The organism is Borrelia recurrentis A1 (genome assembly GCF_000019705.1).
GTDB classification, from domain to species: Bacteria; Spirochaetota; Spirochaetia; order Borreliales; family Borreliaceae; genus Borrelia; species Borrelia duttonii.
The window spans coordinates 1-461,373 of record NC_011244.1 but is presented as its reverse complement, the minus strand read 5'-3'; the positions used below and the strand labels follow the sequence as shown (position 1 = coordinate 461,373).

At 27.6% G+C, this 461,373-nt stretch carries 399 protein-coding genes, 7 tRNA genes, 2 rRNA genes, 1 other RNA gene and 27 pseudogenes (1 of these 436 only partly in view); 289 read left to right on the top strand and 147 right to left on the bottom strand.

Going from position 1 to position 461,373, the window contains the following annotated elements; all coding sequences use genetic code 11:
• Together BRE_RS02135 and hpt are read right to left on the bottom strand one after the other, a co-directional pair.
• Positions 1-826, bottom strand: the 5' portion of a protein-coding gene (locus BRE_RS02135) for an adenylosuccinate synthase (protein WP_012538894.1). 458 nt of this gene lie to the left of the window's left edge; the window shows 826 of its 1,284 coding nt (coding positions 1-826); it begins with the start codon at positions 824-826; its stop codon lies beyond the left edge, outside the window.
• Positions 827-835: 9 nt separating this feature from the next.
• The gene (gene hpt / locus BRE_RS02130; RefSeq protein ID WP_012538893.1) at positions 836-1,360 is read right to left on the bottom strand and encodes a hypoxanthine phosphoribosyltransferase; all 525 of its coding nucleotides are present in this window, start codon (positions 1,358-1,360) and stop codon (positions 836-838) included.
• Positions 1,361-1,496: 136 nt separating this feature from the next.
• Here hpt and BRE_RS02125 point away from each other — a divergent pair, with 136 nt between their 5' ends.
• The 5 genes from BRE_RS02125 to BRE_RS02105 all read left to right on the top strand — a co-directional run bounded on the left by BRE_RS02125 (position 1,497) and on the right by BRE_RS02105 (position 10,979).
• Positions 1,497-2,333 carry a Cof-type HAD-IIB family hydrolase gene (locus BRE_RS02125; protein WP_041178191.1) on the top strand — a complete coding sequence of 279 codons (837 nt, stop codon included), beginning with the start codon at positions 1,497-1,499 and terminating at the stop codon, positions 2,331-2,333.
• Between the two features lie 142 nt (positions 2,334-2,475).
• A 23S ribosomal RNA gene (locus BRE_RS02120) occupies positions 2,476-5,413 on the top strand.
• Positions 5,414-5,435: 22 nt separating this feature from the next.
• Positions 5,436-5,546 (top strand): 5S ribosomal RNA (gene rrf / locus BRE_RS02115).
• A gap of 58 nt (positions 5,547-5,604) precedes the next feature.
• Complete coding sequence (locus BRE_RS02110; RefSeq protein ID WP_012538891.1) at positions 5,605-10,050, top strand: response regulator; 4,446 nt, start codon at positions 5,605-5,607, stop codon at positions 10,048-10,050.
• Positions 10,050-10,979: a diguanylate cyclase gene (locus BRE_RS02105; RefSeq protein WP_041178117.1), complete on the top strand. Its 930-nt coding sequence runs from the start codon at positions 10,050-10,052 to the stop codon at positions 10,977-10,979. The genes BRE_RS02110 and BRE_RS02105 overlap by 1 nt, the downstream gene beginning before the upstream one ends.
• Before the next feature lie 15 nt (positions 10,980-10,994).
• Here the strand turns inward: BRE_RS02105 and BRE_RS02100 are convergent, their stop codons facing one another.
• The 5 genes from BRE_RS02100 to BRE_RS02080 form a co-directional block, all read right to left on the bottom strand.
• A complete protein-coding gene (locus BRE_RS02100) occupies positions 10,995-12,071 on the bottom strand; it encodes a hypothetical protein (RefSeq protein WP_012538889.1) in 1,077 nt (358 codons plus the stop codon).
• Positions 12,072-12,165: 94 nt separating this feature from the next.
• Positions 12,166-12,813: an adenylate kinase gene (locus BRE_RS02095; RefSeq protein WP_012538888.1), complete on the bottom strand. Its 648-nt coding sequence runs from the start codon at positions 12,811-12,813 to the stop codon at positions 12,166-12,168.
• A 39-nt stretch (positions 12,814-12,852) separates the two neighbouring features.
• Positions 12,853-14,061: a TraB/GumN family protein gene (locus BRE_RS02090; protein WP_012538887.1), complete on the bottom strand. Its 1,209-nt coding sequence runs from the start codon at positions 14,059-14,061 to the stop codon at positions 12,853-12,855.
• Positions 14,062-14,084: 23 nt separating this feature from the next.
• On the bottom strand, positions 14,085-15,245 hold the full coding sequence (cheB, locus tag BRE_RS02085) for a chemotaxis protein CheB (RefSeq protein ID WP_012538886.1): 1,161 nt from the start codon (positions 15,243-15,245) through the stop codon (positions 14,085-14,087).
• Between the two features lie 35 nt (positions 15,246-15,280).
• Positions 15,281-16,144 carry a CheR family methyltransferase gene (locus BRE_RS02080; protein ID WP_012538885.1) on the bottom strand — a complete coding sequence of 288 codons (864 nt, stop codon included), beginning with the start codon at positions 16,142-16,144 and terminating at the stop codon, positions 15,281-15,283.
• Between the two features lie 219 nt (positions 16,145-16,363).
• Between BRE_RS02080 and BRE_RS02075 the strand changes: the two genes are divergently transcribed.
• Positions 16,364-17,311: a peptidylprolyl isomerase gene (locus BRE_RS02075; RefSeq protein ID WP_232212694.1), complete on the top strand. Its 948-nt coding sequence runs from the start codon at positions 16,364-16,366 to the stop codon at positions 17,309-17,311.
• The gene (locus BRE_RS02070; RefSeq protein ID WP_012538883.1) at positions 17,311-17,907 is read left to right on the top strand and encodes a diacylglycerol/polyprenol kinase family protein; all 597 of its coding nucleotides are present in this window, start codon (positions 17,311-17,313) and stop codon (positions 17,905-17,907) included. The genes BRE_RS02075 and BRE_RS02070 overlap by 1 nt, the downstream gene beginning before the upstream one ends.
• 19 nt (positions 17,908-17,926) lie before the next feature.
• Here BRE_RS02070 and BRE_RS06835 read toward each other — a convergent pair whose 3' ends face one another.
• Genes BRE_RS06835 through BRE_RS02060 form a run of 3 tightly spaced genes read right to left on the bottom strand, consistent with a single transcriptional unit; the run spans position 17,927 to position 20,249 of the window.
• Positions 17,927-18,691, bottom strand: a complete 765-nt coding sequence (locus tag BRE_RS06835) for a hypothetical protein (RefSeq protein ID WP_012538882.1) — start codon at positions 18,689-18,691, stop codon at positions 17,927-17,929.
• On the bottom strand, positions 18,688-19,572 hold the full coding sequence (locus BRE_RS02065) for a DNA/RNA non-specific endonuclease (protein WP_012538881.1): 885 nt from the start codon (positions 19,570-19,572) through the stop codon (positions 18,688-18,690). Before BRE_RS02065 ends, BRE_RS06835 begins: the two co-directional genes overlap by 4 nt.
• Positions 19,569-20,249, bottom strand: coding sequence for a hypothetical protein (locus tag BRE_RS02060; RefSeq protein WP_012538880.1), 681 nt, complete (start codon positions 20,247-20,249; stop codon positions 19,569-19,571). The genes BRE_RS02065 and BRE_RS02060 overlap by 4 nt, the downstream gene beginning before the upstream one ends.
• A gap of 124 nt (positions 20,250-20,373) precedes the next feature.
• On the opposite strand from BRE_RS02060, the pseudogene BRE_RS02055 reads away from it, so the two are divergent.
• Together BRE_RS02055 and manA are read left to right on the top strand one after the other, a co-directional pair.
• A pseudogene (locus BRE_RS02055) lies at positions 20,374-22,241 on the top strand (fructose-specific PTS transporter subunit EIIC).
• Entirely contained in the window at positions 22,238-23,359 is a 1,122-nt protein-coding gene (manA, locus tag BRE_RS02050; RefSeq protein WP_012538878.1) for a mannose-6-phosphate isomerase, class I, read from the top strand. The pseudogene BRE_RS02055 and the gene manA overlap by 4 nt, the downstream one beginning before the upstream one ends.
• Before the next feature lie 50 nt (positions 23,360-23,409).
• Here the strand turns inward: manA and BRE_RS02045 are convergent, their stop codons facing one another.
• Together BRE_RS02045 and BRE_RS02040 are read right to left on the bottom strand one after the other, a co-directional pair.
• Positions 23,410-24,234, bottom strand: a complete 825-nt coding sequence (locus BRE_RS02045; RefSeq protein WP_012538877.1) for a DUF3996 domain-containing protein — start codon at positions 24,232-24,234, stop codon at positions 23,410-23,412.
• 23 nt (positions 24,235-24,257) lie between these two features.
• Positions 24,258-24,881 carry a BAPKO_0422 family outer member beta-barrel protein gene (locus BRE_RS02040; RefSeq protein ID WP_012538876.1) on the bottom strand — a complete coding sequence of 208 codons (624 nt, stop codon included), beginning with the start codon at positions 24,879-24,881 and terminating at the stop codon, positions 24,258-24,260.
• Between the two features lie 782 nt (positions 24,882-25,663).
• Between BRE_RS02040 and proS the strand changes: the two genes are divergently transcribed.
• Complete coding sequence (gene proS, locus BRE_RS02035; RefSeq protein WP_041178116.1) at positions 25,664-27,130, top strand: proline--tRNA ligase; 1,467 nt, start codon at positions 25,664-25,666, stop codon at positions 27,128-27,130.
• Positions 27,131-27,156: 26 nt separating this feature from the next.
• Here proS and BRE_RS02030 read toward each other — a convergent pair whose 3' ends face one another.
• The 3 genes from BRE_RS02030 to BRE_RS02020 form a co-directional block, all read right to left on the bottom strand.
• On the bottom strand, positions 27,157-28,347 hold the full coding sequence (locus tag BRE_RS02030; RefSeq protein WP_012538158.1) for a dicarboxylate/amino acid:cation symporter: 1,191 nt from the start codon (positions 28,345-28,347) through the stop codon (positions 27,157-27,159).
• Positions 28,348-28,496: 149 nt separating this feature from the next.
• On the bottom strand, positions 28,497-29,153 hold the full coding sequence (locus BRE_RS02025) for an ankyrin repeat domain-containing protein (RefSeq protein WP_012538874.1): 657 nt from the start codon (positions 29,151-29,153) through the stop codon (positions 28,497-28,499).
• A 12-nt stretch (positions 29,154-29,165) separates the two neighbouring features.
• A complete protein-coding gene (locus tag BRE_RS02020; RefSeq protein ID WP_232212692.1) occupies positions 29,166-30,470 on the bottom strand; it encodes a hypothetical protein in 1,305 nt (434 codons plus the stop codon).
• A gap of 75 nt (positions 30,471-30,545) precedes the next feature.
• On the opposite strand from BRE_RS02020, the gene BRE_RS02015 reads away from it, so the two are divergent.
• From BRE_RS02015 to BRE_RS01910, 22 genes are all read left to right on the top strand, one after another.
• On the top strand, positions 30,546-31,568 hold the full coding sequence (locus BRE_RS02015) for a tetratricopeptide repeat protein (protein WP_041178190.1): 1,023 nt from the start codon (positions 30,546-30,548) through the stop codon (positions 31,566-31,568).
• A gap of 10 nt (positions 31,569-31,578) precedes the next feature.
• On the top strand, positions 31,579-32,430 hold the full coding sequence (locus BRE_RS02010) for a hypothetical protein (RefSeq protein ID WP_012538154.1): 852 nt from the start codon (positions 31,579-31,581) through the stop codon (positions 32,428-32,430).
• 102 nt (positions 32,431-32,532) lie between these two features.
• Positions 32,533-32,604, top strand: a tRNA-Thr gene (locus BRE_RS02005).
• Between the two features lie 23 nt (positions 32,605-32,627).
• On the top strand, positions 32,628-32,807 hold the full coding sequence (gene rpmG / locus BRE_RS02000) for a 50S ribosomal protein L33 (RefSeq protein WP_012538153.1): 180 nt from the start codon (positions 32,628-32,630) through the stop codon (positions 32,805-32,807).
• A 10-nt stretch (positions 32,808-32,817) separates the two neighbouring features.
• A tRNA-Trp gene (locus BRE_RS01995) sits at positions 32,818-32,889 on the top strand.
• A gap of 30 nt (positions 32,890-32,919) precedes the next feature.
• Positions 32,920-33,090 (top strand): preprotein translocase subunit SecE, encoded by a 171-nt coding sequence (gene secE, locus BRE_RS01990; protein ID WP_012538871.1) that lies wholly within the window; start codon positions 32,920-32,922, stop codon positions 33,088-33,090.
• 10 nt (positions 33,091-33,100) lie between these two features.
• Complete coding sequence (gene nusG / locus BRE_RS01985; protein ID WP_012538151.1) at positions 33,101-33,655, top strand: transcription termination/antitermination protein NusG; 555 nt, start codon at positions 33,101-33,103, stop codon at positions 33,653-33,655.
• A 55-nt stretch (positions 33,656-33,710) separates the two neighbouring features.
• Positions 33,711-34,145 (top strand): 50S ribosomal protein L11, encoded by a 435-nt coding sequence (gene rplK, locus BRE_RS01980; RefSeq protein ID WP_012538870.1) that lies wholly within the window; start codon positions 33,711-33,713, stop codon positions 34,143-34,145.
• Positions 34,145-34,819, top strand: coding sequence for a 50S ribosomal protein L1 (gene rplA, locus BRE_RS01975; RefSeq protein WP_012538869.1), 675 nt, complete (start codon positions 34,145-34,147; stop codon positions 34,817-34,819). Before rplK ends, rplA begins: the two co-directional genes overlap by 1 nt.
• A 10-nt stretch (positions 34,820-34,829) precedes the next feature.
• Positions 34,830-35,318, top strand: coding sequence for a 50S ribosomal protein L10 (rplJ, locus tag BRE_RS01970; RefSeq protein WP_012538868.1), 489 nt, complete (start codon positions 34,830-34,832; stop codon positions 35,316-35,318).
• 73 nt (positions 35,319-35,391) lie between these two features.
• Positions 35,392-35,763: a 50S ribosomal protein L7/L12 gene (gene rplL / locus BRE_RS01965; protein ID WP_012538147.1), complete on the top strand. Its 372-nt coding sequence runs from the start codon at positions 35,392-35,394 to the stop codon at positions 35,761-35,763.
• 85 nt (positions 35,764-35,848) lie between these two features.
• Positions 35,849-39,316: a DNA-directed RNA polymerase subunit beta gene (gene rpoB, locus BRE_RS01960; RefSeq protein WP_012538867.1), complete on the top strand. Its 3,468-nt coding sequence runs from the start codon at positions 35,849-35,851 to the stop codon at positions 39,314-39,316.
• A 14-nt stretch (positions 39,317-39,330) separates the two neighbouring features.
• On the top strand, positions 39,331-43,464 hold the full coding sequence (gene rpoC, locus BRE_RS01955) for a DNA-directed RNA polymerase subunit beta' (protein ID WP_012538866.1): 4,134 nt from the start codon (positions 39,331-39,333) through the stop codon (positions 43,462-43,464).
• A 62-nt stretch (positions 43,465-43,526) separates the two neighbouring features.
• Positions 43,527-43,901: a 30S ribosomal protein S12 gene (gene rpsL, locus BRE_RS01950; RefSeq protein WP_012538144.1), complete on the top strand. Its 375-nt coding sequence runs from the start codon at positions 43,527-43,529 to the stop codon at positions 43,899-43,901.
• A 14-nt stretch (positions 43,902-43,915) separates the two neighbouring features.
• On the top strand, positions 43,916-44,389 hold the full coding sequence (rpsG, locus tag BRE_RS01945; RefSeq protein WP_012538143.1) for a 30S ribosomal protein S7: 474 nt from the start codon (positions 43,916-43,918) through the stop codon (positions 44,387-44,389).
• A gap of 81 nt (positions 44,390-44,470) precedes the next feature.
• Positions 44,471-45,499 carry a BMP family lipoprotein gene (locus tag BRE_RS01940; protein ID WP_041178115.1) on the top strand — a complete coding sequence of 343 codons (1,029 nt, stop codon included), beginning with the start codon at positions 44,471-44,473 and terminating at the stop codon, positions 45,497-45,499.
• Positions 45,500-45,522: 23 nt separating this feature from the next.
• The gene (locus tag BRE_RS01935; RefSeq protein ID WP_012538864.1) at positions 45,523-46,551 is read left to right on the top strand and encodes a BMP family ABC transporter substrate-binding protein; all 1,029 of its coding nucleotides are present in this window, start codon (positions 45,523-45,525) and stop codon (positions 46,549-46,551) included.
• Positions 46,552-46,709: 158 nt separating this feature from the next.
• On the top strand, positions 46,710-47,780 hold the full coding sequence (locus BRE_RS01930) for a BMP family ABC transporter substrate-binding protein (protein ID WP_012538863.1): 1,071 nt from the start codon (positions 46,710-46,712) through the stop codon (positions 47,778-47,780).
• 55 nt (positions 47,781-47,835) lie between these two features.
• Positions 47,836-48,855 carry a BMP family ABC transporter substrate-binding protein gene (locus BRE_RS01925; RefSeq protein ID WP_012538862.1) on the top strand — a complete coding sequence of 340 codons (1,020 nt, stop codon included), beginning with the start codon at positions 47,836-47,838 and terminating at the stop codon, positions 48,853-48,855.
• A gap of 273 nt (positions 48,856-49,128) precedes the next feature.
• Complete coding sequence (locus BRE_RS01920) at positions 49,129-50,553, top strand: MGH1-like glycoside hydrolase domain-containing protein (RefSeq protein WP_012538861.1); 1,425 nt, start codon at positions 49,129-49,131, stop codon at positions 50,551-50,553.
• A gap of 54 nt (positions 50,554-50,607) precedes the next feature.
• Positions 50,608-51,969, top strand: coding sequence for a magnesium transporter (mgtE, locus tag BRE_RS01915; RefSeq protein WP_012538137.1), 1,362 nt, complete (start codon positions 50,608-50,610; stop codon positions 51,967-51,969).
• 47 nt (positions 51,970-52,016) lie between these two features.
• Complete coding sequence (locus BRE_RS01910; RefSeq protein ID WP_041178114.1) at positions 52,017-52,436, top strand: HIT family protein; 420 nt, start codon at positions 52,017-52,019, stop codon at positions 52,434-52,436.
• A 128-nt stretch (positions 52,437-52,564) separates the two neighbouring features.
• Here BRE_RS01910 and BRE_RS01905 read toward each other — a convergent pair whose 3' ends face one another.
• The 4 genes from BRE_RS01905 to BRE_RS01890 are packed head-to-tail and all read right to left on the bottom strand — an operon-like array spanning position 52,565 to position 56,093.
• Complete coding sequence (locus tag BRE_RS01905; protein ID WP_014696245.1) at positions 52,565-53,038, bottom strand: S-ribosylhomocysteine lyase; 474 nt, start codon at positions 53,036-53,038, stop codon at positions 52,565-52,567.
• Positions 53,035-54,204, bottom strand: a complete 1,170-nt coding sequence (metK, locus tag BRE_RS01900; RefSeq protein WP_012538858.1) for a methionine adenosyltransferase — start codon at positions 54,202-54,204, stop codon at positions 53,035-53,037. Before metK ends, BRE_RS01905 begins: the two co-directional genes overlap by 4 nt.
• 16 nt (positions 54,205-54,220) lie before the next feature.
• Entirely contained in the window at positions 54,221-54,934 is a 714-nt protein-coding gene (locus tag BRE_RS01895; RefSeq protein ID WP_012538857.1) for a 5'-methylthioadenosine/adenosylhomocysteine nucleosidase, read from the bottom strand.
• Between the two features lie 13 nt (positions 54,935-54,947).
• Complete coding sequence (locus BRE_RS01890) at positions 54,948-56,093, bottom strand: HD-GYP domain-containing protein (RefSeq protein ID WP_012538856.1); 1,146 nt, start codon at positions 56,091-56,093, stop codon at positions 54,948-54,950.
• A 134-nt stretch (positions 56,094-56,227) separates the two neighbouring features.
• On the opposite strand from BRE_RS01890, the gene BRE_RS01885 reads away from it, so the two are divergent.
• From BRE_RS01885 to BRE_RS01860, 6 genes and pseudogenes are all read left to right on the top strand, one after another.
• Positions 56,228-57,007 carry a hypothetical protein gene (locus BRE_RS01885; RefSeq protein WP_041177706.1) on the top strand — a complete coding sequence of 260 codons (780 nt, stop codon included), beginning with the start codon at positions 56,228-56,230 and terminating at the stop codon, positions 57,005-57,007.
• Positions 56,976-58,496: a glutamate--tRNA ligase gene (gene gltX, locus BRE_RS01880; protein ID WP_012538855.1), complete on the top strand. Its 1,521-nt coding sequence runs from the start codon at positions 56,976-56,978 to the stop codon at positions 58,494-58,496. The genes BRE_RS01885 and gltX overlap by 32 nt, the downstream gene beginning before the upstream one ends.
• Positions 58,497-58,519: 23 nt before the next feature.
• Positions 58,520-59,848, top strand: a complete 1,329-nt coding sequence (locus tag BRE_RS01875) for a glycine--tRNA ligase (protein ID WP_038366224.1) — start codon at positions 58,520-58,522, stop codon at positions 59,846-59,848.
• Positions 59,849-59,852: 4 nt separating this feature from the next.
• Positions 59,853-61,073 carry a tyrosine--tRNA ligase gene (gene tyrS / locus BRE_RS01870; protein ID WP_012538853.1) on the top strand — a complete coding sequence of 407 codons (1,221 nt, stop codon included), beginning with the start codon at positions 59,853-59,855 and terminating at the stop codon, positions 61,071-61,073.
• A 10-nt stretch (positions 61,074-61,083) separates the two neighbouring features.
• Positions 61,084-63,374, top strand: a pseudogene (locus tag BRE_RS01865) (AAA family ATPase).
• Between the two features lie 24 nt (positions 63,375-63,398).
• A complete protein-coding gene (locus BRE_RS01860; protein ID WP_012538126.1) occupies positions 63,399-64,451 on the top strand; it encodes an NAD(P)H-dependent glycerol-3-phosphate dehydrogenase in 1,053 nt (350 codons plus the stop codon).
• 20 nt (positions 64,452-64,471) lie between these two features.
• On the opposite strand, the gene BRE_RS01855 is transcribed toward BRE_RS01860, so the two are convergent.
• The 5 genes from BRE_RS01855 to BRE_RS01835 form a co-directional block, all read right to left on the bottom strand.
• Positions 64,472-64,735 (bottom strand): PTS transporter subunit EIIB, encoded by a 264-nt coding sequence (locus tag BRE_RS01855; protein ID WP_038366215.1) that lies wholly within the window; start codon positions 64,733-64,735, stop codon positions 64,472-64,474.
• Positions 64,736-64,739: 4 nt separating this feature from the next.
• Positions 64,740-66,113 carry an aminopeptidase gene (locus tag BRE_RS01850; protein ID WP_012538852.1) on the bottom strand — a complete coding sequence of 458 codons (1,374 nt, stop codon included), beginning with the start codon at positions 66,111-66,113 and terminating at the stop codon, positions 64,740-64,742.
• Between the two features lie 132 nt (positions 66,114-66,245).
• Complete coding sequence (locus BRE_RS01845; protein WP_012538851.1) at positions 66,246-68,243, bottom strand: EAL domain-containing protein; 1,998 nt, start codon at positions 68,241-68,243, stop codon at positions 66,246-66,248.
• Between the two features lie 57 nt (positions 68,244-68,300).
• The gene (gene lgt / locus BRE_RS01840; RefSeq protein WP_012538850.1) at positions 68,301-69,254 is read right to left on the bottom strand and encodes a prolipoprotein diacylglyceryl transferase; all 954 of its coding nucleotides are present in this window, start codon (positions 69,252-69,254) and stop codon (positions 68,301-68,303) included.
• A 10-nt stretch (positions 69,255-69,264) separates the two neighbouring features.
• Positions 69,265-70,398 carry a P-loop NTPase gene (locus BRE_RS01835; RefSeq protein WP_012538849.1) on the bottom strand — a complete coding sequence of 378 codons (1,134 nt, stop codon included), beginning with the start codon at positions 70,396-70,398 and terminating at the stop codon, positions 69,265-69,267.
• 495 nt (positions 70,399-70,893) lie between these two features.
• Between BRE_RS01835 and BRE_RS01825 the strand changes: the two genes are divergently transcribed.
• The 6 genes from BRE_RS01825 to BRE_RS01800 are packed head-to-tail and all read left to right on the top strand — an operon-like array spanning position 70,894 to position 77,008.
• Entirely contained in the window at positions 70,894-72,360 is a 1,467-nt protein-coding gene (locus tag BRE_RS01825; RefSeq protein ID WP_041178112.1) for a S41 family peptidase, read from the top strand.
• A 3-nt stretch (positions 72,361-72,363) separates the two neighbouring features.
• Positions 72,364-73,092, top strand: coding sequence for a 16S rRNA (uracil(1498)-N(3))-methyltransferase (locus BRE_RS01820; protein WP_012538846.1), 729 nt, complete (start codon positions 72,364-72,366; stop codon positions 73,090-73,092).
• On the top strand, positions 73,085-73,678 hold the full coding sequence (locus tag BRE_RS01815) for a hypothetical protein (RefSeq protein ID WP_012538845.1): 594 nt from the start codon (positions 73,085-73,087) through the stop codon (positions 73,676-73,678). The genes BRE_RS01820 and BRE_RS01815 overlap by 8 nt, the downstream gene beginning before the upstream one ends.
• Before the next feature lie 44 nt (positions 73,679-73,722).
• Positions 73,723-74,217, top strand: coding sequence for a CarD family transcriptional regulator (locus BRE_RS01810; RefSeq protein WP_012538844.1), 495 nt, complete (start codon positions 73,723-73,725; stop codon positions 74,215-74,217).
• Positions 74,218-74,243: 26 nt separating this feature from the next.
• Positions 74,244-75,188 carry a hypothetical protein gene (locus tag BRE_RS01805; protein WP_012538843.1) on the top strand — a complete coding sequence of 315 codons (945 nt, stop codon included), beginning with the start codon at positions 74,244-74,246 and terminating at the stop codon, positions 75,186-75,188.
• A gap of 14 nt (positions 75,189-75,202) precedes the next feature.
• Positions 75,203-77,008 (top strand): hypothetical protein, encoded by a 1,806-nt coding sequence (locus tag BRE_RS01800; protein WP_041178187.1) that lies wholly within the window; start codon positions 75,203-75,205, stop codon positions 77,006-77,008.
• Here the strand turns inward: BRE_RS01800 and BRE_RS01795 are convergent.
• Positions 77,003-78,118: a hypothetical protein gene (locus BRE_RS01795; RefSeq protein WP_012538841.1), complete on the bottom strand. Its 1,116-nt coding sequence runs from the start codon at positions 78,116-78,118 to the stop codon at positions 77,003-77,005. The two genes, BRE_RS01800 and BRE_RS01795, sit on opposite strands and share 6 nt — an antisense overlap.
• A 119-nt stretch (positions 78,119-78,237) precedes the next feature.
• Between BRE_RS01795 and BRE_RS01790 the strand changes: the two genes are divergently transcribed.
• Both BRE_RS01790 and rpmB read left to right on the top strand, forming a co-directional pair.
• Positions 78,238-79,800 (top strand): hypothetical protein, encoded by a 1,563-nt coding sequence (locus BRE_RS01790; RefSeq protein ID WP_041178186.1) that lies wholly within the window; start codon positions 78,238-78,240, stop codon positions 79,798-79,800.
• Between the two features lie 9 nt (positions 79,801-79,809).
• Positions 79,810-80,088, top strand: coding sequence for a 50S ribosomal protein L28 (rpmB, locus tag BRE_RS01785; protein ID WP_012538111.1), 279 nt, complete (start codon positions 79,810-79,812; stop codon positions 80,086-80,088).
• Positions 80,089-80,106: 18 nt separating this feature from the next.
• Here the strand turns inward: rpmB and amrB are convergent, their stop codons facing one another.
• From amrB to BRE_RS01775, 3 genes are all read right to left on the bottom strand, one after another.
• Positions 80,107-80,814, bottom strand: a complete 708-nt coding sequence (gene amrB / locus BRE_RS05970) for an AmmeMemoRadiSam system protein B (RefSeq protein WP_232212711.1) — start codon at positions 80,812-80,814, stop codon at positions 80,107-80,109.
• 47 nt (positions 80,815-80,861) lie between these two features.
• The gene (gene pyk / locus BRE_RS01780; RefSeq protein WP_012538839.1) at positions 80,862-82,295 is read right to left on the bottom strand and encodes a pyruvate kinase; all 1,434 of its coding nucleotides are present in this window, start codon (positions 82,293-82,295) and stop codon (positions 80,862-80,864) included.
• Between the two features lie 113 nt (positions 82,296-82,408).
• Entirely contained in the window at positions 82,409-83,818 is a 1,410-nt protein-coding gene (locus BRE_RS01775; RefSeq protein WP_012538838.1) for an NFACT RNA binding domain-containing protein, read from the bottom strand.
• Between the two features lie 139 nt (positions 83,819-83,957).
• On the opposite strand from BRE_RS01775, the gene BRE_RS01770 reads away from it, so the two are divergent.
• The 9 genes from BRE_RS01770 (at position 83,958) to rpsI (ending at position 92,859) form a co-directional block, all read left to right on the top strand.
• A complete protein-coding gene (locus BRE_RS01770) occupies positions 83,958-84,635 on the top strand; it encodes a LolA family protein (RefSeq protein WP_012538837.1) in 678 nt (225 codons plus the stop codon).
• 11 nt (positions 84,636-84,646) lie between these two features.
• Positions 84,647-85,849 (top strand): helix-turn-helix domain-containing protein, encoded by a 1,203-nt coding sequence (locus tag BRE_RS01765; RefSeq protein ID WP_012538836.1) that lies wholly within the window; start codon positions 84,647-84,649, stop codon positions 85,847-85,849.
• Positions 85,849-87,942 (top strand): ATP-dependent helicase, encoded by a 2,094-nt coding sequence (locus BRE_RS01760; RefSeq protein WP_041178111.1) that lies wholly within the window; start codon positions 85,849-85,851, stop codon positions 87,940-87,942. The genes BRE_RS01765 and BRE_RS01760 overlap by 1 nt, the downstream gene beginning before the upstream one ends.
• 9 nt (positions 87,943-87,951) lie before the next feature.
• The gene (gene gatC / locus BRE_RS01755) at positions 87,952-88,227 is read left to right on the top strand and encodes an Asp-tRNA(Asn)/Glu-tRNA(Gln) amidotransferase subunit GatC (RefSeq protein WP_012538834.1); all 276 of its coding nucleotides are present in this window, start codon (positions 87,952-87,954) and stop codon (positions 88,225-88,227) included.
• An 11-nt stretch (positions 88,228-88,238) separates the two neighbouring features.
• Positions 88,239-89,684, top strand: a complete 1,446-nt coding sequence (gene gatA, locus BRE_RS01750) for an Asp-tRNA(Asn)/Glu-tRNA(Gln) amidotransferase subunit GatA (RefSeq protein ID WP_012538833.1) — start codon at positions 88,239-88,241, stop codon at positions 89,682-89,684.
• Complete coding sequence (gene gatB, locus BRE_RS01745; protein ID WP_012538832.1) at positions 89,674-91,131, top strand: Asp-tRNA(Asn)/Glu-tRNA(Gln) amidotransferase subunit GatB; 1,458 nt, start codon at positions 89,674-89,676, stop codon at positions 91,129-91,131. Before gatA ends, gatB begins: the two co-directional genes overlap by 11 nt.
• Positions 91,124-91,909 carry a hypothetical protein gene (locus tag BRE_RS01740; protein ID WP_012538831.1) on the top strand — a complete coding sequence of 262 codons (786 nt, stop codon included), beginning with the start codon at positions 91,124-91,126 and terminating at the stop codon, positions 91,907-91,909. Before gatB ends, BRE_RS01740 begins: the two co-directional genes overlap by 8 nt.
• Before the next feature lie 79 nt (positions 91,910-91,988).
• Positions 91,989-92,438 (top strand): 50S ribosomal protein L13, encoded by a 450-nt coding sequence (gene rplM / locus BRE_RS01735; RefSeq protein WP_012538830.1) that lies wholly within the window; start codon positions 91,989-91,991, stop codon positions 92,436-92,438.
• A 10-nt stretch (positions 92,439-92,448) separates the two neighbouring features.
• Positions 92,449-92,859, top strand: coding sequence for a 30S ribosomal protein S9 (gene rpsI, locus BRE_RS01730; RefSeq protein ID WP_012538829.1), 411 nt, complete (start codon positions 92,449-92,451; stop codon positions 92,857-92,859).
• A 70-nt stretch (positions 92,860-92,929) separates the two neighbouring features.
• On the opposite strand, the gene eno is transcribed toward rpsI, so the two are convergent.
• The gene (gene eno / locus BRE_RS01725; protein WP_012538828.1) at positions 92,930-94,228 is read right to left on the bottom strand and encodes a phosphopyruvate hydratase; all 1,299 of its coding nucleotides are present in this window, start codon (positions 94,226-94,228) and stop codon (positions 92,930-92,932) included.
• A gap of 128 nt (positions 94,229-94,356) precedes the next feature.
• Here eno and BRE_RS01720 point away from each other — a divergent pair, with 128 nt between their 5' ends.
• Positions 94,357-95,112 carry a hypothetical protein gene (locus BRE_RS01720; protein ID WP_041178185.1) on the top strand — a complete coding sequence of 252 codons (756 nt, stop codon included), beginning with the start codon at positions 94,357-94,359 and terminating at the stop codon, positions 95,110-95,112.
• Between the two features lie 125 nt (positions 95,113-95,237).
• Here BRE_RS01720 and BRE_RS01715 read toward each other — a convergent pair whose 3' ends face one another.
• From BRE_RS01715 to BRE_RS01690, 6 genes and pseudogenes are all read right to left on the bottom strand, one after another.
• The gene (locus BRE_RS01715; protein WP_012538826.1) at positions 95,238-96,221 is read right to left on the bottom strand and encodes an ABC transporter ATP-binding protein; all 984 of its coding nucleotides are present in this window, start codon (positions 96,219-96,221) and stop codon (positions 95,238-95,240) included.
• Positions 96,222-97,094: an ABC transporter ATP-binding protein gene (locus BRE_RS01710; protein WP_012538096.1), complete on the bottom strand. Its 873-nt coding sequence runs from the start codon at positions 97,092-97,094 to the stop codon at positions 96,222-96,224.
• A gap of 10 nt (positions 97,095-97,104) precedes the next feature.
• Positions 97,105-98,160 carry an ABC transporter permease gene (locus BRE_RS01705; RefSeq protein ID WP_025400666.1) on the bottom strand — a complete coding sequence of 352 codons (1,056 nt, stop codon included), beginning with the start codon at positions 98,158-98,160 and terminating at the stop codon, positions 97,105-97,107.
• A 13-nt stretch (positions 98,161-98,173) separates the two neighbouring features.
• Complete coding sequence (locus BRE_RS01700) at positions 98,174-99,094, bottom strand: ABC transporter permease (protein ID WP_012538825.1); 921 nt, start codon at positions 99,092-99,094, stop codon at positions 98,174-98,176.
• A 364-nt stretch (positions 99,095-99,458) separates the two neighbouring features.
• Positions 99,459-101,042, bottom strand: coding sequence for a peptide ABC transporter substrate-binding protein (locus BRE_RS01695; protein WP_041178110.1), 1,584 nt, complete (start codon positions 101,040-101,042; stop codon positions 99,459-99,461).
• A 432-nt stretch (positions 101,043-101,474) separates the two neighbouring features.
• A pseudogene (locus tag BRE_RS01690) lies at positions 101,475-103,061 on the bottom strand (peptide ABC transporter substrate-binding protein).
• 199 nt (positions 103,062-103,260) lie between these two features.
• On the opposite strand from BRE_RS01690, the gene BRE_RS01685 reads away from it, so the two are divergent.
• The 3 genes from BRE_RS01685 (at position 103,261) to BRE_RS01675 (ending at position 108,203) form a co-directional block, all read left to right on the top strand.
• Positions 103,261-104,154: a 1-acyl-sn-glycerol-3-phosphate acyltransferase gene (locus BRE_RS01685; RefSeq protein ID WP_012538823.1), complete on the top strand. Its 894-nt coding sequence runs from the start codon at positions 103,261-103,263 to the stop codon at positions 104,152-104,154.
• 14 nt (positions 104,155-104,168) lie between these two features.
• Positions 104,169-107,024 (top strand): periplasmic flagellar collar protein FlcA, encoded by a 2,856-nt coding sequence (flcA, locus tag BRE_RS01680; RefSeq protein WP_012538822.1) that lies wholly within the window; start codon positions 104,169-104,171, stop codon positions 107,022-107,024.
• A gap of 63 nt (positions 107,025-107,087) precedes the next feature.
• The gene (locus tag BRE_RS01675; RefSeq protein ID WP_012538821.1) at positions 107,088-108,203 is read left to right on the top strand and encodes a VWA domain-containing protein; all 1,116 of its coding nucleotides are present in this window, start codon (positions 107,088-107,090) and stop codon (positions 108,201-108,203) included.
• 33 nt (positions 108,204-108,236) lie between these two features.
• Here BRE_RS01675 and BRE_RS01670 read toward each other — a convergent pair whose 3' ends face one another.
• Together BRE_RS01670 and BRE_RS01665 are read right to left on the bottom strand one after the other, a co-directional pair.
• Positions 108,237-108,599, bottom strand: coding sequence for an outer membrane protein assembly factor BamD (locus tag BRE_RS01670; RefSeq protein ID WP_012538088.1), 363 nt, complete (start codon positions 108,597-108,599; stop codon positions 108,237-108,239).
• A gap of 93 nt (positions 108,600-108,692) precedes the next feature.
• The gene (locus tag BRE_RS01665; RefSeq protein WP_012538820.1) at positions 108,693-109,814 is read right to left on the bottom strand and encodes a LysM peptidoglycan-binding domain-containing protein; all 1,122 of its coding nucleotides are present in this window, start codon (positions 109,812-109,814) and stop codon (positions 108,693-108,695) included.
• A 536-nt stretch (positions 109,815-110,350) separates the two neighbouring features.
• Between BRE_RS01665 and BRE_RS01660 the strand changes: the two genes are divergently transcribed.
• The 5 genes from BRE_RS01660 to BRE_RS01640 all read left to right on the top strand — a co-directional run bounded on the left by BRE_RS01660 (position 110,351) and on the right by BRE_RS01640 (position 116,076).
• Positions 110,351-111,406: a hypothetical protein gene (locus BRE_RS01660; protein ID WP_376984134.1), complete on the top strand. Its 1,056-nt coding sequence runs from the start codon at positions 110,351-110,353 to the stop codon at positions 111,404-111,406.
• A 432-nt stretch (positions 111,407-111,838) separates the two neighbouring features.
• On the top strand, positions 111,839-112,879 hold the full coding sequence (locus BRE_RS01655) for a BMP family ABC transporter substrate-binding protein (RefSeq protein WP_041177700.1): 1,041 nt from the start codon (positions 111,839-111,841) through the stop codon (positions 112,877-112,879).
• A 3-nt stretch (positions 112,880-112,882) separates the two neighbouring features.
• Positions 112,883-114,340 (top strand): ATP-binding cassette domain-containing protein, encoded by a 1,458-nt coding sequence (locus tag BRE_RS01650; RefSeq protein WP_012538819.1) that lies wholly within the window; start codon positions 112,883-112,885, stop codon positions 114,338-114,340.
• On the top strand, positions 114,337-115,269 hold the full coding sequence (locus BRE_RS01645; RefSeq protein WP_012538818.1) for an ABC transporter permease: 933 nt from the start codon (positions 114,337-114,339) through the stop codon (positions 115,267-115,269). Before BRE_RS01650 ends, BRE_RS01645 begins: the two co-directional genes overlap by 4 nt.
• Positions 115,270-116,076: a membrane protein gene (locus tag BRE_RS01640; RefSeq protein ID WP_012538082.1), complete on the top strand. Its 807-nt coding sequence runs from the start codon at positions 115,270-115,272 to the stop codon at positions 116,074-116,076.
• Here BRE_RS01640 and BRE_RS01635 read toward each other — a convergent pair.
• Both BRE_RS01635 and BRE_RS01630 read right to left on the bottom strand, forming a co-directional pair.
• Positions 116,073-116,741 carry a hypothetical protein gene (locus tag BRE_RS01635; RefSeq protein WP_012538081.1) on the bottom strand — a complete coding sequence of 223 codons (669 nt, stop codon included), beginning with the start codon at positions 116,739-116,741 and terminating at the stop codon, positions 116,073-116,075. The two genes, BRE_RS01640 and BRE_RS01635, sit on opposite strands and share 4 nt — an antisense overlap.
• Positions 116,738-117,784 carry a polyprenyl synthetase family protein gene (locus tag BRE_RS01630; protein ID WP_012538817.1) on the bottom strand — a complete coding sequence of 349 codons (1,047 nt, stop codon included), beginning with the start codon at positions 117,782-117,784 and terminating at the stop codon, positions 116,738-116,740. Before BRE_RS01630 ends, BRE_RS01635 begins: the two co-directional genes overlap by 4 nt.
• A gap of 52 nt (positions 117,785-117,836) precedes the next feature.
• Here BRE_RS01630 and BRE_RS01625 point away from each other — a divergent pair, with 52 nt between their 5' ends.
• The 50 genes and pseudogenes from BRE_RS01625 (at position 117,837) to BRE_RS01380 (ending at position 162,368) form a co-directional block, all read left to right on the top strand.
• Positions 117,837-118,418: an SAM-dependent methyltransferase gene (locus BRE_RS01625; protein WP_012538079.1), complete on the top strand. Its 582-nt coding sequence runs from the start codon at positions 117,837-117,839 to the stop codon at positions 118,416-118,418.
• 40 nt (positions 118,419-118,458) lie between these two features.
• Complete coding sequence (locus BRE_RS01620) at positions 118,459-118,986, top strand: chemotaxis protein CheW (protein ID WP_012538816.1); 528 nt, start codon at positions 118,459-118,461, stop codon at positions 118,984-118,986.
• Entirely contained in the window at positions 118,979-119,818 is an 840-nt protein-coding gene (locus tag BRE_RS01615) for an NAD(+)/NADH kinase (protein ID WP_038366170.1), read from the top strand. The genes BRE_RS01620 and BRE_RS01615 overlap by 8 nt, the downstream gene beginning before the upstream one ends.
• Before the next feature lie 98 nt (positions 119,819-119,916).
• Complete coding sequence (locus BRE_RS01610; protein ID WP_232212691.1) at positions 119,917-121,431, top strand: DNA repair protein RecN; 1,515 nt, start codon at positions 119,917-119,919, stop codon at positions 121,429-121,431.
• 31 nt (positions 121,432-121,462) lie between these two features.
• Positions 121,463-122,221 (top strand): hypothetical protein, encoded by a 759-nt coding sequence (locus BRE_RS01605; RefSeq protein WP_012538075.1) that lies wholly within the window; start codon positions 121,463-121,465, stop codon positions 122,219-122,221.
• A 31-nt stretch (positions 122,222-122,252) separates the two neighbouring features.
• Entirely contained in the window at positions 122,253-123,320 is a 1,068-nt protein-coding gene (locus tag BRE_RS01600) for a hypothetical protein (protein ID WP_198004623.1), read from the top strand.
• A 3-nt stretch (positions 123,321-123,323) separates the two neighbouring features.
• Positions 123,324-124,154 carry a hypothetical protein gene (locus BRE_RS01595; protein WP_012538812.1) on the top strand — a complete coding sequence of 277 codons (831 nt, stop codon included), beginning with the start codon at positions 123,324-123,326 and terminating at the stop codon, positions 124,152-124,154.
• On the top strand, positions 124,147-125,040 hold the full coding sequence (gene rsmH / locus BRE_RS01590; RefSeq protein ID WP_012538811.1) for a 16S rRNA (cytosine(1402)-N(4))-methyltransferase RsmH: 894 nt from the start codon (positions 124,147-124,149) through the stop codon (positions 125,038-125,040). The genes BRE_RS01595 and rsmH overlap by 8 nt, the downstream gene beginning before the upstream one ends.
• Positions 125,033-125,314 (top strand): hypothetical protein, encoded by a 282-nt coding sequence (locus BRE_RS01585; protein ID WP_012538810.1) that lies wholly within the window; start codon positions 125,033-125,035, stop codon positions 125,312-125,314. Before rsmH ends, BRE_RS01585 begins: the two co-directional genes overlap by 8 nt.
• 18 nt (positions 125,315-125,332) lie before the next feature.
• Positions 125,333-126,727, top strand: coding sequence for a UDP-N-acetylmuramoyl-tripeptide--D-alanyl-D-alanine ligase (gene murF, locus BRE_RS01580; protein ID WP_041178108.1), 1,395 nt, complete (start codon positions 125,333-125,335; stop codon positions 126,725-126,727).
• A gap of 23 nt (positions 126,728-126,750) precedes the next feature.
• Complete coding sequence (gene mraY, locus BRE_RS01575) at positions 126,751-127,806, top strand: phospho-N-acetylmuramoyl-pentapeptide-transferase (RefSeq protein ID WP_012538808.1); 1,056 nt, start codon at positions 126,751-126,753, stop codon at positions 127,804-127,806.
• A 19-nt stretch (positions 127,807-127,825) separates the two neighbouring features.
• Positions 127,826-128,920 carry a putative lipid II flippase FtsW gene (ftsW, locus tag BRE_RS01570; protein WP_038366160.1) on the top strand — a complete coding sequence of 365 codons (1,095 nt, stop codon included), beginning with the start codon at positions 127,826-127,828 and terminating at the stop codon, positions 128,918-128,920.
• A 31-nt stretch (positions 128,921-128,951) separates the two neighbouring features.
• Positions 128,952-129,695, top strand: a complete 744-nt coding sequence (locus tag BRE_RS01565; protein WP_012538806.1) for a cell division protein FtsQ/DivIB — start codon at positions 128,952-128,954, stop codon at positions 129,693-129,695.
• A complete protein-coding gene (gene ftsA / locus BRE_RS01560) occupies positions 129,695-130,936 on the top strand; it encodes a cell division protein FtsA (protein ID WP_012538805.1) in 1,242 nt (413 codons plus the stop codon). Before BRE_RS01565 ends, ftsA begins: the two co-directional genes overlap by 1 nt.
• Before the next feature lie 20 nt (positions 130,937-130,956).
• Positions 130,957-132,153 carry a cell division protein FtsZ gene (gene ftsZ, locus BRE_RS01555; RefSeq protein WP_012538804.1) on the top strand — a complete coding sequence of 399 codons (1,197 nt, stop codon included), beginning with the start codon at positions 130,957-130,959 and terminating at the stop codon, positions 132,151-132,153.
• Positions 132,154-132,843, top strand: coding sequence for a tetratricopeptide repeat protein (locus tag BRE_RS01550; protein ID WP_012538803.1), 690 nt, complete (start codon positions 132,154-132,156; stop codon positions 132,841-132,843).
• Positions 132,844-132,848: 5 nt separating this feature from the next.
• Positions 132,849-133,793 (top strand): annotated as a pseudogene (gene dprA / locus BRE_RS01545) (DNA-processing protein DprA).
• A gap of 12 nt (positions 133,794-133,805) precedes the next feature.
• Complete coding sequence (gene hslV, locus BRE_RS01540) at positions 133,806-134,348, top strand: ATP-dependent protease subunit HslV (RefSeq protein ID WP_012538802.1); 543 nt, start codon at positions 133,806-133,808, stop codon at positions 134,346-134,348.
• Positions 134,348-135,700: an HslU--HslV peptidase ATPase subunit gene (hslU, locus tag BRE_RS01535; RefSeq protein ID WP_040236142.1), complete on the top strand. Its 1,353-nt coding sequence runs from the start codon at positions 134,348-134,350 to the stop codon at positions 135,698-135,700. Before hslV ends, hslU begins: the two co-directional genes overlap by 1 nt.
• Before the next feature lie 32 nt (positions 135,701-135,732).
• Positions 135,733-136,140, top strand: a complete 408-nt coding sequence (gene flgB, locus BRE_RS01530) for a flagellar basal body rod protein FlgB (RefSeq protein WP_012538801.1) — start codon at positions 135,733-135,735, stop codon at positions 136,138-136,140.
• A 28-nt stretch (positions 136,141-136,168) separates the two neighbouring features.
• The gene (gene flgC, locus BRE_RS01525; protein ID WP_014696170.1) at positions 136,169-136,627 is read left to right on the top strand and encodes a flagellar basal body rod protein FlgC; all 459 of its coding nucleotides are present in this window, start codon (positions 136,169-136,171) and stop codon (positions 136,625-136,627) included.
• A gap of 15 nt (positions 136,628-136,642) precedes the next feature.
• Complete coding sequence (gene fliE, locus BRE_RS01520) at positions 136,643-136,972, top strand: flagellar hook-basal body complex protein FliE (RefSeq protein ID WP_012538058.1); 330 nt, start codon at positions 136,643-136,645, stop codon at positions 136,970-136,972.
• Between the two features lie 13 nt (positions 136,973-136,985).
• On the top strand, positions 136,986-138,692 hold the full coding sequence (fliF, locus tag BRE_RS01515; protein ID WP_012538800.1) for a flagellar basal-body MS-ring/collar protein FliF: 1,707 nt from the start codon (positions 136,986-136,988) through the stop codon (positions 138,690-138,692).
• A gap of 15 nt (positions 138,693-138,707) precedes the next feature.
• Complete coding sequence (fliG, locus tag BRE_RS01510; protein WP_012538056.1) at positions 138,708-139,742, top strand: flagellar motor switch protein FliG; 1,035 nt, start codon at positions 138,708-138,710, stop codon at positions 139,740-139,742.
• A 14-nt stretch (positions 139,743-139,756) separates the two neighbouring features.
• Entirely contained in the window at positions 139,757-140,677 is a 921-nt protein-coding gene (fliH, locus tag BRE_RS01505; protein WP_041178107.1) for a flagellar assembly protein FliH, read from the top strand.
• A gap of 16 nt (positions 140,678-140,693) precedes the next feature.
• A complete protein-coding gene (locus tag BRE_RS01500; protein WP_041178106.1) occupies positions 140,694-142,001 on the top strand; it encodes a FliI/YscN family ATPase in 1,308 nt (435 codons plus the stop codon).
• Positions 141,998-142,429, top strand: a complete 432-nt coding sequence (locus tag BRE_RS01495) for a hypothetical protein (protein WP_012538797.1) — start codon at positions 141,998-142,000, stop codon at positions 142,427-142,429. Before BRE_RS01500 ends, BRE_RS01495 begins: the two co-directional genes overlap by 4 nt.
• On the top strand, positions 142,422-143,036 hold the full coding sequence (locus BRE_RS01490) for a periplasmic-type flagellar collar protein FlbB (RefSeq protein WP_012538052.1): 615 nt from the start codon (positions 142,422-142,424) through the stop codon (positions 143,034-143,036). The genes BRE_RS01495 and BRE_RS01490 overlap by 8 nt, the downstream gene beginning before the upstream one ends.
• Before the next feature lie 3 nt (positions 143,037-143,039).
• Positions 143,040-144,209: a flagellar hook-length control protein FliK gene (locus BRE_RS01485; RefSeq protein WP_012538796.1), complete on the top strand. Its 1,170-nt coding sequence runs from the start codon at positions 143,040-143,042 to the stop codon at positions 144,207-144,209.
• A gap of 12 nt (positions 144,210-144,221) precedes the next feature.
• The gene (flgD, locus tag BRE_RS01480) at positions 144,222-144,662 is read left to right on the top strand and encodes a flagellar hook assembly protein FlgD (RefSeq protein WP_012538795.1); all 441 of its coding nucleotides are present in this window, start codon (positions 144,222-144,224) and stop codon (positions 144,660-144,662) included.
• A gap of 4 nt (positions 144,663-144,666) precedes the next feature.
• A complete protein-coding gene (gene flgE / locus BRE_RS01475) occupies positions 144,667-145,992 on the top strand; it encodes a flagellar hook protein FlgE (RefSeq protein ID WP_012538794.1) in 1,326 nt (441 codons plus the stop codon).
• Positions 145,993-146,008: 16 nt separating this feature from the next.
• Positions 146,009-146,230: a flagellar FlbD family protein gene (locus BRE_RS01470; RefSeq protein WP_012538793.1), complete on the top strand. Its 222-nt coding sequence runs from the start codon at positions 146,009-146,011 to the stop codon at positions 146,228-146,230.
• Positions 146,227-147,012 (top strand): motility protein A, encoded by a 786-nt coding sequence (locus BRE_RS01465; RefSeq protein ID WP_012538047.1) that lies wholly within the window; start codon positions 146,227-146,229, stop codon positions 147,010-147,012. Before BRE_RS01470 ends, BRE_RS01465 begins: the two co-directional genes overlap by 4 nt.
• Positions 147,012-147,800, top strand: a complete 789-nt coding sequence (gene motB / locus BRE_RS01460) for a flagellar motor protein MotB (RefSeq protein WP_012538792.1) — start codon at positions 147,012-147,014, stop codon at positions 147,798-147,800. Before BRE_RS01465 ends, motB begins: the two co-directional genes overlap by 1 nt.
• A 43-nt stretch (positions 147,801-147,843) precedes the next feature.
• Positions 147,844-148,380, top strand: coding sequence for a flagellar basal body-associated protein FliL (gene fliL, locus BRE_RS01455; protein WP_012538791.1), 537 nt, complete (start codon positions 147,844-147,846; stop codon positions 148,378-148,380).
• A 19-nt stretch (positions 148,381-148,399) separates the two neighbouring features.
• Positions 148,400-149,458: a flagellar motor switch protein FliM gene (gene fliM / locus BRE_RS01450; protein WP_012538044.1), complete on the top strand. Its 1,059-nt coding sequence runs from the start codon at positions 148,400-148,402 to the stop codon at positions 149,456-149,458.
• A gap of 46 nt (positions 149,459-149,504) precedes the next feature.
• On the top strand, positions 149,505-149,849 hold the full coding sequence (gene fliN, locus BRE_RS01445; RefSeq protein WP_012538043.1) for a flagellar motor switch protein FliN: 345 nt from the start codon (positions 149,505-149,507) through the stop codon (positions 149,847-149,849).
• A complete protein-coding gene (locus BRE_RS01440; protein ID WP_012538042.1) occupies positions 149,842-150,474 on the top strand; it encodes a flagella biosynthesis regulatory protein FliZ in 633 nt (210 codons plus the stop codon). The genes fliN and BRE_RS01440 overlap by 8 nt, the downstream gene beginning before the upstream one ends.
• Positions 150,475-150,483: 9 nt before the next feature.
• Positions 150,484-151,248 (top strand): flagellar type III secretion system pore protein FliP, encoded by a 765-nt coding sequence (fliP, locus tag BRE_RS01435; RefSeq protein ID WP_012538041.1) that lies wholly within the window; start codon positions 150,484-150,486, stop codon positions 151,246-151,248.
• Between the two features lie 8 nt (positions 151,249-151,256).
• The gene (gene fliQ, locus BRE_RS01430) at positions 151,257-151,520 is read left to right on the top strand and encodes a flagellar biosynthesis protein FliQ (protein ID WP_012538790.1); all 264 of its coding nucleotides are present in this window, start codon (positions 151,257-151,259) and stop codon (positions 151,518-151,520) included.
• A gap of 16 nt (positions 151,521-151,536) precedes the next feature.
• Positions 151,537-152,325 carry a flagellar biosynthetic protein FliR gene (gene fliR, locus BRE_RS01425; protein ID WP_012538789.1) on the top strand — a complete coding sequence of 263 codons (789 nt, stop codon included), beginning with the start codon at positions 151,537-151,539 and terminating at the stop codon, positions 152,323-152,325.
• Positions 152,322-153,443 carry a flagellar biosynthesis protein FlhB gene (gene flhB / locus BRE_RS01420; RefSeq protein ID WP_012538788.1) on the top strand — a complete coding sequence of 374 codons (1,122 nt, stop codon included), beginning with the start codon at positions 152,322-152,324 and terminating at the stop codon, positions 153,441-153,443. The genes fliR and flhB overlap by 4 nt, the downstream gene beginning before the upstream one ends.
• 12 nt (positions 153,444-153,455) lie before the next feature.
• Positions 153,456-155,543 carry a flagellar biosynthesis protein FlhA gene (gene flhA / locus BRE_RS01415; protein ID WP_012538037.1) on the top strand — a complete coding sequence of 696 codons (2,088 nt, stop codon included), beginning with the start codon at positions 153,456-153,458 and terminating at the stop codon, positions 155,541-155,543.
• A gap of 4 nt (positions 155,544-155,547) precedes the next feature.
• A complete protein-coding gene (gene flhF / locus BRE_RS01410; RefSeq protein WP_014696151.1) occupies positions 155,548-156,714 on the top strand; it encodes a flagellar biosynthesis protein FlhF in 1,167 nt (388 codons plus the stop codon).
• A gap of 12 nt (positions 156,715-156,726) precedes the next feature.
• Entirely contained in the window at positions 156,727-157,614 is an 888-nt protein-coding gene (locus tag BRE_RS01405; RefSeq protein WP_014696150.1) for a MinD/ParA family protein, read from the top strand.
• Between the two features lie 6 nt (positions 157,615-157,620).
• Positions 157,621-158,109: a hypothetical protein gene (locus BRE_RS01400; protein ID WP_012538034.1), complete on the top strand. Its 489-nt coding sequence runs from the start codon at positions 157,621-157,623 to the stop codon at positions 158,107-158,109.
• Positions 158,110-158,111: 2 nt separating this feature from the next.
• Entirely contained in the window at positions 158,112-160,010 is a 1,899-nt protein-coding gene (locus BRE_RS01395; protein ID WP_012538787.1) for a FapA family protein, read from the top strand.
• A 23-nt stretch (positions 160,011-160,033) separates the two neighbouring features.
• Positions 160,034-160,345, top strand: coding sequence for a hypothetical protein (locus BRE_RS01390; protein WP_012538786.1), 312 nt, complete (start codon positions 160,034-160,036; stop codon positions 160,343-160,345).
• A 20-nt stretch (positions 160,346-160,365) separates the two neighbouring features.
• Positions 160,366-160,863 carry a hypothetical protein gene (locus BRE_RS01385; RefSeq protein WP_012538031.1) on the top strand — a complete coding sequence of 166 codons (498 nt, stop codon included), beginning with the start codon at positions 160,366-160,368 and terminating at the stop codon, positions 160,861-160,863.
• Entirely contained in the window at positions 160,863-162,368 is a 1,506-nt protein-coding gene (locus BRE_RS01380) for an Hsp70 family protein (RefSeq protein ID WP_041178105.1), read from the top strand. The genes BRE_RS01385 and BRE_RS01380 overlap by 1 nt, the downstream gene beginning before the upstream one ends.
• 32 nt (positions 162,369-162,400) lie before the next feature.
• On the opposite strand, the gene lepB (BRE_RS01375) is transcribed toward BRE_RS01380, so the two are convergent.
• Positions 162,401-162,904: a signal peptidase I gene (gene lepB, locus BRE_RS01375; RefSeq protein ID WP_012538784.1), complete on the bottom strand. Its 504-nt coding sequence runs from the start codon at positions 162,902-162,904 to the stop codon at positions 162,401-162,403.
• Between the two features lie 69 nt (positions 162,905-162,973).
• Between lepB (BRE_RS01375) and BRE_RS01370 the strand changes: the two genes are divergently transcribed.
• Complete coding sequence (locus BRE_RS01370; RefSeq protein WP_012538783.1) at positions 162,974-164,242, top strand: peptidoglycan DD-metalloendopeptidase family protein; 1,269 nt, start codon at positions 162,974-162,976, stop codon at positions 164,240-164,242.
• A 1-nt stretch (position 164,243) separates the two neighbouring features.
• Here BRE_RS01370 and BRE_RS01365 read toward each other — a convergent pair whose 3' ends face one another.
• The gene (locus BRE_RS01365; RefSeq protein WP_012538782.1) at positions 164,244-165,647 is read right to left on the bottom strand and encodes a tetratricopeptide repeat protein; all 1,404 of its coding nucleotides are present in this window, start codon (positions 165,645-165,647) and stop codon (positions 164,244-164,246) included.
• Positions 165,648-165,815: 168 nt separating this feature from the next.
• Between BRE_RS01365 and BRE_RS01360 the strand changes: the two genes are divergently transcribed.
• The 4 genes from BRE_RS01360 to BRE_RS01345 are packed head-to-tail and all read left to right on the top strand — an operon-like array spanning position 165,816 to position 172,321.
• Entirely contained in the window at positions 165,816-167,012 is a 1,197-nt protein-coding gene (locus tag BRE_RS01360; protein ID WP_232212689.1) for a hypothetical protein, read from the top strand.
• The gene (locus BRE_RS01355) at positions 167,005-169,143 is read left to right on the top strand and encodes a flagellar assembly lytic transglycosylase (protein ID WP_049752018.1); all 2,139 of its coding nucleotides are present in this window, start codon (positions 167,005-167,007) and stop codon (positions 169,141-169,143) included. The genes BRE_RS01360 and BRE_RS01355 overlap by 8 nt, the downstream gene beginning before the upstream one ends.
• Positions 169,144-169,156: 13 nt before the next feature.
• Positions 169,157-169,957: an undecaprenyl-diphosphate phosphatase gene (locus tag BRE_RS01350; RefSeq protein WP_012538779.1), complete on the top strand. Its 801-nt coding sequence runs from the start codon at positions 169,157-169,159 to the stop codon at positions 169,955-169,957.
• Between the two features lie 12 nt (positions 169,958-169,969).
• The gene (locus tag BRE_RS01345; protein WP_012538778.1) at positions 169,970-172,321 is read left to right on the top strand and encodes a DNA translocase FtsK; all 2,352 of its coding nucleotides are present in this window, start codon (positions 169,970-169,972) and stop codon (positions 172,319-172,321) included.
• A gap of 49 nt (positions 172,322-172,370) precedes the next feature.
• On the opposite strand, the gene rpsU (BRE_RS01340) is transcribed toward BRE_RS01345, so the two are convergent.
• The 4 genes and pseudogenes from rpsU (BRE_RS01340) to BRE_RS01325 form a co-directional block, all read right to left on the bottom strand.
• A complete protein-coding gene (gene rpsU, locus BRE_RS01340; RefSeq protein ID WP_012422030.1) occupies positions 172,371-172,580 on the bottom strand; it encodes a 30S ribosomal protein S21 in 210 nt (69 codons plus the stop codon).
• Positions 172,581-172,598: 18 nt separating this feature from the next.
• Positions 172,599-173,555, bottom strand: coding sequence for a M23 family metallopeptidase (locus BRE_RS01335; RefSeq protein WP_012538777.1), 957 nt, complete (start codon positions 173,553-173,555; stop codon positions 172,599-172,601).
• Positions 173,555-175,670 (bottom strand): annotated as a pseudogene (recJ, locus tag BRE_RS01330) (single-stranded-DNA-specific exonuclease RecJ). The gene BRE_RS01335 and the pseudogene recJ (BRE_RS01330) overlap by 1 nt, the downstream one beginning before the upstream one ends.
• 22 nt (positions 175,671-175,692) lie before the next feature.
• Entirely contained in the window at positions 175,693-176,043 is a 351-nt protein-coding gene (locus tag BRE_RS01325; RefSeq protein ID WP_041178101.1) for a hypothetical protein, read from the bottom strand.
• Positions 176,044-176,187: 144 nt separating this feature from the next.
• Here BRE_RS01325 and BRE_RS01320 point away from each other — a divergent pair.
• Both BRE_RS01320 and BRE_RS01315 read left to right on the top strand, forming a co-directional pair.
• Positions 176,188-176,731, top strand: a pseudogene (locus BRE_RS01320) (undecaprenyl-diphosphate phosphatase); the annotation flags it as partial.
• Positions 176,732-176,743: 12 nt separating this feature from the next.
• Entirely contained in the window at positions 176,744-179,095 is a 2,352-nt protein-coding gene (locus BRE_RS01315) for a DNA translocase FtsK (protein ID WP_012538776.1), read from the top strand.
• A gap of 49 nt (positions 179,096-179,144) precedes the next feature.
• On the opposite strand, the gene rpsU (BRE_RS01310) is transcribed toward BRE_RS01315, so the two are convergent.
• Genes rpsU (BRE_RS01310) through BRE_RS01295 form a run of 4 tightly spaced genes read right to left on the bottom strand, consistent with a single transcriptional unit; the run spans position 179,145 to position 183,155 of the window.
• Entirely contained in the window at positions 179,145-179,354 is a 210-nt protein-coding gene (gene rpsU, locus BRE_RS01310) for a 30S ribosomal protein S21 (RefSeq protein ID WP_012422030.1), read from the bottom strand.
• An 18-nt stretch (positions 179,355-179,372) separates the two neighbouring features.
• Complete coding sequence (locus tag BRE_RS01305) at positions 179,373-180,329, bottom strand: M23 family metallopeptidase (RefSeq protein ID WP_012538775.1); 957 nt, start codon at positions 180,327-180,329, stop codon at positions 179,373-179,375.
• Positions 180,329-182,446 (bottom strand): single-stranded-DNA-specific exonuclease RecJ, encoded by a 2,118-nt coding sequence (gene recJ, locus BRE_RS01300; RefSeq protein WP_041178183.1) that lies wholly within the window; start codon positions 182,444-182,446, stop codon positions 180,329-180,331. The genes BRE_RS01305 and recJ (BRE_RS01300) overlap by 1 nt, the downstream gene beginning before the upstream one ends.
• 22 nt (positions 182,447-182,468) lie before the next feature.
• Complete coding sequence (locus tag BRE_RS01295) at positions 182,469-183,155, bottom strand: hypothetical protein (RefSeq protein ID WP_012538773.1); 687 nt, start codon at positions 183,153-183,155, stop codon at positions 182,469-182,471.
• A 68-nt stretch (positions 183,156-183,223) separates the two neighbouring features.
• Here BRE_RS01295 and lon point away from each other — a divergent pair, with 68 nt between their 5' ends.
• Positions 183,224-185,674 (top strand): endopeptidase La, encoded by a 2,451-nt coding sequence (gene lon, locus BRE_RS01290; protein WP_012538772.1) that lies wholly within the window; start codon positions 183,224-183,226, stop codon positions 185,672-185,674.
• Positions 185,675-185,736: 62 nt separating this feature from the next.
• Here the strand turns inward: lon and BRE_RS01285 are convergent, their stop codons facing one another.
• From BRE_RS01285 to rdgB, 7 genes are all read right to left on the bottom strand, one after another.
• Complete coding sequence (locus tag BRE_RS01285; RefSeq protein WP_012538771.1) at positions 185,737-188,004, bottom strand: efflux RND transporter permease subunit; 2,268 nt, start codon at positions 188,002-188,004, stop codon at positions 185,737-185,739.
• A gap of 10 nt (positions 188,005-188,014) precedes the next feature.
• Complete coding sequence (leuS, locus tag BRE_RS01280; protein WP_012538770.1) at positions 188,015-190,543, bottom strand: leucine--tRNA ligase; 2,529 nt, start codon at positions 190,541-190,543, stop codon at positions 188,015-188,017.
• A gap of 97 nt (positions 190,544-190,640) precedes the next feature.
• Positions 190,641-190,724: transfer RNA gene (locus BRE_RS01275), tRNA-Leu, on the bottom strand.
• Positions 190,725-190,742: 18 nt separating this feature from the next.
• The gene (locus BRE_RS01270; RefSeq protein WP_012538769.1) at positions 190,743-191,357 is read right to left on the bottom strand and encodes a DedA family protein; all 615 of its coding nucleotides are present in this window, start codon (positions 191,355-191,357) and stop codon (positions 190,743-190,745) included.
• 10 nt (positions 191,358-191,367) lie between these two features.
• Entirely contained in the window at positions 191,368-192,072 is a 705-nt protein-coding gene (gene pcsA, locus BRE_RS01265) for a phosphatidylcholine synthase (protein ID WP_012538768.1), read from the bottom strand.
• Between the two features lie 14 nt (positions 192,073-192,086).
• Positions 192,087-193,856, bottom strand: coding sequence for an oligoendopeptidase F (gene pepF, locus BRE_RS01260; RefSeq protein ID WP_012538767.1), 1,770 nt, complete (start codon positions 193,854-193,856; stop codon positions 192,087-192,089).
• A 125-nt stretch (positions 193,857-193,981) separates the two neighbouring features.
• Entirely contained in the window at positions 193,982-194,581 is a 600-nt protein-coding gene (gene rdgB / locus BRE_RS01255) for an RdgB/HAM1 family non-canonical purine NTP pyrophosphatase (protein ID WP_012538766.1), read from the bottom strand.
• A 204-nt stretch (positions 194,582-194,785) separates the two neighbouring features.
• Between rdgB and BRE_RS01250 the strand changes: the two genes are divergently transcribed.
• From BRE_RS01250 to BRE_RS01240, 3 genes are read left to right on the top strand one after another with little or no spacing between them, the layout of a single operon-like run.
• Positions 194,786-195,811: a M23 family metallopeptidase gene (locus tag BRE_RS01250; protein ID WP_012538765.1), complete on the top strand. Its 1,026-nt coding sequence runs from the start codon at positions 194,786-194,788 to the stop codon at positions 195,809-195,811.
• The gene (locus tag BRE_RS01245; protein ID WP_012538764.1) at positions 195,812-196,363 is read left to right on the top strand and encodes a bactofilin family protein; all 552 of its coding nucleotides are present in this window, start codon (positions 195,812-195,814) and stop codon (positions 196,361-196,363) included.
• The gene (locus tag BRE_RS01240; protein ID WP_012538010.1) at positions 196,353-196,847 is read left to right on the top strand and encodes a YaaR family protein; all 495 of its coding nucleotides are present in this window, start codon (positions 196,353-196,355) and stop codon (positions 196,845-196,847) included. Before BRE_RS01245 ends, BRE_RS01240 begins: the two co-directional genes overlap by 11 nt.
• 96 nt (positions 196,848-196,943) lie before the next feature.
• On the opposite strand, the pseudogene BRE_RS01235 reads toward BRE_RS01240, so the two are convergent.
• From BRE_RS01235 to BRE_RS01215, 5 genes and pseudogenes are all read right to left on the bottom strand, one after another.
• A pseudogene (locus tag BRE_RS01235) lies at positions 196,944-198,508 on the bottom strand (FAD-dependent oxidoreductase).
• 33 nt (positions 198,509-198,541) lie between these two features.
• Entirely contained in the window at positions 198,542-199,543 is a 1,002-nt protein-coding gene (gene glpQ / locus BRE_RS01230; RefSeq protein ID WP_012538763.1) for a glycerophosphodiester phosphodiesterase, read from the bottom strand.
• Between the two features lie 85 nt (positions 199,544-199,628).
• Positions 199,629-200,984, bottom strand: a complete 1,356-nt coding sequence (gene glpT, locus BRE_RS01225; protein ID WP_012538762.1) for a glycerol-3-phosphate transporter — start codon at positions 200,982-200,984, stop codon at positions 199,629-199,631.
• Between the two features lie 124 nt (positions 200,985-201,108).
• A pseudogene (gene glpK, locus BRE_RS01220) lies at positions 201,109-202,598 on the bottom strand (glycerol kinase GlpK).
• Positions 202,599-202,662: 64 nt separating this feature from the next.
• On the bottom strand, positions 202,663-203,424 hold the full coding sequence (locus BRE_RS01215) for an MIP/aquaporin family protein (protein WP_012538761.1): 762 nt from the start codon (positions 203,422-203,424) through the stop codon (positions 202,663-202,665).
• Positions 203,425-204,141: 717 nt separating this feature from the next.
• Between BRE_RS01215 and BRE_RS01210 the strand changes: the two genes are divergently transcribed.
• Both BRE_RS01210 and BRE_RS01205 read left to right on the top strand, forming a co-directional pair.
• Positions 204,142-204,750: a deoxynucleoside kinase gene (locus BRE_RS01210; protein ID WP_198004622.1), complete on the top strand. Its 609-nt coding sequence runs from the start codon at positions 204,142-204,144 to the stop codon at positions 204,748-204,750.
• A gap of 71 nt (positions 204,751-204,821) precedes the next feature.
• Complete coding sequence (locus tag BRE_RS01205; protein ID WP_041178099.1) at positions 204,822-205,586, top strand: hypothetical protein; 765 nt, start codon at positions 204,822-204,824, stop codon at positions 205,584-205,586.
• Here the strand turns inward: BRE_RS01205 and lnt are convergent.
• Positions 205,550-207,103: an apolipoprotein N-acyltransferase gene (gene lnt, locus BRE_RS01200; protein ID WP_012538758.1), complete on the bottom strand. Its 1,554-nt coding sequence runs from the start codon at positions 207,101-207,103 to the stop codon at positions 205,550-205,552. The two genes, BRE_RS01205 and lnt, sit on opposite strands and share 37 nt — an antisense overlap.
• Positions 207,104-207,265: 162 nt before the next feature.
• Here lnt and BRE_RS01195 point away from each other — a divergent pair, with 162 nt between their 5' ends.
• The 8 genes from BRE_RS01195 to BRE_RS01160 all read left to right on the top strand — a co-directional run bounded on the left by BRE_RS01195 (position 207,266) and on the right by BRE_RS01160 (position 214,242).
• On the top strand, positions 207,266-209,266 hold the full coding sequence (locus BRE_RS01195; protein ID WP_198004633.1) for a tetratricopeptide repeat protein: 2,001 nt from the start codon (positions 207,266-207,268) through the stop codon (positions 209,264-209,266).
• A gap of 24 nt (positions 209,267-209,290) precedes the next feature.
• Positions 209,291-210,397 carry a redox-regulated ATPase YchF gene (gene ychF / locus BRE_RS01190; protein ID WP_012538756.1) on the top strand — a complete coding sequence of 369 codons (1,107 nt, stop codon included), beginning with the start codon at positions 209,291-209,293 and terminating at the stop codon, positions 210,395-210,397.
• Between the two features lie 10 nt (positions 210,398-210,407).
• Entirely contained in the window at positions 210,408-211,229 is an 822-nt protein-coding gene (locus BRE_RS01185; protein WP_012538755.1) for a hypothetical protein, read from the top strand.
• Positions 211,230-211,301: 72 nt separating this feature from the next.
• Positions 211,302-211,559 (top strand): 30S ribosomal protein S20, encoded by a 258-nt coding sequence (gene rpsT / locus BRE_RS01180; protein WP_041178098.1) that lies wholly within the window; start codon positions 211,302-211,304, stop codon positions 211,557-211,559.
• A gap of 11 nt (positions 211,560-211,570) precedes the next feature.
• Positions 211,571-211,897 carry an HU family DNA-binding protein gene (locus BRE_RS01175; protein ID WP_012537997.1) on the top strand — a complete coding sequence of 109 codons (327 nt, stop codon included), beginning with the start codon at positions 211,571-211,573 and terminating at the stop codon, positions 211,895-211,897.
• Between the two features lie 3 nt (positions 211,898-211,900).
• On the top strand, positions 211,901-212,308 hold the full coding sequence (locus BRE_RS01170) for a bactofilin family protein (RefSeq protein WP_012538753.1): 408 nt from the start codon (positions 211,901-211,903) through the stop codon (positions 212,306-212,308).
• Between the two features lie 86 nt (positions 212,309-212,394).
• Positions 212,395-213,939: a transcription termination factor Rho gene (gene rho, locus BRE_RS01165; RefSeq protein WP_012537995.1), complete on the top strand. Its 1,545-nt coding sequence runs from the start codon at positions 212,395-212,397 to the stop codon at positions 213,937-213,939.
• 57 nt (positions 213,940-213,996) lie between these two features.
• Positions 213,997-214,242, top strand: coding sequence for a type B 50S ribosomal protein L31 (locus tag BRE_RS01160; protein WP_012537994.1), 246 nt, complete (start codon positions 213,997-213,999; stop codon positions 214,240-214,242).
• A gap of 27 nt (positions 214,243-214,269) precedes the next feature.
• Here BRE_RS01160 and BRE_RS01155 read toward each other — a convergent pair whose 3' ends face one another.
• On the bottom strand, positions 214,270-217,188 hold the full coding sequence (locus BRE_RS01155) for an insulinase family protein (protein ID WP_012538752.1): 2,919 nt from the start codon (positions 217,186-217,188) through the stop codon (positions 214,270-214,272).
• Between the two features lie 12 nt (positions 217,189-217,200).
• Positions 217,201-217,917, bottom strand: coding sequence for a hypothetical protein (locus BRE_RS01150; protein ID WP_041178097.1), 717 nt, complete (start codon positions 217,915-217,917; stop codon positions 217,201-217,203).
• A gap of 145 nt (positions 217,918-218,062) precedes the next feature.
• Here BRE_RS01150 and serS point away from each other — a divergent pair, with 145 nt between their 5' ends.
• Positions 218,063-219,337 carry a serine--tRNA ligase gene (serS, locus tag BRE_RS01145; RefSeq protein WP_012538750.1) on the top strand — a complete coding sequence of 425 codons (1,275 nt, stop codon included), beginning with the start codon at positions 218,063-218,065 and terminating at the stop codon, positions 219,335-219,337.
• Here serS and dusA read toward each other — a convergent pair.
• Positions 219,327-220,334: a tRNA dihydrouridine(20/20a) synthase DusA gene (dusA, locus tag BRE_RS01140; protein ID WP_012538749.1), complete on the bottom strand. Its 1,008-nt coding sequence runs from the start codon at positions 220,332-220,334 to the stop codon at positions 219,327-219,329. The genes serS and dusA overlap by 11 nt on opposite strands.
• A 69-nt stretch (positions 220,335-220,403) precedes the next feature.
• Here dusA and BRE_RS01135 point away from each other — a divergent pair, with 69 nt between their 5' ends.
• The 5 genes from BRE_RS01135 to BRE_RS01115 are packed head-to-tail and all read left to right on the top strand — an operon-like array spanning position 220,404 to position 225,666.
• Positions 220,404-221,096: an SIMPL domain-containing protein gene (locus tag BRE_RS01135; RefSeq protein WP_012538748.1), complete on the top strand. Its 693-nt coding sequence runs from the start codon at positions 220,404-220,406 to the stop codon at positions 221,094-221,096.
• Positions 221,097-221,115: 19 nt separating this feature from the next.
• A complete protein-coding gene (locus tag BRE_RS01130; protein WP_041178096.1) occupies positions 221,116-221,817 on the top strand; it encodes a 6-phosphogluconolactonase in 702 nt (233 codons plus the stop codon).
• Positions 221,804-223,039 carry a flagellar motor switch protein FliG gene (locus BRE_RS01125; RefSeq protein ID WP_041178095.1) on the top strand — a complete coding sequence of 412 codons (1,236 nt, stop codon included), beginning with the start codon at positions 221,804-221,806 and terminating at the stop codon, positions 223,037-223,039. The genes BRE_RS01130 and BRE_RS01125 overlap by 14 nt, the downstream gene beginning before the upstream one ends.
• Entirely contained in the window at positions 223,039-224,817 is a 1,779-nt protein-coding gene (locus BRE_RS01120; protein WP_012538745.1) for an alanine--tRNA ligase, read from the top strand. The genes BRE_RS01125 and BRE_RS01120 overlap by 1 nt, the downstream gene beginning before the upstream one ends.
• Positions 224,818-224,844: 27 nt before the next feature.
• Positions 224,845-225,666 carry a ZIP family metal transporter gene (locus BRE_RS01115; RefSeq protein ID WP_012537985.1) on the top strand — a complete coding sequence of 274 codons (822 nt, stop codon included), beginning with the start codon at positions 224,845-224,847 and terminating at the stop codon, positions 225,664-225,666.
• Between the two features lies 1 nt (position 225,667).
• On the opposite strand, the gene pstB is transcribed toward BRE_RS01115, so the two are convergent.
• The 4 genes from pstB to BRE_RS01095 all read right to left on the bottom strand — a co-directional run bounded on the left by pstB (position 225,668) and on the right by BRE_RS01095 (position 229,815).
• Entirely contained in the window at positions 225,668-226,432 is a 765-nt protein-coding gene (pstB, locus tag BRE_RS01110) for a phosphate ABC transporter ATP-binding protein PstB (protein ID WP_012537984.1), read from the bottom strand.
• 3 nt (positions 226,433-226,435) lie between these two features.
• Positions 226,436-227,974 (bottom strand): phosphate ABC transporter permease PstA, encoded by a 1,539-nt coding sequence (pstA, locus tag BRE_RS01105; protein ID WP_012538744.1) that lies wholly within the window; start codon positions 227,972-227,974, stop codon positions 226,436-226,438.
• Complete coding sequence (gene pstC, locus BRE_RS01100; RefSeq protein ID WP_012538743.1) at positions 227,971-228,879, bottom strand: phosphate ABC transporter permease subunit PstC; 909 nt, start codon at positions 228,877-228,879, stop codon at positions 227,971-227,973. The genes pstA and pstC overlap by 4 nt, the downstream gene beginning before the upstream one ends.
• An 87-nt stretch (positions 228,880-228,966) precedes the next feature.
• Positions 228,967-229,815 (bottom strand): substrate-binding domain-containing protein, encoded by an 849-nt coding sequence (locus BRE_RS01095; RefSeq protein WP_041178094.1) that lies wholly within the window; start codon positions 229,813-229,815, stop codon positions 228,967-228,969.
• Positions 229,816-229,934: 119 nt separating this feature from the next.
• Here BRE_RS01095 and efp point away from each other — a divergent pair, with 119 nt between their 5' ends.
• On the top strand, positions 229,935-230,513 hold the full coding sequence (gene efp, locus BRE_RS01090) for an elongation factor P (protein ID WP_012538741.1): 579 nt from the start codon (positions 229,935-229,937) through the stop codon (positions 230,511-230,513).
• Positions 230,491-231,144 carry a hypothetical protein gene (locus tag BRE_RS01085; RefSeq protein WP_012538740.1) on the top strand — a complete coding sequence of 218 codons (654 nt, stop codon included), beginning with the start codon at positions 230,491-230,493 and terminating at the stop codon, positions 231,142-231,144. Before efp ends, BRE_RS01085 begins: the two co-directional genes overlap by 23 nt.
• A gap of 2 nt (positions 231,145-231,146) precedes the next feature.
• Here the strand turns inward: BRE_RS01085 and BRE_RS01080 are convergent.
• From BRE_RS01080 to BRE_RS01050, 7 genes are all read right to left on the bottom strand, one after another.
• Positions 231,147-231,220, bottom strand: a tRNA-Ile gene (locus BRE_RS01080).
• A gap of 55 nt (positions 231,221-231,275) precedes the next feature.
• Positions 231,276-232,316 carry a coiled-coil domain-containing protein gene (locus tag BRE_RS01075; RefSeq protein WP_012538739.1) on the bottom strand — a complete coding sequence of 347 codons (1,041 nt, stop codon included), beginning with the start codon at positions 232,314-232,316 and terminating at the stop codon, positions 231,276-231,278.
• 20 nt (positions 232,317-232,336) lie between these two features.
• Complete coding sequence (mutL, locus tag BRE_RS01070) at positions 232,337-234,172, bottom strand: DNA mismatch repair endonuclease MutL (RefSeq protein WP_012538738.1); 1,836 nt, start codon at positions 234,170-234,172, stop codon at positions 232,337-232,339.
• Positions 234,169-236,514: a tetratricopeptide repeat protein gene (locus tag BRE_RS01065; RefSeq protein WP_012538737.1), complete on the bottom strand. Its 2,346-nt coding sequence runs from the start codon at positions 236,512-236,514 to the stop codon at positions 234,169-234,171. The genes mutL and BRE_RS01065 overlap by 4 nt, the downstream gene beginning before the upstream one ends.
• Positions 236,507-238,783, bottom strand: coding sequence for a tetratricopeptide repeat protein (locus BRE_RS01060; RefSeq protein WP_012538736.1), 2,277 nt, complete (start codon positions 238,781-238,783; stop codon positions 236,507-236,509). Before BRE_RS01060 ends, BRE_RS01065 begins: the two co-directional genes overlap by 8 nt.
• A 49-nt stretch (positions 238,784-238,832) precedes the next feature.
• Positions 238,833-240,548, bottom strand: a complete 1,716-nt coding sequence (locus tag BRE_RS01055; protein WP_012538735.1) for a BB_0208 family protein — start codon at positions 240,546-240,548, stop codon at positions 238,833-238,835.
• Entirely contained in the window at positions 240,549-241,379 is an 831-nt protein-coding gene (locus tag BRE_RS01050) for a sugar phosphate nucleotidyltransferase (RefSeq protein WP_012538734.1), read from the bottom strand. It lies immediately after the preceding gene.
• An 85-nt stretch (positions 241,380-241,464) separates the two neighbouring features.
• Between BRE_RS01050 and rsmD the strand changes: the two genes are divergently transcribed.
• Complete coding sequence (gene rsmD, locus BRE_RS01045) at positions 241,465-242,010, top strand: 16S rRNA (guanine(966)-N(2))-methyltransferase RsmD (RefSeq protein WP_041178093.1); 546 nt, start codon at positions 241,465-241,467, stop codon at positions 242,008-242,010.
• Between the two features lie 4 nt (positions 242,011-242,014).
• Here the strand turns inward: rsmD and BRE_RS01040 are convergent, their stop codons facing one another.
• From BRE_RS01040 to BRE_RS01010, 6 genes are all read right to left on the bottom strand, one after another.
• Positions 242,015-243,553, bottom strand: coding sequence for an HD-GYP domain-containing protein (locus tag BRE_RS01040; protein WP_012538732.1), 1,539 nt, complete (start codon positions 243,551-243,553; stop codon positions 242,015-242,017).
• Positions 243,554-243,753: 200 nt separating this feature from the next.
• A tRNA-Phe gene (locus tag BRE_RS01035) sits at positions 243,754-243,826 on the bottom strand.
• Positions 243,827-244,250: 424 nt separating this feature from the next.
• Positions 244,251-245,222 (bottom strand): protease modulator HflC, encoded by a 972-nt coding sequence (hflC, locus tag BRE_RS01025; RefSeq protein ID WP_012538731.1) that lies wholly within the window; start codon positions 245,220-245,222, stop codon positions 244,251-244,253.
• Positions 245,223-246,155 (bottom strand): FtsH protease activity modulator HflK, encoded by a 933-nt coding sequence (gene hflK, locus BRE_RS01020; protein WP_012538730.1) that lies wholly within the window; start codon positions 246,153-246,155, stop codon positions 245,223-245,225.
• Between the two features lie 124 nt (positions 246,156-246,279).
• Positions 246,280-247,521, bottom strand: coding sequence for a hemolysin family protein (locus BRE_RS01015; protein WP_012537968.1), 1,242 nt, complete (start codon positions 247,519-247,521; stop codon positions 246,280-246,282).
• A gap of 88 nt (positions 247,522-247,609) precedes the next feature.
• A tRNA-Cys gene (locus BRE_RS01010) sits at positions 247,610-247,682 on the bottom strand.
• A 150-nt stretch (positions 247,683-247,832) separates the two neighbouring features.
• Here BRE_RS01010 and BRE_RS01005 point away from each other — a divergent pair.
• A complete protein-coding gene (locus tag BRE_RS01005; protein WP_041178091.1) occupies positions 247,833-249,353 on the top strand; it encodes a UDP-N-acetylmuramoyl-L-alanyl-D-glutamate--2,6-diaminopimelate ligase in 1,521 nt (506 codons plus the stop codon).
• A 4-nt stretch (positions 249,354-249,357) separates the two neighbouring features.
• Positions 249,358-250,452, top strand: a complete 1,095-nt coding sequence (locus tag BRE_RS01000) for a D-alanine--D-alanine ligase (RefSeq protein WP_012538728.1) — start codon at positions 249,358-249,360, stop codon at positions 250,450-250,452.
• Here BRE_RS01000 and BRE_RS00995 read toward each other — a convergent pair.
• The 4 genes from BRE_RS00995 to prfA are packed head-to-tail and all read right to left on the bottom strand — an operon-like array spanning position 250,449 to position 256,586.
• On the bottom strand, positions 250,449-252,692 hold the full coding sequence (locus tag BRE_RS00995) for a ligand-binding sensor domain-containing protein (protein WP_012538727.1): 2,244 nt from the start codon (positions 252,690-252,692) through the stop codon (positions 250,449-250,451). The genes BRE_RS01000 and BRE_RS00995 overlap by 4 nt on opposite strands.
• On the bottom strand, positions 252,682-254,685 hold the full coding sequence (locus BRE_RS00990) for a RelA/SpoT family protein (RefSeq protein WP_012538726.1): 2,004 nt from the start codon (positions 254,683-254,685) through the stop codon (positions 252,682-252,684). The genes BRE_RS00995 and BRE_RS00990 overlap by 11 nt, the downstream gene beginning before the upstream one ends.
• A complete protein-coding gene (prmC, locus tag BRE_RS00985; RefSeq protein ID WP_012538725.1) occupies positions 254,669-255,502 on the bottom strand; it encodes a peptide chain release factor N(5)-glutamine methyltransferase in 834 nt (277 codons plus the stop codon). The genes BRE_RS00990 and prmC overlap by 17 nt, the downstream gene beginning before the upstream one ends.
• A 10-nt stretch (positions 255,503-255,512) precedes the next feature.
• Positions 255,513-256,586, bottom strand: coding sequence for a peptide chain release factor 1 (prfA, locus tag BRE_RS00980; protein ID WP_041178090.1), 1,074 nt, complete (start codon positions 256,584-256,586; stop codon positions 255,513-255,515).
• A 304-nt stretch (positions 256,587-256,890) separates the two neighbouring features.
• On the opposite strand from prfA, the gene BRE_RS00975 reads away from it, so the two are divergent.
• Together BRE_RS00975 and BRE_RS00970 are read left to right on the top strand one after the other, a co-directional pair.
• Positions 256,891-258,033, top strand: a complete 1,143-nt coding sequence (locus tag BRE_RS00975) for a tetratricopeptide repeat protein (RefSeq protein WP_012538723.1) — start codon at positions 256,891-256,893, stop codon at positions 258,031-258,033.
• Positions 258,030-258,827 carry a TatD family hydrolase gene (locus tag BRE_RS00970; RefSeq protein WP_012538722.1) on the top strand — a complete coding sequence of 266 codons (798 nt, stop codon included), beginning with the start codon at positions 258,030-258,032 and terminating at the stop codon, positions 258,825-258,827. Before BRE_RS00975 ends, BRE_RS00970 begins: the two co-directional genes overlap by 4 nt.
• 92 nt (positions 258,828-258,919) lie before the next feature.
• Here the strand turns inward: BRE_RS00970 and BRE_RS00965 are convergent, their stop codons facing one another.
• Both BRE_RS00965 and BRE_RS05965 read right to left on the bottom strand, forming a co-directional pair.
• Positions 258,920-259,666 (bottom strand): hypothetical protein, encoded by a 747-nt coding sequence (locus tag BRE_RS00965; RefSeq protein ID WP_012538721.1) that lies wholly within the window; start codon positions 259,664-259,666, stop codon positions 258,920-258,922.
• Positions 259,666-260,328 (bottom strand): hypothetical protein, encoded by a 663-nt coding sequence (locus BRE_RS05965; RefSeq protein WP_012538720.1) that lies wholly within the window; start codon positions 260,326-260,328, stop codon positions 259,666-259,668. The genes BRE_RS00965 and BRE_RS05965 overlap by 1 nt, the downstream gene beginning before the upstream one ends.
• 177 nt (positions 260,329-260,505) lie before the next feature.
• On the opposite strand from BRE_RS05965, the gene infC reads away from it, so the two are divergent.
• From infC to BRE_RS00935, 6 genes are all read left to right on the top strand, one after another.
• On the top strand, positions 260,506-261,066 hold the full coding sequence (gene infC / locus BRE_RS00960) for a translation initiation factor IF-3 (protein WP_012537957.1): 561 nt from the start codon (positions 260,506-260,508) through the stop codon (positions 261,064-261,066).
• Between the two features lie 22 nt (positions 261,067-261,088).
• Entirely contained in the window at positions 261,089-261,286 is a 198-nt protein-coding gene (rpmI, locus tag BRE_RS00955) for a 50S ribosomal protein L35 (RefSeq protein WP_012537956.1), read from the top strand.
• A gap of 20 nt (positions 261,287-261,306) precedes the next feature.
• Entirely contained in the window at positions 261,307-261,654 is a 348-nt protein-coding gene (rplT, locus tag BRE_RS00950; RefSeq protein ID WP_012537955.1) for a 50S ribosomal protein L20, read from the top strand.
• 204 nt (positions 261,655-261,858) lie between these two features.
• Entirely contained in the window at positions 261,859-262,119 is a 261-nt protein-coding gene (locus tag BRE_RS00945; RefSeq protein WP_038366737.1) for a hypothetical protein, read from the top strand.
• Positions 262,116-262,544, top strand: coding sequence for a tRNA (adenosine(37)-N6)-threonylcarbamoyltransferase complex ATPase subunit type 1 TsaE (gene tsaE / locus BRE_RS00940; RefSeq protein WP_012538719.1), 429 nt, complete (start codon positions 262,116-262,118; stop codon positions 262,542-262,544). Before BRE_RS00945 ends, tsaE begins: the two co-directional genes overlap by 4 nt.
• Positions 262,498-263,187 carry a tRNA threonylcarbamoyladenosine biosynthesis protein TsaB gene (locus BRE_RS00935; protein ID WP_012538718.1) on the top strand — a complete coding sequence of 230 codons (690 nt, stop codon included), beginning with the start codon at positions 262,498-262,500 and terminating at the stop codon, positions 263,185-263,187. Before tsaE ends, BRE_RS00935 begins: the two co-directional genes overlap by 47 nt.
• Here BRE_RS00935 and csrA read toward each other — a convergent pair.
• Genes csrA through BRE_RS00910 form a run of 5 tightly spaced genes read right to left on the bottom strand, consistent with a single transcriptional unit; the run spans position 263,172 to position 267,479 of the window.
• A complete protein-coding gene (gene csrA / locus BRE_RS00930; protein ID WP_012537951.1) occupies positions 263,172-263,408 on the bottom strand; it encodes a carbon storage regulator CsrA in 237 nt (78 codons plus the stop codon). The genes BRE_RS00935 and csrA overlap by 16 nt on opposite strands.
• Positions 263,409-263,410: 2 nt before the next feature.
• Positions 263,411-263,803, bottom strand: coding sequence for a flagellar assembly protein FliW (gene fliW, locus BRE_RS00925; protein WP_012537950.1), 393 nt, complete (start codon positions 263,801-263,803; stop codon positions 263,411-263,413).
• A 1-nt stretch (position 263,804) separates the two neighbouring features.
• Complete coding sequence (locus BRE_RS00920; RefSeq protein WP_012538717.1) at positions 263,805-265,079, bottom strand: flagellar hook-associated protein 3; 1,275 nt, start codon at positions 265,077-265,079, stop codon at positions 263,805-263,807.
• 3 nt (positions 265,080-265,082) lie between these two features.
• Positions 265,083-266,966: a flagellar hook-associated protein FlgK gene (gene flgK, locus BRE_RS00915; protein WP_012538716.1), complete on the bottom strand. Its 1,884-nt coding sequence runs from the start codon at positions 266,964-266,966 to the stop codon at positions 265,083-265,085.
• 18 nt (positions 266,967-266,984) lie between these two features.
• The gene (locus BRE_RS00910; RefSeq protein WP_012538715.1) at positions 266,985-267,479 is read right to left on the bottom strand and encodes a flagellar export chaperone FlgN; all 495 of its coding nucleotides are present in this window, start codon (positions 267,477-267,479) and stop codon (positions 266,985-266,987) included.
• Positions 267,480-267,617: 138 nt separating this feature from the next.
• Between BRE_RS00910 and mnmE the strand changes: the two genes are divergently transcribed.
• The 10 genes from mnmE to BRE_RS00860 all read left to right on the top strand — a co-directional run bounded on the left by mnmE (position 267,618) and on the right by BRE_RS00860 (position 278,902).
• Positions 267,618-269,012, top strand: coding sequence for a tRNA uridine-5-carboxymethylaminomethyl(34) synthesis GTPase MnmE (gene mnmE, locus BRE_RS00905; RefSeq protein ID WP_012538714.1), 1,395 nt, complete (start codon positions 267,618-267,620; stop codon positions 269,010-269,012).
• Positions 269,013-269,014: 2 nt separating this feature from the next.
• Positions 269,015-270,877: a tRNA uridine-5-carboxymethylaminomethyl(34) synthesis enzyme MnmG gene (mnmG, locus tag BRE_RS00900; protein WP_041178089.1), complete on the top strand. Its 1,863-nt coding sequence runs from the start codon at positions 269,015-269,017 to the stop codon at positions 270,875-270,877.
• The gene (gene rsmG, locus BRE_RS00895) at positions 270,874-271,506 is read left to right on the top strand and encodes a 16S rRNA (guanine(527)-N(7))-methyltransferase RsmG (protein WP_012538712.1); all 633 of its coding nucleotides are present in this window, start codon (positions 270,874-270,876) and stop codon (positions 271,504-271,506) included. Before mnmG ends, rsmG begins: the two co-directional genes overlap by 4 nt.
• A gap of 69 nt (positions 271,507-271,575) precedes the next feature.
• Positions 271,576-272,568, top strand: coding sequence for an AAA family ATPase (locus BRE_RS00890; protein WP_012537943.1), 993 nt, complete (start codon positions 271,576-271,578; stop codon positions 272,566-272,568).
• A gap of 13 nt (positions 272,569-272,581) precedes the next feature.
• Positions 272,582-273,463, top strand: coding sequence for a DUF58 domain-containing protein (locus tag BRE_RS00885; RefSeq protein WP_014696066.1), 882 nt, complete (start codon positions 272,582-272,584; stop codon positions 273,461-273,463).
• Positions 273,464-273,468: 5 nt separating this feature from the next.
• A complete protein-coding gene (locus BRE_RS00880) occupies positions 273,469-274,368 on the top strand; it encodes a hypothetical protein (protein ID WP_041178181.1) in 900 nt (299 codons plus the stop codon).
• A complete protein-coding gene (locus tag BRE_RS00875; protein WP_041178088.1) occupies positions 274,355-275,356 on the top strand; it encodes a vWA domain-containing protein in 1,002 nt (333 codons plus the stop codon). The genes BRE_RS00880 and BRE_RS00875 overlap by 14 nt, the downstream gene beginning before the upstream one ends.
• Positions 275,353-276,342 carry a VWA domain-containing protein gene (locus BRE_RS00870; protein ID WP_012538709.1) on the top strand — a complete coding sequence of 330 codons (990 nt, stop codon included), beginning with the start codon at positions 275,353-275,355 and terminating at the stop codon, positions 276,340-276,342. Before BRE_RS00875 ends, BRE_RS00870 begins: the two co-directional genes overlap by 4 nt.
• Positions 276,324-276,911, top strand: a complete 588-nt coding sequence (locus BRE_RS00865) for a tetratricopeptide repeat protein (RefSeq protein WP_012538708.1) — start codon at positions 276,324-276,326, stop codon at positions 276,909-276,911. Before BRE_RS00870 ends, BRE_RS00865 begins: the two co-directional genes overlap by 19 nt.
• The gene (locus tag BRE_RS00860; RefSeq protein ID WP_012538707.1) at positions 276,860-278,902 is read left to right on the top strand and encodes an SH3 domain-containing protein; all 2,043 of its coding nucleotides are present in this window, start codon (positions 276,860-276,862) and stop codon (positions 278,900-278,902) included. The genes BRE_RS00865 and BRE_RS00860 overlap by 52 nt, the downstream gene beginning before the upstream one ends.
• A gap of 44 nt (positions 278,903-278,946) precedes the next feature.
• On the opposite strand, the gene infA is transcribed toward BRE_RS00860, so the two are convergent.
• Positions 278,947-279,168: a translation initiation factor IF-1 gene (gene infA / locus BRE_RS00855; RefSeq protein WP_012537936.1), complete on the bottom strand. Its 222-nt coding sequence runs from the start codon at positions 279,166-279,168 to the stop codon at positions 278,947-278,949.
• 168 nt (positions 279,169-279,336) lie between these two features.
• On the opposite strand from infA, the gene BRE_RS00850 reads away from it, so the two are divergent.
• Complete coding sequence (locus BRE_RS00850; RefSeq protein WP_012537935.1) at positions 279,337-279,720, top strand: TraR/DksA family transcriptional regulator; 384 nt, start codon at positions 279,337-279,339, stop codon at positions 279,718-279,720.
• 3 nt (positions 279,721-279,723) lie between these two features.
• Here BRE_RS00850 and BRE_RS00845 read toward each other — a convergent pair whose 3' ends face one another.
• Complete coding sequence (locus BRE_RS00845; RefSeq protein WP_012538706.1) at positions 279,724-280,881, bottom strand: OmpA family protein; 1,158 nt, start codon at positions 280,879-280,881, stop codon at positions 279,724-279,726.
• 157 nt (positions 280,882-281,038) lie between these two features.
• Between BRE_RS00845 and malQ the strand changes: the two are divergent.
• The 4 genes and pseudogenes from malQ to BRE_RS00825 all read left to right on the top strand — a co-directional run bounded on the left by malQ (position 281,039) and on the right by BRE_RS00825 (position 287,284).
• Positions 281,039-282,524: pseudogene (malQ, locus tag BRE_RS00840) on the top strand (4-alpha-glucanotransferase).
• A gap of 74 nt (positions 282,525-282,598) precedes the next feature.
• On the top strand, positions 282,599-284,449 hold the full coding sequence (locus BRE_RS00835) for a putative glycoside hydrolase (RefSeq protein WP_041178086.1): 1,851 nt from the start codon (positions 282,599-282,601) through the stop codon (positions 284,447-284,449).
• A 51-nt stretch (positions 284,450-284,500) separates the two neighbouring features.
• Positions 284,501-285,451 (top strand): calcium/sodium antiporter, encoded by a 951-nt coding sequence (locus tag BRE_RS00830; protein ID WP_041178180.1) that lies wholly within the window; start codon positions 284,501-284,503, stop codon positions 285,449-285,451.
• 75 nt (positions 285,452-285,526) lie between these two features.
• Positions 285,527-287,284: a hypothetical protein gene (locus BRE_RS00825; protein ID WP_012538703.1), complete on the top strand. Its 1,758-nt coding sequence runs from the start codon at positions 285,527-285,529 to the stop codon at positions 287,282-287,284.
• Positions 287,285-287,288: 4 nt separating this feature from the next.
• Here BRE_RS00825 and BRE_RS06210 read toward each other — a convergent pair whose 3' ends face one another.
• A complete protein-coding gene (locus BRE_RS06210) occupies positions 287,289-287,456 on the bottom strand; it encodes a hypothetical protein (RefSeq protein WP_012537929.1) in 168 nt (55 codons plus the stop codon).
• A 73-nt stretch (positions 287,457-287,529) separates the two neighbouring features.
• Here BRE_RS06210 and BRE_RS00820 point away from each other — a divergent pair, with 73 nt between their 5' ends.
• Positions 287,530-289,125, top strand: a complete 1,596-nt coding sequence (locus tag BRE_RS00820; RefSeq protein WP_041178085.1) for an RHS repeat domain-containing protein — start codon at positions 287,530-287,532, stop codon at positions 289,123-289,125.
• Here BRE_RS00820 and alr read toward each other — a convergent pair.
• The 4 genes from alr to BRE_RS00800 all read right to left on the bottom strand — a co-directional run bounded on the left by alr (position 289,117) and on the right by BRE_RS00800 (position 292,323).
• A complete protein-coding gene (alr, locus tag BRE_RS00815; protein ID WP_198004620.1) occupies positions 289,117-290,220 on the bottom strand; it encodes an alanine racemase in 1,104 nt (367 codons plus the stop codon). The two genes, BRE_RS00820 and alr, sit on opposite strands and share 9 nt — an antisense overlap.
• Before the next feature lie 102 nt (positions 290,221-290,322).
• Positions 290,323-290,739, bottom strand: a complete 417-nt coding sequence (locus tag BRE_RS00810; RefSeq protein WP_012537926.1) for a hypothetical protein — start codon at positions 290,737-290,739, stop codon at positions 290,323-290,325.
• Between the two features lie 3 nt (positions 290,740-290,742).
• Positions 290,743-291,168 (bottom strand): hypothetical protein, encoded by a 426-nt coding sequence (locus BRE_RS00805; protein ID WP_012538700.1) that lies wholly within the window; start codon positions 291,166-291,168, stop codon positions 290,743-290,745.
• 21 nt (positions 291,169-291,189) lie between these two features.
• On the bottom strand, positions 291,190-292,323 hold the full coding sequence (locus tag BRE_RS00800; RefSeq protein WP_012538699.1) for an LIC_12708 family protein: 1,134 nt from the start codon (positions 292,321-292,323) through the stop codon (positions 291,190-291,192).
• Between the two features lie 63 nt (positions 292,324-292,386).
• Between BRE_RS00800 and secA the strand changes: the two genes are divergently transcribed.
• Positions 292,387-295,083, top strand: a complete 2,697-nt coding sequence (gene secA / locus BRE_RS00795; protein WP_041178084.1) for a preprotein translocase subunit SecA — start codon at positions 292,387-292,389, stop codon at positions 295,081-295,083.
• A gap of 15 nt (positions 295,084-295,098) precedes the next feature.
• Positions 295,099-295,710 (top strand): superoxide dismutase, encoded by a 612-nt coding sequence (locus BRE_RS00790; RefSeq protein WP_012538697.1) that lies wholly within the window; start codon positions 295,099-295,101, stop codon positions 295,708-295,710.
• Positions 295,711-295,865: 155 nt separating this feature from the next.
• Here BRE_RS00790 and nagB read toward each other — a convergent pair whose 3' ends face one another.
• On the bottom strand, positions 295,866-296,669 hold the full coding sequence (nagB, locus tag BRE_RS00785; protein ID WP_041178083.1) for a glucosamine-6-phosphate deaminase: 804 nt from the start codon (positions 296,667-296,669) through the stop codon (positions 295,866-295,868).
• Positions 296,670-296,701: 32 nt separating this feature from the next.
• On the bottom strand, positions 296,702-297,907 hold the full coding sequence (gene nagA / locus BRE_RS00780; protein ID WP_012538695.1) for an N-acetylglucosamine-6-phosphate deacetylase: 1,206 nt from the start codon (positions 297,905-297,907) through the stop codon (positions 296,702-296,704).
• Between the two features lie 174 nt (positions 297,908-298,081).
• Here nagA and fliD point away from each other — a divergent pair, with 174 nt between their 5' ends.
• From fliD to BRE_RS00755, 5 genes are all read left to right on the top strand, one after another.
• Positions 298,082-300,082, top strand: a complete 2,001-nt coding sequence (fliD, locus tag BRE_RS00775; protein WP_012537919.1) for a flagellar filament capping protein FliD — start codon at positions 298,082-298,084, stop codon at positions 300,080-300,082.
• A gap of 127 nt (positions 300,083-300,209) precedes the next feature.
• Complete coding sequence (locus BRE_RS00770; protein ID WP_012538694.1) at positions 300,210-301,217, top strand: flagellin N-terminal helical domain-containing protein; 1,008 nt, start codon at positions 300,210-300,212, stop codon at positions 301,215-301,217.
• 124 nt (positions 301,218-301,341) lie between these two features.
• Positions 301,342-302,460 carry an ATP-binding cassette domain-containing protein gene (locus tag BRE_RS00765; RefSeq protein WP_012538693.1) on the top strand — a complete coding sequence of 373 codons (1,119 nt, stop codon included), beginning with the start codon at positions 301,342-301,344 and terminating at the stop codon, positions 302,458-302,460.
• Positions 302,461-302,466: 6 nt separating this feature from the next.
• Positions 302,467-303,366: an ABC transporter permease gene (locus tag BRE_RS00760; RefSeq protein ID WP_012538692.1), complete on the top strand. Its 900-nt coding sequence runs from the start codon at positions 302,467-302,469 to the stop codon at positions 303,364-303,366.
• 36 nt (positions 303,367-303,402) lie between these two features.
• Positions 303,403-304,299, top strand: coding sequence for a glycine betaine ABC transporter substrate-binding protein (locus tag BRE_RS00755; protein ID WP_012538691.1), 897 nt, complete (start codon positions 303,403-303,405; stop codon positions 304,297-304,299).
• On the opposite strand, the gene yidD is transcribed toward BRE_RS00755, so the two are convergent.
• Positions 304,288-304,554, bottom strand: coding sequence for a membrane protein insertion efficiency factor YidD (gene yidD / locus BRE_RS05960; protein WP_232212687.1), 267 nt, complete (start codon positions 304,552-304,554; stop codon positions 304,288-304,290). The two genes, BRE_RS00755 and yidD, sit on opposite strands and share 12 nt — an antisense overlap.
• Positions 304,555-304,618: 64 nt before the next feature.
• Here yidD and BRE_RS00745 point away from each other — a divergent pair, with 64 nt between their 5' ends.
• From BRE_RS00745 to BRE_RS00725, 5 genes are all read left to right on the top strand, one after another.
• Positions 304,619-305,947: a TolC family protein gene (locus tag BRE_RS00745; protein WP_156768690.1), complete on the top strand. Its 1,329-nt coding sequence runs from the start codon at positions 304,619-304,621 to the stop codon at positions 305,945-305,947.
• Between the two features lie 182 nt (positions 305,948-306,129).
• Positions 306,130-306,933: an efflux RND transporter periplasmic adaptor subunit gene (locus tag BRE_RS00740; RefSeq protein WP_041178082.1), complete on the top strand. Its 804-nt coding sequence runs from the start codon at positions 306,130-306,132 to the stop codon at positions 306,931-306,933.
• A 15-nt stretch (positions 306,934-306,948) separates the two neighbouring features.
• Positions 306,949-310,176 carry an efflux RND transporter permease subunit gene (locus BRE_RS00735; protein WP_041178081.1) on the top strand — a complete coding sequence of 1,076 codons (3,228 nt, stop codon included), beginning with the start codon at positions 306,949-306,951 and terminating at the stop codon, positions 310,174-310,176.
• A 12-nt stretch (positions 310,177-310,188) separates the two neighbouring features.
• Complete coding sequence (locus BRE_RS00730; protein ID WP_012537910.1) at positions 310,189-310,482, top strand: PG0541 family transporter-associated protein; 294 nt, start codon at positions 310,189-310,191, stop codon at positions 310,480-310,482.
• Positions 310,483-310,697: 215 nt separating this feature from the next.
• Positions 310,698-312,587 carry an AMP-binding protein gene (locus tag BRE_RS00725; protein ID WP_012538686.1) on the top strand — a complete coding sequence of 630 codons (1,890 nt, stop codon included), beginning with the start codon at positions 310,698-310,700 and terminating at the stop codon, positions 312,585-312,587.
• Position 312,588: 1 nt separating this feature from the next.
• On the opposite strand, the gene BRE_RS00720 is transcribed toward BRE_RS00725, so the two are convergent.
• On the bottom strand, positions 312,589-314,466 hold the full coding sequence (locus BRE_RS00720) for a penicillin-binding protein (RefSeq protein ID WP_041178080.1): 1,878 nt from the start codon (positions 314,464-314,466) through the stop codon (positions 312,589-312,591).
• Between the two features lie 142 nt (positions 314,467-314,608).
• Here BRE_RS00720 and hisS point away from each other — a divergent pair, with 142 nt between their 5' ends.
• Positions 314,609-315,979: a histidine--tRNA ligase gene (hisS, locus tag BRE_RS00715; protein WP_012538684.1), complete on the top strand. Its 1,371-nt coding sequence runs from the start codon at positions 314,609-314,611 to the stop codon at positions 315,977-315,979.
• A gap of 39 nt (positions 315,980-316,018) precedes the next feature.
• Here hisS and BRE_RS00710 read toward each other — a convergent pair whose 3' ends face one another.
• Positions 316,019-317,164, bottom strand: a complete 1,146-nt coding sequence (locus BRE_RS00710; RefSeq protein ID WP_012538683.1) for a tetratricopeptide repeat protein — start codon at positions 317,162-317,164, stop codon at positions 316,019-316,021.
• 186 nt (positions 317,165-317,350) lie between these two features.
• Between BRE_RS00710 and BRE_RS00705 the strand changes: the two genes are divergently transcribed.
• The 17 genes and pseudogenes from BRE_RS00705 to rseP all read left to right on the top strand — a co-directional run bounded on the left by BRE_RS00705 (position 317,351) and on the right by rseP (position 333,330).
• Entirely contained in the window at positions 317,351-318,295 is a 945-nt protein-coding gene (locus tag BRE_RS00705) for a tetratricopeptide repeat protein (protein WP_012537905.1), read from the top strand.
• 35 nt (positions 318,296-318,330) lie between these two features.
• Positions 318,331-321,033 (top strand): transcription elongation factor GreA, encoded by a 2,703-nt coding sequence (gene greA / locus BRE_RS00700; protein WP_012538682.1) that lies wholly within the window; start codon positions 318,331-318,333, stop codon positions 321,031-321,033.
• Positions 321,034-321,043: 10 nt separating this feature from the next.
• Positions 321,044-322,135: pseudogene (recA, locus tag BRE_RS00695) on the top strand (recombinase RecA).
• Between the two features lie 11 nt (positions 322,136-322,146).
• Positions 322,147-322,917 carry a hypothetical protein gene (locus tag BRE_RS00690; RefSeq protein WP_232212685.1) on the top strand — a complete coding sequence of 257 codons (771 nt, stop codon included), beginning with the start codon at positions 322,147-322,149 and terminating at the stop codon, positions 322,915-322,917.
• Positions 322,898-323,635: a pseudouridine synthase gene (locus BRE_RS00685; protein ID WP_376984135.1), complete on the top strand. Its 738-nt coding sequence runs from the start codon at positions 322,898-322,900 to the stop codon at positions 323,633-323,635. Before BRE_RS00690 ends, BRE_RS00685 begins: the two co-directional genes overlap by 20 nt.
• Positions 323,632-324,288 carry a (d)CMP kinase gene (cmk, locus tag BRE_RS00680; RefSeq protein WP_012537900.1) on the top strand — a complete coding sequence of 219 codons (657 nt, stop codon included), beginning with the start codon at positions 323,632-323,634 and terminating at the stop codon, positions 324,286-324,288. Before BRE_RS00685 ends, cmk begins: the two co-directional genes overlap by 4 nt.
• 13 nt (positions 324,289-324,301) lie before the next feature.
• Positions 324,302-325,963, top strand: a complete 1,662-nt coding sequence (locus BRE_RS00675) for a 30S ribosomal protein S1 (RefSeq protein ID WP_041178079.1) — start codon at positions 324,302-324,304, stop codon at positions 325,961-325,963.
• Positions 325,956-326,558, top strand: a complete 603-nt coding sequence (locus BRE_RS00670) for a tetratricopeptide repeat protein (RefSeq protein ID WP_012538679.1) — start codon at positions 325,956-325,958, stop codon at positions 326,556-326,558. Before BRE_RS00675 ends, BRE_RS00670 begins: the two co-directional genes overlap by 8 nt.
• Positions 326,559-326,677: 119 nt before the next feature.
• Positions 326,678-327,352: a hypothetical protein gene (locus tag BRE_RS00665; RefSeq protein ID WP_012538678.1), complete on the top strand. Its 675-nt coding sequence runs from the start codon at positions 326,678-326,680 to the stop codon at positions 327,350-327,352.
• A 13-nt stretch (positions 327,353-327,365) separates the two neighbouring features.
• The gene (locus BRE_RS00660; RefSeq protein ID WP_012537896.1) at positions 327,366-327,644 is read left to right on the top strand and encodes a hypothetical protein; all 279 of its coding nucleotides are present in this window, start codon (positions 327,366-327,368) and stop codon (positions 327,642-327,644) included.
• Positions 327,634-328,233 (top strand): Maf family protein, encoded by a 600-nt coding sequence (locus BRE_RS00655; protein WP_012538677.1) that lies wholly within the window; start codon positions 327,634-327,636, stop codon positions 328,231-328,233. The genes BRE_RS00660 and BRE_RS00655 overlap by 11 nt, the downstream gene beginning before the upstream one ends.
• Positions 328,234-328,268: 35 nt before the next feature.
• On the top strand, positions 328,269-329,033 hold the full coding sequence (gene rpsB / locus BRE_RS00650) for a 30S ribosomal protein S2 (protein ID WP_012538676.1): 765 nt from the start codon (positions 328,269-328,271) through the stop codon (positions 329,031-329,033).
• Between the two features lie 21 nt (positions 329,034-329,054).
• Positions 329,055-329,891 carry a translation elongation factor Ts gene (gene tsf, locus BRE_RS00645; RefSeq protein WP_012538675.1) on the top strand — a complete coding sequence of 279 codons (837 nt, stop codon included), beginning with the start codon at positions 329,055-329,057 and terminating at the stop codon, positions 329,889-329,891.
• Between the two features lie 37 nt (positions 329,892-329,928).
• Positions 329,929-330,483: a ribosome recycling factor gene (gene frr, locus BRE_RS00640; RefSeq protein WP_012537892.1), complete on the top strand. Its 555-nt coding sequence runs from the start codon at positions 329,929-329,931 to the stop codon at positions 330,481-330,483.
• Positions 330,484-330,487: 4 nt separating this feature from the next.
• Positions 330,488-331,180, top strand: a complete 693-nt coding sequence (gene uppS / locus BRE_RS00635; protein ID WP_012538674.1) for a polyprenyl diphosphate synthase — start codon at positions 330,488-330,490, stop codon at positions 331,178-331,180.
• Positions 331,128-332,033: a phosphatidate cytidylyltransferase gene (locus BRE_RS00630; protein WP_232212684.1), complete on the top strand. Its 906-nt coding sequence runs from the start codon at positions 331,128-331,130 to the stop codon at positions 332,031-332,033. Before uppS ends, BRE_RS00630 begins: the two co-directional genes overlap by 53 nt.
• A gap of 16 nt (positions 332,034-332,049) precedes the next feature.
• The gene (gene rseP, locus BRE_RS00625) at positions 332,050-333,330 is read left to right on the top strand and encodes an RIP metalloprotease RseP (RefSeq protein ID WP_012538672.1); all 1,281 of its coding nucleotides are present in this window, start codon (positions 332,050-332,052) and stop codon (positions 333,328-333,330) included.
• 42 nt (positions 333,331-333,372) lie between these two features.
• On the opposite strand, the pseudogene trhA reads toward rseP, so the two are convergent.
• Positions 333,373-334,021, bottom strand: a pseudogene (gene trhA / locus BRE_RS05955) (PAQR family membrane homeostasis protein TrhA).
• 254 nt (positions 334,022-334,275) lie between these two features.
• Here trhA and BRE_RS00620 point away from each other — a divergent pair.
• The 6 genes and pseudogenes from BRE_RS00620 (at position 334,276) to dnaB (ending at position 339,729) form a co-directional block, all read left to right on the top strand.
• A pseudogene (locus BRE_RS00620) lies at positions 334,276-335,968 on the top strand (PTS transporter subunit EIIC).
• A gap of 680 nt (positions 335,969-336,648) precedes the next feature.
• A complete protein-coding gene (gene rpsF, locus BRE_RS00615) occupies positions 336,649-337,053 on the top strand; it encodes a 30S ribosomal protein S6 (RefSeq protein ID WP_012538671.1) in 405 nt (134 codons plus the stop codon).
• 11 nt (positions 337,054-337,064) lie between these two features.
• Entirely contained in the window at positions 337,065-337,505 is a 441-nt protein-coding gene (gene ssb, locus BRE_RS00610; protein WP_012537885.1) for a single-stranded DNA-binding protein, read from the top strand.
• A 12-nt stretch (positions 337,506-337,517) separates the two neighbouring features.
• Entirely contained in the window at positions 337,518-337,808 is a 291-nt protein-coding gene (gene rpsR / locus BRE_RS00605) for a 30S ribosomal protein S18 (protein WP_012537884.1), read from the top strand.
• Between the two features lie 13 nt (positions 337,809-337,821).
• On the top strand, positions 337,822-338,316 hold the full coding sequence (gene rplI / locus BRE_RS00600) for a 50S ribosomal protein L9 (protein WP_012538670.1): 495 nt from the start codon (positions 337,822-337,824) through the stop codon (positions 338,314-338,316).
• Between the two features lie 18 nt (positions 338,317-338,334).
• A complete protein-coding gene (gene dnaB, locus BRE_RS00595) occupies positions 338,335-339,729 on the top strand; it encodes a replicative DNA helicase (RefSeq protein WP_012537882.1) in 1,395 nt (464 codons plus the stop codon).
• Between the two features lie 40 nt (positions 339,730-339,769).
• On the opposite strand, the gene BRE_RS00590 is transcribed toward dnaB, so the two are convergent.
• Positions 339,770-341,125: a hypothetical protein gene (locus BRE_RS00590; RefSeq protein ID WP_012538669.1), complete on the bottom strand. Its 1,356-nt coding sequence runs from the start codon at positions 341,123-341,125 to the stop codon at positions 339,770-339,772.
• Between the two features lie 190 nt (positions 341,126-341,315).
• On the opposite strand from BRE_RS00590, the gene BRE_RS00585 reads away from it, so the two are divergent.
• The 7 genes from BRE_RS00585 (at position 341,316) to BRE_RS00555 (ending at position 348,900) form a co-directional block, all read left to right on the top strand.
• Positions 341,316-342,509, top strand: coding sequence for a thiolase family protein (locus BRE_RS00585; RefSeq protein ID WP_012538668.1), 1,194 nt, complete (start codon positions 341,316-341,318; stop codon positions 342,507-342,509).
• 90 nt (positions 342,510-342,599) lie between these two features.
• Complete coding sequence (locus BRE_RS00580; protein ID WP_012538667.1) at positions 342,600-343,610, top strand: peptidylprolyl isomerase; 1,011 nt, start codon at positions 342,600-342,602, stop codon at positions 343,608-343,610.
• A 24-nt stretch (positions 343,611-343,634) separates the two neighbouring features.
• Entirely contained in the window at positions 343,635-344,069 is a 435-nt protein-coding gene (nusB, locus tag BRE_RS00575; RefSeq protein ID WP_041178077.1) for a transcription antitermination factor NusB, read from the top strand.
• Complete coding sequence (locus BRE_RS00570; RefSeq protein ID WP_012538665.1) at positions 344,056-345,705, top strand: tetratricopeptide repeat protein; 1,650 nt, start codon at positions 344,056-344,058, stop codon at positions 345,703-345,705. The genes nusB and BRE_RS00570 overlap by 14 nt, the downstream gene beginning before the upstream one ends.
• Before the next feature lie 4 nt (positions 345,706-345,709).
• Positions 345,710-346,462 carry a type I methionyl aminopeptidase gene (gene map, locus BRE_RS00565; RefSeq protein ID WP_012538664.1) on the top strand — a complete coding sequence of 251 codons (753 nt, stop codon included), beginning with the start codon at positions 345,710-345,712 and terminating at the stop codon, positions 346,460-346,462.
• 55 nt (positions 346,463-346,517) lie between these two features.
• Positions 346,518-347,960 carry a trypsin-like peptidase domain-containing protein gene (locus BRE_RS00560; RefSeq protein WP_041178076.1) on the top strand — a complete coding sequence of 481 codons (1,443 nt, stop codon included), beginning with the start codon at positions 346,518-346,520 and terminating at the stop codon, positions 347,958-347,960.
• A 349-nt stretch (positions 347,961-348,309) separates the two neighbouring features.
• Positions 348,310-348,900: a phosphoribosyltransferase gene (locus tag BRE_RS00555; RefSeq protein WP_012538662.1), complete on the top strand. Its 591-nt coding sequence runs from the start codon at positions 348,310-348,312 to the stop codon at positions 348,898-348,900.
• A 2-nt stretch (positions 348,901-348,902) separates the two neighbouring features.
• Here the strand turns inward: BRE_RS00555 and BRE_RS00550 are convergent, their stop codons facing one another.
• Both BRE_RS00550 and asnS read right to left on the bottom strand, forming a co-directional pair.
• On the bottom strand, positions 348,903-349,451 hold the full coding sequence (locus tag BRE_RS00550; protein ID WP_012538661.1) for a hypothetical protein: 549 nt from the start codon (positions 349,449-349,451) through the stop codon (positions 348,903-348,905).
• 27 nt (positions 349,452-349,478) lie between these two features.
• Positions 349,479-350,864, bottom strand: a complete 1,386-nt coding sequence (gene asnS, locus BRE_RS00545; protein WP_012538660.1) for an asparagine--tRNA ligase — start codon at positions 350,862-350,864, stop codon at positions 349,479-349,481.
• A gap of 118 nt (positions 350,865-350,982) precedes the next feature.
• Between asnS and murI the strand changes: the two genes are divergently transcribed.
• From murI to BRE_RS00475, 14 genes and pseudogenes are all read left to right on the top strand, one after another.
• Positions 350,983-351,747, top strand: coding sequence for a glutamate racemase (gene murI, locus BRE_RS00540; RefSeq protein WP_012538659.1), 765 nt, complete (start codon positions 350,983-350,985; stop codon positions 351,745-351,747).
• Positions 351,744-352,685: a ribosome small subunit-dependent GTPase A gene (gene rsgA, locus BRE_RS00535; RefSeq protein WP_012537870.1), complete on the top strand. Its 942-nt coding sequence runs from the start codon at positions 351,744-351,746 to the stop codon at positions 352,683-352,685. Before murI ends, rsgA begins: the two co-directional genes overlap by 4 nt.
• Positions 352,657-354,992, top strand: a pseudogene (locus BRE_RS00530) (endonuclease MutS2). Before rsgA ends, BRE_RS00530 begins: the two are co-directional and overlap by 29 nt.
• Complete coding sequence (locus BRE_RS00525; RefSeq protein WP_012538658.1) at positions 354,993-355,388, top strand: hypothetical protein; 396 nt, start codon at positions 354,993-354,995, stop codon at positions 355,386-355,388.
• A gap of 106 nt (positions 355,389-355,494) precedes the next feature.
• On the top strand, positions 355,495-356,091 hold the full coding sequence (locus tag BRE_RS00520) for a V-type ATP synthase subunit E (protein ID WP_012538657.1): 597 nt from the start codon (positions 355,495-355,497) through the stop codon (positions 356,089-356,091).
• 9 nt (positions 356,092-356,100) lie between these two features.
• The gene (locus tag BRE_RS00515; RefSeq protein WP_012538656.1) at positions 356,101-356,646 is read left to right on the top strand and encodes a DUF2764 family protein; all 546 of its coding nucleotides are present in this window, start codon (positions 356,101-356,103) and stop codon (positions 356,644-356,646) included.
• Positions 356,647-356,656: 10 nt separating this feature from the next.
• A complete protein-coding gene (locus BRE_RS00510; RefSeq protein WP_012538655.1) occupies positions 356,657-358,387 on the top strand; it encodes a V-type ATP synthase subunit A in 1,731 nt (576 codons plus the stop codon).
• 9 nt (positions 358,388-358,396) lie between these two features.
• Entirely contained in the window at positions 358,397-359,698 is a 1,302-nt protein-coding gene (locus BRE_RS00505; RefSeq protein WP_014695998.1) for a V-type ATP synthase subunit B, read from the top strand.
• A gap of 2 nt (positions 359,699-359,700) precedes the next feature.
• Positions 359,701-360,297, top strand: coding sequence for a V-type ATP synthase subunit D (locus BRE_RS00500; RefSeq protein WP_012538654.1), 597 nt, complete (start codon positions 359,701-359,703; stop codon positions 360,295-360,297).
• Positions 360,298-360,307: 10 nt separating this feature from the next.
• Positions 360,308-362,137 carry a V-type ATP synthase subunit I gene (locus BRE_RS00495; RefSeq protein WP_041178075.1) on the top strand — a complete coding sequence of 610 codons (1,830 nt, stop codon included), beginning with the start codon at positions 360,308-360,310 and terminating at the stop codon, positions 362,135-362,137.
• Between the two features lie 19 nt (positions 362,138-362,156).
• On the top strand, positions 362,157-362,591 hold the full coding sequence (locus tag BRE_RS00490) for an ATP synthase subunit K (protein WP_012537861.1): 435 nt from the start codon (positions 362,157-362,159) through the stop codon (positions 362,589-362,591).
• 63 nt (positions 362,592-362,654) lie between these two features.
• Positions 362,655-363,632, top strand: coding sequence for a hypothetical protein (locus tag BRE_RS00485; RefSeq protein WP_041178177.1), 978 nt, complete (start codon positions 362,655-362,657; stop codon positions 363,630-363,632).
• 46 nt (positions 363,633-363,678) lie between these two features.
• Positions 363,679-365,478: a translation elongation factor 4 gene (gene lepA, locus BRE_RS00480; RefSeq protein ID WP_083764306.1), complete on the top strand. Its 1,800-nt coding sequence runs from the start codon at positions 363,679-363,681 to the stop codon at positions 365,476-365,478.
• Positions 365,479-365,667: 189 nt separating this feature from the next.
• Positions 365,668-366,618 carry an L-lactate dehydrogenase gene (locus BRE_RS00475; RefSeq protein WP_041178074.1) on the top strand — a complete coding sequence of 317 codons (951 nt, stop codon included), beginning with the start codon at positions 365,668-365,670 and terminating at the stop codon, positions 366,616-366,618.
• A gap of 22 nt (positions 366,619-366,640) precedes the next feature.
• Here BRE_RS00475 and BRE_RS00470 read toward each other — a convergent pair whose 3' ends face one another.
• From BRE_RS00470 to BRE_RS00460, 3 genes are all read right to left on the bottom strand, one after another.
• A complete protein-coding gene (locus BRE_RS00470) occupies positions 366,641-368,170 on the bottom strand; it encodes a YifB family Mg chelatase-like AAA ATPase (RefSeq protein ID WP_041178073.1) in 1,530 nt (509 codons plus the stop codon).
• A gap of 32 nt (positions 368,171-368,202) precedes the next feature.
• On the bottom strand, positions 368,203-368,598 hold the full coding sequence (locus BRE_RS00465) for an iron-sulfur cluster assembly scaffold protein (RefSeq protein WP_012538648.1): 396 nt from the start codon (positions 368,596-368,598) through the stop codon (positions 368,203-368,205).
• A 145-nt stretch (positions 368,599-368,743) separates the two neighbouring features.
• On the bottom strand, positions 368,744-370,012 hold the full coding sequence (locus BRE_RS00460; protein ID WP_012538647.1) for a cysteine desulfurase: 1,269 nt from the start codon (positions 370,010-370,012) through the stop codon (positions 368,744-368,746).
• A 164-nt stretch (positions 370,013-370,176) separates the two neighbouring features.
• Here BRE_RS00460 and BRE_RS00450 point away from each other — a divergent pair, with 164 nt between their 5' ends.
• Together BRE_RS00450 and BRE_RS00445 are read left to right on the top strand one after the other, a co-directional pair.
• Positions 370,177-370,494, top strand: a complete 318-nt coding sequence (locus BRE_RS00450) for a hypothetical protein (RefSeq protein WP_012537854.1) — start codon at positions 370,177-370,179, stop codon at positions 370,492-370,494.
• Positions 370,487-371,773, top strand: a complete 1,287-nt coding sequence (locus BRE_RS00445; RefSeq protein ID WP_012538646.1) for a hypothetical protein — start codon at positions 370,487-370,489, stop codon at positions 371,771-371,773. Before BRE_RS00450 ends, BRE_RS00445 begins: the two co-directional genes overlap by 8 nt.
• A gap of 20 nt (positions 371,774-371,793) precedes the next feature.
• On the opposite strand, the gene BRE_RS00440 is transcribed toward BRE_RS00445, so the two are convergent.
• From BRE_RS00440 to BRE_RS00380, 13 genes are all read right to left on the bottom strand, one after another.
• On the bottom strand, positions 371,794-373,044 hold the full coding sequence (locus BRE_RS00440) for an ABC transporter permease (RefSeq protein ID WP_012538645.1): 1,251 nt from the start codon (positions 373,042-373,044) through the stop codon (positions 371,794-371,796).
• Positions 373,041-373,730 (bottom strand): ABC transporter ATP-binding protein, encoded by a 690-nt coding sequence (locus BRE_RS00435; RefSeq protein ID WP_012537851.1) that lies wholly within the window; start codon positions 373,728-373,730, stop codon positions 373,041-373,043. The genes BRE_RS00440 and BRE_RS00435 overlap by 4 nt, the downstream gene beginning before the upstream one ends.
• A complete protein-coding gene (locus BRE_RS00430; protein ID WP_012538644.1) occupies positions 373,731-374,981 on the bottom strand; it encodes an ABC transporter permease in 1,251 nt (416 codons plus the stop codon). It abuts the gene before it with no gap.
• Positions 374,968-376,023 (bottom strand): hypothetical protein, encoded by a 1,056-nt coding sequence (locus BRE_RS00425; RefSeq protein ID WP_012538643.1) that lies wholly within the window; start codon positions 376,021-376,023, stop codon positions 374,968-374,970. The genes BRE_RS00430 and BRE_RS00425 overlap by 14 nt, the downstream gene beginning before the upstream one ends.
• Positions 376,020-376,865, bottom strand: a complete 846-nt coding sequence (gene ftsY / locus BRE_RS00420) for a signal recognition particle-docking protein FtsY (protein ID WP_012538642.1) — start codon at positions 376,863-376,865, stop codon at positions 376,020-376,022. Before ftsY ends, BRE_RS00425 begins: the two co-directional genes overlap by 4 nt.
• 51 nt (positions 376,866-376,916) lie before the next feature.
• Positions 376,917-378,326, bottom strand: a complete 1,410-nt coding sequence (locus BRE_RS00415; RefSeq protein ID WP_012538641.1) for a hypothetical protein — start codon at positions 378,324-378,326, stop codon at positions 376,917-376,919.
• Positions 378,308-379,385, bottom strand: a protein-coding gene (gene prfB / locus BRE_RS00410; protein WP_198004619.1) for a peptide chain release factor 2 whose coding sequence is annotated in 2 segments (ribosomal slippage) — positions 378,308-379,331 and positions 379,330-379,385 — 1,080 coding nt in all. Because the reading frame shifts where the segments join, the coding sequence is not laid out codon by codon here. The genes BRE_RS00415 and prfB overlap by 19 nt, the downstream gene beginning before the upstream one ends.
• Entirely contained in the window at positions 379,385-379,957 is a 573-nt protein-coding gene (locus tag BRE_RS06435; RefSeq protein WP_012538639.1) for a hypothetical protein, read from the bottom strand. The genes prfB and BRE_RS06435 overlap by 1 nt, the downstream gene beginning before the upstream one ends.
• Complete coding sequence (locus BRE_RS00400) at positions 379,954-382,269, bottom strand: RnfABCDGE type electron transport complex subunit D (RefSeq protein WP_012538638.1); 2,316 nt, start codon at positions 382,267-382,269, stop codon at positions 379,954-379,956. The genes BRE_RS06435 and BRE_RS00400 overlap by 4 nt, the downstream gene beginning before the upstream one ends.
• Positions 382,269-383,735, bottom strand: coding sequence for a hypothetical protein (locus BRE_RS00395; protein WP_012538637.1), 1,467 nt, complete (start codon positions 383,733-383,735; stop codon positions 382,269-382,271). Before BRE_RS00395 ends, BRE_RS00400 begins: the two co-directional genes overlap by 1 nt.
• A gap of 27 nt (positions 383,736-383,762) precedes the next feature.
• Positions 383,763-384,236, bottom strand: a complete 474-nt coding sequence (locus BRE_RS00390) for a divergent PAP2 family protein (protein WP_012537842.1) — start codon at positions 384,234-384,236, stop codon at positions 383,763-383,765.
• 24 nt (positions 384,237-384,260) lie between these two features.
• Positions 384,261-385,499 carry an aminopeptidase gene (locus BRE_RS00385; RefSeq protein WP_012538636.1) on the bottom strand — a complete coding sequence of 413 codons (1,239 nt, stop codon included), beginning with the start codon at positions 385,497-385,499 and terminating at the stop codon, positions 384,261-384,263.
• 13 nt (positions 385,500-385,512) lie between these two features.
• Positions 385,513-386,406, bottom strand: a complete 894-nt coding sequence (locus tag BRE_RS00380; protein WP_012538635.1) for a Cof-type HAD-IIB family hydrolase — start codon at positions 386,404-386,406, stop codon at positions 385,513-385,515.
• A 123-nt stretch (positions 386,407-386,529) separates the two neighbouring features.
• Here BRE_RS00380 and BRE_RS00375 point away from each other — a divergent pair, with 123 nt between their 5' ends.
• Genes BRE_RS00375 through BRE_RS00355 form a run of 5 tightly spaced genes read left to right on the top strand, consistent with a single transcriptional unit; the run spans position 386,530 to position 391,534 of the window.
• Positions 386,530-388,308 (top strand): aminopeptidase P family protein, encoded by a 1,779-nt coding sequence (locus BRE_RS00375; protein WP_012538634.1) that lies wholly within the window; start codon positions 386,530-386,532, stop codon positions 388,306-388,308.
• Positions 388,305-389,000, top strand: a complete 696-nt coding sequence (locus BRE_RS00370; protein WP_012538633.1) for a thioredoxin domain-containing protein — start codon at positions 388,305-388,307, stop codon at positions 388,998-389,000. Before BRE_RS00375 ends, BRE_RS00370 begins: the two co-directional genes overlap by 4 nt.
• 27 nt (positions 389,001-389,027) lie before the next feature.
• The gene (def, locus tag BRE_RS00365; RefSeq protein ID WP_012537837.1) at positions 389,028-389,525 is read left to right on the top strand and encodes a peptide deformylase; all 498 of its coding nucleotides are present in this window, start codon (positions 389,028-389,030) and stop codon (positions 389,523-389,525) included.
• On the top strand, positions 389,522-390,451 hold the full coding sequence (gene fmt, locus BRE_RS00360; protein WP_012538632.1) for a methionyl-tRNA formyltransferase: 930 nt from the start codon (positions 389,522-389,524) through the stop codon (positions 390,449-390,451). The genes def and fmt overlap by 4 nt, the downstream gene beginning before the upstream one ends.
• Before the next feature lie 30 nt (positions 390,452-390,481).
• Entirely contained in the window at positions 390,482-391,534 is a 1,053-nt protein-coding gene (locus tag BRE_RS00355) for a PASTA domain-containing protein (protein WP_049752015.1), read from the top strand.
• 73 nt (positions 391,535-391,607) lie between these two features.
• Here BRE_RS00355 and BRE_RS00350 read toward each other — a convergent pair whose 3' ends face one another.
• Positions 391,608-392,327 carry a 16S rRNA (uracil(1498)-N(3))-methyltransferase gene (locus tag BRE_RS00350; RefSeq protein WP_012538630.1) on the bottom strand — a complete coding sequence of 240 codons (720 nt, stop codon included), beginning with the start codon at positions 392,325-392,327 and terminating at the stop codon, positions 391,608-391,610.
• A 77-nt stretch (positions 392,328-392,404) separates the two neighbouring features.
• On the opposite strand from BRE_RS00350, the gene trxA reads away from it, so the two are divergent.
• The 8 genes from trxA to secG all read left to right on the top strand — a co-directional run bounded on the left by trxA (position 392,405) and on the right by secG (position 399,471).
• Positions 392,405-392,758, top strand: coding sequence for a thioredoxin (trxA, locus tag BRE_RS00345; RefSeq protein WP_012538629.1), 354 nt, complete (start codon positions 392,405-392,407; stop codon positions 392,756-392,758).
• An 86-nt stretch (positions 392,759-392,844) separates the two neighbouring features.
• Complete coding sequence (ybeY, locus tag BRE_RS00340) at positions 392,845-393,291, top strand: rRNA maturation RNase YbeY (RefSeq protein WP_012538628.1); 447 nt, start codon at positions 392,845-392,847, stop codon at positions 393,289-393,291.
• The gene (locus BRE_RS00335; protein ID WP_014695966.1) at positions 393,291-394,067 is read left to right on the top strand and encodes a hemolysin family protein; all 777 of its coding nucleotides are present in this window, start codon (positions 393,291-393,293) and stop codon (positions 394,065-394,067) included. The genes ybeY and BRE_RS00335 overlap by 1 nt, the downstream gene beginning before the upstream one ends.
• The gene (locus BRE_RS00330) at positions 394,064-396,049 is read left to right on the top strand and encodes a tetratricopeptide repeat protein (RefSeq protein ID WP_012537830.1); all 1,986 of its coding nucleotides are present in this window, start codon (positions 394,064-394,066) and stop codon (positions 396,047-396,049) included. The genes BRE_RS00335 and BRE_RS00330 overlap by 4 nt, the downstream gene beginning before the upstream one ends.
• Positions 396,050-396,121: 72 nt before the next feature.
• Positions 396,122-397,129, top strand: coding sequence for a type I glyceraldehyde-3-phosphate dehydrogenase (gene gap / locus BRE_RS00325; protein ID WP_012538627.1), 1,008 nt, complete (start codon positions 396,122-396,124; stop codon positions 397,127-397,129).
• A 29-nt stretch (positions 397,130-397,158) separates the two neighbouring features.
• On the top strand, positions 397,159-398,337 hold the full coding sequence (locus BRE_RS00320; RefSeq protein ID WP_012538626.1) for a phosphoglycerate kinase: 1,179 nt from the start codon (positions 397,159-397,161) through the stop codon (positions 398,335-398,337).
• Position 398,338: 1 nt separating this feature from the next.
• Positions 398,339-399,103, top strand: a complete 765-nt coding sequence (tpiA, locus tag BRE_RS00315; protein ID WP_012538625.1) for a triose-phosphate isomerase — start codon at positions 398,339-398,341, stop codon at positions 399,101-399,103.
• Positions 399,104-399,114: 11 nt separating this feature from the next.
• Positions 399,115-399,471, top strand: a complete 357-nt coding sequence (gene secG, locus BRE_RS00310) for a preprotein translocase subunit SecG (RefSeq protein ID WP_041178070.1) — start codon at positions 399,115-399,117, stop codon at positions 399,469-399,471.
• 57 nt (positions 399,472-399,528) lie between these two features.
• Here the strand turns inward: secG and ung are convergent, their stop codons facing one another.
• Positions 399,529-400,200 carry a uracil-DNA glycosylase gene (ung, locus tag BRE_RS00305; protein WP_012538623.1) on the bottom strand — a complete coding sequence of 224 codons (672 nt, stop codon included), beginning with the start codon at positions 400,198-400,200 and terminating at the stop codon, positions 399,529-399,531.
• 93 nt (positions 400,201-400,293) lie between these two features.
• Here ung and BRE_RS00300 point away from each other — a divergent pair, with 93 nt between their 5' ends.
• Complete coding sequence (locus BRE_RS00300; protein ID WP_012537824.1) at positions 400,294-400,950, top strand: TrmH family RNA methyltransferase; 657 nt, start codon at positions 400,294-400,296, stop codon at positions 400,948-400,950.
• Here BRE_RS00300 and BRE_RS05950 read toward each other — a convergent pair.
• Positions 400,925-401,620: a queuosine precursor transporter gene (locus BRE_RS05950; RefSeq protein ID WP_012538622.1), complete on the bottom strand. Its 696-nt coding sequence runs from the start codon at positions 401,618-401,620 to the stop codon at positions 400,925-400,927. The two genes, BRE_RS00300 and BRE_RS05950, sit on opposite strands and share 26 nt — an antisense overlap.
• Before the next feature lie 44 nt (positions 401,621-401,664).
• Positions 401,665-402,357 carry a queuosine precursor transporter gene (locus BRE_RS00295; protein ID WP_014695958.1) on the bottom strand — a complete coding sequence of 231 codons (693 nt, stop codon included), beginning with the start codon at positions 402,355-402,357 and terminating at the stop codon, positions 401,665-401,667.
• Between the two features lie 143 nt (positions 402,358-402,500).
• Between BRE_RS00295 and ssrA the strand changes: the two genes are divergently transcribed.
• Positions 402,501-402,861, top strand: a transfer-messenger RNA (tmRNA) gene (gene ssrA / locus BRE_RS05945).
• Between the two features lie 34 nt (positions 402,862-402,895).
• On the opposite strand, the gene BRE_RS00290 is transcribed toward ssrA, so the two are convergent.
• Positions 402,896-402,967, bottom strand: a tRNA-Gly gene (locus BRE_RS00290).
• A 151-nt stretch (positions 402,968-403,118) separates the two neighbouring features.
• Here BRE_RS00290 and BRE_RS00285 point away from each other — a divergent pair.
• Positions 403,119-403,385, top strand: a pseudogene (locus tag BRE_RS00285) (DUF3276 family protein); the annotation flags it as partial.
• A 95-nt stretch (positions 403,386-403,480) separates the two neighbouring features.
• On the opposite strand, the gene BRE_RS00280 reads toward BRE_RS00285, so the two are convergent.
• Positions 403,481-404,026, bottom strand: a complete 546-nt coding sequence (locus tag BRE_RS00280) for a ribonuclease HII (protein ID WP_012538621.1) — start codon at positions 404,024-404,026, stop codon at positions 403,481-403,483.
• A 69-nt stretch (positions 404,027-404,095) separates the two neighbouring features.
• On the opposite strand from BRE_RS00280, the gene BRE_RS00275 reads away from it, so the two are divergent.
• From BRE_RS00275 to phoU, 4 genes are read left to right on the top strand one after another with little or no spacing between them, the layout of a single operon-like run.
• Positions 404,096-406,549 (top strand): AAA family ATPase, encoded by a 2,454-nt coding sequence (locus BRE_RS00275; protein WP_049752014.1) that lies wholly within the window; start codon positions 404,096-404,098, stop codon positions 406,547-406,549.
• Positions 406,550-406,576: 27 nt separating this feature from the next.
• Complete coding sequence (locus BRE_RS00270; protein ID WP_012538620.1) at positions 406,577-406,963, top strand: hypothetical protein; 387 nt, start codon at positions 406,577-406,579, stop codon at positions 406,961-406,963.
• Positions 406,960-408,009 carry a hypothetical protein gene (locus BRE_RS00265; protein ID WP_012538619.1) on the top strand — a complete coding sequence of 350 codons (1,050 nt, stop codon included), beginning with the start codon at positions 406,960-406,962 and terminating at the stop codon, positions 408,007-408,009. Before BRE_RS00270 ends, BRE_RS00265 begins: the two co-directional genes overlap by 4 nt.
• A 12-nt stretch (positions 408,010-408,021) precedes the next feature.
• Positions 408,022-408,693, top strand: a complete 672-nt coding sequence (gene phoU, locus BRE_RS00260) for a phosphate signaling complex protein PhoU (RefSeq protein WP_014695953.1) — start codon at positions 408,022-408,024, stop codon at positions 408,691-408,693.
• Positions 408,694-408,726: 33 nt separating this feature from the next.
• Here the strand turns inward: phoU and BRE_RS00255 are convergent, their stop codons facing one another.
• Positions 408,727-409,599, bottom strand: a complete 873-nt coding sequence (locus BRE_RS00255; RefSeq protein WP_012538618.1) for a CheR family methyltransferase — start codon at positions 409,597-409,599, stop codon at positions 408,727-408,729.
• A gap of 188 nt (positions 409,600-409,787) precedes the next feature.
• Between BRE_RS00255 and BRE_RS00250 the strand changes: the two genes are divergently transcribed.
• The 6 genes from BRE_RS00250 (at position 409,788) to BRE_RS00225 (ending at position 417,893) form a co-directional block, all read left to right on the top strand.
• Positions 409,788-411,296 carry a peptidylprolyl isomerase gene (locus BRE_RS00250; protein ID WP_012538617.1) on the top strand — a complete coding sequence of 503 codons (1,509 nt, stop codon included), beginning with the start codon at positions 409,788-409,790 and terminating at the stop codon, positions 411,294-411,296.
• A gap of 62 nt (positions 411,297-411,358) precedes the next feature.
• Entirely contained in the window at positions 411,359-412,819 is a 1,461-nt protein-coding gene (locus tag BRE_RS00245; RefSeq protein ID WP_012538616.1) for a pallilysin-related adhesin, read from the top strand.
• A 7-nt stretch (positions 412,820-412,826) separates the two neighbouring features.
• The gene (locus tag BRE_RS00240; RefSeq protein ID WP_012538615.1) at positions 412,827-413,579 is read left to right on the top strand and encodes a lysophospholipid acyltransferase family protein; all 753 of its coding nucleotides are present in this window, start codon (positions 412,827-412,829) and stop codon (positions 413,577-413,579) included.
• 11 nt (positions 413,580-413,590) lie between these two features.
• Entirely contained in the window at positions 413,591-415,387 is a 1,797-nt protein-coding gene (locus BRE_RS00235) for a DNA topoisomerase IV subunit B (RefSeq protein WP_012538614.1), read from the top strand.
• Complete coding sequence (locus BRE_RS00230; protein ID WP_012538613.1) at positions 415,387-417,270, top strand: DNA topoisomerase IV subunit A; 1,884 nt, start codon at positions 415,387-415,389, stop codon at positions 417,268-417,270. The genes BRE_RS00235 and BRE_RS00230 overlap by 1 nt, the downstream gene beginning before the upstream one ends.
• Positions 417,271-417,353: 83 nt before the next feature.
• The gene (locus BRE_RS00225) at positions 417,354-417,893 is read left to right on the top strand and encodes a P13 family porin (protein ID WP_041178069.1); all 540 of its coding nucleotides are present in this window, start codon (positions 417,354-417,356) and stop codon (positions 417,891-417,893) included.
• A gap of 156 nt (positions 417,894-418,049) precedes the next feature.
• On the opposite strand, the gene smpB is transcribed toward BRE_RS00225, so the two are convergent.
• Positions 418,050-418,499: an SsrA-binding protein SmpB gene (gene smpB / locus BRE_RS00220; RefSeq protein ID WP_012537808.1), complete on the bottom strand. Its 450-nt coding sequence runs from the start codon at positions 418,497-418,499 to the stop codon at positions 418,050-418,052.
• 2 nt (positions 418,500-418,501) lie between these two features.
• Entirely contained in the window at positions 418,502-419,974 is a 1,473-nt protein-coding gene (locus BRE_RS00215) for an SUMF1/EgtB/PvdO family nonheme iron enzyme (RefSeq protein WP_012538611.1), read from the bottom strand.
• Positions 419,975-420,175: 201 nt separating this feature from the next.
• On the opposite strand from BRE_RS00215, the gene lepB (BRE_RS00210) reads away from it, so the two are divergent.
• Genes lepB (BRE_RS00210) through BRE_RS00200 form a run of 3 tightly spaced genes read left to right on the top strand, consistent with a single transcriptional unit; the run spans position 420,176 to position 422,213 of the window.
• Complete coding sequence (gene lepB, locus BRE_RS00210) at positions 420,176-421,156, top strand: signal peptidase I (RefSeq protein WP_012537806.1); 981 nt, start codon at positions 420,176-420,178, stop codon at positions 421,154-421,156.
• Positions 421,157-421,792 (top strand): signal peptidase I, encoded by a 636-nt coding sequence (lepB, locus tag BRE_RS00205; RefSeq protein ID WP_012538610.1) that lies wholly within the window; start codon positions 421,157-421,159, stop codon positions 421,790-421,792.
• Positions 421,782-422,213: a DUF188 domain-containing protein gene (locus tag BRE_RS00200; protein WP_012538609.1), complete on the top strand. Its 432-nt coding sequence runs from the start codon at positions 421,782-421,784 to the stop codon at positions 422,211-422,213. The genes lepB (BRE_RS00205) and BRE_RS00200 overlap by 11 nt, the downstream gene beginning before the upstream one ends.
• Here BRE_RS00200 and bamB read toward each other — a convergent pair.
• Positions 422,199-423,230 (bottom strand): outer membrane protein assembly factor BamB, encoded by a 1,032-nt coding sequence (gene bamB / locus BRE_RS00195; RefSeq protein WP_012538608.1) that lies wholly within the window; start codon positions 423,228-423,230, stop codon positions 422,199-422,201. The two genes, BRE_RS00200 and bamB, sit on opposite strands and share 15 nt — an antisense overlap.
• Before the next feature lie 7 nt (positions 423,231-423,237).
• A complete protein-coding gene (locus BRE_RS00190) occupies positions 423,238-423,873 on the bottom strand; it encodes a BB0027 family outer member beta-barrel protein (RefSeq protein ID WP_012538607.1) in 636 nt (211 codons plus the stop codon).
• A gap of 164 nt (positions 423,874-424,037) precedes the next feature.
• Between BRE_RS00190 and BRE_RS00185 the strand changes: the two genes are divergently transcribed.
• From BRE_RS00185 to BRE_RS00150, 8 genes are all read left to right on the top strand, one after another.
• Complete coding sequence (locus tag BRE_RS00185; protein ID WP_041178068.1) at positions 424,038-424,943, top strand: bifunctional 5,10-methylenetetrahydrofolate dehydrogenase/5,10-methenyltetrahydrofolate cyclohydrolase; 906 nt, start codon at positions 424,038-424,040, stop codon at positions 424,941-424,943.
• On the top strand, positions 424,944-425,675 hold the full coding sequence (locus BRE_RS00180) for a YebC/PmpR family DNA-binding transcriptional regulator (RefSeq protein ID WP_012538605.1): 732 nt from the start codon (positions 424,944-424,946) through the stop codon (positions 425,673-425,675).
• Positions 425,676-425,757: 82 nt separating this feature from the next.
• Positions 425,758-426,348, top strand: coding sequence for a Holliday junction branch migration protein RuvA (gene ruvA, locus BRE_RS00175; RefSeq protein ID WP_012538604.1), 591 nt, complete (start codon positions 425,758-425,760; stop codon positions 426,346-426,348).
• 52 nt (positions 426,349-426,400) lie between these two features.
• Entirely contained in the window at positions 426,401-427,423 is a 1,023-nt protein-coding gene (gene ruvB / locus BRE_RS00170) for a Holliday junction branch migration DNA helicase RuvB (RefSeq protein ID WP_012538603.1), read from the top strand.
• Position 427,424: 1 nt separating this feature from the next.
• Positions 427,425-428,465, top strand: coding sequence for a tRNA preQ1(34) S-adenosylmethionine ribosyltransferase-isomerase QueA (gene queA / locus BRE_RS00165; RefSeq protein WP_041178067.1), 1,041 nt, complete (start codon positions 427,425-427,427; stop codon positions 428,463-428,465).
• 69 nt (positions 428,466-428,534) lie between these two features.
• On the top strand, positions 428,535-430,199 hold the full coding sequence (locus BRE_RS00160) for a diphosphate--fructose-6-phosphate 1-phosphotransferase (protein WP_012538601.1): 1,665 nt from the start codon (positions 428,535-428,537) through the stop codon (positions 430,197-430,199).
• A gap of 7 nt (positions 430,200-430,206) precedes the next feature.
• Complete coding sequence (locus BRE_RS00155; protein WP_012538600.1) at positions 430,207-430,713, top strand: hypothetical protein; 507 nt, start codon at positions 430,207-430,209, stop codon at positions 430,711-430,713.
• Positions 430,714-431,694, top strand: coding sequence for an RluA family pseudouridine synthase (locus BRE_RS00150; RefSeq protein WP_012538599.1), 981 nt, complete (start codon positions 430,714-430,716; stop codon positions 431,692-431,694).
• Here BRE_RS00150 and BRE_RS00145 read toward each other — a convergent pair.
• On the bottom strand, positions 431,691-432,656 hold the full coding sequence (locus tag BRE_RS00145) for a YitT family protein (protein ID WP_012538598.1): 966 nt from the start codon (positions 432,654-432,656) through the stop codon (positions 431,691-431,693). The two genes, BRE_RS00150 and BRE_RS00145, sit on opposite strands and share 4 nt — an antisense overlap.
• Before the next feature lie 128 nt (positions 432,657-432,784).
• Between BRE_RS00145 and BRE_RS00140 the strand changes: the two genes are divergently transcribed.
• Together BRE_RS00140 and udk are read left to right on the top strand one after the other, a co-directional pair.
• On the top strand, positions 432,785-433,174 hold the full coding sequence (locus BRE_RS00140; protein ID WP_012537792.1) for a rhodanese-like domain-containing protein: 390 nt from the start codon (positions 432,785-432,787) through the stop codon (positions 433,172-433,174).
• Positions 433,167-433,787, top strand: coding sequence for a uridine kinase (udk, locus tag BRE_RS00135; protein ID WP_012537791.1), 621 nt, complete (start codon positions 433,167-433,169; stop codon positions 433,785-433,787). Before BRE_RS00140 ends, udk begins: the two co-directional genes overlap by 8 nt.
• Here udk and priA read toward each other — a convergent pair.
• From priA to cdaA, 7 genes are read right to left on the bottom strand one after another with little or no spacing between them, the layout of a single operon-like run.
• Complete coding sequence (gene priA, locus BRE_RS00130) at positions 433,784-435,760, bottom strand: replication restart helicase PriA (RefSeq protein WP_012538597.1); 1,977 nt, start codon at positions 435,758-435,760, stop codon at positions 433,784-433,786. The genes udk and priA overlap by 4 nt on opposite strands.
• Positions 435,753-436,322: a uracil-DNA glycosylase family protein gene (locus BRE_RS00125; RefSeq protein WP_012537789.1), complete on the bottom strand. Its 570-nt coding sequence runs from the start codon at positions 436,320-436,322 to the stop codon at positions 435,753-435,755. Before BRE_RS00125 ends, priA begins: the two co-directional genes overlap by 8 nt.
• Positions 436,315-437,052: a tRNA pseudouridine(38-40) synthase TruA gene (truA, locus tag BRE_RS00120; RefSeq protein WP_012537788.1), complete on the bottom strand. Its 738-nt coding sequence runs from the start codon at positions 437,050-437,052 to the stop codon at positions 436,315-436,317. The genes BRE_RS00125 and truA overlap by 8 nt, the downstream gene beginning before the upstream one ends.
• Positions 437,053-437,901 (bottom strand): DUF2225 domain-containing protein, encoded by an 849-nt coding sequence (locus BRE_RS00115; protein ID WP_012538596.1) that lies wholly within the window; start codon positions 437,899-437,901, stop codon positions 437,053-437,055.
• Positions 437,902-437,904: 3 nt separating this feature from the next.
• Positions 437,905-438,294 (bottom strand): 4'-phosphopantetheinyl transferase superfamily protein, encoded by a 390-nt coding sequence (locus BRE_RS00110; RefSeq protein WP_012537786.1) that lies wholly within the window; start codon positions 438,292-438,294, stop codon positions 437,905-437,907.
• On the bottom strand, positions 438,287-439,279 hold the full coding sequence (locus tag BRE_RS00105; protein ID WP_012537785.1) for a YbbR-like domain-containing protein: 993 nt from the start codon (positions 439,277-439,279) through the stop codon (positions 438,287-438,289). The genes BRE_RS00110 and BRE_RS00105 overlap by 8 nt, the downstream gene beginning before the upstream one ends.
• Before the next feature lie 3 nt (positions 439,280-439,282).
• Positions 439,283-440,053: a diadenylate cyclase CdaA gene (gene cdaA, locus BRE_RS00100; protein ID WP_041178066.1), complete on the bottom strand. Its 771-nt coding sequence runs from the start codon at positions 440,051-440,053 to the stop codon at positions 439,283-439,285.
• Positions 440,054-440,178: 125 nt separating this feature from the next.
• On the opposite strand from cdaA, the gene BRE_RS00095 reads away from it, so the two are divergent.
• The 3 genes from BRE_RS00095 (at position 440,179) to trpS (ending at position 443,289) form a co-directional block, all read left to right on the top strand.
• Positions 440,179-441,036, top strand: coding sequence for an HAD family hydrolase (locus BRE_RS00095; RefSeq protein ID WP_012538594.1), 858 nt, complete (start codon positions 440,179-440,181; stop codon positions 441,034-441,036).
• Positions 441,037-441,148: 112 nt separating this feature from the next.
• Positions 441,149-442,240, top strand: a complete 1,092-nt coding sequence (locus BRE_RS00090; protein WP_012538593.1) for an AI-2E family transporter — start codon at positions 441,149-441,151, stop codon at positions 442,238-442,240.
• Positions 442,240-443,289 carry a tryptophan--tRNA ligase gene (trpS, locus tag BRE_RS00085; RefSeq protein ID WP_041178065.1) on the top strand — a complete coding sequence of 350 codons (1,050 nt, stop codon included), beginning with the start codon at positions 442,240-442,242 and terminating at the stop codon, positions 443,287-443,289. Before BRE_RS00090 ends, trpS begins: the two co-directional genes overlap by 1 nt.
• A gap of 76 nt (positions 443,290-443,365) precedes the next feature.
• Here the strand turns inward: trpS and BRE_RS00080 are convergent, their stop codons facing one another.
• The gene (locus BRE_RS00080; protein ID WP_012538591.1) at positions 443,366-445,156 is read right to left on the bottom strand and encodes a phosphoglucomutase; all 1,791 of its coding nucleotides are present in this window, start codon (positions 445,154-445,156) and stop codon (positions 443,366-443,368) included.
• A gap of 93 nt (positions 445,157-445,249) precedes the next feature.
• Between BRE_RS00080 and BRE_RS00075 the strand changes: the two genes are divergently transcribed.
• The 5 genes and pseudogenes from BRE_RS00075 (at position 445,250) to BRE_RS00055 (ending at position 450,104) form a co-directional block, all read left to right on the top strand.
• A complete protein-coding gene (locus BRE_RS00075; protein WP_041178064.1) occupies positions 445,250-446,704 on the top strand; it encodes a UTP--glucose-1-phosphate uridylyltransferase in 1,455 nt (484 codons plus the stop codon).
• Positions 446,697-447,734, top strand: coding sequence for a glycoside hydrolase family 3 N-terminal domain-containing protein (locus tag BRE_RS00070; RefSeq protein ID WP_041178176.1), 1,038 nt, complete (start codon positions 446,697-446,699; stop codon positions 447,732-447,734). Before BRE_RS00075 ends, BRE_RS00070 begins: the two co-directional genes overlap by 8 nt.
• Before the next feature lie 128 nt (positions 447,735-447,862).
• Entirely contained in the window at positions 447,863-448,042 is a 180-nt protein-coding gene (locus tag BRE_RS06205) for a hypothetical protein (protein WP_038365786.1), read from the top strand.
• A 1,240-nt stretch (positions 448,043-449,282) separates the two neighbouring features.
• Positions 449,283-449,468 (top strand): annotated as a pseudogene (locus BRE_RS06430) (variable large family protein); the annotation flags it as partial.
• Between the two features lie 444 nt (positions 449,469-449,912).
• Positions 449,913-450,104 carry a hypothetical protein gene (locus tag BRE_RS00055; RefSeq protein WP_041178062.1) on the top strand — a complete coding sequence of 64 codons (192 nt, stop codon included), beginning with the start codon at positions 449,913-449,915 and terminating at the stop codon, positions 450,102-450,104.
• Between the two features lie 79 nt (positions 450,105-450,183).
• Here BRE_RS00055 and BRE_RS06200 read toward each other — a convergent pair.
• Positions 450,184-450,552, bottom strand: a pseudogene (locus tag BRE_RS06200) (DUF1463 family protein); the annotation flags it as partial.
• 470 nt (positions 450,553-451,022) lie between these two features.
• Here BRE_RS06200 and BRE_RS00045 point away from each other — a divergent pair.
• The 4 pseudogenes from BRE_RS00045 to BRE_RS06350 form a co-directional block, all read left to right on the top strand.
• Positions 451,023-452,000, top strand: a pseudogene (locus BRE_RS00045) (variable large family protein); the annotation flags it as partial.
• 136 nt (positions 452,001-452,136) lie between these two features.
• A pseudogene (locus BRE_RS05935) lies at positions 452,137-452,361 on the top strand (variable large family protein); the annotation flags it as partial.
• 5 nt (positions 452,362-452,366) lie between these two features.
• Positions 452,367-452,582 (top strand): annotated as a pseudogene (locus tag BRE_RS00040) (variable large family protein); the annotation flags it as partial.
• Between the two features lie 84 nt (positions 452,583-452,666).
• Positions 452,667-452,902: pseudogene (locus BRE_RS06350) on the top strand (variable large family protein); the annotation flags it as partial.
• An 83-nt stretch (positions 452,903-452,985) separates the two neighbouring features.
• Here the strand turns inward: BRE_RS06350 and BRE_RS06345 are convergent.
• Positions 452,986-453,168, bottom strand: a pseudogene (locus BRE_RS06345) (variable large family protein); the annotation flags it as partial.
• Between the two features lie 216 nt (positions 453,169-453,384).
• On the opposite strand from BRE_RS06345, the pseudogene BRE_RS06190 reads away from it, so the two are divergent.
• The 9 genes and pseudogenes from BRE_RS06190 to BRE_RS05915 form a co-directional block, all read left to right on the top strand.
• Positions 453,385-454,281, top strand: a pseudogene (locus BRE_RS06190) (variable large family protein); the annotation flags it as partial.
• A pseudogene (locus BRE_RS06185) lies at positions 454,267-454,738 on the top strand (variable large family protein); the annotation flags it as partial. The pseudogenes BRE_RS06190 and BRE_RS06185, both read left to right, overlap by 15 nt.
• A 329-nt stretch (positions 454,739-455,067) precedes the next feature.
• Positions 455,068-455,280: a hypothetical protein gene (locus BRE_RS06180; protein WP_156768685.1), complete on the top strand. Its 213-nt coding sequence runs from the start codon at positions 455,068-455,070 to the stop codon at positions 455,278-455,280.
• Between the two features lie 556 nt (positions 455,281-455,836).
• Positions 455,837-456,010 (top strand): annotated as a pseudogene (locus tag BRE_RS05920) (variable large family protein); the annotation flags it as partial.
• Between the two features lie 644 nt (positions 456,011-456,654).
• Positions 456,655-457,294 (top strand): annotated as a pseudogene (locus BRE_RS06425) (variable large family protein); the annotation flags it as partial.
• Positions 457,295-458,138: 844 nt separating this feature from the next.
• Entirely contained in the window at positions 458,139-459,200 is a 1,062-nt protein-coding gene (locus tag BRE_RS00020; protein WP_041178173.1) for a variable large family protein, read from the top strand.
• Between the two features lie 135 nt (positions 459,201-459,335).
• Positions 459,336-460,124 (top strand): annotated as a pseudogene (locus BRE_RS06890) (variable large family protein); the annotation flags it as partial.
• Positions 460,104-460,628, top strand: a pseudogene (locus BRE_RS00010) (variable large family protein); the annotation flags it as partial. The pseudogenes BRE_RS06890 and BRE_RS00010, both read left to right, overlap by 21 nt.
• Positions 460,629-461,085: 457 nt before the next feature.
• A partial coding sequence (locus BRE_RS05915) for a variable large family protein (RefSeq protein WP_408605202.1) occupies positions 461,086-461,373 on the top strand: 288 nt, incomplete at its 3' end.

Below are 461,373 nucleotides of genomic sequence, written 5' to 3'. Positions count from 1 at the left end.
TTACAAAAGGTCCTGAGCCTACTCTTGATGAGAATGCTTTTATTATTCCAATTTTTTGTTTGATTTTTGATATGGGAATACCACATCCTGCTGCTGCTGTAATTAATGTGTTGCTTGAAGTTACAAATGGAAATGTTCCATGTTCAATATCAAGCATTGTGCCTTGTGCTCCTTCTATTAGGATATATTTTTCTGAATTTATGGCATGATGTAATATTTTTTCTGTATTAGTAATTAAAGATTTTAGTATTTCTATATATTTTTTATATGTATTTAAAATATCGTCATAGTCTAAGGGTTTATCGTTATATATTTTTTCTATAATTTGATTTTTTTCTTCTAAATTTGTCTTTAATTTATTTGCAAAAATCTCTGTGTTTAGTAAATCAATAGTTCTGATTCCTATTCTGTTTATTTTGTCAGCGTAGCATGGGCCAATGCCCTTTTTTGTAGTGCCAATTTTATGGATACCTTTTTTTTGTTCACTAAGTTCATCAAATTTAATGTGATAGGGCATTATTATATGTGCTTTATCACTTATGAATATTTCTGTTTTGATATTATTATTTTTGAGTACTTCAAGTTCTTGAATTAAAATGAGTGGATCAATTACTACACTAGGTCCTAGTATGCATTTTGCTCCTTGCAAAACACCTGATGGTAATAGATTGAAAATGAATTTTTTGTCGTTTACAACTATTGTGTGACCGGCATTATTTCCTCCGTTAAATCTTACAACATAATCTATTTTTGATGAGAGAAAATCTATAATTTTTCCCTTCCCCTCATCACCCCATTGAGTTCCAACAACTGCATAAATTGCCATTCCTATCTCCTATTGATTTATTTTTGCTACACTTCTAAGAGTTCTATGCTTTTCATTAAAATCAATACCATATCCTACGATGAAGTCATTTTGAATTTCAAAATCTGTATAATCTATTTTTATTTCTGTTAGTCTTCTAGATGGTTTGTTGAAAAGCGTAAAAATTTTGATTTCTTTGGGTTTTTTAGTTTGTAAGTGTGCAATTATTTTTTTATATGTAAGTCCAGTGTCTACGATATCATCAAATATTATTACATAACAGTTTTCTATGTTAATTTCAATGTCTTTTTTTATCAACACGTTTAATGAAGATAGAGTTTTGTTGCCATAACTTGATGCTTGCAAAAAATCTATTTTTACGTTAAGTCCAATTTCTCTTGTAATATCTGCAAAGAACATGAAAAAACCCTTGAGAAGCGATATAAAAACCACATTATTTTTGTCTTTATAATAACTTCTAATTTTTTGAGCTAGTTCTTTGATTTTACTTTTTATTTTTTTCTCTGTAAACAGAGTTGAAATCTTATCACTCATTAATCTTTACATTTAACTCTCTATTTTTAACCTTTGTAAACATAATAATTATATTTTTTTTATTGATTTAATTCAAGGCAAAACTATGCCTCGTAAATTTGATGTGATATCATTTATTTTAAAAGAGGATATTGCAATGAATGCCAATTATGAAAAGTATAAGATGTTGGTTTTTGATCTTGATGGGACTTTGCTTAATAGTAAGCATGAAATTACCCCATTAACCCTTAAGGTTTTATTAAGGTTGAGAGATGATTTTCATATAATTATTGCTACTGGTAGAAGATTATATGAAATTAGGGATATTTTGCTTCAGCTTCAAGACTTAAGAATTAATGAAGGTTATATTGTAACAGCCAATGGATCTGAGGTATTTTTAAATAATGATCTTTTATTAAGATGTAGTATTGATTATGGTATAGTAAGAGAAATTTTTAAGGTAGATAGAGAAGGTATTGATATTAATCTTTATGATCTTCATGATTGGTATTCTGATAGAGAGATTAGAAGTCCAATTATGAATCATTTTATTCAAAATTTGGGAATAAAACCAATTATTACTGATTTATCTGAGCTAAAAATAAATTCTTGTTCTAAGATAGTTTATTATTCTCATGATTTACTGAGGCTTGAAGAATTTGCAAATACTCTTAGAGAGAAAAATTTTAAAGGCATAAGTATGTTTTATTCTGCTAATGATCTTTTTGAAATTACAAATGTTGATGCTAGCAAATATAATGCTATTAAAAATATTTCTTTGTGTGAATGTATTGGCGTTGATTCTATTTTGGCATTTGGTGATAATGGCAATGATTATGAAATGTTAAAAAATGTTGGTAAGGGCATTTTAATGAAAAATGCACATGATCGTGTTAAGAATAGTTTGCCAAACAATGAGCTTACAAAATTTTGTAATGATGATGATGGGGTTGCAAAATTTTTAATAGAATTTTTTGATCTTGATATTAATTAATTTTTGTTTTTATTCTTTTTTTAATCTTAAAAAAATATTTGATAAAAAGTGTAATAATGGTATTGACATAGTAAAATTAAAAGTATATATTATTTTATGTTGTATAAACGATTGGCAAGTTAGAGATGGAAGATAAAAATATGGTCAAAGTAATAAAGAGTCTATGGTGGATGCCTAGGAGCTTTAAGGCGAAGAAGGTCGTGGTAAGCTGCGAAAAGCTTGGGGGAGAAGCAAACATTCTATGATCCCAAGATTACCGAATGGAGTAATCCAATTAGTTAGATGCTAATTATCTACTGCTTATGTGGTAGAGGCTATACCAGGGGAAGTGAACCATCTAAGTACCCTGAGGAAAAGAAATCAAAGAGATTCCCTAAGTAGTGGCGAGCGAAAGGGGAGTAGCCTAAACTTTAAATGTGTCAAGCTGCAGAGCGTTGCATTTAGAGGGTTGTAGGACGCTTGGAGCTTAGTCTGTAATAAGCTGAGAAGTTACAAAATATTTATATAGAAGAATAGCTTGGAAAAGTTAGCCAGAGAAGGTGACAGCCCTGTAATTTAAATATAAATATCTTCTTAAAGATGTTCCTAAGTAGGACGGGACACGAGAAACCTTGTCTGAAGCTGGGGAGACCACTCTCCAAGGCTAAATACTATAAAGCTACCGATAGTGAAGAGTACCGTGAGGGAAAGGTGAAAAGAACCCCGGGAGGGGAGTGAAATAGAACTGAAACCGTGGACTTACAAGCAGTCAAAGCCATGATATATTCATGGTGATGGCGTGCCTTTTGCATAATGAACCTGCGAGTTATCATGTCTAGCAAGGTTAAGGCATAGTAGTGCTGGAGCCTCAGCGAAAGCGAGTCTTAAACGGGCGATTTAGTTAGATGTGGTAGACCCGAAGCCGAGTGATCTATTTATGGCCAGGCTGAAGCTTGGGTGAAACCAAGTGGAGGGCCGAACCCTAGTCTGTTTAAAAAGGCAGGGATGAGCTGTGAATAGGAGTGAAAGGCTAAACAAACTCGGAGATAGCTGGTTCTCCTCGAAATGGATTTAAGTTCAGCCTTATTTTAGTGCAATAGAGGTAGAGCACTAATTGAGCTAGGGCCTGTCAAAGGGTACCAAACTCAGTTAAACTCCGAATGCTATTGTATGATGAATAGGAGTGAGACTATGGGCGATAAGGTCCATGGTCGAGAGGGAAACAACCCAGACCAACAGCTAAGGTCTCAAAAATGTATTAAGTGGAAAAGGATGTTTAGGTACGTAAACAGCCAGGAGGTTGGCTTAGAAGCAGCCATACCTTTAAAGAGTGCGTAATAGCTCACTGGTCGAGTACTTAAGCGCCGACAATGTAACGGGGCTTAAATACATTACCGAAGCTTTGGATTCTAATTTAATTAGAATGGTAGAGGAGCGTTCTGTAAGCTTGTGAAGTTAAACTGAGAAGTTTGATGGAGGTATCAGAAGTGAGAATGCAGGTATGAGTAACGAAAAAATGGGTGAGATCCCCATTCGCCGAAAACCTAAGGTTTCCTGGGTGAAGGTCGTCTTCCCAGGGTTAGTCGGCCCCTAAGGCAAAGCTGAAGAGTGAAGTCGATGGGAAACGGGTTAATATTCCCGTACCTCTTATAGTTTCGATTGGAGTGACGCATGAGGTTAACTACTGCTAGGCGATGGTAGTCCTAGTTTAAGCATTAAGGTGTTGATTTTAGTAGGCAAATCCGCTAAAAGAGCTGAGATGTGATGATGAGTGTTGTTTTGGCAACATGAAATGTAGGTAGTCAAGGTGCCAAGAAATAACTTCTAAGGTTAGGCTATAAGGGACCGTACCGCAAACCGACACAGGTAGGTGGGATGAAAATTCTAAGGCGCGCGAGAGAATCCACGTTAAGGAACTCTGCAAAATACATACGTAACTTCGGGATAAGTATGACCTAAGAGATTAGGTAGCATAAAAATGGTCCAAACGACTGTTTACCAAAAACACAGGTCTCTGCAAATCTGTAAAGAGAAGTATAGGGACTGACACCTGCCCGGTGCTGGAAGGTTAAGAGGAGATGTTAGTGTCAAAGCGAAGCATTAAATTTAAGCCCCAGTAAACGGCGGCCGTAACTATAACGGTCCTAAGGTAGCGAAATTCCTTGTCGGGTAAGTTCCGACCCGCACGAATGGTGTAACGATTTGGACGCTGTCTCAACGTGGAGCTCGGTGAAATTGAAGTATCGGTGAAGATGCCGATTACTTGTGGTTAGACGGAAAGACCCCGTGAACCTTTACTATAGCCTGGTATTGAGGTTTGGTTAAATATGTGTAGGATAGGTGGGAGACTTTGAAGCTATCTCGTTAGGGATAGTGGAGTCGCACTTGAAATACCACCCTTGTTTAATTAAGTTTCTAACTCATAGTGATATGAGGAGAGTGCCAGGTGGGTAGTTTGACTGGGGCGGTCGCCTCCCAAAGAGTAACGGAGGTGCGCAAAGGTTACCTTAGAGTGGTTGGAAATCACTCTGTAAGTGTAAAGGCATAAGGTAGCTTAACTGTGAGACTGACAAGTCGAGCAGATACGAAAGTAGGTCTTAGTGATCTGGCGGTGGCGAGTGGAAGCGCCGTCACTTAACGAATAAAAGGTACTCCGGGGATAACAGGCTTATCCTTCCCAAGAGTTCATATCGACGGAAGGGTTTGGCACCTCGATGTCGGCTCATCGCATCCTAGGGCTGGAGCAGGTCCTAAGGGTATGGCTGTTCGCCATTTAAAGCGGTACGCGAGCTGGGTTCAGAACGTCGTGAGACAGTTTGGTCCCTATCTGCCACAAGCGTTGGATATTTGAGAGGCTCTATCTCTAGTACGAGAGGACCGAGATGGACGAACCTCTGGTTTACCAGTTATTCTGCCAAGGGTAAGTGCTGGGTAGCTACGTTCGGAAGGGATAACCGCTGAAAGCATCTAAGTGGGAAGCCTTCCTCAAGATTAGATATCCTATTAGAGGGTCCTGGAAGAATACCAGGTTGATAGGTTAGAAGTGTAAGTATAGTAATATATTAAGCTGACTAATACTAATTACCCGAATCTTTGACCATATTTTTGTCTTCCTGTAAATACCCTGGTGATTAAAGAAAAGAGGAAACACCTGTTATCATTCCGAACACAGAAGTTAAGCTCTTATTCGCTGATGGTACTGCGAATTCGCGGGAGAGTAAGTTATTGCCAGGGTTTTTTTCGTTTTATTGTACTGTTAGTGTTTATTTTAAAACATGTAAGTAGTATAATTATGTGCAATTTGAAAATTTTTTTATTTGTACTTTTTTTTTCTTATATTAGTTTGCCAGCCAAACAAACTCTAAAATTTAAGCTTGTAGATCAATATTATCCTTTATATTACAAAAATAAAGAAGGTAAGATGACTGGTATGATTTTTTATCTTCTTAACAAATGGGCACAAGATCATCATTATGAAATTAGTGTAGAGGCCATTGATTATCTTGATCAAAACAAAATAGAAGATGATGTGGTTTATTTGGGATTAACATATAATTCCGATTTAAGTGAACATCTGTATTTTAAAAATGAAATTGGCAAATGTGTAACAGCATTGGTTTATAATTCAAAGGAAGAGCAAAAAATTACAAATCCATTTCTTTCAAAAGAATTTCGTGTAGGAGTTGTAAAAAATAGCATATATAAAGATATTTTGAAGTTGCATGGTCATATTGATAATGTTTTTTCATTTTCAGATACACAACAGTTATTTTCAGCATTAAGAGATAACAAAATTGATCTAATATATGGAAGTTACAAATCATTGTATTTTTTATGGCATATTTATTTTGATCCATCTTTTTTAAAGGTATTTAATTCTGACTATTTTTATAGTTTTGGCATACGGGTTGCTATTAGTAAAAAAGCTGTTAATGAACTGAAGAATCTAGATATTGATCTCTTGAGTTATATGAAAGCTCTCTCTAAAAGCGAATATGCTTCTTTTAAAGAGTTAGATTACTTATTTAATCTTGATGTTGGAATATATAATGATTATCCTCCTTTAAGTTTTATTAATTCTAAAGGTCAATTATCAGGAATTTTAGTTGATTTATGGAATGATCTCTCTAGAGAATATGCTTTTTCTTTAAAATTTGTAGGATTTCCAAAGGAAAGTATTAAACTGAGTCTGGATGATAAAGATATATCTGTTTGGGGTGGTATTATTGAAGATAATAATATTTTGACTTCAAAAATCTATAAAGTAACAGATCCAATATGTATGCTTGATTTTAATTTTTACTTAACGAATTCTAGAAATAGTGATAAAATCTTAAATTCACAAATTGTTGATTTTCACTTAAGTGGTATAAGGTTAGATAAAAATACAGATATAGTTAATAATTTTGCAGATATAATAAATAATTCATATGGTTTTATAGAAAATTTAATTACTACAAATTATCTATTGAGGTTGCATGGGTATAATAATATATTAAAATTTAAAGATTTAAGTTTTAACGTGCAAAAACCTTTAATATTAGCTAGTAATATTCGCAAATTGCAGTTGTTCTCGTATATGCTAGATGCATTAACATCAAATATCTTATTTGATACTTTATTAGAGATAGATAAAAATTGGTTTACTCAAAATGAGATTAAAGATTATCAAAGTAGTTGTTATAGCCATGTAAATAGCAGTAATTTTAATATTGAAGAAAAAATTTGGTTGGAGCACAATAAAAAATTAAATCTTGCTGTTAAGAATTGGTATCCTGTTGATTATGTAAATTCTGGTCGTTATAAGGGAATAAATGAATGGTTAATTAAAAAGATAAAAAGATTAACAAATGTGGATTTTAATATTATTAATGTACGTGAGCGGGAACTCAAAGATTTAATTAAGAATGGTCAAATAGATATTTTGTCTTCTAATTTGGATAGTGCAAATTTAGATTATTTTTTTAATATTAAATCAGTTTCAGGAATTCCTTTATATATTTTTTCACAAAAAACTAATTTATTTATTCCCAAATCATCTGATCGTATAGCAGTGCTTAACTTTTTATATTCTAATAAATTGGAAACTCAAATAGGAGCACAATTAGTACAAGTAGAGAGTTTTAAAGAGGCTTTGGATTTGATATATAAGAGAAAAGTTGATGGAATTCTTAGTGATGAGTATACTGCTACTGTTAATTTTGAAGATTTAAATGTTAGAGATCTTGAAAAAATTGTTAATGTGTCGGATTTATCATTTAATTTGAATATTGCTGTTTATAATCAAGATTATATTTTAAGAAGAATTATACAAAAAATTTTATTCCGAACAAATGTTAATAATAAATTATATTTTGATGATTGGGTATTTAATGTTCATGAAAGTTCTAAAGACATGAAATTAAAAAAATCTGGTATATTAGTCTTAACGATTGTTTTTTTTGTTTTAACTATTTTAATGTTTTTCTTATTCAGATTATTGAAAGAAATAGGATTTAGAAAAAAAATGTATTCTTCTGTAATTAGTGAAAAAAAAGTTATTGAAGATGCTATTGTTGCTAAGACTATTTTTTTAGCAAGTATGAGTCATGACATTCGTACTCCCATTAATGGCATAATAGCAGCTACCGAACTTCTAGATAATACAGATCTTTTAGGTGTTCAAAAAGAATATGTGCAAATGATCAATTATTCATCTACTTCATTACTTTCTTTGATTGATGAAATATTGTATATCTCTAAAATCGATATGAATGGTATATATATTGAAAATAATGAAATAAATCTAGAATATGAGATTGAAGAAGTTGTAAAAAGTTTTCAGTCTCAAAGCGCAAAACATAATCTTGATTTAATTTTTTATTCAGAATCAGATTTAAATAATTATTTGATAGGAGATAGGTCTAGACTTAAGAAAGTACTTATTAATTTGATAAGCAATGCTTTTAAGTTTACTAAGGAAGGAATCATAATTATAAACTATGAAATTATATGTACTAGAGAAGGTGATAATGGTGATAGAATTTTTACCATTGAATTTAAAGTAATTGATACTGGTAAAGGAATTAAAAAAGGAAATATACCCGTAATATTTGAATTATTTAAACAGGGAGATGACTTTGATGCAAAAGAATATGAAGGAACGGGACTTGGACTTGCAATATCTAGAAAGCTTGTCAGTTTAATGGGTGGTCCTGGTATTACTGTTGAGAGTGAGGTGGGCAAAGGGACAACTTTTTCATTTATGTTGCCTTTTGTTTTAGGTAATGAGATTAATGATAAAGAGAAAAGTAAATTTAAATTGATTAGGAATAAAAAGATTTTAACTTTATTTTCAAGTAATAAAGCTGTTGTCTTGTTAAATGAAATAAGTGAAATCCTTGATTATAAGGATAACGTACGTAATTTTTATTCTTATGAGGATGCTTATGAAGAATGTTCTAAATATCCTTATTATGATTTTATTTTTATAAATGTTGATAATGCGGATTTACAAAAGTGTTTAAAATTTGCTGAACGGCTTGAAAAATTAAATTTAGATGCAAAAATAGTATTTGTGTTCTATTACTTAAAGAATGAAGAGATCATTGATTTTAAATACGAATATATTCAAAAACCTTTTAAAAGGTGGGGTTTTTATTCTGATTGGATTATAAATGGTTCACTTGTAGATGCTCCATTAATTGATAATTCTGGAATTTTCAAGCTTAAGGATAATATTTGTATATTGATAGCCGAAGATAATGAGATTAATCAAAAAATTTTAAAAAATATTTTGATTGTTATAGGCGTTAGAGAAGATTCTATTGATATTGTGGATGATGGTTTTAAGGCCATTGATTATTTAAAAACCAATAGATATGATATTGCTTTTGTTGACATAAGAATGCCAAAATGTGATGGATTTACAGTATCTGAAGAAATACGAAGATATGAAAAACAAAATAATTTAAATTCATGTGTGTTAATAGCTGTTACTGCACATGCTTTAAGGGAATATAAAGATAGGTGTTTGGAGAGTGGAATGAATGATTATCTTGCAAAACCCATACATATTAAGTCGATTAAATATATATTAAAAAAATATTTATATATTGATGAGGTTAAGAATAATAATATTATAGAATATAAAAATTTAGATAAATTGGATGATTTGGATATTAATCGTGCTTTGCAAGATTTGGATATTTCGTATGACATGTACATTGATTTATGTAGAGGTTTTGTTGTCATGAGTGATAATATTATACGTGATTTGGATGAGGCATTTAATTTAAATAATGTGGTATTAATAAAAGAGTTGGCACATTCAATAGCAGGTGCTCTTGGTAATATGCGTAGTAATTTATTTGATAATTTTAAACAAATTGAAAATGGTACAGATTCAATAGAGGAATTAAGAGTACTATATTCTAAAGCACGTCAAAATTTGATTATGCTTGTTAAAAATATAAGAGATCGGATATTAAATGTTGTTGATATTGATGATTATGAAAAATTAGAATTTCAAAGTAATAATGACTTTTTAATTATTATGCAAAAACTTTTAAATGAGATAGAAAATAGAAATCCAAAAGAATATAAAAAAATTCTTGAAACCCTTAAAAAATATCATTGGGATGATGATAATATTGTGTTATTTGATTCTCTTGTTGAATGTTTAAGGGTATATAATTTTAAGGAAAGTGTTGATATTATCAAACGTATGATGAGCCATAATAGGATAGGGAAATCGTGATGAAAGGTATAATTTTAGATAACTTTGATGAAATTGCGATTGAACCTCAAAAGTTATTACTTGTAGATGATACGCCTACAAATTTAGATTTATTACTAGATATTTTGCAAAATGATTATGATATTAGAGTTGCGCTAAATGGATTTGATGCTTTAAAACAGGTGGAAATTGATAAACCAGATTTAATACTTCTTGATGTATTACTTCCAGATGTTAGTGGTTATGAAGTTTGTAGAAGACTTAAAAATGATCCTGAGACTAGAGATATTTCTGTGATATTTATAAGTTCAAGAAATTCTACTGATGCACAACTTGAAGGATTTAATGTTGGTGGTGTAGATTATATTTTAAAACCTTTTAATGGAAGGATTATTAATGCCAGAATTAAGACTCATCTTGAACTTAAAAGGCTGAGGGATTATTTTAAAAATCTTTCAAGAATTGATGGCTTAACTCAAATTCCTAATAGAAGGTTTTTTACAGATAAATTTGCTAAATCGTGGATGCAAGCATTAGAACATCAAGATAATGTTATTGTGGGAATGTTAGATATTGATTATTTTAAGAAATATAATGACAATTATGGACATACCAATGGTGATGAATGTCTTAAATTAATAGCCAAAAGTTTAAATAGGATTGCTATTAAATATAAGATAGATGTTGCACGTTATGGTGGTGAGGAGTTTATTTTATTTTCTGTCAATAAAAGTTTAGAAGAAATGATTAAGAGTGTTAGTTTTTTAATTGAGGATATTAGAAATTTAGGAATAGTTCATGAGTATAGTGATATTTCTCATTTTGTTACAGTTTCAATTGGACTTGCAGAACAAGTTCCGCAAGATTCCAATTTTACTAATATTATTAAACTTGCTGATGATAAGTTATATGAAGCTAAAATTTCGGGACGTAATCAATTTAAATATTAATCATTAAAACAGAAGTTAAATCTTATAAGTTAAAGACAATCCAATAGAGTCATAATAAACATACGAATTGTTTGTGCTTACCTTTTTTGTGATATCAGCTAATCCTACTGTATCTTCTGTATAGGAAGGTGCTGTTGAAAATTTAAATAGTACGTCTAATGTTAGATTTTCTATAACTTGAATTTTGGCAATTAAGGAAAAATTGTGATAAAAGAAGTCACTTCCCCATCCTTTATCTTGCATTGTGCTCACATGTCTTGCATTTCCAATATATGTTTGACCTTCATATAAGAATCCAACTAAATTAAGGGGCATTGGCATTTGATATGCTAAGAGTGCATAAGGATTTATTATGGTTCCATTTATATTTTTACCTTCGTCAGCTTTATATTTCCAAAGTTGATTATTCTTAGCGTGAGGGTTATATCTTAATTTCATATTATTCCCAACTACTGTTATAACATGTGTCCATTCTCCATCAAGGATTGAATTTAGATCAAATTGTAGTCTACCTCCTGTAGTGAATTCATAGTAAAATTCAGGTTTACTTGAATATTTTCCATTACCAAGATGTACTCCAATGCCTTTAAATCCAAATGCTTCCCAACCTATTCCAAATTCAGATTCTGTGTATATATTTAAAAATGCAATAGGAGTAATTCCTATTTTTGCATGGGATAGTGCTAGGATAGGTGATAGTCCAATATTGACATCAAGGTCTATTCCATTATTCTTGAAGAAAATTGAGTCGAAATTATTTTGTAATGGGATAAATTTATGACCTCCAAAATGTGATATTAATTTTGCGCTTTCCCACGAGCTAGGTTCAATCTGTTTGCTTGGGTCTGTCGATGTAAATTTTGGGGTTATAAAACTTGGAGAAAATTTACTATTTGAAATTCTAAGTGCATGTGGTGGATAATAAGCCGTTTGGAAATCAATATAAAAATATCGCGTTTGATTTTGTTTTGTTTCTGAATTTTCTTTTGTTGTTGAATTTTCTTTTGTTTCTAATTTTTGTTTTGTTTCTTCCTCTGAATAGGTAGAAACAGTTTGTAAAAATATTAATATTATTAACAATTTTTTTAACATATAATACCTTTGCTTATATAAGATTTTTTTTCTTTTTAATTTTTTTCATTATAGTTTATTTCTTTAAATAAAGTAAATTGTTTTGATTATAATTTTAGACTAATTTTTTTTCAATTTTTGATATTATCTCCATTAAGTTTTTTTGTACTTCATTAATATTTTTTGATGCGTCTATATTATTAAGTCTATTACTGTTTGAGTAAAAATTTATTAATGGTTTTGTTTGCAAATTATATTCCTGAAGTCTAATTTTTAAAGACTCTTTTGTATCATCTTTGCGTTGGTAGAGAATACCTTGGCAAAAATCACAAATTTCTTTTTCTTTTGTAGGAAGTGTATATATATTAAATATTTTGCAACAAGATTGGCATATTCTTCTTCCAGAAAGCCTTTTAACCAGAAGTTTTTCGTTAATTAAGAAATTTATTATTTTAATGTTTTCTAATAACCTATCTAATTCTATGGCTTGATTGATATTTCTGGGAAATCCATCGAGAATAAAATTATCCCTATTGTCAATAGTATTGATTTTGTCTTCAACGACTTTAATCGTAATTGAGTCGGGTACTAATTGTCCATTTTCAACTATTTGTTTGATTTCTTTTCCAAGGGGTGTATCATTTTCTATGTTTGTTCTAAACAAATCGCCTGTTGAAATGTGATAGTAATTTAGTTCATTTGATAGAATTTTTGCAATTGTACCTTTTCCAGAACCTGGAGGGCCTAAAAAGACAAGTTTCATAATGTAACTCCTGTATAGTTTTATTTTTATTTTTGATATTTAACCGAAGATATTTAACAAGAATTTAAATCCAACAATTGTTCCAATTGCAGATCCAATGTTAACAAAAAACACTATTAATAAGATTTTTGTAACTTTATTCTTAAAATATCCTTTTATGTTATGTAAATCTTCTTGTAGGCTTTCAAAATCTTTTATTTTTGGTTTATTTATATATGCTTCAACGAGTCCTGCTACCATACCTGTCCCAATAAATGGCATTAAAGAAAATATTGGAGCACCAATTGATGCTGTTAGTATAGTAATAATGTTGGCTCTTAATAAAATAGCTGCAATGCCTGCAAATACAGAATTACATATTATCCAGATTTCTAAATTTTTATAGGCAAATTCAAAGTCTTTAAAGTAGAATGAACTTGCTATTAGTATAATAATCGAGATAGCTATTAAGTAGGATATCAATTTGCTTATTGAGAAATTGTTTTTAGGTATGGTGTTTAGTTCTTCAATGTTAATAATTTTTTTAGTATCTTGAATTTCTTTTAAGTTTTCTATTATTCCCTTTACATGGCCAGCTCCCACAACAGCAAGAATTGTTCCAGATCCTTCAAGTATTTTACTTGCTATAAATTCATCTCGTTCATCAATTAAGACTTTTTTTACAGTGGGAATTTCTTTTGCAAGTTCTTCCATTATATTTGATAGAGCATCTTGTTCTTTAAGTTTTTCAATTTCATCTTCTGTGACTTTGATATCTGAGAATGAAAACAGGCTTGATATTATTTTTGTTTTTTCAAAAATTGGAACACAATTCCAAGCTCTCTTTAGAGTTGTCTCAACTTTTCTGTCTGCAAGTATTAAAGGTATGTTATGTTCCTTGGCTTTTAAAATGGCTGTTTTCATTTCTTCACCAGGACTAATTCCTTGTTCTTTTGCTAATTTTTTTTGAAAATTACTTAAAATAATTTGTACTATTAATAAAAAGGCTTTTCCTTGTTTTATTACTTTATATATGTCCAAGTTGCGCCATTTTTCATTTTCGTCTGTTTGTAGAATGGCATGGTAGCGTGCCTCATCAAGTTCAACCGCTATAAAATTTGGTTTTAATATATCAATCAAATTAGCAGTGTCTTGTGAGCTTTTTTTTGATACATGAGCTGTTCCTAATACATATATTTTATGATGATCTATGTCAAGAGTACTTACATGTAAAAAGTAGTCTTTTGTGTTTTCTTTTGCGGTTTCCAAAAGTTATCCTTGTCTTTAAAAATTTAACCATCAAGAAGGATGGTTTCTAATAATTTTACCACATGACCTATTGAAACTATATAGTCTATATTATTTTCTTCTATTGCAATTTTTGGCATTCCAAATACCACTGAGCTTTTTTCATCTTGTGCAATAGTTACGCCCCCAGCTTTTTTAATATCTCCAATTTCTCTGGAACCGTCATTTCCCATTCCAGTCATTATGAGAGCTATGACTTTTTCTTTTACGTTTTCTGATATTGATTTGAATAGTACTCCTATAGAAGGTTTGTGTCCGTTGACATTTTCCGCATCAAAAACCTCTATTTGATAATTATCGTTTATTTTGTTTATTTTTGTGTGATATCCTCCAGAACTTATATATATGCATCCTTTTTGAAGTATTTCATTGTTTTTTGTTTCTTTTACAGTTAAGTTACAAATTTTATTAAGATTGTTTGCAAATTCTGTAGTAAATCCTTTTGGCATATGTTGAACAATTACTATTGGAATAGGAAAGTTTTTTGAAATTTCTGATAAAATTATTTTTAATGCTTCAGGGCCTCCTGTGGATATTCCAATAACTACCATTTCAAATTTTCTATTTTTAAGTTTTTTTAAATCTTGGTCATTTATTATTTGTTTTTGATTAAGACTTGTTACTATGTATTTAGTGTTTGTTTTTTTTAAATTATGTTCTCTTATGTTTATTATATTTAGGTTATTTTTTTTATCTTTTTCATTTTGTGACGGTATGTATGTTTCTGGTTTACAATTAATATTGGTTATGATTTTGTTTTTTATACTCTTATTTCCATAAATTGTAAGTAAATCAATAATTTTATCTTTTATTTTATCTAATTTACTATCAATTTTTATTATGAAATCATCAGCACCTTGTAGTAGAGCATTTATTGCAAGGTCTTTATTAGATGATAGTATAATGACGGGAATTTTATTATTGATATTTTGCTTTTTTTGTATGAGGGAAATGTCTTTGATAGTTTCTTTTTCTAGGCCTAGTAATATTACATCTGGGTCTTGTTTTAATTTTTTTAATGCAAATTCTGCATTGGCTGCAGTTGCAATAACTTTAAGTTTTGATGAGGAATTTATTATATCCGATATAGCCTTTCTATTAACAGACGAAGAATCAATAATGAGCACGTAAATTGTTATTCTCATTTTTTATTTGCTCCTATAGGTCTGCTTGCATAAAATTATAGTTTGTATTTGTTTTGGAATGAAAGTTTTTTTTCATTAGGGACACTCTCGTCATCCTTTTCATATATTATAGCCCAAGGTGTCTTTAAAAACTTGAAAGGAAGATTTAGACCAAAGAGTGATTCTGAGTGTCCGATAAATAAGTAACTCTTCATAGCCATAGAAGAATAAAATTTTTTCAAGACTTTAATTTGTGATTTTTCGTCGAAATATATGAGTACATTTCTACAAAATATGACGTCTATATTGGAAAATCCACTTTCAAAATTTAAATTATGATAATCAAATCTTATGTGTTTTTTGATGTCATTTACTACCTTATAACCATCCATGTGAGGCTTAATGTATTTTTTATACTCTGCTGGAATATGTTCACATTGTTGGCTAGAGTAATGTCCGTCTTTTGCTATCATTAACGATTTTAAACTTAAATCAGAGGCTATAATAATAAATTCAAAATTTTCTGGAATGTGGTATTTAAGAACAAATGCTAATGAATATGGTTCTTCTCCCGTTGAACATCCTGCAGACCATATAACAATTCTATTTTTATTTTCTTTTGTTTTAATATTTATTAATTGTGGTATTATGAATTTTTCAAAAGTTTTAAAATGGGCTTCATTTCTGAAAAATCTTGTTAAATTTGTAGTAACTAGATCTAAAAAATACTCTTTTTTAAATTTGTCTGAAATTATTAATTCGTATAGTTGTTGTGGTGTATTGATATTTTTAAGTTCATGTATTGCATCATTAATTCTACTTTTTAATACAATTTTATTTTTTTCATCAAAACGTATACCACTATTATCATATATAAAATTACAAAATTTTATCAAAAGTTCATCATTAATGTTTAACATCTATAAAGTCCAATTTTATGAATTTTCTTAATATATAGTATTACTTAACCATTGTAAATTTCTAGTGGGTTTATATAATTTTTTCAAAATAATAGTACAATTAGTATTAGTAGAGTTACTTTAAATATTAGTTTAAGGGATAAATTTGTGAATAAGTATTTATTATTTTTTATCTTGATTTTAATGCTAGTTGCTTGTGCTAGCAAAAGGAAAAATTTAATGGAAGAACATGGAATATTTGCTTTAATTGATACAAATAAAGGTACTATAAAAATTAAACTTTATTATAAAATTGCTCCTTTGACCGTGATGAATTTTATTGGTCTTAGTGAAGGTCTTATTGAAAATTCTGTTACAAATCAACCTTATTTTGATAATCTTATTTTTCATAGGGTTGTTGATGGGTTTGTTATTCAAACAGGTGATCCTACTGGTACTGGTACTGGAGGTCCTGGTTATGTATTTCCTGATGAATTTACTAAAGGTGTGAGGCATGATGAGGCAGGCGTTGTTTCTATGGCTAATGCAGGTCCTGATACTAATGGAAGTCAGTTTTTTATTACTCTTGCAGATAATCTTACATATCTTGATTTTAAGCATTCAATTTTTGGTAAGGTGGTTGAGGGAATGGAAACAGTGAGGAGCATAAATCTTGGAGATAAAATAGAGAGAGTAAAGATAATTCGTGTTGGAGATCATGCAAATTCTTTTAAAGTTAATAATGAAGAATTTTTAAAATTAAAGAGTAGTTATGAAACAAAAAAATTAAAAGAGTATGAAAAACATATGGCTTGGCAATTTGAAATAATTGATCGAGATTGCAAAGATTTTGAAAAAGATGAAAGTGGTATTTTATATAAGGTAATAAAACAGGGAAATGGTAAATGTGCTAAGAATGGTGATATTGTAAGAGTAGATTATGAGGGTTTTTTGTTAAATGGATTTAAATTTGATAGTTCTCTTGAGAGGGGTAATATAATGGAGTTTGAACTTGGTCTTGGGAGAGTGATTAAAGGTTGGGAGATAATGTTGTCAAATATGTGTGAAGGGGAAGAGAGAGTTATAATAATTCCACCAAATCTTGCTTATGGAGATAGAGATTTTACCAGTATGATAAAAGCAAATTCTTTTTTAAAATTTAATATTATTTTAAGGAAAGTTAATTAATGTTCAATCTAATTTTTTTTGATGAAGATATTAAATATGAATTTTATAGAAAATTTTTTCATATCTCAAGTTTAGTGTTTTTATTATTATATAAAGTGAATTTGTGGATAGGTTTTGTTGTAAGCTTGTTTTTTATGGTTATTTACCTGATATTAGAATTGTTAAGAGTCATGCAAAAAAAATTATTTTTTTTAGGAAATATATCAGAAATACTAGTGAAAACTAGAGAAGTCCCTTTTTGTAAAATATATCTCTCTCCAATATTTTTGGTAGTCAGTATGTTTTGTACTTATTTTTTTATAGCTAAACCTTTTAGTTATATTGGAATATTTTCTGCATGTATTGGAGATGGGCTTGCAAGTCTTTTTGGTAAGCTTATTCCATCTTTTAAACTTGTAAATAATAAAACGTTTGCAGGAAGTATTTCTGTTTTTGTTGTTGCTTTTATAGTATTCTATTATTTTGTTCCCAATTTTGTTATGGCGTTAATTGTTGGTATGGGAGCTATGCTTGTTGAACTTTTTGATTTTGCAAAATACGATAATTTATTTTTGCCTGTAGGGGTTGCAACTTTATCTTTTTTATTGGTAACTTGAATTTATTGAGCTTGACTTTTTATAGCCAATAAAAAAAGAGTTTGCCTGATTCTTGTAAGTATATTGGTACTCCTATTGAAATTGGTATGAATGCATAGGGTATTTCTATCAAATTTAAGTAAGTTCCTAATACTATTAATGATGTTGATACAAAGAGTAGCAAATAACTTAAGTTTTTTTTCCTTAAACATGCTACCAGGAAGTTAATTAATATTAGTAGTAGGAATAAATAGATGTATAATTTATTATTTTTTATTGGAGAGAAAAAGTCGTTTGTGTGTTGATAAGCATTAATAGGTATTAAATAGCTATAAATCATTGAGAAAGTAAAAATTAAATAAATGGTATAAGTTATTGATTTTATTTGAAAATCACATATATATAGACTTAAAAAGAATAAATTTAGTAATGAAAATATGACTATTAAGTGATAAAATTTCATTAAAGAATACAATTCTAAACTCAATGTATTGCTTAAAAGGTAATATTTAAAAATTGCAATGGGTTCAATTATATAAAAGCAAATAAAACAATAAAAAAATACGAATTGTATATTGTTTGTTCTCTTGTAATTGATATATGTCCAAATGGATCCTATGATGCCAATGTTGAATATAAAAAATTTGTTGACCAAAGCTAATGTATTTGTATTGTATATTTTACTAAGATAATTATAAAAGTTTATGGTGGTATTTAAGTAGTAAATAAATATTGATATAACAATTATTCCTAGACTAATGGTCGTTAATAAAAAGAAATTTAATTTTGAAAATAATGTTTTCATTTAAGTTCCCAAGAAGATATATTTTTTTGCATTTTGATTATTTTTTTTATTTTAGCATCAAGTTTTGCAAAAAAATCTATTTTTGTTTTCTCTTCAATTGAATTTACGTTCACAACGTAATTTTTTAAATCTGTATCTTTAGCTTTTTTATTTGGAATAATAAAAGCTACAATTTCATAATTATTACTCTTGTTGTTTAAGGATAACACGATTTTATAAAAGTTTTTTGGAATTAAAATTTTGTTGTTTCCAATAAATCCTTGGTTTTCCGTCAAGATTCCTGCGCTAATAATATAAATCTTTTCTTTTGAAATAGCCCATTTCCTAACTTTTTGTTCAAGTTTAGACCAAATTCCTGAGTTGAATGAACTTTTTTGTGGAGAAATGTTTGATAAAAAATAAGTCTCTCTCATAGCCTCTTTAGAAAAAGACATATCAGCAGAACTAACAATATGTCCTCTATCATATCCGCTGTGTAGGTAGTCACTTAATTTTGGTGCAATTCCTTTGATATCTGGATCTTCAAAAAATTTTTTACTTCGCGTGATTTTTTTTTCTTTAACTAAGATTAAAGCTAATTCAACCATTTCTCTTTTTAATTGATAAGCTACCCATTCTGATTGTCTTGCATGTTCAGCATATCCTAAAGAATAATATTTTTTGTGTAATACTTGGGTAGTAAGATATCCCTGTGGTAAGAGATATTCTTCTTGTAGTTTTATTGGAATTTGAGGTCTATAAAATCTATTTTTAATTTCTTCTAAATAATTAGAAGTTATTTCTTTTATTTTATTGACGATTTTTGGGTTTTGATGTAGGAATAAAAATCCTATTAAAATTGATATGTAGAGAATAATTAAGATTTTTGATTTTTTTTTCATTGATTTTCCCCTTTTTTATTTTTTAGATTATATCTAATACCAAAGTTAAATGAAATATTAAAAGTGTCAAGGAATAAACATTCGACTTTTGAGTATATATTAAGGTAAGAAATAGATTCTTTTGTAGAAAATTCAAAAAATATATATGGTTCTACTACATAAGGTATTTTATTATAAAATCTAAAATTTCCTATTAAATTTGTTGATAGGTAAAATCGTCCTCCAATACCCATACTAGTAGATAAGTATTTTAGTTTTTGAAAGAAATTAATGATATTCCAATTTATTCCTATACCAATATAAGTACTTGAGAATTGGATTTTTTTAGATACATTGTAATCTTCAATCATTAAAATCATGCAAACAGCCATAAAATCAAGATTATTTGTGGCGAATGTATAATAGGGTCTAAATATTATGTGATTGTTGTTTGCATTGAGAAAGAATCCTGTTCCAAGTCCTATACCTGTTGAATAGATAAAACCTCTATTTATTGAGAATATACTATTTTTATTTTTTTCTGATTTTTCTTTTAAAGGTGAATTTTTTTTATTGATTTCATCTTTTTTTTGTGTTTTTTCATTTGAAATTTTATTTTCTTTATTTTTTATCTCATTATTTAATGAATATAAATTAATACATGATAATAATAAGCAACAGTAGATTATTTTTTTCATAATTAAATTAGTTTAAATAATATACAATTATTTGCAAATAAAGAAGTGTTAGTGAGATGGGGAATACAAATTTAATCTTTGTACTGTGATAAAATTAATTTAAGTACTTAGGAGGTTTAAGGTTATGTTTTTGGATTTTTTAAAAAAGGAGCTTATTTTTGTATCGTCCACAATATGTTCTAAAGATGAAGCACTTAATTTTTTAGTGGAAGAAGTAAGTAAGAAAGGTTATACAAATGATAAATCAGTATTTATGCAAGGATTGCTTGATAGGGAAAATATTGGTGATACATCTTGGGAAAATGGAGTTGCTATTCCTCATTTTGTAGGAGATGTTGTTAGTATCAGTTTTATTTCATTGCTTTACATAAAGGGTAATGGTATAAAATGGTCTGATGATAATCCTCCTGTTAATTTAATATTTTTAATTTGTATGTCAAAGAATCAACAAGGTACTGGGCATATTAAGTCAATAGCTTTTATAGCCAGATTATTTGAAAATGATGATTTTAAAAATTTTTTAAAAAATGGAAATAATTCTGATGAAATTTATTCTTATATAAAAAATGTTGAAAATAATTATTTAGAGAGTGATTTTAGTATTTCTAGGACAGAGAATATATTGGCTGTATGTGCTTGTCCTGTAGGAATTGCACATACATATATTGCTGCTAAGAAGCTTGAAGTTGAAGCTAAAAGACAGGGATATAGCATTAAAGTTGAAACTCAGGGTTCTATTGGTATTGATAATCCTTTAAAAAAAGAGGATATTGAAGCTGCTGATGTTATAATACTTGCAGTAGATAAAGATGTTGATGAGTTAAGATTTGATGGAAAGCGAGTTTATAAGATTTCGACCGCAAGGGCTATTAATGATGTAGAGAATGTTATTAAAGAAGCATTTAGTGCCCCAGTGTTAACATTTAAAGGTATTAATACTTTAAAGGATAATTCTAATAATAGTAAATCTGGCTTTTACAAATATTTAATGAGTGGCGTCTCTCCTATGGTTCCAATTGTGGCTAGTGGTGGTATTTTAATAGCCTTTGGTATATCTCTTGCAGGGGTTGGTTCTGGTGGTCCAAATTTTGAGCAATATCCTTTTTATAAGACAATTACAGATATTGGTGGTGTGGCTTTTAGTATGATGTTGCCAGTACTTTCGGGATTTATTGCAATGTCAATTGCTGATAAGCCAGGTCTTGCACCAGGTCTTGTGGGAGGAGTTCTTGCCAGGGACGTTAAAGCAGGATTTTTAGGAGCCATACTTGTAGGGTTTATGGCAGGTTTTATTGCAAGATGGTTAGCAAGAAGACAAATACCTGAATGGCTTAGGCCTATAATGCCTATATTTGTAATTCCTTTAATAAGTACTGTTATTATTGGATTTTTCATGATTTACGGAGGTGTTTATATTGCCCAATTTATGGGACTTCTTGAGAATGGTCTTAAGGAGCTTCAAAGTAATTCAGATGCTCATGGTATTATAGGAAAGTTGTTACTTGGGGCAGTACTTGGTGCTATGGTATCAATTGATATGGGAGGGCCTTTTAATAAAGTTGCATTTCTTTTTGGTGTTGGTATGATTCCTAGTGTGCCACAAATAATGGGTATGGTTGCATCAGCTATTCCTGTTGCTCCTATGGCTATGGGACTTGCTACTTTGATTATGCCACAATTATTTGAAGAGGAAGAGAGAGAATCGGGAAAAATATCATTTTTGATTTCTTTTATTGGCATTAGTGAGGGTGCTATTCCTTTTGCTGCCAGTGATCCTGCAAGAGTTTTGCCTTCGATAGTGCTTGGAGGTGCTGTTTCAAGCATTATTGCAGCATTTTGGGGCGTTGCAGATCATGCTCCGCATGGGGGCCAATAGTTTTACCTGTTGTTGATCATAAATTTGGATTTCTTGTTGCAATAGCTGTTGGTGTTGCGGTGGCAACAAGTGTAGTTATTTTTTTGAAATCTTTAAAGGTTAAGGTATCTAAATGAGTGTTGATAATATATTTTTGATGAAAAATGAGATTAAGGAGTATGATTGGGGTGGATATGGTTTCATCCCTTCCCTTTTGGGACAAAAAGAAAACGGTTTGCCAAAAGCTGAAATGTGGCTTGGTGCACATAAAACATTTTCTAGTAAAATATTAGTTGATGGTCAATATGTTTCTCTTTTTAATTTTTTAGAAATACATAAAGAGCTTTTAGGTTTTGGGAGTGAATTGTCGTTTTTATTTAAAATTCTTTCAGTTCATAAACCTTTGTCACTTCAGATACATCCTTCAAAAGATATTGCTTTAAAAGGCTTTGCGTTTGAAAATAATAAAAAAATAGTTATTGATGATTCTAAGAGAATTTATAAGGATGAAAATCCTAAAGTAGAGCTTGTTTATGCTTTGAGTGATTTTTATGCTCTTAAAGGTTTTTTGCCACTTGATGGCATTAACCATATTTATAGAAGTTTAGGATTGGATTTTAATTTTATGACACATGAATCGTTTGTAAAAACCTTATTTGATTTACACGAATTTGAAATTGAGAATATTATTTATAAAGTGTTAGGTAATTTAAATTTTATAGATGAATTTAGAGCTTTTTGGTTTAATGAAATTTATAAAATGTATGGTATTGATATTGGTCTTTTGGTATTTTTGGGAATGTATATTTTTAAATTAAAAACAGGTGAAGTTTTTTATACTGAAAGTCGAGAAGTTCATGCTTATCTTAAAGGTGAATGCATTGAACTTATGACTAATTCTGATAATGTCATTAGAGCAGGTTTTACAACTAAACATATTGATAAAGATGAAATGTTGAAGGTTGGGAAATTTGAGGAGGGAGTTTTTTCATTGTTAAAGAGTGAAAATATTGATGGTTGTGATGTATTTAAGTTGCCAGGTACTAATTTAAGTTTGTTTCACAAATGTATAGGTGGAGAGAGCTACTTTGAAAGAGTTGGTGTTATGATATTATTAGTTATAAAAGGAAAAGTTCAGCTTAATAATAGAATTTCTCTTAAGATGGGAGATAGTGTGTTTATAGGGAATTGTGATTGTAATAAGGAATTGTTAATTTGTGGTAATGGAGAAATTTTTATTGCGCTTTCTTTGTAGTTAAGATATTGATTTTTAATTTTTAATTTTAAGAAAAGATATTTAATAATTTATATAAACATTTTAATAAATCCAATTGCAAAAAATTTAAATCTCATGCCTTCAAATACTATTTTTGGTTCTGTTAAAAATATTGTTGGACCAAGTGTTGGGTAAATTTTAAATCCTAATGATAAATTTTTGATGATTTTATATTCTATTGATAAGGGTAGTCTAGTTACTATTGCTATTCTGTCATAAGGGGATGGTTTTTGAGAACTAGGAGAAGTTAAATTTGCTTGAGACCAATCTACTCCAATTCCAAATCCACCTCCTATTATTAGAGATTTTCCTATTAGTTGTCTGAAAATTAAATCAATGGCAATTAAATTATAAGGCTTAAAGTTTATTGTATTGAAATATAGAAAGCTACCATATCCAAAATCTATGTCTACGTATGGCACTGAGATTAATAGGTTTATAAGAGGACTTCCAGTGCCTGTTCCTGCTGCAAATGAGTAAGCGTTTTTATATTTTTTATTATTATTTGCAGTATTATTTGGTTTAGGTTGTTCAGGTTTTATTTCAGGTTGTTCAGGTTTTATTTCAGGTTGTTCAGGTTTTATTTCAGGTTGTTCAGGTTTTATTTCAGGTTGTTCAGGTTTTATTTCAGGTTGTTCAGGTTCTATTTCAGGTTGTTCAGGTTCTATTTCAGGTTGTTCAGGTTCTATTTTAGGTTGTTCAGGGACAATAGGTTTGTCATTTGTAGTGCATATAGTTCCATCCTTTTTTTGTTTACATTCGATAAAATACATACTATCATATTGCGAAAAGGCAAGATTGTATAAGTTGAATATTAACAATAATGTAAGTATTTTTTTGGTGTTTTTTCCCATTAATGTTCCTTTGTATAGTTGTTTTATATGTATATTTTTATGAATCCAAAACCAAAAAATCCAAATCTTATTCCTTCCATTAATGTGGGATTAAATATCATTGTGGCACCAATTGTTGTGATAGCTTTAAAACCTATGAAAACATTTTTTAAAAAACCATATTCCAATATAATGGGAAGTCTAATTGTAAAGCCCAATCTATTATTGGATGAAGTTAATGAAAACTCTTCTTGTTTATTTTGTCCATTATTATTTTGTTGTGTTACATTGGAGGCATCTTGTTCATTTGGTTTTACTTGAGATAGGTCAATGCCTATGCCAAGTCCTCCAGAGAGTGTTGTATTGTGATAGACTTCTTCTTTAAATACAATATCAGTCCCAAGGACAATATAAGGTATAAAATTGTTAGGATGCAGTCCATTAAAGCCCCCATATCCAAAATCTACATCTACATAAGGAAAATTGATTATGATATTGGTTATAGGATTTCCAATACCAAATCCTATGCCAAATATATTAGATGGATAGGAACTTTTTTGAGAATGCTGTTTGTTTAATACTCTATTTAGAGCTTCTGGATCAATGGTTGTTGCAATAGATGAACTTATGGTTAAAAAAATCATAAGTATTGTTAATTGTGTTTTCATGAATTTTCCTCCAACTTGTGTTTGATTAGATTTGTATGATTTTTAAAATTATATTTCATAAAATATAAGATGTTTATGTTTTCGTTTATAGTCGACATTATTATGATTTTATATATTGAGTACATTTTTAATATTAAAATTTTTTCCATATCAGCATTTTTTTGATGATTGTAAATTATGAAAATCAGAGTCATTTTTGTGTATATTGCTAAGTGATATCAGACTTTTATTAAGTTTTAAAATGTAATATCTGAATAAGTTGAGATTATAAATAACATTTGATTTGAATTTTTGAACATTATTAGATGTAACATTATTTATGTTATTGTTGTATTTATTTTTTATCGTAAATTTTTGGCATAATGTTATAGTTAAATTTATAAACATTTTACTACATATTTTTTTAGACATCTATTGTAATATACAAACATATTTTTATAGCTTATAAAAATAAATATTACAGCAAAGATTTATATTAAAAATATGTTTGACATATTTTTAATATAAATATAAATTTAAGTATAAATTTTACTTATGAGTTGATAAGATTGTTTTTAGTTATTTTCCATAATTGTAAGATAGGTTATTTTTATTAAATATCTTATATTGTATTATTAATTAAAAATTATGGTATGTATAAAAGTCAGAAAACTTAGAGAATATTGATCTTGGAATTAATATATATGATATCCTTTATTGTAAAAAGTAGATTTTTGCTTTTAAGGTCAAATTATATTGTGTCTTTATAGTTAAGTTTTAAGTTTTTAGGGAAGGTGTGGTTTATGAGTGATTTTATTGCTTCAAGAGAAGAGGAATTTTCTAAATGGTACTTGGATATAGTACAAAAGGCAAAACTTGTTGATTATAGTCCTGTTAAGGGTTGTATGGTTATTATGCCTTATGGATATGCTATTTGGGAGAGAATTCAGAGTGTAATTGATGATAAGTTTAAAGAGAGTGGGCATGAGAATGCATATTTTCCATTACTGATTCCTTATGAGTTTTTAGAGAGGGAAAAAGAGCATGTTAAGGGATTCTCTCCAGAACTTGCTGTTGTAACAACAGCTGGGGGTGAAGAATTGAGAGAACCTTTGGTTTTAAGACCTACTTCTGAGACAATTATTTGGAATATGTATAGTAAATGGATAAAATCTTATAGAGATTTACCTATTAAAATAAATCAATGGGCAAATATTATTCGTTGGGAAAAAAGGACAAAGCCATTTCTTCGTACTACTGAGTTTTTGTGGCAAGAGGGACATACTGCTCATGAGACTTCTAATGAAGCTCAAGAGGAAGCTTTGTTTATTTTAAATCTTTATAAAAAATTTGTTGAAGATTATTTGGCTATTCCTGTATTTTATGGTAAGAAGACAGAAAGAGAAAAATTTGCAGGTGCTGTGTCTACTTATACAATTGAAGCGTTGATGCAAGATAAAAAAGCTTTGCAAGCAGGAACATCACATTATTTGGGATTGAATTTTGCCAAGGCTTTTGATGTTAAATTTCAAAATAAAAACGGTGAGATGAGTTATGTTTTTGCCACTAGTTGGGGGGTTTCAACTAGGTTAATTGGGGCATTGATTATGGTTCATTCTGATTCTAAAGGTTTGATTTTACCTCCTAAGATAGCACCAATAGAAATTCTTATTGTTCCTATTTTAAAAAAAGATGATGATGTTAATAAAAAAATTCTTGAATATGCGACTACTATTTTTGATATTTTAGTAAAGGAAAAGTTTAGGGTTGAGATTGATAAAGATTTTAAGAATTCACCAGGATTTAGATTTGCTGCTTCAGAATTTAAGGGGATTCCAATACGAATTGAGATAGGTTCTAATGATATTTTAATGGATTGTGTCACTGTTGCAAGAAGAGATAGAGATAAAAATTCTAAGTATCAAGTATCATTTAAAGAGTTATTACCTAAAATAAAAGAGGAACTTGAGACTATGCAATGTGAATTATTTAATAAAGCGTTAGAATTTAGAAATTCAAATACCAAAGAAATTATTGGTTTTAAAGAGAATGATTATGATCTTTTTAAGACTTATATTAAGGATAATTTAGGATTTGTACTCTCTTCATGGTGTGGAAATGAAGTTTGTGAAGAAAATATTAAAAATGATACAAAGGCTACAATACGATGTATTCCAGAAGATTTTCAAGATAAATCTTTAGATAATGTAACTTGTATTTATTGCAATACATCAGCCAAGCATTTTGTTTTATTTGCAAGAGCTTATTAAATTTTTATTTTTTAGTTATTAAGATATTAAGTATATTGTGAGTCATTAAAGTCTATTATTTGCATTATTGCAATGCTTGAGGTAAAGTCAATCATTATAGCTAGCGATGTTAGGATTGGAAGGATTGGTATGATGTTTGAGTAACTAAGTTCAATTCCTTTTGTATAAGTTGAGCATAGCATTGTAATTATGTAAATTAAACTATTAGGAATATGTGGAAATGCAAAAATGGAAATGAATGCTAATATACTCATATAGCTTATTTCATAGATTGTTATAGGTAAACTAGAGTAGGATTTTAAAATAATAAAGAAAGAAATTGTTGAAATGAAAATTGTTCCAAATTTAGACATAAAGTTTATTATTGGTATGTTTATGATTATGGATTTTTTTATATTTATTTTTTCATTTTTAATGTTTTCTATTAAAAGAGAATAGGGAGCATAAGTATCCATTGTTAGGCCCGCAAATATTATATTATGTAGAGATGTTAATATATTTTTGTACGATAATTTAAAATTCTTAGTTAATCGGTAGCTAATCATTGGAATTATTATTAGAATGATAATTCCTGTCCATAATGATAAAAAAATTATGCTATTTATATAATATTGATAGTTCTTAAAATTTTTTAAGTTAACAGCATATGCTGCTGTTATAAAAATAATTCCAAATTGTGATATTTTAACAATAATATCATTTGTATTATAAAAAAGATTGGACATGCTTAAGAGAAGCTCTTTTGCGATTCTTCCTTTTTGTTTTGCGTAATAAAAACTGGCACCAATAATGATTGAAATTAAATAAATATTTAAAAGATTTGGATTACTATTTGTAAATATAGTAAAAATATTTTTTGGAAAGAATGTTTCAAGAAATATTTTTTTATCAAATAAATATTGATTTTGAATATTTTTATCTAATATTGGAATTCTTTGTGGTAGGTATATTGTTGAAACAGCTATGGCTATAATTACTCCTGAAATATTAATTAAAATTCCATAATAGATTATTTTGCCAAACAACCTTTTGAATTTTTTATTTTCTATAATGTTTTCTATTCCAAGTGGAATTGCAAATATTAAAAAAGGAATTAGAGAAAAATAAGTTAACCTTATGAAAATATGTGAGAGTGCATTATAAGTTTCAGATGGCAGGAATAATCCAAATAATATTCCAATGGGGATGGTGAGAAAAAATTTTATTTTTTCATTCATATATTGTTCCTTTTTGAATTTGCAAAATCACAATTAATAGTATAATAAATTTTACTAGATTTTTTGTAAATATAAATTTGATATTGCATTTTCTTATCATTAATCTATATCAATACTGTGTTATGTTAAAAAATTTATATGTCATATATTTATGTTGTTTTATATTTTTTAAAGATATTTATTATGTTTTGATTTTTTAGATTTTTAATTTCTTTTTTGTATTCATCGCTGATGTAGACATTTTTTTTAAGCAATAATTCAATCAAATTGATATTTTCAATTTCTATTGCAGCTTGTATAGGTGTTTTTCCATTCTTAAGAGTTAGGCTTAGATCAGCTCCTTGTTCTTTTAAAAGGTTGAATATTTTTTCATTGTTAAGATATATTGCCCAAAATATTGGTGAATGTTTTGTTTCATCTATGTTGTTGATTTTAATACCATAGTCTATTAGTATTTTGGTAGTTTTAAAATCATTGTTAATTATTGCAATTGATAAAGGAGATACTTTATATCTAAAGTTTATCTGTGCAGCAAGATTTATAGCTATTAGGGTACCTTTTATATTTTGGAAATATATAGATGTAATTAAAAATTCATTTTTTATTTTTTGTAATTCTTGTAAGATATTTTTATTATTTATATCTATTAATTCTATTAATTTGTCTAACTTTTCTTTATTTGTTGTGTATTCTTGGTTATTAAAATTATAAACTGTTTTTGATAGTTCCTTTATTGTTTTTATAGTTTCATTTGCATTTAGTGATGTAATAAATTGTGTTAAGAGTATTATAAATATTATTTTCATTAATTTTGACCTTTAAATAGTTTTTTGAAACTGTTTTGTAATAATATCTTGATTTGAGGAGTTATTATTAAATATAATAACTGCAATTTTGTCTTTATCGTTTGTTATTATCAATTTGTTTTCTACGTTTTTTGAAGATATAAATATAAGTTGTAAGGCATTATTTGTATAGTCTATTAAACAAAAATATTCTTTTCCTTCCTCATTTATAAGTTTTAGGGCGTTTTTATATGATATTTGTAAATTTGGACTAAATCCTATTATTTCAAATGTTCCTGAACTTGGTAAATTGTAAATTTTGTTATCTATTTCCCAAACAAAGGTTTTATCTTTATTAAATTTAATATTTCCATATTGTGTATTTGTTAAGTTTTCGTAAGAAGTTAATTTGTTTATAAGGTTTTGATTTTGTCTTTCAGATTCAAGTATGATTTTTTCGATGTTTTGTTCAATTATGACGAAATTTGATTCTAGTTGGTTTTCTTTAACTTGAATGATTGCTTTGTAGTAATTTTGGTTGCTTTTTACTATCAGGATAAAATCTTCCTTTGAGTTTTTTGATTTAAATAAAAAGCCGTTAGGTTTTACTTCCTCAATTATATCAAATTTAAAAATTAGGTTTAATTCGGGTATGTTGATTTTTATTTTGTTTTGTTGAGTAAAAAATAATCCATATTCATTTTTTAGTAGATTTTTATTATAAGTATTATTTGCAATCATTTTTTCATAATAAAGTGGTCTTAAATATTTTATGTTTTTAAATGTATGAATTACATTGTCTTGTGATGTTTGATCTAATGAATGTGTGAGTATTTTTCCAGGAATATTATCAAAAACTTCAAGTGCATAGTCAAAAACATAACCCTTATGACCATCTTTTGTTAATGCATATAGCCATTTTCCTTTAAGTGAACCTGCTTCTGTCGTTTCTCCAATATGTATTATTTTAAGTATGGTTTCTTTTGGTATCCTATGTATTATGTTTTCTCTGTAATTATCTGGGGATGTTCTTAGAGGTAAGAGATCTTTTTTACTTATAGCATATTTATTTATATATGGTTGGATACTGTTTTGAAATTCTTCTGCTTCCTTTTTTGTTTGAAATTTTTCTATTGTGAATTTATATACAATAAATTTTATTCCATTGTAATTTATTGTTGCTTTTTTGTCTTGATTAATATTCTCTATTGTTACAAGAGATCCGTTTGGTAATTTTTCTCTATTATTTGAATCTAGGATAATACCATATTTGTCATTTTTATTAGAACAAGATAAAAATAATAAATATAATAAAATATAGATTAATTTTTTATTCATGTTAAAATTCCAGTATTTTTTATTGAACTTAAGATGTATTTTGTTATGCATGACCTTTATTATATAATAAAAACAATGAAGTTATTAATTCAAGTGTTTGGACTAGTGCTGATTTTTAGTTGCTATAAGAGTAAACAAAGTGATATTAAGAGTCTAACAAGTCTTTTAGAAGCTTCAAATAAAAAAGGTCTAAATAGATTTCTTATCATTGATAGAATAGTTGATATTCATATGCACAATAAAGATTATGAGGATGCTTTGAGTTTTGTTAATAAGGGAATTGCTGATGATGAGGATAAGGAATATTATCCTTTATATTTTTATTTAATAGGTAATATATATTCTTATATTAAGGAAGATGAGATAGCTTTTACGTATTATAGATATATTGTTGATAATTTTGATGATTATATTTATGAGAATAGTTCTATAAAATTAGATATTGCAAAGAGAGTGATCAATTTAAATATTGATGCTATAGACAAAATAAATTATTATAAATTATTGCTGAATGATAATTTTGAAAGTATGACCAATGCAGATAGGGGTAATTATTATTACAATCTTGCTTTAAGTTTAGAAGATGTTCAAAGTTATGATGAGGCTTATCTTTATTATAAAAAACTACTCTCAATACCACGATCAGATTTAAAAATAGATTCAAGAGATTATTCTGCTGTTATGACTAAGATTAATTATTATGATAATCCGGATTTTGTAGTTTATAGAAATTTGAATGACTTAATTTCTGATGTTAAGAGATATATTTTTTCAGGAAATACTGCAAAATTATTAAGTATAAGAGATAAACATAATTTTTTTATTCAAAGTTGGGATCAGCGAAGTGGTAAAAGTAATTCGATTAATACGAACAGTTTTTTGACAACTATGATTAAGCTTAGTAGTAGACGAAAAAATGGTATACAGTTTGCAAAAACTTTTGAAGCAGATTCTAGTAATGATATATCTTATCTTGGATCTAGTGGTTGGGAACATATTTGGGAATGGTATTTTGTTTTTAAAAAAATTTCTTATCCAAAAGATCCAGAAATTAATGATGGTTGGGCTTGGATAGGTGTTTATTTAGGTAAAAAATAGGGAGATTTGTGTGAATTTGCTTAATGGTCTTTTGAATTTTTTATTTTTGTTTTATTCTAATGTGTCTATTATAAATGACGTTTCATCTAAATCTAGCATAAAGAGAACAATTGATTGGGATGCTAAAATAGTTTATTTTGATATTATTAAACCAGTAGATGAAGATAGATTTGGTAGAGTTGGTATTGATTCTACTTCTAGATTAGTGTTTAGTGTTAATGATTTTAAGGATACTTTGATAAGAGAATCGCTTTTTGAAATTATAATTGATTCTGATTCTACTTTTAAAGACTATTTTGATTCTGATCCTCATTTAATATTATATTTTTCAGGACTTGATAGTATTTTGAAAAGAGGATACATGAAATATTCAGAAGATTTGAAAAATATCACCGTTAGGTATGAGCTTTGTATTTTCCCTGATTTTATAAATTTATTTTTAGGTCATAGTAAGCCTTATAAAGCTTTTTTTCCATTAATGAATACAACTGTTGAACAGTTTGTTTATACCGGAATTATTATTTATGCGGGTGATGATTATAAATCTTCCTCTGGTTCTATTGTTAAATTAGCTGATGCTTTTTTTGTTAAAATTTATGATGAAAATATTAAGCTTTATTTTGACAAAAGGATGGTTGACCCGGATGCCCTTAAAAAATGGGGTATGTTTGAGTATACAAATGATATTTCTTATAAGAATAAAGACAGAATTGGAGATTATCCTTTAAGATTGATTGCTAAGGGGGTTTATGGCAAAAATCATTCAGATATTATACTTGATGATTATTCCATAAATAAGATCTTTTCAAATGAAAATAATATCAATCTTTTAAGAGAGGGTAAGTTCGTTATTATTAAATAATAGACTTTAAATTGAAATTTTAAGATATTATTTAATAAGGCTTGTCTTTTTTAAGATAATAAATTAACATGATATAAGGGTTTATTACCGAAGGGAAATAATGCCCTTATAGCTTAGGTGGTAGAGCACCACCATGGTAAGGTGGCGGCATCGGTTCAAATCCGATTGAGGGCTTTTGTATATTCAGGAGTGTTGTTATGGGAAAGAAGAAAGGTAAAGGAGCTGTTGGGCTTATAGCTTTAGTGTGTGAAGAGACAGGAATTAGAAATTATACTACTACTAAGAATAGACGTAATACTCAAGAAAAATTGGAATTGATGAAATATTGTCCAAGTTTAAGGAAACATACTCTTCATAAAGAAGGCAAAATAAAGTGATTTAAGTGATAGGTCAGTAGTTCAATGGTAGAACAGTGGTCTCCAAAACCACATGTTGGGGGTTCGATTCCCTTCTGACCTGTTGTTTGTGTTATCAAAGAGAGGCTTTTAAATGTTTAAATTTTTTAAAGAAAGTGTTTTAGAACTTAAAAAAATAACATGGCCTAGGTATAATGAAGTAATAGGCAGTGGAAAACAGGTTTTTTGGTTGGTTGTTTTTATTTCTGTTTTTTTAGGTGTGGTAGATTATATCATGTATCTTGTTATAACCTATATATTTTAAGGAAAAAATTATGTCTAGGGCCTGGTATGTGCTACAAACTTTTTCTCAGTATGAGAAAAAAATAGAACAGGAAATAAAGCTTTTAATTAGTGAAGGTGTTTTTGGTAATAATGTTTTGGATGTTAAAGCTCCTATTGAGAGAGTAGAAGAGATAAGAAATGGAAAGAAACGTATACGTGAGAGAAAGATTTGGCCAGGGTATATATTGATTGAATTAGATCTTTCCGATCAGGAGTGGAAAAGTACTGTAGCTAATATTATTAAAATATCAGGTGTTGTAAATTTTGTTGGTACTACTAAAGAACAAAAACCTCTTCCAATTAGTGATGAGGAAGTTAAGAGTGTCTTTATGCTTGCTGGAGAGATTAAAGCAGATAAATCTATTTTTATACTTTATGATTTTGAAGAAGGTGAGAGAGTAAGAATTAAGGGAGGCCCTTTTGATTCTTTTGAGGGTGTTATTGGATCCATTGATTATGAGAAGAAAAAATTGAAAGTTGCAGTTCAAATTTTTGGAAGGTCAACTCCTGTTGAAGTTGATTTTCAACATATAGAAAAAATTTAGCAATAAGTTTATAAATGGGAGCTTTAAGAGCGTTATTTACCATAAGGAGTTTTTTATGTCTAAGAAAAAAAAGGAAGTTGCTTGGGTTAAACTTCAAGTTCCAGCTGCTCAAGCTGCTCCAGGAGCCAAAATAGGACAGACTCTTGGACCTCATGGTGTTAGTGGTCCTCAGTTTGTTAAGGAATTTAATGAGAGAACTGCTAAAATGGAACCAGGAATTGTTGTTCCTGTTATTATTACTGTTTATAGTGATAAGAGTTTTTCATTTGTTGTTAAAACTCCACCAGCTTCAGTTTTAATTAAAAAAGCTGTTGGCATAGAGACAGGTTCTAAGAAATCAAATACAGATAAGGTTGGGGTTATATCAAAAGAAAAAATAATGGAAATTGCAAAAATTAAAATGCCCGATTTGAATGCAAAAACGGAGCAGGCTGCATTTAAAATTATTGCAGGAAGTGCTAGATCTATGGGTGTTGAGGTGGAAAAATAATGGCTAAGAGTGGAAAAAAATATATTCAAGCTCTCTCTAAGGTAAATAAGCTTAAATCTTATAATATTGATGATGCAATATCTTTATTAAAAGAAATTAAGTTTGTTAAATTTGATGAGACTATAGATGTATCTGTTAATCTTAATTTAAAGAAAAATCATACGGTTAGAGAGACGCTTGTGTTGCCACATCAATTTATGAAAGAAAAGAGAATACTTGTTTTTGCAAAAGGTGAGAAAGCAGAAGAGGCACGAGAATTTGGTGCTGCTTATGTTGGAGATGATGATCTTATTAATAAGATTAAGGATGGTTTTAGTGATTTTGATGTTGTTGTTGCAACGCCTGATATGATGAAAGATGTTGGAAAACTTGGTCCGATTTTAGGAAAAAGGGGATTGATGCCAAATCCAAAAACACAAACAATTACAAATGATTTGAAAGGTACAATAGCTAGTCTTAAGAAAGGACGTACAGAGTTTAGAGCAAATAAGAATGGTGTGATTAATTTTTCTGTTGGTAAATCTTCTATGGATAGTAAGAAAATAAGGGAAAATTATGATGAATTTATTAAAGAATTACTTAAAAGACGGCCAAGTGATTTGAAAGGTACTTTTGTTGATAGTGTTTATGTTTCATCTACGATGGGACCTTCTGTAAAGATTGATTTTGTTTAGGAGCTGAATTATGGATAAAAAGATAAATCCTAAAAAGGTTGAAATGTTTAATTCGTTAAAAGAGTTTTTAGATGGCAAGGATAATATTTTTTTCTTAGATTACAGAGGATTAACGGTAGCAGAACTTACTAAGTTAAGAAGTAGGGTTGAGGATGAAAAGGGTGCTTTAAAAGTTGTTAAAAACAATATAATGAAAAGAGTGTTAAAAGATAAAGATATTGAAGGTCTTGATTCTTATCTTTTAGGTCCAACAGCTGTTGTTACTGCTTTTGATGAAGCCAATGTTATTGCGAAAATTTTTTATGAGTTTGTTAAAACTACTACTTTAAAGGTTAAAGGAGGTTTTGTTTTAGGAGAAGTTTATGATGAGTCTAAACTTAGTGCCTATAGTAAACTTCCTACTAAGATTGAATCTATTTCTTTGTTTATGAGTGTGCTTAAAGCACCAATGTCAAAACTTGTAAGAACTTTAAAGGCTTTGTCTGATATTAAAGTTTAAAAAAAAGCAGTGTTAGTCTTAATAGGGTGCATGCTATCACTGTTTAAAATAATATGAAAGGAGTTAAGTTAATATGGCACTAAATAAAGAAGATATTTTAACATGGCTTGAAGAAGCTAAAACATCTGAAGTTGTTGAGCTTATAACAGCTATTGAAGAAAAGTTTGGGGTTACTGCTGCTGCAGTTGCAGTTGCTGCTGGCCCTGGTCCTGCTGCTGGTGGTGTTGAGGAACAGACAGAATTTGATGTGATGCTTGTATCTTTTGGAGATAGTAAGATAAACGTTATTAAAGAAGTAAGAGCTATTACTGGACTTGGACTTGGAGAGGCTAAAGCCTTAGTTGAATCTGCTCCTAAGGCAGTTAAGGAAGGTGTTTCAAAATCAGATGCTGAGGAAATAAAGAAGAAACTAGAAGCAGTTGGTGCAAAAGTTGAAATTAAGTAAAGCATTAAAAATATGCCAAATTTTTTATTCCACATGTCGTTTAAGTGGCATGTGGTTTATTGTGTCTTAAAAAAGGAGTCTTTTAATGATAAAAAGGGTTCATCTAGGACAAGGAAAAGCCGAAGAAATCTTAAACTTACCTAACCTAATAGAAATACAATTGAATTCTTATGAAAAATTTTTGCAACTTGAGAGATTAAAAAATAATAAACCTTTGCTCAATGAGGGCCTTGAATCTGTGTTTAGAGATGTTTTTCCTATGAAAAGTAGCAATGGTGAGGTTGCTCTTGAATATGAAAAATATTATATTGAATATGATTCTATTAGCTTTACTGAGAAAGAGTGTAAAAGAAAGGGGCAAAGTTATGAGGCTGTTTTAAAGATAAGATTAAACTTACAGTTTCTAACAACAGGAGAGATAAGACAAAAAGATGTTTATATGGGAACTATTCCTTTAATGACAGATAGAGGAACTTTTATCGTTAATGGTGCAGAAAGAGTCATTGTATCACAAATTCATAGATCTCCGGGGGTTGTTTTTTATAAGGAAAAAGATTTATATTATGCTCGTATTATTCCTTATCGTGGTTCTTGGCTTGAATTTGAGATTGACTCAAAAAAGGATTACCTTTATGTTAAGATAGACAGAAAAAAAAGAATATTAGTTACTCTTTTCTTAAGAGCTTTAGGTCTTGATACTAGAGAAAAAATAATAGAGACTTTTTATAAGATTAGAAAAATTGAAGTAAATGATGATACTAAAAGAGAGATTACAGGACAGTATTTAGCTACAAACATTACTATAAAAGAAAATATGACTTATCGGGCAGGTGATAAGATAACTTTGCAAGATATTGAAGATTTTTTGCAAAATGGAGTTAAAGAAATAAACTTGATTGATTTTGATGGGTATGATAGTGTTCCTGGAAAACATTTCATTAGTTCCGATGTTATTTTAAATTGTTTTGAAAAAGAAGATGCTTATTTTGCTTTAAAAGATGGATTTAAGGAGCTTTCACGAGAATCCGTGATGCTTGCAGTTTATAGTGTACTTTTGCCTGGTGAACCAATATCAATTGACAATGCTGAGAACGATTTAAGAACTATATTTTTTTCAGAAAAAAGATATGATTTAGGTCATGTAGGAAGATATAAACTTTCTAAGAAGTTTGGTCTTGATGATCTTACAACATCAGTTCTTACTATGACAGATATAGTAAATACTATATCTCATCTTTTAAGAATATATGATGGGCATGATGTTCTTGATGATATAGATCATCTTGGAAATAGAAGAGTGCGTTCTGTTGGTGAGTTACTTACAAACATATATAAAGGTGCAATGTCAAGAGTAGAAAAAATTGCAAAGGACAGAATGTCTAATAAAGAAGTATTCAATTTGAAACCTCAAGAATTAATTAGTGTTAAGCCCGTTGTTTCTGCTGTTAAAGAATTTTTTGCAACCAGTCAGCTTTCTCAGTTTATGGATCAGGTTAATCCTTTAGCCGAACTTACGCATAAGAGACGTCTTAATGCATTGGGTCCTGGTGGACTCTCAAGGGATCGAGCAGGTTTTGAAGTAAGAGATGTACATTATACTCATTATGGTAGGATGTGTCCTATTGAAACTCCTGAAGGCCCAAATATTGGACTTATTGTTTCTTTGGCTACTTATTCAAAAGTTAATGATTATGGTTTCTTAGAAACTCCTTATAGGAAGGTGATTGATGGTAAGGTGACCGATGATATTGAATATTTGTCTGCTATTGATGAGGAAAAAAAATGTATTGCGCAAGCAAATGCTTCTGTTAGTTCTGATGGTAATTATACTGATGATTTGGTGTCTGTTAGGATTTCTGGGGATTATACTACAATGATGCCTAAAAATATCGATTACATGGATGTTTCGCCTAGACAATTAATATCTGTCTCTTCGGCGTTAATACCTTTTCTTGAACATAATGATGCAAATCGTGCTCTTATGGGTTCGAATATGCAACGTCAGGCAGTTCCTTTATTATTTCCACAGCCACCTATTGTTGGTACAGGTATGGAGAGGATAGTTGCAAAAGACTCTGGTGTTGTTATTAAAGCAAAAAGACCTGGTAGAGTTGTCTTAGCCACAAACAAAAAGATAGTTATTAAACCTGATAATGCAACTTCTGAACGAGATTTAGATGAATATGAACTTTATAAATATGAGAGGACAAACCAGGATACTTCTTTCAATCATTCAGTTTTGGTGAAGAATGGCCAAATTGTTAATAAGGATGAGATAATAGCAGATGGTCCTGCTACTAGATATGGAGAATTGGCGCTTGGTAATAATTTATTAGTTGGTTTTATTCCGTGGAATGGATTTAATTATGAGGATGCTATTTTAATTTCTGAGAGAATTGTAAAGGAAGATCTTTATACTTCAATTCATATTAAAGAATTTAGCATTGAAGTAAGAGAGACTAAGCTTGGACCTGAAAAAGTTACGGCTGATATTCCTAATGTTAGTGGAAAGATATTGAGTAAACTTGACGAAAATGGAATTGTAAGAATAGGGACTTATGTAAAACCAGGTGATATTTTAATTGGTAAAGTTACTCCAAAATCAGAAGGAGATATTACCCCTGAATTTAAACTTTTAACTTCTATATTTGGTGAGAAAGCAAAGGATGTTAAGAATAATTCATTAAAAGTTCCTCATGGTACTGAAGGAACTGTAATTGATGTTCAAAGAATTACTAAAGATGATGTTGGAAATCTTCCACCTGGTGTGGATGAAATATTAAAGGTTTATATTGCCAAAAAAAGAAAACTTAAAGAAGGTGATAAAATGGCAGGAAGACATGGAAATAAGGGTGTAGTTGCAAAGATTCTTCCTGTTGAAGATATGCCATATCTTGCAGATGGGACCCCTCTTGATATATGCTTGAATCCTTTGGGAGTGCCATCTCGTATGAATATTGGACAATTGATGGAATCTCAGCTTGGTCTTGCTGGTAAGTATCTTGGCGAATATTATGATGTTCCTGTTTTTGAGTCTGCTACAAATGAATGTATTCAAGAAAAGTTAAAAAAAGCTGGATTTAATGAGACGTCAAAGGCAGTCTTGTATGATGGATATACAGGTGAACCATTTGAAAATGAAGTTATGGTTGGAGTTATATATATGTTGAAACTTCATCATCTTGTTGATGATAAGATGCATGCAAGGTCTACAGGTCCTTATTCACTTGTATCTCAACAACCTCTTGGAGGAAAAGCTCAATTTGGTGGACAAAGACTTGGAGAGATGGAAGTTTGGGCTCTTGAAGCTTATGGAGCTGCGCATACTTTGCAAGAATTATTAACAGTAAAGTCAGATGATATGTCAGGAAGAGTTAAGATATATGAAAATATTGTTAAGGGCATTCCTACTAACGTATCTGGAATTCCTGAATCTTTCAATGTTTTGATGCAGGAACTAAGAGGTCTTGGTTTTGATTTATCTATTTATGATGATAATGGAAATCAAATTCCTTTAACAGAAAAGGAAGAGGAATTAATTAATAAGACTTAGGTTTTGAGGATTTTATGAAAGAGATAAAAGATTTTGAAAAGATAAGAATAAAAATAGCATCTCCTGACCAAATTAGAAGTTGGTCTTATGGAGAAGTTAAGAAGTCTGAAACTATTAATTATAGAACTTTAAGACCTGAGAAAGATGGTCTTTTTTGTGAGAGAATTTTTGGTACAACTAAAGAATGGGAATGCTATTGTGGAAAATTTAAGTCAATAAGATATAAAGGTATTATTTGTGATCGTTGTAATGTTGAAGTGACTCATTTTAAAGTGAGACGTGAGAGAATGGGACATATTGAACTATCAGCTCCTGTTGCTCATATTTGGTATTATAAATATATTCCTTCTAGAATTGGTCTTTTGCTTGATATTACTGCTTCTAATTTAAATTCTATTCTTTATTATGAGAAATATATTGTAATTGAGCCAGGTGATACTGACCTTAAAAAAATGCAACTTTTAAATGAAGATGAGTATTCTGAAGCAAAAGAAAGATATGGGATGTCTTTTAGCGCTTCAATGGGTGCTGAGGCAATTAAAACTCTACTTGAAAATCTTGATCTTGATGAGCTTTCATCTAAGCTTAGGCTTCAAATGATTGATAAAGACGACAAAACAGATAAAAAACTTTTAAGACGTCTTGAAATTATTGAAAATTTTAAGATTTCTGGTAATAAACCAGAATGGATGATTATGGATGTTCTTCCTGTTATTCCGCCAGAAATTAGACCTATGGTGCAACTTGATGGTGGTAGATTTGCAACTTCTGATTTAAATGATCTCTACAGAAGGGTAATAAATAGAAATAATCGATTGAGAAAACTTTTACTTCTTAATGCTCCTGAGATTATTGTTAGAAATGAAAAAAGAATGCTTCAAGAATCAGTTGACTCTCTTTTTGATAATTCTCATAAGAGAAAAGTTGTTAAGGGCACATCTAATAGACCTCTTAAATCTTTATCTGATGCGTTAAAAGGTAAACAAGGTAGATTTAGACAAAACCTTCTTGGAAAGAGAGTTGATTATTCTGGTCGTTCTGTTATTGTTGTTGGGCCTGAACTTAAGCTTCATCAGTGTGGTATTCCTGCAAAGATGGCTCTTGAGCTTTTTAAACCATTTGTGATTAGAAAATTAATTGAGAGTGAAGCCGTATTTAATATAAAAAGGGCTAAAAGTTTAATTGAACAAGAAGTAGATGAAGTATGGCAAATTTTGGATAATGTTATTAAAGAGCATCCTGTGCTTTTAAATAGGGCTCCAACCCTTCACAGATTGGGAATACAAGCTTTCGAGCCAGTTTTGGTTGAAGGCAAGGCTATTAAATTGCATCCCCTTGTTTGTCATGCATATAATGCCGATTTTGATGGTGATCAAATGGCCGTTCATGTTCCTTTAACTCCTGCGGCACAGGCTGAGAGTTGGGCTTTGATGTTGTCAACTAATAATTTGTTAAATCCTGCAAATGGACATCCTATAGTATTTCCATCTCAAGATATTGTTTTAGGTCTTTATTACTTAACTATGGAGAGAAAAAATGTTATGGGAGAAGGACGTAAGTTTTCTAACTTTAATCATGTTCTTCTTGCAATTAATAATAAAAGCTTAGATTATAATGCACAAATTTATGTAAAAGTTGGTGAGGAATATATAAAGACTACGGCAGGACGTGTTGTATTTAGTGAAGCTTTGCCAGGAAAAATTTCATTTGTAAATAAAACTCTTAGTGATTATGAATTGCAAACTTTAATTTCTGAGGTTTATGTTATTTATGGGTCTTCTATTGTAATTGAAATGTTAGATATTATTAAAGAGCTTGGATTTAGATATGCTACTAAATTTGGATGTACAATAAGTATGAGTGATATTATTGTTCCTCAAGAGAAAAAAGTGTATGTAGAGAAGGCTAATAGGGAGATTGCGAAAATTCAGAATGATTATACCAAAGGTGTTATTACTGGAGAAGAGAGATATAATAACGTTGTTTCTGTTTGGTCAAAAACAAATGAAGAGCTTACTAATAAAATGATGGAGATCCTTAAAAAGGATAGAGATGGCTTTAATGTGATTTATATGATGGCTGATTCTGGTGCTCGTGGAAGTAGAAATCAGATACGGCAGCTTGCTGGAATGCGAGGATTAATGGCTAAAACATCGGGTGATATTATTGAACTTCCAATTATCTCTAACTTTAAAGAAGGACTGTCTGTTATTGAATTCTTTATATCTACAAATGGTGCAAGAAAGGGACTTGCAGATACTGCTCTTAAGACAGCAGATGCTGGGTATTTAACGCGAAGATTGGTAGATATTGCACAAGACGTTGTTGTTAGAATAGAAGATTGCGGTACTATTAATGGTATAAAAGTTGAAGCTTTAAAAAATGGTGAGGAAATAATTGAACCTTTACGAGAAAAAGCTGTTGGAAGTTATTCAATTGAACGGATAAAAAGTCCTATTACTGGAGAGATTATTTTAGATGTAAATGAAGAAATTACAGAAGACAAGATAAAATTGTTAGAAACAGTTGGTATTGATAAACTTGTTATTAGATCTGTTTTAACTTGTGAAGCTGAGCATGGAGTTTGCCAAAAGTGTTATGGGCGGGATTTCTCGAACAATAAACCCGTTAGCATTGGAGAAGCTGTTGGAATAATAGCAGCACAGTCAATAGGTCAGCCAGGAACACAGCTTACGATGAGAACTTTCCATATTGGAGGAGTGGCACAAGCTGGTAGTGAAGATGATAAGATTGCTCTTAAGAATGCTTTTATTCTAAATGGACTTGAAGGTTTTAATGTTCAAGTTGACGGAGGATTGCTTTTTACAAGGAAGGGAGTCTTAAGAATAATAAATGTGATTTATGAGGAGAGTATTAAAAAAATTAAGAAACTTAAGGTTTCAGATTCTCAAAAAGTAATTAAGGGAATGTCTTTATTTATTGATAAAAGTGGAGTTGAGGTATTATCATCTCATATTGGTTACATTAAGATTAAAGATAATAAGTTGATGATTGTTTCTGAAGAACAAGAGATTTCACTAAAGGTTGGTACAAGACTTGAAATAAATGTTGGAGATTATGTTGAGGCTGGACGTGTAATTGGAACATTTGATCCGTTTGCAGAACCAATTATTGCTGAGGTTAAAGGAAAAATTAAATTTAAAGATATTATTTTAGGAACAACTCTTAAAGAAGAGATTAATCTTGAAACAGGCAATATTGAAAAGAGAATTACAGATCAAGTTTTTGAATCTCTTGATCCTAGAATTTTGATTATTAATGATAGAGGTGTTGAAATTGCATCTTATGTATTGCCTGGAGATGCTTACCTTCAAGTTGAAGATGGGCAAGATATTGATATAGGAGATATCATTGCAAAGCTTTCTAAAGGATCTGAAAAAACACAAGATATTACAGGTGGTCTTCCTAGAGTTAATGATTTATTTGAAACAAGAATTCCTAAAAACTTAACTGAAATGGCTAAAGTAAGTGGAGTTGTTCAATTTAAGGCAATTCAAAAAGGTAAAAGACTTATTAATGTTATAGATGAATATGGAGTTGAACATAAGCATTATATTCCTGCTGGAAAACATCTCTTGGTGAGGGATGGGGATGTTGTTAGGGCTGGAGATATGCTTTGTGATGGAAGGATTAATCCTCATGATGTTCTTGAAATTCTTGGTGGAATTAGTTTGCAAGAATTTTTATTAGCAGAAATTCAAGATGTTTATCGAAAGCAAGGTGTAAGTATTAATGATAAACATATTGGTGTTATTATTAAGCAGATGATGAAAAAAGTTAAAATTGTTTCTGTGGGTGATACTAATTTTGTTTATAATCAAAAGGTCGATAAGCATGCTTTTTATGAACAAAATAAAAGGGTTATTGAGCAAGGTGGTGAACCTGCAGTAGCTAGTCCAATTCTTATTGGTATAACTAAAGCATCTCTTAATATTGATTCATTTATTTCAGCTGCTTCTTTCCAAGAAACAACTAAAGTCTTAACAGATGCGTCAATTGCTGGTAGTATTGATGATCTAAGAGGTCTTAAGGAAAATGTTGTTATTGGTCATTTAATTCCTACAGGAACGGGAATGAATTTATATAAAAGGGTCAAGGTGAGAGAAAATTCAAATTCAGAAGTCTAGCTTGAAAATAAATTTTATATTTGATACCATTTACTGGTAAAATCAGGAAAAAGGGAGCATAGATGCCTACAATTAATCAACTAATTAGGAAGCCAAGAAAAAGTCAAAAAGAAAAGACAGCATCTCCTGCGCTTCAAAATTGTCCTCAAAAGAGAGGAATTTGTACTCGTGTAATGACAGTTACGCCTAAGAAACCTAATTCAGCTTTAAGAAAAGTAGCTCGTGTTAGACTTTCAAATGGATTTGAGGTAACAGCTTATATTCCGGGAATTGGTCATAATTTGCAGGAGCATTCAGTTGTTCTAATTAGGGGTGGACGAGTTAAAGATTTGCCGGGTGTTAGATATCATATCATTAGAGGGGCTAAGGATACTCTTGGTGTTAATAATAGAAAGCAAGGTCGTTCTAAGTATGGAACTAAGAGACCAAAGGCTTAAGAGGTGTAAATTGTATGTCAAGAAAGAGTAAAAAAATTAAGAAAAAGGTCTTTAAAGATTCGAAGTATGATTCTCAGGTAATTGCTAAATTTGTAAATAGAATGATGTATGATGGAAAAAAATTTATTAGTGAATCTATAGTTTACAATTCAATTGATATGCTTGCAGAAAAACTTGAAGAAGTTGATAAGGTTGCTGCTTTCAATAAGGCTTTAGATAATGTTAAACCATTGGTAGAGGTTCGCAGTAGGAGAGTTGGTGGTGCTACTTATCAAGTTCCAGTTGAAGTTAGAGAGGAGAGACGTGAGGCTTTGGCAATGAAATGGATTATATCAGCTGCCAGAAAAGCTAGTGGAAAATCAATGCAAGAAAAATTAGCAAATGAGCTTGTTAATTCTTATAATTCAACAGGTGCGGCTTTCAAAAAGAGAGAAGATACTCATAGAATGGCAGAAGCAAACAGAGCTTTCACACATTATAGATGGTAATATAGTAATAGGTTTAATTTTTATATATTTTGATATTGTGGATTGATTTGAGCTTAAGTAGAGTTGGGTGGAGGTTTGTATATGAGATGGTTAACAAAGGTTGTTTTGCTTTTCTTGCTCTTAAGTTGTTCAGATTCACAAGATAAGGTTTCGTTTTCTAATACTGTTTCTGTCATTGTTGATGGTATTTTTGATGATAGAGGATTTAATGAAAATTCTTCCAAGGCAATGACTCAGATTAAAGAAGAATTTAAAGTGAATATAATTCAAAAAGAATCTAAAGCTTCTAGTTATTTGTCTGATATTGGAGGCTTAGAAGAGAGTGGTTCTGATTTGATCTGGGGAGTTGGTTTTAAATTTTCAGATGTATTTTTACGTAAAGCTCTTGAAAATGCTAATGTAAATTATGGCATTATTGAAGGTTCTTACTTGGAAGATGTTAAATTGCCACAAAATTTAGTAAATATAAATTTTAGATCGGAGGAAGGAGCATTTTTGGTTGGGTATCTTGCAGCAAAGATATCTAATACAGGTAAAATTGGATTTTTAGGTGGAATAGAGGGTGTTGTTCTTAATGCATTTAGGTATGGATATGAAGCTGGTGCTAAGTATGCAAATAAAGATATTGAAGTAAGTTTTCAATATGTAGGAACATTTTCTGATCTCTCTCTTGGACGTTCAATTGCAAGTAAAATGTATTCATCTGGAGTTGATATTATATTTGCAGCAGCAGGTCTTTCAGGACTTGGTGCTATTGAGGTTTCAAAGGAACTTGGAGATGGACATTATATTATTGGTGTTGACCAAAATCAGTCTTATCTTGCTCCTGGTAATGTGCTTGTGTCTTACGTTAAGTGCATTGATATAGTTATTTTCGATTTGATAAAATCTTATTTAAAGTTTGATAATTGGCGTGGAGGTAATTTGGAGTTTGGACTTAAAGATGGAGCACTTGATTTGATTTTTAATGAAACAATAAATTTAGATTTAATTAGGAATCCAGATTTTCTCTTAGAGATTAAAGAAAAAATAATTAATAATGAGATTACAGTTCCCAAAGATGAAAAATCTTATAATTATTTTATTAGTGATCATCTACATAAAAGATGATATAAAATTAGAGGTTTTACTTTATGAATAAATTTATGGTATTAATTTGTGTGATATTAATTTTCTTAGGATGCAGTAAAAAGACATCTATTTTGGGAACTTCAGGAAAGGCGTTAATTTCTTTGATAGTTGATGGTACTTTTGATGATAAATCATTTGGTGAGGATGCTTGGAGAGGTGCTAAGGTTTTAGAAGATGAATTTGAAGTTGAAATTGTTGGAAGAGCTTCAACAAGTAGTGCTTATGCTGGTGATTTAGAGAGCCTTAAAGATAGAGGTTCTGACATTATTTGGGGAGTTGGTTTTAGACTGCAAGAGTCTATTGAACATGCTGCTTTATTGAATAGAGATATTATTTATGGAGCTGTTGATGTTATTTATGAAGATAATACTAGTATTCCTGATAATTTGCTTGGTCTTTCCTTTAAAGTTGAAGAGGCTTCATTTTTAGCTGGGTATCTTGCGGCTAAAATATCTAAGACAGGTAAAATTGGATTTTTAGGTGGAATGGATGGTATGGTAATTAATGCATTTAGGTATGGATATCAAGCTGGTGCTAAATATGCAAATAAAGATGTTGGGTTAACTTCTCAATATTTGGGATCTTTTGTAGATTTGTCTTTAGCAAGGACTATTGCTTTAAAAATGTACAAAGATGATGTTGATATCATATTTGTGTCAGCAGGGCTTGCAGGACTTGGTGCTATTGAGGTTTCAAAAGAACTTGGAGATGGGCATTATATTATTGGCGTTGATCAAGATCAGTCTTATCTTGCTCCTGATAATGTATTGACATCAGTTATTAAGAATGTTGGAAATTCTATTTATGAAATAACAAAGGATTATTTAAATACTAAGAGTTTTAATGGTGGTAAGTTATTAAAATTGGGTCTTAAAGATAAAGCTGTTAGTATTGTTAAAAATGGTTTTAAAATTACAGATGAGCTTAGATCTGAAATTCAAATTATAGAAAATAAGATAGTTAATAGTGATATTATAGTTCCAAGTAATTTTGATAAATATAATAATTTTTTAAATATTCATATTTATTAAGTCAATTCTTTTTTTATAGACAAATATATTAACTTTATTAACATGTTAATATATAGACTATTTTTATCTTCTGAATAAATTTTGTATTTATAAATTTTTGTTTTAAAATTAAAAAATTGTTTACTTAAAAGTTATTTTGTATAAGGAGAGGATAAGTTATGTCTAAAAATTTATCTTTTATTTTACTTTTTGTTTTAATGTTCATATCTTGCTTTTTTTCAAAAAAGAAGTTTGCTAAAAGTGTTGATGATCAGATTGTTATTGGACTTGTGGCTTCGGGTAGTTTTGATGATGAGGGTTATTTTCAAAATTTTCTTGATGGTGTTATTGATATAAAAAATGAATTTGGAACTAAGGTTATTCCAAAAGTTATAACACCTTATCCTTCTGAAGAAAAAATGTTGATGACTGCTAGTGAATTGCTGTTGGAAGATGTTTGCGAATTACAAAACAAGGGGGCTAATTTGGTTTGGTTTATTGGTGCTTCTTTTTCAGATTCTGTGATAAGATTTGCTCATGAGAATTTCAATGTTTTGTATGGAATTATCGATCCTTTGCATTATGAAAATATTTTGATTCCCCAAAATTTTGTAGCTATTAATTTTAGATCAGAGGAGGGTTCATTTTTAGCTGGATATTTAGCTTCTAAGATGAGTAAAAGTAATAGAATTGGATTTGTAACAGGTGTTAATATGGATTATGTTGAGAGATTTGTTATTGGATTTAGAGCAGGAGCATTTTATGCAAATCCTACAACAAGAGTAATTGTAAAGAGAATGTTGGATGAAGTTGATAAAGTTGCTGGCAAATTGTTTGCTGAACATATGTATGTTGAGGATGGTGTTGACATTATTTTTCCTGTCATGGGGCCTGCTTCACTTGGTATGTTTAAAGCTGCCAAAGAACTTGGAGTTGGACATTATATTATTGGAGTTAATAAGGATCAATCATATCTTGCACCCGGTCATGTTATTACTTCTGTAATAAAGGATGTTGGGCAAGCAATACACGATTATTCAGCAAATTTGATAAAAAATCATAAATTTGCTGGTGGTAAAGTTTTTGATTTAGGACTTGAAGACAATGTTATAGATATTGTTAAAGATCCTGATATTATTGATAGTGGGCTTATTGATGTTCTTATAGAAATTCAAACTAAGATAATTAAAAAGGAATTAATTGTTCCTTCTACTGAACATGAATTTGATTTATTTAAGGCAAGGTTATAGACTTTATTATATTGGGGATTGTATTGGCTTAACTTAGCTTAAAGAGGAGATATATGTGATTAATTTATTGTTAGTGTTATGTTTGTTGTATTTTTCGTGTTTTACTTCTGAAGTTGATGGTGAGCCTGTTAAAGTTGGTGTTTTAGTAGATGGATTTTTTGATGATGAGTCTTTTAATAAAAGTGCTTTGAATGGTATTAAAAAGGTGGAGAAAGAATTTGGATTAGAAGTAGCTATAAAGGAATCTAGTCCAAATTCTTATTTGTCTGATTTAAATTCATTGAAAGCAGATGGTTCTAATTTTATATGGTTGATTGGGTATAGGTTTAGTGATGTGGCTCTTAAAATTGCTTTGAAAAATCCAGAAATTAAATATGTAGTTGTTGATTTTATATATGATTCTGATTTAAGCATTCCTAAAAATTTATCAGCCATAACTTTTAGAGTAGAGGAAGTAGCATTTTTAGTAGGTTATATTGCTGCTAGTATTTCTAAAACAGGTAAAATTGGGTTTTTAGGCGGGATGGATGATGACTTTATCAACATATTTAGGTATGGATATGAAGCTGGTGCTATTTATGCTAATCAAAATATTAATATTGATAATAAGTATGTTGGAAGTTTTGTTAATTCCGAGAGTGGAGAGATATTGGCAAACGAGATGTATGTGGATGGTATAGATATTATTTATTATGCTGCAGGTTTATCTGGGATTGGAGTTATTGAGGCTGCAAAAAAATTGGGGGCTGGACATTATGTTATTGGGGTTGACCAAGATCAATCTTATCTGTTACCCGAACATATTATTACATCTTCAGTTAAAGATATTGGAAGAATATTAAGTCTTGTTATTTCTAATTATTTGAAAACAAGAGCTTTTGAAGGAGGTCAATTATTAAATTATGGGTTAAAAGAGGGTTTGCTATATTTTGTTAAAAATCCTAAAAAAATTTCTTTTAACCTTGAAAAGGAATTAGATGATATTTATTCAAAGATAATTAATGGTAAAATTATTGTTCCAAATAATAAGGATGCTTATAATAGGTTTCTTAAAATATTTTTTAATCAGTATTAATTTTTATTAATGATTAAAGAATTTATTTACATATTTTTTGTATAATTCATTTAATTTTGATACGTATTTTAATGATTAATTTTTTTATCTTAGGTGTATCAATTTGTTTTTTTGCAATTATAATTTAACTTATAACTTGTTTTAATTAGATATTGCTTAACTTTTAATTTATGTTTAATATCCAAAATTTTTGGTTTTAAATCTCATTTTATTATTATTATAATGTATAATAAATAGGAGTCGATTGATGTATGTTTTTCAGAGGTTTGAGCATTGAATAAGAATGTGTTTCCCAAAATTTATTATTATGATCAAGATTTTATTGATATTTATAATAAGAGTCTCTCTTGGATCCGAGATAAGATTATTTTTTCCCAATCTTTAGAGAAAGGTAAAAAGGATAAGAATTATTATTCTGAAAATGTTGAATTTATAGATCAATTGCAAGCTTGTCTTTCAAGCTTTTTTCTTGTTTACAGTAATGGAGAGTATTCTCCTACATCTACTATTGATAAATTTTATGAACTTCAAGAATCATCTGGTGCAATTAGATCACGTTATGATCACAATAATAATATTATTCAATTAGAAGGAAATGATGATGGTATTGGATTACCAATTTTTGCTTGGGTTGAATATAATTTGTATCATAAAACAGGCAATAAAAAGCGTATTTGTGATGTTTTACCAGTTCTTGATAAGTATTATAAATGGATAGAAAAAAAGTTTTTAAAATCAAATGGTCTTTATTCTATTGATATGAATAAGATTTTTTATAAAAATTCTCCTAGAAAGAATGTCCATTATCCTATAGATTTTAATTCATTTCAGGTGCATAGTGCATATTGTATTGCCAAGTTAGCAGATATATTAAATGATAAAAATTTATCCTTAGAATATAAGAAAAGATTTTTTTCTCTTAAGGCTAAGATCAATTCGTTGATGTGGGATGAAGTAGATGGTTTTTATTATGATCTTGATGTTAATGAAAAAATTATTAAACTTAAGACTATAGTAGGGTTTTTACCTCTTTTATCTGAAATTCCAAGTGAAGATAGAATTGAGAGAATGGTTTTATATTTAAAGAGTCATGAACACTTTGGTACACCAAATCCTTTCCCTACTCTTTCAGCTAATGATCCTAATTTTAATTTGGATGGAAATGGATATTATGGTTCTGTTTATACCTATATGAATTTTTTTGTCATTAAAGGACTTGAATATTGTAGACGTGCAAATATAGCAAGAGAATTTACCATAAGACATCTGTATTATATTTTAGATACTTTGTTGCCAGATGGTAAAATTAAAGGACATATTTGGGAAGCTTATAAACCAATGAAAGAGGGTCCAGCATATTTGGATGTTACAAAGAAAACTCTTCCAGAAAAGGATGTTATTTGTTATCTTGCACTCTTTAGTATTAGTCTTATGATAGAGAATATTATTGGACTTACAATTAGTTTACCAGATAAGACAGTTTATTGGAATATTCCTGCTCTTGAGATTATGGGAATAGAGAGTTTGTCACTTAAAAAAAATCAAACCACAATTATATGTAATAAGGGAAAGAGAGGGTGGGAGATTAAGATGGAATCTGAAAAGCTTTACTACTTTACAATAAACATATTAAATAAAAAAGAAAAGACCTTGCCTATACCTTCAGGTAGATGTTCTATGCTTTTAGATAAGCTTTAATTAATAAGGGTTAGCTAAACATTTATTTTAAATTAAAATCTTGGAGATATTGATATGATAGATGTTGTATTTTTAAAAACCTTGCTTAAAGAAAAAAAATATTCTGATATAAAGGAAGAGCTTTTAAAATACGATGCTTTTGATATTAGTGAAGCTTTAAAGAAGCTTAATGGTTCTGATTTGATTTTGATTTATAGGTTTCTTCCCAAAAAGGTTGCTGTTGAAGCATTTTCTAACTTTGATCAAGTTACAAAAAATAAATTGGCCAATTCTTTTACAAATAAAGAAATAAGAGAGATGGTAGATGAGTTAAATCTTGATGATGTTATTGATCTCTTAGAAGAAGTTCCTGCAAATGTTGTGCAAAGATTTTTAGCAAGTTCTACTGAAGAGAATAGGGAGATAATTAATAAATTTTTGTCTTACAGTGATGATTCTGCTGGTTCAATTGTGACAATAGAATATATTGAGCTTAAAGAATATTTTCATGTCAGAGAAGCTCTTGATTATATTAGAAAGGTTGCAAAAACCAAAGAAGATATTTATACCTACTATATTACAGATGAAGAGAAACGATTAAAAGGTGTTGTTAAGATTGAAGATTTAATGTTGTCTAGTGATGATGTTGTCATTTCTACTATCATGAAAAATAGTGGATTTTATATTGTAAAAGTTGGTGATGGAAAAGAAGATGTTGCTTTGCTTTTCCAAAATCATGATATTTCAAGTGTTCCTGTTGTTGATAATGAGGGACGGATGATAGGAGTCATTATTATTGATGATATCCTTGAAGTAATTCAGAATTTAAATACCGAAGATTTTCAGATAATGGCCGCGGTTACGCCTTTGGGTAAATCTTATCTTGATACTTCTATTTTTGATATGACAAAAAATAGAATAATTTGGCTTTTGGTTCTTATGATATCTTCTACTCTAACTGCCACTATAATTACTAATTATCAAAATTTAGTTTTATCTTTAGTGATTCTAACCAGTTTTATTCCACTCTTAATGGATACTTCTGGTAATGCTGGCTCTCAGGCATCTGCATTAATTATTCGTGAACTTGCTCTTGGAACTCTTAAGGTAAAAGATTTTTTTAGAGTGTTATTTAAGGAAATATGTGTAAGTATTTTAGTTGGTTTAATTTTGGCTAGTGTTAATTTTTTACGAATTGTATTTTTTGTAATTCCTGCACATGATGAAAAATTTAAAATAGCTTTTGTTGTTTCTGCGTGTTTGATGATAGGGTTGATGGTAGCAAAAATATTGGGAGGTCTTTTGCCTATTATGGCTAAGCTTGTAAAGATAGATCCGGCTTTGATGGCTGGACCTTTAATTACTACTATTGCTGATGTTGTGACCTTAATCGCTTATTTTAATATAGCAAAATTAGTGTTGTCAAATTATTTTTAATAGGTATGCTTTATAAGCATTAAGATAGAGTTGATTTGGAGGAAATTTTGAGTGATTGTATTTTTTGTAAGATAGTTAAAAATGAAATTTCATGTTATAAGGTTTATGAGGATAATTTAATACTTGCTTTTCTTGATATTAATCCTTTAAATATTGGCCATACTCTTGTTATTCCCAAACAACATAGTAATGATATTTTAGATGTGAATAATGAACTTGATGGACAACTATTGGGAGTGTGTAAAAAAGTAGCTTTATCTTTAAAAAAATTGGACTTTAATATTTGTCAGGGAGTTAATATTTATAGTGCTATTGGTTCTGAGGCAGGACAAGTTATTTTTCACACTCATTTTCATGTTATTCCACGATTTCAAGGTGATAATTTAGGTTTTAAGAGAAATTGTAGTATTGAACTTTCAGGAGATGAATATTTAGACTTATCTAAAAAAATAAGTAAAAATATTTGAAATTTTTATCAAAATTGATGATTGAAGTAGCATTTTAACTAATAATTGGTGTTAAATTTTATTGTATATTGTGTTTATTTATATATGATATGGCGTTATTATTATCATATTTATATATTTAAGGTATGTTAAGGGTAAATTAAGTTTTCCTTTTTTATATTTTCTAATGTTTCTAGATACTTACTAGATTCATATTTTGCCATATTAAGATTATGATCTTGGTAATTACCACATTCTTTTTCAGTTGCACCTATAACATTTCCTTGAAAATTGGTAATTTCATTAAAAAGCCAAGATATTAAATCAATTAGATCCTTGCTTTCATAATTACCAAAAAGTATTAGGTAAAAGCCTGTTCTACAGCCCATTGGTCCAAAATATATTATCTTATCTCCCCAAACTTTATTGTTTCTAAGTAGTGTTGCTCCTATATGTTCAATTGTGTGAATTTCTGCATTGTTAATTACAGGTTCTTTGTTGGGGGTCTTCATTCTAATATCTACAGTAGTTAGTGTTAAATTGTCAAATGTATCTTTCCTTGAGATATATATGCCAGGTTGTAATTTTGTGTGGTCAATTGTAAAACTTGATATTTTATTCATATTTGAAACTCCTTTTTGATTGTGTCTACGAAATCTAATTTTTCCCATTCTAATTCGTTTTTCCCAAAATGTCCGTATGTACATGTTTGAGAATATATGGGCTCTCTTAATTTTAGTTTTTTAATTATTCCATTAGGAGTTAGATCAAAGTTATTTATTATAAAATTTAATATTTTTTTTTCATATTCATTATCATTAATTCCTGTAGTTATCTTAATAGATATTGGTTTGGGAATGCCAATAGCATAAGCAATTTGCATTTCAAATTCTCGAGAGATGCCCGCTGCTACCATATTTTTAGAAATGTATCGTGCCATATAAGCTGCTGATCTGTCAACTTTGGTAGCATCTTTGCCACTATAAGCTCCACCACCATGTCTTGCAAATCCTCCATAGCTGTCAGCAATAATTTTTCTTCCTGTAAGACCGGTATCACCAGTAGGTCCACCTATTACAAAATTTCCAGAAGGGTTAATGTAATATTCTATATTATTGTCGAACATTGATCTGCTATTTAAAACGGGTTTTATAATTTTTTCGATGATTGTTTGTTTTAAATAGGAATAAGGGATATCAGGATCATGTTGATGGGATAAGACAATATTGCTGACTTTAATTGGATTTTTGTAAGAATCATATTCAATGGTTACTTGGGATTTAGCATCGGGACGCAACCACTTAATTTCACCTGATTTTCTAAGTTTACTAGCTTCTTTTAAAATTAAATTAGATAATTCGTATGCTATGGGTAAGAAATTTTTAGTTTCATTACATGCATAACCAAAAATTATTCCTTGATCCCCTGCTCCTATATCTTTTGTATCTTTTTTTTCAACTGCATTTGTAATGTCTATTGATTGAGAACCAATAGCATCAATTATTGTTGCTGATTTATAATCAAGTCCATATTCTATATTTGTGTATCCAATATTTTTTATTGTTTGTTTTGCGGTTTCTTTGATATCTATATCTTTTTTTGCTTTACTGTTTATTTCTCCTGCTATTACTATTAAATTTTGTGAAACTAAAGTTTCACATGCTACTTTTGCCATTTTGTCTTTTTTAAGTATTTCATCAAGTATGGCATCAGAAATTTGATCCGCAATTTTATCAGGATGTCCTTCAGATACGGACTCAGATGTTGCTGTTAAATTATTGTTATTCATATTATCACCTTACGTATTATATAGACTTAATTAGTTCCCTTACCATTTTGGCTGAATTTTTTGATGCATCTTGTAAAAATTTATTAAAATCTATGTGATTATTTTTGTTGTTTGGAAAGTCAGATATTGAACGAGTGACTATAAACGGTATGTTGAATGTGTATGCTACTTGGGCAATTGCTGCACTTTCCATTTCTACAGCCAAAGCATCTTTAAAATCATTTTTGATTTTTTCTATCTGTTTTTCATCTTCAATAAATTGATCACCTGTAAGTATTAGACCAATATGAACATTAACATTTTGAAATTTGTCTTTGATAATACTAATGACTTTGTTTAGTAAAGTTTTATCTGATTCGAATTTTTGTGGAAATCCTGGCACTTGTCCTATTTGATAGTCAAATTGCGTTAAGTTGAAATCGTAAAATGCTGTTTGTGATGATATTATGATGTCTGATATTTTAATGTTTGAAGATTCTTGAAGTCCTCCAGCAGTTCCTGAGTTGATTATATGGGTAATTTGATATTTTGCTATAATATAACTATTCCACATGGCTGCATTTACTTTTCCAATGCCAGTGGTTAAAGATATTATTTTATGTCCCTCAATTTCTCCTTTATAAATTTTTTTTTCACCTAGGTAATTGTCTATTTTGATTTCTTCTTTGTTTTCAATAATTTGATGTATTTCTCTTGCTTCTTCATCCATTGCAGATGTTATTAAAATCATGTTTTGCTCCTTTTTATATTTCTTTTAAACTGTATTTTTTTAAAATAAGGTTTATCTCATCTTGTCTTAGTATTTTTTTGATACCTGTTTCTGTTTTGGGTATGGATTTAATGTAACCTTGATTGTCATTAGGATGTATAACTTTGCCATCTTTTATTATGTACTTTATATACGGAACATTAATATTTATTTCGTTGATTTTTATTATTTTAGCAATTGAATTGTCATTAAGTTCAACTATAAAGTCTAGGGGACATTGAGATAGAACTTTAATTATTAGTTTTAAAACTCTTTTGTCAAATTTTTTATCAGCATCTTGTATTAATTCGATAAGAGATGCTCCCGAGCTTGAGGCTCCTTTATATATCTTATCTAAAAGAATTGCACTATATGCACTAGCAGCACCTATTATATTAGCCTCAATGTTAATTTGTTCACTTTTAAGTTTGTTTGGGTATCCTGATCCATCTAAATTTTCTTTATGTGTAAGTATTGCTAGACAAATAGATCGTGAAAAATTAGTGGTTGATATTATTTTGTGTCCAAGTACAGGATATTTTTTGATTATTTCAAATTCTTTGTCAGTTAATTTTTCTTTTTTTTTACTTATGCTTAAAGGTATAAATAAAAAACCTATTTTATGAAGAAGAGCTGTTGTGCAAAGTTCAACAGTTTTATGATTATTTAAATTCATTTCATTGCCAAGAGCTACAGTTAATATTGAGGTATTTATTGAGTGAACAACATGATAATCAGATAAGAGTTTAGGTATTTTTATATATTTGATGAATGTTTGTTGATTTTTTTTATAAAATTCCATTACTTTTTTTACAATGGGAATGACATCTTGGTAATAAATTTTTTTGTTTTTTTTGCAGGTTTCGTATATTTCTTCTAAATTGCTTATTAGTATGTGATAATTTGCAATAGATTCTTCATCATACTCTTCATTAATGTTAATATATTTTTTTGTTTCTCGTATTAATGATTCATTAAAGAAATTTCTTTCTATTTGTATTGCGTTTTTAAGCCCCCATTTTTCAATGAGCTCGGTGTTGATAGGTTGTAATAGTGAATCTTTGGGCCATATTAAGAAATCTTTTTCTATTACATATGAGAAATTTTTTATTTCTTTTGCTAAATTATCAAAGCTTTGCATTTGTCTCCTTAAGCTTTAAGCTTAATAATAAACATGTAACAATGGATTGTTTATTAATTTTCTATCTATTTAGTATAATGATACTATATGTGCACTTAATTTTAAAATAGAACTTTATTATAAGAGATTTTTTGATGGTTGACAGAATACTTTTTATTTTTAATATTTTGTTTTTTTGTTTTTTTTTATATTTTATTTATTTTTTACAAATTTTCAACTTTTCAAGTTTTTTAAATTTTATTATTTTGCATCGATATTTCATTTTGTATTTTATTGTATTTGTCTTTGTTTTTAATATTGTATATTCTAAATTTTTATATTCAAGATTATATTTTATATTAAATGGTATAGAGAATACTTATACTTTTTTAAGACTTAAAATGATTCGCAAAACACTTAAGAGTGTATTTGATATTTCTACGCTTTTAAAAATAACTTTAATCAAACAAGATAAAAAAGCATTTGATGATATTTATCTTTATTTGAAAGATACTAAAATGAGTAATAAGACAATAATAGAGCTTTATGCTATATGTGTTAGTTTTAGAGAACAAGAAAAAGCTTGTAGTTTGATTATGAATCATGTAGAGAATCGTAATAAATGGGTAAGGTATTGTGTATCACTACATGCAATTTTTGATGAAGATTATGAAAAATTGAATAATGAGATAAATTTTTTAAAAAAATCCTTTTTAAAAGGAGATCTTATTTTTACAATTTATTTTTATTATCTTTTAAAAAAATCAAAACTAGAACGTCATTTGGTTGAAGAGAAACGACTTGAAATTAGGAATAAGTATTTAAAACGTAAAGATAGACTTAATATTAAACATACAAAATTACTTGGTTCAAATTTATTTTTTGTAGTGTTTTATTATATTTATGATATTTCAAAAAAGGACATTTTTTATTAAAAGAGGTTGTGTTTTGAATATAAGAGTTAGATATGCTCCTTCTCCAACTGGTTTGCAGCATATTGGAGGAATTAGGACAGCTTTATTTAATTATTTTTTTGCCAAATCCTTTAATGGAAAATTTTTACTTAGAATTGAAGATACAGATCAGACTAGATATTATAAGGAAGCAGAAGAAGATTTGTATCAAAGTTTAGCATGGCTTGGTATTGATTTTGATGAAGGGCCTACTTGTGGAGGTTCTTATTCTCCTTATATTCAATCACAAAGAACAGAGATATATCGAAAATATGCTAAAGAGTTGATTGAATCGGGAAATGCTTATTATTGTTATTGTTCACCTGATAGATTAGAGAGAATTAGAAAAATTCAAACTATTAACAAGATGGTACCAGGTTATGATAGACATTGCAGGCACTTGAACAAAGATGAAATTAAAGATGCTTTAAGTTTAGGCATTAGTCCTGTTATTAGATTTAAAATTCCTTTTGATGGTGAAACTTCTTTTAATGATATTTTGCTTGGCAAAATTACATGGGCCAATAAGGATATTAGTCCTGATCCTGTAATTTTGAAATCTGATGGATTCCCAACATATCATCTTGCAAATGTTGTTGATGATCATTTAATGGAAATTTCACATGTATTAAGAGCCCAGGAATGGATTTCGTCAGGATCTTTGCATGTGCTTCTTTATAATGCTTTTGGATGGAATCCTCCTATTTATTGTCATCTTCCAATGGTAATGGGAAGTGATGGACAAAAATTAAGTAAGAGACATGGTGCTACAGCTTTAAAGCAATTTATTGATGATGGATATCTTCCTGAGGCTATTATTAATTATGTTACTTTGCTTGGTTGGTCTTATGATGGCAAGAGTGAGTTTTTTACCAAAAATGAACTTCAAAAATTATTTTCTATTGATAAAATCAGTAAATCACCAGCTGTTTTTGATTATAACAAATTAGATTTTTTTAATAGTCATTACATTAGGACAAAAGAAGATCATGAATTAGCCGAACTCTTATTGCCTTTCTTGCAAAAGGCAGGTTATATTAAAAAGGATAGTAATTCTTGTGACAAAGAAAAATTATTGCTTTTGGTCCCGTTAATAAAGCCAAGGATTAGAAAACTTGGTGATGCTGTTGGCATGCTTAGGTTTTTTTATACAAATATTTCAACTTGGAATGTAAATGAATTTTTGGGGAAGAAAAAAACAGTAAGAGATATTTATTTATTGTTAGAAAAAATTAAACCAGTATTAGAAGGTTTTGAAACAAGGATATTGTCCGAGAATGAACAAATTTTTTATAATTTTGCTAAGGAAAATAATCTAAAAATAGGAGAGGTTTTGATTCCAATTAGGATTGCAGTTCTTGGAAGTAAGGTATCACCACCTCTTTTTGATTCTTTGCAATTACTTGGTAAAGTTAAGGTCTTTGATAGAATAAATAAAGCACAGGATTTTTTAAAAAAGTATGAATTATAGATTAAGTTTTTAGGATGTTTGATATGGCTAAAATAGAAGATATTATTTCACTTGCTAAGAGGCGAGGTTTTGTATTTCAATCCTCAGAAGTTTATGGGGGTTTGTCGGGTGTATGGGATTATGGGCCTTTAGGTGTTGAGATTAAAAAGAATATACAGGAAGAGTGGTGGAAAAGTATGGTTTACTTTCATGAAAATGTTGTGGGATTAGATAGTGCTATTTTGATGAGGCCTGAAGTTTGGAAAGCTTCTGGACATGTTGATAGTTTTTTGGAATTATTAGTTGATTGTAAAAATTGTAAGAATAGATTTAGGACAGATTTTATTGATTTATCTAAGGGGTGTCCTAATTGTGGTTCTATAGGAACTTTTACAACTCCTAGAAGTTTTAATTTGATGTTTAAAACTAATATTGGGGCTGTTGAGGATAGTTCTAGTGAGATTTATTTAAGACCAGAGACTGCGCAGGGTATTTTTGTTAATTTTCGTAATGTATTGGATACTACAAGACTTAAGGTTCCATTTGGAATAGCACAAGTTGGTAAGGCTTTTAGGAATGAGATAATAGCAAAGAATTTTATATTTAGAGTTTGTGAGTTTGAACAAATGGAAATGCAGTTTTTTGTACATCCGAGTCAGATGGATGATTGGTATTGTTATTGGAGAGAGAAAAGAATGAACTTTTTTATTGAAACTCTTGGAATCAAAGCTGATAATCTTAGATTTCAAAAACACAACGATGATGAGCTTGCTCATTATGCAAAAGCTGCAGTTGATATTGAATATAATTTTCCATTTGGTTTTCAAGAAATTGAGGGAATTCATAATAGAGGTAATTATGATTTAAATCAGCATGCTAAATTTTGTGGTAAATCTAAGTTGTTTGAATATCATGATTTGATAACAGGTGATAAGTATATTCCTTATGTAATTGAGACTTCTCTTGGACTTACAAGAAGTGTACTAATGACTCTTTGTGATGCTTATGCTTGTGAGGAACTTGAGGGAGGGGATAAGCGAATAGTTTTACATTTACATCCTAAGATTGCGCCTTATAAGGTTGCAATACTTCCTCTTGTAAAGAAAGATGGATTACCCGAACTTGCTAGAAAAGTGTTTATGCAATTTAGCGATGATTTTTATATGTTTTATGATGAGAATGGTACGATAGGTAAGCGTTATAGACGTCAAGATGAAATTGGTACACCTTATTGTGTAACAATAGATTATGATACGATTGAAAATAGGACAATAACTTTAAGAGATAGAGATACTATGACTCAAACAAGAATTTCTATTGATGATTTGTATTCATATGTTAAAACGGGAATTCTAAATTACAAGGGAGTTTAAATAAATGAATTTATCCCTAAAGGTTTTAGATAAGAGAGGATTTTTAAAGCAGTGTACTAATTTGGAAGAGTTAAGTACATTAATGGATAGAGAAAAAATAGTTTTTTATGTTGGAGTTGATGCTACTTCTGCTTCTTTGCATATTGGACATTTAATTCCTTTTATGGTAATGCTTCATCTTCAAAGACAGGGTCATATTCCAATTATTTTAATTGGTGGTGGAACTACAAAAATAGGAGATCCTTCTGGTAAGGATTCAATGCGCAAAATTTTATTAAAAGAAGATATAGATGAGAATGTTAAGACAATAAGTTCTCAATTGCTTAAAATAATAGATCTTAGTAATGGTGGGTATATTCTTAATAATGCCGAATGGCTTGATGGCATTAATTATATTGAATTTTTAAGGGAAGTTGGTATTTATTTTTCTGTTAATCGTATGTTAAGTTTTGAAACTTATAAGAGAAGATTAAAAGATGGTCTTTCATTTATTGAATTTAATTATCAACTTTTACAGTCATATGATTTTTATATGTTAAGTCGTATGAAAAATTGTAAACTTCAAATTGGTGGTGATGATCAGTGGGGAAATATTGTCTCAGGTGTTGATTTGGTTAATAGAAAATCGGGAAACAAAGTGTTTGGGCTTACATTGCCGCTTATTACAAGAAGTGATGGTAATAAAATGGGTAAATCAGAAAAAGGAGCTGTTTATCTTGATTCAGAGCTTTATAGTGTTTATGATTTTTATCAGTATTTTAGAAACATTCCAGATTTAGATGTTAAGAAATTTTTATATTTATTTACTTTTTTAGAAGAAGAAGAGATTGAACGTATTGCAAGTGTTAAGGGACAATTGTTAAATAATGCAAAAGAGATTTTGGCATTTGAGATAACAAAAATCGTTCATGGTAAAGATGAGGCTTTAAAAGCATCCTCAGCAGCTAAAGCAGCATTTAAAGGAGGTGACGGGAGAGCTGATATTCCTTTTTTTAAATTGGAATTGACTAATTTAGAGGAGAGTATTTTATTAGTTGACTTAATGGTTTTAGCAAAGGTTGTATCGAGTAAGTCAGAGGCTAGGCGACTTATTGATTCTGGTGGAGTTTATATAGATAAAGTAAGGGTAGGAGATCAAAATTATTGCCTTTGTAAGGACAATTTTATCAATGGTGAAATTGAACTTAAAATAGGCAAGAAAAAGATTTTGAGAATTGTTTTATAATTGGTGTTTCATGTATAACAGAAGAGCTTTAAATCATTTGTTTTTTAAATCGTTTCTGTTTTTTGTGGAACGTAAACATCTTTTTTTTACCGAAGAACATATCTTTTATAGTTTAATTAGTGATGATGAAATTAGAGAATTGCTTAGTTTATGTGCACTTGATTTTTATAGTTTTAATAAAATTTTAGAAGAATTTTTTACAAAACTTCCTATAAGAAATGCTGATTTTTATGATTATTTTTTTAAAATTAATGATTTATATCAAAAAATAATCGATACTATTTTTTATTATAAAAAACCTTATGTATTACAAGAGAAAGATTTGTTATGGGTATTAATTAGGAAAAGAAAAAATACAATTTTAGATGCTTTATTAAAATCGGGTTTTAGTTTAGATATATTTGACAAAATAATAGAGATTTATGACTATTTAGGTTCAAATTTAGATTTAGGTTTTCTTAAAAATGAAAAATTGCTTACAAATGATCTTTTTAATAAAGGGATAGATAAATATGGAGGTTTAAATATTTTTGAGGAAGATTATTTTAAATTAGAACAAGATGATGATTCATTGGATGAGAACAATTTGGTTGATGATTTCTTAGTTAATGTTATTGATAATTTGGATCCCAATTTAGCTACAAATCCTTTGATTGGTCGCAAAAAAGAATTATATACATTAATTCAAATAATGCTTCGTAAACATAAAAGTAATCCAATTGTATTTAGAGAGCCTGGGGTTGGAAAGACAATATTGCTTCAAGGACTTGCTTATATTATAAGAGAAGGTCAGGTGCCTCATGAATTGATTGATTGTGAAGTTTATTCTCTTGATATTGGAAGACTTATATCTGGGACTAGGTATAGGGGAGATCTTGAAAATAGGGTTAACAAACTCTTAGATTTTTTGCATTTTAAAAAAAAAGTAATTCTTTTTATAGATGAGATTCATATGATAGTTGGAGCTGGTGCTACATCTTTTAGTAACATAGATGTTTCAAATTTATTAAAACCTATATTAACATTGGGTAAAATAAAATTTATTGGGGCTACTACCAAAAATGAATATAAAAAATTTTTTTTGAAAGACAAAGCTTTACTAAGAAGATTTCATGTTGTTGAACTTAAAGAACCAAGTTTAGAGGATACTTATCATATTTTGAAAGGGGCTAAGGAACAATATGAAAAACATCATCATGTTGAGTATACAGATGAAGCTATATGGGTTGCAATTACTATGTCTAAATACATAAAAGATAGAGCTTTGCCCGATAAAGCTTTTTATCTATTAGATGGTCTTGGCTCTAAATTTAAACTTGAGGGTAATAAAAAAGTTATAACAGGTGATGATGTTAGAGATTTTGTTAAGTATATGGTTGGAACCAGTATTTTTAATTTTGATGATTATGATCAAGATTTACTAATGAATTTGGAACATAAGATAAGAACAAGTATGATAATTGATGAGAGTATTTTATCCGAATTACTTTTGCATATTAAGCTTTTAAGAATTAAATTTTTCTTTAAAAATAGTACTCTTGGTATTTTCATTTTAATTGGATCTTCTGATGTAGATAAGAATAAACTTGCGTGTGTTTTATCAGAAGAACTTAATATGCCTAAACTTACTTTGGGAATGAGTGAATATTGTGATTTTGATGGTATTAATCGATTGATAGGACCAGTATATGGTTCTGAAGCTTATGATGAACCTACTAAATTCTTTAAATTTTTAAATGAGTCTTTAAATTCAATTATTGTTTTGTCAGATTTTGATAAGTCTTCTAAGAGAGTTATAGATTTTTTTTTGAAGGATTTAATACAGGTAGACTTTTTGATAATTTTGGTAGAAGTGTCAGTTTGTCAGGTAGCATTATAATTATAGATATTAATATAGAATATAGAGAACTTGATGGTATTATTGGATTTAAAAATGAAACTGTTGATATCAGAAGTTTATTAGAAAAACGTTTTTCTAATAAACTTCTAGACTTAGTAGATCATGTTTTTTTCTTTAGACCTGTAAGTAAGAGTGATTTTACAAGGGTGATTATTGAAGAGGTGAATAATTTTGTTAAAATACTAAAAAATGAAAAAATCGATCTTTTTTTTGAAGAGGCTGTTATTGGTTATTTTCAAAAACATATTTATGAGAATGGGCTTGGAATTAGGGGTATTCGTAAAATTGTGATTAAAGAAATTGGAAGTTTGTTGATTGATGATTTGATTTTGAAAAAATTTAAAGAAAATGATAAGATTAGAATTTTTCTAGACGAGACGATTAAATATGAGTTATTATAATTTTATGGTTATAAGGAGGTATATATGAAAATATCTATTGTGGGAGCAGGGGCTTGGGGTACTGCTGTTGCTAAAGTTTTGGCAGATAAGTTTAAGGATCCTGTTTTAATATGGTCTTTTGAAGAAGATGTTAGAGAGAGTATTAATAATAGCCATGAGAATACTAAGTATTTAAAAGGTATTAAATTGCCAGATAATTTGATTGCAAGTTCTGATTTACTTGATATTGTAAATCAATCTGATTATATTTTTGTTGTAACCCCTTCTCTTTATACTTTGAATGTTTTAAATAAATTGAAAAGTGTGCTTACTACTAAAAAGTTTAAGCTGGCAATATTAACAAAAGGTTTTATAACAATTGATGATAAACCTTGTACTATTATAGAGGTTGCAGAAGGTGTTTTAAGAGAATATAAGGATGAAATTACTTATATTGCAGGACCAAGTCATGCTGAGGAAGTTGGACTTGGAATTATTACGGGACTTGTTGCTGCTAGTAGGAATAGAGCCAATGCTTTTGAATTTATTAATTTATTTAGTGGTACTTCTATTTCTATGTTTTATAGTTATGATATTCTTGGTGTTCAGGTGGCATCAGCTTTAAAAAATATATTTGCCATTGCATTTGGAATTTTGGATGAATGTAAAATTAAAGATCCAAATTTGATAGGCAATAATACAGAGTCTTTTTTATTTTCTGTTTCTTTAAATGACATGAAAAATATTGCATTTAAGCTTGGATCTTGTAATGAGGAAACATTTTTGTTTTTAGCTGGTTCTGGAGATTTAGATGTTACATGTAGAAGTATTTTTGGAAGAAATAGAAGATTTGGTCGTGAAATCGTTGGCAAAAATATTTTGGAGGATTTTAGAGATATAGATGATCTAATAAGTAACATTAATAAAATTGGTTATTTACCTGAAGGATTGGTTGCTGCTAGGGAAGTTGCTTTGCTTTTTAAATTTTTAGGTATTAGTTCAGATTTTCAAAACTTGGCAATGATAGTGTATAAGATTTTAAATAAAGAATTAAAACCAGAAGCAGTTATTGATTATATAAAAAATTTTAAATTTTAGGACCCAAATAGTTGGGTCTATTATTTTTTTTTATTTATCATATATATTATGTTGGTGTAAACATCGTCAATTATTGCAAAATTCATTACGATTTCTGTAACTTCGTTTGACTTAATTGCCCCTATGATATTTTTATTTTTTGTTAAGTTTTCTCTTTTAACTAAAGAATTACTGTCAACTAATATTTTTATTCTAGTTAAATCTTTAACTACTTGTTTTATGTTTGTAATTCCCCCAAAGCATTCTAAAATATGTTCTGATGTTTCTATTGTTTCTTTATGCATTTTGTCATCCTTTAAAGAATGCTTTATAAGCCATATAAGCAGTATATATGTCAAATTTAGAGGTTATTTCAAATGGTGAATGCATGCTAATAACTCCAGGTCCCATGTCTATTGTTCTAATTCCATAGTGTGCTAGGAATTTTGCTACAGTTCCTCCTCCTCCTTCTTCTACTTTTCCAAGTGTTGCTACTTGCCAAGCTATATTGTTTTTATCTAATAAATTTCTAATATAAAATACAAGTTCAGCATCAGCATCACTGGCCATAATTTTACCTCCATGACCTGTGTATTTCATTATAGGTATTCCATATCCTAGCTTTGGTGCGTTTTGTTCATCATGTACTTTAAATAGAGGATTTATTGCACCGCAAACATCTGCGGAGATGCTTTTTGAGTTCCATAATGCTTTGTGTACAATAAGGTTATTATATTCTTTTTGTTTTAGTTTAAATATTATATCTGATACAAAATATTCAAGATATCTTGATTGCAAACCAGTTGAGCCAGTTGAGCCAATCTCTTCTTTATCTACCAAGAAACATATAGCGGTTTTATTTGGTGTTTCTTCTAAATTTAGGATAGCTTCTAGTGATGTATAGGCACAAACTCTATCGTCTTGTCCATAAGCTCCAATGAGTGCTCTGTCAATTCCTACATCTTTTGCTTCTCCTGCTGGTACTATTTCTATTTCTGCTGAAACAAAGTCTTCTTCTGATATATTGTATTTTTCTTTTAATAATGTAAGAGTAGCAAATTTTACTTTTTCTTTCTCTCTAGACTCAATAGGTAGACTTCCAATTATGATTCTTAGATTTTCTCCTTCAATAATATCATCAGCTTTTTTGTCTCTTTGAACTTTTCTATCAAGGTGTGGTAATATGTCGGGAATTACAAATACAGGATCATCATTATTGTCACCAATGCTAATTTCTACTTGTTTTCCATTGTGTAAAAATATTATTCCTCTTATTGATAGGGGGGTAGATAGCCATTGATATTTTTTGATGCCACCATAATAATTTGTTTTCATCATTGTAAATTCATTTTCTTGACTAATTGGTGATGGTTTAGCATCAAGTCTTGGTGAATCTGTGTGTGAGACAATAAAATGCATTCCATTTTCAATAGGTTCTCTTCCTATAAATACAAGAGCTATGTTTTTGTTGCGAGATGTGTAGAAAATTTTGTCTCCAGCTTGAAGTTCTTTTTTTTGGCAGGCGCTGATGAAACCTTTTTCTTTTGCTTTTTGTATGGCATAGTTGGTAGCTTCTCGTTCTGTTTTTACTGTATTTAAGAATTTCTTGTATTTGTGAGCAAATTCTAATATATTGTTTTTCTTTTCTTCGTTTAATGACAGCCAAGGATTTTGTTTAGTCATAAAATTCCTCCTCTTAATTACTTATTATAACATTCTAGCACTTGTAATTTGTTATATATTAATTATTTTGTCAGCCTAATAATGTTTGTGATGTAACTTTAAATCTTTTGATGTATAAAAATTTATGTATTTTTATATTGGTTCTGGCTTATGCCATAAAAATCCTTGACCATAATCTATTCCTATTTCACTAATCTTTTTAAAAATTTCTTCATTAGACACGAATTCAGCGATAATTTTTATTTGTTTTGTATCAGCAATTTCTTTTATTGATTTTATTATTACAAGATCTATTTGACTAGAATTTATTACTTGAATAAAAGAACCATCTATTTTGATGATGTCTATTGGTAAAATTTTGATGTATGAAAGAGATGTATATCCACTTCCAAAATCATCAAGTGCAAGTTTAATTCCAAAAGTTTTAAGTTCATTGAAATATGTGTTGATTAATTCGAAATTTTCTACAATGCCAGTTTCTGTTATTTCTAGGCATATATTTTGAAGTGAGACATGACTTTGTAGAAGGGTTTCTTTTAAAAAGATTCTGAAGTTTTTGGATTTAAGTGAATATGGTGAAATATTGATTGAAAAGATATGAACACCATTTTTTGTTACAAAGTTTGTATATTCTCTTAATGCTTTAGTAACTACTAATTTATCTACTTCTACGGTTAAATTATATTTATCTATTAAACCAAAGACATGATTGTTTGGAATTGGTGTTCCTGTGTAATCAAAAAGTCTTGTTAATATTTCAATTTTAGGTGTTAAATCTTTTTTGAGAGGGGTAATTTTTTGGTAGTATAGACTAAAGAAATCATTTTTTATTGCTTTTATTATGTATTCAAATATTTTATTTTGATTTTTAATAATTATTGTTTCTGGTAATTCATCTTTATATAAAATAGGCATGGAATCTTTGTATTCATCAGATATTTTTGTTGCTATTTTTAATTTTGAAATTTTTGTTTCTATATCTTCTTTTAAGTTTACTTCTATTATGCCTATATTAAATTTAAGTATTATGAGACCTTCTTTTTTAAGTTCTCTAGAGATAGTTTTTTTTATTTCTTCTGCAATTGAAATTACTCTTTGTTCTCCTCCACTTGTGGATATAATAACTATTAAATTATTGTCTTTTAATTTAAATATATATTCTGAATAGAATGACATTATTCTAGAAGTAATTTTTTTAAGTATTTTTACGTCTATGTGATCCCTATTGCCTTTATATTCATATTCTGTATTTATGTGTAAATCCAAATCAAATAGATATGTTTTTTTAGAAGAATAATCAATTTGGTTGATCAATAACTTTTCAAGTTCTTTAATATTATATAAGTCAGTTTCTTGATCGATGACTTCGAAGTGCGGAATATTGTGTTTAGATTTTAAATCAGATACATCTTTTATTGTAATTAATTTATCAATGTTATTTTGAGCAATTGTACTTATAAATAGATCGACGGTTAATTTTTTGTTATTTTTTCCCTTTAAAAGACAATCAGTTATCAGTATATTTTTAAATTCAGGAATATCATCTATATTATAACTTAAATCTATTTTAGTTTCTTTTTCAAAATCTATTATATCGATATCACTTATTTTGTTTGTTTTACCTTTAATCTTTATTGGTAATTCAAGTTCTTTACTGCCTTTTTCATTGATATAAATGATGTCATTTTCAGTGTTTGTGATAATGACTATTTCTTGAATAAGTTCAGATAAGTTTAAGAAAAAATCAAGATTGGCATTTTTATTATCATAATAAAATTTTTTCTGTTGTATTAGTTTATTTTTTTCACTCAGTTCTTGTATGCTTTGTAATATTTCTATGTAATTTGGTCTATAAATCGATTCATCTATATATTCATTGTTTATGATAATTGAATGAACGTTATTAATACTTTTTAAGTCATTTGCTATATTTATTGAAAAATCTATTGGTCTTTTATGATTATAAATAACGGCAAATTTAATATTGCTTTGTTTGATATATGAACTTGAGACATTTTTTCTAGATTCTATTATTTGAGATATTGTAAAAATAGATTTTATTTTTATAACATCTTTATCACTAACAGCTTTTTCAGATATTACGATTGCATTTGGATTTTTATTCCTCATCTTACTTAAATAAATCTATCTTATTTTTTATATAAATCTATGTTTTTGTTGATTTATTTAGTTTTTTTGAGCTTGTTTTTTAGTCCATATAAGCCAGATTATTCCTGCTAATATTAAAATTGACGAAAATATTTGGCCCATTGATATATTTAAAAATGAAAAGTCCAACATGCTTTCAGGTTTTCTGTAAGTTATAATAAATCCTATTTCTTTATCAGGCTCTCTTAGGTATTCAATTAAAAATCTAAATGTTCCATAAAGTATTATGTATACACCAAAGATAAAGCCATCATATTTTTTTATTTTTCTAAATATGAACCATAATAATAAAAAGATTACAGGTCCTTCGAACAATCCTTCTATGAGTTGGGATGGGATTCTTGGTAAATTAATAAATAAATCATGAGGTAATATTTCAAGGCCAACCGATTCTGCGAATTCTTTGACTCCATTTTGGCTTATTTTAAAAGGTTCTGCATTTGGAAAGATTACACCACCTTTCATTGGTCTTCCATAAAGTTCTGCATTTGCAAAATTAGCAAGTCTTCCAAGTATATATCCTAAAGAGAAAGCTATTGCACCATAATCTGTTATTTTTTTAAAATATTTTTTTACATTCGTGTTTTTAAGTTTTGTGTTTATCATTATTAACGGTGCAATAATGACTCCAAAAAATCCTCCGTGTATTGCCATTCCTCTAAAGCCTGTAAAATTCCAGTTTTGGTCAAATGGTAAAAAAATCATCCATGGGTGTGTATAATAAATACCACTTTTATCATAAATTAAAGTAGATGCTAATCTTCCTCCAATGATTGCGCCCATGACGATGGAAAACATTAATTGCTCATAATCATTTTTGTCTATATCAAGTTTGTCAGTCCTGATTTGATACCAGATAAATTTATAAGAAATTATTATAATGATGATATAAGATAGGCTATACCATGTAATTGGAATTCCTTTAATTATTTCGGGATGCAACCAGCTAGGATAATTTATATAATTTGGCATTTCTGTCTCCTTAGTCTTTTTTTAATTTTGTAAATAATTTTTTTTTAAACATTATATTTTGTTTTCTAAGTGTTGCAATTTCTTTTTGTTGAGATTTGATTATATCAATTATTGCATTGTTGTCTATTGTTTTATTCATCAATAATGATTCAAGATATGCGTACTTTTCTAAATATTCGTCTTGTGCTTCTTTTATTACAAAATAGTAGCTTGCATTTAAGTCATCTTCATTTAAAAGCTCTACATCGTTTATTACATCTTCAAGTTCAATTAATCTTTTAGCTATTTTTTTTATGCTTTTTGAAATTAAACTTGTTGGTTTATAAATAGTTATTGGTATTTTGTGATTTAATGCTTGATCAACAAGTTCATCTTTATAAATTGAGCCTATACTTTGTAAATTTATATTTAAATAATTTTTAGCCGACTTTAGTATTTTTTCAGTTTTAATAATATCCTCAGGTTTGTTTAACATGTTAAATATAATGAAGGGACTAAATTGTGCGAATATTTGCATAAACTTTGCATAATTTTCAGGATCATGTTCCTCTATTTTAAGTAGAAGATTTGGTATGTATATTTTTTGTAAATCTGTAGAATCTTTTCTTATATTGGATACTATTTTGTATGCTTTTGTTTCTTTTGTAAATATTTTTGATATTAGTCTAAAGATTGCGTTTTTTAAGAATAAATAGGCATTCATTGTTGCTGTTACTGTTGGAATTGTTACTATTACTCCTCTGTTTGACATTAAAAAAAAATCTATTGTATTAAATGCTGTTCCAGCTCCAAGATCAATTATTAGATAGTCGTAATTTTGATTTTTTAAATTTTTTATTATTTTTTTCTTTTGAAAGATAGCTATATTTGCAAGTTCTGGTATATCTGAGTCTCCTGCTATAAAATTTAAATTTTTTATTCCTGATTCAAGGATGATGTCTTGAAAGGGAATTTGTGTTTTGAGAAATGTTCCGATGCTTTTTTTGGGTATAATATTAAGCATAGAGTGTAAATTGGAACCACCCAGGTCAAGGTCTACAAGTAATACTTTTTTCCCTTCATTTGCAAGACAAATTGCAATATTTGTTGAAAAAAGAGATTTACCAACTCCTCCTTTTCCACTAGCTATAGGAATGATAATCAACCGTTACTCCGTTATTTTGTCCTTGAATTTAAGTAGAATCAAAATCACTAAGTTAAATATAACGTAAGTGATTATTATTATTTCTAAAAAAGTAAATAGCCATGGCTGATATGTTTTGAATAATTCAAGAGCTAATCCTAATGTAGCAAGCAAAATGTTCATTATGATTTGCAGGCTTTTAGTTATGTTAATTAAATTACTTAGAATTTTAAGTTGATCGTAGAGTATATATTGTATTGTTAATATTGCTATGCATAATTCTGGAGAGAATATAATAAATGCTATTAAAAATTTTATAGAAGAATTGTTTATAAATATTGTATTGCTTGTGAGTTTATATAGTGCTAATAAAATTAATGTGCTTGCAATTGTTTGCATTGCGATAATGAGAGTCATGATTATTCTTTTTGTTTTTAAGCTATTTATCTTTAACATAATCTTAAAATATTATATTATGAAGATAAAATCAAGTTTTATTTGTGTAGGAATTTTTCAATGAAAAAGAAATTTTTGGTATTTTTATACGTTGTATTAGCTTTAGTTATCAGTTCTTCAGTTATTGTAGAGTCTATTTTTGCTCAAGCAAATTCTTCTAAGAGCAATTTGTCTGCGTCAAGTTATGGTCAGATGATGATAGAGGCTTTTAATTTTATTAAGAAAAATTATGTTGAACCTATTGATGATGAGGCTGTTTTTGAAGGGGCTTTACAGGGTATGTTTAAGGCATTAAATGATCCTTATTCTCAGTATTTGACAAAAAAAGATTTAGTAGAGATTTCAAAAACTACTGAGGGAAATTATGTGGGAATTGGGGTTGTTATTGCAAAAAAGGAAATTTCGAAAAAATCTAACAATACTGCTTCTGATGTTCCTTATATAATGATTATTAATGCTTTTGAAGAAGGACCTGCTTATAGAGCTGGTGTTCGCTCTGGTGATTATATTAAGGCTATTGATGGTAATAGTACTGATTCTATGACAATAGAGCAGGTTAGCGAGTTTTTAAAGGGAAAAGCGGGTACAAAAGTTAAAATTTCTATTTTGAGAAATAAAAATTTAGAACTTGAATATGATCTTGTGAGAGAAAAAATAGATATAGAAACAATTAAATATAGTGTTATTAATAATGATGTCGGATATATTAGGATATTAAGTTTTAATCCAAGTACTAATATTTACTTTAAAAAAGCTTTTGAAAAACTTAAATTGCAAAATATCAAATCTTTAATTTTAGATTTAAGGCTTAATCTTGGAGGTTATCTTACCGATGCAATAGAAATTGCAAATGATATTTTGGTTGAAGGACTCATTGTATCAACAAAGGCAAGAGATTTTAAAATACCTTTAGAATATGTCACAAGGGAGTATAGAGCCGATTCTTCACATATAGTACCTTTAGATATGCCAATTGTTGCTTTGATTGATAAATATTCAGCATCAGCTTCGGAAGTTTTAGTTGGAGCTTTAAGAGATAATCAAAGAGTGTATGTTATAGGTGAAAAATCTTATGGAAAAGGAGTGATTCAGCGTATAGTACCTTTCCATACAGGAGGATTTAAGATTACGCATTCAAAATATTATACCCCTTCTGGACAGAGTATTCATAATGTTGGTATTAAACCTGATTTGGAGATTAAGGAAAGAGAATTATCTGAAGTTGAATTTGGAGTTTATACCCGAATGCTTAATGAGGAGGCTATAGAAAAGTTTTTAAATAGCAAGATAAATAAAAAATCGCTTTCTGAGAAAGAGGTAGATATTTTTGTGAATAAATTTCTTGAAACTTCTTATGTAAAGGCTGGTAAGGATATTAGTAATATAGATAAGAAAGCTTTGGGGCGTTATTTGTTTTTGCAATTTTATCAAGATATACACCATAATCAGCCAATTTATAATTTATATTATGATGAAGTCTTAAAAACTGCTTATGAATATCTTGTAAAGAAAGGGACACAAAATTAATTTGTGAAACAAATAGTTTTAGATTATAGTTGTCTATTTGATGATGACATCATTATTGATGATATTAAGATTTATCACTATCTTGTTAATGTAAGAAGATTAAGGGTAGGTGATAGATTGAATATTCTTTTAGGTAAAAGAGAGATAAGATTTTCTGAAATTTTGAGTATAGAAAATCACCGAATTAGGTTTGCTACTCTTAGAGTAGAGGAGCTTAAGATGCGTGACTTTGAAATAGATATATTTATATCAAATCTTAAGGGTAGGAAATTAGATTTAAGTTTAAGACAAGTTGTTGAGATTGGTGTTAATAGTATAAATATTGTTAATGCTGATAATTCTATTGCTAAGTTAGATATGGATAATTTAGAACCAAAGAAATTAAGATTTTTAAAGATAATAGATGAGGCTTTAAAACAAAGTGGAAATGCTCAAATTCCCAGTATTAATTTTTATAATGATTTTTTTAGTATTCCTTATTCGTCATCTGTGAATTATTACGTTGCTTATAGTAAGGGTGATTTTTTGCATTTGGGTGAAAACATTAGTGTTTTTGGTAAAATTGGGATTTTAATAGGTCCTGAAGGTTGTTTTTCAAAGTTGGAAATTGATTTTTTTAAAAAATTGAATTTTAAATTTGTAAGATTTAATACTCCTATTTTAAGAGCTGATACAGCTATTGTTTATGCACTTGCTCACTTTAAATTATTATTAGAGGGTAATAATGGCTAATTTAAAAGATATATATTCAAAACCAGATAGGATTTATTTTTTTGGAGCGCCAATAGATGTGTTTAAAAATCATGAAAAATTGATTAGTAGATTTGAATATCTAATATCTCATCCGTATCATTCAATGGTAATTTTTATTGACTGTAAATCTTTATTAAAATTTTTGATCTTTAAGAGTTTTAGAAATCTTGTTAAAAGTTCTTCTCTTGTTTTTTCAAATTCAAGGTTACTTAGAACACTTTGTAAATTTTTAAAGAGGATTGATATTGGTTGTTATGATTCAAATTCTATTTTACTTGTTTTAATGAGTGTATTGGAGAATACATATAAAACGTGTTATATTATTGATAAAGATAAAATAATTTCTAAAAAAAATTTTTTAAGATTAAAAGAGTCGCATAAAGAAATTAACTTTATTGGTTACTATGACTTGAGGGCTGTTAAGAGAAATAAGGAAATGTTTTTTGCTAATATTAATAAACTTACTCCTAGTATGATAATAAGTTTTTGTAATAGTAATTATCTTGAAAATTTGTTTTATGTCAATAAATTTGGAATTAGAACAAATTTAACTGTGTTTTTGTGATTTCTTTTGGTTTTAATTGTTTACAAGTTTAATGAGGTAAAGAAATGTCATTTGTATTAGATCAGGCTGTAGTGTATCCAATGCAGGGAGTAGGCAAAATAAAAAATATTCAGAATAAGGAATTTAATGGTGAATTTATTGATTATTATGAAATATATTTTCCATTTAATGAGATGACTTTCATGGTTCCAGTAGCTAGAGCGGCAGATCTTGGAATTAGAGCTTTGGTTAGTAAAGAAAAGGTAGAAGAAGTTTTTGATATTATTAAGGATTTTGAGGGGCAAATAGATCAAAAAAAGATCAAAGATGGTAGTCATGATTTTTATAAGCAGAGTGATATATTAAGTACTGCTAAGTTATATAAATTTTTGTATGTAAAATCTATGCAAAAAGAGTTGCCTTTTTATGAAAAGAGAATTTTAAATGATTTTGAATTAATTTTACAACATGAGATTAGTTTAGCTTTGCAAATTAGTTTTGAAGAAGCCAAAGAAAAGATTAGAGAAGTTCTCTCTGGGGGGCAGGCAGTCTTAGATTAGATTGTTTATCACTTGTAGGAACATATATGTTAAATATTGTAAGGTTTATATCCTTAATATCTTGTAGATTTATTTTTATGTTTTTTCTCTTTTCGTTTGTTTTTGTTTGTACATCTTACTTGAAGTACACATTCCTACATGTAGATCTTTCTGTTTTAAGTTTTGAACTTTATTATGATGCTTATCTTTATGCTTTTCCTTTATCTTTAGTTGTTACTTTTATGAGAATTGCTTATCCTTTTAGTATGACTACATTCAGAGTTTCTGGGATTTTATATATTGTTGTCTTTATTTTTATATTGTTTTTGTCTTATTTTGGATTTTTAGCTTCTGTTAATTTTAATACTATCTTTTTTGATTTACATAACAGGGATGAGAAGATAATTAAAGATGATACTGTGCATTTTTTTGATGATCAAATAGTTTTTTATAGTAATGATATTAAATCATTTGGGTTTAAAGGTGTTTTAAAAATTACAGATAATGAGTTTGATGATGAGGATTTTAAATCTTTTTCATATAATTCAGGATTTTCTGAATCTGATGTGGCGAATTTTAATGAAAATGCATTTTTTACTCAAAAGCTTTATAGTAATTTAGTTGGTTATACTTTTAATGATTTAGACATTTTTAATAATTTTTTACTTTCTTTAGAATCTTTTGGTTTGATATTGAATATATTTGGATTTGTTTTGCTTTTATTTTCGTTTTCTTATATTTTTAATTTTATATTTCTCAATAGTTTGTCTTTATTCCTTTATCCTATTTTTGTCATACTGTTTTTTAAAGTTTATAATATTTATGCAATTGAATTTCCGGAGAGTTTAGATTTAATTATGGGTGAAAATGTAATATCTAATTATCTTACTTTCATTTTTTGTGTACTTACATTTTGTTCTACTTATTTGATTGGTTTTCTTTTTAAATATATTAAAGTGAATGAAGGATTTGATAATAATACGTTACATTAATTAATTTGTTAGATATGAAAAAAGAATTGTTTACATTTTTAAGTAATTTTATTGTTTTTCTATTTTTATTTGTTGCTTTGGTTTTTTGTTATACATATTTTTTTGGAGTTGCCTATTTAGAAAAACATATATTAGTAGCTACATTTTTTGATACTGTTTTGAGTGTATATCATAATTTTAATGGTTTTTTTATTTTTTTTGTTTTGATTTATTTTATTTTTTTAGCGAAACCAGAAACACGGCTTTATTTTAAGGGATATAAAGGATATTTGTTTAAAAAATTTTATCCTTTTATGTTTTTATTTTTTGTAATAGGTATTGTTTTTGTATTAATTTTTAATTCTATTATGTCTTATATTCTTTCTCAGAAAAATGAATATAAATATAATTATGAGAGATATAATCTTCTTGCAGAGCAGACAACTACAATAATGAATGAGCTTAAAAATATCGATATAAATTTATCTTCAAATAAGACACTTGATGTCAATGAATTGGTAGAGGTTTTTAAGCAGAAAAAGAAATATCTTGAGGAATTGCTTAGGATATATGAAAAAATGAGGCTTATTTCTGATAATGATGAACTTTCTATTAATTATTATTTGGCCAGATCTGAATATGATAGAATGCCTCTTTATGGTGTTGATTTAGAAAAAGTTCGAAAGACTCTTAAAATGTATTTAATAAAAAGTTTGAGCAAAAGAGATTTTCAGGATATTATTAATGGATTTATTGATAAGGGTGATTATGCTACGGCTAATTATTTTGCTTATATAGGATTTTTTGCAACCAAAGATGATGAATTTTCTGCGCTTTTAGATTTAACTTTTAAAGCTATTAATGAGTATAAAAATGTTGAACTTGAAAGAGAAGCTTCGATTTTTGAAGAGAAACAGAGGAATTTTTTATATCTAAATACAGAGAAATTTAAACCAGCATATTATGGTTTTTTAAAGCTTCATAATTTGTTTCCAAATGATAATGAGATTTTAAGTTATAAGAATAAGTCTTTAGATAAACTTAAAATTCATTATTTCTTTTTTGATGAGATTGAAAAATATTATGAACATTATGGCATCAATGATGTATTTTTAGTTCAGAGCAATTCTGGTGATGGTACATATGATTATATTTATATGCAAAAGGTTGTAAATACTGTTTTTTCTTATACTAAAATGATTAAAAATTTTGAACTTATTAGGTTTGATAGTTTAGGTAAAGTTATATTACATATAAAAGTTCCATTTGCTACTCTTAAGGGCAATACGGTTTATCAAAATGTTTTAGATAAAAAAAGTGAAAATAGTGATATTACTGCTACTAGAGTTTTTGTATTGCTTAAAGATTTTGACTTAAGTGATATAAAAATCATTGATCTTAATAATAATGTTGATAATTTACATTTATTTGCAAATTCTGTTAAAGGTAGTATTTTTTTACCTATTCAAGTTTTAATCAGTGCTTTTAACCAAATTAAGACATTCAATTTAAGATTGATAGGTATTTTTTCTTCAAGTCTTTTCTTAATGATAAGTCCTATTTTATTAGTTTTTTTTGGTGTTCTATTTATTGCTGTAGCTTCTAAAGTGGATTTTGAGTTTGATTTAAAATTTATGGTATTTCTTGTATCTATAGTAGTAGCTATTTTTTCAGGTATTGTATCTCTTTTGATAAATTATTTATTGTTAACTTTAATAGCACTCTTTATGCACTTGTCTGGTAATATATACATATCTTTTATTTTAATTTTTTCCTTTTTATTCCTTATTGTATTGTACGTAATGCTTGTCAATTATAAAAAAGATATACCGTCTTTATGAAGAATTTGCATTTTTGATGTTATATAACATTAATTCATTAATTATGTTGTTTTCTTTTTCTATTTGTTCTTTATTAAGAATATATGAATCTTTATTCATATAATTTTCATTTATAATAAATTGTGGGATTTCTTTAATTACATGTTTTAATTTTAAGTTCAATCCTTTATATGGTGTAAATCCATTAATCAATCCAAAATGTTCATTAAATTTTGCTTTATCTTTAAGTGTGATTAATGATTGTTGTATTTTTTGATTTAATATCCATCGAATAAATTTTGCTATAGGTTGTGATGTTTCTTTAACACCCATAAAGTTTATATTACATATCGATGATTTTTTTTCTTTATTTGTTAAATATGAAAAATTAATTTTGTCTTTAATATTCTGATTTAGTTTATTGTAATATGCTAAGTTGGTTAAACCTGCAATTAAAATAGTTTTTTGTTGTAGTAGTATCGTCTCTAAATTTAAATATTTGTATTTTTCCGTAAAATTTTTATGCAATGTAAGTTCGTTCACATCTATAAAAGATTTGAAATAATTAATTATATTTAATATTTTCTTCTCATCATATTCTGGCTTGTTGTTTCCAAAGTAAATATTTATATCGTTGATTTCAGATATTGTATAAAATATATTTTCAGAAATATAAGGAGATATGAAAATTTTTTTGTCTTTTTTGAAATTTGTATATATTTCTTTGATTGATTGTATATCAATATATTTTTGTATATCATATTCATTTTTATATATTAAGATTGGAATATCGAAACTTAATGGTACAATTTTGTATGCAAATTTTTTTGATATGTTATTTAATATTGGATAGTCAGAATAATAATATTTTTGTATATTTTTAAAGTTTTTAGTTATATTTATGTTGTCTAAGTTTTTTGCAATGATTATTTGAGCATTCTCTTTATTAATGGTTTGTACGTTAATATTTTTTTTGTACTTGATAATAAAATTTGTTTTATTTTGAACATTAAATTGATTTATATAAATAGGAATAATTTTATTGTCAGTTAAGATAGTAATAGCAGTTTCTTTTGAGCAACTGAAAATTAAAGCTAAAATTGTCATTAAAATTAATTTCTTTATATACATAAAAAATATGTTTATTACATTGACTTTTATTTTACAATAAATTATGTATAATTTTTATAGTTATTTTATAATTTTGGATATCTTTGATAACTTTAAATTTTGTATTCAAAAGGAGAGCTATTAATGTGAGTTTAGTTGATTTTTTAGTTGCTATTTTTAATAGAGAACGTACTCCTGAGCAAGTGAAGCAGAGAAGGCTTAAAGAAGTAAAAAAAAGTTTAAGTAAGTCAAGTAATTTTTTTAGCGTTTCCAAAATACAAGCTTTACCTCAGTTTGCTAAGTTTATTTATAATCTTTATAAGGTTTTTTATCCTTTAAAGTTATTTGTGCAAAGATATCGAAATTCAAATGAGATAATTCATTTTGTAGTTGAGAAGTATTTAAATAGTACTCAAAAGCAAGCTTTGGAACATATTTATTCTTTTTCTGCTAATGAGATAGTAAATTTTACATCTGATATGCTGAAAAATTTGGATACCAATTTAAATTATTTATTGAAAAGTATAACTCAGGAACAGGTCAGATTGATCGATGAAACTTGTGGAGCTTTAGATATCTTTTTTGATTTAGCTTCATATCAGTATTATATTCTTATTAAGCATTTTGATAGTTTATTTCCAGAAGATGATTTTATATATAAACCTAGATTTAGTGCTGTCAGTTGTGGAGTAATCCTTGATGATATTAAGGATTATTTGGAATGTATTTATTCTATTAAGGATATTTCTATTTGGAGAAATCTTTATGATATTCTCTTAAAAATATATGGAGATGAAGATAATTTTCCTATGAAGCCAAATGTTTGGCTTAAGATGATAACATCTATAATTGAGATAAATAAAAATAAAGAAATTTTGTATCTTGTAAGATATGTTAGTGGTGATCCCAATTATTTGCCTATTTCTGGCCTTAAAAAGACAAAAGCAAAAGCGTTTTTTAATTATCTCTCTAAACATGTTTCAAATGAGATGTTAAAATCTGAAATTTTGCAAAAAAATAGCAAATCTAAAATTTTGGCAAAAAAATTATTTCCTGGAGTTACTCTTTTAACTTTAGATAATTATAATGAGCATATGAACATGAAAATTACATCTAAAATTACAAATACTACCGGATATGTTTACGCTGACATTTTAGGTTATTTGAAAACTCATGCTGTTAATTTAGTAAAAAAAGATTTAAATGATATTGTTAATATCCTGATTATTAAAGGACAATGGAAAGATATGGAAATTTCTAGAGATGTTTCTAATGACATTCATGACTTAGTTAATATTTATTCTAATCTTATTGATTTTGATAATAGTCTTGGGGAACAGGGTAATTATGGCAATAGAATAAATGCACTTTTGCATAGGGTTTATGTTGGAGGAGACAAATCATCAGAAAAATTATTGTTAAATATAATAGTAGATGTGAATAAAAAAGCTTTAATTTTATTAAATGACTATTATTCAAAAATTTATTCTTTAAAACAGCTTTTAAGTGGTTGTTTAGAAGATTATTTTAAACCTTCTTCAGAAAAGGAACTTATTTATAATTGGAAAGAACTTGATCTTGAACTTGTAAAAAGTTATGGCAATAATGTAAACTTTAGTAGTATAATTAAAAATATCATTGAAGGATTAACTTTATTTTTAAAGTTAATGGATTTGTATCTAACTAAGAAAAATGGAATTTAGGAGATTTAGATGGGGAGAGAATGTGAAATTACAGGAAAAAGGACAATGTTTGGGAATAATGTTCCACGAAAGGGACTTGCCAAAAAGAAAGGTGGAGCAGGACAACATATTGGTGTTAAGACTAAGAGAACTTTTAAGGTTAATTTAATAAATAAGAAATTTTTTATTCCAGAACTTGGGAAAAATGTTAGTATTAAGATTTCTGCAAGTACTTTAAGAAGTATTTCAAAAGTAGGTTTGAATGTTTTTTTAAAGAAAAATAATAAAAAAATTGATGATTTCATTTAAAGACTATTTTTTATTAATTTAGTTTATTAGTATATTTTCTATTATTGAATATTCATTGTTATTGTTAATGATTTGATGATTTAAAAATTCAAAGTTAGTAAAAATTTGATGAATTATAATAAGGGCAGTTATATTTTCAGGAAATATTTTATGTGATTTGTGATGTTCTAGTAAAATTGATGAATTTAAGGAAGACGTGTTTAAGAGTTGTTTTAAGGTTGTTGCTAATTGGGTAGCTTTATTTAGATTTGTAGAGTGTGAAATAAAATGAGATAAAAATATAAAAGAATTTTCTTCTTGCGTTGTAAATGGTTTTAAAAATGTGCAATATTCTTTAATAGTTTGGTTTTTGGGGTTACCTAAAATAATGGGAATAATTTTGATATTTTGTGTTATATCTTTAATAAAATTTAATACAATTTCAATTTTGTGATCATTTTCTATTATTTTGTCTTCTACATTTGTAAATGTAAAGTTTTTTATTAAATTTATTATGTCTAAATTAACATCAATTGTTTTATCAAAAAATTTCCAAGCTTTATGAGTTGATATATTAATCTTTGAATTTTCTTTTGTATATGAAAATATAAATATGTTTTTTGTATTGTAAGTTATTATTTTTTTAAATATATCAATTTTATCTAAGAAAAACTCATAAGTCCCATAACTAGTTAAAAGTGCTTTATGAGTTTTTCTTTTATATAAGCTGAATAATTTTGGTGTTATATTAGTTGGATAAAAAATGTTATCAACTAAACTATTTCTTATTTTATTTATAAATTATGTCCCTTAATTGCTTCTTCTACTGTGTTTATTTCCATAAATTCTGTACCCTTATTGGTATCTCTGTTGGGATTTCCAGAAATAATTACTATAATATCTGAATTTTTAACTATTTCTTGTGTTTTAAGCATTTTAAGAGAAGTTGCTACAAATTCATTTGTTCTTTTAAAATTGTTTTCAACAAGATTAGAATAAACACCATAAGAGAGTGATAGTTCTCTTGCTATTCTTTCATTATTTGTCGTAATAAATAGTGGCACACTTGCTCTATATGTTGCCATTATTCTGGCAGTTCTTCCTTTAAGTGAATCAACGATAATAGCTTTAATAGGCATTATTTTAGTTGCATCGATTGCACATTTTATAATGTAATTTCTTATTATTTTTTTGCTACAGAAAATTTCATCTTGAAACAGTGTTTGCTCTCTATATTTTTCGACTTCTCTTGCAATTTTGGTCATCATTTTAACAGCTTCAATTGGATATTTTCCATAAGCTGTCTCTCCAGATAGCATTATTGCGTCTGTACCATTTAGAATTGCATTGGCAACATCAGATACTTCTGCTCTTGTAGGTCTTGGATTTTCAATCATTGTATGCAACATTTGCGTTGCTGTAATTACAGGTATGCCGTACTTAATGCAGGTTTTAGTTATTTTAATTTGTGCTAAAGGAACATCTTCAGCAGGTATTTCAACTCCCATATCTCCCCTTGCAACCATAATTCCGTAGGAAGCTTTGGCAATTTCTTCTATGTTATCAATTCCTTCTTGGTTTTCGACTTTGGAAATAATTTTTACGTCTGGATTTCCTGCGGCGTTTAATATATCTTTGACGTCTTGAATATCTTGTGCATGCCTTACAAAAGAATGTGCAATAAAATCAATATTTTGTTTTGCTGCAAGTTCAATAAAGCCTTTGTCTTTATCAGTAACGGATTGTAATTTTAGTGAAATTCCTGGTGTATTTATTGATTTTTTGTTTTTAATTTGTCCATCGTTTTTAATTTGGCAAATTAACTTATCTGCAGATTTTTCGATGACAATCATTTCAAGTTCACCATCATCAATTAGAATTTTTGCTCCATTTGGAACTTCATTAACAAATCCATTATAGTTAGTTTGAAATGCATTAGAATCATTTATAGGTGTTGTAGAGATTATTACTTTGTCTCCTATTTTAACAGTAATAGGCTTTTCAATATTAGCTGTTCTAACTTCTGGTCCTTTTGTATCAATCATTAATGCTATTTTATTTGAAACTTGTCTAACATTATTTATGACTTTTATTGCATCGGCATGTGATTGATGAGCAGTGTTTAGTCGTATTACATTTACACCTGCTTCATATAATTCTTTTATATGTTCTGGATCGCATCTTAGATCTGATATTGTTGCTACTATTTTTGTTAATTTTTGTATCATATTTATTTTTCTCCTACAGTATTTAAATTTTATGCTTTTTAATCCCCAATAACAATATTTTTGAAAGAACTTGTCATTTAATTTTTAGATTTAAGTTAGGATATATTATAAACTTAATTTTTGTTTTTAAGTTTGTTTAATATTTTGAGATCTAATTTAATGTTTAAATTTTTTTCTCTGTGAGGTATTACAAGTCCTTTTTTTTCTCCTTTAATTTTTTTTAAATATTTGACATTGGTATAGTAAAGGTCAGCTTTTCCCGCTTGTTTTGCTGGCTTTGTATAAAATACACATAAATTACCAGCATCTATTAAAACTTCAAGAGGAGGTGTTTTGTCTTTTTTATTTCTAATAAATACATAAGCACCAGGATAATCTCTTGTATGTAACCAATAATCATTTCCTTTTGCCCAACTTCTTAAGAGTTCGTCATTTTCTTTTGCATTTCTTCCCACAATAATTTCAAATCCATGAGATATAAAATGGAGCCCAATAGATGTTTTTTGAATGGTTTTTTGTTTTGTTGTTTTTTCATTAGTCAGAGTTATATGGTTTTTTTCTTTTGTATAAGTTGTGTTTGATATTAATGTGTTATATTGTGTTTTTGCATTTTTTAATTGTTCTTGCACAATCTTAAGAAAAATTTTGTTTTTTTTGTATGTTTTAAAATATTTTAAAGCATTGTCTTGAGGAGATAATTTTTTTTCTAATGTTATTTTAATTTCTTCTTCATTGTTGTTTTGTAAAGTAATTTCACTCATTCCTTTTTTAATTTTGTTTATATTTGATAAAATCATTTCACCTTTTTCTTTGTGAGTTGCTATTATGTCCATTGAAATTAGTTGCTTGTTTAGAGAGTATATTTTTCTTTCTAAGTTGATTTTTTCTTGTTCATATGTTTTATTAAACATTTCTGTATTATGTGTTTTAGTTTCTTTTATTTTTAAGTTGTCATAGTAATTTTCAATGAATGTTGAGTATGGTAATTTGTTGTCATATTCATTTTTGAGTTTGACTTCTTTTTTCTCAGTCATATCGTTATTTTCAATAATTTTTTTGGCTTTTGTAAATATTTCACCTGTTATTTCTTTTGATTTTGGTCTTCTGTAGTATGCATCAAGAATTTTAAAATTTGTGTCTGTGACAATTATATTAGGAGAAGATGTCCATAATTTTATAAAAATACAATAATAATTTTGGTTTTTATTTATTTTTATTAAAATTATTCTTTCATTTTTTATTTGATGTGCTTCGCATACTTTGGCATTTGTGACTTTTGATTTTAAAAATTCAAAAAATCTTAGAGGAGGTTTGATATTTTCAAATTTTTTATTTGTTTTGTGAATTCTTGTTTTTTGTGGATCTAGAGATATTAATACATTAAAAATTTTTTCATCTGTTGATTTATTGTAAAATTCTATAACTAAGTTTTTGTAATTAGGTTGTTTTATTTTTTTTAAAAATGAATTTATTAATGGCAATTCTTCAAGCAAAATGTTTATTTCGTGATAGTTTAATGACATTTTATCTCCTTTGATCTTTTGCTAAATATGTTTATTATTAGTTTACAAAATGGTATATTATAAATAATAGCTTATTATGACAAGTTGTACTATTGGTATTTAGAGGTGTATTTGTTATTAAATGTAGCTTAATTAGTGTATGAGTTTTATAATGAACAAAATAAAAAAGATAATATTAATTATATCTCCTTATTTGCTTTTTGCCCAAATATCTGCCAATCAATATTTTGAGGAGGTTCATTCAAAATATCAAAATGTAAATGATATGCAGGCTAAGATTAGTCTTAATATAAAAGGTCTTAAACAGACAGGCACTTTGTTATATAAATCTCCCGATAAATTTATTATTAATTTAGATTCAAATAATCAGGTCTTTGTGAGTGATGGAGAATTTTTGACCATTTATGTTCCGTCTCTTGGTACTTCTTTTAGACAACAGTTAACTATGGGAAAATCGGGAAGTGGTTTTATGAATATTTTGAGTACTGAGTATAGTGTATCTTATACTAATTCTCCTAATTTAGAACCTCTTGATGAATCTGGGGGAAGGGGAGGGGCTGAAAATTTTATGAAACTGACTTTTTCAAGACGGCTTTATAAAGGTGCTGCCACAATTGATTCTTTTATGATTGCCTTTACACCAAGTGGTGCAATTAGAAGAGTTATTGCTTATCCTACAGATGGTGGTCGAGAAATAGTGATTGATCTTTTGTCTGTCAAGTTTAATGTTGGAATTTCTGATAGTAAATTTAAATATGATCTGCCTAAGAATGCAAATAAGGTGGATAATTTTTTATATGATGTTAAAAAGACCTGAGGTGTTAATATATGGACAGAAGCGATTTCATTAGATTTGGAGATTTTTTAAAAAAAACTCGGATTGATAAGGGCTTTACTTTGGAGATGATAGCTGATGATATTAGGATTTCTATTAAATATCTTAGAGCACTTGAAGATTCTAATATTGAATCATTTCCAAATGAAGTTTTGGCTGTGGGTTTTTTAAGGACTTATAGTGAATATTTGGGAGTTGATGTTTGGTATGTTTCATCTCTCTTTAAAGAATATAAGAGAAGACTTAATAGTAATTATATTGGTATTAAGTCTGATGATCAAAATGGTAGTGTAACTTTTGTAAGTGAGAGTAAGCTTGGAAATAAATATTTTGATGTAACTAATATAGGTTTTTCTAAGATAATTAAGATATTAGTGGGAGTGGTTGGGATTGTATTTCTAGTGTTTGTAGTTACAAATATTAGTGGTTTTAAACAAATTTTAGGAAGAATTTTTAAGGCAAATTATGTTGGAAAAAGAGTACCAGAGGTTCATGAGGTTTTATTTGATAAAGAAAATTTTTGGAATGTTGTGCTTGGAGAAGGTGATTTTTTGTCCTTAATTTTTGGAAATTCTATTGCAAAATATAGAGTTTCTTTTATGAACGATGATTTGGTTATTACAAATGATTTAGAAAATGAGCAATATGTTTTTAATTTAGGCAAATTTCGAGAAGTTGATTTGAATGGTAATATAAGAGTTAAAATTGTATATGATAATTATTCTCAAGATAAGGTTAGAAAGGCTCATGTAAGTTTGGAATCTTTTATGCTTAATGTTGAATATGTTTTTGAGACCAATCTTTCTAATAGATTTAATGTTGTAAATTGGGGATTTGAAGTTAATGGTCCTAAAAATAGAGTGATTAGTGAATATCCTACAGTATATTCTTCTACAAATATTTCTGATATTAATTTATCAATTAATTTTTTAAATGATACGTTTTTACGATATGTTGATGAGAATAATCTTTATGGTAAGTCTTTGCTTTTATTGAAGGGAAGTGATCCTTTAAATTTAAATTTTAAAAAGTCTTTAATTTTGTTTTTTACAAGACTTTCTGATGTTAATATTGTTCTTCAAGGTAAAGATGTTACTTCTGTTTTAAAAAGTTATGGAAGTGAAATGATAGCAATTCAATTTTTTTGGTTAAAAACACCAGGTGGTTTTGATCTTAAAGTTTCTGAAGTTTATTGATGAGTGAAATACAAAAATTTCTTTTTAGTTTAAATTTTGATCAAAAGCAAATTGTCTTTGATGATACTACGAACCCCATTCTTGTTTTGGCAGGGCCAGGCAGTGGTAAGACGAGGGTTATAACAGCTAAGTTTGCGCATTTAATAAATAAAGGTAAAGTAAAACCAGAAGAAATTCTTGCTTTAACGTTTACAAATAAAGCAGCACGTGAAATGAATTTTAGATTGAATTCTCTTTTTAATTTTGATAGGTCTTTACATATTCAAACTTTTCATTCTTTTGGTGCTTGGCTTTTGCGACTTTACTTTAAAGAATATGATGAAAATTATGATTCAAATTTTACAATTTGGGATGTTAATGATGTTGTTAAATTTGTTAAACAAATTGGACTTGCATCAAATATTGAATGTGCCAAGTATGTAACATCGTCAATATTGAAATATAAAGAGAATTATTCTTTACATAATAATTGTGGTTTTGATGATAAAATTTATTCTGAGATTGAATTTTATGAACAGGAAAAATCTAAAAGTAATGCTTTTGATTTTGCCGATCTTATTCTTAAATCTGTTTTGATGTTACAAAATTGCGAAAATATTAGAATGAGGGTGCAAAAAAGATTTAAGGCTATTTTTGTGGATGAATATCAAGATACTAATTATTCACAGTTTTTGTTTTTAAGAGAACTGTATTATAAAGATGCATATTTTATGGTAGTGGGAGATGAGGATCAGTCTATATATTCTTTTAGAGGTGCTAGAGTTGAAAATATTCTTGAATTTGAAAGAACATTTGATAATGTGTCTAAATATTATTTGGTTCAAAATTATCGTTCTAGTTTAAGTATTGTCAATGTTGCAAATAATATTATTTCAAAAAATCAAAATAGGTATGATAAAGTAATAGCTACGGAAAATAAGATAGGTAAAAAAATAAAAATTTTTATATTTCAAAATCCTACAGAAGAAGCTGAGTATTTTGCAAATTTTCTTATTGAAAATAAGCTTGAAACAGCTGTTCTTTATAGATTTAATCATCAATCTTTGCAATTTGAGAAGGCTTTTTTTAAAAATAATATTGCTCATAAAATATTAGGTTCAATTAGATTCTATGAAAGAGAAGAAATTAAGGATGTCATATCTTTGTTAAGACTTTTTGTAAATAAAAAAGATAAAGTATCTTTTTTGAGAATAATAAATAAACCTGCAAGAGGTCTTGGTAAAACTACCATTGATAAGATAATTGCGACATTAAATGATACTGATGTTAATCTTGACTTAATGCTTGCAAGTAGAAAAGTTGTTAAAAATCTTAAAGGAAAAGCAAGAGATTCTCTTGATATATTTTTAAGTTTATATGATGAATTAAAAGAAAATATACAAAAGGGTATATATGTAAATTTATCTGAATTTATTAAAGATGTTACAATGGGATTTGGAATTTGGAATTATTATCAAAAATTTGATAAGGATGAGAAATCAAAAAATATTGATGAGCTTATTAGTAGTGGAGTTGAATATTCTGGTAGTTTTGAAGGTCTTGTGATATTTCTTGAAAATTCGTCTTTGTCTCCTTTAGTTCATGGAGATTTTGCATCTAGTGTGTTACTCTCTTCAATTCATGGCGTTAAAGGACTTGAGTTTGATAGGGTAATAATATCTGGTCTTGAGAAAGGTTTATTACCTTCTGAGATTGAAGAATTGACAGCTGATAGATTAGAAGAAGAGAGGAGACTTTTTTATGTTGCTATTACTAGGGCTAAATTCGAACTTTTTATTACAATAAATTTGCAAAGATTTTTTAAAGGAATATTAAAAAATACAGCTATATCAGTTTTTTTTCAAGAGATCCATAAGGATAATTATGATATTGTTTTTGTTCCAGAATATTTGAAAGATAATTTTAAATTTTTTTTTACACGAAGTGATAATAAAAATTTTAATATTGGCGATTATATAATTTATAATGGTGAGAATGGCATTATTGTTGATAAGTGGTACCAAGATGGTGGACCATTTCTTAAGATTAGTTTGAAAAATGGGAAAAAAGCTATTTTGAGTTCAAGTTATATTAAAAAACTTTCTAAAATGTAGAGGTGAAATTTGAAAAATATTCATTTAGAGAATAGTTTAAAATTGAGTTTATTAAAGTTAAGTGAAGATGAAAAGCAGCAATTTGTTATGAAATTTGAAAAAATTGTTTGTATGTTAGATAAAATTTCTGAATTTAAAATTAAAGATGGCTTCCATAAAGCAGTATGTAATTTTTCTGACTTAAGAGATGATGAGATTTTGCCTTCGTTGACAATAGAATCTATTAAGAATTTTAGCAATGTTTTTGTTGATGGTTATTTTTTATCACCTAAAGTACTTGAATAGGGAGTAATGATTTGGACTTAAGTGGTTTGAATTTAATAAAAATTAAAGAATTAATATTGACTCGGAAATATAAGATTTATGATATTATCCTTTATTATAAGAAAGTTTATGAAGATAATAGAGATATTAATGGTTATGTTGAGTTTTTTGATGATGCATTGGAAATAGCCAAAGAATATGATGATCTTTTAAGTAAAGGTGGGGGACAAGATTTGCCTTTACTTGGTATTCCTATTGCAGTTAAGGATAATATTGCAATTAAAAATAAAGATTTAACTTGTGCATCTGAGATTTTGCAAGGTTATATTTCTCCTTATGATGCAACTGTTATTAAAAGATTAAAAGATAATGGGGCAATTATAATTGGAAGAACTAATATGGATGAGTTTGCAATGGGTTCTTCTTGTGAATTTTCTTATTATGGAGTTACTCTTAATCCTTCAAATAAAGAATATGTTGTGGGGGGAAGTTCTGGTGGTTCTGCAGCTGTTGTTGCTAGAGGTCAATCCCCTTTTTCACTTGGAAGTGATACGGGTGGTTCTGTTAGGCTTCCTGCTTCATTTGCAGGTGTAATTGGATTTAAGCCTTCCTATGGAGGATTGTCTCGCTATGGACTGTCATCTTATTCTTCGTCTCTTGATCAAATAGGATTTTTTGCTAATTCTATTGATGACGTGGCTTTAATATTAAAATATACTTGTGGAATTGATACAATGGATTCTACTAGTATAGATATTATTCAAGAACCCTATCCATTATTAAATAAACCTTTAAAAGGTACTAAATTGGCTGTTATTAAAGAGTTTAGTAAAGACTTGATGGAAGAGGATATTTATTGTGAGTTTTCTAAATTTAAGTCTGCTCTTTTAAGTAAGGGTGTTGAGATACATGAAATTTCAATAGAAGCAGTTAATTTTGTACTTTCTCTTTATTATTCAATATCTCCTGTTGAAGCTGCATCTAATCTTGCTCGTTATACTTGTCTTCATTATGGGAAAAGATTAAATGATACATTGAGTCTTAATGATTTTTATTACAAACATAGAAGTTTATTTTTACAAGAAGAAGTTAAAAGGCGTGTTGTACTTGGTAATTATTTATTATCAGAAGGATATGATTTGGAATATTATACTAAGGCTTGTAAAATTATAGAAAACGTATTGATTCCAAAATTTGATGAAATTTTTAACAATTATTCGTATATTATAACTCCCACAAGTTTTTTGAAACCTTTTAAAATAGGTGAAAATTTTGATGATCCTTTGAAAATGTATTATTCTGATTTATGTACTGTGATTGCCAATCTTATTGGTTTTCCTGCACTTTCAATTCCATTTGCTAAAGATGATAAGGGATTACCTATTGGTATGCAAGTTATTGGTAGAGTTAAGAGGGATTTTGAACTTTTAAGTTTTTCAAAAAATATAATAGAGGAATTAGAATTAGATGGAATATAAATTGCTTATTGGATTAGAAGTCCACGTACAATTAGGATTAAAGACTAAAGCTTTTTGTGGATGTAAAAATGATTTTGGTGGAATTCCAAATTCTCGTGTTTGTCCAATATGTCTTGGACTTCCTGGAGCATTACCTAGCGTAAATAAAGAACTTGTTAGTAGTGCAATTTTGGCAGGGCATGCTACTAATTCTACAATTAGAAATATTGTTAAATTCGATAGAAAGCATTATGCTTATCCTGATTTGCCCAAAGGATACCAAATATCTCAAAATGATGCGCCTATTTGTGAGAATGGGTTTATTTTTATTAAAACTAGTTTGGGTGTAAAAAGAATTAATATTGCAAGAATACATATGGAAGAGGATTCTGGAAAAAGTTTGCATTTGCTTTCAAATGATAATCAAAGTTATATTGATTTTAATCGTGCAGGAGCACCATTGCTAGAAATTGTATCACAACCTGATATACGTAGTGGAGAAGAAGCCGTAGCTTATTTGAATGCTTTAAGGGAAATTTTTAGATATCTTGATTTGTCTGAGTGTAGTATGGAAAATGGATCATTTCGTTGTGATGTTAATATTAACTTACTTATTAATGAGAATGATGTTAACTATAAAACTCCCATTTCTGAGATAAAAAATTTAAATTCTTTTAAGTCAGTAAAGTTAGCAATTGATTATGAGGAGTCAAAACAAAAAGAAGAATGGATTTTGTATAGAAAAACTTTGGAAAGTGTCGGGAAGTGTACAATGGGATTTGATGATAAGAAAGGTATTACAGTTCTTCAAAGAAGCAAAGAAACAATATCTGATTATCGTTATATCAAGGATCCAGATTTACCTTTAATTAAACTTGAGAGTGATTATATTGAAAATATTAAATCTCATAGGATGGTGGAGTTACCTTTTGATGCAAGAATTAGGTTGCAAGAGCAGTATGGGCTTAGTGATTTTGATGTTGTAACTTTAACTTCAGATAAAAATTTGGTTAAATATTTTGAAGAGGCAGCATTAACTTCAAGTGAACCTAAGAAAGTGGCTAATTGGATATTATCTGAAGTGTTAAGTGTGTTAAATGAAAGGGAAATAGGTATACTTGATTTTAATTTACCAGCATCATATATTGGTGAGCTTGTTGAATTTATTCTTAATGGAAAAATAAGTGGAAAGATTTCTAAGGAAATATTTTTAGAAATGGTTGACAGAAATGTTTCTTCTATTACTATTATCAATGAAAAAAAATTAGAACAGATAAGCGATAAATCGTTTATTGAATCAATTGTAATTGAAGTGTTAAACGAAAATCCTAAATCAATTGAACTTTACAAAAAAGGGAAAAGTCATGCTGTTAAATTTATGATGGGACAAATTATGCGTAAAACTTCTGGTAAGGTTAATCCTGTTCTTTCAAATGAAATTTTAATGAATAAATTGCAGGATGTGTAGTAAATCTTTATTTAGTTGTTTTCCCATAATTAAAAGAGCAAGATTTTTTTATCTTTATGATATTAATGGTAATCGGTATTTAGATTTATATTTAAATGAAGGTTTAAATTTTTTAGGGCATAGAGTTCAAGGATTAAATCTGATTCTTAAGCAAACTTTTTCAAGAGGGCTTACAGCATCTTATCCATCTATATTTAAAAAGCAATTTGAAAATGTTTTTTTTTCTTACTTTAAAGAAGCAGGATTTGTGCGTGTTTTTAGGTTTGAAAGAGATGCTAGAGATTTTTTGTTGTCATTAACAGGTCAAAATTATTTTAGTAATCCTTGGGAAGTGAGGCAGGGTATATATGAGTTTAAGTTTGGATTTAATAATGTGAGATATCCTATGTTTATAAAGCTTCCAATGCCTGGATGTATGTCTATTAATATTGTTATAGTAGATAATTTATCTAAAAAAATGGAATTTAGAGATTCTTTTGATGCTTTAACTTTAGCAGTTGCTAAGCATATGCTTGTTAAAATTTTATCTTATGAAAAAAGTTTAAAAATTAATTTTGATATTTTTTCTACTCCTATGTTTAAATTAATTAATAGGTATATGTTTCCTTGCTATAAATCTGAATATCATGGTGAGGTTTTTAAGGAATATTTAAGTAATGGATATTTAATTAGTCCTGTTTTTGATTTTCCTTCACTTTTACCTTTGAAATTTTCTAAAGGAGATTTAGATGGTTTTCGAAAAATTTCTGCTAAGCTTCAAAACAAATTTGGATGTTAGTATTGACAGGTTAACTTACAAATAATACAATGAAAAAGTATAATTTTGTAGAATATCTAAGCGAGGACTTTATATTATTATGAATAAAATGACTAATAATAAGACAATATGGATGAAACCAAGATACGTGAAGAAAAAGTGGTATGTGATTGATGCTTCGGATAAAGTTCTTGGTAGAATTGCTACAGAAGCTATTAAAATTCTGAGGGGCAAACATAAACCTTATTATACTCCTCACCAAGATTTAGGTGATAATGTTGTTATTATTAATGCTTCAAAGGTTAAGCTTACTGGTAAGAAATATTTTCAAAAAATTTATTATAGACATTCAAGATATCCTGGAGGTCTTTATTCTGATACTTATAGAACATTATCTGAAAGAAAACCAACAGCTCCTCTTGAAATTGCTATTAAGGGCATGTTGCCAAAGGGTCCTTTGGGTCGTGAGCTTTTTAGAAATCTAAAGGTTTTTGCTGATGCTAATCATAAGCTTAGCTCTCAGAATCTTTATAAATTAGAAGCAAATTAAGAGAGGAAAAATGGCAAAATCAGATGTTAAGGGTGTTAATTTAGGAATGGGTACAGGGCGCAGAAAGTCTTCTGTTGCTAGGGTTTATATTAGAGAAGGTAAGGGTGACATTAAGATTAACCACAAGAATTTTGATGTTTACATGCAGCTTGAAAAGTTAAAAACAATAGCTTTATCCCCATTAGCTTTAACGCATACTCTTGGTAAATATGATATTTATATTAATGTTTATGGTGGAGGTATTTCAGGTCAGGCTGGTGCTATTAGACATGGTATTGCAAGGGCTCTTTTTGATCTTGATGAAGAGTATAAAATGGTTCTTAAATCCAATGAATTTTTAACAAGAGATTCACGAAAAGTTGAACGTAAGAAGTTTGGGAAAAAGAAAGCTAGGAAGAGTTTCCAATTTTCAAAAAGATAGATATTTATTTTTATATTATTTTGTTTATATAAAAATAAGCCCTTTGAAAGAGGGCTTTAATTATTTATTCTTATTTATTAATGGAATAAAATACGTCTTTTCCATGATATTCGGCAATACTGCCCAATTCTTCTTCTATTCTTAATAATTGATTGTATTTTGCAATTCTATCTGTTCTGGATAGAGAACCTGTTTTGATTTGTCCTGTTCCAAGTGCAACAACAAGATCAGCAATTGTTGTATCTTCTGTTTCTCCTGATCTATGTGATACTATTGCAGTATAGCCTGCTTTTTTTGCCATTTCTACAGCTTCAAAAGTTTCAGTTAATGTTCCAATTTGATTTACTTTAATTAAGATTGCATTTGCAACTTTCATTTCAATTCCTTTTTTTAGGAATGATGTATTTGTTACAAATAAATCATCTCCTACAAGTTGAATTTTATTTCCAATTTTATCTGTAAGTTTTTTCCAGCCATCCCAGTCTTCTTCAGCCATTCCATCTTCAATTGATATAATAGGATATTTTTCTACCCATTTTGCCCAATATTCAACCATTTCTTGAGATGTTAATTCTTCTTTTGTTGACCATTTAAATACATATTTTTTTGTTTTTGGATCATATAATTCAGATGTTGCTGGATCAAGAGCAATTGCAATATCTGTTCCAGGTGTATATCCTGCACTTTTTATGGCTTCCATAATAACTTCACAAGCTTCTTCATTTGATTTTAAATTTGGTGCAAATCCCCCTTCATCCCCCACGGATGTTGCATAACCTTTTTTGCTTAAAATACTCTTAAGTGTATGAAAAACTTCAGCAGACATTCTTATTGCATCACTAAATGTTTTTGCTCCAATTGGCATTATCATAAATTCTTGAAAATCAACAGAATTGTCAGAGTGGGCACCTCCGTTTATGATATTGCACATTGGTGTAGGTAAAATGTTGGCTTTGTATGTACCAAGGTATTGATAAACTTTAAGTCCAAGATGTTCAGCTGCTGCTCTTGCTGTAGCCATTGAAACTGCAAGAATAGCATTAGTCCCAAGTTTTGATTTGTTAGGAGTTCCATCAAGTTCAAGCATTTTTCTATCAATTTCAACTTGGTTTAAAGCACTCATTCCTTCAAGTTCTGGAGAGATTATATTTATTATATTTTCAACTGCTTTAAGTACTCCTTTTCCCATATAAACGGATTTATCACCATCTCTTAATTCAACAGCTTCATTAGTTCCTGTTGATGCACCTGATGGAACAGCTGCTCTACCTAGAGTACCATCTTCAAGTATGACGTCTGCTTCAACAGTTGGATTGCCTCTAGAATCAATTATTTGTCTAGCTTTTATTTCATAAATATGAAAGCCCATTTTTACACTCCTTGTTGGTTAATATTTATGTATATTTACTTTAGTATATATTTTTAGTATAATAACAAATAAAATAAATGTGTAGTCTTTTTGTAAAAGAATTGTTTGGCGAGTTTTATAATTCAATTATGGGAAAAACTTTGCGATGGTTATTTTGTTCTATATTTTTTTTCTGTAATGTTATTAATGTTTTAGCAACGAGTTATATAATTGAAAATTTTGATTTGTCTTTAAATGAATTTTTAGAAGTATCGACCAGAGAAAATAATTTATCACCTATTGTTGATTCTAAGCGAGTTATTATGTTTTATCCTCCAAATAAGGGTATTCGAAAGATTTTTGCTGCTTTTGAGTTTGATGATTATGCGAAAAAATATTTGTTTAAAAAAAATAAATATGGGCTTTTTTTCGTAAAAATTAATCTTCCTCATGGAATTGGTAAAATCAAATATAGACTTATTGTGGATGGTATCTGGACAAATGATGAATATAATAAAAATGTAGTTTTTAATAAGGATCTAATTCCGTTTTCTATAATTGATATAGGTGTGGATTATGGTTATGTTTCTTTGAGAAATCCAATTGATTCGTCTGATGGTAGGGAAGTAGAACTTTTTTATATAGGACAACCTGGACATATTGTTACAATAGCTGGCAATTTTAATAATTTTAATCCGTTTTTAAACAGATTGGTTGAGCAAGAATCACGTAAGGGTGTATATACTATTAAGCTTAAAGATCTTCCTAAGGGTAGGATTTATTATTATTTTGTAGATTCTGGGAATAAGGTTATAGATAAGAATAATGTAAATAGGGTTAATTTATATTCAGTTGAAAATGTTGAGAATAAGGTAGATTTTGAAGTCTCTTATTTTGATAACTAAATATTCAAATTAAAATTTAATTTTTATTCATTAATTTACATTGGGTTTATTAAATTATGGTCCCTATTTAAGGGAAGAAGATTTCAAAAAACAAGTAAAAGTTGTGTTTTATATGTTTTACTATTTTAGTTTTTATTAAGTAAACTATTCATCTCATCAAAAAGATATTTAGATACAAAATGATCTTTCTCTACTTCTTCAAGAATTTCATTTTCTGTTGGTGAATATGTATTTCGTATATTCGTTAAAGATGGTTCATCAAGCTTAATAGTTTTATTTTTTATTTTTTCTGGATCAATTTCTAGAATAGAGGCTATTAATGTTTTTGTGTATGGATGTTTAGGATTTGAAAATAAAATTTCTCTAGGTGCAATTTCTAAGATTATACCCTGATACATTACGGCAATTTTGTCGCTCATGTATTTTACTACTGCTAAGTCATGTGAAATGAATAGATAAGATAGACTTAATTCTTTTTGTAAATCTTTAAGTAAGTTTAAAATTTGTGCTCTGATTGACACATCTAATGCAGATACAGCTTCATCTAATAATAAAAGTTTAGGGTTTAAAGCTAGTGCCCTTGCTATACCTATTCTTTGTCTCTGTCCTCCTGAAAATTCGTGTGGATATCTAGATAACATGCTTTTTGAGAGACCAGTAATATCCATTAATTCATTTACTCTTTGTTCTATTTCTTGTTTTGTTCGTGGAATAATTTTGTTTTCATTGTATATCACAAGTGGTTCTGCTATTATTTCTCTTATTGTCATTCTTGGATTTAGGGATGTGTGTGGATCTTGAAATACCATTTGCATGTCTTTTTTTGTCTTTAAAAGTTCTTTTTTTGACAGTTTTGTTATGTCTTTACCATTAAAATATATTCTACCAGATGTTGGTGTATAGAGTTGCATTATTGTTCTTAATGTTGTTGATTTTCCACATCCAGATTCGCCAACAAGTCCTAGTGTTTTGTTACGTTCAACTTCGAAACTAATGCCGTTTACAGCGTTTACTTTACGTTTATTTTTCCAAAATAAAAAGTTTTCTCCGATTGTGAATGTTTGTACCAAATTTTCTACTTTAAGAATTATATCTTTTTCATTTGTCATTTAAATACCCTCGTTGTTATTTGTAATAGTTTCAATGGGATAATCTTTAATTGAATAAAGTTTTTCATTTGGATTTTTATCAAGAGTTAGTATTGATTTTAAAAGTCCAATTGTGTATGGATGTTTAGGATTTTTAAATATTTCTTGTACTGTTCCTTCTTCTACAAATTTTCCTTGGTACATTACAGAGACAGTATCGCATATTTCTGCTACTACTCCTAAATCATGTGTTATTAATATGGTGGAGGTATTAAATTTCCTAGAGAGATTTTTAATTAGTAATAGTATTTGCTCTTGAATTGTGACATCAAGAGCTGTTGTAGGTTCATCTGCAATTAATAATGATGGATGACAACTTAATGCCATTGCAATCATCACTCTTTGTCTCATTCCTCCTGAGAATTGATGTGGATAGTGTTTTATTCTCTCTTCTGCGTTTATAACACCAACTGTTTTCAACATTTCTATTGCTTTTTGTTTTGCTTGCTTTTTATTTAATTTTTGGTGTAACATGATTGTCTCTTCAATTTGTGTGGATATTTTTAGATATGGATTTAGAGACGTCATTGGATCTTGAAATATCATTGCTATTTTATTACCTCTTATGCTTTGAAGTTCTTTTTCTTTGAGTTTCAGTAAATCTTGATTTTCGAATATTATTTCTCCAGTTTTATATATCGTTGTAGATTCGGGTAATAGTTTTAATATTGCCATGCTTGTGACAGATTTTCCACTGCCAGATTCTCCAACAATAGCTCTAATTTCTCCTCTTTTCATTTTTAAATTTATATTATTTACAGGATATATTGTTGTGTGTTTTAATTGAAATTCAATTGTTAAATTTTTGATTTCTAGCATATAGTTTTCGTTCATTTATATCTCCTTAGAGGTTATCTTTTGGATCAAATGCATCTCGTAATCCGTCGCCTAAGAAGTTCATAAATAATAGGAAAATTGTCATGATTGATGCTGGTATGAAAATTTTCCATGGATATTCAATAAATGTAGGAATTCCATTTTTAATTAATTCTCCCCAACTAGTCATTGGTGCTGATATTCCAAGTCCTAGAAATGATAGAAATGATTCAAGTATAATGAATGAGGGAACATTCATTGTTGTAATAATCACTATCATTCCAAAGCTATTGGGTATTAAATGTTTGAATATCATTCTTCTATTTGTTGCACCCAATGTCCTGGCGGCTTCTATGAATTCAGATTGTGAGAGTGTTTTTACTTGTCCTCTTACAATTCTAGAAATTGTTAACCATGAGATTATACTTATTGCAATAAATAAGCCGATGATGTTTCTTTCCATAATCGTCATTAAAGTTATTATTACAAGTAAATTAGGTAAAGAATAGAGAACTTCCGTTATTTTAGTTATAATTCTATCTATGATGCCGCCAAAGAAACCTGCTGTTGCTCCTATTATGCTTCCTATAAGCATTGATATTAATGCTCCAATAAATCCGATAGATATCGATATTTGACTTCCTTGTATTATGCGTGAAAGCAAGTCTCGTCCAAGATTATCTGTGCCTAGTAAATATATTCTTTTGTGTATTTTAGTTTCTTTTCCATTAATAATTTGGATTTCAGTTTCTATCTTTCTTTTTATCTCCTCAAGTTTTTCTTTTTCTTCTTCATTGATTTCTCTATTTTCCTTTTTTGCTAATCTTTTTATAAAATCAAGTTCTTTTTTGTACCAAAGTTCTCCTGCATATCTAAAAGATGGAGGTAAATCGACATGTTCTACAATTTGAGTATAATATTTATATATTGGTAATATTGGCTGAAGTATTGCAATTGCCATGTAAAATCCAATGACAAATATACTAATATACGCAAGTTTATTTTCTTTAAATCTTAACCATGCTCTTTTATTTGCTGTTTGAGTATCGATGTTTACACATGTATTTTGTTTTATATTGCTCATTTGATTTGTTCTCCTATATTCTTGGATCAAGTTTTTTGTATATAATATCAGATGCCAAAATGGAGATGAGCAATATTGCTGAATATACTAATAATGAGCCCATTAGTAATGGATAATCTCTGTTTAGAGATGCTTCTATTGTAAATATGCCCATTCCAGCAATTCTGAATATTTGTTCGATAACCATACTTCCAGAAATTATACCAGCAAATGCAGGGCCTATATAGCTTACAATTGGCAGTATAGCTCCTATAAGTACATGCTTTCTAATTATTACATTAAAGCTTAGTCCTTTAGCTTTTGCTGTTCGTACAAAATCACTATTTAAAATTTCTAGCATAGAACCTCTAATTATGCGCGTAAAAATAGCTATCCATGGTAAACTCATTGTTAATATTGGCATAATTAAATTTGCAAGGCCACCTCTTTCTGAAATCCATCCAGAAGTATAGAACAATTTTAATTTGACAGATAAAATGTATTGTAAAATAGGACCGGTTATAAATGTGGGCACGGAAATTCCAAATATAGCAGCCATTCTTATTATATAATCTATGTGTGTGTTTTTGTTGATTGCTGCTAGTGAGCCCAGTACAATTCCAAGTGTAAGAGATATTATAAGACTAATTATTCCAATTGTAAATGACTTAGGAAACCCTAATTTTATATATTGATTTACACTTAAGTCCTTTTTTGCTATTGATGGACCAAAGTCACCTTTTAATATATTTTTAATATAGTAATAAGCTTGCATATAAAAAGGCTTATCAAGGTGATATTTTTGCATTAGTTTTTCTTTTACTTGAGGATCAATTGGTTTTTCAGAATCGAATGGATTTCCGGGAGCAAGTCTCATTATCAAAAAACATAAAAAAATTATTATTATTAAAGTTGGTAATGTTTCTAGTAATTTTTGTATACTAAACCTTAACATAATTGCTCCTTACTATGATAGAAAGATAAAGATTTGTATGCGTTATATAATGAACCATTGTAACATAGAAGGTGAGATATTATTCAAAAAAATTCACTTTATTTTAATTGATTTGTAACTATTGATTTTGTTGATTTTAAGTAGACTTAATGGTTTTCTTGCTTTTGTCTTTATAATATTAATATTATATTGCTTTAATTAAGGTAGTATGTTGTATGAGTAGTTAATTTCATCTGTCAGTATTATATTTGAATTTTTGTAGGTAAATCTTTTTGTATTAAATATATAATTATAATTTTGATTTTTTAAAATTATTAATTTACAGACATCTAACAAAAATGTTTCATTTAGATGTCTGTTTTTTCTATTTTATGAGTTTAAGTTGCGAAAAGTCAAATCTTTCTGCAATGTTAGGTTCCCATCCAGTCCATTTATCGTTTTTAAATAAATAATTTCCTGCATATATGTATATTGGAGCTATCGGAAAATCTTTCTCTATAATTATTGATTCGGCTTCTCTTAATATATCTTGTCTTTTAATCGGATCTTGTTCAAAATTAGATTGTTTCATTAAATTTTCATATTCTTCATTAAAATAATTGTATGATGAAAAATTTGAAAGTCCCTTTTGAAATAAAGTTAAAAATGTTGATGGATCTGCATAATCACCTATCCAACCAGATCTTGCTATTTCATAATTACCTTTTTGTTTGTTGTCTAGAAATGATGCCCATTCTTCATTTGTAAGTTCAATATTGATCTTTAAAATTTTCAACCATTGGTTTTGAATAAATTCAGCAATTTTTTTGTGATTTTCATTTGTATTATATTTGATTTTTAATGTAGGAAAACCTTTTCCATCAGGATAACCAGCTTCACTCATTAATTGTTTTGCTTTTTGTGGGTTGAATAGTTCTAATGATTTTTTATAGGAATAATTGTTGAATTTTGGACTTACATTTCTTGTTGGAATAGCCCCATTTTTTATAATTTTTGATGTCAATGTTTGTCTGTCAATAGCAAGAGTTAAAGCTTCTCTGATTTTTACATTGTCAAGAGGTTTGATATGTGTGTTGAATGAATAGTAATAAAGACCATTAATAGGTGATGAGTAATAATCATTTCTTAATTCTATTTCTTTTATTAGGTCAGATGGAATTATTGCAAAGACAGCATCGATTTCATTATTTTTATACATTCTGTAGGCAGTTGATGCGTCATTTATTGTGTAAAATATCAGTTCTTGTACTTCAATATTTTTAGCATTAAAGTAGTAGTCATTTTTGGTAAGTGATATTTTTTCATTTGGTGTTCTCTCAGTTAGTTTATATGCGCCACTTACTACCATATTTTCAGGATCTGTCCATTTATTTCCATGTTTTTCGATAACATGCACTGGTACTGGTATAAAAGATTGGTGTACTAACATATCTAGAAAATAAGATTTTGGAGAGGTAATAGATATTTCTAGTGTTAGGTCGTCTATAGCTTTAATACCAAGTTCAGATTCTGATATTTTTCCTTCAAAATAATCTTCTCCATTTTTAATTGTTGATTTAACAAGTGCAACATAATTTGATGCTGTTTCTTTATTTAATATTCTAAGGTAAGATTTTCGAATACCCTCAGCAGTAATAGGGACTCCATCACTCCAAACAAGATTTTTTCTTAAATTAAATGTATATACAGTGCCATCTTGAGATATATCCCAAGATTCAGCTAGCCCTGGTTTGTATCCGCCAGTTTTTGGGTCACCAATTACGATGCCATTGAACATTTGTAAAATTATAGTAGCACCCATTTTGTCTTCAGCTAATTGAGGATCTATTGATTTAGGTTCTCCCCCTATAGCGATTTTAAATGATACATTTTCTTTGTTGCTTTCCTTACTACAGGATAGGATAGTTATTAAAAAAAATATAATGAATGTTATTTTTTTTATTTGCATTTTGATCTCCTTATTTAACTTAATTACCTTTATTAACTTTAATTCTATTTTAGCTGAAATGATTAAAAGTTTTAGATGATTTTTTGACAATTTTTTATTAAATTACTTAGTTTTGTTTTAAATTATTTAATAAAGCATAAAATATATTTAATTGAAATAGATTTGATGAAAATTATAAAATAAAATCGTTAAATGAATATTTTGAAAATATGTATTCATGAAATTTGAAATATTGTATATATTTTGTGATTGAGACTAAAATATATTTTAGTAATTTATGTTAAGAGATCTCTTAATTAAAGACTTTTATTATATTTAAAATACTTTTTAAGTTTTAAAAAAAACACTCATATAACTCATTTATAAAAGTGGCTTGTATTTGAATAATTGTTAGTGTTTATGTTTGTTAATTTTTGTATTGTATTTCATATTTTATGTGTTTTCTTTTTGTTGTTTTATATCTTCATAAAGATAAACTTCTGCAATATTGGGAGTCCATCCAATCCATCTATCATGTCTAAAGAGAGCATATGATTTTGGTATTGAAAGTGGAGCTGTAGGAAAATCTTTTTCTACAATTATTTCTTCAGCTTTGCGTAAAATTTCTTGTCTTTCTGTAGGATTTAAGATAAAATTCGATTGGTTTATTAAATTATCATATTGCTTACTTGAATAACTGTATGAGCCAAAGTTGTAATTTGCTGTTGTAAATAGAGTAAGGAATGTTGATGGATCTACATAGTCCCCTGTCCATCCCATATGTGATATTTGATAATTATCTGTTCTTCTGCTACCTAAAAATGTGGTCCATTCTTCAATTTCAATCGCAACATTGATGTTTAATACTTTTTTGAATTGTTCTTGTAAAAATTCTGCGGTTATTTTCATTATGTTTTTTTGTGAAGTTTTGTATTTAAGAGTAGGAAAACCTGAACCATTAGGATAGCCAGCTTCAGCTAATAATTGTTTTGCTCTTTCTGGATCAAATAATTTTAATTGTTTACCATAAGCATAGTTTTCAAATGATGGGGTTATATTTCTAGTTGGTTGTGATTGACCTTTTAGAGACATTTTGTTTAGAGCTTCTCTGTCAATAGCAAGGGTTAAAGCTTCTCTAACTTTTGCATTGTTAAGTGGTTTGACAGTTGTGTTGAATGCCATATAGATTAAGGTGTTTGCAGGGTGAGAGTAATAATCGTTTCTTATTCTAGCTTCATCTAGGTATTCTGGTGTTATTGCTGTTAAGAAATCAAGTTCATCGTTTATATACATATTATAAGCAGTGTTTCCTTGGGCTTGATAAAATATTACTTCGTCTATTTCGACATTTGCAAAGTTATAATATTTGTTATTCTTTTCAAGAACTATTTTTTCATTTGGTGTTCTTTCTTTTAATTTATATGCACCACTTATTACTATATTTTCAGGGTTTGTCCAGTTTTGTCCGTATTTTTCAATAGTGTGAATTGGTACTGGTATGAATGTTTGATGCGTTAACATATCAAGAAAATAAGGTTTTGGACTAATTAATGTTATTTCTAATGTTGAATCATTTATAGTTTTAATGACAAGTTCAGATTCTGATATTTTATCATCAAAATAATCTTGTGCATTTTTTATTGTTGATTTAATAATATCAACATATTGTGAACCTGTTTTTTTATTTAATACTCTAAGATAAGATTTTCGAATTCCCTCAGCAGTAATAGGGACTCCATCACTCCAAAATATATCTTCTCTTAGGTGCATTGTGTATACAAGTCCATCTTCAGATATATCCCAAGATTTAGCTAGTCCTGGTTTATATCCTCCAGTTTGTGTGTTTTTTGTTGTTAATTCTGAAAATATATTTACGATTATTCTATATGATTGAGCTGAAGTAGCTAGTTAAGGATCTAGTGAATCAGGTTCGGATTCAGCTGTTGTCCTAAATATTATCTTTTCTTTATGTTCATTATTTGAACAAGAAGTTAGCCATATAATTAAGAAAGATAAAAGAATTATGACTTTATATTTCATAATTTATTCTCCTTTATAAATATTTTGTATTTTTTAATGAATTATTCTTGTTTAATATACTTGAATGGATTTTACTTTAATTTGCTAAATAAATAAAGTATAATTTATATAAAATTATTGATGCATGTTATATATTACATTTGAGTATTTTTGGATTTCTAGTATGTTGTTTTTCAAAAACTTTAAAGGATGAAGTTTTATGTTTATACGGAATAAAAGTTTTAATAAGTATTTTAAAGGTATTGAGAACGAATTCTTTAGTAGGTTTAAAGATATTGAAAATATAAATTGTTTAAATAGTTCGTATCATGAGGCTGATTCTGTTAGTAGAAAGTTGATTGATACGATGATAGAAAGATTACTTAAGAGTAATTCTACTATTGTTGGTATTCAAAATATTTTAAAACTTTATGAAAAGTCCAAATCCGGTAAGTCTTCAATTATATTAATGGAACATTATAGTAATTTCGATTTTCCTTGTTTTCAATTTTTGCTTGAAAAAATGAATTGTAAGGAAATTTCAGAATATGTTGTTCCTATAGCTGGTGTTAAACTTTTTAAAGATAATTTATTAATTAAAAGTTTAAGTTTGGGCTATAATGTAATATTCATCTATCCTCCACATGCATTTGTTGATGTTGATAGTAAAACTATGAGGGAGAGACGAGTTTTTAATGCTAATTCTATGAGATATGTTGCAGATAAAAAGAATAGTGGTTATATAATTCTTATTTTCCCAACAGCTACAAGATATAGAAAAGGTAAACCTGAGACTAAAAAGATAATTTCAGAAATTTCAAATTATTTTAAAATTTTTGATTATTTCATAATGGTTGGTATTAATGGCAATATTCTTGAAGTTTCATCAAATGATGATATGTCGTGTGATATTTTTAGAGAAGATGTTCTTGTATATAATATAACCGAAGTGTTGGATATAGTTGAATATAAAACTTTGATTTTAGAAAAATTGAAAAAAGAAGGTTTAGAACCAACAAAAGAAATTTTAGGTTCCAAGATTGCTGATGATTTAGAAAAACGTTTTGAGATTCTTCATAAGGATGGAGCTAAAATATATAATGATTTAATTTAGGATTTTATTGTAATATGCCTGATATAGAAAAAATAAATAAGTTTAAGAAGGAAATAATAGATAATATTGCTGATGAGAAGGCTAGAAAAGATAGTTTTGGCATTAAAATGGATATTGACCCTCCAAAGGATGGTGAGTCTATTCTTCCTTGGGAAGAACAAGAAGAAGTTGTTGATTTTGATGAAGAACATGATGAAGGACCAGATTTAGATGCTATTCTTGGTGTTCTTGATAATGAGGAAGGACAAAAGAGTGAAGCTAGTGAAAATGATATTAATCTTTTAAAAAATTCTGAGAATGTAGAAATTGATTCTGAATTTGATAATTTAAATGAGGATTTTGATGTTTTAGGTTCACATTTTGAGGAAACTTTAGATAAAGTTCTTGATGATAATTCTGTAAGTTTAGATGATGCTATTAATTTGAATTTAGATAATTCTGGTAATAATGTTGATGATGATGATAATGTTCAAAATTCAAATGTAGAGAATAGTTTAAATTCAAATTCTTCTGATTTTGAAAATCCTTTTGAAAATGATGATAGTTCTACTCAGGAATCTCAAGATTATAATAATGATGATTTTGATCTTGAGTATATGATTAGTAAAATCAAGGAAGCAGATGATGAAATTTCTTCTAATAAGTTTGATTCTAGTGATGATTCTTTAGATCCTAATACTAAAGAGGAGAAAGATTGGTCTAATCTTACAGGTGATTTTCAATCTTTAAAGGATCAAGAGAACAAAATTTTTGAGGATTCTGATTTTAAAGTTAATTATTCTTTATTTTTTAAACATTTAGATTCTTATCCTAGAAATTTGAGAATTGCTATTGCCGAAGCATTAATGTTAGAAAATGTTTCTAAATATAAAATTGAGGCATTAGTTGATCTTGTTGAACAAAATAAAAAAGGGCTCAATTTTATTGCTAAATTTGTTGGAGATATTATTGGCAGATCTGTTAAATTGCCCATTATGTATTATAAGGCAGAAGAATTTAGCAAACTGGAGAAGCAATTTAGTTATAGACTTTCTAAAGCCTTAACACCAATATTAAAAATTGCCTCTTTTTTTATTGTATTAACCTTTTTGTCGTTTTATTTTTTAGTAGATATTATGTTTTTTTATATTGCATCTGATAAAAAATATAAAGAAGGAATTTCATATATATATGAAAATAAAAGAGAACTTGCTAAAGCTACTTTTAAGGATGCATATTATATGCGTCCTAATAGAAAGTGGTTTTTAACTTATGCTAAGGCTTTTGAGAGTATAAAGGATTTTGATAGTGCTGAGGAAAAATATGAAGAATTGTTTACTGTTGACCCATTTTCTGAGGGTGCTTCTAAGAGAAGACGAAAAATTTTTGATAAAGATGGGTATATATCTTATGCTTTTATGAAGATGAGGCTTGGTGAATATTCTGATGCTAATTCGATTTTGGATGAGGTTATATCTTACGATATTTATGATTATGAGGCATTAATGGCTAAGGGTGAGAATTATTTTCAGTGGGCTCAAGTGGATCCTATGTATTATAGAAATAGTATAAATGATTATACCATTTTACTTTCAAAGTATGGATATCATAAGAAGGAAGTTTTATTTAAGCTTTTTGATGCTTATATTGAAGCTGGTGCTGAGAGAGAAGCTGACAATGTAAATGCTTTTATTAAAACAAATCAGGAATTAGATATTGATGAGGTAGTTTATACTAAGTATGTTAAGAAATTGATAGATAAATATGTAGAATTTACAGTTTATAATAAGCGAATAAATGCTCTTTCTAGAAATTTAAAATATTTAAATGCTCAAATGAATTTACTTAATAAAGAGTTTTCTAATTTTAAAATAAATAGTGGCAAGAGTGTTTCTGATATTTTAAATGATGTTAATCTTAATTCGGAGATTGAATATATTCTTAGGAGAATTTTATTAAAAAATCCTGATTATAATAAGGCATTATTTGAAAGTGGTAGATATTTTTATTATATGGGAGATTTGAAAAAGTCAGAAGGATATTTATTAACGGCTATAAACGGTTTTAGACAAGAAGATTCAATTAATAATGCTAGTGAAAAGATTATTGCTTATAGGATTTTATCAGATATTTATGAGAAGGGAAATGATACACTTAAAGCAAGTAATATTGTCAGTTTGGCTTTAAATGAATATGATTTTTATAAAAGAAATGGCCTTATTAAAGGTTCGAGAGAACTTGCTTTAATTTATGAAAAGCAAGGAGATATATTTAAAACTTTAAATGGTTTTCAATCAGCCATATCTTCTTATAAAATGGCAATAAATGAAGGGGTTAATTCACCAGATGTTTACTATAAATTAGCATTACTTAGTTATAAGGAAAATAATTATAAGGATGCATTAACTTCGCTATTCAAAGTTGAAAATATGTCTGGATTTGCAAATAGTAATAAAGTTTTAAATTCAATAGCATCTGTTCTTTATAAAATGGGTGATTTTGAAGCTTCGAGGAGTTATTATTTAAGAGTATTGCAAAATTTGGAATCAGAGAAATCCAGTATTGTAAGTTTGAGACCTAAAGGAAATGATCATCATAAAGCTTTGTTGCTAAGAGAAATTGAAGTTTATAATAATCTTGGAGTTGTTGAGATAATAGCATCTCTTGGCAATAAGATTAAGTCTGGTGTTATTATAGATCATGATCTTTTTGATTCAGGAATTGCAAATTTAACAGAATCTTCTAGAATATTTGATCTCTTAAATCGTGATGAGGATATGATGAAAAATGTTAAAAGAGATCTTGCTAGTTTAAATCTTAGAAGCGTATTTAAAAATGATTTTACAGGTTTAAAGATTTTATTTTATGATAATTTAGCTGATAATCTTTAGATCTTTATAATTTATCAGCTTAAGGACATTGTAGAATTGTCCGATTAATGTGTAAGGGTTTATATGAGAAAAGCTTGCTTTATTATTTTCTTGTTTATTGTATTTAATTTGTTTTCTGAATCGCATGATCACTTGAGTATTAATATTGATGATGTTTATGTTGAAGCTCATGATGATGGATTTCATCTTTTTATTAGAAAAAAACCAAATATTAAATCAGTTATTTTAACCGAATCTTTTGAAATTCCAGATAAAAATAAAGATGCTTCTACTTATTCATTTAGAACATTAGAATATAATAATATTAATGGTGATGAAATTAGAATTTTAAATGGTCGAGTTATTCAAAATAGAAGTCTTTTATCTTTAACATCTTCTACTCCTGTGCAAAATAAAAGATTTGGAGAAGCTTTTCATATTTTAATACCTAAAAAATTGAGGTATGGATTTCCAAATTTTTCAACAAGAAGTGGAGATATCGATTTGGAAATTTTAAAAAGAAATAAGGAACCTTTTTGGTTTTCAATTAGAACTTTTGAAAAAAAATATAATGATTATTTAGGTCAATATAAAGATAATGCTTATGAATTGTTTTTTGGGGATACGCAACGAGAAAATATAGTTGAAAATAGTGTTTTAGAAGAGGGATTTTCTAGATTTGCTGATGATGTTGTTACTGCAAATAAGGGACTTGATATTGTTGATAAAATAAAAGATATTTTAGAAAAATCAGAAGATCCACTTGTTGATTTAGATCTAGTTTTTGTTATTGATGTTACTGATAGTATGAAAAATCATATTGAAATTTTACGAGAACACCTTCTTGACATGGTAGAACCTCAATTGAATCAGTTTAAGTCTTATAGAATAGGTTTTGTGTTTTATAAGGACTATCTTGAAGATTTTTTAACACGATCTTTTGATTTTAATAGTAAAAAATATTTACATAATATTCTTGAAAGTATTAATGTTGGGGGTGGAGGAGATTATCCTGAAGCGGTATTTGAAGGAGTTAATGCTGCTGTTACTCAATTTGATTGGAAATCAGATAATAGATTTATTATTGTACTTGGCAATGCTCCTCCTCATGAGTATCCTAGAGGTCCTATAGTTTATGAAGATGTTATTAGAGCAGCTAAGGAGAAGGATATTACAATTTATGGTATATTACTTAAGTAGTGAATTTTTTTTAATTTGAAGTTGTTTTATTTTTTATTGGGTTTTGATCTTTTGTAATATTTTTTGAGATAGTGGGATAACCCACTTAGGTGTTTCAATGTTAGATTGTATCAATTCTTCAAAGAGCTTTTTTGCTGTTTCTTTTTTATTATTAACATAATATATGAATGCAATTTCATACTTTCCGGTGGCAACAATTTCTTTGTTTTCTTTGTAATTTTGAATCATTTTTTCATATATTTTTAAAGCAGTTTGATAGTCATTAATATTTTTTGCTTTTTGAGCTTCTTTTAAATAAATTCTGTGAGAGGTTTTTTCTGTAAGTTGGTCATCTAGATGAGCTATTGTGTAGCAGGAGACTAATAAAATAGTTAATGGCAGTATTAATTTATTCATTTGTTATACTCTTGTTCTATAGAAAATATTTAATTTAATTTTATTAGATATAAAAGAAGAAAACAAGTTTATGTTTGTTTTCTTCTTTATATTTTATTTAGAAGGAATTATTATTTTCCAATTTTCAAGTATGAGATCTGGATTTTGAATTTTTTGTCTGTTAGCAAACCAGATTTTTGGCCATAAATAAGGGTCATTATATAATTTTTTAGAAATTCCCCATAATGTATTTCCAATTTTGATTATGTAGAGTTCTTTACTTGAATGACTTTGATAAGCTTTTAAGTATCTTGCAGAATCTAAGAATAGTTCGTTTGCTAGTCTGAGATTATTGAGATTTTTGGCTTTAAGTCCTTGTTCCCATAGTTGTCTGGCTTTTTCAATGAGTTGAAGTGTTTTGAATTTATTTGCTTCTGTATTTTTTACTTCTTCTACTTTCTCTTCATAAGGGAGCACTATTGCGTCTATTTGTCCAAGTAAGTAAGTGTTATCTTGTAAATTCAATAGATTTACTCTTTCACCTTTATCTTGAATTAAACTTCTTCCATTCCATGGTGATGGCTTAATAAGCTTATTGTTGCTATAAATAGGAAGATTAGAAGCAGCTTCTAGTGCTTTTAATTGTTTGTACATTCTTTCTTCTGTTTCTTTAAGAGCTCTTGCTTCCTTTGCTTTTTTAGCCGTTTGTTGTGCTTTAGTAAATGCTTTGCTATACATTCCAAGAGCACTTTCGATATCATATATTTTGTATTTTCTTGTTGCCTCAAAATATAAATTGTTTACTTCATCGATTTCTAATGGAATCCATATGTATGCTTCATTAACTTCGGCGTCATTTAAATATTTTTCAATATTTTCTTTTAAATAATTTATTTTTTCTTTTTTTTCTATTGTGTCTCTTACGATATTTCTATATCGTTCCAGTACTTTTATGGCAAGTTCATTGCCTTCCTGGATTATTCCTTTTGAAAATTTACTATTCATTTCTTTTTCAAGCTTTTCAGCTTCATTGAATTCTTTAGAATAAAAGAGATTACCCCTTTCTCTGATGACTCCATTTTTCATTTCTTCAATGTCTCTTTTGATATCTCCAGTTTCTTTAATTGAGATTTTGGAGTTGTCATTTTGTTGATCCTCTGGTGTGCTATTGCATGAAATTAGAGAAATAGCAAAAACAAATAACATTAAAAATAATAACTTGCTTTTTTTTATCATAAATACATCCTTCTTATGTGATATTGATTACATAAATTAAGAACTTTACTTTTTACATATCACTTCTTATAAAGCTTCTAAGTAGTATATTATTACACAATTTGATATTATACAATTTTTTTGTTTCATATTACGTTCTATTTTTATTACATCAATATTTTAATTCTTGCCTTTAATCTGCCTTAAAAATCACTGGTTCTCCACATCTTTCTTCTTGAGGTGCAGTTTGGCATGAAATTAGGACAAGAGTAAGCATAGATAATATTAAAAATAATAATTTGGATTTTTTAATCATAAGTACATCCTTTTGACATAAAATTGGCTACACATTGTGTAACTTTTCTCACGCCTTAGATTCTTGAAAAGAACAGGCTTAACATAAAATATTATTTTTTTATGCTGTGTTAAAGAAGTATAACGTATTTTTCGTTTTTATTAAAGTTAATAAATCTCTTTAAAAAAGATATAATTAACATTGTAATATTATTGAAAAGGAAAATTTGGTTTTGAAATTATATATTATTATCCTTTTATTTTTGTCATCCCAAGTAATATTGTTTTCTCAAGTAGCATCTATTAAGGAAATGGAAGGACAAATTAATGTTATACGAAATGCTGTTTATGTTAAGTTAAATTTAGGAGATGAAATTTTTGAATATGATTTTATTGATGTGGGCAGTAATTCTAAACTTAAAATAAGCTTATATGGGATTAATGGTATTGAATCAGATTTGACTTTGCATTCTAATACTTATAGTCTTATTTGTTATTCTTCTCTTAAAGATATGCAAGATGCAAAAATATATTTATTTAAGGGAAGTTTAGATGTGACAATTTATAAAATTGTTCAGGGTTCTTCATTTTCTGTAGATATTAATAATTATTTTTTTAAAACAGATGCTCCAGCTAAATTTTATGTAAATTGTGAATATTTTAATAATTATTTTGTCAGTGTGTTTGATGGTATTCTTAATCATTATAATAAAGATACATATTGGATTTCGACAAATACTAGTATTTTACTTTGGAATAATAATTCTTTTTTATATAAAACCGATGATGCTGTGCCACAAAATGTGATTCAAAACTTAAAAGAAATGTCTCGCAAAAACTTTATTTCTCTAAATAATAAGCATTCAGCTTATGTATTTTCAAAGTATGTTGAGGATAGCTTTAGGTTTGATTTCGTGTACGATTATTTAGTAAGGGATCCTAAATTTAACGTTATATATTCTAAGTGGAGTTTAGAGGATAAAAATTATACTTTAGGAAATAGGGTTGATATGATAAATGATGTTAATTATTTAAGAGGAAGAGTAGGTATTCTTTTTAAGAATTTTGTTTATTTAGCCAATGTTTTCTTTTTTATAGAGGATATTGTTAATCATACTTCTGATATGTTTGATAAAGTGATCATTTATGGATCTGTTTTAAAATTTTTTGAAAATTATAAACAAAATAGGTCATCTTTGGCAAAAAAATTTTTTAAAACAATTCATTCCTTTAAAATGTATTTAGTTCGTACAAATGGTGATCTTCCTAGTAATTTAAGTGTTAATGAATTTTATTTATTAACACCTAGAGAATTTTGATATTAAGAAATGCTTTTGTTAAACTAATGAATTGGCAGTGAAATTTGTTATAATTTAGAAACTATAAATATAGTTTTTTATTTGATTGAAAGATAAATTTTTTTAGTAAAGTATTTTATAATGAATTTGAATACTAAATGTTTGAGGGAGATATTTTAATTTTAAAAATTTATTTCTTGAGAGTTTATAAAATTGAATTTCTCTTTAATTATTTAAGATTTTGTTTTTTTTTAAATTGATATTTTAATCAAATTAAAGCAAAATTTGCTTAAGATTGGACGTAATAGCGAATTTTATGATATCTTTTTACAAAGAAACTTTTTATGAAAGTAATTGGTATATTGGTAGGTTTTAGGGTTTTGATTTTATGCCGTTTTGTTCTCATAGTGTCAAAATTAGTTGTATTTTATGAGAAAAAGGTGTTTTGTATTTGTGAGTAAATCTTTTTTTTTTAGAATTTTTTGGATTGTTATTTCATTAATTTGTTTGTTTTTATTTGTTTATATTAATTTTTTTAAGGCTAGAGGGCTTAAATTTTCATCTAATAGAAAAATTGCTTTATTTATTCCTGGCAGTATTACTGGTTCGCCTTCTTATAAGGCAATGTATGATTGTTTAATTGAATTTCAAAATAGTAGAAGTGATATTGATATTGAATTATTTGAATCTGGATTTAATCAGCATGAATGGATAGAATTACTCGAGAAATTATTAAATTCCAAAAATTATGATTTTTTAATAACAACAAATAATGTCATGCAAGGCATTATAGATAAAGTTTCCAGGAATTATCCTTATACTAAATTTTTGCTTTTTGATTCTTTAGTTAAAAATACTAATCCCCAAGTATATTCTCTTTCTTATAACGTTGCCGAAGAAGCTTATTTGTTGGGTTATTATGTTGGTTTATTTTTAAAAGATTCAAATTTAGCAAATCAGAATGTTGCTTTGATTGCTGGACAAGAGTATCCTGTTATGAATAATTATATTTTTCCTTATTTTAAAAATGGTATTAAAGAGGTTTTAGATTCAGAGGTTTTTTTTAGGACTTTAGGAAATTGGCATGATAGTAATAGAGTCAAAGTTTTGACCGAATCTTTGATTTTGGATTCAAAAGTATCTGTCATTCTTCCGATTGTAGGGGCAGCTATTAAGGGTGTTCTATCAGCAGTTCGTAAGCATGGTGTTTTTGTTGTTCTTTTTGATGGTGAGGATTATTTGGATAATAAAGAGAATATTATTGGATCGGGTATTACAAATCAAAGATTATTCTTGGAAGAGGTCTTAAGTAAAGCTATTAAGGATGAGATTCAGTATGGAACTTATAGGGTGCTTGGATTTAAAGATAAGGGGGTTTCATTTAATTTGTTAAATAAATTTTATCTAGAGAGTATAGGTTTGGATCTTAAAGAAAAGCTTGAGGAAAAAATGAGAGAGATGAATGATACTGAAATCAAAATAAATTTAGAATAATTTATGGTAGAGTTTAAAAATATAGTAAAATATTTTCCAGATATTGAGAGACCTATCCTAAATAGTGTCAATTTAAGAATTGAGGAATCTAAAATTTTAACTGTTATTGGGCGAAATGGAGAAGGTAAGAGTACCTTATCAAAAATTATAGCTGGGCTTGTTCGTTTTGATAGTGGTGAGGTTTTTGTTAATAATATTAAACAAAAAAATTGGAATGTAGATGTAGCAAAAAATAATGGTATTTATATTGTATCACAGATTCCAAAGCTTGATATGAATTTAAAAGTTTGGGAATATCTTAGTATTTATTGGTTTGATTCTAAGTTTTTTATGCCAATGAATAGATCTGCAACTTATAGGTATTATAAATGGCTTAAACAATTTTATAATATTATTTTTGATTTAGAAACAAGGATACAAGATTTAAATATTAAAGAAATATATTTTTTGCTTATTATGTCTTCCCTTAAAAAAAATGCAAAGATTATTATTTTTGATGAGAGTGTTGCTTATTTTTCTCAAAAAGAGGCAAAAGAATTTATTAAATTACTTCAAGATCTTAGAAAGATAGGTATTACTTCGCTTTTTATTACACATAGAGAAATTAGCGATGCCATAAAATTTAGTGATGAATTTATTATTTTACAAGAAGGAAAATGTTTTAGAACAACAAATAAAGAAATTATACTTAATAAACTTGAAATACCTTCTGGTAAATTTATTGCTGTAAATTCTAAACGTGGTGAACAAAATGAAGAATTTATAAAATTTAGTTTATTTTTTGAAGATTTTTGGAAATATGATATTAATTTTTCTTTGAAAAAGAGAGGTATTTTGGGCATTGTTGCAGAAGAGGCAGCAATAAAAACTTGGGAAAAGTTATTCTTAGGAAAAATACCATTTGTAGGATGTATTAAAATGAATGGACATCGATATGAAAATGTTGATTTTAATGAGCTTAAGGCAGGTTTTTTGCCTTTAGGAATTGGTAATTTATTTCCTGATAATATCACTATATTGGATAGTTTTTTATCTAAAATAATGAGTTTTGAAAATGAAATTTTTATTAAAAAATCTACCATTAATAAGCTTAAAAAATTTTTTAAAAATGATATGGAATATTGTGATAGTAAGATATTAAAGACTTTTTATTCTAAATCTGTGGCATTCTCTGGTGGAACTTTAAAAAAGCTTGCTCTTTTTAGAGAAAAATATATTACAAAAAGCTTTTTAATTTGTTTTTCACCTCTTAGCAATCTAGATTATAGGGCATATATTGAAACATCTAATTTTATTCGTAATTTTTCTAATGAGAAGCCCGTACTTTTAATTACCCCTAATTTGGATGAATTGTTGTTTTTATCTGATGATATTTTGGCAATAAAAACAGGGGAGGTCGTGTTGAGATTAAAAAGAGAATATGTCGATAAGTCAACCTTAAAGGAAATGTTATTTGTATGAATACATTTAGAAAAGAATATATTTTATTTATGTTTTCTTTTAGTGCGTTATGTATTAGTTATTTTTTTGATGGATTTTTTAGTTTTTCTTACATAAAAGTAATTTTATGGAATTTTATGTTGTTATTGTTAGTTGCAACAGGAATTTCAACTTGTGCTAAGAGTAATAGTTTAACTCTTGGTGATGAGGGTCAGGTTTATTTTGGAGCGTTTTTGTCTTATGTGTTTTGTGATTTTTGTGGGCTTACATACTTTAATTTTATATTAATAATGTTTTTAAGTTCATTATTAGTTGGACTTCTAGGTATAATTCCTTTTTTATTAACATTTTTTTGTGGAGTAAATGGTATGCTTACTGGTCTTTTGATGTCTTATGGAAATCAAAGGTTGGTAGATGGGTTTATATCAAAGCTTTTAAGTTCAAATGAACTTTTAAGTCAAACTAAAAGTATTAATAAAATATTTGCTCGTGATGTTGCTTTGCCATATTTGCTTGTATTTAGTCTGTTAATTTGGGGATGTTATGTATTTATTCATAAAAGAACTATTTTGGGATTAAAACTTGAAATATTGAGTGATCGAAAAACATTAAGTAAATTTTTTAGTATTAATGAATTTAAATATAAGTTTTGTACAGTGTTTACCAGTGCTTTTTTAAATGGTCTTGTAGGTGCAATATTTGTAATTTTTTTTAAGAATTATTTGTTTTTAAGTTTAACTTCTGGACTTGGTTGGAATGGCTTTGTTGTTGCTGTGGTTTCGGGGTTTAATTATATTTATGTGTTATGTTTTAGTTTGTTTTTTGCAATGTTGAACGAATTTAATAATTATCTTAAAATAAATTATTCATTTAAGTATGAATTTATTGGTTTATATCAGGCCATTTCTGTTTTCATTGCATTGTTTTTTATTAATACGGGTAAAAAGTAGGTGTTTAGTATTTTTTTGCATTCTATAATATTTGCATATTTAGCTCTTGGTATTCTTTATACTGAGAGAGTAGGGCTTTTAAATATATCTATAGAGGGAATTTCTTTTTTGTCTGTTTTTTTGACTTCTCTTTTTATATATTGGGGCTATGGAATATTTATTTCAGTGATTATGACAATTTGTATTAGTTTACTTTTTGGTTGTTTTTTATCTTTTATTGCAATAAATGGTTATAATATTTTTATAACGGGTATAGGAATTAATATATTGTGTAATTTCTTGGTTAGAATTTTAATGAGAGCTAATTTCAATTTTATTCCAGGATTTAGTTTAAATATTTCCAATAATATTGCCATTATTTTTTTTGTTATATTTTTTTTTACTTTTTTAAGTTTTAGTATTTATGTAATAAATTATTCAAAAGTTAGGGTAGTATTTGAATTTATTCGTTCAAATGATTATGAAAATGTATTAGGTGAACAGACTAGTAATTATTTTAAGTCTTTTGCTATTTTTGTTTCTGTAATATCGGCAAGTGTTGCGGGTTCATTGCTTGCTATAAATTTTAATGTTTATTCTTATGATTTGGGATTGAATAATGGTTGGCTTGCTATTTGTATATTGTATATTGCATTTGCAAATCCCTGGCTTATTTTGCCAAGTTCATTTTTTATGGTGTTTATTGAATACAAATTTTTTAATCTTCAAGATTATGTTAATTCTTATTTTGCACTTTCTTTACCTTTTTATATGGCTATATTGATTAATGTATTTGCTGCTTTTTTTAGAAAAACTAAATTATTTTAGAGGTTGTTATTTTCATTTTTAAGATTTTTTAAAGTTTTAATCTGTAATTCCAAATCTTCGATTTTAGTTTTATTAAATTCATAAAAAGGAATTTGTTTGATGACATCCAAATTATTTAAAAAGATTGTAAATATGGTATCATCATGTGTTTCTATTTGAAAAATAGTATTCATTATTATATTAAACATTAAATCTTCATCTTGCATTAGATGATAAAATCCTTTTTTTAAAATAGTGTCAATTAATACGTATATATTACTGTTTAATAGTTCTTTATTATCTTGAATAAATTGCATTATATAATCCATTGAATTTCCCAGTTCTCCAATAAGAAAATATGCCCATGATATGTCAAGATAATTTTTTGTATCTTGGAAATCAATTATATGTAGGTAATTATTTGTTTGTTTTATTGCTTTTAACCAATTGTTCATGAGATATTCTAATTCTGAGAGTAATAAATATGCATCAACTTGTTTTGGATCTTGATTGATAATTTGCATTAATAATGCTTTAGATTGATTATATTTTTTAAATTCTTTAAGTAATATTGATTTTGTATAAAGTTCTTCTATTTTATTTATACTGACATCTTTTGTAGAAATTGTTGCATGAATAGTAGTAATTATATTAAACCAAATTAGTATTATTGTGTATTTTTTCATTGGTTATCCTCTTTTATTTTTGTTACAAGCTTGATTATCATATCTTTGTATTTATTAATCAGTTTGTATGAATTTAATTCTTCTATAAATTTATTAAGATATGACGTTGCAAGAATTGAAGAATTTTGGATTGCATTTGATGAGTTGATCATATTACTGAATTGTAATATTTTTTCTTTTACTTTATCTATAGGTTGATTTTTAATTTTTGCTAGTTCATGAATAATTTTATTATCAAAATTTTTTTCTCTTAAAAAGTATATTATAGGTAAACTTTTTTTCCCTTCAATTAAGTCATCTCCAAAATCTTTTCCCTTAACTCCGTCCTTGATATTTTTAATGTCATCTATCATTTGAAAATATGTTCCAATATTTAGGAATGTATTGTAAAGATTTTTTGCTTTATTTTCATTGTTAGTAAGTATTCCTGCTAAAAATCCAGCCATTCCAAAAAGAGAACTTGTCTTATGTTCAACTAAAGATATATATTCTTCAATACTTGGAATATATGTTCCATTATGTAATGTAATATCAATTCCTTGTCCTAAATGAAGATTTGATAGAGTTGTAAAAAAATTTTCATAAATAATTAATTTTTGACTTGTCTTTAAATTTGAAGTTTGTATTAGTTTTGCGGGTAGAAAGTAAATGAGATTTGCTGTATTAATGCTGTTGTCTAATCCATAAATTAAATGAATAGAAGGCTTGCCACGTCTCTTAAGAGCACCATCTTCTATGTCGTCGATAATGAGACTTCCAGAATGAGGTAATTCAAGTAACATACTAAGTTTATATAGATTTTCAGTATCTGAGTTGTTATATCCTAGTGCATGTGCCAATAAAATCATTAGCATTGGTCTGATTTTTTTTCCGCCTCTATTTATTATTTCAATAACAGGTGCTTGAATTGCATTTATTGTACTCTCTTGTATATTAAGTGTTAGTTTTAGGTTTTTGTCTGTAAATAAGTTTAGAAAGTAATCTTTTGAAAATATATTATTGATATTTTTTTCGATTTTATCTAAAAATGATTTATTTTGCATAATTATAATTATAATAAAAAGTATGATGATTAAGTGTGTTTAAGAGAGTTATATGTATAATGTTTTTGATGAATATTCACAAAAAGCTAAAAATGAGGGGTATCTTGCTAGATCTGTTTATAAATTGATTGAAATTGATAAAAAATTTTCTTTGTTCTCTTCTGGTAATATATTAGATATTGGAGCATCTCCTGGCAGTTTTTCTCAATATGCTTATGCTAATCTTAAGAATGGAGTGCTTGTTGCAGTTGACCTTAATGATGTAAATCTTAATTTTACTAGTAATTTTTATTTTATTAAGGGCAATATATATCTTGATGAGGTTTATCAGAAAATCAAAATTTTTTCACCTTATAGTTTGATTGTAAGCGATGCAGCTCCTAGTACTACTGGTAATAGATTAGTTGATACTAGTAATTCTTTTAATCTAAATATCAGAATATTTGAGTTAGCTTGTGAGAGTTTGATGAGAGGTGGAAATTTGTTAATTAAGGTTTTTCAAGGTGGTGAGGAAGAACAGATTTTTTATAAACTTAAGAGTTGTTTTAGAGTTGTTAAAAAAGTGAGACCTAAAGCTGTTCGTAAAAATTCCTTTGAAATTTATTTTTTAGCTAAAGATTTTGCTAAATTATAGAGTTATTTTTAAATTGTTTTTTGTTGAGGATTGTTAAAGTATGTTTATAAAGGATAAAATTATGGAAAAAAAATCTCATTTACAAGTTGCATGTTTTAAAATTGGTAAAGAAAGTTATGGAGTTTCAATAGAGCATATTAGAGAGGTAATTAAAGTACCCTTAGAAGGTGTTTATGCAATACCTAATGTTCCTGATTATATTACAGGTATTTATAATCTTAGAGGAAATGTTATTCCTTTGATAAATTTAAATATTAGATTTAATATTCCTTCTGTTTATGCAACAGAAGAAGATAAACTTTTAGTAGGTTATTTAATAGTAAATATTCAAAATAAACTTTTAGGAATATTTGTAGATAAAGTATTAAAAGTTATTAGTTTTGATGTTTCAAGAATACAAGAGCCTCCTGCAACTTTACAAACTTTTGATAAAAAATATATATCTGGTGTTGTTAAGATTGAGAAAGAAGAAAATTTTGAGAGTGAATATTTAATTTTAATTGATATTGAACGAATATTTGATAAGAGTGAGTTTGAAAAGATTCCATATAAGGAGAATAATGAGTAGTAAAGTTTTAATTTACGTAAATTATTCAAATTTAGATGCTGAAGTTCTTGCTTGTGAGATACAAAGATATTTGGAGTTTAAGTATGGTGTTTTAAGTTTATTTGCAGGAATGAATAAATCTTTATGTGATATATCAAATAAAGATAATTTGATTTTTGCAATAACTTTGGGTGGAGATGGTACTGTTTTATTAGCCAGTAGTTTACTTTTAAAGAATGATATTGATATTCCTATTATTTCAATCAATTTGGGTAAAGTAGGATTTTTGGCAGATATAAAGCCTAGAGACTTTAAAGATGTGATAGATAAGTTTTTTAATAATTCTTTAGTAATTCATAAAAAATATTTACTTTGTATTAGTGCTTATGAAGATGGAAATAATTTATTTACTAAATATGCTTTAAATGATGTGATTATTCGTTCTAGTATTTTAAATAAATTGATTTATGTAAATCTTAAAGTTAATTCAGAAGATTTTCTTTCGTATAAGAGTGATGGAATAATATTTGCAACTCCAACAGGATCAACTGGGTATTCTTTTTCAGCGGGAGGAGCTATTTTAGAATCTGATCTTAAGGCTTTCATTTTAACACCCATTTCACCGCATTCTGTTTATAATCGTTCTTTTATTTTTTCAAGTAAAAGTAAACTGTCACTTGCGTTTCAAAAAGGGTATACATTAAATTCTGCATCAATTTTTGTTGATGGTGTTAATATTGGTACATTTGGGGTTAATATTGTTTTTGAGTTAAAACTTGATAATAAAAGTTTACGTTTTGCATCCTTTTGTACGGATACTTTTGTTAGAAGACTGAAAAATAAGTTATTATAGACTATGGTTTTATAATAATTTATTTTATGTGTCATATATTGATTGAACTTTTTATAAAAAATTTGATTTTAATTAAAAAGTTTTATATGAGGCTAAATGTGGGATTATTTGCATTTGAGGATGAATCTGATAATATCAGGGGTATATTGTTGTTGTCTTTATTTTATTATTTATTTGGTTACAAAATTAAAGATGATGTAATTTCTAATGAAGGATGTAGAGATGTTTTAGTTGCTAAATTTCAAGCAAGTGATGAGTTTAGACGTTGTTTATTTTTTAGGGGAATTTTGGTCAAAGATTTAAAAACAATAATATTTGATTTTGTAAATGTCATTTTGGGTCATTATTATGTCAATGACAAGCCAATTTCTATTTTCGTATTAAATTCGATTTTTAATATGGAATTTAAAATTTGTTTTCAAAATTGGGAATATTTATTTTTAAAAAATATTTTAGATTGTCTTAATATTTTGAATGATTATGTTAATTTAAATATTAAATTAGAAACATATAAATTAGAGTTTAAATCGTATATTAGGTGTTTAAATAGTTATTATGGTTTTATTTTAAAACAAAAATTGTATGGTGATAATATAGAAAAATATGAAAAAACAATTAAAAATGAACTTAAAAGTTATAAATCTATATATAATTCAATCTTAAATTTAAGAAATGTTTTAAACTTGGATGATAATGTTTGTTGTTTAAGAGAGATAATAAAGGTGATTTGTGATGCTGAGTATTTTTTAAAAGTAAATATTTGTTATTTTGAATTTGAAAATTGTTTTAAAAATTTTTACTATGAACTTGAGGATATTGGTCACGATTATAGTGGAGTTTGTCTTGGAAAAGCTTGTGATGAAAATGAGCTTGAATTAGTAGATAAACGTTTATATTTTTTTCCTTGTCTTAATAAAAAATATGGACCAAATTTTAAAAATGTTATAGTGTTAGTAGATAAGTATAGTGAGATTATTAATTTGTTGCTTAATATTGCAACATTTAAATTAGCTAATGAGCAAAAATTAAATGTTTTGTTTGAAAATTTGCAAAAATTATCATTTAGTATTTCAAATATTATAAAAACAGTTGCTTTAAAATTTGCATCGGGAGTAATTGAGATTTTTCATAAATTTAATATGAGGGATGTAAGATTCTTTGTATCAGTATTTGAAGGTAAAATGAATTTGGCAACTGTAGGTGATTTAAAGTTTTTTATTTCTAATTATATTGCTTTAAAAGTGCAATCAATAATGTATAGAGTTGCATCTGTAGGGGAGATTTTAAAAACAATATTGACTATTCAGAGTGTTCAAAGCATTGATGATAATCATATAATAGTTAATGGTATTGATTATGCTATAGAGAGTAAGTTTAATGTAACTTTGGGTAAATATTTGAAAAGTTTATCGCAAAATATGCATATATTTATTGTCACTTATCTTACTAATATTGCAAACTTTTTATATTTTAGTAAAGAAAAGTGTATTAAAAGAGAATTTGTGCTTAAGGAGGTGTCTTTGTTGTTTGCCTATGAGAGTGTTTTAGGAATTGTTAGAATGCTTTATGGTAATATTAGTAATATTAATTTTGGGTATGTAGTAGTCTTTTAAAAGTAATAATTGATTGCAAGTGTAGGTATTTATGGATTTAGTGCATAATGAAAATTATCAAAAAATTTTGTTTATTGATAGTCTTATTTTGCAAACTTTAGATGAAATAAAGAATGTAAAAAAATCTGGTAAAGTTGGGGTGGATTCAAATAAAACCGTTAATTTTATTAATTTAAATTTAAATGTTCTAAGTTATATTTTATCTTTAAATTATTTTTATACAAGGCCTCGATTGAAGGTTAATTATGATTTTCGAACAAATCTTTTTAGTTTTATTTCTGATTTTTCATTATTTGTAAGCCCTTCTTTACTCATATCTCTTAGTGAGCTTGTGTCAAATGGATCTGTTATTAAATTAAATCCTGAAGAGAGATTTTTAATTATTAGAAAATTGGGATATCTTATTGATTTGGGAATGTATTTTAGTAAAGGAGATTCCAAGTCAATTTTTCTCTTAGAAGATATATATTTGAAGTTTATTATCTTGGCAAAAAATTTTATTGACTTTAAAAATTTAGCAAAAAATTTAGTTATTGATAGTCCTTTTTATAAGTCTCAATTATTGCATCTAACTAAATCTTTAGAACTCTTAGAAGAAGGGGCATTTTTATTAAGATCAAGGTATGAAGCAAATGGGGCTTATGGATTGACAGAGCAGATTTTAAATTATATTCAGGCTGGAAAAATTTTAGCTACAGTTACTTCTCAAAAGGAGATGGCTGAAAAATTTTCTAAATTTTATGAAGTATGGTCTGTTAAATTTAAGTCTGATTTAAGCAAAAATAAATAGAATTTAAGGATTGGGAGAGGACGTAATAAATATGCATCTTTATAGAGAAAGTTCAACGAAATTTATCAAAATGAGATTTTTCTTCTTGTCGATTTTTTTGTTGATATTTATCATATTAGTTAATTCTTTATTGCGGGTAACAATTGATGTTTCGACTTCTTATAAATTTAATCATTTTGCAAAATATGATAATTTGGTTGAAATGTTTTCAAATAATAATGTTTTTATGCAAGATCAAATCTTAAATCTAGATTTAAATAAATATTATTATCATGTTATAAATGATCGTTTGGTTAGTTTTTCTGAGTATTATTATGTACTTGGAGAATCCCAAAATAATTATTCTATATATTCTAAAAATACAAATAAATTTTTATTTTCTTTATCATATAAAGATCTTGTATTTACAAAAGGTGATGCTATTTTTGCTTTAAATAATTTATATAAAACTTTAGAAGTTTATGGAGAAGATGGGAGTCAAATTTTTTCTTTTAAATTTGTAGCCTCAATATTAAGTGTTGATTATAATGATGGTGTTTTGGTTTTAGGGGCATCTGATGGAAATGTTTATGTATATAAGCATGGAAATTTTATTTATAGTGGTGATTTATTAGATCTTGGTTTGCCCATTATATGTGTTAAATTAAGCTTAGATAATAAATATTTGTGTCTTTTAAGGCAGAATGAATTTTATTCTTTAGAGGTAATTAATTTAGATCATGGATATAATCAGGTTTTATCTTTAAAAGATTTAAAGATAAAAGATTTTAATCCTTTTTTTAAGATAGATAAATTTTATAATTTGTTTATTAAAACTTTCGATTCCTTTTTAATACTTAATATTAAGAGTGGTAAAACTTTTAGGATTAATGATGAAAATTCTGTTTTGCAAGCTTGTTATGATTCTTTATCAAATACATATAGAATATATTTTTATGATTTAAATAGTAGTATAATCAATATAAGGACTTATTCTGTAAATTCTTATAGGTTGTTTGATAATATCTTTTTCAAAGATAAGGTAAGGTCGTATGTTGAATTTGATAAAGGGATTTTATATTTTAATGATAAGAGTGATTTAAAATACTTAGGACTTTAAATAATGATAATTATTTTTCTTTTTTTATTTAGTATATCTAATTTATATTCATTTTTAGAATTTGGCAAGGATGAAAAATTTTATTTGATTGATGATTTTGGAGAGATTAAAAATGATACTTTAAATATTGGTATAAAATTGAGAGCTTTAGATACTCATTTTTCTATTTTTTCAAATAATTATAAAGTCTTATATTCCAAGAATAAGATAAATGAATATGATAAGAGTGTTTTAATCATTTTTGATAAAGACTTAAATTTTAATTTGGAGTTTTTTGGTGATTTTATTTATAAGGATGATAAAGTTTTTTTAATGGATAATAAAAATTTTGATATCGTAGTGGTTGATCAGTATAATAGACAGATAATTAATCCTTTATTTGTTATAAAAAATAGAAATAATTTAAATATTATTTCTTCTTTTTTTGTGTCTGAACTTTTTTTAAAAAGTAAAGATAATATTGTATTTTTATTAAAAGAAAATGTAGATCTAGATTTAGAGTTAGGGAATTATACTCTTGTTTTGAATTTTTTAAAAAGAGATGTTGCTAAGGAATCAAGAATTCTTACTGGTATTTATTATTTTGAAGTATTATTAAATAATAACAGTGTTTTTCGTATTGATTTTCAAAGTATATATTTAAATGGTAATTCATACGTTGTTTCTGGAAATAAAAATTATAATTTAAATGTTTTTGATTTAAAGAAAAATAATGGAAGTATTAAGATAGATAATCTTGAATTTACTAATGGTAGTAATGAGATTAAAATCAAATATGGGGATGTTTATAATGTCGAAAATAGTTTAACTTATAGGTTTACACTTAATGGGTGACATTTTTCATATTCCTGTGCTTCTTGAGGATGTTATTAATCTTGTAGAAACTATATATTTAGATGATGGATTTGTTTTTGTTGATTGTACTCTTGGAGAAGGTGGTCATTCAAAAGCTGTACTTAGTAAGTATCAAAATATTAATGTGATTGGAATTGAAAGAGATGATGTTGTTTTGAATAGGGCAAAAGAATCTCTTGTAGAATTTAGTAAAAGAATTTCCTATTCTAATACTTGGTTTGATGATTTTTTTTGTAAATATTCTTTACATCGTCGATTTAATTTTATTTTAGCTGATCTTGGTATTTCTATGTTTCATTACAAAGTTGCTGGTAGAGGATTTTCTTTTTTGGAAGATGAAAAATTAGATATGAGACTTTTTCCTTCTGATGGGGGTATTAGTGCTTATGATATTGTTAATACTTTTGATAAAGAAATGCTTGAAAATTTGATTTATGAATTGGGCGGTGAATATTATTCTAGGAGAATTGTTAAGGCTATCTTAGAGTATAGAAAAATTAATAAGATTCAAACCTCAAGAGAACTCCAGAGAATAATTTGTAAAGCGTATCCTAATGTGAAATTTAAAATAAATCCAGCAACAAAAACTTTCCAAGCATTAAGAATTTATGTTAATGATGAGTTGGATCGTTTAAAGAGAAGTTTGCCATTATGGATAGCAAATTTGTCAAAGAATGGAATTTTGGCCATTATTACATTTCATTCTTTGGAAGATAAAATTGTAAAAGAATTTTTTAAAGGTTTGACTAAGGATAAGTATTGCATACTTACTAAAAAACCTATAACCTCAAGTTTTAAAGAAAAACAGTACAATAATGCATCAAGAAGTGCTAAGCTGAGGGCTGTAAAAAAATTATATGAGTAAGATTAAAAGATTTGAAATTGGTTTTTACTGTTTATTAATTTTGCTATTAACAATTATAGTATGTTTAAATATTTATTTTAATTTTAGATATGTTGTAAAGTTACGTGAGTTTGATGAGTTGAATAATGAACAAAATGATATTATTGATGAAAATCTTAGATTGTTGACCATAATATATGAGCTTCAAAGTATTGATAGAATAGAAGATCTTAGTCAAAATTATTTAGATTTAGAAAAAAAAGATAATAAAGATATTAATATTATTAAACGATAATATCTATGAGGATATTTGATGCATATAAAAATTAAAGATATTTTAGATTCTCTAAAGGATGTTAAATTTATTGGTGATGTTAGTAATGTGCAAAAAATTGTATCATTTTATTCACTAGATAGTCGTGAGATAAATGTAGAGAATAGTGAAGTTAGTCTTTATTTTGCTTATAAAGGTGATAGGGTAGATGGATTTTTTTTTGTTAAATATTTAATTGATATTGGTGTTAAATGTTTTGTATGTTCTAAAGATCGGGAACTTTTGTGTATTGAATATTTAAAAAAAGATAAGGATTTAATTTTTTTGCTAACTACTAATGTTGTAACTTGTCTTCAAAATTTAGCAGCTCACTTTATTAAAAAAACACGTTTTAAAAGAATAGCTATTACAGGTAGTAATGGAAAGACTACAACGAAAGAGATGCTTTACAGTATATTGTCAGAGAGATATAAAACTTGCAAAACTTGGGGAAATTTAAATTCAGATATTGGATTGCCTTTGAGTATTTTAAGAACCAAAGGAGATGAAGAGTATGCTGTTTTTGAAGTAGGAATTAGTTATGTTGGAGAGATGAATATCATTGCTGAGATATTAAATCCTGAAATTGTTATTGTAACAAATGTTAGTTATGCTCATATGCAAGCTTTTGAGGATTTAAAAATTGTTGCTTATGAGAAGAGTAAAATTATTACAAAAGATACCAAAATGTTAATTTTAAATGAAAGTTGTCCTCAGTATGTATATCTAGAAGAAATAGCCAAATCTGTAAACCCAAATATCAATATCTTTTATTTTGAATTTCATAATCTTCAAATTAGATCATTTTCATTTATAAATGATAAATTTTCTTATGATTTTACTTATAAAGGATGTGATTATTCCATTTTATTACCCGGGAAACATAATATTTGCAATGCAATATCTTGTATTAATTTAGCTTTATTTCTTGGACTAAGTGAAAATGAAATTCGTAATGGTTTGTTACATGCTGATTTTCAAAAGGGTAGAGCAGAACTTGTAAGAATAAAAGATTATTTGGTTTTAAATGATTCTTATAATGGTAATTTAAGCTCATTTATGGCTTTAAAAGAAATGATTTTAGATCTTGAGATTAAAGATAAAAAAATCATTGTTCTTGGTTCTTTTAAAGAACTTGGAAAATTTGCATATGAGGTTCATAAAACAGCTATAGAAGAAGTTGTTTTAATGAATTTTGATAAGATTTTTTTAATTGGTGAAGAATTTCAAGCAGTTAAGAGAGTTGATAGTCTATCCTCAAATAGTTGTTTATTTTATTTTAATAATTTTGAGAGTTTTATTGATTGTTTTGTAAATGCTTTAGAATCAGGGTGTTTTATTGCGATTAAAGGGTCAAGGACAAATAGACTTGAGAGAGTGCTTGACTATCTTTGAATTAATGGTGGAAGAGAGGATTTATGTTTTGTTTTTTAGGACTTAGATTATTGAAATATATTACTTTTAGAACCGCTTATGCTACTATTTTTGCATTTTTGCTTGCTTTAATTTTTGGTCCATTTATTATCTCAAGGCTTAAGAAATTAAAATTGGATCAAATTTTAAGAAAGGATGGACCAAAACATCATTTAAGTGAAAAAATGGGAATTCCTACTATGGGTGGTGTTCTTATTTTTTTTTGTGTTTTAGTTTCTTTATTTTTTTGGATTCATTTTTTTAATATTTATTTTTTAATTGTACTGTTTGTTATGGTTAGTTTTGCGTGTTTGGGATTTACAGATGATTTGCTTAAAATAAAAAGGAAAAATTCGGATGGACTTAATCCTAAATTTAAGATTTATGGGCAAATATTATTTTCTTTTATTTCAGTTGTTATGCTTTACTATTTTGGTGGAGAACATGTTAGTATACTTTATTTTCCATTTTTCAAATCTCTCAAATTAGATTTGGGAATTTTATATATTCCATTTGGGATGTTTGTTCTGATATCTGCATCTAATTCTTTTAATTTAACAGATGGGCTTGATGGACTTGCTATTGGACTTAGTATTGTTGTAATAGGTGCTTTAATAATAATTGCATATCTTACAAGTAGAGTTGATTTTGCATTGTATTTAAATATTCCAAATGTTAAAGGTTGTGAAGAACTTGTAATATTTCTTGGGGCTTTGCTTGGTGGTAGTTTTGGATTTTTGTGGTTTAATGCATATCCTGCTAAAATAATGATGGGTGATACTGGTAGTCTTTCAATAGGTGCAGTACTTGGAATGGTAGCTTTGATTTTAAAGAGTGAAATTCTTTTTGCAATCCTTGCAGGAGTTTTTGTTGTAGAAACTTTATCTGTAATTATTCAAGTTGTGGTTTATAAGAAAACCAAAAAAAGGGTATTTAAAATGGCGCCACTTCATCATCATTTTGAGGAGCTTGGGTGGTCTGAAATGCAGGTTGTTATTAGATTTTGGATCATAGGTTTAATATTTGCTATACTTGCTTTAAGTACTATTAAGATTAGATAAGAAATTTAGATTGGGAGTTATGTTTGTAGAGAAAACCTCTCTTAGAAAATGTTATTTTCTTGTTTTATTTTCACTTATTTCTTATGGTCTTATTGTATTTTATACATCTTCATTTTTTTTAAGTTTGGAACTTACAGGGGATCCTAATTTTTTATTTTTAATGCGTCTTAAGTATCTTGTTTTAAGTTTGATTGTGTTTTTTATTTTTGATAAGATTTCTTTAGATTTTTTAAAAAAAATAGTTTTTGTTATATTGTTTATAACTTTTGCATTAGTTTTAGCGACTTTTTTTTCTCCTAGTGTTTCTGGAGCACAAAGATGGATATTTTTTAAAGGTATCAGTATTCAGCCATCAGAAATCTTTAAGGTTTCTTTTACAATTTATCTTGCAAATTATTTGAGTAAGTTTAAATTAAAAGCAAATAATTATATTTCTTATTGGCTTAAACCTATGTTAATTTTTGGTATTTTTTGGTTGCTTATAATTTTACAAAATGATTATTCAACAGCTATTTATTTTGCTATTCTTTTTTTTATTGTTTTGTTTATTGCTGGAATGTCATTAGGATACATTTTTGCTATTTTGTTTACTTTTATTCCAATTGCTATGCTGTTTTTATTATTTGAACCTTATAGGGTTGCAAGAATTTTTGCATTTTTAAATCCTTATGATGATCCTTTGGGAAAGGGATATCAAATAATATCGTCACTTAATGCTTTAAAGAGTGGTGGTCTTTTAGGTAAGGGGCTTGGAATGGGTGAGATGAAGCTTGGAAGACTTCCTGAGGCTAATTCTGATTTTATTTTTTCTGTACTTGGAGAAGAATTAGGGTTTTTTGGAATTTTTTTTGCTATTGTATTGTTTTTTTTATTTTTTTATTTTGGATATTTTGTTGCCATTCATGCTAAAACCAAGTTTAAATTTTTTCTTGCGTTTATTTCAAGTCTTGCAATCTTTCTTCAAAGTATCATGAATATTTTAATTGCAATTGGACTTTTGCCCCCTACAGGTATAAATTTGCCATTTTTTTCATCAGGTGGTTCTTCTATTGTTGTTACGATGGCACTCTCTGGTCTTATTTCAAATGTCTCAAGAGATATTGAGGGTACATAGTTTAGAGTAATTGTGATTTAGTTTTAGGTTTATGGGGATTTATAGAAAAATTTTAATTATTTATATTTATGTAATAATATCTTTTATATTACTTGAAATTATTTTTATTATTTTTATTTCTCCTTATTTTTTAATTAGGTATATTAGTTTCAATGATGACATTCATATTTCTAAGGAAGATATATTAAGTATTTCAGGAATTAAGCCTAATACTTATTATTATAATGCTGATATTAGTATTTATGAGAAGAATATTATGAAGGATTTAAGAGTAAAGAATGTGAAGATAAAACTTAAATTTCCTAATATGATTAGCATCAATATTGAGAGAAGAGTTCCTGTGGCTACTGCTTATGAGAATATTAATGGTAGTTTTGTCTATTATTTTATTGCCTCAGATGGTGTTATTTTAGAGAAATCTAAAGATTTGATTTATGATTTGCCTATAATTAGCGGATTGAATTTAACTGGCATTGAAGTTGGTGATTTTTTAGAGGATGGGATGTTAACTATTATAAAGAACCTTAACTATGTTAAAATAAATCAAAATACTTTGTATAATTTAATATCAGAAATTAATTTTTTGAAGTTGAATTTCTATGATTACAAGATTATTTTGTATATAAAGAATATATATAATAAGATATTGATAAGAATGGATATGGATTTAATAAGTGTAATGCATAAGGTATTCATGATATCTAATTTACTTAAAAAAGGATTTGATATTGTTGATTTAAGAAGTGGTGATATCATTTTGTTAGGAGAGAATTAGTGTCTAGGGATTTGATAGTAGGATTGGATGTTGGAACTTCAAAAATTTGTACTGTTGTAGCTGAGGTAAATTTGAACAATCAATTGGAGATAGTTGGAATAGGCACTAGCATTTCAAGGGGTGTTAGAAAAGGAGTCCTTATAAATATTGAGGCAGCTCTTGATTCGATATCGAATTCTATTGAGGCTGCTGAGCTTATTTCTGGGTGTGATATTGCTACTCTTTCTGTTTCTATGTCAGGTAGTAGCATTGAGGGTACTAATTCTCGTGGAGTTGTAGCAATAAATTCAAAGACCAGGGAAATTGGTGATGAAGATGTTGAACGTGTTATTGAGGCTGCTAAGGCAATTGTAATTCCAATGGATAGAGAAATTTTACATGTAATTCCTCAAGAGTTTATTGTGGATGGAATCCCTCATATAAAAAATCCAATAGATATGATGGGAATTCGTCTTGAAGGTGAAGTACATATTATTACAGGATCTAGTTCTTCAAGTCAGAATTTAGTTAGATGTGTAAATAGAGCAGGATTTTCTGTTGATGAGGTTGTTCTTGGAAGTTTGGCTTCATCTTATGCTACCTTATCTAAAGAGGAGCGTGAAATGGGAGTTTTGTTTATTGATATGGGAAAAGGTACAACCGATATCATTCTTTATGTTGATGGTTCTCCTTATTATACAGGAGTAATTCCTATAGGTGCAAATAGAGTGACTCTTGATATTGCACAAGTTTGGAAAGTTCCCGAAGATGTTGCTGAGAATATTAAAATAACAGCTGGAGTTGCCCATATTTCTGCTCTTGAGACTCAAATGGAAAGTGTCATTATACCTAATCTTGGAACTAGACCACCTCAAGAAAAGAGTAGAAAAGAGTTGGCTATAATTATTAGTTCGAGATTAAGTGAAATCTTTGAGATGATAAAAGCCGAAATAGTTAAGAGGGGACTTTATAATAGGATTAATGGAGGGATTGTTTTGACTGGAGGGGGAGTTTTGTTTCCTGGTATTTCTAATTTGACAGAAGAAATATTTAAGTATTCATCAAGAATAGGGTTTCCAATGAATATTAATGGGGTTGGGGAAGAGTATATTGATCCTAAATTTTCTTCAGCTCTTGGTCTTGTTTTGTATAAACATGAGCAACAAAAATTTAATAAGTTGAAAAAAGGAAATAATAAATCTAAAAGACAAGGTAAAATATCTTCAAAATTGAAAGGTTGGTTTTTGAAGGAGTGGTTTTGATTGGTCATGGAGGCATTTAAATGAAAGATTATAATATTATTGATAGTCATTCAAAAAGGTTTGATTCTGCTACAAATCCTACGGTTCTTAAAGTAATTGGTGCAGGCGGTGGTGGTAGTAATGCTGTCAATCGTATGATTGAATATGGAGTAAGAGATGTTGAATTTATTGTAGCAAATACTGATCTTCAGGCTCTTCAAACGTCTATTGCTCCCATCAAGATTGCTCTTGGTGCTAAAGTTACAGCAGGTCTTGGGGCTGGTGGTAGACCAGAAATTGGACAGGCTGCAGCAGAAGAAGACATTGATGTTATTAAAAATCATTTAGCAGGTGCTGATATGGTATTTATTACTGCTGGAATGGGAGGAGGAACAGGAACAGGTGCTGCTCCTGTTATTGCTCAAGTTGCTAAGGAACTTGGGATTTTGACAGTTGGAGTTGTTACTAAGCCTTTTAAATTTGAGGGACCTAAAAAGATGCGACTTGCTGAGCAAGGAATAAATAATTTAAGAAAATCTGTTGATACTTTGATCATTATTCCAAATCAAAAGCTTTTAACAGTTGTTGATAAACGAACTACGATTAAGGATGCATTTAAGAGAGCTGATGATGTACTTAGAATGGGTGTACAGGGAATTGCAGGTCTTATTATTGAACATGGAGAAGTCAATATTGATTTTGCTGATGTTAAGAGTATTATGCAAGGGCAAGGAGATGCTTTAATGGGTATTGGTTATGGCAAGGGTGAGAATAGGGCAGTTGATGCTGCTACTTCTGCTATTAGTAATCCTTTACTTGAGGAAGTTAGAATAGAAGGTTCTAAGGGTCTTCTTGTTAATATAACTGGGGGTGAAGATTTTTCATTGCTTGAACTTGAAGAGATTATGGGAATTATTACTGCTAGTGTTGATGATGAGGCTACTGTAATATATGGACATGCAATTAATTCAAATCTGGATGATGAGATTTATGTTACAGTTGTTGCTACTGGATTTTCTGCTAAAAAACAAAAAGATCTATCTGGAGTTGTTGAGAATAATACTTTAAGTTCAAAAGAATTTGATAGTTTAATGTCAGGTAGTCAAGATGCTTCTGGGGTGACTTATGGGGCTAATGATAATTTTATAGCAAAATCAAAAAATGTGAATTATTTTGAAGATGATATTGATATCCCCACATTTCTTAGAAATTTAAATAAGAAAAATGGCGACAATTGAATGAAGAGATGTGTATCGGTATTTTTGTTACTATGGGTTTCTTGTGGTGATGGAGCTAAAGAAAAATCAAATCTTGGACTTAGAATCAGAGAAGTGGAATTATCTGGTGGTGGTTCATTAGAAAAGGTAGAAGTTTATAAAGAATTTATTGATAGGGAAGAAAAAAATGTTTTAAAAATAATAAATTCTATTGCTAAGAAGGCCAGGTTTTTTATCTTAATTGGTCTTGAGCTTATTAAGCTTGGTCAATATTTGCCTGCTATTGAATATTTAAATAAAAATTTAGAGTATGGACCCGATAATCATTTGTCTCATTTTTATATAGGTGTTTCTTCTTATAATTTAGCTAAGGGAATGCAAACTCAAGACAAGATAGAGGAGTATTTTACTCTTGCTGAAAATTCTTTTTTAAAATCGATATCTCTTAAAGATGATTTTAAGGAAGCAATTTTTGCTCTCTCTACTATGTATGTTTATGATCTTGATAAGCAATTAGAAGCTAAAGGTTATTTAAGTAAACTTGAATTTATGGGAGAAAATTATTTTGAGTTTTTGATGTTAAGAGGTGCAAATTATTATTCTCTTGGTGATTTTAATAATGCTTTATTATTTTATAATAAAGCAAAAAGTAAGGCTTCAACTCAAGAACAGATAGAGGGAGTTAGTAAAATAATAAATGATTTTAAGTAGTTTTTATGTGCAAATTACTTTATGTTGATAATTTAAAATTTTTAAAGAGCAAAGAAAAGCTTAGGATTTTTAATAATTTTGATTTCAATGAACTTTGTAAATTAAGTTTAAGAGATATTTCTAGTTATTTATCTAGAGATTTTAAAAAAATCCATAAGCTTCCAGACCTAAAATTAATAGAGTTGCAACAAAAAATTATTAATAAGACGGGTACAAAGGTTGTAGTTCTTGGGTTTAAAGATTATCCTTTCAAATTAGAGAGAATCTATGATCCTCCATTTGTCATTTATTATAAAGGGAATCTTCCAGATTCTAATTCTGTATCTTGGGCTGTTGTTGGGTCAAGACAGATTAGTACTTTTTTGGCAAATAAAATTAAAGAGTTGTCATCTCATCTTGTTAGGAATAATATCGAGATAATATCTGGATTTGCAGTAGGTGCTGATATTGCGGCTCATATTGGTGCACTTATTGAAAAAAAGAGGACATATGCAGTTATTGCGACAGATATTGATAATATTTATCCAAAGTAAAATAGAAAATATGTTGCTCGTCTTTTAGAAAATGGTGGAGGTATTCTGACTGAGACTTTGCCTTATGAGAAGATACAAAATTATTTTTTTGCAAAAAGAAATAGGATAGTGGCTGGTCTTGCAAATGCTGTTTTTGTTACTTGTGCACCAAAAAAGTCAGGTGCTTTAATTACTGCTGAACTTGGACTTGATGTTGGTCTTGATGTTTATGTTTATGATGTTAATTATTCTGGTGATGGTTCTAGGGATTTATATGATTCTGGAGCCTTAGAAATAAAATCAGTACCAGATCTTTATAAGGTTTTAAATGTTGAGTATAATAAGCTTGAAATTGTTGATGATATGGATAGTTGTTGTATAGGTGGAGATATATCTAGTATGCTTATTAGTGAGTTATTGAATGAAATATCTAAATAGGGAGGGGACGTCGTGAATTTTAAAGGAACCACAGTTATTGCAATAAGAAGGGCAGGAAAGACTGTAGTAGCAGCAGATGGGCAGGTGACTTTTGGATATACTGTTTTAAAATCTAATGCTGTAAAAATAAGAAAGTTGGTTAATGGAAAGATTTTGGCAGGATTTGCAGGTTCGACTTCTGATGCTATTACTCTTTTTGAGAAATTTGAGGAAAAGGTGAAGTCTAGAGAAGATGGAATTATTGATATTAAGAGAGCTGCTGTGGATCTTGCAAAAGATTGGAGAGCTGATAAAATACTGCATAAACTTGAGGCAATGATGCTTGTTGCTGATTCTGATAATATTTTATTAATTTCAGGTACTGGAGATGTTGTTGAGCCTGAAGAGGATGTAATTTCCATTGGTAGTGGTGGAAATTATGCATACTCAGCAGCTCTTGCTTACATGGAAAATAAAAAATTAAGTGCTGCTGATATTGCTTTTAAAGCTTTAAAGATAGCAGCAAGAGTTTGTATATATACAAATTCAAATATTGTGCTTGAGGAGATTGGTTGATGAATAAGATTGAGGATCAAAGTATAGTACCTAGAGAAATTGTTGCAGAATTGGATAAGTATATAATAGGACAGTCAGAAGCAAAGAAATTGGTTTCAATTGCTCTTGTTAATAGGTATATAAGGTCTAAACTTCCTAAAGAAATAAGAGACGATGTTATGCCTAAAAATATTATTATGGTTGGGTCAACTGGAGTTGGGAAAACTGAAATTGCAAGAAGACTTTCAAAGTTTATTAAGGCTCCTTTTATTAAAGTTGAGGCTACTAAATATACTGAGGTAGGTTATGTTGGTCGTGATGTTGAATCTATGATTCGTGATCTAATGAGTATTGCAGTTAATATGGTAAGGGAAGAGATGTATGATTCTGTTAAAGAAGAAGCAAGTAAGCGTGCTGAGGATAGAATCATTGATAAACTTTTAAAAAATTCTGAGAATTCTGAGAATGATAATATTACTGATGAAGAGAAGAGAGTTCGTGATAAATTGAGAGATAAGTTTAGAAAACAGTTAAGAAAAGGTGAGCTTGATGAGAATCTTATCGATGTTTATGTTTCGGGTAAGATGCCTGTTTCTACTATAGAAATATTTTCAGGTGGTAATTTAGAAGAGATTGATATGAGTATTGGGGGTCTTATTAATAATATCTTTGATAGAAAAAAGAGAAGAGAGTTAAAAATAAAAAAAGCTAGAGAGATAATTATATCTGAGGAGCTTGAAAAATTAGTTGATTATGAAAATATTGTAGATATTGCTAAATCACGGGTTGAAAATATGGGTATTGTTTTTATTGATGAGATAGATAAAATAGTTACTAAAAATAGAACTGGAAATGATGTATCTAGAGAAGGTGTGCAGAGAGATATTTTGCCAATTGTTGAAGGATCTAAAGTTAATACTAGGTATGGAATAGTTGATACTTCTCATATTTTGTTCATTGCTGCTGGTGCATTTAATTTATCTAAACCATCTGATTTAATACCAGAGCTTCAAGGTAGGTTTCCAATTAAAGTTGAACTTACAAGTTTGAGTATAGATGATTTTAAAAATATTTTAAAGTGTACTAAAAATTCTTTGATAAAACAGTACATTGCGATGTTTAAAGTTTATAATTTAACCTTAACATTTACTGAAGAGGCAATTGATAGGATTGCTGAACTTACATTTAATATGAATTTTGAGGGAGAAAATCTTGGTGCACGGAGATTGCATGGAGTTATGGAAAAAATCCTTGCCGATCTTTTTTTTGAGGCACCTGGTAGTAAGTTGAAAAAAATTGAAATAAATTTGGACTATGTTGATGAAAAAATAAAAATTAACGAACAAAAAGACTTAAATTATTATATAATATAGTAAAAAACAATTTGTAGTATGAGGATATTAGTTTGGATATTTTTCAAAGATCAGTAGATTTGACACATAGGTATTTAGATGTTCTTGGGTTAAGACAAAGTGTAGTGGCTGATAATATTGCAAATGTGGATACTCCGAATTTTAAGAGAAGTAAGGTTACTTTTGAGGCTGAGCTTGAGAGAGCAATTTTGAATGAAAAGACAAATAATTTGTCTTTGATTAGAGGTAATAATAAACATTTAGATGGTTTTAAAGAGTTAGGATATTTAGATGTTAAACCTCAAAGAATGCTTGATCATCTCTCAACATTGAATAATAATGGCAATAATGTTGATATTGATTCTGAAATGAAAAGTCTTGTTCAGAACCAAATGATGTATAGATTATTTACAAATATTCAAGCTCATCATTTTAAAAGTGTAAATATTGTAATAAAATAAGTTATATAACCTCAAGGAATATTTGTATATGGGATTATTTTCAAGTATTAATACTGCTTCGACAGGTTTGACAGCTCAAAGATTAAGACTCGATGTTATTGCAAATAATATTGCAAATGTGGAAACTACCAGGACTGCTGATGGGGGAGCTTATAGACGAGAGAGAATAATTTTTGCTCCTAGAGTTGTAAGTCCATATTGGAAGGGGCCTTTTGTTCCTGATTATCTTGATAATGGAGTTGGACAAGGCGTCAGAGTTTCTGGTATTGAAAAAGACAAGTCTCCTTTAAAGCTACAATATGATCCAACTCATCCTGATGCAATAAAATCTGGAGAGTTGAAAGGTTATGTGGAATTTCCTAATGTAAATGTGGTTGAAGAAATGGTAGATATGATTTCTGCTTCTCGTGCTTATGAAGCAAATTCTTCTGTAATTAATAGTAGTAAATCAATGTTTAGGAGTGCATTATCAATACTTCAAAATTAAGGAGGTTTGTAGAAAATGAAAGTAGATTCTTTTTTCACAGATAGTAATGTTTATTTAATTCGTAAAAATCCTTTGCATTTTGATAAAAGTTTTTCTGATTTTAGTGTTAAGAGTGAAAAACAAGCAGGAACCTTTAGAGAACTTTTTTTAAATTTGATATCTAATGTTAATAATAGTCAGTTGGATATGTATAAAGTATCACAGCAAGCTATTTTGCATCCAGATAGTGTTGATGTTCATGATGTTGTAATATCAATGGCTAAAGCTAATATGAATTTAAGTATTACAAAAGCTGTTGTTGAGAAAAGCATAAAGGCTTATCAAGATGTAATCAATATTCGTTAAGGAGCTATGCAGTTTGAACAATTTTATTACTAAGTTTTTTGCATCAATAAGTAAAAAGATAAAAAAAGCCACTATGGTTCAAAAAGTGGCTTTTGGGGTTATTGCTTTATTTATAATTTTGTCGCTTGTTTTTTTGGTGAGTTTTTCTACTAGAAAACAAGGTATTGCTCTTTTTGGTATTTCGATTAAGGATCAGTACTTGTTAGATAAAATAGTGCAGAGATTGGATAGAGAGAATGCAAAGTATACTATTACTGCTGATGGAAGAATTTACTTAAGTGATGAAAATATGTCTAAGAGAATAAGAGCAATTCTTGTAAGAGAAGAGCTTATTCCTATGCATATGGATCCTTGGTCTCTTTTTGATATTGATAGATGGACTATTACTGATTTTGAGAGGAATATTAATCTTAGAAGGTCAATTACAAGAGCTGTTGAGCAACATATTGTTGCTCTTGATGATGTTGATGCTGTTAGTATTAATCTTGTTATGCCAGAAAAAGCTCTTTTTAAAGAATCACAAGAATCTGTGAGAGCGTCTGTTAGAATTACTCCTAAACCTGGTTCTGATATTGCAACTAATCGTCAAAAAGTAGAAGGTCTTGTTAAGTTAATTCAATATGCTGTTGAAGGTCTTGAAGCAGATAATATTGTTATTGTTGATAATAAAGGAACCATTTTAAATGATTTTTCTAATTTAGATGGTGTTGATAGAATTGATTTAGCTGAGAAGGAAAGAAAACTTAAATTAAAATATGAATCTATGCTTCGTGATGAGATTGATTTTGCTTTAAGTAAGGTTTTGTCTAGTGATAGATTTATGATTGCAAGGGTTAATGTTACATTAGATACTTCAAAGCAAACTACAGAATCTAAAGAGTATGCTCCTATTGAGCTTGAACCTCAAAATCCAAAAGTTTCTTATAATACAAGAAAAGTGAGTGATTCTACATTAATTTCTTCTCAAGTACATAAGAGAGAGTATGAAGGACAAGGTTATAGTCCATGGGGTCCTCCTGGACAGGAAGGTAATACTCCTCCTGAATACGGAGATATGAGCGATATTATTGGAAAATCAAATGAGTTTAAAGAAATAAAAAATGTTGCTCTTAATGAAAAAAAATCTTTAAGTGAAAAGGAACCTGCTAGAGTTTCTGGGATTTCGCTTGGAATTTTTATAGATGGTATTTGGGATTTTGTTTATGATGAGTCTGGAAATTTCGTTATGGAAAATGGGATGCGAAAAAGGGAGTATAAGCCTATTTCTGATGAGACTTTAAAAAGTATAACTGATGTTTTGCAGAGTTCTTTTGAGTATAAACCAGAAAGAGGTGATTCAATTACTGTTAGAAATATTATCTTTGATAGAGCAAGTGAATTTAGAAAAATAGATGAGGATTATTTTGCAGGTGAAAAATTTAAATTTCTTATTTTTGTTGTAAGTATAATAATTGCTTTATTGATATTAATATTTACAGTGTTTTTCATTATTTCTAGAGAACTTGAGAGAAGAAGACGTCTTAGAGAAGAAGAATTTGCAAGACAAGCACATTTAAGACGTCAACAGGCATTAATGGATGGTGATAATATTGGGATTGATAATGTTGTTGGTGGATTTAGAGAAGAGGATGAACTTCAAAGTAATGCTGAAATTTTAGCTAGAGAGAAACCCGAAGATGTTGCTAAGCTTATTAGGACATGGATTGTGAAGAATGTATAAAGGATAATAGTTTATATGGAAGATCAAAAAGAAAAAGAAATATTTGGTGTTTCTACTTTAACAGGAAAACAAAAGGCTGCTATTTTATTAGTTTCTGTAGGTTCTGATATTTCATCAAAAATATTTAAATATCTCTCTCAAGAAGAAATAGAGTCTTTAACTTTTGAAATAGCAAGACTTGATGTTGTGACTTCTGAGCTTAAAGATAGTGTTCTCTTGGAATTTAAAGAATTAATGATGGCCCAAGAATTTATTCAAAAGGGTGGTATAGATTATGCTAGAGAACTTCTTGAGAAATCACTTGGTACTCAAAAGGCAGTGGATATTATTAATAATTTAGGTTCTGCTTTGCAATCAAGACCTTTTGAGTTTGTTAGAAGAGCAGATCCTGCTAATATTTTAAACTTTATTCAACAAGAACATCCACAAACAATTGCTTTGATACTGTCATATCTTGATCCCCAAAAGGCTTCATTTATTCTTTCTAGTCTTCCTACTGAAATTCAAACTAATGTTGCCAGAAGAATAGCATTGATGGATAGAACTTCTCCTGAAGTTGTAAGAGAGGTTGAAAGAGTTCTTGAAAAAAAATTGGCTTCTTTGTCTTCAGAAGATTATACTTCAGCTGGTGGTGTTGATAATGTTGTTGAAATAATTAATATGGCTGATCGTAAAACAGAGAAATTTATTATTGAATCTCTTGAAGAAGAAGATCCTGAGCTTGCAGAAGAAATTAAGAAGAAAATGTTTGTATTTGAAGATATTGTGCTTCTTGATGACAGATCAATACAGCGTATTTTAAGGGAAATCGATGGTCAGGAATTGGCAAAAGCTTTAAAATCAGTTGATATTCCTGTACAAGAAAAAATTTTCAAGAATATGTCTAAGAGAGCCGCTGGAATGCTTAAAGAAGATATGGAATTTTTGGGTCCCACTAGACGTAAAGATGTTGAGGAAGCTCAACAAAAAATTGTCTCTCTTATTAGAAAATTAGAAGAGCAGGGTGAAATAGTAATTTCTAGAGGTGGTGAGGAAGATGTGCTTATCTAATAAAGGAGTTGTATTTGCCTAAGGTTTTATATAAATCAAAAGAAATTGTAAATGCAGTAAAGTTAGAGTTTGTTGAAATTGCAAATCCTCTCTTTAAATCATTAGAAGTTAAGAGAAAAGAAAATGAAATTTTTGATGTAGAGAGTCGTAGTGTTAAGCTTCGTAATGAGCTTGAAACTTTAATGAGTCAAAAGGCAAAACTACAAGAAGAACTTGAACATGAACATGAACTTATTAAGGCAGAAATTGATGCTGAATGTTCTAAAATTTTTGAGAAAGCTAGGGAGCAGGCTAATGAAATAGTGAGTTTGGCTAATGAGAAAGCTGAAAGTTTACAAAAAGAGGCTGAAGATAAAAAAGGAGCAATTGAGAGAGAATCTAATTTGGAAATTCAAAGGATAATTAAAGAACATGAAGAAAAATTAAAGAGAGAACTTGAAATTGAGACTGAAAAAGGGAGAAATGAAGGATATGATGATGGATTTCAAAAGGGACGTGAAGATTTTGATAAAATACTTGGGAAATTGAATGGTATTATATCTTCTTTGATTGCAAAAAGAAAGGAAATTCTTGAGTCCTCAGGTGAACACATAATGAATCTTGTAATGCAAATTGCAGTTAAAGTGGTTAAAAAAATCATAGATTCTCAAAAAGGTGTTGTTATAGAAAATGTAAATGAGGCTTTAAAAAAAATAAAAAGTAAAACTAGTATTATTATTCGTGTGAATCTCGATGATATAGATGTTGTAAGTCATCAAAAACATGAATTTATTTCTAAATTTGATTTTATAGAAAATCTTGAAATTGTTGAGGACGTTAATATAGGAAAGGGTGGATGTATTATTGAGACTGATTTTGGTGAGATAGATGCACGAATTTCATCTCAACTTGATAGGATAGAGGAGAGATTTAAAAATTTTTCTTCTATATTCTAGCTACTGAGGAATTTTGATGGATAATTTTTTTGAAGGTTATTCAAATATATTAGATGATATTCATACTATATCTTTTATTGGTAGGGTAAAAAAAATTAAAGGACTTTTGCTGGAAAGTTTAGGTCCAAAATGTGGTATTGGTGATTTATGTTTAATTGAGCAGAGTTGTGGAAAAAAAATATATGCGGAAGTTTTAGGTTTTAATGGATCTTGTGTGAGTCTTATGGCTTATGAAGGATTTGATGGGATTAAGGTTGGAGATAAAGTTTATTCCTTAAATAAGAAACCTCAAATTAATCTTAGTGATGAATTACTTGGAAGGGTGATTGATTCGCTTGGAAGGCCTATTGATAACAAAGGTCCGTTTTTTGGTAATAATTATAAAGAATTAAGTTTTAGTAGTATTAATCCCTTAGATAGAGGTGTTTTTACTGAGCAAATAGTTACTGGGGTTAGAGTTCTTGATGGATTTTTGCCAGTGGCACGGGGACAACGTGTGGGTATTTTTTCAGGTGCTGGTGTTGGCAAGTCTACTTTGCTTGGTATGATTGCTAAGAATTCAAAAGCAGATGTTAATGTCATTGCATTTATTGGGGAGAGAGGTCGTGAACTTAATGAATTTATTAAATATGAGCTTGGAAATGGATGTTTTAATAGAAGTGTTTTAATTGTGTCAACTTCTGATGAGTCTCCTATTTCAAGATATAAGGGGGCTTATACAGCAACATTAGTGGCTGAACATTTTAGAGATTGTGGAATGGATGTTATGTTATTGTTTGATTCAATTACAAGATTTGCAAATGCTAAAAGAGAAATTAGTCTTTCGATGGGAGAGCCCCCTGCTACTAAAGGATATCCTCCGTCTGTTTTTGTGGAAATTCCTATTTTGCTTGAGCGTTCAGGACTTAATGCAAAGGGTAGTATTACAGGATTTTATACTGTGCTTGTTGAGGGTGATGATTTTAGTGAACCTATATCTGATAATATGAAGGCTGTTTTGGATGGACACATTATTTTAGATAGAGATTTGTCTGATAAAGGAATTTATCCTTCGGTAAATATTTTAAATTCAACCTCAAGATCTCTTCATAGAATAGTCAATTTTGAGAAACAAAAATTGATATCTAAAATTAGGAATTTGTTATCAATTTATAAAAGCTATGAGGATTTAATTAAAACAGGGATTTATGTTAAGGGTTCTAATAAAGAAGTTGATTTAGCTATTGCAAAATATCCAAAAATTATTGATTTTTTATCCCAAGGGATGCAGGAAGAATGTGATTTTGAAAATTTGGATAATGAAATGAGAGAAATATTAGCTTGAATGATTTAATTTTAAAGAAAAAAAATTTTGAAAAAATATTAACCATTAGAACCTATAATAGAAAATTTAGTGAGAATGATTTGATGAATGTTAATAATAAGATTGTAAAAATAGAAGAATTTTTGGAAGGTATTATTAAAGGACTTTGTAAGTTAAATAGTGCAGACCTTTTTTTGAAAGGAAATTATTTGGATTATATTTCTTTAAAACAAAAAGAAGAGATAAAAAAGCTTGAGGAGTTTAAGAGAGAGTATAATAAATATTATGATATTTATTTAAAAAAGTATGCAGAAGAAAAAAAGGTTGACATATTAATAAAAACTTTAAATAATACTATAATTAAAGGTAAAATAAGAAGTGAGATTTTGTCTTTAGACGAGTATGTTAATTATAAGATTTGTAAGAAATTAGGAAAGAATAATGAATAATTATTTGTTATTTTTATTTAGATTTTTTTTGTGGTTATTTTTGGTTATTTTTTTCTTAGGACTTTCTTTTTTTTTAACAGATTTATTTGGTATATATCATACTAGAGACTATTTGCCCAAGTATATTAGAACTTTATTTTTTAAAGATGATGAGCAGTTACTTGATTATACACATATTAGTCTTGATGAGATTAGGATGATAAAAGAAAAAGAGGCCATTTATATTAAGAGTCAACAAGTTGAAAAATTGAGAGAAGAATTAAAGAAAAGGGAAGATAATTTAAATAAATTGGAAGCGGAACTTAATCAAAAACAAAAAGATTTGGATTTAAAACAAAAGTTAATTGATGATATTGTTAACAAGTATAGAGATGAGGATGCAAATTTTGCACAGGCTGCTTTATATTTGATTAATATGCCACCAGAAGATGCAGTTAAAAGAATTGAAGAACTTAATGATGAGATTGCTATATCTTATATGCGTAAAGTAGAAGATATAGCCAAAAAAGAAGGACGAGCATCTATTGTGCCTTATTGGTTGTCTCTTATGGATTCTAAGAAGGCTGCTGTATTGATTAGAAAAATGTCTGTTAGTGCATTGGAGTAATGTATGAGTAATTTAAGTAAAATTATTGATGTTAATTTATCAAAGTTAAATAAAAATTTTAATTTTATAAATGCTAGTTTATTAAGTCAAGATAAAAAGGGTGGTTTTGCAGATTTTATTTCTTCAGAAATTCAAAGTATGTCTAAATTAAGAATTTCATTGTTAGAGTTTTTAAAGAGTAATGGGCTTATAAATAAAAGTTCTAAAAATCTTTCTTTAAATCATTCTTTTGTGTTGGAAAAATTTAAAGATAAAGATTTTATGTCTGACTTTAAATCCTTGCTTAAAGAAACAGGAAGTTTATTTGATTTTGAAAGTTTGAAAAATTTAAGAGAAAATTTATCTTTTGATTCTGAATTTGTTGATAGAAGAGAAATGTTAAGTAATGTTGAGAAGGTCTTATCTGAACTTGCTACTTTAATTGGTGATTTAAATTTTGTTTTTAATGCTGATTGTTTCAATATTGGTACTGATTTTGAATGTGGAGATTTGGGTATTATAAAAAAGAATACAGAAAAAGAAAAAAATTTGATTAATATTGATGTTAAAAATTTTAAGAAGAATAGTGGTGTTAAGGAATTTTTGAATACAAATTCTAGATTTAGATTAGTTGATAATGATAATTCTGTTGGAAAATATGCTTTAAAGGAAACATTTGATAGTTCTAGCGAATTTATGGATAATCTATCTGGATCTAGTGTAAAAAATATAAAAGAATTTTTTTTAAGTCAAATTGATGATAATTTGATGTCAGAATGGAATTTGAAAGTTAATCGTAATATTGTGAATAAGGCTAAAATTGTGTTAAAATCAAATGATACAGGAGAGATTAGGTTGATTTTAAAACCTAAAAAACTTGGTAGTATAAGAATTAATTTAAATCTTGATTCTAATAATAATTTATTAGGAAAGATAATAGTTGATAATCATAATGTTAGGACTCTTTTTGAACAAAATATGTATTCACTCAATAAAATGTTAAGTGATAATGGTTTTAATAGTAGTTTAAATCTTTCTCTTGCAGGTAGTGATTTGGGATTTTCTTCTGGTAGTAATTTTAAGGATGATTTTGAGGGTCATCGACATTCTTTAAAGGAGAGTCAGGTTTTTAGAATTGAAGATTATGTTGAATTTTTTAGTGATTTAGAGGAAAATGTTAATTTAATTGTTTAAAATGGAGGACAGATGAATACAATTAGTAATATTGATAATTTAGTTAATATAGGGCAGTCTAAAAAAATAGTTAATGCTGGATTAAAAAGAGATAGGGATATTAAGGAAAGTAATTTGGGTAGAGATGATTTTTTGAAATTGCTTCTTACTCAGCTTAAATATCAAGATCCTACAGAGCCAATGAAAGATAAAGAATTTATTTCTCAAATGGCACAGTTTTCGGCACTTGAACAGATGACAAATATGAATAAATCTTTTGAAAATTTATCATCTATCCTTGGTGTAAATAAGGATTTGAATTTATTAGGGAAAATAGTTGAATTTGAAAATGTTGAAGGAAAAATTATTAAAGGTAAAGTTACAAGTGTAAAGGCAGGAGTAAATCCACAAATTATGATTGATGGAAAATATTATGTTTATAGTAATGTTTTATCAGTAGGATTGGAGGAGTAATTATATGATGAGATCTTTGTATTCTGGTGTTTCTGGGTTGCAGAATCATCAAACAAGAATGGATGTTGTTGGTAATAACATTTCAAATGTTAATACCGTTGGCTTTAAGAAAGGAAGAGTTAATTTTCAAGACATGATATCTCAAAGTATTTCTGGGGCATCTCGTCCTACTGATGGACGTGGAGGTGTTAATCCAAAACAAATTGGTCTTGGAATGACTGTTGCTACTGTTGATACTATTCATACTCAAGGTTCATTTCAAAGTACCCAGAAAGCTTCTGATTTAGGAATTAGTGGTAATGGGTTTTTTATATTAAGGGATGGTGATAATTCTTTTTATACAAGAGCAGGTGCATTTGATGTTGATTCTAATAGACATCTTGTAAATCCTGCAAATGGTATGAGAATTCAAGGTTGGATGGCAGAATCTGTTGGAGGAGAGCAAGTTTTCAATACATCTTCTGATATTAGAGATTTGATTATTCCTATTAGAGATAAAGAGGGTGCTAAAGCTACTGAGTACATTACTTTTGCTTGTAATCTTGATAAGAGATTGCCTATAGTTCAACAAGGTGCAAACGAAGTAGATATTGCTCGTGGTACTTGGGTTGTCAATAAAACCATTTATGATTCTTTTGGGAATACTAATGTTGTTGAACTTAGAGTTTTAAAGGATGCAACTGCTCCTAATACATGGAATGCTACAGTTTTAGTTAATGGAGAAGAAAATTCTAATTTTACAATGGGATTTGATAATGAGGGAGCATTGCTTTCTTTAAATGGTCAAGCAGGTCAACCAGGAGATTTACTTGAGTTTCCTATAACTTTTGGTGTTATTGATGCTAATGCTGGAGAAGGTGGTGAGCAGACCGTTAACCTTAGACTTGGAACTGTTGGTAGTTATGCTGATTCAATTACTCAATTTGCTGATGCAAGTACTACAAAAGCTATTGTTCAAAATGGGTATGGTATGGGATATATGGAAAATTATGAGATTGATCAAAATGGTGTTATTACAGGAGTTTATTCAAATGGCATTAGACGCACTATTGGAAAGATTGCTCTTGCTTCATTTGTTAATCCTGGGGGTCTTGCAAAAGCAGGTGATACCAATTTTACTGAAACTAGTAATTCAGGACAAGCTAGAATAGGTGAGACTGGATTTGCAGGACTTGGTACTATTAGGTCAGGAGTTTTAGAAATGGCTAATGTTGATCTTGCTGAACAATTTACAGATATGATAGTGACTCAGAGAGGTTTTCAAGCTAATGCTAAGACTATAACTACTTCAGATCAGTTATTGCAAGAGCTTGTAAGGCTTAAGAGTTGATTTTTTGTTTTAGTTTATGATTTATGTAACCAAACTTAATGGAGATAGTTATTATTTAAATCCTTCTCATATTGAGAGTATTGAAGCTAATCCTGATACTACAATTTTACTTATGAATAGTAAGAAATTGGTTGTCAAAGAGAGTGTGGCAGATGTGGTCAATAAAATCAAGATGTATAGGAGAGAAATTGCTTTGTTAGATAGAATTACACAAGAGAATAAGGGAGTTGAATTATGAATTTGGCTAGTATAATTGGATGGGGAGTTGGATTTGGTGCTATTTTAATATCTATGGCATTTACTCCTACAGGATTAGGAGTTTTTTGGGATTTAAGTTCTGTGTTTATTACTATTGTTGGTTCTTTTTCTGCGCTTGTGGCTTCTTCAGAAATTACTATTGTTAAGAGAATACCTACATATTTAGGATTTTTCTTTAAAAGAAGTTCTTTTAGTAAAATTCCTATTATAAAAACTTTAGTAGAACTTTCAGAAAAAGCTAGGAAAGAAGGACTTTTATCTCTTGATGATGAACTTGATCAAATTGATGATATTTTTTTTAAATCTGGAATGAGACTTGTTGTTGATGGTACTGATCCAGAGATAATTAGAACTATGCTTTTTCTTGAACTTGAACAGATGCAAGAGCGACATAAGGTTGGTGCAGATCTTTTTGGAACTTGGGCAAAACTTGCTCCTGCTTTTGGAATGATAGGTACTCTTATTGGACTTATTGCTCTTCTTGGAAATTTAGAAGACAGATCAGCACTCGGTTCTTCTATGGCTGTTGCTCTTGTTACAACTCTTTATGGTACAATAATGTCAAATTTAATGCTGACTCCTATTCAACTTAAATTAGAGTCTATCGATCTTGAGGAAGCATCAGTTAGAGCAATGATAGTTGAAGGTATTTTATCAATTCAAGCAGGTGACAATCCTAGAATTTTAGAGCAAAAACTTGTAACGTTTTTAACTCCTAAAGATAGAAATCAACTTGGTAGTGGTGTTCTTGGAGGTGAATAATGATATTTAAAACTAAAAAGAAACGTTCAAAGTGTGAAGATGGTGGTGCTCCTGAATATATGGTGACTTATGGAGATATGGTGACTTTGTTGCTTGTCTTTTTTGTTACTATGTTTTCATTAAATGATGTTATTATGAAAGAAAATGTTTTAAAAATAATGTCAGCTTCTTTTACGGGTTCTGGATTTTTTAAGGGAGGTAAGACTTTGGATATTGATAAGCTTTCTTATTTGAGTAATAGCTTTATGTCTTTGCCTTCTACTGCTAAAAACAAACAAGCTTCTCAGGCTTCTAAAAACAAATCTATTATCGAGTTTGTTGAAAAAATTCAGTCGAATAAGGTTATTGTAAGACGACATGAGCGAGGTGTTGTTGTATCTCTTTTAGCAGATGCTTTTTTTGATTCAGCTAGTGCTGAGGTGAAACTTGATGATAATAGAGATGTTATACAAAAGATAGCTTCTTTTATTGGGTTTTTAGATAATCAAGGATATAATTTTAAAATTGAAGGACATACAGATAATGTCGATGTTAATATAAATGGAATTTGGAAAAGTAATTGGGAACTCTCATCAGCAAGAGCAGTAAACATGTTAGAGCAGATTTTAAACTATACTGATCATTCTAAAATAGAAAGTATTGAGAGTAAATTTGAGGTATCTGGATTTGCAGGTAGTAGGCCCGTTGCTACTGATGATACTCCTGAAGGTAGAGCTTATAATAGAAGAATAGATATTTTGATTACTAGTGATGCTTCTTTAAGTTTTGCTAAAGGTATTAAGCAATAATAATATTTTTTAGTAATGAAATAAGAAATTTATAGGAGGTAATATGCCTGAAAAAGATGATGATAGTATGGATGTAGTAGGAGGTTCTGATAGTAAAAAAATAGGACTACTACCTGATGTGATAATAAGGATTTTGCAAATATTAGCAATAGGACTATTTACTGTTGTTATCATGATAATAGTTTCTTATTTTGTTTCTAAGATGGTAGTAAGTCAAAGTGGCGCACCTAATAATTTTCCAATCTTTTCTAATGAATATTTAGAAAAGCTTCCTATGCTTATATGGTATGAAAGTATAGACGAAATTAGAGGGACTACCCAAGATACTCCTCCGAAAACTTTTGTAATAAAACTTGCACTAGGTTATGCTGAGAATAATGTTAATATTTTAAGTGAACTTGGGCGACAAAAGGTGCGATTAAAAGATATTATAAGGGAATATTTTAGTCAAAGAACAGGCCAAGAGATAAAAAATGAAAGTCAGATTAAAGCAGAAATTAAGGCCAGAATTAATAGTATTCTTAGAAATGGTGAAATAAAAGAGATAGCATTGACGCAAATTGATATTTTTGATATGTGATTTTTAAAAGGAATTTTAAATGGCAGGTAATCCGGGAGCATTATCACAAGATGATATAGATAGTCTTTTAGAATCTATTAATTCGTCTGATAATTTATCATCAGATGATTCACTTTCTAATATTATATCTAGCCCTATGGGCAAGAAACAGAAAGTTAAAGTGTATGATTTTAAAAGACCAGATAAATTTTCAAAAGAACAAGTAAGAACAGTATCAAGCTTTCATGAAGCATTTGCAAGATATACTACAACTTCACTTTCAGCTCTTTTGAGAAAAATGGTTCATGTACATGTAGCTTCAGTTGATCAGTTGACTTATGAAGAATTTATTCGATCTATTCCAAATCCTACTACCTTAGCAATAATTAATATGGATCCTCTTAAAGGTTCTGCTATATTTGAAGTTGATCCAACTATTGCATTTGCAATAGTTGATAGGCTTTTTGGTGGTGATGGTGACACCATTAAAGATAAGAGTAGAGATTTAACAGAAATAGAACAGTCTGTAATGGAAAGTGTTATTATTCGTATTCTTGCTAATATGAGAGAGGCTTGGTCTCAAGTAGTTGATTTAAGGCCTAGGTTTGGGCACATAGAAGTGAATCCTCAATTTGCGCAGATAGTTCCTCCAACAGAAATGGTTATTTTGGTTACACTTGAAGTTAAGATAGGTAAAGTTGAAGGACTTATGAATTTTTGTTTGCCTTATATTACAATAGAACCTATTGTATCTAAACTGTCAACAAGATATTGGCATTCTTTAATTGGTGTGGGAACTACCAGTGAGAATCTTGATGTACTTAGAGAAAAACTTGAATATACAAATATGCCTTTGGTGGCTGAGATAGGAGAAGTGAAATTAAAGGTAAGAGAAATCTTATCTTTAGAGAAAGGGGATGTTATTAATCTTGAAAATTCTTCAATAGATCAAGATTTGATTTTGAAAGTAGGAACTAAAGAAAAATTTAAATGTCGAATGGGACTTGTTGGGAATAAAATTTCAGTTCAAATTACAAGAAAAGTTGGTGAGGTAGAGGATTTTGATTTATTGAAAGAACTTACAGAAGAAGTTGAATAACTTAAAGAGTTTTGATGTTTTAATGAATTTAATAGAGAGGTAAATAATGGATGTAGATGATAAGAATGATTTTAGTGAGGAAAAACCTGAGATAAAGGGTGTTAAACTTCCTGATTTGATTGATAGTTTGCCTGAAGGTGTTGATCCTAGCAATTTTGGTCTTTTAATGGATGTTTCTATGCAAGTTACAGTAGAACTTGGTAGGACTGAACGTAAAATAAAAGATATACTTGCTATGTCTGAAGGAACGATCATTACACTTGATAAACTTGCTGGTGAACCTGTAGATATTTTGGTAAATGGAAAAATAGTGGCTAAAGGAGAGGTTGTTGTAATTGATGAGAATTTTGGTGTTAGAATTACCGAAATAATTAAAATTAAAAATGAATAGGTTAATTTTATTTTTCACTTTTATTGTATTTTTTGCAGAAAATTTATTTGCGCAGGATAATGAGAGTGATTTAAATGTTACTTCTAAATTAGAAAATGAAGTTAATTTGCCAATATTTGATGATAATAAGGTTGTTTTAGATAATCAAGACATACAAAGCATATCTCTTTTTAATGTTACAGATTTGTTTACTTTGGTTTTGTTTTTTCTTTTTTTTGTTATTTTTATTTTTTTATTTAAGAAAATGATTTTAAGCTATAAAAAAAATAAAAATAATGATATGTCGAGTTTAATAAGAGAACTTGCTTTTTATGAAATAGATAATAAAAATTCTATAAGGATTGTTAATGTATTAGGCAATGTTTATGTATTTTTAGTATCAAATAGTTCTTCTATTGTACTAAAGGAGATAACAACAAGTGAAGAGTTGGAGAATTTAGAATTTCAACTTAATAAAATTAAGAGCCGTGGTAATATAAATTCATTTAAGTCAATTTTTAATAAAATATTACGCAATAATAAGAAAGATAAATCATTTATTAATGATCATGATGAATATGCGGAGTTGGAAAATGATATTGAGACTTCTTTGAAAAGTAAACAGGATAGATTAAAAAAGTTTTAGAGGTAAAATTTGAATAAAAAATTAAGTTTTTTGTTGTTATTTGGAGTTGTAAATTTTGCATTTGCTCAAACCAAGTCTTTGCAACCTACTACTGGATTGAATTTTCCATTTGTTGATTTTTTAAATTCTTTTGGTGGTGGCATAGTTTTTCCTCTGCAACTTTTATTAATATTAAGCATCATAACGCTTTCTCCAGCTTTTTTGGTTTTGATGACTTCCTTTTTAAGGATAGCAATAGTATTGGATTTTATTAGAAGAGCATTATCACTTCAGCAATCACCACCTAATCAGGTAATAATGGGATTAGCTTTATTTTTAACTCTTTTTACTATGTGGCCAACTTTTAACATAATATATAAAGATGCATATTTACCTTTGAGAGATTCTAAAATAAATTTTAATGAATTTTATGATAGAGGGATTGCTCCACTTAGAAATTTTATGTATAAACAGATGTCTAATAGTAGGCATGAGGAGATTAGATTGTTTATGAGTATTAGTGATTATGCAAAGCCTAAAAATTTTAGTGAAGTTCCAACACATGTTCTTATTGCATCTTTTATTTTACATGAACTCAAAGTTGCTTTTAAAATGGGTATTTTGATCTTTTTACCATTTATAATAATAGATATTATTGTAGCTGCAGTTTTAATGGCAATGGGTATGATAATGTTGCCACCTGTAATAATATCATTACCATTTAAGCTTATACTTTTTGTTATGGTGGATGGTTGGACTTTGATTACTAGTGGACTTATAAAAAGTTTTATGTGAGGTCATAAGTGACAACTGGACAAATTATTTATTTGATTAAAATATCTATTGAAAATATTATTATTCTCTCAGCGCCAATATTAATTACAGCGCTTATAGTTGGTCTTTTAGTTTCAATTTTTCAGGCTGTTACTTCGATTCAAGATCAAACACTTAGTTTTATTCCCAAAATTATTATAATACTCTTAGTTCTTGTGATATTTGGACCTTGGATTTTAAAGAAGATTATGCAATTTACGTTTTTAGTTTTTAATCAGATACAAAATATGTAAATGTCTGGATTAATCTATGAATATGGATTTTTTGATTTTAAAGTCTTTTGTGGTTTTACCTATTTTTATTAGAATTTTTATTTTTTTAAGATTTTCACCTTTTTTTTCGACTATTAAAATGGGTTATTTAAATTTTTTCTTTTCATTGATTTTGTCCATTATTGTTGTAGATAAGGTAAATGTTGTCTATCCTTTGAATAATTTGACTGCATTTGTATTAATATTGCTAGGAGAGGCTATTTTAGGACTTATTCAAGCTTTTTTTGTAAGTATTATTTTTAATGTGTTTCATTTACTTGGTTTTTTTTTCTCAAATCAGATGGGACTTGCTTATGCAAATATTTTTGATGTTTTTGCAGAAGAGGATAATTTGGTGATATCTCAAATATTTACTTATCTTTTTTTGATTGTGTTTTTATTAAATGATTTTTTATTTCGTTTTTTAGTTATTGGGGTTTATGATTCTGTCTTAAATGTTAGAGTTGAGAATATGGTTAATATAAAGAATTATGAATTTATAAAGTTAGTATTTTATTCTTTTGCTATTCTTTTTGAAAAATCTTTAATAATGTCTCTTTCAATATTAGGAGTTCTTTTACTTTTATACCTAATTTTAGGTATAATTTCCAAAACATCTCCTCAAATTAATTTATTAATGATTAGTTTTGCGATTTCTTTGGGATTGGGATTAATTGTTTTATATATTACTTTTCCAAGTTTTGTAATATCTGTTAAAAGAGTAATTGAACTTAGCTTAGAATCTATGCGTAATGCATTAAATTTATTTTCTGAGACTTTAAGATGAATACTAGAGATGAATTTTTAAATAAAAGTTGGTATATACCCCTTAATTTTTTTGCCTCAGAGGATGAGGGCAGAACTGAAGTTCCTACTGAGCAAAGAAAACAAAAAGCAAGAAGAGAAGGTCAAGTGTTAAAATCAATAGAAATTAATTCATCCATTTCTCTTTTTATATTGTTTGCTGTATTTTTTTTTATGTTATCTTATTTTGCTCAAGAATTAATGGATATTTTTAAATGGCAGGCTAGTAAGTTACCAGAAGTAATGTCAATTAGTATTTATTCATTGAGTTTTGCATATATTAGACCTCTATTTAGATATGTGAGTATATTTTTTATAGTGTCTTTTATAGTTGGATTTTTAGTTAATATTATGCAAGTTGGCTTTGTTATGACTCTTAAGCCTATAATGCCTAAATGGGATAGAATAAATCCAAATTTTTCAAAATGGATGAAAAATTCTTTTGGTTCAGTTGATGCTTTTTTTAATTTGTTTAAAAGTTTATTGAAAATTGCTATAATATCTTTTATATATTATATTATGCTGAAAAGCAATATAGGTAAAATTTCAAAAATGCCTGAGTATAGCCTTGAAGGCGGTATTTCTGTAATATTAAGTCTTGCTTATAGAATATGTTTTTTTTCAGTGATGGTATTGATGGGTCTTAGTGTACTAGATTATCTTTTTCAAAGAGCTCGTTATATTGAGAATTTGAAAATGACAAAAGAAGAAATCAAGCAAGAGCGAAAGGAAATGGAAGGAGATCCTCTGCTCCGTTCTAGAATGCGGGAGCGAATGAGAGAAATTTCAAATGTTAATTTGAGGGTAGCAGTTCCTCAAGCAGATGTGGTAATTACAAATCCAGAGCATTTTGCTGTTGCTATTAAATGGGATAGCAATACTATGTTAGCACCAAAAGTGCTTGCAAAAGGACAAGATGAAATTGTATTTGTAATTAAACAAATTGCAAGAGAAAATAATGTTTCTATAGTGGAAAATAAGCCACTTGCAAGGGATCTTTATGCTAATGTTGATATTAATGAAGAGATTCCAAGAGAATATTGGGAAATTGTTTCTAAAATTCTTGTGAAGGTATATTCTATTGCTAAAAAATTTAATTAGAGGTTTAAGTTATTGGACTTAGAGAAAAATTCTTTATTAGGGTATTTTGGGCTTAATAATAAAGCTGATTTAATAGTTTCAGTTGGATTAATACTTATTGTTGCTGGCTTTATTTTACCTCTTCCTGCATTTATTTTAGATGCTTTGATTGCGATTAATTTAATGATGAGTCTTTTAATTATTCTTATTGTTCTTTATTCTAAGCGTCCACTCGATTTTTCGGTTTTTCCAACACTTTTACTTGTTATGACTATTTTTGGTCTTGTTTTAAATATTTCTTCTACTAGATTAATTTTGATCAAAGGAATCAATTTTGATGGTCAAATGATAAGAACCTTTGGAACATTTGTTGTTGGAAGTTCTGGAACTCAAGGTCTTGTTGTAGGATTTATAATATTTCTTATTATTATTGCTGTTCAGTTTATTGTTATAACAAAAGGTGCTACTAGAGTTGCTGAAGTTGCTGCTCGTTTTGCTCTTGATGCTCTTCCTGGTAAACAAATGGCTATTGATTCTGCTTATAGTTCTGGGAATTTGACAGAAGAAGAGGCTACAAGACAAAAAAATGATTTGCAATCTGAAGTGAATTTTTATGGTGCTATGGATGGTGCTTCTAAATTTGTTTCTGGGAATGTGAAAGTTGGATTTTTAATAACTCTTATAAATATTCTTGGAGGGCTTATAGTAGGAGTAACCCTTCAAGGTCTTAATTTTAATGATGCAATTAATAATTATGTGTCTTTAACTGTTGGAGATGGGCTTGTTTCTCAACTTCCAGCTTTATTGATTTCAACAGCAACAGGTCTTATTGTTACTAGGTCGATATCAAAAAATAGTTTTGGAGGGGAAATTTTTGAACAATTTACTTCCTATGCAGGAATTTATTGGATTGTATCTGGATTTTTGCTATTTTTGGCATTTCTTCCAGGATTTCCTACATTAATACTGATTCTTTTGAGTTTATTGATAGGATTTTTTGCTTATTCACTCTCTAATTTATCTAGGGATAGAGAACTTTATGAAAAACAGAAAGCTGAAGAGCAAATATTAAGTTATGCGGATAAGGAAATTACACCAGTAGTACCTTTAGATCCATTGGCTTTAGAAATTGGATATAATCTTGTTCCAATAGTTGATGATTCTAAAACATCAGAACTTCTTGATCGTATTGTAAAAATACGTCGTGAGATTGCTCTTGAATTTGGAATAGTTGTTCCTAAAATTAGAATAGTGGATAATATGCGGCTTGAGCCAAATGAATATTCATTTAAACTTAGAGGAGTGGAGATTGGGCATGGAGAGATTAAGTTAGGTAAGTTTTTGGTTATAAATGTAGGTTTGGATTCTGGTCTTGAAGGAGATCTTACAAAAGATCCGTCATTTGGTCTTCCATCTATTTGGGTGAATGATGATGTGAGAGAAATTGCTGAGAAATTGGGCTATACTGTAGTTGATCCACCTTCAATTATTGCGACGCATATGACTGAACTTATTAAGAGACATTCTTATGAGATTTTAACACGTCAAGATGTTCAAAATATTCTTGATGTTTTTAAAAAAGATTATGGAGCTATTGTTGAAGAAGTTTTAAAAGATTTTTCGGTTGGAGAGATTCAAAGAGTGTTACAAGGTCTTTTGCGAGAACAAGTTTCAATACGTAATTTAGTTACAATTTTTGAAACAATAGCTGATTTTACAAATGTTACTAAAGATACATTTTTTTTAATTGAGAAATGTAGGCAAGCAATTGGAAGGCAAATAGTTAATGTATATCTGGACTCTAATTTAGAGCTTAATGTAATAACAATTAATCCAGAATTTGAACAAAAGATAATTGATTCAAGATTTGAGGCCAATAACGATCTTGTAAGTTCCCTTGATCCAAATTTAAAATCTAAATTTCTTTATGAACTCTTTGTACTTGTAAATGAAGTTCAATCGCAAGGATATTATCCCATTATATTATCTAGTGAATCGGCACGTCCTGTAATAAGGGTTTTAACAAGTAGAGAGCTTTCAGATGTTGTTGTTATATCTGTTTTAGAGGTTCCTAAAAATGTTAAAGTTAATGTACTTAAAACAGTAGAGGTTGAAGAGTAATATTATGGTTCAGTATTTTACAGAAAGAGGTCCTACTTATAATGAAGTTATAGAAACTGTTAAGAGAAAGTATGGAAAAAATGCTAGAGTTATGACTTATAAGACAATATCTCATGGAGGAATATTTGGATTATTTAGTAGGGATTGGATTGAGGTTTCAGGTTATGTTAGGTATGACATTGGACAACAGCAAATAAATGTTGAGGAAGAAAAACGTAAGATTCTTCAAAGTATTAAAAAAGAAGAGACTTCTTCAATTGAAGATGTAATTAAGGAAGTTAAATCTCTTAAAAATGAACTTGCACATAAAAAGGAAGAAATTAATCATCCAACTATTTTAAAAATAGAAGATATTTTACGTAGTAATGATTTTTCTGAAAGTTATATTAGAGATATTAATAATTTTATTAAAAAGGAATTTAGTTTATCTGATCTTGATGATTATGATAAAGTCAAAGATAGTGTAATAATATATATTGCTAAAACTATTAAATGTTCAGGTTCTCTTATTGATAATCTTAAGAAGAGGATTTTTATTTTAGTTGGGCCAACGGGTGTTGGGAAGACTACTACCATTGCAAAACTTGCAGCGATTTATGGTATTAATAGTGATGATAAGAATTTAAATATTAAGATTATTACTATTGATAATTATCGAATAGGTGCTAAAAAACAAATTCAGACGTATGGTGATATTATGGGAATTCCTGTTAAAGCAATTGAATCTTTTAAAGATTTAAAGGAAGAGATTACACAGTCAAAAGATTTTGATCTTGTTCTTATTGATACAATTGGTAAGAGTCCTAAGGACTTTATGAAACTTGCTGAGATGAAAGAACTTCTTAATGCTTGTGGTCGTGATGCTGAATTTCATTTGGCTGTAAGTTCTACGACAAAAACATCAGATATAAAAGAAATATTTCATCAGTTTTCTCCTTTTAGTTATAAAACTGTGATTTTTACAAAGCTTGATGAGACAACATGTGTTGGTAATTTGATAAGTTTGATTCATGAAATGAGAAAGGAAGTTTCTTATGTTACTGATGGGCAAATTGTTCCTCATAATATTAGTATTGCAGAACCGCTTACCTTCATTAAAAAAATAAATGGATATAGAATAAGTGATGATGTTGAATTTATTCGAAAGCTAAAAAGTAAATCTTATTATTAAGGATAATATATGATGGAAGATCAGGCTCAAAGTTTACGTGATATTATGAGATTAAATAATAAGTCTAGCTTTGTTGTTGATGATAAAATACAAAATAATAAAACAAGATTTATTTCTGTTACTAGTGGTAAAGGTGGTGTTGGGAAAAGTAATATTGCTGTGGGGCTTGCTCTTAAATATGCACATCTTGGTAAAAAAGTTTTAGTTTTTGATGCAGATATTGGTATGGCTAATATTAACATTTTACTTGGAGTGATTCCAAAGTACAATATTTATCATATGATTGTACAAGGTCGCTGTATCCAAGACGTAATTACTAAGACAGAATATAATATTGATCTCTTAGCTGGTGCTTCTGGAACAACAGAACTTTTGGATTTGTCAGAAACCGAGATGAACCAGTTTATAAAAGAATTATTAAAAGTTTATGAATATGATATAGTGATAATAGATACTAGTGCTGGAATTTCAAGACAGGTTATTTCGTTTTTGTTCTCTAGTGATGATGTGGTTATTGTAACAACTCCAGAACCTACCTCCATAACTGATGCTTATGGTATTATTAAGGTTTTGTCTCATAAGATGGAAAATTTAAAAAATTTAAGACTGGTTGTAAATAGAGTTGCTAATGTTAGTGAAGGAAAAATAGTGGCTAAGAAAGTTGTTGATATATCGAATCAGTTTTTGAATTTAAATGTTGATTATTTAGGTTATGTTTATGAGGATCAAAATATTAAAAATTCTGTTTTTAAGCAGAGACCTTTTATTTTATTGAATCCTAATAGTAAAGCTAGTTATTGTCTTGATTCTATTGTTGCTGCTCTTGAAGAGATTACTCTTGATAATAAAAAAAGGAGAGGTGTGATAGGTTTTATATCTAAATTTTTTGGCATGGAATAGGTAATTATGTTATTTGGGAAAAAAAGCAAGTATGTTTTATTATTTAGTTCATTTGCATTTATTCTTGCGATGATTCTTGGTATTTTTGCTAGGGTGTCTTTTTTGACAGTATTATTTAGAGCATTTCTTCAATTTTTAATTTTTTTTGCTATAGGACTTTTAATTGAATTTATATATAACAAATATTTGTATGAACTCTTTAAAGATAATGATTTGAGTAGTAATAAGGATGTTATTAATAAAAATGATAATTCTCAACCTGAACCTAATGATATAGATTCTTCCTTGATAAAGGATTTTTCAAGTAAGAATGATAAAGTTGATAATAGTAATTATGATTTTTCTGAAGACTTGAACAAGTATGCGGATGTTAGAGATAGGCAAAATAATGTTAATTTTGAGAGTAAATTATCAGAACAGATTTCATATGTTAAGAACAGTGATCCCAAAGTTGTTGCTGATACTATTAAGACTTTGATTAATAAAAAGGAATAATTATGACTGATATTGGTGATTTTGCTGATTTAAGAGAAAAAATAAGACGATATTTAGAGAGAGAAAATAAGGTTCGTTTAATAGAAATAGAAGCGGATACTCTTGAAGAGGCTTTAAATGATGCTTCTTTGGAACTTTCAGTGCCATATAAAGATTTGGATTATGAGATTTTAGTACGTGGAAATAATGGGATATTTGGGTATGGTGAGAAGAAATGGAGAATAGTTGCTTATAAAAATTCTTATTCAAAATTTGGGGTTCTTGATGTTTTAAGTTCACAAAGCGAATCTGATGAGAGTATTTCTTTGGATGGAAAGTTTTTTATAAGAAGAAGTGCCAAGGGAGTATTTTTAAAAGTTACACCTGCTCAAGGAGGAGGAAGTGTTGTTACTTTTAAGGATGTAATGGATAAATTTGCATCTTATAGTAATATTAAAAATTTGGATAAGAATTTTGTTAGAACAGTAGTTGAAAATGCTAGTGGTGAATATGAACGTGTCTCTGATTTTGATGCTGAACTTGCAGAGAGTGTAACTATGATGGTTCATATATCAGAAGACTCAATGTCAGTAACTATTGAATTTACTACTCCTGGACCTAATGGTGCTGAAGTTTTAGAAAAAGATATTTTTAATATTCTTAAAAAATATGGAGTCGTAGATAAAGCATTGCTTCGAAATAAAATAAAAGAATTTGTGGACTATCCATTTTATGGTGAATCAATTGAAATGGCAAAAGGAGTTAATTCTGTTAAGGGAAGGGATGCTTATGTTAATTTTGTTGTGAAGAGTAAGTATTCAGCTGAATATGGTGCTATGGGTAATGAATTTAGGAATGTTAATAAGGGAGATGAGCTTGCAGAAATTGTTCCTTTGTCAAGGGGTATTGATGGATATACTGTTTTTGGAAAGGTATTAAAAGCGGAGAGTGGTCGGGAATTGAATTTGGTTTTGGGAGAGAATACTTTAAGGGAAGGAAATAAAATTCTTGCAGGATGTGATGGATATATATTTATTGAGAATGGTATTATTGCTGTACATAATGTTTATGTTGTTGATGGTGATGTTGGTCCTGCTACTGGTAATATAGTGAATAACGGTATGGTATTAATTAAGGGAAGTATTTTGGATGGATATAATGTTATGGCTAAGAGTGGAATAGAGGTTAATGGACTTGTTGGTAGATGTAATTTGAGTACAGATGGCTCTATTGTTCTTCGTAGTGGAGCTAATGGTAAGGGTGGTTCGGGAATTTATGCTAAGAAATCTATTAAATCTAAATTTTTAGAAAATGTTGATGTACGATGTGAGGGTAATATTGAAGTTGTAAGAGGAATTGTTAATTCTGTTGTTTCTTGTACAAAAAAGGTACTCTGTATTGGGAAAAAATCTAAAATAGTTGGTTCTGATATTCATGCAAGAGAGGAAGTTAGAGCGTATTCTATTGGGTCTGAGGGTAATGCTGAGACTGCTGTTTGTGTTGGGTGTGATCCTGAAATAAAATCTTTATTATCTAGATTTAATGAGTATCTTGTCAAAATAGAGAAACGTCTTGAGGTTTTAACAAAAGATATTTCTGCTTTGAAGAAAAATATTCAGATTACTGTTGATAAAGCCGAAAAGTCTTTAAAAATTGATAGTTGTAATGAACTTATTAATGAGAGAGATATTTTAATTTTAGAAATAAAAATGGTAAAAGATAAGCAAGAAAGTTTACAAAGGGCACTTGAAAGTAGTAAGACTGATGGTAAAATTTTTGTTGAATATATAGCTTATTCTGGGGTTAAGTTGTATATTAAAGATGCTTATTATGAGCTTTCAAGGGATTATCATAATATTACTTTTGTAGAGGATGACGGTATTATTAAAATGGTAGCTTATGTTCCTTTTGAGTCTAAATAGTTTATAAATTATAGGAGGGGCTTTTGGATATTAATATTTCATCTGAAGTTACAAAGATAATTACACAGGGTGCTTTTAAAGCGAGTGAAGTTTCAAATGAAACTTTGAGAAAAAAAAAGGTAAGAGAAACTCAACATTTGAGTTTAAATGAGAGAGAAGATTATCATTATGATTCGGAAATAAATGTCATATTTCCTATTGATGAGCTTAAAGATGATAACTTTAATTCTGTTACAATATCAAAAGTTAAGCATGATGATAAAAATTCTTCTGATTTATATGATATTAATTTACATGATCCAAAGCTTGGAAAGAATATTGATATTGAAAGATAGTTTGGTATAGGACATTCTGTATGTTTGTTGTTTTTTGTTTCATTTTGATTATATTTACTTTTATATATTTTCATGTATATATTAGTTTAAAAATAAAATCTAATAGCATACTTAAAAAATTTAAGAGTGAAGTAGATAAAACTATTATTGAGATTAATCAAGCTACTGATAGAAATATCAGTATTATTGAAATTAAAATTGAAAGTTTAAATAGAATTATTAAAGAAGTTGATGAGAGAATAGAAATACTTGATCAAAGATTATTGGGATTTAATTCCCATTCAATTTCAATGGTAAATAATAATTTTGGGATTAAAAGTGATAGTGGTTCTTATAAGGGTAATTTAGATTATTCAATACCCACTATTGAGAAAAATATAATAAAAGAGGGATATAATATTCGAAGACAAGTGATTTCACTCTATGAACAGGGAATGTCTTTAGAAGTTATTGCTAAAAAATTAAAATTAGATTTAGGTGAAATTGAATTAATTATTTCAATTCATAGGGGTATTTGATGGAAAAGTGGATAGGAATAGATCTTGGAACTACAAATACTGTAGTGTCTTATTTTGATGTTAATTCTAGAGTGATATTGAATGATAGAGGTGAGAGGATGACACCATCTATTGTTTCTTTTACAGATTTTGGTGTGATTGTTGGTAGTGCTGCTAAACATCAAATATTAGTAAATCCAGCTAAAACTTTTTATAATTTTAAAGTCAATATGGGGACTGATGTTGTTTATCAAGTTGGTGATAATATATATAAGGCCGAAGACATTGCTTCTCATTTATTATTGAATATTAAGATTAATGCTGAAAAATTTTTAGGTACTCAAGTAAGCAATGCTGTTATAACAGTTCCTGCGTATTTTTCTGAAATTCAAAGAAGGGGTGTTGTTAGGGCTGCAGATATTGCAGGATTAAAATGTAGGGCAATACTTAATGAACCAACAGCAGCTGCTTTATCTTATGCTTTTGAAAAACAAGTAGAAGGATTATTTCTTGTATATGATCTTGGTGGTGGAACTTTTGATGTTACTCTTTTAGAAAAACAAAATGATACTTATACTGTTCTTGCAAGTAAAGGTGAAAATAGACTTGGTGGGAATGATTTTAATGAGGTTGTAGAAAAACATGTTTTAGCTAGTTTTAAAGAAGAATATCCTGATATAAATTTGGATGATATTGTACTTATTGAACAATTAAGAGAGAAAATTGAAGATGCTAAAAAAAATTTATCTACTATGGATGAAGTTAATATTGTATTGCCTTTTACTGATGGTAATCATTTAAATTATAAACTTACAAGAGATGAATTTAATTTAATGATTTGGGATTTTATAGATAGAACTATTAGTCTTACAAATGAATGTATTACAGATTCAGGTGTTGATCTTAAACATATTTTAAAGATAGTACTCTCAGGAGGTTCAACTAGAATTCCTTTGGTTAAAGATAGATTGAATGAAGTTTTTCCTGAAATTGAAATTTTAGATTCATTAAATCAAGATGAGGTTGTTGCAACTGGTGCTGGTATTCATGCTTTTAGTCTTGCAAATAATGATACTCTTATTGATTTTAAAGATGTAACGCCTTATTCTCTTGGAATTGAAACTTGTGATGATGGGTTTTTTACATTGATTAAAAGAAATACTTTATTACCAGTTTGTGAAAGACAAATATTTACAACAACTAATGATTATCAAGAGGAGATTGAAATTCATGTGTTGCAAGGTGAATATAATAAGGCATCTTTGAATTGTTCAATAAGTAGATTTTTCTTTAGTAATATACAAAATGCTCTAAAAGGTGTGCCAAAGATAGAAATACTTTTCAGGTTGGATGAGAGTGGTATTTTAAGTATTGCTGCAAGAGATTTAGATATTAATGTTTCTAAGTCAATAAAAATAAGAATGACAAGTGCTTCTTTTGATAATAATGAAAAGGAATGTTTGCTGATTTCATCAGGCAATATTAGAGCTAAAGAGATATTAGAAGATAAAATTGAATTATTGTAAATATTTTTCATTTAGGAATTAATTTAATTATTTTATAATTGATATATTATCTTACCAATAATGTCGTTAATGTTTATAAATCCATATTCTCTAGAATCAAGAGAAACTTTTTTATTATCTCCTACTACTAAATAATAATCCTTTGGAATGTATATGCTTTTTAATTTTTGTAGATGTTCTTTATTTATATTGAAGTTTAGGTTATGTATAGATATTATATTTGGCTGTAATTTAATGAATTTTTCTCCTGGGATTGCAAAAATTTTTTTAACAGATATTTTTTTTGTTATAGGGTCTTTGATAAGTACTGTTTCATTTTTTTTAGGTTTGCTCCATAGTACAACATAGGTTTCTTTATTTTTTATTCTAATACCATAAGCTAGCTTATGATTTATTATCCAATTTTGATCTAAAATTGTTGGCAACATTGACGAACCTTTAACTAAATGAAAAGATAGTGACATTTTGATCATTGTTATTAATAATATAAAAGCCAATGTAACGGGGATTAATACTTGTTTGTGGATTTGTAACATTTCTTAAATTTCCATTTGATTTTTTATTGAATTGCAATTTCTAGTGTATAGTATATAATAAGGCATGATATGATTATACCAAAAAAAGATCAGAATGTATTTAAAAGGAAGAAAAATTTTTTGTTTAATAGGGCAGTTAAAGGTGATTTTGAATTGAGAGATTTTGGTAATATTCGTAATTTTAATAAAAAAAAACGGAAAAACTGTTTTTGTTTTTTTAATGTTTTTACTAAATTTTTTTATGTATTTAAATTGTTGTTTATAACTTTGTTTGGGCAGATTATGGATATTAATAATTATAAGTGTAGATATTCTTCTAAGAAGGTTACATTTAAAATGGTTAATACTTATGATGTAAATTTGTCTTATAGTGTTATTTATAATTTTATTTTTAAAATTAATGTTTTAGTTTTTGTCTTAATATTAATCTTTTATTTAAATATTTTTGCGTATTATGGTTCATATGTTTTTTTAAACAAATTAAGCTTTCCCAAAGATTATTTTATTGATACTTTTTTGTATTATAGTGATCAAGATTTAAGTCAGATTAATAATTATTTCTTTGGTTTAGATGCAAGCAATTATAATGCTACTACTATAAGGAAGCCTTTTGTTTTAAAGGTTGTTGAACATAAAATTAAGCCAGGAGAGACACTTTCTCATATTGCATCTCGGTATAATATTACTAGTGAAACTTTAATTTCTTATAATGATATTAAAGATGTAAGAAATATTAAGCCCAATGTTATTATTAATGTTCCTAATATGAAGGGAATTCTTTATACTGTTGGTAAAAATGATTCCCTCTCATCAATCGCAAAGAAATATAAGATACCTAAAGTGGATATTCTTGATGCTAATAATCTTGATAATGAGGTTTTGTCTTTAGGTCAGAAGTTGTTTGTTCCTGGTGGAAAGATGTCTAAAGATTTACTTAGAAATGCTTTAGGTGAGACCTTTTTGTTTCCAACACGGGGGATTATTACATCAGGTTATGGTTATCGTCCTGATCCTTTTACTAAAACTATTAGTTTTCATAATGGAATTGATATTGCAAATGTTGCTAATACACCTGTTGTTGCTACAAAGGAAGGTATTGTTGTAACAGCGGGATTTAGTGTTGGAGGATATGGAAAATATATTGTTATTGCGCATAATAATGGTTTTCAAACTCTTTATGCGCATTTAGGTTCATTTGCAGTTAAAGTTGGGGATAGAGTATCTAGAGGACAAATGATAGGACGTATGGGAAGCACTGGATACAGTACGGGAAATCATTTACATTTTACTATTTTTAAAGATGGTAAAACGAGTAATCCTATGAAATATCTCAGATAAGCTATATGTATTTTGATATGTCCAATGTTCTCAGTATTTGTGTAAGTTTTTTTCCTTCTATTAGGTCAATTAATCTGCCTTCAATAATTTGTTTAGCCTTTTCAGAAAATGTTGCTGGTGCAATACATAGTCCTTTAATTTTATTTTCTTTGGTTTTTGAAATCAGATCTTTTAAGAATAGTTCTCCAAAATTTTTTTGATCCGTTCTTACGAATCTTACTAGTATATTTTCTTCCCATTGGTTGTTTGAAAGTTGAAAGTTGATATCTATAAATTGCGATGTTATTTCATTTATCTTTTTGTCTCTCACTTGAAATTTGTTTTTATATAACTTAAGGATGATTGCACTAGCTAGATTATCAAATTTTTCTTTTGGACTCTTAAGGTATATTCTTAGTGCTAAGTTTTCATTTAATTTTTTACTAAATTCTAGTTTTTCAGCAATTTTTTGATAGTTTGGGTCAATTCTTTCAACCTGGGTAAATGCTTCGGTTGCTTTTTTGTAATTTTCATGTTCTATGTAAAGTTCTCCTAGTTTGTAAAAAAGTTTAAGGGATATTTTTGTGGGTAAATCAGGTTTAATTTTTATCATTTCTTTAATATTATCTTCTAATTCTACCAAGTTATGATTTTTTGCATTAATCTCAGATTCAATTAAAAGAGCTTCATATATCATTCCATCTTTGCTTTTGATTTTGTTTGCAATATCAAGTGCAAGTTGATCTTGGTTTAATTGGGATAGAGATTGAGCATATGCAAGTAGAGCATTTACATCATTTTGTATATATTTTTTTATATTGTTAAATATTCCTACAGCTTTAGTATAGTTTCCTGTATAAAAAAGAGTCATTCCTATGTATTTTAAAACGTCATTGTTGCTTTTATCAAATTGATATATCTTTGTAAGATAGTGAAGTGCTTCTTTATAATGTGCATTTTTAAGAAATGCTATTCCAAGATAATAATTTACATCTACGTCGTCTTTTTTTAGGCTGTATGCTTTTTTAAGAAGTCCTAATGCTTCTAAATTAAAATTTCTCTCAAGATTATAAAATCCATAACTTAAGAATACTTTAAAGGAATCAATATTCTTATTTGTAGGATTTTCTTCGATAAGTTGACATAATTTTCTGACGTATTTAAGTCCATTTTCAAAATCTTTATTAGTATAATAATAGTCATTTAAAGTTTGTAAAGCCCCTACTTCATTTGGGTTTGTTTTTAGTATATTTATAGCTTTTGAGATCAATTTTTTCGTTTTGTGAAATGTTTTGTGATGTTTACCTTTTGTTCTTGTTTTTGTATTTAATACTGCAATTCTGAATAGTATAAATACCAAAACAGATATTGCGGCAGAGGACAGTATTATGAATAATGGCAACACTTTAACTTCTCCTAAAATCATATATTAGCAATATTACATAAGCAGTAATTATAGCTTTAAATATAACATGGTTTCTTTTAAATAAAAGCATATACATAAGTTGAATATGATATTAATTATATTATATTATTGTTATAGTTAATTATATATAAATTTGTTTTTTATAAAAGAACAAAGAGGTTGGAATTGTTGAAAGGTTTTTTGGGCATAAGGCTTTCTAGTAATGAATATTTTTCAGTTTTAAGCTTGGATGATACTTCTGTAAAGAAGATGGTATTGGGTAAACTTGCAGATGAGACCAATATAAAATTAGATTTTTATGTTAGTAAATATGAAAATTTTTCTAATCCCATTATTATTGGGTCTTTTTTCTTAGATAATCTTGATAAAGATAGTTTGAATGTAAATATTTATTTCAAAATAGATTCTATGATGCTTTATGTTTATGGAGAGTGTGATGGAATTACTAATAAAACCAAGTTTGATTTGAGTTTGATGAGTCTTTCAGTTAATACAAATGAAGTTAATGGTGATTCTTTAAATAGTGATAAAATGGATGATTTGCCTATTGATTTTCAAGATACAAATCGCAAGGAGAGTTTTGACAGTATTGTTGAAGAAAAGCAAGATGATTCTTTGGATTTTGATTTAAGTAATGTTAATGATTTGTCTAATTCTAAGGATTTGCTTTTAAATAAAGAGAATGATTTGGATTTAGTAGTGGATTCTTTAAATTTAACTAATGATATGGATGAACATGCATTGTTAAGTGAAGGAAGTAAAGAGTTAGATTCTGAGTCTAATGTAGATTTAGAAAATTTGGATTTTGCCCCTACAAAAGATAAATTGGAAGATAATCCCATTGAAGAAACAGAAGTTGCACATGTACTTGATGATATTGATCAATATTCTGTAAATCAAGGTATTTCTACTTTGGATAAGGTTTCTATTGATGTTAATGAGAGAAATGATGTTTTTGATAATTCTGAGAATGATGTAAAATCAGTTAAAGATAAGGATGATAATTCTAGTAGTTTTAATGTGTATGTTATCCAAAATTCTTATTCTGATGATTTGAGTGTTGAAGATATTATTGCGGATGTTAGTAAAAATTTAGATGATGTTGAATTTGATGATGTTTCTTTGGATTTAGGTAAAGACAATTTTACTGTGGATGTTGAAGAACCTAAATTTGATCCTGATTTAAAAGAAGATCGTATTCAAACTTCTATGCTTTATTTAAGTCTTGTTTCTTTATTTCTTTTGATATTTTTTTCATTGTTTTTGATTTTTTCTAAAATATTAAATCCTAAAAATTTTACAATTTCTTATTGTTCTTTTTATAAAGAAGAAAAAATTACTAGATGTGAAAAAAGTAATGTTTAAGAAAATTATTTATTTGTTTTTATTGAATTTATTATCTTGTTCATTTGTGAAAGAATCTTTAAGTAGCAATATTTTAAAAAAAAGTATCAATAGTTTTGATTTAAATCATTTAAATTGGTTGTGGAATTTTGACTATGTAGGACAAAATTTTGATAAATATTTTGGTATAGATTCAGATTCTTATGTATATGTTGCTTATCTTTTCAAAAAAATAGGGTATGATGAAAAATTTAGAGAATATATGCACAAAGCAATAAATAGTAATAATAATATTGCATCTCAATTTGCTGGTGTAAAACTTCTTGAATATTATAATTCTAGAAGAGAATATTATGAGGCAGAACTTGTTGGGCGAAAACTTTATAACAAATATAATGATAATAAATTCATTATATTAGGATATTTTAAAAGTCTTTATTGGCAGAAAAAGAATAATGAAGCTCTTTTAGTTTTAAATAAGTTAGAAAAAATGGATTTCATGCAGGCACAAGAAAATGAAAATCTTTTATTTAAAGCAGTGCTTTATTTTAATATTTCTGATATTAATACGTCATTAATTTATTTCAAGAAATTGTTTGAGAATTTGCCGGCAGAATATTTGCATGTAAGGGCTCATGATTATCTTGTTCTTGAAGGGAAAGATAATCTTTTAAATTCAACTTTTTTAAGTCTTGTTAAATTTAAATCTTTGGTTGCTAATGGTGATTTTAAAGGTGCTGTTAATATATTAGATGATAGTTTTAAGAAGTATTATAATAATTTTGTTTTTTTAAATGATGTTTATAAGACTTTTGTAGGTTTAGGTTATATTAACAAGGCATTATCTTTTTTTAGTAATTTAGATAGTGTTTATAAAGATTATTATTTGGGGCTCATTAATTTAAAATTAAAGAAAGATATAGGTTTTGTGACAATACTTAAATATTTGGAAAATTCTTCTATTATAAATGAGCCTTATAGATTAGAAATGCTTAATGAAATTTTTAGAAATTTCATATTTATGAAAAATACAAGAAATTATTTTTCTAAAAACATAGCTAATTTTTATACAAGTAAAGATAAGGGTAATTTTGCTTTTATTAATGTATTAGATGAATATATTTTAGAAGCTGTACAACTTGGAGATTATGATAATTTATATTTACTATATTATAATGGTCAAAATGTTATTGACAGTGCTGTTTTAGCAAGGCTTGCTTTTCTTAATGCTAGACTTATATATCACAAATTTATTAAGTCTCAGTCAGTAGGTGAGTATAGAGAGCTTTTGCATTCTGCTATTAAATATGATCAAATATCTTATGCATCGTTTATGAGTAGGTATTTGCTTGATCAAAATATTAATGATTTGTTTGAAAATGCTTTGGATATAAATTATGATCAGTCCGATTATGAAAGGTTTTTGGAAGGGTTTTTAAAATTTAATTTGCATTCTTATGTTAGTGTGTTTGTTGCCAATGATTTTAAAAATGGTTATAGATTTTCTCCTAATTTTTACCGTAATCTTTACGATGAATTTGTGAAACATGAATATTATTATGAATCTATACTTGCTATTAATTATCTTGTAAGGCAAGATTTTTCGGCTTTAAATAAAGATGATTATAAGCGTCTCTATCCATGTTTGTACACGGCTTTAATTAAATCTTGGTCAGGGAAAAGGGAACTTGAGTCGAGTCTTGTATTTTCTTTAATAAAAGCTGAGAGTAGTTTTAAAAGAGATGCTGTATCTAAACCTGGTGCTATCGGACTTATGCAAATTATGCCTGCAACATCAGCTGATGTATCTAGAGAAATCAAATATTATAAATACTATCCTTATGATTTGAAACAGCCAAAGGATAATGTTATTATTGGGACTCATTATTTACGTAAAAGAATAGACATGTTGGAAGATGTGTATAAGGCTCTTGCATCTTATAATGGTGGTATTGGAAATGTTAGAAAATGGGAAAAAGATTATGGGCATTTGCCCAAAGAAATTTTTATCGAAGCTATTCCTTTTGGACAAACTAGGAATTATATTAAAAAAATATTAGTTTATTCTGTATTATATGATGCTTTATATGAAAGAAAGGGAATGGATTTTATTATAGAGTATATTATGGGTAAATTTTCCAAACGTTTTTAGGTTGTGAAGTTAAATGGATAATATTTTAAGGGTTATTATTTTAGGTTTTGTTCAAGGCATTTCTGAGTTTTTGCCTATATCTAGTTCAGGCCATTTGTTACTTTTAAAAAAGTTTATGAACATTGATCTTCCAATTGTATTTGATATTTATTTGCATTTTGCAACAGTTTTAGTTGTAATAATTTATTATCGAAGACGAATATTAGAGCTTGTAATGGTTTTTATTAAATTTATTTTAAGAAAATCAAAAATGACAGAATTAGATTCTTCAAATTTGAACTTGATATTACTTATATTAATAATCACATTTTTTACAGCATTGATTGGAATTTTTATAGAAAAGTTTAAGGTGTTATTTACTTTTAAGTTAGTTTTATTTAATTTTATTGTGACAAGTATTTTATTATTTTTGATTGAATTTAGAATTAAAATTTTTAATTTTAAAAAAAATATTTTTTTTTCAGGATTATTAATTGGGATTATGCAGGGAATTGGGGCTATGCCGGGTATTTCTCGTTCAGGAATTACGATTTTTGCGTCAATTTTGCTTGGGTTTAGCAGGACAAAATCCCTTGAAATCTCTTTTTTATCTTTAATTCCTATTGTTTTTGGAAGTTTATTTTTAAAGTATAATGATCTATTTAAGTCTGATATAATTTTTAATATTTTTGAGATAAATTTGGGAGCAATTTTTGCTTTTATATTTGGACTATTTTCAATTAGTTTGTTTGTTAAGATGCTTAAGAATAGTAAACTGTATTATTTTTCAATTTATTTAGTTTCAGTTGTGAGTTTAGTTTATTTCCTTGTTTGATGTTAGTAGAATATGAAGAATTTTTATCGTTATTTTCAGTTTTTATTCTTTTTTATGTTGGCTGTTATACTATTTTCTCTTTTGGTGGCATTAACTCCTATAGGAAATATATTTATATTTTTTGTATTTAATCTTATAGGGCAGATGCTTCTTAATACTTTTTCATTTTTGTCGTTTTATTTAATACTCTATCCGCTTGTAAACTGGTATGTTTATTGCAATAATATGCTTAGCAAAAAATTTATATTTAATTGGAATTATACGGTTATTTTATTTTTTACTTTAACCTTTTGGTTAAGAATTAATTCTGATTTTGAGGGTTCTAATTTTGTTAATTGGTTCTTGAGTAATTTTGGCATTATAGTTGGGAATTTATTTGTTTGTCTTCTTTTTATTTTAGAACTTATTGTTTGGGTTTATTTAAATTATGTCTTTTTTAAAGATGCTAGTTTTATTTTAACTACCTTTCATTTTATAACATTTAAATTGAAAATTTTGTTTGAGAACATGTTTTCTTATTTGCCTTTTTTGAGTACTTTGAAGATTAAGAAAGATATTAAGGTTTATAAAGATTGTGAGAATAATGTAAGTTCAGATAGTATTTTGAATAAGGAAGATAATATTATTAATGATGAAGAGTATCAGGCTTTATGGTCTTTTAAGGAGTTTTTACGAAATTCTAATAAATCTTTAGATGTTGATTTGGATAAAACTATTTTTTCTAAATCTGAGGTAATGGATGATAAATTACCAAAAGATGAATCTTTGCAAGAAGTTCAATGTGATTTAAATACTGAGAATAATTGTCAATATAAAATTTTGAGAAGTGAATGTGAGGATAGTAGGTTAGTAGTTAGTGGAAAAATTAGGGCTAGTGATATAAGGCATAATGGAATAATAAATAATATTGTTAGAGATGAATATGAGAATGACACTTTATTTAAAGTTAAAAGTGATGAAAATTATTCAATAGATATTTCTGTTTTTGCTCAAAGGGAGCCTGAGAATGAAACTGAGGATGTTGAATATGAGAGAGAAATTCAAAAGCAAGCGATGCTTTTGCAAGAAACTTTTAGAGAATTTAATATTAATGCCAAACTTATTGATATTATTAGAGGTCCTGTTGTTACAATGTATGCTGTTCGTCCTGATAAAGGTATTAAGCTTTCCAAAATAACTTCTATATCTGATAATATTGCATTACGTCTTGCAGCAGTTAGAGTTAGAATTATTGCGCCAATCCCTGGTAAAGAAGCTGTTGGAATTGAAATACCTAATAAGAGACGAAAATTCATTTTGATATCAGAGATAATAAATAGTCAAGAATTTCAAAATGATTTTAAAGTGCCTTTTGCACTTGGTAAAGAAATTAGTGGAAATAATGTTGTTTTTGATCTTGTGACTGCTCCCCATCTTTTAATAGCAGGTGCTACTGGTGCTGGAAAATCAGTTTGTGTAAATTCACTTATTGCTTCAATTATTTTTTCAAAATCTCCAGATGATGTTAGGCTTGTGTTAATAGATCCTAAAGTAGTTGAGCTTAAACTTTTTAATAATATTCCTCATTTATTAACTCCAGTTATTACTAATGTAAATAGAGCTTTGGAGGCTTTGCGTTGGTGTCTTGATGAGATGGAGAGAAGGTATGTTCTTCTTGATAATTTTTTTGTTAGGGATATTAATTCTTATAATAAGAAAATAGTGGAAGAAGGATTAAATGAAGTGCCGTTGCCTTATTTGGTAATAATTATTGATGAATTTGCAGATTTAATTCTCTCTGCAAGAAAGGATTTAGAAAATTTGATTTCTAGGCTTGCAGCTATGGCTAGGGCTGTTGGAATGCATTTAGTTCTTGCTACTCAAAGACCATCTGTTGATGTTATTACTGGGGTAATAAAAGCCAATTTTCCCTCAAGAATTTCTTTTATGGTTGCTAGTTCTATGGATTCAAGAATAATTCTTGGAACATCAGGTGCTGAAAAACTTTTAGGAAAAGGTGATATGCTTTACGTTAGTCCTATAACACCTTTTCCACAACGCATTCAAGGTGGTTTTTTAACTGAAAAGGAAGTTTATAAGTTAGTTGAAGAGGTTAAAAAATTTGGTACACCAAATTATATTGATGATGAAATATTTATTGATAGTGTTGTTGAGTCTGATACTTTGGTGATAAATTCTTCAGATGAACCTATGTTTGAAGAAGCTCTTGAAATTGTTCGTTCTACTAAAAAAGCATCTGCGTCTTATCTTCAGAGGCGTTTAAAGATAGGATATAATAGAGCTGCACGAATTATTGAACTGATGGAAGAGATGGGATATATAGGTCCTGTGAATGGTTCAAAACCACGAGATGTTTTTATTTAAAGAGTTTCAATGTAAAAAAAGGACATTCACCATGAATATCCTGATTTTATTATTTACCAATTTTTTGTTTTAGTTTTCTTACTTTTTTTGCTTGTTTTCTTTTGAATGCTTTTTCTTTTTTAACACGAATAGTAGATGGCTTTTCATAATATTCTCTTCTTTTCCATTCTCTGATGATTGCTTCTTTTTCAATCATTCTTTTAAAACGTTTCAATGCTTTTTCCAATCCTTCATTTTTGTCCACATTGACAGTTACCAAAAAATCACCCCCTTTTTTTTACTCTATCTTTTTAGTGTTATTGATTATTTGATTTTTGTCAATAAGCATTTCTTCTAAGAAAAAATCTGGATTTACTGCAATTCCATTAATTCTAATTTCAAAGTGTAGATGAGGACCTGTTGATATTCCCGTATTTCCGACATTACCGATGTATTCTCCTGTATTTACTATTGTATTTTCTTTAACTCCAAATTTTGATAGGTGTAGATAAATTGTAAATACTCCTGGTAAATGTTGAATGATAATGGTTTTGCCAGTGATTTCTCTGTCTCTTGCAAATACTACTTTTCCTCTACCAGCTGCGAAAATAGGTGTTTTTTCTTTTTTAAATGGCGCGTAATCTTTTCCGTTATGTATTTTTTGGCTTGATATTTTTTGATTGTCTTGCATATAAATTCTTTGGTCTCCATAAGGACTAGTTATTTGATATTTATCTTTTATTGGATGGACAAATGTATCATAATGATAAATTGTTGTATCACCTATACTTCCAATGATATTCCATAATGTTAGAGCTTGTTTTTTTGCTTTAGGTGATTGTTGACTTTTGATAAGTTTAGATTTGCTTTTATTAAGTTTGACAGTTGTTTTTTTGAATGTGAATTTTTTGATTTCAATTTCCTTTATGTATTGTTTATTTTCAAACTCTATTTGAATTTTTCTTTTTCCTTCTTTGATCATTGGTGTGATTCCTATTAAAGCTATATAGTAGTCTTTATTACTTATATTACACTTAAAAGGCGATGCACTTAAAATGGGTTTTTGATTTGTTGATAAGAGAGATAATTTTTTAAAGTTTTTATTGCTTATAAAATAGATGTTTCCCCCTTGAAAGGTCTCTTTTTTATAGTATATTTTTGTAATGTCGTTATTTTTTGCATTAACTTTAAATAATCCTATTATAAATATAAATGCAAGTGTAAATATAAATAAAAGTTTTTTGATGTTGTGCACTAATTTTTTCTCTTGTTTATATCAATAATTTTTAAAATTTTATGATTTTGATTGTAAATATCTTCACTGATTGTGAATATTATGTCTATATTTTGACCATCTTTGATACCAAGTTCTTGAATAGTTTGAGTGCCATTAAAGTAAATTGCTTTATAATAATCTATATTATTAATGATTTTCATGCTTATGTGTTTTGAAGTTCCATTTTTATCAATTGTTCTGATGTCCTGAATGCATACATTTTCCATCATTAAAATAAATTCTCTAAAATCATGTCCATATGGTTCAAACAAATCTATTGTTTTGATAAGTTCTGTTTTACTTAAATCTTGAGGTATTATAGCATCAATTAGTATTGAATCTTCTTGTAATTCTTTATATTCTATCTTTTTAAGAGCATTTTCAAGTTCTCTTATAAATTCGTTTAGTACATTTTCATACAATGTAAATCCAGCAGCAGCTTTGTGTCCTCCAGAATTTATTATTAGATGTTTTGGGATCATTGAAATTAGTTCTTTGGAATTTACTTTATTATTTGATCTAATATATCCTTTAATTATATCTGATTGTTTAGTAAGAAAGACAGCGACTTTTTTATAATAGGATGAGAGTCTTGTTGCCATTCTAGAACTAATTCCTTTTGGAGTATTTTTGTCATAGCATACTATGAATTTATCATTCTTAAAAATGGTATTTTCATTATGAGTATTCCAAGATATATCTTCTTTATATTTTCTTAAAGTGTTTATATTTTTGATTTCCTTAAATTTATTTTCTATTTTATTAGTATCTTGACTTAATAAAAATCGTATTGTAATGTCTGCTTTTTCAAGTCTTCCTGTTGAATTTAATATTGGTGCAATTTTAAATGCAATATCTGTTGAAGTGATTATTGGTTTTGTTAATATATTGACTTCTTTTAATAGATAATTTATAGATATATTTTCTCTTAATGCTATTTCTTTAAGTCCTTCTTTTACAGCTATTCGATTTTCATCAATAATTGGCATATTATCAGCTATGGTTCCTATTGCAACAAATTTAAGCCTTTTAAGGCAATTTTGCAGTAAATTTTTGTTTGTTTCAAATATTATGTTATAGAACATATAGTACAGTTTTTCATAAATATTAATTTTTCTATATTTAAAATATTTAGTAATTTGCATAAGTTCTTTTAGTGTTTTGTTGGCATGTTTGGGATATTTTTTTATAAAATTTTCATTAATATCAATGATTTCTATATCTATTTTTTGTTTAAAAAATTCATTTAAAAGTTGAGCTTGTTCAATTTTATTAAATACAATTATGTGTTTATTTTGTGAAAATTCTTCTATTTGATTAATATTAATTTGTAAATCGTTATTATTGTCTAGAGTTATATGCTTTTTTAAAATGTAATTGTTAATTTCTATTGCATGAAGTTTGATATTGTTTTCGAATTTTTCTAAAAACATAAATATTAAGTCTTTGTTATAAAAATTGGTAGTAGAAAGATATAATGCAAGACATGCTTTGAAACTTACATAACATCCAGCTATTTCTTTAAATGGATAAAGATCACCTTTTAAATGGGGATCTATGATAATATTTTCTGTGTCGATTTCTTTGTTTGGAAGGTGATGATCTGTAATTATTACTTCTATATTTTTTGATCTTGCATAATTTATTTCTTCAATGTTAGAAATTCCACAATCAACAGTGATTATTAGTGTTATTTTGTCGTTAAATGCCTTATCAATAACTTCTTTTGTAAGCCCATAAAATTCTCCATTAGATGGTATTTTATAAGTTACATTAATACCAAAATCTTTAAGAGTTTCATACATTATTATTGTTGCTGTGATTCCATCAGCGTCTTTATCTCCAAAGATTAATACATTTTCTTTTTCTAAAATGGCTTCATTTATTCTATAAATAAATTTGTCTATATTTTTTAAAAAAAATGGGTTGTGCATTAAATTGACACTGCTTTCTAAGAAAAATAAGAAATCTTCTTCTTTAATTTCTCTGCTAAGTAGTAGTCTTGCTTCAAAAAGACTGATATTATATTTTTTTTTAATGTTAACTATATTTTCTTCTGCAATATCAATTTCTTTTTTTTTTCCAGATTTTCATTTCTTGTTCCAATTTGCTTTCTTTAGAGTAGTATTTGCTCAAATTCTCTATTTAGTTTGTTTTTAATCATAAATGTTAGAAGTTCTTTTGTTCTGTTAGTTAATTTTGCATTTAAAGTTGTGTTTATATTTGTTTGAATTGTGTTTTCTAAGTACTTAAAACTTTCTGTATTAATGTACTGATTTTTATTATTGGAACATTTGATGCAATTAAAACCATAAATGTGTGTGTCGTAATAATAATTTTCTTTTATTTGTTTATTACATTGAAAACATAAGTTTGATAAATATAAAAGTCCTTTAATTATTAAAAATCTTATTTTGTACTGCAAGTCAATTAATTGTGTTTTTCCTAAGCTTGAATTATTTAGCATTTCTGTAGCTTCGTTAAATAGTTTGAAGCATTCTCCTTCATCAAAACTTAAATTAATAAGCTTGATCCATAGTTTAATAATTGTTAGTTTTTCGTATGTTAAGTCTTGAACAATAAATTCTTCATCATTAACTTCTATTATTTTGCAAATTTGAACTTGATATTACTTATATTAATAATCACATTTTTTACAGCATTGATTGGAATTTTTAAAGAAAAGTTTAAGGTGTTATTTACTTTTAAGTTAGTTTTATTTAATTTTATTGTGACAAGTATTTTATTATTTTTGATTGAATTTAGAATTAAAATTTTTAATTTTAAAAAAATATTTTTTTTCAGGATTATTAATTGGGATTATGCAGGGAATTGGGGCTATGCCGGGTATTTCTCGTTCAGGAATTACGATTTTTGCGTCAATTTTGCTTGGGTTTAGCAGGACAAAATCCCTTGAAATCTCTTTTTTATCTTTAATTCCTATTGTTTTTGGAAGTTTATTTTTAAAGTATAATGATCTATTTAAGTCTGATATAATTTTTAATATTTTTGAGATAAATTTGGGAGCAATTTTTGCTTTTATATTTGGACTATTTTCAATTAGTTTGTTTGTTAAGATGCTTAAGAATAGTAAACTGTATTATTTTTCAATTTATTTAATTTCAGTTGTGAGTTTAGTTTATTTCCTTGTTTGATGTTAGTAGAATATGAAGAATTTTTATCGTTATTTTCAGTTTTTATTCTTTTTTATGTTGGCTGTTATACTATTTTCTCTTTTGGTGGCATTAACTCCTATAGGAAATATATTTATATTTTTTGTATTTAATCTTATAGGGCAGATGCTTCTTAATACTTTTTCATTTTTGTCGTTTTATTTAATACTCTATCCGCTTGTAAACTGGTATGTTTATTGTAATAATATGCTTAGCAAAAAATTTATATTTAATTGGAATTATACGGTTATTTTATTTTTTACTTTAACCTTTTGGTTAAGAATTAATTCTAATTTTGAGAGTTCTAATTTTGTTAATTGGTTCTTGAGTAATTTTGGCATTATAGTTGGGAATTTATTTGTTTGTCTTCTTTTTATTTTAGAACTTATTGTTTGGGTTTATTTAAATTATGTCTTTTTTAAAGATGCTAGTTTTATTTTAACTACCTTTCATTTTATAACATTTAAATTGAAAATTTTGTTTGAGAACATGTTTTCTTATTTGCCTTTTTTGAGTACTTTGAAGATTAAGAAAGATATTAAGGTTTATAAAGATTGTGAGAATAATGTAAGTTCAGATAGTATTTTGAATAAGGAAGATAATATTATTAATGATGAAGAGTATCAGGCTTTATGGTCTTTTAAGGAGTTTTTACGAAATTCTAATAAATCTTTAGATGTTGATTTGGATAAAACTATTTTTTCTAAATCTGAGGTAATGGATGATAAATTACCAAAAGATGAATCTTTGCAAGAAGTTCAATGTGATTTAAATACTGAGAATAATTGTCAATATAAAATTTTGAGAAGTGAATGTGAGGATAGTAGGTTAGTAGTTAGTGGAAAAATTAGGGCTAGTGATATAAGGCATAATGGAATAATAAATAATATTGTTAGAGATGAATATGAGAATGACACTTTATTTAAAGTTAAAAGTGATGAAAATTATTCAATAGATATTTCTGTTTTTGCTCAAAGGGAGCCTGAGAATGAAACTGAGGATGTTGAATATGAGAGAGAAATTCAAAAGCAAGCGATGCTTTTGCAAGAAACTTTTAGAGAATTTAATATTAATGCCAAACTTATTGATATTATTAGAGGTCCTGTTGTTACAATGTATGCTGTTCGTCCTGATAAAGGTATTAAGCTTTCCAAAATAACTTCTATATCTGATAATATTGCATTACGTCTTGCAGCAGTTAGAGTTAGAATTATTGCGCCAATCCCTGGTAAAGAAGCTGTTGGGATTGAAATACCTAATAAGAGACAAAAATTCATTTTGATGTCAGAGATAATAAATAGTCAAGAATTTCAAAATGATTTTAAAGTGCCTTTTGCACTTGGTAAAGAAATTAGTGGAAATAATGTTGTTTTTGATCTTGTGACTGCTCCCCATCTTTTAATAGCAGGTGCTACTGGTGCTGGAAAATCAGTTTGTGTAAATTCACTTATTGCTTCAATTATTTTTTCAAAATCTCCAGATGATGTTAGGCTTGTGTTAATAGATTCTAAAGTAGTTGAGCTTAAACTTTTTAATAATATTCCTCATTTATTAACTCCAGTTATTACTAATGTAAATAGAGCTTTGGAGGCTTTGCGTTGGTGTCTTGATGAGATGGAGAGAAGGTATGTTCTTCTTGATAATTTTTTTGTTAGGGATATTAATTCTTATAATAAGAAAATAGTGGAAGAAGGATTAAATGAAGTGCCGTTGCCTTATTTGATAATAATTATTGATGAATTTGCAGATTTAATTCTCTCTGCAAGAAAGGATTTAGAAAATTTGATTTCTAGGCTTGCAGCTATGGCTAGGGCTGTTGGAATGCATTTAGTTCTTGCTACTCAAAGACCATCTGTTGATGTTATTACTGGGGTAATAAAAGCCAATTTTCCCTCAAGAATTTCTTTTATGGTTGCTAGTTCTATGGATTCAAGAATAATTCTTGGAACATCAGGTGCTGAAAAACTTTTAGGAAAAGGTGATATGCTTTACGTTAGTCCTATAACACCTTTTCCACAACGCATTCAAGGTGGTTTTTTAACTGAAAAGGAAGTTTATAAGTTAGTTGAAGAGGTTAAAAAATTTGGTACACCAAATTATATTGATGATGAAATATTTATTGATAGTGTTGTTGAGTCTGATACTTTGGTGATAAATTCTTCAGATGAATCTATGTTTGAAGAAGCTCTTGAAATTGTTCGTTCTACTAAAAAAGCATCTGCGTCTTATCTTCAGAGGCGTTTAAAGATAGGATATAATAGAGCTGCACGAATTATTGAACTGATGGAAGAGATGGGATATATAGGTCCTGTGAATGGTTCAAAACCACGAGATGTTTTTATTTAAAGAGTTTCAATGTAAAAAAAGGACATTCACCATGAATATCCTGATTTTATTATTTACCAATTTTTTGTTTTAGTTTTCTTACTTTTTTTGCTTGTTTTCTTTTGAATGCTTTTTCTTTTTTAACACGAATAGTAGATGGCTTTTCATAATATTCTCTTCTTTTCCATTCTCTGATGATTGCTTCTTTTTCAATCATTCTTTTAAAACGTTTCAATGCTTTTTCCAATCCTTCATTTTTGTCCACATTGACAGTTACCAAAAAATCACCCCCTTTTTTTTACTCTATCTTTTTAGTGTTATTGATTATTTGATTTTTGTCAATAAGCATTTCTTCTAAGAAAAAATCTGGATTTACTGCAATTCCATTAATTCTAATTTCAAAGTGTAGATGAGGACCTGTTGATATTCCCGTATTTCCGACATTACCGATGTATTCTCCTGTATTTACTATTGTATTTTCTTTAACTCCAAATTTTGATAGGTGTAGATAAATTGTAAATACTCCTGGTAAATGTTGAATGATAATGGTTTTGCCAGTGATTTCTCTGTCTCTTGCAAATACTACTTTTCCTCTACCAGCTGCGAAAATAGGTGTTTTTTCTTTTTTAAATGGCGCGTAATCTTTTCCGTTATGTATTTTTTGGCTTGATATTTTTTGATTGTCTTGCATATAAATTCTTTGGTCTCCATAAGGACTAGTTATTTGATATTTATCTTTTATTGGATGGAGAAATGTATCATAATGATAAATTGTTGTATCACCTATACTTCCAATGATATTCCATAATGTTAGAGCTTGTTTTTTTGCTTTAGGTGATTGTTGACTTTTGATAAGTTTAGATTTGCTTTTATTAAGTTTGACAGTTGTTTTTTTGAATGTGAATTTTTTGATTTCAATTTCCTTTATGTATTGTTTATTTTCAAACTCTATTTGAATTTTTCTTTTTCCTTCTTTGATCATTGGTGTGATTCCTATTAAAGCTATATAGTAGTCTTTATTACTTATATTACACTTAAAAGGCGATGCACTTAAAATGGGTTTTTGATTTGTTGATAAGAGAGATAATTTTTTAAAGTTTTTATTGCTTATAAAATAGATGTTTCCCCCTTGAAAGGTCTCTTTTTTATAGTATATTTTTGTAATGTCGTTATTTTTTGCATTAACTTTAAATAATCCTATTATAAATATAAATGCAAGTGTAAATATAAATAAAAGTTTTTTGATGTTGTGCACTAATTTTTTCTCTTGTTTATATCAATAATTTTTAAAATTTTATCATTTTGATTGTAAATATCTTCACTGATTGTGAATATTATGTCTATATTTTGACCATCTTTGATACCAAGTTCTTGAATAGTTTGAGTGCCATTAAAGTAAATTGCTTTATAATAATCTATATTATTAATGATTTTCATGCTTATGTGTTTTGAAGTTCCATTTTTATCAATTGTTCTGATGTCCTGAATGCATACATTTTCCATCATTAAAATAAATTCTCTAAAATCATGTCCATATGGTTCAAACAAATCTATTGTTTTGATAAGTTCTGTTTTACTTAAATCTTGAGGTATTATAGCATCAATTAGTATTGAATCTTCTTGTAATTCTTTATATTCTATCTTTTTAAGAGCATTTTCAAGTTCTCTTATAAATTCGTTTAGTACATTTTCATACAATGTAAATCCAGCAGCAGCTTTGTGTCCTCCAGAATTTATTATTAGATGTTTTGGGATCATTGAAATTAGTTCTTTGGAATTTACTTTATTATTTGATCTAATAGATCCTTTAATTATATCTGATTGTTTAGTAAGAAAGACAGCGACTTTTTTATAATAGGATGAGAGTCTTGTTGCCATTCTAGAACTAATTCCTTTTGGAGTATTTTTGTCATAGCATACTATGAATTTATCATTCTTAAAAATGGTATTTTCATTATGAGTATTCCAAGATATATCTTCTTTATATTTTCTTAAAGTGTTTATATTTTTGATTTCCTTAAATTTATTTTCTATTTTATTAGTATCTTGACTTAATAAAAATCGTATTGTAATGTCTGCTTTTTCAAGTCTTCCTGTTGAATTTAATATTGGTGCAATTTTAAATGCAATATCTGTTGAAGTGATTATTGGTTTTGTTAATATATTGACTTCTTTTAATAGATAATTTATAGATATATTTTCTCTTAATGCTATTTCTTTAAGTCCTTCTTTTACAGCTATTCGATTTTCATCAATAATTGGCATATTATCAGCTATGGTTCCTATTGCAACAAATTTAAGCCTTTTAAGGCAATTTTGCAGTAAATTTTTGTTTGTTTCAAATATTATGTTATAGAACATATAGTACAGTTTTTCATAAATATTAATTTTTCTATATTTGAAATATTTAGTAATTTGCATAAGTTCTTTTAGTGTTTTGTTGGCATGTTTGGGATATTTTTTTATAAAATTTTCATTAATATCAATGATTTCTATATCTATTTTTTGTTTAAAAAATTCATTTAAAAGTTGAGCTTGTTCAATTTTATTAAATACAATTATGTGTTTATTTTGTGAAAATTCTTCTATTTGATTAATATTAATTTGTAAATCGTTATTATTGTCTAGAGTTATATGCTTTTTTAAAATGTAATTGTTAATTTCTATTGCATGAAGTTTGATATTGTTTTCGAATTTTTCTAAAAACATAAATATTAAGTCTTTGTTATAAAAATTGGTAGTAGAAAGATATAATGCAAGACATGCTTTGAAACTTACATAACATCCAGCTATTTCTTTAAATGGATAAAGATCACCTTTTAAATGGGGATCTATGATAATATTTTCTGTGTCGATTTCTTTGTTTGGAAGGTGATGATCTGTAATTATTACTTCTATATTTTTTGATCTTGCATAATTTATTTCTTCAATGTTAGAAATTCCACAATCAACAGTGATTATTAGTGTTATTTTGTCGTCAAATGCCTTATCAATAACTTCTTTTGTAAGCCCATAAAATTCTCCATTAGATGGTATTTTATAAGTTACATTAATACCAAAATCTTTAAGAGTTTCATACATTATTATTGTTGCTGTGATTCCATCAGCGTCTTTATCTCCAAAGATTAATACATTTTCTTTTTCTAAAATGGCTTCATTTATTCTATAAATAAATTTATCTATATTTTTTAAAAAAAATGGGTTGTGCATTAAATTGACACTGCTTTCTAAGAAAAATAAGAAATCTTCTTCTTTAATTTCTCTGCTAAGTAGTAGTCTTGCTTCAAAAAGACTGATATTATATTTTTTTTTAATGTTAACTATATTTTCTTCTGCAATATCAATTTCTTTTTTTTTTTTCCAGATTTTCATTTCTTGTTCCAATTTGCTTTCTTTAGAGTAGTATTTGCTCAAATTCTCTATTTAGTTTGTTTTTAATCATAAATGTTAGAAGTTCTTTTGTTCTGTTAGTTAATTTTGCATTTAAAGTTGTGTTTATATTTGTTTGAGTTGTGTTTTCTAAGTACTTAAAACTTTCTGTATTAATGTACTGATTTTTATTATTGGAACATTTGATGCAATTAAAACCATAAATGTGTGTGTCGTAATAATAATTTTCTTTTATTTGTTTATTACATTGAAAACATAAGTTTGATAAATATAAAAGTCCTTTGATTATTAAAAATCTTATTTTGTACTGCAAGTCAATTAATTGTGTTTTTCCTAAGCTTGAATTATTTAGCATTTCTGTAGCTTCGTTAAATAGTTTGAAGCATTCTCCTTCATCAAAACTTAAATTAATAAGCTTGATCCATAGTTTAATAATTGTTAGTTTTTCGTATGTTAAGTCTTGAACAATAAATTCTTCATCATTAACTTCTATTATTTTGCATAAGTTGTTTTTTTTTACTATTTCAAAATTGGCTTTTACTAAGTTATTTATATTTAACTTAAACTTTTCTATGGTGTAATCATGAATTATTGTATGAATGATTCCTTTTGAATGAAATAGGTTTAATAATGAATAATTTTTTTTATGATATAGATTTGTTATTATAGCATTGATTTTGTTAAACAGCATTATACATTATTGTATAATAAAAAAATTCATTATTAAATGAATTCTCATAAAAATTTTCTTTTGTTATAATGAAATCTAGGGAGATTGAATACTTTATGGAAGAAATAAAAGATACTGTTTCTAAGGAAAAGAAGCGTTCAAAGAACTCTGGAGGCATTTTGCCACATTTTGATAAACCCGTAAGAGTACCTTTAATTGCTGTTCCATCACATCCTGTATTTCCAAGTATGTTTATTCCAATTGTTATAGTTTCTGATATTGATATGAAGGCTGTTGATTATGTTATTAAAGGTAATGGAATTATTTCTTTATTTGTTTTGCGTGATAAATTTTTAGAAAAATCAGGGAATAATAAGGATGGTAAATTAACTATTAATTATCAGAAGGATATTTATTCTGTTGGTGTTACTGCTAAAATAGTAAAAAAGATTAATCTTCCTGATGGTGGATATAATATTTTTGTTTCCACTATTGATAGAGTTAAATTTGTTAAAGTTGTTCTTAATGAGGATTTTCCAATAATTGAAGTTGATTATTTAAAGCAAATTCCAATTAAAAAGTATGATGTTAATTTAAAAGCAATTTATAGTAGTATTTTACTTAAAACTAAAGAAATATTCTCACATAGGAAAATGCCCGAATTTCAGTTAAATATGGTGAATATTGAAGATAAGGGTAGATTATGTGATGTTGTTGCAGGAATGATAGCGTCTTCAAAGGAATCTCATCAAGAGGTGCTTGAAACATTAAGTGTTAAGGATAGGCTTAAAAAGGTTTTAGAATTGCTTTATGAAGAATTAAACCTGATTGAGATTCAAAATAAAATTGCTAAAGGTATTCAAGAAAAATTAGAAAAACAGCAAAAAGAGTTCTTTTTAAAGGAACAACTTAAAGCTATTAAGACTGAACTTGGTGTTGGAGATGAGAAGAATAGTGAATTTTTAAAAATGAAATCTAAAATAGATGCTTTAGCTTTAAAAGGAGAAGCTTTAGATGCGGTTGGAAGGGAGCTTGAGAAGTTTTCATTTCTTGAGAGACATTCGTCTGAGTATATTGTAGTTAGGAATTATCTTGAACTTATTACAAATCTTCCTTGGGAAGATACCAAGGTTGATTTTGATAAATTTAATTTGCAAAGCGCAGAAAAAATTTTAGATAAAACTCATTATGGCATGAGGGAGGTTAAAGATAGAATTATTGAATATATTTCTGTCCTTAAATTAAGAAAATCTCAAAAAGGGGCTATTATGCTTTTAGTTGGTCCACCTGGGGTTGGTAAAACCTCGATAGGAGCAGCTATTGCTGAAGTTCTTAATACGAAATTTTTTAGATTTTCTGTAGGTGGTATAAGAGATGAATCAGAAATTAAAGGACATAGAAGAACTTATGTAGGAGCATTACCTGGAAAAATTATTCAAGGACTCAGAATTACAAAAACAAATTCGCCTGTTTTTTTAATAGATGAAATTGATAAGGTATCGTCTTCTCATTATGGAGATCCGTTTTCAGTTCTTCTTGAGGTTTTAGATCCCGAACAAAATGTTAATTTTAGAGATCATTATCTTGATTTGCCTTTTGATATTTCTAATGTATTTTTTATTTTAACGGCCAATTCTCTTGAAACAATACCTACACCTTTATTAAATAGGATGGAGGTAATTCAACTCTCAGGATATGTTGATGATGAAAAAATAGAGATAGCAAGAAAATATTTGATACCAAAGGTCTTAAAGGAAAATGGTGTTGATAAAGATTCCTTAAAATTTCAAAGTTCATCTCTTGTTCAGATAGCTAGAGAATATGCTAGAGATAATGGACTGAGAAATTTTGAGAAATATTTAAAACAAATTGTTCGAAAAATTGCAAGAAAGCTTGTTGAAGATAAATCTGTCAAAGCATATCAGATTTCTAAGGAAAATTTGGAAGAGTATATTGGCATTCCTGTATTTAGAAAAGAAAAATTTTTAGATAAAGCTATGTCTCCAGGTATGGTAATGGGTCTTGCATGGACCAATTATGGTGGGTCAACTTTGATTATTGAGACTGTAAAGACTGAATCTAAATCTCCTGGTATTAAGTTGACAGGTAGGCTTGGAGATGTTATGAAAGAATCTGCAAATATTGCGTTTACTTATGTCAATAGTATTAGTAATGAACTTAAAGTGCATAAGTCCTTTTTTGAAAAATACATGATACATTTGCATATTCCAGAAGGTGCTACTCCAAAAGATGGGCCTTCTGCTGGAATTACTATTGCTAGTGCTTTTATATCTCTGGCTCTTAATAAGACTGTAAGACCCAATTTGGCTATGACAGGAGAGTTATCATTAACAGGTAATGTAATGGCTATTGGTGGATTGAAAGCCAAAATAATTGCTGCTAAGAGAAATGGTGTTGAGCACATTATTATTCCTAAAGCAAATAAAGTAGATCTTGATGATATTCCTATTAATATTAAAAATGGTATAAATTTTCATCTTGTAGATAGTATGAAAGAAGTAATTAAATTGTTATTTTGATTTTATAAAGTTTTAAGTTTAATTTGTGTTTTAATGTTTTTGAGATATATTACTTATAATCTTTATACTTTTATTGTACTTATTGTTTTAACAGTTGGTTTAAATATATAAATTAATAATGGAAGTAGTGTTAATGATGCAATAGATGTTGTTAACATAGTAAAAGCTATTATTGCTCCAAGTGTTGCAATTATTTTGTAAGTTGAAAATATTAATGTTAAGAATCCTATTCCTACCGATATTGAGTTTGCAAATATTCCATTAAATACGTTAGGAATTGATTCAAGTAAAGCATTTTTATAGTCCTTAGTTACTTGATAGTTTAATATAAATGCATTAAAGAAGTGAATAGAATAATCTACACCTATGCCCATACTAACAGAGGCAATTGTTGCTGTTGCAGGATTTAATGTTATTCCAAAAAGTTTCATTACTGCAAAATTTAAAAATACCGACCATGCTACTGGAATTGCAATGATAATCCCAGTTTTTATTGATTTAAAGAATATTATTAGTAATATTGCTATTGCACTAAGTGTTGTAATAATATTTGTGATTTGTTCTCTTACCATAGTTTGTGATATAGGTATTTTGTCATAAGCACCTGAAAAATGGTATTCATGTCCTGGCATATATTTATCAATCACATTGCTTGCATAGTCTGCAAATTGTTTAATTTCTTCAGTTGAATTTTGATCAGTTCTTATAATGATTGATATTTGCGACCAATCATTATTGATATACATATTAGTCATATTTTTAATGGAATTGCTTCTGCTAATTAATAGTATTAGCTTGTTTAATACAGCTTGATTTTCAGGTAATCTGTATTCTTTGGGATTTTCTTTTTTAAATTTAAAATTCATAAGTCTTATAATGCCATTTATTGAATTGGATTGTGTTTTATAACTGAATTTATCAATATTATCTGTAATTAAATCCAAATTTTTCATTTTTTGTTCATTTTTAAATTCACCTGGGGTGCCATTAATTTCAATTTTAATTACTGAGGTTCCTCCTATTTCTTTTTGCATCAAGTTAAGTGTTTGTTTGACACTTGTATTTTCTTTAAAATAATCTTTTTCATCGAAATTAATTTCTATTTTAAAAAGTCCTATAATTGAGCTCAGTAAAATTATTACGGTTATAATGAATGAAATGTATTTGTTATTTAATATCCATTTTGTAATTATTTGGTTTATTAGCGAAAGCTTTTCAAGAAAAGTATGAGTGTTTTTTTTGTTATTATGTTTAAATGGTGTTTTAACTAATATTCCAGGTAGTACTAATAAGGACATAAACATTGCAATAATGACACCCAGTGACATAAAAATTCCCATTGTTCTATATGCTTGAATAGATGAAGTGATTAGCGATAAAAAGCCAAAAGCTGTTGTGAGAGAAGTTAAAATTATTGGTGTTTTGAGTGTTTTAATTGTAGTTATGATGGCTATTTCGGTTAAGGGTTTATTTTTATTAATTTGTTTTAATACTCCATTTATTATATGTACAGCATTAGCACATCCAATTGAAATTAGTAGGACTATCATTGTTGTTTCTGGGACAGTAATTGGAGACATAAAAAGACTTTTAATTCCAAAAGTCCAAATTAAAGCACATATTGCAATGAGTACGGGAATTATTGCTCCTAGTATATTTTTTACAATAAGATAGAGTGATACAATGACTACGATTGCAGCAAATGGTCCTAACAATTTAAAGTCATCAGCCATATAATTGAGTATTTTTTCTCTTACTACAAGATCTCCTGTTAAGTAAAGTTTTAGAGTATCAGTTTCATGTCTTTTAATTGTGTCTTCCATTGCTTCAAGTTCGTTTTTTAAGCTTTGACTAAAGTTTGTCTTAGTATCTGTTGTTGATATTATTATAAAGTATATTAAAGTTTCATCATCATTTAGAAATAGCTTTTTAATAAATGGTGTTGCGTTAATTTTATTTTTTATGTTGATTATATCTTCATCTGTGTATACATCTTTTTTTAGTTGTGGGAAGTAAGTAAATATGCTCGTAACGGAGTTGGGTGTTACTTTTAAAATATTGACTATATCATTTGCTACTTCATTAATTTTTCTAAAAGTTTCTTTATTGAAAATATTTTTTTTGTCTTTAAACATTACTATTGTTGATAATAGAGAACTACTTTTGTCTATGTCTAGAGTTTGTTCAATTTGTGCATTTTTTGGTATGAGTTTTAAGATGTTGGAGTCAAATTTTATATCTTTTAAGAAAAATCCTAAAATAATTGTTATTAGTGTGAATGTTGTTAATATGAAAACTTTATGTTTAATACCTAGAGTCGCTAGATCCATTTTTGCCTCGTTATTTTGCTACTATATTTACAAGTTTGTCTTTAACTGTAATAATTTTTATTATTTGTTTATTGTTTATATTTTGTATAATTTTTTGATTATTAAAAGCAATCTTTTTAAGAGTTTTCTCATCAGTGTCTTTTTTTATCATAATTTTGTCTTTTGTTTTACCATTAACCTGTAGTACAATTTCTCTTGTATCATCAATAATTGAATTTAAATCATATTTTGGCCATTTTGCATTTTTAAATATACTGGATTGTTCGCCCATGAATTCCCATAATTCTTCTCCTAAATGTGGTGCAAATGGTGATAAGATAATGCTTATAGGTCTAAATATTTTTAAGTAATTTTTTTCATGTTTTAGAAGTTCGTTTATGAATATCATTAATGTTGAAATTGCGGTATTAAAATTTAAAGTTTCTATATCTTCTGTAACTTTTTTTATTGTTTTATGCAGTTCCGATATTATTTCTTTTGGAGGTGTTTCGTTAGTAAGTTCTTTGTTCTTGATGAGCCATATTTTGTTTAAAAATCTAAAAATTCCAATGAGTCCTTGTGTATTCCATGGTTTTGAGTCGGTTAAAGGTCCCATAAACATTTCATATATTCTCATTGAATCTGCACCGTATTCTTTAATGATGTCATCCGGATTTATTATATTTTTAAGTGATTTGGACATTTTTGCTATTATTTGTTTTAGTTCTTTATTATTTTTTTTTGAAAAAAATTTGTTGTCTTTTTTTTCCACTTCATCATTGGGAATTAAAATACCATTTTCGTCTTGATATGCAAATGATGTTATCATTCCTTGATTTATAAGTTTTCTAAAGGGTTCTTTTATATTAACATATCCTAAATCATAAAGAACTTTATGCCAAAATCTTGCGTATAATAAGTGTAGCACTGAATGTTCAGCGCCTCCAATATAAAGATCAACTGGCATCCAATAATTGATTTTTTCTTTATTTGCAAATTCTTTTTCGTTATGAGGATCAAGGTAGCGTATATAGTACCAACATGAGCCTGCCCATTGGGGCATTGTGTTTGTTTCTCTTTTATATATTTTCCCGTTACGTTTAACATTTACCCAGTCTTTAATTTTTGAGAGAGGCGATTCTCCTGTGCCAGATGGTTTATAATTTTCTATATCTGGAAGTGTTAAGGGTAGTTCATCGTCGTTTAATGGTATTTCATTTAGGTTGTCATCAAATAAAATAGGAATAGGTTCTCCCCAGTATCTCTGTCTTGAGAAAATCCAGTCTCTAAGTTTATAATTAACTTTTTCTTGGCCCATTTTATTTTCTATAAGCCATTTTATTACTTTTGTTTTTACTTCTATAGTTTTGAGATTGTTAAATTCTGTAGGTGTGTTAATTGAAATACCATTTTCGGTAAATGGTTTTATTAATACTTCATTAGTTCCAGTTTGAGAGACCACTTGTTTGATAGGCAAATTATATTTTTTTGCAAATTCAAAATCTCGTTCATCGTGTGCAGGAACACTCATTACAGCTCCAGTTCCATAAGTGCCAAGTATATAACTTCCTATCCAAATTGGTATTTCCTCTTTAGTTATTGGATTAATAGCATATGCCCCTGTAAATATTCCTGTTTTATCTTTTTCAAGAGAAGTCCTCTCAAGATCGCTTTTAAGGATTTCTTTGTCTTTATATTTTGATATTATAGGTTTAAGTTCATCTTTCGTGATTTTATCTACCATAGGATGTTCTGGGGCAAGTACTAAATATGTTACTCCAAAAATTGTATCTGGTCTTGTTGTAAATACCTTTATTTTTTCTTTACTTTCCTTTATTAAGAATTCAATTTCAACTCCTGTTGATTTTCCAATCCAATTTTTTTGCATTTCTTTGACAGAGTCAGGCCAATCTACTTCTTCAAGATCTCTAATAAGTCTTTCTGCATATTTGGTGATTTTGAGTAGCCATTGTCTTAAAGGTTTTCTTTCTACTTTATGAAACCCCCGTTCTGATCTAGGTCCATCGGGTGTTTGAATTACTTCTTCATTTGCAAGCACTGTTCCAAGATCAGGACAATACCAGACAGGTATTTCTTTTGTGTAAGCCAAGCCTTTTTTATATAATTGAAGGAAGATCCATTGTGTCCATTTATAATAATTTACATCATGAGTTTTAATTTCTCTGTCCCAATCATATGCAAATCCTAATGCTTTAATTTGTTCTTTAAATTTTTCAATATTTTTTTCTGTTATTTTTTTAGGATGTTTTCCTGTTTGTATTGCATAATTTTCTGCAGGTAATCCAAAACTATCAAACCCCATTGGATGAAGTACATTAAATCCATTTAAAAGCTTATATCTTGTTAATATGTCAGTGGCCGTATAACCTTCAGGGTGTCCGACATGGAGTCCATTAGCTGAAGGATAAGGAAACATGTCAAGAATATAGATTCTTTTTTCTTTTGGAACATTTGGATCTTCGTTTACTTTATATGTTTTGTGTTTATCCCAATAATTTTGCCATTTTTTTTCTATTTTTTTAAAGTCATATTTAGACATTTATTCCTCAGTGCATAGCAACACTCTGCTAATATTGACGCAGCATATTTATGTTGTTATTTTAAAACTTTGTAGCCCTTAATTTGCTCCTAATAGATGCTGTGAACTGGACTTGAACCAGCATGGGCTTACGCCCACTAGCCCCTCAAGCTAGCGTGTATACCACTTCCACCACCACAGCGCATACATATTATATTTGCTATTCGAAAAGTTTGTCAACTTTTTTAGGTTTTTTCTTTTTTAGAATATATCTTAATAAGATCAGTATTATTATTATTATTATTATAAATATTATTAGTAAAATAAATCTTATTTTAGGGAATATTGTATTAAATGATTCTCCTATTTTAAAACTTAATGTGAAGTAGGTAGTAATTGATATCATTGCTGCAAAAAGGTCAATTATAAAAAAGTTACTACTATGCATGTTGCCCATTCCTGCAGATATAAATATTGCATTTCTAAATCCAAAAGGAATAAATCTGCCAAATAGTAAAGTCAAACTTCCATAGTGTTTATAGTAGTAATTTATTTTGTCTAGTAAGTTATTTGTTTTTGTTTTTTGCTTAAGGAATTTATTAGCTAAGAATCTACCTATATAAAATGAAATTATATCTCCAATATAAGCTCCCCAAAAAATTCCTAGAAATATTAATATTGTATATTCGTTTTTACGACTGGCAAGTATTCCACCCATTATTACTATTGCATCTTCAGAAATTGGGATGTTAAGGCCTGCAAGAATTAGTAATACAAAAAATACAATTGGTGCATAAGCAATATTTAGATCTATAAATTCTAATATTATGTACATAAATAACTCATTATTTTTGTTTTGTTTTGCAAGTTAAATATATGCTTGCTAAGATGAGATATAAACAGTAAATAATTATCAATGTTTTGCCTATTGTTAAATATATATCTGGTAATTTGATGAATATTATTAGTATTATTAATAAGGAGGTTATTATTGTTATAGGAAGCGTTATATATTTTAGTTCTTTTGTTTTTGATGGATAAATGAATTTAATTGGTACAAAACTAAATGCAATACACGATAATATTATGATAATGTTTGTGTTTTTGTTAATTTCAAATATTACATTGAAAATTATTAGAAAATTCCATAATGATGGAAAACCTCTAAAATAATCATCACTTGTTTTTGCATCTAATTGTGAAAATTGATATGCTGATGCAAGCAAAATTCCAATGCATATTATTATTTTATATTTCTCTTGTATAAAATTACTATAATAAAAGAATATTGTTGGAATGAATGTATAGTTTATATAGTCTACGATGTTGTCAAGGAGTTCTCCATTAATTGTTGGTATTACTTCTTTGATTTTTAACTTTCTTGCAAGTGTTCCATCAATTCCATCAATTAAAAGTCCCAAAATCGTAAGTTTTATCAAGAGATTATAATCTGTGTTTATTATTGCAATTATTGAATAAAAACCAACTATTAATCCAGAAGCCGTTAAAATATGTACTAACCAAGCTAAAATAAGATTTATTTTTATCAAAGCTTACTCCTTTACTAAAATAATTTTTTTACATTATCAAGATGTTCTTTAAATATGTTAATTGTATTTTGTATTGTTGATTTTAAGTTTAAGTCAACACCGGTAACTTTTAAAGAATCTAGGGGATATTTTGAGCCTCCTGTTTTTAAAAAGTCGATGTAATTCTTAGTTGCATCTTTTTTATTATTTTTTATATTTTTATATATTAAAAGAGCAGCTGTTATGCCTGTTGCATATTGATATACGTAAAATGGAGAGTAGAAATGTGGGATTCTAAGACATTCTAATGAGCTTTTTTGGTCAAACTTAAGACTTTTACCAAAATATTTTGTTAATAAATTCAAGTAAATTGATTTAATGGTTTCTTTTACTACTGGTTCATTTTTGTTGATCATTTCGTGAATTGTATATTCAAATTCTGCAAACATTGTTTGTCTAAAAAATGTTGCAAGTAAATCATCAATTTGATTTAGTTTAATATATTTTATTTTTTCAATGTCGTTTTCATTTTCAAGTAAATATTCTGCAAGGATTTGTTCATTTACTGTAGATGCTATTTCTGCTTCAAAAATGGAGTATTGATAGTGAGGGAATGGATTGTTTTTGATACTAAAGTATGAGTGCATTGAATGTCCTGCCTCATGAGCTAAGGTGAACATATCTCTTATAGATTCATCTTTATAGTTCATTAATATATAAGGCTTTCCATTATATGATCCTGCGCTAAATGCTCCTGCTCTTTTTCCCTTGTTTTCATATTTGTCAACCCAACGTTCTTCTAAAAGCCCTTTTCTTAATACATCAATATATTCGCTTCCTAATATTTCAAGTGATTTTAAAATTTTATCACAAGCTTCTTGAAAAGAATGCTTAAATTTAATGTTTTTTGTTAAAGGAACATAAACATCATAATGATTTAAATATTCTTGATTAAGTATTGTTTTCCTAAATTCATAATATTCATGAAGTACAGATAAATTTTCATTAACCGTTTCTATTAAGTTTGTATAAACTGTTTTATCAATGTTATTTTGAAAAAGCTTCATTGAGATAGTGTCTTGAAAATTTCTTGTTTTTGCTAAAAATTTATTTTTATTAATATCAGCAATTAAAAGATTGGCCAGTGTATTTTCATGTTTTTTATATTCTTGATAAAATTTTAAAAAAGCTTGTTTGCGTATTTCTTGATTTTCGTTTTGAAGAAATAGGGTGTAAGTGGAATTACTTAATAATTGCCCATTAATTTCTCCAAATTCCATGTCTGCATTTGTTAATGCTGAGAATATATCACTGTATGATGAGTAGAGAGATGTGTAATTGGCAAGTATTTTTTCTTCATTTTCGCTTAAGATATGTTGTTTTTCTCTTAAAATTTTTTCAATAGCTATTTTTTTATCTTTAAGTTCTTTGTCTTGAAGCCATTCTTTTATTTTTGTTGTTTCTATTTTTAAAATTTTTGGAATAAAGAATGATGTGATATTTGATGCTTCTGTTTCTAGATTAATGTTCATGGCACGAAGTTCATTTGAAGTTTGATTGCTTACGTCTGTTTCTAGTTGAATGTGTGTGTAATATATTGTTCTCTCTATTTCTTCTTCAATCTCGTAATAATAATTTATTGCTTCTTTAAATGTATTTAGGTCAAATTCTAAGGTTTCGTATTTTTTAAAATTTTGCAGTTTTGATCTTATTTGTTTAACAGTATTTTTATATTCTTCGTTGTCTTTAAATAAAGAAGATAAGTCCCATTTGTCATTTTCATTGATTTCATTTCTTTCTATCATTAAATTATCTCCATTGTTTAATATAAAACTTTATAAATTATCAATAATAACCATTTTAAATCTTTACTTATAATTTTACAATTAAGTTGGAGATTGTACTGGCTTTTAAAATTTAGTTTTTGGTCTTAATCTAAAAATTGCATTAAAAATTTTTTAAATTTATCAAATGCTATTCCTCTGTGAGATATTTTGTTTTTCTCTTCAAGATTTAATTCGCTTAGTCTTTTATTATTTGTAGTTAAAAATATTGGATTATATCCAAATCCATTTTTTTGATAATAATCAATATTTAGAGCAATTGTTCCTTTAAGCATGCCTTCAAAATTATTTATTGTTCCATCTACATCAATATAACTGATTACACATATAAAATATGCTGTTCTATTATTTTGTTCTCTCATTAAATCTATAATAAGATGATTTTTTTCATTGTTGTCCAATTTTTTTCCTAATTTATATTGATCATATCTTTTTGAATAAATACCAGGTTCCATATTTAGTGCTTCTATGCATAATCCAGAATCTTCACTAAAGACAGGTTGTTTGTTGTTTAAAATTTTAAATAAAGCTTTTGCTTTTAATAGTGAATTTTCTTTAAATGTTTTTCCTGTTTCTTTTATATCAAAATTTTGAGGAATCTCTATTTTTATTTTGGGTATATCTAAGATTTGTTTCACTTCGTTTATTTTATTTATATTGCTAGTTGCAAAGAATAATGTTTTCATTGTATATAATAGTAAATCATTTATGTATATTTTTGATATTTCTGTTACGTTTATAGAAATAATTTATAATTTAATTAAGAGAGTATTATACTTAAGGGTAAATTTTTTAATTTGATGGTATCATTGAATGTTCAACATTAAGTTAAATCTTATAAGTTTTTTATGTTTAAATTTTATTGATTGATGTTATGGTGAGGGTTTGTAATGAAAGATAAAAGAGGTTTTAGAATTTTATCATTTTTGAAAAAATTAGATAGGATCTTTTTTACAATTTTTAGTTCTTTTTTTAAATTTTTGAGTCATGTTTGTTCTTTTTTTAAACAAAATATTAGCTTTATGATTATTCCTCATGTTAGAGGGAATGTCAAGAATATAAAGATTTCTTTTTTTACTTTATTTTTATTTTGTGTATTTTTCTTTGTAATTTTTATAGGATTTATTTTTCTTGCTGTTAATTATGTTACTCTTAAATCTATTGTTAATTCTACTGAAAAAAATTATGCACTTGCAGAGTCTGAGATTGAGGATTTTAGAAATACAGTTGTGGAGATTAATTCTGTTTCTAATAATTTTTCTAAAGTTTTAGATGAACTTAGTTCTTCTTTAAGAATCAAGGAGAATAATGTTGGTTTGAATAGAAGTAAATTAGATGGAGATCTTGCAGATTTTATTGATTTACAAATGTTAGAAGCCAATTCGTTTAAGGAATTAAATGATCTTAAGAATGTTAAGAACACGATTGAGGGGTCAATTTCGCCTCTTAAGAATATAGTTAGATTGCTTCATTCTCAAAATAAATTATTGAATGATATTCCTTCGCTTTGGCCTATTATTAAAGGAAATGGTATTGTCTCGTTGCATTTTGGTCCAGCTATTGAGCCTTTTACTAGACAGTGGTATATTCATAAGGGAATAGATATTGCAGGGGTTAGGATTGGAACAGCCATTGTTGCGGCGGCTGATGGTGAGGTTGTAAGAGCTAGTTATCAAGTGACAGGTTATGGTAATTTTGTCCAAATTAAACATAAATATGGACTTTCAACGCTTTATGCACACATGTCTAGATTGAATATTTCAAAGGGTTCTTATGTGAGAAAGGGTCAAGTTATTGGTTTTTTGGGACAAACAGGATATTCTACAGGTCCACATCTTCATTATGAAGTTCGCATAGGATCTCAAGTTGTAAATCCTGATATGTATTTAAATTTGGCTACGGGAGCTTCTAAATAGATGTTAAATTTATTGGTTATTAAAAGAGATAGAAAGGTTGGATCGTCTTTATTGAGTGATGAAGTTAAGACAATTGTTGGGAAAGGCGATTTTTTTAAAGGAGAATTGGTTTCAAGTAATTTTATTCGAGTTGATGGTGATTTTTTGGGTACTATTAATTCTACTAAAAGGGTTGTAATTGGGGATACAGGGCGTGTTAAATCAAATATTAATGCAAATGAGGTTGTTGTTTCTGGGATAGTGTTTGGCAATGTGCATGCTAATAATAAAATTAAAGTTTTTCAGTCAGGTTGCATTATTGGTAATATTTCATGCAAGTCAATTGAAGTTGAAGAGGGTGCAATTATTGATGGATATATGAATGTTGGGATAGGAAGTCTTAATTTTTCCGAGAGAGATGTATTGATTTATACAGGATCTTATAAAGTTGATGAAAATATTTTGATTGAGGTTAATAAGGGAATGAAATGGGAAAATCGAAACAAGGAGACTTGTGTTCGTGAAAATGATAAATATTTATTTAATGATGTGAGAAAGATGGATGAAGATTGATAATTTAGTTTCAGGTGCTTTTAATCTTGATTTAAAAGACTATAAGGCTTCTAAGAAAAAAATTAATTCTAGTAAAACAAATATTTTTTCTGCAATATTTAAATCTGAACTTGTAAAAGAAGATAAACATTTGATTGTTTTTGAAAATGGTGAATTTAATCTTGAGTTAATTAAAGATATGTTAGCTGAAATTAACGATATTGGTGAAAAGTTGTTAAGCGAACCTTCGCGTCAGAATGTTATTTTTTATAAAAAAACTATAGGTGAATTTTTATCTGTTGTTTTATCCAATTCTATTTCGCTTAAAGAGCAAAAAGGAGGTAGGAATGGTGAATTTAAGAGACCTAAATACCGTATTATTAAAATTATTAATGAAAAGCTTGATAAATTTGCTTATTCTGTTTTGCAAAATCAGATTTCTCAATTTAAGCTTTTAAGCAGTCTTGAAGAAATTCAAGGATTGCTTGTAAATTTATTTAGATGACCCAAGTTTATTTTGATATTTAATTAATATTTGTAGTAATGTAATGATATTTATAGATTTAAAAATAAAGGAGGATATGACTATATCCTCCTTTGATTAGATTAAATATTTTTTTGCTACTTTTTTAAAGTTTTTGATTTGCTCATTTTTCCAAGTTTCAGATTTGCCAAGTTTATGCATCATAATTTCAGCAACTTTTGGTGTAGCTTCGATTGTTGCTTTTGCATTGAGGAGTAGTGCTCTTGTTCTTCTGGATAAAACATCTTCAATGGTTTTTGCTTGTTCAAATTCAATGGCAAAAATTATTTGAGCTTCATTTAATGGTAATTCTTTATGAATTTTATTTTTAAATTCTTTCATTTTACTTAAATATTGAAAATCGCTTCCATAGACTCTAAAGTGTTCTGGTATTTTGTTGATTTTTTCTCGTTGCATATATCCGTGTATTTTTAAATTTTCTGTTATTGGCATTGCTGCAGGTATTAAATTTTCGTTTATTGCTTTTGTTAAAGCTTTTTCAGCCATCTTTCTATAGGTAGTGTATTTACCCCCGGCAATTGTGATGAGATTTGAGTTTGATATGAATATTTTTTCATTTCTTGATATTTTGGATGTGTTTTGTTGTCCTTTAGGGTCTGTTATTAATGGTCTAATTCCTGCATATGTGCTTAGAATATCATTTCTGTTTATTTTAATATTTAAATAATTATTCATATTGTTTAATAAAAATTCAATTTCACTGTCTAATCTTTTGGGTTCTTCTTCGATTTTATCTATTGCTATATCTGTACTTCCACAGATAATGACATCATACCAAGGTACGGTGAATAAAATTCTCTTATCAGCTATCTTAGGCATTAGCATTGCATATTGTGTATTTAGTTTTTCTTTTTTGATTATCAGATGAGTTCCTTGAGAAGGTTTTATGATATTAGAAGCATTAATGTCATCTAATTTCCTAATTTTATCTGAAAAGATTCCCGTTGCATTTATTATGCATTTACTCTTAACAGTAACTTGTTTGCCAGTTATTGTGTCTCGAATAATAGCACCAGATATTTTACCGTTTTTTTTGATAAATTGTGTAAGTTCTGTATAATTAAAAGCATTTCCTCCTTTATTAATAAAAGTTCTAAGCATGCTAATTGCCATTCTGACATCATCAAACGAGTCATCATAGTATAAAACAGAACATTTAAGACCTTTGGTTTTAATGTTTGGTATTTTTTTTATTGTTTCTGATTTTGATAGCAATTTTGTTTTATACTTGTGTTTTTTATGTTTGCCAAGAAGGTTGTGATACCAACTGAGCCCTAAATAGTAATAAGGAATACTTGAAATATTATACATGGGCGTAATAAATGCACGTTTATTTACTATGTGAGGGGCATTTATTTCAAGCAAAGCTTGTTCATATAAAGCCTCTTTTACCAAGGGTAAGTTAAATTGTGCTAAATATCTTACGCCCCCATGTATTAATTTAGTTGATCGAGAAGATGTGTGCCTTTAGCATAGTCATTTTTTTCTATAAGTAAAGTTTTATATCCTCTTGTAATCGAATCTACACTAATGCCAAGGCCTGTTGCTCCTCCACCAATTATTATTAAGTCAAAGTCTTGATTATCAATATCCCCCAATACTTTTTTTTTATGTTCTAGCATAAATGAGATATTCTCCTTATTAAAATTATGGTTTTATTGCATAAACTTTATTGATATATCAACAAAGTCTGTAAATAGACCATCTACTTTAGCTTTTATAAATAACAATTCTAATAATTCATTTGGATCTTTTACATATGAAGGCAATGCATCAATTCTAAACGTGTAAGGATAAACCTGCATGTTATATTTATGAGCTAAACTTATAAGACCTGTGATTTGCCCATTAATAATGATTTGGGGTATCCAAGGTCCAATTCCGTCAGCATATTTTGCAACCTCAGCCATACCTTCTTCTGATTTAATGTATTCATAATCTGTTGGTGCTTCTTCCCAGTCATTTTCTCCAACAAGCATTATCAATTTTCCCTGATATCCAAGTTCTTCTCTTATTCTTTTTATTTCGTCAAAATCAAATGTTTGAAGATAAATTTTATCTTCTTTTGATTTGTATCCATATTTATTTAGAATGTCTATTACTATTTTAGATATGTCTTTACCTTGTTGTTTATGCCATAGTGGTTTTTTGATTTCAGGATAAATACCAATATTTTTCCCTGTGCTTTTGTTTAGTCCTTGTATGAATTTTATTTCTTCTTCTAGGGTTGGAATTTTAAAATCATATTCTGTTGCAGGAAAACGGTTAGGGTATATTGGTTGTTGTGTTTCAGGATCAAATCTTTCGCTAAGGCTTAGTGATTTGATTTCTGCTAATGTGAAATCGACGGAATAATATTTTCCGTTTTCTCTAGCTCTTCCTGGAAACAGCTTTGCAACATTTGTTGTTGTATCTAGTTCAGGATCGTGCATTACTATAGGGATATCATCTTTTGTTAAAACAATATCTTGTTCTATATAATCAGCGCCTAAGGCATGAGCGTATGCTTTGGCTTCTAATGTATGTTCTGGTAAATATCCGCTTGCACCTCTGTGAGCTATAATTAATGCTGATTTTTTATTTATTTTTGCATTTTCTTTTGCACAAGAAATGATAAGAACAGTACTTATTGCAAACATTATTAATTTGAATTTCATTAATTTAACCTCTCATAACTTATATTTTGATGAATATATTATAATATATTTCATTCTTAAGCTTTCATTGTTAACATAACTATTATTATTTATTTTTATTGTTTTTTTCTTTTTTCAATGTTAATGCTATAAATGTTATTGCAAATATGCATGAAATCATCAATAAATAGAAATAAACGTCCCAACTAAAGTATTGCAATACAAAACCTGTAATGGCACTAGCAGTAACAGAGCCTCCTATATATCCAAATAATCCCGTAAATCCTACAGCAGTACCAGCAGCTTTTTTAGGTGCAAGATCGAGTGCATGAAGACCTATAAGCATAACAGGTCCATAGATTAAAAATCCTATTATTGCTAGTAAAACGGTTGTAAGTGTTGGAGTATTTTCTGGTAATTGCCAATATATAATTATTGCAATAAGGGTGGCAGTCATAAATATTATTCCAGTCTCAGACCTTCTTCCATTAAATACCTTATCAGACATCCATCCGGCAAGTAGTGTTCCAGGGATAGCTGAAAATTCATAAAGGGAATATGCCCATCCTGAATTTTTTATAGAAAAGTTTCTAACCTGTGCAAGATATGTTGGTGCCCAATCTAGTATTCCATATCTTATAAAATATACAAATGCATTAGCAATGGCTATATACCATAGTAGCTTATTATTAAGTACATGTTTGATAAATATTTCTTTTGCATTAAGTTCTTTTTCTGCATCTTCTGTATGGTTATCAGGATAATCGTTTTTATATTCTTCAATTGGGGGTAATCCTACAGATTGAGGAGTGTCTTTTAGTGTCATTAATACAAAGATTGCAATTATTATTACTATAAATGCTGGTACATAAAGTACGGCTTGCCATTCATTAAAGTAAAATAAAGCTTGTGCAGATATTATTCCAGCTATTCCTGCTCCTATATTATGAGATACATTCCAAGTAGCAACAATTATTCCCCTTTCTTTTTTTGACCACCAATGAACTATTGTTCTTCCACATGCTGGCCATCCCATGCCTTGAATCCATCCATTTGCAAACATTAAAATGAACATTAATACTATAGCAATTGAGGTATCAATTGAGCTCCATGGCAATAGTCCAAATGTAATACTTATTGCTGCTGTTAAGGATAATCCTAGTGATAGAAAATATCTAGGATTACTGCGATCTGAGACATTTCCCATAATGAATTTAGAAAATCCATATGCAATTGAAACTCCAGATAAAATGATTCCTAGTTGACTTTTATTTAAACCTTCTTTTTCAAGTTCTGGCATTACAAATGAAAAAATCTTTCTTGTTAAATAGAATCCAGCATATCCAATAATTATTGAAAGAAATATTTGTAATCTTAATTTTTTATATAATGATTCTTCTAATTCCTTGTCTACTCTTTGTATGTGAGGCGCTGGTTTTAGAAAATTAAATATCTTTTTCATAATTTAACATCTCCATTTTTTTGTAATTTATTAATTCCATTTCTTTAATATTAATTCTATATATTTTAATCTATAATTTAATCAATATCACTTAACTTTAAATGTTATTATAATTAATGATTGATTATTCAATCCAAGATCTTGCCCTATTTATGGCTTTATGCCAATTATAAATCAAATCTTCCCTTTGACTTTGTTTCATTAAAGGTTCAAATATTTTATCTGATTTCCAAAGACTTGTAATCTCTTCTGTATTTTCCCAATATCCTATGGCAAGTCCTGCCAAATATGCAGCTCCAAGAGCTGTTGTTTCTGTGATTTTTGGTCTTACAACATTACATTGTAAAATATTAGCTTGAAATTGCATGAGTAAATTATTTTGACTAGCTTTACCATCAACCCTTAGTTCTTTAATATCAAAACCTTTAATTGAATTTTTCATTTCAGTTAATACATCAAAGCTTTGAAAAGCAATGCTTTCAAGTGCAGCTCTTGTAATGTGTTCTTTTGTTGAACTTCTTGTAAGTCCAATAATTGTTCCTCTGGCATAAGGGTCCCAATGTGGTGTTCCAAGGCCTACAAATGCTGGTACGAAATAGATACCCCCATTATTATTTACTGAGGCAGCTAGTATTTCTGCATCGCTGCTTTTTTTAAATAGTTCTAAATTATCTCTTAGCCATTGAATTACAGCTCCGCCAATGAAAATACTTCCTTCAAAAACATAAGTTGTTATATTTTTTTTACCCATGCAATTGATGTTAATATTTTTTGTTCATTGATTATAGGTTTATGTCCTATATTAACTGTAGTAAAACAACCGGTGCCATAAGTGTTTTTTGCCATTCCTTTTTGAAGACATGATTGTCCAAATGTTGCTGCAAATTGGTCTCCTGCAATGCCTGAAATATTGATTTCTGTTCCCATTATGGAAGAGTCAATTTTTCCATATATTTCTGAACTTTGTTTAAGTTCAGGTAAGATTGATTTTGGAATGTTTAAGATTTGTAGTAGATCGTCATCCCAATTAAGAGAATTAATATTTAAAAGTAAAGTTCTTGATGCATTTGAATAATCCGTAATATGTATTTTACCTTTAGTAAGATTCCAAATTATCCAAGTATCTATTGTGCCAAAACATAATTCTCCTTTTTCTGCTCGTTCTCTCGCTTGTGAAACATTATCTAGTATCCATTTTATTTTTGTTCCACTAAAATAAGGATCTAGTACAAGACCTGTTTTTTCTAAGAAAATTTTGTCTTTGCCCTGTGTTTTAAGTTCATCACAAATTTTTGCTGTTCTTCTGTCTTGCCAAACTATTGCGTTATAAATTGGTTGTCCTGTATAGCGATCCCAAATAATAGTTGTTTCTCTTTGATTTGTAATTCCGATTGTTGCAATTTCATTAGGATGAGTTCGTGCATTTGCTAATGCTTCTGATATTATTTCTAGTAGAGAACTCCATATTTCATTTGGATTGTGTTCAACCCAACTTGGATGAGGATAAATTTGTTTAAAGTCTTTTTGTGCAAATCCTTTTATATTTGCATTTCTGTCAAAGATTATTGCTCTTGAGCTAGTTGTTCCTTGATCTATGGATAAAATATATTTCATAATAATTTTTTCTCCTTTTCCTTTATTATTGTGTTATAGTCAATATTATTATTTGTATTTACAATCATTTTTTGTCTTTTAATGTGAGTTTATAAACCATTGCACCTATGTTAGCACCAATGATAGGTCCCAATATGGGGATTATAAGTACATTAATGTCGTTAAAACCATGATTTTTAAATCCAGCTATTAATAATAATATTCTTGGGCCTAAGTCTCTTGCTGGGTTAATAGCATAACCATTCATGCCTCCAAAACTTATTCCAATGGCTATAACTATTGCTCCAATAATGAAAGGGAAAAATGGATTTTGAATATCTTCTTTTATAAATTTGCCAACAACTAAGACTAAAAACATTAATAGAAATGTTCCAAATATTTGATCAATAAATCCAGGCCAAAAACCAGGAATAGCGGGAAAAGTTGACATGATTCCCTGGGTGATTTCAAATTTAGGATCTATTTCTATCCATTTGGGATAAAATACAATAAGTGTCATTAATGTGCCAGAGAATGCTCCAAGTATTTGGGCTGGAATATAGTAACAAAGTTTTGATTTTGGAAATTTACCAATGGTTGCCAGTCCAAGACTGATTGCAGGATTTAGATGAGCGCCACTGATTTTTGCAGCGGTGTAAACCCCAAATGTTACACCTAAACCCCATCCAAATACTATATTTGTATATCCACCATTTATTATTTCTCCAGCTATAGTGGGGTTTGATGGAAATAATGTTGTCATAGCTACAGAACCTGTTCCTATTGAGAGTAAAATAAATGTTCCTAAAAATTCTGAAATAAATTCTTGAGTTTTTGTGTAAACCATACTTTAACCTCCTTATTGTAGATAAGACTTAATTTAAGATTAACTTTTTTAAATAATTTATATTATGCTTGATGTAATTTAACTAACATAATAATAAGAAAACAAACTATTTTGTTTTTGTATGAGGGATGATGTTTTGTTATTATCGTTTGATTTTCTCTCATAATACTTTTAACTATATGACATTTACATTTGATGATTAAAATTCCTCTCAATATAATTCTTATTTTGATTGACCATTGTTTTTTGATATTATTTATTGTTTTAAAATTGATGCAATTTAATATAGACAAAGTCATATAGTTTTTTTGCTTTTTTTTAGAATATGAGTTTTTATTTGTTGATTTTTTACTTTGATTTATAAATTTTATTATGTTGATATTTTTTGTTTAAATAATTATTAATTGTTATTTTTGGGAAGATTTTAATTATTGTTTTAGGCAATATTAATTTGTTATTGAAATTGGTTAATTCGGATTGATTATCCATTTAATGTTCCTCTGAATTGATCATTGAAATATATAGGATTGTTTCATGCTATAGAAATTTTATTTTTTATTGTTGTTAATGTCAATAATTTAAGAAACTTGAAATTAATTATATTAATTTTTTTATTAAAAAATTTAATTGTTTGTTTTATTAATATATAGTTATGTTTTTATTTGTTTCAATGATGCATTATTTATTAATTAATAATTATGAATTTTGGATGCAGGCTTGGTAATTGTAATTGAGGGATTAATAGGTGTAAGTAAGACTACGCTTGGACATATTTTATCTTTAGATCTTGAAATTCCTTTTTATCGTGAATTAAATAATGAATTTACATTGTCTATGTTAAATGAGTTTTATAAGGATAAATTTAGATGGGCTTTTCCAATGCAAATTAGTTTTTTGAATGAAAGATTTAAACTTATAAAGAGTGTATTTAAATCTAAAGGAAAAGGGATACTAGATATATCTATTTATAGTGATTGTGTTTTTGCTTCTTTCTTAAATGATAATGGATACATTTCTGATAATGAATATAAAATATATCTTGATTTACTTGATAATATGTTAGAGCATTCTAAAAAACCTGAGTTGATGATATATCTTGATTGTAGTATTGCTGAGGCTGAGAATCGTATTAAGAAAAGAAATAGAAGTTGTGAGACAGATATTTCAAAAGATTATCTTGAGAAACTTAATAAGAAATATTTAACTTGGTATGATAGTTATAATTTGTCTCCCAAATTAATGTTTAATTATGATAAAATAAATGTTTTTGATGATAGAGAGAAAAGCAATCTCATTACTTTCATTAAAGATAAACTTGTAATATAATTGTTTATGATTTTTGAAATTATTAGTTTGGTTTTGTTTTTTGTAATGACTAGATTTCATTGGAGGTTAACATGAAAAAATTGGTCTTATTGTTTTTTTCTTGTATTTTTATAAATTTATTTGCAAGTAATGATTCTTTAATTGATGAGAGACAAAAGGAACTTGCTATTTTTTATTATGAGGTTGGACAACGGTATATTGATGTTGGAAAAGTTACAAAGGGGAAAATTTTTCAAAAAAAAGCTTTGGAAATGTATCCAAAATTAAAAGGGGAAGTTGATCTAAAAAGTGCTGTAGAGGATATTGATTCTAAGATGAAGTTAGAAAGTGAGGCAACTTTTCTTTCTTTTGATGATGTTAAACTTGATGATATTCCAGGAATAATTCACGATAAGATTGAAATTAGTGAAGTTACAAATGCTCCTAGAATAGAATATGTTGCAAGTAGAGAAAGAGAAAATCACAAAGAGCAAGCCGTTAAATTTCAATTTAATAAATTTGTAAGGGCTTTTCTTTTGCAAGATTTAAATTTGCTTGACTCTGTTATTGCTGATGATGTTAAAGTTTTAGGTAAAATTGCACCTAAATCCGATTTTATTGCCAATTTGGAATTTGCTTCAAGTGATTTTAATAGAGATGATTTAGGTTATCTTTCAGTTGATGATTTTTATGATCTTAAATCTTTAAGTATTACAAAAACTACAGATACGTCTTATACTGTCAAAGTTAAAGCTAAGAAGAATGATATTACTCAAAATATTCCATTTTGGAGAGATGTTCAAACTTTATGTTTTGTAAATCAAGATAATAAATGGTTACTTTTTTCAGTTAAATGATATCTTAGGGTCATAATTACAATTGCTATTGCTAAAGCATATATAAAGAGGTCTCCAATGTATTCATAGATTGTTGTGAATCTTGGGGGCAATTTTATTTTTGATACTAGATATCCTTCTTTAAATGTTTCTAAACTTTTTACATTCTCACCATATTCGTTTATTATAGCAGTTATTCCTGAGTTAGTAGCTCTGATTGTTTTAATTCCGTTTTCTATGCTTCTAAATTTTGCCACTACAAAATGTTGCCATTCTGATGAATTTGTATGTGACCAAGAATCATTTGAAAAATTTAATAGTAAATTGGCATTTTGTTTTTTATAGCTTCTTGCAAGATCTGGAAACGCATCGTCATAACATATTAAAAAACCTAGATTAAATTTTTTAAGCTTTAAGATTTCAAGTCTATTTCCGTTAGTTTGTCCAAAAAGGCCAAAATTTTTATAGAAAAATTGTCTTATAAATTTATATTCATAAAATGGTATTTTTTCTGAAAATGGAACCAAAAATATTTTAGAATATATATTAGTTATTTCAAGGTTGGGATTTATTGCATAAACAGAATTTTGATGTGTAAGTAATCGTTTATCTGTTTTTGATGGTGAGCCAATTGCAAAGTAGGCTTTATTGTTTATTATAAGTTCATTTACTGAATTATATAATTCAAGCAATTCTTGATCGTAATATGCATAATCTTTATAAGTATTGAAAGGATAAGTTAATACTCCTTCACTCCAGAGCACGAGTTCTGTATTTGGATGTTCTCTTAGTGCTTGTTTTGTAATTGTAATAGATTTTTTAATTCCTTCTTTACGATTGCCAGGCAACCAAGAATCAATATTAATTTGAATTGCTGCAATGTTTAGTGTATCTATTTCTTTATTTAAGATTGGATTCAATTCTATTTTTTTTATGTTTCCATAAGCAAAAGATGTACTTATTAATAAAATAGAAAATAACATACTTAGTATATTTGTTTTATTTTGATTTATTAAAAAATTTGCAATTCCTGCATTAAAAAAATAGACTACAAAACATACAAAGAAAACCCCAAATGTATCAGCTACTTGTATTAGATCATTAAAATTATGTACCATAAATGCTGAAAATCCCCAAGGATATGCTGGAAATCCAATTGATTTTGAGTAGTCATATAATGTGAAAAGTATAGCTAAGGTTAATGTTTTGTTATTAAAAGTTTTTAGTGAGTAATATAATAAATATCCTAAAACTAAAGCATAAGGAATATATCCAAGTATTGCTCCTAAAAAAGTAATGATACCGAATGAATAAAAGAATGCAAGCCAAAAACTTTGTAAACTATTGGCTATTAAAAAATAAAATGTTGTTAGGGTGATAAGAAATTTTTTATTTTTTGTTTTAGTTAATGCAATAAAAAGTGGTATGTATGCTATCAAACCAATGTGTGAATATCCCATATTATTTATTTCATTTGGAATTGCTAAACTTGTAAGCAATCCAGAAAATGCGGCTAGAGAAAAATATTTTGTTTTCATTCTTTTCCTTTTTTGTTTTGTTTTTGTATATAAAAATATATTATATATTCAAGAATACAGATATTAATATACAATATTGCATAGTATAATATATATAATATGTTTCGTGTAAAAATATTAAATTTATATAGTACTTGTTTTAGTATTAAAAAAATAGCTTTGATGTTTAATATATCCATTTTTTTAATAAATGCATTTGTTTTAAATGCTCAAGGTATTGTTACTAACAAGGATGCTCAAGAAGAATTTAAATGGGCACTTAATTCTTATAATAATGGTCTTTATGATGATGCTTTGTTGTCTTTTAAGAGAGTTTTAAGCTTTGATCCAAGTAATCTTGATTATCATTTTTGGATAGGAAATGTTTATTATAGATTGGGGCATGTTGAGGAAGCTTTAATGGAATGGCGAAATTTGCAATCTCAAGGGTATAAATCGGCTTATCTTAGGCAGTTGATATCTATAATTGAACAAAGAAGAGGTATATCCTTAAATAATGAATTTAAAAATATTGAAAAATTTGTTCAAGTTGCGCTTCTTGATAATTCCATTTATAAACGACCAAATGGATATCAGATTACATCTCTGAAGGCCGATCAATATGGTGGTTATTATGCTGCTAATTTTGTAGGAAATGAAATTTTACATTTTGATGCTAATAATAATATTCATGTTTTAGTTAAGGATGGAATTACTTCTATAAAGTCACCTTATGATGTTATTGAGCTTGATAAACTTTTATATGTGACACTTTATTCAAATGATGAGATTGGTATATATGATAAGACTTTTGGCATTAAAAAAGGTTCAATTGGAAAGAAAGGTACTGAAGATGGTGAGTTACTTGCTCCTCAATATATAACAGTTGATGAGAGAGATTATATTTATGTTAGTGAATGGGGAAATAAGCGAATCAGCAAATTTGATGCTAAGGGTAGTTTTGTTTTGAATTTTGGCATGAAAACGGTTGGATATGCAGGGCTTTTAGGTCCAACAGGTGTTACGTATTTGAATGGAAATATTTATGTTGCTGATGCTCCTAGAAATTCTATTGAAGTATTTGATACTAGTGGCAATCATTTGTATTCTATTTCAACTTCTTTTGAAGGTATAGAAGGTCTTAGCAGTGATTTTGCAAGTAATAGCATTATTATATCTTCAAAATATGGTGTTTATAAATATAGTGTTTCAAGTAAAACTTTTGTTAAGCTTTTAAAAGCAGATAAGATAGATTCTAAAATTTTATCTTCAATTATTGATGTTAATAATCAAATGGTTGTATCAGATTTTGATAATGCTCATATTGCGATTTATAAAAGTGATGTTAGTGTTTATGATAGTTTAAATGTTGATGTTCGTAGAGTAATTAGGGCGGGAGGTTCTAAAATTTATGTGGAGCTTAATATTAGCAATAGAAATGGATTACCAATTGTGGGTTTAAAGAGTGAAAATTTTGCGGTTGCTAATGAGAGATATTACATTGTAAATCCAAAAATTGCTTATGATATTAATACTTCTAATGATATGAATATTGCAATTGTTTTTGATAAATCTTTTTCTATGAAAAATTACGAGTCAGAACAGATTATGAGTGTAAATACTCTTATAAAATCTAGAAAAAATAAAAAGTTTAGTTTTATAAATGCAACTAATTTACCTTTGGTAGATAATATCGATAGTTTATTAAGTATGATTCATAAAACAAATTCTCTTGGTGTTTATGATTTAAATGATGTAAAGACGGATGTTAGTCTTAAACTTGCAGGTTCTGAACTTATGTCAAAGAGTGCAAGAAGGGCCGTTATTTATTTTAGTGATGGATCTTTGAGTCATTCTGCTTTTAGTAGGTATTCTGTGGATACTATTTTAAGCTATTATAAAAATAATGATATTAGATTTTATTTAATATTGTTTGGAAATAGTCCTATTGAGTCTAAATTGCAGTATTTAGTAAATGAAACCGGTGGTGCTATTATTCCTTTTTCTTCTTATGAGGGTGTATCAAAAGTTTATGATTTAATGATGAAACAGAAAACAGGGACTTATTTGCTTGAATATGATTATCCAGGCCCTCAAGAACCTAATGGATATTATAATTTATCTGTTGAAGTAAATTTCAATCAACAAATAGGTAGAGGAGAATTTGCATATTTAATTAATTAAATTTTACTTTATGGAGTTTTATTTATGGCACTTAATGTGGGAATAGTGGGATTGCCCAATGTTGGGAAATCTACCTTATTTTCGTCCTTAACAGCATCAAAGTCAGAGATTGCTAATTATCCTTTTTGTACTATTGATCCTAATGTGGGAATAGTAGAAGTTCCTGATGAGAGACTTTTGAAAATTGCTAATTTAGTATCGTCAAAAAAAATAATTCCTGCTGTGATAGAATTTGTTGATATTGCGGGTCTTGTTAGAGAGGCTTTCAAAGGAGAAGGACTTGGTAATAAATTTTTAGCGAATATTCGTGAAGTTTCTATTATTGTTCATGTTGTTAGATGTTTTAATGATAGAGAAGTTATTCATATTGATGGGGATATAGATCCTCAAAGGGATATAAGTACAATTAATACAGAATTATGTCTTGCAGATCTTGAAACGGTTCAAAAAAGTATTTTAAAAAATGAAAAAAATGCAAAGAGTATTGATAAAAATATTAGTGAAAATTCAAAGATAATTGTTTCACTTCTTCGAGATCTTGAAAAACATTTGATTGATGTTAGACCAGCAAGCGAGTTTAAATTTGATGAATTTGGTTATAATTTTGTTAAGTCTTTAAATCTTTTGACTATGAAAAATGTTATATATGTTTGCAATGTTGATGAGGATTCACTTTCTGGTAATAAATATACTGATGTTGTTAAAAATATAGCTTTAAGTGAGGGTAATAATTATTTAATTTTGTGTGCTAAGATTGAGGCAGAACTTGCTGAAATTCAAGACTTAAGCGAGAGAAGAGAAATGTTAGAATCTATGGGTATCAAAGAGAGTGGTCTTAGTAATTTAATACGTACTTCTTATTATACTTTAGGTTTAAGAACCTATTTTACTGCAGGAGAACAAGAAGTTAGAGCTTGGACTTTTATTGATGGAATGAAAGCCCCAGAAGCTGCAGGTATTATTCATAGTGATTTTCAGAGAGGTTTTATTAAAGCAGAGGTGTATTCATTTGATGATTTGATTGAGTTTCAAGGCGTTCATGGTTTAAAGGAAAAGGGACGTCTTAGACTTGAGGGAAAAGATTATTTGGTAAGAGATGGTGATATAATTTTATTTAAATTTAATGTTTAAATAAATTAAGATGCAGGAATTATTTTTTTATAAAATCAGATTACTTTTTATTTTTTGTCTTAATATAAGCTTTTCTATATATTATATGTTGTTATATAGGAGCAGTTTTAGTATTTTTATTCTTTTTTTAATGTTTATAAATTTTTTTGTAATGGTTTCTTATTTAAGATATTTTTATGAAATTGACTTTAAAGGAAACAAAATTTTTTATAAAAAATTTTGTTTTAAAGTTAATTTTGATTTTCATGATATCATATGGATTGAAAAAAGATTGTTAGATAATATGTTAATTTTAGGTTTAAATAATGGTACAAAAATAAAAATGTGTTTTTTAAGAAAAGAGTATTTGAGTAGTTTTTTTAAAAAACTTAAACTTATAAGAAGTGATTTATTTATTACAAAGATGCAAGAATTGCCAATAAGATATTATGTTTCAGGTACTTATATTTTGATGTATTTATTTCGTGTTTTAATTAATATTTTTGTTTATTATATTTCATTTGGTAGTATAATAGTGTTTTCTCTTGTTTTGATTTTAGGAATTAAGGTTTTAATAAGAGATATTTTGGGGCTTAAAAATTTAGTGATTTTTTATGAATTTAGGCAAAATTCTGTTTATGAGAGAAAGCTTTTTTCTGGAAAAGAATATTATTATGAGTTTTTTAATAAGATATTTGTTTATAATTCTGAGTTAACTGGTGATGGATATTTATCTTTTGTTTATCCTTATAAGAGTATTTTTAAAAAAGTTTATATTAATGATGAGGGAATGTCTTATTCAATGAAAAAAGTATTTGCTTATATTGATAAATATTGCAATAAGTGTTCTTAGTGTATGATTGACTATATCATAATTAGTTGGTATATTATTTATTATCATGTTTGCTGCATTAAGGAGTTTAATTTGGGCAATAATCCATCAGCATTAAAGCGAGCTCGACAAAATTTGAAGCGAAATTTGAGAAATGTAAGTGTTAAGAGTGAACTTAAGACACTAGAAAAGCATTGTATAAAACTTATAAAAGACGGGAAAAAAGATGAAGCTTTGGAGTTTTTTAAATTTGTTTCAAAAAAATTAGATACTGCTGCTAGAAAGCGAATAATACATATAAACAAAGCCGCACGTAAAAAGTCAAATTTGAGTATTTTGTTATTACAGTAAGGAACTAGCTTATGTCTTGTTCAAAGAGATCCAAAGTTACTAAATCAGATATTGTTGATCAAATATTTTTAAACATTAAAAATAATAATGAAAAGTTGGAAAAGAAGTATATAAGACTTGTAGTTGATGCTTTTTTTGAAGAACTTAAAAACAGTCTTTGTGTTAATAATGTTATAGAGTTTAGATCATTTGGTACATTTGAGCTTAGAAAGAGGAAGGGTCGCCAAAATGCTCGTAATCCTCAAACAGGTGAATATGTGAATGTTGATGATCATCATGTTGCTTATTTTCGTCCAGGAAAAGATTTAAAAGAACGGGTTTGGAGCATTAAAGGATAGTTAATGCCTGTTAATGTTAAGAATTCTTACAAATGGGATTGTAAGCTTGATTCAAGTTTAATTTTTAGAGGGAAATTAAAGTTTGAGGGTGCTTTATATCTTGATTCTTCTTTTGAGGGTGAGATTTTTTCAGAAAAAGGAATACTTTTTATAGGTAAAAATAGTAAGGTTATTACTGATGTAGTAATTTGCGATACATTGATAATTGAGGGAATTTTAAAGGGCAATGTTAATGCTAGCAATAAGGTTTATTTAAATAGTGGTTGTAAAATATATGGTGATGTTAAGACAAAAAAGATATTTATTAATGATGATATAGTTTTTGATGGTAAATGTGAAATGATTAAATCTAATGAAAGCATAGATTTGTTTTCTTTTACAGTTTCACAATTAAAAGATACTTTGCAGTGAATTAATGTTATGTTTTATCATTTAATGATTAATTATTATTTTAAATAGAAATACCCTTCTTAAAAATTTATCTCATAGAGGAGATTATGGATAGAAAATGTGAGGAATTTGATTTAGAGGATGAAATGAAGCGTTTGAATTCTTCTAAAGAATTAAAAATTGAAGATAATAATAAGAAAAAAGTAGTTAAAGTTGTTACTAAAAAAGAATCTGTTTCTAGTGCTTCTAGGAATTCTAATATTGATAAATTAAGAGAATCTAATGAGCTTTCTTCTGATTTTGATTATGATATATCAGATCCAGATTTGGAGAGTAGTATTAAGACTCTTGAACAAAGCAATATTATTAATTTTTTAGGTGGTAAGGATTCTATAGTTATTGATACTCTTTATGATAAGCCAATTACTGAAATTAGAAAAGTTGTTGAAGGACTTGGGACTAATCATACTATTGCGGTAACAATGAAAAAGACAGAATTGATATTTTTACTTGTTAAAATATTAACAGAGCATAATATTAATGTTTTATTTACCGGTGTTCTTGATGTTTTAAGTGATGGTTATGGTTTTTTGCGTACAGCATCTAATTCTTATCTGTCTGGAGGTAATGATGTTTATGTTTCTCCGTCTCAGATTAGGCTTTTTAATTTAAGAACGGGTGATATTTTATATGGACAAATTAGATCTCCAAGAGAAGGTGAGAGATTTTTTGCAATGATTAAGATTAAGAGTATTAATGATCAAGATCCTACATTTGCACAAAATAGAATACCTTTTGATAATTTAACACCTTTATATCCTAGTTCAAAATTAGATCTTGAATATGAAAATTGTAATATTTCAACTAGACTTATTAATTTGTTTGCACCTATTGGAAAGGGTCAAAGAGCTTTAATAGTGTCGCCTCCAAAAGCTGGTAAGACTACTTTACTTCAAAAAATAGCTAATGCAATTACTACTAATTATCCAGACATTGTTTTAATGATTTTACTTATTGATGAGAGACCTGAAGAGGTGACTGATATGATTCGTGGTGTTAAGGGTGAAGTAATAGCATCTAATTTTGATGAACAGGCTAGTAGGCATGTACAAGTTGCAGAGATGGTCATTGAAAAGGCAAAAAGATTAGTTGAGAATAAAAAAGATGTTGTGATTCTTTTAGATTCAATTACAAGGCTTGCTAGAGCTTATAATCAAACTATGCCAACTTCTGGTAAGATACTCTCAGGGGGTGTTGATTCTAATGCTTTACATAAACCAAAAAGATTTTTTGGTTCTGCTAGAAATATTGAGGAAGGAGGTAGTCTTACTATTATAGCTACAGCTTTAGTTGATACTGGGAGTAAGATGGATGAAGTTATATTTGAAGAATTCAAGAGTACTGGTAATATGGAGCTAATTCTTGATAGAAGTTTGGCAGATAGAAGACTTTTTCCTGCTATTAATATTAAGAAATCGGGGACAAGGAAAGAAGAATTACTTTTAAGTGAAGAAGAACGTTCTAAAATTTTACTTATTAGGAAAATTTTAAGTGGTGTTGATGATTATGAAGGAGTTGAAGCTTTAGTTGAAAAGATGAAAAAGAGTAAAAATAATGAAATTTTTTTAAAAACCATGAGTAATGGAGATTAATAAAATTGACTTTGTTAATAATTTAGACTAAACTTTGATTAAATTAAGAGAGGCTTTATGAAAAAAGATATACATCCTGTTAGTAATTTAGTAGTTTTTAAAGACGGTGCTAATGGTGCCATGTTTTTAACAAGATCAACTTTAACGTCAAAAGAAGTAATTAAGTATAGTGATAATAAAGAATATCCATTAATTACTGTTGAGATTTCAAGTAAATCACATCCTTTTTATACAGGTCAGCAAAAATTTGTGGATGCGGCAGGTAGAATTGACAAATTTAACAAAAAATATAAAAAAGCTTAATTAATATTTTTTTATTTTTTGTTGTTTTTAATATATTTTTTTTACCCTATATTTTTTGCCAATAAATTTTTCTATCTTTGTTTTGTCATTCTCATAGATTGTATTGCTAACAAGAGATGTGATGCTGTTTTTTTCTTTTAGCTGGTATAGTACTTTTTCAGAGATGTTTTTTATATCTGTATTTGTTATTTTAAAATAATTATTTCTTATATTTTGTCTTAGATGATCACTAATATTTAGCATTTTTCTTTTATAGCTTTGTAATATTTCTGTGGATTTTGTTTTTACATTTGTATTAAGTCCAATTACTCCTATTAAATATGTATAGATTTCGTCACATTTAATTTCATTATTAGCTAACTCTTCTAATGATGCTTCAAAAGCTTGGTATGTTGTGATAAAATTTGGATCTCTATATGATGCAAAAGAAAATATCCCGTTTGTAATAGATGCGAATGCACCATATGCTCCACCAGCAACCCTTATTTTTTCCCATAATATTCCGCTTTTTAATATATGTGTTAAGAAATTTATTGTTGGATATTCTTTATCTGTTATTCTATAGCTTGCAAAGCTCATGGCATTAAAAGATATCTTTGATGGAATGATCATTATTTCTTTTAAGACATTACTTGATGGCTGTATTGTAATTAAATTGTTGCTGTAAATTTTTTCATTTAAATTTTCTTTTAGTATAAATAATTCTGTTTCTAATTTTTTAATAACGTCTTTAGTATTACCTATAAGCAAGGATGATAGATTATTTTTAAGAATAATCTTATTTCTAAGGTTTTCTAAATTATGTGCAATTTCTTTTAAAGATTCTATGTCGGTTTTTATTTTGTGCCAATATTGTCTTCCCGTAATACCAAATTGAAGTTCTTGCAGGTATTTGCTTTGACTTAATTTTGATTCTGATCTTGTTGTTGCTAAGATGTGTCCTTGTGGAATGAGTATTGATTTAAAGTCGTTTTTGAGACTTAAGACTATTTCTTTTAATCTATTGTAGTCGTGAAAATCTATATTGATTAAAATTTCTTTTATTAATGTGAATGATTCTTGAATTTTATTGTTAAATGATTTGAAATTTATATTAAACAGATTGATCATGTTTCTGTGAATATCTTCTTTATAGCTTTCGTATATATTTAGTTGTCCCAGAGTATTTTGGATTTTATTATTTAAAGTGATATATGAGTAATTTTTGGTAGACAAATCTTGAATAGCTCTTTTAAGCAACGAGAGATACAAAAAATCTTCTTTTTGTAAAAAATCTAATGTAAAAAATAGATATACATTAAATATGTTGTTATTCTTTTTTAACTCAAATGTATGTGCCTTAAGTTCGGGAACATAATTTAAAATTAAGCTTTTATCAACTTCTTTTGGTAGGTCTTCTATCTTTAATATAGGAATTTTAGCAATATCAGATTTAAGATCTTTCTTATTTTGATATTTTTTGAATTTATTGTAATCTTTAGTAAATTTTGAAAATTTCTCTGGATTTTTTTTAATATTAATTTCTCTATCCATCAGTTTTTTTTCTATTTGTTCTTCCATTTCTTTAAGCATTTTATCCGATGGGTTGAAGTGAATTAGAGTATAGTGATTATTGTTTAGTAGATATTTTTCTATTAAATTTTCAAAATAGGGTTCTCCTCTCTCTAATTTGTTTTTTATTTCATTTAGTTGATAATTAATTTTTAGAGTTTCAGTTGGATGTAGGCCGTGTATCCAGCCTTTAAAACTTTTAATCATTAAATTAATAGGCCAACCTTGTCCTTTTTCTTCTTTTAATGAAAATTCGTAACCAAATAGAATACCTTGTATTAATTCTTGAGGAATTTTTACCTTTACAAGGTTTTTAAGTTCTTGGAAAACTTTGTCTTTAAATTCTTCTATTTTTCCTGGAAGTACGTTTTGTAAACCAAATGAAAATATGCATTCTTTTATGTCTGTGTTAATTCCGCTAACATCAGCTATTACATCTCCGATTTCGCTTTTTAGCATGTTTATAGTAAATTGGCAAGAACTATCTAGAAGAATTTCTGATAAGATTTCAAGACCAATATTTTCTTTAATATTTTCAATATCACTACATAACCAATTTATTACATATACTCCCAATGTATTTTCAGTTTCTTTAGGAATATTAAAACTGAGTGTTTTGTGTTGGTTCCATCTTGTGGCTTTGTCTATGTTATAATTGACATTTGATTTTTTATTTGTGCAAGGCCTAATTATATATTTTTCAATGAAATTAAGATTTTTATTGGTATCAATATTGCCAAATAAAAATATTTTGCAATTTTCTAATGTATAGTATTTTTTATAAAATTCAATAAATTCTTCATATGTAAGATCAATAATGTTAATAGGGTTTCCTCCAGAGTCGTATTGGTAAGGACCTTTAGAGAAAAGAGAATTGGTGGAGATTTCATTAATTAAAGAATTTTTGCTTGAATAATTACCTTTCATTTCATTTAACACAATGCCAGATGGCTTAAAGTTATTTGGATTTATGTTGTAACCCTCTTGCATAAAAGCTTCTTTTTTCAGTAAGGGGTTAAAAATGGCATCAGAATATATTTTAAACAAATTAAAGTAATCTTTTTGTATTGTAGATGCTGCTGGATATAGAGTTTTATCTGGAAATGTCATTGCATTTAGAAATGTATTTAGACTCCCTTTCATTAAATATAGAAAGGGATCTTTTATTTTATATTTGTTTGAGCCACAAAAAATTGCGTGTTCAAGAATATGTGCAACACCTGTATTATTGAAAGGAATAGTTTTAAATGCTATTCCAAAGGCATTTTCTTTGAATGTACTATTTTTTAGCTCAAATATTTCCAATCCACTCTCGTGTTTAAAATAAGACCCTTCAGCATCATATTCTTCTAAATAAGTTTTTGAAATTAAATTAAACAATTTTTTTTTCTTCATTGATAATTAATTTTATCCTTGTTTAATATATTTTTTTGATTCTTCTTCGCTAAATTCAAAAATATTTTCTGTATGATCTGTTGCCTCCAAATTAAATACATAAAGTGGAAATTTTATTATTATTTTTTTATCTTTAAAATAAATTACTGCTTGTTGTAAATCAAATAGTAATTTATTTTGATACGTTGTTGTAATTTTTTCTTTGATTTTGTGGGTAAAATATGGAAATGCTTCCTCTATGTTAATAATTTCATCTATGTTATAGATATAATCCCCATTACTATTAATATAGTAGCTTCTATGATTTGTGATATATGTATTATTAATTTCCTGAGAGGTATTTATTATTATTGTGTGAATACCGTATCCATAGTAAATTTCATAGTCTATATTTAAGCTTGGTTTTTGAGGATTTTGACTAGTGTTTTGAGTTGCACTTTCTAAGTTGGAAACTATCTCATTTGCATAGCTTTCAATCTCATCATTTAGTGATTTTGCCTTATTACTTTCTGTTGTTTGAGTTATTATTTTTGGTATTCTAATTTTATATTTTAAAAGTTCGCTTTCTTTTTCTGCTGAGATAGATTGAATTATTATTTCATTTTTTTCGTTATAAAGCGTATCAATATCATTAAAACTGATTTTTTTTGATTTTTTCGTGCATCCTAATAAACTTATCAGCAAGGATATGAAAATTAAAACTTTTTGGGTTGTTGGTGATTTTATCATAAAGATATTTTTCTCCATATATAAAGTTTTTTATGTTATTGTTATCAAGTATTATATAATACTTATTATACTAATTAGTATAATTTATTTTTCATTATTTTATTTTAATTATCTTTAATTAATTTATTATATTGGGAGTTCGTTAATGCTTGATCTGAAGTTTATAAGAGATAATTTAGAACTTGTTCGGGAAAATATTAAAAATAGAGGATTAAAATTAGAACTTGATTTATTAATTTCATTTGATGATGAACGTAGAAAACTTATTACAAAGATAGGTGAATTGAATGCTTTAAGGAATGAAAATGCTAATGCCATGAAAGACAATATTGGTGATTCTAGTAGGCATTATTTAATAGAAAAGGGTAAAGCTTTAAAAGCTGAAATTATGGATTTAGAAGAAAGGTTGGGTTATTTAACATCTAGACTTTTAGTTGAACATAAACGAATTCCAAATATTTCTGCTCCTGATGTTCCTGTTGGTGTTAGTGAGGATGAAAATGTTGTATTAAAAGTATCAGGAAATATTCCAAAATTCGATTTTAAGCCAAAAGATCATTTAGAGATAGGTATACATTTAGATCTTTTTGATTTTGAAAAGGCACGTGAGGTTAGTGGAAATAAATTTTATTATCTTAAAAATGAAGCTGTTTTTTTGGAACTTGCAATGATTAATTTTGCCTTTAGTAAACTTAAAGCAAAGGGATTTGATTTGTTTATTACACCTGATGTTGCAAGGGAATTTATAGTTGATGGGATTGGATTTAATCCACGTGGTGCTGAGAGTAATATTTATAAAATTGAGGATACTGATAAATATCTTGTTGGTACGGCTGAGATTACCCTTGGTGGATATTATTATAATACTATATTGGATCTCAAATCACCATTAAAAATGGCAGGACTCTCACATTGTTTTCGCAAGGAGGCTGGGGCAGCTGGACAATTTTCTAAAGGACTCTATAGAGTTCATCAATTTAGTAAAGTTGAAATGTTTTGTTTTTGTAGAAGTGAGGATTCTGATCGTATTCACAATGAGTTTTTGGAATTAGAAGAAGAAATTTTTATAGAACTTGAAATTCCATATAGAGTTTTAAATGTTTGTTCTTCTGATCTTGGTGCTCCAGCTTATAAGAAGTATGATATTGAAGCTTGGATGCCAGGTAGAGGAGAGAATGGCGATTATGGAGAGGTGACTTCAACGTCAAATTGTACAGATTATCAGTCAAGGCGCCTTAAGATTAGGTATAAAGAGGATGGGCAGAATAAATTTGTACATATGATAAATGGAACAGCAATAGCCTCCACTAGAACTCTTATTGCTATACTTGAAAATTTTCAAGATGCAAAAGGAGGGGTTCGTATACCTAAGAGTTTGGTTAAGTATACAGGTTTTGATTATATATCTCCTAAGAATTAGAGCTTAGGGTGTCTTCTTTTAGGTGTTCAATTGCATTTAAGAGAATTTCATGGTTTTTCAGATTTTGATTAAAAGGTGCAGTTAAGGCTTGTCTAAATTTACAGGCATTTTTTTGAGAATGTATCACTCTCATTATATGTCTTAGTATGGTGTTAATTGTTGGATGTTCGTTGTATTCTTTAATATATTCTACCATTTGAAATAGTATTTCTTTTCTTGTTGGAATTTGTTCTTTTTCTCCTAAAAATTCCCTTGAAATTTTTGCGACAAAATATGGGTTTTGTGCTGCAGCTCTTCCAATCATTACAGAATCTACATATGATAAGTGCGTTTCTATGTGATTGCTATTGATAATTCCTCCATTTATTTCTATAAATGTGTTTTTGTATTCTTTTTTTAGTTGATATACAAAATCATATTTTAGTTTTGGAATATTATGATTATCTTTAGGGGAATAGCCATTTAATATAGCTATTCGTGCATGGACAATAAAATTTTTGATTCCATATTCTATAATTTTGTCTACAAATTGCTTGAGTTCTGTGTAGGTTTCTTCTTGGTATTCTTTTTTATTATGTCTTATTCCTATCCTATGTTTTATTGAAATTGGCTTGTTTGTATTTTTTTGCATGGCTTTTAGGATTTTTCCTACTTGAATTGGGTTTTGCATTAAACAAGCCCCGTAATTTGCTTTTTGAATACGAGATGATGGGCATCCAACGTTAAGATTATATTCGTCAAAATTGAAATTTTTTTCAAGAATTTCAATTGCTTTTGCAGCATCATTTTCACAATTTGTTGCTATTTGAATTGCTATTGGAGAGTCATTGGGATTTTGTTTGACAATTGTATTTAATTCCCCTATTATAATTGATTTTGCAGAAATCATTGGAGTATATAGAGTAATTTTTTTTGATAATAATCTTATTATGTACCTAAAATGTTCATCTGTAATTTCTACCATTGGTGCTATTGATATTTTTCTGTTTATTAACATAGCGTAATATGCTAAAATAAATTGTTTAATTTGACAATATTGTTTTATAAAAATTAAGAGGCAGGATGTATGTTTCTAGAAAAAATGTTAATTTCATTATCGTTTATACTATTGCTATTAGCATCGTTTATTATATCTAGTGGTATAAAGGGTATTGGTGTAAAAAATGCAAATTACATTACTGTTAAAGGATTGAGTGAAAGAGAGGTTTTGTCAACTTTTTCAAGTTGGAGTTTGAATTATGAATTGGGTGGCAATAGTGTAGAAGAGATTAATAAATTAAATAATGCTAATTTATTGAGAATAAAGGATTTTTTTGTGAGTTATGGATTTCATGAAGATGAGATAGATATGCTTAATATGAGTCTTAATATTGCAAATTATCGTGATACTCTTTACAAGTATAATGCTTACGTATCTTTAGGTGTTCGTACTTCGGATGTTGATAAAATGGAAAAAGCAAGTAAAAATATCACTGAACTTTACAATAAGGGAGTACTTTTAAATAGTAATCTTGGTCCAAGGTATTATTTTGATAAGATTAATGATGTTAAACCGGATATGTTAGCAGATTCTATTAAAAATGCTTATTCAGCAGCATTAGAGTTTGCACATCATTCAGGTGTTGCTTTGGGTAAAGTGAAAACAGCAAATCAAGGGTATTTTGAATTTATTCCAATTGATAGAAGTGACGAAGATCATGCTCGTTATTCAAAAAAGATATTAAGAGTAGTTACTACAGTTTCTTATTATTTAGATTGATTTATTCAAAGGAATAGTGATGGAATTTTTGTATTCTAATAAAGAGAGTGATTTAAAGAATAAGTTTTTTGAGTTTTTTTTAAATAATGTTAGTCAAAGTGATTTTACTAGTATTGGAATTTGCGGTGGTCGCAATATTATTTCTTTTCTTAATGTTTTTGATGAGCAAAATTATTCTCTCAAGAAATCTCATTTTTTCTTAACCGATGAGCGTTGTGTTGATTTAAATAGCAGTTATAGTAATTTTAAACTTTTAAGTGAAAATTTTTTTTCTAAAATGGTGGAAAAAAATTTAGTCTGTGGTTCAAATTTACATCCTTTTATTTACAATGAATTTGATGAGACGTCTTCCATTTATAATTATAATATTGAATTTAATTCTAGATTTACAAGATTAGATTTAAGTATTTTATCTGTTGGTGAGGATGGGCATATTGCATCTATTTTTCCTTCAAAGAAGCTTTTATTTTCTGAAATGGAAGGATATCAATATGAGTATGATTCACCAAAATTTCCAAATAAAAGAATTAGTTTAACTCCTAAATCTTTATTGTCTTCTAAGGCGTCTGTACTGTTTTTTATTGGGGATGAAAAAAGAGGTGCTTTAGAAAATTTTTTAAGTTCAGATATTTCTTTGAGGGAATGTCCAGCTAGAATTTTTAAAGACCATTCACATTTATTAGTTTTTACAAATATTGAGAGGGTCTATGCAGGATCCTAGACTGTCCAAATATCAAGATGTAAAAAATTTGGGAGTAAAGACCTTTCAAAATATTTGGAATAATAAAGGTATTAAGAGTAAAGAATTGTATGATGATTTGGGTGATTCTGAGATACAAGGCTCAATTCTTAAATCTTGGGTTAATTTGGTAAAAAAAAGAAAAAAAGATAGTCAAAGTAAATTAAATGCGTCCAATAAAGGAGTAGAAAGGCCGGGGTTCATTCGTAGAGAGAGTAAAGTATCTAAAATAGCAAAGTATTTTTTAGCTATTGGTCTTGAAAAATCAGCAGAGATTATGGCTGAACTTGATGATGCAGATATTATTGCTATTACTAGGGAAATTACAAATATTAAATATATTACTCCTGATGATAAGAAACGAATTATTAAAGAGTTTGAAGAGTTGATTAGAAGTGAAAAAAAATATTTAAAAGTTGACGATAAGTTTGCCTATGAACTATTAAATAAATCTTTAACTAAGACACAAGCAAAGGAAATTTATAAAAAAGTTACAGGTCTTGATCCTTTTTTGCCTTTTGATTATTTGTCTGGCATTGAAAATGAACAACTTTGGGCTTTAATTAGAAATGAAAATGTTCAAACACTTTTAGTTATATATGGTTATTTGACTAAAGAACAAAAAAAATATGTTTTTTCTATGTTAGAAATGGATGTTAAGAAAAAATTTATTAAGACTCTTGCTAAACCAAGGCAGTTGAATGTGGATGTTATTGAGGTTATTTCTAATAGATTGAAGGATAGATTAAAAATTCAAGGTAAGCTTAAGACTGAGAAACTTGATGGCTCTAAGATACTTGTTGATATTTTAAGTTACATGGATTTTGAAGATGAAAAAAATCTTTTAAGTAATATTGATATGAAGGTTTTCAATCCTGTTAAAGATATTGAAATTAAAGAAAAGATATTTGATATTAATGTGATACTTAGAATTACAGATAATGATATGCATAATATTTTAAGAGAGTTTAAAAACCATGATATTGCAATGATTATTAAAGATAAAAGTGATGAGATTAGAAATAAAATTCTTTTTAATATTTCAAGGAGACGTAAAGAACTTGTCTTAGAAGAAGAATCCTTGTTAAAAAGAGCAAGAAAAAAAGATATAAAGGCAATGACTATGTCTTTTGTTAATTATATTAAAGAGTTGACTTTGAAAGGTGAGTTGATTATTTATAGAAAGAATGAGGAGTTTGTTTAGTGAAACTTGATGAGCTACGTGCAAAATATATAGACTTTTTTAAAAGTAAGGGACATTGTGAGATTGTAGGTAAATCTTTGATTCCTGATAATGATTCTACGGTTCTTTTTAATACGGCTGGCATGCAGCCCCTTGTACCTTATTTGCTTGGAGAGATTCATCCATCTGGAGATATGTTAGTTGATGTTCAAAAATGTTTAAGAACAGGAGATATTGATGAGGTTGGAGATTTAAGTCATTTGACTTTTTTTGAGATGCTTGGAAATTGGTCTCTTGGTGCTTATTTTAAAGAACTTTCAGTAGAATATAGTTTTGAGTTTTTAACTTCACCTCATTATTTAAATATTTCAAAAGATAAACTTTATGTTAGTGTATTTGAAGGTGATAAAGATATTCCTAGAGATGTAAAAACAGCTGATATTTGGGAAAAACTTGGAATTTCTAAAGATAGAATATTTTATCTCTCAAGAGAGCATAATTTTTGGGGTCCTGTTGGGAATGTAGGGCCTTGTGGTCCAGATACCGAGATATTTGTTGATACAGGAATAGATAAATGTTCTAATACGTGTGATATTACTTGTTCTTGTGGCAAATATTTTGAGATTTGGAATAATGTTTTTATGCAATATAACAAGGATAATGATGGTAATTATGAAGAATTAAAGAGGAAATGTGTAGATACAGGCATGGGTATTGAGAGAACAATTACATTTTTACAGGGAAAATCTTCAGTTTATGATACTGATGCATTTAGACCTATAATCAAACAGATAGAAAAAATTTCTGGTAAGGTTTATGGGGATAATTTGGAAGATGATAGAGCTATTAGAATCATTGCTGATCATATTAAGGCCAGTTGTTTTATTTTAGCTGATAATTTTTCAGTTCTTCCATCTAATGTGGGACAAGGTTATGTTTTAAGAAGGCTTATTAGAAGATCTATTAGATATGCAAAAAAACTTGGTATGGAATCCCATTGTTTAGCAGATCTTGTTGATTCTGTTGAAGACATTTATAAATCTTTTTATAAAGAGATAACAGAAAAAAAAGATTTTATTAAGAATGAATTGAATATAGAAGAAGAAAAATTTTTTAAGACTTTGCGTTATGGAGAACAAGAATTTGTTAAATTGATCCATCAACTATCATCAAAATTAATTCCAGGTGATATTTCTTTTAAACTTTATGATACTTATGGTTTTCCTTATGAAATTACAGAAGAACTTGCAATTGAATATGGGTTTAGTATGGATAGGGAGGGTTTTGAAGAACATTTTAAAAAACATCAAGAAGTGTCTAAGAAGGGAAGTGATAAGGTATTTAAGGGTGGACTTGCAGATTGTTCATATGAGACTACTAAATTGCATACAGCTACTCATTTACTTCATAAGGCTCTTCAATTAGTGCTAGGTGATCATGTAAGACAAAAGGGTAGTAATATTACTTCTCAGAGATTAAGATTTGATTTTAGTCATCCTTGTAAAATGACGGATGATGAGATAAAAAAGGTTGAAGATATTGTTAATTTACAAATAAAAAATAAATTGTCTGTAAAGAAATCTATAATGAGTTTGGAGGATGCTTTGGTTAAAGGGGCTATAGCTTTATTTGGTGAAAAATATGAAGATATTGTAAGTGTATATGAAATAGATGGTTTTTCAATTGAAGTTTGTGGTGGTCCTCATGTTAATAATACCAGTGAGCTTGGCACTTTTAAGATACAAAAAGAACAAGCTTCTTCATCAGGAATAAGGAGAATAAGGGCAATTTTGATATGATAATAGAAAAATTATGGAGGATACTTTATGTTTAAGCATTTGTGTGATTATTTATTAACTCTTCATCCTATTTTTTTAGGATTTTTAGGTTCTGTTTTTACTTGGTTTACCACTGCTTTTGGCGCAGCTGCTGTTTTTTGTTTTAGGCGAGTCAATAATAAAATAATGGATGCTATGCTTGGATTTTCGGCAGGAATTATGATTGCTGCTAGTTTTTTTTCGCTTATTAAACCAGCAATAGAAATGGCAGAAGAGCTTGGTTATGTTACGTGGATACCTGCAGTTTGTGGTTTTCTTTGTGGTGCATTTTTTATATATATTGTAGATGTATTTGTGCCAGACCTTGAAAAGTTAACATTTATTGATGAAGATTTAACCAGACATGGAAAGAAGGATTTTTTGCTTTTTACAGCTGTAACTTTGCATAATTTTCCCGAAGGACTTGCTGTTGGTGTTGCTTTTGGTGCTCTAGCATCTTCTCCTGATCTGCATACTTTAGTTGGAGCTATGATTCTTACATTGGGAATTGGTATTCAAAATATGCCAGAAGGTGCGGCTATTTCTTTGCCTTTAAGAAGAGGCCATGTTCCTTTATGGAAGTGTTTTAATTATGGACAAATGTCAGGATTGGTGGAAATTATTGGAGGCTTTTTGGGTTCTTATGCTGTTTATACTTTTACTAGGATTTTACCCTTTGCTTTATCCTTTTCTGCAGGTGCAATGATTTATGTCTCAATTGAACAATTAATACCTGAGGCTAAAAGGAAAGATATTGATAATAAGATCCCGACCATATTTGGAGTTATTGGGTTTTCTTTAATGATGTTCCTTGATGTTTCTTTGGGTTAATTTAACCAAATTTACCGGTGATATATTCTTCTGTTTTAATATTCTTAGGATTGAAGAATAATTCATCTGTTTTGCTTTCTTCTTCAATGTATCCATTTAAGAAGAAAGCTGTTCTGTCAGATATTCTTCCAGCTTGTTGCATATTATGAGTTACTATTATGATGGTGTAACTTTCTTTTAGATTTATTATTAATTCTTCAATTTTACCTGTTGATATTGGATCAAGAGCGGAGGTAGGTTCATCCATTAGTATTACATTTGGTTCTATTGCAAGGGTTCTTGCAATGCAGAGTCTTTGTTGTTGTCCTCCTGAAAGACTTAGTGCATTTCTGTTAAGTTTGTCTTTTACTTCATTCCATAATGCGGATTTAATTAAAGATTTTTCAACTATTTCATCAAGCTTTTTTTTATCTTTGATGCCATGGATTTTGGGGCCATAACTTATATTGTCATAAACTGACATTAAGAATGGATTGGGAGTTTGAAAAACCATTCCTATTTTTCTTCTAAGTTCTAAAACATCAAAGTTATTTGAATAAATGCTTTTACCTTCATACATAACTTTTCCTTCTATTTTAACTCCTTCAACAAGGTCATTCATTCTATTAAGTGTTCTAAGGAAAGTTGATTTACCACAACCTGATGGACCTATTAATGCAGTGATGCTATTTCGTAATATTGATATATTAATGTTACTTAGTGCTTTAAAATCTGTATAAAATAAATTTAAATTTTCTGTTTGAATGATAGCTTTGTCTTGGTTCATTTGCTAAATCCTATATAATTTGTTAATTAAAAATTTTGATATTAGATTTATTAATAATATTATTATTATGAGTATTGATGCTGTTGCAAATCCTTTATCTAAATATCCTTCTTGAAATAGTAATAATAGGTGTACGGTTAGACTTCTTGAGGGTTCATTTAAAGTGCTTGCAAGTCCCAAGTTTGTTCCCATTGTAAAGAGAAGTACAGCAGTCTCTCCAAGGGCACGTCCTATTGCAAGGACTATTCCTGTTAATATTCCTGGATTGGCAGCGGGTAATAAAATTTTAATTATAGTCTCTGTTTTATTGGCGCCAAGTGCAAACGATGCGTATTTGTATGATTTTGGAATTGATTTTAGTGATTCTTCTGTTGTTTTGACAATCATTGGTAATATCATTAAAGAACTTGTGATTGCTCCTGAGAGTATTCCCATTCCAAAAATTGGAACAAAAAATATAAGTCCAAAGAGTCCAAATATAATGGCAGGAATGGATGATAAGATGTCAACGCTCATAGATACTGTTTTATAGAATACTTTGTTTGAAGTATACTCTGCAAGCATTATTCCTGTACCAATTCCTATTAAAATTGAAATTATTGCTGTTAGTAGTATGACATAAAATGTATTTAAGATTAAATAAGAAATACCTCCATATTTTCCAGAATTTCTTGGTGTAGATAAGATGAAATTTAAATTTAAAGGCATATTTTTTTTTATATCATATAATTTTAAAAAAGGTGCATCACTTTTATAAAAGTAATGCCAGGGTACAATTGCAATTGTACCTTCATTTTTTTCTACCATTTTTATTGCATTTGGATCATAATCTGAGTATTTTATGATATTCAATTTGATATCTTTAGATATTAAATCATTCCAATTTGCTTTTCCTATGAGTAGTTTTTTGATTTGCTGAAGGTTTATTATGTCAATAATTTCATTTTCACTTTTTTGTAATGTTTTTTTCCCTACTAAAATTGATATGGATTTTATTCTTAGTGATTTAATTTTTGGATATTTTTTAAAATCTAATTTTTCAAGATCATCTTTGGTGAGGTATCCAATAGCACCGTTTGTTTGATTTATAGCTTCTATCATATCTTCACTTGATTCGACAAGTTTTATATATCTGTTATTGAATTTATTATTTTTGATAAGAGTTTGTAGTATTACTTCGTTTGACATATTTGGTTGAGAGCTTGCAATTGGTACTATGTCAAGATTTTGGTCTGAGATACTACCCCAGTGTGAGATCTTGTTGTTGTATATGTTATAAATATCTTGAGTAGTAATTTCGTTAATTTTAATGCTTTTATTGATAATGAATGCTATTTTGACTGTATTGTTATTTGATTTAAATGGTAAGAAATGTGTTGTTTCATCTAAGAATAATGATTCTTTTTTGCTTGTAAAGAATATCGAATTGTATACTATGTAGGATATTATAAATAACAATAATGTTATTAAAAAATAAGCAATAAATTTGATTATGCAAAATGCAATTTGATTAAATAGTTTATTCATTTGAATTTTTTTCACTTGATTTTTAGCCTTTTAGATGAAGATAAAATCAGATGTTTAATTGAATTTGTTATTATAACTAGTGATAGTAATACCAATGCTGTTGCAAATAGAGCTTCTTTATGAGTTCCAGATGCATATGCCATGTCTATTGCAATGTTTACTGTTAGTGTTCTAATAGGTGAAAAAATATTTCTTATAAATAGGGGTGAACCACCACCAACCATTAAAACAGCTATTGTTTCACCAATTGCTCTTCCTATTGCTAGTATTACTCCTGCTAAAATGCCTTTACTAGCCGAAGGAATCATTACCTTATATATTGTTTGCCAATCCGTTGCAGCCAGTGCAAGAGATGCTAATTTATATGATTTTGGGACAGTTTTAAGAGATGTATATGAAACACTAATTATTGTTGGGAGTATCATTATACTTAAAACTATTATTGAAGTTATTAGATTATATCCTAAATTGTCTTCTCTTATAAAAGTGTTTTTTATAAGAGAAGATATAAATGTGCTTCCAAAAAATCCATATACTACACTTGGAATTCCTGCTAAGAGTTCTATGATCGTTTGCAATGTTTTTTGGTAGATACCTTTAGTTTTTTCAGATAAATAGATTGCAAATCCAAGGCCAATTGGTAGTGCAATTGCAACAGAAAAAAATGTTGTTAAAGCGGAATTTATAATAAAAGATAAGATACCATAAGATTTTTGTATTTTACTGGTAGGATTCCAATCTGTGTTGAATAAAAAATTTAAAATATTAATTTTATTGTTCAAAAAAGGTGTTATTCCATTTTTAATAATAAATAAGATTAGTAATAATATTATTAGAGTACTAATTGTTGCAGATGCAACAATAAAGCATTTAAAAGCCAGTCTAACAATATTTCTTTTTGTTTTTAGAGTTAATTGCATTCTTTAAAAGAGTTCCCCTATAGAAAGAAATTGAATCTTGATAAGATTATATTTAATTTAAATACTTAGTCAAATTTTTTCATAGTATTAATTATTTTCAGTTGTATTGACCTTTATAAACCCTTGTTCTTCAATGATGTCTTGTCCACTTGGACTTAATATAAAATTGATGAAATCAAGTGTATTTTGATCTTCAGAAATATTGTTTGTTATTGCTATTATTTTTCTCTTTATATCATATTTATCCTTTATTATTGTTTCTTTTGTAGGATATATGCTGTTTATTGATAATGTATGCAGGCCTTTTTCTATTGCACCTCTTGCATATCCAAAGCTAATATAACCAATTGAGTTAGGTGTAAGACTGATTTTTTCAATTACTTCTCCATTAGATTTCACGATAATGCTATCTTTTCTAAATTGAGCTTCTTCAAGATTTTTCAATATTTTTTCAAGAACTAGTTCTTTGATAGATGAATAGGAACCTGATGAAGAATCTCTGTTTATAAAGTTAATTTTGGCATCAGGACCTCCAACTTGTTTCCAATTACTAATATTACCATTTAAAATTTTTACTAAATCTTCTTCTGTAATGTTTGTAATCTTGACATCAGGGCTTGTAATAAATATTAAAGCATCATAAGCAATAATTGTGACTTTTGCTACCTGAGCAATTTCTTCTTCAGTTGCATCTCTTGAGGAAATTGCCATTTTATAAATACCATTGAATAATCCTTTAATACCTACACTGCTACCTTGAGCATCATAAGTTACTTTAATTTGATCGTTGATTTTTTGGTATTTTAAAATCATTTCATCCATAATAGCAGTTGTTGAAGTAGATCCACCAATTGCGATGACATTTTCTTTGTTTTTGGTACAATTGCTAAACAAAAAAGCTAGCAAGATAGTAAAGAGTATTTTGATAACCTGCATTAAATTAACTCCTTTTACAACTATATATAATATCATTAATCTTAGATAAGTCAATGAATAGTAAATATTTTGATTTTTTGATATAAGTTATTATACACATTAGAAATTTGAGGTATTAGATGAGTACAATTAAATCCGGAGATATTGATAAAGGTTCTTTTTTGCTATTTAAGGGTATGCCACATATTGTTCTTGAGCGTGAATTTTCAAAAATGGGTAGGGGAGGTTCCATTGTAAGATTAAAACTTAAAAATCTTAAAAATAAATCTGTTATTAAGGAAACTTTAAAAGGATCTGATACGGTGGAGGAAATTGAAGTGTTAGAGGTTAATTCTCAATATCTTTATAAAGATAATGAGAGTCTTATTTTTATGGATTTAGAGACATATGATCAATTTAGTGTTAATTTAAGAGATGTTGTAAATCTTGAAGATAAGGTTTTATTTTTGCAAGAAGCCGAGGTTTATTCTCTTATTAAGTGGGGTAATGAAGTTATTGATTTGAAGTTGCCACCAAAGGTTGCATTTGAAGTTGTAGATGCTGAGATTGCTGTTAAGGGAGATACTGTTACTAATGCTATGAAAAATGTTACTTTGCATACAGATTTGGTAGTAAAGGCACCTCTTTTTATTAATATTGGGGATAAAATTTTAGTTAATTCTGAAACCAAAGAATATGCTGAGAGAGTTAAAGTTTAATATAGTATTATTTTTTTTAATAATTTTTTGTTCTTGTGAGATGAACTATCCTGAGATCAGGGAAGTTGATTATGTAATTAATTATTATTTTAATAAAGATAAGTTTGATTATTTTATGACTTTTGATTTTGCTGTTAAAGTTTTAAATGCTGGTACTCTGAATAAGTTTATTATTGAAAACATGGATAGTAGAGAATTTATAGAAGTAGTTAAAGATAAATATTCATCTTCTTTTGTTAATTCTATTCTTGGACAGGATGTTCTTTATTGTAAAGACTTAAGATTTAATTTTGCTGATAAAACTTTTGATAGTTTCGTGGCAAAGGTTCATCTTATTGATTCTGGAATGAGAGTATATAGCAAGGATGTTATTATAAGTTTAAATTTGTCAAATGAAGAATTGGCCTCAATTTATGATCATGTATATAAGTCAAAAGATGTAGAAAAGTTAAATGAAATTAGTAGTAATAATTTATTTTTAATTAAAACCTCCAAAGATGAAATTAATTTTTTATATTCAATTATTAAGATTAATGACTTAATGAATATCCAGATGGATAATAATCTTGATACTTATATAGGATTTTATCATATGGGTAAATATTCTAATCTATTTTTTAAACTAAACTAATTTGGGCCCACCAGGACTTGAACCTGGGACCACCCGATTATGAGTCGGGTGCTCTAACCAACTGAGCTATAGGCCCCATAAGCTTTATACGCATAAAGCTTAGAAATACCATAGATCATTATATTGATTTTTTATTGATTGTCAAGTTCGTGAATTTCATCTTGTATAGTTTCTATTTTTGAATTTAGTTCATTTAATTTTATTTCTATTGATTCTTTATGTTTTATAAGTTCTTGCATTTTTGTTTGTATTTTTATAATCTCACTTTTTTTTATTTCTTTTATGAGTTCTTTATTCAACTTTGATATTTGCTTACTTAAATTTTTTATTGTTTCTAGGGATGAATTTATTGTTCCAGTTTTATTTAAGCCCTTTTCTGTTTGTGATAGTTCAACAAATTCTTCGGCTATCTTTTTTAAGATAGATTCTTTTTTAAATTGAACAATATTTATAGTCCGTTTTATTTTATTTTTATTATGCATGTTATTTGTTGTATTTGCATGTTTAATTTCGTTATTTATTTTTAAAATTTCTGTTTTCATTTCGGTTATTAATTTATATTCTTCAATAATTTCTGTGCTTAAGTCTTTATTCTCTATAAATTCATTAACAGTTTCCTCTAAATTTTCGGATTCTAAGTATTGTTTTAATATTTTGTTTTCAAATTCTTTTGACATTTTTTTTATGTTTGTTTTATTTCTTTTGTCTTTGAGCATTTGTTTTATATTTATAATAAGTTTTTTAAAAAAATTGATCTTTTCTTTACAATTTATTATTTCTGTTGTTTTATATTTATCTTTTGCAAGAGTTGATTTGATAAAATCCAGGTTATGTTCTAAAATCATTGACAGATTGTTTGGGTATTTATTTATGATGATTTCAATAATTTTTTTGAGCTTTATTTCATAGGCTTTTAAGATATGTTTTTCTCTTGCTGTATAATCTTTGTTTTTTTTATATAATTCGTTTAATTTGTGTGTGACTTCTTCTGATTTATTTAAATTTGCTTTAAGTTGAGATATTTCTTTTTCAATTAACTTTAAGGAGGTATAAGATTCTAGTTTTTTAAGTTCTATTATATTGCTATTTTTAAGTTCTTTTCCAAGTTCAATTAATGCTTTATCCTTTTGTTGAATTAGTTTTTGAATTTTATATTTAAGATCTTTTCTCATAAATAACTTCTGTGTTTATTTTATTGTCTGTTGACACTTTTTTCAAGTTCAAATTTAGTAATTTTATGATAAATTTTTCTTCCATGTGGGCAGTGTTTTAATTTAAGATTAAAAAATTCATTTATTAAGAATTGACTAAATTCTAGGCTAATTGTGTCATTGCATTTAATGGCTTGTCTACAGGCAAGAGTTGCATATAATTCGGTTTCAAGAGAGTCAATTATTTTACTTTTTCTTGTCTTGAAAAATTGAATAATAATATTTTCATATTTGTTGCAAATATTGGGAATAGATTCAAGTCTATAAGTTTGGTTTTGTATTTTTTTTACTATGATGTCTATTTTTTTATATTCTTCTAATTCACTTGTTAATATTTTATCTGTATCTTCACATTCTACTTGAAATTCAATTGGTACTAAAAGTTTTTGTATAGTTTTTTCTGAATTTATTAGTGTTTGATATATGATTTTTTCATGGAGTGCATGTTGGTCTATAAAGTAAATTTCATTAGCGTTTTCTACTATTAAAAATTCTGAAAATAATTGTCCCATATATTTAAATTCATTTGTTTGTGTTGATTTTTGAAAGTTATTTGGCATTTTAGAAGTTTTTATAAAAATTTTTTGGATATGCTGTTTAAATGATGGTTTGTATTTTTGTGATATTTGACCTTCAAATTTTACTTTATCTTCTATTATATTTGTTACTTTATTGTTTTTAGGTTTATCTAGGATTAAATCTTCATCTTGTGTAATTTCATATGTTTTAAAATTAGAATTTGTTAAATCGTTTTCAGGGTGTAATAAATGAGCATCGTTTGTTAATTGTCTTTTTATTATTACATTATGATAATCTTGTAAAATTTCTTGTTTTTCTCTATCAAAAAATTCATTAATATTATTTGAAATTTGTTTGGGCAAAAATGGCAAATTAAAAAATCTTACTTCCTTTTTTTGAGGATGTATATTAAAGTCAACATGTGTAGTGTCTATTTCTAGGAATAAGTAACATACAGGAAAATTTTTGTAAGTTAATATTCTACTGTGTCCATTTATTATTGATTCAGATAAGCTTTTCTCTTCAATAGGTCTTCTGTTAACAAATATTTTGATGTTGCGTCTATCTTTTCTTGAGAAATTAGGTGGAGTGAAAAATATTTTCATTTTTACATGATCATATTCAGCTTCTATTTTTCCAAATTTGTTGTTTTCTATTATCTCTCCATATACGCTTTGAACTCTATCTGCTAGACTCTCTTTAAAATATACTTTTTTCAGTTCCTTATTTACACTTAATTTAAAATCAATACCAGGATGAGTTACAGCTTTTTCTTCGAATACTTTTAAACACATTTTAGTTTCTATAGAGTCTTTTTTTAAGAATCTTTTTCTTGCTGGAAAGTTGTGAAATAGATTTGTAACATCTACCATTGTGCCATTTATTGCAGATTGTTTTTTAAAATATTTTTCAATACCATTTTCAATTTCAATTTGATAGCTATTTTCTCCTGTAATAGAACTTGTTATCATAAGATTTGAACAAATGGCTATACTTGACAAAGCTTCTCCTCGAAATCCTAATGTTTGGATTCTCTCAAGATCCTTTTCTTCGTTTATTTTTGAAGTGGTATGAGGTAGATAACATATTTTTAAATCTTCTTTGCTAATTCCACTGCCATTATCTGTTATTAGTATTCTTCGAATTCCACCTTCTTCAATAAAAACTTCTATTTTGTCTGCTCCAGAGTCTATTGCATTATCAAGTAATTCTCTTAAAATAGAGCAAGGTCTATCTATAGCTTCTCCTGCTGCTATTTTTTGTACCAGAGTTTTATCTAGAAATTTTATTTTGTTCATTTGCCTATTATTTCTGTTATTGTTTTATTTTGTGTATAATTAGGAAATTTTTTAATAACTTCTTTAAGTATTTTGTCATTACCATATTCGGTATATTCTATTATTCCTAATGCATGTAGAGCTTCTGGATTGTTAGGATTTATTTTTATATATTCTTTTAGTTTTTCCATGGCTTTTTTATTATCTTTAATAGCAAAAAAGGTAGTTGCAAGATTGTATTTTGCATCAATATTTGATTGAGCTTCTGCTTTTTGAAAAACTTCTATTGCTTTTTGATAGTTTTTTTGATTTTTATAGAGTATGCCAAGATTATTTAGTGCTATTGCATGATTTTTATTACTAATCTTTTCGAGAATTGATATTGCTTTTGGTATGTTTTTTAATTTTTCATATGCCTTTGCTAAATTTATATGAGCCGTAATATTGTCAGGATTTTTTGAAATTACAGTATTATATAGCGGTACTGCTTCATTATAATTTTCTTTTGTTAGATAAATAGATGCTTTTAAATATAAATATTCAGTTTGTGTTGGATTTATATTAAGAGCTTTATTTATATTTATGAGTGATTCATTGAGATGGTTATTTTTAAAATTTGCCATTGATAAATTGTAAAACATAATATCATTTTTTGCATTAAGTGAGGTATTTGATTGCTTGAGATATTTTTCACTGTTTTTAAAATCTCCAAGATGATTTGCTATAATACCTGCTTTTAAAGCGTAATGAGGATTTTTTGTAATTTCATAAGCTTTCTTAAAACTAATGAAAGCATTTTGTTTATCATTATCTTGTTCTTCTGCTATTCCTTTTTTATAATAGGCATTATCATAATTTTGATCTATTGCGATTGCCTTTTCGAATTCTTTAATTGCTTGTTGTGGTTTATTTAATGCTATTAAACTTGTTCCTTTATTTGTATATGCTTTTTTGTGTTGTGGGTTTAGAGATATTGCTTTATCAAAAGCTTGGAGTGATTCTTCATATTTTTTAAGTTTGAATTTTATGATGCCAAGCTTGTAGTGATCTTCTTCATTGTTTGTTGTATTTGCAATTTCTTCATAAATTGTTTCTGCTTTTTTAAAATTTTTTTGTTTTTCATTTTTTGATGCTAGCGTTTTAAGGGTTTGTAATTTTTGTGAATTTTGCATAGATTGATTTGGTTCTATATTAGGGTCTTTTTCTGTTTGTATTTGGGTGTCTATTGGTTGCTCTTTTATGGGTGGAATTTCTTCTATAGGAAGTTTTTGTTTTAAAAGCTCCTTTTCCAAAGGAGCTTGTCTTTTACTAGTTTGGTTTGGTTTGACATCTTGTTTTATTAATTTGATTAAAAGTTGAGCTGCTTCTTGATTTTTTTGTTTATCAATTAAATCATTAATTTTACTAAATTGTTCATTTAGTCCTTTTTTTACAAGTTCATTAATTCTTTCTTTTGCAAGTAAAGAATTGCCAGTATTAATATTATCTAATATTTCATAAAGTATTTTTTTTGTTGAATAATTATAAGGTATTTCTATTTTGTCAATAATTTGATTTTTAGGTGTGTCTTTTATGTTTTCTATTTTAGTTTTTGGTTTACTAATGGTAAAGTTTTCCTTTTTTGCTGTAGTTTGTTTTGTATTATCTTGTATCAAATTATCTGTTGTTGCTTTATCTTTATTTTTGTGATCTGTTTTTATAATTTTTTTTGGCTTGGTGTTTGTTTGATCTGTATTGGTTTGATCTAATTCTTTGTTTAAGCTTGCTTTTAGTTTTTGCAAGTTAAATAAATTTTTTTTATCATCTGTATCATTCTTATTTTCTATATTTGATTTCTGTTGTTCTTTTATTGTATTTGTATTGTCGTTTAAATTTTGGGGTATTGTATTTTGATTGAATTCTAAAATATTTTCATTTGCAATACCAGTATTATCTTGTCTATCAGCATAATTTTCTATTTTTGTAGTGTCTTTGATGTATTTATTGTTAAAAGCAATTTCGGAGTTTTCATTATCAAGTGGTATTGATTGTTCTTTTCCTTGTATTTTATCTAATATTTGGTTAGCAGTATCTCTTTGTAAATTTTTTGATTCAAATGGACTATCATTTGCAAGTTCTGAGAGAGTGTTTTCAATCATTGCAATATCTGTGTTTTGAGGATATTTATCTTTTAGAATTTTTGTTATTGAATGTGCTTTTTTATAGTTTCTATCCATAATGCTATTTTTGACTTCATTTAACATTATTTCTTGGTTATTCTTATTTAGTCTTTCTTTGTATATATAATAACCAAGACCTCCAAATGAGGTAATGAGTAATATTATTAAAATTATTAGTATGGGTAAATTTTTTCTTTTATTCATCTATATTTAACTCCTCTTGCCAATTAATTTTGTCTAATTCAATTAAAGAATTTGTTTTTACATTATCGGCAAATTTTTCTTTAAGCATTGTTTTTTTATTTTGATGTTCTTTTTTGTGTTGTTGATTGTTGTTTTGATTTAGATTTTGTGAATTTTGATGTTGCTGAGGTTTTTGAGTAGGAGTTATTTCTTTTTTGTGTTGTTGATTATTGTGTTGATTTAGATTTTGTGAATTTTGATGTTGCTGAGGTTTTTGAGTAGGAGTTATTTCTTTTTTGTGTTGTTGATTGTTGTTTTGATTTAGATTTTGTGAATTTTGATGTTGCTGAAGTTTTTGAGTAGGAGTTATTTCTTTTTTATGTTGTTGATTATTGTTTTGATTTAGATTTTGTGAATTTTGATGTTGCTGAGGTTTTTGAGTAGGAGTTATTTCTTTTTTGTGTTGTTGATTGTTGTTTTGATTTAGATTTTGTGAATTTTGATGTTGCTGAGGTTTTTGAGTAGGAGTTATTTCTTTTTTATGTTGTTGATTGTTGGATTGATTTAGATTTTGTGAATTTTGATGTTGCTGAGGTTTTTGAGTAGGAGTTATTTCTTTTTTATGTTGTTGATTATTGGATTGATTTAGATTTTGTGAATTTTGATGTTGCTGAGGTTTTTGAGTAGGAGTTATTTCTTTTTTGTGTTGTTGATTATTGTGTTGATTTAAATTTTGTGAATTTTGATGTTGCTGAGGTTTTTGAGTAGGAGTTATTTCTTTTTTGTGTTGTTGATTATTGTGTTGGTTTAAATTTTGTGAATTTTGATGTTGCTGAGGTTTTTGAGTAGGAGTTATTTCTTTTTTATGTTGTTGATTGTTGGATTGATTTAGATTTTGTGAATTTTGATGTTGCTGAGGTTTTTGAGTAGGAGTTATTTCTTTTTTATGTTGTTGATTATTGTGTTGATTTAGATTTTGTGAATTTTGATGTTGCTGAGGTTTTTGAGTAGGAGTTATTTCTTTTTTGTGTTGTTGATTGTTGGATTGATTTAGATTTTGTGAATTTTGATGTTGCTGAGGTTTTTGAGTAGGAGTTATTTCTTTTTTATGTTGTTGATTGTTGGATTGATTTAGATTTTGTGAATTTTGATGTTGCTGAGTTTTTTGAGTAGGAGTTATTTCTTTTTTATGTTGTTGATTATTGGATTGATTTAGATTTTGTGAATTTTGATGTTGCTGAGGTTTTTGAGTAGGAGTTATTTCTTTTTTGTGTTGTTGATTATTGTGTTGATTTAAATTTTGTGAATTTTGATGTTGCTGAGGTTTTTGAGTAGGAGTTATTTCTTTTTTGTGTTGTTGATTATTGGATTGATTTAGATTTTGTGAATTTTGATGTTGCTGAGGTTTTTGAGTAGGAGTTATTTCTTTTTTGTGTTGTTGATTATTGGATTGATTTAGATTTTGTGAATTTTGATGTTGCTGAGGTTTTTGAGTAGGAGTTATTTCTTTTTTGTGTTGTTGATTATTGGATTGATTTAGATTTTGTGAATTTTGATGTTGCTGAGAGTTTGAAGACTGTTTTTCAGTGCCAAACTCTTGTTTATTTTCATATTTTTGCGTATTTTTCTGTTCTTTTGGTTTTCCTTTGGCAATGTGTTCTTCGCTTCTATTTTGTAAAGTTTTATCGAGTTTTTCTAGATCAGCTTTTTTATTTCTTAAAAGGTCTATCATATGTAGGATGGCATTTTTTTTTGAGCTTTCATATTTTAGTGTAATAAATTGAGAGTAATCATGAATTGCCATGGTGTATGAATCCCACGCATTTTTATAATCTTTTTCTTTAAAATTAATTTTTCCTTGTTCAACATAAGAATTTGCTCTATTGAGGAGTGCCTTATCATAGTTGGGCATATTTTTGATAGAGCTAGAATAATATCTTATTGCTAAGTTATAATAACCTTTACCTCGTTTAAACATTATGTTTCCCAGTTCAAAATATAATTTGTAATCAATATTTCCCCCTATTGCAATTCCGTCAAGAAGGGCACCTTCTGCTTCTGTTAATTGATTGTTTTCTCTATAAGCTATTGCTAGGAAGTAGTATCCGTCTTGTTCTTTTGGATGTTTTTGAATGGCTTCACTTAAGATTTTTATTGCTTGTGAATAATTTTTATTTTTTATTTCTTCTTGTCCAAGTTTAATTAGTCTTTGAGAATATGCTAAGCTTGAATTTAGTAATAAAATAAGCAAGACAATCAAATTTTTAAGCAATAATAAACATTTCTTCATATCTTCTATATGTATTATTTTATTACTTTCAAGTAAATATTTCTATATTTTATAGTGTCTTGAAACCAAATTTATTTTGTTCTTGGGTTAGAAATGTAATGAAGTTTATTATTTCTTCTTTTTGTTTAGGTGATATTTTTTGTTCTTCTTTCAATGTATCTGGCTTGTAATAGCAAACAATATAATATATGGCTGGTAATAATGATATTTTTTTGTGAAATTCTTCTGGTTGAAATAATAATTCTAGTTTAATATTTTTGTTTAGTATTTTAAATACTCTTGTTCTTAGAGTTAGTGATTTTACAAAAATATATGATTTGCAGTAATTGAATTTATGAGGACTTGTTTTTTGCATTTGGATTATTTCTTGAGGGATTGTGATTTTATTTGAATCAAGGTATAGCATTATTTCTGATATAAATTCAAAATGTTTTTTATCAATATTGGGATAAAAAGATAGGAAATATACAAATATTTGATTTTGAATTTCAAAATTTTTATTTTTGAAAAATTGTTTTATATCTTTTTCTGTTTGTATTCTATCATTTTTATCTGCATATATATAAAATGAAATCCATCCATATGTATCTATTTTTGTGATATGTTTTTTAATATAATTTATCACGTTAATTAAAAATATTCTTCGTAGGTTTTTATTTTGAAATATTTTTGAGCTTTTATATGGATTGAAATTCATTTTTTCAAATGATATGAAAAATTCTTCTGCTTGAAATTTTGCGGTAATCATGTCTTCTATATTTGTATTAAGGTTTAGTAATTTATGTGTATCAATATATTCAATTGTAAAAATGAAATCTTTCCATTCATGTGGTACTTTATCTTTAAAAAACCATTTTAGATATTGTTTTATTGCTGTTTTTTCAAGTGAAAATAAATATGTTTTGAAAGTGTTTTGAAAATCTTTTGGAGTATATCTTGTAAATTCACTGAAGAAATAATTGAAATTAGAATTTTTATTTGATCCTTTATAAAAAATTTCATTAAGACTAAATGTTTTGATTGTTTTTAAGTATTTTAAAATTTCATCGTATTTTAAAGTTAAAACTTCATCTATTATATATTTATAATTTTTTGTTAAAATTTTATTAAAAAGTGACTTAGACAGACATCCTACTGGCCAGTAAGTTAAAATAAGTAACTTTTTTAATTTAGTTACTCTGTTTTGTTTTTGGCTTAAACTTGATTTAAATAATCTTTGAAATGATAAGTTATCTTTAAGTATTTGTTTAATTTTTTCTTTATTTCTATATTTTACCGCTATTAGTATGTCTATTGTTGGTTCTAAATTTTCTATTTTTAAGTTATTAGAAAAATTTAGTATTAATTGTTTATATAATTCTTTTTTTTCTTCTGTGTATTGCTTATTATTGTATATTTCAATTATTTTTAAAAAATTGCTTGAATTTAATTTATATGTTATTCCAGGTCTTTTGCTAATAAGATTAGTTTCTTTTTTTATTTGAAGTAAATTTTTTTCTTTAATGATTTCTAATATCCAGTTTTTTAGATTATTGTCTTGTGCTTTTTCGTAATAATATTCTTCAAGTGTGATGTTTAATATATTTTTTTTAAGTTCATAATTTTTACTTATTGTTATGAGATTTATAACTTCTTTTTCATTGAGTTTGTAAAGTTTTGATAAGATACTATATTTTAAAATTTTTTCTTCTACATTTGTATTTATGTATTTTTTTAATATTTTAAGGTTATCATAAAATTTTTGATATTTTGTTGTTATTGTCATTTAATTCCTTAATGAATTGTTGATGATTTGGAGTAATTTATCATCTTGTTTTGCAATTTTGATTATTGTTTCTAAATAACCTTCAATATCACCTATATCAAGCCTTTCTCCTTCAATTTTTTTATATAATACTTTATTTTCAATCATTAGTTTTTTTAATGCATAAATATGGTGATATTCTCCTTTTTGGTGAAATTTAAAACCTTCTTCTAAAAATTTAAAAAATTCATTGGTATATAAGAATCTTCCTATAGATGCTTTATTGCTTGGTTCGTGACCAATTGCTGGTTTTTCTACTATATCTTTTACATGAATATTATCTTGATTTAGTTCTATTACTCCGTATCTATTGATATTTTTAGGATTTTCGATAATGGATAATATATTTTTACCAGTTTTTTTATATAGTTCTATTAATTGTGCTGTTAAGGGTGGTGATCCAATATGTAGATCATCGGGGTATGCAACTATTACGCTTTCATTGCCTATCCAAGGCTTTGCATGTAGTAATGCATGTCCTGTGCCCATCATTGTATTTTGTCTTATAAAACAAATGTTAATGTCTTTAAGTTTAATTTGTTCTAAAAAATCTTTTCGGCATTCTTTGATGAATGTATGTTCAAGTTCAACTTCTCTGTCAAAGTAATTATCCAAAACTTTTTTTCTTCTTGAAGTTATTATGAGTATTTCTTTAATTCCAGAATTAATAAATTCTTCAATAATATAATCAATTGATGGTTTATTTAAAATTGGTAACATTTCTTTTGGAATGGTTTTTGTTATAGGTAAAAATCTTGTACCATATCCTGCTGCTAGTATAATACCTTTCATATTTTGTCTCTCTTAAACAAGATTATATCAAAATTTGGTTTATATATATTTAATATTTTTGCAAAATGATTTAAAATGCATCCTGATGCGTGTAAGTTCAGGAAAATATAAGGGATGGAAAGTTGCTTGTCCTAGAGTAGGTTATGTACGGCCTGTGATGGCTATTATTAGGGAAGCATTTTTTTCTATTTTGTTTAATCAGATTTCGGGAATAAATTTTCTTGATGTATTTACTGGGACTGGAATAATGTCTCTTGAGGCTTTAAGTAGAGGAGCTAGTCTTGTACATCTTGTTGATTATAATAAATTTTCTAAAAATGTTTTGATTAAAAATTTTGATATTGTAAATGAACCTTATAAATTTTTTTTTACAAAAGCAGAATTCTTTCTTGCAAAGAGAGATCTTTTTTATGATTTAATTTATCTTGATCCTCCCTTTAACTATCCTTTGAAAAAAAATTTACTTGAAATAATCTCAAAAAATAAAAGTTTAAATAAAAATGCCAAAATTATTATTCATTATCCTGCTAGAGAAAATTTGGATAATAATATTTTAAGACTTTCAAAATATGATTTTAGAAAATATGGAGGCTCAAGACTTGATTTTTTTGAAGTTAATCTTGATATATAAATTGTTAATTCTGGATAGAATCTAAGAGTGGAAATTGTTCACTTTTAAGTTCTTGAATATTATGTCTTAATTCAAATTTATCAGTGTTTTTAAATGGGCTTTTTTTAATTTCTCCATCTTGTCCTTTTATTATTATTTCTCTGGATTCTAGGTTTAGTAGTATATCTCCAATTTTATATGATTTGTCTTTTTGTTTTATTATGGATAAAATAGGCAAAATATCCATTGTATATTTAAAAACAACAGCTTTAAATATAGGTTCATTGCAATTTTTTGTGTGTACATTTATTATCGTTCCATAGTCAAATGGTGCAAGTATTTTTAAAAAATTTTTTAGCATTTTTATGTCAAATTTTTTATTTCGTAAATATTCGTCTGGTTTATCTTTATCCCAATAGTATTTTGCGCTGTTTTGAGTTAAAAATTCAATTGCTTCTAATGGATTAACGGGTTCTTTAATTATTATTGGATTAATCATTTCATCATAAGTATCTATTATGCAAAAAATTCTGATAAGTTCATGTGTGAATTTTTTTGTTGTTTCTGTGTGATTTTTTTTATTAAGGTAATTTTTTTGTCCATTAATTATCATTTTTGTAATAGCAGAAATATCATCTCTCATTCTAAATAAATTTTTAGAAATATTAATACTTTTCTCTAAAAATTCTATTTTAGAGAAAAGTTGTTTTTCTGTATCGTTTTGTTTAATACTAATTTTGTTTCTTATTTTTTGTAGTATTGTGGTATGCATAAGTCCAATTGGATGTAACAGTACTCCAAATGCAGCTTGTATTATAATATCATTATCGTAAAAAAATTCTGTAAATTCTGTATAGTGTGATTTGTCAATAAAAAATTTTGATGTTGATCTTGGTGCATTTTTTGCTGCTCGCTCTTTATTTAATTGTGCAATAGTGAATAAAAAATAAATTGTCGTATCAATTGCATGTATTAATATGGAGTCACCTTCTGTTTGTACTTGTTCTCTAAAAAATTCATAATCTCTTCTGATTGACTGCAAATTTAGTTTTTTTATTGTTTGATGATGGAGATTATCTTGATCTATGATTTTTTGAAAACCAAAATAATCATAGATCGTTGATAATATTTTTTGAATAGAGATTATTTTATGTCTTGGTAAAATTTTAAAACTACCTTCAATAATTTCTTTACTATAGATGGAATCAGGTTCTCTTTCCATTAGTGTATTTAAATTAATTGTTGTTTTTTTCCCTGAAATTGTGAATATTTTATCTTTTTCTGAGAATGGCTTATATATATCTTTTGATGCTTCTATTAGTTCTTCTTTTAAAAAATTTAATTTGTTGTTTAAAAGTTCTTTATTAATTGTATTGACTAATGTTTCATGTGAGATATTCTCATAATTGCTTATAACTGGGATATGTGAAACGTTTCCTTTTTTTAAAAATGTTATGATTTTTTCATTTATCTTTGTACTTAATTTAGTTAAGTTTCCAATATTTAAAAATATTATATCCTTTTCTGTTAAGTCTTCTATTTTTTTTATTTCTTTGAGAATCATTGAAATCCTCTTAAAGTTTTAAGCATTGTCGTACAGGACAATTATATTTGCGAGATAAGGGTTTGTCTTATGTTCTGTTAATTTAGATAAGGTAATGTTTTGTAACATAATTTTATGTAGCTTTTTAATAGCCGAATTTAAAGCTTCTCCTTACTCCTTTATTTGCAACATGATTGCATGACAAAGCCTTTCATTCGTATTGCCGCCAGGGAGAATCGAACTCCCGACACAAGGATTTTCAGTCCTTTGCTCTGCCAACTGAGCTATAGCGGCTTAAATTTTGACATTATAATTTTTATTAACAGAAACAATTTTTTCATAAACAAAGTTTTTTGTCAATTAAATAAAGAGCTATTAAAATTTTTTAATCTTTATATTTCAATAAAAAGGAGTAATCAATTTTTTCTGTCTTTATATGAATTAGCAAAGAAAACGAACAATTTTATTAATTTTGATTGTTGTTTAATGATTTAAGTAGATAGTATTGTTTGATAATAAGTTGTTTGTACTTTTTAAGTGATGGAGACTAGGTTATATAGTAATTAATTTGTATTTTTTATTTAAACGCAATATTTGTATTCTTATTCTTAAATAAGAAAATAAATGGGTCTTAATACCGATAGTATATACCCATTTTATAATTTGTTTTGTTGATATTTATTTATCTTTTGATTTTTAACCAATTGAAACCAATTTTTTATTTTGTATGATGTAAGTATTTAAAAAAATCCATATCTGTTGAAAATATTTTTCGTTTATCTTTAAGTGTTATTTTATAACTTTCTAGTGATTGCCATAATTTATAAAATTCGGTATTTTGTCCGTAGGCATTTGCATAAATCTGTGCAGCTTTACTATCTCCTTCAGCTTTAATTTTAGCAGCTTCGGCCCTTGCTTCACTTAATAGTTTTAGTTTTTCTTTTTCAATACTACCAAGAATTTCTGTTTTCTCAGCAATTCCTATACTTCTTTGTTCTTCTGCTACTTGTTGCCTTTCTGAAATCATTCTGTTGTATACGGAATCAATTAAACTTGGATCATAACCAATTTTTCTAATAAGTACATCTACAATTTCAATTCCAATATCTTTTGTATTTTGATTAGATACTTCAATTATTTCGTTTTCAATTATTTTTCGACCTTTTGTGATTTTATAGGTTGTATTATTTGTAATGTCTTGTGGGGTTAATATTCCATCAGATAGGCGTTGAATGGGATCATTTGAACTTCTTATAATTTCAAGTAAAGGATATTTTGCAATGACACTTCTTACTGCAGGTTCAATCGCTGCATTAATTATAATAGAAGCTCTAAACATTGTTTTAATTGCTGTGTAAAATTTATTAATGTCTACAATTTTCCATCTAGCAGTTGTATCTATCCAGATTAATTGTTTTTCTTCTCCTCCTGTTGGAATTCTTTGAGGTTCTCCATCCCATCTAAGTATGTATTTAGGAAAAATGTGTACATTTTCAATAAATGGAATTTTATATTTAAGACCAGCTGTATTTTCTGTTCTTTCAATTTTACCGAGTCTTGTAGTTATCGAAATTTCATTTTCTTTTAAAATGTAGATTGGTTGTGTTATAGCTAATAATATTAAACCGAATATTAATGTAAAAGCTAAAATCTTAGCAAAATAGAGTAAAAATTTTAGTATATATTTCATTTACTTAACCTCCTTAAATGGAAGGAAATTTTTTAAGTTTTTGTCAATAATTTCAATATTGTCTTTATTTTTAAGAATTTCTTTCATTGTTTCGTTATATATTCGCTCTCTTGTAATTTCTGGATCTTTTATGTATGCATCTAGAATTGCATTAAATATGGCAGTTTCGGCTAATGCACTATTTATTCTGTTTTCTTTATATCCTTTAGCTTCTTCTATTAGTTTGAGTGCTTCACCTCTGATTTTTGGGATAATTTGATTAAATTCTTTTTTCCCTTCATTTATAAATTTATTTTTATCTTGGATTGCAATATTAACATCTTCAAATGCTTCATAAACTTTTCCTTTTGGTGGCATGGCATTTCTGATTTGTACCTGTATAATATCGATTCCTAAATTATATGTTTTAATAATTTCATTCATAGAATCTCTTACTCCTTCTGTGACACCAACCCTATTATCGTTAATGATTTCAAAAATAGTATTGTCTCCAATTAATCTGTTCATTGATGCTTTTGCAATGTCTGTTATGGTTTTTTCTGGATCTTCTACTTTGAACATAAAAGAATATGGATCACTGATTTTATATTGCACTAACCATTCAACCTTAATTATATTTAAGTCTCCAGTAATAATAATTTCTTCATCTTCATCTGGATTGATTACCATATTGTTGTTTGCATTAAACCCAAATTTAACTTCTTGTATGATCTTTATTGGTACAATTAATTTTTCTTCAATTAATGGAATTTTGATATGTATTCCTGGTTCAAGTATTCTATTTAATTTACCAAGACGAAGAATGACCGCTTCATCAGATGGTCCAACAATGAAAACATTTGAAATGGTGATTATTAATATTATTACTAATACAATTAGAATTATAGTATATTCATATGTTTTGTTAAAAAAATTTAAGATGTTATTTAACATTTTTCCTCCCTTTTTATTACTATATTTTAAAATATGTATTTCATGATTAATCCCCTAATATTTTTTATAAGGTGTATTTTATGTTTACATTGAACTTTACTTAATAGACAATTTTTCCAAATATTCATTCCTTTTGAATTTTTTTAAATGTTATTTTTTTTATTTTATGGTTTTGAATTTCTTCTATGAGATATTCTCCGTGTTCTGTATTAACCTGTTCTCCTTTTGTAGGTATTTTGTCAAGTAAGTCCATGATGTATCCTCCCATTGTATTAATGTAGTCTTTATGTTGAATTTTAATTCCCACTGTTTCTTCAATTTCATCAAATGTTGTTTCTCCTGATATTAAGTAAATGTTATCGTCTTTTTTAGTAATGAGTTGTTTTTTCTCTTCGAAATCATATTCATCAAATATTGCACCGAAAATTTTTTCCATTATGTCTTCTACTGTGAGTATTCCTGAAAATCCACCGTACTCATCAATAACAATTGCCATTATTTTTTGTTTTTGTCTCATGATGTCTAATATGTCTTTTATTCTTTTATTTTGCTGTACAAAAACAGCAGGTTTTATGAATTTAATAATATTTTTTTCAAGTTTTTTTTTACTTATTTCGATTAAATCTTTAGTTATTAAGATTCCTATTATTTGTTCTCTATTTTGGCCTTTATATATGGGAATTCTTGAATATCCTTCTTTTTTAATTAATTTAATTTTATCTTTTAATTTTGATGTACTTGAAAGCGAAAATACTTCTGTTCTATGTGTCATAATTTCAGATGCCCTAACTTCTCCTATATTTAGCATTTTTTGCATGAATATTCTGTCATCATTTTCTAAAATTCCTAATTTTTCTGCTAAAGACAACATGTTTTTTATACTATCTTTAGTTATTTTTTGATTTGTTGTTATTTTGCATAGATTTAATAAAATTTTGACTATTCCATTAATTATGTATATTGCTGGTGTGAATATTATTGTTAATGTTTTAATAAAAATAGAGGTATATAAGACTATACTCTCATTATTTAGGATTGCAATCTGTTTAGGAAATATTTCTGAACAGATGAGTACTATTATTGTTATGATTCCAGTTGAGAATGCAAGAGAATTATTGCCATATTTATCAAGAACAAATTTTGTTGTCAGAGTGCTTGCTGTTATATTAGCAATATTATTGCCAATTAAAATTGTTGTGACGAGTTTTGATGGGTTTTGTGATAAATTGTATACTACTGTTCCTAATTTTCCTTTTTTCTTTATGTCTTGAAGTTGGATGAGGCTTAATGATGTATAGGCTGTTTCTGATGCTGAGAAAATTGCCGATAATATTATAAGTATTAATATAATGATTAATTCTAACATAGTTATTATTTTAATTTATCTTAAAATCATTGTCTTTAATTTTGTTTGCCTTTATAAAAAACACATTGACCTTTAAGCCTTGTTTACAAGGCGCCGACCGGATTCGAACCGGCGAATCAAAGTTTTGCAGACTTTTCCCTTAGCCACTTGGGTACAGCGCCATATGAAACATTAGTTAGTTTATAAAAAAATATTTGAATTGTAAACAGTCTTTTTTTACTTTTATAGTTTAAATAATAATTGATTTTTTGGCTATTCTCTTTTGAAATTTTTATATAAAAATAAATTTTATTTTTGTAAACTTTATGAATATGAATAGAAAAGTACTTAATGATGTTTTATTTAGATTAAATCAAAATTTGATACAGAAAATTATAGGGTCTTGTGAAGTGGAAATATTGGGACTTGCATATGATTCAAGATGTGTTTCATTTAATTTCGTTTTTTTTGCTCTTCCTGGGCTGTATTTTAATGGTCAAAAATTTATTGAATCAGCAATTCAACGAGGTAGTAATGTTATTGTTCATACTAATGATATTGATTTTTATGATTCCAACGTAACGTATATTAAAGTTGATCCTTGTAATATAAAAAGATTTATGTCAAATTTTGCTCATGTTTTTTATGATGAGCCCTCAAAAAAGCTTAAAATTATTGGTGTTACAGGAACTGATGGTAAGAGTTCTGTTTGTTTTTATATTTATACTTTATTAAAGTCTATGGGTGCTAAAGTTGGGTTTATCTCAACAGTGTTTCTTGAAGATGGAAGTGGTGCTTTAGTGAAAAATCCCTATAGGCAGTCTACTCCAGAATCAACAGAAATTCATTTAGTTCTCAGTAAAATGGTTGCTAATAATGTTGAATATGCTATTATTGAATCAACTTCTCATGGTCTTGATGATAGGACATCAAGGCTTCTTGATATTGAATATTCTGTTGCTGTTTTGACTAATATCAGTCATGAACATCTTGAATTTCATGGTACGATGCAGAATTATTTAAGAGCCAAGCTTAATCTTTTTTATTCTGCAAATTCTCATGGTGGTTTTGGTATTATCAATATGGATGATAATCATTTTTCTGTGTTTATGAATTCTATTAATAGGACTTATACCTATAGTTTGAAAAATGAAAAGGCTGATTTTTTTATAAGTAAGATTAATGAACAAATGGGTTTTACTGAATTTGAGTTTTATCATAATAAAACTAAATATGCTGCTAGAGTTAATTTAACGGGTAGTTTTAATGTTGAAAATGTTATGGCTGCCTTAATTGTTGTTAGTCAAATTATGAATGTTGATATTTCAAAACTTATTTGTAAGCTTATTAATATTGAGAGTCTTTATGGACGCATGCAAGATATTAATTTTGGCCAAGATTTTTCTTTAATTGTTGATTATGCACATACCCCAGGTGCTTTTCTTAAAATGTTTCCTATATTTAAACGACTTGCAAAGAAGCGTTTAATTTCTGTTTTTGGTTCTGCTGGGGAGAGAGATATTCTTAAGAGAAGGTTGCAGGGAGAAATTGCAGATGAGTATTCAGATGTAATAATACTTTGTGATGAGGATCCAAGAGGTGAGGATTCTATGCAAATAATTAGAGATATTGCGGAAGGAATTGTGACAAAAACCTTAAATAGAGATTTGTTTTTTATTCCTGATAGAAAATGTGCAATTGAAAAAGCAATAAATATTGCATGTAGTGACGATTTGGTGGTTACTCTTGGAAAGGGACATGAAAGTTCAATAATCTATAAAGATAAAAGTATTTTTTGGGATGAACAAGCGGTTATTAAAGATATTATTTTAAGTTTGGGAAATAGGGGTTAGTGTTATGAAAAAAAATCTTATGTTAATATTTGGAGGAGTTTCTTTTGAACATGAAATTTCTCTTAGATCTGCTTATGGGATTTATTCATCTCTTTTGAAACTTGATAAGTATAATGTATTTTCGATTTTTGTTGATAAAGTTACTGGAATTTGGTATTTGTTAGATTCTGTTCCCAGTAGCGCTGAATTGATTAAAAGACATACTACTTCTATTGTTAATTTTATTCCTGGTTGTGGGATATTTGTAAATAATAAATCTCTTGAGATAGATGTTATATTTCCTATTATTCATGGAAGAACAGGTGAGGATGGTGCTATTCAGGGATTTGTAAAGATGATGGATATTCCTTGTGTTGGTGCTGGTATTTTAGGAAGTGCTATTTCTATTAATAAATATTTCTGTAAGGTTTTGCTTAAAAGTTTTAATATTCCTGTAGTCTCTTTTATTGGATTTAAAAAGGATGATTATATTTTAAATAAAGAGGGAATAAAAGAGGATATAAATAATAAATTAAATTATCCTGTAATTGTGAAGCCTTCTGTATTAGGTTCTTCAATTGGAATTAATGTTGCATATAATGTTTCTCAGATTGAAAAATATATTGAAGAAGCTTTTGAATATGATTTGACAGTTGTTGTAGAAAAATTTATTAAAGCAAGAGAAATTGAATGTGCTGTTATTGGAAATGATCAGATTAAAATATTTACACCCGGTGAAATTGTTGTGCAGGATTTTATATTTTATGATTATGATGCTAAGTATTCTACTGTTCCTGGAGATTCAATTGTGTTTAATATCCCTGCTCATCTTGATATGAAACATTTATTAGATATTAAAGAATATGCATTTTTAACTTATAAATATTTGGAACTTAGAGGCATGGCAAGGATTGATTTTTTGATATCAAAAGATACCAATTTACTCTATGTTAATGAAGTAAATACAATTCCAGGTTTTACAGATATTTCTATGTTTGCTAAAATGTGTGAACATGATGGTCTTAGTTATGAGAGTTTGGTTGATAAATTAATCACTTTAGCTTTTGAGAGTTATAAAAAGCGTAAGGATAAAATTGATTTTACTAGGTTAGAGAGTTAGTTTAAATTTAAATTTTGTAATTTTTCAATTTCTTTATCATTTTGAAGTTTAAAAAAGGGGTCTAAATCTTGTTTTGATGATTTTGGAAGTATTCCTGAATGTTTGATTGTGTATGAATAATCTATATTGATATTTTTTATTTCTTTTTTTGTTTTTTGATCGTATATTTTGACTTCATTTTTATTAGTATCAAAGTAGGCAAAAGCATTATATTTAATGTCTTCTTTGCACTTAATTGTGAAGGTTATGTTTGTTATATTGCTTTTGATATTATTTGCTGTGAATATTATATTGTTAGATACTATTTTGTATGGTGTATTACTTTGATATACAATGAGTTCAGATGCATTTTCTAGGTACAAATGAATTTGTTCTGCAATTTTTGTTGTGGTGATTTTAATTGTATAAATCGATCGCTCTGCTGCGTCTATTTTTTGAAAAGATACGTCTATTAATTTTTCTTGTATTTTGGTTTCCTTTTTTATTTGTGTTTGATTTTTATCTAATTTTAAATTGAGATCTTTTATTGAGAGTTGAATTGTATTTTTGTTGTCTTGTAAGTATTTGACATTAATTTCATTTTTATGTTCTGGGAAGCTTATTGTTTGGGATATTTTTATTGTTGCAATTTTTTCTATGTCGTATGAAATTATGATGATGGCAATTATTAAGAGAAGAATTATAAATTCGATCTTTTCTGATTTTTGAAATTCTTGTTTTATTGTTGTAGTTTTGTGTTTTAAATGTTCTACAATATTGGCGAGTATTGCTGAGAATAGTGATATTGCTATAAAATAGCTTAGTTCAATAGGTCTTGATATCATTAAAGTTGTTTGTATTGATGTTATTAATATAAGATTTATTACCCAAATGAATATTATTATTAATTTTTTTAAGATTTTTATTTTATTAGGAATCATTAGTATTAATATATTCTTGAGTATAGTAATTAAAATAAATTCTATTTTGATATATAACACTATGATAAACTCAACTATGGAAGTTGATATTGCTAAGTATTTAAGTTCTTTTAAGTTTAGATGTATTTTATAATTGTATGCAAAGTAGAACATTAGATTGAAGTTAAATAAGGTTAGAAAAAAATTTACCAAATATACTGGATTTATAATATCATAATCTATAATATTTTCATATGCAAATAGCATTTTATTTGTAAATAGTATAGAAAGATATGAGCTTAAGAATAATATAGAAAATAGTTTTATAATTTTATGATAATTCTCTTTTGTTTTTCTTAGTATGATGCTGGTTTTTTTGAATCTTATAATCATTATTAATATAATAAAGTTATAAGTGGCATATATAGCTATGATAAGTGTAATTTCATTTATAATCCATTTTTTAAATATAGTGTTGATAATAACATAGTGTAGTGTATCTTCATTTTGAATATTGTTTTCAGTTTTAATTGTTTCTTCTATTGCTTTATAAATATCATAAGGATTATTTTCTTTTATATATTTTAAAAGAGAATGTTCTCTATTGTTGCTTATGATTAAAATTGGAATTTTTTCTTTTAGATATAAATTATATATTTCATTAATATTTTTATTTGTTATTTTTGATACGCTGAAATTTACTTTATTATTTTCAAATGTTTTTATGGAGTTTTTTAAAAAACTTAAATTTGTTTTTGAGTTTATTATATTTGATTGATTTTTAAATTCTATTAAGTTGTTTCTTTTATCTTCATTTAACATTAAATATATTGTATTTATATCTTTTTCAAAAGTATTACTGTTTAATAATAATCTGCTATTTATTGTTGATATTTGTTTATGTGAATCATCTTCTATAAAATAGATATTTATGCTGTTTTTAATTTCTTTGTTCTTGAAATTATTTATTAATGTAATAGCAATGGCAATTGCTAGATTATTTTTTAACTTGTATTGTGTTTCTATTGGTATAATTATGTTATAAATGGTTTTTTCTTTTCCTTTTATTTTTGTGTGAATTGCTTTATGTGAGTATCCAATAAATCCAATTTCTTGGAGTGAATGTTCTTTATATTGAATTTGATTTTCTATAAAGTATTTTTTTATATAATTATACGTGTTTTTTATTCTTTCTATTTTATCTAAAGATTTATTTAGCATATTGATTTTTGTGATATGTGTTATTATTTGTTCGTTATATTGTTTTCTTTCATCTGCGTTTATTGTTTTATGTAAAATGGATATATTTATTAAAATTAAGAATAGTATCTTAATTGTCATAGTTTTTTATGTCTTCTTCCACTTGCATTATTTGAAGTACATTAGGATTTTCTTTAAGTGAATTAAAAATCATTGATACATTTTTATGGTTTGATAATATTATAATATTTATTATTCCGTGTTCATTTCCACAGTCTTCTATTTTTTCACTAATAAGTCTTACATCAAATGTTGTAAAGAGATTATCTAGGTAATTAAAGAGATCTTTTAAATTTTTTAAAAATATTATAATATGATACACTTTTCTTGTTGGTGTTGCTTCCCATTCTACTTCTACAAGATGGTTTTTTTTCTGATATGTGATTTCTTTACAATTTTCTTTATGAACCACGATTGTATCTTTTTGTATTAAACCAATAATATCTTCACCTGTTAATGGGTTACAATCAGAAGCTGTTGTAATGCTTTTGAGTTTAGATTTTGTTAGAGATTTAAATAGACTAAATAGTCTTTTTTGTTCTTTATTTTCTCCAATCAAATATGCAATTATGTTATTGTCTACAAATATTGTATTGTCATTTTTATTAAGCCAAGATCTAATTTTTGAACGTGCTTTTTTTGTTCTAACGCTATTTAACCAAATTACATCAGGTTTTGCTTCTTCAGATGTGAATATTTCAACAATTTGTTCGTTTTTTAATGGTTTGGTTAATGAACTAATTTTGCCATTGATTTTTGCATAAAGTGCTTGATCTCCAATATCTGTATGTATTGTATATGCAAAGTCAATTGAGTTTGAACCAAATGGAAGTTCGACTATTTCTCCTTCTGGTGTATAGACATATATAAATGTATTTAGAAGTTCCTTATGTATATCGTGCATTGAGTATTGATTTTTATTGGCCGATTCTTGTTGCCATTTTTTAATTCGATTGATAAATGATATGTCATCAGCTTTTAATTCAACTTTTTCTTTATAAAGCCAGTGGGCAGCAACACCATATTTTGCAATTTTATCCATTTCTTCTGTTCTAATTTGTATTTCGATTAATTGATTATCTTCAGGTATTCTGACAGTTGTATGTAGAGATTGATATTTATTTTCTTTAGGAATGGCTATATAGTCTTTAAGTCTTCCAGGTATTGGTTTCCAAACTTTATGTACGATTTCTAGTATTTCGTAACATTCTTTTTGTTTCTTGCAAATTATTCTTATTCCCAAAGTATCAAAAATTTGAGAAATATTGTTATTTCTTGTTTTCATTTTTCTAAATATTGAGTAAAAATGTTTTGAACGCACTGTGATTGTGACGTCAATTCCAATTTTTTTGAGTTCTTTTTCTATTATTAATTTTCCTTTATATAATTTTTTTTCTCTTTCTATTTTTGTTGCGGATAAAAAATTTTTTATTTCTTTATATTCTTTTGGATAAAGATATTTTAATGATAAATCTTCAAGATATATTTTAAGAGATGAGATACCAAGTCTTTCTGCAATTGGTACGTAAGTTGCAAGACAATCTCTTGCAATTCTTTCTCTTCGATTTTTAGGTAAGTGAGAAAGCGTTGCCATGTTATGTAATTTATCTGCAAGTTTTATTATTATTATTCTAATGTCATGAGTCATTGCAAAAAACATTTTTGAGATTGTATTTGCTTCTTTGATTGCTCTTGTTTTATTGTGCAAATCATGAATTTTGGTTACCCCATCAATTAAACTGAAAACTTCTTGATCAAATTCTTTAATGATTTCTTCTTTTTGAACACTTGTGTCTTCTAAAACATCATGTAGTAAACCAGCTATTATTGTTTTAAAATCCAACTGAAATTTTATAAGAAATAGTGCAACCATTATTGGGTGAATTACATATGGTTCTTTGCTCTCTCTATATTGTCCGTAGTGTAATTGCTCTGATATTTCAAGAGATTTAAATATTAATTTTTTTTGAATGTCATCTTGATAAGTATTATCTACAGTTTTTTTAAAAATATTTTTTAATTTATCAATATCATTTATTTTAAGTAAGTATGCAATTTCATAGACTTGTATCATGTTTTATCCTTAAAAGTAATGCTCTTTCTCGATTTTCAATATCATATATAGTTTTTAAATATGTGAAACCTTCTTGTATTGCAAACTTTTCTAGAGATTTTTTTTGCCACGGAGCCATTTCTAATATTAAGAGTCCATTTTTAGTTAATTTGTATTTTGCCTGTTTGATTATTTTTTTTGCAATTTTAAGTCCATCTTGTCCAAATCCTAAGAGTGCTATTCTTGGTTCTTTTGCTAATTTTTCCTTTATTCTAAGTTCATCTTTAGTTAAGTAAGGAGGATTAGTTATTATTAGCTCAAACTTTTTACCTATGTATTTTAACAGATTTGAACGTTTTATTTCTATATGATTTGTTAAATTTAGTCTTTGTGTATTTTTTAATGATACTTTTAAAGCTTGCGCCGAAATATCGGCTAGTGTTACTTTTTGTTTAAGATAATATGCAATTGTTAATCCAATACATCCACTTCCACAACATAAATCTAGAATTTTACTTAAATTGTTTTTTTTTATTTGAATCAAGGCTTCTTCTACTAAACATTCTGTATCATCTCTAGGAATTAGTACGTGTTTGTTTATATAGAATTTGATTCCCATAAATTCTTTTGTTCCAAGTATATAGTGTATGGGGATTCCTGATTTTATATTTTTTATTTGAGAAAACAATTTATATTCTTCTTGTTGTGTTAGATTTTTATTTGTATTTGCAAAGATTAGTTCTTTATTAATATTTAGTATTTTTTCAAGTAGTAGTAGAATTTCAATAGTGCTTAAATTATATTTCTTTGCATTTTTTATTACTTCTTGTATTGTCATTAAAATAAAATTATAACTGACTATTTTTTAGTGATTGTTCTTGAAATTTAAGTGCTAATGTATTTAGAAGGGAGTCAAGTTCTCCTTGCATAATTTCTTCTAGTTTATAAAGACTAATATTTGCCCTATGATCTGTTACTCTATTTTGTGGAAAATTGTAAGTTCTAATTCTTTCGGATCTGTCACCCGAGCCTACTTGTTGTTTTCTATCATTTGAACGTTGTTCTTGTTTCTTTAGGTTTTCCAATTCATAAAGTCTGGCTCTTAAAATTTTCATAGCCTGTTCTTTATTTTTATGCTGACTTCTTTCATTTTGACATTGTGCCACAATTCCTGTAGGTAAATGTGTGATTCTAACAGCAGAATCTGTTGTATTGACATGTTGACCACCAGCTCCAGAAGATCTGTAGACATCTGTTCTTAAGTCTTTGTCATTAATTTCTATATCGGTGTCTTCAACCTCAGGTAGTACGGCAACGGTTGCTGCTGAAGTTTGAAGTTTGCCATTAGATTCTGTTATGGGTATTCTTTGCACTCTATGTACTCCACTTTCATGTTTTAATTTTTTAAATACATCTTTGCCTTTTATTTCAAAACTTACTTCTTTAAATCCACCAAGTTCTGTTTTGTTAAAATTAATAAGTTCTGTTTTCCACTTTTTCTTTTCAGAATATTTTGTATACATTTCATAAAGATTATGTGCAAAAAGAGCAGCTTCTTCTCCTCCTGTTCCAGCTCTGATTTCTATAATAATATTTTTATCGTCATTTTCATCTTGATGTAGTAGTAATATTTTAATTGTATTTTCTATCTCATCTTTTTTAGAATATAAGTGAGCTATTTCTTGCTTAATTAAATCTTTCATTTCTAAATTATCTTCTTCAGATAAAATTTTTTGATTTTCATTAATTTGATTTAGTATGTGTTGATATTCATCTTTCTTTTCCTTGATTTTTTCTAGATAATTATATTCTTTTATTATTTTTGAATATTCTTTTTGATTTTTAATTAAATTTACGTCTTGTAATTTTTCTTCGAGTATTTTAATTTTTTTTTCAATGGGATTTAATTTTTCTAAAAACATTTTCATTTCTCCTAATCAAGTAGTAAATATTTTATCCTAATTTTGAATTTTTTTAATATATTGATTTATAAATTTTATCTAATAGGTTCTCTAGGTACAATTTTGATAAATAAGTTTAACCATAAAAAATTAAGTATATTTTTTTAATTTTTTATATAATATGTTTATTGAGATTGGATGTTAAAGATTTATTTTATTAAATGTCTTGGTATGTTTATATAGTAAATAAGTTATATGTTTTTTAAGTAGTAGTATATATGAAATATGTTATGTCTTTAATAAACCAGTTAAGAAGGGGTTATTTATGTTAGACAATAAACTTTTAGATGATTTTGAAGATATCTCGCAAAATTCTGATAAAGAGCTTCTTGATGTTACTGAAAAATCCAAAAGGGGTTATCAGTTAATAAAGGAAGAGAGACTTTTTGAAGCAGAATCATTGTTTAATGATATCTTACAAAAGGATGATGATAATAATTATGCTCTTGTTGGACTTGGAGACATTGAAAGAAAGAAGCGTAACTTTGATAAAGCTATAATTTATTATCAAAAATGCCTTGCCAAACATTCAAATAATAATTATGCTCTTTTTGGGTTGGGAGATTGTTATAGAAGTTTGGGAGATTATAAGAAGGCCACAGACGTATGGGAAGAATATTTAAAATATGATTCTAAAAATATTACGGTTCTTACAAGAGTTGCGTCTTCTTATAGAAAATTAAAAAATTTTCAAAAATCAAGACAATCATATTTAAGAGTCTTAGAGCTTGTACCTGATAATGATTATGCACTTGTGGGTATTGGACATTTGTATTATGACTTTAAAGAATATAAAGAAGCTTTAAAATATTGGCTTAAGATGTATGAAATAAATCAAGTTAAGATAGATGTTCGTCTATTAACTTCAATTGGAAATTGTTATAGAAAATTGAAAGAATTTAGTAAAGGCATTTATTTTTTTAAGAGAGCTTTGGAAATTTCTCCAAATAACTTTTATGCTATTTTTGGACTTGCTGATTGCTATAGAGGAAGCAAAGAGTATGCTGAGGCTTTAAAATATTGGCTTACAATCATAGATAGAGATCCAAAAAATAATTTAGTTTTAACAAGGGTGGGGGATACATATAGATATTTGAAAGATTATGAAAATGCACAAATTTATTATAAGAAAGCACTTGATGTTGATTTCGATATGTTTGCTATACTTGGTCTTGCATTACTTCAAAAAGAACAGGGGCAATATGAAGAAGCATTGATAGCTATTAAAAATTTAATAAAAACTAATCCTAAAAATTCAATATTGTATGTAAATGTTGCTGAATGTTATGAAGCTTTAGGTCAGATTGAAGATGCTATTGGTATTTTATCGAGTTTCTTGCAACTTGGCATGAAGAATGTTACCATTATTGACTATATTACTAATCTTAAAAAAAAGATGGATGCATGAAAGTTGATTTTAATAGAGCTATTTTTTTAGAAAAATTAATAGATACTCATGTTCATTTTAATGAAATGAAGAAACATTCTGTAGACATTCATTATGTTATTAGTGAATGTTTTAAAAGTGGCTTTTCTTATTTTATTGATATTGGACTTCATCCTAGTGATTTTTATGAAAGGAAACAATTTTTAGATACTTATTCTAATATTGCATTAACAGTTGGAATTCATCCTTTAAATAAAGCTTCAAATAGTGATTTTGAATTGATTGAAAAGATTTTAATGACAGAAAATGTTATTGCTATTGGTGAAGTTGGACTTGATTACCTTAAGGCAAATAATAAAAATGAACAAATTGAGGTTTTAGGGATTCAGTTAGATTTAGCTAGTAAATATCAAAAGCCTGTTATCTTGCATGTGAGAGAAGCTTATGATGATATTTATAATATTGTTAAATCGTCTAATTTTATGCATAGAGGAATATTGCATTGTTATTCTGGTACTTATGATTATGCTAAAAAATTTATTGATCTTGGATTTAAGGTATCTTTTGCAGGTAATTTAACTTTCAAAAATTCAGATCTTTTAAGAATGGTTTTAAAGAAGTTAAATATTGAAGATATTTTAATTGAGACAGATAGTCCGTTTTTAGCACCAGTTCCTTTGAGAGGCAAGATTAATACTCCACTTTTTTTGGGATATACATGTATTGAGATTGCTAAAATTAAAAATTGTGATATAGAAAAAATTGTATCTACTTTTTATAATAATTTTAAGGATTTATTTAAAGATTTGATTTAAGAATAATTTTCTTTTATTATTGTTATAAATTTTTTATTGTTAAATTTGTAATTATTATTTTATTTTGATTTAAAATTCATTTATTGTTAAATTTATTTTGTTGTTTTATAAATATTAAATTCATATTGAAAATTTTTGTTGATATTTTTTATTATTTCAATTAAATTGGGTATATTAATGCTGATTATGTATTTTACATTCACTTCTTTTATGTCTTGTTTTATATTGCCAATCAATATGAATTCTATTTGTTTAAATAATGATGATTCTGATAATTTTTTTAAAAAAATGTGGTTGTTTCTCATTGAAAATATGATTGCTTTTGTTATTTTTGGGGTAATTAAGTTTTTTATGTGAGAAATATTTTTATCGTCTATGGTAGTAATATTTATATTATGATCTTGTGCAATTTTTTCTAAATATTTGGAATCTTCTTGATTTATTGTATGATCTCTTATGATTAATGAAGTTGTTAGATCTATTGAAGGATCATTAAATATAGAATTTATTGCTTTTTTTAATGAGAATTTAATTTCTGAGAGATAGAAGGTTTTGTTTTTTATTTGTTCAGTATTTAGTATTTCGTTATTTAGCTTATGTGTAAGTAGTATTTTTTCGATATTGTTTAGTTTTTCCTTAATATTTTCGATATCTTTTTCATTTATAAATAGTATATTTTCTTGGATAAATGGGGTATTTTTGATTTTAAAAAAATATTCTGTTGCATTTGAAAAAATTATGACATAGCTAAAATCTTTGTCTGTAATTTTATCTTTTGTGCAGCTGAGATATGAGATTAAGATTATTGTGATAAGTAAAATATTTATTTTATGTAACATTATTTTATACTTCCAATAGCTTTTTTGTTTAAGATTGTTATTCCTAATAATATTAGTGATATAGCTAGAGAGTATATTTGTTGGTTAATTAAAATAAATACTTTTAAAAGTGTGATAATTATTTCTAGGGTTAAGATAGGAATAAAAATTGCTTGATACCCATTTATATTTTGTGTTAAATGTAGTCGTATTCCTTTTTCACATATAATTGCTGTGAATATTAGTTCTAACATATGTATCAATGGTATTTTAATATATTCGTATGTACCAAAAACTTTGCTGTTTGTTATGAGGAGAGAAATATTTTTAGAAAAAACAAGTCCAAATGCAAAATATATTAAAAATATTGGATTGTTTCTTAATAATGAATTTGGGTTTAATGTGAAGAAAAATGTGAATATGAATAATGGAAAGATATAGTAGTAAATTTGTTCTTTAATGAATATTGAATATATTAAGTCAAATTTTGTTTGATAGTTTATGAGCAAATTTTTATATAGTATGAATTCTTCTATCAGATATAATGAAGAAAAAATAGTTGCTGCAAGCAATATTGACATTGCATATGTGTAGGTTTGTTTTATCAATTTTAATTGAGGATGTTTTATTTGCATGTATATTTTAAGGACCAAAGGTAAACTTACGATTAAAAATACATTCATAATAAGTAGATTTTACTTTTAAATTATTTATTAATCAATTGAATTTGTATTTTTTAGAATTTTGTGGTAATTCTTTTGTTATTGTATTTAATAGATCTGTGTTCGAATTTACTTTTTATGGAAGGTATATTAAAATTAGTTATTGATTAATACTGTTTGAGGAGTATGTATTTTTAGATGATAAATAGAAATTCCGGTAAGGATAGAGATAGGTCGAGGTCAGGTGATAAAGAATTGAGAATTAATCATAGAATTAAGGCTCGTGAAGTTAGGGTTATTTTTAATGATGGTACTCAATCTGTTTTGCCAATTGAAGATGCTATTAAATGTGCTAGAGATGTTGAGCTTGATTTGGTTGAAATTTCGCCAAATGCATTGCCTCCTGTTTGTAAAATAATTGATTATGGAAAGTACAAGTTTCATCAGGAAAAGCGTCAAAAAGAGCAAAGAAAAAATCAGAAGATAATTAAACTTAAAGAAGTTAGGATGCAACCCAAAATAGATACTCATGATCTTGATTTTAAGTATAAAAATATTTTAGGATTCCTCAAAGAAGGAAATAAGGTAAAAGTTACTATAAGATTTAGAGGACGAGAACTTGCTCATACTCATTTAGGATATGGGATTTTAGAGAGCATTCTTGAACGCGTAGGTGATTCTAATTATGTTTTAGAATCGCCAGCTAAGATGGAAGGGAAGACAATGTTCTTAATTATTGCACCTAAATCTAGGAAGTAATTGATAAGGAGATGTAGTATAAATGCCAAAAATGAAGACATGCAAAAGTGCAAGAAAAAGATATGCTTTTACTTCAAAGGGTAAAGTTAAATATAAAAAGCAAAATTTAAGACATATTTTAACAAAGAAATCTGCAAAGAGAAAGCGCAATTTAGGTAAGTCAGGTTTGGTTTCAAATGTTGAAGTTAAGAGAATTAAAACCTTATTGCCTTATGTTTAAATGTTGTTTTAGGAGATTATATGGCTAGAGTGAAAAATGGAATAGTTCATGTTGCAAGACGAAAAAGAATTTTAAAGAAAACCAAAGGTTTTTGGGGTACTAAAAAAAGTAATTATAAGAAAGCTAAAGATACTCTTCGTAAGGGTATGATGTATGCGACAAGAGATAGAAAGACTCGTAAAAGAGATTTAAGAAGTTTGTGGATTGTAAGAATTTCTGCTGCTTTGACGGGTATGGGAATAAATTATTCAAGATTTTTTGAGGGTTTGCGAAAACTTAATATTAAGCTTAATAGAAAAATCTTATCTAATTTGGCAATTGAAGATATTGAAAGTTTTAAAAAAATTGTTTATGAAATAAAAAATTAATAGTTTCCTGGGAAGTTTAATTATAGGGATTAGAGTTATTTTTTGCGACATCTCACTAAACTTTGGGGGGTTTAAGTATTTTTTTACGGATAGTTGCTATAGAGCACACTAAAAGTTAAGAATGAAAATCCCATCTTTGAAAATAGCGCTAAATAAAATATTTCTATGTTGGCTTCTTGGGATTTATTTAAAAGGGCTGGTATTGTGAAATTCATTTCTCTTGCTAATATAAAAAAAGAATGTAGTCACATATATTATAGAAGTGTGTATTTTGCTGATGCTTTTTATGAATATAATGGTCTTAAGGAAGTTAAACATGTAAAATTTATAATAGAAGTAACACCTTTAAATGAGAAACATGTTACTATTGAGTTTTTGGAGCCTCTCAATTATCCTGTTTTAAGTTTAATGGTTGCAATTAAAAGGCATGTCATTGAACTTAATACAAAAGGTGAACTTCCTTGATATTATCTTTTAAAAGAGAAGATGAGATGATAACTTTTTCTAAGTCTTTTTTTAATCCTTTACCTATTGGTAAAATATTGGCTCTTTATGGTGAGATAGGTGTTGGGAAGACGACTTTTTTAAAAGGTTTGGCTTTAAATCTTGGGATTTCTTCTTTTGTAAGTCCGACTTATAACATTATTAATGTTTATGAATTTGCAAATTTTAGATTTTATCATATTGATTTGTATCGTTTACATCTTTTAGATGAATTTGAGCTTATTGGTGGAATGGAACTTTTATTGGATATGTCATCTATAATAGCTATTGAATGGCCAGATATGGTTGTTGATATTTTACCTAAAGACAGATTGAGATTTTTAAAATTTAAAATTAAAGATGATAGTAGGATTTTGGAATTTGATAATGAATACTCTTGCAATTGAATATTCATATAAAAATTTATTGATTTATTTTCAAATTAATGAAGAAATTTTGTTTTTTATTATGAAAAAGAATGAAGTCAATAATGTTTTTAATGTGCCCAAATTATTTAATGATTTTATATTAGATAAAAATATTGATCTTGGTAATCTTGATTTACTTATTAATTCTTCTGGGCCTGGTTCTTTTACGGGATTAAGAATTAGTTTAAGTTTTATTAAGGGTCTTTCCTTAGGACTTTCAATTCCTTTTGTTAATATTCCTACCTTTGATGTTTGTGTAAGATTGTTTCATACAGAGTCGGATATTCTAGTTTTAAGTTTTACTGCAGGTAGATATTTTCTTGGGCATTATAGAGATTTTAAATTGTGTGGTAATATTGTTTGTTTTTCTGAAATAGACTTGTTGAAATATTTGAATGAACTTGACTGTAAATTTGTTATTGTGGGTAATGACATTGATTTTATTTATGAAAAATTTAAAAGTAGGTTTAGAGTTATTGATGATATGTGTGCTTTTGGTGCAGTTTTGACTGATCTTGGTAAGGCAAAGTACCTCAATAGTAGACAGGGTGATGATATTTTATCAGGACCTTGTTATGTAAGACCTAGTGATGCTGAAATTAATTTTTATTTGCTAAAATAATCAAATAATTTTTTAATTTTATGTATATTATTTTTATCTTGTAATATTGATTTTTTATTTTCTTCCTTAATGATATCGTAGATTTCAGATCTAAGTATTTTAATGTTTTCTGGGGCTTTTATTGCTATTTTTACACTATCTTTTTTTATTTCTAATATTGAAATTTCGATATTAGAGTCTATTTTAATGCTTTCATTTGCTTTTCTTGATAGTACTAACATATTTATTCCTTAAAGACTCTATATCTAAGATAATGTTCTTCATTAGTAGAGATGGCTTGTTTTCCAATTAATTTTTTTTTATTTAATATAATTGGAGCTTTGAGGTTTGCAGTTATTTCTTTATAATTCTTTACATGCATGTTGATGATACATAGTATTACCTTTTCGTTTTCATTTTCTGCTTGGATGTCTAACCAATCCTTGTTTTCTATGTTTGGTAAATATTTTTCTAAAAAGTTAAATGGGGATGTTACTAAAAAATTTATTTCTCCATTTATTGATTGCATTATAGAGAATGGCTTATGTGCAGAGTCTTTAATTATAAATTCTTTAATATCTTCAAATCCCAATATTCCTTCAGGAAATTTAACTTTTATACTAAATTTGTTTTTCATTTTATTTTAAGAAATCTAATAATGTTGTTTGCATTATTCTTGCAGAAACTCCTAAAGATACTTGATAAGCAAGACTTGTCATGTTAAGATCTGTGATTGCTTTTGTAACATCAAGATCGGTATATTGTACCATATCATCTTTCATATCCATTATTTCTTTGCTAAGTCTTGCATAACTTACTTCAAGTCTGTTTTCTTTAGTCCCAAGATCAGCTAATGTTGATAAAATTTTACTTAAACTTTCATCGATTTCTGCTAAATTTCTACTTCCTATAAGTCCTTCTCTATTTTCTTCTAAATTATCTCTTAGGTCGATTAAACTATCAAAAATTGTTCTATTTCTAATCTCAGCGTTGTTTGCTATGTTGTAAGGGGGTTCTTTGGAATCGTTATTTTGATTTAAAATACCAAGATCTGTTAGTACTGTTGACCCTTCTTCTTCTGTTATCCACATTTGATGAGGTGTTGTTGTGTTAATTATTATTGAATTTAATATATTGTCAAGAGAGGCTTCCACTGGAGCAGATGATTCATTGATTTTGGCGATAATGTCAGCAGCAGTATCTCCTGCTGTTAATACTATTTCAACATTATCAATATAAATTTTTGTGTTTTCTTGTACAACGAAATTATCAACATTTTTTGATGATGTTATATATTGATTTTGTGAAAAAAATAGCTCACTTCCAGGGTAGTTTGTTGAGATATAAATTCCATTACATATTTCGGTTGTTTGTTCTGATTGATTTCCATTATAGTCTATTTTTATTATTTGAGTTTCTGCTCTATCTTGAGTTAATTTATTAATTTTCTTTGCTCTAGTTGCTTTGAATGCTTCAGCATCGACTTTCGTTCCTGCAAACATGCTATATCCGTCTGCTCCTTTTGCATTTGCTATTGCAAGGACATCTTCAAGTATTGCATTTATTTCTTTTGCTATTATTTTTTTATCATCAGTACCATATGTACCATTTGCTCCTTTAATAGCTATTTCTTTTGCTCGGGTTAAAATATTAGATAGGGATTGCAAGTATCCTTCTACATATCTTAATTTGCCCCTAGCATTGTTGATATTATGAGAATAGGTATTAAGTTTAAATATGTTACTGTCTAATCTTATTGAATGAGTGACACCGGTTGGATCGTTTCTCAGGTTTGTAATTCGTTTACCACCTTGGTATAAACTTTCTAAAAGTTTTGTTATTTTTACTTCTTTGTTTGTTGAAGATGATTTTAAGTTATCATATGTTAAAGGATGACTTACTCTGTTGATCATATATTATACTCCCATTTTGTTTATTATTGTGTCTATTAATTCTGCAGAAATATTGATGAATTTACTTGCAGCAATAAATGATTGTTGAAATTCTATCATATTTGCTAATTCTTCATCTTTATTTACACCAGATATTGATAATCTTAAATCGGTTAAATTTTTAAGTATTTGTTCTTGACTATTTTTTGTAATTTCTGCAATTTGTCCTTTTATTGCAATATTTGAAGCTGTATTTACAAAATAGTCGTTGAGTGTTGAGTTTTTCTCAATCATGATTTGTGAATTAACAAAAGATGCAATACGTAATGCTGCTTTATTGTCACCAATAGGAGTATTATTTGTTGGGGTTTGAATACCCGATGCAATTTTTGATGGATCTTCTGCAATTACTTTAGATATTCTAATCCATGCTGATGGATTTTTTAGAGGAGATATTGAATATCTAGTTGTGTTTGTTAATTGGTCAGTGGTATTAATGTTTTGATAGTTATAAGCACCTTCAATTCCTGATGCATTTAATATACCCGTATAATTTGTTAAGAATAATCCAGAATCTTCAATATGTTTGATTCTAAAAATGGTACTGTCTTTATCTTCTTCTTTAACTGCCTTAATTTCAAATTTTTTGTTTTCATTAATTCTTGCAGTGACTTGTGCATCGGAATTGTTTATTTTATCTATTACATCTTTAACAGTATCTGTTGCATTATATGGTATTTCTATAAAATCATTTTTATTTATTGCTTGAAATCTGAGTATTCCTGCAAATCCTAATTTTTCTTTTGGGGAAATTTCATTTGTACTATTTACTTTAAATATATGAACAGAATCAAATTGTCCATCTCCATTGCTATCATATCTTCCACGATCGTCAGTTAATTTGTATTCTTGTTCAAAGAAGATTCTTCCATTTTGTTTGTCAAGGCCATATCCTGATATGTGAACCTCATTTACAAGTTCTGCAATATTGATTGCTATATTGTCTAATTCATTAATTTCATTTTTAATTTCATTATCCCTTATATTAATAAGAGCTCCTAGTTTTCCTGTATTGATATTGGCAGTTTCTCGATTATTCCACAAAATATTCCATTTTGTCTTTGTGGGACCATTTGCTGCTTCTAATATAAGTTCGTTTGCTATTGTACCTTGAATTAGATGTTTTCCTTCTATATGAATTAAAAATTCATTAGGATCCCTTTTATTTTCTATAGAGATACTAATTAAATTGCTTAGTTTATCAATTATTAAATCTCGTTCATCCATTAAATCATTTGGATGACCTTTCATTGCGATTGCTTTTGCTATTTGTTTATTGAGATCACTGATATTTCTGAGATAATTATTAATCTCTTCAGTAGTGATTTTGATTTCGTCATTTGCCATTGTGTATATTCGTTCAAGAGAATGAAATCTGCTTGTTATTACTTCTACAAAAGCTTGTCCACGTTCTAATATAATATTTCTTTCTGCTAATCCTTGTGGTTGTTTTGATAAATCCTGCCAACTTGCCCAAAAATCGTTTAATCTTTTTCTCATTGATTGTTCTTCTGGTTCGTTATATACATTTTCTAGCAGAGAAATAAATCTATCTTTTAAGTTCCAATATCCAAGGTGATGTGATTCTTCGGCTATTTTTATGTCCAATAATTCGTCTCTTATTCGTTCTATAGATTGAACCATTATTCCTTGTCCTAATTGCCCAGCTTTATTTGCTCTATTTAATTGAGGAGCATATATTGGCATTTCGGTTTTCATTATAATTCTTTGCCTTGAGTATCCTGGCTTTGTTGCATTAGTTAAATTATGTCCAACTGTGTTCATAGCATCTTTGTGTGCAAATAAACTTTTTTTTCCAATTTCTATTCCTGAAAATGTTGAATCCATTTTACACTCCTTGATTATTTAAAGTTTTTTGTTTATTAATACGGATGCTTCATTTGGCGTTCCGTTTTTTGGTCCATAGGGGTTTTTATAAGTGATATTATCTACAGTCTCTTGAGCATCTTGAAAGATTGAGTCTAACATATCAAGGGATGTTTCTACATAACTTGATATTAGATGATTTAAATTTTGGATATTTAATGTTCCTATTTTTAATCTATGAAAGTAATTATGTATTTCTTTTTTATAAGTTGAGCATAATTTTTCTATGGCCATGTAAGTTGATTCAAATTGTTCATTTTGTGTAAATTCTTTCCAAATTTTATCTCTCTTTTGTTCTACATCTTTAAATTCTTGTAGGTAAATATTTGTTTTGTCTATTGATTCTTTCAACATCATTGCATTTTTTTCATCAAGATATTTTTTTATATTTAAATACATGCTATATATTTTTTCTATTAAAAAGGTTTCTTCTTCTAATGTGTTTTTTAGTTCAGTTTCTAATTTAATTTCCATTTCTTTAAAGTAAATTATAAGTGAAATTTATGATATTTACAAATTTGCAATATTGTTGTTTTTATTATTTTGTACTTTTGTTTTTTATTTTATTTTTTGATTTTTGTTATTTATGCTATGTTATAATTTTTATAATCTATGAGCAGGCTTTTTCAGAAAGAAGATGATATTGTTGCACTTGCTACACCTTTTTTTAGTAGTGCTTTATGTGTAATTCGTAGTAGTGGAGTTTCTGCAATTGAAAAATTTTCTACAATGTTCTCAGATCCGAGTAAATTGCTTGAGGCATCTGGGCACACTATTCATTATGGATATATTTTAGATAACGAAACTAAAGAAAAATTGGATGAAGTTGTTGTTTGTCTTTATAGAGCGCCAAAAAGTTTTACAGGTCAGGATTCAATAGAAGTGATGGCTCATGGTTCTCTTATTGGTATAAGGAGAATTATAGACTTTTTTTTGAAAGTAGGTTTTCGAATGGCTGAGCCTGGTGAATTTACCCTTCGTTCTTTCTTGGCAGGGAAACTTGATCTTACTAAAGCAGAGGCTATAAATGAATTAATTTCTGCTAAGACTAGGCAAGTACATGCTCTTGCTGTTAATAAACTTTCAGGTTCTTTGTTTGATAAGATAGATTTGATTAAAAAAGATATTTTAAATTTTCTTTCAGCCATTAGTGTTTATCTTGATTATGAGACAGATGATAATGAAGTTGTTATTCCTGTTGATATTATTTTAAAAAGTAAATCTGAACTTGAAAGGCTAATTGATTCTTATGATACTGCAAGAAAATTGGAGAATGGTGTTACATTAGTGTTGGCTGGTTCTGTTAATGTTGGTAAATCTTCTCTTTTTAATTTGTTATTAAAAGAAGATAGGGCTATCGTGTCTTCTTATGCTGGTACTACACGAGATTATATTCAAGCAAGTTTTGAATTTGATGGTATTTTGTTTAACGTATTTGATACAGCAGGGCTTAGAGAAACTAGTGATTTTGTTGAACAGTTGGGTATAGTGAGAAGTAATTCTTTGATTAAGGAAGCATCTTTGATTTTTTATGTTGTTGATTTAAGTGGCAAATTAACGGATGATGATTTGAAGTTTATTGATGCTTATAAGGAAGATTCTAGAGTGCTTTTTGTTTTAAATAAAGTGGATTTAGAGCAAAATAATCAAACAGTTGAATTTTTTAATTCTAATGATATAGTTTCATTAAACACAGTAAAAATTAGTACTAAAACTTTATTTGGTATAAATTCCCTTTATGATAGGATAAGGTCATTTATAGCTGTTGATTATATGAAGACTAGTGATTATGATATTGTAATATCATCAACTCGTCAGGCAGCACTTTTAAAGAGGGCTTATGCTTTAATTATTGAGTTGTTAAGCAAAATAGAACAAAATATAAGTTATGATATGTTGGCATTTGATGTTTACGAAGTGGTTAATGTTTTAGGGGAAATAACGGGTGAGGTTACTAGTGATGATGTGCTTAACAATATGTTTAAGAATTTTTGTTTAGGAAAATAGGTATGGATTTTGATGCTATTGTTATTGGAGGAGGGCATGCTGGTATTGAAGCATCTCTGGCACTTGCAAGATTAAATTTTAAAACAATTTTGATTACTCAAAATTTAGATACAGTAGGTAAACTATCTTGTAATCCTGCTATTGGTGGGCTTGCTAAGGGAAATATGGTGAGGGAAATTGATGCTCTTGGTGGAGAGATGGGATGTTTAGTTGATTTTAGTATGATTCAATTTCGCATTTTAAATAAAAGTAAGGGTCCTGCTGTACAAGCACCTCGTGCACAAGCTGATAAATTAGTATATCAGATTAAAGCAAAGGAAACATTAGAGATGCAGAATAATCTTGAACTTTTTCAAGATACTGTTAGTGATTTTTTACTTAATCCTATGAAAAATAAGATTGAAGGTGTCGTTACAGAAAGGGGTAATAAATTTACATCGCGTGTTGTAGTGCTTACAACGGGAACTTTTCTTAGAGGTAAAATATTCATAGGTGAATACAAGGCTTATATGGGAAGGATTTCTGAGCCAGCTGCTTTTGGTCTTGAGAAAATTTTGCTTGAACTTGGATTTGAAATGGGTAGACTTAAGACAGGTACTCCTGCAAGGGTTCATAGGAGAAGTATTAATTTTGCAAAAACAGAAATTCAGTTTGGAGATTCTGATATCATTCCTTTTTCTTTTTCAAATACTAAAATAGATAAGACTCAACTTTCTTGTTATGTTACTTATACTAATAAAAAGACTCATGAGATAATTAGTGAAAATATGCATCTCTCTCCACTTTATTCTGGGGAAATTGTTGGGAATGGTCCAAGATATTGTCCTTCTATTGAAGATAAAATTGTTAAATTTAAAGATAAAGATAAGCATCAAATTTTTATTGAGCCTGAGGGGATTAATACTCAAGAGATGTATCTTAATGGTTTAAGTTCATCTTTACCTGAGGATGTTCAAAAAAGATTAATTAATAGCATTGATGGACTTGAGGATGCAGTAATTACAAGATCAGGATATGCTGTTGAGTATGATTATATTAATCCCATTGAATTATATGCAAGCCTTGAGACTAAAAGGGTTGAAGGACTTTTTGTTGCAGGACAAACTAATGGATCATCTGGATATGAAGAAGCTGCAGCTCAAGGTTTGATGGCTGGAATTAATGCAGCACTTAAATTACAAAAAAAAGAGCCAATGATACTGCCAAGGACTAGTTCTTATATTGGTGTTTTAATTGACGATCTTGTTACTAAGGGTACAAAAGAGCCTTATCGAATGTTTACTTCAAGAGCTGAACATAGACTTAATTTGAGGCATGATACTAGTGATAAAAGATTGATTAAATGGGGGTATGAAGTTGGATTGGTTAGTGAGGAGAAATATTCTAGGTATTTTTTTAAGGAAAAGCAAATTGAGGAAATTAAAGAACTTTTGAGGCATAGACGTCTTAAAGAGAAAGAGGCTAGTAGTTTTGAATTAAAAAGGCATATTAATAAAGATTTTTATCATATTGTGAAAGATCCATATATTAATTTAAAGGATCTTGTTAATATTGATCCTAAGTTAAATGCTTCAAAAGTAATTCTTGAACAAGTTGAATTAGACATTAAATATGAAGGCTACATTAATAGGCAAAAAGATTTGATTAGAAAAATGAATAATCTTGAACTTATTAAATTGCCACTTGATTTTAATTATGAGATTGATGGTCTCTCTAGAGAGGCTAGAGAAAAATTTGTTAAAATTCAACCAGCTAATCTTGCTCAGGCAAGTAGGGTTTCTGGGGTTAGGAATACTGATATTCAAGTTTTGCTTATATATTTTTCAAACCCTAAAAATAAAGTAGTACTTAATTTAGATTTATGATGACTAATTTTAAATTTGCTTTGAAAAATTTGAAAGTGAATTTTACTTCAGAAAATATTGATAAATTGAGATTTTATATAGAGAAAGTTTTATTATTTAGTGATAGGTTTAATTTGGTGTCAAATAATGTTCGAAACTTTGATGCAATGCTTTTACATGCTTTAGATTCTGTTTCTGGATTGCCTATTGTTAAAGATAAAAATCTACGACAAGTACTTGATGTTGGCAGTGGAGCTGGATTTCCTGGAATTGTTTTAGCCCTTTTTGATCGTTGTAGAAAATATGTTCTTCTTGAGCGTAGTAATAAAAAAGCCATTTTTTTAAAAATGATTAGTTTGGAACTTGGTTTAGAGAATGTGGAGGTTTTAGAGCATAATGTTGAGGAGGAACAAAATAAATATGAATTTATTACAATCAGGGCTTTTGGAGATATAAGAAAATATGCAAATATTTTAGGCTCAATTTTGAAATCTGGTGGTTTAATTATGGCTTATAAAGGGAAATTTGATAAGGTTGAATTTGAAATGAGTTATGTTAAAAATTTATTTGATAAAGTAGAAATAAAATCATCAGAAGTGATTTCTGATAAAGAGAGATATTTCCTTTTACTTTATGATTATAAATGTTAATTTTATTTCTAGGTTTTTAGTTTATATTTTGTTTTTTGTAGCAAGGAAATTTAGTACGATAGGAGTGGTATGAAAAATAGTTTTCAAATAGATTCTGAAGTAGAGAATGCATTAAGTTTAATAAATAAATTTAGAAGGGAAGTTGCAAGTAGAATTCTTGGGCAGCGAGAAATGGTTGATGCTATTTTGATGGGAATCTTGACAGAAGGTCATGTTTTACTTGAAGGTGTGCCGGGACTTGCTAAGACATTGACTATTCAGACAGTTTCAGACGTTCTTGATCTTGAATTTAAAAGAGTACAATTTACTCCAGATCTTTTGCCTTCTGATCTTACGGGTAATATGATATATAAGAGTACTACGGGAACTTTTAAAGTTAGAAAGGGTCCAATATTTTCAAATATTGTCTTAGCAGATGAAATTAATAGGGCTCCTGCGAAAGTTCAATCTGCACTTCTTGAGGCAATGAGTGAACGTCAAGTAACTCTTGGTGATGAGACACATAAGTTACCCGATCCGTTTTTTGTTCTTGCAACACAAAATCCAATTGAGCAGGAAGGAACTTATAATTTGCCAGAAGCGCAACTTGACAGATTTTTGTTGAAGGTGAATGTGAAATATCCATCTATTCAAGATGAAATTAAGCTTCTTAAAATATTTTCAGTTGATGGTGGACTTGAAAATATTAAAGTTGCAAAAATAATGAATGCTTATTCTTTAGCAGATCTTAGAAGGATAATTGGTAAGGTAAAGGTAGATGATAAAATAATGCTTTATATTGTGACCTTAATAGCAGCTTCTCGTGAAAATGATAAAAAAACCTATCCATTTACTAAGTATATTGAATTTGGAGCATCTCCCAGAGCTTCACTGAGTTTGCTAAAGTGTGCTCGTGTTAATGCTCTTTATGAAGGACGTTTGTTTGTTCTTCCAGAAGATGTGAAGGCTGTAGCTTATAATGTATTAAGGCATAGAATTACTCCTTCTTATGAGGCAGAAGTTGAAGAAATGAATACTGATGATATTATTAAGATACTTCTCTCAGCGGTTGCTCTTCCTTAGGATTTAATTGGATATGCAATATAGTAGTGAATCAAGTGCTAGTACTAAAACGAAAATAAAGGCTTTAAAATTTTTTTCTAGAAAAATGCTCTTAGAGCTTAATTTTGGTGGATATCGTTCTATTTTTAAAGGTCTTGGGCTTGAATTTCATGAGTTTAGACCATATGAAGAAACAGATGATGCTAGATTGATTGATTGGAACGTTAGTTCGAAAACAGATAATATATTTTCAAAGGTTTTTAGAGAAGATAAGGGAATAAATTTACATTTACTTGTTGATAATTCTCTTTCTATGAGTTTGGGAAGTATAACAAGTAAAAAAGAAATACAGGATTTATTGGTTTCTATCTTTGCTCATATGGCATTTTTTAATAATGATAAAATAGGTATGACTTTTTTTTCTAGCAAAACAGATAAATTTATTTCATCTAGAAAGGGATATTCGCATTTAGGATTAATTTTAAATGAGACAATTAATAGACAGTTAAAGAGGGGCAGTAATTTAACATATGTATTTAAAAATACAGCAGAGTATTATAAGAAAAGATCTTTAATTATTATCATTTCAGATTTTAAAGCCAGTGATTATTTTAAATCTTTAACAGTTCTCAGTAAACGTCATAATATTATTGCGATAAGACTTACAGATTTTTTTGATGAGAATCTTCCTCAATATGGAGTTTTAACCTATGAAGATATTGAAACACGTGAGGATTTTTTAGTTTCAGGGTTTAGTAAGAAGATATTAAATAGTTATAAGAATTATTGGACATTAGATAAAATAAAATGGCGGAAAGAATGCATAAAAAGGAATATTAATTTTATAGAAATTGACACAAGAGATGATGTTTTTAAAAAATTAAAGGTGCTTTTGAAAAAGGAGAATGGTATTTGAAAAATATGATTTTCCTTGCAACTTTCTTTCTTTTATTTCTTTATTTTAATTTATTTTCTTATGAAATACAAAATGAGATGTTTATTCCAACTCGTTATTATGTGGGAGATACTGTTGAGTTTAAATTTTCTTTAATTCTTGATGATGATGAAAAATTTATTCCTATCGCGTTTGAATCAATTAAAAATGAATTTGTTGAGATTGATAAGATATTATACAGACCTGAAAGTGGAGAGATAATAATATATTTTGTTTCATTTTATATAGGAAGTAATACGCTTCCTCATATTTATGTTGGAGATATTATTAGAAGTGATAAAACTTTTAAGTTGATTCTTAATAATATTAAAATCAATACTAGTACATTAGTTGCAGATGATGATTCTCTTAAGATTCAAGATATAGAAGGAGTGCTTTTTCTTCCAGGTACCAGTACATATTTTGTTATTTTTATTTTGGCTTTTATATTGATTCCATATCTTTTTATTAAGTTTTTGAAACTTATAAAGCAATTATTAGTATTTCTAATCATAAAGCATAATTTAAGAAGGCCTTATAGAGTATTTCAAAAACAATTGAGTATTTTAGATAATTATATTAAAAGCGAAGAAAAACAGAATGTTTTTTATAATTTATTAAATTCGTCTTTAAGAGTTTATTTGTCTAAAAAAACAGGTTTTAATTTTAATGCGATTACTACTACTGAAATTTCTGAGATTTTACAAAGTCTTAATGTGCCCCATGAAATTCGTTCAACTTTTGTTAATATGCTTAGACTTTCCGATTTTAGCAAATTTAGTGGAATTAATTTATCGGGGGATAATTTATCGCTTGTTTTAAATGATTTAAAAAAGGCGGCTTTTAATTTTGAAGAATTTAATAGAGGTGATAATGTTAACATTTAATGAGCCTTTGTATTTGTTTTTACTTTTGGGATTGCCATTAATAATTTATTTTAGCCATTTTTTTAATCGTAGAGGTGGGAAAGTTAGATTTCCGATATCTATTTATGGAAATTTTGGTTCTATAAAATTAAGAGATTATGTACTAAATTTATTGTATTTTGTTACTTATACTTTTTTTTATTTAGCTATAATAGTTATGATCTTAACCTTAGCAGGGCCTTCTATATCAAGAAAGAAAATGACATATCTTAGTAGTGGAGCTGATATTGTTATTGTGTTAGATATATCTCCTAGTATGGGTGCTATTGAATTTTCATCAAAAAATAGACTTGATTTTGCAAAAGAATTGATTGAATATTTTGTATATCAAAGAGAAAATGACAATATTGGTTTAGTAGCTTTTGCAAAGGAGGCATCATTAATAGTGCCACTTACAATTGATAGGGATTTTTTTTCTAAGAAGTTAGATGATATTTATATTATGGATCTTGGAAATGGATCTGCTTTGGGACTTGGTATTTCTATTGCTCTTTCTCATTTAAAGCATTCTGAAGCACCTAAAAAATCAGTCATTGTTTTAACAGATGGTGTGGTTAATTCAGATGAAGTTTATAAAGATCAAGTAATAAATCTTGCTCAGGGATTAAATGTGAAAATTTATTCTGTTGGAATTGGTAGTGATGAGGAACTTAATGTTGGTTTTAAATTGAGATCTGGTAAATTTTATCAGGGAGTTTTGAAGGAAGTATATGATCCTAGCATGCTTTTTGAAATTTCAAATAAAACAGGAGGACTTTTTTATTCTGTTGGTGATGATTTTTCATTTAAACTTGCAATTCAAGATTTTTCGAAAAAAGAAAATGTAGAGAGAAAAGTTAAAATATCAGTTGATAATAATGATGTTTATAATGAATTTTTATTGGTAATATTTTTTTTATTAATTCTTTATTTTGTTTTTTCAAGGATTATTTTAAAAGAGGTGTTATGAGCATAGGCAATTATTATGCTTTTTACTTGTTTATAGTTTTATTTATAGTTTTGTTTGTGTATGTTTATGATTTTAGAAAGGCACTTCCATTTTTTAAAGCCTTAAGTCTTATGCATGTTAATAGTGCTTATGTTAAAAATTATTACATAAAGAAAATACTTATGATTTTCTTTTTTGTGTTGAGTTTTGGTTTTTTGATTTTATCAATTTTAGATGTTTCTTGGGGACAAAAGGCTACTGAGGATGAGAGAGTAAATTTAAGAATATCTTTTGTTGTTGATATTTCGCGTAGTATGTTAACTTTTGATGAGGGAAAATCTATTAATAGGCTTGAGAGTGCTAAAAATTTAATTAGTTTAATTTTAAATAGTTTTGAAAATGTTGAGTATTCACTTACTATTTTTAAGGGTAAATCTTTATTGGTTTTGCCTTTTTCTAAAGATAAGTCCAGTTTATATAAGATGTTAAATTATATTGAACCTAACTTAATAAGTTCTCCCGGTAGTTTTTTAGGTGATGGGGTTTTGAGTGCTATACAAGGAATCAAAGATAGTTCTTATTATAATTTTTTGGTAGTTTTGACAGATGGTGATGAATGGGGTGAGAATAATTATTATACTTTTTCTAAATTAATTGATGTACGTAATATTGTAAGTTTTGTAATTGGAATTGGAAGCAATAGACCACTGCCTTTGGTTGATAATCATGTGAATGTGAAAGATAAGAATGATAGTGTGATGACTTTCATGCTTAATGAGGATAACTTGTATCTTTTAACATTTTCTATTAAGGGTTCTTATTATAATTTATACCTGAAAGGTACTAATTATGTTATTAATGAGATAAGGAATGATATAATAAAAAAAAGTTCAAGTAATATTTTATTAATTGGCATTTTAAGATACAAGCTTTTTTTAGCTGTTTCTTTTTTATTTATGATGTTGTATATATTTGTTAAGGTTATTAAATGGGACGATACTTTTTAATTTATTTATTAATAAGTTTTATATGTGCATTTTGTTTATCTTGTTCAAATGTTAAAGCTATGTCTCTTATGGCCATTGGTAATTATAGGTATATTAGAGGTGATTATCAGAGTGCAATTTCTACCTATTATAATCTTGTAGATGATAATAAGAGTGCTGCATGGGGTTATTATAATCTTGGAATTGTATATTATTCTTTGGGAGAGTATGAAAGCTCTCTTCGGATGTTTTCGTATGCAAGAAGAGATGATGATTTTTTTTTGAATTTTAATATAAGTTATAATGAGGGGATAATATATTACAATCAGGGACTTTATCGAAAAGCAGAAGTGGCATTTAAAGAAGCTTTAAAGATTAATCCTGCAAGTTATAATGCTAAGTATAATCTTGAACTTGCAATAATTAAAAAAAGGACTATGCCAGGAAATTTAAATAATTTAAGTATTAGTAAGAGTCAAAATTTTATTGAAAATAATGAAAATTTTTTGAGGTATATTGAAAATCTTGAGAGGGTTTTATGGGTAATGCGGGCAGACGAGCAAATTGTTTCTTTGCAAGAAGATTGGTAATATTTTTAATTTTATTTCTAGTACATTTAAAAATTTATTCTTTATCTGGTACTGATTATTTAATATCTTCCAAGATTGTTAAAGGTTCTAAGATTATTCATATTATTAGGTTAAATTTATCTCAGGATATTGATAAAAAATTATTGAAATTTGACATCAATAAAGATATAAACGAGAATGCTAAAATTGCCTTAATATCTAGAGTTATTGATGGAAATAATTTTATTATAGAGATAAAAATTGAATATGTTTTTGATAAATTGGGATTTGTCAAGATTCCTCCATTGAAAGTTATTTATAATGATGATGTTTATTTGACCTCAGAGTTTGAAGTGGTCATTTTAAGGGAAGATGAATTTCGTTCTTTGGGATTGCCAGTTGGTTTATATTGGGATTTTAATAAAAAAGAAATTTATGAGTATCAGAGTGTTGGATTTGTTTTGCGTTCTAATTGGCTTTTAAATAATAATGTTAAGTCTGTTGCTAGTTTTTTTAATGCTGTTAAAGATGCAATGATTGATAGAACTCCGATATTTGAAAATATTAATTATAGGACTTTTCATAGTAAAGAAATTTTGGATGTTCCTCTTTATAATTTTATTTTAACTCCTCTTAGGGGATCAAAAGTTGTTGTTATTCCCAGTGTTTCTTTTAATATAAGTGAGGATATTATGCGCATGAGTCCTGAAATTTCTTTAAAAATTAAATCAATACCAGAGGAGGTAAAATCTTTAGCTGTTGGTGTTTTTAAAATTGACTATGATTTTCCCAATGCTACGTCTATTACTCAAGATGCTTTTACTATTTTAATAAAAATTACAGGACAAGGAAATCTGCCTCATATTCGCTTTCCAGAAATTGAAACCTATAATTCTAGAATTATTTATAATAAAAAGAATTATAATTTTGAACCTTCAAAAGATGGTTATAAAGGTAGCATATCTAATGTATATACTATTAAGCCAGATAATAAGGGTAATTTATTTGTAAACATTGGTGATTTTGTATATTTAGATCCTGATGATGATAAAGTTTATAGACTGAATGGTAAACGACTAAAATATGAATATTATGGAGAGTTTAAAAAAAATAACTCTAATCAAGAATTATTATTAGATTTTAATTTACTCTCATATTATGATATTTTAAAATACAAAAATAAAACCTTTTTGTTTTTCGTTCCCATTTATTATTTGATTTTGATACCAGGAATTTTATTTTCTTTAGCTATGTTTATTAAACATAAAAAATTTTTTATTGCTTCTGGTTGTGGTTTGATTGTTTTAATATTAACCCTTGCTGTTAGTCTTAATGCTATAAATGATGGTTTTCTATCAGAAGATAATATCAATGATTTAATAAATGATTATAGATCTAGTAATTATAGTGATGCTCTTAATAAAATTGATAATATTATTAAAAGAAATTCGAGTTATTCAGGACTTTGGTTAAATAGAGCTCTTATTTTAAGTAAGATGGATAGATCGTTTGATGCAATTTATTCGGCTTATAAGGCATTTTTTACTTCTCCAAATAATGATATCTTTTATAAGATTATTGATTTTATTGAAACTAAAAATGGCATTAATGAAAATATTAGGAATAATAGTTTTGTTTTTTCTAATATATTTTTTATTATTAGCTTAATTTTAATAACCATTTTAATAGTAGTTGTTTCTTATAGATTTTATGCAAAAAATTTAAAGAGAATTATTTTATTTTTGCTTTTATCTATGACATGCTTTACATTATTTCAAACATATTATTTTTATCTTGAGCAACAATCTGAAATTGGAATTATTAGAGGTGATTTAGTTTCCCTTTATAAGGTTCCTGATAATTTTTCAAGAAGTTGGAAATTTTTAAAAGGCAATATAAGTGTTTATCTTCTTGATAAAAAAGATGACTTTGTTCTAATTCAGACAAGCCATGGACTTAAGGGATGGATTCATAAAAATTTTATTGTATCTGTTAAAGATGATTTAATATGAAATGAAATAAATTTTTGAATTTCAGTTTTTTATTACATAAAAAATTATTTTTCTCTGTATACTATTCTTCCTTTTGTAAGATCATAAGGTGATAGTTCAACTTTGACTTTATCTCCAGGAACTATTTTAATAAAATGTTTTCTCATTTTTCCAGATAGGTGAGCTAGGACTAAATGTCCATTTTTAAGTTCTACTCTAAACATTGTATTTGGAAGAGATTCTTTAACAATACCTTCGGTTTCAATAGCTTCTTCTTTTGTATTCAAAATGCCTCCTTATTATTTGTGTAACAGAATCAATTGTACACAATTAGTAATATCATTGCAATTATTTTCTTATTAAAAATTAATGCACTAGTTTACATTATAGGGGATTGTTTATATAATTACACGGAGTTTTTTAAAAATTGTAATTTATTATAGGGAGGTAATATCATGCAGAAAAGCAATTTTGAGCATGAATTTGTTGAAAAAATGCAAACTCTTCTTTTAGAATTAAAAAAAGAAATATTAAATTCTATAAGATCTGTTGAAGATAGTAAAAGAGAAATTATTAATAATGATATGCATCTAAAAGATATAGTAGATATTGCATTTGATAATATGGATGGTAATAATCTTGAGGCTTTAAGTTCAGTTGAAAAAAAGAAACTTAATTTAATAAATCAAGCTCTTTATCGGATTTCTCACAATATTTATGGGCATTGTTTAGCTTGTGATAAAGATATTGCACAAGAAAGGTTAGAGGCTATTCCTTATGCATTTTTATGTATAAGTTGTCAAACTAAAAAGGAAAAAAAGAGCAGAAGGTCAATTTAGTATTTAATTGTTTAGAATTGTAATTTCTACTCTTCGATTTTTTGATGCTAAAGGAGATGAGCTTACATACTTAGGTTTTTTAGCACCCCATCCTTTAAAAAATATTTGGTTTTTGTTCTTTACTTTCATTTTTAATAAATAGTTTCCGATTGTATGAGCTCTTTTTTCAGACAATTCTTGCATTTCTTGTTCTGTTCCAAACTTTGCTGTGTGTCCCTCTATTAGAATGTTATTGTCTTGAAATTTTTCTAGTAAATTGGCTATGTGTTTTAATTTATTATGTTCTTTTCTAATGATTTGAAATGAATCAGGATAGAATTCAATGTCTAAGCTTAATTTAATGCCATTTTTATTTTTTTCTATTTCTATAGAATCTATTTGTTCTCTTTTAATATATTCCTTAATTTCATTCTCTATTGTGTTATCATTTGGTAATTCAATGGAGATTATTTTTCCAGATGAGGTTCCAATCATTTTGATATTATTGTTTCCGTTTTTCATTTGAAATTCATATGTGTCATGATATTTATATATATTTCCCAATTTTGAATCAAAGTATATTTTTTGGTTGACTTTTTGAGAGAATAATATGTTTTTTACATTATATTTAGATTCATAATTTGAATAAATTATATCGTAATATTTTCCATCTATTTTTTCTTTGCCTTTATATGTATAACTTACATTGAATTTTGTAATAAAATCTTTTATTCCTTTTACAATTTCAGATGCTTGTATGTATTCTTCTGCTGGATATGTCCATGTTTCATTTACTCTTATAGGTGTTTTTGGAAATTGTGGAATACCTCTAACAGAAGGTCTTTTTTGATTATGATTAATTTTGTATTCACCCTGTTTGTTTATGCTAAAATTTCCTTCAAGTTCTTCTTTTAGTAAATAAACATCGCTCTCATCATTTCTTTCGAGTACTCTGAAATAAGATTTTATATTTGCAAAATTATTTTTTATATCTTTTATTTCACTTGATACTTGAATGTTTGTTTTTGTTTCGGAGTTAAATATTCCATTTAGATAAATTTTTTGCTGATCTGTGGTTTCTATTCTAAATTTAGTGCCTTTGGTGTATTTAAATTCTAATATTTCAGAGGAAAATGTTATAGTTTTGATTAAAAATAGTAATGTTATGGTCTTAATATGCATTTAACGAATTATATCATAGTTTAGATTATGTTTTTCAATCTTTCATTAAATCTTTTTAATAATGCTTTGTGTGTTTTGTGTTTTAGTTATAATGATAGTATGCATATAGTTGTTTTAACTTTTTAATTAAATGATCTATTGTTTTGAGGTATAAGAAATGAAAAGAAAAAGTGGAATTTTGCTAAGTATTAGTTCTTTACCGTCTCAGTATGGTATTGGTGATTTGGGGAAGGGAGCATATGAATTTATAGATTTTCTTGCTAGTTCGTCGCAAAGTTATTGGCAAATATTGTTGTATTCACTTCCTAATTGTTCAGGGGTTCCTTATTTAAGTTATTCTGCATTTGCTGGTAATATAAGTTATATTGATTTAAATGCTATTGATAGATTTATCGATGTAGATTTAGGTATTTTTGGATGTTTGGAAGATAGATGTATTGATTATGATAAATTGAAAACCAAGAATATTATTTTAAGAGATGCAGCTTTGAATTTTTTGCATAGGGCGACAATTGATGAGATGTATGCATTTGAAAAATTTAAAAAATCTGCTGCTTATTGGCTTTTAGATTTTTCAAGTTTTGTTGCTTTTAGGGAATATTATTGCAGGTTCCAAGATCCACAGACCTTTAATCTTTTATTTAGTAAAGAAATCTTAAAAAGAGATCCAAAAGCTTTAATGCGACTTAGAGAAACTCTTAATGTTGAGATCAATATTCAACAAGTATTGCAATATTTCTTTTTTTTTACAATTTAAAGCCTTAAAAAGATATGCAAGTAATGTTGGGATTAAAATAATAAGTGATATGCCTATTTTTATGTTTTATGATTCTGCTGATGTTTGGGCACATCAAAAATATTTTAAATTGAAATTTGATGCAAGTAAAGATAAAGTAACAGGTCTGCCTTCTGGTAATTTGTCTTATAAAAAATATCTTTGGGGTAATGCAGCTTATAATTGGAAAGCCTTAAGGAAAGATGATTATGTGTGGTGGATTAATCGTATTGGTTTTATGCATAAATATGTAGATATTATTAAATTTGATTATTTTAGAGGATTTGTATCTACTTGGGAAATTTCTGAGCGAGAATTTTCAGTTTATAGTAGTAGTGGGCAGTGGGTCAAATGTCCAGGTAAAGATTTTTTTAGAAATGTTTTAAGTAAAATTAATGATTTAGAAATTTGGGTTGCAGACCTTTTAGAAGATCGTGGTGATGCTTTTAGATTAAGAGATTATTTTAATTTTTCAGAAACTAGAATTATGCAGTTTGCATTTGATTTTGATTCAAAAAATTTGTGTTTGCCACATAACTATATAAAGAATTGTGTTGTCTATACAAGTACTAATGAGAGTAATACTATTCGTCAGTTTATTAATTCTGTCGATGATGATCATAGAGAGTACATTTTTAATTATTTTAATACTAATGAAGATTTTGTTGTTTGGGATATGATACGAGGTGCAATGTCTAGTGTTGCAGATAATGTAATAGTTTCAATGGAAGATTATCTTGATCATGTGGTTGATCATAAAAATGTGTCTGGGTCAATGCTTAATGATTTTAGGATCTTGAGTTCTGATTTAAGTACCGATTTAAGTAAAAAAATAAGTAATATTACAAAACTTTATGGAAGAATTTAAGTAGTAATTTTAATTATTTGTTAAAATAATATTTGTTTTTAAATCTATTTTAAAAAAGGTTGGATGTTGTTTATATGAGACTTAATACATGCTTAATGTTTTTCTATGTAATTTTTTTATTATTTTCTTATTTTTTTTTATGTTTTCGTTTACATTCATTAAATGGGAACAGGTATTTTAAAAATGGTAATTTCTTTTTTGTTCATAAGGGTGCTTTATATAAAAAGCGCAATAATGGGATATTTAAAATTGAAACTAAGGGAATAGAGACTAGATGGATATACCCATTTGAAAATCCTGTATCCAAAAGGATAACTTCTATTTATGAAGATTTTTATTCTTTAAATTCTCTTTTAACAACAAGTGATGCTGTTTATGTTTCTCATAATTATTTTAAAAATTTTATAAAATTAGTTGATACTGAAAAATTTAATAAAAATTCTTATATTACATCAAGTGCATTGTCTCGAGGAGAATATAAACATGTTGCTGTTGGGACTTCTAACAGCGGACTTTATATCAGTATTAATAATAATTTAGATTTTAAAAGCTTAAATTCTCTAATTTCTAAGACATATTTGGGTGCTGGTTATTATGATATTATTAGTTCGCTAGAATTTTCAAAAAATAGTGAGAGTGAGTTGTATTGTTCTTATGGAATTTATGGAGATATTATTTTAATTAATATAGTTTCAGGGGTTATTAAGAAATTAGATTTTCCATTTAAAAAACAGATAGTTCGTATTATTGATTTATCTGATGAAAAGCTAGAAAAACTTTTGGTTGGAACTTATGATAATCATTTTTATTTATATGTTGATGGAAAGTGGATCTTTGATAGTCAATTTTCTATTTATGAAAGTAATTATTTTCAAAAATCAAAGAGACTTAATCTTGCGTCTAATAGGGGTTCAATTTATTTGACAGCTTATACTCTTCGAAATAAAACAGCTGTTGATGAGAGATTTGAGTTTATTAAAAAATTAGGTATGAATTCTGTTATTATTGATTTTAAAAATGATAGTGGTATCTTAACTTATGCAAGTCAGCTAGAATTGCCTAATAAAATGAATGCAGTTAAAAAATTAATAGATGTTCCTTATATTTTAAAAAAGGCAAAAGAATTGGGAATATATGTTATTGCTCGTGTTGTTGTATTTAAAGATTCAAAATTTTATTTATATAATAATTGTGAGTATGCTCTTTGGAATAAAAAAACCAATCGTCCTTGGAGTAATGTTGTAAAAGTCATGAATGGTAATTCTTTTAAGTTGATACAAAAAGAACATTGGGTAGATCTTTTTTCAAAAAATACTTGGGATTATAATTTAGATATTGCAAAAGAAATTCAGTTGCTTGGAGTTGATGAGATTCAGTTTGATTATATTAGATTCCCAACAGATGGACCTGTATCTCTTATAGCTTCAAGATTTAATAAGTATGAAATGAGGGCAATTGATGCCCTTGAATCTTTTTTAATTTTGGCTAGGGAAAAAATTTCTATTCCTATTTCTATTGACATTTACGGCAATAATGGATGGTTTGTTACTAATAGTATTGGTCAAAATATTTCTATGATATCAGATTATGTTGATGTTATTTCTCCCATGTTTTATCCTTCACATTATACTAATGATTTTTTGAAGAATGATTTATATTATACTACCAGGGCTTATAAAATTTATAAAGAAGGGAGTAATAGGGCGTTTGTGTTTTCCTCGGGTAAAGTTATAATTAGACCTTACGTTCAGGCTTTTTTGCTTGGTTCAGAACGTATTGTGAGTGAAGAGGTTTATCTGCAATATTTTTTTAATCAATTACAAGGTGTCAAAGAGTCTTTGGGAAATGGTTTTAGCTTGTGGAATGCATCTAATATTTATTATATGGTTAAGACTAATTTAAACAAATTTTTGGGTTTTTCTTAATATAATTTTTGCTAGGAGATTTATGTGGTTTATATTTATTTTTTTTGTTTAATGTTAGGTATATTTTTATTATATCTTGGTGGTAATTATCTTTTAAAGAGTTCTGTTAATATTGCTACTTATTTTAAAGTTCCCAATCTTTTAATAGGTGTTATAATAGTCTCTCTATCAACAAGTGCTCCAGAGCTTTTTACAAGTTTGATAGCATCGTTTAAGCAAAAAAATGAAATTATTGTTTCTAATATCATTGGTAGTAATATTATCAATATATTACTTGCACTTTCTTTAACAGGTTGTTTTTTAAAAATAAAAACGGATTTTAAGAGACTTAAGTTTTCTTTTATGATGTTATTTTTATTGATGTTTCTTTTATTATTACTTTCTTTTGATTTTAGTTCTCTTTCTTTTTTTAAAGTGCCTTATCATAAGACCAGTTCGTTGATAATTTTATTTGTATTTGTATCTTATTTATTTTTATTTTATAGGGAAGAAAAAAAATATAATGTTGTTGAGCGGGATTTAGATAATCTTAATTGTGATTATGGATTTAAATTTTTATTTTTAAATATTATGTTTTTATTTTTAAGTGTTTATTTTTTATATTTAGGTTCGAAGTTATTAATAGATAATTCAATATATATTGCACATAATATTTTTCATATTAGTGAGAAAGTTATTGGAATTATTTTTGTTGCTTTTGGAACCAGTATACCAGAGCTTGTTGTTTCACTTTTTGCAATAATTAAAAAAGAATCAGATATTGCGCTGGGTAATATTATTGGCAGTAACATATTTAATATTGGATTTATTTTGTCTAGTAGTAGTTTTATAAGTCCAGTACTGATGAGTGATATTTATTTTGTTGATTTTGGTATTATGTTTGTTATATCTTTGATTTTGTTATTGGTAGTTAAAGTCAAAGGGGTTTTTGATAGGGGTCCTTCTATTATTTTTTTGTTTTTGTATATTTTATATAATGTGTATTTATTTGGTGTTTATTAATTTTATTAAATTTATCAATGTGTTATTATGAATTATGTTTTATTGTTTTTTATATTAGGAGATTAGGAATATAAGATGAAAAAGTTTCCCGAAATTTTTTATCTAAATGATAAAGAAGTGGATATTTTGATTTCTCAAATAGGAATTTCTTCAGATACGCAAAAAATGATTTTACGAGTTATTTTGGAATGTAAAAACAATGTTATAGGTTATTCTAAGTTTGTTGAAGATTATTCTGTTAAAATACGTTCTCTTAAGGGAGAATTGGATTTTTTATTTCGTAAACTTTATGAAGTTAAGAGAGGAATTATTGTTAATCAGATTACATCTAATGGAGAATTGTTACCTGATAAAATAATAATAACAGATGAAAATAGTAGTGATTTTTATTATTATGCTATTGAAGATTTGTTTTTAAAACATTATGTGGGAATAGAATTTTTTAGTACTTTGCTTACAATTAAGAATATAGATAGAAATTTGTTAGCTTTTGAGAGAGAATTTGTTGTGCTTAAGAATGAAGATATTAATTTTAAATATTTTCAAGAAAGTGCTTCATTAAAGAAGATATTGATACTAGATTCTTTGATCATTCCTTCAAGACAAACATTGTATTTTGTTGAATTTATGAAAAGAATTTTATTTAGAACTGCTTCTAACAGAGTAGTTAAAGATGTTTTTATTAGAGCTAGAAATTTGAAGATTAGTGAGTATGATCGAATTTTGTATGAGGGCGTTAATGGGGTTGGAGTTGCTTATAATCTTCTTTTGGGTATTTTGGAAAATAAAGAGGAGATTTTAAATAAGAAAGGTGTTAATATTTCTAAGCATTATTTTACCTTTTTAGAGGTATTAAATATTTATATTACTAATGAAAAAAAGTTAGAAGAAATTAAAAATTTAGAAAATATTAAAATTGATGAAACTTTGAAATCGATTGAAAAAGCAATAGAGTTTAAACCTGGATTTATTAATATAGAGGAATTTAAAAGTATTCTTCAAGAGCATGCTGATGAATTATCTGATGCTGAACATTTTTTTAATATAGCCAATGGATACTTTTTTGAATCCAATATTAAGGGTTCTTTGCCTAGAATATTTAGTATTAGAAGTGATATATATTTATATAAGCCATGTGCTTATTCTATCTTTTTAAAAGAATTTGATCAAATTGTAATTGATGTTAAAGATAAATTGAGAAATGAATTTACAAAGATGCTTAATAATGGTAAAAATTCTTCTGTTATTTTTACAGAAGAGGGTCTTGAGAAGATGTTATCTGAATTTGTTGCTAATTATGATCTAAATGATTATTGTTTGAAAAATAAAGTTGCATTTCTTGATTTTATTGTGTCTCATTATAGGCGAGTTTCTAAAATTCAAAATATACAGACTCAAATTAAGGATATAATAAAAAATGAAGCCGCTAAGTATTTTAAGAATAGTAATACATTCTTACCACTTTATAAAATTTATAAAATTGATTTGTCTAGTATTTTAGATTTTGCTTATAAAGATTTATCCTTGTTAAGGAAAATTGTGTTATTTTTGACTGGAAAATATCAAAGCTATAAAGAATCTTTATCTAGATTAAATTCTAAAGTAATAGTTAATAATCATGTTGGGGGACTTTTTGATCCAAATGAAAGAGTAAAAAGACAGCTAGATAAGAGGCGCAAACAAAGAGAGGAGATAAAAGAACAGATTAGAAATTCCTATTCCAAAAAAGGTAAAGGAACCTCTAACAAAGGACAGACAGCTGGTAGGGTTTATAGCAAAAGTGAACAGGACGAAGCTTGGTTAAAATTTGAAGATAAATTGAATAAAAAATGATTATTTAAAATAAATCTTTAGGTCTTCTTGCCGTATTTTTTGAATTTTGGCATTCTGCATAGTGCTTTATTTTACCATTTTCAAATTTAGATTTCATTATAATTTTTCCGCCCCATCTACTTAACAATTCTTTAGAGCCACTTCTTTGTGCATTTTTGGAAATTTTTGCCATATTAACACCTCATTGTATTCGTTTATTGTATAATAAATCTATCAAAATAAGGTTGATTTATCAAGGAATGGTTATGTTTTTGATAATGTTTTTTTTAGCTTATACTCTTTTTTCAGAAGAAATTTATTATAAATTTGTTGATTATGATATTGATTATAAAATAATTGGAAAATATGAAATTAATAAGGAAGATGCTGAAGAGGAGTATGGGTATAGATTTACTTATAATGATGGCAAACTTATAGTTGTTGATTATATTGGAAAGCTTAGTATTTTAATGCCTTCTTTTTTTGGTACAAATCAAATAAAAATAGAACATTTTAAAGATATAGAGAGAAGATTGTTTTTAAATAGAGGCTTTGCTGCTAAAAACTTGAAAGATGTTTATGTTGAACAAATAGAATATTTATCAAATGGTAAACCTAAGAGTATTTTTAATTATAATAAGTCTAATGAAATTATAAGAGATAAGTATGGAGTTGCTTATTATCATTTTGTTTATAATGATGATGGTAGTTTTTATGTTTATAGGTTTAGTGAGGTTGGTTTTCAGATTAAGGATTTAAATGATGTTTATTATACTAAAATTATTTATGAGAATTCTAATCGTACAAAAACAGTTTTATATTATGATGGTAATAACTATAATATAAAGGCTAAAAATGGAATTTATGGTTTTAAATTGACTTATGATAGTGCACATAATATTGTTAAAGAAGAATACATAGATGAAGATTTTTCTTTGTCCTCAAATCCTTTTTCTGTTGCAGTAAAGACATATCGTTATGACTCAAGTGGTAATCTTATTGAAGTTGTAAATTATGATGTTAAGAATAATTTAACTCCTGATGAGAATAATGTGGCAATATATAGGTATGATTATAATTTAAAAGAAAAAGATTATTGTTGTAGAGAATATAATTATGATGCTAATAATAATTTGACCGTTAGTCAAAATGGTTATGCCATGAGAAAAACCATTTTTTATATACAAAATAATGAAAAGAGAATAATAAATTATAGTAATAAGATAAATAAGAATTATGATAGTGCTGTTCCTGTTAGTTATGAGGAAAAATATGAGATAATGGATAATTTTAAAGGTATTGCGGTTTATAGTTATAAATATGATAATAAATTTTATTTAATAGAGAGACTTTTTTTTGACAAAAATTTCAATTTAGTTAGTGATTCTAATGGTGTTATGATTTATAAATATGCTTATAATGAAGATGGACTTCTTGAATCTCAGGAACATTATGGAGATTTTGATAATCCTATAAGTGATATTGTAGGTGTTTTTAGGTACAAGTTTTTGTATGATATTAATGGTAATGTTATATTGAAGAGTAATTATTCTAAAAATGGAGCTTTAGTTGCAGATGAAAATGCTGTTTTTGAATATACTTATGAGTATGATAAACAAAATCGACTAATTAGTCAGAAAAATTTTGGTAATTTAGGTCAATTACAAGATGATATTTATGGTGTTAGCATGTATAAGTATGAATATAATAAATTTGGTAAAATTTCAAAGAAAACAAATCATGGCCCAGATTTAAGATTGAGAGATAATATTGGGGGTATTTCAATTTATAAATGGATATATGATAGTAAAGGTGATTTAATTGATTTTCAAAAATTTGATTCTTTAGGTAATTTAATATAAGTATTTTTTTTTCTCATTTTTTCCAATAGAACAAAGTAGTTCATATGTACTTCTGCCAGATTCTTTACTAAGTATATCTAAGCTTAATCTTTCAGAAACTATTTCTACTTTGTCTCCTATATTGATTTTTAGATCTTGAGGTATTTCTATGATGGAAATGTTCATACATATTTTTCCTCTAATAAAACATTTTTTATCTTTTATTATGCAATAAAAATTTTTAGATGTATTTTGTGGTATTCCATCAAAGTATCCAACAGGTATAAGTCCAATTTGCATATCTTCTTTTGCTTTAAAGAGTCCAGAATATGATATTTGGTCTCCTTTTTTGATATTTTTAACAAATATTACTTTTGAGTATAAATTTAGTACAGGCTTCAGTTTTAAATTATTGTTTTGATTGTTAGGATTTGGGTGATATCCGTATAAAATAAGGCCTGGCCTTATCATGTTAAAATTTTCACTTATTTTATAGTTTGTTATGTGTCCTGAGTTGGAAATATGAATGAATTTTGGATTTATATTTTTATTTTTAAGTTCATTTATGAGATAATCAAATTTTTTGCTTTGTGTTTGCGTAATTTTTGTGTTTTCTGTTGTTGGTAAATGTGTGCAAATTCCTTCAAATTCTACTAATTTTGAATCTTGAATTTTAGTTGCTAGATTTAAAGCATTTTCTGTTTTGATTCCATATCTGTTCATTCCTACATCCACTTTTAAATGAACTTTAATTTTTTTATTTTGCCTTTTACATTCTTCTTCTATTAATGATAAGTATTGAGAGTCAGCAACAAAAGGTGTAATTTCAAAATTTACTAAATTTTTTATTGCATTTTTATTTATATTATTGATATAGAGTAGTATGTTTGATTTTTTATCGATTTTCCTAAGTTTTAGAGCGTCATATATTGAAAAAAGACCAAAATAATTTATATTTTTTTCTTTAAAAAATTTAAATGTTTGAATAAGTCCATGTCCGTAAGCATCTGCTTTTAGTGTTGCTACTAATTCTTTTTTGTGAACATGACTTTTAATTGTAATTAGATTATGTTCTAGATTTTTAAAGTTTATTATTATTTCTTTATGTTTTGTCATTTTATACATTATATTAAATATCTACAAAATTCACATTGATACTTTGAAATTTATTTAAATTGTTTGACTGATATAAAGCATTTATATTAATCTTTGTTAGATTTAAAGAAAAGGAATCCTTGGTGCAAAAAAATGAATTATTCCGATAATTAATGCTAGTATTCCTATCAATTTTTTGTTGTTTTCAACTAATGATTGAAATTTTCCATATTCTTTGTTGTTTTGAAGAGTTATAGGCATCTTCTGATTTAAAAATAAGATAAACCCAATAAGAAATAAACTGATGGCAGGAAATAAATTTCCAATTATTGGTAAATCATAGGGGATAATTATTTCCAATATACTTACTGTTATAAAAATTGTACCAAAAATACTTCTTGCAGCTTTATTATTGTTAATTGCATTGACAAATTCGTCAAAGATAATTAAACACTTAAGCTTGTCTCTTAAAGTTGGAAATGCTAGTATTATTCCTCCTAAAATATTAAGTAAAACAGATATAAAATATATTTGTAACATCTCTTATCCTCCAAGATCTAATCTTTTATTAAAATATGCCTTGTAGCCCTTTTGAGTTATTAGCATTATATTTAACAAACTTTCATTCTTATATGCAACATTAGTATATAACGTATAGTTAATCTTGTCTATGTAAATCATATTATTTTCAACAAGTTTACTATCTAAGTATAATTCTATATTGGCTTTACCAAAATATTTGATGTCATTATTTTGGATATTAATTTTAAGATATAAATTTTTATTTTTTATTTTATGTTCTATTGTAATTGTAGGATTATGTTTATTTTCTATTTTTTGTAATTTGGGAATTATTATGACCTTATTAGTAATTAAAATGATTACAAAAATTATTCCAAGCATTAGTTTTTTTTTAAGGAGTTTTTTATTTGTTTCTTCTACTTTGTATTTACAATTATTATTTTTCATATATTTTGATGATAAATTATTTCATAATTTAAGCAATGTATTTAAATTCCACCAATAGACACTAACTCCGCTTTTCTCTGCATAAAGTATACTAAGTATTCCGTCTTTTGATAGACTTTCAGCAAGAAATTTAAGATTAGGAGGTTCAATTAGTATCATTTGTTCTTTTATCTTTCCTCTATTGTCTAATTTCCATATTAAAATATTAGATAAATTTTTCATATTAGTAGATGCTATTATTTTATTTTTTTGAATTCCAATGATATTGATAAAACTTTCTTGTTGATCATCTAATAAATTTTGAGGTAGCGTAATTTTGTTTTTTATTTCAAATTCTTTATTTTTATTTAAGCTCATTGTATAAAAGTGTTGATTTTTGATTTTGACTCCTAGGTCATTAATGTTTTCATTTGTTCTAATGTTTTCATAGTATGTTGTCTTTACATAAATAATTTTTTTATTTACTTCAAAAAATATTTTGTCTATTGATATATTATATTTTTTTTTCTCTTCTTCTGGTATTTGTAATATGTTTGTGTTTATATATATCTTATAAAGAGGTGAGAGATCTTGATCGTAAGAGTATATTATGTAGCCTTCGTGATATATGGTTATTATTGCTATGTTATTTCCATCATCGATATTAATATCACAAACTTCTGGAAATGGTGTTCCATTATGTCCTTCTTGTCCCAGTATTGCTACAGATGAATCTTTATTTAGAATAAAGATTTGTGTAGAGTATGCTATGTTTTCTTTTTCATCGAATTTAGATTTTGTGTTGTTTATTTTATCTGATACTATGATAAAGTCTTTTGATGGATATATAGCCTGGATATTTTCAAAGTTTACTTTTTTTATTTTCAGATTGTCATTTGTTTTAAATATGCCATTTTGGTAAGTTTGAATTAATTTTCCATAAGATGTAAAAATCATGAGTTTGTTTGCTTTTGTCTCTACAATATATACAAGACCGTTGTATGTTTTAATATCAAAGCCTGAATTTGTAAATTTGTTTGTAAGTGGTGTTATTTCTCCGGGTAGTGTTCCAAATGGTATTTTAAACTGTTGTTCTCCAAGTTCGTTTAAAGTTTTAGTGTTACATGATATAATTATAAAAAATATATTTAAATGAATTTTATAAAACTTTTTCATATTTTAGATGTTATTATTTTAAATAGTTAAAAGTCAATTATTTTAGGAGTATTGATACCTAATATGTTAAGAGCAATATTTGAGGCGACTGTTGGCTCAAAGAGTAAAAGGGATTTAAAAAGTTATCTTCCTGTTTTAAGAAATATTAATAAACTTGAATCTTGGGCACTATCTTTGTTGGATGAGGATTTTTCAAGGGAAACAGAAAAATTCAAAAATGAACTTCAGAGTGGTAAGACTTTAGAAGATATTTTAGAGAGAGCATTTGCACTCTCTAGAGAAGCTGCAAGAAGGCGACTTAAAGAGAGACCTTATGATGTTCAACTTATTGCTGGTCTTGCGCTTCATCAAGGTAAAATAATAGAAATGAAGACAGGAGAAGGTAAAACTTTGTCTTCTGTTCAGGCTGCTTATCTTAATAGTTTAACAGGTGATGGTGTTATTATTGTTACGGTTAATGATTATCTTGCAGAACGTGATTCAAATTGGATGAAACCTGTTTTTGATCTTTTGGGAGTGAGTGTTGGTGTTGTACTCTCTAATATGGATTCTTCTAGACGAAAGATAGAATATGGTAAAGATATTACCTATGTTACGAATAATGAGCTTGGATTTGATTATTTAAGAGATAATATGTGTTTTGATTTATCTCAGAAATCTTTGAGAAATTTTAATTATTGCATTATTGATGAAATTGATTCTATTTTAATAGATGAAGCTAGAACACCTTTAATTATTTCAGGTTCAACTGAAGGTGATACTAGTGCTTATCTTACTGTTAATTCTCTTGTTCCTTTTCTAAAAGAGTGTTCTAAAGATCTAAAAACAGGAGATTATCCTTTAGAGATTGATGATCTTGATGGAGATTATACAATTGATGAAAAGGCTAAAAGAATATCTTTTACCGTTAATGGATTAAATAATCTTGAACGAATTTTAGTTTCAAAGGGCATAATTCAAGGGTCTATGTATGTTGATTCTAATTTTAATTATGTTCATTATATGACTCAGGCATTAAAGGCACATTTATTGTTTTTAAAGGATAGGGAATACATTGTTGGAGATTTTGGTGTTGAAATTGTTGATGAATTTACAGGTCGTGTTTTAAAAGGACGAAGATATTCAGATGGTCTACATCAAGCTATTGAAGCTAAGGAAGGTGTTAGAGTTGCAAGTGAAAATAAGACTATGGCAACAATTACATTTCAAAATTTATTTAGGATGTTTAATAAGATTTCTGGTATGACTGGTACTGCAGATACAGAAGCGAAAGAGTTTCATAAAATATATGATCTTGATGTTGTAGTAGTTCCTACTAATAAATTGGTTGCAAGAATAGATGAAGATGATATCATTTATTATACTGAGGACTTTAAGTTTAGAGCAATTACGGATGAAGTTTTTGAGGCTTATAAGAGAGGACAACCTGTTCTTGTTGGGACAGTTTCTATTGAAAAGTCTGAAATTTTATCTAATATGTTTAAAAATAGAGGGATTAAACATGAAGTTTTAAATGCTAAAAATCATTTTCGTGAAGCATTAATTATTGCTGAAGCAGGGGCAAAATATTCTGTTACAATTGCAACTAATATGGCTGGCCGTGGGACTGATATTAAGCTTGGAGGTAATCTTGAACATAGAGTTCGTAAAAAATTTGGGACAGAAATAAGTTTTGATGATTTACAGAAAGCTATGCAAAGCGAGAGAGAGCAGTATCTTAAAGATTATGAAGAAGTTAAATCGCTTGGTGGGCTTTATGTTATTGGTAGTGAGCGTCATGAATCGCGAAGAATAGACAATCAGCTTAGAGGACGTGGGGGAAGACAGGGAGATCCTGGCAGATCAAGGTTTTATGTATCTCTTGAGGATGATTTGATGAGGCTTTTTGCTGGGGACAATTTAAGAGCTCTTATGGGGAAACTTGGAATGGCTACAGGTGAACCCATTGCGCATTCTTTATTAACAAAATCTTTAGTTAATACACAAAGGCGTGTAGAGGATCGAAATTTTGAGATTAGAAAACATCTCTTAGAGTATGATGATGTCATAACGAAACATAGAGAATTTATTTATTCTCAGAGAAATTTAATTCTTGCTGATAATAATATTAAGGAACGTATTCTTCTCTCTTTAAGAGAATATCTTGATTTTTTATTCGATCAAGTGAAAGGAGATGTGGTCACAAGTTCTGTTTTAAATGAAATAAATTCAGTTTTTGCTTATATGATGGAAAGTGTTGGTTCTGTTGAGAAAATGAGTATTGCTGATTTAAAAGATAAGTTAATGGAAGTTGCTAGGTCTAATCTAGATATAAAAGAAGAATTAATTGGTTCTGAACTTTTAAATGAATTTTTAAAATATGAATATTTGAGAAATATTGATTCTAAATTTCAGGAGCATCTTGCAAATCTTGATTCTTTAAGAGAATCAGTTTATCTTAGATCTTATGCTAATAAAAATCCAATTACTGAATATAAAGAAGAGGGTTTTGCAATTTTTAGTGAACTTATTAAAGATATTAAGATCGAAACTTTAAGACGAACTTTGCAGGTAAAGATTGATGTTGATTCTAGTAATTATAAAAATAAAAAACCTAAAGATGTTCATGCTACTCATAAGGAGTTTTCAGGTATTGTTTCTAGGGAAAGAGATGATTCGGTGGGGGTGCAAATAGTTAGAAATACTCCCAAGATTGGAAGAAATGAACCTTGTTATTGTGGAAGTAAAAAAAAATATAAAAATTGTCATGGAAAAAATTAAAAAGGGGGTGTTGTTATGTTTAAATTACCAGAACTTGGCTATTCTTATGATGCTTTGGAGCCTTATATTGATGCTAAGACAATGGAAATTCATCATAGTAAGCATCATAATGCTTATACAGTAAATTTAAATTCTGTACTTGAAAAGACAAAAGTAAATTGTTCTTATGATATTGAAAGTATATTAAAAAATATTCAGCGATTTCCAATTGAATTTCAAAAAGTTGTTAAAAATAATGCAGGTGGATATGCTAATCATAATTTATATTTTAGAACTTTAAAACCTGGCAATAAAGATAATATTTTGAAAAATTTTGAAGAGCATGTAAATGCTACTTTTGGTAGTCTTGATAATTTGAAGGTGGCCTTAAAAGATTTAGCTGTTAGTATTTTTGGAAGTGGTTGGGCTTGGTTAGTTCTTTATGCAAATAGGGAGCTGCAAGTAATATCAAGACCAAATCAAGATAGTCCTTTGATAGAGGATTATAAGCCAATTTTAGGTATTGATGTTTGGGAACATGCTTATTATCTTAAATATCAAAATAGAAGGGCTGAATATATTGATGCGTTTTTTAAGACATTAAATTGGGAAGAAATTTCGCGAATTTATAATGAAATTATAGAATAATTATAATTTTAATAGGTAAATATTTTTATTTGTTTCAAAACTAGGATTAAATATAAATATGTATAGTATGTGTCTCTTGTCTAATATATATCTATATTTAATCCTAGTTCATTTTAATAATATGTTATTAAAATTGATAAGTAATAATGTATTCTTTATAGTTCGTTATTGTAATTGTGTTTTTCAATATCATTAAAATATTTTACTGTTCCAACCTTAAGTTCATATGTTGCAGCTTCATCTGATACTATAATTGCATTTTTATGTAACTGCAAAATACTAATTGGCCACATGTGATTTACTCCTTTTTCAATGGCATGTTTTAGTGCTCTTGATTTGTTGTGTCCATTTACTATAATCATTACTTCTTTGGAATCCATAATTGTTCCAACTCCTACTGTTAAAGAGCTTTTTGGAACTTTGTTGATGTCGTTTTCAAAAAATCTTGAATTTGCTATAATTGTGTCTTGTGTGAGTGTTTTAATTCTTGTCCTTGATTTAAGAGATGATCCAGGTTCATTGAAGGCAATGTGACCATCAGGTCCAATTCCTCCCACAAAAAGTGTAATGCCACCATAAGATTTGATTTTTTTTTCATATTTTTTACATTCATTTATAAGATTGATAGCATTGCCATTTAGTATATTGATATTTTCTTTTTGGATGTTTATATGTGAAAAAAAATTGTTCCACATAAATGAATAGTAACTTTCAGGATGATTTTTATCAAGACCTATGTATTCGTCCATATTGAATGTGATCACATTTTCAAATGATATTTTATTTAATTTGTTGAGTTCAATTAGGTTTTGGTACATTCCAATTGGTGAACTACCTGTTGGAAGCCCTAAAATGAATGGTTTTTCTTTTGTAGGTTCCCATTCTTTTATTTTTCTGGCTACATGATTAGCAGCCCATCTTGATATTTCATTATAAGTGGCTCTAATAATTAATCTCATTTGTTGCTCCTTGTATTTTTGGATTAATAACACTAAAGTTTATTGAAAATTATTTTTGATTCTATCATTGTTAATTTTAGATTTAAGTCTTTGTCAAGAACATTTATATTTGCATCATAACCATGACATATTAAACCTTTTTTTTCAAGATTAATGATTCTAATCGGATTATATGAACTTGCTTGAATAGCATCGCTTAAACTGTATCCAAATTCTACTAAATTTTTAATTCCTTGTATCATTGTAAGTGCAGATCCTGCTATTGTGTCACTCTCTATAATATAAAATAGGTCGTTGTTTTTAAGATATACTTTTTCTCCATTGGCTATTAATTCTCCAGATGGTTGTAGTGTTGGAGTTAATCCATCAGTTACAAGTACCAACTTGCTTATGTCTTTGAGTTTTCTAAGCATTAAAACAAGTTTTGGATGAATATGATGTCCATCAGCAATAATTTCACAAGATACATCTCCATGAATTAAGGCAGCTCCTATTGCATTTGGATTTCTATGGTCGAGTTTTGACATTGCATTAAAAAAATGAGTTGTGTGAAGTATACCTACTTGAAAACCTTCTATCATATTTTCGTATTTTGCATTTGTATGCCCTGCTTGAAGTGTAATATTGTTTTCCATACAAAATATTGCAAGTTCCCTCATTCCTTTAAGTTCAGGTGCAACCGTCATTGTTGCAATATTTGTTCTTTTTCTACCAAAAGAGTCTGTAAAAGTTCCTCCTGCTGCTTCTATAAATTTTTTCATTATCTCAATGCTTGGTTTTTGGAGATAAGAAGTAGGATGAGCTCCTTTTTTTTCGGGAGAAAAAAATGGTCCTTCAAGGTGAAGTCCTAAAATTTTTGCACCCTTTTCTTTTCCTATCGCTTGTGTGCATGCTTTAATTGTTTCAATCATTTCTTCAGTTGGACGTGGATAGAGTGTTGGTAAAAATCCTACTACTCCGTATTCTGCTAAATGTTCTGACATTTTGATAATAGAGTTTGTTGAACATTGATCAGTTCCATATCCATAAAATCCATGTATGTGATTATCATAAAGACCAGGTGTTATGTAATTACCTTTGATGTCAATCATTTCATAATCTTGTAATTCAAGTTTTTCAAGTCTGTCGGATGTTACGATATCAAAAATTTTATTTTCTCTAATCAGGACAGCTGAGTTGTCTATTTTATCATTTCCTGTAAGTACAGATTTTGCGTTAAATAAACAAAAATTTGACATATGTGCTCTCCTATTAACTTAAATTTTACTATAAATAAGGATCTTTTTTAAAGATACTTATTTGTTATTTATATCTAAAATTAGATTTTTATTATTGGCTTTAAAGTATAATATTATTTCTTATGTAATATCTATATGTTTTTATGTTAAACTTTCTACTTAAGAGGTGTTGTAATGTCTTCTGGATTTTTTGTTCCTGGTGTAGATAATAAATATAATACCAAAGAAATCCGTGAATCAATGCTTAAGCCTGATAAGTCTAAAATAGATTCGTCTGTGCAAAAGCTTGAAAGTTTGCAACAGGAAAAACGTGCTTGGCAAACAATTAATAAAAAGGTATCTGTTTTGAATTCTCTTGCAAAACAAATTACATCTCTTGATGGTCCTTTTAATTATATGTCGGGTAATTCTAGCAATAATGATGTTCTGTCTGTTTCTGCTCGTTATGGGGCTAAAAATGAAAATTATAAAATCGGTGTTAATCAAATAGCAAGTTCTGATGTTTTCTTATCTGCAAATTTTAAACAAAAAGAAATTAATATTCCTGTAGGAGAATATACATTTTTAGTTGGGAAGAAAGAAATTAAGATTAGAAATAATGGAGATCTTGAATCTCTTGTTAGAGATGTTAATAATAGAGGCAAGGGATTTTTGTCTGCTAAAATTGTTAAGAGTGATAGTTCTGGTAATAGTAGGTTAATTTTGCAGTCTTTAAAGGAAGGTGAAAATAATAGACTTATTATGAAAGATGAAGCTTTAAATCTTGCTAAGAAAATAGGCATTTTAAGTGAACGTACGACAAATTTTAGTCCAAATATAAGGGAAATTGTTAATAGTCAACAAAATAGTAGTAATAAAATTTTTCTTGATAAAGATGATATTGTGTTAGAGCCCCTTTCAGAGATTGCAATAAGTATTCCAGACAATATTGAAATTGGTAAGGGGAGTAAAATTAAATTTGAAATTAAATATTATGATATGGATGATAAGAGTATTTTAAATGAAATAGTTTTTAATCCTGGTGAGGCTACATTTGAGGGTGCTAAAGTTGAAGGTGAGGATAGTATTATTAATCTTGAATCTGATTATAAACCTTTTTTGAAAGAAAAAAAATATATTCAAATGAATATGATTAAGATTCACAGTGGTACAGGTTCTTTAGAATTACCCCCAATCAATGTTGCAAGTGATTTTGAAAAAGTTGAGGTTGAAGTTGGGTCTCTTTTAGGTTTAAAGGAGATTAATATTGAGAATAAATTAAATAATAAGGCTTTTGTTATTCGAAATATTGAAATATTTGATCCAAAAAACAGAGATGGTCATTTGCCAATTAATGCTAAAAGCTTTGCAGAGAATGCAAAAATGAAGTTTGATGGAGTTGATGTTGAACGAGATTCGAATACTATTAATGATTTAATACCAAATGTTACATTAAATTTAAAACAGTCATCAGATGATACTGTTGATGTGCGTGTTGAACCTGATTATGAAGGGATTAGGAAACTTTTATTAGATTTTTTAATTGCCTATAATGAAGTTTTGGCTGGGATTAATATTGTAAGCTTGAATGAAGATAATGTGGATACTCAAAAGTCAGATTTATTAGAGGAATGGTCTTATTTAAATGAAGAGGAAAAGGAAGAGGCTTATAAAAATTTGGGAATTCTTAGAAGTGAATTTACACTGAAAAATCTTAAATCAAGATTAGAATCAATAATGTTTAATGTTTATAGAACAAATGATCCTAATTTTTCACTTATTAATCAGATGGGAGTTTTTACTAGTTCTATGTCTTCATCAGGAGGATTTTCACGTTATTTAAAACTTGATGAGAAGAAATTTAATGAGGTTTTACAGAGTAATATTAGTTCAGTTAAAGAGTTTTTTGCGTTTGATTTTAATGATGATAGAATTTATGATGATGGGCTTGCTAAGGTGCTTGGTGATTATTTGTCTCTCTTAATAGGTGCTGGGGGATTTATTTATAATAAGATAAAAAGTTATGATTTTAGAATTCCCAATCAAAAAAATATGGTTGAAGATTATAAAAGGAAATATGAAGAGAGAGAAAGAAAGGTTGAAGGAGAACTTAATACTTTGGATTTTACTGTAAAGCGAATGAAAGAACAGGAAGAAATTCTTAAGTCTTTAAATTTATATAGACAAAACAAGTAACAAATTTAATTTAAATGAATATTGTATTTATTTTTTTCTTGTTTTTGTGATATCCTTTTAAAAAGACGACAAATGGATTTGTCGAAAACATCAAAATTATATTAATTTATCACGGAGGAAATGATATATGATCATAAATCATAATACGTCAGCTATAAATGCTTCAAGAAATAATGCTATTAATGTTGCTAATCTTAGCAAAACTCAAGAAAAACTTTCTAGTGGGCATAGAATTAATCGTGCATCTGATGATGCTGCTGGTATGGGTGTTGCTGGGAAAATTAACGCTCAAATTAGAGGGTTATCCCAAGCTTCAAGAAATACTTCAAAGGCGATAAATTTTATTCAAACAACAGAAGGAAATTTGGATGAAGTAGAGAAAGTGTTGGTGAGAATGAAAGAGCTTGCTGTTCAATCTGGTAATGGTACATATTCAGATGCAGACAGAGGTTCTATTCAGATTGAAGTTGAACAACTTACAGATGAGATCAATAGAATTGCTGATCAAGCACAATATAACCATATGCATATGTTATCTAATAGATCATCTGCTGAGCATGTAAGAACAGCTGAAGAGCTTGGAATGCAACCTGTAAAGATTAATACACCAGCATCATTATCTGAATCACAAGCTTCATGGACATTAAGAGTACATGTTGGTGCAAATCAGGATGAAGCAATTGCTGTTAATATTTATGCAGCTAATGTTGCAAATCTTTTTTCAGGTGAGGGTGCTCAACAAGTAGCTCCAGCTCAAGAGGGTGCACAGCAAGAAGGAGCACAAGCAGCTCCAGCTCCAGCAGCAGCTCCAGCTCAAGGTGGAGTTAACTCTCCAGTTAATGTTACAACTGCTGTTGATGCTAATATGTCACTTACAAAAATAGAAGATGCTATTAGAATGATAACTGATCAAAGAGCAAATCTTGGTGCTTTCCAAAACAGACTTGAATCTGTTAAAGCTAGCACAGAGTATGCTATTGAAAATTTAAAAGCGTCTTATGCTCAAATTAAAGATGCAACAATGACAGATGAAATTGTAGCATCTACAACAAACAGTATTTTGACACAGTCTGCAATGGCTATGATTGCACAAGCAAATCAAGTGCCTCAATATGTATTGTCCTTGCTTAGATAAATTTGATTTTTTAATAAGGGTCTGTTAGAAGACCCTTATTTTTATTTGTGTCAATCAAAATTTGATATTTAAGTGCTATAATATTGTTTTATGTAAAATTATGTTTTAATATTAGGAGTTTGCTTTGTATAAAGCTAGTGTGACAGTCAGGAACCTTTATAAAACATTTTCTTATAATAGAAATAAAAAACAAATTTTTAAGGCCATCAATAATTATAAGAATGGTAAAGATCGATCTGATATTTACAAAGAATTTTCTGTTTTTATTGCAAATGCAAACATTAATCTTGATATTTATGAAAATGAAATTTTAGTTATTATGGGTATGTCAGGTTGTGGTAAGTCTACTTTTGTTAGATGTTTAAATGGTATACATAAAATAGATTCTGGTTCTATTTTAGTAGATAATATTGAAATGAATGATATTAATCAAAAGGATCTCTCTGCTTTGAGAAAAGATAAGTTTGCAATGGTTTTTCAGAATTTTGGGCTCTTTCCACATATGAATGTTTTAAGAAATGTGACTTATGGCCTTGAAGTTAAAAGTGTTCCTAAGAAAGTGAGGATTCAAAGAGCCCTTGATATTTTAAGACTTGTTGGGCTTGAAGATTCCAAGTATAAATATATAAGTGAACTTTCAGGTGGAATGAAACAAAGAGTGGGTATAGCAAGAGCTTTAGTTGTTAATCCTGATATACTTTTAATGGATGAAGCTTTTTCAGCTCTTGATCCTTTAATTCGAGGTGAGATGCAGTGTGAGCTTTTAAGATTGGTAGACAAGTTAAAAAAAACAGTTGTATTTATTACTCATGATTTAATTGAGGCTTTTAAATTAGGCAATAGAATTGCTTTTATGAGAGATGGTGAGATTATTCAGGTAGGTAGACCATTAGAAATATTAAGAGAGCCTAAGACAGAGTTTATAACTAATTTTATTAAAAATCTTCCTGTTTTAAATATTTTAAAAATCAAAGATATTATCAAAGTTGATTTTGATCATTATGGATATAATGATCAATTTAATGTTATCATTAAAAAAGAGAATGATAGTTTTATATTGCATGACATTTCTATTGGTAAAAAATATAGTAATGTTGTTTCTTTAAATTTGGATTTAGGTGATGAGATAAAAAGTGTCGTTAAATATTTAAATAAGTTAGATTATTTGATTGTGACAAAAGAACAAGGTGATATTATTGGATATATTGATTTGGGAGAGATTGCTGCTTTATTGGCAAGATAGTTATTTATGAATAGGGATTTTATAGTTAGTAGTATAGATAAGGCATTTGATTTTTTGGTTGATAATTTTGCAAATTCTAGTGGTATTGGATTTGCTAAGATTATAGATTCTTTTTATGAAAATTTGAAAAGATTGTTTACCGTAATTAATCCTGTTCTTTTTATTGTAATGATTTGTGTTTTTAGTTTTTTATTTTTGAAAAAAAGATTGGCACTTTTGATTATGTTGGGCTTTTGTTTTATTTTATATTTTGATCTTTGGGAAGTTTCTATGGATACAATATCACTTATTTTTGTATCTGTATTTTTTTCTGTACTTTGGGGAATTTTAATAGGTATTTTGGGTGGGTATTGTACAAAATTTTATGTTTTTTTAAAACCATTGCTTGATTTGATGCAAGCAATGCCTCCATTTGTTTATTTGATACCAGCTATATCTTTTTTCGATACGGGTACGTCTTCGGCAATTTTTGCTACAATAATTTTTGCAATGCCCCCAGTTATTAGATATACACGATTAGGAATTATTCAAGTTCCAAGTGAGGTTATTGAAGCTGCAAAATCTTTTGGAAGTAGTAGTGCTCGTATTCTTTTTCAAATTCAATTACCATTGGCTTTACAGAGTATAATAGAGGGGATTAATCAATCAATAATGATGGCAATATCTATGATAGTGATTGCGGCAATGGTTGGGTCCTCAGGACTTGGTAGAACCGTGATATATTCTGTTGAAAGGTTGCATTTTGCTGAAGGTTTAATATCTGGATTGGCTGTTGTAATAATAGCTATTATTTTAGATAGAATTATGCAAGCTATTTTCATTAAATTTAGTTATTTAAATACTGATAATTATGGGGGTAAGAAAGAAAATAAGTTCAAAAGGTTTTTAGAAATGTATAACAAATAATGCTTTGTTTGTATTTGTTAGAAGGGGGATTGGTTTATGAAAGGTATTTTTATACCTGTTTTTGTAAGTTTTGTTTTAATTTTTGTGGCTTGCAGTAAAGATGATAGTTCTGATAATGGTAATCCTAAAAGTTTAAAATCGGTTAAAATTGCTTATGTTAATTGGATAGGTGAAACAATTGCTACTAATATTGTAAGAGTTGTTTTTGAGAGAATAGGATATAATGTGGAGATATTGCCTGTGACTACGTCTATAATGTATCAGTATTTAGCATCTGGACGAGTGGATGGTATGGTATCTTCATGGGTGCCCACAGCAGATAAGTTTTATTATGAAAAATTTAAAGATAAATTTGTTGACCTTGGTGCTAATTATGAGGGTACATTACAAGGGTTTGTGGTTCCAAGTTATGTTACGATTTCAAGTATTTCAGAACTTAAAGGTAGGGGTTCTGAATTTAAAAATAAAGTGATAGGAATAGATGCAGGAGCAGGTACTCAACTTTCTGTAGAGGAAACTCTTAATCGTTATGGATTGAGTAAAGAATATGAGCTTATCTCTTCGAGTGAAAGTGTAATGCTTGCAAGTTTGGAATCCGCCATTAATAAACAAGAATGGATTTTGGTGCCTTTATGGCAACCTCATTGGGCATTTGTTAAGTATGATATTAAATTTTTAGATGATCCATTATTGTCAATGGGAGGTCCTGAGAGTATTCATTCTCTTGTTAAGCTAGGACTTCAAGAAAGTGATCCTGATGCTTATTATTTATTTGATAATTTTTACTGGGGTGATGATTTGTTATTGCCTTTGATAGAAAAAAATTATAAAGAGCCTGGCCAAGAATATAAAAATGCTGTTGAATTTGTTGATTCTCATAAGGACTACATAAAAAATTGGGTTCCAGATAAATATAAAAATTTATTTGATTAATCTTGTTTTAAATTCTTTTAATGAATTTAATATTGGATTTTTAGTTGGTAGTGATTCACAACCTCCTTTAAAGAGTGTATTGCATCTAATTATTCTTAGTGTAATAAGAATAAAAGCCGTTAAAATATTATATTTTTTTAAACAATTAAGTGCATAATTTGAGCAACTGGGTTGATATATACAGTAAAAACCAACTATTTTAGAGAGAGTTTTTTGGTATATTTTAATCAGTAGTATCAGGATTAAGTTTATCATTATAAAAATTTTTTTTAATATTCGAATGTATATCATAATATTATGTTATTATATAGGAATCATAATGAATATATTAATTATTAATAAAAATATTTTATTTTATTTTATTAAAACTAGTTATAATATCAATCATTTAATATTAATTTTTCTTTTATCAGTTCCGTCTTATGCAGAAGAAGTTATAAAAATATCTTCCATGGATGCTGTTAATATGGCTTTAAAATATAGCTTAGAATCTAAAAATGCTAAATACCAAGAAGAGATAAAGAAATTATATAAAGATAGATCTTGGAATATTTTTGTGCCAAATGTGGGATTTTCTTCAAATATTTCAAGACAAAATCCTTTTATGTCAAATGTGAGAGGAGAACATTGGCACTTGGGTTTAGGTGTTTCTGCTGAACTTTCAATATCACCATCTGTTGTTAATAAAATGAGACTTGCTTCTTTTAATTATGACGAAGTTGTTATAGATAGAGAAAGAGTTAATAGAGATATTAAGTTGAATGTTCTTAAAATATATAATGAACTTTTAGCTTTTAAAAGTATTGTAGACGTTTTAAAGGAACAGCTTGATAAAGGGAAACTTAAATTTGAACAAGTAAGTATTGCTTATGATAATGGTCTTATTTCCGAGATAGATTATCTTGATTCTAAACTTAAATATAATAAGCTTCAGCCCAATTTGGATGAACAAATCATTAAGTTTGAGGAGATAAAGTCAAAATTTAGGTTGTTAATAGGATTAAATGTCTTGCAAGATTTTGAAGTTGTAGGTGAATTATCAGATGATATATTGGATTTTTCATTTTTTAATGAAATTGTAGATGTTTATGAAGATTTAGAGATAAGAAAATTAAATAATTTTGTTAAAATCATGCAAACTACTCTTGATAGTCTTTGGTTAGATGCCTTTTTACCGAGCTTGTCATTGTCAATGTCTTATAATCCTGGAAATATTTCTTTTGGTAGTGGTTTTTCTGGTTTGGGGCAACAAGGATTTCATTTTGTTTTTGGATTAACTTATAGTTTAAGTGAGATTTTGCCTTTTTCGAAAAGTTTTACAGAAATATGGAAACAAGATTATCAATTGAAAATGTTAAGAGATCAAATTGATAATAAAATGCGTGAATTTAAATCTAAGGTTGTTCAAAAACGTAAAAACATGAGGTTATATAAGTCTATTTTAGATAATTCTAAAATGACATTGGAGATTTCTAAAAAGAATTATCAAATAGCTTTTGATGCTTTTAATGCAGGTACTATAGATCTTATAAAGTTAAATGATATTGAGCTTTCTTATAAGCAGAGTGATTTACAGTTGATAAAAGATAAATTAAATTATGCTAATTTAGTACTTGAGTATAAAGATTTAATAAATAAATTGGATTAATGGAGGAATATTTATGAATCTGATTTGTAGTATTAGGGGGTTGTATTAAGTATTATTTCTTACCTTTAGTTTTATTCTTTATCTTTGCATGTAGTGAAGATAGAGAAATTCAAGAAGATGTTGCTAGCGATAATACTGCTGGTGATGTTATTGATAAACCCTATAGGTTTCCAGTTGTTGTGATGAAGGCTCGACGAGGAGCTATCAGTGATTATATTTCTTTAAATGGTGATGTTGATACCAAAGTTAAGGTCAAAGTATTTCCAGATGTTGCAGGTAAAATAAAGTCTTTTAATATTAAACTTGGGAGTTATGTAGAGAAGGGACAAGTTATTGCAATTCTTGATCCTTCAAAGCCAGGTTCTTTTTATTTGCAGAGTCCGGTAAGATCTCCGATTTCTGGATATGTTTTGTTTGTTAATTGTAAAATTGGAGAAACAGTTACTCCTCAAACGAGTGTTGCATTAATAGGAAAAATGGATGTTATGAAAATTAAAACTTATGTTTCTGAAAAATATATCTTAGATATTAAGGTTGGTAATAATGCGCTTATTGAGTTTGGATCTTATTCTGATAAAAAGTTTTGGGCAAAGATTTCAGAAATATCGCCTATTTTAGATTTTAAAAGTCGTTCTGCTGAAGTATATCTTGAGCCTTTAGGAAGTGCTACAAATAAAATGGTTGTGGGTATGTTTGTGAAGCTTAAAATTGTTACTAAGAATTCAAAAAATGTAATTAAAATACCAAAACATGCTTTTCTTGAAAGAGAGGGTAAACTGTGTGTGTTTAGGGTGAATACCGATTCAACAACAGTGGAGAGGGTATTTCCTTTAGTAGATTTTGAAGTGGATAATATTGTTTCTATTAAGGATGGTATTAATGAGGATGATTTGATTGTGACTGAAGGTGTTTCTTGGCTATCAGATGGAGCTTTTGTAAATATCGTAGATACTCAAAATGGACTTGATGTTGAAGACAATATTTGATTTTTGAGGTTAATTATGTTAGTAAAAAAAGTTGTTAATAAACCAATAACGATGCTAATATTGTTTTCTTTATTGATTATTCTTAGTATTTATACTTTTTCAAGATTAAATATTAATTTGTTGCCCAATGTTGAAGATGCCAATCTTTACGTTTCTACTCTTTATGCAGGAAGTTCTGCAAAGGAAGTTGAAGAAAAAGTTGCGCGCATTTTAGAAAGCAATTTGTCTTTAGTAAAGAATATCAAAACAATAAGTAGTATTTCTTCTAAAGGGCATAGTGAAATTACGCTTAATTTTTATCATGGAACCAATTTGGATTTGGCTTTAAATGAGGTAAAGGACACACTTGAGTTTTCAAAAGGTCTATTGCCAAAAGAAGCAGGTTTACCTAGGATTTCTAGAGATCGTTTAGATGGTATTCCAGTAATATCATTTTTTATGTATTCAGATAGGTCTGTTGTAGAACTTAAGAGGTATGCAAAGGAGCTTTTAAAGCCCAGATTGGAAAGACTTGCAGGGGTTGGACTTGTAAATATTGCTGGAGGGGGTGATAAACATATTGTAGTTGAAGTCTCTCAAAATAGGTTGGAGGCATATGGACTTACTTTATCGGATATTGTGCCATTTATTTCTTCTCAAAATGTTGAATTTTCTGTTGGTGAGATCTTGGACAATGATTTACAATATCAAGTACAAATATCTGGGAATTTTAATTCAATTAAAGATTTGGAAGATGTTGTTATTGCTTATAAATCTTATTCTTTGCAAGATGATTCTTTAGTTCAGATTAAGTTGAGAGATGTTGCAAGTATTAAGACTATTTTTAAAGAAGAAAAGTATGTATATTATAGTGATAAACCTTCTGTTAGTATATCTATACAAAAACAAAATGATGCAAATTTCGTTAATGTTTCAAATGCAGTAAATGCAGAATTTGAAAAAATTAAACTTATACTTCCAAAAGATATTTCTCTAGATGTTTTTAAAGATAATGCTGAACATATTAAGAATGCTCTTTCTTCTGTTTCTCATTCAGCTTATTCAGGAGCAGTTCTTGCATTATGTATTATTTTCTTTTTTTTAAGAAGCTTTAGAGCAACTATTATTATTGGCATTACAATACCATTAGCTATTATTATTACTTTTTGTTTAATGTATTTTGCAAATATTTCATTAAATATTATGAGCTTATCAGGGCTTGCTTTAAGTGTTGGTATGGTTGTGGATTGTTCTATTGTTGTTATAGAGAATATATATAGATATAGGCAAAAGGGTGCAAAGCTTATATCTGCTGCTATTCTTGGAACACAAGAAATGATGATTCCAATTATGGCTGCAACTTTAACGTCGATTTGTGTATTTGCACCTATGCTTATTTTTAAAGCAGAATTGGGTATGATTGGTGATTTTCTTAGGGATTTTGCTTTTACTATTGTTATATCTTTAACGGTTTCTTTGTTTGTTGCAGTTTTTTTAGTTCCGGTTTTGTCAAGTTACTATATTAAACTTTATACTAGTTTTCAAAAACCCATTAGAAACACATTAGTTAAAAAAGTTGATGGCTTTTTACATAATGTTTATGCTTTTGGAGAGAGATTTTATGTTGTTTTATTGAATTATGTTTTGAATCATAAGTTGATTTTTTTGTTTATTGTTATATGTAGTTTTATTGTAAGTTTAGTTTTGTTTCCGTTTTTAAATGTATCTTTTATGCCTAATGAGCGTCCTTCTGTGATTACTTTTTCTTTTAGTTTTCCAAATAGAACAAGCTTGGATATTTCAAAATCATATTCAGATAAGGTTTTGGAAATTTTAAAAAGTGAAATTAGGGCTTATAAAAGTATTGTTTCTGATATAGATTCAGGAGGTTTTTATTTTAGAGTTTTATTGTCTTCAACAGAAGAAATTGATGATTGGAGAGAGATTCAGTATAGAGTTGATAATCGTGTTAAGAGTCTTTATCCTATTTTAAATTCTTATGCTTTATCAGATAGAAATTCTCTTGGTGGGTCTCCTATTGCAATTAAAATTAGATCTTTGAATTTTGAATATGCAAAGGAATATGGAGAATTGTTGATTAATCTTTTAAAGAAAAGATTTCCAAGTCTTATAAATCCTAGACTTAATATACAAGAAGAGCCGCAAATTGATATAGATATAGATAGGGAGAAAGCTTATTCTTATGGGATTAATATAGAAACTATTTCAAGAGAAGTTGGAGCCAATATTGATGGGATTTCGGCAGGAAAATATGTTGAAAATGGAGTGAGTTATGATATTTTGCTTAAGCTTGATAGAAATAATATTGTTGGATTGAAAGATTTGAATAATATATTTGTTATAAATAAATTTGGTGTAAAAATTCCTCTATCTTTAATAGCTAATTTGAGAAAGACAAAAGGAGTTAGCAGTCTGTTGCGAGAAGATCAATCTTTGGTAATTACACTGACAGCAGGTATTGCTCCAAATGAAAGTTTAGCTTCTGTTACGGAAGATGTAGTAGATTTTGTAACTAATAAAGTTCCACAAAGGGATGGTATATTGGTTAAATTTGAAGGAGAATATGATTCATTTATAAATAGTATGCAGCAATTTAAAGTAATAATTTTAATGGCTGTCTTGCTTGTATTTGGAGTAATGGCAGCACAATTTGAATCTTTGCTAAAGCCTTTTATTATTCTATTTACAATTCCATTGACTTTAATAGGTGTTATACTGATTTATTTTATATCAGGAGAAAAAATTTCTGTTTTGAGTGCGATTGGTATGCTTATGCTTGTTGGTGTTGTTGTTAATACTGGTATTGTATTGGTGGATTATATTAATTTATTGATTAAAAGAGGATTTAAGCTTAGAGAAGCAATAGTTGAAGCGGGTCGTTCTAGATTTAGACCAATTTTGATGTCTTCTTTAACCTCAATAATAGGACTGTTTCCAATGGCATTTTCAAATTCGAATAATAGTGAACTGATTAAACCAATTGCTTTTACCTTTATTGGTGGAATGATTGCTAGTACATTTTTAGCTTTGCTTTTTATTCCTATGCTTTTTGAAGCTTTTTCTAAGTTTTCTATAAAGAATTTTATTTTGATAAAATTCTTCTTTTTTGTCTTTAAAAGAGATCGTAAAAAGAAACAAGATGGCTTATTAAATAAAAAAGAAAATAAAGATGTTATTTCTAAAATTGGTACTGATAGAAATGTTAAATTTAATGATTTTTTTATTAACGAAGATGAAAATTGATATGGAGGATGTGTGTATAGGGTTGAAATAATTTCTAACTTTTCTTTAGAATTTGATTTTCATGAATGTATAACTAGTATAGAAGAGGAATTAGGAGAGGTTATATATTATTCTAAAGTATATAATGTTAAGGGTAAAGGAACAAAAGGTGAAAGGCAGGGTAATGAAGTATGGCCTGAAGAGAATTTTATTTTTATAGTTTATACAGATAAGTTAATTATTGTAGAGAAATTAAAAAATATTACTGAAATTTTGGATAAAAAATATCCTACTGAGGGAATTAAATTTTTTGTTATTGGTAATTAGGCTTTTATTAATTTTTACTTTATATAATTTTGTTTTATAGATGTTTGTTAGTAATTTGAGAATTTGGTAAATATTATAAATTGTTACATTAAATAAGATTAAGATATATCTTATTAATTGGTATATTCTCAGGCAAGATTAAGTTATGATTTTGTTATTTAAAATGTTATAATTGTTAGTAATAATTCTTTATAATAAGTTTGTAGTAGGATCATATGTCAATAGTAAAGACTTTTTTTGAGATTGCTAGTAAGCATGGTTGTGGAATTGCACAAATATATAAAAATAATAAAGACTATTTTAAAGTTACTTATGCTGATTTGAAAGAGAATGTTTTAAAATTTGCTTCCTTTTTAAGGAAAATTAATTTAAGATATCAAGATAAAGTATTTATTTGTTCTGAAAATAGAATTGAATGGAGTGTTATAGATTTTGCGATTTTATCTTTAGGTGCTGTTGATGTTCCTAAGGGTATTGATATTACTCTTTTTGAGGCTGAAATAATTATTAATAATATTGTTCCGAATGTAATCATAGTTGAAAATGTAGATCTTCTTGATTTAATTATTAAGCTTAAGTTTCAAATAAAACCTACTGTAATTGTTATTGATGATTTGTATGAAAAAGATAAATTACGTTTTAGTGAGTTTGAAGTTTATACTTATAAAGAGTGTATTTTAATTGGAGAAAATGCGAGACAGGATGAAGAGATTATTGAGACTGTCAATAATATTAGTCTTAATGATATGGCAACAATAATATATACTTCTGGTACTACAGGAAATCCTAAAGGAGTGATGCTCTCTCATGCTAATTTTCTTTATCAGGTGTCTAGTTTTAGTCGGATGATTAGTGTTACTGAGGGGCAGATATTTATGTGTATTTTGCCAATTTGGCATTCATTTCAAAGGTCATTTTCTTATAATATTTTTCTTAAAGGTATGACTTGTTTATTTTCAAATATTGTTCCAAGAAATATGCTTGATGATATTAGAAATATTAATCCTCATTATATTGCTGCTGTTCCTAGACTTTGGATTGCAATAAAACAAAATATTGTTAAAGAGATTTCAAAAAAAAACTTTTTTGTAAGGTTATTGTTTAGGATTTTTGTTAAATTTGCATGTATTAGTGACATTTGTCGTAGAATAATTTTAGGTTTATATCCTGATAATGGACTGGATTTATTAATACCTTTCAAAAAAATTTTAAGTATTTTGGGAGTAATAGTTTTATTTCCTTTGAATGTTTTGGGAAATTTGATTGTATTTAAAAAAATAAAAAAAGTTTTAGGCAATAATTTTGTTGTTGGTATTTCTGGTGGTGGTAGCATACCTTTGTATGTTGTGAGGTTTTTTAATGCAATTGGTATTAATCTTGCTAATGCTTATGGCTTAACGGAGGCATCTCCAGGTGTTGCATCTAATGAGTATGGAAAGATAATTGTTGGTACTAGTGGTAAAATATTACCCGGAACTATTGCTGAGATTAGAGATGAGAATGGCGTAAAACTTAAAAAACCTGGGAAAGGAGTTTTGTTTATTAAAGGTCCTCAAGTTATGATTGGATATTATCAAGATATAGAGGCTACAAGGCAAGTTATTGGTGATGATGGATTTTTAGATACGGGTGATATTGTGAAATTGTCAAAAGATAATGTTGTTCAAATTATAGGGAGGGAGAAAGATACTATTGTTTTAAACAATGGAGAAAATATTGAACCTGCTCCCATTGAAATTAAGCTTGAAGAATCTTTACTTATTGAGAAAGCTGTTGTTGTTGGGCAAGATCAAAAATTTTTAGGTGCATTAATTCTTCCTAATTTTGAGGAGATAAATAAATATTTAGAGAGCATAGGGCATAAAATTCGTGATACTAATAAACAACAAATTATTGCAAATAATATTGTTCTTAAAGCTATTGGTGATGAGATAAAAAAACTTATTAATAGGGCCAATGGATTTAAACCTTTTGAGCAGATACTAAAGTTTGTTCTTTTAGAAAAGCCATTTGAAGTAGGGAAAGAGATGTCTATTAAAATGGATATTAAGCGTAATTATATTTCGAATTTTTATCGAAATGAGATAAAAAATTTATTCTCTTGATTTATTGTAATATTATCTCAAGTTCTTTTATATCTTTTAATTTTGTGTTAGGTGAATGAGACTGTTTGTATACAAAGCCATTTCCTTTAATATTTATTTTTATATTTATATAGTCTTTTAAAATTTTCATTAAGTCTCTTTTAGAGAGTCCCTTGAGGTTTGGCAAAGTTTCTTTTATGTTATGTTTTATTATAGGTTTTGGTATACTGATTTTTGAAGAAATTTTAATTTTGTTGTATTCTTCTTTATTGTTTTTCTGTTCAATTAAATTTATTATTTCTTTAGCCATTGGTGCAGCGATTCTTGTTCCATATATGATTTTTTTAGGGTATCTGTATACGACATAAATAATATATTTTGGATCTTCTGTAGGATATATTACGAGTATTGAAGATGTATAATCTTCATTTGAATATTTACCTGTATTTTGATCTATTACTTGGGAAGTTCCACTTTTGGCTGAAATGCTTAAGTTTTTTGTCTTAAGTTTTGGTATGCCTCCTTTATTTACAACTTCTCTCATCAATTTTAAAACTTTTTGTGCTGTGTGTTCAGATATTACTTTTTTAATTTCTTCTTTAGGAAATTCTTGAATTGTATCTTGCATTTCATTGATTATTTTTTTTATGATTTTTGGTTTTAACATGATTCCTTTGTTACTCAATACGCTAGCAGCTTGTAATATTTGAATAGCAGAAACCCCTATTTCTTGTCCAAACCCAATTGTGGCTTTGCTTCGTCCTGACCATTTTGAATGATGATTTAAGATGCCTTTTGTTTCTCCGGGGAAAGGGAATCCAACTCTTTCTCCAAAACCAAAATCTATTAGTTTGTTATAGAAATATTCATTGTTGATTTTGTCTGTAAGATGAGCTATTCCTACATTAGAGGAATAAAGTAAAATTCCACTAAGATCAATATAATCATAAGGAGGATTTAATGTTTTAATTATAATTGTTTCTCCTGATTTGAATTTTTTTTGATATATACCGTTATCTAAAAATTTTTCGTTTGGTTTTAATAATCCACTATCTAATAGAATAGCTACTGTAAATATTTTATTAATACTTCCAGGTTCATAGGTTAGTGATGTTGAAAAGTTGTTCCATATCTCTTTAGAATATTGTGAATAATAATTGGCATCATATTGTGGAAATTGAAGCATTGATAAAATTTCTCCATTCTTAGCATCCATTACTATTGTAATCATATTTTCAGGTTTATTTTCTTGAAAATATTTTTTGGCTATTTGATTTATATTGTTTTGAAGATCTATGTCTATTGTTAGGTAAATATTGTTTGTACTTAGTTTGTCATTTATATATTGTTGTTTTGTAAAATCTTCGTTTAATATGGAGTTTAGAGAAAATTCAATACCTGTAAGTCCAATATTATCAATACCTACAAATCCTGTAATATTGCTTGTCAATTCTTTAAATGGATAAATTCTTTTATAATCTGGATAAAGTATGATATCTTTTAGTCTTCCTTCTGATTGAATTCTTTTGATTAGTTCTGATTCTTCTTTTGTTATTTGTCGTTTTATATACTGAAATCCTTTTTTTGACAACAGTTTTTGTTTTATTGTTTGAGGATCAATTTTTAATATTGCCCCAAGAGTTTCTGACGTGTTTACAATATTTTTTATTTTTCTTGGATCTGTTCCTACTGAATATGATTTTGAAGAGAAAGCTATTATTTTGCCATTTCTATCATAAATGTTACCCCTTCTTGATATATGATTTATTTTTTGAGGAAAATGTTGCATATTTTTTGAAAACATTAGTATGAAATATTGATAGATTGTTAACAGTGTTATTATGAGAAAAATTATCAGTATGATGTTTAATCTTAAGCTACTAGCAAAATTTTTATTCATCAATTATTTAGATGCTCCTTATTTTTGAATAAATATCATAATACTTAAGAATTTTATTATTAATTTTGATTAATTTTTTCTCATATTTATAATATTATATTATGAAAAGATTAAATTTGAAATTAGTAGAGGTTGAAATATAGTGGATGTTAGAACTTTAAAAGGTTTTAGAGATTATTTGCCGAAAGAAGCGTTAATTCGTACTCATATTATAAAACAAATATATAGTGTTCTGGTTTCTTATAATTTTGATTTAATAGATACTCCTATTCTTGAGTATTCTGAATTTCTTTTAAAAAAGGGTGGGGATGAAGTAGAAAAGCAAATTTATAGATTTAAGGATAATGGAGATAGGGATGTTTCCATGCGTTTTGACTTGACCGTTCCTTTTGCAAGATTTATGGCTACTAATAAATCTAAGATTAAATTTCCTTTCAGAAGGTCTCAAATAGGTAAGGTATTTAGGGGTGAGAATACTCAAAAGGGCAGATATAGAGAGTTCATGCAATTTGATTTTGATATATTAGGTGAGGATACTTTTCGTAGTGATGCTGAGATTTTATCTATTGTTTATTGTGGACTTGAAGAGGTTTTTTTAAATTTTATAGAAGGTATTAATATAAAATTTGTTATTCACTTTTCTCATATTGGAATATTAAATACTTATATTGAAAAGTTGGGATTAAAGGATAAATCCATTTTTATTTTAAGGAATATAGACAAATTAGACAAAATAGGAATTGAGGCTGTACGAGAAAATTTGCTTTTAGAGTTAAGTGAAGAGCATGTTGATTTAGTATTAGAATTTGTAAATTTAGATGGAACTTTTAGTAATAAAGTAAAGGCTTTAAGAAGTATTTTAGGAGATAATAATGCTGTTAAGAGAATAGAAGATATTTTTGTGCATTTGAATGCATTGGGAATTCAAGATGCTTTTAATTTTAATTTAAAGATAGTGCGTGGACTTGATTATTATACCGGACTTGTATTTGAGGCTGAAATGTTAGGTGTTAATATGGGAAGTATTTGTAGTGGTGGGAGATATGATAATTTATTGTCTTTATTTTCTGGTTCTTTGCAAAAAGTTTCAGGGGTTGGAGGATCTTTTGGTATTGATAGGATTCAAGATATAATTGAAATTGATAAATTTAATTACATTAAGTTGTTTGTAGTTAAAGCCAGTTCTAGAGTATTAATTGTTAATATAGACGATACTTTGCAAGATTATTATTATAAACTTGCAGATAAATTTAGAAGACATGATTATTCTAAGATAAATAATATTGCTTGTGAGGTATATCCTAAGAGTAAAGATGGTAAAAATATTAAGATTCAAATAGAGTATGCTCTTGCTAAGGCTATAAGATTTTTAATTTTTGTGGGGCAAGAAGAATATCAAGAAGGTAAGTTAAAGGTTAGAGATTTAACCAAAAAGGAAGAACTTTTATTGTCTTTTGATGAGGCTATTAAGTTTATTAAGGGTAATGATAAATTTTTATGCACACCTTTTTAATTAAAGGTGGTTAAATTTTATTATTTTTTAAAATTAAATTTATTCTTTTTCTTTTTTGATTTTGCGAATTGTGATTGCATTTAAGAGCAATGTATTTGTATTGTATTCATATTTGATTTGTCCTAATATTTCAACACAGTCTTTGAAATTAATTTCAATATCAAAGTTTATTTTTGTTGTTATTATTCCCTCAAGTATATCTTTATTGTATCCTACATAAAAATCAAAGTAGGTTATGTTATTTTTTTTTTCAATATTATTGATAATTCCTTCCCATTTAACGTATACATCTGAATAAATTAGTGGATTTTTTTTAATTTCTTTTAAAATTAAAAAATCGTCAAATGTGATAAAATCTGGGTTTGATATAAAACTTGCAAGATTTTTGGCTTTAAGTTTTATTGATTCTGATGCATTTGAATTTAATATTTTATTTATTTCGATCCTTGCAAAATTGTCTTTACCATTTTTTAAATGGCTTTTTATTTTTTGAAATGAATTTTTAATTTCAGTTTCAGTTAGTATGAATACAAATTGTCCTTCATAATTTTTTATTTTTTCTTTGTCATTTATTTTGATGTCATCAATATATGTTGCTACATTGTTAATAGTTTTTTTTATGTTTGTTTGAGAATTATTTATTATTAATTTAATATTTTCTTTGAAATTTGTAAATGAAAATATTGCTATTAGCAAAAATGAAATACTAACTATTGATAATATTATTTTTGTTAATTTATAAAAATTCTCTCCTTTTTCTATTTTGATTTTTGGAAATAATTTATCATATATTTTGTTTTTTGTAAGAAATAATGTTCCTTGAATAGGATGTTTTCTGATGATTTCTAATGATAATTCTGAACGTTTTATATCTTGATTATCTTCTATCATTTTAAGCCATATTTGTATAGCTTTGTCTTCTTTACCTTGAGCTGCTAATAGTATTGCTATTGATTGTTTGACATCTGGTTCTGTTGGATTTAAAGTATAAGCTTTTTTTAGATATATTTGAGCGTTTCCTAAATTTCCCATTCTAAGATAAGACATTCCTAAAATATAATGATAAATATAGTAATCTTTATAGAAAAAAATTTCCTTTTCTATAAGTTTTATTACGTCTGCGTATTTATGAGAGTTATAATAATTAATAGACTTGTTAATAAGTTTTTTAGGTGCTGTTTCCATAAAGTTGAACTTACCCTCATGATATTATTTTTAATATTTTTATATATAAATATTATCTTAAAAAAATGATAAATAAAATAATATTGTTGTTTTGTTTTAAATGGATGTTAGTTTGACTAAAAATTTATTAATGTTATAATTATATAAGTCGTTTGGGATTTATACATATTGTAAAGTGGTAGGAATGTGTCATCAGAAAAAATCGCGGAATTAATCAAAGATATTTATTTAAGTTTCAAAAAAGGTGATTTTAAAACAGCTTTGATGAAATCAGAAGAAGCGCATTCTCTTGATTTTGACAATGTTGAAATTTTGACGGCTTTAAAGAGTTCTGTATATTGGAATGGTCAAATTGAAAGTCTTGATAGAATAGATAAGGATTATGAAAAGGCCGAATTTTTAACAAGAGAATGGAATAATTTTGCTAGAAGATATTTAAAAAAAATGAATTTTGATTTTATTCAAGGGCGTAACTCAATTAAGTATTTTGTATTTCAGTTATGTTTGAATATATATCAAAATATATATAGGTTACAACCAGAAAATCTAGACATTTTAATAAAGATTGCTAAGTCTTATAAAGGAATGGGTAATTATGAGAGAGCTATAGCTGTTTTTTTACAAATATTGGGAGATGCAAAGGATAATGCAGATGTGGTTGCTGAGCTTGCTGATTCTTATGCTCTTATTGATGAGATTAAAGAAGCCAAGGTATTGTTTAGAGAAGCTTTTTTTATTAATCCTCAAAAGATCGATATAGATGCGCTTGAATCTGAAATGATACTTAAATTAGTAGAAGCTATTAAGAGTGATAGAAATATTTCTGATACTCTTATTAAAGAGTGGATACCTGTTTATGGTGCACTTAATGGTGTTTTTAATATAAAAAGAGAATTGAGGCCTATTGAGCTTGGTCATTTGAAGCAATCTGTTTATAGTTTGCGTAATGAACTTAAAGAAAAGTCTTATAGATCAATAAATGAGAGCATATTGCTTCCAAGGCTTATTAATAAATATTTTTGGCTTATTGATCATTATGTAAGGATAAAAGAAGATCGTGTTAGAATCGATGAAATTTTATCTTATATTAAAGAAATAGATATAGGAATATATCAGCAATATGTCAATTAGATTGGTTTTAATAAAATTGATATTAGGAGAGTTGAATGTCTAATATTACTATAGAAAGATTAGATAATATCTTGCAAGAGGATAAATGGACAAGAATAGTTGTTAATAATTATTCTCTTGCTAAGATAAAGGAATTGGATGAGTTAATAGATAATATAATTTCTGAAAATTTAACAGAAGAAGCTTTGGATATTTGTGGTAAGCATTTAAAAGATATCAAGAAAAGTATTGCTGGTCTTTATATTTCAGGAATGCTTATATATAGTAGAAGACCACTTAATGATATGAGTTTGCTTACAGTTGTAGATTTGTTTTCTCAGAACTTAAAGTGGTCTCTTGTTGAGCATATATGTCACAAGATGCTTTTAACTTCTGAGAATAAGCATGCACTCTATACACTTGCAAAGATATATGCACAAAATAATGAAAATGATAAGTTGCCAAGTATTTGGATGCGTATTGTTGAAGCTGATGTTGATAATACTGTTTTTGTAAGACAACTTGCTACTCATTATGAGAATGTTGATTTGCAAAAATCAATATATTTTTTTAGAAAGGCTATTTATCGTTTTATAGATAAAAAACAAATGTCAGGCATTAGAGAAATATGGTCTAAGTTAATAAGATATGTCTCTGATGATTTTGATTCCTTTTTGTTAATCCTTCAGAAAGTTGAAAAAGAACTTGGTTTTAAAAAGGTAGTGGTTCTTTATGAAGATTTGTATGAACATTATGCTGTAAGTGGCAATATCGATGAGACAATAGAAATTTTAAAAGGAATTTTAAAACTTGATAATAAAAATCAGAAAGCAAGAGAAAATTTAGTGATTTTTTTAAGAGAAAAGTATAAGGATGTTAATAATATCGAAGAGTATCTTGAAAAGTCTGATATTGAAAATTTAGATAAAAATTTTGTTGATGTTTATTCTGATTTTGAAAAATACTTGTTTTTTGCTAAGGGCAATTTTGTTTATCATCAGACTTGGTTTGTAGGAATAGTTAAAGATGTAAATGATCAGGGTATTTTAGTTGATTTTGTATCTAAACGCGGACATTTTATTAGTTTTGATATGGCTATATCTGCTTTATCTCCTCTTGAGAGGGAAGATATTAGAGTTTTAAAGGCTATTAAACCTAAAGAAGAGCTTGTTGAGCATCTAAAGAGAGATATTGAATGGGCGTTAAAAGTAATTATTAAAAGTTATAAGTCGATTGATCTTAAAGGGATTAAAAGAGAACTTGTTCCAAGTTTGATGACTCAGAGTGCTTGGAATTTATGGAGTGTGAAAGCTAAACAAATTTTAAAAGATAATCCTCATTTTGTTATGGCATCTGGAAAAGCTGACTGTTATATATATAATGAGCGAGCTTCTAATTTTAATGAAAAGATTTATGATAAGTTTAAGGTAGAAAAAGATTTTTATAAAAGATATGAAATTTTTATGCATTATTATACTTCTGGTGGTATTGTAAAAGATTCACATATTGAAGAAGAAATGTTAAATTATTTTTTGATTTATGTTAATAATTTTGCAAAAGTTGATCATTATGTTATAAGTTCTTACGTAATACTTAAATCTTTAAAAGATTTTGATGATAAGATTGCTTTAAAAATTAATATTGAAAGAGATATTAATTTAGAAGTTCTCTTGAAGGAATATTCTAAGAGTATAGTTGATCTTTTTGATGCTATTTTGAATGCAGATATTAAAAAGGAATTGATATCTTTGATTAAAGAAGAATTGGTTGATTGGGTTGTTTATTATAAGCAGCTTTTTCCTTGTTATGTGAATAAAAAATTAATTGATTCTCTTTATAAAGAAGATATAAAAGAAACCGAACATCTTTTTAATTATGTTACCAAGAATTATAAGATGTATAAAGATGCTTATATTTGGATTTTAAAACATTATACTTCTTATTCTCTTAATTTAGATTATTCTGATGCAGAGTTATTGGTAAATTTGATTAAAATTTTAACAGATAGTGTTATTAAGATTAATAATAAAAATAATTCTGTTGCTAATAAGCGGATTTATAAGATGGTAAGTAATCTTTTAATTAAAGATAAATATCTTAGTATTGTTTTAAGTAATGTTATGGATGAGGAACTTGCTAAGAGGATATATATGACTTGTTTTTACATAAGAGATTTTCCGCCAAAAGATTTAATACATATTAAAACTGCAATAAGAACTGTATTTGGTAATATTGAATTTGAAGACGAGAAGATGCAAGTTTCAGGAGATAAGGTTGAGATAGGATTTTTAACTATTTTAAGTTCTCTTAGCAAAAAACAAAAAGAATTACAATATTTAAAAGATGTAGAAATACCAGAAAATTCAAAAGAAATTGGTAAGGCACGTGAACTTGGTGATTTAAAAGAAAATGCAGAATATCATTCTGCAAAAGAGAGACAACAGTTTTTAACAAAGAGATTAAATACTCTTATGTCTGAGATAGATGTTGCTAAGGTTATTGATATTAAAGAACTTCAAAGTTCTGTTGTTGGATTTGGAACGAAAGTTACTATGATTAATAAAGATACGGAACGAGAGGAGTCTTATTTAATATTTGGTCCTTGGGAATCAAATCCTGATGAAGGTATTATATCTTATAAATCACCTTTTGGAGAAAATTTGTTAGATTCTCGGGAAGGTGATAGTCTTGATTTTGTTATAAATAATACTCATTTTCAATATTATGTTAAGAAGATAGAGCCTGCCAAAATTAATTGAGAGAGATAAGATGTCAAAATTAAAAGATCCAATGGATGATTCTTTGAAAAATAAATTAAACAAAGAAAAAGCCATTGAACTTGCTAGAGTGCAAATAGAGAAGGATTTTGGAAAAGGAAGTCTTATTAAAATGGGAGAATCTCCTGTAGGAAAATATTTAGAGAGCATACCTAGTGGTTTTATTTTGCTTGATGAGGCAATTGGTATTGGTGGGTATCCTAGAGGCAGAGTAGTGGAAATTTTTGGTCCTGAGTCTTCTGGTAAAACTACTTTAACTCTTCAAGCAATTGCTGAGATTCAAAAGACAGGTGGAATTGCGGCTTTTATTGATGCTGAACATGCTCTTGATCCTGTTTATGCAAGGGCCTTGGGTGTTAATATTAATGAACTTTGGCTTAGTCAACCCGATACAGGAGAACAAGCTCTTGATATTGCTGAATATTTAATTAGGAGTGGTGGAGTTGATTTAATTGTTGTTGATTCTGTTGCGGCTTTGATGCCACAAGCAGAAATTGATGGCGAGATGGGTGATACTCAAATTGGACTTCAAGCAAGACTTATGAGTAAGGCTTTAAGGAAAATTACAGCTATACTTTCAAAATCTAATGCTTGTATTATGTTTATTAATCAAATAAGAATGAAAATTGGTTTAGTCTTTGGTAGTCCAGAGACTACTACTGGAGGAAATGCTTTGAAATTTTATTCTTCCCTTCGTCTTGAAGTTAGAAAGGTTGAGCAAGTTATAGGCAGTTCTTCAGATAATGTTATTGGTAACAAGATAAGAGTTAAGGTTGTTAAAAATAAAGTGGCACCTCCTTTTCGTAAAGCCGAACTTATAGTTTATTTTGGCAAAGGTATTTCGCGTGAGGCTAGTATATTAGATGCTGCTATTAAATATAATTTGGTTCAAAAATCAGGTTCTTAGTATGCTATGGGAGATGATAACTTAGGACAAGGTAGAGAAAATGTTATTGAGTATCTTTTTAATGAAAAAGCCCTTGCAAATGAACTTGAAAATAAACTTAGAAAAATAATATTTGAAAGTCCTAGTCAAGATTCTCTTACAGTTGATATTTCGAAGAGTGAGGAAAATAAAGAATAAAATAAGAAATGATGAATTTAGATAATTATTTGATTGTTTATAATGATTTTAAAGGAGAAATAGGGGTCTTTTTTGATTACATAAGAAATAAAAGAGAAATTCTTAAGACTTTTAATTTAAATCAAATAATAGAAGATTTTTTAGCATTTTCTGAAAATATTGAAATGGATGTTAGAGAATTAATTAAATTTTATTCTTTTACAACTAGTTTGCTTTATTTAAAAACCCAAGTACTCTATCCAGTTAAATTAAAAGATCGAAAATTTGTTGAAAAAGAAATAGTTAATAAGTTGATGAAATTTAGTGATAAATATGTGGTGTCTAGAAAAGTTGTTCGAAAAAAAGATGAAGTATGTTTAGATATATCTAAATTTCCTTTTTTAAAGGAAAATGTTGTCTTTTTAAAAAATGTAGATGATGCGAAGAATTATATTGCTAATATTAATGAAGTTAAGAATAAAGATAGAACAATGAGGGTCAGTAAAGAACGAAATGATATTTTATCTGATAGATTTAGGTTTAATATTGTTTTAGATACTTATGATGCTAAGATTGCAGATAAAAAAAATAAAATTATGTCACTTTTGGCTAAAGAGGATAAGTGTAGATTTGAATTTTTATTGCGTTTAGATGATAAATTTTACTTTTTTGAGAGATTTTGTTATTTTTTAATCGTTCTTGAATATAAAATGTCAAATGTTATAGATTTGGTTTATGTAAATAATGAATTAATTGTAATAAAGGGAAGAGGTATTGACGAATATAAACAGCAAAGGGCTTAGAGTACATGTTTTTTTGGCAGAAAAAGGTATAGGTTCTAGGAGGTTTTGCGAAGAGCTTATAAGAAAAAATCTTATCAAAGTAAATGGCATTTTTGCTAAGCTTGGAGATAAAGTTTTCTTGGGTGATAGAGTGGAGTATGGAAAACAAGTGTTTGTTTTTCAAGATTCTAAAGTTGTAAATAAAATTTATATTGCTCTTAATAAACCTATAAATTACCTTTGTTCAAATTTTGATCCAATGGGAAGAAAATTGGCAATATCTTTGGTTCAGCCTTTATTTAGAGAACGTTTATTTTCAATTGGCAGGCTTGATTTTAAAAGTTCTGGTCTTTTGCTTTTTACTAATGATGGTCGGTTTGCAAATAGTATTGTGCATCCAAAGAATGAAATAGAAAAGGAATATATTATTGAATCAAAAAGGGTTGTTAGTGAAGATTTGCTTGTTAATTTTAAGAATGGAATAAAAGTTGATAATGAACTTTTTAAGTTAAAGTCTTATGTTATGCTTGGTAATAATACAGCCAGGTTAATTTTAACAGAAGGTAAAAATAGAGAAATTCGTAAAGTTTTTTTAAGTAGGAATATCTTTTTAAAGAAAGTGCATAGAGTTAGGATAGGTAATATTACATTGAGTAATTTGAAAGAAGGACAAATTAAGGTTTTGTCTTTAGCTAAAATTAATAAATTAAAAACTCAGTTTTTGGGGGCATTGATGTGATAATAGCAATTGATGGACCTTCAGCTTCAGGAAAAAGTTCTGTTTCAAAAGCATTGAGTATGAAATTGGGTTTTAAATTTATTAGTTCTGGTTATTTGTATAGAATAATAACTTTAATTGCTCAAAGATTTACTTTAAATGAGTATGATTTGCTTAATGAGAGTAAACTTGTGGATTTAATATCTCAAAATGATATTAAATATAATGATAATTCTTTTCTTTTAAATGGTGTTGATGTTATAAGTCATATTTTAACTGAAAAAATAGATTTTCAAGTTTCTCTTTATTCTTCTTATGTAAATATTAGGAAGATTGTGAATAAAAAATTAAGAGAAATAGTTAAAATTCAAGATGATGATTATATAATAGAGGGTAGAGATATTACTACTGTAGTATTTCCAGAAGCTAAGATTAAAATATATCTTGATGCTTCTGTTGAAGTGAGAACTTTAAGACGGTATAATCAAAGGGATGATGATATGGCTTTAATTGAACTGGAGCAGGCACTTGAGAAGCGAGATGAAATTGATCAAAATAAAGAGTATGGTAAATTGAAGTTGGGTAAAGGGGTTTTTTATATTGATACAAGCTATAAAAGTTTAGATGATGTATGTGATATTATCATAAAGACGTTTAATTTGAAAAAAAAGTGATAGAGAGGTGAGAATGGAAAATCAAGAAGATTTACAAGAAAATTATCTAAAGGTTCTTGAGAAGGTAGAACTAGGTAGTAGTGTTTCTGGTATTGTTATAAATATTATGAAAGATTATGTACTTGTAGATATTGGTTATAAGTCTGAGGGTTTTATTAAAATTGATGAATTTGAGACCATTCCAAATGTTGGAGATAAACTTGATGCAATAGTTACAAAAGTAGGAGGAGAATTAGGTTTGGTTCTTAGTGTATCGAAACTTGATTCTCTTAATTTGCAAGATAAAATTGATGAATATATTGCGAATAGAAAAGTACTTAAAGGCAAAATTTTAGTTGAACTTTCAAGTGGATATAAAGTTCAGATTAATGATAATGTTACTGGGTTTATGCCATTTTATTTAAGTTCTCAATTGAGAGATGAAAAATTAAAAAGAGGTTCTGTAGTTGAATTTTATGTTATTCAGGCAGATAAATCTGATGGTCTTAGGCTTATTCTTGATAGGCGTACTTTAGAGAGAGAACGGGAGTTTCTGAAGCGAAAAGAGCTTGTTAGTTCTTATAGTGAAGGAGATATAGTTGATGGTATTGTTGAGAAGATTACAGATTATGGTGCTATTATAAGGATTAAGAATCTTGTTTTAGGAGTTTTGCATAAGAGAAATATTGCATTTAATCGTGTTGAGAATGTTGAAGATTTTATTCATGTTGATGATAAATTAAGATTGAAGATTATTAAGTTGAGTACAAATACGGGCAAAATGGAATTATCCCTTAAGGCTTTAAAAGTAAATCCTTGGGATTCTGTTGAATCTAAATATAAGGTTGAAAGTATTGTAAAGGGAAAGATTGTTAAAATATTACCTTTTGGTGCTGTTGTTGAAATTGATAGTGCAATATCAGGATTTCTTCATATTAGTAATTTTTCTTGGGTAAGATCTATAAAAAGTCCTCAGGAATTGGTAAAGGTTGGACAAATTGTAGAAGTTAAGATTTTAGAGATAGATAAAGAAAATCAAAAAATTTCTTTAGGTATTAAACAAGTCAATGAGAATCCATGGAATAATTTGGCTGATAGGTGTGGTGTTGGGAAGGTTGTTCAGGGTGTTGTTAAAAATATTACCAAAACTGGTGCTTTTGTAAGTATAGAAGAGGGTATAGATGCATATATTAGTAAATTTGATATCTCTTGGGTTGAGGAAGTTAATCCTGAGAAATACTTTGAGCTTGGTAGTTCTATTAGTGGTAAAGTTATAGAATTTGATGCTAAAAGGCAAAATATTAAGTTGGGAATTAAACAATTAGAAGAAAATCCTTGGGATGATTTTTCTAAGAGTTATAAAAAAGGTGATGTTCTTGAAGTTGAAATTATGGAAAAGAGATCTAAGGGGGTTCAAGTAAGAGTTTATGGTAAAATTATGGGCTTTATTAGTAAAATTCAACTTGGAGATACAAAAGAGTCTAGTTTGGAGACTTTTGAAAAGTTAAATGTTGGGGATAAAATTAAGGTTATAATCACCAATATTGACTTTAAGAATAAATTGGTTTTGCTTTCTTACAAGGCATATAAAGAACAAAAATCGAGCGAAGAAATTTCTTCTTATCTATTTAAGGAGGATGATGAGGAATCTTATAAGCCATTTGCAAATCTTTTAAAGAGGGATTCTGATGTTTAAAAATAAATTTTTTATCGGTATTCTTGCAGTTATTATTTTTGTAGGAATTATTATTTATTTTTATGATTTTACGGATATAAATTATGTAAAAGAAGGAGGAGAGATAGTAGAAAATCTTGAGCAAGATTTAAATCTTTATTTGAAATCAAAAAATACTGAAGAAAGGCAAAATTTAGAATCTAAAATAGAAAAGGCTTTAAACAGTAAAGATGATATTACTTATGAATTTCTTCCACGTTTTTATCTTGCAAAGTCTACTTATTCTCAGAGCAAAGGTTTGTATGAAGAAGCTCTTAAAGATTTAGATGTTGTTATTGCGTTAAAGTGGATTGAGCGGGAATTAGCTTATATTAATAAAGCTGTTATTTATGAAAAAATAGGACAAGTGGAAAATGCTTTGTTAATGTATGATAATGTGATTAATCAAACTAAATTAGATTTTATGAAAATTAGGGCTTTGCTTGGAAAGGCAATATTAGTTGAATTACAAGATAAAAAATTGGCTATTGATATATATGAGAAGATTGCTAATTTTTCTTATGAAGATAATTTATATATTAATATTGCTAAAAATAAGCTTTTTCAGCTTAAATAATTTGATTTGTTTTTTATTTAAATATTCAAGGAGGATTTAGTTATATTATATTTTTAAGTGTATTTTTTTTTATATTTGGTTGTGGAATTGAGGATATCGCTTTAGTTGATTCTCCTTCTGTGGTTGATAGTAGAGCTTCTAGAGATATTTTGGCTTTTAAATTACCTTATGGGTATTTTGATAAGAGTAGTAATGCTAAGGTTAGAGGTTTTGATATATATTATAAATTTTATCCGGAAGGTACGAATCATAATTTTAGTGGTTTTGCAAGAAGTGTTCAAAGAGATTTTGATGCATTAAAGAGTGTTTTTAATAATGTTAGTGCATTTAATTTGAGAGGGTTTTATAAAATAAATTTAGATCGAGATCATTTTTCAGGAAGTCCTACCTTAAAATTGGATAAGAGTTGGATTCAAGGTAAATTTCCTTTATATATTGAATTAAATTTTGAAAATTTAAGAAAAAGTATTCCTGGTTCAGCGTTTATTACTATAAGGAAGGGCAATAATTCTTCATCTCCTATTCTTAAAGAGATTAAGAATATGTACAGGTCTTATGTTGTTGATGGTTTTTATACTGAATTTTTTGATGTTTTGAAGAAATCTAAAGTATCAGATAGTAAAGATAGACCATTTGATCTTAAACATATTAGTGATAGCTTTTTTACAAGAGATGTTTCTCCTAAGTATAATTTAGTGATTTTTGTTATGGCAGCAGGTAATGCTATTGAAGGTGATCTATATAGTGTTATTGTTAATTTAGGAACTTTAAACAGTTTTGAATTGTCAAATTAGTTGAAGGTAAGGTATGTTAGCATTTTTTCTTCATTTAATTTTAACTAATATTATTATTTCTTTTTTAGTAAGTTTTTTTGTTGTTTTTTTTGGTATATTGCGATTTAAGTTTTTACTTATTTATTTTATAAGTTTTTTAGGAAGTGTTTTATTTTTATTTTTTATTCCTCTTTTTTATTCCGATTATTATGATAGACAGATAAATATTTTATTTTATTTGTTTCCAATTATTGGTTCAGTAGTTTTGGTATCTTTATTAAGATTTTCTGAGAGGAGTAAGAATGATTTATAAAGAGAATTTTGAAATTGCGCTTGTATCAAGTTCTCTTGCTAGAATTGAATTTTTAAATGCTTTAAAGCTTAATTTTGTTTCTCTTAGTGTTGATATTGATGAAAATTTAATCATGAGATCCGGTGAGATGGAAATTACAAAAAAGATCTCGCTTATTAAGCTTACTAATGCCATTGAAAAATATGGAAAAGATAAATGTTTAATTACTGTTGATACTTTAGTAAAAAATGATTCTATTTATATTGGCAAAATACAAGATGAAAAGGAAGCTTTTGTTAAAATAATGGAATATAGCTGTAAGCTTGTTGAGGTTGAAACAAGTTTATGTATTTTTATTCCAGTAAAAGAAAAAATAGTGAAAGCTTGTGAAGTTTCATTTATTAAATTTAGAGAATTAACCCCTGATATCGTTTATCATTATATTTCTCTTGGATATTGGAAAGATAAGTCTGGAGGTATAAGTCTTAAAAATGGTGTTGCAGATATATTGATTGAATATATTAATGGTAATTATTCAAACATTGTAGGCTTACCAATTGGTTTGTTTTATGATATTCTTATTAAAGAAAATATAATTTCCGCTATATAAGTAGTGAGTAATAGCGAGGGATTTGGGAGGTTGTTTTGGCAGTAATTACTATGAAAAGCCTTTTGGAGGCTGGAGTTCATTTTGGTCATCAGGTAAAAAGGCTTGATCCAAGGATGAAAAGATTTATCTTTTCAGAGAGAAATGAAATACATATTTTAGATTTACAAAAAACTCTACAAGGAATTAAAGATTCTTATGAACTTGTTCAGAGCGTTATAAAGAATGGTAAGAAGGTTTTATTTGTTGGTACTAAAAAACAGGCAAGTGAGATAATTGAACAGGAAGCTAAAAGAAGTGAGATGCCCTATGTTAATAATAGGTGGCTTGGTGGTATGCTTTCAAATTTTAATACTATTAAGAAATCAGTTCAAAAATTAAAAAAATTGGAAAAAATGGAAGTTGATGGAACTTTTGAAATGATTAGTAAAAAGGAAGTTTCTCAAATTAATCGTGAAAAGCTAAAATTAGCTAAAAATTTGACAGGTATTAAGGATATGGAAGAGCTTCCCGGTGCTATTTTTATAATTGATCCTAAGAGGGAACAAATTGTTATTAATGAAGCTAGAAAACTTGGTATTACTATAATTGCAGTTGTTGATACTAACTGTAATCCAGATGTAATTGATTGTCCAATTCCTGGCAATGATGATGCAATTCGTTCTGTTGCTTTATTTACTAAGATAATATCTGATGCTATTTTAGAGAGTGATAAAGAGGTTGGCATTCAAATAGTTGAAAATTTGAATGAAGAAGATTTAATGAGCGAAATTGAAGTAAAGAATGAAAGGAAAGAATCATAAAATGTATATAAGGAGAGTAATATGAGTATTAGTCCTCAAGAAGTAAAAAAACTCAGAGATGCAACTGGTGCTGGATTTGGTGATTGTAAAAAGGCATTAAGTGTTGCTGGTGGTGATTTTGAATTAGCTAAGAAAAAGCTTAAGGAGATGGGTATTGTATCTGCTGATAAGAGAAGTGGTAGAGATGCTAAGGAAGGGAGAGTTTTTTCTTATGTTAATACAGAAAGAGTGGGTCTTTTACTTATTGCATGCGAGACAGATTTTGTTGCTATGAATAGTGATTTTGTGGCTTTTGGAAATTCTTTGATAAAACAATTAGTCGAAAGTGGTAGAGATATTTTAGATGAACATCAAGAACTTGAAATTAAAAATTTGGCAGCCACAATAAAAGAAAATATTTATGTAAGTAAAGTTTATATTTCTAACATTGCATCTAATGAGCTTGTGAAAAATTATCTTCATGGGGATCATTCTAAGATAGGTGTGTTTGTTAAATTTAAAATAGATGATGCTTTAAAAATGCAAGATGAAAAATTAAATAATTTTGCAATGGATTTAGCTTTGCATGTGGCAGCTTTTTCTCCTCTTTATTTAAGTGTTAATGATATTTGTCTTAATTACATTAAAGAACAGGAAGAAATTTTTATGAGACAAATGGAATCTAGTGGAAAACCTGAAAATGTAGTTAAAGGGATAATATCGGGAAAACTTAAAAAACATTTAGGAGAAATTGCCCTCTTGGAACAAGGGTTTGTAAAGGATGATAAACTTACTGTTAAAGAAAAAATAGAAGAGGTTTCTAAGTTGATTTTAAGTAAAATAGAGGTGGTGGAATTTAAGTATTTAAGTGTTGGATAATAATTTGTGATTCTTTTGATTTTTTAAGGAGGTTTGAATGGAGGAATATAAAGCTTTATTAGATGAAAAGATGGGAAGGGTTGTTTTATCTCTTGAGAGTGAATATAAATCTTTAAGAACCGGTAGAGTAAATAGCGCTCTTTTTGATAAAGTATTTGTTGATTATTATGGAGAAAAAACTCCTTTAACTAGGGTTGCTAATATTAGTGTTCCTGAGGCAAGGCTTATTGTCATTCAGCCTTGGGATAGAAGTCTGTTATCTAAAATAGAACAGGCTATACTCAATTCAGATCTCTCAATGAATCCTTCAAGTGATGGATCAGTACTTAGGATTAAGGTGCCTGTATTGACTATCGAGAGACGAAAAGAAATAGTAAAACAAGCAAAGAAAATAGCTGAGGATCATAAAATTGCAACTAGAAATATAAGGCATGAATTAAATAATAAAGCAAAAAAGCAAGAAAAAGATTCTCAGATTACTGAGGATGATTTACGACGAATTTTAGATGATATTCAACGAGATACCAATTTTTATATAAAAAAAATAGATGGGATTTTTGATTTAAAAGCAAAAGAGATAATGGAAGTTTAAGTTTATGAGTAGTAATTCTCTTCCAAGTCATGTTGGGATCATTATGGATGGAAATAGGAGATGGGCATTAAAAAAAGGTTTGTCATTTTTTGAAGGACATAAAGAGGGTTTAAAGAGAGCTAAAGAAATAGTGAAACATTCTTGTGAATTGGGTATAAAGTGTTTATCTCTTTATGTTTTTTCTACAGAAAATTGGAATAGAACAAATTCTGAAATAGAACATTTGATGTTTTTAATTGCCGATTATCTAAGTTCTGAGTTTAAATTTTATGCTGAAAACAATATAAAGGTAGTGGTTTCAGGCGATATTAAAACTTTAAGTCAAAAAGTTAAAAAGTCGATTAAAGATGCTACTAATTATACAAAGAATTTTGATGGACTTATATTAAATTTGGCTATTAATTATGGCGGCAGAAATGAAATAGTTAGAGCTATTAAGAAAGTTTTAGCAAAAGGGTTATCAGTTGAAACTTTAAATGAGGTTGAATTTGCTAAGTTTTTAGATAATCAAGAACTTGGTGATCTTGATCTCTTAATTCGAACAGGTGGAGATATGAGAGTAAGTAATTTTCTTTTATGGAGACTTGCTTATTGTGAATTTATTTTTTCAAATGTTTTATGGCCAGATTATTTTGTTTTTCATTATGAGAGAGATTTGGAATGTTTTAAGAATAGGAAGAGAAACTTTGGGAGATAAAGGTTTATTTAGTATTAGGTCTAAAAAGTTGACATTTGTTGCTAGACTTGGAACATTTTTATTTTTTGTTCCTTTGGTCTTGCTTTTAATATTTTTAGAGTTTAAGAGTTATTTATTCATTAATATTTTAATTTTTATGTTTAGTGGAATTGCTGCAAAAGAAGTTAATGATTTGCTTAAATTTAAGTCTGCTTCTGTTTCTAGTACTTTATCTTTCTTTTTAGGAATATTCCCTCCAATTTTGACATATGTGCATTTTAATATTTTAGATTTAGGCATTAATATAGTATTTTATTTAGTTATAACTTTGGTTTTTAGTAACTGGATTGTCAATTTGGTTTTTATTAAAGAAAATGAAATTGTTAATTTTTTATCACAAGCAACTTCTATAATTTTTATACTCATATATCCAGGTATTTTGATGTCATTTGTTGTTGCTATTACTACTTTGCCAAAAGCACCTATTCTTTTATTAATACTTTTTTCTATGGTTAGTGGTAATGATACTTTTGCTTATCTTTTTGGATATTTCTTTGGAAAAAATAGTTATAAGCCCACTATTATTAGTCCTAATAAGACTATAATGGGATTTTTTGGTGGTATACTATTTTCTATCATTGTTGTACTTATTGTAGTAAGCTTAGGATTGATAAATTTAACTTATGGAGAGGCTATGGTTTTTGGAGTTTTAATAGGATTTTTTACTATTATTGGCGATTTGTTTGAATCTGGACTTAAGCGTAGTGCAGGAGTTAAAGATTCTGGTAAAATTATTCCTGGTAGAGGTGGTGCTCTTGATTCAATTGATTCATATCTCTTAACAGGTCCTATATTTTATTTATATTTGTCGTAGTTTTGGGGAGTCATTAATGTATATTTTTTTTAGTATTTTAGCTTTCACTTTTATAATATTCATTCATGAGTTGGGGCATTTATTTTTTGCAAGACTTTTTAAAGTTAAGGTTGAAGTTTTTTCTATAGGAATAGGCCCCAGTCTTTTTAAAATCAAAATAAAGGATACTGAGTATAGATTTTCTCCTATTTTTTTAGGGGGATATTGTAAACTTAAAGGGTCTGAACATTTGGAACACGAACTTAGATTAAATAAACAACTTGAAGCAAATAAAGATTCTATTTTTGGTATTTCTCATTTTAAAAGGATATTAATATATTTTGCAGGGCCTCTTTTTAATTTGATTTTTGCATTAATTGTTTTTATTGTAATTGAAATGATAGGAATTGTTTATCCCGATTATTCTAATAAGATAATCGTTATTAATAAAAATGCTTTAAGTAAATTTAGAGATGGTGATGTTATATTGAACGTTGATAATACTAATATAAAGTATTATTCTGATTTAAAGAAAGTTCTTCCTTTAAAAAATTCTAAAGTAACCTTTACTGTTTTAAGGGATGGTGAGAATATTAGTTTTGAGGATAACACAAGTTTAGATAAGTTTTTAGAAGAAATTAACCCTTGGATAGATCTTGTTGTTGCTAAAGTTAAAATTAATTCTTCAGCCGAAGTTGCTGGTCTTCAGCCTAATGATAGAATAGTAAGCATTAATGATGTGTCTATAAGTAATAATAGGGATTTAGATGATTTAATTTCTAAACTTGATGTTAATGTGGTAGATATTAAATATGAAAGAGATGGAGAAATTTTGACTTCAAAATTGGTATTTCAGGATATTAATAAAAATTTAGGAATTTATTTATTACCTGGTTTAAAACGATTGGTGAGAGCGGATAATTTGGTAATTGCTTTTACAAATTCGTTTAATAAAGTTTTAGATATTTTAGGTCGTATTTTATATTCTATTATTGAGTTGTTTACTAATTTTAGAAGTAATTCTAAGAATATTACGGGGCCTGTTGGGATGATTAATATTTTTGCTGGGTCTTTTGCTTTTGGGGTATTGTATTGGCTTGATACTCTTGCTATTTTTAATTTACTGATTGCTGGTATGAATTTATTTTTTGTTGTAATTCCAATGCTTGATGGTGGTCAAATTTTGATTAGTTTTATTGAACTTGTGCGTGGAAAGAGATTTAAAGCAAAGATTATTTACTATTTTTATCTTTTTGGTATTTTGATGATGCTGATTCTTTTTATATTAGGACTTTTAAATGATTTGAGTAATTTTTAAAATACTTTTATATATTAATTTTAGTAGTATGCAAAACTTGAATTAATAGGGCAGTACATATTGAAACATAAACCAATAATGTGCAAATGATGCAAGTAATATTAATATATGAAAAAAGTCATGCATTTTCATATTTGATATTGGGTTTAGTTTTTTACTTGTTGAATATACTATTCCTCCTATTGTATAAAGGATTGCCCCCAATAGCTAGCCATAAAAATCCTTGTATAGGGAGTATGTTATAGATGAGTTTGATTCCGAATATAATACTCCATCCCATGATGATAAATATGCATCCGTTAATCCATCCAGGACTATTGATGTATATTGATTTAAATATGATTCCTAAAATGGCAAATCCCCAAACGGTTGTAAGAATTATTTTCCCATAAATATTGGGCATAAGAATTAGGCATGGTGGGGTATATGTTCCTGCTATTAGTATAAATATTGATATATGATCAAATTTTCTAAATAGTTGTTTTATTTTGCTTCCCTTTGCAAATATATGATATAAGGTGCTCATTGTGTATAATAATGTCATTGATGAACCATAGATTAAAAATAATATTGCATGAAGATATTTTTTTAGATTTATTGATAGGGTTATAAGAATAGTTGTTCCTATAATTGATAGGATAATACCAAACAAGTGAGATATTGAACTAAATAATTCATTTTTAGGTATTATAGCATTATATGATGGTACGTTTTGATTTTTTTAGACATAATTCACTCTTTTTCATATTAATAATATGTATATATTTCTTTATTTTAGGTATGTTAGTGCAAAATAAGACATAAATCAAGCGGTTGAAAATAATTTAATATGGAACTAGAGATTATGTTAATTTTCTTATTCAATTTTTATATTAAAATCTAACTTTTTCTAAAAAAAGCAATATAATGTTGAATTGTCTTAATTTTTAGATGGAGAGGTTCAGCGTGATAGGTTTTTTAAAAATTTTGAAATTTGCTAATTTGCAAAAGTTTTCTAGTGCAGTGAGATTGCCAATTTCTGTTACTACGATTTTTTCTTTGATGTTGGGGATAGGGTCCGTATTTTTAAATCCTTCTAATTTATTTTATATTGATAATGCTGTTTTTAAATTGATTTTGGGTCTTATTAAAAGTATAAGCAATATTGTTATATTAAATATTCCTTTATTTTTTGTTATAGGTATTGCTGTTGTTGTTGCTAGAGTTCAAAAAGGTACTGTTGCGCTTTTAGGTCTTGTTGGATATTTAATTTTTAACGTTACTGAAAATTATTTTCTTGGGGTATTTTCAGGATTAGCTGAATCTGATTTGATGTCTTCTGTTGAGCAAGTTAAAGTTTTAGGAATCCAAACTTTAAACACAGGTATTTTGGGTGGTTTATCGGTTGGGCTTTTAGTTGGTTATTTACATAATAGATTTTGTAATATTGAATTACCAGGACCTTTTGATATTTTTTCTGGAATTAGATTTGTTTCTATGGTAATTTTTCCTTTTTGTATTTTATTGGGAGTATTATTTTTTTTAATTTGGCCTTATTTTAATGAACTTATCACTTCTTTTGGATTTTTTATTGCTAAGTTAGATTATTATGGTAGTTTTTTTTATGGATTTTTAAACAGAATACTCATTCCTTTAGGACTTCATTCTATTTTGACATTCCCTTTTAATTTTACTTCTTTGGGAGGATCTGAAATAATTAATGATCAGGTTGTTGGTGGTATTCAGAATATATTTTATGCTCAATTGTCAGATCCATATCTTACAAAATTTTCTTCAAGTATTTCTAGATTCAATAGTGGATTTTATCTTTCTATTATGTTTGGACTTCCTGGGGCAGCATTTGGAGTTTATAGAGGGATTATTCATGATGATAAGCGTAAGATCTTAGCATTGTTATTTCCAGGGGCTTTTGCAGCTTTTTTTACTGGAATTACAGAACCTTTAGAGTTTTTATTTGTTTTTACAGCTCCTTTGCTTTATTTTGTGCATGCTATTTATACTGGATTTGCATTGTTAATTGCTTAATATACTTGATATTTCAGTTGGTATGACTTTTTCTTCTGGATTTTTGGATTTTGTTATGTTTGGGATATTACAAGGTCATGATAAGACAAATTGGCTCTATTTGTTACCATTAGGTTTGTTATTTTTTGCTTTGTATTATTTTACTTTTAAATGGGTTTATAATTATTTTGATTTTCAAATTCTTGGTGTTGGAGAGTCGTTTTTTGCTGGAAGTGAAGGTGAAGTTGAAGGGATGGGAATTGCTCATTTAATAGTTCAAGGACTTGGAGGTCTTGATAATATTCAAGAATTTGGTGTTGTATCGACAAATTTAAACTTTGTGGTTTTCAGTCCAGAACTTAGGTTTGAAGATTTTCTTAAAAAAACAGGTGCTTTGAATATTGTTACAGTTGGTAATACAATTCAAATTGATTATGGAACAAATGTTTATTATATAAAACAGGCTATTGAAAACTATTCTTCCAAAAGCTTGTTTAAAGCCAGTGTTATTGTTGCATCTGAGAATATAAGACAAGGAATTAAAGCATATATTGATATGAAAGAAGATGATAAGCGTGAAAAACAAGGAGCAACAGGGAAGCTTTATAAGCTTAATAAAGATGATAGAGATTAAACTTGAGAGTATAATCAAAATTATAGATTTATAACTACTAAATAGTAAATTATTTTTTATGATTTATTTAAGTATCTTTTTGAAGGAATTGAGATTTAAAGGAGAGATATAGATTATAAAAAATATTGAAGATAAATAATGATTTAAATTTTATTATTAAAAGAATAAATTTTATTTCTGCAAGATTGATTGGTTGTTAGTTAAAGTTTATACAGATAATCAACTTGGTATTTATTGCTATTTATTTGTAATTAATTATGATGATGTTATAACTTATCATGTACATTGTTATTAATGCGGAATTTTTTTAAAAAATATGCTAAATTTGTAGGTATGTTGCAAAAGCTTCATAGAATATTTTTTTAATGATATTCTATCGTGGGGTAATTTTTAGTAATAGTAAGTTAAAATTTTAATTCTTTAAAAAGAATACATTGAAAAAGAGATTTTTGTTTTATAATAAAAAAGTTGATCTTTTATTATCTAGTATTGAAGGTATCTAACCATTTTTTATGAATAATTAAAAATAAATAATAAAAGAAGTTCAATTGTTTTTTATCAAGAATTGAAAAAATTGAAGTGTTTTTATATACTTTATATAAATAATATATTATAGCGTTAATAACCTTTGCCATAAATTAGAGAAATTTATGGTGCAATTAAGACCATAAGGAGTTGGAATGATAAAGAAGTATGAAGGTTGTTTTTTATTTAGGAGTGAAGAGCTTGAATATAAATCTGCTTTGGAAGAAGTAAAAAAACAGCTGGTAGCTTTTGGTGCAGTTGATTTTGTTGAAAATTCTATTGGAGAGAGAGCACTAGAATATCCTGTTAGAAAACAGTTACGTGGTAGGTATGAAATAATAGAATTTAAAATGGCAAGTGATAATTTAAGAGAGCTTGAAGCACAATTAAAGCTTATTAAAAATTTGCTTAGATATATGATTTTGGTTAAAATTAACAGAAAAGTTAGTGTTAAGAAAGTTAAAAGAAGAAATTTTAGAGAGTATAGAGATAATAAAGATATTAAAGAAAAAGAACAACCATCAGAGTCTAATGTTGATGCTGATTTAAAGGTAAATTGAGGAGGTTGTAGATGGCCGACATTAATTCCTTGGTATTGTCTGGTAGACTTACTAGGGATTCTGAACTTACTTATACTGATTCAGGTATGGCTATTCTTAAGTTTGCTTTAGCTAACAATAGAAGGATCAAAAAGCTTGATGAATGGATTGATTATGCTCAATTTTTTGATTGTGTCATTTTTGCTAAAAGAGCCGAAAGTCTTAGTGCTTTTCTTAAGAAGGGTAAACAAGTTGTAGTTAGTGGTTCGTTAAAGTATGAGAGTTGGCAAGATAAAAATACTGGGGATAAGAAAAGTAAGTGCAGTATTTTGGTAGATGAAATTCAAATGTTTGGATCATCTACTGCTGTTGCTCAGGGAACAAACAATGTTGATTTTGAAAGTTATAAGAAGCCAGATTCATTTAAAACTATTGATTTTGATAATGGTTTTAATGAAGATATACCTTTTTAGGAGTTTTAATTTATGTATAAAGATATAGATTCTCATCAAAGAGATTCAAGGACCGATGGACATCAGGATGGTTTTAAAAAGAATCCTAATTTTAGATTTTTTAAGAAAAAAACATGTAAATTTTGTGATATGGATAGAGTGCCTGATTATAAAGAGTTTGATTTTCTTAAGAAGTTTATTACAGAACAAGGAAAAATATTGCCTAGAAGAATTACAGGCACTTCTGCTAAACATCAGAGACGTCTTGCACTTGAAATTAAAAAGGCTAGATATATGGCTTTACTTCCTTTTGTAAAAAAATAATGAAGGAGAAGTTATGAAAGTTATTTTAAGAGAGGATTTTATTAATCTTGGCAAAGAAGGTGATATTGTTGATGTAAAGGATGGTTTTGCTAGAAATTATTTATTGCCAAAAGGTTTTGCTGTTTTTTCAAACAAACATAATATTGATATTTTTTCTCAAAAAAAGAGAGCAATACTTAAAAGACAAGAGTCAAGAAGAAAAATGGCAGTTGAGCTTAAAGAGAAACTTGATAAAGTGAATTTAGAGTTTATAATGCAATCTAATGATAGTGGTAAATTATTTCATAGTATTAATAGCTCAAATATTGCTGATGAACTTTTGAAACTTGGATTTGAGATTGAGAGAAGAAAAATAGATATGCATCATGGTGCATTAAAGGCCTTTGGAACTTATAATGTTATTATTAAGCTTTATGAAGGAATTAGTTCTGTAATTACGGTTGAGATCAAAAGGGAAGAGAAAAAAAATTCTCTTAAAAAGTCTAAAAGTGTTAAAAAAGAAGTTTAAGGAAGAGGGGCATAGCTTGTGGCTTTTACTTCGATAAGCACAACCTCTACACTTCTTTTTAATGAAGGTGCAGAAAAGGCAGTTATTTCAAGTATATTTTATAATCCGGGAAAAGTAGAAGAGGCTTTATTATATTTAAAGCCGGATGACTTTTATAATCAAGATCATGAAATGATTTTTAAAGCTATGATTTCTCTTTATGAGAAAAGAGAAAATATTGATCCGATAACTGTATTTGAGGAGGTTTCTACTATAACTCCTAAGTCACAACTTGTAAATAATTTGAAAGCTTTAACGGGTTTACAAGATTATTTAAGTTTTCTCTCAGGTTATCTTCCAACTGATAAGACTATAAATATTTATGCAAAAATTGTTAAGGAACATCGTATTAGGAGAGATATTGCAAAAATTTCTAGAGAACTAAATGATTTGGCTAATGATTCTACAAAAAAAGTTGAACAATTTGTGGAAGAAGCACAAAGACAAGTTCTTTCAATTGAATTAGATTGTTCTAATAAAAATCTTAATCATGCAAAGGTAATTGCTGAAAGGGTTCATGCTGAAATATATGAGAGGAGTGTTCAAAAACGAGAAGTTGATTTTGGCATTCCAAGTGGTTTTAAAAAAGTAGATAGTCTTATTGGTGGATTTAGAGAGAGTGATTTTATCATTATTGGTGCTCGTCCTAGTGTTGGAAAGACAGCATTTGCGTTAAATATTGCCTCCAGTATAGCCTTAAAGGGTGATAAAAAACGAAGAGTAGGATTTTTTTCACTTGAAATGACCTCTGATGCTTTAATTAAAAGAATAATAGCATCTCAGGCTAATATTGATGGTTTTAAGATTCAAAATAGTATTTTGTCAGGACATGAAATTAAGGCAATTAATGATGTTGTAAATGATATTAGTAATTCTGAATTTTATATTGAGGATACTGCAAATATTAGTTTGTTAACGCTTGCAACGCAGGCTAGAAAACTTAAAAGATTTTCAGGTATAGATATACTTTTTGTTGATTATATTAGTCTTATTTCTCTTGAAAGTAAAAATGTTCCAAGGCATGAGCAGGTAGCTTCAATTAGTAAAGCTTTAAAAGAGCTTGCTAGAGAACTTAAAATACCAATTGTTGCTCTTTCACAGCTTACACGAGATACTGAGGGACGTGAGCCTAGTCTTGCTAGTTTAAGAGAATCAGGTGCATTAGAACAAGATGCAGATATTGTTATTTTACTTCATAGAGATAAGGATTTAAAGAATAATTCTGATGATGATGATGGAATTGTGAATGCTATTGACACTAAAGTTATTGTTGCTAAACATAGAAATGGTCCTACGGGTAGGGTTGATATATTATTTTTGCCGCATGTTGTTAAATTCGTTAATAAAGAACATGAAATGGACTATTATTTATAGATAGATTATATTTTTTTTGATGTTTAAGGTGTTTGAGGCATTAAATATTAATTTTTATGCCGATTCCGAGATAGTTGCAAATGAATTTATGTTTTTCTAACGTGTGATTGTTTGTGTTATAAACAAGAGGAGAATAATTCATTTTTGTAAATATTTTTATGTTGTATTTTGTTTTATTATATGTAAAGGCATTTATATTTACTCCGGGTTCAATTTCAAGTCCTGTTTGTAATGTATCTTTTATTTTTAATGGTCTGTAAATGGATTTTATATCTTTTTTGTCTTTATTGTAAGCTAAAAATAAACCAGAAGCTATATACAAAATGAGCCGATTTTTTGTGAAAAATTCATATGTTATTCCAGATGAAAATCTATTTGTACGACTATTTATTTCATGTGCATTAATATCATAATTTGCTGAAATTGCAAAATAATAGTTTAATTGAGGTATTATTTTGTAATATATTATATTTCTGGTTTGAAATGGAAGCATAATATCATATTCTATAGAGAAATTGTGATTTAGGAGATATAAGTTATTTTCTATAGGATTATCATATTCTTCTGTGATAATTATTCCAAATCCTCCTACGCTAAAAAACTTTTCTTTATTTGAGAAATTATTTAAATTAAGATTATTTATCGAAAAGAAATTTTTGGAATAAAGTTTATATTGAATTCCAATACCAGTTTCTGCTTCTTGTATTTTTAAATATGTTTCTATATCTTTTATTTTGCTTTGAATTTGATAAAAAAGTTGAGTCTCAATCCCTATGAATTGATTTTTAAAATCCATTGAAATACTTGTTTTAAAAAAGTAATCTAAAAAATAAGATAAATCTATATAATTTTCAAGATAAAAAAAACCCATGTAAGAGTAGTTTATGGCTGTGCTTATGAAACCTCTATAATGATAATGTTCATAATTTTTAGGAATTGGTCTTAATTGTCTTAGAGCAAAGTGAACTGCTCTTTGTATTAAAGAGCCACCCCAATTTCCATAGAGTAGATTTTTAATTCCAATATCAATATTAAAATTTCCAAAATATTGAGTTTTTGTTTTGAATAAAATTGGGAAATAATACATAAATCCAAGCTCTAATAGATCAATTCTTTTTCTTAATTGTTCGGGACTTTCTTTGTCGCCTCTAAAGGTTAACATGTGTGCTTCTGCATTTATTATAAAATTATGTTTTGATTCATGAATGAATATTAAAGATCCACTTCTGAGGTCATCAAAGAAATCACTTAAAGCAAATCCAAAACCATCGTTTAATTTGTCAAAATGATACTTATCAATTCCGTCATTTTGATATTTCATTAAATAATTGTAAGCATGTGAATTGATTATTAACATTATAATTATTGTTTTAAAGCTAACTTTTGCTAAGTACATTTATAGATTAATACTAACATGTTTTTATGTAAATTAAACACTTTATTTTTAAGTAAATGAAAGTTGTATTTAATAATTCAGTATTTTTAATGATAATTTTTATTAAATCATTTATAATTATTAAATATATTGTGTCAAATTGTGGTTTGCTTGTTAATAGTTAAGTTATTGTTATTGTTTGGAGTGATTTATGAAAAAAATAGCGATTATTGGTGGCCTTAGATCTCCTATTACTAGGTTTGGCGGAACATTAAAGGGAATGAATATTGTTGATGTGTCTGCTGATATTGTTAAGGTTTTGCTTGAGAGGAATAGTATTGATAAAGTAGATGAAGTTATTGTTGGAAATGTAATCTCATCGGGACTTGGTCAAAATATTGCCAGACAGATTACTTTGAAAGCTAGTTTAGGAGAAGCTATTCCTGCTTTTAGCGTAAATAAAGTGTGTGGTTCGGGGCTTAAGTCTTTGGAACTTGCATTTAATTCTATATCTCTTGGTGAGAGTGAGGTTGTTGTTGCAGGTGGAGTAGAAGATTTGAGTAATGCACCTTATTTATTACCAAGAAATGTCAGATTTGATGGTTTAAAATTTGGAGACTTTAAAATAGAAGATTCAATATATAAAGATGCTTTAGTTGATACTCCAAGTTCTACTGTGATGGGTATTACAGCAGAGAATTTAGCAGAAATGTATGAAATTACAAGAGAAATGCAAGATCAATTTGCATATAATTCTCATATGAAGGCAAAAGTTGCAAGAGATAGTGGGTATTTTAATGATGAGATATATCCTTTATCGATTTTTGATAAAAAGACAAAACTTAAAAATGTTGTGTCTAGTGATGAAGAAATACGTGATAATTTAAGTTTAGAAAAGCTTGCTTCTTTAAAACCTATCTTTAAAGAAAATGGGACTATTACTGCTGGCAATTCTTCTAGTTTAGATGATGGAGCTTGTTTTTTAATATTGGCAAGTGGAGATTTTGTTCATAAAATGAATGTAAAACCTTTGGCTTATATTGGTGGTTTTAAAAGTGTAGGGTTAAATCCTTTGCATATGGGATTTGGAGCTTTTCTTGCTATTGAGGGCATTATAGAAAAGTTTAGTTTAAATTCAAATGAAATTGATTTTATTGAAACAAATGAAGCTTTTGCAGCACAATCTTTGAGTGTTCTTAAAGCTTTACGTGAAAAGTATGGTATTAAGGATGATATTGTTAATGTTAATGGAGGAGCTATTGCATTGGGTCATCCATTTTCAGTTAGTGGTTCAAGGATTTTATTGACTCTTGCACGTCTTATGAATATGAATAATAAGTCAAAAGGAATTGCTTCTCTTTGTATTGGGGGTGGTCAAGGTATAGCAGCCTTTTTATATAGATAGATAATATTGTTTTGAAACTAGATTTAAGTTTAATGTTTTGTTAAAATTTTATGAAGCGATTTAGTTTAATTTGATATAAGGGTAATTTTTATGGGTAATTTTTTGTGTTTTTTGTTATTTTGTGTTTTAGGAATAACTTCTTTTGCTCAAAATACTCCTGTTGTAATTATTAATTTGCATAGTAATGAGATTATTACTAAAACAGAGTTTGATTCTAAAGTTAATACATTGAAAAAAACACAAGGTAGAGATTTAAGTAATATTGAAAAAAAGCAAGTTTTACAGGTTTTAATTGCTGATGTACTTTTTGGTCAGGAAGCTTTAAAACAGGGAATTAAAGTTGCAGATGATGAAGTTATGCAAACAATTAGATCCCAGTTTGGACTTGCAAGTCTTACCGATGAACAAATTAAGCAGATGATAGAAAGTCAAGGTACAAATTGGAATGAGCTTTTAGCTTCGATGAAAAGATCTCTTGCTGCGCAAAAATTAGTTCTAAAAATTGCTCAGCCCAAGTTTTCAGAGATAAAAGCTCCAAGTGAAAAAGAAGTAATTGAATATTATGAGGCTAATAAAACTAAATTTGTGAATCCTGATATAGCGAGAATTAGTCATGTTTTCTTTTCGGCAAAAGATAAAAAAAGGTCAGAGGTTCTTGAGCAGGCAAAAGATATTGCAAAGCAAATAAAATCTAGCAAGATTACTTTTGAAGAGGCTGTGAGAAAATATTCAAATGATGAAGGTTCTAAGGTTAAAAATGGTGACCTTGGATTTTTGGCAAGGGGTGATCAAAGTGCTCAAAATGTTCTTGGTGCAGACTTTATTAAAGAGGTTTTTGTTCTTAAAAAGGGAAATGTTTCTAATCCAATATCATCAAAGGAAGGTTTTCATATAGTGAAAGTTACTGAAATGTATTCTCAAAAATTTTTAGGTCTTCAAGATAAGATATCTCCTAATGTTAATATGACTGTAAAGGATGCTATTAAAAATAATATGATTAATGTTCATCAACAGCAAATTGTTGCTAAAATACAACAAGAAATTTATGATAAACTCAATAAGTCTGCTAGTATACAAATTTTGGATTCTAGTCTAAAATGAAGATGATATATTTATATATTGGTTATGGATTTGAGACATAAGGCTAGGATTTTAGCTTTTCAAAAAATTTACAGTATTGATGTTAACTGTAAGGCAAAGGATAATATTTTTGATATTTTTAGTTTTGAAGAAAATGGGATAGATTTAGATGGAGATTTAAAGTTATTTTATTCTGTTCTAGTTAATGGTACTTATGATAATTTAGAGTCTATTGACAAATTAATTAGTGGTATTTCACTTAATTGGCGTTTGGATCGTATGGATAAGGTTGATCTTGCTATATTAAGAATGAGTGTATATTCACTTAAGTTTCAAGATTTAGATGTTCCTAAAAGGGTTATAATAGATGAGGCTATTTTGATTGCTAAAAAATATGGCAATAAAAATTCTGATAAGTTTGTCAATGGTATACTTGATGCTTTGTTAAAAGATATGGAGAGTTCTTTTGAAAACAAATAGGTTATTTTTTATTTTGTTTTTAGTCTTTTTTGTATCAATTTTTGTTTATTTGAGCTTAAATCCATATGTTTTGTATATATTAAAGGGAGAAAGGGATTTTAATGAGGTTATTATAGAAATTGATGATTATATTTCAAGTGGGAATTTAGATAGTGCGGAGAAAGCAATTAAATTTTATTCTTATTATGCAGATACTGAATATAAGTGGCTTTCTCTTGTTAAGAGAGCAAAGCTTTATTCTGATAAAATTAATCATTATGTGTTGATGAGAAATATTCTAGATTTGAGTGTTAAAAGTTTGCCAGGGAATTTAAAGCTTAGAGCACTTGAAGTATATTCAAAACTTAAAGTAGGAGCTGTTTTAGAAGCTTATGATGTTGCTAAGCAGTATTTATTGGGATATAAAGAATATAAATATTTATGTGATGAGGCTTTTATTAAAAGTTTGATTTTAAATTATGATGTCAAAGACATAAAGAGTTTTTTAATTAAAATGGAGCAAGAAAGAGATGCTCTTGCTTTTGAGACTATAGGATTCAATCTTCAAAATAATGCGTTTTTAATTAATGCAATGCTTTTGTATATAGATAAAAAAGATTTTGATGCTGCTAGGAGAATACTCTTAAAAATAAAAGAAGATAAGGATTTTGCTAAAGAACTTGCTTATATTTCTTACGGTCTTGATAATTTAGATTTTACTATTGCCAATCTTAAACTTCTTAGTGATAATAGTGAACCTAGTTTAATGTTTTTGTTAGCAGATGCTTATTTGAAGAAGGGAGATATTAATAATGCTAAGAGTGAATATTTGAAACTTTATACAGATTTTCCTGATTATAGTATGATGATATATCTTGGGTTGGCATTTATTGCGAAGAAAGAAAATGATTTAAAGCGTGCCATTACTTATCTGAATAAGGCCAATGAAAAATTTAAAGGAAATGAAATGATGAATTATTATTTGGCTAGTATGTATTTTGAAATCAATGATTATTTTAATGCAAATGAGATTGTAAAAAGATATAAAGATAATCCTTTGTTCTTTAAACTTTATTTTATTTTAAATTATTCGAATTTAAAATATGAAGCTAAAAAGTCTTTTTTATGGCGTTTATTTTATAGATCAAACTATAGTAGTGATATTGCACAATTTTTGGCTTGGAATTTACTTCTTTATTCTGATTTAAAGGATTTAGATTTGTTTTTTAATGTTTATAATCCTGTTGATGAAATACAGGATTGGTATTATTTTTATAAATTTTATTATTTGTTTCTGAAAAAGGACTTGGTTGTTGCAGAAAAAATACTTTTGCGTGAGCAAACGAACAAGTATTTATATGGTATATATTATAATTTTGGGGTTCTAAAGTTTTATCAAAAAAATTATAAGGAATCAGAAGAATATTTTAGTAATGCAGTTTCGACTTTACCTTTTGCTATTGATGATAAGAGTAGCATTAATTTAAAAGAGCGTGAGGATATAGCAAAAATATATTTAAAGCGAGGGATTAATTATCTTTATTTAGGTGAATTTGAAAAGGGACGAGAGGCCATTTCAATTGCTAATTCTTTTTATGAAACTAATGAGGGTAAACTTTATATGAATATGATAAAGATATTTAAAGAGAGGAATTGAATATTTGAAATTAAGATTAAAATCTAGAGAAGAAATTGAAAAGATTAAGGCATCAGGTAGACTTTTAGCTCAAACTTTTTTGGAAATCGAGAAAAATATTGCTCCTGGAATTAACACTAAAACACTTGATTTTATAGCTAGTGATTTTATTACTAAAAATGGAGGTAAGTCTGCTTTTAAAGGATATAATGGATTTAAAGGGACTATTTGTGCTTCTATAAATGAAGAAGTTATACATGGAATTCCTGGGAGTAGAATGCTTAAAAATGGGGATGTTATTAGTATTGATTGTGGTGTTGTTTTGGATGGATTTTATTCTGATATGGCTAAAACTTTTAAAGTGGGAAAGGTAAGCTCTCAAGTTAGTCGCTTATTAGAAATTACAGAGGCTGCTCTTTATAAAGGAATTGATGAAATGAAGGTTGGTAATCGAATTTTAGATATTTCGAAGGCTATAGAAAATTATATTAAACCATTTAAGTTTGGAATTGTTAGAGAATATACGGGGCATGGTGTTGGTTTTTCGTTACATGAAGAGCCAAGTATTCCAAATTATTATGATCCTTTTTTTAAAAATATTGAAATACGGGAAGGTATGGTTTTGGCAATTGAGCCTATGGTAAATTTAGGAAGTCATAAAGTTTCTCTTAAGAGTGATGGTTGGACAGTCTTTGCATCTGATCTTAGTTTTTCTGCTCATTTTGAACATACTGTTGCTGTTATTGATGGTTTGCCTTTAATTTTAAGTAAAGTTTGATAATACTTAAGTAAATATTTAAAAGATTTGGTTTTATATTATGGAGGTGTATAAAATGAATAAAAATTTTATTTCTGTGTTTTTTGCTAGTTTTTTAGCTTTAGCTGTTGGATTTTTTGTTGGAATAGGTTATTTGAAGTCTGAAAAAAATACTATTGTTTTTGCACAGGAGAAAGGAGATGCTGTACACTCTCTTCAAGATTCTTTTAGAGAAGTATCTAAAAAAATTTTACCATCAACTGTGGAAATTTATGCTACTGGAACAATTAAAACACGCGATCCTATGCAATTCTTTTTCTTTGATATTCCAGGTCTTAATCTTGAAAAAAAAGCACAATGGGGTGGTTCTGGCGTTATTATTGGAAAGGATTCTAAGAAAACAAATTTGTTTTATGTTCTGACAAATAGTCATATTCTAGAAAATGCTAGTGAGTTTGAAGTTGGAACTTATAATAATAAAAGTTATAAAGCTCAGTTAGTGGGTAAGGACGATAAAAAAGATATTGCATTGGTTAGTTTTGAGGCTGATGATGTTGTAGATATTGGGGTAGCTGAACTTGGTGATAGCGACAGACTTGAAGTGGGAGATTGGGTTATAGCTGTTGGAAGTCCTTATCACTTTAGTTTTTCAGTTACAGCAGGTATTATTAGTGGTCTTCATCGTTCTTTTAATCCTAATTTAAAAGCTAGAAATTTATTTATTCAAACAGATGCGGCTATTAATCGTGGTAATTCTGGAGGACCTCTTGTTAATACTAAAGGAGAAGTTATTGGTATCAATTCGTGGATTTCATCTCCTTCTGGAGGAAATATTGGACTTGGTTTTGCTATTCCTATTAATAATGCTAAGAGTGTTTTTGATGCATTAATGAGTGGACAAAAAAGTGAATCATCTTGGATGGGCGTTGCATTTCATCGTTTGAGGTCTAAAGATGTAGAATTTCTTAAAAGTTTAGGTTATGAAGATGAGTCTGTTTCATTAGCAATTGTTGCAGGTGTTTATGATGGTTCTCCAGCTTTGAAAGCAGGATTTAGAGCTGGTGATGTGATTAGCAAGATAGATGGTGTTGCAATGAATCTTTTCTTTGATGTTAAGCAATACATTAATGATTTTTATGCTAAGGAAAAAATTAAAGTTGAGGTTTTAAGAGGACAAGAGACGAAAACTTTTGAGGTAGAACTTGGTGTTATGCCTACTAATATCGATAAGGAAAAGGGCAATACTTTAGATTTAAAATTGATGCCAGGCTTTACTGTTTATCCTTTAACTAAAGAGGTTAGGGTGCAACTTGGTTTGAGAAATTGGATTAATGGAGTTGTTGTTGATAGTATTGATTCAACTTTGGGTAATAATCCTCAAATTGCAACAGGAGATATTATTATGATTGTTAATTCAAAAAATGTTAAAACTTTAAGAGATTTTTATGATGCTATTAAGCATGGAAAAAATAATTATAGTATTTTAAGAAATGGACAAACTTTAAAAGTGTCTATTTGATAATACATTTTATTTTTTGTATAAGGCTTCAAGATGTTAATTCTTTAAGCCTTTAGGCATTAAATTTGGTAATTCTATTTTGTATTATTGATTTTTTTACTTGAGTGAATAAGTTTTATGTTTAATTTATCAATGTAAAGAGATAATGTTGGGATAGAGATTTGTATTTAAATATATTAGTATGAATAATACTGTTTATTTTTATAAGTTTTCTTAAATGTAGTTCAAGTTATAAATTGTTTTTTATCATTGAGGGAGTAGTAAATATATAAATTATGAGTTAAATTGAAGAGATAATTGATTTTTTTGAAACAAGTCTTAATTTTATGTGTTTTGAGGTGTTATATAAATGAAAAAATTCGTTTCTTATGAAGATGTAAGAATAAATGGTCTTAAACTTGCTTATAAAATTTATAAAGATGGGTTTATTCCTGACATTATGTATGTGTCTTTGAGAGGTGGAGCTTATCTTGGAAATATTATTAGTGAGTTCTTTAAATTTATTAAGCCAGAAAAGCCCCTTCTTTATGCTGCTGTTGTTGCAAGATCATATGATGTTTCAAATAAGCAGAAAAAAATAATGATAGATGGATGGACTTATGATCCAAAATATTTAAGAGTAGGTGATAATGTTTTATTTGTTGATGATATATTTGATACTGGTCGTACAATTATTCATTTGCGAGAAGAAGTTTTAAAGAGAGGGATAGATAGTCAGAATGTGAGGATAGCTGTTTATGATTATAAAGAACGTGGACATATTGATTATGAACCTGATTATTATGTTAATAAGTATTCAGATGAGGATGAATTAACTACTTGGATACATTACAGTAATCATGAGTTAATTGGATTGTCAGAAGATGAATATAAATTAAATTTTGTTAATTTAGATGATGAATTATTGGATATTTTAAAGTTTTTATCAAAAAAACTTTAATTCTATTCAAGCTTAATATATTCTAATTCGTTATATCCTCTTATGTTTAATGCTTTTGTTATTTCTCCTAAATTATCTTCTAGAATAGGTCCAATTAAAGCAAAATCTTTTTTTATTTTTGTATTTATATTATTTAGTAATTTAATTTTTTTAAACCTATCCTTTATATTGGTTGGATAGACTTTGATATTATACCATACATTTTTTTCTAAATTTGGTTCTTGTATATTAATTTTATCTTGTGGATAATATATTTTTTTTGATTTTTTTATTTTTACAGTACCATTTGTGTGGTTATTTATATGTTCCTTATTATAAGATTTAAAATCTGTATTTTTTTTTCTTCTAATTTCATGATGATAATTAATTTTTTTGTGTGGATAATTTATTTTGTTGGATTTATTTATTTTAGGTTTTGATTTATTGGTTTTATTTGTGATTTCTTTTTCTATATTTGAAAATATTTTGAAATCGTCTTTTAATTTTTCATTTGCAAATAAGATTAGTACTGGTGACATTAATACTATTTTATACAAAATTTTGATTTGCAATGTTTTTCTCCTTTCGAAAACTCTTTATTAGAAATGAAGAGTTTTTGGAGTTCTTGGAAATGGTATAACATCTCTAATATTAGGCATTCCTGTTGTATATTGCAGTAGTCTTTCAAGTCCAAGTCCAAATCCAGAATGCGGAGTTGAACCGAATCTCCTTAAATCTAAATACCAATTAAGAGTCTCTGTTTCTAAGTTTAGCTCTTTTATTCTATTATTCAATTTATCTAGATTATCTTCTCTTTCACTGCCCCCAATGATTTCTCCAATTCGTGGAACTAAAATATCCATTCCTTTTACAGTTTTATTGTCTTGATTCATTTTCATGTAAAATGCTTTAAATTCTTTTGGATAGTCAATAACTGTAGTAGGTTTTTTAATAATTTCTTCTGTTAAATACCTTTCATGTTCTGTTTGTAAATCCATGCCCCAATAAGGTTTTATTTCAAATGTTTTTTTTGCATTTTCGAGTTTTTTAATTGCTTGAGTATAGGTAATAACTTCAAATTTAGAATTTATTACATCTTCAATCTTTTTTATTACTCCCTTTTCAATGAAGTTATCAAAAAATTCCATATCTTCATGACAGTGATTTAAAGTTTCGCTTAGGACGTATTTTAAAAAATCTTCTGCTAAATTTATGTTATCTTCAAGCGTAAAAAATGCCATTTCAGGTTCAATCATCCAGAATTCTGAGGCATGGCGTGTTGTATTTGAATTTTCTGCTCTAAAGGTAGGACCAAATGTATATATTTTTGATAAAGCCATTGCATAAGCTTCTCCATGCAATTGTCCAGTTACTGTAAGAAATGCTTGTTTGCCAAAAAAATCATCTTTAAAATCAATTTCTTTTTTGTTTTCAATATTATTAAGGTTTAGGGTAGATACACGAAATATTTCACCTACTCCTTCACCATCGTTTGATGTAATAATGGGTGTATGAATATAAAAAAATCCGTTTTTTTGAAAATATTCATGAATTTTATAAGAAATTTGGTTTTTAATTCTGGCAACAGCACCAAATGTATTAGTGCGTATTCTTAGATGAGGGATTTCTCTTAAGAATTCAAAAGAATGTCTTTTTTTTTGTAAAGGATATGTTTTTTGATCTGATTCGCCAATTATATAAAAATTTGTTGTTTTAATTTCATAAGTTTGTCCTTTTGCAGGGCTTAAAATTAAGATTCCTGTTAAGGATATGCTTGCACCTGTTGTGAGCTTTTTAAATTCTTTTTTTTCAAATTGAGGATTGTTTTCATCAATAACAGCTTGAATTCCTTTAATATTTGAGCCGTCATTAATTTCTAAAAATGAAATTTTACCATTGCTTCGTTTTGTTCTAATCCATCCTTTGACTGTGATTGTATTATTTGTTATAGGGTTGTTTAATATTTCTTTGATACTTTTGTGCATATATTCCTCTTTCTCTAACTTGATGTTTATTATAATTATAGTTTAAGCCATATTATTTTATCATTTTGTAATTGAAAGAGAGTAAATTAATTTTTATACTTAAATTTAGAGAAGATTTATGAACAATTTAGAAGATGTTATAGTTATTTTTGATTCAGGTATTGGTGGACTTGCTTATTTTGAATATATAAGTAAGAAATTGTTTAATAGAAATTATATTTATGTTGCAGATAATAAAAATTTTCCTTATGGTGATAAAAGTTCAAATTTTATTTTAAATGAGTTTTTGGAGCTTATTTCAAAATTAAGGGAAATATATAATATTGTCTCGATTGTTGTTGCGTGTAATACAGCTTCTATTAGTGTTTATAATAAATTAAATTTTAATTTTCCTATAATATATACTTTGCCTTCAGTTAGTTTAGTTAAGGAACTTGTGTTTAAAAGGGTGATTTTAATTGCAACAAATACTACTATTAATAGCGAATTTGTCAAGAAAGAGCAGAATAATCATATAGATTTAATTTTAAAATCTGCGGGTGAACTTGTAAAATTTGTTGAATATGGAGATATTTTTGAAAAAGATGCGCTTGAGTATTTAAAATCTTTAAAGTTTGAAGTTCAATCTACTAAACGAGATATGGTTTTTTTGGGTTGTACGCATTATTTGCATATTAAAGATATGATAGAAAGTGTTTTAGAAATACCCGTTTATGATAATCGTAAAATTGTTGCCGATGAACTTAATAAATCGTTAAAAAATGTTGAAAATAGTGATTATTGTTTTAAACGTTATTTTTATTTAACACAAGATAAAAATTTACACTTTTATAAGAATTTTTGTAAAAAATATAATTTTTATTTTAAAGGAATATTCAATTGAATAGTAGTACATTTGAGGTTCTCTGGGGTGTTAATAATATTTATTCTGTTGTTGAAGTTAATACTAATACAGTTTATGAGGGTGTTATTAAAGGTAAATTCTTAAATACTAGGGAGAAAGAGTATAGTCCTTTAGTTCCGGGTGATTTTGTTTGTGGGGATATTTATGATGAACATAAGGTATACATTAAAGAGAGAATGGAACGTAGAAATGTTTTTTGGCGTTATAATAAAAAGGTTGCTTTAAGGCAAGTGATTGTTTCAAATATCGATAATATTTTGATTGTAAGTTCTGCTACTCTTCCAGAATTTAAAAATTCATTTATTGATAGAACATTGATAGTTGCTGAGGAACAGGGAATTACCCCTATTATTTTGGTAAATAAGGTTGATGAAGGCATAAATCTGAGGGTTGATTCTTTTATTAAGATTTATGAATATTTAGGTTATAGAGTTATTAAGACTTCTGTTGTTACTTTGCAGGGAATTGATGAGGTGAAAAAAATTATTAAAAATTCAAGAACTTCTTTTATTGGGCAATCTGGAGTTGGAAAATCTTCACTTATAAATGTTATAGATTTAAATGCATCTCAGGCTATAAATGAGATATCTTATAAATATGCACGAGGCAGACATACTACGGTTTATGCTGTGGCTTTTCATTCTGATAATAAAATTTTAATTGATACTCCTGGAATAAAGGAATTTGGCATTGAAGGTTTAGGATATCTTGAGCTTAAATATTATTTTAAAGAATTTAAATATTTTAATGATTTATGTAGATTTAATTCTTGTTTACATATCAATGAGCCAAATTGTTTTGTAATAAGTCAAATTGGATTTAAAATTGCAGAAGCTAGGTATAATAGTTATTTGAAAATTTTTAGTGAACTTAAGAGATATAAAAGTTATGCAAGAGAAATATTTGGAAAAAATTGATTTTTATCAAATATTATCTTCAGTTGCATCTTATGTAACTATTTCAGATACGGTTAAACTTTTAAATGAACAGCAAATATTAAAAACTGATAGAGAAATTCAGGAAGTATGTTCTTTTGTTAATTTAATTAAAAATCTTATTGAACTTGATGAAGAATATCCAAATTATTGTCTTGAGAGTATAAATGAGTCTATTGTTTTACTCCTTAAAAAAAATCAAGAATTTCTATCGAAGAGATTAAGAATATTATTCTCTTTCTAAAAGAAATTTTAAGAATAATGTTTTTTTTAGAAAAACATGAACTTAAATTTCGGGGTGAAATTGATGTTTTAAAAAAATTATTATTTGTATATCCAAATTTAAAATATTTACTAGAATTTTTATGTAAATATGTTGATATTGATGAACTTAAAATAAAGCATGGTGTTGATAAGAGATATGATAAGATTGATTTTGAAATTAGAAATTTGAATAAAAAAATTGAAAAGCAAATTAAACAGATAATAAATTTAAATGCAAATTATTTAAGCTCTAATCTTATTTATTATAAATCAGGTAAATGTACCATTGCTCTTAAATCCAGTTTTAAAAATAGAATTAAAGGCAATGTTATATCTGTTTCCTCATCTGGTGAAACATTCTATGTTGAACCAAATGAAATGATAAGTGAAAATAATAGATTGAGTTTTTTAAATTTTGAAAAGACACATATCGTTTTTAGAATTTTGCAAAAATTATCAGATGAAATACGAAAACATATTTTTATCTTAAAATCTCTTTATAGTAATTTTATATATTATGATTCTTTAAAATCCAGAGCAATTTATGGGATTCAAAATCAAGGAATTTTTCCTAAACTTGATGGTGATTTGAATATTATGAATGCTAGGCATCCTTTAATAAAGAATGCAAAGCCTATTAATTTTTCTCCTTTAAATAATAGAGTTGTTGTTATTACAGGTCCTAATGCTGGTGGAAAAACAGCAACATTAAAAACAGTTGCTCTTTTGAGCGCTATGTTCCAATTTGGAATTCCAATTCCAGTTGATGAGTCTAGTACCTTTAAGATTTTTGATAACATTTTAGTTGATGTTGGAGATGAACAGTCAATTTTGAATTCTCTATCAACTTTTTCAAGTCATATGAATAATATTGCTTATATTTTAAAGCATGCAACAAAAGATAGTCTTTTGATATTTGATGAATTTTGTTCAGGTACTGATATTGAACAAGGACAAGCATTGGCTATAGCTATTCTTGAACATTTGATTTGTATTAATGCTTTTGTGATTATCTCAACCCATTATAATGCTCTTAAATATTTTGCATATACTCATGAAAATGTTATTAATGATTCAATGCAAATGGATTTAGATAAAATGGAGCCCAGTTATAAGTTAATGTTTTCTGTTCCAGGGGAAAGCTTTGCTTTTAGTGTTGCAAGCAAATTTCTTGTTGATTTTAACATAATATCTAGAGCTAAAAATATTTATGAGTCTAGCAAGACGGAAGTTAATGAGATATTGGCAAGACTTACGGAAAAAGAGAGAGAAATATATTTACTTGAGGAAAAAATAAAGAATAAGCTTAAATTTATTGAGCTTAAAGAAGTTGAGATTAATGATATTCGGGAGACTCTTGTATTAAGAGAAAGAAATTTGGAAGAGAATCTTGTTAATGAACAAAAAGAGTTTTTAAAAAAAACAAGACAGACCTTAGAAAATTTGGTTAGAGAGATAAAAGAAGAAGGTGTTTGTCTTTTTAAGAATAAAAAATTTATAGCTGATATTTCAGATAATATAGCTTCTAAGGTTACTAAAATTGAAATGTTAAATCAAAAAATTGCTACTAAAGTTGAATTTAGAATAGGAGATAAAGTTAGAGTATTAGGCTCAAATTTTTCAGGAGAGATAATAGGTGTTACTAAAAAAGGATTTATTATAAATACAGGTGTATTTAAGATTACAGTTGCAGCTGTTAGTTTAGAGAAAATATTGTATAATGATAGAGCTCCAAGAGGTTGTGATAAAAAATTTAGTTTTTCTTTTGAACAGCAAGATGATACATTAAATTTAATAGTTGATATTAGGGGAATGAGGGTGGCTGAGGCTATAAACTTCTTGGGTAAAAAAATAGATGATATGTTACTTAAAAATGTTTCTAAATTTGAAATCATTCATGGCAAAGGAGAAGGTTTGCTAATGGAAGGAGTGCACGCATTTTTAAAAGATATAACGTTTATTAAAAAATATTATTTTGCTCATCCAAATGATGGAGGGGTTGGAAAAACAATAGTAGAATTTTAAATGGGTATATTAAAGTTTCAAGAATTTGAGAGTGTATTGTTTAATATTTGTCTTTATGTTGACTCTATTCTTGAAGATGAGTTTGGTAATGCTTATGAATTGCATCCGAGTAGGCTTTCTAGAGGTAAAGCAGCTAATGGATGTTTGGATGGACTCTTTCGTGTTACAACTTCTTTTACGTTTGGATATGGTTCTAAATTTGGTAGAGGATATTTAATTATTATTGAAATGATAACTCTTGATGTAGTTGATGTAGAATTTAATAAAAAAATTGTGGAAAAGGGTATTGAGGTTTTTGGTGCAAAACTTAAGGAAAAGTTTCCAGAAAAAGACCTTAGTATAGTTTATGATATTAATGTTTATAAGATTATTGGAAATTTTTTTCATGATATATAATTTTGATATTGTGACTTTTAATAATCAAAAATTTATTGGTATACTTTATGCAAAGATTTGTTTATTGAGTATTTTGGATTACTTTTTTGTATATTGAGGAGTTATAGTGCAATTTGAAGTTAAAGATTTAATAAATAAAATTAAAAAAGATGGACTTGATGAAGCTGAAAGGCTGGCAAGTGAAATTATTCTTAATGCAAAGCAAGAAGCTGAAGCTATTATTTTAAAGGCTGAGAGTGAGGCTAAAGAGTTAAAAATAAAAGCCGAAAAAGAAGCTTATGATTATAAGAGATATTCTCTTGAAGCATCTCGTCAAGCATTTAGAGATTTAGTTATTGGTACTGAAAATAGTATTAAATCTCTTTTTAAATCTGCTTTAAAAGATTCTGTTTCTAGTGTCTATGATTCTAATTTTTTAAGAGAACTGATTATTAGGGTTTTAGATGTTTGGGGTAAAGATGATAAGATAGATATTATGCTTAATGAATCTGATATTGATAATTTATCATCTATTTTAAAAACAAGCATAAGAAATAAATTTGGTGCTGAAATTGAAATAAAACCTTTTAAGGGTATAAATAAAGGGTTTAAAGTCCAACAGAGAGACGGTAGTTTATATTATGATTTTACATCAGAAGCTATTGCTGACATTCTTTTTGAATATTTAAATCCAAGGTTTAAGGAAATTATAAAATTGGATTAGGAGTATAGTATGTTAAGTTCATATTACTATATTATATCCTCATTACCTTATCTTGATTTAAAGGTTGAAAAGGTATGGAGCATATCGGATTTTTTTGATAATGTTGAGATTGTTTTAAGTAGAGAAGATTTTCTTTTTATAAAGGATTTGTCAGAGTTGAGATTTAATAAAGAAAGTTCAGAGGTTGCTAAGAAGTTTTTTGAATTTGAAGAAATAATAAGATATACTCTGGCAGTTATTAGGGCTGAAAAATTGGGATTTGAGAAAGATATATATTTAGAATCTCCTTATTTTTCTAGTTATTATTTAGGAATTTTGAAACCTCTTTGTCTTAAAGAAAATCCTTTTGAGGTAGAACTAGGAATTGATATTTTAAAGTGGCAATTTTTAACAGAACTTGAAGTTGGAAATGAATTTAACTTTGAAAAGTTGATAATTTATTTTTTAAAGTTAATGTTAATTTCAAGGAGAAGTCTCTTTAGAGAAGAGATAGGTGAGAAAAATTTTGATGATGTTTGTCAAAAATTAAGTATCAAAATAAGTAAAAATTTTTGAAGGAATTTAAATGGAAGCTAAAGGAAAAGTAGTAGGTGTTATTGGAAATTTGGTTACTATTGAAATGGTAGGTACGGTTTCCATGAATGAAATTGTTTTTATTAAAACAGGTGGTCAGAGTTTAAAAGCTGAAATAATCCGTATTAGAGATGGAGAAGTTGATGCTCAAGTGTTTGAAATGACAAGAGGAATTGCTGTTGGAGATGATGTTGAGTTTACAGATAAGCTTTTAACAGTTGAGTTAGGACCTGGTCTTTTAAGTCAGGTGTATGATGGTCTTCAAAATCCATTACCAGAGCTTGCTACTAAGTGTGGTTTTTTTTTAGAGAGGGGTTTATATTTAAGTGCTCTTGATAGAAATAAAAAATGGAGTTTTAATGCAACTGCAAAAGTTGGAGATTTTATTGTTGCTGGAGATTTTCTTGGATTTGTCATCGAAGGTACAATTAATCATAAAATTATGGTTCCATTTGATAGGAGAGATTCTTATAGAATTATAGAGATAGTTGGTGATGGTGATTATACTGTAGATGATAGGATTGCTGTTATTGAAGATGATGCTGGGGGTAAACATATTATTACTATGTCGTTTCATTGGCCTGTGAAAGTTCCCGTTACTAGTTATAAAAAGAGACTTATTCCTAATGAGACCATGGTAACTCAAACAAGAATAATAGATACATTCTTTCCGGTTGCAAAGGGTGGTACATTTTGTATTCCTGGACCTTTTGGTGCTGGTAAGACGGTTCTTCAACAGGTTACGAGTCGTAATGCTGATGTTGATATTGTAATTATTGCTGCTTGTGGTGAGCGAGCAGGTGAGGTAGTAGAAACTCTGAAAGAGTTTCCTGAACTTACAGATCCAAGAACAGGTAAATCATTAATGGAGAGAACATGTATTATTTGTAATACGTCTTCTATGCCCGTTGCTGCTCGTGAAGCATCAGTTTATACAGCTATTACTATTAGTGAATATTATAGGCAAATGGGTCTTGATATACTCTTGTTGGCAGATTCAACTTCAAGGTGGGCTCAGGCTATGAGAGAGATGTCAGGTCGTCTTGAGGAAATACCAGGGGATGAGGCATTTCCAGCATATCTTGAATCTGTTATTGCATCATTTTATGAAAGAGCAGGTGTTGTTGTTTTAAATAATGGCAGTGTTGGATCTGTAACTGTGGGTGGTTCTGTTAGTCCTGCTGGGGGTAATTTTGAAGAACCAGTAACTCAAGCAACTTTGAAAGTGGTAGGAGCATTTCATGGTCTTACAAGAGAGAGATCAGATGCTAGGAAATTTCCAGCAATTAATCCTCTTGACTCTTGGAGTAAATATAGAGGTGTAGTTGAATATGAGGCAACAGAATATGCAAGGGCTTTTTTGGTTAAGGGAAATGAAGTTAATCAGATGATGAGAGTTGTTGGAGAAGATGGGGTGAGTATTGATGACTTTGTTGTGTATTTGAAATCTGAACTTTTAGATTCATGTTATTTACAGCAAAATTCATTCGATAGTGTTGATGCTGCTGTGAGTTTTGAGCGTCAAAATTATATGTTTAATATTCTTTATAAGATTTTACAATCAGATTTTAAATTTGAAAATAAATTGGAAGCAAGAAGTTTTATAAATGATTTAAGACAAAATATTTTAGATATGAATCTTGCTCCCTTTAAGCAAGAAAAGTTTAATAAATTAGAAATTAATTTAAAAAATTTATTACGTTCTAAAAAATTGGATTTTTGAGGTGTGCAAATGAAGAGAGTATATAGTAAGATAGAATCTATTATTGGGAATGTAATAACTGTTATAGCAAAAAGTGTTAAATATGGAGAACTTGCCATTGTAAAATCCAAAAATGGAAGTTCCTTAGCGGAAGTGATTAAGCTAGAGAGGGATAAGGTTTCTCTGCAAGTTTATAATGGAACAATAGGCATTTCAACTTCAGATGAAGTTAAGTTTTTGGGCCATCCAATGCAAGTAACATTTTCTGAAAATTTACTTGGTAGAATTTTTGATGGTGCTGGTAATCCTAAAGACGGAGGGCCACGTCTTGAGGATAATTTAATTGAAATTGGTGGTCCATCGGTTAATCCTGCAAAGCGTATTGTGCCAAGAAATATGATAAGGACTGGAATTCCAATGATAGATGTTTTTAATACTCTTGTTGAATCTCAGAAATTACCAATATTTTCTGTGTCTGGGGAACCTTATAATGAGCTTCTTGTAAGGATAGCTCTTCAAGCTGAGGTTGATCTCATTATTCTTGGAGGAATGGGACTTAAAAATGATGATTATTTAACGTTTAAGGATTCACTTGAAAGTGGTGGAGCTTTAAGTAGGACAATCTTTTTTGTAAATACAGCCAATGATCCTGTTGTTGAGTCTTTAATTGTTCCTGATATTTCTCTTGCTGTTGCTGAAAAATTTGCTTTGCAGGGAAAAAAAGTTTTGGTACTTTTAACCGATATGACCAATTTTGCGGATGCTATGAAAGAAATAGCTATTACTATGGAGCAAGTGCCATCTAATAGAGGTTATCCTGGTGATTTATATTCTCAGCTTGCATCTAGATATGAGAAGGCTATTGATTTTGAAGGTGCAGGATCAATTACTGTACTTGCAGTTACTACAATGCCTGGAGATGATGTTACTCATCCAGTACCTGATAATACGGGTTATATTACTGAAGGACAATACTATTTAAGGAGAGGCAGAATTGAGCCTTTTGGCTCTCTTTCAAGACTTAAGCAAATGGTTAATGGAAAGACAAGAGATGACCATAGGACGATTATGGATTCAATGATTAAGCTTTATGCATCTTCAAGAGAATCTATAGAGAAAAAAGCTATGGGATTTAATATGACAGAGTGGGATGAAAAGCTTCTTAAGTATAGCAATATGTTTGAGAGTAAACTTATGGATTTGTCTCTTAATATTCCGTTAGAAGAGGCTTTGGATTTGGGTTGGACTATTCTCTCTAGTTGTTTTGAACCTAATGAGACTGGCATTAAAACAGAACTGCTGGAAAAGTATTGGCCTAAAAATAGGGATTAGAGATGCCTAAAGTTAAGTTGACAAAAAATGAACTTAAAAAACAAAAAGATGATCTTAAAATGTTTAGTAGGTATTTACCTACGTTGCAACTTAAAAAACAACAACTTCATTTGGAAATTAGAAAAGTTAAGGCTTTGAAAGAAGTGAAAAAACTTGAAAGGGATAAATTGAAAAGGAATATGAAATTTTGGATTTCGTTATTTGGTGAGAGATTTCCTTTTCAAGATTGGATTCAAATTAAAAAAGTAAGAAAGGGTTTTACAAACATAGCAGGTATTACTATACCCGTATTTGAGTCAGTTGAATATGAAGATATTAAACATGATCTTTTATTGACTCCTTATTGGGTAGATGTGGGCATAGAGGCTATTAAGAACATTATTCAAATAAATGCAGAACTTGAGATTTTAGATGAGCAAGCTAATTTATTAGAATTAGAACTTAATATTACTTCTCAAAGAGTAAATTTATTCGAAAAAGTTATGATTCCTAATGCTAAAGTTAATATAAAAAAGATTAATGTTTATCTTGGAGATCAACAGACTGCAGCTGTTGTAAGAGGTAAAATGGCGAAAGCCAGCTTAATTAAAAATAGATGAGGATGTGTTAATGATTGTTAAAATGAAGAAGGTTTTGCTTTTAACTTTATTAAAATATAAAAGAGACTCACTTGAGATCTTAAGAGAATTGGGAGTTGTTCATATCAATTTTTGCAATAAAGTTTCAGAATCTTTACAAAAAGTTATTGAGGAGAGGAGTATTTTAAATCATGCTTTGTCTTTGCTTGGTGATGATTCTGAAGTGCAAATTTTAAGTTCTTCAAATGAGAATTTTTTAGATATTGCAAAACGTATCGTTGACTTAGGTTCTGAGATTAAAGATTTAAGAGAAATGCGTCAATTATTACTTCGTAATAGAGATATTATATCTTGTTGGGGATATTTTTCTGTTGATTTAGTCAATAAATTAAGGGGATGTAATATTCATGTGCAATTTTTTAAGTCTGGAATGTCTGAATATAAAAAATTGTTGTTATTTTCGCAGGTTAAAGTTGCTCTTATTAATAATTATAAAGGTACAGCTTATTTTGTAGCTATTAATGACTCTAAACAGAATATAGATGTAGCTGAAGAATATGAATTTGAATTTGATCTAGATTCTATTGAAACCAAGTTAAAAATGATTGATGAGGTTTTAGAGCAAAAATTAACTCAGTTGTCAGTTTTAAATAAATATAGAAATATTTTAAAAGATGCAATAAAAGAGTATGAACAAATTATTGAATTTGAACAGGTTATGGCTGATATGAATGTGGAGTGTGATGAGTTTGTATATATTACAGGATTTATTCCTGAAGATAAGCAAAAATATCTTCAAAATGCGACTCTTAATGGTAAGTTTGTGGTGCAATTTGCGGAGCCAGATGATAATGATTTTATTCCTACTTATGTAAAAAGAAAAGGAATTGCTAAGCTTGCTAAACCTATTTTCGATGTTTTAGATACAATTCCTGGATATAAAGAGAGAGATGTTAGTTGTGTTTTTATGTTGTTTTTCTTTGTGTTTTTTGGAATGATAATTGGTGATGCAGCTTATGGTGTTATATTTTTGTTAATAGGCATTATTATTAATTTGATTAGTGTTTTAAAAAATAAACCATTAACTTCTGCTCATGCTTTAATATTTTATTTAAGTACGTCAGCAATAATATATGGTTCTATGACTGGTACTTGGTTTGGTAGTGGTCATTTTGTTCTTGATTTATTTCCTATTTTGAAATCTCTTAAGGTTGAGTATTTGACAGGAAATAATGGTATGCAAAATGTTATGTTTATATGTTTTACAATAGGGGTTTTACAGCTGTCTTTGGCTCATGTATGGAATTTTGTTCAAAAAGTGAAAGAAAAGCCACATATACATGCAATTGCTCAAATTGGTTGGCTTGTTTTAATGCCTGGGCTTTATTATTTTGTTCTTAATTTAATACTTGGAAGTGATAATTTTCCTATGCATAGTATGATTCTTAATATGATATATTTTGGAGTTATGCTTATTTTTGTTTTTGACAAACAGGATGGTTCAAACTTTTTTGTGTGTATGTTAAAAAGTTTTGGAGGACTTATAGAGCAATTTTTAGCTACTGTTTCAGGATTTGCAGATATAATATCTTATATTAGGCTTTTTGCTGTTGGACTTGCAGGACTTGCAATTTCTGATAGTTTTAATAGCATGTCAGTATCTTTATTAAAATCATCTAATATTGGTCTTATAATAGGAGGTGTTATTGTGATACTTTTTGGACACATTTTAAATATAATGTTATCTTTATTATCTGTTGTTGTTCATGGAGTAAGACTTAATATGCTTGAGTTTTCAAATCATTTGGGTCAAGAATGGAATGGATATTCTTATAGACCTTTTAAAAAAATTAAAGATTAGATAAGGAGAGAATAAAATTATGGATATAGGTTTAGTAGGAGTTAATTCAGCTTTAACAGTTTCTGCGATAGGTTCAGCTTTGGGAATGGGAGCTGCCGGGAGTGCTGCTATTGGAGCATGGAAGAGATGTTATATGCAAGGTAAATCGGCTCCCTTTTTATTAATTGTTTTTGTTTCAGCACCTCTTACACAAATAATATATGGTTATATATTAATGAATACGTTAGCAGAGGTGATGACCCAGGCTAATCCTTGGTTATTATTTGGAGCTGGTTTTGGTGGTGGACTTGCAATGGCTATTTCTGCTTTTGCTCAGGGTAGAACTGCTGCAGGGGCTTGTGATTCTTTTGCTGAGACTGGCAAGGGATTTGCAACAAATCTTTTAGTTTTGGGATTAATTGAATCTGTTGCTCTTTTTGTAATGGTATTTTTGATGATATTTAAGTTTGTTTAAACTCAAATATTCAGATATTAAATTTTCTCGCAATTTGTGAGAAAATTTAATATATTTATGAATATGTTACGATTTTTTTTATTTTTTTTTATTTTTAGTTTTATATTAAGTTTAAATTCGTTAGGTGTAAAGGAACTTCCATATTGGATTTTGATTGAAAAAGGACGGCAGTTAATTTATTCTAAGGAAGGTTTTATCAAATCTAATCTTACTGATGCAATAAATTTTTTGCAGGAAGCATTACTTAGAAAAGGTATATATCCAGAAGCTAATTATTATCTGTCTATTGTTTATAGCATGATTGGTAATGTTGTACTTCAAAAATTACATCTTCAAAAAACTTTGGAAGATAAAGATTATTTGCTGGATAAATCGTTTGAAAAAAATATACTTTTTTCTTTGGCAAAAATTGCTGAAATTAAAAATAATTATGTTGATATGATTGATTATTTAAATGAAATTTTAAGTAAATTTTCACGTGGTGATGATTATTATAATTATCACTATATTGTGCAAAAATATGGCGACACTTCGGATAATAAATCTGATATGTCTTTTTATTTAAATTCTTATTTAAAACAGGTAAGAGGAACATCTGGTATAGATTTTACTTTTAATCTTTATAGATTTAATAATTATGGTCTAATAGATACCCATAAGTTGTTATCAAAGGTGTACTTGAAGATAGGTGCTCATAAACTTGCAATTACTCATGGACTTGTTGCTGCAGTTGGTATTTTAACTAGAATGTATCATTATATTAATTATTATGAACCTCTTTATGAATTTAAGAATTTAAGATCTTTTGTTAAAAAAATAAATGAATATAATGATGTTAAGTCTAGTTTTGAATCTACAGATTTTTGGGAAATAATGTATAATATTTCTTATGCTACTTATATTTATGATGAGAATAAGCATAAGTTGCGGGCTGTAGATACTTGGAAATTGATAGTTGATCTTGCTCCTAAATTTTCACCCTATGTTTTAAAATCAAAGACTCATATTAAAAATTTTTTGGTTAATAAAAATATACATTAGTACAATATTCCTAAACATTCTATTTTGGATTTGGGGGAGGTATAAAATTAGTTCTTATAAAAAAAATTTTTGTATTATTGCACATATTGACCATGGTAAATCAACTTTAGCAGATAGGTTTATACAAAAGGCTAAAATAATCTCAGATCGAGAATTTAAGAGTCAAATTCTTGATAGTATGGATATTGAAAGAGAGAGAGGAATTACCATTAAAAGTCAAGCTGTAACTATTGATTATAAGTGTAGTGATGGCAATATTTATGAGCTTAATTTTGTAGATACTCCAGGACATGTTGATTTTTCTTATGAAGTTTCAAGAGCAATTTCATCTTGTGAAGGGGCTCTTTTACTTGTTGATGCTAGTCAGGGAATAGAAGCTCAAACCGTTTCAAATTTTTATATGGCATTTGAACATAATCTTGAAATTATTCCTGTTATTAATAAAATAGATTTGCCAAGTGCAAATATTGATTTTGTGAAAGAGCAAATAGAGAATGATTTAGGATTAGATGCTAATGTTGCTGTTCTCATATCTGCTAAGAATGGAATAGGTATTGATGAATTACTTGAGGCTATTTGTAAGTATGTTCCTTTTCCTAAGGGTAGCAGGGAGAGTCCATTAAAAGCTTTGATTTTTGATTCACATTATGATTCTTATCGTGGTGTTGTTGTTCATTTTAGAATTTTTGAGGGACAAATTAGACCCGGTTATAAAATTAAATTTATGCATGCAGATAGAGAGTATTTTGTGGAAGAGATTGGAATTTTTAAAATTATTCTTGAAAAAAAAGATGTTTTAGAAGCAGGTGATGTTGGATATTTTATTGCAGGAATAAAAAATATATCGGATGTTAAAATTGGAGACACCGTAACTCTTGTTGATAATCCAGCAGTAGCTCCTCTTGAAGGATTTAAAGAGGTTAAGCCTGTAGTTTTTTCATCTGTTTATCCAGTTGATGCTAATCAATATGATGATCTATTGAAAGCAATGGATAGACTTAAGCTAAATGATGCATCTCTTACTTTTGAAAAAGATGCATCAGCTGCTCTTGGCCATGGATTTAAATGTGGATTTTTGGGACTTTTGCATTTAGAGGTGATTCAGGAAAGAATTGAGCGTGAATTTGATCTTAGTGTAATATTAACATCACCATCTGTTCGTTATAAAATTATTCCTAAAAAGGGAAATCCCTATTTTATTGAAAGTCCTGAACAATTTCCCGGAAATGAAAATATTGAAGTTACACTTGAACCTTATATTAGAGCTAATATTATTGTTCCTGCTGAATTTTTAGGTAATATTATGAGCGTTTGTTTACTTAAAAGAGGTGTACAGGAAAATTTAATTTATCTTGATGCGAAGCGTGTTGAAGTTATTTATAAGATGCCTCTTGCTGAAATATTGTTTGATTTTTATGACAAGATTAAGTCTGTAAGTCGTGGATATGCTTCTTTTGATTATACACTATTAGGATATGAGGAAACAGATTTAGTTAAGTTGGATATTTTAGTTAATGGAGATAGAGTTGATGCATTATCTCAATTGGTTTTTAGAGATGGTGCACGAGCAAAGGCTTTAAATATTTGTAAAAAATTAAAAGATGAGATTGCAAGACAGCAATTTAAAATAGCAATTCAAGGAGCCATTGGTTCAAATATTATTGCCCGTGAAACAATTTCACCTGTTAGAAAAGATGTTACTGCTAAATGTTATGGGGGTGATATTACTCGTAAGAGAAAGCTTTTAGAAAAACAAAAAGAAGGAAAGAAGCGACTTAAGATGATAGGAAATATTGAAATACCACAAAGTGCATTTCTTGCTGTTCTTAAATCAGATGATAATTAATTTATGTTGAGATTAGTATTGAGATAAATTATTTTTTCATTTCAATGTATCAATTTATGCGTTTATTTGCTTTATATATTAAATATTTAATACAGGGCTTTATAAAAATATTATTGGATTGTTTTAAAGTATCATAAACTGTTATAGAATTACATTATACCAATAAAATAATTTTATATGGAGATGGTTATGCTTAAACGTAATAAAGTTGTTCTTGTTGGGGCAGGTGGTGTTGGCTCAAGTTTTGCTTATGCTTTGACAATAGATAACTCACTTGTTCATGAACTTGTAATTATTGATGTAGCTCAAGATAAAGCGAAGGGTGAAGTCATGGATTTAAACCATGGTCAGATGTTTTTGAAAAAAAATATCAAAATAGAATTTGGTAGTTATGATGATTGTTCTGATGCTGATATTGTTGTAATTACTGCCGGTCTTAATCAAAAACCAGGTGAGACAAGACTTGATTTGGTTGGCAAGAATACTAAGATTTTTAAGGAAATTGTAACAAGTATTGTTTCAAGTGGATTTGATGGTATTTTTGTCATTGCAAGTAATCCTGTTGATATTATGACTTATGTGACAATGAAGTATTCTAATTTTCCAACCTGTAAGGTTATTGGAACAGGTACAACACTCGATACTTCAAGACTTAGATATTTTTTGGCTGAGCGTCTTAATGTTAATACTCAAAATATACATTCATATATTATGGGTGAGCATGGAGATAGTTCTTTTGCTACTTGGGATGAGACCAAAATAGCTATGAAGTCTTTATCAGAATATATTGTTGATGGGACAATATTAGAATCGGAACTTGATGAGATTCATAATAATGTTGTTAATGCTGCTTATGAGGTAATTAAACTTAAAGGTTCAACTTATTATGCTATTGGACTTGGAATTAAACGAATTGTTAATGCAATAATTGGTGATCAAAACCTTATTTTACCGATATCTTCATATATTAATGGTCAGTATGGTGATTCTATTAAAGATATTTATATTGGGGCACCTGCTGTAGTTTGTAAAGATGGTGTAAAAGAAGTCCTTGATTTTAAAATTAGTGAGAGAGAACTTAAAAAATTTCAAATTTCTGCTAATCAATTGAAAAGTTATCTTGATAAAATAAAATTTTAATTTTGCCCCAATTGGGGCTTTTTTATTCTTCTAATAGTTTTTCTCCATGTTTTCTGTGCTCAATTGCTTTTAGTAATGATTCTCTTGAAATATGAGACTCATCTTTTAAATCAGCAATTGTTCTTGCAAGTTTTAGGATTGAATGAGTTGCTCTTGATGATATATTAAGTTTATTTAATATATAAATCATTTCTTCTGTCAGAATTTTATCTAAGTTACAAAATATTGCAATGTGTTCTGGTTTGAGATCAGAATTTTCATGAACATTTTTAATGTTTTCATATCTTTGGTTTTGTATATTTCTTGCTTTTATTATTCTCTTTTTAATTTCTTGTGAGCTTTCATTGTCTTCTTGAAATAATTTGGCATTATTTACTGGTTTAACTGGTACTCTAATGTCAATTCTATCAAGCATTGCTGCTTCAAATTTTTTCCAGTAGTTTGAAACTTCTTGTTGTGAACAGAAACACTCAATATCGTTTTTTCCAAGATTGCCACAAGGACATGGATTTGTTGCAATCATTAATTGAAAGTTTGCAGGGTATTTAAATGATTTTGAACTTGCTCTTACTATTGAAATTGTTTTGTCTTCTATTGGTTCATGCAGTGATTGTAATATTGATTTTTGAAATTCTAGAGCTTCATCTAAAAATAGGATGCCATTATGAGCAAGTGATACTTCTCCAGGGAGTGCATTAGCTCCTCCACCAATAATGCCTTCTTTGCTTGCAGTTTGATGTGGTTGTCTAAATGGTCTTTTCCTGATTATTTTTGTATCTATTAGCTTTCCTGCAATTGACCAAATTCTATTTGTTTCAATAATTTCTTTATTTGTAAGTGGGGGTAATATTGATTGTACACATTTAATACTGAGTGTTTTGCCACTTCCAGGAAGTCCAAATATCATAATATTATGTCCTCCTGCTACTGCTATCTCTAGTGCTCTTTTTATTCTATGTTGTCCTTTGATATTTTTAAAATCATATTCAAATTCTTCTTCATTTTCTTCTATTTTAAAATTAATTGTAGGTTTTGCGGGAAATATATTATTATTAAGATTTTCAATTATTTCTAGAGTTTCTTTTAAAGTTTTGACTCCCCAAATGTTTAGGTTTGATATTAATAGAGCTTCTTCAAGATTATCAAAAGGTATTATTATGCATTTAATTCCTTTTTCTTTTGCAAGAGAAATTGCAGGTAATACTCCCTTAATTGTTCTTATTTGTTCATCTAGTTGCAATTCTCCTAACATTAAGACTTTTAAATTGTTATTTTTATTTTCTTTTGTACTTATAATGCTAGTTGCAATTGAGAGATCAATTGCTGTTCCAATTTTTTTTATACCTGCTGGTGCAAGATTTATTAATATTCTATCTTTTGGAAAAGTAAATTCTGAATTTTTAATAGCCGCTTTTATTCTTTCTCTTGATTCTTTAATTTCACTTCCAGCTAATCCAACAATATCAATTCCTGGTATTTCTTTTTTAATATCTACTTCAACTTCAATTAGCTCTCCTTCGTATCCTATTGATGAGTGAGAGTATATTTGCATATAATTCTCCTTTAATTGGCGATTATTTAATGTTACTTTAAAATTTCTTTTAAAGCTTTGTACGGCAGAATAAAACAATTTTTTCTGTTTGTATATAAGAAATTTTCAAAAATTTTAAGGTTTTTATTTATTTCTTCTAAATTTTCAAAATTATTGTTAATTATTTTTGTTATGATTTCTAATGTTGTCTTTTTAGGTTGATTGTCGCATATTTTGGTTAAAAGATACGTACTGGCTAGAAAGACTATACATCCATATGCATTATATTTTAGTTTAATTTTTTTGTTGTCTTTATCTGTTTGAAAAATTATTTGGTCTCCACACTTAGATTTATGATATATTGGACTTTGATTTTTTTCTACCTGAAAGCAATACTTTTTTATTTTGCTTAGTCTTATTAGTTCTTTTTTTATTTCTTCTGAGAACATGTTTCAATTTTAAGAAGTTTATTTGATTAAATCAATAATAGTTTTATATTGATTTAGCTTAAATTTTAGATAATAGTTAAATTTTATTTATCATTTTACTGTCTATATAATTAAATTAATGATTTTTAAATGTTTGTAAGTTTATTTAATAAAATTCTTTTATTGTTTTTTTAAGTGAAGAAATGAAAATGTCAATTTCTTCTTTTGTATTATATAAGTAAAAGCTTATTCTTAATAAATGATCTTTTTTAATATTTTCTGAAAAAAATGCGAGGTAAGCACATGTTTTTCCAGATCTGGTTGCAATTCCCATTGTATCAAGATATGTTTCAATGTCATGTGAATGAATATTTTTTACTGTAAATGATATTATTGATTTTCGTTTAATATTTTTATTTAAAATAAATTCAACCTCATCGATTTCTTTTAATTTTGAAATACAATATTCAATCAGTTCTTGATCATGTTCTTGAATAAATTCCATCGTTATGTTATTTATATACTTTATTGCTTGTCCAAGACCAATAATTCCTGCAATATTTGGTGTACCTGCTTCAAATTTATTTGGGGAATTGATAGTTTGAAAATCAAGTTTTTCATTTTTTATATAAATATTTTCTATAGCATTGCCTCCTAGTTTGGAGCTGTTGAGTTTGTTTATAATTTTATCTGATATATATAATACCCCAATACCTGTTGGAGCAAGCATTTTATGTCCTGAGAATACTAAAAAATCACAGTTTATTTTCTTTACATCTATTTTTATATGTGGTGCCATTTGAGCCGCATCTATGAATAATGTAATTTTGTTATCGCTGGCAATTTTTCCTATTTGCTCTAGATTTTGCATTGTTCCTAGTATATTATTTATTCCAGACATAGTAATGATTTTTGTTTTATCTGTAATTAGATTTTGTATTTGTTCTGATTGAATAATTCCCATTTCATTGAATTTTGCAAGTTTAATTTTTAAGTTTAAAAATTTTGCAATGTTGATCCAAGGAAGTACATTACTATTATGTTCAAGTGTTGTTGTAATAATTTCATCATTTTCTTTAAAAAATTTTGATAACAATAATGAATTTGCTATTGTATTTGTTCCATCTGTAGTTCCGGAATTGAAAATTATGTTTTTAGGAGATTCTGCATTGATAAATTGTTTAACAATTTTTCTTGTCTCTTCTATTTTTAAGCTTGATTCTATTGCAAATTGATGTCCACTTCTATGAACATTTGCATTATAATTTGTGTAGTATTCAACTATAGATGAAATTACACTTTGAGGTTTGTGAGAAGTCGCGGCATTGTCAAAATAAATGATTTTTTTATTATTAATAGTTTTATTTAAAATAGGAAAGTCTTTTCTTAAGTTTTTTATTTTTTCATTTTTATTTTCTAGTATATTGATGTTCATTTATTACTCTTTATTTTTATATGAAAAATTTTATTTTAAAAATTATAACATTATTTTTTATTTTATTTTTGTGTGTAAAATATTTTGTATTTTAATTGAAGCGGTTTGTGATTTTAAATCTTATATTTTAATTCTAGGTAAATATTTATGTTATAATTCGTTTTATGAAAGAGATAATTTATAGATTTGAAAAAGCAGAAGATTATAAATTAGTTCCTATTAATAATATTTATGGAAGTGTAACTAATACTGGAGAAATTTTTTGTGATCTTGTTTTTGAGTCTACAGAAATTCCTGAAGAGATTGTTTATACTAAAACTAAAGAAGGTGTTTTGGAAGAGATTTCTGGAGATCTTAGGGGTTCTAAAGAAAAGGTAATTTTGATTAATTCTTTTGTTGGAATTTCTATTACAAAAGATACGGCTAAAAATATTGCTTATTGGCTTTTAAAAAAAGTTGATGAACTAGAAGATAATGAGTAAAACTTCTGAAGAAAGAATTAAAATTTATTTATCTACTTTATCTAAGCATAAGAATAAAATTTTAAAAGAAAGAAGAATAAAAGAAATTATGGGACGAGCTGATATTTCTGATGCTGATATGGAAAATATTGAAAAGCATTTTTTTAAGATATATGATAGAGCTCGACAATTAGAAAGAGCTGGAGATTTTGCTCATTCTTTAAGAGAACTTGATGCTGTATATTTGTATTCTCTTCATAATAAGTCTCTCTTTACTTTATTTTTTAATCTGTATAAGAGGCTTGTTACGGAAATAAATATTAAAGAGACAAATAAAAAATTAATACATGTAAGTTTGCAGGCTAGAGAGTTTGGAATAATTGATGGAGTTGATTTAAGAGAATATGATGAATTTTCAAAATTAAAACAGAGGATATTAGTATTATTGTTAAGTTTTATATTAATATCTGTTATTGCATTTATTACATATAGAACAGTATATCCTTTTATTGTTGGTCATGAATATTTTGGTGATTTAGAGAGGGATATCAAAGAGCCTGTAGTTCAAGGCTTGCCTTCAGTTACAAGGGCATCTGATTTAATAGTTGAATCTGCTAATCTTATTGCCAATCCTAATGTTTTATATTATGTTGAAGTTGAAAGTGCTAAGGTATTGGTTTTTGAAGATTCACATACTTATCAGTTAAAAGCAGGAATTATTTCATCTAAAGATTCTATTAAAAATATTTCTTATAGTATAACAGTTTATGATGATTTGGGAAAACCTATTTTAAATAAAGTTTTTGAAAAGAAGAGTGATTTCCCTAATAAATGGAATAGGGGAGTATATGTTCCAATTGATTTTATATATAATGTTTCTAAAGGTATTAGTTCTCATCCTAAAAAAATGGTTCTTGATATACGTTTAATTGAATTTTTTAAAGACGTTAATGATTTCTCTGGTATTAATTTGGAGACAAGTTCATCAATATTAACTTTTAAATATCTTGGTAGTTATTTTCATGAATCTTTTGAAATTTATGAAGTTAATTCTTTAATAGAAGTTTATAATAGTTCAAGTGATGATGTTAAAGATTTAGAAATTGAAATAATTTATGTTACTAAAGATAGTCAAGTCATTAGGTCGTTAAAGAGAAAGTTAATTTCTGAATCCAATTCTTTTCTTAAATCTCGTTCTAGACAAGTTTTTTCACTAAAAACCATTTTTCCAAAAGAGATTTATGCAAACATTAAAGAGGAATTATCTTCTATTAAAATCATTAATGTATTTGTAAAATAGTATCTATTTTTTTATATGGATTATAGTATTTCTTTTTCTTTAAATTTTGAGATGATGTTCAGAGGAATAAGTGTTGTTGCAATACTAATTAATGTATAGGCTAAGAGGATAATTAGGCTAAATTTAGTACTTATTTTGATGTTAAATTCAGATATATAATAGTCAGAATTTAGAAGTTCTGTGTTATCAGCGCCAAATATCTTTAAAATTATATTGGTTATAATATCTACTATGTTAATTATTTGTTCTATATTGATGGTTAGGTAATTTCCTATGATGATTCCTATTATGCATGATGTTGAACTTAAAACAAGTGCTATCAGTATAAATATTAATTTAAGGGTTGCATTATTCATTCCAATTGATTTTAATATTGCAATTTTCTTTTTATTTTCAAGTATTAACATACAGAGTGATGAGGATATATTAATACTTGCAAATATTACGATAAATGCCATAATAAATATTAAAAGTTTTTTGCTTATATTTAAATTTGTATATTTGTTTAGATATAGTTCAGAAAATGTTTTTATTTTATATTCTTTAAATTCTTTTGTGAGCTTTTCTTTAAGATTATTAGTTTTTTCTTTTGTATTGGTTTTAATAGAAAGTCCAATTATACTTTTAGATAATTCTTTTGTCATTATATTTGCGTCTTGTAATGAAATAAAAACTAAATTTTTATCAATTTCTCTTAATCCTGTTTCAATTATTCCAGCTATGGTAAATTTTTGTGCTCTGGGGAGTATTTTTTGATATTTATTGTTAGGTACTATTAAGTAGATAGAGTCATTAATATTTAAATTAAGCTTTTCTGTGATTTGTCTTGATATTAATATTTCATTTTTATTAAAGTTTTTCTTTCCATCTACTAATTTTATATGTTTATTATTATTAATAAATTTATTTTCTACTGCTCTGATTAAAGCCCCTTGTTTTTTTTTATTTCCAATAAGTCCATAGGTTCTTTTCTCAAAGAAATATCTTAGCTTATCATGTTTATATTCGTTTTTAAATTTTTCTAGCTTAGATTTTAGATATTCATCTTTTTGAATTTCATTATATTCTATCTGTACTGAAAATCCTTCATTTTCAATGTATCTTTCTATTGTGGCGTTCATAATATTGTTTGACATATAATAAACAATTATTAAAGGAATCATTACTAGACTTAAAGATATCCCAGAACCTATAAGAGCTTTTTTATTTTTTGAGTGTATGAATATAACATATGCTATTTTTAAAAGTTCTTTAATATTGGAGTGCATCATATTCTCTTTAATGTTTTATCTCTAAGTTCGTATTTGATATCTGCTTTATTTGAAAATTCTGGATTATGACTTACTAAAAGAAGTGTTTTATTAAATGTTTTGGATGTTTCTATTAATAATGATTCTACTGTTTTGGCAGTGTTGATATCTAGATTACCAGTAGGTTCATCGCATAGTATTATATTTGGTTCGTTTATTAAAGCTCTTGCAATAGCTGCTCGTTGTGCTTCTCCTCCGGATAATTCTGAAGGATAATGTTCTTTCCTTGTTTCGATATCTAATATTTTCATTAAGCGCAGAGCTTTTTTTTTGATTTCTGCAAAGTTATCTTTTCCTTCTATTATTTTAGGTAAAATAATGTTTTCAAATACATTAAATTCATCAATTAAATTGTGATTTTGAAATACAAGACCTATTTTTGTATTTTTATATAAACTTAAGGTTTTTTCATTTGCATTTTTTAAAGATATTCCACATGATATTATGTCTCCTGAATCCATTTTATCAATTCCTGATATGATATTAAAGAGTGTTGATTTGCCACAACCGCTTTTACCCTGAATAGAAATAAAATCACCATTTTTGACATTTAAATTTAAATTTTCTAGTACTTGTATTTTTGTTTTATTTTTAGTATATGTTTTATATATTTCTTTGATGCATATTATGTTTTGTGTATTGTGCATTTATGATGTTGCTCCGTTTATTTTATCAGTATATTTGATTTTTTTAGTCACTTTTAGGCTTGAACATATTGTAAATAGACAAGCAAAAAATAGTATTAGCATTAAATCACTTAGGAATATTTTAGGCGTAATTGTATTTTTTACTATTTTTATTTCTATATTTTCCAGATTTAATTTTAATATATAATTTACAGCATTAATCAAGCTATTTATTAAGATGTCAATTGTATTTAAGATTTCGTTTATGTTTAGAGATATTATGATGCCTGAAATGATTCCAATGATGCTTCCCAGTACACAAATTACTACTGAATGAATTAGAAAAACTTTTCTAATTTTTTGTGCTCTTAGTCCCAAAAATAAGATTATTGAGATAGATTTACTTTTATTAATTATTATCCTTTTTTGTAGGTAGTATGTGTTAACAGCAATGACAAGAAATATGTTTGTTAAAATGATTAACATTGTATTTCTCTCTATTTTTAGTGCTTTGTAAAATTCTTTATTATATTCATGCCAAGGTTTAATTTTAATTTTTTGATTAATATTTTTGATTGCATTTATTAGTTTTTTACTTGGATATAAATTTTTTGTTTTTACTTGATAATTAATATCTATATCTTTAATTAGTTGTTTTGTGTAAAAGTAATTGATATTCATAAATACTGTAGATTGGTTTATTTTGCTATAATTGCTTTTAAAAATGGCTTTTATTTTAAATTGTTTTACTTCGTTTTTTAATGTATGTAAATTTGTAATTTCGTCATTTAATATCAAACCTATTGTGTCTCCTGCATATAGATCTAAGTTATATGAGAGCACGTCTCCTATGATGATTTCATCTTCATTAAGTTGGATTTGAGATGCTGTCAGACCTGTTAGGAGAAGAAAGTTTTTGTCATTTATAACGTCTTTTGTATCAAATGCTATTATATTTAGTATGCTTGGGTAATAATAATTTTCAATTCCAATTCCTTGTGTTTCATAAATTTTATTTATTTGAATTATTTCTTTCATTTTTTTAATGGAATTGAATTCTTGCTCATTTAATTTGTTTTCAATTTTTAAATTGCCACTTTCTAGTGTAGATATGCTTGTGAAAAAATCATTTTGAAAACCATTCATGATTGATATTGTGATGATGATAATGATTTGTCCAAGTACTATACTTAAGATTATGACAATTGTGAGTGATAGGCTATTTTGTTCATCTAAGATTAATCTTTTAAATAAGAGTCTATTTAGTTTCATTTTTGTCTCTAGTATCTGTATTTATTTGTTCAATAATTTCATCATTTTTATATCTTATTGTAAATATAGGGTTTCCATTATGGTATATCTTTTGTTCATATTCATTGTCACTGAAATAATCAGTCTTTAGTGATATTAAGTCATTTTCATAGATTGTTTTTGATATTAATTTATCATCAGAATCATATTCATATGTTGTTTTTGTAGTATATTCTTTATCTTCATCTTTTATAATGACATTTTCCATTGTAACATGTCCAGATTCATTATATTCAAAGTCGCATATTTTTGTTATTTTATTATCTTTATAAACTTCTTGTTTTATTAAGTTATGATCTTTATATTTTGATATGATTTTTGTATTATCTTCTTCTTTTACATTGATTATTTCATTGTCATCTAAATATTGATTGTTTTCTTTAGATACAATTTTGTTATTATCTAATATGATGTTTTTTAAATGTCTCTTTTGATCATCATATTGGATTACTTTTGTTTTAGATTTTTTTATATCAAGATATGTTGATTTTATTTCTCCATTGATTCCATAATTCCAAATTTGTAAATCTGATCCTGTTATTTTTAAAAGTTTTCCATTAGTATCTTTCATATAGTGTATTGTTTTTGGTTTTTGATTTAAAATTTTGATTTCTTTGTAAATCACATCATTATTTTTATAAAAATAGTCTACAGATTCAAGAATTATTCCTTTGGGACTATATTTTATTTCTTTTATTTTATTATTTAACTCATCGTAAATTTCTTCTTTTATTTTAATATCTTTTTCATTGTAAAATGTTAATTGTTTTTTATTATTTTCTATTTTTTTTTGTGTTTTGTATTTAATTAATTTTAAATCTTTAAAAAGGCTAAATTTTTCAATTTCATTAACTTTCGTATATTCAATGTAAAATCCTGTTTGGGGAATATCATATATTTCCTGGTACTTGTTGAAAAATACATCTGATATAAAGTAACTTTTTCCGTATATGTTTTGTATTAAAATTGAAATTAATATTAATTTTATGATATTTGTTGTCATAATAGTTTATTTAAGTAGTTTTCAGTGTTAAATTCTTTAATGTTGTCTACTTGTTCTCCAAATGTAAAGAAATATATGGGTTTTTGAAATAATTTTGAGATATTAATTATTCCACCTGCTCTAGATGATGAGTCAAATTTTGTGGCTATAATTCCGTCAATTTGTATTGCTTTGTCAAATATTTCTGTTTGATTATTTGTGTTTTTTCCAGATATGGAGTCTATTACCAGTATTTTTTTATAATTGATGTTTGTATCGAGTATTTGTTTTTTTATCACTTGGTCCATTTTTTTGAGTTCTTTAATTAAGTTTTCTTTGTTTTGAAGTCTTCCCGCTGTATCAATTATTAATATATCATAATTTTTAGTTTTTGCACTTGAGATGCTGTCAAATATTACTGCGGCTGCATCACTTCCTTGGTTTTGAGATATGACTTTAATGCCAATTTTTTCGCTTTGTATTTTAAGTTGTTCGATTGCTGCAGCTCTGAATGTGTCTGCTGCAGCAATTAGTACATTTTTTCCTTCATTTTTGAATTTATTTGCGAGTTTTATAATACTTGAGGTTTTACCAACTCCGTTTACTCCAAGTATCAATAAGATGTTTAATCTTTTGTTTTCTAAATTAAGAGGTTGTTGATTTAGATAACTCTTTAGTAAATTTTTTAGTTGTAATACTGTTTCTTGTTTATCTTTAGCTTTTATTTTTTGGATATGTTCTACTATTTCTATTACTATATCGTTTTTTATATCTGCTTCTAAGAGTAGATCTTCTAACCTTTCAATTATTTGTGTCTTTTCTTTATTCTTGAATAAATTTCTTATTTTATTAAAAATGCTCAAAAGTTTAGTGCTCCTATTTTTTATTTGGTGTTCAATAAATTTTACAATAGTTTATTCACCTCGAGTTGCTTCTTTAATATATTGTACCAAATGAATGATTAATGGTATAAAACTACCAACGGAAAATGTTATTCCTGTACCAAGTAAGAATGTTGCAATCATCTCTTCTACTTTTGCATTATATAAATCTTGAGGTCTTATTCTATTTTTTAAAATATTATTTAAAGCTATGTTGTAAAGTTCTGAAGATTCATTATATTTTGTTATGGCAAATGCAGTTCCTATAAGATTTAATGTAAAAATACTAAGGTTGATATAGAATAGATCTCTTTTGGTAATGAGTTCACTTTTATTATTTCTTACCATTTCTATATAAACTTCTTTATCTTTGTTATTTATTATTATGAATTTGTTTTTGTGTTCTTCAGCTTGCAATAATATAGACTCTACATTTTCAGGTTCTTCAATTTCAATTGGTGTTTCTCCTATAAATACTCCTTTTTTAAATACTTTAGATGTTATATTACTTGTAATTAATATTTTATTGGAATTTGCTTTTTGTAATGTAATATTTAAGTCAATAGTGTCACCACTTTTTACTTTTTGCTTTATTCTATATGGTTTGTAAGTTGTGCTTGTAATGTCAATGATAATTTCTTTATCTGGTAGTTTAGAAATATCCCATATATCATTGTTATATAATCCTTTTGATACAAATTCTTCATTTATATATATTTTGGCATCTAAATTATTTATGACATTGATCTTAAGTTTAATAAATTCTCTTCCTAATATTTCTTCAAGACTGAGTTTTGCTATTTTGTATGCAATGTCATCAACGGATGATGATAGTTTAAAAATTTCTTTGTAAACTTTTATTCCTTGTGGAGTAATATTGCTAATTTCAACTAAATAATGTTTATCTACTTTTTTTAAGTGTATGTAATTAACGAAGAATAATTCTTGACTTGTTAAAAATTCTATATTCAAATTTGATAGATGTACTTTATCTTGATTCTTTTTGTAATTTGCTTTTATTTTTTTTAAAGTTATAAGGTATTTTTCAAGTTCTTGTTGTTGGATTTTTATGTTTTTAATGTCTTCTTTAAGATTTTTAATTTTAACTTCTATTTTATTTTCTTCTTTTAAACTGATTGCATTTTGTAACTTTTTTTTGTCCATGTCTTCTTTGAGTTTGCTAAATTCTTGTTCTTTGCTTATTATATTTTGATATATATAAATGCGTCTTATGAAGTCTTTATCATTATCGTTAATAATGTGCTCATTTATTGCATTGTATATTTTATTTAGTGTTTGTTCAATTCCTTTTTGGAGTTCTTTATTTTCTTCTTTTGTATTTATGATATAAGAAAATCTATACTCAATGTTACTTTGAGTATATGCTAGTTTAGTCGTTGAAATTGATAATAACATGATTATTATTAATTTAAATTTTTCCATTTTAGGTATTCTTCTATAAAGTTATCAATGTTTCCGTCCATAACAGACATAATATTTGGATTTTCAAATTTTGTTCTGTGATCTTTTACTAGAGTATAAGGTTGAAATATATAAGATCTAATTTGATTGCCCCAAGAGATATCTTTTTTTTCTTGTTGTTTAGATTTACTTTTTTGTTGTTCTAGTGTTTTGTAGTGTTCATAAAGTTTTGATTTTAATACTTTCATTGCTAATTCTTTATTTCTATGTTGACTTCTATCAGTTTGAGATTGTGTTACTATTCCTGTTTTAAGATGTGTAATTCTAACGGCCGATGATGTTTTATTAACATGTTGCCCTCCTGCTCCTGAAGCTCTATATGTATCAACTCTAATATCTTCTGATTTAATTATTATTTCAATTTTATCATCAATTACAGGATCAATGAAAACAGATGCAAAAGATGTGTGTCTTTTTTTTGCAGCATCAAAAGGAGAAATTCTTACAAGTCGATGTATTCCCACTTCACTTTTTAAGAATCCATATGCATATTTTCCTTTTATTTCGATTGTAACAGATTTAATGCCTCCTTCAGATTCCAGCAAATCTATAAGTTCTATTTTATATCCACGTCTCTCAGAATATCTTAAATATGTTCTATATAGCATATTAACCCAATCACATGCTTCTGTTCCACCTGCTCCTGAATGTATTGTCAAGAATGCGCTATTAATGTCAATATCTTCTTTGAAATATGATAATGTTAAGATATGTTTATATTGTTCTCTTAATTTATTAACATCTCTCTCTAATATTGCTTTATCATCTTCACTTTCTGCAATTTTACAGAGTTCCCTTAAATCTTTAAGTTGGCATATCAAGTTTTTCCAAGGTTCAATTTTGGTTTTTAAAATATTTTGATTCTTAAGAATTTCTTGTGCTCTTTTGTTATCATTCCAAAAATTTTCATTATTTATTTGTTTTTCATATTTTTGAAGTTGTATTTTAATCTTATCACTGTCAAAGCTTCCTCCATACATTTTCAATTTGTTCTAGCAATTCATTTATTGTTTCTCTCATTATAAACTCTCACTATTATTTATTAATATAATTATATTTGGAATTAAAGATAAAATGAAGATTATAAAAAAGTACATTGTTTCGTTAGTTATTAGTTTGAATGTTGATTTTTTTTCTAAATTTTTCTTTATTATTTTTGTTAATATAATAGTTATTAAGATACTTAGTGAAGATAAAATGAGTATTGTTATGCCTTCTAGAAAATTATGACTTTTATCTAGAGAAAAAAATATTATTGCAATCAAGCTACTATTAGATAACAAAAAATCATTTGAATATTTTGTCTTGCTGTTATACATGACAACTAAGATATTGTTTAATGTTTTTAACATAAGTGTTAGTATGTAAATTAATGTCATATATATTATTGGTATTATAAATAATAAATTGTATTCTACAAATAGTTTATAAATATAAAAAAGGCAAGAATAAATTAATAGCGAAGTGATGATGATAGTTAGATATTTTTTTGATAATGTTTTATTATCTTTTATTTTTATATCTTCAATTCCAATAAAGTGTATTAGTAACAAATTGTTTGCTAGCAAGTATGTTATTAAATTGCTTGTCATATTTTAATAATTTCTTCTCCATTTTCATTTTTATTTTCTCTTACTTTTTCTTTATTTATTCTTAAATAGTGTAGTATTTTTCTTATATGGAATGTTAAGCTGTACTTTTTAATTAGTGTTGCGCTTATTTGTAATATAAATATTGATATTATAGCTGAAAAAGTTTCAAGAGGAATATAACTTAGCGTTATAAAATATCCTAAAGATAATGCAAATCCATAAAGTATTTGTTCAAATTTAAAGTGGGGAGCTGTTTGTAATTCTGTACCCATTGTGAATACTAAGATCATTGGAATTGGTGACATTATCAGACTTAATATATCAAAACTTATATAATTGTAGAGAGAAAGGTTTTGTAGTATGTAAGCTATGAATAGCAAACTTATATAAAAAGATAGTGGTATTAGTTTATTGATAATGAATTTTTTAAGGATGAATGAAAAGCCAATATAGATTAGAATGGGGGATAAATACTTTTCATTTTGAAATCCCAAAAGGTTTTCAATATGGAATCTTGGTATCATTATATTGAGATGAGATAATACTTGTTCATTTATAAATTTGTCGATTATGTCGATGTATTTGTTTTCATGTCTTTTAAATTCTTTTAATTTTTCTAAGTTGTGAATGTTTGTATTTTTAGAAATTATTTTATTCCATGTAGGAATTATATCGTTTTGTTTAACAAGTTCTTTGTAATATGTTTGTTTGAAACTTAGTGGAAAATTTAGTAATAAAAAAATGAATGAAATTAATATAGGATTTATAAGGAGTTTAGAGAGCCTTGAGAAATAAAAAAACATTAAAAATGTAAAAAATATTGCCATTATTTTTAATGTTATAGGAAAATTTAAGGGTAGTATTATATTGGTAATTAATGCAGTATATATAAAAAAAGAGAAATATCTATATTTAGATTTGAGCATTATTGGTATATATGAACATAAACTTGTGATTATTAATATAATGCTATCAATTAAAAATTTGATATTGTTTGCAAAAGAAAATATTAAATTAGGAATTAATGCTAATATAGTAATTAAATAGATATCTTTTAAGTTGTTTTCGGTGTATATTAGTTCATTATTAAAGCTTATATTTAATATATTTTCCTTTATTTCTTTTTTTACTTTGTTTATTTCTTCTTCTATTTCAGTTTTAGTGTATTGTAAATATTGCTGTTGTGTATTTTCGTTATTATCTTGATTTTTAATTTTTTCTAAAATAATTTGTTCCATACATAATGGTGAAAAACTGGGTGTGTTTAAGAGTTTGATTTTGTTAACTTTGCTAAGTATTGTTTTTTTTCTTAATATTGTTATGCTATATATATCTCTTGTGATAGGTACATTTAGATTATCTATTTTTATCTTATTTGTTGGATTATTTAAAAAAATATCATATTTTTTTAAATCAATATTTTTGTCTATTATTTGTTTGATAGATGTACCAATTTTGACTTTGGTTATTTTACTTTGTATTTTTTTATTTCCATTGATAGTTATGAGTTTTTCTTTGTATGGAGAATTTGTTTTAAGTGTGGAATAAACATTATAGAGATCTTCAATATTTGTTAATAGTATATTTTTATTTGGATTTATATTATTTTTTGTGTTTTCTTCATTGTATAAGAAATGCATTATTAATTCGTGATTTGAATATGGATGTGGAGAGTTAGAAATTAATTTGATTGTTAATCTTTTGTCTTTTGTGACATTTAATTTTTCAAGTTCTTTTTTAATATTATGGTTGTCGGTTATTATTAATATTTCTTTAAATTTGAATATTTTATCTATATTTTCAAAGCCGTAGACAATTTTGTCTAGTTTTGTTGTTATTAGTATTTCTGAGATATTTGTAAATGAATCTTTGCCATTTATTAACAAAATCATTTTGTCTATTTTTTTGCATTTGTTCATATATTGAAATAATGAATCTTCATTAAACCAAGGAATTCCTAATCGAATTAATTTTTCTAGTGTTTTTTCTCTTGATTCTTCTTCAGTTGAAATTTCTTTTTCATTGTTGATTCTTCCATGAAATCTTATTAATGCTGATTTTATTTGATTTTTATTTGGAAGATTGGCAGTATATATTTTTTCTATTATTCCAGATATTGGGGCATATGTGTAAAGTTCTACATTTTTGTTTTTTGATAATATTTGTCCTTCTGAAATTCTTTGATTTTCAATGACATATATTGTAGATTTTGAATTTGCTGTTTCTAATGGAATTAAAATATATTCAGGTATTTGGATTTCATCTATGTTAATTTTATATTGTCTCTTTATTTTTGTTTGTGAGTTAAACATTAACTGCTTCCCCTGATATATTTTCTATAATTTTTTTCACTCATATTTAAAAGAATTGTAAATCTTATTGCTTTAAATAGGAATAGTAATAAAAAAAATGGCAATGAGAGAGTGAATAATGTTTGTTCATTTTTTTTATTAATTGTAATGTTAACAGGTGTTTCTTTATATATTAAAATTGGATTTCCATTTTCTAAAAATAATCTAGATAGTTCGTTATTTAAGTTTTTAGATATAAATTCTTTGTCTACTTTGTATATAATTTTTGAATTGATGGTTATTTTATTGTTTTCTATTTGAAAGTAGTCTTCTTTTACATTTGTATTTACTTTTCCGTACTGAGATGTGATTTTGTATTTAAGTTCATTTTGATAAAATATATGATACATATAACCTACAATATTTGGTATTTCTTCATTATGTCCAACCATTAAATAGATGTTATTGGGATTTAGATAGTCAAAGTAGTTTAATTTCTTGCTGTAAAGGTAATTGCAATTATTATAAGAATTAAGTATGCTTTGGGCATAAAAAAATGGCATTATTGAGACTATAAATAGCATTACATGTATTAGTATTTTGTACTTTAAAATTTTGGTTTCTCTTTTTTGTTCTTTTATTTTAATTAAAGATAAAAATGTATGTTTAAAGTTGTTTTCAGTTTTGATCCAAGTAAATATTAGGAAAATACAAAGTGTTGATATTGATACACAAATAATTAAAAGAGCTTCAAGGTTAGTGGATAAAAAATTAATGCTTAAGGTAAAATATAATACTATAAATAAAAATAGAAATATTGGGGTTTTAATTTTTTTAATTAATACTGTAAATCCTATGTCTTTTAGATATATTTTGTTATAATTTTTGCTAAAATTGTCAATTAGTATAAATAGTAGATAAGCTAGTATGGTTAAAGGATAAAAGTATGATATTTCGTTGCTAAATATAAATATAATACATGAACTTATTAGAAAGAGGATTATAAAAGGAGCATATTTAATGTTTAGTGATAATAATAAAATAATTATTATGATAAAAGTTGTGATTGAAAAGTATTTTATTTTGGTTTTATAATTTGAAGAATGCATTTCTGCTTTAATATTTTGATCTTTTTTTAGTTTTTTTAAGTCATTATTAGTAAATGATGATTCAACATAAAGTATTTTTTTGCTTCCTGTATTAAAAAGATTAGGAAGTTTTTTTAAAAATAGATCTTTTCGTAGATCGTGGTCATTAAGATGAATTAATTTGTCTATTGTTATTTCTTTAAAGTTAGGAAAGTCCAATATGTGTACTTTTGTTGTGTATTCAGATATTGTTTTGTATCCCAATGAGTTTATATAGTCATTTGCTATTTTTAAGTCTTTTTCTCCTTGTAAATATATTGGTTTATAGTCTCCAAATTGTGCTATGTTGCAGGAAAGTAGTGGTATTAGCAATATATAAAAAAACTTTAGTAGATTCATTTTTTCCTTTATGATCTGTTATTTAGATTATTCGATATAGTATTTGTTACATATTGCCCATGCAGAGATTATACCAATCAGTATGCCTGTAAATACTTCTTTTTTTTTGTGTCCTTTAACAACTTTAATTTTTAAAGGTTCAATTTTGATTTTCATTTTTAATTGTTCTGATAAATCATTTAAATATTCTGCTTGAACACCCGCCATATATCTAACTCCAAATGAATCTCTTATTGTGATTAAAGCAAAAGCTAGAGCAATAATAAAGTGAGTATTAATTCCTTCTTTTATTAATATTGATGTTGCAAGGGCGGTTACTGTTGAAGAGTGACTGCTGGGCATACCCCCTGTTTCTAAAAAAATGCTTTTTAAAAAATATTTTGGAGTTAATTTAATTTTTTTTGTTTTTATTGCTTGGATGATGTATTTAATCATTTGAGCAATAATACCTGAAATTAAACAAGATAAGAAAAGGTCATTTGTAAACAAATCTTTTATCATTATTTGATTACTCCGTTATTTCATTTATATGAGAAATTGTCCATTTTGTATTATTATATGTTCTTTGCCCGATTTGGCAATACCGATGACATTTATGTCATTACTTCCAATCATGAAATCCGTGTGAATTAAAGAAACATTACATCCGTAATCTAGTTTTGCAATATCTGTTTTAAGTTCACTTCCATTACTTAAACAAGAAGGATAAGCACTTCCTAGTGCAATGTGACAGCTTGCGTTCTCATCATATAATGTGTTGTAAAATGTAAGTCCACTTTTATATATTGGAGAGCTGTTATCTACTAATGCAACTTCGCCTATATATTGTGCTTGTACATCAGTTTCTATATGCCTCTTTAGTATGTCATTTAATGTATCATTATCACATCCAAAATTGATTATTTTACCTTCTTGGAATTCCATCCATATGCCAGTTATTAGATTGCCAAGTATTTTTACTGGTCGAGTTGCGTACATAATACCATTTGTTTTTTTGTAGTTTGGTGTTGTGAAAACTTCTTGTGTAGGCATATTTGCATTAAATTCAATTTCTGTTCCACTTATTTTTTCACTTCCTCCTGTCCAAATGGAATGTTCTAGTAAATATATTTCTAGATTTGTTTTTTTGTTTTTAAATATCAATTTTTCTAATTGAAGATTATTGAGGGTTTTGCATCTTTGATGTAGTTTATTTCCATGAATTTCCCAAGCTTTTATTGGATCTTCTGTGTCAAGTAACATAATTTTTTTTTGAATTTTAAAAAATTCTTCTAATGTTTTTTGACTCTCAGGTTTATTTAAGACTTTTGAAGCCCATTTTGGTCCTGGCGCACAGATTGTGCACCAGGCTAACTCATTATTCATCATTGCACTTGAAATATTTTTTGATGCTAGTTTTAATGCCTGAAAGTATTTAGATATTTTTTTATTGTCATATTCTTTTAGTGCATCTAAATTTTCTGTATTATCAATTCTTATTTTTGCCCATTTTTCATTTATCATTTCTTCAAAAAATTTATGTTTAAAGTCAGGAATAAACTCTATAAGATTTTCTGGTGTTGATTGTAATCTAGATTTTAAAATTTCTGTATCCTCAATGCTTAGTTCTACATATTTTGCTCCATATTCATAAGCTTTTTGTGCTAAGATTCTTAAAAATTCATAATTTTCAATTGAGCCTGTAATGAGCACACATTGGTTTTTTTGTAAGTTAATTCCTTTTAAAATAATAAGTTCTGCATATTTTATTAAGTCTTTTTTCATGTGTGATCCTTTATTATGCAGGGTCTTCTAAGATATTATCATTAATGTAATGAGCAACAGCTTCATTATGATTTGTGTTTATTATTTCTAAGTAAGATAACATTTTCTTTAGTCTGTAATTTGCATTTCCCATTAGTAATCCTTTTTTGACGTTTTCTAACATGTCAACGTCATTAAAGCCATCTCCAAATGCAATTGTTTCATTTAAATTGATATTGATGCTTGTAAGAACATCTTTTAATGCATTTCCTTTTGAAACTTTGCTATTAACAATTTCAAGTGAGTGTGGTGTTGATAGATAGGCATTTACTTTTTCTCTATATTTTTCTAAAATTGTTGCTTCATATTTTATGAGCTGTGCTTCTTCGTCATGTAGTAATAAAATTTTTGCTATTTTGTTAAAATTTTTAATTTCTTGAAAATTATTGACTTCGTTATATCTTATGTTTATGTCTTGTAATTCATGTTTGATATATTGGTGTTTGTTTAATAATCTATGTTTTTTAAATATATCATTAATAGCATTTTTAGTTATATTGTCGGCATAGAGGTTTTCATCTGTATCGTCAGATCTTTGTAAAAAGTGAGGTATGTCCTTATATTTATTTTCTCTGATATTTAGAATTTCTTTTACAATATCGGGAGCTAAGTCATAACTGCTTATTAATTGCCATTGATTATTATATACCCTTGCTCCATTTAGGGTTATAAAAAATGATACATGTGAATTTAGATTCTGTATAAGAAGAGGTATTATTTCATTTTTACTTCTTCCTGTTGCAATAATAAATTTTTTATTTTCTTTTGTTAGCTTTTTTATTACGAGTTCGCTAAAAGCTCCTATTTGGCTATTTGAAAGCAAAAGTGTACCATCGAGATCAGAAACAACAGCCTTAATGTTTTTCATGTTTTTGTCCTTTGATTTTTACTGTTACATTTAATTATATCAGATAAGAAGTTTTTTTAAAATTGAATTATTTGTTATAATTAAATAAAAAGTTACTTTTTAAATCCTAAGGAGCTTGCTTATATGGAGGTTAATACAAGAATATTATCTTTAAGAAAATTGATGATAAAAAATAAGATAGATGCATATTTAATAGCAAGTCATGATCCGCATATGAGTGAATATTCTCATGCTAGATTTAATATTCGTGAATTTGTTACAGGTTTTACAGGAAGTGCTGGAACAGTAATTATTACAGAAACGGAATCAGTTCTTTTTACTGATGGTAGATATTTTTTACAAGCGACAAATGAACTTGAAGGAACTGAGTTTAAATTAATAAAACTTGGGGTTAAGGGGCATCCAGATATTTTTAGCTATGTTAATATGAAGCTTAAAGGATTACGGATTGGAGTTTATGCTGAGGATATTAGTATAAAATTTTATGATGATTTGGTTAAAAATTGTAAATTTACAGATATTGAGATTTTACATGAAGATTTAATTTCTAAAATTTGGCAGGATAGGCCTTATTTTACGGGTAATAAGATATTTGAACTTAAGGAAGCTCAAAAAAATGACAAAAGAATAAATAAAATCAATAAAGTTAATGCAAAATTAGAAGAAAATACAATTGATTTTTATGTTATAAGTTCTTTGGATGAAATAGCATGGCTTTTAAATTTAAGAGGATTTGATATTGAATCATCAGCTTTGTTTTATGCTTTTTTGTTTATAGCTAGAAGTGAGAGATATAAGAATGTTCTTTTCGTTAATGTTGATAAACTTGATTTTGATTTAATAGAGAGACTTGAAGTTGAAGGAATTGAGGTCGAAGATTATGGCAATTTTTATTCATTTTTAGAAGAGATTAATCATGAGGGCAAATTTTTGATACCAGTTAATAGTAATGTTAAAATATTGGAATCTATTGGTAGATCAAATGCAGTGCTTGGACTTAGTATTGTTAATGAACTGAAGGCAATAAAATCTGATTATGAGATTAGTAAGATAAGAGACGCGCATATTATTGATGCTGTAAGTTTGGTTAAATTTTTGTATAAATTTAAAAATTTAACCAAAGATGAACTTGCTGATTTGGATGAGGTTGATGTTTCAAATATGCTTTTAAGCTTTAGGACATTAAGAGATGAATTTTTTAGTTCTAGTTTTGATTCGATCATTGGTTTTAAAGAAAATTCAGCATTGCCTCATTATAGACCAAAAAAAGGATTTAAAAAACTTAATCAGGATGGATTGCTTTTAATAGATTCTGGAGGTTCTTATCTTGAACTTGGTACTACAGATGTTACGAGGACAGTTTTAATTGGAACAGCATCTCATAAAGAGAGAGAAGACTATACTTTAGTGCTTAAATCTTTTATTGCTCTTGCTTCTTTAAAATTTCCTTTTGGAATGTTAGGAGCATCTCTTGATGGTATTGCCAGATTTCCTTTGCTTAAGCATGGCTTAAATTTTGCTCATGGAACGGGGCATGGAGTGGGATTTTTTCTTAATGTTCATGAATTTCCTGTTTCTATTAGTCCTTTATCCACTTATTCTTTTAAAGGTTCTGAAATTATTTCAATTGAACCTGGGATATATAGAACTTCTGAATATGGTATTAGAATTGAAAATTTAGTTTTTGTAAAGCAAAGTTATTTAAATGAATTTGGAATTTTTTTGGAATTTGAAAATTTAACTCTTGTACCTTTTGAAAAAGAATTGATAGTTGTTGAAATGCTGTCAAAAGATGAATTAGACTATGTTAATAGTTATCATGAATTTGTATATTTTGCTTTAAAAAAATATCTTAGTGGTGATGAACTTAAGTTTTTAGAGATGTTAACTAGTAAGATATGAAATTTGTAAATTTATTGGCAATATTTATTTTTATTGTTTTTAATTCTGTATATTTGTTTTCAAATTTATTGAATGTTGTTTTTCATGATTCTTATGAGGATGCTATAGATGAAGCTAAAAAATTATATAAAAATGTTTTAATATTGGTTGGAAAAGATATTAAAGATAATTTAATAAGAGATTTTTTAAAGTCATTTGAAGATGATAAAATTTTTAAGCTGATTGCTAAACATAATGTTTTTTTGGTTATTGATGTAAATAATGAAATTTTTAGTGAAATTAATTTAAAAAAGAGTCCAACTTTATTTTTTGTTGATGCAAAAAGTGAACAAGTAAGGGCTGCTTATACTGAATCCATTAAAGATACTGTTCAATATAATAGAGAGTTTTTAAATTATGCTTTAGGAGTTTTTAAATTAGATGATATTGTGTATAAAAATGATAATTATGAAATTAATATTTTTGATGATAAGGTTTTTTTTTATAAAACATTGGATGGTCATTGGAGATTAAGAATGAATGGTAAAGATAAAAAACTTCTTCCTTCTAAAATAGAACTTAAAGAATTTTTAGTATTTCAAGATGAGAATGGAGGTAGGCTTTATGCTTTGCCAAAATCTAAGAAAGGTGGTATTTATTTTTCGGAATCGGAAAAAGAAGAATGGAAATTTTTTGGACAAATAAAGTCATAATTTTAAAAATGGATTTTTGGAGGATTTATGGAAATAGTTTTTTATCCTGATGATTTGCTTCGAGTACAAACAAAGGATGTTGAAAATATTGATGATGAGTTGCGAAGTATCATTTTTGAAATGATAGGTTTAATGGATAAAAGCAAGGGTGTTGGACTAGCTGCGCCTCAAGTAGGTCTTGATTTGTCTATTTTTGTAGTTAGAAAAAATATGATGTCAAAACCTTTAGTGTTTATTAATCCTGTAATAACGTCAAAATCTGTTGAACTTAGTGTTTATAAAGAAGGTTGTTTAAGTATTCCTGGAGTTTATTATGATTTATCAAGGCCAAAATCAATTGTAATTGAAGCTTATGATGAAAATGGCAAGTTTTTTAAGATTGAAGATTTAGATATTTTAGCCAGAATTATTCAGCATGAAATGGATCATTTGAAAGGTGTACTTTTTATTGATTATTATGAGGATAAACTTAGGAATAAATTATTGAAATCTTATCTTAAGGAAAGGAGGCTTGTTAAATTTTGAGAATTTTTTTTGCAAGTTCTGATGGTATTGCTTTAGAGGTTTTAAAGAAAATATCAGATCAATATGATGTAGTTGGAGTATTAACTGCACCTGATAAGCCTAGTGGTCGTGGTCTTTCTTTAAAAGTAAATGACATTAAACGTGAAGCTCTTAGTAGAAAGATTACTGTTTTGCAACCAGTGGTACTTGATGCTGATGTAATAAACCTGGTAAAAAGCTTAGAACCTGAACTTATGTTAGTTTTTTCTTATGGTAAGATTTTTAAACAAGAATTTTTGGATATTTTTCCAGTAGGTTGTATTAATATTCATCCTTCTCTTTTGCCAAAATATAGAGGTCCTTCTCCTATTCAAACTGTTATTTTAAATGGTGATTCTGTTAGTGGAATTACTGTTCAAAAAATGACCTTGGAGATGGATAGTGGTAATATTTTGGCGCAAAGTCAGTTTGAAATAAAGAGCTTTAATACAAGTGTTGATATTTTTGAATATGTTTCTTTAAATAGTTTTGATCTCGTAATAGAAGCTTTAAATAAACTGCTTAAAGGAGATATTGGAATTGTTCAAGATAAAAATAATGCTACATATTGTTCTTTTTTGGGCAAAGAGCATAGGACTATTGATTTTAAGTTGAGTGCCTTTGATATTAAGAATAAAATTAATGCGTATAATCCTTGGCCCCTTGCAAGAGCTAGACTTGATAATAATGAGATTATTTTTTATAGAGCTGATTTTATAAGTACTAATGATTATGATGATCAAGTTATTGGAAAAATTATTGCTTTTGATCCTAGTAAAGGTCTTTTGGTAAAGACAGGAGATGGAATCTTGGTAGTATTAGAGCTTCAAAGAATTGGGAAAAAAGTTTTAGATTGTGTATCATTTTATCATGGAAATAGAGATTTAATAGGCAAGGTTTTTTCTTAAAATAAAGTGTAAGGAGATGATATAATATTGATGGATAATAAAACACCACATAATCAGTTATTTTTGGATAGTCAAAATCTAAGTGATGGTAATTTGCATGAATTTAGAGAAAATCATGATAATAAAATTCATGATTTGCCCGAGCATGTGTCTAGGGGTTTAGTGCTTACTATTGTTGGGTCTTTAATTATTTCATGTGCGATATTTTTTATTTTTTTAAAGAGTAGTGATATTGTTGTTGTTCCAAATCTAAGTGGACTTTATATTGAAGAGGCAATTACTGAGCTTCAACATAAAGAATTAATTCCTTATGTTGAACTTAAGTTTTCATCAACTTCGCTTGATAAAGGTAAGGTTATAGATCAAAAACCTAAGGCAGGTACTGTTTTGAGACTTGATAGTAAGGTTAAAATCTTTATTAGTAAAGGATCTGTGATAAATAAAATTGATAATTTTATTGGCAAGAATATTGATGATGTTCTTATTAATTTGAAAGCCAATGCAATTAATAATAATAGGATGCTTTATCATTTGTTAAGGCCTGTTGAAATTGAGAGTACTCTTCCAAAAGGAACAATAATTCGACAAGAACCATCACCAGGTACTAAGATTGCGAGTTTAGTTGATCTTCAATTTTTAGTAAGTAAAGGTCAAGAAGATTCGTCTGTTAAATATATAAAAAATTATGTTGGACTCTATTATAAAGATGTGATAATTTCTCTTTTAAATGATGAGATTGATTTTGATGTCAATGTTTCTAAGGGTAATGATTTTGGGAGTGTTATTTATCAATCTTTATCTCCTGGAAATAGGATTGAAAACTTAGATAAATTGATAATTACTATTAATGAACCAAGAGTTAATAGTACAAGTGTGTTTGGAATTATGACTTATAAATTGGATGTATATTCATCTAGTGTAGATATTATGTTAAAAGTAAAAGATTCTAGTGGAAATAGTTCTTTATTTTATTCTTTTAGATCTAAAGGTGGACTTATTAAATTGCCTTATGAGGCAGTAAAAGGCTCGACAGTTGAGCTTTATATTCATGATAAACTTATAAATCAAACATTAGTGAATTGAAATAATGAAGACAAATTTTTATTTTTGAGTTTAATATATCTTTATACATTTTCAATGTATAAAGATATTATTATTAATCATTCATTTTTGATGTAATAATCGTGGATGCTACGATTGTAGCTGTTTCTGTTTTTAAAATATTTGGTGAAATGTTATAGGTGTTAAAGTTATATTTTGTGATTAAATTTGTTTCTTTTGTTATAAATCCTCTCTCAGGTCCAATTATGACAACGACATTTTCTGTTTTTATATTTAAGTCAATTAGTTTGTTTTTGCTATTTCTTTCAAGTAGTATTTTTGTGGTGTTAAAATTGTCATCTTTTATATTCTCTAAGACTTCTATCAAATTGTTAAAAATTTTAATTTTTGGTATATATGTAATTCCGCCTTGCATAGCTCCTTTTATTAGATATTTTTCATATTCTTTTTCTCTAAAGAGTTTGGAGTGTGAGTAGGATTTTTCACTAAGTAAAGAATTGAAAAAAATAATTTCAGAGATTCCGATACTGCCAAGATGTTGAATTATTCTTTTTGCTGCAATTGGTCTTATGAACCCAATGACAACTTTTACTTTTGTAAGTTTATTTGATTTTGATATTTTATGATTTTTTTTAAAAAAAAGCCTTACATCTTTATGATATATACATGAATATATATATTCTTCTCCAATAATGCCAAATTTAAAGGTATCATTATTTTTAAGTTTTAATATTTCTGTAATATGTTTTACTCTTGGATCATTAAGTACGATTCCATTATGAAATTCATTTGTATTTATTAATATCAAATTCATTGTCTATATGATTTACTTCCTTATTAATTATATTATATTTATGTTATAATGAAAAATCTATTGATTTAGGAGAAAATATGGCAATTAGTTTAACTAAGCAGGAATTTATTGATAAGGTTTTTGATTATAAAAACAATCAAGAATGGAATTTTAAGGGTACAAAACCTGCAATAATTGATTTTTATGCTGATTGGTGTGGTCCATGTAAAATGCTTGCTCCGATTTATGACGAACTTTCTGAGGAATATGGAGATAAAATTGATTTTTATAAAGTGAATACTGATAAGGAGCAAGAAGTTTCTATGGTGCTTGGTGTACAAAGTCTTCCTACCATTATTTTTGTTCCTGTTGGAGATAAGCCAAGAGTTTCTGTTGGATTTATTGAAAAAAATTCTTTGAAAGATGCAATTAAAGATTTGTTTAAAGTTTAATAAGGGGTTTAATGATAAAAAATTGAACTCTTGTCTGTTTATATAATGTTCTTTTTAAGTTATAATTAATTTTAGGATATAGTGAATTGATAAAAGAGGAGTTGAATTTATGGGCAGAAGGTGTTGAGTTTAGACATTTGGATGCTTATTATAATTTTATTTTATCTGTTCTCAATTTTCTTTGTATTAAAGAATATGAGCTGTCTGTTATCCTATGCAATAATGAGTATATTCAAAAGTTAAATGGTGAATTTAGGCAAAAACCAGAGCCTACTGATGTTTTGTCTTTTAATTATTTTGAAGGTAGTGAACAAATAAATCATAAAATACAAGGAGATATTGTCATATCCCTTGAATATTTGGAGTTTAGTTCTTTAGAATTTAATGTTGAAATGTATGAAGAGCTTCAAAGAAATACTATACATGGGATTTTGCATTTAATAGGGTATACTCATGATACAAATGATTTTCAAAATGAGACAATGTTGATTATTCAGGAACGGGTTTTAAGAGAAACCAGAAGGGTATTTTGATGTTCAAGTTTTTTAATTTTAAAAATAAAAAGATGAAATATGTTGAGGGTAAAGATAGTGAAGAAAAATCGAGATTTGAAACATCTTTGCTTAATAATTTTAATTCTCTTAAAGAAACGATTGTGAAAGAGATTATGGTTCCAAGAATAAGTGTAATATTTATTGATTATTCTGTAAGTAAAGATGATATTTTGAAAGTTGTAACGTCCAGCAATCATTCAAGATTTCCCGTTTATAAAGAAACAATAGACGATATTATAGGAATAATTCATACAAAAGACATATTGTTACATATGTGGAAGAAAGATTTTTATGATATAGATCTAAAAGATATTATGCGAAAAGTTATGTTTGTTCCTGAGAGTAAGAAAATAGATTCTCTTTTAAAAGAATTTCAAGAAAATCATGTGCATATTGCTATTGTAGTTGATGAATATGGAGGAATTTCGGGGCTTGTTACACTTGAAGATATTCTTGAAGAGATTGTGGGAGATATTCAGGATGAGTTTGATAATGAAGTTGATGAAATAGTTCCTCTTGATGATGGAAGTTATCTTTGTACAGCTAGAGTGTTAATTGAAGATCTAAATGAAAAACTTGGGTTATGTCTTCCTGATGGAGATTTTGATACTCTTGGAGGTTTTGTTTATGATCTATTTGGAAGAATTCCTTTAAAGAATGAGAAGATAGAATATAATAATTTAATTTTTACTATTAAAAATATGCATCAACGAAATATTAAAGTAATAAAGATTTCCCAAAAGGAAGGTTTATGAATTTTAAGAGATTTTTTATCATGCTTTTGTTTTTTTATTTAAATTTTGGGAGTTTGATGGGTGCTACTATAACTGCGATTGAATATTATCAAAAGGCACAAACATATTATCTTATGCAAAAATATTATGATGCTATTGATGAACTTCTTGAAGCTGTTAAGATTAATCCTAATTATTATGAGGCTTACAAATTTCTTGCTGAAATTTATTATAAATTAAAAATATATAATCAAGCTCAATTTTTTATAGAAAAAGCTTATAAAATGTCAAATAGAGATACCGAATATAAAATTCTTTATGCAAATATATTGCTTAAAAATAATGGAGCATCACAGGCTAAGAAGTTTTATTCTGAGGTTTTATCTAAACAGAAAAATAATATTGATGCTTTAGTGGGGCTTGCTTCAATTTTTGAAGAAGAAGGTTTGCTTATTGCAGCTGCTAATTATTATTTGTCTGTTCTTGAGTATAGTCGAACAAATTATAGTGCATTTGACCATCTTATGAGCATTTATGAAAAATTAAACATGAATGATAAGGCACAACATTTGATAAATAAGGTTAGAGGAACTTTTACTTCTTTGCCGGATTTTCATAGGAGAGTTGCAGAATTTTCTATTAAAACTGGTAATTTAGGATCTGCTGAGAAATATGCTCAAAATTATTTAATGTTGTTAAAGACTACTTATAAAGATTTTGGACTTGTTGATGCTTATCGCTTACTTGCTCTTGTTTATTTGTATCAAGTTAAATATGACGATGCAGTAGATGTGCTTCAAAAAGCGATAGTTATTGAACAAGATTCTGATGAGCTTTATTATTTACTTGGATATTCTTATTTAAAACTTGGAGAGGTTGATAAGGCTGTTTTTAATTTGGAGAGAGCTAAAAATATGAAAAAAGACTTAGAATTTTATGATATGGCTCTTGAAGAAAGTTTTTTTGTATCTAATTTTAGAAGTGCATTTCAAAAAAATAATAGTACTAATATAGAAATTTCTAAGAGGTATCACAATGAAGGGCTTAAGGCTTTTCAAGATTTAAGTTTAGATGCTGCAATATTTAATGTAAGGAATGCTATTGATATTTATCCTGATAATGATGGGGCTAGATTTTTGCTTGCTAAGATTTATAAATTTATGAAGTTAGATGTAATGGCATATGAAGAACTGTATTATTTGGTTGAACAGAGAAAGGTCACGGATTCTGCAATTTTAGATTTTTATGATATGGTTGCATTTGATATTAGAAGTTCTTTGTTTTTTAAGTATGGTTATAAAACTATTGGTGATTTGAATAAGCTTTATGATAACCAAACAGTTTACAGAATAGGTATTTTTACTCAAAATGAAAATAAAGTTTTTGGTGCAAATGATTTAATTTTAAAATATGCTGAGAGAATTCTTGATCGTAATTTAAATATAGAAGTGGTTAATTATAGATTTGATTATAATAAGGATAAAGATTATTTGGTAAGTAGTTTTTCTGAGGAATTTTCTTATGCACGAAATAATAATCTTGATTTATTTTTAATGTTTGATCTTGATGTAGATGTTTTTCGAAACTTGGCTAGCTTAAAAGTAGATGTTTTTTCAGGTAAAACTGGAGTTAAGGTGAAGACTTTTAGTTATAATTCAGGGGGAGTATTATATTTGAGTAATATTTTAAGTTCTTTCTCTAGAGATTTTAATGATTATTTACCAAAAAAGGGAAAAATACTTCAGATTAAAAAAGATGATGTTTTAATTAATCTTGGGTATGTAAATGATGTAAAATTAGGCGATGTATTTTTAGTTCTTAAAGAGGGAGCTTTAAAATATAATAGTGATAGTGCGAGCTTTATGAGTTATAGTAAATCAGATATTCTTGGGGAAATTTCTATTGAGGAGATAGGTGATTATATTTCTAGAGGAACTTTAAAATCATCTGCACTCTTAAGAGATTATATTCAGGAAGGATATACGGTTTTTATAAAAAAATAGTTTGACACTTGGTATTAATTAATTTATTATTTAATAATTCTAGTAGACAATAAAAAATGATGGAGGAGTTGTATGAAGTTAGCTATTAATGGCTTTGGACGTATAGGCAGAAATGTTTTTAAAATTGCTTTTGAGAGAGGGATAGAAGTTGTTGCTGTAAATGATTTAACAGATCCTAAAACACTTGCACACCTTTTGAAATATGATTCTACTTTTGGAGTATATAATAAAAAGGTTGAAGCAAGAGATGGTGCTATTGTAGTAGATGGGAAAGAAATAAAGATTATTGCTGAGCGTGATCCCAAAAAGCTTCCTTGGGGTAAATTGGGAATTGATGTTGTGATTGAGTCAACAGGTGTTTTTACTTCAGCAACAAGTGATAGAGGTGGGTATCTTGATCATGTTGAATATGCTGGTGCTAAGAAGGTAATTTTGACAGTGCCTGCTAAAGATGATATTAAAACAATTGTACTTGGTGTTAATGAGCATGAAATTACTTCTGATTTAAAAGCTGTTTCTAATGCTTCATGCACAACAAACTGTTTGGCACCTCTTGCAAAGGTTTTACATGAGGCTTTTGGTATTGAGAAAGGTCTTATGACTACTGTGCATGCTTATACTAATGATCAAAAGATTTTGGATTTTCCACATGCTGATTTAAGACGAGCACGAGCTGCGGCTCTTTCAATTATTCCTACTTCAACAGGTGCGGCTAAGGCTGTTGGGCTTGTTTTGCCTGAACTTAAAGGTAAGCTTAATGGTACTTCTATGAGAGTTCCTGTACCAACAGGTTCTATTGTTGATCTTACTGTTCAACTTAAGAAAAAAGATGTTACAAAAGAAGAGATCAATTCTGTACTTAAGAAAGCATCAGAGTCTAGAGAACTTAGTGGTATTTTAGGATATACAGAAGATCCGATAGTGTCTTCAGATATTAAAGGAAATTCTCATTCTTCAATAGTTGATGGTCTTGAGACTATGGTATTGTTAGATGGTTTTGTGAAAGTACTTTCTTGGTATGACAATGAATTTGGATATTCTACAAGAGTAGTTGATCTTGCACAAAAATTAGTTAAATAATTTATAAGATAATCTTGAGGTATTTGTAAATGTCAATAAGAACTATAAAAGATTGTGATTTTTCAGGCAAACGTGCTTTGGTTAGATGTGATTTTAATGTTCCCTTACGAGAAGGGAACATTACTGATGATACTAGAATTAAGGCGGCTTTACCCACAATAGAATATCTTAAATCTCAAGGAGCTAGAGTTGTTTTGATGAGTCATTTGGGTAGACCAAAGGGCGAGAAAAATCTTAGGTATTCTCTTATGCCTATTGCTAGGAGATTATCAGAACTGTTGGGGCAAGATGTTAAGATGTTGTCTGATTGTATAGGTGATGAGGTAGTTACAGCTGTTTCTTGTATGCAAAATGGAGATGTTGTTTTACTTGAAAATGTGAGGTTTTATAAGGAAGAAGAAGAAAATAGTGATGCTTTTGCAATGCAGTTATCAAAAAGTGGTGATATTTTTGTAAATGATGCTTTTGGAACTGCTCATAGAGCTCATGCTTCTACATCAGGTGTTGCATCTTATTTGCCAGCCGTTGGTGGATTTTTAATGGAAAGAGAAGATGAATTTTTGGGTAAAATTTTAAAAAATCCTGAGAGTCCATTTGTTTCAATAATTGGTGGCTCAAAAGTTTCTTCAAAAATTGCAGTTCTTGAATCCCTTTTACCAAAATCAAATGTGATGGTAATTGGTGGTGGAATGGCATATACCTTTTTAAAAGTAGAGGGATATTCTATTGGTAAATCTCTTTTAGAAAATGAATATATTGATGTAGCCTCATCTTTTTTGAAGAAGGCAAAGGAATTAAGTGTAGAAGTTATTTTGCCTATTGATCATGTTGTTGCAAGTGAATTTCAGGAATATTCTATGCCTGAATATGTTGACTCTGTTAATATTCCTGATAGTAAGATTGGGATGGATATTGGAGAGAAGACTTTGAAAAAAATTGAGGGAGTTCTTAGTAGTGCAAAAACTGTCATTTGGAATGGTCCTCTTGGAGTATTTGAGTTTGATTCTTTTGCCAAAGGTACAGCAAAGGTTGCAGAGTATGTGGCTAATTGTCCTGGAATTACGGTTGTTGGAGGTGGAGATTCAGTTGCTGCTGTAAATAAATTTAATTTGTCTGGAAAGATAACTCATGTTTCAACAGGGGGTGGTGCTTCTCTTGAATATCTTGAAGGAAAAGTTTTGCCAGGTATAAAGGTGTTGGAGGTTTAAGATGAGAAAGGTTTTCTTAGCAGGAAATTGGAAAATGCATTATACAAGTGTAGAGGCCGCAGATGTTGCTAAGCAGATTGTAGATGGTGTATACAATATTAATAATAATGTGGTTGTTATGGTAACACCTACATTTACGTCCCTTTGTAAAGTTTGTAGAGTAACTAAAGGAACCAATGTTCTTCTTGGTGCTCAAAATATGTCTTATGAGAATAGCGGAGCTAGAACAAGTGAAATTGCGCCTTCTATGCTTTTGGAATTTGGGGTTGATTACGTAATACTTGGACATTCTGAATGTAGAACATATCTTGGCGAAAATGATGAAATTATAAATAAGAAAGTTCTTACAGGTCTTAAACATCCATTTAAATATTTAATTCTCTGTGTTGGAGAAACTCTTGAAGAGAGAGAAAAAGGTAAAACTTTAGATGTAGTTTTGAATCAGGTTAGAAATGGATTAGCATCTGTATATGAATCTGATCTTCAGAGAATAATTTTAGCTTATGAACCTGTATGGGCAATTGGGACAGGAAAGACAGCAACAAAAGAAGAAGCACAAGAAGTTCATAAGGCAATTAGACTTGAAATTCAATCGTTATATTCAAAGTCCGCAGCAGATAATATTATTATTCAATATGGTGGTTCTGTTAATGTTGACAATGTGGAAGGTTTAATGGGTGAAAACGATATTGATGGAGCATTAATTGGTGGTTCATCTTTAAAAGCAGATTCGTTTTTAAAGATAATTAATAAAATATCGAAGTAGAGAGGTTGATTTTGGAGTTAGTTAGGTTTTTGGTATTTATCTTTTTTGTTATTATTTCATTTATGATTATTTTGTTAGTATTGTTTCAAGATGAGCAAGGCGATGGCATTGGAGGAGTGTTTGGAGGTGGAAGTTCTTCTATTTTTGGGGCAAGATCTTCAAGTGTTGCAATAAAAATTACAGCATTTTTTATTACTCTTTTTTTTGTTTTTGTAATTGCATTATCTTTTATTAATACCAAACGAGTTGATAGTGATTTGTTGAGAAATGTTAAGGTTGATGAGAAGAGTTCAACTTTTTGGAATGATGATGAAAATAAAAATAATGAAGATGATGCTTTAAATAAAGAAAATCAAGAAGATAGATAATAAATTTAAATAACTTGTATATACTGTTTAAAGACATGGCTTATTATGCAAATTGATTTATTGAAAATTGATTGTGGTTTTATTGTGTTCTTGTAGGTATCTTAAAGTTTTACTAAAGTGGTTTGAACCTAAAAATCCGTTGTGTGCAGAATAAGGAGAGGGGTGGCTTGTTTCAAGAATTAAATGTTTTGATGTATCTATTAATTTTTTTTTTCCCTTTGCAAAATTACCCCATAACATAAATACAACATTATTTAAATTTTTTGAGATAATTTTTATTACTTCGTTTGTAAAAATTTTCCAACCAATGTCCTTATGAGATGATGGGCGACCTTCCTCTACTGTTAATATTGAATTTAGCAAAAACGTTCCCTGTTCTGCCCATCGTGTTAAATCTCCATTTGGAATAGTTTTTATTTTTAAACTTCTCTCTATTTCTTTAAAAATATTTTGTAATGATGGAGGTATCTTGATGTCTGAATTAACAGAAAATGCCAAACCATTGGCTTGTCCTTTTCCGTGGTATGGATCTTGTCCAAGTATCACTACTTTAATATCTTTAAATGGTAAGGTATCAAATGCATTAAATATTAATCTTGGTGGTGGAAATATTTTATCCTTTTTAGTTTTATACTCATTTTTTATGAAACTTACAAGTCTTTTAAAGTATCCTTTGCAAAATTCACTTTTTAACATTTCTTTCCAAGATTCTTCAATTTTTACTTCCACATTTAATATTATATAGAAAATTAATGATTTTGTAATATTTTAATTTAATATTTTAATTTGATTTTATTGGTTTTTTATTTAAAATAATATGTTATGGTCAGTGATACATTGAAAAGAATAGAAATATTGGCTGAATTTATAACTCGAAGAAGACGAGAGAGAATAGATGAAGTATTAAATAATCGTACGAATTATTTGACACTTGTACTTGAAGATATTTTTCAATCTCAAAATGCAAGTGCTACAATGCGTACAATTGAGATTTTAGGACTTAGTAATATTCATATTATTGAGACTAATAATAAGTATACTTTAAATCCAGGTGTTGTTCTTGGAGCTTCAAAGTGGATAGGTATTAATAAATATAAATGTGTAAAAGTTGCATTTGAACATTTAAAAGCTAATGGGTATAAAATAGTAGCTACATCATTAGATAATGAAGCCATATCTCTTGAAGATTTTCCAATTGATACTAAAATGGCAGTATTTTTTGGAACAGAGTTAACGGGACTTAGCCATACAATTTTGCAAAATGCTGATTTGCATTTAAAAATACCAATGTATGGATTTACACAAAGTTATAATCTCTCTGTAGCTGTAGCTATAGTCTTTTATTCTTTAATTAATCGTTTAAGAAGTAGTTCTATTGATTATTTGCTCAATGAAGATGAAAAGTTAAACTTAAAGCTTGAATATTATAGGAAAATTATAAAAAGGTATAAAGTCATTGAGAAATTGCAGTTTTTCTAATTTTTAGTTTGTTTAGGAAACAATATATAAAGGTATCAATTATCATTATTGCAATGGTAAAGATCCATGAACTTTTTACCATATTAATGTTATTTCCAGGATATAATTGTTCTATTATATACATTGAAATATTTGCTAGCATATAGGCTATACAAGAAGAGCAGAATCTTGATACATTATGACTGATCCATTTGCTGTTTATATTATTTTTTTGTAGCATAGAATATACTTTTATGTTCACATAGTTAGATAAAAATATGATATATGTTCCAGTGAAAATTATTGAAATATAAGAAGCATTGTAGAACAATACTTTTAAGTGTATATTGGAAGTATCAAATTCATTTTGGTGAAAATAGAGTGTGAAATGCATCATTATTACAAAAGTGATATGTGAGAGCATATTTAATGTTATTGACTCTATAGCTGATTTTTCATTATATTTTTCTGTAATTAAATTTAGCGAACAAAGTGTTGATAGAAAGGTTATGCCTGATAGACTAATTTGTTGTTCGAATATAGTCACTTTTTTTAATATAATGAGATTTGAGAGTATATTCATTATTATGTTAAAACAAAAAAGTCCCGATTTGCCGAATAGGTAGTATAATAATGTTAATTGTGAGTATACAAATGTTATTAGAATTGTCCATAAAATTATGTTTATCATGTTGCTAATTATAACAAATTATTAAGTGATAATTGAATGTATATTTACTCATTAATTTGGATTTTTTTATTCTGATATATGTATTTTGCAATGTAAATAAATGGAGTGCCCATGATGCCTGCGATTCCTTTAATAAAATATGTGGATATTATTATATTAAGATAGGCTTCTTTTGGAAATATATTAAAGTATGTTGCAATGCTTACAAAAATTATCGTATCTATAAATTCACTTACTAATGTTGATCCATTGCTTCTTATAAACAAGAATTTTGGGAATTTTTCTTTAATGAAACGAAATAGGTATATATCGTTTAATTGAGATATTATGTATGCGATAATTGATGCGATTAATAAAATTGGAATTGAAGAGAAAATATTTTCTAAATTTTCTAAGTATATGTCAGAATTATTTGTTGAAAAATAAAGTTGGATATTTGTAATAAATGCAAATGCTATAAAACTTATAAATCCAATATAAACTGCTTTTTTTGAATTTTTATGACCATGAATTTCTGATAAAATATCTGTTGCAACATATGATGATGCATAAATAATATTGCCCAGTGTTGCATGTAATCCAAATATTGTAATTTGCTTTAAAACTTGAATGTTTGCAATAATGACGGATGATACTAGCCATGCTAGTAAGCCTTTTTGTCCAAAAAAATTGTACGTAATAATTAAAATTGAATAAGTACAAATTAACATGATGCACCATAGCATTTCGTTATTCAAAAAATCTCCTTGAATCATTTATCATTTTAATATCTATTAATGTATTAAAGTAATTATAAGCTTTTAAGTGTTGTTTTGTAAATTAGTTTGTTTTTCCTTTTTTTATTTATTTGTGTTATACTATCCTTAAAAGATTATTTAGAGGGGATGTTTTTGGATTTGACTAAGAACTTTAGTAGCATAAATGGCAAGCAGAGGGAATCTCTTAAAACTTCTTTAATAAATGCAAAAAATAATAACTTTACAAGTTCAGATCTTGTAATGGCTGCTTAATTTAGCAGAGAGTTTTGTTGGATTTTGCTTTGAGGTTCAACTTATACTCTTTAAGACATCAAAGTATGCCTAAAAATGTTTCAAGTTGATTTTTAGGGACCTTTAAACTTGAGAGTAATTTGGTGGTTTGCTTGTTTTCCAAGCCTTATTGCTTTTTCTAAAAATTAGCTAAGCTTGTAAATATTTATGATATTATTTTTAGGACGCGGGTTCAATTCCCGCCATCTCCAATTTTTTTACATTTCAGGTTATTAGCTTTTTAAGAAGCGTCCTATCGGAATCGAACCGACATCATTAGCTTGGAAGGCTAAGGTAATAGCCATTATACGAAGGACGCACAGATAACAAAGTTGATTCTATAAAAAAATTCATTTTATGTCAATTGATTTTATTGTTAATTTCGGCTAGTATTTTTTTTGTTTAGTAAGTACAATTATGTTAACTTTTGTATAAGCTAATATATAAAGGATTTTTGTGTGGAGGACTTAATGGGCGAGAGAGGGGAAGTATATTCTGATAAATTGTTTACAAATTCAGATAGGACTTATTTCTTTAATGTTAAAGAAAATAGAAAAGGTGATTATTTTCTAAATATTGTAGAGAGTAAGAGAAATGTTAATGGAGATTTTGAGAGACATTCAGTTTTTGTTTATGAAGAAAATATTGACGAATTTGAATCAAATTTATTGAAAGCAATTTCTGTAATTAAGAAAAAGGTTACTGGAAATTTAGTTAAAAAAGGAGAATATCATAATGATCGTAGATCCTAGAGTGTTTCATAAGCATGATCCTTTCTGAGGATGATTTAGTCCTAGTCATGGACATAATTACAGTTTATATTAATTGATATTTAAATTAATCGAAAGCTCTTTCTGTGAAGGCTTAGTATTCCGTGTTTTTTGATTGCATCTTTGTGTTCTTTTGTTGGATATCCTTTGTTTTTTTTAAGTCCATATAGGGGATAAATTTTATCATATTCAACCATCAATTTATCTCTTTGTACTTTTGCAATAATTGATGCTGCTTTTATTTCATCAATCATAGAATCCCCTTTAATTATTGCTCTAATTTGTTTAGCCTGTATTTTGGGGATAAATTTTCCATCTACAAGTACTAGGTTGCATTCTATATTTAATTTTTGATATGCGATTTGCATTGCAAGGAGTGAAGCATTATGAATATTAATTTTGTCAATAATTTCATTGGATATATCTGCAAACGCATAATATGCATTTTCTAGTATTAATGATGAGAGATATTCTCTTTTTGTTTTGGTAAGTTTTTTTGAATCATCTAGTTCATTTAAAAAGTTGGGTTTAGTTTTAAAAATAACAGCTGCACTTAAGACTGGGCCAAAGATACACCCTCTTCCAACCTCATCAATTCCACAAATCATAACTATTTATTATAATACAGAATTATGTTTAGTAAATTAATATTGTTTATAATTTAAGTGGGAGTAGTTTTGTTTTTAGAAAAAATAGGACTTTTAGGATTTAAGTCTTTTGTTAAAATGCAAGAATTAAAGTTAAATAGTAGTTTAAATTTTATAGTAGGTCCAAATGGTTGTGGAAAAAGTAATTTACTAGATGCAATTCGTTTTTGTATAGGTGAAGATAATTTAAGTATTTTGAGAATTAAACATATAACAGATTTAATTTCTGTATCAAAATCTAAGGAATCTAATTTTGCTGAGGTGACTCTTTTTTTTAATAATGAAGATCTCTCTATTGGTGATTTTAGAGATAAATTTTATATTAGAAGAAGGCTTTATAAAGATGGTACAAGTGAATATTTTTTAAATAATGATAATTTGAATCTTAAAAATTATATGGATCTTGTTAATAAGCTAAGATTTAAGAATTCTCCTTATATGTTTATTAATCAGGGTAAGATTGAGAGAATATCTTCAAGTGGCAATATTAATTTAAAATCTCTAATAGAAGAGGCTAGTGGAATAGATATGCTTAGAGTTGAAGAGGAACAGGCATATAAGAGCTTAGAGAAATCTAGAGAAAATTTGACTTCTCTTTTGATGTTGAGAGATGAATTAAATGAAAAATATGAAAAAATTAAGAATGACTTTTTGATTAAAGATAAATACCAAAAATTAAAGAACGATTTAGAAGTATTGGATAAAAATTTAAGCTTGAAGAAGCTTTTTAATCTTAACTTTGAATTAACTAAACTTAAGAATGGCTTAAATATTAAAGATATAGACAATATTTTGCATTTAAGTAGTTTTTCTATTGAAAGTATTAAGGAAAAATTAGAATTTTATTCTCTTAGAGAAAAGAATGTTATTAAGAATATTGAACTTATTAAAAAAGAAATTGAAATGTTAAAATCTAAGTTGCTTACAATGGAAATTAAGATTCAAAAATTAGAACATGATAAGAGGGGAAAATTAAATTTAGCAAATATTTTTATGGGCAATAAGTCACAGATTGAATCAGTAAAAGTAAGCATAAATGAAGAGCTTATGAATTTAAATAATTCCCTTCAAAGTAAAAAGAAAGATTTTTTCATATTGACTGATGAGATAAATAGGTATACCAGGAGTTTTTTTGAACTTGTTGATTTAGTATTGTCGATTGTCAAGGAAAGTAATATAGAAGAATTTGAGCAACTTAAAAAAAACATTTTAAATTCTTTAAAATTGTTTGAAGATACATTAAGCATCAAATATCTTAAAAATATTAGAGAAAATTTACTTAAATATATAGTCAAGGAAGATAAACTTTTAAATTTATTAAGAGAGAAAATTGAACCTATTTTTGAACAAAATGTTGATTTAAGAAAATTTTTGCTTACGAGAAATAATTCTAAGACTAGTCTTGCAAAGGAAATCACTACTATTGAGAGTTTAGTGTCTGAGAAGACATTAAAATTAAATGAGATATTGGGTGAGATTGAATATACAGAGCTTTCTAGGCTTAAAAATGAAGATGAAATTAAATTAATTGATAGTAATTTAAAATTTTTATTTGAAACTAGGGATGAACTTAAGGAACGCCTTAATAATTTAAATTTAAAACTGGATGAATTAAACTTGGAACGAAGTGACATTAATGTTAATTTAGACAAGTTTTTAAGTGATGCAAAAGGTAGTGAATTAGTTGGAAATAAAGAGGTCAATACTTTGAGTGTATTAGATGCTTTTAAAAATTCATCTTATTATGAATACATGAAAAAGCAAGCAGAGTATGATATTTTATTGCATTCTAATTTGGATATTAAGGATGAGATAAAAGATTTTAATTTTGTTAATAAGGATATGGAAAAATTTGATCTTGAAGATGATTTAGTACAGATAGCTTCTTTACGGAAAGAAATGAGTATGATTGAGCATGATAATTATATTTTTTTTAATGTTGAGAGGGAATATAATGAAATAAAGGATAAGGTTGAAAAAATAAATTTACAAATAAACGATTTAAATGCTACTAAAGAATCTTTAGATAAGCTTAGAAAAAGAATTAAGAGGGAAATTAATAAAAAATTTAATGATGCTTTCGATAAAATTAGTGATCATTTTATTTATTTTTTTAGTCGAATATTTAAGGGTAGTGGAAGTTTATTTTATGATAAGGATTTAGATGAAATAGAAATTAAAATAAATTTTAAGGATAAATTAGTCAAAGGCAATAAAATGCTTTCTGGAGGAGAGCATTCTTTAATTAGTATAGCATTTTTGTTTGCTTTGTATTATTATTCTCCTGCTTCATTTTGTGTACTTGATGAAATTGATGCTTCTCTTGATTTTGAGAATAGTAATAAACTTTCAACACTTTTAAATGAACTTGGTCAAAAAGTTCAATTATTGATAATAACTCATAATATGTATGTTGCTAAGGGAAGTAAGAATTTAATTGGTGTTACTAGTGATAATGGAGAAAGTGTAATATTTAATATATAATTTATTTAGTATATTAGGAAAATTATTATGAGAGAGAAAAAGTTTCATTTTCAACAATATTTTTTAATATTAATATTTTTATTAATTATTGTTTCTTTTTTGACTTATTTGTATTCATCTAAAATTATTGACGAGAGTAAAAATAATACTGAAGAGAATGTAAATCTTAAGTTGAAATTGCTTAATATAGAAGATTTTTATTTTGATTTGAATTCTAGTTTTAATATGGATGATTTTTTCTTTCCCAAACCTAGTCTTCCTGATGGTAAATTGGGTGATAGTGTAATGCATTATCGAACAATTAATGAAGACATTTTGCAAGATCTTTGGGTTAAGTCAGATAATTTATTTAATATTGATTTAGAAAAGGAAAATGAATTATTAGTTGATAAAATTTTGGAAAATTATAAGTGAATAAAGGGAATTTTATTTATTGTAATTTTTTATTCTTTATTATTAATATAGTATCCTCTTTTGCTTTTGAAAAGAATAAACAGAATATTTATGAACTTGATTTTAATAGTGAAAGGCAAGAATTTTTGGTAAATATTAATTCAAAATTTAATCTTTGTTTTAAAGATGAAGCTTGGATTTATATTAAAAATAATAAAAATAATCCTTTTATTAAATTCTTATCAGAATCTTATCAAGATGGTGCTATGTTTTCTTTTCAAACTTCAAAAAATGTTGGAATTGTTATGTTGACATTTAAGTATCAAAATGTAAAGGATTCTAGGGAATTTACTAAAAATGTAATTTTGAGGATTGTTAACCAAGAAAAATCTTTAAATTTGGATCAAATGGATTCTGAAGGCAATTTAAATTTAGATAAAGATATTAAAAATGGTGAGGATTTTGGATTAAATAATCAGAGTGGACATAATGTAGATTTGAAAGATATTATGAGAAGAGCTTTAAATTTATATCATATTAATGATTACAAGGGAGCAATTGAATTGCTTAATAAATATGATTTTAATAGTGATGAGTATATTTTATTAAAGGCAGAACTTTATTATAAGAATGGTGATTATTTGAACTCTTATTTAAATTATTTGAGTTTAAGGGATGATTTTTTTTATCAGATCTTTGTGAATTTAATTAGTCTTGGTATTAAATTAAATAAAGTTGAAAATGTATTAAGGGATGTTAGATTTTTAGTAGAAAATGATATTGATTTTGATGAGGATACTTATCTTGATATTCTTGAGTTTTTATTAACAAATGGTGAGCATGAATTTTACTCTAGCTTGAGTTCACTGTATTATCCAAAATATGTAAGTTCAAAGTTTGAAGATAGATATAATTATTTATTAGGTAAATTTTATGAAACCGAGAGCAAATATAAAGATTTTGTAAAGTCTCTTAGTTACTACAAAAGAGTTATTGATAGTTATCCTTTTAGTAGTTATTATGAATTATCTAAATTAAGGTTTTTGTTTTTAAAACGGTTTTTTTAGGAGAAATTGAATATGATTAGGCGTAAACTTACTAAGCAACTTGAGATTATTAAAGACTATCTTTGGGAGATGAAAGAGTGTGTTCTTAAAATGATAGAAAATTCATTAATAGCTTTAGAGTCTAGAGATAAAAATTTGGCTAAAAAAATTATTAATGAGGATGAAAAAATGATAGATGATTATCAATATGATATTGAAGATTTATGTGGACGAATAATTGCTACTGAACATCCTGTTGCTACTGAGCTTAGAGAAATTTTGGCAATTATTAAAATTATTAGCTCTCTTGAACGTATTGCAGATCATTCTACTAAAATTGTAAAAGTAGTACTTCTTTTGGAATCTAATGTAGGAGATTTTTCTTCTGTTGATATTTATCAAAAACCTTTAAGAGAAATGGCAGATACTGCAAAAGATATGCTTGCAAATATTTTTGATGCTTATTTTGATGGAGATTTTATTAAAATACTTAAGATAGTAAAGTATGATAATATTATAGATAAATTGTTTTCAAAACAAAAAACTCTTGTAATTGATGCAATGAAAAATAATCCAGAAAATTTAGATTATCTTTTAAATATATTATTTTTAAATAGTTTTTTAGAAAGAGTTGGAGATCATGTTGCAACAATAGGAGAGCTACTTTATTTTGTTAAAGTAGGAGAGAAAGTAAATCTTACTTAAATAAATAATGTGCCAGTTTATTCTTTTATTTATTTAATCATTATGATTGTTTTTTAATTGAATTGATTTTTTTTTATATGTTGCTGGCATTACATATTCTAAGTTTTTATTACCTCTAATTGTTTCTGAATGTCCAATTAATAAGTAAGAATCATCTTTTAAGTATTGATTGAATTTGTCAGCAAGTTTGTTTCTTGTTTTCTCATCAAAATAAATCATTACGTTTCGACAAAAAATTAAATCAAATTTTTTATTAAATGGGAAAACATCGTTCATTAAATTTAATTTTTTAAATACGGTCATTTCTTTAAGTTCGTCTTTAACTTCAAATTTGTCATTTTGTAGTTTATTTAAATATTTATTTTTTAAATGTTTTGGTAGAGTTTTTACTCGGTCTTCTGGATAAATTCCTTCTTTAGCTTCTTTTAATACAGTAATTGAAATATCTGTTGCTAAAATTTTTGCGTTGCATTGGATTTTATTGTTATTGATATATTCATTTAATATCATTGCTATTGTGTATGCTTCTTCTCCACTTGAGCATCCAGCTGACCATATTCTAATTTCTTTTTCTTGTGTTTGTGTTATTTTTTTGATCATTTTGGGTAGAATATTGTTTGCAAGGAATTCAAAGTGATTAGGTTCTCTAAAAAAATAGGTGTGATTTGTTGATATTTTATCTACTAATTCTATTAGAGATATTTGATTTTTTTGATTTTCTAAGTAATTAATATATTCTGTAAAATTGTTTAAGTTTTTTGCTTTAATTGTTGATGATAAGCGACTCTCTATTAATAATTTTTTTTTCTCGCTAAGATTAATACCAAAATTGTTATAAATTATTTTGGTGAGTCTTTGAAATTCTTCTTTGTTTATTTTGATATTAAATTCATTATTAATATTCATTATTATATGTCACATCCGTTATATTAGTATCTCTTAATTTTTTAAATATTAGTTAAATATTAATTATAATATTGAAATTTATGATATCAAATATTTTTTTAATATAAATGTTTGAATTGAAATAATATGTGAATTATGCTATTTTAATATCTAAAATGCTATTTTATTTCAGTTGAAGGGTTTTTATTATGCGTAAGAGAATAAGTCAAACAAAAAGCGTTATATCTGGTGGTGAGAATGATAAAAGAGTTGGGATGTGGGGCATTTTTGCACTTATATTGATTGTATTTGGGTTTATTATTGCACCTTTAATGCCAGGATTATTTGATACTACTGATTCGTCTAATTTAAAGTTTGGCTTTTATAAGGGACAGCCGATTTATTATGCTAAAGATAATAAATTTGCACAATATGTTAATTTTTATTCAAATTTTTATTCTAAACTAAAAAGAGATAATAATTATGATATAGACTATTTTATTTGGCGCTTAGCTTTTATGAAGTATGTTGAGGATATTGCTTTTCTTGATTTGGCAAAGAGTAGTAACTTTTATATTTCAAAAAGTGTTTTGAGTCAAAATGTAATGAACTCTCCTGTTTATTTAGATTCTAATGGTAATTTTAGTCCTAAAAGGTATAATAAAGTTTCTGATTATCAAAAGTTTAAAATTTATAGTGACGCTGTGGAAAATTTGCTTTCTTCAAATATTCAGATTTTTTTGAATAGTAGTTTTGTATTTTCAGATTTTCTTTTAAGTGCTGTTAAAAATATGAGTAAGATTAGAAAAAATATTGCTTATATTACACTCTCTTATGAAGATTTTCCAAAAGATAAAGTAATATCTTATGCTGAAGATAATCAAAAGTTGTTTAAAAGTTTAGATCTTGTTTCTATTAGTTTTAAAAATTTAAGTAATGCTAATGATGCTTATGACAAATTATCTAAGGGTATGCCTTTTGAAGAGGTTGCTAAGTTTTATTCTGAAGACGTTGCTAATTTTAAAGGTATTGCTTCTTCTAGGCAGTATTATTTTGATTTAGATCTTATGCTTAAGGAAAAAGAAGGTCTAAGTTCAATTTTTTCTTTGAAGATAAATGAATTTACTAATCCTATTAAATCTAAGAGTTCAGGTGAATATAAAATATATAAAGCGTTAAGTGATATTTATAATTTTGATCAAAATTCAAATAATGATATTAGTGCTGTTAAAAATTATATAGAAACTTATGAACCCAATGTTATTGAGACTTACCTTGAAAATAAACTTAATGCTATTTTATCTGAAATTAATTCTGATGTTGGAGAGGAACGCTCTTTGCAAAAATATAATTTGAAAGTAAAAGAAGATGTGGTTAATCTTGCATATAATATGAACATTTATTCTAGTACTTTAAAAGAGCTTTCAATTTTTAGTAATAGTCAAGGTTTTTATGACTTAATTTTTGATTTGAAAGAAGGTCAATGGTCTAAACCCTTTTTAGCAGATCATAAAGTTTATTCATTTTATTTACGTTCATCTTCTAATGATTCTTATGAGTCTGATGTTTTAGTTCAAGAGGATCGTATTATTGATAATTTTTCTAAAGCAAATAGTAAGTTGCTATTAGATAATGTCTTAAAGAAAAATAATTTTAAAGAAAATTTTAATGAGGCATTTTTTTCTTTAAAGGATTTTAGTTTAAATGCCGGTAATTAGAGTGTAGTTTAAGCTTTTATATTTTATTGAGTATAAGAGTAGATATGTAAAAATCATGTGATATGTTTTTTAAACAATATTTTATATTTCTTTTTTTCGTTTTATTTTCTTGTGTTAAAGGAAATAAGGATTTTATTATTTTTAATAAAGATTTTAATAAAAAGATGAGTAATAGCAAATTAAATTATTCTGATGCAAATGTGAGTGAAGATTCTGGAGAGAATGTGTTTGGGTCTTTAATTGATCTGAAGGGTTATAAAATTTTGTCAGTTCATCAGGAAAATTTGAATTTAGATGTTTATTTTGAGCAAGTGGTTTTAGCTCAAAATTTTGCAGATCTGAAGACACATTTATTTATTATTGGTTTTGATCCTAAAAGTCATGAGGCAGTTGTTCTATTTAAGACACAAGTAAATATTGATTCTAAAAATTCTTATAATATGTATCTTGAAGATATTACTGGTGATTATGATTTTGATATAGTTGTTCAGGGTTTTTTAGATGAATATGCTGTTTTATATGTTTTTAAAAGGGCAGTTGCTAATGATGTTTCGTCATATAGACCTATATTTTTTGATAAGGTTAATGGAAACATTATTATAAATAAGTATTCTCGATCTTCTGCTTATGATGATAAGAAATCGAGGGAAAGTTATTCAATTTCTTTAGAGAGATATGAAAAGCAGGGGGAGGATATGATAGTAAGTAAGATAGAAAAGTATGTATATTCTCAAGCGCAGGGTAAATATTATCCTTTGTCTACTAGTGAAAAGGTTAGACGTATAGATAATGATGTGTATCAAACTTTAAAAAATTTACCTAAAGATGAAGTTTATAAATTTTTATATGGTATTTGGTATGATAATGATTCTCATCAACGTTCAGGAAAGTTAGATCTTAAAAATATTTTGCTCTTATCATTTAATAGGCATTTTAATGAAATTAGTATTTTTAAGAATAATTCTCAAGAAATTGCACACATTGAATATATTTCAAGACCTGCCTATAATATTCTCAATATCAGTACTAAATCTGTTTTTTCCGATTTAATAGTATATAACTTTTGGATTAAAATTGTTGATATTGACAATATTGAAATAAAAATTGATACAGGAACAGATGCTTATGATAAGTATGGGTTCTCAGGTATTTTTAAACGATTTAATAATTCTGTTTTAGAGAATGATGATCAAAAATTTTTGTTTATTCCAAATGGTAATTATGTTTATAAAGATGTTATTTATGATTTTTCTTATCCTAGTCTTACTTATATTGTTAAAGATAATATTTATTATGGAATTTTTAATGTTTTGAATTTAAATAATAATTTAGTTCTTGAATATGAAATTAGCATGGATGAGAATAAGGTAAGTGAGTCTTTTATTGTTGAGTATAGTGAGAGAATAGTTAATAATCAAAAATTTTCTACTATTATTCTTCATCCTATTAAGATTTTAAAAGATGAAGTAAGTTTGCTAAAAAGGCAAAAATTAAAACTTGAGAGAATAGAGAAATTAGGGTAAAAACCATATGAAAATATTAAGGAGTATTATTACTTATATTAGTTTTTTTTTCTTTGTATTGTTTTTTACTGTTTTATTTTTTGTATTTTTAGTTTTTAAGATATTTGGATTTGAAAATGCTTTTATAAAATTTATTTTTGTATTGATTAGATTTGCTATTAAAACTTGTTTATGGTTGTCTGGAATTAAGGTTGTTATTACAAAAGATGATGATTGTTGTTTGAACAAAGATGGTGGTGTGGTAATTATTGCAAATCATATTGCGTCAATGGATCCTATTTTTTTAATTTATGTTTTTATAAGGCCTTTTGTAATAGTTGCTAAGAGATCGCTTTTAAGTATTCCTTTAGTTAATTTTATATTACTTTCTATGGGAGCTATTTTTGTCAATAGAAGCAGTATAAGATCTTCTGCTGTTACTCAACAAAAGGCGACTAAAATTATTAAAGAGGGTGGAGCTATTGGAATTTTTCCTGAAGGAACCAGAAATAGAGGTGGAAAAACAAAAGATTTTAAAAGAGGTTCTGTTAATTTGGCTTTAAGAACAAATTCTCCAATTGTTCCTGTTACTTTGCTTAATACACATAAAGTTTTTATTAAAAATTTAATATTAAATTCAGGATTATCAGTATATGTGCATATCCATTCTTTAATAGATGTTTCTAATTTGACAGATGATGAGAAGGAGCAGCTTCATGTTATTGTGAGAGATAAAATAGTTAAAAAATTAGAAAAAATGAAAATTCAGTATAATTGTTGATAGGAATTTAAATGAAAAAAAATTGTTATGATGAGAGTAAAATTGTTACCTTATCTTCTCTTGAACATATTAGATTACGATCTGGAATGTATATTGGAAGACTAGGAGATGGTTCTAATATTGATGATGGTATTTATATTTTAATTAAAGAAATCGTTGATAATTCAATTGATGAATTTATTATGGGTTATGGCAAAGAAATTGTTATAAAAAGAGAGGATAATGTCATTACTGTAAGAGATTATGGTCGTGGAATTCCTCTTGGAAAGGTTGTTGAGAGTGTCTCTGTTATTAATACTGGTGCTAAGTATAATGACAATGTTTTTCAATTTTCTGTAGGGCTTAATGGAGTTGGGACTAAAGCTGTTAATGCTTTAAGTTCAAAATTTTTAATAAGGTCGATAAGAGAAGGTAATTTCTTTGAAGCTGTTTTTTCAAAAGGAAATTTAATTAATACTACGGAAGGTAAATCTGATGAACAAAATGGCACTTACATTGAGTTTTTAGCAGATACAGAAATTTTTGGGAAATATAAGTATAGTGAGGATTTTTTACAAAGAAGATTTTTTCATTATGTTTGCTTAAATAAAGGTTTAGAAATTAATTATAATGATCAAATTTTTCGGTCTGATAATGGGCTTCTTAATTTTATAAGAGCCGAGATTAAGTATGAAGATTTACTTTATGATTTTGTTTATTATTCTAGTAAAACTTTAGAGTTTGCATTTTCTCATACAAATAATTATGGTGAGACATATTTTTCATTTGTAAATGGACAATATACTAGTGATGGAGGTACTCATCAAACAGGTTTTAGAGAAGGTTTTGCGAGAGCCATTAATGATTTTTTAAAAAAAACATATTCGTCTACTGATATTAGAGAAGGACTTGTGGCAACTCTTTCAATTAAAATAAAGGATCCAATATTTGAAAGTCAGACTAAAAATAAGCTTGGTAATATTGAAACTAGAGGTAACATTGCTAAGGAAGTGCAAAGGCTAATTTTAGAGATTTTATATAAAGATAAAACACTTGCAAAAACGATAGAGAGTAAAGTTATTGATAATGAACGTCTTAGAAAGGAATTAAGCAGTGTACGGAAAGAGGCAAAAGAGAGAGCAAAAAAAATATCTTTTAAAATTCCTAAACTTAAAGATTGTAAATTTCATTTTAATGAAAAAAGTGTACATTCTGATGCAACCATGATTTTTTTAACAGAAGGAGATTCTGCAACAGGATCAATGGTGTCTTGTAGAGATGTATATACACAGGCTATATTTTCTCTTCGTGGTAAACCCCAAAATATGTTTGAAAAAAATAGATCTGAAATTTATAAAAATGAAGAACTCTATAATATGATGGTAGCTCTTGGTATTGAAGAATCAATTGAAAATTTAAGATATAATAAAGTAGTAATTGCTACAGATGCAGATTTTGATGGATTTCATATTAGGAATTTGCTTTTAACATTTTTCTTAACTTATTTTGAAGATTTGGTTTTAAATGGGCATATGCATATTTTAGAGACACCACTTTTTAGAGTAAGAAATAAGAGTGCTACTATTTATTGTTATTCTGAAGAAGATAAACAGAAAGCGCTTCTTAAACTTAAAAATCCTGAAGTTACAAGATTTAAAGGACTTGGAGAAATTTCGCCAAATGAATTTAAAGGTTTTATTGATGTTGCTAATATTAAACTTACAAAGGTAGATCTTGTTAATATTAAAGAAATAAAAGAGCAATTGGGATTTTATATGGGGCCAAATACTCCTGAGAGACGAAACTTTATTATGGAAAATTTAATTTAATGAACATTAAAACATTACTTAGAGATAATTTTTTACAGTATTCATCTTATGTTATTAAAGATCGTGCAATTGCTAGTGTTATTGATGGCTTTAAACCGGTGCAGAGACGAATAATACATTCTCTTTTTGAAATGAATGATGGTAATTTTCATAAAGTTGCAAATGTTGTTGGAAATACAATGAAATATCATCCTCATGGAGATACTTCAATTTATGAAGCTCTTGTTAATATGGCAAATAAAGATTTATTTATTGAAAAGCAAGGAAATTTTGGTAATCTTTTAACGGGTGATCCTGCTTCTGCATCTCGTTATATTGAATGTCGATTAACTCCTTTAGCGTTTGAAGTGCTCTATAGTAAGGAAATAACGACTTATGAGCCTTCTTATGATGGTCGTAATGCTGAGCCTTTGATTTTTCCTGCTAAAATTCCTGTAATACTTATTCAGGGAAGTGAAGGAATTGCTGTTGGTATGGCTGCTAAAATTCTTCCTCATAACTTTAATGAAATTTTAAGAGCTGTTAAGAGTGAGTTGCTTGGTGAAGCTTATAAGCTTTATCCTGATTTCCCAACAGGTGGAATAGTTGATGTTAATGAGTATGCTGATGGCAATGGAAAGGTTTTGGTTCGTGCAAAAATTGAAACTACAGATGATAATAAGGCTATTTTGATAAAAGAATTACCTTTTGGAGAAACTACAGAAAGTTTAATAGCTTCAATTGAGAGGGCTATTCGTAAAAACTATATTAAAGTTTCGAGTATTAATGATTTTACTACAGAAAATGTAGAGATTGAATTGACCCTTCCAAGGGGGGTATATGCCAATGAAATTATTGAAAAACTGTATCATTATACAAATTGTCAAGTTTCTATTTCTGTTAATTTGCTTTTATTGAGTGATAGATATCCTGTTATTTATACTGTTACAGATATTATCAAGTTTCATGCTGAGCATTTACAAAAAGTTTTAAAGATGGAGCTTGAACTTGAGAGAAGTAAGATACTTGAAAAAATTTTTTCTAAGACCTTAGAGCAAATATTTATTGAACATAAGATCTATAAAATTCTTGAAACTATTTCTAAAGAATCCGATGTTGTTGATATTGTAATGAGTGAAATTGTTAAGTATGGAGATAGGTTTTCTAGAAAAATTGTTTTAGATGATATTGAAAACTTGCTTAAAATTCCTATTAGGAAAATAAGTATGTTTGATATTGATAAAAATAATAAAGATATTCAAATTTTAAGTAAAGAATTAAAAAGTGTAGAAAGTAATATTAAATCAATTAAAAATTATGCAATAAATTTTATTGATAAACTTCTTGCTAAATATTCAAAAATGTATCATAGAAAGACAGAGATATCTCTTATTGAATCCAAAAATGCTAGAGAAATTGCTACTAAGAATATGAAAATTTATGTGAGTTTAAAAGCAGGGTTTGTTGGAACCAGTCTTATTGATGGTGAATTTATTGGAAATGCTAGTTATTATGATAAGATATTAATCTTTAAAAAGGATTCTTATATTTTAAAAAATATTGAAGATAAGACCTTTATTGAAAAGAATAATGTTAGTGTTTTAGTTTATGATATAAATAATTCTAAGGAGCAGGTATTTTCTATAATTTATCTTAATAAAGTCGATAATTTTTATTATGTTAAAAGATTTAGGATAGATAAGTTTTTAACTGATAAAGTTTATTATTTTTTAAATAAAGATGATGAATTTATAGATTTTACTTTTAATGCACAATTTGTGGCGTTTTCTACTAGTAGAGATGTTGTTAAAATGATTGATATTAATAATTTTATGATTAAATCGCGAATTTCTGTAGGTAAGAGAATTTCAAATAATATTATTAAAAAAGTTAAATTTAAATAAATTGAAGATGAAATAAATTATTGAACAATTCTTTTAATATGTATATAATGCAAACACTAGGCTGTTTATTTTGGGGGTATTTTATGAAGAGAGTATTAATTTTAGTTTTATTTTTATTTTGTATTTTTGAAAGTTTTGCTCAAAGTTATGATGAAATGAAGACGGATATTGGGAGTAACAGCATTAATGGTAGCGGTAATTTGGAGAAGTTATTACTTTATGAGAGTTATAAACAAAATGCTTTAATTCCTTTTTTATTGAATTTATTTGTAGGTTTTGGAATAGGTTCTTTAGTTCAAGGTGACATTACAGGTGGATTATTGATTTTAGGTTTTGACGCTTTAAGTTTGGGTTTGTTAGGTTATGGTGTATATTCTACTTTGAATTCTAAGTCAGTTGAAGTCCCAGTAATTGGTTTATCTCTAATGACATTAGGAGGAATAACTATGTTTGTAACACGAATTGTTGAAGTTGTACTTCCCTTTACACATGCGGCTAGCTATAACAAAAAACTTAGACAAAATTTAGGCATTGCATTAGGAAGTTTTCATCCTGAAGTTGATTTAAGCTTTGATGAAAATTCTAGAGTTATCTTTGAACTTTCTTTTACTAAGAAATATTAATTGTAAAAATTTATATTAAACTCATTGAGTGTAGTTATAATAATTAGTAATTGTAACTACTCTTTGTTTATATTATGAGTATTTATTTAAGTTATCTTTTAAATTGTTTATGTTGTGTTTTTAATATAACTATTGCGTTTATGATTTTTGTTTTCTTTATTTATATTGTTTGATTTCACGACTGAGATCTTTTTTGATACTTTTTTGTTTTAAAATTTCTCTTTTGTCAAACAGTTTTTTTCCTTTACATATTCCAAGTTCGACCTTTATTAACGAATTTTTGAGATATATCGATATAGGAACCAATGTGTATCCTTCTTTTTCTTTGAATTTTTTTAATTTTTGTATTTCTTTCTTTGTTATAAGTAATTTTCTACGTCTTGTTTCTTCATGATTAAAGATATTACCTTCTTTGTATTTTGCTATATGTAAATTTTCAAGCCATATCTCATCTTTTTTTATATTAGCAAAGCTGTCATTGAATGTAAATTTTTTTAATTTAATAGATTTTACTTCAGTTCCTTTTAAAACAATACCACAACTTAGTCTGTCTTCAATAAAGTAATTAAATCTTGCTTTTTTGTTTTCAAGCAGTATTGAGCTCATATTTATTCCTTTTCAATAACCAGCCTAAATCCAATGTTAGGAGAACACCAATATTTTAAAAAAGAAGCTTGTGTTAAAGGTTTAAGCGTTGAATTATTAGTATAAGTGTAAGTTCTAAGCTCTGTGATTAGTGAATTGAAATTATGGTTTTCAGAATATATGTCATTTTTGTTTTGGAATAATATAACTTCATTAAAGCTTGAGTTTTGCATCAAATTCCAAAATCCAATTTTTTTAGATACTTCATTTATATTTAAATTGTCTATAGATTGTGGGACTTCTTTTTGATATAATTCCCATTCTTGAGATATAGGAAGTCTTGCTTTAAATCCTTTAGGTAAGGTTGAAGAGTACCATTTAGCATATTCTATTGCTGCGTAGTAAGATATGTGTGTGATATCTTCATTTGAAGGCATTTGATTGAAAGTTTTAAGATAACTTTCATCTACAAGTTCTTCTTTTATAAGGTTATTTTTATTATTTAATGCCCATTTAGGATTTTTGTCTAAAAAATTTTGATATTCAGCTTTAGTAATATTTTTGTTCTGGATTAGGAATTCTTTTAATTTATATGTAGTCTTTAATATTAAATCTTGTGAATGTAATTTATAATTTTTGATGCTATCAATGTTTTGAGATATTATTTTTTTGAAGTTATTTAGAGATAAATTTATATTTTGATTTTCAAAACTTAATATTTTATTTTCATTTTTTAATTTTTCTATAAATGTTTTAAACCATTCTTCGTGAAATACTTGTTTTTGTTGTTCTGGGTCTAAATTTTCAAAAAACCAAATAATAGCCCTATCTTCTAGATTAAAATTTTGTTTTAAAGATGTCCATATTTCTTTATTGTTATTATCATTGATTGAGTATATGGTTTTGTATGCCGATATAAAGTCTTGAAACATTATATTAGAATGTATATGTGGAATGGAGGTTTGAAAAAATTTTTTGATATATTCTGAGTTATTTTGTAAATCATTCATAATTAGTGAAAATACTGGAATTAATTTTATGTTATCATCAGCATTTTTAATTTTTGTCATAACTGAGAGTTCTTTTTGCCTTTTTGCAATGATCTTTTCAGGAGCTATTAGTTTTAAATTAACATTTAGCTTATAATTTGCAAAAAATTTATTTTTGATATCAATTTTTGTTTCGTAAGTTTCAAATCCAAATCTTTTAATTTTTAAAGTTCCTTTATTAAAGTTTACGTATTTGTTTAGAGGAGTTTTGCCAATATATTTTTCATCTATGTAAACATATGAATTTTTAATATTGGTTTTTATTTTTAAATATACTCCAGGATTATTTAATTTAGCATTTATGATGAAACCAAGTAATAATATTATAGGAAGGATAATCATTGTAAAGAAAACATAAACTTTTGGAGTTATTCCCAATATTGGTTTTAGTTCTACTGTGAGTGGTTGTTCTTTAGTGACATTAAGACTATCATTCTCTTTGAGCATACATAGTGATTATAGAAAAGTATTAAAAGAAATTCAATATTACTATATTTCTTTGCGTGTATTAATTGTGAAGAAATATAGTACATGATAATTTGTATTGAATTTTAGATTTTGTTTTCTTTAATTATTTAAATATAAGATGTTATTGGCTATATTGATAATTTTTGATTTTATGTATAATTTAGGTTTGAGGACAAATTTATGTTTTTAGAAAAATTGGATAATTTTGCTAACTTTTTAGTGAGAATTGTTGAGAGATATCTAACTTATAGAAAACAAAAAAAATATTTTTATAAATTGAGAGCTAAAAAACGAGGTTTTATGCTTAACTTTTTGCTTGAGCTTTTAGGTGCTTCGATTTTTGTTTTAGGAATAAATCAATATTTTTTACAGGCGTATAGAATTCCATCAGGTTCGATGGAAAATACTTTGCAGATTGGAGATTTATTGTTTGTGGATAAGTTTTCTTATGGTCCTGAACTTTTGCCGGGATTGTGTAAGATAGTTGGAATAAAGGAACCAGATGAATCAGAGATTGTGATTTTTGAAAATGTAGAATATAAATCAAAAGGGCTTTTTTTTGATATTTTGCATAGATTGCTTTATATGCTAACTTTTAGTTTTGTCGATCTTGATAAGGATGAGGATGGAAATCCTAGTGTTAGATTTCTTGTAAAAAGAGCATTATTTGCAGATGGTAAACTTGTAAGATTTAGGAATGGATTAGTGTTTGTAAAGAGGGAAGGTGAGGAAGAATTTATAGAAGAAGATATTTATAAGTCTTCATTGGGATATAATTTTACTGTTAAGAAAAATGTAGAAGAGGTGGATTATAAGGTTTATGATAATCTTGCTATGTTTATTGCGTTAAATCAATTAAATGTTAACTTAGAAAATGTATCTGATTTTTCATTTTTTAATCTTAGAGAAATTGATAGATTTGAAATTGAAAGACTTGAATATCGTTATTTAGTAGCTTTTATGCCATATGTTGATTATTACATGGAGAAGGCAATAATGAGAGATTATGGAATATATGTGCCTTATGGGTATGTGTTACCTGTTGGGGATAATAGAGACAATTCTTATGATGGAAGGTTTTTTGGTGTTATAGATAAAAAGAAAATTCTTGGTAGAGCGTTTTTTATGTATTTTCCTTTCTCTAGAATAGGTTTAATTTAAATGCCCGGTTATTTAACTTTTGAACAGAGACTTTTAAGAAAACAAAGAAGAAAAATTTTTTTTAAAATTATTTTGTTATTTTTGCTATCTAATTATTTTGTTACAAAATTTGTTTTACAAATTTTTACTTTTCAAGGTGATGAGATGTTTTCTTTGATAACAAAAAACAATACTTTAGTTTTTGTTTCAAAACATATACGTACTTTTTTTATTCCGTTAACATTAAATGATATTGTTATTTATGAAGATCCAAATTTAAGATACAATTTTATTTTTAAATTTTTGAGAGATTTATTTTTTTTAAATAATATTTTCAATATAGGTAGTTATAAGATTGCAAAAATAGTTGCTACTTGGGGAGATTTAGTATACGTTAAGGGTTTTGATGTTTTAGTATATAGACAAGTTAATAATTCTTATTATTTGAATGGTAATTTGATGATAGGTTATAAATTAAATGATTTCTTTGGTTTTGATGAAGTAATTAAATGTTATTCTTTAAAAAAAAATGAATTTTTTCTTTTAAATGAAAATTTAGAAATACTAAATGATTCTAGAGTATTTGGTCCTGTGGGACAGGCTGATATTTTATCTTTTTTATTGCTGAAAATAATGGGTTATAAGGTTGTTAAATAAAATTTTTGTTGATGCTGATTCTTGTAATTTGGAAATAATAAAATTTTTGCAAAATTTTGTGTTAAGTAGAAATGTAGAACTTATTTTGGTTGCAAATAGGAAGCTAAAATTAAAGATATGCAAAAATACTTTTGTTAAAGTTGTAAGTGATGTTGATTCTTTTATTTTGGAATTAGTTGATAAAAATAGTATGGTGATTACTAGAGATATATTATTTGTTAAAAGCTTATTAGATTGTCAAATTAAAGTTATGAATGATGAGGGTCAAATTTTTGATAGAAACAATATAAGTTATTTGCACTTTAGAGCTAAATTAAATGTTAACTTAGATATTAAAATTAGAAAATCTTTTTATAAGGAAACTAATAAAATTAAATATTCAAATTTTACAATGAATTTTCATCGTTTATTCTTTAATTAACTTTTTATTTTCGATTTTCCATAGTCCTTTTCCTTGTGTTAATATATAAATTATTTCTTTTGATATAGGTATGATATCATTAAGTCTGGTTTTACTTAATTGCGAGCCATTGTAAGAACCTGACAATACAGATTGTGAGGGTGGTTGTAAGATAAAAGTATCCTTATCTTTAATAAGTTCTACAAATCCATTACTACTTCCAATCAGTATTATGTCATGGAATTCTCTTGCAAAGTATGCAATAAATTCTCCTATGTTATCACGATTGAATATTGGAAATTTATAATTGTCTTTATTTGAATATATTTCAAATTTATTGTCTGTTGAGTCAGTATTTCTTCCAGTGAATACTAAAGTTTCTTGCGAACCGCGAATATTTGTGTCTATTATTGCCATTATTTCATTTGTTGTATTAACTTTTGTAACTTCGCTACTATTTAATTTCCAAATTTTAGCAAATCTTCCCGTAATTGATTTATTGCTATTTGAAATTTGATAAAACTTGTCATTATGAGTTGCAGAATTGGGAGTTTGATTATTTCCATTTGTATCTAGAATAATTTGTTTGCCATTGTTTTCTATTGCCAGGATATAAGCTGCGGTAATTTCGCTTATACTTATAGATTTTAGAAATTTAATTGGAGTTACATTTTTTTGGAATAGAAGTTTCCAATTATTATTTTCAAAAGAATATAGTTCTAATTGTCCATTTTTATTTTGTACTAACAAATATGTTGTTCCTGACACATTGACGAGATCGATCACAAATTCATAAGAATTGCTAAAATTTACTCTTGTTATATTTCCGTTTTCCTTTTTAAATAGATGCATGGCTGCAATATAAAGAGTATTGTTTATTAATGAAATACCACTTGGACTTGAGCTATCTAAAATGTTATTGTTACTATTAATTTTTTGTAATTTGCTAAGTTGAGAAAAGATAGATTCACTTGAGCATTCTAGGTTTAAAAATGTTAATATTATTATAATTAATTTTTTGAAGTTTTTTTTATTCATAATTTACCTATAATTTATTCATATTTACTATTATTGAGAGTGATATTAGTAAAAAATGGGCAGTTTTAGCTGAATTTCCAAATTCAAACATTGCCCACCATGAAGTTGTAACTCCTAAAGCCCATTTGTAATTAAAATTCCAGAAAATTCCAGAACCAATAGATATTACAGGCATTGTATCGAATGTTCTTAAATTTGAAATACTATCACTTTTGTCTCCATAATAATTTAAAGTAAGTCCTATGTTTGAAAATATGGGTATTTGAAAAAGTTCACCTATGTCAAATACGTAAGTTGTTAGGAATGTAATAGGTACTATGGTAAGTGTTTTGCCTATTACAGAATCAGGGTTTAATAAATTAAATGAGTGATTGATGTCAAAATTAAATATATATCTAAGTTCTGCTCCTATAGACAGGTTGTTTAATATGTGGTATTTATATTTGGCTGCTCCAAGGCCACCGGGATACAAGTTTGAAGAGAAAATGTTTGATAGATCATTGTAAAATAGGGGAATTCCTAGACTTAAATCTACTTCTATAATGGAGTTCCCATTTCTGTCGATTGAATATGCTTCTAGCTTTTTTGTATTTATGTGTAACAATAATACTAAAATAAACCCCGTTAAAAAAATTTTTTTCATTATTCTCCATATTTTAAAAATTCTTTCTTTTAAAAGTTATTATATTGAAAAATAGTTTTTATTACAATTAATTTTTATATGCATTTATTCATGTTTATACTTAAAGTACAAATATAGTATAATGGATAATGCTTCAAACTAGATTGGTGGAGGGGAGGGCTTATGTGAGCAGTGTTTTTGATGGTAAAATTTTTGCAAATCGATATTATTTGTTGTTAAAAGAGTTCTTGATCTATCATAATTTAGTAAGTAAAATTTCTCTTAAAGTAATTTTGGCAAATAATAGTCCTGCAAGTGAACTTTATGTTTCTGTTAAGGAGAGAGTATCTAAAGAAATTGGTATTAACTTTAATGTTATTAGGTTGAGTGAGAATTTGCATCAAGATGACATTTTGCGTTTAATTGAGATTGAAAATACAAATGATTATACTGATGGGATTATTGTTCAGTTGCCACTTGCTAATAAAATAGATGTGAATATGATTTTAAATAGCATATTAAGTATAAAGGATGTAGATGGACTTTCTTTTGTGAATTTGGGTAAATTAGTTTCGGGAGATAAGAGAGGGTTTATTCCTTGTACGGCTCTTGCTATATTGAAAATTTTATTTGATTATAAAATAGAAATTTCTGGCAAAACTGTTGTTGTTATTGGTAGAAGCTTGCTTGTTGGGAGAGCTATTTCTATTTTGCTCTCTTGTAAGCCTTATAATGCAACTGTTATTGTTTGTCATAGTAAAACTGTCAATTTAGATTTTTATGTAAAACAAGCAGATGTTATTATTTCTGCTGTTGGAAAACCTAAATTAATAGATGCTAGTATGATAGTTGGACATCCTTATGTTATTGATATTGGTATTTCTAGAGTAGATGTTAATAATAGTAGTGTTCTTGTAGGTGATGTTGATTTTGAGGCAGTAAAGGATCGTGTTAGGTTCATTACTCCTGTAATAGGGGGAGTTGGGCCTGTTACAGTTCTTATGTTGATGTTTAATACAATTAAAGCCTATTTAATTAGGCGTAAGAAGTTTGATCTTTTAGAAAAATTGATGAAATTGGTGGAGGTTTGAATGTCTGGTCACAGTAAATGGTCAACTATAAAGAGAAAGAAAGGTACTCTTGATGCTAAGAGAAATAAGATTTTTACTAAGTTAATTCGTGAAATAAGTATTGCCGCTAGAATGGGAGGAGGAGATATTGATTCTAATCCTCGCTTGAGACTTGCTGTTAATAAGGCTAGAGTTGCTAATATGCCTAAGGATAATATTGAAAAGGCAATAAAAAAGGGCATTGGTGATAATATGGGATCTGAATATTTTAAACTTACTTATGAAGCCTATGCTCTTTATGGTGTGGCTTTAATAATTAAATGTTTGACGGATAATAAGAATAGGACAGCAAGTGAAGTGAGAAGTGTTCTCTCAAAAAGTGGGGGTTCTCTTGGAGCTCCAGGTTCTGTTTCTTATATGTTTCATAAAAAGGGATTGATTTCTTACAATTTAGATAAATATCATGAGGATGAAATAATAGAGCTTGCATTGGAAGCAGGTGCAGAAGATATTTATAGTGAAGGTTCTCAAGTAGAAGTAATAACGAGTGCTGATAATTTTGAATCCGTTTCATCTATTTTGCGAACTAAGTTTGAAGAGGATATTGCAGAGGTTGCACTTGTTCCTGAGAGTAAAGTTGCTTTAGATAAAGAACAAATGGATAAAGTACTTGCTATTATTGAAAAATTGGAAGATTGTGATGATGTACAAGAAGTTTATCATAATTTAGAAATTGTTGATGATATTTGTTAGTATAGTGTTAAAGTTTTTTTATTTTGCTTTTATTTTTATAAATAAGATAAGCTTGAATTTTTATGAATTATAATTTAGTTCTATGATTAATAAAATTTATGGTAAGATTGTAGATAAAAAAGAATCTAGTATTATCATTTTAGCTTTTCCGTTTGAATTTGAGATTTTAGTTAGTTCTTTTTGTAAAATGGAATTGAGGTTGTTAGAAGATGTTGAAATATTAACCTATTTTCATTTTAGAGATGATGATGTTAAGCTTTTTGGATTTTTAAATATATCAGAACGGGAAGTTTTTGAAAATTTAATTGGTGTTGATGGAATAGGACCAAAAGCGGCTTTGAAAATATTATCTGGAATTAAATATGATGCATTTCGGCTTGCTATTGCAAAAGAAGATATTAATCTTATTTCTAAGGTTAAAGGTATTGGAAATAAAATAGCAGGGAAAATATTTTTAAAACTTAGAGGTAAACTTGTAAAGGGTGATGAATCAAGTTCGTATATGTTGAAATTTAAAGAGCTTGAACAATCAATTGTGAATATGGGTTTTGATAGAAAATTGGTTGTAGTTGCGTTTAGAGAAATTATGCTTAGTGATAAATTTTTAATTTTAAAAGAAGCCGAACAAGAACAATTTTTATTTACAGAGACTTTAAAAAGACTTTCAGTTTAGATTTTATTTTAGAGGTATATGATTAATTTTGAGTAAAAAGGGTGAAATTTAAGTGGATTTGGGCTTTTTAAATTCTGAAAAAAATTTTCTTTATGACAATAATGAAGATGATCTTAGACCAGAATTTCTTAAAGATTTTTCAGGGCAATCTCATATTAAAGATAATTTAGATATTTTCATCAAAGCATCTAGAGACAGGAATGAGGCGCTTGATCATGTGTTTTTAAGTGGTCCTCCGGGACTTGGAAAGACTACTTTGGCTAGTATTATTGCCCTTGAAATGAATACTACGATTAAAATAACTTCAGCACCAGCTTTTGAGAAACCAAAAGATATTGTTGGAATTTTAATGACCCTTAATGATAAGAGTGTTTTATTTATTGATGAAATACATAGACTTAAACCTGCAATAGAGGAAATGCTTTATATTGCAATGGAAGATTATAAGATAGATTGTATAGTTGGCCAAGGTGCTGTTGCAAGGACTGTAAGAATGTCAATTCCTAAGTTTACTTTAATTGGGGCTACTACAAAGCCAGGAAAAGTAGCGTCACCCTTGTATGCAAGATTTGGAATTGTATTTAGATTTGATCTTTATAATGAGGATGAGCTTTCAAAAATTATAAAAAGAAGTGCTTTTATTTTAAATGTTAAATTGAATGATAAAGCTGCCTTGCTTCTTGCAAAAAGTTCAAGAGGAACTCCTCGTATGGCAAATAAACTTTTAAGGAGAATGAGAGATTTTGCTCAGGTTGGTGGTTATGATTTAATTACAGAAGATGTTGTGACTGCTGGACTTGAGATGTTGAAAATTGATCATGAGGGACTTGATGAACAAGATAGGAATATTTTGAAAAATTTGATATTAAAATTTAGAGGTGGTCCTGTTGGAATTGAAACCTTAGCAATTGCTGTTGGAGAGACAGCAGATTCTCTTGAAGATTTTTATGAACCTTATCTTATTTTAAGGGGTTTCATTGAGAGAACTAATAGAGGACGCAGAGCTACTGATTTTGCGTATTTGCATTTAAATTTAAACAAGAATAATCAAACCATTTTTGATATTAGTAGGTAGTATGGAGACTAAGGAATTTTATTTTGATTTACCACATCACTTAATAGCACAGTATCCAAGTGAAAGAAGAGGTTTGGCAAAATTAATGGTTTTGGATTCTATTTGTCAAAAAATTTATCATACTGATTCAGTAAATGATATTTTAAAGTATATTGGCAGCAATACTTTTTTAGTATTTAATGATTCAAGAGTAAGGAAATCGAGGATATATGCTAAGACAGATTATGATGGTAATGTTGAGTTTTTAATTTTAAATAGATTGACAGGAGATACATTTACGTCTTTAATTTCTAAGGCTAAAAGACAAAAAGTTGGTAAAGTGTATAGATTTCCTCAGGATTTGTCAGCTCAGATAATTTCAAAATTAGATAATGAATTTACGATTAAATTTAATAGATATGTGGATGAATCTTATTTTGAACAGTATGGGTTTATTCCTTTGCCCCCTTATATTAAAAGAGATTATGATAAAGAGGATGAAGATCGTTATCAGACTATTTATTCAAAATATATTGGTTCATCAGCATCAGCTACAGCGGGTTTACATTTTAGTGAAGAATTATTTTCTAAATTTGCTCAGAATAATATTGAATATGATTTTATTACACTTCATGTTGGACTTGGGACTTTTCTTCCCGTTAGGACCAAAACAATAGAAAAACATAAAATGCATTTTGAAAGTTTTTCAATAAGAGATTCTGTAGCTTGTAGGCTTGAGAGGGCTAAGTCTTTAGGTAAAAAAATTTTAGCTGTTGGGACTACTACTCTTAGGGCATTGGAATCTGCTTATGATAAACAAAAGGGGAGGTTTACTAGAGGTGAACAGAAAACCAATCTTTTTATTTATCCAGGTAAAAATTATAAATTTAAATCTGTTGATATGCTTTTTACAAATTTTCATACACCAGAATCGACACTTTTAATGTTAGTCTCTTCTTTTGGTGGTAAAGATTTCGTATTTGATGCTTATAGAGAAGCTGTTACAATGAATTACAGATTTTTTTCTTATGGTGATGCTACTTTATTTTTAAGTCATATATAGATATTAATGATTAATTATTTTAGTATTTACTTAATAATAATTTAGATACATCTTGAAAGGAGAAGATATATGATTTCAATTTTGCAAAAGGAAAGATATAAGTATGTTCCAAGGTTGCCAAAAATTTTAACAAATGATTTTCAAAACATTAGTGTAGTTTTTGGTGACAAGACAGATGCTCTTGGAAATAAAGATGAGTTAAGAGAAGTTTTTGAAAATACTTATGGACTTCCGGTTGTTAATTTTATTCAAGGTTCTTCGAATGTAGATTTTACAAAAATTTTAAATGTAGGAATAATTCTTTCAGGTGGGCCTGCTCCTGGAGGACATAATGTTGTTGCTGGTATTTTTGATGCAATAAAAAAATCTAATTCAAATTCAAAAATTTTTGGTTTTAAAGGTGGTCCTGCAGGTTTGTTAGATGATAAAAAAATTGAAATTACACAAGATCTAATAGATGCTTATAAGAACACAGGTGGTTTTGATATTGTATCTTCTGGTCGCACTAAAATAGAAACCTATGTTCAATATGAGCAAGTTTTGTCAGTAGTTCTTAAAAATAATCTTAATGCTCTTATTATTATTGGTGGCGATGATTCAAATACTAATGCCGCTTTATTAGCAGAGTTTTTTAAGAAAAAACATCATGATATTCAAGTTATTGGTGTCCCTAAAACAATTGATGCTGATTTGAGGAATGAGCATATTCAAATTTCATTTGGATTTGATTCTGCTACTAAAACTTATTCTGAAATGGTAGGTAATTTATGTCGTGATGCTATGTCTGCTGGAAAATATTGGCATTTTATAAAGATAATGGGAAGAAGTGCGTCTCATGTTGCTCTTGAGTGTGCTTTAAAGACGCATCCTAATATTTGTATTATATCTGAAGAAGTTTTGGCAAAAAATAAAACTTTATCAGAAATTGTTGAAGATATAGCGTCTGTTGTTATAAAGCGTTCATTGAAAGGGTATAATTTTGGTGTTATTATAATTCCTGAAGGAGTTATTGAATTTATTCCTGAAGTTAAATCTTTGATGATTGAATTGTGTAGTATCTTTGATAGTAATGAAGAGGAATTTAAGGGATTAGATGTTAAGGATATAAGAAAAGTTTTTATCTCTAAGCTTAGTGAGTATATGAAAAAAGTTTATGTGTCTTTGCCATTATTTATTCAAATTGAACTTGTAAATTCTGTTTTAGAGATAGATCCTCATGGTAATTTTCATGTGTCTCGAGTGCCTACTGAGAAGTTATTTATGGAAATGGTTAGTGTTAGATTAGAAGAGTTAAGAAATCTTGGTGAATATAGTGGTAAATTTTCTCCAATTGATCATTTTTTTGGTTATGAGGGTAGAAGTGTTACTCCTTCAAATTTTGATAGTGATTATTGTTATAGTTTGGGTTATAATGCTGCATTGCTTGTTTTAAATGGTTTTACAGGCTATATGTCTACTATTAAAAATTTAAATAAAAATTCTACTGAATGGATTGCAGGTGGGGTGCCTATAACAATGATGATGAATATGGAGGAGAGATATGGTGTTTTAAAACCTGTTATTAAAAAAGCTCTTGTTGATTTAAATGGAGCACCTTTTAATGAATTTGTGAAGCATCGTGAACAATGGGCAATCAATAATTTATATGTTTTTCCAGGGCCTATTCAATATTTTGGTGCATCTGAACTTGTTGATGAGATAACTTTAACATTGAAGTTAGAATTGGAAACATGAATTATTAATGATGATTATATTTTTGCTTTTTATTTGCAATATTTTTATCCTTTATTCAAATTCTTTAGGTTATACTAAATTAGATTTTGAATATTTAAATTTAAGTCAAAAATTTTCGCTGGAGAATGAAATTTATTTCAGCGAAAATAATACTAATTTTGGTAATGAAATTTTTGATAAGTTTCAATTTAACGATGATTTTTTTTATAAAGATATTCAGGAAAATAAGGATTTAAATATAGAAAAAACTATTAATTCTAATTGGGGTAAAAAAGTTTTTAGGTTTTCAGCAATAAGTATTGGTGCTTTTCCTATAGCTTTGTTTTTAGGTTTGTATTGTTTTGATTTATCTTATTATTTTAATAGCACTGGTGCAAAAAGTTTCCCATATCCTTTTGCGATTAATTTTAAACTTTCTAAAGATGAAAATTTTAAAAAATTTGTAGTTTCTACGTCAGTTGGACTTGCAATATCATTAATTATTGCTTTGATTGATAGCTTGATTTATTCTTAGATGGAAAAACTTAAAAAAGAGTTTATTGTAAAGCATAATTCTCAAAGATTAGATATTTATTTATCAGAACATTTGTGTCTTTTTAATAGAAGTCAGATTAAAAAGAGGGAATTAAAAGCATTTAAATTTAATGATGGTTATTTTAGTGCAATTAAATTATCTAAGCCCGTTTTTATAAATGATAGAATATTAATAGAATTTAATGAAAGTATTGATTTAGGAGAATATTTGGTACCCTTAAATTTGCCCATTAATATTCTTTATGAGGACATAAATGTCATTGTTATAGAAAAACCTCAAGGGATTTTAAGTCATCTTGGTATATCAAATTTAGAGAATACTGTTGTGAATTTTTTATTACATCATATATCGAATTTAAGATATAAGTTTCAGGAAAATAAAATTAGACCTGGAATTGTGCATAGGTTGGATAAAGAGACTTCTGGTGTAATGATTTGTGCTAAAAATCTGGAAACTTTAAATTTCTTATTTGAGCAGTTTAAGAATAGATCTGTTAAAAAGGTTTATATTGCGATTGTTAAAGGTAATTTTAAAGTTGATAGTGGAATTATTGATACTTTTATAGATAGAGATAGATATGATAGAAAAAAGTTTACTGTGCATAAAAATAGTGGAAAGAGAGCGTTAACCGAATATAAAGTATTAATTAGTATGAAAAATTATTCATTAGTAGTTCTTCAACCTAAAACAGGGCGTACTCATCAATTAAGAGTTCATATGAAATATTTAAATCATCCAATATTAGGCGATGATATTTATTCTAGGCTAGATCAAGAATTTAAAGAAATATCTTTGATGCTTCATTCTTTTAAGCTTGAAATTAGTATTAAAGAAGGTTTTTTAAAGAAGTTTATTTCAGTATTGCCCAAAAGATTCATTGATTTTTTATCGAATTTTTATGATGATGCAACATTGGATTTACTTGTTAAAGATTTGAATGTTGTTTTAGATAAGTTTTAACTTGCAATGTCATTTTTATTTGTATTTGTTTCGATAATTTTTTTCCCACCAGTTATTTCATTTGTGTTAATGACTATAATAAAACAGTTGGGGTCAATTTTTTGAGAAATATATTTGATTCTAGACATACGCATTGTTGGAACTACTATAAAAACTATGGTTTTGTCATTGCCAGCCCAAGCGCCTTTACCTTCAAGTAGTGTAGCTGCTACTTTTAATTTATTGGTAAGCAAGTAGGATATCTCTTTTCCTTTATCTGAGATGATGAGAATTGCTTTTTGGTTGCCAAATCCTGTACTTGTTTTGTCTGTCATTATAGCTGTTACAAATGAAGCTATGAGGGTATAAAGAGCAATTTCGATATTAAAAAATGTTGCTGCAATTAACAATACTGCAAGATTAAATAGAAAGTTTGTAGTTCCAATACTAATTGAATATTTTTCTTTAATTATCATAGAAATTATATCCGTACCGCCCGATGAACCTTTTGCTTTAAATATTAAGCCAAGTCCAAGACCTGATATTAAACCTGCTAAAATTGACACAAGTATCATGTCATTTAGTTGAATTTTATATTGTAAAAATTGTGAATAATTGACTATTAAAGAATATAAAGCCATTGCAATCCAGCTTTGAATTACAAAAGTTATATTTAAAAATTTTATTCCAATAAGAAATAATGGAATATTTAACATAAAGATTGTAAGCCCTAGATTGAAATCTAAAAGATAGTGTAACATCAATGAAATTCCCGCAATTCCACCACTTAAGAGTCCATGTGGTATGTATAAAATGTTTGTGGATATTGCCATTAAGAGTGAGCCCATTATTATTTGTAAAGTGCTAATTAATATTAGCTTAGGATCTTTAAAGACATTTTTAAGCTGCTTTCTTAATATTTTTAATATAATAAATTTAAATTTTTGCTTTATTCTAGTCCATTTGTTCTTTTTTTTCTTCATTTTTTATTACTTTACTCTTTAGTATAAAATTATTGATTCATCTGAATTTTATACTAATTTTACTAAAAAACAATTCACTTTTATTGCAATTGTTTCTTTTTTTTTGATATTATTGTTTTATAAAAGATATGATTGTTAGTTATTTAAAGCTTATATGTTTAATAGTTTTTCTCTTTTTTTATATTTGGTTTTTTATTATTTTAAAAATGAAGAGAACAAATATAGCCTTATTAGAAAAAATTAAAAATGGTGCAAAAATATTAGATATTAGATCTCCTAAGGAATATACTAAGTCTCATTATACAAGAGCTATTAATATTCCTTTTAAAAATTTATTTGCAAAAAAAGATAAATTGGGTAGTTTGGATACTCAAATAATAATTTATGGTAAAAGTTTTAGCAAGTCTTTTGAAGCTGAGAAGCTTTTAAAAGGGTTAGGGTTTAAAAATGTATTTGTAGCAGGAACATTAAAAAATATGCCTAAATTGCCCGGCTCTAAAGAAGAGATTAATGGTTAAGATTATCGGAATATCTGGTGGATCTGGAAGTGGTAAAACTACAATTGTTAATAAAATTAGTGAAGTTATTTCTGAATTCGTTCTTATATCTCAGGACAATTATTATAAAAGTGTTGGGGATTATGAGTATGAGTTTTTAGATGTTAATTTTGATCATCCCGATGCTTTTGATAATAATTTATTTTATAAGCAATTGAAAAAATTAAAAGAAAATCAATCGATTAATATGCCACTTTATGATTTTATTAACCATAAAAGAAGAGATGAAACTATTAAGATAGTGCCTACTCCTATTATTATTGTTGAAGGTATTATGATTTTTGTTGAGGAACGTGTACGTAATTTAATAGATTTGAAGATATATATCGATACTCCTAATGATATTAGATTTATTAGAAGGCTTGAACGAGATATGTCTAAGAGAGGGCGTACATTAGAGTCTGTTATTGAGCAATATTTACGTACAACCAGAGCAGGATATTACAGGTTTATTGAACCTACTAAGGAATATGCTGATTTAATTATTCCTGAAGGAGGACACAATGATAAAGCTCTTTATGTTCTTTCATCTTTTTTAAAGACACTTGTAAAGGATAGTTCAAAATTTTTTTAAAGTAGTGAAAGAGGATAATAATCTATTTCAATATATATGTCTTTTGTATTTTTTATTCTTTCTTTTGTATTGCGTATTAACTTTTCAAGTGGGTTAAATGTTTTTGATAAATATAAAATGTTATATCTGTAGTATTTGGATATTTTTGACATGGGGGCCTTTGATGGGCCAATATATTCTATATCGTCATTTAAGAATTCTTTAGATATGTCGAAAAATTCTGAACATTTATGTTTGGCAGCTTCTTGTTTTTGACTTCTAACTACTATTCTGATTATTTTTTTAAAGGGAGGATAATTTAATTCTTTTCGAATTTTTATTTCTTCTTGATAAAATTCTTCGTATTTACCTTCATATGCATATTTTATGGCATAATAATTTGGATTTTTTGTTTGAATAATAATTGTATTATCACTTTTAAATCTTGCGGCTCTTCCTAAGACTTGTGAAATTATTGCAAAGATTTTTTCACTACTTCTAAAATCAGGAAAATCTATTCCAATATCTGCATTAATAATCCCTAATGTTTTAATTTGTTTAAAATTAAAACCTTTGGCAATAATTTGCGTTCCAATTAAGATATCTAACTGTTCATTTTCAAATGCATTTATTGATTGAGAAATTTCTTTTTGATTAATATTAGAGTCTATTCTTGCTATTCGTGCATTTGGCAAAAATTTTTTTAGTTCTTTTTCTACAAATTGAATACCATATGTTTTATACATAATGTCTTTTGAGTTACATTTGGGACAAGTGCTTATTATATTTGTTTTATGATTACAGTAATGACAAATGAGTTTATTTTCATTTTGATGATAAGTTAGATTAACAGAACAGTTAGGACAACAAATTATGTGTTCACAAATTTTACATTCAAGTGTGTTTGAGTATCCTCTTTTATTAATAAAGATTAATGCTTGCCTTTTTTCAAGTATACTTTTTTGTATACTGTAAAGTAATTCTGAAGATATTATTTGAGGTTCTTTTTTCATATCAATTATTTTAAGTTCTTTTAATGTTTTTGTTAAAAATTTATTTTTTAAGATCATCTTTTTAATTTGATTATTCTCCATTGCAAGATATGCCTCAAGTGATGGAGTTGCACTTCCCATTATAAATTTGGCATTGAAAGTGTTTTGTAAAAAAAATCCTATATGTCTTGAATGAAATCGTGGGGTGTTTTCAGATTTATATGTGTGTTCATGTTCTTCATCCATGATTATTAATCCTAAATTTGTAAATGGTAGCATTAATGCGCTCTTAATTCCAAGTATGATTAAACTTTCTCCATTTTTGACTTTGTTCCATATAGCAATTTTATTTGAATTGGATACTTTAGAGTTATATTCATAAATATTGTTTGTGCTTAAGCTTGATTTGAGTCTTTGAATTATTTGATAACCTAATGAAATTTCAGGAATGAGAAAAATTATTTGTTTTTTTTGTTCTAAATAGTTTTCGCATAATTTAATAAATATTTCTGTTTTTCCAGAACCCGGAACACCAAATAAATAAAATGTATTTTGGATACTTGATTGAATAATGTCTTTATAAATTTTATTTTGTTCTTCATTTAATTGAATAGATACTTTGGATTTTGGACTTTCACTTTTATTATTTTTTATTTTCTTATTTGAAGTTGAAATTTTAGGTAATCCACAAAATAAAGTTTCTCCAAATCCAGAAAATGTTTTTTTACTAATCCAACGTGCAAGATTAATATTATGTTCTGTGATTATTGGATGATCGTCAATGACCTTTAATATATATTTTATTGAAAATGTAAAATCTTCTTTTAGTTCTTCTTTGTAATATCTTTTAATTATTATTCCAATTGTTTCTTTTCCATGAAAATTTGTTATTACTCTTGTGCCTGTTTTTAATGTTAGTTTGTACTTATAAAGAAAAAGTCTATTGATAGGTATATTGAATGCAATGTCATAGTAGAAATTTTGTTTCAGGTTATCATCCATATTTTACTATGCCTTTTATCATTTTTAGATCTTGCCAGATTTCTTTTTTGAGTTCTGGATTGCTTATTTGACTTGTAGGAAGATGCGTAAATACTATTGGAATTTTTTTAAATTTTAATTCAAATCCTCTAACAATTTGAATTCTTAAGTTTTGATTTAAAAATAATTCTACTTCTTCGCAAGCAAGAATTGCTTTGGGTTGTTGATTATCAATCTCTGCAATTAGCGTATTAGAATTATTTATTATTTTATAATTTAATATACTTATGCTTTCACACCATTTTTTGATTATTGCATTTGTATTTTTATTTAAATGTTTTTTATCTATATATATTATTAATAAATTTTTTGTATTGGTTTGTTTTGTATTATGTTCTACTGATTTTATTGGTTGATTTTCTTTGATATGTGTTTGTTCTAATGTATCTACATTTTTAACTTTTATTATTGTATTTTTAATTTTTTCAATTTCTTCTTTATAGTTGTAATAAATGTTTCCCGATATATTATTTTTCAGTATTCTAAATAATATTATTTTTTTTATTAGTTTATTTTTATTCATAAAAAACCCTATCTAAAAATAAAGCTTTTGCAGGTGCCGTTGTTCGTGCATATTTTCTGTTTTTCGACTTTAATATTTTTATGAAGGTATCAACAGATTCATTTTTGATTTCTATGTCGATCATTGTTCCTACTATTGATCTTACCATTTTCCATAAAAATGAAGAGCCTATTATTTCAAAGACGATAAATTTGTTTTTTTTCTTAAATTTAGCTAAGTAAATTTCTTTTAATTTTGAATTTGTTTGATCTCTAATACATGAAAAGGTTGTAAAATCATGCAAACCAATTAACATTTCAGCCATTGTATTTAATCTATTAATATTTAGTTTTTTTCTTACATAGTAGGCTTGATATTCTTCCCAAGGATAATGATTTTCATTGTTAAGTATGTAATAGGTATATTTTCTTTTCTTGGCATGAAATCTGGGTTGAAATTCATTTGATACATACTTTAATTTAATTATTCTAATATCATTTTTTAGGAGAGAATTTATTGCTGTCTTTAAATTTTTAAGATTAATATTTATTTTTATATAAAAAGATATTATTTGTCTTTTTGCGTGAACTCCTTTATCTGTTCTACCTGCTGATTGAATTTTGACTTTTGTTTTATTGATTTTTTCTAATGCTTTTTCTATTTCTCCTTGGATTGTTGGTTTTGTAGGTTGAATTTGAAAACCATGATATAGTGAGCCATCATATGCTATTTCTGCAAGTATTTTTTTCATTTATTTAAAAGTTTTTATTTCACGTGATATCTTAAAATAAACTTCTTTTATTTTATCTAAGAGGATAGAAGGTTTTTCTTTTGATGATTTTCCCATTCCGGCTATTTTAGACAGAAGGGTTTTTATTTCAATTAACTGGTTATACCTGTATTGTTTATTTTCTATATTTCCATAAAAATATTCTAATAATCCTGATAAATATAAGACACTGTCATATCCATAATTTTTGTCTGTATCAGGACCAAAAATGATTGCAAAATTAATGGGTTCTGAGTTATTTTGTTCTTTTTCTATTGTCAGTTTATAAAGATATGCTGCTTTATGATAAAATATTTTTTGTAAATAATTATAGTTTTTGTTTGGATATTTCTTTTCTAGATCTTCTAATGTCCAGGCTGCTCTTATTGCACATTTTGCTTGATTTAGGGTTGGATTGTGGTTTTTGTCTAAATGTTCATAACACATTATTGCAAGGATATAACTTGCAGCTCCCTCTTGAAGTCTTCTTGGTTGGTTGAAGTTTAAGTCATCTTCAAAAATTTCTTTTATTTGTTTGCGTTCATTAGTATGGTTTATTAGGAGTTGTTTTGTTTTATTATTAATAAGTGTTATTGTGTGAAATTCATTTGGGAAAGCTGAGAGATAACAGTTAGGACATACTATTATTGAATATATTCTGGGATAGATGTCACCGTACTTTTCATTTGTGATATATTCTCTTTTTAAATCAACTTTGAGTTTGCCAGATATTAATCTGCTACTTCCTGTTAATAATTCCTCTTTTCTAAATTTTTGTTTACATAAAGGACATTCAATTTCTTCTTTTGTAAAGTATGATATCTTTTTCATATATTAATTTTCTACTATTACAAATGTAACAGCATACTCCCGTTCATGCGAAATTGTTAAATACAGTTTTAGATTCATTTTTGCGATTAATTTTTTAATATCATTATGCAATTGGAACGTTACATTACCTTTTGGTAAACTGATGATTTCAATATCTTTAAGTGAATATTTTATTTTACTATTTACTAGTGGACTTAAAGCTTTGAGCAATGATTCTTTTGCTGAAAACTTACCGGCTAAACTTTCTAAAACTCCTTTTCCTTTCATTTTTAAGTTTTCAATTTCTCTTTGTGTAAAAAATCTTTCTAGTTTTTTTTTATTTTTTAAAAAACTAGAAAGTCTCATGACCTTTATTATATCACATCCTATTGATTTCGTCATTTTATTATTCATTGGCAGTTATTTCTACTTGTATTGTTTTAGGTTCATATTCATATACTTCTATGCCATAAGTGTTATTTTTAAGTATTATGTCTGTTTTAATATCATAAATTCCGGGATTTTCGATTTTACTTAAATCGAGGTTAAGATTAATATTGTTATTATTTATATGCATTTTGGTGATTTTTTCTGATAGTCCACTTCTTATTTTGATAAACATTTCATTTTCTGAATCCAAAATTTTTTCTTTATTTTTTATTTCTAGCCCATTTTTTAGATTATTAAAAATTAAGTTAGGTTTTGTTATTGTTGTTTGTATATATTTTTTACCTAAGGTAATGTTAAGTATTACGTGGTTTTTTTCAAGCGTTATTAATTGATCTGGAGATATTACTTCAAGATGATCAGAAATAAATACAGTGTTTGTGTCAAATTCTTTTATTTTTGTTTTAATTGTATTTATTGATTTTATTACTTTTTCAGGGCCATGTATTGTTAGTCTTTCAGGTACTATGTTATATTTTGCAATAAAATATTCACCTTTTCCTTCTTTTTCAATTAATTTGAACTTGGGTTCGACTTTTACTAATTTTGAAATTTTTTTATCAAGATTTATCTTGATTTTGTTTTTTGAGAGTTTATATTCAACTATAGGAATAGGATTAAAATTTTTAATTTTTATTGGCAATTCATATTCTCCAGCTTCTTTTATGTTATTAGCTTCAACTGATAAAATTATTCGTTCAAAATCTAAATATTTTGAATCTTTTTTATTAATTTTGACTGTAAGTAATATTTTATTAAAATCAGGCATTTTACCCAATGTGACTTCATTTTCTAGTAAAATATTAAAATTTTTTTCTATATTGACCGATTCTATGCTGTTAAAGTAAAACGTGATGAACATAATAATAGCTATTAGGATAGAAATGGCTTTATTTTGCCAATCTTCAAATAATAACTTAATTATGTTTATAAATTTTTTAGTTATCATCATTATTCATTCTATTAATGCAATATTTAGTTTTTTTTTGACTTCATTCAAGCTTAAATTATATTCTAATTTTCCATTTCTTGTTAGCGAAATAGATCCAGTTTCTTCAGATGTTATTATTGTTATTGCATCTGAGTTTTCAGAAATTCCAAGTCCTGCTCTATGTCTTGTTCCAAATGTTTTGCTAATAGATTCTACATTAGATAATGGTAAAAAAGACCCAGCATATACTATTTTATTATTGCTAATAATAACTGCTCCATCATGTAAAGGTGTTTCATAGTCAAAAATTGATATTAAAATTTCGTTAGATACAATGGAATCTAATTTTATTCCTTTGTTTATTATTTGTTCCAATTGTATTTTTTTTTCTATGCAGATTAAGCTGCCGGATTTATTTTCTGATAGATGTTTGATTGCTTTAATGATTTCAGTAATAGTTTTTATAGTTTCTTCTTTATTATTTACAAGTTTAAAAGATAGATTAAAGTTTCCAATTTGCATTATTATTTTTTTGATTTCCTGATGAAATAATATAAGCATTGCAATTGGTAGTATATTTGCTATGTAAGTTAATAACCAATTGATCGTATATAAATTGAAATAATAAGATATGATGCCAATGGATGTAATTATAATCATTCCTTTAAGTAGATTTACGGAATAGGAATTAATTACATTTTTATAGATATAATAGACTAAGATGCTAATTAAACTTATGTCTAATATCCTAGAGATGATATCTTTGATTTGATTTATATTATTTATGTCTATCATAAGCATTTCTTTTTAACTGATGTTGTACATAATATAATTTTACTATACATAATGTATTGAATATATTCATACTTGTATATATATTTTAATACAAGTTAATCTTAAATTAAATTTATTTTTTATTTATGAGTAAAAAAGAAAAAATTATAGCTTTTATCTTTGATTTTGATGATACTTTAATTTATGGTAACATGCAGCAAGTACTTTTTGATGAGTATAATGTTGATGCTAATTTGTTTTGGAGTGAAGTTGAAAATTTATCTGTTACTTATAATGAAAATAGTTGTAATATTATTACTAATGAGATGATATATTTATCACATTTTTTAACTTACGTAAGAGAAGGTATTTTTAGAGGATTAAATAATAAAATATTATTTGAATTAGGTTCAAAGTTAAAGTTTTTTGAAGGTGTGATTGATTTGTTTAAAGAAATAAGTGATATAAATGAAAGTCTAAAAAAATCAGATGCAATTGTCAACATTTATATTGTGTCTAGTGGTTTTAGACAAATGATTTTGGGTAGTAGTATTGCTTCTTATGTTACTAAGGTCTGGGCTTGTGAATTTGTGGATTCGTACCTTATGCCTTTTTATCAGAGTTTAGATAATAAATTTTCGGAAAATAGTGTTTTAAGTAGTGTATGTTATTTTGTAGATCATACAATAAAGACTAGAGTAATTTTTGAATTAAATAAGGGATCTTATGATAAAATTAATAAGCGAATTCCAAAAAGTAGAAGAGAAATTCCTTTTGAAAATATGTTTTATATTGCAGATGGTTTTAATGATATTCCAGCTTTTGAGATTTTGAATAATAATTTAAATCACTATAAAAATACATTAACAGTTTATTATGGCAATAATGAGAATGCTAAAAAGTTAGTTAAGGAAAAAAGGGTAGGAGATTTGGCTGAGGCTAATTATGGTAAGGGAACTAAGTTGTATAATTGGATAATGGAAAAAATTTTTTCAAATATATGAACCATGTATATGTTTTGTATGAGTTTAATTTTAATTAATGAATTTAAGTTTTAGTATTGACTTTACTTTTAAATTATTTTTCATAATAATTTTAATGGGGGGGAAATAAGAGATGGCTTTAGAAATAAAAACAACCGATAGATTTAAGTTTGTTAGATTACAGTCGATTTTTTATGTTGTAGCTTTAATTATAATGTTGATTACTATTTTAAAAGTGGCCCAAACGATATTTAAGCCTTTATCTATTGCAGTATTGCTTGGATTTTTAGTTTATCCTATTTATACTTTTCTTAAAAAGTTAAAGATACCAAGAGTTTTAATTATTTTTATAATTTTTTTTGTTCTTTTTTTATTTTCTTATTTAGTTTTTAGCTTTGTATATTACAGTGTTACTGTTTTAATTGATCAACTTCCTTATTATCAAAAACAATTGATTTTTATTATAGTAGATATTCTTGAGAAGTATAAATTAGATAGTGCTATTATTAGTAATATTGATTTTTCTAAATATATTTATCCTTTTTTAACTAGGATATCTAATGAAATTATTGGATTTGCAAGCAGTTTGGTGGTTTTATTTTTATTATTATATTTTTTGTTATCAGAAATACATATTTTTGACATAAAAGTTAAAAATGCGTTTAAACGATCTGTTTCAAGTATGTTTATTGAAGTTTTGAGTACAATCAATAATCAAATTAGTAAATATTTGGGAATTAAGGTGTTTGTTAGCTTTCTTACTGGATTGTTGGTATTTATAGGTTTAAAGTTGTTTGGGCAGGATTTTCCTCGTGTATGGGCTGTGCTTACATTTGTTTTTAATTTTATTCCAAGTATAGGTTCGATTTTGGCTGTTTTTTTTATTATGATAGCTGCTTTGGTGCAGTTTTATCCTGATTTAAATTTAGTGCTTTATATATTTATATATAATACATTTGTTCAGATGTTGATTGGAAATATTCTTGAGCCAAAGATGCAGGGACATAGACTTGATCTGTCTCCTTTTTTATTGCTTTGTTTTCTTTTCTTTTGGGGATGGCTTTGGGGCATAGTGGGACTTTTGATAGCTTATCCTTTTACAGTTATTATAAAGGTAATAGTAGATAATATAGTATATTTGCGACCTTTTTCTGTATTTTTAAGTGGTTCTAAGATATTAACCCTTGATAATATTGATAATAATTTTAATAATAAGAAAAATTGATGCAAAAAAAAGTTATTCTTACAGGTGATAGGCCTACAGGTTCTCTTCATTTGGGGCATTATGTGGGATCTATTGTTAACAGATTAAAGTATCAGGAAGAGTATGAGACTTATATTATTATAGCGGATTTACATACTCTTACTACACAATCAGACCTAAAGAGCATTAGTGAGATATCAATTAATGTTAGAGAAATAGTTTTGGATTATTTGTCTTGTGGAATTGATCCTGAGAGAGTTAATATTTATTTGCAATCAGCAATACCTGAGCTTTTAGAGTTAAATTTAATATTATCAATGATTGTTATGGTTAATCGTTTGCAAAGAATTCCTAGTATAAAAGATATGAGCATTAATGCTGGACTGAGTGAAATTCCTTATGGGCTATTAGGTTATCCTGTTTTAATGAGTGCAGATATTTTAATGGCAAAGGCTGATTTTGTTCCTGTTGGACGTGATAATGAATCTCATATTGAGCTTACAAGAGAACTTGCTAGAAAATTTAATTTTCTTTATGGTGAGAATTTTTTTCCAATTCCTGAAGCTATATTTACGGATTTTCATACTCTTGTGGGAATTGATGGTAAAACTAAGATGAGTAAAAGTCTTGGTAATGCAATATTTTTAAATGATGATGAAAGATCATTACGCAAAAAAGTTATGTCTATGTTTACAGATCCAAAAAGAATAAGAGCGGATATACCGGGAGAAGTTGATGGTAATCCTGTTTTTATTTATCATGATCTTTTTAATAGTGATATGGATGAGCTTTGTGAACTTAAGAGTAGATATAAAAAAGGTACAATTGGAGATATTGAAGTTAAAGAGAGACTTTTTAATGTTTTAAATCAATTCTTAATTCCAATTAGGGAGAGAAGAGAATTCTTTAAAGCTAAGAAGGGTTATGTTGATGAGATAATTTTTGAAGGTACAAATAAGGCTCGAAAGGTTGCATTAGAAACTGTAAGAGATGCTAAGAATTTAATGGGTATATCAAAAACATGGAATGGAATTAGAAGGAATATAGAAAAAATGGCGAAATATAAATAAAAAAGTAATTTTGAGTATTAATTGTTTTAATTGTGGCTATAAAGTAAATTGTTAATTTTTATTTTCAGTGTTGAGATTATATTATTGAGTTTGCAGTTTTTATTAAGTGTTTGTGAAAATCCAAAATATCGTATAATAAATTGTGATATTCAGATTTAACTTCGCTTAGTACTCTGAATATAGGTTCTGTTTTTGAGCCACGCATCCATAAGCTGCCAATTATTTCGTGTTTGTCATTTTTGAGTAAAACTTTAAGGCCTCCTGATGCATCACGGGTTCTAGTAGTAGTTTGTGTTATTCCTTCGTAATTAAGGATTTCATAATTGTTAATTTGTAATTGGTTTATTATCGTATTATTTTTGTTAAATTCTGTTTTTAATAGTTTTTCATAGTTAGTTTTTAATGTTTCTTGATTTTGTACTCTTATTTTAAGTATAGCTTCTTTTGATGATACTTCTACATTACTGTAAAAGTTGATTGTTTTTAATATGTCATCGAGATTATAGTATTCATTATATGAATTTTGAGATAATGTGCACCATATTTTGTAAAGATTTTTGATTTTAAGTAATTTTATAATGCTAAAAACAGTTGCAAGTGGGTCTCTTACCTTTGAAGGATGTGTGATATTTCCTCCATTTGATCCTTCTCCAAAAATTTTTATTATTAGTCCTTTGTTTCGTAAAATATCAGCCATTTCTGTTAAATTTGCTTCTCCTACTTCAACTCTGTAAACTTTTGCATTAAATAGTGAGGCTATTTTTTCGATATTTAGAGAAGTTGCATCATTAACCACTACAGCTAAGTTTTTTTTAATTCCTATATGATAAAGGTAACTAAGTTCTGAGAGTACTGAGAGTGCAAAGATTTTTTGCGATGAAATAATATTTGCTTGTCCATTTTTGTTTATTGTAATCAGATTTCCTCTATCTCCATCACAGTCAGGTACATATCCTAGTTGGAATGAATTGTCTTTTTGAAATTTTTGTTCTAATATTTTTTTGCACATGTTTAAAGATTTTCCTTCAGGAGTCATTCCATGCTTAAAAATGCCAATTTCAGTGTTATAAAATTCTAATTTTAGTCCTAGAGATTGAAGTATTTCTTTATCAATTGAATTGATGCGAGATCCTCCGTTCATTTCAGCTATTATTCCTATTTGTTCTTTTTTGATATTTGCTTTTAGTATATCAATGTTTTCTTGGTTATACTCGTCTGAATATATGATTTGTTGCATTAGTGATTTATATGCGTTGTAAGATTGTGCTTTCAATTTGTCTTTTGAAGCTATGATTGTTTCATATGTTTTTAAGTATTTAGTATTATTATTAAAATTTTGTAATTTTTTTATTAGATTTTTTATTAGATTTTCATTTTGGATATTAGATTTGATTTGTTTTATTATTTTGTTTATTTCATTTGAATTTAACACGCCCCCATCATCTAGACCAGTTTTAATACCATTATATCCTTTAGGATTATGGCTAGCAGAAATGTATATGAATCCTTTTGAATTTTTACTAATTTTTGTGTAAGCCAAAATTTCTGGTATTGGAAGTATACCAAAAAAATTAATTTTGTTATTGTTTAAAATTAATGTTTTAATTATTATTTGTGATATTACGTTTCCCGTTGCTCTTGAATCCAATCCAACGTTAATGTATTGTTTTGGCTTGTCTTGAAAGTAATTAGATATTGTAAGTGATATTATTGCAACTAATATTTTATCATCTTCATTTATTTCATTATCCATTGAATTTTCTTTTTTTGATTGTGCAAATATTTTTCTAAATCCTGAAGGAGAGAGTATCATTTCGTTAATAGACTTTTTTAAGTTTCTCATATTTAATATATAATTTTTTAACATGTTTTTTCTCTTAATTAGTATAGTACTACAATAAATGCTAATATTAAAATATAATTGTATTTATTTACCTTATGTTTGAATGAGGTTTTTAGTATGTGTGAAGTAATAGATAAAGTTTTTTCTCAAAAAGTACTTAATATGCTTAATATGCATGACCTTAAAGGGTTAGATATATCTTTTAAAAATTTTCCAAGTGAAAGTCATAGTAATATTTTGAGTCTTACTGATAATTTTGTTAAATTAAAATTTAGAAAAGAACTTATTGAAAATAATTTGAAAAAATATTTTGATGATTATAGAAAGTTTTTATTTTCATCAGAAGGTGATTTTTATGTTTTTACTGCTGATAATTTAATAAAGATAGGATTGTCACTTTATCCTTATTTTTCGTTTGGGATTTTAAATGGAGGTTCTGCAACTAGTTATTTTGATCTACTTAAAAATAGTGATTTTAATAATGACTTATATTTTTTATATGCAAATAAAATATTAGAAGCTAAGGAATTTTTTGGACATTTGCCCAAAGGAATTACACCTGCGTATGTTAATGCAGATGGTAGTTATGGATTTTCGTTTTTAGAATTAAAAATTCGACATCTTTTATTGCTGTCTAGGCAGTATTATGAACTTTATGGTGAAAATATTAAACCTTCTATTTTTCAAATGACAAGTGTTAAGACTTATAAATTAATTTCTGATTTTTTAGACGGTATTTTTGATAATAATTTGATTAAGAGTTTAAATTATTGTGATTTTTGTAAATCGGATATTTTAACAGCAATTCAGCCTTTGGTGTATTGTTATAAAGAGTTAAGTGATGGTCATTATGAATATTTTGATTATGTTAATAATGGAAAGAAAGTTTTTTTGGCTTTACCTGCGGGACATGGTCAAAATTTTAAAGTTTTGAGGGATATTTATATGCAACTTTATAATTCAGGTAAAAAATTTGTGTATATTGGGAACATTGATAATGTTGGTTTTACTGTTAATTTAAAAACACTTGCTATAATGGCTATAACTAATGATTCTGCTGGATTTGAGTTTAGTGTTAAGACACCACTAGATACAAAGGGAGGGATTTTAATTTTAGATGATGATAATAATTTAAACTGTGTTGATATTGGTAGTGTTATTTCTAGAGAAACAGTGTTGCAATTTGAGTATAAAGGAGGTAAGATTTTTTTTAATTGTGCTACAGGTCTTTTTAATTTGGAGTATTTAATCAAAAATATTGATAGAATAATATCAGATATGCCTATGAGAGTTGTTAAACAGACTAAAGAATTTGGCAAATATACTTCAATTGAGCAAATAACATGGGAAGTTATAAAGATGGTAGATAATCCATTGATTTTTGAGGTTAATAGGGAAGATAGATTTTTACCTGCTAAATTATTTATTAATACACTTATTATGAGTAATTATATGAGTGATAAATTTTCAGATGCATTTTTTGATATTGCTAAATACTTAAATATTGGTCTTAATAATGTATTACAGAATAAATATAATTTGGATTTTAAGAAAGGTAAATGGAATGTTTAGATTGATATTATTTGTACTTTTGTTTTTTCATTTTGTTTTATTGGGTTCTATTCCAGATATAGATTATGATTATTTTGAAAGTGATAAATTTGATCTTATAGATGTTGATAAGTTTTTAGGAAAAGTTAATTCTAAAGATATTTTAAATGGAAGTTGTATTTTTATTGGTATTAGAAATGTTTCTAATCCTAGTTCTGTTCAATCACTTAGTAAAAGTGAACTTATGAAAATACAAGAGATAAATCCAGTGGGAGTTATTTTGTTTAGAGAAAACTTTAAGGATGCTGAACAAACTAAAAAATTAATTGAAAAATTAAAAAAATATCTTGGTTCCAAGCTTTTAATTGCTGTTGATGAGGAAGGGGGCTTGGTTAGTAGAGCTAGTGAAAATGAAAAACTAGGAGTGTATAATTTTCCTTCTATGGAATCTGTTGGGAAGACAAAAGATGTTCAACTTGCATATAAGATAGGTGAAATTCTTGGAAAACAACTTAGACGTCTTGGGATAAATATGAATATGGCACCTGTAGCAGATTCTAAATTTGCACCTGATAGTCCATTAGGTAATAGGACTTTTGGGTATTCATTTTACGATATTGGTCTTATGGTAGAGGCATTTGTTGATGGAATGCAAAGAGAAGGGGTTTTTGCTGTGGTTAAGCACTTTCCAGGACTTGGAGGTACTAAGATAGATACTCATAAGGATTTAGCTTTATTATCTTATAGTAAAAATTTTTTGATGTTAAATAATTTCGTGCCATTTGTTTTTGGTAAAGAAGCAAAATTTTTAATGCTTGCTCATATACTTGTACCTAATATTTCCAAGGATGTTAGTAGTATGTCAAGAGATATAGTAGAGATTATAAGGGATAATCTGAATATTTTTAGCATTATAATGACGGATGCATATGATATGGGAGCAATTGTTAATAATTTTAATTTAGAGTATGCTATTAAACAGTCGTTAAATTCAGGTATTGATATTGTACTTATTCCCGAAGGTTTTAAGGGGATTAATATAGAGAAATAATATTTTTTATTTTTGTTTATATTTAAAATATTGAAAAATTTTATGTTAACTTTTATTAAAGTTATCTTTTTTATAATACTTGAATTTGTGTTTTGTATAAATAGTGATGAATAAATTATATAGCGAATATGATAGCTGCATCTACTAAAAAATATTCACTAAGAGATGAAGAAAAGGTGGAGGTAATAGAAAATACATTATTGATTGGGATATTAAGTTTAATGGAAAGAAAAGGTAAAGCAGGAAAAAGAAAAGCAGAAATATTATTACCAGTAATAATATCTGTTCTAAGGGTTATTGGTAATTGAGGTCCTATTAAGATATTGATAATAAAGGGATATATTTGTATTTTATATTTTAATATATAAAGAGATATGGAAAAGTTAAAATATGAATTTGATAATAGATTGGCACTGTGTGGATAAAAATGGATTGGAATGATGTTAAAATCAATCCAATCATTATAAATTATTGTTATTCCAAGAAATGAACGATATTTATGTTTTTGATTATAAGGAGTTAAATTTATGTAATTATGTTGAATAATTCCAATTTGTAAGGGTTTTATGTTTGTAAATTGATTATTTGTGCGTGTATAGCACCAAGCATGTGAGTATGTTATTAATATTAAATAAGATATAAGTTTTAACTTTGTCATAGTGTGTATAAGAAAGTGTAACATTTTATTCTTATATTAAAAATTGTATTGCAATTTATTCTTTGGATCAATAGGATTACTTGATCTATTAATTAATAGACATTATCAGAAATACAATGTTTTTTATAAATTTGAAAAATATGTTAGAATTGAGATTATCAATTAATTTAATTAGTAGCCTTATTATATGTGATTATTTTGTCAAGTACGTTATTAATTAATTTTTATAGCAAATATCAAGTAATAGCACAATCTTAATTTTTTTAGTATTTATCTTATACTTTTATTTTTACTAGTCTATTAACTATTTGTTAGTTTAAGATGTTTAATTTAAAAATATTCACTAGTAAGTTTAATTTTTATTGATAAAAATATTTTTAATTATTTAAAAGGTTTTAACAGTTCTAATTTTATCTTGCATCATAATTAATATAACATTGAAATACATCGGCATTCACAAAAATTAACATTGTATGTTGTTATTATATATTCTAAATGTGGAAACAGAATACTAAAAATTTTGTGTTTTCAAATTTATAAGAAAACAACTTATAAATTTCTTATATAGATATTTGTATGAAGTGTCATTTAGCCATTCATTCATTGCTGTATGCATTTTTTTAAAGCTAAATAAATAAAAAATAGGAGGCTAAGAAAAGTATAAAAGAGAAAGAAGAAGAAAAAAGGGAAGAAATAATAGAGAATAGAAAGGGAAGAGAGATAATAGAAGAGGAGGGTGTGGAAGAAGGAAGAGAGTGAAGGGAGTAATGGTGTTGTGATGATTGTGGTGATGGTGATATGGGATATAATAATGTAGGAGTAGAAGAAGGAGAAGGAAAAGGAGATGCTAAAAGTTTAAGTGAAGTACTAATGGAAGTAGGAAGAAGTATAGTTTGAGTGGTAAATTTGGAGAAGCATCAGAGGAATTAGAAAAAGTGGCAAGCAAAGCAATGGTAGGTATTGATAACAGAGCGATGAATCAAAGAATGCAAAAGATCCAATTAGAATTGCAATTTGATATGTTTAAGGGAGTTTTAACTTCATTGAAAATCTATTTAGAATCATTAAAGAAAGTGGTAATGAGAGTGTAGTAAGTGAGTTAGGGAATAACAAACAAGGTATGTCAGTGCAAATTAAGATGCATTGAATATAGTATGATGGTGGTGATGGGATGTAATAATAGTGGGGGAGTAAAAGGGGAAGAGGGGAAAGCAAGGGAGGAAGATGGGAGTGTAATTGATTTGAAATATTAGAGTATTAAAACGAGTTATACTAATTGATATTAATCTATCTTTTTTATAATTTTAGTGATTAGTATAGGGTGACGTTAAAATTATAGCCTAACGATATTAAAATAAAAATAAAAAATACTATAGTTATAATAGCGTAAAAATACACCATGTTTTTTGTAGGGAAAAATTGTTAATAAGTAAATAATTTTGGAGTGGGATATCTCAAAAAAATTATTTGTATTATTCATTTTAGGGGTAGTATCTTGTAATCTAGATCCATAAATTATTATGGATAATAAAGGAGGAATACCTAACGATTTTTTTAAAGAGGTTGTAAATAGTTTTCAAAGTGATGAACCAAGAAAAGAATATGTTGTTAGTAAAGTTTTTGTTAAAAAAGTAGTAAGAGGAGATTCTGTAATAAAACATGAGAAAGAAGAATTAACATTTGCTCTTATAAATGATACTGATAATATATGAGATTAATAAGTCAAGATAGAAAACTATTATTTCTATAGATCTGTGAATATAGAAATAATAGTTAAGTATTTTGTTATTTCTAATTTTGAGAATTAATGGCTTTAATCAAAAAAGTAGCTGTTCTCAATTCAGGTATACCTGTCATGTTTGCTGATTTTTTGATAAATACAGCTTTATTAAGATTGAGGTTGGTATAAGAATTATCATTTAATACAAGTTTCATTGTCTCAGGTTTGTTGTTTTGCTTGTCTAATAATTTACTTAGTTTGTTGTAAGGACTATTAGGGTCTTTGTTAACTGCCACTGTAATGTTAAAACAATGAATAAGAGATATTGGTTTTCGATAACTGATTATGGGTGCGATGTTAAACTCTTCGCTAAACTTGACTAGTGTATCAGGTTGAGTGTAATATTCTAATGTTCCTTCGTTTATTTCATCTTCCGAAAGTGAAAAAAAATTTCGTTTAAATTATAGATAATCATAAATTATTTCCTTTTTTTAATAATTTTTTAATGTTTATATCTTATATAATAAAAGTATAGTGCAAAAAAAGTATAATTGAAGTTTATTTTTTTGTATTTCTAATAACATTAACAACAATATTAGAATCAATTAATAAAATAATTTCAAACTGAAACCTATAAATTTGATATATTCATGTTATGATTTTTTCGTTTGATGGTATCAATTGCTTGATTGTTGTCATTTATGTTTTTGTACATGTTGTTATTATATTAATTTTATATTATTGATGCTAGAGATATTAAAAATGTATAAAAATCTAATAATAGTAAAATTTTGTTATTGAATGTAGATAATAGGATATTTATTACTATGTAACATGAAGGTGTTATTATTTTGCTTAAATAAATAATTTTTGGAGATTTAATTTTTTAAAAATATTTTTTTAGAAGTATAATAGTGGGAGAGTAGCAGGAGGAGAGGAAGGGAAGAATAAATATTTGCAGTTATTAGTTAATGTGAGTAATGAATTTTTGAATGTTTTTACGTCTTTTGGAGAAATGGTAGAGAGTGTATTGGGATTGAATTTGGAGAGTAAGAAGTCGGATGTAGGGAATTACTTTAAGAAGGTTCAAGATACTGTGCAAGGGATAAAGGATGGACTTAATAAAATTGTTAGTGAGATGAAGAAAGAAAATAATCCAAATGTTGAGGCTACTGAGAGTGCAGTTAAAACATTGGTTGAGAGTAAACTAGATAAGATAATAGCTGGAGCGAAGAAAGCAAGTGAGGCAATTGGTGATGCTAATGACCTGATTGGGAATGTTGCTGCACAGAATAATGGTGGTGCTGCAGGTACTGATGTTGATAAGCTAGTAAAGGGAATTAAAGGTATAGTAGAAATAGTAGTTAAAGAAGGTAATGCTGATGCTGGGGATGCTAAAAAGGCTACTGATTTTGGCGATCGTGATGCTACTGCTGTTGGTATGCTATTTGCTAATAATAATGCAGGAGATGCTGCTGCTGCAAAGAAATCAGCTGCTGATGTTGCAAAAGCAGTTGGAGCAGTGACCGGTGCTGACATATTGCAAGCTATTGTTAAATCTTTTGATGCTTCTACTCTGGCTAAACACAATGAGGCCAATGGTAATTCTGGTAATGGTAAGAAAGATGCAGTTATAGCAGGAGGAATGGCATTAAGAGCGATGGCAAAAGGAGGTAAGTTTGCTGGTCCTAGTGATGCTGCTGCTGAGTACGCTCCTGTGGTTAAAGGAGCAGCAACAAGTGCGGTAGCTAAGGCATTAGATATATTGACAATAGGAATAAGAAGAGCAATAGACTTGGAACTTAAGGGTGTCAAAGAAGCAATGAAAACTAATACTAGTACTACTGCTATAGCATCTGGTAAGAGTGGTTCTAGTAGCCAAAATTAATAATCAGAATTCATAACCAAATAATAAAATAAGAGAAAAAATTATAAAGTAAAGATACTAGGATTTAAGTTCTTGGTATCTTTTATTTTGTAGTGTGTTAGACATGGATTTATTACTATGTGTTTAATTTTATCATTTGGGAGGAGGGATAGCATTGCGAGCATTGGTTAAAGAGGGAAAATTGGCTACACATAATGATGATAACGATCATAAAGCAGTACAGTCAGCAGGAGTGAGTGCGGTAAATAAATTATTAGTAGCAGTATAAGGAATAGTTAATAAGACGGTAAAAAATGTAATTGAGGGAGTGAAAAAAGAAGTGGGTAAGGCAAGAGCTCCAAAAGCATTAGGGCAGCAGTAATATTTGAAAGAGCAATGGCCCAGGGTGGTAAATTTGCGGCTAAGAATGAAGAAAAATCAGCTCATGCAGTCAATGGAGTAGCAGTAAGTGCAATAAACAAAGTATTGAGTACATTAACAATAGCGATTAGGAATACAGTAGATGAAGGATTGAAAGAGATTAATAGGGTATTAGGAGAAGTTAAACAAGGAGAGGATTCTACTAATAAAGTTAATGAATAGGTGAATTATTTGTATAATATTTTTCTGAAAAAAGGAGATAAGAGAGCTTTATGGCTCTCTTGTTGTGTTCATTGAATAGATATATTAGTTAAAGATGGTAAATTAGCTGCTAAGGGTGAAGATAAATCTGAACATGCAGTAAATGGTGTATCGGTAAGTTCAGTTGGTAAAGCACTAAGTACACCAATAATAGCAATAAGAAACACTGTTGACAGTGGATTAAAAATATAAATGAAGTTTTATCTAAGTTTAAACAAGAAGATAAGACAGCATGCTGGGGTTGTGGGGATACTGACATTGGTGATGCCTTGTCTCGATAACACACCTTAACTTAAGGAAAACATATCTCCTCAACAAAAAGAAAAGTGTTTCCCTTAAATGACTTTATCATTTAATTTTCTATTTACTTAGTAGCAGAAGTTTGAATAGTACCAGCTATTGGAGCTAATGTTCCAGTAGTCTCAGAGTATTTTATTCCATTAACAGTTTCTTTAATTTTATCAATTTCAAAATTTACTGCTTTTCTAATTATTATATCCAATATTCCTAATACTTTATTAACAGCACTTGATGTTGATGCATTAACAATATCACTATCAACATTGCATTTTGAATCTTATCAATCATTGTCCATGGGTTAGCTTTAACAACTTCAGCAGCTAATTTAGAACCAGAATTAGCTGTACAGCCTGAAGCATTACCACCAAGTGCATCATCATGTGCAGCATCAGATATACATTATTTACAGAATTACTTGCAGTTTCAGTATTAATCTTCACACTAACACTAGTAGCAATCTCAATTGTCTCTTTCACTCTTTCAATACAGCATCAGCACTAGCTTTGTCGGATGTAACAATGGAATAGCGGAGCTAGAAAAGAAGAATGAGTTTTTAAGTTCTATTGCGAATTTAGGTAAAGGATTTTTGGATGTTTTTGTGGCATTTGGGGATATGGTGAGTGGGACATTGGGGATAAAAGCAGAAACTAAGAAGAGTGAAATAGGGAAGTATTTTGGTGATATTGAAAATACAATGAAAACAACGAAAGCAAAATTGAATGAGATTTTAGAAAAGAATGGGAATTATGAGAAAGTAAAGGAAGAGGTATTAAAATTTATTGATAAATTAACTAAGATAGAAGAAGGAGCAAAGAAAGCTGCTTTGGGTGCTACTGGTGGGGTGATAGGAGAGGTTGTAAAATCTAATGCTGCAGGGAATGGTCCTGATGCAGGAAGTATAAAGAATTTAGTTGAGGGGATCAAAGGAATAGTTGATTTGGTTATTACGGGAGGAGATGGGGGAGCAGATAAAACTAATCCGGTTGATGATGATAAGAAGAATATTGGGAAGTTATTTGGGGCTAAAACTGAGGATTCTAAGGGAGCTGAAGATAAACATGTGGCAGCCGCAAGTGCATCCGTAGGAGCAGTAACTGAAGCTGACATATTAAAAGCAATAGCAGCAGCTAATGCAGATGCTAAGAGAGATGGTAAGGTTAATGAGGCTGAGGATGTGGCTGCTTTGGCTTTAGCTAAGGGGACTAATATTGATAATGATGATCAAATTAAAGATTCAGCAAGGAAAGATGCAATTATTGCAGCAGGAATAGCCTTAAGAGCAATGGCAAAAGATGGTAAATTTGTTGTAAAGGACACTGCTGATAAGAAGACTGAAGCTGTTGTAGCTAAAGGTGTAGCTACACAGAATAATCCAGACGCAGATGATGCAGGTAAAGCATCGGCAATACTTGCAAGTGTAAGTGGAGAGGAAATACTAGCATCAATAGTTTCATCGAAAGAGAGTAATGCAGCACTAGTAGGGGAATGCAAGTGTAGATACAAGTGCAATTTCTTTTGCGAAAGGGGGTCAAGCAGCTCACTTAGCACATACAACTGATGCTAAAGCAGCAGCGGTATCGGGAGGAATAGCATTACGATCATTGGTTAAATTAGGTAAGCTAGCAGCAGGAGCGAACCCTAATGTAAAAGGAGGAGAAAAAGACGTACAAGGAGTGGGAATAGCTGCAGCAAATAAGTTATTATTAGCAGTGGAGGATTTAATTAAAAAGGCAGTAAAAAATGTTCTAAAGAAAGCAAAAGAAAAAATAGATGAAGCAAGAGGTCCAAAAGAGCCAGTTTCAAGATCAAGTAAATAAGGAAGGCAAATTAAGAAAGAAGACAAATAGTAAATTAGGTTATTAAGTAATAGGATTAGAAGGCAGCAAGCAAAAGATTTGTTTAGATTGCCTTCTTTATTTTTAAATAACAATAAGAAGTTAATAAGTATAATGTCATTATGATAATGAACGTTATATAGGAAAAGTTTTGAGAATATGTAAAAAGGGTTGAAAGGGACTAATTATAGGTTAAGGAGCTAACAGGTGAAATTTTGGTGCATTTAATGTTGTGCTGAATTAGTTGCATCAGCGTTGTTTTCAGCAGCACTAAATTTTACCAGTCTTAGTTATTGCTTTGAGAGCTACTGATGTTGATAGAATTGGCGCTGATCTTTACCAGTACTAATTTAATGTTGTCTAGTGTTTCCAACTTTATTAACATCATAACTAGTAAGAGCGACAATCTTATCATTTTTTTCTTATCTATCATGACTTATGGATCTGTTTTAGGTGCTTTTTTAGTAAGTTTAAGTATTTATGTAGGAAAGAAATATAGGCATGGAAATCAAATTTATAAATAATGGTAGCAAGGCGATTAAGAATGATATATAAATCAAAATTTACCTTTTAAATGAATAAATGATAAATCATTAATAGTGACAGTTTCCTAATTATTGCATCAAGTATTCCTGCTGCATTGAACTACAATTGAGGTAGTGGAGATATAGTTTAAAGAGCAAGTGATATTTTTGAACAATTAATTGATGTCCTAACTGGATGGAATATCTATTGAAAAAATTCTTCCGTTGCTGTTATTAATATTGGTCTTAGTTTTATATTGTAAATTTTAAATTACTATATTAACACTTTTTATTATCGGGATTAAATTCATAATCATTATTATCAATCAAATTATCATCATTGTTTATACTGATTAGTCCAATATTATCGTTCGTTTTTATTTCATTTTTTCTGTTGGAGTAGTGTTAAAAAGAGAGAGAAGTGGGTCTTTATTATTGGGTTTAAAGATAGGTGAAATTTTTAAAGAGTTGATTAAAGAGGGAAAAAGATGATGAGAGTAATTAGACGCATTATTGGAATCAGTTTCCTTATGTTGGTTATGGGATTGAGTATGCTCCTGTGGTTAAAGGAGCAGCAGTAAGTGCAGTAGCTAAGGCATTAGATACATTAACTGTGGCAATAAGAAAAACAGTTGATGCAGGACTTAAAACAGTAAAAGAAGCAATTAAAATAAATGCAAATGACATTCCTGTAACTTCTGATAAGAAGATATCTGAAACTAATAATTGATAAGAGAAAAAATGATCAAATAAAGAGTAATTTCCTGGAAACACTTCTTTTGTTCTTTATGAGGTAACAGAGAAGATTTTTTCTTGTTAAATGAGGTTATGTGCTATATATAGAATATTTGTACTATGGATTGTAGTATTACGAATACTATTTATAAGTATGGATTTATTTATTTATAACAAATTTTGGTTACTTTCATTTAAGCTTTAATTTTATGTCAGTTACAGATAATTTAAATTTTTGTAAGCTCGCCTGATATTTTCATAATTAATCACTTCATAAAGATTTATAGAATGCTTAATATATTTAAATTTATGCTAAGAAACATGTTCATTAACATGTTACAATGTTGACAAAAGCATCTAAAAATCTCTTTCCTAATTCTTTTTGTCTTTTTGAGACGTAAAAGGAAAATGTTTTCTTGTTAAGATTTAATTGATTTTAATATATTCTTTTATATTTTTTATTGAACATTCATTTATCGTGTGTGTATTTGATATGTGTGTTTTATTCATTTTTATTGTGTTTTTTCTGTTGAAGTAATGTTGTTAGAAAGATAATCTCTTTAGACAAGAGAAAGAATACCTATTTTCTAAAGAGAGAGAATAACTTTTTTAGAAGAGAGAAGATTTCATTTGGAGAGAGATTTAGGGAAAGGCTTTTTGGATGTTTTTGTGACATTTGGGGATATGGTGAGTGGGACATTGGGGATAAAAAAAGCGGATACAAAGAAGAGTGAAATAGGGGAATATTTTAGTGATATTGCTGAGACAATGGGAATAGTGAAAACAAAATTAAACACTATAGTTGTAGAGCATGGTAACTATCCGAAAGTGAAAGAAGTAGTTGGAGAAGTTTATTAGTGGAATATTAGATAAGATTGAGGAGGGAGCGAAAGAGGCATCAAAGAGTTACAGGGGATATTATAGGAAATGCTACTGCAACTGGACATGGAGCTATTCCTGCTGGTAAAGATGCAGTTATTTCTCTTGTTAAGGGATAAAGACAATTGTTGAAGTTGTTTTAGGAAAGGAGATGGTAGTGAGATGCTGATAAAACAGGAGGATATGATAAGGAGGATATTGGTAATTTATTTGCTGATGATGCTCTGGTAAGAGTGATGCGAAAGAAAAAAATATTGAAAAGGCGACAGCAAGTATAGGGGTAGTGAATGGAGTAGATATATTGCAAGCAATAGCTAAATCTCAAGATAATCCTGTTGTTAATGATACTGAGGGAATTGAGAAAGCGGGAGATGCGGGAGAAATTGTGGTAGCTAGTTCTAGTATATACACACATGATAAATGAATGAGCAAGAATTAGCAGCAGATGACGAGGAATTTAAAAATGCATACAAGACATTGAAAGAAATAATAAACGCAGTTTGAAACTATTTCTTTAATTTTCTTAATAAGTCAGCTCAAAATTGCAATTTCTTAGAGTTCAACATTCCAATCTTTCACAGTTTAAAAATAACAACATCAACATTAAGTTATAACCACCTTTTAAAGTCTTCCTCCTTTGTTAAGGAAGCTGCTAGTACTGCAGAGAGACATCAACTAGTGGAAAAAATAAATAATTATCTATAAGAAATTGGTACTAAATATTTAAAGGAAATACTTCTATTGTTCTATATTAGGGAACGTAGGAGATGTTTTCTTTTATTTAGTGAGATATTTTGATTTTTACATTGGTAATTATTTACTAATAACTCTTCATCTTTGTTTGTGTCTTGTCTTAGCCAATACCTTATTTATCTCTTTTATACACTATCTACTGTATTTCTCACTGCTATTTTATTCATTTTTATTGCGTTTTTTCTGTTGGAGTAAAGTTGATAGAAAGAGGAAGAAGGACTCTTTAAATAAGATGAAGAGAAGGGAACTTATAAAAAGAGAAGTTAAAAAGAAGAGAAGGAAGTATGTATTCTGAGTAACTTTTTTTAGAAGTTAGATGGGCTTATTTAGATGGGCTTATTTAGATGGGCTTATTTAGGAGAGCTTAGAGAGGGAAGGGAAGAGAAGGGAGCTTTAAATAAAAGGATTTAAAGATTGGGGGGATTAAAGAGTTGATTAAGAAGGGAAAAAGTAAGATGAGAGGAATTAGAGGAATAAAAGATAAAGAAGAAATGAGAGGGGGTATTTGGAAGATGAGAGGAGTGATCAAGAGAAGTTTGGTTATTATGATGGTTATGGGAGTGATGGGATGTGGGCAACAAGTAGGAAAAGAGAAAGGGAAAAGTTTAAATGAGGTGTTGATTGACGTTGGAAGGAGTGCAGAGAATGTTTTTTATTCGTTTTTGGAGTTAGTTTCGGGGACTTTGGGTTTTACTGTTACTAAGGATACGAAGAAGAGTGAAGTGGAGACATATTTTATCAATATAGGTAAGAAAATTGCATCTGCATCAGAAGAATTAGAGCAAGTAGCAGTAAAAGCAACGGCAGATATTGATAAAGATAGTATATTAAATAAGACCATTAGAAGTGCAGTTGATTCAGCTAAGAAGACATTAGAAGTATTAAGAGGACATTTAGATTCTTTAAAGGATATAGGTGATAGTGATAAGGTAGGTGTGGCAGTTTCTCAAAACCAGGGAGTAGCAGTAGCTGAGCCTGAATTAAAGAAAGCATATAATGCATTTAAAGGAATAGTGGACACATCAGTGGGATTAGGAGTTGATAGATTGAAAGAGAGTAATGTAACATTGGCTCAAGCCTCAATAGGTGTGGCTAATCCGGAAAATGGAGCCAAGGTCTTGGCAGCAGGTGCTAATGCAGGAGCAGCAGTGGGAGATAAAGCTGCATTAATAGTATCAGCGGTGAGAGGAAAAGAAATGTTAGAGTCTATCGTTAAATCAGCAGAAGATAAAGCTGTAAAAATAGAAGCGAATGCAACTGCAGATACAACTCCATTGGAATTTGCAGTAGGGGGAACAGCAGCTAATGTAGCTAATGCTAATGCTAAAGCAGCAGCAGTAGCAGGAGGAATAGCATTGAGATCATTAGTTAAAGGAGGTAAATTAGCTGCACATGATAATAACGATGACAAAGCAGTACAATCAGCAGGAGTAAGTGCAGTAAATAAATTGTTAGTATCATTGGAAGATATAGTTAAGAAGACAGTAAAGAATGTTCTTGAGAATGTAAAGCAAGAAGTAGATAAGGCACGAGTTCCAAAAGCAGAAGTTTAGTTAGAAATAAGATAGATATTTAGATTAATTACTTAGAAGTTAGAGTGGAAGGCAATCTTAGCGATAAGTTTAATTTGCCTTCTATTATTTTAAGGAAAAGGTGTGTATTAGGGTAATTTATATACTAAATCGGATATGGGGAAATATTAAAGACAGTTAAAAAAGCTGTAGAGGGGATTAAGAATAAGCTTAATAAAATTGTTGCTGACATGAAGAGTGAAGGAAATCCGAATGCTGGGGGGGAGTAGAGAGTGCAGTAAATAAATTAGTTAGTGAGACGCTTGATAAGATAATCGAGGGCGCAAAGACTGTTAGTGAGGCTATTGGTGATGCTAGTGAGCCAATTGGAAATGTTGCTGCTGCTGCTTCTGGAGGGTACTGCTGGGAATGTTGATAAATTAGTACAGTGAATAAGGGAATGGGGTATAGTAGATGTGATACTTAAAGGCGTAGGAGATTTTGAAGCTGGTGATAATAAAAAGGCTGAAGATGGTAATAGCGCAAAGGGGGGTAACGATGATTCAGGCAAGCTTTTTGCTAGTGACAATGCCGCGGTGCTAATGCTTCTGCAAAGAAGTCAGCAGCGGATGCGGCTAAGGCGGTTGGAGCGGTAACTGGGGCTGATATATTATAAGTCATGATTAAAAGTAGTGATGCTGTTGCGTTAGCTAAAAATAGTGTGGCTAATGGTAATGTTGCTAATGCTAAGAAAGATGCGATTGTAGCAGGAGGTGTTGCATTAAGAGCGATGGCAAAAGGTGGTAAATTTGCTAATGCTAGTGATAATGATAATGATGGGGGGTTATTGCTACTGCGATTAAAGGAGCAGCTGTAAGTGCTGTAACTAAGGCATTAGATACATTAACTATAGCGATAAGGAAGACAGTCGATTTGGAACTTGAAATTATAGAAGTAGTACTGAAAGAAGGCAATGCTGAGGCTGGAGATGGTAAAGAAGCTGATGCTCTTGGAGCAAGGGGTGCTAATGCTGTTGATTCTTCAGATAATGCAAAAAAGGCAAGGTGCTGATGCATCTAAAGTAATTGGTGCAGTAACTGGTGCTGATATATTGCAAGCTATTTCTTCTAAAGGTAATGGTGATGCAGCTAAGTTAGCTAAGCATAATGTTACTGCTCAAGTTACTGGTGTTGCTTTTGATGTTAAAGATGCGGTTATAACAGGAGGAATAGCATTAAGGGCCATGGCTAAGGGAGGTAAATTTGCTAATGAGAAGGATGCTGCTAATAATGATGTTGTTACTGTAGTTAAAGGAGCAGCAGTAAGTGCAGTAACTAAAGTATTAGATACGTTAACTATTGCGATAAGAAAAACAATAGATTTTTGGGACTGAATGAAGTTAAAGAGGCAATGAAAATTAATACTAATGATATTTCTGTAATTTCTGATAAGGCAACTCCTAAAGCTTAATTTAATAACAAGAGAAATAAATATATAGTTAAATTTAGGAAAACTTTTTTCTGTATGAGAGTTGTTTTCCTTTTTTTATTTATTCATTTTTCTTTCGTTTTTTCTATTGGAGTAAAGTTGATAGAAAGAGAAAGAAGGACTCTTTAAATAAGATGAAGAGAAGGGAACTTATAAGAAGAGAAGAAAGGAATGATAAGAGAAGAAAAAGAAGAGAAGGAAGTATGTATTTTGAGTAACTTTTTTTAGAAGTAAGGAGGTCTTATTTAGATGAGCTTAGAGAGGGAAGGGAAGAGAAGGGAGCTTTAGATGATTAAGGATTTAAAGATTGGGGGGGATTAAAGAGTTGATTAAGGAGGGAAAAAGTAAGATGAGAGGAATTAGAGAAATAAAAGATAAAGAAGAAATTAGAGGGGGTATAGGGAAGATGAAGAAGGTTATCAAGAGAAGTTTGATTATTATGATGATTTTGGGAATTATGGGATGTGGACAATCAAAAACACAACCAGGAGCTCAAAACGGTTCAGGAGGCGTTGGGAATGGGATAAGTGGGGCAATGATGGCATTAGGTAGGAGTGCTGAGAATGCCTTTTATGCTTTTTTAGAGTTAGTGTCTGATGTTTTGGGTTTTACTGCAAAGTCAGATACAACTAAGAATAAAGTAGGAGAATATTTTAGTAGTTTAGGTGCTAAGCTTGGGGAAGCATCAAAAGAGTTAGAAGAAGTAGCAGAGAAATCAGATACAGGT

Excerpts from the sequence above, each read along its gene's own strand:
- BRE_RS02105 (WP_041178117.1), top strand. The coding sequence starts at position 10,050 with ATGAAAGGTATAATTTTAGATAACTTTGATGAAATTGCGATTGAACCT.
- dusA (WP_012538749.1), bottom strand. The coding sequence starts at position 220,334 with ATGTTAATAAACAGAAAAATATCAATAGCACCAATGGTAGAAATTACA.
- hflC (WP_012538731.1), bottom strand. The coding sequence starts at position 245,222 with ATGAAATATATACTAAAATTTTTACTCTATTTTGCTAAGATTTTAGCT.
- greA (WP_012538682.1), top strand. The coding sequence starts at position 318,331 with ATGTCTAATATTACTATAGAAAGATTAGATAATATCTTGCAAGAGGAT.
- alr (WP_198004620.1), bottom strand. The coding sequence starts at position 290,220 with ATGACAAAACATAAAGAAATAATAATAAACTTTAAAAATCTAGAACAT.
- BRE_RS01085 (WP_012538740.1), top strand. The coding sequence starts at position 230,491 with ATGCTGAGAGAGTTAAAGTTTAATATAGTATTATTTTTTTTAATAATT.
- priA (WP_012538597.1), bottom strand. The coding sequence starts at position 435,760 with ATGGATGATAACCTGAAACAAAATTTCTACTATGACATTGCATTCAAT.
- rpsI (WP_012538829.1), top strand. The coding sequence starts at position 92,449 with ATGGCAAAATCAGATGTTAAGGGTGTTAATTTAGGAATGGGTACAGGG.
- BRE_RS00190 (WP_012538607.1), bottom strand. The coding sequence starts at position 423,873 with ATGAAAAAAATTTTTTTAACGGGGTTTATTTTAGTATTATTGTTACAC.
- BRE_RS00445 (WP_012538646.1), top strand. The coding sequence starts at position 370,487 with ATGAGTAAAACTTCTGAAGAAAGAATTAAAATTTATTTATCTACTTTA.
- pepF (WP_012538767.1), bottom strand. The coding sequence starts at position 193,856 with ATGATAGAAAGAAATGAAATCAATGAAAATGACAAATGGGACTTATCT.
- BRE_RS00355 (WP_049752015.1), top strand. The coding sequence starts at position 390,482 with ATGGATAATAAAACACCACATAATCAGTTATTTTTGGATAGTCAAAAT.
- ruvA (WP_012538604.1), top strand. The coding sequence starts at position 425,758 with ATGATTAATAAAATTTATGGTAAGATTGTAGATAAAAAAGAATCTAGT.
- lepB (WP_012537806.1), top strand. The coding sequence starts at position 420,176 with ATGTTTTTAGAAAAATTGGATAATTTTGCTAACTTTTTAGTGAGAATT.
- cdaA (WP_041178066.1), bottom strand. The coding sequence starts at position 440,053 with ATGATAGACATAAATAATATAAATCAAATCAAAGATATCATCTCTAGG.
- BRE_RS06835 (WP_012538882.1), bottom strand. The coding sequence starts at position 18,691 with ATGAAAACATTATTTTCAAAATTAAATTTCTTTTTATTAACGACCATT.
- BRE_RS02030 (WP_012538158.1), bottom strand. The coding sequence starts at position 28,347 with ATGAATGAAAAAATAAAATTTTTTCTCACCATCCCCATTGGAATATTA.
- BRE_RS00560 (WP_041178076.1), top strand. The coding sequence starts at position 346,518 with ATGAATAAAAATTTTATTTCTGTGTTTTTTGCTAGTTTTTTAGCTTTA.
- BRE_RS00820 (WP_041178085.1), top strand. The coding sequence starts at position 287,530 with ATGTTTTTGATAATGTTTTTTTTAGCTTATACTCTTTTTTCAGAAGAA.
- BRE_RS00330 (WP_012537830.1), top strand. The coding sequence starts at position 394,064 with ATGAATTTTAAGAGATTTTTTATCATGCTTTTGTTTTTTTATTTAAAT.
- BRE_RS01795 (WP_012538841.1), bottom strand. The coding sequence starts at position 78,118 with ATGTATATAAAGAAATTAATTTTAATGACAATTTTAGCTTTAATTTTC.
- BRE_RS01485 (WP_012538796.1), top strand. The coding sequence starts at position 143,040 with ATGAGTAATTTAAGTAAAATTATTGATGTTAATTTATCAAAGTTAAAT.
- BRE_RS01050 (WP_012538734.1), bottom strand. The coding sequence starts at position 241,379 with ATGAAAGGTATTATACTAGCAGCAGGATATGGTACAAGATTTTTACCT.
- uppS (WP_012538674.1), top strand. The coding sequence starts at position 330,488 with ATGAGTAGTAATTCTCTTCCAAGTCATGTTGGGATCATTATGGATGGA.
- rplI (WP_012538670.1), top strand. The coding sequence starts at position 337,822 with ATGAAAGTTATTTTAAGAGAGGATTTTATTAATCTTGGCAAAGAAGGT.
- BRE_RS00830 (WP_041178180.1), top strand. The coding sequence starts at position 284,501 with ATGTTAGGTATATTTTTATTATATCTTGGTGGTAATTATCTTTTAAAG.
- BRE_RS05965 (WP_012538720.1), bottom strand. The coding sequence starts at position 260,328 with ATGAATGTATTTTTAATCGTAAGTTTACCTTTGGTCCTTAAAATATAC.
- BRE_RS01135 (WP_012538748.1), top strand. The coding sequence starts at position 220,404 with ATGTTTCTAGAAAAAATGTTAATTTCATTATCGTTTATACTATTGCTA.
- BRE_RS00660 (WP_012537896.1), top strand. The coding sequence starts at position 327,366 with ATGTTAGCATTTTTTCTTCATTTAATTTTAACTAATATTATTATTTCT.
- BRE_RS01400 (WP_012538034.1), top strand. The coding sequence starts at position 157,621 with ATGTTATTTGGGAAAAAAAGCAAGTATGTTTTATTATTTAGTTCATTT.
- BRE_RS00125 (WP_012537789.1), bottom strand. The coding sequence starts at position 436,322 with ATGAATAAAAATAAACTAATAAAAAAAATAATATTATTTAGAATACTG.
- BRE_RS01490 (WP_012538052.1), top strand. The coding sequence starts at position 142,422 with ATGAATAATTATTTGTTATTTTTATTTAGATTTTTTTTGTGGTTATTT.
- BRE_RS01705 (WP_025400666.1), bottom strand. The coding sequence starts at position 98,160 with ATGAGCAATATAAAACAAAATACATGTGTAAACATCGATACTCAAACA.
- infC (WP_012537957.1), top strand. The coding sequence starts at position 260,506 with ATGATAAATAGAAATTCCGGTAAGGATAGAGATAGGTCGAGGTCAGGT.
- BRE_RS00270 (WP_012538620.1), top strand. The coding sequence starts at position 406,577 with ATGAGAGAGAAAAAGTTTCATTTTCAACAATATTTTTTAATATTAATA.
- BRE_RS01595 (WP_012538812.1), top strand. The coding sequence starts at position 123,324 with ATGATAATTATTTTTCTTTTTTTATTTAGTATATCTAATTTATATTCA.
- BRE_RS01155 (WP_012538752.1), bottom strand. The coding sequence starts at position 217,188 with ATGAAGAAAAAAAAATTGTTTAATTTAATTTCAAAAACTTATTTAGAA.
- BRE_RS01060 (WP_012538736.1), bottom strand. The coding sequence starts at position 238,783 with ATGAAGAAATGTTTATTATTGCTTAAAAATTTGATTGTCTTGCTTATT.
- BRE_RS00180 (WP_012538605.1), top strand. The coding sequence starts at position 424,944 with ATGTCTGGTCACAGTAAATGGTCAACTATAAAGAGAAAGAAAGGTACT.
- BRE_RS00675 (WP_041178079.1), top strand. The coding sequence starts at position 324,302 with ATGGAAAATCAAGAAGATTTACAAGAAAATTATCTAAAGGTTCTTGAG.
- BRE_RS00490 (WP_012537861.1), top strand. The coding sequence starts at position 362,157 with ATGGATATAGGTTTAGTAGGAGTTAATTCAGCTTTAACAGTTTCTGCG.
- BRE_RS00335 (WP_014695966.1), top strand. The coding sequence starts at position 393,291 with ATGTTCAAGTTTTTTAATTTTAAAAATAAAAAGATGAAATATGTTGAG.
- rpmI (WP_012537956.1), top strand. The coding sequence starts at position 261,089 with ATGCCAAAAATGAAGACATGCAAAAGTGCAAGAAAAAGATATGCTTTT.
- BRE_RS00500 (WP_012538654.1), top strand. The coding sequence starts at position 359,701 with ATGCCTAAAGTTAAGTTGACAAAAAATGAACTTAAAAAACAAAAAGAT.
- tsf (WP_012538675.1), top strand. The coding sequence starts at position 329,055 with ATGAGTATTAGTCCTCAAGAAGTAAAAAAACTCAGAGATGCAACTGGT.
- BRE_RS01810 (WP_012538844.1), top strand. The coding sequence starts at position 73,723 with ATGTCATTTGTATTAGATCAGGCTGTAGTGTATCCAATGCAGGGAGTA.
- hpt (WP_012538893.1), bottom strand. The coding sequence starts at position 1,360 with ATGAGTGATAAGATTTCAACTCTGTTTACAGAGAAAAAAATAAAAAGT.
- secE (WP_012538871.1), top strand. The coding sequence starts at position 32,920 with ATGTTTAAATTTTTTAAAGAAAGTGTTTTAGAACTTAAAAAAATAACA.
- BRE_RS00580 (WP_012538667.1), top strand. The coding sequence starts at position 342,600 with ATGGGTAATTTTTTGTGTTTTTTGTTATTTTGTGTTTTAGGAATAACT.
- motB (WP_012538792.1), top strand. The coding sequence starts at position 147,012 with ATGATATTTAAAACTAAAAAGAAACGTTCAAAGTGTGAAGATGGTGGT.
- BRE_RS02110 (WP_012538891.1), top strand. The coding sequence starts at position 5,605 with ATGTGCAATTTGAAAATTTTTTTATTTGTACTTTTTTTTTCTTATATT.
- BRE_RS00240 (WP_012538615.1), top strand. The coding sequence starts at position 412,827 with ATGAAAATATTAAGGAGTATTATTACTTATATTAGTTTTTTTTTCTTT.
- BRE_RS01350 (WP_012538779.1), top strand. The coding sequence starts at position 169,157 with ATGGATAATATTTTAAGGGTTATTATTTTAGGTTTTGTTCAAGGCATT.
- rplK (WP_012538870.1), top strand. The coding sequence starts at position 33,711 with ATGTCTAAGAAAAAAAAGGAAGTTGCTTGGGTTAAACTTCAAGTTCCA.
- rseP (WP_012538672.1), top strand. The coding sequence starts at position 332,050 with ATGTATATTTTTTTTAGTATTTTAGCTTTCACTTTTATAATATTCATT.
- BRE_RS00810 (WP_012537926.1), bottom strand. The coding sequence starts at position 290,739 with ATGTTACAAATATATTTTATATCTGTTTTACTTAATATTTTAGGAGGA.
- BRE_RS00860 (WP_012538707.1), top strand. The coding sequence starts at position 276,860 with ATGGGTAATGCGGGCAGACGAGCAAATTGTTTCTTTGCAAGAAGATTG.
- rpsF (WP_012538671.1), top strand. The coding sequence starts at position 336,649 with ATGATAAAGAAGTATGAAGGTTGTTTTTTATTTAGGAGTGAAGAGCTT.
- BRE_RS00235 (WP_012538614.1), top strand. The coding sequence starts at position 413,591 with ATGAAAAAAAATTGTTATGATGAGAGTAAAATTGTTACCTTATCTTCT.
- BRE_RS05950 (WP_012538622.1), bottom strand. The coding sequence starts at position 401,620 with ATGATAAACATAATTTTATGGACAATTCTAATAACATTTGTATACTCA.
- csrA (WP_012537951.1), bottom strand. The coding sequence starts at position 263,408 with ATGTTAGTACTATCAAGAAAAGCAAATGAAAGCATTAAAATAGACTCT.
- BRE_RS01905 (WP_014696245.1), bottom strand. The coding sequence starts at position 53,038 with ATGAATAAAATATCAAGTTTTACAATTGACCACACAAAATTACAACCT.
- BRE_RS02075 (WP_232212694.1), top strand. The coding sequence starts at position 16,364 with ATGGAAGAACATGGAATATTTGCTTTAATTGATACAAATAAAGGTACT.
- BRE_RS01285 (WP_012538771.1), bottom strand. The coding sequence starts at position 188,004 with ATGGATCTAGCGACTCTAGGTATTAAACATAAAGTTTTCATATTAACA.
- rplM (WP_012538830.1), top strand. The coding sequence starts at position 91,989 with ATGAATAAAATGACTAATAATAAGACAATATGGATGAAACCAAGATAC.
- BRE_RS00415 (WP_012538641.1), bottom strand. The coding sequence starts at position 378,326 with ATGGAAAAATTTAAATTAATAATAATCATGTTATTATCAATTTCAACG.
- BRE_RS01890 (WP_012538856.1), bottom strand. The coding sequence starts at position 56,093 with ATGCAAAGCTTTGATAATTTAGCAAAAGAAATAAAAAATTTCTCATAT.
- BRE_RS01075 (WP_012538739.1), bottom strand. The coding sequence starts at position 232,316 with ATGAGAAAAGATCTTAAATATAAAATTCAAAAACTAATTCAACAAAAG.
- BRE_RS01630 (WP_012538817.1), bottom strand. The coding sequence starts at position 117,784 with ATGCAAAATAAATCATTTTTAGATAAAATCGAAAAAAATATCAATAAT.
- BRE_RS00475 (WP_041178074.1), top strand. The coding sequence starts at position 365,668 with ATGCTTAAACGTAATAAAGTTGTTCTTGTTGGGGCAGGTGGTGTTGGC.
- rpsG (WP_012538143.1), top strand. The coding sequence starts at position 43,916 with ATGTCAAGAAAGAGTAAAAAAATTAAGAAAAAGGTCTTTAAAGATTCG.
- rpoB (WP_012538867.1), top strand. The coding sequence starts at position 35,849 with ATGATAAAAAGGGTTCATCTAGGACAAGGAAAAGCCGAAGAAATCTTA.
- glpQ (WP_012538763.1), bottom strand. The coding sequence starts at position 199,543 with ATGAAATTCAAATTAATAATGTTTGCAATAAGTACTGTTCTTATCATT.
- BRE_RS02045 (WP_012538877.1), bottom strand. The coding sequence starts at position 24,234 with ATGGGAAAAAACACCAAAAAAATACTTACATTATTGTTAATATTCAAC.
- leuS (WP_012538770.1), bottom strand. The coding sequence starts at position 190,543 with ATGTCTAAATATGACTTTAAAAAAATAGAAAAAAAATGGCAAAATTAT.
- BRE_RS00590 (WP_012538669.1), bottom strand. The coding sequence starts at position 341,125 with ATGTACTTAGCAAAAGTTAGCTTTAAAACAATAATTATAATGTTAATA.
- BRE_RS01465 (WP_012538047.1), top strand. The coding sequence starts at position 146,227 with ATGAATTTGGCTAGTATAATTGGATGGGGAGTTGGATTTGGTGCTATT.
- BRE_RS01650 (WP_012538819.1), top strand. The coding sequence starts at position 112,883 with ATGGTAGAGTTTAAAAATATAGTAAAATATTTTCCAGATATTGAGAGA.
- BRE_RS06435 (WP_012538639.1), bottom strand. The coding sequence starts at position 379,957 with ATGACAAGCAATTTAATAACATACTTGCTAGCAAACAATTTGTTACTA.
- BRE_RS01620 (WP_012538816.1), top strand. The coding sequence starts at position 118,459 with ATGTTTATAAAGGATAAAATTATGGAAAAAAAATCTCATTTACAAGTT.
- BRE_RS01385 (WP_012538031.1), top strand. The coding sequence starts at position 160,366 with ATGTTTGTTGTTTTTTGTTTCATTTTGATTATATTTACTTTTATATAT.
- gatB (WP_012538832.1), top strand. The coding sequence starts at position 89,674 with ATGGAATATAAATTGCTTATTGGATTAGAAGTCCACGTACAATTAGGA.
- BRE_RS00910 (WP_012538715.1), bottom strand. The coding sequence starts at position 267,479 with ATGGAAATTAAATTAGAAACTGAACTAAAAAACACATTAGAAGAAGAA.
- manA (WP_012538878.1), top strand. The coding sequence starts at position 22,238 with ATGAGTGTTGATAATATATTTTTGATGAAAAATGAGATTAAGGAGTAT.
- BRE_RS00720 (WP_041178080.1), bottom strand. The coding sequence starts at position 314,466 with ATGAATAAAAATTTTGCTAGTAGCTTAAGATTAAACATCATACTGATA.
- BRE_RS01815 (WP_012538845.1), top strand. The coding sequence starts at position 73,085 with ATGGCTAATTTAAAAGATATATATTCAAAACCAGATAGGATTTATTTT.
- BRE_RS00805 (WP_012538700.1), bottom strand. The coding sequence starts at position 291,168 with ATGAAAAATAATAATTGTAAATACAAAGTAGAAGAAACAAATAAAAAA.
- nagB (WP_041178083.1), bottom strand. The coding sequence starts at position 296,669 with ATGAGATTAATTATTAGAGCCACTTATAATGAAATATCAAGATGGGCT.
- fliM (WP_012538044.1), top strand. The coding sequence starts at position 148,400 with ATGGCAGGTAATCCGGGAGCATTATCACAAGATGATATAGATAGTCTT.
- BRE_RS00655 (WP_012538677.1), top strand. The coding sequence starts at position 327,634 with ATGATTTATAAAGAGAATTTTGAAATTGCGCTTGTATCAAGTTCTCTT.
- tyrS (WP_012538853.1), top strand. The coding sequence starts at position 59,853 with ATGAATTTATCCCTAAAGGTTTTAGATAAGAGAGGATTTTTAAAGCAG.
- BRE_RS00300 (WP_012537824.1), top strand. The coding sequence starts at position 400,294 with ATGGTCAGTGATACATTGAAAAGAATAGAAATATTGGCTGAATTTATA.
- ftsZ (WP_012538804.1), top strand. The coding sequence starts at position 130,957 with ATGAAAGATTATAATATTATTGATAGTCATTCAAAAAGGTTTGATTCT.
- phoU (WP_014695953.1), top strand. The coding sequence starts at position 408,022 with ATGATTAGGCGTAAACTTACTAAGCAACTTGAGATTATTAAAGACTAT.
- BRE_RS00585 (WP_012538668.1), top strand. The coding sequence starts at position 341,316 with ATGAAAAAAATAGCGATTATTGGTGGCCTTAGATCTCCTATTACTAGG.
- BRE_RS00280 (WP_012538621.1), bottom strand. The coding sequence starts at position 404,026 with ATGATTTGTGGAATTGATGAGGTTGGAAGAGGGTGTATCTTTGGCCCA.
- BRE_RS00835 (WP_041178086.1), top strand. The coding sequence starts at position 282,599 with ATGAGACTTAATACATGCTTAATGTTTTTCTATGTAATTTTTTTATTA.
- BRE_RS00870 (WP_012538709.1), top strand. The coding sequence starts at position 275,353 with ATGAGCATAGGCAATTATTATGCTTTTTACTTGTTTATAGTTTTATTT.
- BRE_RS00825 (WP_012538703.1), top strand. The coding sequence starts at position 285,527 with ATGAAAAAGTTTCCCGAAATTTTTTATCTAAATGATAAAGAAGTGGAT.
- BRE_RS00450 (WP_012537854.1), top strand. The coding sequence starts at position 370,177 with ATGAAAGAGATAATTTATAGATTTGAAAAAGCAGAAGATTATAAATTA.
- BRE_RS02095 (WP_012538888.1), bottom strand. The coding sequence starts at position 12,813 with ATGAAACTTGTCTTTTTAGGCCCTCCAGGTTCTGGAAAAGGTACAATT.
- BRE_RS00800 (WP_012538699.1), bottom strand. The coding sequence starts at position 292,323 with ATGAAAAAGTTTTATAAAATTCATTTAAATATATTTTTTATAATTATA.
- pstC (WP_012538743.1), bottom strand. The coding sequence starts at position 228,879 with ATGCAATTAACTCTAAAAACAAAAAGAAATATTGTTAGACTGGCTTTT.
- BRE_RS00460 (WP_012538647.1), bottom strand. The coding sequence starts at position 370,012 with ATGAACATCAATATACTAGAAAATAAAAATGAAAAAATAAAAAACTTA.
- mnmG (WP_041178089.1), top strand. The coding sequence starts at position 269,015 with ATGGATTTTGATGCTATTGTTATTGGAGGAGGGCATGCTGGTATTGAA.
- BRE_RS01395 (WP_012538787.1), top strand. The coding sequence starts at position 158,112 with ATGACTGATATTGGTGATTTTGCTGATTTAAGAGAAAAAATAAGACGA.
- metK (WP_012538858.1), bottom strand. The coding sequence starts at position 54,204 with ATGAATAACAATAATTTAACAGCAACATCTGAGTCCGTATCTGAAGGA.
- BRE_RS01245 (WP_012538764.1), top strand. The coding sequence starts at position 195,812 with ATGTTAAATTTATTGGTTATTAAAAGAGATAGAAAGGTTGGATCGTCT.
- rsmH (WP_012538811.1), top strand. The coding sequence starts at position 124,147 with ATGGGTGACATTTTTCATATTCCTGTGCTTCTTGAGGATGTTATTAAT.
- BRE_RS00470 (WP_041178073.1), bottom strand. The coding sequence starts at position 368,170 with ATGCAAATATACTCTCACTCATCAATAGGATACGAAGGAGAGCTAATT.
- murF (WP_041178108.1), top strand. The coding sequence starts at position 125,333 with ATGCATATAAAAATTAAAGATATTTTAGATTCTCTAAAGGATGTTAAA.
- BRE_RS00370 (WP_012538633.1), top strand. The coding sequence starts at position 388,305 with ATGAAATTTGTAAATTTATTGGCAATATTTATTTTTATTGTTTTTAAT.
- hslU (WP_040236142.1), top strand. The coding sequence starts at position 134,348 with ATGAATAAGATTGAGGATCAAAGTATAGTACCTAGAGAAATTGTTGCA.
- ychF (WP_012538756.1), top strand. The coding sequence starts at position 209,291 with ATGGCACTTAATGTGGGAATAGTGGGATTGCCCAATGTTGGGAAATCT.
- BRE_RS00755 (WP_012538691.1), top strand. The coding sequence starts at position 303,403 with ATGAAAGGTATTTTTATACCTGTTTTTGTAAGTTTTGTTTTAATTTTT.
- fliN (WP_012538043.1), top strand. The coding sequence starts at position 149,505 with ATGGATGTAGATGATAAGAATGATTTTAGTGAGGAAAAACCTGAGATA.
- BRE_RS00250 (WP_012538617.1), top strand. The coding sequence starts at position 409,788 with ATGCGTAAGAGAATAAGTCAAACAAAAAGCGTTATATCTGGTGGTGAG.
- BRE_RS00790 (WP_012538697.1), top strand. The coding sequence starts at position 295,099 with ATGTTTAAATTACCAGAACTTGGCTATTCTTATGATGCTTTGGAGCCT.
- BRE_RS00160 (WP_012538601.1), top strand. The coding sequence starts at position 428,535 with ATGATTTCAATTTTGCAAAAGGAAAGATATAAGTATGTTCCAAGGTTG.
- frr (WP_012537892.1), top strand. The coding sequence starts at position 329,929 with ATGGAGGAATATAAAGCTTTATTAGATGAAAAGATGGGAAGGGTTGTT.
- BRE_RS01195 (WP_198004633.1), top strand. The coding sequence starts at position 207,266 with ATGTTTAATATATCCATTTTTTTAATAAATGCATTTGTTTTAAATGCT.
- lon (WP_012538772.1), top strand. The coding sequence starts at position 183,224 with ATGAAATCTAGGGAGATTGAATACTTTATGGAAGAAATAAAAGATACT.
- hflK (WP_012538730.1), bottom strand. The coding sequence starts at position 246,155 with ATGTTAAATAACATCTTAAATTTTTTTAACAAAACATATGAATATACT.
- BRE_RS01005 (WP_041178091.1), top strand. The coding sequence starts at position 247,833 with ATGAATAGAAAAGTACTTAATGATGTTTTATTTAGATTAAATCAAAAT.
- flhB (WP_012538788.1), top strand. The coding sequence starts at position 152,322 with ATGAATACTAGAGATGAATTTTTAAATAAAAGTTGGTATATACCCCTT.
- BRE_RS00670 (WP_012538679.1), top strand. The coding sequence starts at position 325,956 with ATGTTTAAAAATAAATTTTTTATCGGTATTCTTGCAGTTATTATTTTT.
- BRE_RS02060 (WP_012538880.1), bottom strand. The coding sequence starts at position 20,249 with ATGAAAAAAATAATCTACTGTTGCTTATTATTATCATGTATTAATTTA.
- BRE_RS02025 (WP_012538874.1), bottom strand. The coding sequence starts at position 29,153 with ATGAAAATAATATTTATAATACTCTTAACACAATTTATTACATCACTA.
- nusB (WP_041178077.1), top strand. The coding sequence starts at position 343,635 with ATGGATTTGAGACATAAGGCTAGGATTTTAGCTTTTCAAAAAATTTAC.
- eno (WP_012538828.1), bottom strand. The coding sequence starts at position 94,228 with ATGGGCTTTCATATTTATGAAATAAAAGCTAGACAAATAATTGATTCT.
- fliE (WP_012538058.1), top strand. The coding sequence starts at position 136,643 with ATGAAAGTAGATTCTTTTTTCACAGATAGTAATGTTTATTTAATTCGT.
- BRE_RS02125 (WP_041178191.1), top strand. The coding sequence starts at position 1,497 with ATGAATGCCAATTATGAAAAGTATAAGATGTTGGTTTTTGATCTTGAT.
- gltX (WP_012538855.1), top strand. The coding sequence starts at position 56,976 with ATGATATTTCAAAAAAGGACATTTTTTATTAAAAGAGGTTGTGTTTTG.
- BRE_RS01895 (WP_012538857.1), bottom strand. The coding sequence starts at position 54,934 with ATGATTTTAATAACATCTGCAATGGATGAAGAAGCAAGAGAAATACAT.
- BRE_RS00630 (WP_232212684.1), top strand. The coding sequence starts at position 331,128 with ATGAGAGAGATTTGGAATGTTTTAAGAATAGGAAGAGAAACTTTGGGA.
- BRE_RS00880 (WP_041178181.1), top strand. The coding sequence starts at position 273,469 with ATGATTTTCCTTGCAACTTTCTTTCTTTTATTTCTTTATTTTAATTTA.
- mgtE (WP_012538137.1), top strand. The coding sequence starts at position 50,608 with ATGATAGATGTTGTATTTTTAAAAACCTTGCTTAAAGAAAAAAAATAT.
- BRE_RS01055 (WP_012538735.1), bottom strand. The coding sequence starts at position 240,548 with ATGACAATAACAACAAAATATCAAAAATTTTATGATAACCTTAAAATA.
- flgC (WP_014696170.1), top strand. The coding sequence starts at position 136,169 with ATGGGATTATTTTCAAGTATTAATACTGCTTCGACAGGTTTGACAGCT.
- BRE_RS00380 (WP_012538635.1), bottom strand. The coding sequence starts at position 386,406 with ATGAAAAACATTAAGGCTGTTGTTTCTGATCTCGATGGTACACTTTTG.
- recJ (WP_041178183.1), bottom strand. The coding sequence starts at position 182,446 with ATGAAAATCTGGAAAAAAAAAAAAGAAATTGATATTGCAGAAGAAAAT.
- BRE_RS00155 (WP_012538600.1), top strand. The coding sequence starts at position 430,207 with ATGATGATTATATTTTTGCTTTTTATTTGCAATATTTTTATCCTTTAT.
- rplT (WP_012537955.1), top strand. The coding sequence starts at position 261,307 with ATGGCTAGAGTGAAAAATGGAATAGTTCATGTTGCAAGACGAAAAAGA.
- BRE_RS01185 (WP_012538755.1), top strand. The coding sequence starts at position 210,408 with ATGCAGGAATTATTTTTTTATAAAATCAGATTACTTTTTATTTTTTGT.
- BRE_RS01875 (WP_038366224.1), top strand. The coding sequence starts at position 58,520 with ATGGCTAAAATAGAAGATATTATTTCACTTGCTAAGAGGCGAGGTTTT.
- pstB (WP_012537984.1), bottom strand. The coding sequence starts at position 226,432 with ATGAACCAAGACAAAGCTATCATTCAAACAGAAAATTTAAATTTATTT.
- BRE_RS00255 (WP_012538618.1), bottom strand. The coding sequence starts at position 409,599 with ATGAATATTAATAATGAATTTAATATCAAAATAAACAAAGAAGAATTT.
- BRE_RS02100 (WP_012538889.1), bottom strand. The coding sequence starts at position 12,071 with ATGTTAAAAAAATTGTTAATAATATTAATATTTTTACAAACTGTTTCT.
- BRE_RS01775 (WP_012538838.1), bottom strand. The coding sequence starts at position 83,818 with ATGTCATTAAACTATCACGAAATAAACATTTTGCTTGAAGAATTGCCA.
- mnmE (WP_012538714.1), top strand. The coding sequence starts at position 267,618 with ATGAGCAGGCTTTTTCAGAAAGAAGATGATATTGTTGCACTTGCTACA.
- BRE_RS01930 (WP_012538863.1), top strand. The coding sequence starts at position 46,710 with ATGTCTAAAAATTTATCTTTTATTTTACTTTTTGTTTTAATGTTCATA.
- BRE_RS00070 (WP_041178176.1), top strand. The coding sequence starts at position 446,697 with ATGTTTAGATTGATATTATTTGTACTTTTGTTTTTTCATTTTGTTTTA.
- BRE_RS01215 (WP_012538761.1), bottom strand. The coding sequence starts at position 203,424 with ATGGTTTACACAAAAACTCAAGAATTTATTTCAGAATTTTTAGGAACA.
- BRE_RS00970 (WP_012538722.1), top strand. The coding sequence starts at position 258,030 with ATGAAAGTTGATTTTAATAGAGCTATTTTTTTAGAAAAATTAATAGAT.
- BRE_RS00425 (WP_012538643.1), bottom strand. The coding sequence starts at position 376,023 with ATGACAACAAATATCATAAAATTAATATTAATTTCAATTTTAATACAA.
- BRE_RS01000 (WP_012538728.1), top strand. The coding sequence starts at position 249,358 with ATGAAAAAAAATCTTATGTTAATATTTGGAGGAGTTTCTTTTGAACAT.
- BRE_RS01345 (WP_012538778.1), top strand. The coding sequence starts at position 169,970 with ATGAAGAATTTTTATCGTTATTTTCAGTTTTTATTCTTTTTTATGTTG.
- BRE_RS00515 (WP_012538656.1), top strand. The coding sequence starts at position 356,101 with ATGTTAAGTTCATATTACTATATTATATCCTCATTACCTTATCTTGAT.
- BRE_RS01500 (WP_041178106.1), top strand. The coding sequence starts at position 140,694 with ATGGATAATTTTTTTGAAGGTTATTCAAATATATTAGATGATATTCAT.
- gap (WP_012538627.1), top strand. The coding sequence starts at position 396,122 with ATGAAGTTAGCTATTAATGGCTTTGGACGTATAGGCAGAAATGTTTTT.
- BRE_RS00465 (WP_012538648.1), bottom strand. The coding sequence starts at position 368,598 with ATGTTCTCAGAAGAAATAAAAAAAGAACTAATAAGACTAAGCAAAATA.
- BRE_RS00440 (WP_012538645.1), bottom strand. The coding sequence starts at position 373,044 with ATGATGCACTCCAATATTAAAGAACTTTTAAAAATAGCATATGTTATA.
- BRE_RS01370 (WP_012538783.1), top strand. The coding sequence starts at position 162,974 with ATGATTATACCAAAAAAAGATCAGAATGTATTTAAAAGGAAGAAAAAT.
- BRE_RS00095 (WP_012538594.1), top strand. The coding sequence starts at position 440,179 with ATGAGTAAAAAAGAAAAAATTATAGCTTTTATCTTTGATTTTGATGAT.
- glpT (WP_012538762.1), bottom strand. The coding sequence starts at position 200,984 with ATGAAAAAGATATTTAATTTTCTAAAACCAGCGCCTCACATACAAAGA.
- BRE_RS00725 (WP_012538686.1), top strand. The coding sequence starts at position 310,698 with ATGTCAATAGTAAAGACTTTTTTTGAGATTGCTAGTAAGCATGGTTGT.
- BRE_RS00390 (WP_012537842.1), bottom strand. The coding sequence starts at position 384,236 with ATGATAAAAGATTTGTTTACAAATGACCTTTTCTTATCTTGTTTAATT.
- tpiA (WP_012538625.1), top strand. The coding sequence starts at position 398,339 with ATGAGAAAGGTTTTCTTAGCAGGAAATTGGAAAATGCATTATACAAGT.
- BRE_RS01615 (WP_038366170.1), top strand. The coding sequence starts at position 118,979 with ATGAGTAGTAAAGTTTTAATTTACGTAAATTATTCAAATTTAGATGCT.
- rplJ (WP_012538868.1), top strand. The coding sequence starts at position 34,830 with ATGGATAAAAAGATAAATCCTAAAAAGGTTGAAATGTTTAATTCGTTA.
- rpmG (WP_012538153.1), top strand. The coding sequence starts at position 32,628 with ATGGGAAAGAAGAAAGGTAAAGGAGCTGTTGGGCTTATAGCTTTAGTG.
- ftsW (WP_038366160.1), top strand. The coding sequence starts at position 127,826 with ATGTTTGTAGAGAAAACCTCTCTTAGAAAATGTTATTTTCTTGTTTTA.
- BRE_RS01710 (WP_012538096.1), bottom strand. The coding sequence starts at position 97,094 with ATGAACGAAAACTATATGCTAGAAATCAAAAATTTAACAATTGAATTT.
- BRE_RS01800 (WP_041178187.1), top strand. The coding sequence starts at position 75,203 with ATGAAAAAAGAATTGTTTACATTTTTAAGTAATTTTATTGTTTTTCTA.
- BRE_RS00350 (WP_012538630.1), bottom strand. The coding sequence starts at position 392,327 with ATGAATTTGATATTAATAAATACAAATGAATTTCATAATGGAATCGTA.
- ssb (WP_012537885.1), top strand. The coding sequence starts at position 337,065 with ATGGCCGACATTAATTCCTTGGTATTGTCTGGTAGACTTACTAGGGAT.
- fliG (WP_012538056.1), top strand. The coding sequence starts at position 138,708 with ATGGAAGATCAAAAAGAAAAAGAAATATTTGGTGTTTCTACTTTAACA.
- BRE_RS00505 (WP_014695998.1), top strand. The coding sequence starts at position 358,397 with ATGAAGAGAGTATATAGTAAGATAGAATCTATTATTGGGAATGTAATA.
- BRE_RS06205 (WP_038365786.1), top strand. The coding sequence starts at position 447,863 with ATGATAGCTGCATCTACTAAAAAATATTCACTAAGAGATGAAGAAAAG.
- BRE_RS00090 (WP_012538593.1), top strand. The coding sequence starts at position 441,149 with ATGGCTTTAGAAATAAAAACAACCGATAGATTTAAGTTTGTTAGATTA.
- BRE_RS01160 (WP_012537994.1), top strand. The coding sequence starts at position 213,997 with ATGAAAAAAGATATACATCCTGTTAGTAATTTAGTAGTTTTTAAAGAC.
- BRE_RS01665 (WP_012538820.1), bottom strand. The coding sequence starts at position 109,814 with ATGATAAAAAAAAGCAAGTTATTATTTTTAATGTTATTTGTTTTTGCT.
- BRE_RS00965 (WP_012538721.1), bottom strand. The coding sequence starts at position 259,666 with ATGTTACATAAAATAAATATTTTACTTATCACAATAATCTTAATCTCA.
- BRE_RS00400 (WP_012538638.1), bottom strand. The coding sequence starts at position 382,269 with ATGTTTAACTCACAAACAAAAATAAAGAGACAATATAAAATTAACATA.
- BRE_RS01700 (WP_012538825.1), bottom strand. The coding sequence starts at position 99,094 with ATGTTAAGGTTTAGTATACAAAAATTACTAGAAACATTACCAACTTTA.
- bamB (WP_012538608.1), bottom strand. The coding sequence starts at position 423,230 with ATGAATAAAAAAAACTTCAAAAAATTAATTATAATAATATTAACATTT.
- rpsR (WP_012537884.1), top strand. The coding sequence starts at position 337,518 with ATGTATAAAGATATAGATTCTCATCAAAGAGATTCAAGGACCGATGGA.
- BRE_RS01270 (WP_012538769.1), bottom strand. The coding sequence starts at position 191,357 with ATGTACATAATATTAGAATTTATAGATCTAAATATTGCTTATGCACCA.
- BRE_RS00850 (WP_012537935.1), top strand. The coding sequence starts at position 279,337 with ATGCAGAAAAGCAATTTTGAGCATGAATTTGTTGAAAAAATGCAAACT.
- flhF (WP_014696151.1), top strand. The coding sequence starts at position 155,548 with ATGGTTCAGTATTTTACAGAAAGAGGTCCTACTTATAATGAAGTTATA.
- BRE_RS01625 (WP_012538079.1), top strand. The coding sequence starts at position 117,837 with ATGTATAATGTTTTTGATGAATATTCACAAAAAGCTAAAAATGAGGGG.
- BRE_RS00875 (WP_041178088.1), top strand. The coding sequence starts at position 274,355 with ATGTTAACATTTAATGAGCCTTTGTATTTGTTTTTACTTTTGGGATTG.
- BRE_RS01065 (WP_012538737.1), bottom strand. The coding sequence starts at position 236,514 with ATGAATAAAAGAAAAAATTTACCCATACTAATAATTTTAATAATATTA.
- BRE_RS01175 (WP_012537997.1), top strand. The coding sequence starts at position 211,571 with ATGTCTTGTTCAAAGAGATCCAAAGTTACTAAATCAGATATTGTTGAT.
- BRE_RS01040 (WP_012538732.1), bottom strand. The coding sequence starts at position 243,553 with ATGATTCTCAAAGAAATAAAAAAAATAGAAGACTTAACAGAAAAGGAT.
- BRE_RS01605 (WP_012538075.1), top strand. The coding sequence starts at position 121,463 with ATGGATTTAGTGCATAATGAAAATTATCAAAAAATTTTGTTTATTGAT.
- BRE_RS00075 (WP_041178064.1), top strand. The coding sequence starts at position 445,250 with ATGTGTGAAGTAATAGATAAAGTTTTTTCTCAAAAAGTACTTAATATG.
- BRE_RS00145 (WP_012538598.1), bottom strand. The coding sequence starts at position 432,656 with ATGAAGAAAAAAAAGAACAAATGGACTAGAATAAAGCAAAAATTTAAA.
- BRE_RS01440 (WP_012538042.1), top strand. The coding sequence starts at position 149,842 with ATGAATAGGTTAATTTTATTTTTCACTTTTATTGTATTTTTTGCAGAA.
- BRE_RS00770 (WP_012538694.1), top strand. The coding sequence starts at position 300,210 with ATGATCATAAATCATAATACGTCAGCTATAAATGCTTCAAGAAATAAT.
- BRE_RS01695 (WP_041178110.1), bottom strand. The coding sequence starts at position 101,042 with ATGCAAATAAAAAAAATAACATTCATTATATTTTTTTTAATAACTATC.
- BRE_RS01015 (WP_012537968.1), bottom strand. The coding sequence starts at position 247,521 with ATGTTAGAATTAATCATTATATTAATACTTATAATATTATCGGCAATT.
- lepB (WP_012538610.1), top strand. The coding sequence starts at position 421,157 with ATGCCCGGTTATTTAACTTTTGAACAGAGACTTTTAAGAAAACAAAGA.
- BRE_RS01585 (WP_012538810.1), top strand. The coding sequence starts at position 125,033 with ATGAGTAAGATTAAAAGATTTGAAATTGGTTTTTACTGTTTATTAATT.
- rho (WP_012537995.1), top strand. The coding sequence starts at position 212,395 with ATGGATAGAAAATGTGAGGAATTTGATTTAGAGGATGAAATGAAGCGT.
- BRE_RS00760 (WP_012538692.1), top strand. The coding sequence starts at position 302,467 with ATGAATAGGGATTTTATAGTTAGTAGTATAGATAAGGCATTTGATTTT.
- BRE_RS01355 (WP_049752018.1), top strand. The coding sequence starts at position 167,005 with ATGTTTAAGAAAATTATTTATTTGTTTTTATTGAATTTATTATCTTGT.
- BRE_RS02080 (WP_012538885.1), bottom strand. The coding sequence starts at position 16,144 with ATGTTAAACATTAATGATGAACTTTTGATAAAATTTTGTAATTTTATA.
- BRE_RS00375 (WP_012538634.1), top strand. The coding sequence starts at position 386,530 with ATGGAGGTTAATACAAGAATATTATCTTTAAGAAAATTGATGATAAAA.
- truA (WP_012537788.1), bottom strand. The coding sequence starts at position 437,052 with ATGAAAAAAATACTTGCAGAAATAGCATATGATGGCTCACTATATCAT.
- BRE_RS00935 (WP_012538718.1), top strand. The coding sequence starts at position 262,498 with ATGATAGTAGGATTTTGGAATTTGATAATGAATACTCTTGCAATTGAA.
- BRE_RS01740 (WP_012538831.1), top strand. The coding sequence starts at position 91,124 with ATGTGTAGTAAATCTTTATTTAGTTGTTTTCCCATAATTAAAAGAGCA.
- BRE_RS02020 (WP_232212692.1), bottom strand. The coding sequence starts at position 30,470 with ATGAATAAAAAATTAATCTATATTTTATTATATTTATTATTTTTATCT.
- rdgB (WP_012538766.1), bottom strand. The coding sequence starts at position 194,581 with ATGAAAACATTATTCTTTGCAACTAGCAATATAAATAAAATAAACGAA.
- BRE_RS01130 (WP_041178096.1), top strand. The coding sequence starts at position 221,116 with ATGGAATTTTTGTATTCTAATAAAGAGAGTGATTTAAAGAATAAGTTT.
- BRE_RS06210 (WP_012537929.1), bottom strand. The coding sequence starts at position 287,456 with ATGGCAAAAATTTCCAAAAATGCACAAAGAAGTGGCTCTAAAGAATTG.
- BRE_RS00975 (WP_012538723.1), top strand. The coding sequence starts at position 256,891 with ATGTTAGACAATAAACTTTTAGATGATTTTGAAGATATCTCGCAAAAT.
- yidD (WP_232212687.1), bottom strand. The coding sequence starts at position 304,554 with ATGATAAACTTAATCCTGATACTACTGATTAAAATATACCAAAAAACT.
- BRE_RS01365 (WP_012538782.1), bottom strand. The coding sequence starts at position 165,647 with ATGATTTTAGGAGAAGTTAAAGTGTTGCCATTATTCATAATACTGTCC.
- BRE_RS00105 (WP_012537785.1), bottom strand. The coding sequence starts at position 439,279 with ATGATGATAACTAAAAAATTTATAAACATAATTAAGTTATTATTTGAA.
- cheB (WP_012538886.1), bottom strand. The coding sequence starts at position 15,245 with ATGAGAATAACAATTTACGTGCTCATTATTGATTCTTCGTCTGTTAAT.
- BRE_RS01380 (WP_041178105.1), top strand. The coding sequence starts at position 160,863 with ATGGAAAAGTGGATAGGAATAGATCTTGGAACTACAAATACTGTAGTG.
- BRE_RS00495 (WP_041178075.1), top strand. The coding sequence starts at position 360,308 with ATGATTGTTAAAATGAAGAAGGTTTTGCTTTTAACTTTATTAAAATAT.
- BRE_RS00110 (WP_012537786.1), bottom strand. The coding sequence starts at position 438,294 with ATGAATAATAAAATGACGAAATCAATAGGATGTGATATAATAAAGGTC.
- BRE_RS01170 (WP_012538753.1), top strand. The coding sequence starts at position 211,901 with ATGCCTGTTAATGTTAAGAATTCTTACAAATGGGATTGTAAGCTTGAT.
- BRE_RS00710 (WP_012538683.1), bottom strand. The coding sequence starts at position 317,164 with ATGGAAACAGCACCTAAAAAACTTATTAACAAGTCTATTAATTATTAT.
- udk (WP_012537791.1), top strand. The coding sequence starts at position 433,167 with ATGGTTAAGATTATCGGAATATCTGGTGGATCTGGAAGTGGTAAAACT.
- BRE_RS00245 (WP_012538616.1), top strand. The coding sequence starts at position 411,359 with ATGTTTTTTAAACAATATTTTATATTTCTTTTTTTCGTTTTATTTTCT.
- BRE_RS02065 (WP_012538881.1), bottom strand. The coding sequence starts at position 19,572 with ATGAAAAAAAAATCAAAAATCTTAATTATTCTCTACATATCAATTTTA.
- BRE_RS01685 (WP_012538823.1), top strand. The coding sequence starts at position 103,261 with ATGTTTATACGGAATAAAAGTTTTAATAAGTATTTTAAAGGTATTGAG.
- proS (WP_041178116.1), top strand. The coding sequence starts at position 25,664 with ATGAGTGATTTTATTGCTTCAAGAGAAGAGGAATTTTCTAAATGGTAC.
- BRE_RS01150 (WP_041178097.1), bottom strand. The coding sequence starts at position 217,917 with ATGATAAAATCACCAACAACCCAAAAAGTTTTAATTTTCATATCCTTG.
- flcA (WP_012538822.1), top strand. The coding sequence starts at position 104,169 with ATGCCTGATATAGAAAAAATAAATAAGTTTAAGAAGGAAATAATAGAT.
- BRE_RS01550 (WP_012538803.1), top strand. The coding sequence starts at position 132,154 with ATGAAGAGATGTGTATCGGTATTTTTGTTACTATGGGTTTCTTGTGGT.
- BRE_RS01850 (WP_012538852.1), bottom strand. The coding sequence starts at position 66,113 with ATGACTAAACAAAATCCTTGGCTGTCATTAAACGAAGAAAAGAAAAAC.
- BRE_RS00320 (WP_012538626.1), top strand. The coding sequence starts at position 397,159 with ATGTCAATAAGAACTATAAAAGATTGTGATTTTTCAGGCAAACGTGCT.
- BRE_RS01770 (WP_012538837.1), top strand. The coding sequence starts at position 83,958 with ATGAGTTTTATAATGAACAAAATAAAAAAGATAATATTAATTATATCT.
- BRE_RS00055 (WP_041178062.1), top strand. The coding sequence starts at position 449,913 with ATGGATAATAAAGGAGGAATACCTAACGATTTTTTTAAAGAGGTTGTA.
- BRE_RS01635 (WP_012538081.1), bottom strand. The coding sequence starts at position 116,741 with ATGAAAAAATACACAATAATACTAATTTGGTTTAATATAATTACTACT.
- fliL (WP_012538791.1), top strand. The coding sequence starts at position 147,844 with ATGCCTGAAAAAGATGATGATAGTATGGATGTAGTAGGAGGTTCTGAT.
- BRE_RS01565 (WP_012538806.1), top strand. The coding sequence starts at position 128,952 with ATGGGGATTTATAGAAAAATTTTAATTATTTATATTTATGTAATAATA.
- prmC (WP_012538725.1), bottom strand. The coding sequence starts at position 255,502 with ATGACAATACAAGAAGTAATAAAAAATGCAAAGAAATATAATTTAAGC.
- BRE_RS01935 (WP_012538864.1), top strand. The coding sequence starts at position 45,523 with ATGAATAAATTTATGGTATTAATTTGTGTGATATTAATTTTCTTAGGA.
- BRE_RS01205 (WP_041178099.1), top strand. The coding sequence starts at position 204,822 with ATGAAAAAATTGGTCTTATTGTTTTTTTCTTGTATTTTTATAAATTTA.
- BRE_RS00430 (WP_012538644.1), bottom strand. The coding sequence starts at position 374,981 with ATGAAACTAAATAGACTCTTATTTAAAAGATTAATCTTAGATGAACAA.
- BRE_RS01095 (WP_041178094.1), bottom strand. The coding sequence starts at position 229,815 with ATGCAGGTTATCAAAATACTCTTTACTATCTTGCTAGCTTTTTTGTTT.
- BRE_RS00435 (WP_012537851.1), bottom strand. The coding sequence starts at position 373,730 with ATGCACAATACACAAAACATAATATGCATCAAAGAAATATATAAAACA.
- fliR (WP_012538789.1), top strand. The coding sequence starts at position 151,537 with ATGAATATGGATTTTTTGATTTTAAAGTCTTTTGTGGTTTTACCTATT.
- BRE_RS01855 (WP_038366215.1), bottom strand. The coding sequence starts at position 64,735 with ATGCATAAAGAAACAATAGAAACATCAGAACATATTTTAGAATGCTTT.
- BRE_RS00735 (WP_041178081.1), top strand. The coding sequence starts at position 306,949 with ATGTTAGTAAAAAAAGTTGTTAATAAACCAATAACGATGCTAATATTG.
- BRE_RS01765 (WP_012538836.1), top strand. The coding sequence starts at position 84,647 with ATGGACAGAAGCGATTTCATTAGATTTGGAGATTTTTTAAAAAAAACT.
- BRE_RS02015 (WP_041178190.1), top strand. The coding sequence starts at position 30,546 with ATGAAGTTATTAATTCAAGTGTTTGGACTAGTGCTGATTTTTAGTTGC.
- BRE_RS00845 (WP_012538706.1), bottom strand. The coding sequence starts at position 280,881 with ATGCATATTAAGACCATAACATTACTATTTTTAATCAAAACTATAACA.
- mutL (WP_012538738.1), bottom strand. The coding sequence starts at position 234,172 with ATGAACAAAATAAAATTTCTAGATAAAACTCTGGTACAAAAAATAGCA.
- BRE_RS01760 (WP_041178111.1), top strand. The coding sequence starts at position 85,849 with ATGAGTGAAATACAAAAATTTCTTTTTAGTTTAAATTTTGATCAAAAG.
- BRE_RS00740 (WP_041178082.1), top strand. The coding sequence starts at position 306,130 with ATGAAGGCTCGACGAGGAGCTATCAGTGATTATATTTCTTTAAATGGT.
- BRE_RS02040 (WP_012538876.1), bottom strand. The coding sequence starts at position 24,881 with ATGAAAACACAATTAACAATACTTATGATTTTTTTAACCATAAGTTCA.
- flgD (WP_012538795.1), top strand. The coding sequence starts at position 144,222 with ATGAATACAATTAGTAATATTGATAATTTAGTTAATATAGGGCAGTCT.
- BRE_RS00395 (WP_012538637.1), bottom strand. The coding sequence starts at position 383,735 with ATGAATCTACTAAAGTTTTTTTATATATTGCTAATACCACTACTTTCC.
- rpmB (WP_012538111.1), top strand. The coding sequence starts at position 79,810 with ATGGGGAGAGAATGTGAAATTACAGGAAAAAGGACAATGTTTGGGAAT.
- BRE_RS01125 (WP_041178095.1), top strand. The coding sequence starts at position 221,804 with ATGCAGGATCCTAGACTGTCCAAATATCAAGATGTAAAAAATTTGGGA.
- def (WP_012537837.1), top strand. The coding sequence starts at position 389,028 with ATGGAAATAGTTTTTTATCCTGATGATTTGCTTCGAGTACAAACAAAG.
- BRE_RS00150 (WP_012538599.1), top strand. The coding sequence starts at position 430,714 with ATGGAAAAACTTAAAAAAGAGTTTATTGTAAAGCATAATTCTCAAAGA.
- BRE_RS01940 (WP_041178115.1), top strand. The coding sequence starts at position 44,471 with ATGAGATGGTTAACAAAGGTTGTTTTGCTTTTCTTGCTCTTAAGTTGT.
- trxA (WP_012538629.1), top strand. The coding sequence starts at position 392,405 with ATGGCAATTAGTTTAACTAAGCAGGAATTTATTGATAAGGTTTTTGAT.
- BRE_RS01805 (WP_012538843.1), top strand. The coding sequence starts at position 74,244 with ATGTTAAATATTGTAAGGTTTATATCCTTAATATCTTGTAGATTTATT.
- BRE_RS01325 (WP_041178101.1), bottom strand. The coding sequence starts at position 176,043 with ATGCTAAATAATTCAAGCTTAGGAAAAACACAATTAATTGACTTGCAG.
- BRE_RS01250 (WP_012538765.1), top strand. The coding sequence starts at position 194,786 with ATGAAAGATAAAAGAGGTTTTAGAATTTTATCATTTTTGAAAAAATTA.
- BRE_RS00745 (WP_156768690.1), top strand. The coding sequence starts at position 304,619 with ATGAATATATTAATTATTAATAAAAATATTTTATTTTATTTTATTAAA.
- BRE_RS01885 (WP_041177706.1), top strand. The coding sequence starts at position 56,228 with ATGGTTGACAGAATACTTTTTATTTTTAATATTTTGTTTTTTTGTTTT.
- queA (WP_041178067.1), top strand. The coding sequence starts at position 427,425 with ATGGAGACTAAGGAATTTTATTTTGATTTACCACATCACTTAATAGCA.
- BRE_RS00920 (WP_012538717.1), bottom strand. The coding sequence starts at position 265,079 with ATGATCAACAGAGTAAGTCATCCTTTAACATATGATAACTTAAAATCA.
- BRE_RS01405 (WP_014696150.1), top strand. The coding sequence starts at position 156,727 with ATGGAAGATCAGGCTCAAAGTTTACGTGATATTATGAGATTAAATAAT.
- BRE_RS00690 (WP_232212685.1), top strand. The coding sequence starts at position 322,147 with ATGAATTTAGATAATTATTTGATTGTTTATAATGATTTTAAAGGAGAA.
- BRE_RS00525 (WP_012538658.1), top strand. The coding sequence starts at position 354,993 with ATGGGTATATTAAAGTTTCAAGAATTTGAGAGTGTATTGTTTAATATT.
- flgE (WP_012538794.1), top strand. The coding sequence starts at position 144,667 with ATGATGAGATCTTTGTATTCTGGTGTTTCTGGGTTGCAGAATCATCAA.
- secA (WP_041178084.1), top strand. The coding sequence starts at position 292,387 with ATGTTAAGAGCAATATTTGAGGCGACTGTTGGCTCAAAGAGTAAAAGG.
- BRE_RS02070 (WP_012538883.1), top strand. The coding sequence starts at position 17,311 with ATGTTCAATCTAATTTTTTTTGATGAAGATATTAAATATGAATTTTAT.
- lgt (WP_012538850.1), bottom strand. The coding sequence starts at position 69,254 with ATGCCAAATTATATAAATTATCCTAGCTGGTTGCATCCCGAAATAATT.
- smpB (WP_012537808.1), bottom strand. The coding sequence starts at position 418,499 with ATGAGCTCAATACTGCTTGAAAACAAAAAAGCAAGATTTAATTACTTT.
- BRE_RS01295 (WP_012538773.1), bottom strand. The coding sequence starts at position 183,155 with ATGCTGTTTAACAAAATCAATGCTATAATAACAAATCTATATCATAAA.
- BRE_RS00990 (WP_012538726.1), bottom strand. The coding sequence starts at position 254,685 with ATGATACAAGTCTATGAAATTGCATACTTACTTAAAATAAATGATATT.
- lnt (WP_012538758.1), bottom strand. The coding sequence starts at position 207,103 with ATGAAAACAAAATATTTTTCTCTAGCCGCATTTTCTGGATTGCTTACA.
- murI (WP_012538659.1), top strand. The coding sequence starts at position 350,983 with ATGAACAATTTAGAAGATGTTATAGTTATTTTTGATTCAGGTATTGGT.
- BRE_RS01645 (WP_012538818.1), top strand. The coding sequence starts at position 114,337 with ATGAATACATTTAGAAAAGAATATATTTTATTTATGTTTTCTTTTAGT.
- BRE_RS00995 (WP_012538727.1), bottom strand. The coding sequence starts at position 252,692 with ATGACAATTAAGATACTATTCTTAATTTTAATAAATATATCCATTTTA.
- prfA (WP_041178090.1), bottom strand. The coding sequence starts at position 256,586 with ATGTTTTTAGAAAAATTAAATCCCATTGAAAAAAAAATTAAAATACTC.
- BRE_RS06180 (WP_156768685.1), top strand. The coding sequence starts at position 455,068 with ATGTTGATAGAATTGGCGCTGATCTTTACCAGTACTAATTTAATGTTG.
- BRE_RS00555 (WP_012538662.1), top strand. The coding sequence starts at position 348,310 with ATGAAAAAATTCGTTTCTTATGAAGATGTAAGAATAAATGGTCTTAAA.
- nusG (WP_012538151.1), top strand. The coding sequence starts at position 33,101 with ATGTCTAGGGCCTGGTATGTGCTACAAACTTTTTCTCAGTATGAGAAA.
- BRE_RS01845 (WP_012538851.1), bottom strand. The coding sequence starts at position 68,243 with ATGAGGAATAAAAATCCAAATGCAATCGTAATATCTGAAAAAGCTGTT.
- BRE_RS01115 (WP_012537985.1), top strand. The coding sequence starts at position 224,845 with ATGTTTAAGCATTTGTGTGATTATTTATTAACTCTTCATCCTATTTTT.
- BRE_RS00225 (WP_041178069.1), top strand. The coding sequence starts at position 417,354 with ATGAAGAGAGTATTAATTTTAGTTTTATTTTTATTTTGTATTTTTGAA.
- BRE_RS01600 (WP_198004623.1), top strand. The coding sequence starts at position 122,253 with ATGCATCTTTATAGAGAAAGTTCAACGAAATTTATCAAAATGAGATTT.
- mraY (WP_012538808.1), top strand. The coding sequence starts at position 126,751 with ATGTTTTGTTTTTTAGGACTTAGATTATTGAAATATATTACTTTTAGA.
- BRE_RS01720 (WP_041178185.1), top strand. The coding sequence starts at position 94,357 with ATGGGAAAAACTTTGCGATGGTTATTTTGTTCTATATTTTTTTTCTGT.
- rsmD (WP_041178093.1), top strand. The coding sequence starts at position 241,465 with ATGCGTGTAAGTTCAGGAAAATATAAGGGATGGAAAGTTGCTTGTCCT.
- BRE_RS01315 (WP_012538776.1), top strand. The coding sequence starts at position 176,744 with ATGAAGAATTTTTATCGTTATTTTCAGTTTTTATTCTTTTTTATGTTG.
- rpoC (WP_012538866.1), top strand. The coding sequence starts at position 39,331 with ATGAAAGAGATAAAAGATTTTGAAAAGATAAGAATAAAAATAGCATCT.
- BRE_RS01670 (WP_012538088.1), bottom strand. The coding sequence starts at position 108,599 with ATGAATAAATTAATACTGCCATTAACTATTTTATTAGTCTCCTGCTAC.
- BRE_RS00885 (WP_014696066.1), top strand. The coding sequence starts at position 272,582 with ATGCAATATAGTAGTGAATCAAGTGCTAGTACTAAAACGAAAATAAAG.
- rplL (WP_012538147.1), top strand. The coding sequence starts at position 35,392 with ATGGCACTAAATAAAGAAGATATTTTAACATGGCTTGAAGAAGCTAAA.
- lepB (WP_012538784.1), bottom strand. The coding sequence starts at position 162,904 with ATGTTACAAATCCACAAACAAGTATTAATCCCCGTTACATTGGCTTTT.
- nagA (WP_012538695.1), bottom strand. The coding sequence starts at position 297,907 with ATGTCAAATTTTTGTTTATTTAACGCAAAATCTGTACTTACAGGAAAT.
- BRE_RS00215 (WP_012538611.1), bottom strand. The coding sequence starts at position 419,974 with ATGCTCAAAGAGAATGATAGTCTTAATGTCACTAAAGAACAACCACTC.
- BRE_RS01675 (WP_012538821.1), top strand. The coding sequence starts at position 107,088 with ATGAGAAAAGCTTGCTTTATTATTTTCTTGTTTATTGTATTTAATTTG.
- BRE_RS00230 (WP_012538613.1), top strand. The coding sequence starts at position 415,387 with ATGAACATTAAAACATTACTTAGAGATAATTTTTTACAGTATTCATCT.
- asnS (WP_012538660.1), bottom strand. The coding sequence starts at position 350,864 with ATGCACAAAAGTATCAAAGAAATATTAAACAACCCTATAACAAATAAT.
- pyk (WP_012538839.1), bottom strand. The coding sequence starts at position 82,295 with ATGATACAAAAATTAACAAAAATAGTAGCAACAATATCAGATCTAAGA.
- rpsL (WP_012538144.1), top strand. The coding sequence starts at position 43,527 with ATGCCTACAATTAATCAACTAATTAGGAAGCCAAGAAAAAGTCAAAAA.
- fliW (WP_012537950.1), bottom strand. The coding sequence starts at position 263,803 with ATGAAAAACAAATTTAGTATAAAAGTTAAATTTCCTGAAGGAATATTG.
- BRE_RS01825 (WP_041178112.1), top strand. The coding sequence starts at position 70,894 with ATGAAAAAGAAATTTTTGGTATTTTTATACGTTGTATTAGCTTTAGTT.
- serS (WP_012538750.1), top strand. The coding sequence starts at position 218,063 with ATGCTTGATCTGAAGTTTATAAGAGATAATTTAGAACTTGTTCGGGAA.
- BRE_RS00080 (WP_012538591.1), bottom strand. The coding sequence starts at position 445,156 with ATGTTAAAAAATTATATATTAAATATGAGAAACTTAAAAAAGTCTATT.
- BRE_RS00385 (WP_012538636.1), bottom strand. The coding sequence starts at position 385,499 with ATGAAAAAAGACTTAATAAAATATGCAGAACTTATTATTTTAAAAGGA.
- rplA (WP_012538869.1), top strand. The coding sequence starts at position 34,145 with ATGGCTAAGAGTGGAAAAAAATATATTCAAGCTCTCTCTAAGGTAAAT.
- efp (WP_012538741.1), top strand. The coding sequence starts at position 229,935 with ATGAGTACAATTAAATCCGGAGATATTGATAAAGGTTCTTTTTTGCTA.
- BRE_RS00865 (WP_012538708.1), top strand. The coding sequence starts at position 276,324 with ATGGGACGATACTTTTTAATTTATTTATTAATAAGTTTTATATGTGCA.
- BRE_RS01860 (WP_012538126.1), top strand. The coding sequence starts at position 63,399 with ATGAAAATATCTATTGTGGGAGCAGGGGCTTGGGGTACTGCTGTTGCT.
- BRE_RS00140 (WP_012537792.1), top strand. The coding sequence starts at position 432,785 with ATGATTGTTAGTTATTTAAAGCTTATATGTTTAATAGTTTTTCTCTTT.
- BRE_RS00510 (WP_012538655.1), top strand. The coding sequence starts at position 356,657 with ATGGAAGCTAAAGGAAAAGTAGTAGGTGTTATTGGAAATTTGGTTACT.
- BRE_RS01470 (WP_012538793.1), top strand. The coding sequence starts at position 146,009 with ATGATTTATGTAACCAAACTTAATGGAGATAGTTATTATTTAAATCCT.
- fliD (WP_012537919.1), top strand. The coding sequence starts at position 298,082 with ATGTCTTCTGGATTTTTTGTTCCTGGTGTAGATAATAAATATAATACC.
- BRE_RS00890 (WP_012537943.1), top strand. The coding sequence starts at position 271,576 with ATGAAAAATAGTTTTCAAATAGATTCTGAAGTAGAGAATGCATTAAGT.
- BRE_RS01240 (WP_012538010.1), top strand. The coding sequence starts at position 196,353 with ATGAAGATTGATAATTTAGTTTCAGGTGCTTTTAATCTTGATTTAAAA.
- BRE_RS01715 (WP_012538826.1), bottom strand. The coding sequence starts at position 96,221 with ATGACAAATGAAAAAGATATAATTCTTAAAGTAGAAAATTTGGTACAA.
- trpS (WP_041178065.1), top strand. The coding sequence starts at position 442,240 with ATGCAAAAAAAAGTTATTCTTACAGGTGATAGGCCTACAGGTTCTCTT.
- rsmG (WP_012538712.1), top strand. The coding sequence starts at position 270,874 with ATGATGACTAATTTTAAATTTGCTTTGAAAAATTTGAAAGTGAATTTT.
- BRE_RS00485 (WP_041178177.1), top strand. The coding sequence starts at position 362,655 with ATGTTACGATTTTTTTTATTTTTTTTTATTTTTAGTTTTATATTAAGT.
- BRE_RS00020 (WP_041178173.1), top strand. The coding sequence starts at position 458,139 with ATGAGAGGGGGTATTTGGAAGATGAGAGGAGTGATCAAGAGAAGTTTG.
- BRE_RS00115 (WP_012538596.1), bottom strand. The coding sequence starts at position 437,901 with ATGAAAAAGATATCATACTTTACAAAAGAAGAAATTGAATGTCCTTTA.
- flgK (WP_012538716.1), bottom strand. The coding sequence starts at position 266,966 with ATGGATTCAACATTTTCAGGAATAGAAATTGGAAAAAAAAGTTTATTT.